This is a genomic window from Lactococcus sp. LG606 (assembly GCF_017309645.1).
Classification (GTDB): Bacteria; Bacillota; Bacilli; order Lactobacillales; family Streptococcaceae; genus Lactococcus; species Lactococcus petauri.
Genome location: NZ_CP071301.1, coordinates 1,266,337 through 1,727,709 on the forward strand (window position 1 = coordinate 1,266,337; position 461,373 = coordinate 1,727,709).

General features: G+C 38.7%; 404 protein-coding genes, 37 tRNA genes, 12 rRNA genes, 7 pseudogenes, 4 riboswitches and 1 other annotated feature (2 of these 465 cut by a window edge). Of the genes and pseudogenes, 104 read left to right on the plus strand and 356 right to left on the minus strand.

Annotated features, from left to right (window positions below):
- A pseudogene (locus J0J35_RS06275) lies at nt 1–730 on the minus strand (IS3 family transposase); it reaches 361 nt to the left of the window's first position.
- Between the two features lie 76 nt (nt 731–806).
- Here J0J35_RS06275 and J0J35_RS06280 point away from each other — a divergent pair.
- Nucleotides 807–1,139, plus strand: a pseudogene (locus tag J0J35_RS06280) (DUF3440 domain-containing protein); the annotation flags it as partial.
- Nucleotides 1,121–1,663 carry a ParB/RepB/Spo0J family partition protein gene (locus J0J35_RS06285; RefSeq protein WP_206887795.1) on the plus strand — a complete coding sequence of 181 codons (543 nt, stop codon included), beginning with the start codon at nt 1,121–1,123 and terminating at the stop codon, nt 1,661–1,663. The pseudogene J0J35_RS06280 and the gene J0J35_RS06285, both read left to right, overlap by 19 nt.
- 526 nt (nt 1,664–2,189) lie before the next feature.
- Here the strand turns inward: J0J35_RS06285 and J0J35_RS06290 are convergent.
- Together J0J35_RS06290 and bsh are read right to left on the minus strand one after the other, a co-directional pair.
- The gene (locus J0J35_RS06290) at nt 2,190–3,248 is read right to left on the minus strand and encodes an FUSC family protein (RefSeq protein WP_206916227.1); all 1,059 of its coding nucleotides are present in this window, start codon (nt 3,246–3,248) and stop codon (nt 2,190–2,192) included.
- A gap of 162 nt (nt 3,249–3,410) precedes the next feature.
- Nucleotides 3,411–4,385 (minus strand): choloylglycine hydrolase, encoded by a 975-nt coding sequence (gene bsh / locus J0J35_RS06295; protein ID WP_206887801.1) that lies wholly within the window; start codon nt 4,383–4,385, stop codon nt 3,411–3,413.
- Between the two features lie 537 nt (nt 4,386–4,922).
- Between bsh and J0J35_RS11650 the strand changes: the two genes are divergently transcribed.
- The 5 genes and pseudogenes from J0J35_RS11650 to J0J35_RS06310 all read left to right on the plus strand — a co-directional run bounded on the left by J0J35_RS11650 (nt 4,923) and on the right by J0J35_RS06310 (nt 8,508).
- A complete protein-coding gene (locus tag J0J35_RS11650) occupies nt 4,923–5,303 on the plus strand; it encodes a hypothetical protein (RefSeq protein ID WP_242534003.1) in 381 nt (126 codons plus the stop codon).
- Entirely contained in the window at nt 5,257–5,640 is a 384-nt protein-coding gene (locus J0J35_RS11655; RefSeq protein ID WP_242534004.1) for a hypothetical protein, read from the plus strand. Before J0J35_RS11650 ends, J0J35_RS11655 begins: the two co-directional genes overlap by 47 nt.
- Nucleotides 5,630–6,070, plus strand: coding sequence for a pentapeptide repeat-containing protein (locus J0J35_RS11660; RefSeq protein WP_242534005.1), 441 nt, complete (start codon nt 5,630–5,632; stop codon nt 6,068–6,070). Before J0J35_RS11655 ends, J0J35_RS11660 begins: the two co-directional genes overlap by 11 nt.
- Before the next feature lie 257 nt (nt 6,071–6,327).
- A complete protein-coding gene (locus J0J35_RS06305) occupies nt 6,328–7,029 on the plus strand; it encodes an abortive infection protein (RefSeq protein WP_242534006.1) in 702 nt (233 codons plus the stop codon).
- 324 nt (nt 7,030–7,353) lie between these two features.
- A pseudogene (locus tag J0J35_RS06310) lies at nt 7,354–8,508 on the plus strand (IS3 family transposase).
- 126 nt (nt 8,509–8,634) lie between these two features.
- Here J0J35_RS06310 and J0J35_RS06315 read toward each other — a convergent pair.
- The 4 genes from J0J35_RS06315 to J0J35_RS06330 all read right to left on the minus strand — a co-directional run bounded on the left by J0J35_RS06315 (nt 8,635) and on the right by J0J35_RS06330 (nt 12,797).
- Nucleotides 8,635–9,324 (minus strand): Crp/Fnr family transcriptional regulator, encoded by a 690-nt coding sequence (locus J0J35_RS06315; protein ID WP_198494364.1) that lies wholly within the window; start codon nt 9,322–9,324, stop codon nt 8,635–8,637.
- An 85-nt stretch (nt 9,325–9,409) separates the two neighbouring features.
- On the minus strand, nt 9,410–9,955 hold the full coding sequence (locus tag J0J35_RS06320; protein WP_019335408.1) for a DNA-binding protein: 546 nt from the start codon (nt 9,953–9,955) through the stop codon (nt 9,410–9,412).
- 48 nt (nt 9,956–10,003) lie between these two features.
- Entirely contained in the window at nt 10,004–10,231 is a 228-nt protein-coding gene (locus J0J35_RS06325; RefSeq protein WP_012898751.1) for a heavy-metal-associated domain-containing protein, read from the minus strand.
- 703 nt (nt 10,232–10,934) lie between these two features.
- Nucleotides 10,935–12,797, minus strand: a complete 1,863-nt coding sequence (locus tag J0J35_RS06330) for a heavy metal translocating P-type ATPase (protein ID WP_206916229.1) — start codon at nt 12,795–12,797, stop codon at nt 10,935–10,937.
- Nucleotides 12,798–13,127: 330 nt separating this feature from the next.
- Here J0J35_RS06330 and J0J35_RS06335 point away from each other — a divergent pair, with 330 nt between their 5' ends.
- Nucleotides 13,128–13,337 carry a helix-turn-helix domain-containing protein gene (locus J0J35_RS06335; protein ID WP_206887807.1) on the plus strand — a complete coding sequence of 70 codons (210 nt, stop codon included), beginning with the start codon at nt 13,128–13,130 and terminating at the stop codon, nt 13,335–13,337.
- A gap of 300 nt (nt 13,338–13,637) precedes the next feature.
- Here J0J35_RS06335 and J0J35_RS06340 read toward each other — a convergent pair whose 3' ends face one another.
- The 6 genes from J0J35_RS06340 to J0J35_RS11745 all read right to left on the minus strand — a co-directional run bounded on the left by J0J35_RS06340 (nt 13,638) and on the right by J0J35_RS11745 (nt 18,474).
- Nucleotides 13,638–14,189, minus strand: a complete 552-nt coding sequence (locus J0J35_RS06340; protein ID WP_206916231.1) for a recombinase family protein — start codon at nt 14,187–14,189, stop codon at nt 13,638–13,640.
- A 486-nt stretch (nt 14,190–14,675) separates the two neighbouring features.
- Nucleotides 14,676–14,903 (minus strand): hypothetical protein, encoded by a 228-nt coding sequence (locus J0J35_RS06345; protein ID WP_206887810.1) that lies wholly within the window; start codon nt 14,901–14,903, stop codon nt 14,676–14,678.
- Between the two features lie 409 nt (nt 14,904–15,312).
- Nucleotides 15,313–17,151 (minus strand): C47 family peptidase, encoded by a 1,839-nt coding sequence (locus tag J0J35_RS06350; RefSeq protein ID WP_206916233.1) that lies wholly within the window; start codon nt 17,149–17,151, stop codon nt 15,313–15,315.
- Nucleotides 17,152–17,970: a hypothetical protein gene (locus J0J35_RS06355; protein WP_206916235.1), complete on the minus strand. Its 819-nt coding sequence runs from the start codon at nt 17,968–17,970 to the stop codon at nt 17,152–17,154.
- Between the two features lie 13 nt (nt 17,971–17,983).
- Nucleotides 17,984–18,292 carry a hypothetical protein gene (locus tag J0J35_RS06360; RefSeq protein ID WP_206887820.1) on the minus strand — a complete coding sequence of 103 codons (309 nt, stop codon included), beginning with the start codon at nt 18,290–18,292 and terminating at the stop codon, nt 17,984–17,986.
- Nucleotides 18,293–18,339: 47 nt separating this feature from the next.
- Entirely contained in the window at nt 18,340–18,474 is a 135-nt protein-coding gene (locus J0J35_RS11745) for a hypothetical protein (RefSeq protein ID WP_255538626.1), read from the minus strand.
- Nucleotides 18,475–18,788: 314 nt separating this feature from the next.
- Here J0J35_RS11745 and J0J35_RS06365 point away from each other — a divergent pair, with 314 nt between their 5' ends.
- Nucleotides 18,789–19,376 (plus strand): hypothetical protein, encoded by a 588-nt coding sequence (locus J0J35_RS06365; RefSeq protein WP_206916236.1) that lies wholly within the window; start codon nt 18,789–18,791, stop codon nt 19,374–19,376.
- A 331-nt stretch (nt 19,377–19,707) separates the two neighbouring features.
- On the opposite strand, the gene J0J35_RS11805 is transcribed toward J0J35_RS06365, so the two are convergent.
- Complete coding sequence (locus J0J35_RS11805) at nt 19,708–19,842, minus strand: putative holin-like toxin (RefSeq protein WP_370569279.1); 135 nt, start codon at nt 19,840–19,842, stop codon at nt 19,708–19,710.
- 404 nt (nt 19,843–20,246) lie between these two features.
- Nucleotides 20,247–20,447 (minus strand): cold-shock protein, encoded by a 201-nt coding sequence (locus tag J0J35_RS06375; protein ID WP_014025159.1) that lies wholly within the window; start codon nt 20,445–20,447, stop codon nt 20,247–20,249.
- 1,550 nt (nt 20,448–21,997) lie between these two features.
- Between J0J35_RS06375 and J0J35_RS06380 the strand changes: the two genes are divergently transcribed.
- Nucleotides 21,998–22,336, plus strand: a complete 339-nt coding sequence (locus J0J35_RS06380; protein WP_017368468.1) for an MmcQ/YjbR family DNA-binding protein — start codon at nt 21,998–22,000, stop codon at nt 22,334–22,336.
- Between the two features lie 32 nt (nt 22,337–22,368).
- Here J0J35_RS06380 and J0J35_RS06385 read toward each other — a convergent pair.
- The 10 genes from J0J35_RS06385 to J0J35_RS06430 all read right to left on the minus strand — a co-directional run bounded on the left by J0J35_RS06385 (nt 22,369) and on the right by J0J35_RS06430 (nt 31,484).
- Nucleotides 22,369–22,442, minus strand: a tRNA-Met gene (locus J0J35_RS06385).
- A 172-nt stretch (nt 22,443–22,614) separates the two neighbouring features.
- Nucleotides 22,615–22,815, minus strand: coding sequence for a cold-shock protein (locus J0J35_RS06390; RefSeq protein ID WP_014025161.1), 201 nt, complete (start codon nt 22,813–22,815; stop codon nt 22,615–22,617).
- A 563-nt stretch (nt 22,816–23,378) separates the two neighbouring features.
- Entirely contained in the window at nt 23,379–23,552 is a 174-nt protein-coding gene (locus tag J0J35_RS11665) for a tyrosine-type recombinase/integrase (RefSeq protein WP_370569280.1), read from the minus strand.
- Nucleotides 23,553–24,018: 466 nt separating this feature from the next.
- Nucleotides 24,019–25,152 carry an N-acetyldiaminopimelate deacetylase gene (locus J0J35_RS06400; protein WP_117517736.1) on the minus strand — a complete coding sequence of 378 codons (1,134 nt, stop codon included), beginning with the start codon at nt 25,150–25,152 and terminating at the stop codon, nt 24,019–24,021.
- 23 nt (nt 25,153–25,175) lie between these two features.
- Entirely contained in the window at nt 25,176–26,489 is a 1,314-nt protein-coding gene (locus J0J35_RS06405) for an aspartate kinase (RefSeq protein ID WP_003134269.1), read from the minus strand.
- The gene (locus J0J35_RS06410) at nt 26,486–27,478 is read right to left on the minus strand and encodes an aspartate-semialdehyde dehydrogenase (RefSeq protein WP_206916240.1); all 993 of its coding nucleotides are present in this window, start codon (nt 27,476–27,478) and stop codon (nt 26,486–26,488) included. The genes J0J35_RS06405 and J0J35_RS06410 overlap by 4 nt, the downstream gene beginning before the upstream one ends.
- Before the next feature lie 165 nt (nt 27,479–27,643).
- A complete protein-coding gene (gene dapD / locus J0J35_RS06415) occupies nt 27,644–28,342 on the minus strand; it encodes a 2,3,4,5-tetrahydropyridine-2,6-dicarboxylate N-acetyltransferase (protein WP_003134267.1) in 699 nt (232 codons plus the stop codon).
- A 93-nt stretch (nt 28,343–28,435) separates the two neighbouring features.
- Complete coding sequence (gene dapB, locus J0J35_RS06420) at nt 28,436–29,146, minus strand: 4-hydroxy-tetrahydrodipicolinate reductase (protein ID WP_003134265.1); 711 nt, start codon at nt 29,144–29,146, stop codon at nt 28,436–28,438.
- Nucleotides 29,146–30,009 carry a 4-hydroxy-tetrahydrodipicolinate synthase gene (gene dapA / locus J0J35_RS06425; RefSeq protein ID WP_206916242.1) on the minus strand — a complete coding sequence of 288 codons (864 nt, stop codon included), beginning with the start codon at nt 30,007–30,009 and terminating at the stop codon, nt 29,146–29,148. Before dapA ends, dapB begins: the two co-directional genes overlap by 1 nt.
- A gap of 215 nt (nt 30,010–30,224) precedes the next feature.
- A complete protein-coding gene (locus J0J35_RS06430; RefSeq protein WP_206916244.1) occupies nt 30,225–31,484 on the minus strand; it encodes a diaminopimelate decarboxylase in 1,260 nt (419 codons plus the stop codon).
- Between the two features lie 366 nt (nt 31,485–31,850).
- A riboswitch (Lysine riboswitch) is annotated at nt 31,851–32,023 on the minus strand.
- 265 nt (nt 32,024–32,288) lie between these two features.
- Between J0J35_RS06430 and J0J35_RS06440 the strand changes: the two genes are divergently transcribed.
- Nucleotides 32,289–33,452: a pyridoxal phosphate-dependent aminotransferase gene (locus J0J35_RS06440; protein ID WP_206916247.1), complete on the plus strand. Its 1,164-nt coding sequence runs from the start codon at nt 32,289–32,291 to the stop codon at nt 33,450–33,452.
- Between the two features lie 153 nt (nt 33,453–33,605).
- On the opposite strand, the gene J0J35_RS06445 is transcribed toward J0J35_RS06440, so the two are convergent.
- From J0J35_RS06445 to J0J35_RS06455, 3 genes are all read right to left on the minus strand, one after another.
- A complete protein-coding gene (locus J0J35_RS06445; protein WP_019292826.1) occupies nt 33,606–35,006 on the minus strand; it encodes a glutamate decarboxylase in 1,401 nt (466 codons plus the stop codon).
- Between the two features lie 21 nt (nt 35,007–35,027).
- The gene (gene gadC, locus J0J35_RS06450) at nt 35,028–36,539 is read right to left on the minus strand and encodes a glutamate:gamma-aminobutyrate antiporter (protein WP_017370980.1); all 1,512 of its coding nucleotides are present in this window, start codon (nt 36,537–36,539) and stop codon (nt 35,028–35,030) included.
- Nucleotides 36,540–36,683: 144 nt separating this feature from the next.
- Nucleotides 36,684–37,508, minus strand: a complete 825-nt coding sequence (locus J0J35_RS06455) for an Rgg/GadR/MutR family transcriptional regulator (protein ID WP_206916249.1) — start codon at nt 37,506–37,508, stop codon at nt 36,684–36,686.
- Between the two features lie 493 nt (nt 37,509–38,001).
- On the opposite strand from J0J35_RS06455, the gene J0J35_RS06460 reads away from it, so the two are divergent.
- The 5 genes and pseudogenes from J0J35_RS06460 to J0J35_RS11675 all read left to right on the plus strand — a co-directional run bounded on the left by J0J35_RS06460 (nt 38,002) and on the right by J0J35_RS11675 (nt 41,109).
- Nucleotides 38,002–38,568, plus strand: a complete 567-nt coding sequence (locus J0J35_RS06460; protein ID WP_019294332.1) for a tryptophan transporter — start codon at nt 38,002–38,004, stop codon at nt 38,566–38,568.
- A gap of 117 nt (nt 38,569–38,685) precedes the next feature.
- Nucleotides 38,686–39,342 carry a CPBP family intramembrane glutamic endopeptidase gene (locus J0J35_RS06465; protein WP_017370982.1) on the plus strand — a complete coding sequence of 219 codons (657 nt, stop codon included), beginning with the start codon at nt 38,686–38,688 and terminating at the stop codon, nt 39,340–39,342.
- An 88-nt stretch (nt 39,343–39,430) separates the two neighbouring features.
- The gene (locus tag J0J35_RS06470) at nt 39,431–39,886 is read left to right on the plus strand and encodes a MarR family winged helix-turn-helix transcriptional regulator (RefSeq protein ID WP_206918180.1); all 456 of its coding nucleotides are present in this window, start codon (nt 39,431–39,433) and stop codon (nt 39,884–39,886) included.
- A gap of 38 nt (nt 39,887–39,924) precedes the next feature.
- A pseudogene (locus J0J35_RS11670) lies at nt 39,925–40,344 on the plus strand (GNAT family N-acetyltransferase); the annotation flags it as partial.
- Between the two features lie 78 nt (nt 40,345–40,422).
- Complete coding sequence (locus J0J35_RS11675) at nt 40,423–41,109, plus strand: B3/4 domain-containing protein (RefSeq protein ID WP_242534108.1); 687 nt, start codon at nt 40,423–40,425, stop codon at nt 41,107–41,109.
- A 53-nt stretch (nt 41,110–41,162) separates the two neighbouring features.
- On the opposite strand, the gene J0J35_RS06480 is transcribed toward J0J35_RS11675, so the two are convergent.
- Both J0J35_RS06480 and J0J35_RS06485 read right to left on the minus strand, forming a co-directional pair.
- On the minus strand, nt 41,163–41,801 hold the full coding sequence (locus tag J0J35_RS06480) for a nitroreductase family protein (protein ID WP_206916252.1): 639 nt from the start codon (nt 41,799–41,801) through the stop codon (nt 41,163–41,165).
- A gap of 1 nt (nt 41,802) precedes the next feature.
- Nucleotides 41,803–42,225 carry a MarR family winged helix-turn-helix transcriptional regulator gene (locus tag J0J35_RS06485; protein ID WP_017370986.1) on the minus strand — a complete coding sequence of 141 codons (423 nt, stop codon included), beginning with the start codon at nt 42,223–42,225 and terminating at the stop codon, nt 41,803–41,805.
- Between the two features lie 146 nt (nt 42,226–42,371).
- Here J0J35_RS06485 and J0J35_RS06490 point away from each other — a divergent pair, with 146 nt between their 5' ends.
- Nucleotides 42,372–42,887, plus strand: coding sequence for a MepB family protein (locus J0J35_RS06490; protein WP_086583055.1), 516 nt, complete (start codon nt 42,372–42,374; stop codon nt 42,885–42,887).
- Between the two features lie 25 nt (nt 42,888–42,912).
- On the opposite strand, the gene J0J35_RS06495 is transcribed toward J0J35_RS06490, so the two are convergent.
- The 9 genes from J0J35_RS06495 to J0J35_RS06535 all read right to left on the minus strand — a co-directional run bounded on the left by J0J35_RS06495 (nt 42,913) and on the right by J0J35_RS06535 (nt 53,380).
- Nucleotides 42,913–43,533, minus strand: a complete 621-nt coding sequence (locus J0J35_RS06495) for a GNAT family N-acetyltransferase (protein WP_206916255.1) — start codon at nt 43,531–43,533, stop codon at nt 42,913–42,915.
- On the minus strand, nt 43,523–43,978 hold the full coding sequence (locus tag J0J35_RS06500) for a MarR family winged helix-turn-helix transcriptional regulator (protein ID WP_117517716.1): 456 nt from the start codon (nt 43,976–43,978) through the stop codon (nt 43,523–43,525). Before J0J35_RS06500 ends, J0J35_RS06495 begins: the two co-directional genes overlap by 11 nt.
- Before the next feature lie 125 nt (nt 43,979–44,103).
- Entirely contained in the window at nt 44,104–45,084 is a 981-nt protein-coding gene (locus J0J35_RS06505; protein ID WP_206916258.1) for an NADPH:quinone reductase, read from the minus strand.
- Nucleotides 45,085–45,257: 173 nt separating this feature from the next.
- On the minus strand, nt 45,258–47,276 hold the full coding sequence (locus tag J0J35_RS06510; protein ID WP_206916259.1) for a KUP/HAK/KT family potassium transporter: 2,019 nt from the start codon (nt 47,274–47,276) through the stop codon (nt 45,258–45,260).
- Between the two features lie 242 nt (nt 47,277–47,518).
- Entirely contained in the window at nt 47,519–48,601 is a 1,083-nt protein-coding gene (wecB, locus tag J0J35_RS06515; RefSeq protein WP_165719911.1) for a non-hydrolyzing UDP-N-acetylglucosamine 2-epimerase, read from the minus strand.
- Nucleotides 48,602–48,624: 23 nt separating this feature from the next.
- On the minus strand, nt 48,625–49,764 hold the full coding sequence (locus J0J35_RS06520) for a GGDEF domain-containing protein (RefSeq protein ID WP_117517710.1): 1,140 nt from the start codon (nt 49,762–49,764) through the stop codon (nt 48,625–48,627).
- 15 nt (nt 49,765–49,779) lie between these two features.
- On the minus strand, nt 49,780–50,460 hold the full coding sequence (locus tag J0J35_RS06525; protein ID WP_206916261.1) for an EAL domain-containing protein: 681 nt from the start codon (nt 50,458–50,460) through the stop codon (nt 49,780–49,782).
- Nucleotides 50,461–50,524: 64 nt separating this feature from the next.
- Complete coding sequence (locus J0J35_RS06530) at nt 50,525–51,211, minus strand: EAL domain-containing protein (protein ID WP_165719909.1); 687 nt, start codon at nt 51,209–51,211, stop codon at nt 50,525–50,527.
- A gap of 36 nt (nt 51,212–51,247) precedes the next feature.
- Entirely contained in the window at nt 51,248–53,380 is a 2,133-nt protein-coding gene (locus J0J35_RS06535) for a glycosyltransferase family 2 protein (RefSeq protein WP_206916262.1), read from the minus strand.
- Nucleotides 53,381–53,695: 315 nt separating this feature from the next.
- On the opposite strand from J0J35_RS06535, the gene J0J35_RS11680 reads away from it, so the two are divergent.
- Nucleotides 53,696–54,541 (plus strand): hypothetical protein, encoded by an 846-nt coding sequence (locus J0J35_RS11680; protein WP_242534007.1) that lies wholly within the window; start codon nt 53,696–53,698, stop codon nt 54,539–54,541.
- Complete coding sequence (locus J0J35_RS11685) at nt 54,486–55,043, plus strand: hypothetical protein (protein ID WP_242534008.1); 558 nt, start codon at nt 54,486–54,488, stop codon at nt 55,041–55,043. The genes J0J35_RS11680 and J0J35_RS11685 overlap by 56 nt, the downstream gene beginning before the upstream one ends.
- Before the next feature lie 47 nt (nt 55,044–55,090).
- Here the strand turns inward: J0J35_RS11685 and J0J35_RS06545 are convergent, their stop codons facing one another.
- From J0J35_RS06545 to J0J35_RS06555, 3 genes are read right to left on the minus strand one after another with little or no spacing between them, the layout of a single operon-like run.
- Complete coding sequence (locus J0J35_RS06545; protein ID WP_003134240.1) at nt 55,091–55,771, minus strand: ABC transporter ATP-binding protein; 681 nt, start codon at nt 55,769–55,771, stop codon at nt 55,091–55,093.
- Between the two features lie 2 nt (nt 55,772–55,773).
- Nucleotides 55,774–56,847, minus strand: coding sequence for an ABC transporter permease (locus tag J0J35_RS06550; protein WP_206916263.1), 1,074 nt, complete (start codon nt 56,845–56,847; stop codon nt 55,774–55,776).
- 35 nt (nt 56,848–56,882) lie between these two features.
- Entirely contained in the window at nt 56,883–57,446 is a 564-nt protein-coding gene (locus J0J35_RS06555) for a TetR/AcrR family transcriptional regulator (RefSeq protein WP_003134238.1), read from the minus strand.
- Between the two features lie 224 nt (nt 57,447–57,670).
- On the opposite strand from J0J35_RS06555, the gene J0J35_RS06560 reads away from it, so the two are divergent.
- Nucleotides 57,671–57,874, plus strand: a complete 204-nt coding sequence (locus tag J0J35_RS06560; protein WP_003134237.1) for a CsbD family protein — start codon at nt 57,671–57,673, stop codon at nt 57,872–57,874.
- Nucleotides 57,875–57,912: 38 nt separating this feature from the next.
- Here the strand turns inward: J0J35_RS06560 and J0J35_RS06565 are convergent, their stop codons facing one another.
- The 3 genes from J0J35_RS06565 to J0J35_RS06575 all read right to left on the minus strand — a co-directional run bounded on the left by J0J35_RS06565 (nt 57,913) and on the right by J0J35_RS06575 (nt 61,604).
- Nucleotides 57,913–60,000, minus strand: a complete 2,088-nt coding sequence (locus J0J35_RS06565; protein WP_206916264.1) for a sensor histidine kinase KdpD — start codon at nt 59,998–60,000, stop codon at nt 57,913–57,915.
- Nucleotides 59,978–60,667, minus strand: coding sequence for a response regulator transcription factor (locus J0J35_RS06570; protein WP_206916265.1), 690 nt, complete (start codon nt 60,665–60,667; stop codon nt 59,978–59,980). The genes J0J35_RS06565 and J0J35_RS06570 overlap by 23 nt, the downstream gene beginning before the upstream one ends.
- Nucleotides 60,668–60,815: 148 nt before the next feature.
- On the minus strand, nt 60,816–61,604 hold the full coding sequence (locus tag J0J35_RS06575) for a Cof-type HAD-IIB family hydrolase (RefSeq protein ID WP_206916266.1): 789 nt from the start codon (nt 61,602–61,604) through the stop codon (nt 60,816–60,818).
- Nucleotides 61,605–61,784: 180 nt separating this feature from the next.
- On the opposite strand from J0J35_RS06575, the gene J0J35_RS06580 reads away from it, so the two are divergent.
- Nucleotides 61,785–63,497 carry a collagen binding domain-containing protein gene (locus tag J0J35_RS06580; protein WP_206916268.1) on the plus strand — a complete coding sequence of 571 codons (1,713 nt, stop codon included), beginning with the start codon at nt 61,785–61,787 and terminating at the stop codon, nt 63,495–63,497.
- Nucleotides 63,498–63,611: 114 nt separating this feature from the next.
- On the opposite strand, the gene J0J35_RS06585 is transcribed toward J0J35_RS06580, so the two are convergent.
- Together J0J35_RS06585 and J0J35_RS06590 are read right to left on the minus strand one after the other, a co-directional pair.
- On the minus strand, nt 63,612–64,277 hold the full coding sequence (locus J0J35_RS06585; RefSeq protein ID WP_019293817.1) for an MIP/aquaporin family protein: 666 nt from the start codon (nt 64,275–64,277) through the stop codon (nt 63,612–63,614).
- A gap of 251 nt (nt 64,278–64,528) precedes the next feature.
- Nucleotides 64,529–68,230, minus strand: coding sequence for an Ig-like domain-containing protein (locus tag J0J35_RS06590; RefSeq protein ID WP_206918189.1), 3,702 nt, complete (start codon nt 68,228–68,230; stop codon nt 64,529–64,531).
- A gap of 308 nt (nt 68,231–68,538) precedes the next feature.
- Here J0J35_RS06590 and J0J35_RS06595 point away from each other — a divergent pair, with 308 nt between their 5' ends.
- Entirely contained in the window at nt 68,539–68,718 is a 180-nt protein-coding gene (locus J0J35_RS06595; RefSeq protein ID WP_014025285.1) for a 2-hydroxymuconate tautomerase, read from the plus strand.
- A gap of 48 nt (nt 68,719–68,766) precedes the next feature.
- Here J0J35_RS06595 and J0J35_RS06600 read toward each other — a convergent pair whose 3' ends face one another.
- Nucleotides 68,767–70,056: a serine dehydratase subunit alpha family protein gene (locus J0J35_RS06600; protein ID WP_206918190.1), complete on the minus strand. Its 1,290-nt coding sequence runs from the start codon at nt 70,054–70,056 to the stop codon at nt 68,767–68,769.
- Between the two features lie 139 nt (nt 70,057–70,195).
- Here J0J35_RS06600 and J0J35_RS06605 point away from each other — a divergent pair, with 139 nt between their 5' ends.
- From J0J35_RS06605 to yidC, 5 genes are all read left to right on the plus strand, one after another.
- Complete coding sequence (locus tag J0J35_RS06605; protein WP_198494244.1) at nt 70,196–70,894, plus strand: phosphopantothenate--cysteine ligase; 699 nt, start codon at nt 70,196–70,198, stop codon at nt 70,892–70,894.
- Nucleotides 70,887–71,438 (plus strand): phosphopantothenoylcysteine decarboxylase, encoded by a 552-nt coding sequence (gene coaC / locus J0J35_RS06610; protein ID WP_206916269.1) that lies wholly within the window; start codon nt 70,887–70,889, stop codon nt 71,436–71,438. The genes J0J35_RS06605 and coaC overlap by 8 nt, the downstream gene beginning before the upstream one ends.
- Before the next feature lie 4 nt (nt 71,439–71,442).
- The gene (locus J0J35_RS06615) at nt 71,443–72,024 is read left to right on the plus strand and encodes an ECF transporter S component (protein WP_003134176.1); all 582 of its coding nucleotides are present in this window, start codon (nt 71,443–71,445) and stop codon (nt 72,022–72,024) included.
- 159 nt (nt 72,025–72,183) lie between these two features.
- A complete protein-coding gene (locus tag J0J35_RS06620; protein ID WP_003134178.1) occupies nt 72,184–73,896 on the plus strand; it encodes a phospho-sugar mutase in 1,713 nt (570 codons plus the stop codon).
- Between the two features lie 207 nt (nt 73,897–74,103).
- On the plus strand, nt 74,104–75,057 hold the full coding sequence (gene yidC / locus J0J35_RS06625) for a membrane protein insertase YidC (protein WP_003134180.1): 954 nt from the start codon (nt 74,104–74,106) through the stop codon (nt 75,055–75,057).
- Nucleotides 75,058–75,156: 99 nt separating this feature from the next.
- Here the strand turns inward: yidC and J0J35_RS06630 are convergent, their stop codons facing one another.
- The 4 genes from J0J35_RS06630 to fabI form a co-directional block, all read right to left on the minus strand.
- The gene (locus tag J0J35_RS06630; RefSeq protein ID WP_206916271.1) at nt 75,157–75,813 is read right to left on the minus strand and encodes a Crp/Fnr family transcriptional regulator; all 657 of its coding nucleotides are present in this window, start codon (nt 75,811–75,813) and stop codon (nt 75,157–75,159) included.
- 8 nt (nt 75,814–75,821) lie between these two features.
- Complete coding sequence (locus J0J35_RS06635; protein ID WP_003134182.1) at nt 75,822–77,045, minus strand: MFS transporter; 1,224 nt, start codon at nt 77,043–77,045, stop codon at nt 75,822–75,824.
- A gap of 54 nt (nt 77,046–77,099) precedes the next feature.
- Nucleotides 77,100–77,303 carry a hypothetical protein gene (locus J0J35_RS06640; protein ID WP_003134184.1) on the minus strand — a complete coding sequence of 68 codons (204 nt, stop codon included), beginning with the start codon at nt 77,301–77,303 and terminating at the stop codon, nt 77,100–77,102.
- A gap of 220 nt (nt 77,304–77,523) precedes the next feature.
- Nucleotides 77,524–78,276, minus strand: a complete 753-nt coding sequence (fabI, locus tag J0J35_RS06645) for an enoyl-ACP reductase FabI (RefSeq protein ID WP_003134186.1) — start codon at nt 78,274–78,276, stop codon at nt 77,524–77,526.
- 214 nt (nt 78,277–78,490) lie between these two features.
- Between fabI and J0J35_RS06650 the strand changes: the two genes are divergently transcribed.
- Both J0J35_RS06650 and fabZ read left to right on the plus strand, forming a co-directional pair.
- Nucleotides 78,491–79,189 carry an N-acetylmannosamine-6-phosphate 2-epimerase gene (locus J0J35_RS06650; protein ID WP_019292958.1) on the plus strand — a complete coding sequence of 233 codons (699 nt, stop codon included), beginning with the start codon at nt 78,491–78,493 and terminating at the stop codon, nt 79,187–79,189.
- Between the two features lie 277 nt (nt 79,190–79,466).
- A complete protein-coding gene (gene fabZ, locus J0J35_RS06655) occupies nt 79,467–79,925 on the plus strand; it encodes a 3-hydroxyacyl-ACP dehydratase FabZ (RefSeq protein WP_003134189.1) in 459 nt (152 codons plus the stop codon).
- A 26-nt stretch (nt 79,926–79,951) separates the two neighbouring features.
- Here the strand turns inward: fabZ and uvrB are convergent, their stop codons facing one another.
- Both uvrB and J0J35_RS06665 read right to left on the minus strand, forming a co-directional pair.
- A complete protein-coding gene (uvrB, locus tag J0J35_RS06660; RefSeq protein WP_061414792.1) occupies nt 79,952–81,940 on the minus strand; it encodes an excinuclease ABC subunit UvrB in 1,989 nt (662 codons plus the stop codon).
- The gene (locus tag J0J35_RS06665) at nt 81,937–82,392 is read right to left on the minus strand and encodes an RNA pyrophosphohydrolase (RefSeq protein ID WP_017370530.1); all 456 of its coding nucleotides are present in this window, start codon (nt 82,390–82,392) and stop codon (nt 81,937–81,939) included. The genes uvrB and J0J35_RS06665 overlap by 4 nt, the downstream gene beginning before the upstream one ends.
- 104 nt (nt 82,393–82,496) lie before the next feature.
- Here J0J35_RS06665 and def point away from each other — a divergent pair, with 104 nt between their 5' ends.
- Nucleotides 82,497–83,123, plus strand: coding sequence for a peptide deformylase (def, locus tag J0J35_RS06670; RefSeq protein WP_017370260.1), 627 nt, complete (start codon nt 82,497–82,499; stop codon nt 83,121–83,123).
- A gap of 44 nt (nt 83,124–83,167) precedes the next feature.
- On the opposite strand, the gene J0J35_RS06675 is transcribed toward def, so the two are convergent.
- The 34 genes from J0J35_RS06675 to J0J35_RS06840 form a co-directional block, all read right to left on the minus strand.
- Entirely contained in the window at nt 83,168–83,413 is a 246-nt protein-coding gene (locus tag J0J35_RS06675; protein ID WP_019292955.1) for a hypothetical protein, read from the minus strand.
- Between the two features lie 82 nt (nt 83,414–83,495).
- On the minus strand, nt 83,496–84,083 hold the full coding sequence (gene yqeK / locus J0J35_RS06680; protein WP_206916273.1) for a bis(5'-nucleosyl)-tetraphosphatase (symmetrical) YqeK: 588 nt from the start codon (nt 84,081–84,083) through the stop codon (nt 83,496–83,498).
- Between the two features lie 54 nt (nt 84,084–84,137).
- Nucleotides 84,138–86,384: an ATP-dependent Clp protease ATP-binding subunit gene (locus J0J35_RS06685; protein WP_206916275.1), complete on the minus strand. Its 2,247-nt coding sequence runs from the start codon at nt 86,382–86,384 to the stop codon at nt 84,138–84,140.
- A 217-nt stretch (nt 86,385–86,601) separates the two neighbouring features.
- A complete protein-coding gene (gene rpoD, locus J0J35_RS06690; RefSeq protein ID WP_017370526.1) occupies nt 86,602–87,984 on the minus strand; it encodes an RNA polymerase sigma factor RpoD in 1,383 nt (460 codons plus the stop codon).
- A 35-nt stretch (nt 87,985–88,019) separates the two neighbouring features.
- Entirely contained in the window at nt 88,020–89,906 is a 1,887-nt protein-coding gene (gene dnaG / locus J0J35_RS06695; RefSeq protein ID WP_206916277.1) for a DNA primase, read from the minus strand.
- Between the two features lie 73 nt (nt 89,907–89,979).
- Nucleotides 89,980–90,067: transfer RNA gene (locus J0J35_RS06700), tRNA-Ser, on the minus strand.
- A gap of 38 nt (nt 90,068–90,105) precedes the next feature.
- Nucleotides 90,106–90,179, minus strand: a tRNA-Ile gene (locus tag J0J35_RS06705).
- Between the two features lie 39 nt (nt 90,180–90,218).
- Nucleotides 90,219–90,289 (minus strand) — tRNA-Gly (locus J0J35_RS06710).
- A 3-nt stretch (nt 90,290–90,292) separates the two neighbouring features.
- Nucleotides 90,293–90,365, minus strand: a tRNA-Phe gene (locus J0J35_RS06715).
- Between the two features lie 7 nt (nt 90,366–90,372).
- Nucleotides 90,373–90,462 (minus strand) — tRNA-Ser (locus J0J35_RS06720).
- A 6-nt stretch (nt 90,463–90,468) separates the two neighbouring features.
- A tRNA-Ile gene (locus J0J35_RS06725) sits at nt 90,469–90,542 on the minus strand.
- A 15-nt stretch (nt 90,543–90,557) separates the two neighbouring features.
- Nucleotides 90,558–90,631: transfer RNA gene (locus tag J0J35_RS06730), tRNA-Met, on the minus strand.
- A gap of 28 nt (nt 90,632–90,659) precedes the next feature.
- Nucleotides 90,660–90,733: transfer RNA gene (locus J0J35_RS06735), tRNA-Pro, on the minus strand.
- Between the two features lie 41 nt (nt 90,734–90,774).
- Nucleotides 90,775–90,848 (minus strand) — tRNA-Arg (locus J0J35_RS06740).
- Nucleotides 90,849–90,865: 17 nt separating this feature from the next.
- Nucleotides 90,866–90,937, minus strand: a tRNA-Gly gene (locus J0J35_RS06745).
- A gap of 70 nt (nt 90,938–91,007) precedes the next feature.
- A tRNA-Thr gene (locus J0J35_RS06750) sits at nt 91,008–91,080 on the minus strand.
- Between the two features lie 11 nt (nt 91,081–91,091).
- Nucleotides 91,092–91,173: transfer RNA gene (locus tag J0J35_RS06755), tRNA-Leu, on the minus strand.
- A gap of 46 nt (nt 91,174–91,219) precedes the next feature.
- Nucleotides 91,220–91,292 (minus strand) — tRNA-Lys (locus J0J35_RS06760).
- A gap of 38 nt (nt 91,293–91,330) precedes the next feature.
- Nucleotides 91,331–91,403 (minus strand) — tRNA-Asp (locus tag J0J35_RS06765).
- Nucleotides 91,404–91,405: 2 nt separating this feature from the next.
- Nucleotides 91,406–91,478, minus strand: a tRNA-Val gene (locus J0J35_RS06770).
- 4 nt (nt 91,479–91,482) lie between these two features.
- Nucleotides 91,483–91,598: ribosomal RNA gene (gene rrf, locus J0J35_RS06775) — 5S ribosomal RNA — on the minus strand.
- A gap of 84 nt (nt 91,599–91,682) precedes the next feature.
- Nucleotides 91,683–94,581 (minus strand): 23S ribosomal RNA (locus J0J35_RS06780).
- A gap of 166 nt (nt 94,582–94,747) precedes the next feature.
- A tRNA-Ala gene (locus tag J0J35_RS06785) sits at nt 94,748–94,820 on the minus strand.
- A gap of 110 nt (nt 94,821–94,930) precedes the next feature.
- Nucleotides 94,931–96,479, minus strand: a 16S ribosomal RNA gene (locus tag J0J35_RS06790).
- The 16S, 23S and 5S rRNA genes sit together here with 16 tRNA genes alongside, the layout of an rRNA operon.
- A gap of 304 nt (nt 96,480–96,783) precedes the next feature.
- A complete protein-coding gene (mnmG, locus tag J0J35_RS06795; RefSeq protein ID WP_061414535.1) occupies nt 96,784–98,658 on the minus strand; it encodes a tRNA uridine-5-carboxymethylaminomethyl(34) synthesis enzyme MnmG in 1,875 nt (624 codons plus the stop codon).
- Nucleotides 98,659–98,812: 154 nt separating this feature from the next.
- Nucleotides 98,813–99,361 carry a hypothetical protein gene (locus J0J35_RS06800; RefSeq protein ID WP_019294348.1) on the minus strand — a complete coding sequence of 183 codons (549 nt, stop codon included), beginning with the start codon at nt 99,359–99,361 and terminating at the stop codon, nt 98,813–98,815.
- Between the two features lie 142 nt (nt 99,362–99,503).
- Nucleotides 99,504–99,875, minus strand: coding sequence for a DUF1033 family protein (locus tag J0J35_RS06805; RefSeq protein WP_017370585.1), 372 nt, complete (start codon nt 99,873–99,875; stop codon nt 99,504–99,506).
- Nucleotides 99,876–99,960: 85 nt separating this feature from the next.
- On the minus strand, nt 99,961–100,362 hold the full coding sequence (locus tag J0J35_RS06810; protein WP_017370584.1) for a Mini-ribonuclease 3: 402 nt from the start codon (nt 100,360–100,362) through the stop codon (nt 99,961–99,963).
- Nucleotides 100,355–101,707, minus strand: coding sequence for a cysteine--tRNA ligase (gene cysS, locus J0J35_RS06815; protein ID WP_017370583.1), 1,353 nt, complete (start codon nt 101,705–101,707; stop codon nt 100,355–100,357). The genes J0J35_RS06810 and cysS overlap by 8 nt, the downstream gene beginning before the upstream one ends.
- The gene (cysE, locus tag J0J35_RS06820; protein ID WP_017370582.1) at nt 101,691–102,290 is read right to left on the minus strand and encodes a serine O-acetyltransferase; all 600 of its coding nucleotides are present in this window, start codon (nt 102,288–102,290) and stop codon (nt 101,691–101,693) included. The genes cysS and cysE overlap by 17 nt, the downstream gene beginning before the upstream one ends.
- Before the next feature lie 63 nt (nt 102,291–102,353).
- Entirely contained in the window at nt 102,354–104,633 is a 2,280-nt protein-coding gene (pnp, locus tag J0J35_RS06825) for a polyribonucleotide nucleotidyltransferase (RefSeq protein ID WP_206916278.1), read from the minus strand.
- 353 nt (nt 104,634–104,986) lie between these two features.
- On the minus strand, nt 104,987–105,763 hold the full coding sequence (locus J0J35_RS06830; RefSeq protein WP_206916281.1) for an ABC transporter ATP-binding protein: 777 nt from the start codon (nt 105,761–105,763) through the stop codon (nt 104,987–104,989).
- 1 nt (nt 105,764) lies between these two features.
- A complete protein-coding gene (locus tag J0J35_RS06835) occupies nt 105,765–106,784 on the minus strand; it encodes an iron ABC transporter permease (RefSeq protein ID WP_206916283.1) in 1,020 nt (339 codons plus the stop codon).
- On the minus strand, nt 106,762–107,703 hold the full coding sequence (locus tag J0J35_RS06840; protein WP_017370578.1) for an ABC transporter substrate-binding protein: 942 nt from the start codon (nt 107,701–107,703) through the stop codon (nt 106,762–106,764). Before J0J35_RS06840 ends, J0J35_RS06835 begins: the two co-directional genes overlap by 23 nt.
- Before the next feature lie 431 nt (nt 107,704–108,134).
- Between J0J35_RS06840 and J0J35_RS06845 the strand changes: the two genes are divergently transcribed.
- Nucleotides 108,135–109,100 carry a ribose-phosphate diphosphokinase gene (locus J0J35_RS06845; RefSeq protein WP_017370577.1) on the plus strand — a complete coding sequence of 322 codons (966 nt, stop codon included), beginning with the start codon at nt 108,135–108,137 and terminating at the stop codon, nt 109,098–109,100.
- Between the two features lie 192 nt (nt 109,101–109,292).
- Here the strand turns inward: J0J35_RS06845 and J0J35_RS06850 are convergent, their stop codons facing one another.
- The gene (locus J0J35_RS06850; RefSeq protein WP_117516893.1) at nt 109,293–109,667 is read right to left on the minus strand and encodes a holin; all 375 of its coding nucleotides are present in this window, start codon (nt 109,665–109,667) and stop codon (nt 109,293–109,295) included.
- Between the two features lie 452 nt (nt 109,668–110,119).
- Between J0J35_RS06850 and J0J35_RS06855 the strand changes: the two genes are divergently transcribed.
- Complete coding sequence (locus J0J35_RS06855) at nt 110,120–111,238, plus strand: cysteine desulfurase family protein (protein WP_206918192.1); 1,119 nt, start codon at nt 110,120–110,122, stop codon at nt 111,236–111,238.
- A gap of 3 nt (nt 111,239–111,241) precedes the next feature.
- Entirely contained in the window at nt 111,242–111,586 is a 345-nt protein-coding gene (locus tag J0J35_RS06860) for a DUF1831 domain-containing protein (RefSeq protein WP_017370574.1), read from the plus strand.
- Between the two features lie 118 nt (nt 111,587–111,704).
- Here J0J35_RS06860 and tuf read toward each other — a convergent pair whose 3' ends face one another.
- A complete protein-coding gene (tuf, locus tag J0J35_RS06865; RefSeq protein WP_003133474.1) occupies nt 111,705–112,892 on the minus strand; it encodes an elongation factor Tu in 1,188 nt (395 codons plus the stop codon).
- A gap of 181 nt (nt 112,893–113,073) precedes the next feature.
- On the opposite strand from tuf, the gene J0J35_RS06870 reads away from it, so the two are divergent.
- Both J0J35_RS06870 and J0J35_RS06875 read left to right on the plus strand, forming a co-directional pair.
- Nucleotides 113,074–113,256 (plus strand): SPJ_0845 family protein, encoded by a 183-nt coding sequence (locus tag J0J35_RS06870; protein ID WP_017370573.1) that lies wholly within the window; start codon nt 113,074–113,076, stop codon nt 113,254–113,256.
- Between the two features lie 61 nt (nt 113,257–113,317).
- Nucleotides 113,318–113,434 carry a DUF4044 domain-containing protein gene (locus tag J0J35_RS06875; RefSeq protein ID WP_004259413.1) on the plus strand — a complete coding sequence of 39 codons (117 nt, stop codon included), beginning with the start codon at nt 113,318–113,320 and terminating at the stop codon, nt 113,432–113,434.
- Nucleotides 113,435–113,492: 58 nt separating this feature from the next.
- On the opposite strand, the gene ileS is transcribed toward J0J35_RS06875, so the two are convergent.
- From ileS to glmU, 15 genes are all read right to left on the minus strand, one after another.
- The gene (gene ileS / locus J0J35_RS06880) at nt 113,493–116,279 is read right to left on the minus strand and encodes an isoleucine--tRNA ligase (protein ID WP_206916287.1); all 2,787 of its coding nucleotides are present in this window, start codon (nt 116,277–116,279) and stop codon (nt 113,493–113,495) included.
- A 528-nt stretch (nt 116,280–116,807) separates the two neighbouring features.
- Nucleotides 116,808–117,659: a DivIVA domain-containing protein gene (locus J0J35_RS06885; RefSeq protein WP_117516899.1), complete on the minus strand. Its 852-nt coding sequence runs from the start codon at nt 117,657–117,659 to the stop codon at nt 116,808–116,810.
- Nucleotides 117,660–117,685: 26 nt separating this feature from the next.
- The gene (locus J0J35_RS06890; protein ID WP_206916289.1) at nt 117,686–118,483 is read right to left on the minus strand and encodes an RNA-binding protein; all 798 of its coding nucleotides are present in this window, start codon (nt 118,481–118,483) and stop codon (nt 117,686–117,688) included.
- Nucleotides 118,480–118,725: a YggT family protein gene (locus J0J35_RS06895; RefSeq protein WP_003133468.1), complete on the minus strand. Its 246-nt coding sequence runs from the start codon at nt 118,723–118,725 to the stop codon at nt 118,480–118,482. The genes J0J35_RS06890 and J0J35_RS06895 overlap by 4 nt, the downstream gene beginning before the upstream one ends.
- A 6-nt stretch (nt 118,726–118,731) precedes the next feature.
- Nucleotides 118,732–119,310: a cell division protein SepF gene (locus tag J0J35_RS06900; RefSeq protein ID WP_206916292.1), complete on the minus strand. Its 579-nt coding sequence runs from the start codon at nt 119,308–119,310 to the stop codon at nt 118,732–118,734.
- A gap of 40 nt (nt 119,311–119,350) precedes the next feature.
- The gene (locus J0J35_RS06905) at nt 119,351–120,022 is read right to left on the minus strand and encodes a YggS family pyridoxal phosphate-dependent enzyme (protein WP_206916296.1); all 672 of its coding nucleotides are present in this window, start codon (nt 120,020–120,022) and stop codon (nt 119,351–119,353) included.
- Nucleotides 120,022–121,296: a cell division protein FtsZ gene (gene ftsZ / locus J0J35_RS06910; RefSeq protein ID WP_017370567.1), complete on the minus strand. Its 1,275-nt coding sequence runs from the start codon at nt 121,294–121,296 to the stop codon at nt 120,022–120,024. Before ftsZ ends, J0J35_RS06905 begins: the two co-directional genes overlap by 1 nt.
- Nucleotides 121,297–121,323: 27 nt before the next feature.
- Nucleotides 121,324–122,685, minus strand: a complete 1,362-nt coding sequence (gene ftsA, locus J0J35_RS06915) for a cell division protein FtsA (RefSeq protein WP_017370566.1) — start codon at nt 122,683–122,685, stop codon at nt 121,324–121,326.
- A gap of 119 nt (nt 122,686–122,804) precedes the next feature.
- The gene (locus J0J35_RS06920; protein ID WP_017370565.1) at nt 122,805–123,677 is read right to left on the minus strand and encodes a DegV family protein; all 873 of its coding nucleotides are present in this window, start codon (nt 123,675–123,677) and stop codon (nt 122,805–122,807) included.
- A gap of 10 nt (nt 123,678–123,687) precedes the next feature.
- Nucleotides 123,688–124,416 carry a 23S rRNA (guanosine(2251)-2'-O)-methyltransferase RlmB gene (rlmB, locus tag J0J35_RS06925; RefSeq protein WP_017370564.1) on the minus strand — a complete coding sequence of 243 codons (729 nt, stop codon included), beginning with the start codon at nt 124,414–124,416 and terminating at the stop codon, nt 123,688–123,690.
- Nucleotides 124,417–124,465: 49 nt separating this feature from the next.
- Nucleotides 124,466–125,776 (minus strand): aminopeptidase C, encoded by a 1,311-nt coding sequence (gene pepC / locus J0J35_RS06930; protein ID WP_206916305.1) that lies wholly within the window; start codon nt 125,774–125,776, stop codon nt 124,466–124,468.
- A 75-nt stretch (nt 125,777–125,851) separates the two neighbouring features.
- On the minus strand, nt 125,852–126,532 hold the full coding sequence (locus J0J35_RS06935; RefSeq protein WP_206916307.1) for a 5'-methylthioadenosine/adenosylhomocysteine nucleosidase: 681 nt from the start codon (nt 126,530–126,532) through the stop codon (nt 125,852–125,854).
- Between the two features lie 94 nt (nt 126,533–126,626).
- A complete protein-coding gene (gene macP, locus J0J35_RS06940; protein ID WP_003133453.1) occupies nt 126,627–126,905 on the minus strand; it encodes a cell wall synthase accessory phosphoprotein MacP in 279 nt (92 codons plus the stop codon).
- On the minus strand, nt 126,898–127,482 hold the full coding sequence (locus J0J35_RS06945; RefSeq protein WP_017370561.1) for an NUDIX hydrolase: 585 nt from the start codon (nt 127,480–127,482) through the stop codon (nt 126,898–126,900). Before J0J35_RS06945 ends, macP begins: the two co-directional genes overlap by 8 nt.
- Before the next feature lie 32 nt (nt 127,483–127,514).
- Nucleotides 127,515–128,891 (minus strand): bifunctional UDP-N-acetylglucosamine diphosphorylase/glucosamine-1-phosphate N-acetyltransferase GlmU, encoded by a 1,377-nt coding sequence (gene glmU, locus J0J35_RS06950; RefSeq protein WP_206916309.1) that lies wholly within the window; start codon nt 128,889–128,891, stop codon nt 127,515–127,517.
- Nucleotides 128,892–129,048: 157 nt separating this feature from the next.
- Here glmU and proC point away from each other — a divergent pair, with 157 nt between their 5' ends.
- Nucleotides 129,049–129,840 carry a pyrroline-5-carboxylate reductase gene (gene proC / locus J0J35_RS06955; RefSeq protein WP_017370559.1) on the plus strand — a complete coding sequence of 264 codons (792 nt, stop codon included), beginning with the start codon at nt 129,049–129,051 and terminating at the stop codon, nt 129,838–129,840.
- Between the two features lie 143 nt (nt 129,841–129,983).
- Complete coding sequence (gene rpsO, locus J0J35_RS06960; protein WP_017369110.1) at nt 129,984–130,253, plus strand: 30S ribosomal protein S15; 270 nt, start codon at nt 129,984–129,986, stop codon at nt 130,251–130,253.
- 80 nt (nt 130,254–130,333) lie between these two features.
- On the opposite strand, the gene pknB is transcribed toward rpsO, so the two are convergent.
- From pknB to metK, 12 genes are all read right to left on the minus strand, one after another.
- Entirely contained in the window at nt 130,334–132,292 is a 1,959-nt protein-coding gene (gene pknB, locus J0J35_RS06965; RefSeq protein ID WP_206916311.1) for a Stk1 family PASTA domain-containing Ser/Thr kinase, read from the minus strand.
- Nucleotides 132,292–133,065 (minus strand): Stp1/IreP family PP2C-type Ser/Thr phosphatase, encoded by a 774-nt coding sequence (locus tag J0J35_RS06970; protein WP_017370557.1) that lies wholly within the window; start codon nt 133,063–133,065, stop codon nt 132,292–132,294. Before J0J35_RS06970 ends, pknB begins: the two co-directional genes overlap by 1 nt.
- A 20-nt stretch (nt 133,066–133,085) precedes the next feature.
- Nucleotides 133,086–134,357: a 16S rRNA (cytosine(967)-C(5))-methyltransferase RsmB gene (gene rsmB / locus J0J35_RS06975; protein ID WP_017370556.1), complete on the minus strand. Its 1,272-nt coding sequence runs from the start codon at nt 134,355–134,357 to the stop codon at nt 133,086–133,088.
- Nucleotides 134,347–135,300 carry a methionyl-tRNA formyltransferase gene (fmt, locus tag J0J35_RS06980; protein WP_017370555.1) on the minus strand — a complete coding sequence of 318 codons (954 nt, stop codon included), beginning with the start codon at nt 135,298–135,300 and terminating at the stop codon, nt 134,347–134,349. Before fmt ends, rsmB begins: the two co-directional genes overlap by 11 nt.
- Nucleotides 135,301–135,609: 309 nt before the next feature.
- Nucleotides 135,610–136,089, minus strand: a complete 480-nt coding sequence (locus J0J35_RS06985) for a nucleoside 2-deoxyribosyltransferase (RefSeq protein ID WP_017370554.1) — start codon at nt 136,087–136,089, stop codon at nt 135,610–135,612.
- Nucleotides 136,073–136,627 (minus strand): TIGR00730 family Rossman fold protein, encoded by a 555-nt coding sequence (locus J0J35_RS06990; RefSeq protein ID WP_017370553.1) that lies wholly within the window; start codon nt 136,625–136,627, stop codon nt 136,073–136,075. The genes J0J35_RS06985 and J0J35_RS06990 overlap by 17 nt, the downstream gene beginning before the upstream one ends.
- Complete coding sequence (locus J0J35_RS06995) at nt 136,624–137,280, minus strand: deoxynucleoside kinase (RefSeq protein WP_019292455.1); 657 nt, start codon at nt 137,278–137,280, stop codon at nt 136,624–136,626. The genes J0J35_RS06990 and J0J35_RS06995 overlap by 4 nt, the downstream gene beginning before the upstream one ends.
- A gap of 246 nt (nt 137,281–137,526) precedes the next feature.
- Entirely contained in the window at nt 137,527–139,854 is a 2,328-nt protein-coding gene (locus tag J0J35_RS07000; RefSeq protein WP_206916313.1) for a primosomal protein N', read from the minus strand.
- Between the two features lie 151 nt (nt 139,855–140,005).
- Nucleotides 140,006–140,365 carry a DNA-directed RNA polymerase subunit omega gene (rpoZ, locus tag J0J35_RS07005; RefSeq protein ID WP_003133436.1) on the minus strand — a complete coding sequence of 120 codons (360 nt, stop codon included), beginning with the start codon at nt 140,363–140,365 and terminating at the stop codon, nt 140,006–140,008.
- Between the two features lie 116 nt (nt 140,366–140,481).
- Complete coding sequence (gmk, locus tag J0J35_RS07010; RefSeq protein WP_017369120.1) at nt 140,482–141,111, minus strand: guanylate kinase; 630 nt, start codon at nt 141,109–141,111, stop codon at nt 140,482–140,484.
- A 151-nt stretch (nt 141,112–141,262) separates the two neighbouring features.
- Nucleotides 141,263–142,879, minus strand: coding sequence for a ribonuclease Y (gene rny, locus J0J35_RS07015; protein WP_019294063.1), 1,617 nt, complete (start codon nt 142,877–142,879; stop codon nt 141,263–141,265).
- A gap of 299 nt (nt 142,880–143,178) precedes the next feature.
- Complete coding sequence (metK, locus tag J0J35_RS07020) at nt 143,179–144,372, minus strand: methionine adenosyltransferase (RefSeq protein WP_206916314.1); 1,194 nt, start codon at nt 144,370–144,372, stop codon at nt 143,179–143,181.
- 145 nt (nt 144,373–144,517) lie between these two features.
- Here metK and J0J35_RS07025 point away from each other — a divergent pair, with 145 nt between their 5' ends.
- On the plus strand, nt 144,518–145,267 hold the full coding sequence (locus tag J0J35_RS07025; RefSeq protein WP_206916315.1) for a biotin--[acetyl-CoA-carboxylase] ligase: 750 nt from the start codon (nt 144,518–144,520) through the stop codon (nt 145,265–145,267).
- 67 nt (nt 145,268–145,334) lie between these two features.
- Here J0J35_RS07025 and J0J35_RS07030 read toward each other — a convergent pair whose 3' ends face one another.
- The 4 genes from J0J35_RS07030 to J0J35_RS07045 form a co-directional block, all read right to left on the minus strand.
- Nucleotides 145,335–145,694 (minus strand): PspC domain-containing protein, encoded by a 360-nt coding sequence (locus tag J0J35_RS07030; protein ID WP_017370547.1) that lies wholly within the window; start codon nt 145,692–145,694, stop codon nt 145,335–145,337.
- Between the two features lie 34 nt (nt 145,695–145,728).
- Nucleotides 145,729–145,929: a PspC domain-containing protein gene (locus J0J35_RS07035; RefSeq protein WP_017369124.1), complete on the minus strand. Its 201-nt coding sequence runs from the start codon at nt 145,927–145,929 to the stop codon at nt 145,729–145,731.
- A gap of 37 nt (nt 145,930–145,966) precedes the next feature.
- A complete protein-coding gene (locus tag J0J35_RS07040; RefSeq protein WP_017370546.1) occupies nt 145,967–147,055 on the minus strand; it encodes a DUF4097 domain-containing protein in 1,089 nt (362 codons plus the stop codon).
- A gap of 150 nt (nt 147,056–147,205) precedes the next feature.
- Complete coding sequence (locus tag J0J35_RS07045; RefSeq protein ID WP_206916316.1) at nt 147,206–148,783, minus strand: glucosaminidase domain-containing protein; 1,578 nt, start codon at nt 148,781–148,783, stop codon at nt 147,206–147,208.
- 198 nt (nt 148,784–148,981) lie between these two features.
- Here J0J35_RS07045 and J0J35_RS07050 point away from each other — a divergent pair, with 198 nt between their 5' ends.
- Entirely contained in the window at nt 148,982–149,671 is a 690-nt protein-coding gene (locus J0J35_RS07050) for an alpha/beta fold hydrolase (protein WP_206916317.1), read from the plus strand.
- A 55-nt stretch (nt 149,672–149,726) separates the two neighbouring features.
- On the opposite strand, the gene J0J35_RS07055 is transcribed toward J0J35_RS07050, so the two are convergent.
- From J0J35_RS07055 to rsgA, 20 genes are all read right to left on the minus strand, one after another.
- The gene (locus J0J35_RS07055) at nt 149,727–151,163 is read right to left on the minus strand and encodes a glycoside hydrolase family 1 protein (RefSeq protein WP_206916318.1); all 1,437 of its coding nucleotides are present in this window, start codon (nt 151,161–151,163) and stop codon (nt 149,727–149,729) included.
- A gap of 1 nt (nt 151,164) precedes the next feature.
- Nucleotides 151,165–152,610: a glycoside hydrolase family 1 protein gene (locus J0J35_RS07060; RefSeq protein ID WP_206916321.1), complete on the minus strand. Its 1,446-nt coding sequence runs from the start codon at nt 152,608–152,610 to the stop codon at nt 151,165–151,167.
- 14 nt (nt 152,611–152,624) lie between these two features.
- Nucleotides 152,625–154,550 (minus strand): beta-glucoside-specific PTS transporter subunit IIABC, encoded by a 1,926-nt coding sequence (locus J0J35_RS07065; protein WP_206916325.1) that lies wholly within the window; start codon nt 154,548–154,550, stop codon nt 152,625–152,627.
- Nucleotides 154,551–154,630: 80 nt separating this feature from the next.
- Nucleotides 154,631–155,470: a PRD domain-containing protein gene (locus J0J35_RS07070; protein WP_206916336.1), complete on the minus strand. Its 840-nt coding sequence runs from the start codon at nt 155,468–155,470 to the stop codon at nt 154,631–154,633.
- A 190-nt stretch (nt 155,471–155,660) separates the two neighbouring features.
- Entirely contained in the window at nt 155,661–156,152 is a 492-nt protein-coding gene (locus J0J35_RS07075; protein WP_019292181.1) for a YcjF family protein, read from the minus strand.
- Between the two features lie 359 nt (nt 156,153–156,511).
- Nucleotides 156,512–157,408: a class II fructose-bisphosphate aldolase gene (locus J0J35_RS07080; protein ID WP_017370538.1), complete on the minus strand. Its 897-nt coding sequence runs from the start codon at nt 157,406–157,408 to the stop codon at nt 156,512–156,514.
- 156 nt (nt 157,409–157,564) lie between these two features.
- Nucleotides 157,565–159,505, minus strand: a complete 1,941-nt coding sequence (gene thrS, locus J0J35_RS07085; RefSeq protein ID WP_017369132.1) for a threonine--tRNA ligase — start codon at nt 159,503–159,505, stop codon at nt 157,565–157,567.
- A 450-nt stretch (nt 159,506–159,955) separates the two neighbouring features.
- Nucleotides 159,956–170,464, minus strand: coding sequence for a YDG domain-containing protein (locus J0J35_RS07090; RefSeq protein ID WP_206916339.1), 10,509 nt, complete (start codon nt 170,462–170,464; stop codon nt 159,956–159,958).
- Between the two features lie 181 nt (nt 170,465–170,645).
- On the minus strand, nt 170,646–171,593 hold the full coding sequence (gene hemH / locus J0J35_RS07095; protein ID WP_206916343.1) for a ferrochelatase: 948 nt from the start codon (nt 171,591–171,593) through the stop codon (nt 170,646–170,648).
- Between the two features lie 195 nt (nt 171,594–171,788).
- The gene (locus tag J0J35_RS11690; protein WP_242534011.1) at nt 171,789–179,180 is read right to left on the minus strand and encodes an LPXTG cell wall anchor domain-containing protein; all 7,392 of its coding nucleotides are present in this window, start codon (nt 179,178–179,180) and stop codon (nt 171,789–171,791) included.
- Nucleotides 179,181–179,372: 192 nt separating this feature from the next.
- The gene (locus J0J35_RS07110) at nt 179,373–179,690 is read right to left on the minus strand and encodes an ATP cone domain-containing protein (RefSeq protein ID WP_003133409.1); all 318 of its coding nucleotides are present in this window, start codon (nt 179,688–179,690) and stop codon (nt 179,373–179,375) included.
- 205 nt (nt 179,691–179,895) lie between these two features.
- Nucleotides 179,896–180,504 carry a nitroreductase family protein gene (locus tag J0J35_RS07115; protein WP_019292184.1) on the minus strand — a complete coding sequence of 203 codons (609 nt, stop codon included), beginning with the start codon at nt 180,502–180,504 and terminating at the stop codon, nt 179,896–179,898.
- Nucleotides 180,505–180,653: 149 nt separating this feature from the next.
- Nucleotides 180,654–181,283, minus strand: coding sequence for a uracil phosphoribosyltransferase (gene upp, locus J0J35_RS07120; RefSeq protein ID WP_003133406.1), 630 nt, complete (start codon nt 181,281–181,283; stop codon nt 180,654–180,656).
- 74 nt (nt 181,284–181,357) lie between these two features.
- The gene (locus J0J35_RS07125; protein ID WP_003133404.1) at nt 181,358–182,485 is read right to left on the minus strand and encodes a cation:proton antiporter; all 1,128 of its coding nucleotides are present in this window, start codon (nt 182,483–182,485) and stop codon (nt 181,358–181,360) included.
- A 90-nt stretch (nt 182,486–182,575) separates the two neighbouring features.
- Complete coding sequence (locus tag J0J35_RS07130; protein ID WP_206916345.1) at nt 182,576–183,445, minus strand: aldose 1-epimerase family protein; 870 nt, start codon at nt 183,443–183,445, stop codon at nt 182,576–182,578.
- Nucleotides 183,446–183,460: 15 nt separating this feature from the next.
- Nucleotides 183,461–184,405, minus strand: coding sequence for a 3'-5' exoribonuclease YhaM family protein (locus tag J0J35_RS07135; RefSeq protein ID WP_206916347.1), 945 nt, complete (start codon nt 184,403–184,405; stop codon nt 183,461–183,463).
- Between the two features lies 1 nt (nt 184,406).
- Entirely contained in the window at nt 184,407–185,693 is a 1,287-nt protein-coding gene (gene rmuC, locus J0J35_RS07140) for a DNA recombination protein RmuC (protein ID WP_206916349.1), read from the minus strand.
- Nucleotides 185,690–186,349, minus strand: a complete 660-nt coding sequence (gene rpe / locus J0J35_RS07145; protein WP_165717107.1) for a ribulose-phosphate 3-epimerase — start codon at nt 186,347–186,349, stop codon at nt 185,690–185,692. The genes rmuC and rpe overlap by 4 nt, the downstream gene beginning before the upstream one ends.
- An 8-nt stretch (nt 186,350–186,357) precedes the next feature.
- The gene (locus J0J35_RS07150; RefSeq protein ID WP_019292188.1) at nt 186,358–186,564 is read right to left on the minus strand and encodes a hypothetical protein; all 207 of its coding nucleotides are present in this window, start codon (nt 186,562–186,564) and stop codon (nt 186,358–186,360) included.
- On the minus strand, nt 186,536–187,417 hold the full coding sequence (gene rsgA / locus J0J35_RS07155; RefSeq protein ID WP_206916367.1) for a ribosome small subunit-dependent GTPase A: 882 nt from the start codon (nt 187,415–187,417) through the stop codon (nt 186,536–186,538). Before rsgA ends, J0J35_RS07150 begins: the two co-directional genes overlap by 29 nt.
- A 92-nt stretch (nt 187,418–187,509) precedes the next feature.
- Between rsgA and J0J35_RS07160 the strand changes: the two genes are divergently transcribed.
- The 4 genes from J0J35_RS07160 (at nt 187,510) to J0J35_RS07175 (ending at nt 189,418) form a co-directional block, all read left to right on the plus strand.
- Nucleotides 187,510–188,091 carry a DUF2975 domain-containing protein gene (locus tag J0J35_RS07160; RefSeq protein ID WP_242520613.1) on the plus strand — a complete coding sequence of 194 codons (582 nt, stop codon included), beginning with the start codon at nt 187,510–187,512 and terminating at the stop codon, nt 188,089–188,091.
- A gap of 14 nt (nt 188,092–188,105) precedes the next feature.
- Nucleotides 188,106–188,312, plus strand: coding sequence for a helix-turn-helix transcriptional regulator (locus J0J35_RS07165; RefSeq protein ID WP_019292191.1), 207 nt, complete (start codon nt 188,106–188,108; stop codon nt 188,310–188,312).
- A gap of 114 nt (nt 188,313–188,426) precedes the next feature.
- Nucleotides 188,427–189,200 carry an XRE family transcriptional regulator gene (locus tag J0J35_RS07170; protein ID WP_206916371.1) on the plus strand — a complete coding sequence of 258 codons (774 nt, stop codon included), beginning with the start codon at nt 188,427–188,429 and terminating at the stop codon, nt 189,198–189,200.
- A 23-nt stretch (nt 189,201–189,223) separates the two neighbouring features.
- The gene (locus J0J35_RS07175) at nt 189,224–189,418 is read left to right on the plus strand and encodes a hypothetical protein (protein ID WP_206916374.1); all 195 of its coding nucleotides are present in this window, start codon (nt 189,224–189,226) and stop codon (nt 189,416–189,418) included.
- Nucleotides 189,419–189,569: 151 nt separating this feature from the next.
- On the opposite strand, the gene J0J35_RS07180 is transcribed toward J0J35_RS07175, so the two are convergent.
- The 5 genes from J0J35_RS07180 to J0J35_RS07200 form a co-directional block, all read right to left on the minus strand.
- The gene (locus J0J35_RS07180) at nt 189,570–190,601 is read right to left on the minus strand and encodes a 3D domain-containing protein (protein WP_206916376.1); all 1,032 of its coding nucleotides are present in this window, start codon (nt 190,599–190,601) and stop codon (nt 189,570–189,572) included.
- A 159-nt stretch (nt 190,602–190,760) separates the two neighbouring features.
- Nucleotides 190,761–193,169: a phenylalanine--tRNA ligase subunit beta gene (gene pheT, locus J0J35_RS07185; RefSeq protein ID WP_206916378.1), complete on the minus strand. Its 2,409-nt coding sequence runs from the start codon at nt 193,167–193,169 to the stop codon at nt 190,761–190,763.
- 48 nt (nt 193,170–193,217) lie between these two features.
- Nucleotides 193,218–194,258: a phenylalanine--tRNA ligase subunit alpha gene (pheS, locus tag J0J35_RS07190; RefSeq protein WP_019292196.1), complete on the minus strand. Its 1,041-nt coding sequence runs from the start codon at nt 194,256–194,258 to the stop codon at nt 193,218–193,220.
- 364 nt (nt 194,259–194,622) lie between these two features.
- A complete protein-coding gene (locus tag J0J35_RS07195) occupies nt 194,623–194,763 on the minus strand; it encodes a hypothetical protein (RefSeq protein WP_227671637.1) in 141 nt (46 codons plus the stop codon).
- A gap of 183 nt (nt 194,764–194,946) precedes the next feature.
- The gene (locus tag J0J35_RS07200; protein ID WP_017368598.1) at nt 194,947–196,236 is read right to left on the minus strand and encodes an adenylosuccinate synthase; all 1,290 of its coding nucleotides are present in this window, start codon (nt 196,234–196,236) and stop codon (nt 194,947–194,949) included.
- A 308-nt stretch (nt 196,237–196,544) separates the two neighbouring features.
- Here J0J35_RS07200 and hslO point away from each other — a divergent pair, with 308 nt between their 5' ends.
- The 4 genes from hslO to J0J35_RS07220 all read left to right on the plus strand — a co-directional run bounded on the left by hslO (nt 196,545) and on the right by J0J35_RS07220 (nt 200,362).
- Nucleotides 196,545–197,429: an Hsp33 family molecular chaperone HslO gene (gene hslO, locus J0J35_RS07205; RefSeq protein WP_019292198.1), complete on the plus strand. Its 885-nt coding sequence runs from the start codon at nt 196,545–196,547 to the stop codon at nt 197,427–197,429.
- Nucleotides 197,426–198,970 (plus strand): ClC family H(+)/Cl(-) exchange transporter, encoded by a 1,545-nt coding sequence (locus tag J0J35_RS07210; protein WP_206916380.1) that lies wholly within the window; start codon nt 197,426–197,428, stop codon nt 198,968–198,970. The genes hslO and J0J35_RS07210 overlap by 4 nt, the downstream gene beginning before the upstream one ends.
- A gap of 87 nt (nt 198,971–199,057) precedes the next feature.
- Nucleotides 199,058–200,053 carry a tRNA dihydrouridine synthase DusB gene (gene dusB / locus J0J35_RS07215; protein ID WP_003133380.1) on the plus strand — a complete coding sequence of 332 codons (996 nt, stop codon included), beginning with the start codon at nt 199,058–199,060 and terminating at the stop codon, nt 200,051–200,053.
- Nucleotides 200,054–200,119: 66 nt separating this feature from the next.
- On the plus strand, nt 200,120–200,362 hold the full coding sequence (locus J0J35_RS07220) for a hypothetical protein (protein ID WP_019292200.1): 243 nt from the start codon (nt 200,120–200,122) through the stop codon (nt 200,360–200,362).
- 40 nt (nt 200,363–200,402) lie between these two features.
- Here J0J35_RS07220 and J0J35_RS07225 read toward each other — a convergent pair whose 3' ends face one another.
- The 8 genes from J0J35_RS07225 to yfmF all read right to left on the minus strand — a co-directional run bounded on the left by J0J35_RS07225 (nt 200,403) and on the right by yfmF (nt 209,758).
- On the minus strand, nt 200,403–201,284 hold the full coding sequence (locus J0J35_RS07225) for a YitT family protein (RefSeq protein WP_017368602.1): 882 nt from the start codon (nt 201,282–201,284) through the stop codon (nt 200,403–200,405).
- A 122-nt stretch (nt 201,285–201,406) separates the two neighbouring features.
- Nucleotides 201,407–202,270, minus strand: coding sequence for a YitT family protein (locus J0J35_RS07230; RefSeq protein ID WP_029343371.1), 864 nt, complete (start codon nt 202,268–202,270; stop codon nt 201,407–201,409).
- A 10-nt stretch (nt 202,271–202,280) separates the two neighbouring features.
- Nucleotides 202,281–204,029, minus strand: coding sequence for an aspartate--tRNA ligase (gene aspS, locus J0J35_RS07235; RefSeq protein ID WP_206916382.1), 1,749 nt, complete (start codon nt 204,027–204,029; stop codon nt 202,281–202,283).
- Between the two features lie 55 nt (nt 204,030–204,084).
- Nucleotides 204,085–205,368: a histidine--tRNA ligase gene (gene hisS, locus J0J35_RS07240; protein ID WP_019292203.1), complete on the minus strand. Its 1,284-nt coding sequence runs from the start codon at nt 205,366–205,368 to the stop codon at nt 204,085–204,087.
- A gap of 321 nt (nt 205,369–205,689) precedes the next feature.
- Nucleotides 205,690–206,241, minus strand: coding sequence for a CDP-diacylglycerol--glycerol-3-phosphate 3-phosphatidyltransferase (gene pgsA / locus J0J35_RS07245; RefSeq protein ID WP_019292204.1), 552 nt, complete (start codon nt 206,239–206,241; stop codon nt 205,690–205,692).
- A 48-nt stretch (nt 206,242–206,289) separates the two neighbouring features.
- Nucleotides 206,290–207,198, minus strand: a complete 909-nt coding sequence (locus J0J35_RS07250; protein ID WP_061414393.1) for a RodZ family helix-turn-helix domain-containing protein — start codon at nt 207,196–207,198, stop codon at nt 206,290–206,292.
- A gap of 51 nt (nt 207,199–207,249) precedes the next feature.
- Complete coding sequence (gene yfmH, locus J0J35_RS07255; RefSeq protein WP_019292206.1) at nt 207,250–208,533, minus strand: EF-P 5-aminopentanol modification-associated protein YfmH; 1,284 nt, start codon at nt 208,531–208,533, stop codon at nt 207,250–207,252.
- Nucleotides 208,514–209,758, minus strand: coding sequence for an EF-P 5-aminopentanol modification-associated protein YfmF (yfmF, locus tag J0J35_RS07260; RefSeq protein WP_206916385.1), 1,245 nt, complete (start codon nt 209,756–209,758; stop codon nt 208,514–208,516). The genes yfmH and yfmF overlap by 20 nt, the downstream gene beginning before the upstream one ends.
- 133 nt (nt 209,759–209,891) lie before the next feature.
- Here yfmF and J0J35_RS07265 point away from each other — a divergent pair, with 133 nt between their 5' ends.
- Genes J0J35_RS07265 through J0J35_RS07275 form a run of 3 tightly spaced genes read left to right on the plus strand, consistent with a single transcriptional unit; the run spans nt 209,892 to nt 211,544 of the window.
- Nucleotides 209,892–210,254 (plus strand): RNA-binding S4 domain-containing protein, encoded by a 363-nt coding sequence (locus tag J0J35_RS07265; protein WP_206916388.1) that lies wholly within the window; start codon nt 209,892–209,894, stop codon nt 210,252–210,254.
- A gap of 2 nt (nt 210,255–210,256) precedes the next feature.
- The gene (gene recF / locus J0J35_RS07270) at nt 210,257–211,351 is read left to right on the plus strand and encodes a DNA replication/repair protein RecF (protein ID WP_206916390.1); all 1,095 of its coding nucleotides are present in this window, start codon (nt 210,257–210,259) and stop codon (nt 211,349–211,351) included.
- Nucleotides 211,323–211,544, plus strand: a complete 222-nt coding sequence (locus tag J0J35_RS07275) for a transcriptional regulator (RefSeq protein ID WP_206916393.1) — start codon at nt 211,323–211,325, stop codon at nt 211,542–211,544. The genes recF and J0J35_RS07275 overlap by 29 nt, the downstream gene beginning before the upstream one ends.
- A 23-nt stretch (nt 211,545–211,567) precedes the next feature.
- On the opposite strand, the gene J0J35_RS07280 is transcribed toward J0J35_RS07275, so the two are convergent.
- The 11 genes from J0J35_RS07280 to J0J35_RS07330 form a co-directional block, all read right to left on the minus strand.
- Entirely contained in the window at nt 211,568–213,028 is a 1,461-nt protein-coding gene (locus J0J35_RS07280; RefSeq protein ID WP_206916396.1) for a basic amino acid/polyamine antiporter, read from the minus strand.
- A gap of 186 nt (nt 213,029–213,214) precedes the next feature.
- Nucleotides 213,215–214,198: a UDP-glucose 4-epimerase GalE gene (gene galE, locus J0J35_RS07285; RefSeq protein WP_206916398.1), complete on the minus strand. Its 984-nt coding sequence runs from the start codon at nt 214,196–214,198 to the stop codon at nt 213,215–213,217.
- A 71-nt stretch (nt 214,199–214,269) separates the two neighbouring features.
- Entirely contained in the window at nt 214,270–215,748 is a 1,479-nt protein-coding gene (gene galT, locus J0J35_RS07290) for a UDP-glucose--hexose-1-phosphate uridylyltransferase (protein WP_206916401.1), read from the minus strand.
- An 11-nt stretch (nt 215,749–215,759) separates the two neighbouring features.
- On the minus strand, nt 215,760–216,959 hold the full coding sequence (locus J0J35_RS07295; protein ID WP_206916403.1) for a galactokinase: 1,200 nt from the start codon (nt 216,957–216,959) through the stop codon (nt 215,760–215,762).
- 10 nt (nt 216,960–216,969) lie between these two features.
- Nucleotides 216,970–217,998: a galactose-1-epimerase gene (locus J0J35_RS07300; RefSeq protein ID WP_206916407.1), complete on the minus strand. Its 1,029-nt coding sequence runs from the start codon at nt 217,996–217,998 to the stop codon at nt 216,970–216,972.
- A 52-nt stretch (nt 217,999–218,050) separates the two neighbouring features.
- On the minus strand, nt 218,051–219,448 hold the full coding sequence (locus tag J0J35_RS07305; protein ID WP_019292216.1) for a glycoside-pentoside-hexuronide (GPH):cation symporter: 1,398 nt from the start codon (nt 219,446–219,448) through the stop codon (nt 218,051–218,053).
- A gap of 321 nt (nt 219,449–219,769) precedes the next feature.
- Nucleotides 219,770–220,507 (minus strand): MurR/RpiR family transcriptional regulator, encoded by a 738-nt coding sequence (locus J0J35_RS07310; RefSeq protein ID WP_019292217.1) that lies wholly within the window; start codon nt 220,505–220,507, stop codon nt 219,770–219,772.
- Between the two features lie 10 nt (nt 220,508–220,517).
- A complete protein-coding gene (locus J0J35_RS07315; RefSeq protein WP_206916419.1) occupies nt 220,518–221,390 on the minus strand; it encodes an adenylyltransferase/cytidyltransferase family protein in 873 nt (290 codons plus the stop codon).
- 22 nt (nt 221,391–221,412) lie between these two features.
- Entirely contained in the window at nt 221,413–222,702 is a 1,290-nt protein-coding gene (locus J0J35_RS07320; RefSeq protein WP_206916422.1) for a U32 family peptidase, read from the minus strand.
- Between the two features lie 69 nt (nt 222,703–222,771).
- Nucleotides 222,772–223,710, minus strand: coding sequence for a zinc-binding dehydrogenase (locus J0J35_RS07325; RefSeq protein WP_206916423.1), 939 nt, complete (start codon nt 223,708–223,710; stop codon nt 222,772–222,774).
- Nucleotides 223,707–224,630 carry a peptidase U32 family protein gene (locus J0J35_RS07330; RefSeq protein WP_206916426.1) on the minus strand — a complete coding sequence of 308 codons (924 nt, stop codon included), beginning with the start codon at nt 224,628–224,630 and terminating at the stop codon, nt 223,707–223,709. Before J0J35_RS07330 ends, J0J35_RS07325 begins: the two co-directional genes overlap by 4 nt.
- A 172-nt stretch (nt 224,631–224,802) precedes the next feature.
- Here J0J35_RS07330 and J0J35_RS07335 point away from each other — a divergent pair, with 172 nt between their 5' ends.
- Nucleotides 224,803–225,081: a DUF3270 domain-containing protein gene (locus J0J35_RS07335; protein WP_019294186.1), complete on the plus strand. Its 279-nt coding sequence runs from the start codon at nt 224,803–224,805 to the stop codon at nt 225,079–225,081.
- A gap of 43 nt (nt 225,082–225,124) precedes the next feature.
- On the opposite strand, the gene J0J35_RS07340 is transcribed toward J0J35_RS07335, so the two are convergent.
- Entirely contained in the window at nt 225,125–225,946 is an 822-nt protein-coding gene (locus J0J35_RS07340) for a putative RNA methyltransferase (protein WP_206916428.1), read from the minus strand.
- Nucleotides 225,947–226,175: 229 nt separating this feature from the next.
- Here J0J35_RS07340 and J0J35_RS07345 point away from each other — a divergent pair, with 229 nt between their 5' ends.
- Nucleotides 226,176–226,802: a copper homeostasis protein CutC gene (locus tag J0J35_RS07345; protein ID WP_195917315.1), complete on the plus strand. Its 627-nt coding sequence runs from the start codon at nt 226,176–226,178 to the stop codon at nt 226,800–226,802.
- Between the two features lie 24 nt (nt 226,803–226,826).
- Here J0J35_RS07345 and J0J35_RS07350 read toward each other — a convergent pair whose 3' ends face one another.
- From J0J35_RS07350 to J0J35_RS07370, 5 genes are all read right to left on the minus strand, one after another.
- The gene (locus J0J35_RS07350) at nt 226,827–227,846 is read right to left on the minus strand and encodes an ABC transporter permease (protein ID WP_061414347.1); all 1,020 of its coding nucleotides are present in this window, start codon (nt 227,844–227,846) and stop codon (nt 226,827–226,829) included.
- Nucleotides 227,839–228,579, minus strand: a complete 741-nt coding sequence (locus J0J35_RS07355) for an ABC transporter ATP-binding protein (protein WP_029343375.1) — start codon at nt 228,577–228,579, stop codon at nt 227,839–227,841. The genes J0J35_RS07350 and J0J35_RS07355 overlap by 8 nt, the downstream gene beginning before the upstream one ends.
- Nucleotides 228,580–228,722: 143 nt before the next feature.
- Nucleotides 228,723–229,568: an Rgg/GadR/MutR family transcriptional regulator gene (locus tag J0J35_RS07360; protein WP_165706571.1), complete on the minus strand. Its 846-nt coding sequence runs from the start codon at nt 229,566–229,568 to the stop codon at nt 228,723–228,725.
- A 53-nt stretch (nt 229,569–229,621) separates the two neighbouring features.
- A complete protein-coding gene (locus J0J35_RS07365) occupies nt 229,622–230,263 on the minus strand; it encodes an HAD family hydrolase (RefSeq protein ID WP_206916430.1) in 642 nt (213 codons plus the stop codon).
- 110 nt (nt 230,264–230,373) lie between these two features.
- A complete protein-coding gene (locus J0J35_RS07370) occupies nt 230,374–231,909 on the minus strand; it encodes a MucBP domain-containing protein (protein WP_206916432.1) in 1,536 nt (511 codons plus the stop codon).
- A 199-nt stretch (nt 231,910–232,108) separates the two neighbouring features.
- On the opposite strand from J0J35_RS07370, the gene J0J35_RS07375 reads away from it, so the two are divergent.
- A complete protein-coding gene (locus J0J35_RS07375) occupies nt 232,109–232,504 on the plus strand; it encodes an HIT family protein (protein ID WP_046400833.1) in 396 nt (131 codons plus the stop codon).
- Nucleotides 232,501–232,728, plus strand: coding sequence for a hypothetical protein (locus J0J35_RS07380; RefSeq protein ID WP_019292230.1), 228 nt, complete (start codon nt 232,501–232,503; stop codon nt 232,726–232,728). Before J0J35_RS07375 ends, J0J35_RS07380 begins: the two co-directional genes overlap by 4 nt.
- 4 nt (nt 232,729–232,732) lie before the next feature.
- Here J0J35_RS07380 and J0J35_RS07385 read toward each other — a convergent pair whose 3' ends face one another.
- The 17 genes from J0J35_RS07385 to typA form a co-directional block, all read right to left on the minus strand.
- The gene (locus J0J35_RS07385; protein WP_019292231.1) at nt 232,733–233,089 is read right to left on the minus strand and encodes a hypothetical protein; all 357 of its coding nucleotides are present in this window, start codon (nt 233,087–233,089) and stop codon (nt 232,733–232,735) included.
- A 113-nt stretch (nt 233,090–233,202) separates the two neighbouring features.
- Nucleotides 233,203–233,892 (minus strand): 50S ribosomal protein L1, encoded by a 690-nt coding sequence (gene rplA, locus J0J35_RS07390; protein WP_003133341.1) that lies wholly within the window; start codon nt 233,890–233,892, stop codon nt 233,203–233,205.
- 89 nt (nt 233,893–233,981) lie between these two features.
- On the minus strand, nt 233,982–234,407 hold the full coding sequence (rplK, locus tag J0J35_RS07395; RefSeq protein WP_003133340.1) for a 50S ribosomal protein L11: 426 nt from the start codon (nt 234,405–234,407) through the stop codon (nt 233,982–233,984).
- 126 nt (nt 234,408–234,533) lie between these two features.
- Nucleotides 234,534–235,163, minus strand: coding sequence for an ABC transporter ATP-binding protein (locus J0J35_RS07400; protein WP_206916435.1), 630 nt, complete (start codon nt 235,161–235,163; stop codon nt 234,534–234,536).
- A gap of 6 nt (nt 235,164–235,169) precedes the next feature.
- The gene (locus J0J35_RS07405) at nt 235,170–237,242 is read right to left on the minus strand and encodes a DUF1430 domain-containing protein (protein WP_206916438.1); all 2,073 of its coding nucleotides are present in this window, start codon (nt 237,240–237,242) and stop codon (nt 235,170–235,172) included.
- A gap of 6 nt (nt 237,243–237,248) precedes the next feature.
- A complete protein-coding gene (locus J0J35_RS07410; protein ID WP_019292234.1) occupies nt 237,249–237,647 on the minus strand; it encodes a hypothetical protein in 399 nt (132 codons plus the stop codon).
- 233 nt (nt 237,648–237,880) lie between these two features.
- Entirely contained in the window at nt 237,881–238,252 is a 372-nt protein-coding gene (locus J0J35_RS07415; protein ID WP_046400839.1) for a VOC family protein, read from the minus strand.
- Between the two features lie 17 nt (nt 238,253–238,269).
- Nucleotides 238,270–238,485 carry a YozE family protein gene (locus tag J0J35_RS07420; RefSeq protein WP_003133330.1) on the minus strand — a complete coding sequence of 72 codons (216 nt, stop codon included), beginning with the start codon at nt 238,483–238,485 and terminating at the stop codon, nt 238,270–238,272.
- Complete coding sequence (gene msrA, locus J0J35_RS07425) at nt 238,482–238,997, minus strand: peptide-methionine (S)-S-oxide reductase MsrA (protein ID WP_019292236.1); 516 nt, start codon at nt 238,995–238,997, stop codon at nt 238,482–238,484. The genes J0J35_RS07420 and msrA overlap by 4 nt, the downstream gene beginning before the upstream one ends.
- Before the next feature lie 139 nt (nt 238,998–239,136).
- The gene (locus J0J35_RS07430; protein WP_206916442.1) at nt 239,137–239,997 is read right to left on the minus strand and encodes a S1 RNA-binding domain-containing protein; all 861 of its coding nucleotides are present in this window, start codon (nt 239,995–239,997) and stop codon (nt 239,137–239,139) included.
- 111 nt (nt 239,998–240,108) lie between these two features.
- On the minus strand, nt 240,109–240,666 hold the full coding sequence (gene frr / locus J0J35_RS07435) for a ribosome recycling factor (protein ID WP_017368646.1): 558 nt from the start codon (nt 240,664–240,666) through the stop codon (nt 240,109–240,111).
- A 28-nt stretch (nt 240,667–240,694) separates the two neighbouring features.
- Nucleotides 240,695–241,411 (minus strand): UMP kinase, encoded by a 717-nt coding sequence (pyrH, locus tag J0J35_RS07440; protein ID WP_019292238.1) that lies wholly within the window; start codon nt 241,409–241,411, stop codon nt 240,695–240,697.
- A gap of 90 nt (nt 241,412–241,501) precedes the next feature.
- Nucleotides 241,502–242,695: an acetate kinase gene (locus J0J35_RS07445; RefSeq protein ID WP_019294231.1), complete on the minus strand. Its 1,194-nt coding sequence runs from the start codon at nt 242,693–242,695 to the stop codon at nt 241,502–241,504.
- Nucleotides 242,696–242,812: 117 nt separating this feature from the next.
- Nucleotides 242,813–244,006: an acetate kinase gene (locus J0J35_RS07450; RefSeq protein ID WP_019294232.1), complete on the minus strand. Its 1,194-nt coding sequence runs from the start codon at nt 244,004–244,006 to the stop codon at nt 242,813–242,815.
- A gap of 84 nt (nt 244,007–244,090) precedes the next feature.
- Nucleotides 244,091–245,026 (minus strand): class I SAM-dependent methyltransferase, encoded by a 936-nt coding sequence (locus J0J35_RS07455; RefSeq protein WP_019292241.1) that lies wholly within the window; start codon nt 245,024–245,026, stop codon nt 244,091–244,093.
- A gap of 45 nt (nt 245,027–245,071) precedes the next feature.
- Nucleotides 245,072–245,302 (minus strand): DUF3165 family protein, encoded by a 231-nt coding sequence (locus J0J35_RS07460; RefSeq protein ID WP_019292242.1) that lies wholly within the window; start codon nt 245,300–245,302, stop codon nt 245,072–245,074.
- A 78-nt stretch (nt 245,303–245,380) separates the two neighbouring features.
- On the minus strand, nt 245,381–247,222 hold the full coding sequence (typA, locus tag J0J35_RS07465) for a translational GTPase TypA (RefSeq protein ID WP_019335381.1): 1,842 nt from the start codon (nt 247,220–247,222) through the stop codon (nt 245,381–245,383).
- Between the two features lie 320 nt (nt 247,223–247,542).
- Here typA and J0J35_RS07470 point away from each other — a divergent pair, with 320 nt between their 5' ends.
- From J0J35_RS07470 to J0J35_RS07480, 3 genes are read left to right on the plus strand one after another with little or no spacing between them, the layout of a single operon-like run.
- Nucleotides 247,543–247,755: a YqgQ family protein gene (locus tag J0J35_RS07470; protein ID WP_003133311.1), complete on the plus strand. Its 213-nt coding sequence runs from the start codon at nt 247,543–247,545 to the stop codon at nt 247,753–247,755.
- The gene (locus J0J35_RS07475) at nt 247,748–248,713 is read left to right on the plus strand and encodes an ROK family glucokinase (protein ID WP_061414320.1); all 966 of its coding nucleotides are present in this window, start codon (nt 247,748–247,750) and stop codon (nt 248,711–248,713) included. Before J0J35_RS07470 ends, J0J35_RS07475 begins: the two co-directional genes overlap by 8 nt.
- Before the next feature lie 19 nt (nt 248,714–248,732).
- On the plus strand, nt 248,733–249,113 hold the full coding sequence (locus tag J0J35_RS07480; protein ID WP_019292245.1) for a rhodanese-like domain-containing protein: 381 nt from the start codon (nt 248,733–248,735) through the stop codon (nt 249,111–249,113).
- A 38-nt stretch (nt 249,114–249,151) separates the two neighbouring features.
- Here J0J35_RS07480 and J0J35_RS07485 read toward each other — a convergent pair whose 3' ends face one another.
- Nucleotides 249,152–249,598 (minus strand): DNA starvation/stationary phase protection protein, encoded by a 447-nt coding sequence (locus tag J0J35_RS07485; protein ID WP_003133306.1) that lies wholly within the window; start codon nt 249,596–249,598, stop codon nt 249,152–249,154.
- A 110-nt stretch (nt 249,599–249,708) separates the two neighbouring features.
- On the opposite strand from J0J35_RS07485, the gene J0J35_RS07490 reads away from it, so the two are divergent.
- The gene (locus J0J35_RS07490) at nt 249,709–250,359 is read left to right on the plus strand and encodes an A24 family peptidase (protein WP_206916445.1); all 651 of its coding nucleotides are present in this window, start codon (nt 249,709–249,711) and stop codon (nt 250,357–250,359) included.
- On the opposite strand, the gene dinB is transcribed toward J0J35_RS07490, so the two are convergent.
- From dinB to J0J35_RS07510, 4 genes are all read right to left on the minus strand, one after another.
- Nucleotides 250,313–251,410 (minus strand): DNA polymerase IV, encoded by a 1,098-nt coding sequence (gene dinB, locus J0J35_RS07495; RefSeq protein ID WP_019292247.1) that lies wholly within the window; start codon nt 251,408–251,410, stop codon nt 250,313–250,315. The genes J0J35_RS07490 and dinB overlap by 47 nt on opposite strands.
- 161 nt (nt 251,411–251,571) lie before the next feature.
- Nucleotides 251,572–252,903, minus strand: coding sequence for a UDP-N-acetylmuramate--L-alanine ligase (gene murC / locus J0J35_RS07500; RefSeq protein ID WP_019292248.1), 1,332 nt, complete (start codon nt 252,901–252,903; stop codon nt 251,572–251,574).
- Nucleotides 252,904–252,953: 50 nt separating this feature from the next.
- Nucleotides 252,954–253,583 (minus strand): hypothetical protein, encoded by a 630-nt coding sequence (locus J0J35_RS07505; RefSeq protein ID WP_019292249.1) that lies wholly within the window; start codon nt 253,581–253,583, stop codon nt 252,954–252,956.
- A 134-nt stretch (nt 253,584–253,717) separates the two neighbouring features.
- Entirely contained in the window at nt 253,718–256,828 is a 3,111-nt protein-coding gene (locus tag J0J35_RS07510; RefSeq protein WP_206916447.1) for a DEAD/DEAH box helicase, read from the minus strand.
- A gap of 561 nt (nt 256,829–257,389) precedes the next feature.
- On the opposite strand from J0J35_RS07510, the gene J0J35_RS07515 reads away from it, so the two are divergent.
- Complete coding sequence (locus J0J35_RS07515) at nt 257,390–258,730, plus strand: amino acid permease (RefSeq protein ID WP_019292251.1); 1,341 nt, start codon at nt 257,390–257,392, stop codon at nt 258,728–258,730.
- A 73-nt stretch (nt 258,731–258,803) separates the two neighbouring features.
- On the opposite strand, the gene J0J35_RS07520 is transcribed toward J0J35_RS07515, so the two are convergent.
- Nucleotides 258,804–259,748 (minus strand): serine hydrolase domain-containing protein, encoded by a 945-nt coding sequence (locus J0J35_RS07520; RefSeq protein ID WP_019292252.1) that lies wholly within the window; start codon nt 259,746–259,748, stop codon nt 258,804–258,806.
- Nucleotides 259,745–260,521: a CppA C-terminal domain-containing protein gene (locus J0J35_RS07525; RefSeq protein WP_206916449.1), complete on the minus strand. Its 777-nt coding sequence runs from the start codon at nt 260,519–260,521 to the stop codon at nt 259,745–259,747. The genes J0J35_RS07520 and J0J35_RS07525 overlap by 4 nt, the downstream gene beginning before the upstream one ends.
- A 77-nt stretch (nt 260,522–260,598) precedes the next feature.
- Between J0J35_RS07525 and J0J35_RS07530 the strand changes: the two genes are divergently transcribed.
- The 4 genes from J0J35_RS07530 to J0J35_RS07545 all read left to right on the plus strand — a co-directional run bounded on the left by J0J35_RS07530 (nt 260,599) and on the right by J0J35_RS07545 (nt 263,069).
- Entirely contained in the window at nt 260,599–261,387 is a 789-nt protein-coding gene (locus J0J35_RS07530; protein WP_206916451.1) for a CPBP family intramembrane glutamic endopeptidase, read from the plus strand.
- Nucleotides 261,388–261,421: 34 nt separating this feature from the next.
- A riboswitch (TPP riboswitch) is annotated at nt 261,422–261,520 on the plus strand.
- Between the two features lie 55 nt (nt 261,521–261,575).
- Entirely contained in the window at nt 261,576–262,112 is a 537-nt protein-coding gene (gene thiT, locus J0J35_RS07535; protein WP_206916465.1) for an energy-coupled thiamine transporter ThiT, read from the plus strand.
- Nucleotides 262,113–262,124: 12 nt separating this feature from the next.
- Nucleotides 262,125–262,604, plus strand: coding sequence for an aminoacyl-tRNA deacylase (locus J0J35_RS07540; RefSeq protein WP_019292256.1), 480 nt, complete (start codon nt 262,125–262,127; stop codon nt 262,602–262,604).
- Between the two features lie 108 nt (nt 262,605–262,712).
- Nucleotides 262,713–263,069, plus strand: a complete 357-nt coding sequence (locus J0J35_RS07545; RefSeq protein ID WP_019292257.1) for a DUF3397 domain-containing protein — start codon at nt 262,713–262,715, stop codon at nt 263,067–263,069.
- 71 nt (nt 263,070–263,140) lie between these two features.
- Here J0J35_RS07545 and J0J35_RS07550 read toward each other — a convergent pair whose 3' ends face one another.
- Nucleotides 263,141–263,356 (minus strand): YdbC family protein, encoded by a 216-nt coding sequence (locus J0J35_RS07550; protein WP_003133281.1) that lies wholly within the window; start codon nt 263,354–263,356, stop codon nt 263,141–263,143.
- Nucleotides 263,357–263,404: 48 nt separating this feature from the next.
- Complete coding sequence (locus tag J0J35_RS07555; protein ID WP_019292258.1) at nt 263,405–264,670, minus strand: UDP-N-acetylglucosamine 1-carboxyvinyltransferase; 1,266 nt, start codon at nt 264,668–264,670, stop codon at nt 263,405–263,407.
- 232 nt (nt 264,671–264,902) lie between these two features.
- On the opposite strand from J0J35_RS07555, the gene J0J35_RS07560 reads away from it, so the two are divergent.
- A complete protein-coding gene (locus tag J0J35_RS07560; RefSeq protein WP_019292259.1) occupies nt 264,903–265,622 on the plus strand; it encodes a hypothetical protein in 720 nt (239 codons plus the stop codon).
- Between the two features lie 104 nt (nt 265,623–265,726).
- On the opposite strand, the gene J0J35_RS07565 is transcribed toward J0J35_RS07560, so the two are convergent.
- Entirely contained in the window at nt 265,727–267,820 is a 2,094-nt protein-coding gene (locus tag J0J35_RS07565; RefSeq protein WP_206916467.1) for an ABC transporter ATP-binding protein, read from the minus strand.
- Between the two features lie 52 nt (nt 267,821–267,872).
- Nucleotides 267,873–269,606, minus strand: coding sequence for an ABC transporter ATP-binding protein (locus tag J0J35_RS07570; RefSeq protein WP_206916469.1), 1,734 nt, complete (start codon nt 269,604–269,606; stop codon nt 267,873–267,875).
- A gap of 317 nt (nt 269,607–269,923) precedes the next feature.
- Here J0J35_RS07570 and J0J35_RS07575 point away from each other — a divergent pair, with 317 nt between their 5' ends.
- The 3 genes from J0J35_RS07575 (at nt 269,924) to J0J35_RS07585 (ending at nt 272,888) form a co-directional block, all read left to right on the plus strand.
- On the plus strand, nt 269,924–271,138 hold the full coding sequence (locus J0J35_RS07575) for a cation diffusion facilitator family transporter (protein ID WP_019292262.1): 1,215 nt from the start codon (nt 269,924–269,926) through the stop codon (nt 271,136–271,138).
- A gap of 1 nt (nt 271,139) precedes the next feature.
- A complete protein-coding gene (locus J0J35_RS07580; protein ID WP_206916479.1) occupies nt 271,140–271,598 on the plus strand; it encodes a MarR family transcriptional regulator in 459 nt (152 codons plus the stop codon).
- 96 nt (nt 271,599–271,694) lie between these two features.
- Entirely contained in the window at nt 271,695–272,888 is a 1,194-nt protein-coding gene (locus tag J0J35_RS07585) for an MFS transporter (RefSeq protein ID WP_206916482.1), read from the plus strand.
- A gap of 10 nt (nt 272,889–272,898) precedes the next feature.
- Here the strand turns inward: J0J35_RS07585 and J0J35_RS07590 are convergent, their stop codons facing one another.
- Together J0J35_RS07590 and J0J35_RS07595 are read right to left on the minus strand one after the other, a co-directional pair.
- Nucleotides 272,899–273,438 (minus strand): folate family ECF transporter S component, encoded by a 540-nt coding sequence (locus J0J35_RS07590; RefSeq protein ID WP_206916484.1) that lies wholly within the window; start codon nt 273,436–273,438, stop codon nt 272,899–272,901.
- Nucleotides 273,439–273,481: 43 nt separating this feature from the next.
- Nucleotides 273,482–273,580, minus strand: a riboswitch (THF riboswitch).
- Between the two features lie 156 nt (nt 273,581–273,736).
- On the minus strand, nt 273,737–276,277 hold the full coding sequence (locus J0J35_RS07595; protein ID WP_019291800.1) for a M1 family metallopeptidase: 2,541 nt from the start codon (nt 276,275–276,277) through the stop codon (nt 273,737–273,739).
- Nucleotides 276,278–276,511: 234 nt separating this feature from the next.
- Between J0J35_RS07595 and J0J35_RS07600 the strand changes: the two genes are divergently transcribed.
- Both J0J35_RS07600 and J0J35_RS07605 read left to right on the plus strand, forming a co-directional pair.
- Nucleotides 276,512–277,312 (plus strand): hypothetical protein, encoded by an 801-nt coding sequence (locus tag J0J35_RS07600; RefSeq protein ID WP_206916493.1) that lies wholly within the window; start codon nt 276,512–276,514, stop codon nt 277,310–277,312.
- A gap of 9 nt (nt 277,313–277,321) precedes the next feature.
- Nucleotides 277,322–277,798, plus strand: coding sequence for an effector binding domain-containing protein (locus J0J35_RS07605; protein ID WP_019291802.1), 477 nt, complete (start codon nt 277,322–277,324; stop codon nt 277,796–277,798).
- A gap of 33 nt (nt 277,799–277,831) precedes the next feature.
- Here the strand turns inward: J0J35_RS07605 and tsaD are convergent, their stop codons facing one another.
- Genes tsaD through tsaB form a run of 4 tightly spaced genes read right to left on the minus strand, consistent with a single transcriptional unit; the run spans nt 277,832 to nt 280,507 of the window.
- Complete coding sequence (tsaD, locus tag J0J35_RS07610) at nt 277,832–278,851, minus strand: tRNA (adenosine(37)-N6)-threonylcarbamoyltransferase complex transferase subunit TsaD (protein ID WP_198494158.1); 1,020 nt, start codon at nt 278,849–278,851, stop codon at nt 277,832–277,834.
- Nucleotide 278,852: 1 nt separating this feature from the next.
- Nucleotides 278,853–279,287: a ribosomal protein S18-alanine N-acetyltransferase gene (gene rimI / locus J0J35_RS07615; protein WP_206916507.1), complete on the minus strand. Its 435-nt coding sequence runs from the start codon at nt 279,285–279,287 to the stop codon at nt 278,853–278,855.
- Nucleotides 279,277–279,813: a ribosomal protein S18-alanine N-acetyltransferase gene (gene rimI / locus J0J35_RS07620; protein WP_019291805.1), complete on the minus strand. Its 537-nt coding sequence runs from the start codon at nt 279,811–279,813 to the stop codon at nt 279,277–279,279. Before rimI (J0J35_RS07620) ends, rimI (J0J35_RS07615) begins: the two co-directional genes overlap by 11 nt.
- Nucleotides 279,797–280,507 carry a tRNA (adenosine(37)-N6)-threonylcarbamoyltransferase complex dimerization subunit type 1 TsaB gene (tsaB, locus tag J0J35_RS07625; RefSeq protein ID WP_046400855.1) on the minus strand — a complete coding sequence of 237 codons (711 nt, stop codon included), beginning with the start codon at nt 280,505–280,507 and terminating at the stop codon, nt 279,797–279,799. The genes rimI (J0J35_RS07620) and tsaB overlap by 17 nt, the downstream gene beginning before the upstream one ends.
- A gap of 408 nt (nt 280,508–280,915) precedes the next feature.
- On the opposite strand from tsaB, the gene J0J35_RS07630 reads away from it, so the two are divergent.
- From J0J35_RS07630 to J0J35_RS07640, 3 genes are all read left to right on the plus strand, one after another.
- A complete protein-coding gene (locus J0J35_RS07630) occupies nt 280,916–281,146 on the plus strand; it encodes a DNA-directed RNA polymerase subunit epsilon (protein WP_017369648.1) in 231 nt (76 codons plus the stop codon).
- A 120-nt stretch (nt 281,147–281,266) separates the two neighbouring features.
- Nucleotides 281,267–282,955 carry a ribonuclease J1 gene (gene rnjA, locus J0J35_RS07635; RefSeq protein ID WP_206916508.1) on the plus strand — a complete coding sequence of 563 codons (1,689 nt, stop codon included), beginning with the start codon at nt 281,267–281,269 and terminating at the stop codon, nt 282,953–282,955.
- A 118-nt stretch (nt 282,956–283,073) separates the two neighbouring features.
- Nucleotides 283,074–283,535 (plus strand): VanZ family protein, encoded by a 462-nt coding sequence (locus J0J35_RS07640; protein ID WP_206916509.1) that lies wholly within the window; start codon nt 283,074–283,076, stop codon nt 283,533–283,535.
- On the opposite strand, the gene add is transcribed toward J0J35_RS07640, so the two are convergent.
- From add to J0J35_RS07675, 7 genes are all read right to left on the minus strand, one after another.
- Nucleotides 283,532–284,581, minus strand: coding sequence for an adenosine deaminase (gene add, locus J0J35_RS07645; RefSeq protein ID WP_206916510.1), 1,050 nt, complete (start codon nt 284,579–284,581; stop codon nt 283,532–283,534). The genes J0J35_RS07640 and add overlap by 4 nt on opposite strands.
- A gap of 182 nt (nt 284,582–284,763) precedes the next feature.
- Nucleotides 284,764–285,561, minus strand: coding sequence for a DUF6273 domain-containing protein (locus J0J35_RS07650; RefSeq protein WP_206916511.1), 798 nt, complete (start codon nt 285,559–285,561; stop codon nt 284,764–284,766).
- Nucleotides 285,551–288,346 carry a VWA domain-containing protein gene (locus tag J0J35_RS07655; RefSeq protein WP_206916513.1) on the minus strand — a complete coding sequence of 932 codons (2,796 nt, stop codon included), beginning with the start codon at nt 288,344–288,346 and terminating at the stop codon, nt 285,551–285,553. Before J0J35_RS07655 ends, J0J35_RS07650 begins: the two co-directional genes overlap by 11 nt.
- 11 nt (nt 288,347–288,357) lie before the next feature.
- Nucleotides 288,358–289,155, minus strand: a complete 798-nt coding sequence (locus J0J35_RS07660; protein WP_206916516.1) for a DUF6273 domain-containing protein — start codon at nt 289,153–289,155, stop codon at nt 288,358–288,360.
- Nucleotides 289,156–289,169: 14 nt separating this feature from the next.
- Nucleotides 289,170–289,973 (minus strand): DUF6273 domain-containing protein, encoded by an 804-nt coding sequence (locus J0J35_RS07665; RefSeq protein ID WP_198494152.1) that lies wholly within the window; start codon nt 289,971–289,973, stop codon nt 289,170–289,172.
- Nucleotides 289,974–290,072: 99 nt separating this feature from the next.
- Nucleotides 290,073–290,507, minus strand: a complete 435-nt coding sequence (locus tag J0J35_RS07670; protein ID WP_019291815.1) for a SprT family protein — start codon at nt 290,505–290,507, stop codon at nt 290,073–290,075.
- Nucleotides 290,488–292,620, minus strand: a complete 2,133-nt coding sequence (locus J0J35_RS07675; RefSeq protein ID WP_206916520.1) for a Tex family protein — start codon at nt 292,618–292,620, stop codon at nt 290,488–290,490. Before J0J35_RS07675 ends, J0J35_RS07670 begins: the two co-directional genes overlap by 20 nt.
- Before the next feature lie 96 nt (nt 292,621–292,716).
- Here J0J35_RS07675 and J0J35_RS07680 point away from each other — a divergent pair, with 96 nt between their 5' ends.
- A complete protein-coding gene (locus J0J35_RS07680) occupies nt 292,717–293,328 on the plus strand; it encodes a nitroreductase family protein (protein ID WP_206916524.1) in 612 nt (203 codons plus the stop codon).
- A gap of 118 nt (nt 293,329–293,446) precedes the next feature.
- Here J0J35_RS07680 and rpsD read toward each other — a convergent pair whose 3' ends face one another.
- The 21 genes and pseudogenes from rpsD to J0J35_RS07785 all read right to left on the minus strand — a co-directional run bounded on the left by rpsD (nt 293,447) and on the right by J0J35_RS07785 (nt 315,475).
- A complete protein-coding gene (rpsD, locus tag J0J35_RS07685; RefSeq protein ID WP_003133217.1) occupies nt 293,447–294,058 on the minus strand; it encodes a 30S ribosomal protein S4 in 612 nt (203 codons plus the stop codon).
- Between the two features lie 202 nt (nt 294,059–294,260).
- Nucleotides 294,261–295,616, minus strand: a pseudogene (locus J0J35_RS07690) (APC family permease).
- Between the two features lie 269 nt (nt 295,617–295,885).
- Nucleotides 295,886–296,335: a hypothetical protein gene (locus tag J0J35_RS07695; RefSeq protein ID WP_206916525.1), complete on the minus strand. Its 450-nt coding sequence runs from the start codon at nt 296,333–296,335 to the stop codon at nt 295,886–295,888.
- Nucleotides 296,336–296,449: 114 nt separating this feature from the next.
- Nucleotides 296,450–297,094, minus strand: a complete 645-nt coding sequence (locus tag J0J35_RS07700; protein ID WP_206916527.1) for a putative bacteriocin export ABC transporter — start codon at nt 297,092–297,094, stop codon at nt 296,450–296,452.
- Between the two features lie 19 nt (nt 297,095–297,113).
- A complete protein-coding gene (locus J0J35_RS07705; protein ID WP_206916530.1) occupies nt 297,114–299,150 on the minus strand; it encodes a DUF1430 domain-containing protein in 2,037 nt (678 codons plus the stop codon).
- A 406-nt stretch (nt 299,151–299,556) separates the two neighbouring features.
- Nucleotides 299,557–299,630: transfer RNA gene (locus J0J35_RS07710), tRNA-Pro, on the minus strand.
- 54 nt (nt 299,631–299,684) lie between these two features.
- Nucleotides 299,685–299,758: transfer RNA gene (locus J0J35_RS07715), tRNA-Arg, on the minus strand.
- A 119-nt stretch (nt 299,759–299,877) separates the two neighbouring features.
- Complete coding sequence (locus J0J35_RS07720) at nt 299,878–300,681, minus strand: energy-coupling factor transporter transmembrane protein EcfT (RefSeq protein ID WP_019292582.1); 804 nt, start codon at nt 300,679–300,681, stop codon at nt 299,878–299,880.
- Between the two features lies 1 nt (nt 300,682).
- The gene (locus J0J35_RS07725) at nt 300,683–301,528 is read right to left on the minus strand and encodes an energy-coupling factor ABC transporter ATP-binding protein (protein ID WP_206916533.1); all 846 of its coding nucleotides are present in this window, start codon (nt 301,526–301,528) and stop codon (nt 300,683–300,685) included.
- Complete coding sequence (locus J0J35_RS07730; RefSeq protein WP_206916536.1) at nt 301,525–302,358, minus strand: energy-coupling factor ABC transporter ATP-binding protein; 834 nt, start codon at nt 302,356–302,358, stop codon at nt 301,525–301,527. Before J0J35_RS07730 ends, J0J35_RS07725 begins: the two co-directional genes overlap by 4 nt.
- A gap of 65 nt (nt 302,359–302,423) precedes the next feature.
- Nucleotides 302,424–302,918, minus strand: coding sequence for a DUF2325 domain-containing protein (locus J0J35_RS07735; RefSeq protein WP_165720179.1), 495 nt, complete (start codon nt 302,916–302,918; stop codon nt 302,424–302,426).
- Nucleotides 302,915–303,514, minus strand: a complete 600-nt coding sequence (gene nrdG, locus J0J35_RS07740; RefSeq protein WP_019292586.1) for an anaerobic ribonucleoside-triphosphate reductase activating protein — start codon at nt 303,512–303,514, stop codon at nt 302,915–302,917. The genes J0J35_RS07735 and nrdG overlap by 4 nt, the downstream gene beginning before the upstream one ends.
- A gap of 195 nt (nt 303,515–303,709) precedes the next feature.
- Nucleotides 303,710–305,149: an APC family permease gene (locus J0J35_RS07745; protein WP_061414211.1), complete on the minus strand. Its 1,440-nt coding sequence runs from the start codon at nt 305,147–305,149 to the stop codon at nt 303,710–303,712.
- Nucleotides 305,150–305,361: 212 nt separating this feature from the next.
- Complete coding sequence (nrdD, locus tag J0J35_RS07750) at nt 305,362–307,602, minus strand: anaerobic ribonucleoside-triphosphate reductase (RefSeq protein WP_019292589.1); 2,241 nt, start codon at nt 307,600–307,602, stop codon at nt 305,362–305,364.
- Between the two features lie 158 nt (nt 307,603–307,760).
- Nucleotides 307,761–308,273, minus strand: coding sequence for a cysteine hydrolase family protein (locus J0J35_RS07755; protein ID WP_019336043.1), 513 nt, complete (start codon nt 308,271–308,273; stop codon nt 307,761–307,763).
- A gap of 104 nt (nt 308,274–308,377) precedes the next feature.
- A complete protein-coding gene (locus tag J0J35_RS07760) occupies nt 308,378–309,739 on the minus strand; it encodes an APC family permease (protein WP_019291515.1) in 1,362 nt (453 codons plus the stop codon).
- A 147-nt stretch (nt 309,740–309,886) separates the two neighbouring features.
- The gene (locus J0J35_RS07765; protein WP_061414208.1) at nt 309,887–310,840 is read right to left on the minus strand and encodes an L-threonine 3-dehydrogenase; all 954 of its coding nucleotides are present in this window, start codon (nt 310,838–310,840) and stop codon (nt 309,887–309,889) included.
- Between the two features lie 66 nt (nt 310,841–310,906).
- Nucleotides 310,907–312,097, minus strand: coding sequence for a glycine C-acetyltransferase (locus J0J35_RS07770; protein WP_206916537.1), 1,191 nt, complete (start codon nt 312,095–312,097; stop codon nt 310,907–310,909).
- A gap of 227 nt (nt 312,098–312,324) precedes the next feature.
- Nucleotides 312,325–313,332 (minus strand): bifunctional threonine ammonia-lyase/L-serine ammonia-lyase TdcB, encoded by a 1,008-nt coding sequence (gene tdcB / locus J0J35_RS07775; RefSeq protein ID WP_003133199.1) that lies wholly within the window; start codon nt 313,330–313,332, stop codon nt 312,325–312,327.
- A gap of 24 nt (nt 313,333–313,356) precedes the next feature.
- Nucleotides 313,357–314,451 carry an alanine dehydrogenase gene (locus J0J35_RS07780; RefSeq protein ID WP_019291512.1) on the minus strand — a complete coding sequence of 365 codons (1,095 nt, stop codon included), beginning with the start codon at nt 314,449–314,451 and terminating at the stop codon, nt 313,357–313,359.
- 178 nt (nt 314,452–314,629) lie between these two features.
- Entirely contained in the window at nt 314,630–315,475 is an 846-nt protein-coding gene (locus J0J35_RS07785) for an aldo/keto reductase (RefSeq protein WP_165720181.1), read from the minus strand.
- A 119-nt stretch (nt 315,476–315,594) separates the two neighbouring features.
- On the opposite strand from J0J35_RS07785, the gene J0J35_RS07790 reads away from it, so the two are divergent.
- The 7 genes from J0J35_RS07790 (at nt 315,595) to J0J35_RS07820 (ending at nt 321,217) form a co-directional block, all read left to right on the plus strand.
- Nucleotides 315,595–316,074: an S-ribosylhomocysteine lyase gene (locus J0J35_RS07790; protein WP_019292973.1), complete on the plus strand. Its 480-nt coding sequence runs from the start codon at nt 315,595–315,597 to the stop codon at nt 316,072–316,074.
- A 14-nt stretch (nt 316,075–316,088) separates the two neighbouring features.
- The gene (locus J0J35_RS07795) at nt 316,089–316,238 is read left to right on the plus strand and encodes a hypothetical protein (RefSeq protein WP_014025452.1); all 150 of its coding nucleotides are present in this window, start codon (nt 316,089–316,091) and stop codon (nt 316,236–316,238) included.
- On the plus strand, nt 316,235–317,248 hold the full coding sequence (locus tag J0J35_RS07800) for a Gfo/Idh/MocA family oxidoreductase (RefSeq protein WP_206916538.1): 1,014 nt from the start codon (nt 316,235–316,237) through the stop codon (nt 317,246–317,248). Before J0J35_RS07795 ends, J0J35_RS07800 begins: the two co-directional genes overlap by 4 nt.
- Before the next feature lie 97 nt (nt 317,249–317,345).
- Entirely contained in the window at nt 317,346–318,188 is an 843-nt protein-coding gene (locus tag J0J35_RS07805; protein WP_019292970.1) for an ABC transporter ATP-binding protein, read from the plus strand.
- The gene (locus J0J35_RS07810; protein WP_019291508.1) at nt 318,181–319,683 is read left to right on the plus strand and encodes an ABC transporter permease/substrate-binding protein; all 1,503 of its coding nucleotides are present in this window, start codon (nt 318,181–318,183) and stop codon (nt 319,681–319,683) included. The genes J0J35_RS07805 and J0J35_RS07810 overlap by 8 nt, the downstream gene beginning before the upstream one ends.
- Before the next feature lie 96 nt (nt 319,684–319,779).
- A complete protein-coding gene (locus J0J35_RS07815; RefSeq protein ID WP_019291507.1) occupies nt 319,780–321,048 on the plus strand; it encodes an NAD(P)/FAD-dependent oxidoreductase in 1,269 nt (422 codons plus the stop codon).
- An 83-nt stretch (nt 321,049–321,131) separates the two neighbouring features.
- Nucleotides 321,132–321,217, plus strand: a tRNA-Leu gene (locus J0J35_RS07820).
- A 442-nt stretch (nt 321,218–321,659) separates the two neighbouring features.
- Here J0J35_RS07820 and J0J35_RS07825 read toward each other — a convergent pair.
- The 3 genes from J0J35_RS07825 to J0J35_RS07835 form a co-directional block, all read right to left on the minus strand.
- Entirely contained in the window at nt 321,660–323,006 is a 1,347-nt protein-coding gene (locus tag J0J35_RS07825; RefSeq protein ID WP_206916539.1) for a family 20 glycosylhydrolase, read from the minus strand.
- 221 nt (nt 323,007–323,227) lie between these two features.
- Nucleotides 323,228–323,431, minus strand: coding sequence for a hypothetical protein (locus J0J35_RS07830; protein ID WP_019291506.1), 204 nt, complete (start codon nt 323,429–323,431; stop codon nt 323,228–323,230).
- Nucleotides 323,432–323,644: 213 nt separating this feature from the next.
- Nucleotides 323,645–324,742: a glycosyltransferase gene (locus tag J0J35_RS07835; protein WP_227671636.1), complete on the minus strand. Its 1,098-nt coding sequence runs from the start codon at nt 324,740–324,742 to the stop codon at nt 323,645–323,647.
- Nucleotides 324,743–324,999: 257 nt separating this feature from the next.
- On the opposite strand from J0J35_RS07835, the gene J0J35_RS07840 reads away from it, so the two are divergent.
- A complete protein-coding gene (locus J0J35_RS07840) occupies nt 325,000–326,034 on the plus strand; it encodes a YdcF family protein (RefSeq protein WP_206916540.1) in 1,035 nt (344 codons plus the stop codon).
- Between the two features lie 34 nt (nt 326,035–326,068).
- On the opposite strand, the gene J0J35_RS07845 is transcribed toward J0J35_RS07840, so the two are convergent.
- From J0J35_RS07845 to rlmH, 25 genes and pseudogenes are all read right to left on the minus strand, one after another.
- Nucleotides 326,069–326,863 (minus strand): TraX family protein, encoded by a 795-nt coding sequence (locus J0J35_RS07845; RefSeq protein WP_206916541.1) that lies wholly within the window; start codon nt 326,861–326,863, stop codon nt 326,069–326,071.
- 216 nt (nt 326,864–327,079) lie between these two features.
- Nucleotides 327,080–328,249: a class I SAM-dependent rRNA methyltransferase gene (locus J0J35_RS07850; protein ID WP_206916542.1), complete on the minus strand. Its 1,170-nt coding sequence runs from the start codon at nt 328,247–328,249 to the stop codon at nt 327,080–327,082.
- Nucleotides 328,250–328,296: 47 nt separating this feature from the next.
- Nucleotides 328,297–329,493: a phosphoglycerate kinase gene (gene pgk / locus J0J35_RS07855; RefSeq protein WP_014025460.1), complete on the minus strand. Its 1,197-nt coding sequence runs from the start codon at nt 329,491–329,493 to the stop codon at nt 328,297–328,299.
- 92 nt (nt 329,494–329,585) lie between these two features.
- Nucleotides 329,586–330,071 (minus strand): hypothetical protein, encoded by a 486-nt coding sequence (locus tag J0J35_RS07860; RefSeq protein ID WP_029343540.1) that lies wholly within the window; start codon nt 330,069–330,071, stop codon nt 329,586–329,588.
- A 376-nt stretch (nt 330,072–330,447) separates the two neighbouring features.
- Nucleotides 330,448–330,533 (minus strand) — tRNA-Leu (locus tag J0J35_RS07865).
- Nucleotides 330,534–330,571: 38 nt separating this feature from the next.
- A tRNA-Gly gene (locus J0J35_RS07870) sits at nt 330,572–330,643 on the minus strand.
- 70 nt (nt 330,644–330,713) lie between these two features.
- Nucleotides 330,714–330,786, minus strand: a tRNA-Thr gene (locus J0J35_RS07875).
- A gap of 11 nt (nt 330,787–330,797) precedes the next feature.
- A tRNA-Leu gene (locus J0J35_RS07880) sits at nt 330,798–330,879 on the minus strand.
- A 46-nt stretch (nt 330,880–330,925) separates the two neighbouring features.
- A tRNA-Lys gene (locus tag J0J35_RS07885) sits at nt 330,926–330,998 on the minus strand.
- A gap of 38 nt (nt 330,999–331,036) precedes the next feature.
- A tRNA-Asp gene (locus tag J0J35_RS07890) sits at nt 331,037–331,109 on the minus strand.
- Between the two features lie 2 nt (nt 331,110–331,111).
- Nucleotides 331,112–331,184 (minus strand) — tRNA-Val (locus tag J0J35_RS07895).
- A 4-nt stretch (nt 331,185–331,188) separates the two neighbouring features.
- Nucleotides 331,189–331,304: ribosomal RNA gene (gene rrf, locus J0J35_RS07900) — 5S ribosomal RNA — on the minus strand.
- A gap of 84 nt (nt 331,305–331,388) precedes the next feature.
- Nucleotides 331,389–334,287 (minus strand): 23S ribosomal RNA (locus tag J0J35_RS07905).
- Between the two features lie 166 nt (nt 334,288–334,453).
- Nucleotides 334,454–334,526: transfer RNA gene (locus J0J35_RS07910), tRNA-Ala, on the minus strand.
- Between the two features lie 110 nt (nt 334,527–334,636).
- Nucleotides 334,637–336,185, minus strand: a 16S ribosomal RNA gene (locus J0J35_RS07915).
- Nucleotides 336,186–336,494: 309 nt separating this feature from the next.
- Nucleotides 336,495–340,268, minus strand: a pseudogene (locus J0J35_RS07920) (PolC-type DNA polymerase III); the annotation flags it as partial.
- A gap of 549 nt (nt 340,269–340,817) precedes the next feature.
- Nucleotides 340,818–341,417: pseudogene (locus J0J35_RS11810) on the minus strand (PolC-type DNA polymerase III N-terminal domain-containing protein); the annotation flags it as partial.
- A gap of 105 nt (nt 341,418–341,522) precedes the next feature.
- Nucleotides 341,523–341,897 (minus strand): hypothetical protein, encoded by a 375-nt coding sequence (locus J0J35_RS07925; protein WP_206916546.1) that lies wholly within the window; start codon nt 341,895–341,897, stop codon nt 341,523–341,525.
- A gap of 467 nt (nt 341,898–342,364) precedes the next feature.
- Nucleotides 342,365–344,215 (minus strand): proline--tRNA ligase, encoded by a 1,851-nt coding sequence (locus J0J35_RS07930; protein ID WP_017369962.1) that lies wholly within the window; start codon nt 344,213–344,215, stop codon nt 342,365–342,367.
- Nucleotides 344,216–344,241: 26 nt separating this feature from the next.
- Nucleotides 344,242–345,489: an RIP metalloprotease RseP gene (gene rseP / locus J0J35_RS07935; RefSeq protein WP_086583290.1), complete on the minus strand. Its 1,248-nt coding sequence runs from the start codon at nt 345,487–345,489 to the stop codon at nt 344,242–344,244.
- A 176-nt stretch (nt 345,490–345,665) separates the two neighbouring features.
- Nucleotides 345,666–346,460, minus strand: a complete 795-nt coding sequence (locus J0J35_RS07940) for a phosphatidate cytidylyltransferase (RefSeq protein WP_019291563.1) — start codon at nt 346,458–346,460, stop codon at nt 345,666–345,668.
- Nucleotides 346,457–347,194: an isoprenyl transferase gene (locus J0J35_RS07945; RefSeq protein ID WP_019292981.1), complete on the minus strand. Its 738-nt coding sequence runs from the start codon at nt 347,192–347,194 to the stop codon at nt 346,457–346,459. Before J0J35_RS07945 ends, J0J35_RS07940 begins: the two co-directional genes overlap by 4 nt.
- 199 nt (nt 347,195–347,393) lie before the next feature.
- Nucleotides 347,394–347,729, minus strand: coding sequence for a preprotein translocase subunit YajC (gene yajC / locus J0J35_RS07950; RefSeq protein ID WP_019292982.1), 336 nt, complete (start codon nt 347,727–347,729; stop codon nt 347,394–347,396).
- 74 nt (nt 347,730–347,803) lie between these two features.
- Nucleotides 347,804–348,451 (minus strand): DNA alkylation repair protein, encoded by a 648-nt coding sequence (locus tag J0J35_RS07955; RefSeq protein ID WP_046401302.1) that lies wholly within the window; start codon nt 348,449–348,451, stop codon nt 347,804–347,806.
- The gene (rlmH, locus tag J0J35_RS07960) at nt 348,448–348,927 is read right to left on the minus strand and encodes a 23S rRNA (pseudouridine(1915)-N(3))-methyltransferase RlmH (RefSeq protein WP_019291566.1); all 480 of its coding nucleotides are present in this window, start codon (nt 348,925–348,927) and stop codon (nt 348,448–348,450) included. The genes J0J35_RS07955 and rlmH overlap by 4 nt, the downstream gene beginning before the upstream one ends.
- 303 nt (nt 348,928–349,230) lie before the next feature.
- Between rlmH and J0J35_RS07965 the strand changes: the two genes are divergently transcribed.
- From J0J35_RS07965 to J0J35_RS07980, 4 genes are all read left to right on the plus strand, one after another.
- Complete coding sequence (locus J0J35_RS07965) at nt 349,231–350,448, plus strand: S1C family serine protease (protein WP_019291567.1); 1,218 nt, start codon at nt 349,231–349,233, stop codon at nt 350,446–350,448.
- A 96-nt stretch (nt 350,449–350,544) separates the two neighbouring features.
- Nucleotides 350,545–351,543: a glycosyltransferase family 4 protein gene (locus tag J0J35_RS07970; protein WP_206916548.1), complete on the plus strand. Its 999-nt coding sequence runs from the start codon at nt 350,545–350,547 to the stop codon at nt 351,541–351,543.
- A 12-nt stretch (nt 351,544–351,555) separates the two neighbouring features.
- Nucleotides 351,556–352,890, plus strand: a complete 1,335-nt coding sequence (locus tag J0J35_RS07975; RefSeq protein ID WP_019291569.1) for a glycosyltransferase family 4 protein — start codon at nt 351,556–351,558, stop codon at nt 352,888–352,890.
- A 50-nt stretch (nt 352,891–352,940) separates the two neighbouring features.
- Nucleotides 352,941–353,165, plus strand: a complete 225-nt coding sequence (locus J0J35_RS07980) for a DUF1797 family protein (RefSeq protein ID WP_003133519.1) — start codon at nt 352,941–352,943, stop codon at nt 353,163–353,165.
- 29 nt (nt 353,166–353,194) lie between these two features.
- Here J0J35_RS07980 and J0J35_RS07985 read toward each other — a convergent pair whose 3' ends face one another.
- The 4 genes from J0J35_RS07985 to tgt all read right to left on the minus strand — a co-directional run bounded on the left by J0J35_RS07985 (nt 353,195) and on the right by tgt (nt 358,459).
- On the minus strand, nt 353,195–354,244 hold the full coding sequence (locus tag J0J35_RS07985) for a BMP family protein (RefSeq protein ID WP_206916550.1): 1,050 nt from the start codon (nt 354,242–354,244) through the stop codon (nt 353,195–353,197).
- 158 nt (nt 354,245–354,402) lie between these two features.
- Entirely contained in the window at nt 354,403–355,152 is a 750-nt protein-coding gene (locus tag J0J35_RS07990; RefSeq protein ID WP_206916552.1) for a tRNA1(Val) (adenine(37)-N6)-methyltransferase, read from the minus strand.
- Nucleotides 355,153–355,236: 84 nt separating this feature from the next.
- Nucleotides 355,237–357,204: an alpha-amylase family glycosyl hydrolase gene (locus J0J35_RS07995; protein WP_206916557.1), complete on the minus strand. Its 1,968-nt coding sequence runs from the start codon at nt 357,202–357,204 to the stop codon at nt 355,237–355,239.
- Nucleotides 357,205–357,310: 106 nt separating this feature from the next.
- Nucleotides 357,311–358,459 (minus strand): tRNA guanosine(34) transglycosylase Tgt, encoded by a 1,149-nt coding sequence (tgt, locus tag J0J35_RS08000; RefSeq protein WP_046401298.1) that lies wholly within the window; start codon nt 358,457–358,459, stop codon nt 357,311–357,313.
- Between the two features lie 134 nt (nt 358,460–358,593).
- Between tgt and J0J35_RS08005 the strand changes: the two genes are divergently transcribed.
- Nucleotides 358,594–359,328, plus strand: a complete 735-nt coding sequence (locus tag J0J35_RS08005) for a DUF975 family protein (RefSeq protein WP_019292988.1) — start codon at nt 358,594–358,596, stop codon at nt 359,326–359,328.
- A gap of 10 nt (nt 359,329–359,338) precedes the next feature.
- On the opposite strand, the gene J0J35_RS08010 is transcribed toward J0J35_RS08005, so the two are convergent.
- The 18 genes from J0J35_RS08010 to rpsB all read right to left on the minus strand — a co-directional run bounded on the left by J0J35_RS08010 (nt 359,339) and on the right by rpsB (nt 379,844).
- Nucleotides 359,339–360,517 (minus strand): MFS transporter, encoded by a 1,179-nt coding sequence (locus J0J35_RS08010; protein WP_206916567.1) that lies wholly within the window; start codon nt 360,515–360,517, stop codon nt 359,339–359,341.
- Nucleotides 360,518–361,064: 547 nt separating this feature from the next.
- Nucleotides 361,065–363,680, minus strand: a complete 2,616-nt coding sequence (polA, locus tag J0J35_RS08015) for a DNA polymerase I (protein WP_206916568.1) — start codon at nt 363,678–363,680, stop codon at nt 361,065–361,067.
- 56 nt (nt 363,681–363,736) lie between these two features.
- A 5S ribosomal RNA gene (gene rrf, locus J0J35_RS08020) occupies nt 363,737–363,852 on the minus strand.
- Between the two features lie 84 nt (nt 363,853–363,936).
- Nucleotides 363,937–366,835, minus strand: a 23S ribosomal RNA gene (locus J0J35_RS08025).
- A gap of 166 nt (nt 366,836–367,001) precedes the next feature.
- Nucleotides 367,002–367,074, minus strand: a tRNA-Ala gene (locus J0J35_RS08030).
- Nucleotides 367,075–367,184: 110 nt separating this feature from the next.
- Nucleotides 367,185–368,733: ribosomal RNA gene (locus J0J35_RS08035) — 16S ribosomal RNA — on the minus strand.
- Nucleotides 368,734–369,079: 346 nt separating this feature from the next.
- Nucleotides 369,080–369,793 (minus strand): YebC/PmpR family DNA-binding transcriptional regulator, encoded by a 714-nt coding sequence (locus J0J35_RS08040; RefSeq protein ID WP_017369493.1) that lies wholly within the window; start codon nt 369,791–369,793, stop codon nt 369,080–369,082.
- A gap of 39 nt (nt 369,794–369,832) precedes the next feature.
- A complete protein-coding gene (locus J0J35_RS08045) occupies nt 369,833–370,918 on the minus strand; it encodes a nucleotidyltransferase (protein WP_206916569.1) in 1,086 nt (361 codons plus the stop codon).
- Nucleotides 370,906–371,637, minus strand: coding sequence for a class I SAM-dependent methyltransferase (locus J0J35_RS08050; protein ID WP_206916570.1), 732 nt, complete (start codon nt 371,635–371,637; stop codon nt 370,906–370,908). The genes J0J35_RS08045 and J0J35_RS08050 overlap by 13 nt, the downstream gene beginning before the upstream one ends.
- Nucleotides 371,638–371,997 (minus strand): ribosome silencing factor, encoded by a 360-nt coding sequence (rsfS, locus tag J0J35_RS08055; protein WP_206916579.1) that lies wholly within the window; start codon nt 371,995–371,997, stop codon nt 371,638–371,640.
- A gap of 26 nt (nt 371,998–372,023) precedes the next feature.
- Nucleotides 372,024–372,617, minus strand: a complete 594-nt coding sequence (gene yqeK / locus J0J35_RS08060; RefSeq protein ID WP_019335775.1) for a bis(5'-nucleosyl)-tetraphosphatase (symmetrical) YqeK — start codon at nt 372,615–372,617, stop codon at nt 372,024–372,026.
- Nucleotides 372,610–373,203 carry a nicotinate-nicotinamide nucleotide adenylyltransferase gene (locus J0J35_RS08065; protein ID WP_003133170.1) on the minus strand — a complete coding sequence of 198 codons (594 nt, stop codon included), beginning with the start codon at nt 373,201–373,203 and terminating at the stop codon, nt 372,610–372,612. Before J0J35_RS08065 ends, yqeK (J0J35_RS08060) begins: the two co-directional genes overlap by 8 nt.
- Before the next feature lie 3 nt (nt 373,204–373,206).
- Nucleotides 373,207–373,515, minus strand: a complete 309-nt coding sequence (gene yhbY, locus J0J35_RS08070) for a ribosome assembly RNA-binding protein YhbY (RefSeq protein ID WP_017369498.1) — start codon at nt 373,513–373,515, stop codon at nt 373,207–373,209.
- Nucleotides 373,516–373,529: 14 nt separating this feature from the next.
- Nucleotides 373,530–374,765, minus strand: coding sequence for a GTPase HflX (hflX, locus tag J0J35_RS08075; protein WP_206916588.1), 1,236 nt, complete (start codon nt 374,763–374,765; stop codon nt 373,530–373,532).
- Between the two features lie 2 nt (nt 374,766–374,767).
- Nucleotides 374,768–375,874, minus strand: a complete 1,107-nt coding sequence (gene yqeH / locus J0J35_RS08080; protein WP_029343497.1) for a ribosome biogenesis GTPase YqeH — start codon at nt 375,872–375,874, stop codon at nt 374,768–374,770.
- A gap of 146 nt (nt 375,875–376,020) precedes the next feature.
- Complete coding sequence (ezrA, locus tag J0J35_RS08085) at nt 376,021–377,751, minus strand: septation ring formation regulator EzrA (RefSeq protein WP_017369501.1); 1,731 nt, start codon at nt 377,749–377,751, stop codon at nt 376,021–376,023.
- Nucleotides 377,752–377,965: 214 nt separating this feature from the next.
- On the minus strand, nt 377,966–378,994 hold the full coding sequence (tsf, locus tag J0J35_RS08090) for a translation elongation factor Ts (protein ID WP_003133160.1): 1,029 nt from the start codon (nt 378,992–378,994) through the stop codon (nt 377,966–377,968).
- A 76-nt stretch (nt 378,995–379,070) separates the two neighbouring features.
- Complete coding sequence (gene rpsB, locus J0J35_RS08095) at nt 379,071–379,844, minus strand: 30S ribosomal protein S2 (protein WP_003133158.1); 774 nt, start codon at nt 379,842–379,844, stop codon at nt 379,071–379,073.
- A 272-nt stretch (nt 379,845–380,116) separates the two neighbouring features.
- On the opposite strand from rpsB, the gene J0J35_RS08100 reads away from it, so the two are divergent.
- Both J0J35_RS08100 and adhE read left to right on the plus strand, forming a co-directional pair.
- Entirely contained in the window at nt 380,117–381,157 is a 1,041-nt protein-coding gene (locus J0J35_RS08100) for a lactonase family protein (protein WP_019291938.1), read from the plus strand.
- Nucleotides 381,158–381,312: 155 nt separating this feature from the next.
- Nucleotides 381,313–384,006, plus strand: a complete 2,694-nt coding sequence (gene adhE / locus J0J35_RS08105; RefSeq protein WP_206916590.1) for a bifunctional acetaldehyde-CoA/alcohol dehydrogenase — start codon at nt 381,313–381,315, stop codon at nt 384,004–384,006.
- Between the two features lie 31 nt (nt 384,007–384,037).
- On the opposite strand, the gene J0J35_RS08110 is transcribed toward adhE, so the two are convergent.
- The 12 genes from J0J35_RS08110 to J0J35_RS08165 form a co-directional block, all read right to left on the minus strand.
- Nucleotides 384,038–385,081: a SepM family pheromone-processing serine protease gene (locus tag J0J35_RS08110; RefSeq protein ID WP_206916591.1), complete on the minus strand. Its 1,044-nt coding sequence runs from the start codon at nt 385,079–385,081 to the stop codon at nt 384,038–384,040.
- A complete protein-coding gene (gene coaD, locus J0J35_RS08115; RefSeq protein ID WP_206916593.1) occupies nt 385,071–385,568 on the minus strand; it encodes a pantetheine-phosphate adenylyltransferase in 498 nt (165 codons plus the stop codon). Before coaD ends, J0J35_RS08110 begins: the two co-directional genes overlap by 11 nt.
- Nucleotides 385,558–386,097, minus strand: a complete 540-nt coding sequence (gene rsmD, locus J0J35_RS08120; protein WP_019293304.1) for a 16S rRNA (guanine(966)-N(2))-methyltransferase RsmD — start codon at nt 386,095–386,097, stop codon at nt 385,558–385,560. Before rsmD ends, coaD begins: the two co-directional genes overlap by 11 nt.
- A gap of 98 nt (nt 386,098–386,195) precedes the next feature.
- Entirely contained in the window at nt 386,196–387,542 is a 1,347-nt protein-coding gene (locus tag J0J35_RS08125) for a glucose-6-phosphate isomerase (protein WP_003133148.1), read from the minus strand.
- 148 nt (nt 387,543–387,690) lie between these two features.
- A complete protein-coding gene (locus tag J0J35_RS08130; protein WP_206916607.1) occupies nt 387,691–390,333 on the minus strand; it encodes a valine--tRNA ligase in 2,643 nt (880 codons plus the stop codon).
- 91 nt (nt 390,334–390,424) lie between these two features.
- Nucleotides 390,425–390,595 (minus strand) — a binding site (T-box leader).
- A 33-nt stretch (nt 390,596–390,628) separates the two neighbouring features.
- On the minus strand, nt 390,629–391,243 hold the full coding sequence (locus J0J35_RS08135) for a FusB/FusC family EF-G-binding protein (protein ID WP_206916608.1): 615 nt from the start codon (nt 391,241–391,243) through the stop codon (nt 390,629–390,631).
- A 124-nt stretch (nt 391,244–391,367) separates the two neighbouring features.
- Nucleotides 391,368–391,616: a DUF1912 family protein gene (locus J0J35_RS08140; RefSeq protein ID WP_019335766.1), complete on the minus strand. Its 249-nt coding sequence runs from the start codon at nt 391,614–391,616 to the stop codon at nt 391,368–391,370.
- Between the two features lie 2 nt (nt 391,617–391,618).
- Nucleotides 391,619–391,966: an MmcQ/YjbR family DNA-binding protein gene (locus J0J35_RS08145; protein WP_206916609.1), complete on the minus strand. Its 348-nt coding sequence runs from the start codon at nt 391,964–391,966 to the stop codon at nt 391,619–391,621.
- A 1-nt stretch (nt 391,967) separates the two neighbouring features.
- Entirely contained in the window at nt 391,968–392,477 is a 510-nt protein-coding gene (locus J0J35_RS08150) for a GNAT family N-acetyltransferase (protein WP_206916610.1), read from the minus strand.
- A 34-nt stretch (nt 392,478–392,511) separates the two neighbouring features.
- Nucleotides 392,512–394,017, minus strand: a complete 1,506-nt coding sequence (gene rlmD, locus J0J35_RS08155; RefSeq protein WP_165720130.1) for a 23S rRNA (uracil(1939)-C(5))-methyltransferase RlmD — start codon at nt 394,015–394,017, stop codon at nt 392,512–392,514.
- Between the two features lie 100 nt (nt 394,018–394,117).
- Nucleotides 394,118–394,510 carry a VOC family protein gene (locus J0J35_RS08160; protein ID WP_206916612.1) on the minus strand — a complete coding sequence of 131 codons (393 nt, stop codon included), beginning with the start codon at nt 394,508–394,510 and terminating at the stop codon, nt 394,118–394,120.
- 8 nt (nt 394,511–394,518) lie between these two features.
- Nucleotides 394,519–394,896, minus strand: a complete 378-nt coding sequence (locus J0J35_RS08165; protein WP_019335764.1) for a helix-turn-helix domain-containing protein — start codon at nt 394,894–394,896, stop codon at nt 394,519–394,521.
- Nucleotides 394,897–395,037: 141 nt separating this feature from the next.
- Between J0J35_RS08165 and J0J35_RS08170 the strand changes: the two genes are divergently transcribed.
- The 5 genes from J0J35_RS08170 (at nt 395,038) to J0J35_RS08190 (ending at nt 399,282) form a co-directional block, all read left to right on the plus strand.
- Nucleotides 395,038–395,856 (plus strand): aldo/keto reductase, encoded by an 819-nt coding sequence (locus J0J35_RS08170; RefSeq protein WP_206916614.1) that lies wholly within the window; start codon nt 395,038–395,040, stop codon nt 395,854–395,856.
- Between the two features lie 16 nt (nt 395,857–395,872).
- Nucleotides 395,873–397,054 (plus strand): MFS transporter, encoded by a 1,182-nt coding sequence (locus J0J35_RS08175; RefSeq protein WP_206916616.1) that lies wholly within the window; start codon nt 395,873–395,875, stop codon nt 397,052–397,054.
- Nucleotides 397,055–397,177: 123 nt separating this feature from the next.
- Nucleotides 397,178–398,011, plus strand: coding sequence for a recombination regulator RecX (recX, locus tag J0J35_RS08180; protein WP_206916617.1), 834 nt, complete (start codon nt 397,178–397,180; stop codon nt 398,009–398,011).
- A gap of 82 nt (nt 398,012–398,093) precedes the next feature.
- Nucleotides 398,094–398,942: a MurR/RpiR family transcriptional regulator gene (locus J0J35_RS08185; protein WP_019291952.1), complete on the plus strand. Its 849-nt coding sequence runs from the start codon at nt 398,094–398,096 to the stop codon at nt 398,940–398,942.
- Between the two features lie 31 nt (nt 398,943–398,973).
- The gene (locus tag J0J35_RS08190) at nt 398,974–399,282 is read left to right on the plus strand and encodes a DUF960 domain-containing protein (protein ID WP_019291953.1); all 309 of its coding nucleotides are present in this window, start codon (nt 398,974–398,976) and stop codon (nt 399,280–399,282) included.
- 33 nt (nt 399,283–399,315) lie between these two features.
- On the opposite strand, the gene J0J35_RS08195 is transcribed toward J0J35_RS08190, so the two are convergent.
- From J0J35_RS08195 to J0J35_RS08215, 5 genes are all read right to left on the minus strand, one after another.
- Entirely contained in the window at nt 399,316–400,083 is a 768-nt protein-coding gene (locus tag J0J35_RS08195; RefSeq protein ID WP_165707018.1) for a metallophosphoesterase, read from the minus strand.
- A gap of 108 nt (nt 400,084–400,191) precedes the next feature.
- Nucleotides 400,192–400,437 (minus strand): 30S ribosomal protein S18, encoded by a 246-nt coding sequence (gene rpsR, locus J0J35_RS08200; RefSeq protein ID WP_003133134.1) that lies wholly within the window; start codon nt 400,435–400,437, stop codon nt 400,192–400,194.
- A 119-nt stretch (nt 400,438–400,556) separates the two neighbouring features.
- Nucleotides 400,557–401,051, minus strand: a complete 495-nt coding sequence (ssb, locus tag J0J35_RS08205; protein ID WP_017369521.1) for a single-stranded DNA-binding protein — start codon at nt 401,049–401,051, stop codon at nt 400,557–400,559.
- 37 nt (nt 401,052–401,088) lie between these two features.
- Entirely contained in the window at nt 401,089–401,382 is a 294-nt protein-coding gene (gene rpsF / locus J0J35_RS08210; RefSeq protein WP_003133129.1) for a 30S ribosomal protein S6, read from the minus strand.
- 185 nt (nt 401,383–401,567) lie between these two features.
- Nucleotides 401,568–401,780: a hypothetical protein gene (locus J0J35_RS08215; protein ID WP_019291955.1), complete on the minus strand. Its 213-nt coding sequence runs from the start codon at nt 401,778–401,780 to the stop codon at nt 401,568–401,570.
- 215 nt (nt 401,781–401,995) lie between these two features.
- A riboswitch (Lysine riboswitch) is annotated at nt 401,996–402,172 on the plus strand.
- A 75-nt stretch (nt 402,173–402,247) separates the two neighbouring features.
- Here J0J35_RS08215 and J0J35_RS08220 point away from each other — a divergent pair.
- The gene (locus J0J35_RS08220; RefSeq protein ID WP_019291956.1) at nt 402,248–403,711 is read left to right on the plus strand and encodes an amino acid permease; all 1,464 of its coding nucleotides are present in this window, start codon (nt 402,248–402,250) and stop codon (nt 403,709–403,711) included.
- Between the two features lie 31 nt (nt 403,712–403,742).
- Here J0J35_RS08220 and dnaX read toward each other — a convergent pair whose 3' ends face one another.
- Genes dnaX through J0J35_RS08245 form a run of 5 tightly spaced genes read right to left on the minus strand, consistent with a single transcriptional unit; the run spans nt 403,743 to nt 407,144 of the window.
- Complete coding sequence (gene dnaX / locus J0J35_RS08225; RefSeq protein ID WP_019291957.1) at nt 403,743–405,401, minus strand: DNA polymerase III subunit gamma/tau; 1,659 nt, start codon at nt 405,399–405,401, stop codon at nt 403,743–403,745.
- A gap of 12 nt (nt 405,402–405,413) precedes the next feature.
- On the minus strand, nt 405,414–406,034 hold the full coding sequence (locus tag J0J35_RS08230) for a hypothetical protein (RefSeq protein WP_003133126.1): 621 nt from the start codon (nt 406,032–406,034) through the stop codon (nt 405,414–405,416).
- 12 nt (nt 406,035–406,046) lie between these two features.
- Complete coding sequence (locus tag J0J35_RS08235; protein ID WP_003133125.1) at nt 406,047–406,526, minus strand: GAF domain-containing protein; 480 nt, start codon at nt 406,524–406,526, stop codon at nt 406,047–406,049.
- A 56-nt stretch (nt 406,527–406,582) separates the two neighbouring features.
- Complete coding sequence (locus J0J35_RS08240) at nt 406,583–406,876, minus strand: hypothetical protein (protein WP_165717207.1); 294 nt, start codon at nt 406,874–406,876, stop codon at nt 406,583–406,585.
- A gap of 1 nt (nt 406,877) precedes the next feature.
- Nucleotides 406,878–407,144: a DUF2089 family protein gene (locus tag J0J35_RS08245; protein WP_019291959.1), complete on the minus strand. Its 267-nt coding sequence runs from the start codon at nt 407,142–407,144 to the stop codon at nt 406,878–406,880.
- A 139-nt stretch (nt 407,145–407,283) separates the two neighbouring features.
- Here J0J35_RS08245 and J0J35_RS08250 point away from each other — a divergent pair, with 139 nt between their 5' ends.
- Nucleotides 407,284–407,553 carry a chorismate mutase gene (locus J0J35_RS08250; RefSeq protein WP_019293319.1) on the plus strand — a complete coding sequence of 90 codons (270 nt, stop codon included), beginning with the start codon at nt 407,284–407,286 and terminating at the stop codon, nt 407,551–407,553.
- Here J0J35_RS08250 and J0J35_RS08255 read toward each other — a convergent pair.
- From J0J35_RS08255 to argR, 12 genes are all read right to left on the minus strand, one after another.
- Nucleotides 407,546–407,977 (minus strand): hypothetical protein, encoded by a 432-nt coding sequence (locus tag J0J35_RS08255; RefSeq protein ID WP_019293320.1) that lies wholly within the window; start codon nt 407,975–407,977, stop codon nt 407,546–407,548. The two genes, J0J35_RS08250 and J0J35_RS08255, sit on opposite strands and share 8 nt — an antisense overlap.
- A 64-nt stretch (nt 407,978–408,041) precedes the next feature.
- Entirely contained in the window at nt 408,042–409,382 is a 1,341-nt protein-coding gene (glnA, locus tag J0J35_RS08260) for a type I glutamate--ammonia ligase (protein ID WP_019291962.1), read from the minus strand.
- Between the two features lie 56 nt (nt 409,383–409,438).
- Complete coding sequence (locus J0J35_RS08265; protein WP_003133119.1) at nt 409,439–409,804, minus strand: MerR family transcriptional regulator; 366 nt, start codon at nt 409,802–409,804, stop codon at nt 409,439–409,441.
- 86 nt (nt 409,805–409,890) lie between these two features.
- Complete coding sequence (locus tag J0J35_RS08270) at nt 409,891–410,325, minus strand: low molecular weight protein-tyrosine-phosphatase (RefSeq protein WP_206916618.1); 435 nt, start codon at nt 410,323–410,325, stop codon at nt 409,891–409,893.
- A gap of 96 nt (nt 410,326–410,421) precedes the next feature.
- Nucleotides 410,422–411,420: a Holliday junction branch migration DNA helicase RuvB gene (gene ruvB / locus J0J35_RS08275; protein WP_019291964.1), complete on the minus strand. Its 999-nt coding sequence runs from the start codon at nt 411,418–411,420 to the stop codon at nt 410,422–410,424.
- Between the two features lie 37 nt (nt 411,421–411,457).
- The gene (gene ruvA / locus J0J35_RS08280; protein WP_206916620.1) at nt 411,458–412,048 is read right to left on the minus strand and encodes a Holliday junction branch migration protein RuvA; all 591 of its coding nucleotides are present in this window, start codon (nt 412,046–412,048) and stop codon (nt 411,458–411,460) included.
- Nucleotides 412,048–413,010, minus strand: coding sequence for a glycosyltransferase (locus J0J35_RS08285; protein ID WP_019291966.1), 963 nt, complete (start codon nt 413,008–413,010; stop codon nt 412,048–412,050). The genes ruvA and J0J35_RS08285 overlap by 1 nt, the downstream gene beginning before the upstream one ends.
- Before the next feature lie 19 nt (nt 413,011–413,029).
- Nucleotides 413,030–414,916: a DNA mismatch repair endonuclease MutL gene (gene mutL, locus J0J35_RS08290; RefSeq protein ID WP_206916622.1), complete on the minus strand. Its 1,887-nt coding sequence runs from the start codon at nt 414,914–414,916 to the stop codon at nt 413,030–413,032.
- Nucleotides 414,917–415,086: 170 nt separating this feature from the next.
- Nucleotides 415,087–415,752 (minus strand): hypothetical protein, encoded by a 666-nt coding sequence (locus J0J35_RS08295; RefSeq protein WP_019335751.1) that lies wholly within the window; start codon nt 415,750–415,752, stop codon nt 415,087–415,089.
- A gap of 69 nt (nt 415,753–415,821) precedes the next feature.
- Complete coding sequence (gene mutS, locus J0J35_RS08300; protein WP_206916624.1) at nt 415,822–418,329, minus strand: DNA mismatch repair protein MutS; 2,508 nt, start codon at nt 418,327–418,329, stop codon at nt 415,822–415,824.
- Between the two features lie 109 nt (nt 418,330–418,438).
- Nucleotides 418,439–418,780: a YlbF family regulator gene (locus J0J35_RS08305; protein WP_019291970.1), complete on the minus strand. Its 342-nt coding sequence runs from the start codon at nt 418,778–418,780 to the stop codon at nt 418,439–418,441.
- Nucleotides 418,770–419,216 carry an arginine repressor gene (gene argR / locus J0J35_RS08310; RefSeq protein WP_019291971.1) on the minus strand — a complete coding sequence of 149 codons (447 nt, stop codon included), beginning with the start codon at nt 419,214–419,216 and terminating at the stop codon, nt 418,770–418,772. The genes J0J35_RS08305 and argR overlap by 11 nt, the downstream gene beginning before the upstream one ends.
- 374 nt (nt 419,217–419,590) lie before the next feature.
- Here argR and argS point away from each other — a divergent pair, with 374 nt between their 5' ends.
- Entirely contained in the window at nt 419,591–421,279 is a 1,689-nt protein-coding gene (argS, locus tag J0J35_RS08315; RefSeq protein WP_019291972.1) for an arginine--tRNA ligase, read from the plus strand.
- Between the two features lie 39 nt (nt 421,280–421,318).
- Here argS and J0J35_RS08320 read toward each other — a convergent pair whose 3' ends face one another.
- The 5 genes from J0J35_RS08320 to J0J35_RS08340 all read right to left on the minus strand — a co-directional run bounded on the left by J0J35_RS08320 (nt 421,319) and on the right by J0J35_RS08340 (nt 423,813).
- A complete protein-coding gene (locus J0J35_RS08320) occupies nt 421,319–422,203 on the minus strand; it encodes an NAD(P)-dependent oxidoreductase (RefSeq protein ID WP_173817234.1) in 885 nt (294 codons plus the stop codon).
- 10 nt (nt 422,204–422,213) lie between these two features.
- Nucleotides 422,214–422,420, minus strand: coding sequence for a hypothetical protein (locus J0J35_RS08325; protein WP_019291485.1), 207 nt, complete (start codon nt 422,418–422,420; stop codon nt 422,214–422,216).
- Nucleotides 422,421–422,472: 52 nt separating this feature from the next.
- A tRNA-Leu gene (locus J0J35_RS08330) sits at nt 422,473–422,555 on the minus strand.
- A 47-nt stretch (nt 422,556–422,602) separates the two neighbouring features.
- Nucleotides 422,603–422,971 (minus strand): DUF1634 domain-containing protein, encoded by a 369-nt coding sequence (locus J0J35_RS08335; protein WP_019291484.1) that lies wholly within the window; start codon nt 422,969–422,971, stop codon nt 422,603–422,605.
- Nucleotides 422,968–423,813 carry a sulfite exporter TauE/SafE family protein gene (locus J0J35_RS08340; protein WP_206916625.1) on the minus strand — a complete coding sequence of 282 codons (846 nt, stop codon included), beginning with the start codon at nt 423,811–423,813 and terminating at the stop codon, nt 422,968–422,970. Before J0J35_RS08340 ends, J0J35_RS08335 begins: the two co-directional genes overlap by 4 nt.
- Nucleotides 423,814–423,922: 109 nt before the next feature.
- Here J0J35_RS08340 and J0J35_RS08345 point away from each other — a divergent pair, with 109 nt between their 5' ends.
- Nucleotides 423,923–424,102 carry a hypothetical protein gene (locus J0J35_RS08345; RefSeq protein WP_019291482.1) on the plus strand — a complete coding sequence of 60 codons (180 nt, stop codon included), beginning with the start codon at nt 423,923–423,925 and terminating at the stop codon, nt 424,100–424,102.
- A 23-nt stretch (nt 424,103–424,125) separates the two neighbouring features.
- Nucleotides 424,126–425,613: a glucose-6-phosphate dehydrogenase gene (zwf, locus tag J0J35_RS08350; protein WP_206916626.1), complete on the plus strand. Its 1,488-nt coding sequence runs from the start codon at nt 424,126–424,128 to the stop codon at nt 425,611–425,613.
- A gap of 174 nt (nt 425,614–425,787) precedes the next feature.
- On the opposite strand, the gene J0J35_RS08355 is transcribed toward zwf, so the two are convergent.
- From J0J35_RS08355 to mreC, 6 genes are all read right to left on the minus strand, one after another.
- On the minus strand, nt 425,788–426,315 hold the full coding sequence (locus tag J0J35_RS08355; protein WP_206916628.1) for a YqeG family HAD IIIA-type phosphatase: 528 nt from the start codon (nt 426,313–426,315) through the stop codon (nt 425,788–425,790).
- 71 nt (nt 426,316–426,386) lie between these two features.
- Nucleotides 426,387–427,517 carry a molecular chaperone DnaJ gene (gene dnaJ / locus J0J35_RS08360; RefSeq protein ID WP_029343495.1) on the minus strand — a complete coding sequence of 377 codons (1,131 nt, stop codon included), beginning with the start codon at nt 427,515–427,517 and terminating at the stop codon, nt 426,387–426,389.
- 211 nt (nt 427,518–427,728) lie between these two features.
- Nucleotides 427,729–428,958, minus strand: coding sequence for a CHAP domain-containing protein (locus tag J0J35_RS08365; protein ID WP_173817237.1), 1,230 nt, complete (start codon nt 428,956–428,958; stop codon nt 427,729–427,731).
- Between the two features lie 180 nt (nt 428,959–429,138).
- Complete coding sequence (locus tag J0J35_RS08370; RefSeq protein WP_019291477.1) at nt 429,139–430,509, minus strand: CHAP domain-containing protein; 1,371 nt, start codon at nt 430,507–430,509, stop codon at nt 429,139–429,141.
- Nucleotides 430,510–430,650: 141 nt separating this feature from the next.
- A complete protein-coding gene (mreD, locus tag J0J35_RS08375) occupies nt 430,651–431,157 on the minus strand; it encodes a rod shape-determining protein MreD (protein ID WP_019291476.1) in 507 nt (168 codons plus the stop codon).
- A gap of 2 nt (nt 431,158–431,159) precedes the next feature.
- Complete coding sequence (mreC, locus tag J0J35_RS08380) at nt 431,160–432,017, minus strand: rod shape-determining protein MreC (protein ID WP_019291475.1); 858 nt, start codon at nt 432,015–432,017, stop codon at nt 431,160–431,162.
- 119 nt (nt 432,018–432,136) lie between these two features.
- Between mreC and J0J35_RS08385 the strand changes: the two genes are divergently transcribed.
- Nucleotides 432,137–432,589 carry an NUDIX domain-containing protein gene (locus tag J0J35_RS08385; protein WP_019291474.1) on the plus strand — a complete coding sequence of 151 codons (453 nt, stop codon included), beginning with the start codon at nt 432,137–432,139 and terminating at the stop codon, nt 432,587–432,589.
- Between the two features lie 24 nt (nt 432,590–432,613).
- On the opposite strand, the gene rpiA is transcribed toward J0J35_RS08385, so the two are convergent.
- The 4 genes from rpiA to J0J35_RS08405 all read right to left on the minus strand — a co-directional run bounded on the left by rpiA (nt 432,614) and on the right by J0J35_RS08405 (nt 435,872).
- Nucleotides 432,614–433,285, minus strand: coding sequence for a ribose-5-phosphate isomerase RpiA (gene rpiA, locus J0J35_RS08390; RefSeq protein ID WP_019291473.1), 672 nt, complete (start codon nt 433,283–433,285; stop codon nt 432,614–432,616).
- A gap of 76 nt (nt 433,286–433,361) precedes the next feature.
- Nucleotides 433,362–434,453, minus strand: coding sequence for an ABC transporter permease (locus J0J35_RS08395; protein ID WP_198495156.1), 1,092 nt, complete (start codon nt 434,451–434,453; stop codon nt 433,362–433,364).
- A complete protein-coding gene (locus J0J35_RS08400; protein ID WP_206916630.1) occupies nt 434,443–435,159 on the minus strand; it encodes an ABC transporter ATP-binding protein in 717 nt (238 codons plus the stop codon). The genes J0J35_RS08395 and J0J35_RS08400 overlap by 11 nt, the downstream gene beginning before the upstream one ends.
- Nucleotides 435,160–435,161: 2 nt before the next feature.
- A complete protein-coding gene (locus J0J35_RS08405; RefSeq protein ID WP_165707032.1) occupies nt 435,162–435,872 on the minus strand; it encodes a pseudouridine synthase in 711 nt (236 codons plus the stop codon).
- 130 nt (nt 435,873–436,002) lie between these two features.
- Here J0J35_RS08405 and mnmE point away from each other — a divergent pair, with 130 nt between their 5' ends.
- On the plus strand, nt 436,003–437,367 hold the full coding sequence (gene mnmE, locus J0J35_RS08410; RefSeq protein ID WP_206916631.1) for a tRNA uridine-5-carboxymethylaminomethyl(34) synthesis GTPase MnmE: 1,365 nt from the start codon (nt 436,003–436,005) through the stop codon (nt 437,365–437,367).
- 40 nt (nt 437,368–437,407) lie between these two features.
- Here mnmE and J0J35_RS08415 read toward each other — a convergent pair whose 3' ends face one another.
- The 6 genes from J0J35_RS08415 to J0J35_RS08440 all read right to left on the minus strand — a co-directional run bounded on the left by J0J35_RS08415 (nt 437,408) and on the right by J0J35_RS08440 (nt 442,981).
- The gene (locus J0J35_RS08415; protein WP_019335734.1) at nt 437,408–437,662 is read right to left on the minus strand and encodes a hypothetical protein; all 255 of its coding nucleotides are present in this window, start codon (nt 437,660–437,662) and stop codon (nt 437,408–437,410) included.
- A 34-nt stretch (nt 437,663–437,696) separates the two neighbouring features.
- Nucleotides 437,697–439,703: an ATP-dependent DNA helicase RecG gene (recG, locus tag J0J35_RS08420; RefSeq protein ID WP_165720145.1), complete on the minus strand. Its 2,007-nt coding sequence runs from the start codon at nt 439,701–439,703 to the stop codon at nt 437,697–437,699.
- Between the two features lie 88 nt (nt 439,704–439,791).
- Nucleotides 439,792–440,133 (minus strand): zinc ribbon domain-containing protein YjdM, encoded by a 342-nt coding sequence (locus J0J35_RS08425; protein WP_206916632.1) that lies wholly within the window; start codon nt 440,131–440,133, stop codon nt 439,792–439,794.
- 48 nt (nt 440,134–440,181) lie between these two features.
- Nucleotides 440,182–441,135 (minus strand): DUF6287 domain-containing protein, encoded by a 954-nt coding sequence (locus tag J0J35_RS08430; protein WP_206916633.1) that lies wholly within the window; start codon nt 441,133–441,135, stop codon nt 440,182–440,184.
- A 141-nt stretch (nt 441,136–441,276) separates the two neighbouring features.
- The gene (gene gap, locus J0J35_RS08435) at nt 441,277–442,287 is read right to left on the minus strand and encodes a type I glyceraldehyde-3-phosphate dehydrogenase (RefSeq protein ID WP_003133076.1); all 1,011 of its coding nucleotides are present in this window, start codon (nt 442,285–442,287) and stop codon (nt 441,277–441,279) included.
- Nucleotides 442,288–442,504: 217 nt separating this feature from the next.
- Complete coding sequence (locus J0J35_RS08440; RefSeq protein ID WP_165717222.1) at nt 442,505–442,981, minus strand: DUF536 domain-containing protein; 477 nt, start codon at nt 442,979–442,981, stop codon at nt 442,505–442,507.
- 128 nt (nt 442,982–443,109) lie between these two features.
- Here J0J35_RS08440 and J0J35_RS08445 point away from each other — a divergent pair, with 128 nt between their 5' ends.
- Nucleotides 443,110–445,716: a cation-translocating P-type ATPase gene (locus J0J35_RS08445; RefSeq protein ID WP_206916634.1), complete on the plus strand. Its 2,607-nt coding sequence runs from the start codon at nt 443,110–443,112 to the stop codon at nt 445,714–445,716.
- 92 nt (nt 445,717–445,808) lie between these two features.
- On the opposite strand, the gene J0J35_RS08450 is transcribed toward J0J35_RS08445, so the two are convergent.
- From J0J35_RS08450 to cls, 11 genes are all read right to left on the minus strand, one after another.
- A tRNA-Leu gene (locus J0J35_RS08450) sits at nt 445,809–445,892 on the minus strand.
- Nucleotides 445,893–445,922: 30 nt separating this feature from the next.
- Nucleotides 445,923–445,994 (minus strand) — tRNA-Gln (locus J0J35_RS08455).
- A 7-nt stretch (nt 445,995–446,001) separates the two neighbouring features.
- Nucleotides 446,002–446,074, minus strand: a tRNA-His gene (locus J0J35_RS08460).
- Nucleotides 446,075–446,085: 11 nt separating this feature from the next.
- Nucleotides 446,086–446,156: transfer RNA gene (locus tag J0J35_RS08465), tRNA-Trp, on the minus strand.
- Between the two features lie 7 nt (nt 446,157–446,163).
- Nucleotides 446,164–446,244 (minus strand) — tRNA-Tyr (locus J0J35_RS08470).
- A gap of 39 nt (nt 446,245–446,283) precedes the next feature.
- A tRNA-Val gene (locus tag J0J35_RS08475) sits at nt 446,284–446,356 on the minus strand.
- Nucleotides 446,357–446,360: 4 nt separating this feature from the next.
- A 5S ribosomal RNA gene (gene rrf / locus J0J35_RS08480) occupies nt 446,361–446,476 on the minus strand.
- An 84-nt stretch (nt 446,477–446,560) separates the two neighbouring features.
- Nucleotides 446,561–449,459, minus strand: a 23S ribosomal RNA gene (locus J0J35_RS08485).
- Between the two features lie 166 nt (nt 449,460–449,625).
- Nucleotides 449,626–449,698, minus strand: a tRNA-Ala gene (locus J0J35_RS08490).
- A gap of 110 nt (nt 449,699–449,808) precedes the next feature.
- Nucleotides 449,809–451,357: ribosomal RNA gene (locus J0J35_RS08495) — 16S ribosomal RNA — on the minus strand.
- A gap of 303 nt (nt 451,358–451,660) precedes the next feature.
- Nucleotides 451,661–453,109: a cardiolipin synthase gene (gene cls, locus J0J35_RS08500; protein ID WP_019291487.1), complete on the minus strand. Its 1,449-nt coding sequence runs from the start codon at nt 453,107–453,109 to the stop codon at nt 451,661–451,663.
- 260 nt (nt 453,110–453,369) lie between these two features.
- Here cls and J0J35_RS08505 point away from each other — a divergent pair, with 260 nt between their 5' ends.
- Nucleotides 453,370–454,041, plus strand: a complete 672-nt coding sequence (locus J0J35_RS08505) for an MgtC/SapB family protein (protein ID WP_019294130.1) — start codon at nt 453,370–453,372, stop codon at nt 454,039–454,041.
- 240 nt (nt 454,042–454,281) lie between these two features.
- On the opposite strand, the gene rpsI is transcribed toward J0J35_RS08505, so the two are convergent.
- Nucleotides 454,282–454,674 (minus strand): 30S ribosomal protein S9, encoded by a 393-nt coding sequence (rpsI, locus tag J0J35_RS08510; RefSeq protein WP_003133537.1) that lies wholly within the window; start codon nt 454,672–454,674, stop codon nt 454,282–454,284.
- A gap of 16 nt (nt 454,675–454,690) precedes the next feature.
- Nucleotides 454,691–455,137, minus strand: coding sequence for a 50S ribosomal protein L13 (gene rplM / locus J0J35_RS08515; protein WP_003133539.1), 447 nt, complete (start codon nt 455,135–455,137; stop codon nt 454,691–454,693).
- Between the two features lie 180 nt (nt 455,138–455,317).
- Here rplM and rnhC point away from each other — a divergent pair, with 180 nt between their 5' ends.
- Entirely contained in the window at nt 455,318–456,196 is an 879-nt protein-coding gene (gene rnhC, locus J0J35_RS08520) for a ribonuclease HIII (RefSeq protein ID WP_206916635.1), read from the plus strand.
- Nucleotides 456,197–456,206: 10 nt separating this feature from the next.
- Nucleotides 456,207–456,881 (plus strand): signal peptidase I, encoded by a 675-nt coding sequence (gene lepB / locus J0J35_RS08525; protein ID WP_019291501.1) that lies wholly within the window; start codon nt 456,207–456,209, stop codon nt 456,879–456,881.
- A 14-nt stretch (nt 456,882–456,895) separates the two neighbouring features.
- Here lepB and J0J35_RS08530 read toward each other — a convergent pair whose 3' ends face one another.
- The 5 genes from J0J35_RS08530 to J0J35_RS08550 form a co-directional block, all read right to left on the minus strand.
- Nucleotides 456,896–457,387, minus strand: coding sequence for a DUF2127 domain-containing protein (locus tag J0J35_RS08530; protein WP_046401282.1), 492 nt, complete (start codon nt 457,385–457,387; stop codon nt 456,896–456,898).
- Nucleotides 457,374–458,189, minus strand: coding sequence for a pur operon repressor (gene purR / locus J0J35_RS08535; RefSeq protein WP_019292793.1), 816 nt, complete (start codon nt 458,187–458,189; stop codon nt 457,374–457,376). Before purR ends, J0J35_RS08530 begins: the two co-directional genes overlap by 14 nt.
- A gap of 180 nt (nt 458,190–458,369) precedes the next feature.
- Nucleotides 458,370–460,460 carry an elongation factor G gene (gene fusA, locus J0J35_RS08540; RefSeq protein ID WP_019335264.1) on the minus strand — a complete coding sequence of 697 codons (2,091 nt, stop codon included), beginning with the start codon at nt 460,458–460,460 and terminating at the stop codon, nt 458,370–458,372.
- Between the two features lie 169 nt (nt 460,461–460,629).
- Entirely contained in the window at nt 460,630–461,001 is a 372-nt protein-coding gene (locus tag J0J35_RS08545) for a PqqD family protein (RefSeq protein ID WP_003133546.1), read from the minus strand.
- A protein-coding gene (locus J0J35_RS08550; protein ID WP_003133548.1) for an OPT/YSL family transporter crosses the window boundary here: on the minus strand, nt 460,994–461,373 show its 3' end. It continues 1,561 nt past the right edge of the window; 380 of the gene's 1,941 nt are visible here — the last part of the coding sequence; its start codon lies off the right edge, out of view; it ends in the stop codon at nt 460,994–460,996. Before J0J35_RS08550 ends, J0J35_RS08545 begins: the two co-directional genes overlap by 8 nt.

Here is a 461,373-nt window from a genome sequence, read left to right on the forward strand (position 1 = left end):
AGGTCAAGGATGGCGCAGAGATAAACATGCCGTCTATGTCCTATAGAAATATAAGTGAAATCAGTTGTCCATACTTGATTCGGGGACTTAGGATTAAATTCTTGTTTAAGGAGATTATCAGAAGAAAATGCAGGAGAGTGTTTTGATTTAACTCTAGGTTTAATCGTTGACATTTTAGGGAGTGTCATAGACTTGAGAAGTCTTAAGATACGCCCCTCAGAAATATTAACGCCATAATCACGCAGGAGAATGATTTTAAAAGCTCTCGTTCCAATTCTTTTCTTGGCTTTCATATAAATCTCAAGGAGTAATTTTCTCAAGCGTTGATTTTCTATTTCACGTTTTGAGGGCTTCTTGTTTATGAAGTTATAGTAGGTGGAACGATTGACATGTAAAACACGACAGAGCGTAACTGTCGTGTGTTCAAATCGGAGTCTATAGACTGCTTTTAATCTCACTTGGAGTTTTGCATGAATATGGCACTTGCTTTTTTTAAGATAAGATTTTCTTCTTCGAGTTGGGCATTCCTTTTTTGTAATTCTTGAATCTGTTTAGCAGTCAAGACCGTATTATCTTCAAGACGAACTTGAGAGTACTGCTTGATCCATTTTGCAAGTGCAGAAGGGGAGACACCATAGTCTTTACAGAGTTCGGATTGAGTTTTACCTGTTTGGTAGAGATTAACGAGAGATTGCTTAAATTCCTCGTCGTAACGTTTAAAACCTGACATAAAAGTCCTTTCATTTTTGTGTCTTAATAGACAGATTATAACACACAATTTTCTGTCCACTTTTATAGTATAGCTCCAATTTAAATCATCGTTGACTTATTGGACGAGGAGTGGGGGTGCATTACCTGTTTCTGTAATAAATCAGTTGAACGATCATAATTTTAAGTTTGAACGTCTAGGTTCTCCTAAAAACAATCGTAAGTATAAACAAGAGTATGAAATAATTCGATTCATAGAGTACCCAGATAGTGCTCCAAATAAAAATTTTCGTTTAATTCCTTCTTATAAAAGAATGTGTATAACAATATTAAAAAACAATACTTCCTGTCAATATATGGGGTTTGGACAAACAAAAGATGAGCTACAAAAGAAGAAAGAGGCTATGAAAAAATGGAAGAATATTTTATAAGTCCAGTATATAATATTAAGCGTGTTCCTATAGAAAAAATAAAAGCAAATACTTACAATCCAAATATAACAGCACCTCCAGAATTTCATTTACTAGAGCGTTCAATTTTAGAGGATGGGTATACAATGCCAATTGTATGCTATTATAATAAAGATGAAGATATATATGAAATAGTGGATGGCTTTCATCGATATTTAGTTATGAAAACATCTGAGGAAGTTGCTAAAAGGGAGAATTATACTTTACCTGTATCTATAATCAATAAACCTCTAGAAAACCGTATTGCAAGTACAATACGTCATAATCGTGCTAGAGGGACTCATTCACTTGAATTAATGAAAGAAATTGTGCAACATTTAGTAGAAGCAGGTTTAAGTGATCAGTGGATTATAAAAAATATTGGTATGGATAAAGAAGAATTATTGAGATTAAAACAATTAAATGGGTTAGCTTCATTATTTAAAAATAAAGATTTTTCTAAATCCTGGGAAACAATGGAAAATAATGACAACGAGATTTTATGAATATATGTATTATATTGAGAAACCATAATGACTTGATTTCAAAAAAGTTTTTTTGATAAAATAAATGTTGTGAGATAACTTCCTTTCTACTATATTTTAGATTGTTATCTTAGTAAGATTTAAATGATTGCAAAACCCATGAACCTTTACTTCGAGTTTTTAATATAATACAGAATAGTTATCTCACAGGAAGCCTCTTCAAAGTAAGAGGTTTTTTTGCGGCAAAATTATTTATTAATATAATTTGATTGACCTACCTTAAACGGTTGAAAGAAGGGATAAATTTTTGTTAAAATAAAAACACGGGATACAAATCTTCTTTATTTTTAATAAGTTTCATAGTATTGAATAGGTTATCCCATTGCTTATTTTGTTTAGTCTCTCTAATTAGGGAGGCTTTATTTTTTTCTAAAAATAATAATAAAAGATTACTCTGTAAAAGGTAAAAGTAAAGTACCGAATAATAGCTAGCTAGATTTTTAAATCTGGGACAGCTATTATTCGGTACTTTCATTACTCCTTGATATTATAATGCATATTTTTTTCGCTTTAACAAATACTTTAAAATTTTTGTGAAAATGTAATGATATAAAAGACCATAGACAATACCCAATATATTAAGCAATATACGTAAGAAGATTGAAGTTTTTAGTCCAAATATTAATGTTGCTACAGTTATTGCTCCAATATAATTAAATATTGTTTTGTTTTGATAAGTTGCACAAAAACCCAAGCTGACTCCACCTAACATACCAAGAAAATTTGTAGGAATGACAAATAAGAGTATACCTGATAAAATTGAGCCTAAAATAACTCCTACAATACGTTCTTTTGCTCGGTTTGATATTTTAAATGTATCATATCCAGAAAATAGTGAAGAACAAGCAAAGGTTGCCCACATAAATCGATCTATATGAAGATAATTTCCTAAGACAAGCAATGAACCGATTCCTAAGGCATAGTAGAAAAACCAAATACTTTTCTTATTAAAATTAATACCTTCCTTTATGATATATGTAAAAGAAATATCTTCATTTAAAGACTTAAATTTTTTATAATATATTATAGAAAATAGTATATAAGTGAACAATAAGATAAAAAAGGAATGTAAGATTTGAGAAGTTGATGTATATTGAGTTGTTCCAATAAGATAAAGGTAGGAAAACGAGTATAATGCAGGATTTCCCATTTTAGGCTCTTTACCAGTAATCAAAAATAGCGATAATAAAATACTAAAATGGAATAGTAGTTGAATCGTTGCATAAGGTATTAAATAAATAAAAGGTGCTAACCAGAATAGAAATAGTACAAATCCTAAGCCAATTATAGATTGCTTTAGTTTATAGCCAAAAGGTACAAAGCGTAAATTTAATAAAATACAAAATAAAATAAGGGCAAGTGATGAAGTGTCTTTACTAAATAAAAAAGTTAGAGAAGTTATCCAAAAGATTGCAAACAAAACTATTAATATTGCTCTTAGTGATAAACAAAGCATAAATTTCATCTTCTTTTTTTTATCATCAGTACTATGGACTTTGTATTTTAATGTGCTAGGGTCTAGCTGTAACAGTTGATAAAAGTTCATATATGATCTCCTATAGAATATTACTTAACAAAAAATTTTGAAAAGAGAATAATAGCTATTTATTAAGTAAAGTATAATAGATAGTTTCCTATATTTTATCAGAATGTCTAATAGGAAATAATAACAATTTTACATTAGTAAATATTTTAGTATAACAAATAATTAATTAATATAATTGATTTTCTCACTATTGACCAAAGAAAATATTGATAATTTATCTGAATTTAAATCTTCCTTGTGCATATTAATTGCAGTGACTTGACTATTGTAGTAGGTAGTATAATAATAGATTCCTTTATCCATATTACAACATGAAGAGTATATGGTGTACTCGTATTCTTCGTTTCCTACATCGCAAAGCCCTTTCTGTTGCTCTACAGATTTTAAAATATGGAAGAATTGACTTACACTTTCTTCTTCTGTTTTTTCGATAGTAGCATTCAATTTAGTAAAAGCTACTTTAACAAATCTAGAAGATGAAGATAAATCTCCAGGTAAGCCCATTCCTCCCATTCCTCTGCTGTAAGCATCCATATTTATTTTATTAGAGAAGTTATTATCAGGAGTTTTAGTTGATAAAGAACGATAATTGTTTAAATTAAAGAGTTGGAAATCGAAAGGAGGATTATTTGTAAGTACTCCAACCGGATTATCAAAGATTTTCAAACCTTTAGCTGTAGATTCTACAACGATTGTTTCTTTAGTGTCTGAAATCATCCAGTGTAAAGGCGATAAAGGAAATGAGTCATTAAAATTTAAATCAATTAAATTTAAATCAGCTAACAGTTCTCTAGCTTCTAAAATATTTTTACATTTACCAAGAAGAAAAGGGATAAATTCAAAGGGCGTTATATTTGTTTTATTGTCAACAGTTGGAAAATAATAAGCATTTTCTGGAAAATTTAATCCAGCCATACTTAACCCGTATTCATTTGTTGCATCATAATATAAAGGATATCCATCTTCCATAATCCCAATTCCTATCATGGCATAATGTGAAAATAAGTCACTTTCTTTTCTAAAAACAAACGGAAAATTTCTGGGAGTGACAATAACACGTTCATTGTAAGATATTTCAAAATCAAAGTTACGACCAAAATAATGGTCAGATGAAGTGTATGTTAAAGCAGTACACATAGTATTTACCTCCATAATATAATTGTATAATTCTATTTTAAAATTCTAAAAAAAAAAAATCAAGAGATACAGTAAGAATTTTATAGTAATGTAATAATGAAGGATTTTATGGAAAAATATAGAGTTTCATATACTTAAATTCTATTATTCGATAATAAAAAAATATATATTGTGTGTATATGGTTGTGTGTATATGGTTGTGTGTATATGCGTATGGTTATTGGTATTAAACATTTGCTTATATTATAGTAGAATTCTATTCTTAGATAAATTGCAACATCTTCTGGAATTTTTAGTATACAATTCTATTTTATTCCCTTATTTTTGGTAGAGTTTATTATTATATTTAAGTTGTGTTAGAAAAATTTTCTATTTCTTTTTTAGGCTTTGGTAATCTCTTTCAACTTTCTCAAAGCTCCTTTTATATATTCTTAATCCAGGATAAGTTACTTTCTAAATTATGTATAACAAAAACTTTTCTCAAATCATTTTTTGTGTTAGTATGACATTGATAGTAAAATAAAAGGAAACCTGTAAATGAAAGATAGTAGCAAGATAAATGTATGGTATTTTATCCTTTGGATAATAATTGCTATAGGTGTATCAGTCGGAATATATTATTTTAATAGAACGTATCATCTTGGTATTGATAGTACAATGACAGGTTATGTTGGTCTAATTGCTGCCCCTTCCACAGCGTATCTTTGGATTGTAAGAGAGAGAAAAAAAGAAAAAGAACTTGAAAATAAAAGAGAAGATCAATATCAAGAAAGAATTTCTGAATTAAATAAAGTTTACGTTGAGGGAGTGAATCAGCTCTATGATGAAAATAAGCAATTAGCAGGTGCATTTACTTTAGTATCTCTTATTGATGAAGTGGTATTATCTTTCAAAGATATATTTAAATCATACAAATGATATTAATATAAAAATCGAACAAATAGTTTCAGTTTTATTCTCAAGATATGAACAAATTTTTACAGATGAGCCATCTTTGTTTAATGAATTAATTAAAGATGTAATTGTAAAAGTAGTAAAATCACAAAGAGATACACAACTAGAGTTGGACTGGTCAAAATTCACATTTAATAATTTAAGTTTTGGACTAAATGAAAATGAATATCCAGGTATAGAAATGAAGTATAAAAATTCATTTGAGGAAGCAAATTTATTTCGTTCACGATTTATTGAGTCGGATTTTAGTAGCTTAAATTTACAAAAAATGACAGCAAATAAAGCAGTCTTTGGGAAATAATTCAGATTTAAACAAAAGTACGTTCATTGAGTCACAGTTTAGAGAATCATATTTTATGGGTGCTTCATTAATTGGTGCAACTTTACATGATTCTACCTTTTTAAGTGCTAATTTGAGCAAGGCAAAATTGATTAATGCTGATTTAACAGAAGCGAGTTTCAAGTTTGCAGATTTAAGTGGTGCAGATTTACGTCGCGCCACTCTAAGAAAAACGGATTTTACAGGTGCTTCACTAAGAGGAGCAAAATTAGATGGAGCGATAATTGAAGGTACATACTTTAATGGTGCAGATATTTCTAATATCGATCTAAGTGGAGAGGAATTTCAAAAAGCGGAAATATATGGTTTAAGTATAAACGGTAAAGCTATTGACGCAGATACTGAAGCAAATATCCTTTCTGGTAATTTACAAGAAGTTTTTAAAAGATAATTGCAAAAAACTCATAATTTAAAAATTTTGAGTTTTTTTGTTACTTTTGTATTTACCAGTATAATAGGAGTGCCAATCAGAGTATACTACAAAGATTCATTTTCAGTTTCTGCTATAATTGGATTTATAAAAGGTCACAACCAAAGCAGCGTTTCTAAGAAGACGACAAGACTTGTGACAGGATTGTAGATTATATAATAGCTGTATAGCTTTGAAGTTTAAGCAAAACAAATGACAAAAAGTGTAAAGGATTTTTTATGTACGGTAAAGTAGATACATTTGAACAAGTAGAGAAATACATACAAGCACAACAAGAAAAAATAAATAGTTGGCTGCCATTCGATGATTTGCCAATTCCTTTTAAAATTGTTGATCAAGTTGAGCAAAAAAAAAAAATAAATACTATAAGAATGGTTTTAAAAATGTTGCTGATCAATACAAAAGATGTATTAAAGGGATTGGTAGTTCTGGAAACTTCTAATAATGTGACAGCAGCCATGATTTTATGTAAAACATTGATAGAAAACACAATATATGTTGCATATACTAAATATTTTTATATAGCTAAAGAATATGAAGCCTTTGAAAATATATTGGATAAGAACTATAAACTCTATATAGAAAACAAAGAAAGGCAAGTTAAGGAAAAGGCAGACCTCTCTTTTGATCAACTTGAAGGAGAGAATAATACAAAAATATATTTGCAGTACAAAGAGACATGTGCAATAGCTCATCCCAACTTTAAACAATTAATTCATTTACTATCAAATCATGATGAAAAATTTTCGGAAGAAAAACTATTAACTTTTAATATTAATGATAATATATTTAAAGAACATGAAATTGATTATACTGCAGAATTAAAAAATGATCTTCTGAACATAATTGACGAGAAAATTAATGAAATAGCTGAAGAGGTTGTTTTAAAATATAGCCAAGATTTTTTTATGTTACCGTAAAATTAGGAAAAATAGCAATGTCACCTAACAAAAAGGTATTGGATAGGTTAAAATAAAATATATATATATATCAGCTCAAAACTTAATAGTTATATCTATAACGAAAATACCGAGGAGAACTGAATCTCTTCGGTATTTTATTATGATAAAAAGATTTGTCAATAAAAGATTCGTTTATTTAACAGTTGTTTTTTCTAAAAACGATATACTTCCTGTTATATCTATCTTTTCTAATATATGTAAGAGTGGAGCTATACTATAAAAGTAGACACAAATATGTGTGTTATAATCTGCCTAAGAAGACACAAAAACGAAAGGACTTTTATGTCAGGCTTTAAATGTTACGACGAGGAATTTAAACAATCTCTTGTCACCCTCTACCAAACAGGTAAAACTCAATCTGAACTCTGTAAAGACTATGGAGTCTCCGTTTCTGCACTTGCAAAATGGATCAACCAGTACTCTCAAGTTCGTCTTGAAGATAATACAGTGTTGACTGCTAAACAGATTCAAGAATTGCAAAAACGCAATGCCCAACTAGAGGAAGAAAATCTTATTTTAAAAAAAGCGAGTGCCATATTCATGCAAAACTCGTGAGATTAAAAGCAGTCTATAGACTCCGATTTGAACACACGACAGTTATTCTCTGTCGTGTTTTACATGTCAATCGTTCCACCTACTATAATTTCATTAACAAAAGTCCTTCGAAGCGTGAAATAGAGAATCAATGCTTTAGAAAGACTCTCCTTGATATTTATATGAAAGCTAAGAAAAGAATTGGAACGAGAGCTTTTAAAATCATTCTTCTACGTGATTATGGCATCAATATTTCGGAAGGGCGTATCTTACGACTTCTAAAGTCTATGACACTCCCTAAAATGTCAACGATTAAACCTCGGTTTAAATCAAAACACTCTCCTGTATTTTCTTCTGATAATCTCCTTAAACAAGATTTCAATCCTAAAGCTCCGAATCAAGTGTGGACAACGGATTTCACTTATATTTCTATAGGTTCTAAACGTCACGTGTACCTCTGTGCTATTCTTGACCTCTACTCTAGAAAATGTATCGCTTGGAAAGTAAGTGAGAGGATTGATGCCAGACTCGCCTGTGACACCCTTGAAATAGTTTTGAATAAGAGAAAGTCTAAGGAACCAATTATTTTTCATTCTGACCAAGGGAGCCAATTTAAATCGGCTTCTTTTAGGAAAATATTAGATGAGCACCAGTTACTTGCTTCTTATTCCAAACCTGGATATCCTTATAATAATGCCGTGACTGAGGGCTTTCTCAAGTATCTTAAACAACGAGAAATTAATCGAAGAAGATTCTCCTCGATTCAGGAAGTGCAACTCTCTTGCTTTGAATACATCAATCAATTTTATAATAACTATAATCCTCATTCTGCAAACAATGGATTAACTCCAAATCAGAAGGAAGAGAACTTTTTTAAGAAAATATAGTTCATTTTCTGTCTAATTATTTGACATTAGTCCAATCTAGTACAATATCATTTTAAGAAACAATATTGGTTCCTTTTTTCATCTGGCATTAGGTCTGGATTTTGTGTAGGATCAGAATCTATTGTGTCCTCTTTAGACCATTTTAAGCATAATCATCTTCAAGCCTATCAATATCTAGTATTTTGATTACCTTTCCTCGACGCTCAATGAATCCCTTTTCTTCTAGTATTTTGAACTTACGAGAAATAGTTTCGGGAGTTGTTCCAATGAACGTTGCGAGATCTTTCATTTTCATTGGAATCGTAACAAGATTTGAATCTACTATTTTGACGAGTTGCAAAAGATAATTAGCGATTCGACTTTCAACATCTTCCATCATGAGAAATTGTGCTTGATATTGCATTTCCGCAGCTCTTCTCACGGTGGTTTCAAGTAATTTCAAACTTAGCTCGGGATATTTTAACAATAAATTTTTGAAATCTTGTTGTCGCAAAAAGCAAATTTTTGTTTCTTGCAATGTTTCGCCATAAAGATTCTCATTCACTACTCCAAACAAGGCGTCTTCACCTGCGTATCCACCAGGTTCAATTACACGTAGTAACTGCTCTTTACCAGTGCTAGAAAGCTGATATATCTTCAAAGTACCGTGCGCCACAATTGCGAGTTGAGGCACCGTAAAAGGGCTGATGACCGCTTCGCCCTTTTCAAAAGTCTTATGATGAACAACCTGCTCAACTTGCGCCAGTTCACTTTCTGAAAGTAAAGCAAATAGTGGGACAAGCTGTACACAGTGGTGTTCATCATGACTAAAATGATGTTCATACTTGCTCATTTTGGTAATTCTCCTTATCTTATTATCGCGCTAAAATTATAAAACTGCAAGCTTTGTTCAATTAAAGCCTACAGTTTCGTAAAAATTAATTGTCATTATCTTCATCTTCGTCATGAAAATCAGCAACAGCTTTACCCAAATCACCTGCCAAGTGACGAATAACTTGAAGATTGTAGCCGTAAAGTTCGACTACAACAGCCGCCAAAGCAAATTTTTCTTCTTTATTTGCTAGCTTAATTGCTCGCGTAATGAACATATTTTGTGCTTGAAAATCTGCAATGAAGCTTTCAAGTAGAGCTTCATCAGTCCAATATTTGGCTTTTGGATCCTCAGTAATGAACTTGTGATACTTTAAAAATTCTTCAGTTGTACTTGGTACAATCTCATTTTCGTCAAGAAGTAAATCCGAAATTTTAAAGAAATATTCATCTTCTTTTTTTGCAATTTCACGTAAATGCTCACACTTAACTGGGCTTTTCGCGTATATTCCTGCTTGAGTCAGTCGTACATTTTCAATGAACAAATTGGATAAGACATGTCCTAGCATCGCACCAGCCGTAGGCTTGTGGTGGTCAACCTCTGCTTTATCAAGTTCTTTAGCATATTTTTCATCAATCGTTAATTTAGTCATCAATTTTTTCCTTTATTCAATTTATAGTGCTGTCTTTACTGGTAGAAATCACACAACAGTTACTTTGCTACTTAAAACAGGGTACCCAAGTTTCTCAACCTTGCTGATAAGTTCATCAGCACTGACAACATTTTCGTCAAATTCTGCTTTAACTTTTGATGCATTGAAAAGCACTTTTGCATTTGCTACACCCTTAGTTGTAGTCATTGCTCCTTCGATTTTTGCCATGCAAGATGGGCAGCTCAATTCATTGAGTTTCATAATTACTTTTGACATAAGATTCACCTCTTTCTCTTTCTTTATAAATTAATTATAACTCGTTAGTACTAGCAAAAAATTGATATCTATCAAGAATATCAATTTTATTTTTTTATCTACAAAATAATAAAGTTTCTCGAGTCTCTTTTTTAACGCTGAATAACCTTCTATGAGGAGCGCAATCAGCACCAGTTAGAGTCTACCGAGACGGTCCGCGGAACGGTGTTTAAATCAATCCCTAATTTTGCCTGTATGAGATTTAAAAGAGCAAAACCATTAGTGATTTTTTTAAAACATCCATCGTACATAAGATGTTTGAAGTGTTCTGAAAACGCTATGTCCCCTCCTACCTGACAATCTTCCTGTCTAGCAAATGTGTGTGTTTCCTTTTTAAATAATTGTCATTGGAACTTCCTATCTATTTTTATAAAAAAGTTATATTGAGATAGGTATCAAAGCTTTTAAACAAGTTCAAATCCCTAACGTGCTACATTGCTTGCGATAGTTTCTCTCATAGCCTCAAATTCAGTGTCTTATTGAACCTCCCCCTATTAGTAAGGAAAACTTTAATTGTAAAGATTCTAGAAGCCATCGAAAATGTCTCGATGATTTTATCAAATCATTTTTGATAAAATCATTATAAACTTTATTGATATCAAAAAAATGATTCCTTTCAAAAAAAGAAAACAAACCGCATAAATTTTGGTTTGTTTCCATTCTTCTATTTCTCTCGATACCTAATCAGTCGCATGCCATTGACAATGACGATAAGGATACTAGCTTCGTGGACGAACATACCTGTGCCCATGTTGACAAAACTAGGTACTAATCCTGTACCTCCAAGAATTAGACCAGCCAGTAAAAAGAGCACAACTACAATCGCAATCACAATATTTTGTGTCATGTTGGCAACCGTGCGTTTACTCAAACCATATGCATGGACAAGTTCGTCAAAACTGGATTTCATTAGCACGATATCGGACGTTTCAATCGCAGTATCAGTACCAGAACCCATTGCAATACCTATATTAGCAAGTGCCAAGCTAGGGGAATCGTTGACACCATCACCGATAAAAGCAATTTTTTTACCAGAGTTTTTGAGTGATTTGACAACTTCAGCTTTTTCCTCAGGCATGAGATTGGCACGTACTTCATCAATATCGAGTTGAGAAGCGACTGCTTTAGCTGTTGTCTCGTTGTCTCCAGTCAGCATAATCATACGAGAAATACCTTCGTGGCGTAGCTCTTCGAGGGCTTCTTTGACACCAGAACGCATTTCGTCTGCGATACCATAAACCAGTTGTAATCTGTTATCAGCTGCAACCAAAACAACTGATGCACCAGAATTAGTAATTTCTGCGATGTCCTGTTTCTGCTCGGGAGAAATCGTGATGTGGTTAGCCACCATCATTTTTTCATTACCAATCAATAGGTCGTCTGCGATGATCCCCTGTCCTTTAACAACGTCCGTTTTTGCAAATTTGACAGGATTGAATTCTCCAATCATGCGTACAACAGCTGTTGCTAATGGGTGATCGGATTCATTTTCTGCTGAAGCAACTGCATCAATCAATTCTTTTGAAGCACCATAATTTTTGACGACAACAACTTCTGTATTGCCTTTCGTCAGAGTACCCGTTTTATCAAACAGAAGCGTGTCAATATGACTGAAGGTATTCATAACATCACCTCCCTTAATAAGGACACCTCTTTTTGCACCATTACCGATTCCTGCAACATTTGAAACAGGCGCACCAATCACGAGGGCACCAGGACAACCGAGTACGAGAATCGTGATGGCTAGCTCTAGATTATGACTAAAAACCCAAGCAATAGCTGCAATAACAAGTACCGCTGGCGTGTAATACTTAGCAAAGCGGTCGATGAATTTCTCAGCAGGAGATTTGGTATCTTGGGCTTCTTCAACCAGTTCAATAATTTTACCAAAAGTTGTATCTTCGCCAACTTTTTCTGCTTCTACGTAAATTGTACCATTTTCTAAGATAGAACCTGCAAAAACCTTAGCACCAGTTTCCTTTCTGATTTCACGTGATTCACCTGTGATGCTGGCTTCGTTGACATAGCCAGACCCTTGGTAAATATGACCATCAACAGGAACTTGACGTCCTGTTTTTACTAAAAGTTTATCACCAATTTCAACTTCATCAATATCTATTTCTTCGCCATCAGCAGATAGGGCTGTGCTGGGTGCCATATTCGTGAGTTCTTTGATACTTGATCGCGTTTTTTCAAGCGTTTTTTTCTCCAAAAATCCACCGAAAGCGAAGAGAAAAGTGACAATTGCTGATTCTTCGTATTCACCGATGAACAGAGCACCGATAACTGCAATAGAAACTAGCAGGTCAATCGAAATTTGTTTCACTTTGATTGCTTGATAGGCATGAATTGCAACAGGTATAAAACCGATAATACTTGCAATAATCATTGTCGAATTCCAAATCCATATTTGATTTACACCATATTTACCAAGGTATCCGAGTACAATGAGAATGGCTGAGAGGATAACCAAGTGATTACTGTGTTGTTGAAGTTGTTTTTGAAAGTTCAGTGTTATTTTTGCCATATTTTCTACTTCCTTTGATTTTCTTTATGATACTAGTATAGCGCTGCCCTTACTGATAAAAATTGACAACTATCAAGAAAATAAAAAAATTATACTATTTTACATGTTTCCTATATATAAGACTTAATATTGTATTTGGAATATAGCAAAAAAGAATAAAACGATTGAAAAAAGTCATATAATAAAGAAAAAGGACTTGCTGCAAACAAGTCCAATATAGCCGAGTAAAAGTCGGTGGCAGTATTTAGTTCGAGAACTGTTAATTAGCCAAAGTTGATATGACCCTAAAAATATAGACTTAAGAACCTATAAATTTGGAGGTCATTTTTCTTGTCAAAATATTCCATTGAGTCTAAATTAAAAGTAGTTCGTGAATATCTAGAAGGCAAGACTGAGGCAACGTTTCTTGCAAGAAAATATAATATCCCCTCATCAGGACTCCTTAGAAGTTGGATATGGAAGTACAAATCTGAAGGAGCTGCAGCTTTTCAGAAAAAGGTTAAACAAAATTATGCTTATAGCAAAGTTTTTAAAGAGTGAAAAATTATTAAGACTATTGGGTTCAGGTAAAATATTTCTATTAATGTAAAAGTTTTTAATACTGTACATGTCGTAATCTTCGTCAATTACAGACTACTCTGTGTTATCAATTAAATAATTTTCTATAATAAATAATGCTTGGTACAGATAACCCTTTAGATTGTCTTTATTTATTCCTCGGATAAAATGAAGAAATCATTGAATAGTTTGCCTTCAATTTTATATTCTGGAATCATAAGTTTATCTGAAATTTTTTGTAAGATATTCATCATCATCTCCTGATTTTACTTTAAATATATACTATTTATTAATATATCGATAAATAGTTGTTCTCGAAACACCCCAAGACTCCGCAATATTCTTTATTGGTGTTCCACTATCTACAAGTGTTTTAAGTAGCTCTATATCTTTCTTAGAGAATTTCTCAGGTCGACCACCTAATCTTCCTCTAGCACGTGCTGCAGCTCTCCCCGCAGCCGAGCGTTCAAGAATAAGGTTACGTTCAAACTCCGCAAATGCTGCAAATAAATGAAACATAAGCTGTCCAGTAGAACTTGATTTGTCCATCGTGATATTTTCTTGCAAACTATGGAAACTTACTCCTTTATCGTTTAGTGAGTTGACTATGCTGATTAAATCCTCCATATTTCTTCCCAATCGATCCAATCGCCAAACGACAATTGTGTCTCCGGGCCGAGAAAATTCTATTGCTAATTTTAACCCTGGTCTATCTTTTTTACTTCCAGACATGTGATCAGTAAATATTTTCTCACAGTCATATTTTCCAAGACTGTCTTTTTGTAAATCTAAATTTTGTAGTCCAGTTGAAACTCGTGCATATCCAATATTCAAATTTCTGTACCTCCGTTAGTTTAATTGTACCATAACTTAAAACAATATATATAAATGGACATAGATTAAATTATGGGTTAATGAACACAAAATATAAAAGATATTGACGAAAATTGTAGAAAATAAAAAGTGTCCAGAAAATGAGTCATTTTCTGAACACATCATTCTAACAAAAAAACATACACATAATAACTTGCATATGTTTTTTCTTAGTACTTATTCCATTCATATTAACGAATGGAATAATATTTGGATAGCTCCATTTAAATTTTATGAACTTTATCTTGAGCTATTTTTTGCGTCTTATTTGCTCAATAACCCATACAAAGGGAATAAACCCTAAGAATGTGAATGAAAAGTGTAGAAATAAGATTATTATAGGACTAATAGGGAAATTAGTTATGAGCATATATAAGGTGTATGTTATTCCTGATATAGCTACAATAAGACTGGCAATTACAATAATAAGGGTTCCTATATTTTTTTTCATAGTGCGTTAAAGCTCCGAGCAATAGAAGATGATGCGTTAGCATAGTTTATAATTAAAAGTGCAAGTGCAGTAGCTCCACCAGGACCTAAGCCTCCTCCTAATACACCTGTAATAGCATCGACTACTATATCTACAACTGGTATAAATTGAGCCACTATTAGTCCTGCCATGGCAATTGCCATTCCAATACCATATCCTGCAAATCCATTTCTTGAAGCTATCATTGTATCAACGCCATCTTGAAAATTCTTCATTGTTTGAGTGTAGGTTCTAGGTTTTTTCTAGATTTCTTCTAGCTAGAACCTTTCCCAGAGTGGAGACTAGTTTTTCTTCAAAGTTTATTCTCATCATAAAGTTTTTTTGATATATATAAAATAATTGAGCTAAATGCTAACCACATAAAATGTTTTAAAGATAGATTGAAAATGAAGAAGAACAAAAGGAAGATAGAACCAATAAGTGAATAGACTATTAATAATAAGCTACCGTAGCTAAAAATCCTCCTAACTACTTCTACTCCATTTAGTCTAGAGCCATATTTTTTATTTTTATTATCTTCAAAGACATATATAATTAAAGGTATAGCCATAAGTAACACTTGTATTAATATAATCATTGTAATACCTTCCAATATTAATAAAGACTTCTAAGAGAATCATATTGAGACCTTGTAGAGTGTACAGTATTAACATACTTTAAAATTAGTGTCGCAGCAGCAAAGGGTGACATCCCAACAGCAGTTATTCCCAATTTTTGAAGGAAAGACATGATAACAGCAGCTTCTGGGAATGTGATTGCTATTGCTATTGAAGCTGCTAAGGTAGCAATACTAATTGCTCCTACAGTTAGGAGTGTATCTCCGATACCTAAGAGGTCATCTACATCTTTTGCAAAATCTGCACCATTTCCATAGGATACAGTTTTCTTACCTCTGTTATGATGAACTTCCATATAATTTTTGTTATAATCTCTAGAAATAGCATATCCAAAGATGTCCCCAAACCCTGGTGCATATACATTTTTAATTGCACCCATCTGTGACACTTTTTTTCTGAAAATATCTTGCTTATTACTGAAGTATTGAAGATTACTTGTAAATGCACCAGGGCTTGCTAAATCTAAAGATAGTTCTGTATTCTCTTTCAAAGCCATTGGATTTGGTGTGCTGGCAACTTTCTTATCCGCAATTTTTGGATCAATGCTTTGAACTGAACTAGAAGCAGGAGACGTTTTTCTCCAATTATGCCATGTACGAGTCCATTTGTATTTTACACCACCAAGGTTAAAGGTTTTAGCATTGGCAGATAAGTAAAAAGTTGAATTCCACCAAGGATTCCAAACGACATAGTATGGTGTTTGTGTTCCTGAAGTTGGAGTCACATAACCTACAATTGCTACTTCGTGTCCCAGATTCTCACCAATTCCTGGTTTATCTGTTGAATCAATATCATAACCATCCATAGAGACGATTCCACCAGCATCAATTTCCTTCTTAACTTCCGCAAAGCTTAACGTCCGTTCTTCAATTGTTGCCGTTGTTTGATAGTTTTTTTCTAAATTTTTCAAAGCCTCTTGAACTGTTTTACCGCTCATTTTTGAAAGATCAGAGTCAGACGTACCTGGATAACTTAATTGCATAAGTTTTTTGGCAGTGGTGATTGCTCCTTTATCAGCTGTATGATTAAGTGGCGCTTTACCAATAGTATTAACTGCACTTGCTTGAACATAACTTGTACACCAAGGCTCTTGACCTTGAGTTTCCCTAACATGGAAATTAGAATTATCTTTATAGCTTGCAGTTGTATTGAGTTTGATATTTGAGTTTGTAGGCGGAGTAGTTATAGATGAAGTAGGTGGTGTTGTAATACCTGAATCATTTGGGGAACCTTTTAAGCGGATGTTGTAAAGTGTCATCTCTTCATTGTAGGTAGTTTTTTCGACAGGCCATGTTCCCTTCACGCGTTGAACGTTCGTATATTGGAATTTTTTAGCTAACTCTTGTTGTTTCTTCAAACCTGCAGCTGTAAGTGGTGTATTGTAATAAGGTGACAGAGTATCTTCTGCTTTAACAGAAGACCAATAAGGGCGATAACCATTAGCGCTATCATTCAGATAACCAGTTCCTAAAGTAGCAGTATTTTGTTCCTTATTTTTAGCATCTTGAGCTTTAAATAGTGTCAAGTAGAGGCGACCTTTATCATTGATGGCTTTTGTTAGAGCCATCGGTGCACGTCCTTTATAAACATCAAAGTCAAAGCCTAAGTATTTATACCAGTCAATAATTTGTTGAGAAGTCACAAAAGTTGTAGGTGCAATTTTAAGGAAACTTTCCAAATCTTTTACTGTCTTTTGATGTTGTGCATCTTCATAGAGGTTAATCAAAGACACAGCCGCAAGTTTTGTTTTATGCTCTTTTGCAGATGCAGGATACTTATTTAAGAGTTTTGTAATCGCTGGATCTGTAAAGTCCACTTAAGATTGTGTTCCTGCTTTGGTTAATTTAGAAGCAAAAACACCTTTTGCTTTATCTCCTTTAATGGATTGTGCATTTTCCCATGATGGATCCCGTTTAATTCCTGTTATTGTAGAAACCCATTTATATTGAGCAGCAGCCTGGTTTGGGTCAGTTGAGTTTTGAAGTTCAGGAAACTTGATTTCTTGAGCTTCTTGACCATCGTTGACAATTGCTTCTCCAAAGTTTATTGTTTTAATAAAAGAAGCGTGCAATTTACCTTCAGCAGTTCCTGTTTCAACATCATCGTGAGCATAGAGTACACCGGCATAGTTTTTCCAAAGCCAGCTGTCCGCATTTGCATTATCAAAAACTGTAATGATTGGTTCAGATTTATCCAAACGTGCTTTTATTTCAGTAGTTGTAAGAGGACGATCAATAATACTTGCAGTATATCCTTTAGTATGAAGCCACTCAACGGCCTGTTTAGGTGTGATTGTTGCCCCTCTAAGTTGTTCTGCAGTATATTTGGGATAGAAATATTTTAGCACATCACTGGCATTTAATACTTCAATAAAGTTCCCATTTGGACCAGCAGGATCGTGAGAGACGACTGCTGCAACAGTTTGTGCCAAAATTTGTGAAGGCGTTGCTTCTGGATTCAGAAGATCTTGTTTAGAAAGTTCATTAATCTGCTTGATATTTACAGATATACCATCCTGAGACGTATTGTTCTGTGTAACTGAAAAAGCAAGAGCATTAGGAACTGTAGCAGTCGCAAGAAGAATTGCAGTAGAAGCAATAATTCCAAGCTTCATAGGTAAATGTTTAATTTTCAAAATACTCCCTGCCTTAATCTAACTTACTTAAAACGGAGATTAATTCACCATTAAAAACGACTTGATAAATGCCTACTTTATCACTATTTGTTTCATCCATCAATTCTTTGACTGTTTCATCTGTAGCTTTTACATAGCTAAGTGTACCATTAGCATCCGGTTGTTCCAAGTAAAAATCTTGTTTAACGGCTTCTTCTGCAAACTCTTCTTGTTCCTTTTCATCTTGATTCAACACTGGATTTTCTTTAGTTTGAGAAGCCGCAGGAGTTTCACTTGTTTCTTTTGAGATATTTGGAGTTTCAAGATCTTCAGATGAACTCATTTCAGTATCTGTAGATTCTTGTATCTTTTTCTCTACTTCTGAGTTGGTTACACTCGAAGAAAGTTCTGGGGAAGATACCTCTTGTTGAGTTTGTGCATTGAAGTAAGTGAGCCGTAAGTAACTGTTCCTGCACCGATTACACCAAGGGTGAGGAAGCTCGTAAGTAGTAATTTTTTGTTCATAACATCTCCTTAAAATCTATTAAGTTTATTTTAAGCTGACGTTTTCACAAAATCAAAAATTTAATTAAACAAACTATTTAATTTTAGACTAATTTATTTATATGTAGAAAAAGTTTTAATATCATGCACAAGAGTTTCAAGAAAATATGTATGTAGCGCATAAACAAGGATTAAAGTTTCATTGTTATTGGTGAATTTTTGATATAAAAAAATGTTCAGAAAATGGAGGTTTTCTGAACAGTATACTTTTTTTTGATTTTGATTTAAAATAGAAGTATCGGATTAAACTATGAATAATAACCTAGGAGATGATATTGGGTAAAATAGTTAAAATAAATAACAAGATTAGTAAAGAAAAAATTATAAATAAAGAAATTAATATTCTCCAAAATAAAATATTTGTTTTTCATGATGAAAGCACTGTACAAGCTGCAGCATTAATTACAGAAAAAAAAGATAAATATAGAAAAAAGATAAAACAAAGAAAATTTTGTGTTTCTGTTCGCCCAATAGATGCTTATATAAGAAAAACTAATATAGTTGTTGAAAAATTTAAAAACCGTTATGATCGCAGTCATCTTATACCCAATTGCTATATAGATAATGATAAGCCTGAGGTGCTCATTTTATGGGATGCTGATAGTAACCAAAATCGTGTAATTAACTCAATTAGAAGATTCGAATTAAGGGTAGAAAAGAAAATAGAAAAAAATGAATTAGAATTTCCTTTTTATTGGTTTACCACAATTAACCGAGTCGATAATAACAAAGCCCAGTGGAAATCTTATATTTTCAAGGAAGAGGCAGGAACAATACAAGAAATAATTATTGATGAAGAACCAAAAACATCTGATGTCTCTTATGTTTGGGATGAATTTTTAAATTCCCAGTGGTTGAATTAGCAACGACATAATATGATATAATTTAAGTAAAGAAAAAGAACTTGCTGCAAACAAGTCCAATGTAGCCAAGTAAAAGTCAGTGGCACTAAAAAGTTCAGGAACCGTTAACTAGCAAAAGTGTACTGACCCCAAAAGATACAAATCGATAAAAGTTTCTCTAAAGGAAATATTGCAAATACTATCTAAAGTACTTGAGAAATAATGTGAGTATGTTATAATAAGAGTAAAGAAAAAAGAGCTTGCTACTAACAAGCTCCATAGAGACCGTTTAAGACGGTTGACTAAATTCATCTAAAAAATAGACCCTACTTAGCCAAAAGTATTAGCGGGTCTATTTTTTTATGTTCTTTACAATCACAATAATGAGATTGAGCAACATAACAATGAAGCTTGCAAATGCAATCACCAAGGTTAAGCTGTCTGAAACACTCAAAAATCTAGCCTTTCTAGTTTGATAGGGAAACACCTATACTCATAGGCATCACCCCTCTTTCTATACTTAGCCATCCGCTATAAACTTTCTCTGTTTTAGATTATACCAAAAATATAAGCTGCAAGCCATCAAGACTTGCAGTTTTTCTATACTTCAGGGGAAATAAAAAAGCAAATAACCGAGTATATGAGTTGACGACGTTAACTCATATTTTTAAAATATCATCAAACCCACCATCCGTTAATAATAATAGTTTTATTAATTCGTTATGAGTTATTTTTGTGATCTCGATACATTCTATTGCAATTCTATGCGTTTCAAACCATAAGAGTGCCTGCTTACTAGAAGCACAATTTTTTCGCCAATATATTTTAAGACTAATAGTACTCTCCCTTGGGCTTTGGTTAAAAAAAAGCACTCCAAAGAGTGCCTTACAATTAAGCTTTATTAATATTTGTAGCTTGTGGTCCACGTTGACCTTCGCCCATATCAAATGTAACTTTTTCGCCTTCTTCAAGTTTTTTGAAGCCGTTACTTTGGATTTCTGAGAAATGTGCGAACACATCTGCTCCATCTTCAGCTGTAATGAAGCCAAATCCTTTAGCATCATTAAACCATTTTACTGTTCCTTTTGTCATAGTATATATATTTCCTTTCAACTAGATTGTAAATCATTATGGTTAAAGAAAACATTTAAAATATATAACTTTGACTAAACTTACTTAGTACATAGTATCATGCTTATTTGTTTTTGTCAAATTGACATAAAAAATCTTCGTTCATGAATTAAATGCCAACAGTCAGAAACTCAACTGACTTTTGAAGAAATCCACATACGAAGAATCGGTCTTATATGTCAAGGAGACACAAGTCAACTATAGCATAATTGATAGTAAATACATAATATAAAATAAAAAGCTCCAACGCAAGTAGAAAGCTTTTTATTTTAAAAAGAAAACACTCACTTCCCACGGGGATTGTAAATAGTTTGTATGGTGAGTGTTTCATACCTGACGGTAATTCAAGTATAACAAAATAGTTGATTAACACCTAATCATATAGAATAAACTTCTATCCGATGTTTTTACTGCCATTTCCGTTGTAATGTATGAAATATTTTATCAATAACGGTCCAAAATAGTTTTTTAGATAATTCTATGTAATGGTTAAAGAAATTTTTGAGGATTTTTAAATTAAAATCTCTTAAAGAAATTTTATATTCGTCAATATAATTTATAAATAAACCCAAAATTATCAACATTATAACTACTACAATATATACCATTGTTCTTTTTAATATCTTTTTATTTCTTAACTTCAGATAAAAAACTCTCCATTTTGGATCGTGTTTTCTTTTTCGATAAAACTCATAATCATATGGTGGCATCTTTACCCCTGTATTGTTTGATAGTTAAAGTATATCATATTCCCCCCTAAAAAAAACAGATACTAAAAAAATCTGATTATTCATTTTATATTTGCTTAGAGGAAAAAATAAATTATAGGTTAAGAAAAAACAATAATGAAAAGAGTTCTTTTCTTATTTATTCTATTCATTTTCACAGATATTATTAAAAATACTTTATTATTTTTAAACATAAAAGCCTCTTGATATACATCTATACATAACAAGAGTCTAAGACAGACACAAAACAGTAATTAAAGCTTCTCTCAATTGTTAGTGGTTGTGTAGCTGTCCGACACATAAATAAAGCATAATAGTTTGACTATACGAATTTCACAAAAAGACACCCAATATGCGAAGGTGTCTTTTCTGATGAATAGCCTAGTTATAATTTCTCGTCATAACTAGAGTCCGTATTTGAGGTCAAAACTTCGTGGCAGTGAAGTAACGCCTACGAACACTCTTACTATAACACTAATAGTCTCATTAACCTAATGATACAAAAAAGCACCATCAAATGAGGTACTTATGAAAAAGATTCGACTCATTTATTCTATTTTCAATAACTTAAATTAAACTAAAAACTACACTGGCAAGGTGTAGTTTCATGATATATATTTATTAACATTTTTTTATTTCTGCCAATAGTATTATATCAAAATATAAATATATTTTGAAAATCTTAGTCACTTATACAAATTCAAAAAAGTAGTCACAAACACAATTAAAACCTCAAAATTTCTCTTAAATAATGGTATAATACCAAGCAATAAGGAGATAAAAATGAAAAAACAAGAACTTATCAACTTGGTGTTAAAAATAACGAACTCCTATGAAGACTATCCCTTTAACAATAATAATCGTGAAAAAATACTTTGGACAACCATTAGACAAAAATCTAATAAAAAAATTATAGCTTTAATCTTTGAAAAAGATAACGAACTATTAATTGATTTAAAGCTGAGTCCAGAACACGGTGAGGAGGCTAGACAAATAGCAGGAGTATTTCCGGGATACCATATGAATAAAACCCATTGGAATACCATAAATGTGAACAATACTGATCTTACCTATGATGGTCTCATTCAAATGATTAATAAAAGTAATGATCTAACAAAATAAAAAAATCCTGACGAAGCAGAATTTTATTCTAATTGCGGGAGCAGGATTTGAACCTACGACCTTCGGGTTATGAGCCCGACGAGCTACCTAGCTGCTCCATCCCGCGTTAATAAAACAGAAGAAATTTAAATCACTTATTTAAATCACGCTATAACCTAACAAGCTAGATCTTCCGTAGATGTATCCAATTGACTCACTCATTGTAACACACTTTTCTCTCATTCCCTAATTTATACTTCTTGACTACAAAAAAATCACTCTTAGAGTGACTTTTTTAATTATGCTTTATTGATGTTTGTTGCTTGTGGTCCACGTTGACCTTCGCCCATATCAAATGTAACTTTTTCACCTTCTTCAAGTTTTTTGAAGCCGTTACTTTGAATTTCTGAGAAATGTGCAAACACATCTACTCCATCTTCAGCTGTAATGAAGCCAAATCCTTTGGCATCATTAAACCATTTTACTGTTCCTTTTGTCATAGTATATATTTCCTTTCAACTAGATTGTAAATCATTATGGTTAAAGAAAACATTTAAAAATATATAACTTTGACTAAACTTACTTAGTACATAGTATCACGCTTATTCATTTTTGTCAAATTGACATAAAAAATCTTCGTTCATGAACTAAATGCCAATAGTCAGAAACTCACTGACTTTTAAAATATAATATATAAACAATAAAAATTTCTAATATACTAAAATTATTATGTACCCATGTATATTAAAATATTTGTATAATGCCTAATCATACAGAAAAGAGACATCCGATATGTGAGAGATGCCTCTTTCTGATAAATAATCCAGTTATAGATTACACTCTATAGCTAGATATTTTATAAGTCGTAGGAAAGTACAAATTTTTGACATAAGCATCGACCTACAACGAACTTAGTATAACACTAATATCTCCGATAACATAATGATATAAAAAAGTGAGACTTAACTTTATACACACATAATAAAAATCCGTTAAATAACGGTTCTTTATTTTATACCTTTATCAATTTTTATTCTGCCCACTTTTTGCCCACCGAATTTGCTTAAGAAATTTTGTTAATTCTATTCATTTTTTGGTTTAATTCTTTAGACATATTAGGTGTGACATGAGTATATATATTATTGGTAATAGTGGATGTTGCGTGACCAACTCTTTGCATCACCACTTTTTGGTTTATTCCCATTTCTGCTAATAATGAAATATGAGAGTGGCGCATACAATGGCAAGAGAATTGCTTATCTCACCTAGTTTCTTTTCCATAATATTTAAAAGATAGAAAGTTATTTATCGAGTTTATGACTATAAAGTTCCTACTTTTATATCTTCAACTTTTATATCTCTGCCTTTTCTTTTGGAAAAAGTGCAGAATAAAAAACATACTTATTATATCATTTTTATCTGTATTTTTCCTCGTCTTTTATTTTTAAAAATTCATCAAATACTGGTACCGATACAGGCCCACCTATTCTAAAATAATTTCCTTATATGAAGCATTTGACTTTTTTATTTCATAAATTTTGTTTCCAACGGTAGAAACCTTTATCGAATAAAAGTTTGAAATACCTTCTGCTTCAATATTTCTGTTTTACTCATTCCTAATACTAAAAGTATTAAGAATCCATCGATACTATAAACTACCATCAAAAAAACTGCCGGTTTAATACCAACAGTTGTAAAGAAATTTATCGAGTAGCTAGCCAGGCACTGAGCGCTTCCACTGCAGGCATTATAGCTGCTTCTTTTGGAGACATCTTTTCGTGATGTAAGGGATAATCTGATTGAACACCGAGCCAGAGCATCACACCAGGTACTTTATCTAATAAGTATCCAAAGTCCTCCCCTGTCATCAAGGGGGAAATTTCTGAAAAATTAACTGTTGGCTTTTCTTTCAGAAAAGACATCAGTTGGTCTGCAAGATTTTTATTATTAATAACAGGGAGATAACCTCCTTGTTTTAGTATAATTTCCGCTTGGCAGTCAAAGGATTGCGCAATACCTTCAGCGATTTGTGTGATACGTTTTTGTGTCAGTTCGTTCATTTCCTTCGTCAAGGTACGAATTGTTCCGTGAACTTCCGCTTCTTTGGCAATCACGTTATTAGTCATTCCAGCACGCATCTTTCCAAAAGTCACAACAGCATTTTCCATTGGCCCAACATTTCGCGAGATAATTGTCTGCACTTGCGTTACAAAATGACTCACAGCAACTACCATATCATTACTATTCTGGGGGAACGCTGCGTGGCCTCCTTTTCCAGTAAACTTAATACTAACCTCGCAAGTTCCTGCAAATAAAGTGTGATTATTCGTTGCTAGTTGTCCGGCAGGTAGTTCTGGATGAACATGAAGTGCATAAAACTCATCCGGTAACCAATCCTCAAAAACGTTTGCCTCATATAAAAGTTTTGCGCCTGAGAGATTTTCTTCAGCGGGCTGAAAAAGAAAAAGACGGTCATTTTTACTTGGCGTTTCAATAGCAATTTTTAATAAACCAAGTGCTACAGCCATGTGTATATCATGTCCACAAGCGTGCATTCTTCCTTGGTGCTTTGAACTGCATTCTAAATTTGTTTCTTCATTAACTGGAAGCCCGTCCATATCTGCACGCCAGCCTATAATTTTGTCTGAGTCAAATCCTGTTATTTTGACTAGAACGGCTGTCTTCCAAGTTCGAATTTTGACATGCTTAACTGTTTGTATCATTTGCTGTATTTTATCTAATAGATAAGCCTGTGTTTCAAATTCTGCCATACCAAGCTCAGGAATTTCATGCAATTCCCGACGTATTTGAAGCAATTCTTCATTTGTAAAAGGCACTCTACACCTCCTTATTAAGTCCTTTAGGTTGTCAATTCTTCATATAAGGCGACTAAAGCCCTTTGATAATGCTTATTGGCAACACCGATAATGATATTGATTCCACGCGGGCTTTGTGTAATAAGCTCAATATCAATATCTTCTTTAGCAAGTGCTGTAAAAATTTTGTTCGTAACTTTTGCTGAGCGTATAATTTCTTCACCTACAACTGTCAAAAGCGAAATATTTTCTTTGACTGTGACATCATCTGCTTTCAAATCTTTTTTTAGGCGGTCCAGTAAATCAAGCAAAATCTCTTCTACTTCAACCATTTCGACGATAACTCCGATTTGATTGATACCTGTAGGGAGATGTTCAATATTCAAATGATAATCATCAAAAATTTTCAAAGTACGTTGTAAAAAACCAACCTCTGTTGCCATTTGATTTTTGACAATATTAATCGAAACATAGTTTTTTCTGCCTGAAATTCCTGAAACTTGTGTCGTATGCGTACGGTGTTCTGCCAAAATCAAAGTGCCTTCTGCGTCTGGAGCATTCGTATTTTTAATATGCAAAGGAATATTGAGTTCACGAATCGGATAAATCGTCTCAGCATGCAGCACACTTGCCCCCATATAAGACAATTCACTCAACTCTTCATAAGTCAATTCACTGATCGTTGCTGGATTGTTAATAATACGCGGATCTGCCATCATTACACCTGATACATCTGTCCAGTTTTCATATTTATCAGCACCTAAACAGCTTGCCAGAATTGCGCCTGAAATATCTGAACCACCACGACTCAAAAGTTTGATTTTTCCATTTTGGAAAGCACCGTAAAATCCTGGGAGAACAATTCTCTCAATTCCAGAGAATTGTTCCTGCAACAAACGTTTTGACATTTCCAAATTGATACGACCGTTACCTGAAAAGGAAATTACTTCAGCCGCATCAATAAATTGATAGCCCAGATATTCCGCCATTAGATGCGCTGTAAAATACTCGCCACGACTCACCAGATAATCCTCTGTAAATTGACCCGAATCCAGCTCACATTTAAGTTTCTCTAAATGTGATAAGATGTCGTATTTAAGCTGCAATTCTTCTTTGACTGCAACAAATCGAGTGACTAAATTATCCCAAAGTGCTTGGTAAGAAACACCGTGTTTCACATGAGCCGCAATGAGATAGAGCAAGTCGGTAACCTTATCATCAGATGGATTTTTACGTCCAATCGCTGAAACAACGACAATTTTTTTCGTTTCATCTTGGCTGACAATATTTTTTACTTTTTGAAATTGGCTTTCTGTAGATAAGGATGAACCGCCAAATTTTGCAATAGTTAATGTCAAATTAAATTCTCCTGGATCATATGTTCCGCAATTTGAATTGCATTTAATGCTGCGCCTTTACGGATATTATCAGCTACGCAGTAAAAGAGTAAACTGTTTGCTTGCGCCAAATCTTCACGAATACGTCCAACATAAACATTATCATTACCATTTGCGATTGTTGAAACTGGATATTCATGATTTTTAGGGTTATCGATAAGAGTTATACCTTCTTGGTTTGAAAAAACCTCACGAACTTCGCTAAGCGTGAAAGGCTGATCCAATATTACCTGGATACTCACACCGTGACTGTTTATTACTGGAACACGTACACAAGTTGCTGAAACAGCCAACTCTGGCTTATGTAAGATTTTACGTGTTTCATTGACCATTTTCATCTCTTCTTTGGTATATCCATTTTCAAAGAAAACATCAATTTCAGGAAGGGCTGTTTCAGAGATATTATATGGATAAAATTCTGGTGCTTTGCCTTGACGTGTCCGAAGTAAATCGTCACGACCTCTCTGTCCGCTTCCACTTACTGCTTGGAAAGTTGTATAGTTCACTTGTAAAATACCAAAGGCTTTCTCCAAAGCATAAAGCGGTAAAACAGATTGAATCGTTGAACAGTTTGGATTAGCAATGATTTTATTCATTTGCGTATCTTGGATGTTAATTTCTGGAACTATCAGGCCAATTTCAGGATTTTCACGCCAAACTGATGAGTTATCAATGACAACCAACCCTTTTTCTCGTGCAATTGGGGCAAATTGTTCAGAAGTATCTCCGCCAGCACTAAAAAGGGCAATATCATAACCGTTAAATGAATCAGCCGTTAATTCTTCAACTACGTATTCTTGACCCGCAAAAGACAAAACTGAACCTGCTGAACGACTTGAGGCTAATAATTTCAAATTTTTAATTGGGAAATTTCTTTGTTCTAAAATATCGAGAAAAGTACGACCAACAAGTCCAGTTGCACCCACAACACATATATTATATTTTTTCATTTTTATCCTTTCTTCTTTGGATATAAGATACTCGAAGATAAAGTTTGTACACTCTAAAGTTAAATAACTTTGGCGTTATTTGGAGTGCATGGACGATATACTCCATTTATTAATAGCGTACGAAGCATCATGTATGTTGATAAATAGTCTATCCTTATGGCAATTTTACAAATTTCTCAACGCTTCTTCCAGTGCAGTTTTTTGCTGCGTTTGGGCATCAATTTTCTTGATAATACGGGCTGGCACACCAGCAACAACTACATTTTCAGGAACATCTTGTGTCACAATAGCACCGGCCGCAACAACTGAACCTGAACCGACTTGTACACCTTCAATAACTACTGCATTTGCACCCACAAGTACATTATCCCCAATACGCACAGGCACAGATGAAGCTGGTTCAATAACTCCAGCAAGTACTGCGCCTGCACCAATATGGGAATTTTTACCAACTGTTGCACGTCCTCCTAGAACAGCACCCATATCAATCATTGTACCAGCCCCAATTTCAGCACCTATATTAATAATTGCTCCCATCATGATTACTGCATGATCACCAATTACGACATGTTCACGGATAATTGCGCCTGGCTCGATACGTCCATTGACATCGCGAATATCAAGCAAGGGTACAGCTGAATTGCGGCTATCAAGCTCCACAATATAATCTTTATTTTCAGTCATGTCAGCCAAAAGCGGTTGAATCAAACTCCAATCCCCAAACAAAGTATTGCTGATTTTGATGATTTCTTTTGATATTTGACCTGTCAATTGACCTTCAAAAGTTACTTTAACTGTTGTTTTTTTCTCAGCATTTCCAATATATTGAATAATTTCTTGAGCCGAAATTTTTTGTACTTCCATAAATCTCCTTCTTGTGAGTAATCCTATAAAAACTAAGTTTTTTAAGGAATATCCAAAATTTATTTTATTGTTTCTCTTCTATAAAAATAGGACTTAATTCACTCCGTCTTTTCCAAAAAGAACTTCCTCCATTGAATACATCCCACTTTCTTGATGAATAAGCCAATTCATCCCTGTGATCGCCCCTTTTACAAAAATCATTTTCGAAAGAGCTTCATGCTTAATCGTAAGAAGTTCGTCCCTTCCTGCAAATATTACTTCATGTTCACCAACGATTGTCCCCCCTCGAACAGCATGTACTCCAATCTCTTTCTTCTCACGTGGCTTTATACCTGAACGTCCATGAACAACTTTATAGTCCAATGTTTCATTGATACTGTCAAGCAACATCTTTGCCGTACCAGATGGTGCATCTATTTTTTTATTATGATGTTTTTCAATGATTTCAATATCAAAACTGTCCGATAAAATATAGGTCATTTCTTTGACTAAACGATTCATCAAGATAACTCCAATACTAAAATTGCCACTAAATAATACAGGCATTTTTTCAGAAAGGTGATCAATTGTTACCTTTTGTATGTCGTCAAAGCCTGTTGTGGCAATAACTGTGGCTGTTGGATGCTTTTCTAGATATTTAGCAAGATTATTGAGATTCTCAGGGTGTGAAAAATCAATGATCACATCGAATTTTTCTTCTGGAATATCCTTTGTTAAGGATACGACTGTTAATTCATGCTCTTTTTCTAGCTCTGCCGCAAGCAGCCCGCCCATTGTACCTGTTCCAATTTGTAAAACTTTCATTATAAAATCTCCAATTCTTTAAGAAGTTGAATTTTTGCCGTTTCGGATGGCTCGTCAAGTGGCAACCGAACAGAACCGACATTATAACCGAGTTGATTCATCACAAATTTGACCGGAATTGGATTTGCTTCTATAAATAAGCTGTCAATCAAGTTCAAATATTTTTGTTGCAGACTCAAAGAATGAGCTGGGTTGGTCGCAAAAGTTTCGATTAACTCCTTAACTACATCTGGCATGAAGTTAGCCCAAACACTGATTACACCCGAAGCGCCTAAACTCAGGCATGGGACTATCATATCGTCATTACCACTATATAATGCAAAATTATTAGAAAGATAGCGGCTAATTTTTTCCACATAGGCAATATCGCCTGATGCTTCTTTTAAGCCTGTAATATTCGGGTGTTTCGCCAATACTTCTACGGCTTCAACAGAAAGATTCACTCCTGTTCTACCTGGTGCATTGTACATGATAATCGGAATATCGACAGACTCCGCAATCTTAGTGAAATGCTTTAACATCCCTGTTTCATTAGTTTTATTATAATAAGGGGTAATCACAAGCAAACTATCCGCACCTAACTTTTCAAATGCTTGAGCAAATTCCACTGCTTGTGCTGTGTTATTACTTCCTGCTCCAACATTGATATGAACACGTCCAGCAACCTGTTTAACTACAAACTCAACGATTGCTTTTTTCTCCTCAAAACTAATCGTCGGTGCTTCTCCTGTTGTGCCTAAAATAGAAATAGCCGCACTTCCATGGCTAATCTGAAATTCAATCAGCTCAGCTAATTTCTCAAAATTTATAGAATTATCATCATTAAAGGGCGTGATGAGCGCCACAATTGAACCTTTAAGCATTATTTTCTCCTGTAGATTTATTTCAGAAACCTTTGACGAGTGTTGCAATAGAAGAAAAGGAAACTACTCATCGTATAATTTTCTTTCTCTTGAAAAACATCTCCTCTTCGCCTTGTTCTTATTCCACTCCTTTAATTTGTATCCAAATATTATTTATGATTTTATCAGTGGTTAGAAGTAAAAGCTGTTACAAGCATTCACCAGCTAATTCTCGGTTAGATTTCAAACTCAAAGTCATCCAATGTTGCAAAATAGTCTTCAGGTCGCTCTGCCCGTCGAATCATACGTGTGCTCCCATCTTTCTGAAGCAATAATTCGGCACTTCGTAATTTTGCATTATACTGATATCCCATCGAAAAACCATGCGCACCTGTGTCATGAATGACTAATAGGTCTCCCTCATCAATCACAGGAAGTTCGCGCTGCCTGGCAAATTTATCATTGTTTTCACATAATGAACCTGTCACGTCAACAATTTCTTTCACTTTATCTTCCTCCTTTCCTATAACAGTAATATGATGATAAGCATCATAAAATGCTGGTCTCATCAGATTAACTGCGCTCGCATCCACACCAATATACGTCCGATAGGTTTGCTTTCTATGCAAGACACGTGTGACCAGTAAGCCATGAGGCGCCAACATAAAGCGTCCCAGTTCCGTATAAATTTTGACTTCTCCTAGGCCATTGGCAGTTAGAACTTCATCATAAACACGATGTACTCCTTCGCCAATGACAGCAATATCGTTAGGAGCTTCATCCGGACGATAATTAACGCCGATACCACCAGAAAGATTTATAAAATCAAGAGAAACGCCTGTTTTTTCACGAATTTCAAGTGCTAATTCAAATAATTGCTGTGCTAATTTTGGATAATATTCATTTGTCACAGTATTTGAAGCCAAAAAGCTATGCATTCCAAATTTCTTCACACCCAACTTTTGCAAATCTCTAATTCCCTGAATTAGTTGGGCTTTTGTCATTCCAAATTTTGATTCTTCAGGATTATCCATAATTTTGGTACCCATTGTAAAAACTCCACCAGGGTTATAGCGTAAGCTCATTGTTTCGGGAAATTCAAATCCTGCCAATGTGGATAAAAATTCAATATGGTTGTATGCATCAATATTAATCGTAGCCCCTAGCTTTTTGGCTAATAAAAATTCTTCAGCTGGAGTGTCATTTGATGAAAACATAATTTCAGACTTATCAAAACCACATTTATTTGCCAGTATAAGTTCAACATAGCTCGCGCAATCAGCTCCACAGCCTTCTTCTTGCAAAATTTTCAAAATTGCAGGCGTTGGTGTAGCTTTCACCGCAAAGAATTCTTTGAAACCTTTATTCCAAGAAAATGCTGTGTTTAGCGCCCTTGCTTTTTCACGAATTCCGTGCTCGTCATATAAATGAAATGGTGTCGGAAATTCTGCAGTAATTTTATCTAATTGATCTTTAGTAATAAATGGTACTTTCATTTCATGCTCCTGTGGACTTGCTATGCAAATCTTTATCTGAAGATTTCGGTAGTTTCAATGCTATGGAGGCTTGTCAAAAATTGCAACTGAAAGAAGGAAGATTTTACTTTTAGTCTACCAAATGATATTTTTTCCCATCTCAATCTTTAACTCTGTCTCCAGTGCCCTTCGACCACTGATATAATGAGTTTCGATGTAAGAAGCAGAGTTTTTCTTATTCGTTGACTCGCTAAAACATTATTCTATCGTTGTCGCGCTTCAACCTACAAACTCACATCGTATAAAAACAAAAGGCACTTGTAAGTACAAGCGCCTTTTATGTCGTCATGAAAATAGAGTTAAAAAAGAATTCTATATTATTCGGTTCGATCACTTAGCGCCAGACTTATTCAAGTCCGAGTGGTATAGGTGTTTCCTATACCCCCACGCTAGCCAGATGCCTCTGTTGCTAACGTTCGGCAATGATTACCTTTCGTACACGGTCGTCGGATGCCTCCTCTCGTGTAGTACTCATTTGCATTGCTACCTCTAATTTATTTTTCACAATTATAATATTTTCAGTATTGTTTGTCAATTGAAAACTTTTCAAATTTTTGGTATTGACTTATTTTTTTCTTTAAAACTGCTTTAAATCAAGGTTTACAAGGTGTATTTTTTCTCTGAACTTCTGAACCTCCAAAATATTTTGCAACATTGTTTTGTGAATTTTTAAAATAAAATGCTATAATACAAATTTAAAACGACGAATATACGGAGTTTTTGCTTGAAGCCAACTTTAACTATTGACCTGCGGAGGTGCTATGTATGGATTTATCAAATAAATTTAACACTAATCTTGGAAAAATTGAAATTTCTAAAATTCGTGAATTTGATCAGGAAATCTCCAAAATACCGAATGTTTTGAAATTAACACTTGGTGAACCAGATTTTCCGACACCTGAACATATCAAAAAAGCTGCAATTGATGCGATTGATGCCGATGAAAGTCATTATACTGGCATGCGTGGCCTGATTGAACTCCGTCATGCAGCCAGTCAATTTGTAGCTGAAAAATACAATTTGCATTACGATGCTGAAACAGAAATTTTGACCACAGTTGGTGTCACAGAGGCGATTGCTACTTGTCTCCTTTCAATTATTGAACCTGGCGATAAAGTTCTAATCCCAGCACCTGCTTACCCAGGTTATGCGCCTGTAGTAAGCTTAGCTGGCGGTCAATTGGTCGAGATTGATACCACAACTGATAAATTTGTCTTAACTCCTGAAAAACTTGAACAAGTATTGAACGAAACCGAGAATATCAAGGCTATCATCCTTAATTATCCTTCAAATCCAACGGGCATAACTTACACTCATGCCCAACTTAAAACACTTGCTGAAATCATCAAAAAACATGAAATTTTTGTCCTTTCTGACGAAGTTTATTCTGAAATTAACTATAGCCAACATGTACATACTTCTATTTCGACCTTTTTACGTGATCAAACTTTTGTACTTAATGGCCTTTCAAAATCACATGCGATGACGGGTTGGCGAATGGGGCTGATTTTTGCAGAAAAATACTTGATTGATCAGCTTGTAAAAACACACCAATATCTGGTTACTTCTGCCTCAACACAATCGCAATGGGCAGCAGTTGAAGCTCTGAGTAAAGGAAAAAATGATGCTGAGCTAATGAAAGTCGAATACCTCAAACGGCGGAATTACATTATTGAGAAAATGACTGAACTTGGCTTTGAAATTATCAAGCCAGACGGGGCTTTCTATATTTTTGCCAAAATTCCAGCAGAATATAACAGCAATTCTTTTGAATTTTTATATGATTTTGCAAAGAAAAAACATGTAGCATTCATTCCAGGATCAGCCTTTGGTCAATATGGTGAAGGTTATGTCCGTTTGTCCTATGCAGCTTCAATGGAAGTGATTGAGATTGCTATGGAGAGATTGAAAGAATATCTTTCGGAATAACTTACTATTATGCTTGTGCTATACTCAGAGTTTATCTTTGCTTTAATGTAAATCTTCTCAAAAAAGACGAGAAAAATCTCGTCTTTTTTGTTATGTATTCATTCTTGTTATTAATTAACGAAAATAGGTTTGGCTTGTAAAAAAGAGATTGTTTTAATGTGTAAATCCATATACTTTATTTTTAGGATTATTATGGTATTTAAGATGTGCCTTATTCAAAAATTCAATAGCTTCTTGCATATCTTGCACGTAATTGTATGCCATATTCATTCCAAAATCCGCTCGAATTACTATCCGTTGTATAATATTATCCTCTAAGTTTTTTGGTAAAGGATAGGCTGGCACTTGCCATCCTTTCATTAATAAACGATCGGCTAAGTCGTATAAATCCCAGTCACAATTTCTGTCTTCTCTTAATTTATAGCATACAATTGGAAGTTGTGAACCATCATTTACAATTTCAAATAAACCTGTTTTTTCAATTGATTTTGCTAAATACATCGCTACTTTATGCGTTCTTTCATGTATAGCTTTGTATCCATCAAAACCATAGCGTACAAAATTATAATATTGTCCTATCAGCTGAGCCGCGCTATGAGAAAAGTTAATAGCCATGGTTGGTAATTCTCCTCCAAGATAGCTTACTTTAAAAATTAACTCCTCTGGTAAATATTTCTTATCACGCCATAATACCCAACCTACTCCAGGATAAACGAGACCGTACTTATGACCTGATGTATTGATGGAAATGACATTTTTTAATCGAAAATCCCACTTAAGATGTGGTTCAACAAATGGTGCATAAAGTCCACCTGAAGCAGCATCTACATGTATGTACACTTTATAATCTGTACGTTTGTTGTGTTCTTCAACTAACTTATCAAGAGCCTTGATATCGTCATATCTTCCTGTATACGTAATCCCCATAATCCCCACAATACCAATAGTATATTCATCAACATAATCCATAACCTTGTCTAGATTAATTGACATGTGGTTTTTGTCCATCGGTACTTCACGCATTTCAATATCCCAATATACACAGAATTTTTCCCAACAAACTTGATACCCAGAAGAAATAACGAGATTTGGTTTTTTAGCATTAATGTCCAAGCCTAACTTTTCTGCTCGTTTACGCCAAGAGAATTTCATTGCCATTCCTCCCAACATACAAGCTTCTGAAGAACCAATTGTTGATGTTCCCATAAACTGTTCGTTTTCACTTGCATTCCAAAGGTCAGCAATCATATTTACACAACGGTTTTCGATTTCGGTTGTTCTTGGATATTCTGATTTATCTATTGCATTTTTCTCAAGAGTTTGACTCATTAGTTTTACTGCTTCAGGTTCCATGTATGTTTGACAAAAAGTGGCTAAGTTCAACCGCGCATTCCCCTCATCTAGCATCTCATCTTGAACTAATTGGTAAGCTACCCGAGGTTCGATCGATTTTCTCCCTAATTTATATTTGGGCAAATCAACTTGCTCACTTTCGGAGCCAAATATTGGTTCTAAAAATTCTGCCTCATCACGATTTTCTTTTCCATATAACATATTTACATCCTCCAATTTTCTTTAATGTTTTAATATATGTTCTTCATTCTTTACAATATGATGCTCCCCTCGAGCTGCCGGATAAACGGCTGGATTCACTTCTCCTGCTTTGAAGTGAATTGGTTCTTCAAGAGATCCATGACTCTTTTTATCATGTAGTTCATAAATAACAAATGGTAAGATTACTGTAACAGCAAAGCTTATAAGTAATATCATTTGATAAGTTCGTGTCTCACTTTGAGCAATTGATTCCGGTGGGACAAAAGAAATTAATAAAGCAAACAGAGATAATAATAACCCTACTCCTGCAATAATTGATTTGCCTATCATTTTTCCTGGAACATTATATGTTCGTTTTAAATTCTTTTTCTTGTAGATTAAGACGAAATAGCCTAAGAAAAATAGTAGATAACCAACCAAATAGATAACTACAGTCAAAGAAATTGCTACCAAGAAGGACAAGTTATTGCCGCCACCACCAAAGGTTAAAATCGCTCCCCAAAGAGTCACGATGACACCTTGAATCATAACTAAAGGCACGGGAACATCATGGGTATTCGTTTTTCGTAAAAATTTTGGAAGTAATCCACGTTGCGCTGCTGCAAACATTCCTCGAGAAGGCCCAACTACCCATGAGCTTACTTCTCCCATTACTCCAAACGCAATCATTATTGCAATTATTTTGACCAACCAACTTAAGTGGTTATTAAAATGTAAGATCAGCGTTTGAAAAGTCTGAATCACACCAGCGCTTAAAGATAACTCTTTTTGAGGTATTACTGCAGCCACTGTAAAGCCCCCAAGGGCATCTAAAGAAATAGCTAATATTACTAATAAAACCATTGCTAAAGGATAATTTCTTTTTGGATTTTCTAACTCATTGATATGAGAAGCTGAAGCTTCAACTCCCATATAAGCTAAAATAAACGAAACAAAAACTACCAATGTTGAAAGCTGTGAAAAGTCTGGAATAAAAGCTGCCTTATTGATGGGGATTTCTATAGGATTTCCTCCTACAAAATAAGCTACTGCTAATACAAATAAGATAATGGATGGAATTACAATCCCGATTATAAATCCCGCTTTTACTAATTTTGCAGTGCGCTGAGTCCCACCTAATTGTGAAAAAGTCAGTCCCCAAAAAATGACCAGCAAGCCTATAAATTTAATGAGTGGATCTGAGTTTAAAGCTTCAAAATTTAATACGTATGAAAGTGCTCCTAAGATAAAGTATATCATTGTTACAAATCCAACTGTAATTTGAAACCATTGGAAAAAAATTGCCGCAAATCCAAAACGCTCTCCTAAAGTTTGGCTCACCCAGCTGAAAATGCCTCCATTTTTCCACCCTTCAACTGTGGACATTTCTGCAGCACATAGGGCAACTGGTAAAAACCATAGTATTCCGCCTAGTAGTAAAAAGAAAACTAAGTGCAATTTAGAAGTGGCAAAGGTCGGATACTCATATACGGTCAAAACCATTGAAGCAGTTAAAGCAAAGAATCCGAATAATGTTAATTTTTTTTGATTCATCATACCTCCTTAAAATATGTGGCAACAATTTTCAAAATAATTGTTGCCCAAATCTAGTTTTCATCTCCTTTCTATATCAAGTATATTCTCTTAAAAATAAAAAAACTCTCTGTATCTGTTGCTTTAAAGCAACAGATACAGAGATTAATTTTTTAAAAACTTTTCCAACCTTCTTTGATAAAATTCTTTCAATCGTAAACCTCCAAATTCCTCCAAAGCTCCCAGAGCACAATTAATTTTTTTACGTCCTAAATCCTTATCTTCAAAGTTAAAAATAACAATTCCTGTTGCCAGATGCCTTAAAACTTCAGCATATAAATCCACTCCCATTTCCCGATATTTTTTGGTAATTTCTAATATATTTTCAGCTTCACTTCTTTCCCCATGCGCTGCAAAAATAGCCGCACTTTGATACGCAATCTGTAATAATCTTCGTCTGTACTTTAATAATCGACAATATTTTTCACACCTTTTGTCAAAATTGGCCAGAAGATTTTCCAGCTGATCAATAGCAATATGATCTGAGACAAAATAAAATAATGTGAGCTCAAAATAGCCCCATTCTTTAACATTACAAAGATGATTTTCAATCTCTCTCACTTCCAGGGGACTTATATTTTCAAGTCGAGTTTTTGCAGCAAGTGACAACATATGTTTTCCTGCTTCACGCGCCTCAAGATATAACTTTTGAATTTTATTTAGATCTTGACTAAAGTCCGCTTCTTCTAGTTCCAACAAGAAAAAATCTTGATAATTGGGCATAAAGTTATTTACAATTAATTCGTACTCTGCTAAGGGGACTTGCATCTCTTCTAACATCAAGTCAACGCGCTCAAAACTCATCATACTTTGCCCTCTTTCAAATCGAGATAAATTTGCTCTATTTATTCCAATCTTACTAAAATATGAGAGTCCCAAATTCTTTTGGTTCCTTAACTTTTTAAAACAATCTCCATATTTTTTATGCACAGTTAATGACCTCCTAATTTTGTTTTTAACGTTATGATAAATAACAATAATTACATTTATGCCTAAAAAAATATGCACGTGAAATTATAACTCATTTACAAGTTGGTCGTCAAATATATACTCAATTAAGGCTATCAGGCATAGGTTTTTATGTTCAAAAAACTTCCTTTTAAATCTCTATATGGCGAAATTAATTTATCTCTGTGAGTTCAAAGCATTGACAGTTTTCTTAGAAAATGATATTATTACTCCTAATAAAAACGAAAGGAGCTGTACAACCAATGATCAACTGTTATTCTACTCAACTTTGGCAAAGATACAGGTGTATGTATGGCTTCTAACTGAAGAAAACCATAGATACAAATTTTAGTGTACTTTCTAAAACCTGTATCTATGCTCAAATTGGATGATTAAAGCATAGAAGTTTCTATGCTTTTTTTGTGTTATAGAAAGTACTCTGCCTTATCATTAAAAACTAGAAAGAGGAACTTTTATGAATCAAAAAAACAAATCATCAAATACTATTGCACTTACTCCAATCTTCATTATACTTGGACAAATTTTGAATATTATCACTCCCAGTATCGCTGGAATTATTCGCCCAGACTTTTCCTTGGCCTTTTTATTCCTCTGTATAATGATTAAACCTACACTCAAACAAGTTTTCTTGGCAAGCGGTCTTGTTATCCTTACTTCCATGATTCTTGGTGGTAATCCGATTTTCCAGCTGCCAGCTGCTTTTGACCGTACCCTGTCAGCCTTGGCATGCTTACTCTTATATAGGTTAGTCCTAAGAATTTCTCCCAAATTATTTTTAGCTAAAATAGGGGTAATCTATTTCCTCGCCACATTGATAAGTGGTTGCGTGTATGTTTTTGCTGTATATCTTTTGGGAACTTTACTTCACATTTCGGAGCTTATGGTTGTCTTTAAAATGGGCCTTCCTGTTCTTTTAATTACGATTTTTTCTACGGCATTTGTCAATTATTTCCTGGGAATTTTGCTCTACAAACTTGTTTCAACACTTTCCAAAGGAAAATATCTTTTCGCTGTTTCTTAATGAGATATGAAAAAGACTTCTCTCTATAAAAACATAAACAATTTAATTGGTATAGACTTTATGCTATGTTAAAATATCTGAGGCGAATCGCCAATTCAAACAAGGAGGTCTATACTTTTGAATTTTTTACGTGATAATAAAAGAGAATTCATTGTATTAACTATATATATTTTATTTGTCCCCTTCCAACTTGGAATGATCCCCTTACTCTTTCTATCTGAGTTAGCTCAGACAAATTGGGTAGAATCTGATTTTTTAAACTTCGCAGTTGGTATAACAGTCTCTGCACTGACAGCACTTATTCTCTTCCGAAAAGAATTAAGAGAAAGTTTTGGCTATTTTAAGGAGCATTCCTTATGGAAAATTTTAAGCCTCCCCTTATGGATGGCAGCGATACTTTTGGTGGAATCTCTGGCTCAAGGTATTTATGGAAAGGGATTAAACCCTGAAAATCAAGCTGCTCTCTCTGAAATGAGTAAGCAAATCCCTTTATTCTTCACCATCCTTATTCTTGGTGTTTTAGGACCCATCATTGAAGAGATTATCTTTCGCCATATCTTCCTTAATAGACTCTCAAATTATACAGGAACACTAATTGCAGTCCTTGTTTCTACTGGTTTATTCACCGTTATGCATATGCAGCAACCTATGGATTTTGTCCTCTATGCACCTGGAGCAATGCTTTTAGCTTTAGCTTATTTAAGCTCTCATCGTTCCTTAATTTTTGTTATTTGTCTTCATATGTTGAATAATATTTTAGGCTTATTAAGTTAAGGTATTTATTATATATAACCAAATAGTTGCAAACGCAACTATTTTATTTTATAATCAATACATCCTCTTCCATGAAAGGAGAAATACTATTCAAAATAATATTTTAAGAGATATTGGTACTATAGCACGCGCCTTAGATTCTATCAGTAATATTGAATTCAAGGAGCTGAAACTTGCAAAAGGACAATACCTCTACCTCAGTCGTATTTTTGAAAATTCTGGAATTAATCAACAACAAATTTCTGAACTTTTATGTGTCGATAAGAGTACAGCAAGTCGTGCTATCAATCAATTGGTAGAAAAAAAACTTATAAAAAAAGTTGAAGATACTGGAAACAAAAAAAATAAACTACTATATGTTACTTCTCATGGCAAAGAAGTTTACCCTATCTTAAACAGAGAGCTTCACTATTCTACTCAAGTTGCCTTATCCGGTCTTAATGCACAGGAGATTACTCAAGTAGAGAATTTACTCGGAAAAATCAGTCAAAATATCGTGGATAACTGGATCGATGTTAAAAAAGGAAAGAAACGAATCTACTAAAAGGAGTTGGTGTGAATATTAGAATTTCCCGCGTTACTATGCAGGATCTACAGGTCTTACAAGACTTAAGTATAGAAACCTTCGCTGAAACTTTTGGAGAACAAAATCCACCAGAAGATTTAGAGCTTTATTTAGAAAAGGCTTTTAATCCTCAACAATTAACCAAAGAATTCAATGACTCTAACAATAGTTTCTATTTTATTTTCCAAGATGGTTGTCTCGCAGGTTATATCAAGTGGAAAAATGCAACTCTTCCAGAACACTCTACTTTAGCTGAGGCTCTTGAAGTGGAAAGACTATATGTTAGAAAGTCTCACCAGCACTTAGGCTTAGGAAAACATTTATTAGATTTTGCTTTCGAAGAAGCACAGCGCACACACAAGGAATATATCTGGCTCAGTGTCTGGGAGCACAATCCTACTGCTTATGGTTTTTATAAAAATCAAGGCTATGTGGAATGTGGGTCACGTCATTTTCATTTAGGGACTTTAACGCAAACAGATTTAATCATGAAAAAAGAAATAAGGAGAACTACTATGCAAACTGTTACTGTGGATAAAAACTTTTGGAAACTTTTTCCAGAAGCTCAACTCTATACCTTAGTTGTAAACAATATTGACAATCATGTTCATGATTTAGGCCCCTACCAAGAGCTTCTAAAGGAGGCATTTAAAGAGTCTGAAAAATTTTTAGTTGAAGATGATTTTAAAGAAAACTTTGTCATCTCCGAATGGCGTGATATTTTTACACAGTTTAAGAAGAAAAAAGGTGCACGCTCTTCTATTGAAGCTCTTTTAAAAAGAGTGGCTCAGGGCAAAGAGTTAGAACCAATCAACCCACTTGTGGATATCTATAATAGTATTTCTCTTCGTTATGGTGTACCTTGTGGCGGTGAGGACTTAGATAAAATCAACGGCGATTTACATTTAGGCTTAGCCAAGGGGGGTGAAGATTTTTATCCTCTGGGAGCGCAAAAGAGTGAGCCAGCTCTTGCGCAAGAAATTATATATTATGACCTTGATGGTGCGATCTGTCGCTCTTTGAATTGGCGTGAAGCCCAACGTACCATGTTGACAGAAGAAACTACAAACGCCATCTTGGTGATTGAAGCAGTAACCCCTTCTCAACAAGAACGTGCACTAGAGGCTATCCAAGAGTTACAGGCTAAAATTAAGGATATTCTTGGTGTTGAGGGAGAAATTCAAATTATCAACAATAAGTAAGAAAGAAAGATAAATAATAATAAAAAAGTGCTAGATAATCTAGCATCTTTTTGTTATTTAAATTCTGTGATTTTTTCAGCCGCTAATCTTACAGATTCATATCCTGCTTCTTTGGCTTTGCCGACAGATAAAATCATTACTGGCACGTAACGGTTTTCGTCCAAACCAAAAGCTTCTGCCAATTGGTCTGCCTCGAATCCGCCGATAGGATTTGTTTCGTAACCATGAGCGCGTGCGATGAGCATAAATTGCATTGCAGCTAAGCTTGAATCAATTTTGACAACATCATTCATTTCTTCTTTACTAAAGCTTTGGTAGTAAGGAATAATCGCTTCTAACTGTTGATCACGTACATCTGCTGGCATCTTGCCTTCTTCTACAGCTTGGTTATAAATTTCTTCCCCTAATTCATAACAGAGAAGATCCCCAAAAATAAGAACCATAGCCGAAGAAGTTTCATTTTGACGGGTATTAAAACGAATTAAAGGTTTTAATTTTTCTTTTTCTTCATCACTTTCAACAACAACAAAACGCCAAGGTTGCATATTTACAGATGATGGTGCTGTTGTTGCTTCTTGGATCATTTCAAGCATTTCTTCATGTGAAATTTTATAAGTTTCATCATAAACACGCACGGATTTTCTTCCAAATGTGATTTCTGAAAAATCATTATTTACAATACGAGTTGACATTTTATTCTCCTTTATGTCCCAATAACTTTGTGAGCAGCTCAAGAAGTACGTCTTCTTCTTGAGCTGTGAGTGCTAGCTCTAAACTTTTCTCAGAAGAGTTATTATAGTTTCTTTCACAACGTTCCAAAGCCTCTTTTGAGCTATCCGTGATTTTAACAAAAACTTCGCGATTGTTTTGTTTATTTCTCTCACGGGTAACATAACCTTTTGCTTCGAGCAATTTTAGATGCCTTGTAATAGCTGCACTGTCTATTTTTAACTCATTCTGTAATTGCCCTTGAGAACATTGACCGTTTTCCTTCAAAAACATCATAAGCTCATAACGGGTTATACTAAAGCCAGTTTCTTTTTCAAACTTCGTTGTCATCTCTTGATTCGCTAGTTTTAGCTTGTAAAAGAGCTGACTCATTTGTCTAAGGTTCATTTGTCCCCCTTTTTAAATTGACCGGTCAATCATTGACTAGTCAATAATACTACATTCCTATTTTTTTGTAAACTATTTTGATTGCTGCTGTGTCAAAATAAGTAGCTTTGATTTTTTCTCTCTCTTACTTGTGGTAAACTTAAACCATGTATAATTCGCTGACCTATATAACGACCCTTTTGAATGATTTAGGCTTATCTCCAAGTATACCTACAAAAGATACTTATAATTCTGAATACGAAGGTTTTTGTTTTCAAGCAGATGGACTATCTTTTCGAAGTCGTCGCGCTAAAAAAACTCCTAAAAAACAAGGATATTTTGTAGCATTTTGGGAAAAGGACACCAACAACAAAAATATCCCCTTTAGTTTTGAAGCTTTTCCCGATAAACTTGTCATTTCAGTCATTGATGGACCCTTGAGTGGCCAGTTTATCATTCCCAAGAGCGTTCTTCGAGAAAAAAAGATTTTAAAACACAAGGGAATTACTGGAAAAATGGCTTTGCGTTTTTACCCATCCTGGGAAACTTCACTCAACAAAACTGCGCAGGCTGCCCAAAAATGGCAATGCGATTATTTCATTGATACTACTAATATTATCCAAAAAGAAAAATTAGCCCAATTGTATTTTTCTTCTACATCCATAAACAATAAAAAACCGTAGTTTTAAGCTTACGGTTTTTTATTGTTTATTGCTGCGCTAACTTTTTACTAAAAAGCATTACAGTTAAATCGATTCGATTTTGACCAAAATCAAGTTGAATATCTCGAGCTCCGGCCATATGAAAACCCTTGTATTCATAGAATTGATAAGTACAGCCCGTGTCTGTGAAGAGGAATATTTCTTTTCCAGCTTCCCGCGCCGTGAGTTCATTGATTAAAGCGGTACCTACACCTTTGATTTTTTTCTCGGGATCAGCAGCCAAATACAAAATTTCGCCCTCAGGTGATGCTTCACTTTTATACGACCGTAATAATTCTTTATTCGTAGCTTCATAAGTGTCTAAGCCTTTGTTTTTAGAAAAGGTCCGCAAAAAGTTAAAAGTCTTCATGTAAGCTTTTTGGCCAAAGGTTTGTTTCAGTTTAGGTTCTCCATATATCTCTGCGAGCAATAAGCCCACCATTTCACCATCAACATAGGCAGCAATAGCTTGCGTAGCTTTTGACAGCTCAAAATATAGAAAATTTTTGGCATACATATTGATGATGGTTTTATTATTACTGTACCTATCAAAACTCATCCCTTTAACAGCAAACTGGATTGCTTTTTGATAATCCTTTGGATCAAATGCTCTTATTTCAATTTTCATCTTTTTTATCCTCCATAACTCTCTGTGCTTTTTCGAGCAAGCTTTCGGTAAAAGTTTTCGTTTGCTCCAAAAATACTTGTGTGTTCTTCAAGCCGAATTCTTCTATAACTTGTGTTTCAAAGATATCTGTTTGCTCCTGAATCTCCTCAAAAACTTTTCTTCCATTTGGAGTGAAAACGATAAATTTTTCCTTTTCATTTTTTCCTTTAGTGAGTTGAAGAATATCTTGTTTTTGCAATTTCAAAAGTAAGCTATGTACTGTTGATTTCGGCAAAAATAAGATTTCACTTATTTCTTTTTGGGTGACAGTATCACTTTCATCGATAATATAGAGCGTCATTAGTCCATTAAAAGTCAGATTATATTCATGCGCCACAAGCGCGTAAGCCATATCAAGTTTGCCAAGCGCTGTGCTAAATTGTGTCATTATTTCTCGATATTTCATTTAACCGCTCCTTTTTAGTGCGAAGTCGTACCATTTCATTATAGTACGATTCCGCACTAAAGTCAAGGCTTTTCTAAAATAAAAAGGCAGATTAAAACCTGCCTTTTTATTTTCATCTATTCAGATCATTCAGCTGCCGTATCAAGAATGATTTTACCCAAACTTCCTTTGTTTTCCATGATATAATCTTGCGCTGTCGCAGCTTGCTCGAGTGGGAATACTTTATCAACGACAGGTTTAACACCCTCACTTAAACCTTGCAGTAACAAGTGTGTGTTTTCCTCCACTTCTTCTGGTGTGATATTTGCCAACATTAGACCTGTGATATGTGCCCCTTTCATCATCAAGACACGAGGATTAATGGTTACTTCACCTCGATTACCAATAATAACAATTCGCCCGTTGTTGCCAATAGCATCTAAGTCTTTCTGTAAATTAACATTTGCAAGCATTTCGATAATCACATCAAGACCATGGTCCTTTGTCAAGTCCTGTATTCTCTCGATATATCCTTCAGCATGATGGTTAAAGACATAGTCTGCACCAAGCTTTTTCAATATCTCAAGGCCCTTTTCAGACCCTGCTGTTGCAATAACCTTGGCACCATACAGCTTGGCAAATTGAAGGACAAGTGTCCCCACTCCTCCAGTTGCACCATGTATAAGTATATATTCTCCAGACTTAAGGCCCGCTTTTTGATTAAGGGCATAAAGGGCGGTTAAGCCGCTCGATCCTAGTGCTGCTCCTTGACTATAAGTCATAATTTCTGGGAGTAAGGTCGCTTCGGTGGCCTTGCATGTTATTGCTTGCGCATATGTTCCAAACTGAGCATCACTCTCTACAGTCACAAAGACACGATCACCTACCTTAAAGTTTTTCACTTGTGCACCTACAGCTTTGACGATCCCAGCTCCATCTTTTCCTGGGATATAAGGGAGCGAAGGCAGTTGCGCGTATGTTCCTTGGCGCACATAGGTTTCAACTGGGTTGACCGCTGCAGCTTTGAGGCTGACATAAATCTCGTCATCTTTCATAATCGGGTCTTTAAGCTCTTTATACTTAAGAACGTTACTGTTACCAAATTCAGATACTTCTATTGCCTTCATATTTTCCTCCTTATGAATTACAGGTTTCTATAGCACTCATTATATAGCAAGATTTACTATTTGTATAGTAGGTACTCCGAGGTGCCTTAGATACTTTGTAGTAACTCTTCAACAAGTGACATGACAAAAAAACAACTGGAAAAATCCAGTTGTTCTGGTTAATTGTATCTATACTAATAGCTTATGTCTTCTTCACCTTCATCTTCTAGTTTTGGACGTTCTTTGATGCTCAAATTATATACATCTGATAATATTAATGGCACCCGCTCAAGTGACACTTCCGAAAATTGTAAGCCAAACCAGCGATCTGGTGTTGCTGTATAACGCTTGATTCGGGCTTTTGCTTTCAAGACGAATCGATCAAAAGCTGGAAGTTTTTGTGCATTTGTCACCCGTTCCTCGATAACTACAAATCTGAAGTCACCAACATCCCTACCAGGCATTGTGGTGTATTTTTGCTCTTGTTTAGGCAATCGTCCTGATTTTATTAAATCTTTAACAATCGTCCGAAGATAACGGGGCACTTCTTGTTTCATGCGAAACCCTAGATACAAATGAACTTTAACGATATAATCTGTTCCCATCATATCAACTTCATATTCGGAAGTCCATGGTTCATCAGTAACTTTCACATTAACAAACCAGTAAACTTCCGCCTTTTTAGGACGTTTATCAAGTATTGAATATAGGATAGAACGGTCAATAAAATCACCTTCCATTTTATTACTCAAATAAACGAGATTGGTTTGATAGAGATCCATCTCCTTGTCTTCTTTGAGTTCCTTCAATTGTCCTTTGAAATCATTGAGATCCAGTGACTTAATATGTTTGTTCACACTTTTACTTGATTGGAACCAAACAAACATCACAAATATAATCATGGCCGCCATAATCACTACAACATAGCCTCCATGAACAAACTTGGCTGCTGAGGCAATAAAGAAAATCAATTCAATACTAGCAAAGAATGCAGCAATCAAGTAAGCCAAAGGTTTCTTTAAGCCTCGGTAAATGAGATAATATGCCAGAAGTACTGTTGTCATAAGCATAGTGACAGTAATGGCTAGACCATAAGCTGCCTCCATGTGTTCCGCGCTTCTAAAATAAAGTACAATCGCACTTGTCGAAAGCCATAAAATCAAGTTGACTGCTGGAATATAAAGCTGACCTAAAGTTTTCCCTGGATAGTAAATCCGCATCATCGGTAAAAGCTTCAAGCGGATGGCTTCTGAAACTAAGGTAAATGATCCCGAAATCAGAGATTGTGAAGCGATAATAGAAGCTAAAGTCGCTAAAACAACGGCATAGATCATCATGTCTGTAGGGATTACGGCGAAGAAGGGGTTCATACCTCCCAAATCGCCACCTTTATGCGCCAAAAGCCAAGCCCCTTGTCCACAGTAAGATAAAACAATTGCAAGTTTTACAAAAGGCCAGCTGACATAGATATTGCCTCTGCCCACATGTCCAAGGTCAGAATAAAGGGCTTCTGCTCCGGTAGTCGCCAAGAATACCGAACCTAAAATAAAGAGCCCTGCCTTATTTTCTGGACTTAACAAGAGATGGACAGCATAGTAAGGATTGATTGCTTTAAAAATTTCAAGATTCGCAAAGGAATTTAAAAGACCTGTGATAGTTAAAAAGCTAAACCAGATAAGCATTATCGGTCCAAAAAGTTTTCCGACTAGGCCGGTTCCAAAACGTTGAATAAGGAAGAGTATAGCCAGAATGATAAGCGTTGTAACAATAACCCATGACTGGTTGGCGTAGATTTCTCCTAAACCAGGAACTCCTTTTAGGCCCTCGACAGCAGAGGTAACTGTAACTGCTGGAGTCAAAGCCCCATCTGCAAGTAAGGTGGCCCCTCCTATCATTGCTGGGATAATCAGCCATTTAGCCATCCGTCGAACTAAGGTGAAGAGGGAGAATATCCCACCTTCTTGATGATTATCGGCCTTGAGGGCAATCAGCACATACTTAACGGTTGTAATCAAGGTCAGTGTCCAGATAACTAAGGAAACCGCACCAAGGATAAAGTCCGTTGAAATATTTTGCAAGCCTCCTTGTCCAGTAACAATAGACTGCATGGTATACAAAGGGCTTGTCCCAATGTCACCATAAACTACTCCAAGCGCGATTATAAAGCCCGCTGAAGTAGCTTTGTTAAACGATTTTTCATTCGCATAACTCATACAAAAACCTCTTTCATTTTTATAAAAGGTAGAAGTACATACTTCTCCAGAAACTTTACGAGAGGATAAAATAATATTGTCTCAGTTTCTTAGAATCATTATATCAGTTTCCCTCAAAATCGCGAGGAAAAAACTTTTATATATCTGATTTTTTTATAGTACAAATAGTGAGGATGATTTCTCGCAATAAAATACTCTGACCTTATAAGAAGTCAGAGTATTTTATTGCGATTTCATGGTGTTCAGTGTTTAAAATGCTGATCAATAGCATCAAGTATTTTTTCACTGGCATGTCCATCACCATAAGGGTTTTTAGAGTGGCTCATTTTATTATAGGCTTCTTCGTTATCAAGAAGTTCCCGTATGGCTTGATAAACATCGGCTTCATCTGTACCGACTAATTTTAAGGCGCCTGCTTCTACGCCTTCTGGTCTTTCTGTTGTATCACGTAACACAAGTACAGGCACACCAAAAGAAGGCGCTTCTTCTTGCACACCACCTGAGTCCGTCAGGATAAGATAGCTTTCGTTTTCCATACGATGAAAATCAATCACATTTAATGGTTCAATCAGTCGCACATTCGGCAAGTCGCCAAGAATGCGATAAGCAATTTCTCTCACTTTTGGATTTTTATGAAGTGGATAAACTACCTCAAAGTCGACATATTCTTCGGAAATCGTTTTGATGGCACGGAAAACATTTTCCATTGGTTCACCCAGATTCTCACGGCGGTGCATCGTCACCAGAATCTGGCGACGATCCTTTTGAAGATGTGCTGGTACAGTATATCGTAAAGCATCGATAGCAGTATTGCCTGTCACATAGATATTCTCATCCGGATGATTTTCTTTTAATAAATTTTGTCTGCTTTCTTCAGTTGGTGCAAAGTAAATATCGGAGAGCACATCTGTGACTTGACGGTTCATTTCTTCTGGGAAAGGTGAATATTTGTCCCAAGTTCTCAATCCTGCTTCTACGTGTCCCAAAGTTACTTTATGATAGAAAGCAGCAATAGAGGCTGCAAAAGTTGTCGAGGTGTCTCCATGAACAAGCATGATATCTGGTGCTTCTTCTACCAGTACTTGATCAATGGCGTCAATAACACGTGTGGTAATTTGACTAAGACTTTGATTTTTTCCCATGATATCTAAATCGTAATCAGGTTGAATGTGAAAAATATCGAGAACTTGATCCAGCATTTCTCTGTGTTGCGCTGTGACCACCGTTACAGCTTCAAAACGTTCATCTTTCTCGATAGCTTTGACTAAGGGTGCCATTTTAATTGCTTCTGGTCGTGTACCAAAAACGAGCATTATTTTTTTCATGTCTACTCCATTTCTACTCTTCTTTACATATAGAAGACTTGATTTTTCCCGTTTGCTTTTGCGACATATAAGTTTTTATCAACTTTATCAATAATGTCCTTCAGACTTTTTTCATCTCTTATTTCTGAAACACCTACAGATATAGAAACATTTAATAAGGTATCATTATAGATAAAATCCTTTTTCGAGATATTTTTTTGGATATCATCCATTATTGCTTTGACCTTATCCCCAGACTGGTTTCTAAAGAGTACAAAGAACTCATCACCACCATATCGAAACAGTTGACCATTATTATGCTCTTGAAGTAAAGTTTCTTTAATACCATAACTTATCTCCCGCAGCACATAATCTCCTGCCAAATGTCCGTAGGAATCATTGATACATTTAAATGAATCCACATCAAACAAAGCAATCGAAAAAAGTGGAACATTCTTACTGCCTAAAATTTCCTTCAATACTTCTTCAAACTTTTTACGATTATAAGTATCGGTTAAAGCGTCTATATAAGCATCCTTCTTTAAATCCGAATACATCAAGGCAATAATACTGATTAAATGTATCGCGATCTTCGCGATAACTAGCACAGCTAATACCTTTCCTAAAATACCAAGCACATAGCTCATTGGAATGTCAAATTGCGAAAAAGCTACTAATATTGCTGCAAGGGTAATAAATATACTAAGGAAAAAGTAGGAAATGTAATATTTCGAAATCAATTCCTTATAATTACATAGCACATAAATCACAAGCCAAAATATAGTCAATCCGGAAAGCACTAAGAGAGAGGATTGGATATCAAAACCGTAAACATGCAAATAAAGTCCATAATATATAATAAACTGTGGCAACACCTCGTATTCAATATTTTTGGTAGGGGGTGCAACTAAATAAACGACCGAAATCGCAATAAAGACTAAAGAAATATCACTAATAATATAACCATAGGGCGAACCCTGGTCAATGTCGTTAAACAGAAATTTAAGTAAAATTATAAATAAAGCAAAATTGCTCGAATATAAGATATAAGCAGTGACTTTATTTCGATCCAACTGATAATACTGAATCATATACTTAGCAATAAACATCATACCTAGAACGGTAGGCATTAAAAAAATTTTATCAATAAAGTTACTGCCTAATATGTCATCAATATGAATCATCTTTTTTCTCCTTTATTAGAAGCTATGCGGTCTATCATAGTAATAAGTTTGTTGGAGCCATTCTTTTGGAAAACTTGCGAGAAGCTCTTCCACCTCAACTCCTTCAATTACAATCTCCTTCTTAAGAAATTTAATCGTATCAACAATTGAAAATATAAAATCCTTTAACTTAGTAGGTGATAAATAACTGTTAAAATCTAAGGCTGAAATCTTTACACGATCAATATAATCATCTAGGATGAATAGCGTTTTATAATGATTTATCCCCGATAAAAAATCGTCTAGAGCAATCGCATATCCCAAATTCTTAAGCGTTTGGATGGCTTCAATCGGCAAGAAGTCTTCTTCATTTTGACAGTTTACGGGCAAGCGCTCTGTGAGTTCTAATCTTAACCTGTCCCTATATTTAAATGTCCTCAAAAATTCTACCGTTTCTTCAAAATAAAGTTCTTGATAATCCAGATTCAGGGAATAAATATAATCATCCTTACTGAGCTGTTCTTCCAAGAGGACTTCCAGCCTTTGAAGGTATAAATTATGGAGCTGATGGTCAGAAACAATCTCATCAAACATCTCCGACGGGAAATAACAAACATCAGCATGTTTATATCTCAATAACAGTTCGTATTCTTCTTTGTCATTTTGAGTAAAATCACAAATTTTTTGTCTATAAAAGATTAATTCGTCAAATTTCAAGCCTACTTTTCTCCTCAAATATACTGAAAAGCTCTTTCCTTCTGTTCAGGGGTAAAAAGTTTTCTCAGTCAATCACTGGTTGAGGTGGGCCATAGAGATAACCCTGCCTCAAATTGATGTCTAATAAATCAACAAGTTTTTCATCTTCATCCGTTTCAACACCGGATACAACTAACTCAAGTTGATATTTATTGGCCAATTTCTTCCAAAACTTAATGGTTAAATCAATCCATTTTTCTTTATCATTAAAATGTCGCATATCTAACTTCAATACATCAATTAAAGGAAGCAAGCGATGAATGTTGCGGGCAAAATAGAATTCGGCTCCAAGATTATTGATAGAAAAATTGATACCATAGGCTTTGCACTTTGTAATTCTACGACTGACACGTCTTAGACTCTTCTTCTTTTTCACAATCTCATTATGAGATATTTCAATAATAAGGTCAAATGGTTGGAGTGACTCAGCAATCGTTTTGATATTCTTTTTAAACTTGCGACTCAAAAATTGTTCAAGCGTAAGTTTAATGACAACTTTAAAATGTTCGGGATTCGCAACTTTGATGCTTTCTTTTAAATTGTCTTTCAGTATGAAAAAGGGTAAATGATCTATATTTTGTGGAAGTACCCATTCTTGCTTATCATTTTGTTCACGAAGCACGCACTCCACTCCTTTTATACTATGCGCATGATCATATATTTTATTATAAAAATAAACAAAATTATTCTCTTGTAAGATATATTTTTTCAAGTTGCATCCTTTCTTTTTACAATTTTTTATGAAAAATTAAGCTTGACGTTTCGTTTTATCCCATGTATTTTGCGATCTGAAATATCTGAGTGTCGCTTGCGGATAGATTTGACTGAGAACAATCAAAAACTTGGTCAAATAGTAAGCATCGCTTAAAACATGGCCCCATCTGAATTTTTCCTGAGAGTTTTTATTATACAGGACTGCCCAGACAACATTGATAAGAAAAATGTAGAGTACCATCAAGGCAAAGATTATAACAAAGCTTTTCACTGCATCGTTTAAACCAAAAAGCAGCAATGTGCCAAATAAAACAACGCCTGTGTAAATAACGACTACATATTCTATAGCCATCAACCAAGGTTTTATCAGGGTAAAACACAGCTCTAATTTTTGTTTGAACTCTAAATTTTCTGATTTGATAATAGGGAATATGTACTTAAAGGTTTGGATATTGCCTTGTGCCCACCGCACGCGCTGTTTAACTAAGGACATCGTATCATCATAGATTCCTGTTTGTTTGATTTTAATATCATCATATTGGACATTACGTACATTATATATATCAGATAAAAAGAGACGTAAAGAAAGGTCAAAATCCTCTACTAGCGATGTTGTCCATGGTGCTTCATGCAAAGAATACAGAGTGCTAAGTTTACAAAACTGTCCGTTTCCACCAAAGGCTACGGTATTTGTTTTACTACGCAAAGATTGAGTCGCATTGATAATCTCACCAAATTCCAAATCTTGTGATGTGTCTCTGTTACGGTTGATTACTTGTACTTTTGATTGTAAACCAGTCAATTCAAAATCCGAGTTAAAGACCAAATTTACCTTGTCAAAGTAATCTGTTGCCACACTTGAGTCTGCATCAATAATAGTGATAAGTGTTTCTTCAAAAATATAACCTTTATCAATATAAGAATCCGTTATTTTCTTATAAGCCCAATTGAGTGCTTCACCTTTTCCTTGCTGCGCTTGAGGCTGGAATCTTTGGAGAAGATGGAATCTCTTATTACCTTGGAATTCTTGTACTTCTTGCACCGTATTATCAATGCTGGCATCATCAATCACATAAATATCAAGATTTTCATAATTGGTATTTAACAAGCTTTTCACAGTGTTTTTGATGACTAACTCTTCGTTCATACAAGGAATTAATACAATGATCCGATAATTCGTTTCAATCTCAACATGACTGAGATCACTCGTATAGCTTTTTGTACTGTAAGCATACCAGAGCAAAATTGTTTCTATCGTATAATAAATAAAAGTGAGAATTGAGAAAAATACTGCAAAAAATGTCAATTTACTAATCATGATTTCAAAAATCTCTTTCAAATAGCTCATGCCCCAGAATTTATTTTCGAAAAGAAAAACAAGTGGCAAGATAGAAACCAAGTAAAGCAGTATTTTATTGTATGGCTTAAAGTAATTGGAAAGACCAGTATAGATGCTTTCGATAATCAATGAGATTGCCATAACGATTTGGACAAGCAATAAAAAGCGGGCTACTAGCTGTGCATTGACATCAGCCTGTAGTACATAGAAAAGAATACCTCCAAAAATGCTGAGAAGCACTACCGTAAAGCCCCAAGCAAAATTTCCAATACTTTTTCTTAATTTATTAAATAAAATTACACCTGAAAGACCAAGCAATAAAAGTTGAACAGCCAAGGTCAGTACAACTAAAAAGATACGAACATTGCTGTATATTTCAGTTGGAATTTGATTTACCGTAAAAAAACCAAAGATGAGTGCAAGGATAAGATAAAATCCTGAAAGTCCAAAGGTCCATCTTTTCAAAGTAGCCAACTCCATTGTCCACTTCTTTTCTAGGAAAATTCTTATGAGACCTGTATATGCAATCACCGCTAAAACATTGAAGAGCGGTGTTGGACTTAAGCCGTGCCCAATCACAACGCCCGTTTCAAGGACAAAAATTAGAAAGAGCATTAAAAACAAAAGTGCTGTTTTCCACGTACTCTTTCTACCACTTTGTGTCGAAATGATATAAGCCATGATCAGGATTGGAGCTACGAGCAATAGAACTGAACTTAAATTTTCATAAAGTGTGCGTTGACTTAATGACAAGAGCACATCAAAGGTTAAAGTTAAGCCCAATAAGCCATAAATCACCCTCGATACATTTAATTCAATCTTTTTCACTACTAAACTCCCTACTATTTACTTCTGTATTTTGGCGGGATTTAGAGTATATATCTTTTTAGAAAAACATACTGTTCTCTTTCATATGTCTCATAAATCCCTCCTTATTGCATCTATTATAACTTAAACGAGTTGATTGTTCAATTTAATCATTTTTTAAGGTTTAAGAATATCTCACTCATTTTTTTAATATAGACTGCTTCCTTCTTTGATTTTTCTCTTGTTCACACAACTCCCTGTTATCTTTATAGGCAACGTGATATAATAATTCAGATAATTCATTTTGTTTCTTAGCAAAAATTTAGAGGTAGAAAAATGAGAATTAAAATACGTGAAATAGCTTATGATTGGGGAAAGTCAATGTTAGTGGTCCTTTCCAATACCGTTATCATGGTGCCCTTCTTGCTTTTTCTTAGTTTAAATGATGGAATAACTGAACGTTCTGTTTTACCCTTCGCTTTATACTATACTTGTCGTATCCTTGGCGTCTTTCTGGTCCGTGCCATTAAAAATACTATTTCTAGTTTAGAACTTCTTATTCTATCCTTGTATACAGGCCTTGCAGGTTCTGTGTTTGCTTTTATTGGCCCCTTGAATTCTTGGTTATATCTGCCTGCAGGCGTTCTTATTGGTTTAAGCGCCTCATGGCTTCCTACTGCGACAGTCACACTTAATCACTTTCAGCCAAATACGGAAAAGAAAACTTCCTATCCTCTTCTTCTCTTAGCTTTGATTGCTTTATTTGCAGGATTGACCCTTTCAGGGACTTTGGGACTTTCCTTATCATTTGGCTTATACATTTTGTTTTATGCAATTGCTCTTGGATATGCCTATGAAGCCGTAGGTAAACAGGTTCTCACTAACAGAATGAAACCCGAAGCCGCTCTATATCTCTCTAAAAAAGACCTATTTATTTTTACGGGGCTCTGCCTTCTATTAATCCTCTTACGTACGGGAAGACTTCTAAGTTCTGCCTTGGCTATTGGGGTTTCATTACTAGGCTTTAGTTTTTTCTTTGTTTTTCTTATTTACAAGACGAGAAAAGAATACCGGAATTATCAAATACCACTTTCCCTAAATATCTTAACTTTTCTTAACGGTGCAATTGGTAATTTTCTTTTTTCTATTCGGTTCTCTCTATGTCATCAATATCTTTGGTAAAGGTTCAGAAAATCTTTTATTGTACCTGCCTTATGCTTTAGGAATGGTCATCGCATTAGCAACTTATAAGAAAATCACTCAATTGGTCCCACACATGGATAATTTCATTTTACTGGGATTAGTGCTTGGGTTATTGATGACGTTAGTACCTTCTGCTCTGAGTTTTAGTTTTTTCTTATTAAGCTATGGTCATTTTCTCCTAAATAAATGGCTCAATAATCAGTATTTCATGGCACTTCATATTCCCGAAGACCACCGTATTCTTCTAAAAAACACAACTCAAAAAAAAGGTTCCTTGATTCATCAATTCTTTCTCATTATTTTCCTCTTGTTTCTTACTGAGAAGCAAAATAATTCAAAAACATTTTTCCTACAATTAATTAATCCACAATCATCACATCTAAGTGCTGCGCATATTTTTTACGGGTTAGCTCTTCTTTCGATTGGCGGTTTTCTTATTCTCATCGTCTCTTACTTCTATTTAAAACGTCGTAAAATATAAACCGTAAAAAATGAGGGAGTTATCCCTCATTTTTTATTTATCCTCCCTCAAGGATTGTCTACCTTAAAGAGGTTGCCGTCTTCAATACGATATACGCTGTCACTATTTTTGATCATCCGCGAATCATGGGTGACCATAATAGTGGCTTTATTTTTTTCATGTGCTTCTTTTCTTAAAATATCCACAACCTGATAAGCCCTTTCTGTATCTAAGCTGGCTGTCGGTTCGTCAGCTAAAATCAAGCTTGGATCATTATAGAGTGCACGTGTGATTGCAACACGTTGACGTTCCCCACCAGAGAGTTCCCCAGGATATTTATCTTGTAGCTCTAAAATATCTAAAGAGTCGAGCATTTCATCTATTTTACCTCGATTAATGTTCTTTTTATTTATCTTATCCACAAGTTTCAACTGTTCTTTGACAGTCAAATAAGGTATGAGATTCGAAGCTTGTAAGATAAAACCCACTTCTTTAAATCTTACTTTTGAACGTTCTTTTTCTGAGAGTTTATTAAAATCAATCGTATTGATTTTTGTTGTCCCTGTTGTTGAAGACTGAAGCCCTCCAGCAATTGTTAGAAAAGTACTTTTACCAGAGCCTGAAGGACCAATGATTGAGATAAACTCCCCAGCTTGTACCCGTAGATCAATGCCTTTCAAGGCTTGAACTTCTGTTCGCCCCTTACCAAAGCTCTTTGTGACTTTATCCATATGTAGAATATCTTTCATTATTAACCTCCAATCGCTTGAGTAGGATCAATTTTTCTAATCGTATACAGTGAAAATACAGAACCCAGTATTGATACGACAATCAATATGAGCCCATAAATTGTCCATATAGAAAAATCAATTGCAAACGGCATAGCTTGCGGTAGCACGAAGCTTGTGAGATAGCTCCCACCAAAAGCTGCAACTACACCGACCAATGCTAGCCAGAAACTTTGCCATAAGATCGACTTCATGATAAGGAAGTTTGAAATCCCTTGCGCCTTCATAATCCCAAAGATTGGAACTTTTTGAAGCGTAATAACATACATAAAGACAGCAATAATGAGCAGCACAATCAAGAACAAGAAATAAATCATTGCGCTCAGTGTTGTTTTCTGTGCAGAATAACCTGGGATATTGTTGATAAGTTCAGAAGTTGTGATGACTTTCAATTTATCTGAACTTGAACCTTTCAAGGTTACTTGACCCGATTTTACAATGACACCATTAACAGAATCATCTGCGGCTGCTGCGTTCATGTTTTTAATTGCGGAAAGCGTAGCAAATGAACTATAGACGACAGGTGTTGCTGAGTAGTAGGTCGCTTTGGCGATACCAACGATTTTTAACTCTGTATCGTTATTCCCTACCTTTATCTTGTCTCCCACTTTATAGCCCCTGTCAGCAAGATTTTCTGGGATGACGATTTCTTTCTTGTCTTCTGAAAAATCAACACCATCCTTGACTTGTGGTAGAATATCGGAACCTATTGGGAGCGCCATAACCGTAATATTCTCTCTTTTATCCTCTCCCTGATTAATAGAAGTTGAAAAAACTGAAACGGGAGACAACTCTTTTCCATCAATATTATCTAACTCTGCTTTTGAAATCTGCGAAGCAGACAGAATGTTATTCGAACTGTCTGACAGAACAATCTTTTCTGCATTCCAATCCACTACAGCTTGTTTAAACTGGTTGGCAAGACCAGTTGATAGGCCTGACAATATGAAAACAACATAAGAAACCAAAAATATGATCGTTGCAATCAAAGTGTACCTTGTCTTGTAATAAAATATTTCTTTAAGTGATAAAAACATAATACAACTCCTTGAAGAACTCTTCGTTCTCTTCTTTATTGATGATTTTGACTGCCTGAGAGGCCATTCATAATCACTGCGACTTCACTGTCATAGTGCGCAACAAATTCTTGATCACTCCACTCTTCTGCAAATAGTCTGTAAACAAGATCGTGCACAACTGCTTTAAACACAGAAATCATTGGCGAAACAGGCTCTTTACTTACAAATGTTTGAGGATTATACTTTTTCCAAGCTAATGTCAATTCGTGATTCCAATCTAAAAAGCGATATTTGTAGATGGCGTAATTTTCATTATGTACGAGTTCCTTTAATAGCAAATGCTTGTATTCATCTAAGGCTTTTTCAAGCGGATATTTTTTAATCGCATCTAAGAAAAGCTGGTGAAGCTCACTTGTCTCTTGAGACAGAACATAGATATAACAATCTGTTAAATCTTCAAAATATTGGTAAAAACTCCCCCGAGGGATTTCTAAACTCTGCACAATATTTCTCACCGTGGCTTGATGGAAGGGTTTATCCGCAAACTCGGTCTTACAAGCCGCATAGATGCGTTGTTTTTTTTCTTCTGGAAGTTTTAGATAAGTAGCTTTAGGCATTTTTTCCTCCCTTGACTCTATAAATGACACAGTGTCACTTTAGGGTAAATTTTAGCAGTTTAATCTCACAGAGTCAAATATAGTGCATTAGGTTTTCTATAAAAACTGTCATACATCAGAAAATCCTATAAATCAGACGCTTAAAAAATTTACGAGTTGAATACCTTGCAAAAGGAGACGATAACCAGTAGAATAAAAGTATAAACAACAAGGAGGTATTTTTTATGGTCGACAGAGGTACAACAGACAAACTCAAAGGTAACGCTAAAGAAGTTGTTGGTGATGTTACAGGTGACAACAAGAAAAAAGCTGAAGGCGTCCTTGATAAAACAATCGGTAAGGTGAAGGAAGTTGCTGCAGACATTAAAGATGCATCAGAAGATGCAGTTGATAATGTCAAAGAAAAACTTGATCACCACAAAAAATAAAATAAAAAAAGCACTATGTAGATAGTGCTTTTTTTATTTTATTCAAGCTCTAAACTCGGAAAGGACAAAGTTACTTTAAACAAATCTCCATCTATTTCTAAAAGGAAACGTCCCTCATGTGCTTCCACAATCGACTGAGCTATAGCTAGCCCCAAGCCTGAACCTGTTGTGTTCCTCGATAAATCGCCTCTTTTGAAACGCTGCGACAATTCTTGACTATTTTCTCCGAGTTCTTCTCGCGAAATATTTTTAAAGACCAATTCAATTATGCCATTTTCACTTTTATGTCCTGAAATATAAACCCTAGTGTTTTCCATAGAGTATTTCAAGATGTTATGGATTAAATTTTCGAAAACGCGCCACATCTTATCCCCATCCACTAAAGCCAAGAGTTCCTTATCCGTTTGCGTAACAAACTTGAGGGAGGAATCTTCGATTTTCTCAGAAAGTTCAGCCAGTGATTGATCGAGCAATTGCACAAGATCAATTCTACTTTTTTTCAAATCAATATTACCACTGGCCATTTTGGAAACCTCAAAAAGATCATCGATGAGAACTTTTAAACGCTTTGATTTTTGATCGATAACTGCAACATACTTATTCTTTTCTTCTTGGGACAGATCGGCATTCCGCAATAAATCAACAGAAGTAATGATTGAAGTCAAAGGTGTTCTTAAATCATGAGAAACATTTGTAATGAGCTCGGTCTTCAAGCGCTCACTTTTTACTTGTTGACTTTTGGAAGTTTTCACTTCCTCATTGATGGTTTTGAGATTTTCAGAAACTCTACGAAAAACTGTTTTCCCTTTGGGCTTGACGTTTAAGACTTCCGCATTTTTTCCTTGAGCAATCTCCTCAATAATTTTCACAGTCTGATTAAACATGACCAAACGCCGCAGCAGATAAATCGAAATCAACAAAAGATAAATCACAAGCACAAACAAGTAAAGAATAATTCCTTGTCCTCCCCACATCATTGTCAGCAGGAAACCAACTACTACTGCACCCATGCTCCAGAAAATGAACCAGGCTTTTGACCCTGTTGAAAAATTATCCGCAGCATCTTTTAAGAGTCTTATACTTCTGGCCAGATAGGTTTGTTGCCAATTTTCACGCTCCTGTGCTTTATGATAAATTCCCCAACTCACAATTGCAAACAGATAGAGAACTAAGAATGCCCAACAGAATTTTTGTAGCAATGGAAGGAAGCTCCATGTAAGGCTAGCCTCACGTGTAAGTAACAAATAAAGGAGGGAAAGAATCGTAGCAAGGAAAATCTGCCCATCAAGCGCTATTTTATCCCAAGATTGAACTTTTTCCAGAAGTATATCTTCTCCTTTTTTCGTTTTCTTCCAATAAACAAGGAAGGCTGCAAAACTCAAAATACTCATACAAAGAAGCCCAATGGTTAGATTTTTCATTTCAGTAAAGCTTTTAACAGATGCTCTTTGGTTGAAGTTGCTATTTTTTAATATAATAATTTGACCATCAAAGCGATTTTGACCCTCAAAATTAATTTGACTGATATTGCCCTTGAATAAAGTTTTTGCTGTAGCAAAGGTTTTATTGTCAGACAGATTGTCTAGATATTTCCCCGAGTTAATTTCAGTCACTTGATAATGAATATCTGAGGAAAGCTCTTTATATTGTGGCATCCAATCTGTTTTTTGTTGCGCAATAAGTTCTTTCTTATGCTCCTTTACCTTCTCTGTGACGTATTTGTCATCTGTGAAAAACTTTTCTACTTCATTTAACTTTTTATTTTGTTGGTCCTCAAGTTTCTTGATTGCAGTTTTGTCACCAGCTGCTTTCGCATCCTTGAGTCGTTCAAGAAAGACAGGATCTTCTTTAATCACACTTACTTGCGAATACTTGTCCGGTTGACTCATACGATATTCTTCAATATCTTCTGCTGTTACCTTTATCGGTAGATTTGGATTTACCTGAGTATTGATCAGTGCTTCTTCTAAAGTTGCAACCTCTTGTTTGAAGTATTTCGACTGAAAATAGTCGTTAAAAATGTATTGTTCAGCATTCAAGGCTGTAAAAACTAAACTGTTCACTCCCAAAAGTAGCAAAGCTAGTCCAATACTCACAGCGAATTTATTTTTCCATTTTGTAGCCAATGCCCCACACCACCTTTAAATATTTTGGATTTTTTGGATTTACTTCTATTTTTTCACGGATTTTTCTTATATGTACAGCTACAGTATTTTCAGCATTAAATCCCGGCTCTTGCCAAACACGTTCATAGATTTCCTTAATAGAGAAAACTTTTCCAGCATTATAAGCCAATAATTCTGTAATTTTGAATTCTGTGGGTGTTAATTTTATCAGTTCCCCGTCTACTCGTACTTCCTTACCGTCTTGATCAATAGTCAAGCCATGAAGCTGGATGGTACTTTCTGCTTTTTCATAGCTCCCTAAGGAGGTATATCTGCGTAGCTGTGACTTGACACGAGCGATTAATTCTAAAGGATTAAAGGGCTTTGTCAGATAATCATCCGCCCCAATTTGTAGGCCCAAAATTTTATCTGTATCTTCACTTTTAGCACTCAGCATCAGAATAGGAATCTGTTGTGATTGGCGTATCTTAAAAGTGGCTGCGATACCATCGAGCTTGGGCATCATGATATCCATAATAATTAAATGAACTTCTTCGTTATCAAGAATTTCCAGTGCTTCAACACCATCCTTTGCCTGAATCCCATGTATCCCCTCATTTTTTAGATAAAGTGCAATCGCTTCACGTATCTCTTTTTCATCATCCACAATTAGAACGGTATGCTTCATCTTTTCCCTCATTTCTACTTGATGCCCTCAGTATAACAGAAAGTTATTAACAAATTTTAGCTTGATTTCTTAATACTTTCTTAATTTTTTAGTTTAAAAAGCATAAAATAAAAAAGTACGCATTCGAAGTTGTACTTTTTTCCTACTTTCACTGTATAATTTTATCGATCTCTGCCAGCACGGCTTTTTCCCTATTACTGCCTATAACCTTCTTTGCCTTGGCCTTCGCTTGAGCATTAGCATTGGCTACGGCATAAGAATAACCAGCCATTTGCAACATTTCGAGATCATTATTGGCGTCTCCAAAAGCCGCTAAATGTTGCGGCGAAAGTGCAAGTTCTTGCAAAACTCTCTCAATAGCTGCTCCCTTATTACTGCCCTCAAGGACAATATCCAGATAGATATTCCCACTCGTTACCGCTTTTATTCCTTTTTTAAAACGACTATTCAATCTTGCCGTGACAGAAGCTAATTCTGCTTCCGGGATAATTGTAGCAAATTTAACTACTGTATCATCAGGTAACTTATCAAAAGAGGGGATAAGTTCCAGTTTTTCGTAATATTTATGGGCGAAAGTTTCAAACTCTTCTGAAACACTCTCTAAGGTATAGGCACTCTTGGCACCACACACAACAACAGGAATCTCGAGTTCTTCAAGTAACTTTAGAACTTGACTTACCTCTTTTGCATCAAAACTTGCGACCATTTCCATCTCATCATTGATTGTGATAATCCCACCATTTTCAGAGATAAAAATAATATCTTTCGTATCTGAAAAATAAGACTTTAACTTGAAGTATTGATTGCCACTGGCCACAATGAAGCGGATTCCCTTGGCATTCATTTTCTGTTGGAGAGTAGAGAAGTACTTTTTATCATAAGTCGATTTTTCATCCAAAAAAGTGCCGTCCATATCTGTTGCAATAGCTGTTATCATTTTATTTACTCCTCTGTGTTCTGCATCTATTTTATCAAAATAAAAGTTTTTCTGTTAATTATATTTGCTCCTTCAAGTCAATACAGTTGTTTTCATAAAATAAATTTATTAGAATTTTCAACAGACTGAAAAAGTCAATTTTTAAAATAGAAAGAAAACAAAAAGGAAAAATACTCTTATATGAAACGAACAATACAAATATTGCTCATTTTTTTTACCGCTTTTTTAGGTTTGATGCTCCATTCAAAACATGCATCTGCTGCAGAACTAAGCAACACCAACTTTATCGATAGTCTCAAATTTTCAAATACTAAACTGACACAAGGTCAGACGACTTCTGTCAGAGTTGAGTTCAGCAGCAAGGATAACCTCAAGGTAAAAGCTGGTGACACGATTACTTTCACACTTCCTACCGAGTTACAAGGAATGACAGAAAACGACGGTTCTCCTCGTAAAATTTCTTTAGGTGAATTGGGTGAAGCACTCATATATAAAGACCGTGTCATTGCCACCTTTAATGAAAAAGTTAATCAGCTTGAACATGTCAAAGGCTATTTTAATTTTGGATTACAGGCAACAAGAACTAAAAATCCTAACGATACAAGTATCAAAACAAATTTAAGCACCACTGCAACAGCCCAAGAAATTACAATTCATGGTGACCCTGGAAATACAGGGCAAATAGGAACTCGTCCTTTCTTTTGGAAGAGCGGTGACATGCTAGGCGAAAAAGGAAAAGTCCGCTGGTTTGTTAATGCTAATATGACAAAGGAAGAACTCTCAAGTGATATTGTATTAACTGACACGCATGGACTTGGGCAAAAACTTGATGCACAATCATTTCGCGTTAGTATTGAAAATTATTTAGGAAACTTCCAGATAACCGGCGATGAGTTTGTAGCTAAAGGATACGGTAGCATAGAGATTCTTCCCGATGACTCATTTAGCATTACAATTAAACGCGAACATGCGCGCCTAGCCTCTTTTAGCTTCATGTATAACACAATCATCACTGATAACACTATCAGATCCTTTACTAACACATGCAATGTGAATTACCAACCCTATGGTCAAGAAACGATTCAAGATCAAGGAACTTCCGATGTTGTAAACCTTTTTGCAGATGGTGATGCCAATGGTGAACAAGGAATCAAGGAAGCGACTGAAGAAACACTTGAAAACAACTTTGAAGAGCTTGAAGAAATACCTGCTGTTGAAACAGAGAACGCAAACTCTTCTATAACAGAAAATGAGGCCAATCAAACAGCGGAAAAAAATCAAGTCGATGTACATGTTGCGCCTAGTCAAGAAGTTGTGCAAGACGAATCAGAGCAACTCGAAGAAATACCTGCTGTTGAAACAGAAAATGCAAACTCTTCTATAACAGAAAATGAGGCCAATCAAACAGCGGAAAAAAATCAAGTCGATGTACATGTTGTGCCTAATCAGGAAGTTGTAGAAGACGAATCAGAGCAACTCCAAGAAATACCTGCTGTTGAAACAGAAAATGCAAACTCTTCTATAACAGAAAATGAGGCCAATCAAACAGCAGAAAAGCATCAAGTCGATGTACATGTTGCGCCTAGTCAAGAAGTCATTGTTGATGAATCCAAAAAAGTGGAAGACGTTCAACATCCACAGTTTGAAAAAGTAACCCCCGTGATAACAGAGAAAAATAAAAGCACGAAGACAGACGTAGAGACAACGAGAACAAGTAAGTCAAATAGCCCTGCAATGCCCGCTGGAAATCATTCAGAAAAAGGGAAAAAACAATCTGGTAATACTTTACCAAAAACAGGTGATGACAATGGACTTACCTCTGTCCTTTCTGGATTCGTTCTACTCATTCTCTCATTTGTAGCTTTTTCGCTACGTCGAAATAGACAAGCATAAAATAAAAATGCTCTCGTAAAGCGAGGCATTTTTTCTTTTTTACTCACAATTTCTAAATTCAAAAGATAAATTTTCATCAAAAAAGAGCAGACTTACTAATCTACTCTATTATAATTAATCTTCGCTACCCATAAATTTAGCAGCTACTGCAGCAATTGCCGCACCTACCAATGGTGCCAATAAGTACACCCAATAGTGTGACAATGCCGAACCGCCTGCAAAGACAGCAGGTCCAAAACTACGTGCGGGATTCAATGATCCACCTGTTAAATTCAAAGCTACAATAATCAAGAATGCTAAAGCTAAACCAATAGCAATTGGGGCTAAGCCGGCATTCCCATATTTTTCACTGGTAACCATCAAAATAACAAACACAAATAAGAAGGTAATAATAGCTTCAAATAAGAAAGCTTCTCCAGCTGTAATATTTGGAAAGTCTGTTTGTCCAAAACCATCTTTAGGAAGGTTCAAGGCTTTAATGAAAATTGACAATACTGCAGAAGCAGCAAGTGCACCTACAAATTGTGAAATTACATAAGCAACACCATCTTTAATTGCCAAACGCTTATTAATTACCATAGCAAGGGAAACAGCTGGATTAAAATGTCCACCTGAAACACCTCCTACCGCGCACGCCATAATCGTTACGGCTAAACCAAACGCTAAACCAATGCCTAAGTAACCAATAGCGGTTTCTCCAGTATTAGCAATAGCTACAGTACCTGTACCTAAAAATACAAGAACAAATGTTCCGATAAATTCTGCAAAATATTTTCTCATAAATAAGTTCTTTTCTCAACCACTATTATAACACTCTCTAATATCGTTCAGATAATTTAATGCTTACAGAATAAGAAAATTTCTTTCTTTTTATTCATATTATTAGAATTTGTCTATCTACATTTAATTTTTATCCACAGTAAAATAAATTGTTTTTATCAAGAATATAAAAAAAACAAACCCCAGATTTTCACCCAGGGTTTTGAAAAGAAAGAAGAAATAAATCGCTTCAGTTCCCACTATGATATATCTTAGTTAACATCTTTTTTTCTTCTTAAATTTGTAAGTAAAAGGCTTAGAAAAGCTAAAAGGCTAAAACCAATTACTGTTGGCAGGGTGTTGTCACTTTCCCCTGTTGCAGGAAGAGTTACACTCTTGGCATAAGAAGCTGGCAAGCCATTTGAATATTGACCTCCACTTCCACCAAATGTCACTGGTACAACGGCATTAGATGGGATTTGAAAATGGCTTGGCGCACTCTCGTTACCTGCTGCATCTGTTGCTGTAATATTAAGAACATCCCCTGGTTTCACACTACCAGCTGGTAATGTAATGTGGAAGTGCCCAGAATCATCTGTTTTACCACTGCCAACCACATTACCATTGCCATCCGTAATCGTAACCGTAGAACCTGGTTCTGCAGTTCCACCTACATCATAGCCTCCGTCAGGATTCTTAGTGACGTCCGTAACCTGAGGTGAATCTGGCGCTGTAGTATCCTTTGGATCTGCTGGCGTTTTGCCGGCTGTTGGTGCACTTACATTGCCGGCCGCATCGGTTGCGGTAGCTGTGATATTAGCGTTTGGTCCAACTGAAGCTGGTAAAGTTACGCTGTAGTTGCCAGAACCATCCGCTGTGGCAGAACCAATAATTGTTCCGGTAGAATCTTTGATTTCTACCTTCGCACCTGCTTCGGCCGTACCTGTCACTGTATAGCCATCTGTGGAATTGCCTGTCACATTAGTAATGGTCGGTGCATCAGGTGCTGTCGTATCCGCATCCGCTGGCGTTTTGCCGGCTGTTGGTGCGCTCACATTGCCGGCCGCATCAGTTGCAGTCGCTGTGATATCAGCGTTTGAGCCAACTGAACCCGGTAAAGTTACGCTGTAGTTGCCGGAACCATCTGCTGTGGCAGAACCAATGACTGCGCCAGTCGAATCTTTGATCTCTACTTTCGAACCCGCTTCAGCCATACCAGTGACGACATAGCCATCTGTGGAATTGCCTGTCACATTAGTAATGGTCGGTGCATCAGGTGCTGTAGTATCCGCATCGGCTGGGGTTTTACCGGCTGTTGGTGCGCTCACATTGCCGGCCGCATCGGTTGCGGTCGCTGTGATATCAGCGTTTGGGCCAACTGAACCCGGTAAAGTTACGCTGTAATTGCCAGAACCATCCGCTGTGGCAGAGCCAATGACTGTTCCGGTAGAGTCTTTGATTTCAACCGTAGATCCCGCTTCAGCCGTACCTGTGACAGTGTAGCCATCTGTAGAGTTTCCTGTGATGCCGGTAATTACTGGTGCTTCAGGCGCTGTCGTATCCGCATCGGCTGGCGTTTTGCCGGCTGTTGGTGTACTTACATTACCTGCCGCATCTGTCGCAGTCACTGTAATATCGGCGTTAGCGCCAACTGAACCCGGTAAAGTTACGCTGTAGTTGCCAGAACCATCCGCTGTGGCAGAGCCAATGACTGTTCCGGTAGAGTCTTTGATTTCAACCGTAGATCCCGCTTCAGCCGTACCTGTGACAGTGTAGCCATCTGTAGAGTTACCTGTCACATTAGTAATAGTTGGAGCATCAGGTGCTGTAGTATCCGTATCGGCTGGCGTTTTACCGGGTGTTGGTGCGCTCACATTGCCGGCCGCATCAGTTGCAGTCGCTGTGATATCAGCGTTTGAGCCAACTGAACCCGGTAAAGTTACGCTGTAGTTGCCGGAACCATCTGCTGTGGCAGAACCAATGACTGCGCCAGTGGAATCTTTGATCTCTACTTTCGAACCTGCTTCGGCTGTACCAGTCACTGTATAGCCATCTGTGGAATTGCCTGTGATGCCGGTAATTACTGGTGCATCAGGCGCTGTCGTATCCGCATCAGCTGGGGTTTTACCGGCTGTTGGTACGCTCACATTGCCGGCCGCATCGGTTGCGGTCGCTGTGATATCAGCGTTTGGGCCAACTGATGCCGGTAAAGTTACGCTGTAATTGCCGGAACCATCCGCTGTGGCAGTGCCAATGATTGTTCCGGTAGAATCTTTGATTTCTACTTTCGAATCCGCTTCGGCCGTACCTGTGACAGTGTAACCATCTGTAGAGTTACCTGTGATGCCGGTAATTACTGGTGCATCAGGCGCTGTCGTATCCGCATCCGCTGGCGTTTTACCGGCTGTTGGTGCACTTACATTACCGGCCGCATCGGTTGCGGTCGCTGTGATATCAGCGTTTGGGCCAACTGAGCCCGGCAAAGTTACGCTGTAGTTGCCAGAACCATCCGCTGTGGCAGTGCCAATAACTGCGCCAGTGGAGTCTTTGATTTCTACTTTCGCATCTGCTTCGGCTGTACCAGTCACTGTATAGCCGTCTGTGGAATTGCCTATCACATTAGTAATGGTCGGTGCATCAGGGGCTGTCGTATCCGCATCGGCTGGGGTTTTGCCGGCTGTTGGTACACTTACATTGCCGGCCGTATCTGTCGCGGTGGCATTAATATCAGCATTGGCGCCAACTGATCCGGTTGGCAACGTAATACTATAGTTACCTGAACTATCTGCTAATCCGCTTCCAATTTCTTGACCTGTAGTCGGATTAATAATCTTTACTGTATTTCCTGGGTCAGCTGTTCCTTTTACAACATAACCGGCTTGAGAATTTCCGGTAACAGTTGAAATTACAGGTGGTGTGGGTAATACAGCTAATCCATTCCAGTAAATATTTGAAGAGCTATCTGATCCACTGAAAAGACTCACATCCAAAATATCTGATTGGACAATTGTACCAACAAATTTTGAAGTAACAGTTCCTTGTGTCGTTGATGTCGTAGGTATATTTATCGTTGTTGGTACATTAACCGTCGTACTTCCTAGCAAAGAAACATCCAACAATTGTTGTGTCAAAACACCTGCATCATTTAAAACAGGAGTTAATACACCATCAATAGCCACGGTCAAAGCAGTTTTTATGGGCGCCAGCGTAGTATTAAGAGTCGCAGCTGTTAAGTGTAATGTACCCAAAGGATCGCTTGCTGTAACAGTAACATTGAGGTCATTAACCGCTAATTTTAAGTCTTGCAAGATATTAATCACATTATTAACTAAAATTGGACCCAAACCTTTATCCAAATCAACTATAATCATTGAGCCATCAGGGCTTAGAGTTGCTGCTTGTGACCATGCGCCTTGATCAATGGTCATTACATTGGACAATAAATTCAAATCAGCATAGAGTCGCGAAGTATCAAATTTCAGTCCTGCTGTACTCGTCACTGTGTCAACAATACTTGTTAAACCACTCAACGTATTATTTAATGTTCCCACTAGTCCTGTTATTAGTGGAACTTTAGTCAAATCAACCGAGACATTGGTGCTTCCGGTTGCCTGTCCCGGTGTTATCGTTCCCCGTAGTTCTGGTGGAATAACAATGACTGCATATCGCGTACCAGATAAGACATTCGTAGTTACTGCGGAATTCCCTGAAATTGTAAAGTTTACATTTTGTTGTGACCCTTCTGGATAGGGGTTAGCTAGACTTGAAGTCGTGTTGTTTGAAGAGGTGGTATCCCCAAAGATTTCTACTCCTAATACCGCAGCATTGGCAACGATAGGGTTAGGGAATAGCGTATAAGCCCCAGCTACTACGACACCTGCTAGAAGTACATTTCCTGATATACCGGCTGATAATAAATGTTTTTTTATATATTGACTACTTTTTAAATAATTTTTCCATTTTTCACAATATATCCTCCTATTTTAACAATATTTATTCAACAACCATTTTTTTATTCAACTCCTCCTCTATATCTAGTTTCCCTGAAATAAGTGAAAACAAGCTATTTTATTAGTAAAATCACAAAAATTAGAATATTGTGACTTTTTCCAAAATTACATCATATGAATAATTATAAATTATAAAAATTATTAAATCAAAAAAATGAGCTTGGAAAGTGTACTATTTTTTTATCCTTATGTTACCCCTATTTAAAAAGATGCTCATTTGTAAAAAAAATGATAAAATAAAAGCATATTAAACAATCCTAAGGAGGATTACTATGCCATTTGTACATGTTGAATTAGTTGAAGGACGTAGTGCTGAAGCCAAAAAAGCTTTAGCAAAAGAGATCACAGAGTCTGTGATGAAACATACTGGAGCACCTCGTGAAGCTATTTATGTCATCTATGATGAGATGGCAAAAGATAATTTTTATCCCCACGGTGAACCTAAACAATAAAGAAAAAAGCTTAGAGAGTTTTCTCTAAGCTTTTTCTTTTTCTAGATTTTATTTCTTATGCATCATAATATCTAATATGACAGGATCAGAATTCTGCATTCCGCTAGAAACATAAAGTCCTAAATCACGGATACAGTCATCTACCTCTCCTGAAACAATCCCATTTGTTGCTGGAATAACCACACCTGACTGAGCCAGCTGTACTGCACGATACATTGAGGATACAGAGCTCACTACTTTTAGTGCACAAGAAAAACCTGCACCATCACAAATCATTCCTACTGCGTCACCAATCATGTTCTTAATTGCCATCCCAGCTTTTTCTTCATCCTCTGATTCGAGATAAATTAAACCGGCTGCTGCTCCCATTGCTGCCGAATCTGTAGCACAATAAGCAGAAAGTAAAGGTAAAAATGCATGAATATAAAGAGCTGTAAGATGTGAAAGAGTTAATGCCCTAATAAGTTTTTCTTCACTCACACTCCTATTTTGTGCAAAGACACAAACAGGAACTGTGGCTGTAATTCCTTGATTTCCTGAGCCAGAATTTGTCATTGCTGCATGCTGGCAGCCTCCCATACGTGCATCTGAAGCTGCAGCTGTACAAATAACAATTTGCTCTTCAAGACTGAGATCTGAAAGGCTTCTGTGGTTAAGTAATGCTTTTCCAATCCCCATCCCATAATCATTGCTTAAACCTTCTGAAGCCAAAGTCATGTTTAATTCTTGTGCTTTTATTAAAGGTAAAATATCTTCCAGATTTTGACTAGTTGCAAAATCCCAGATTTCCGCAAAACTGCACTTTTTTAAAAATTCAACACTACTTGATTCTTCATTAGATTGAAGTTTTTCTTTTTTGAAAATCACTTCTTTATTTTTTTGTATCCAGTAAATGGAAGTGTGCCCCCCTGCAATTTTAACTGTAACTGTTTCACACCCTGAAGCTATGCTAACTTCAACGTACAATTTATCTGCTACAGAAGCAACCTCAGCTTTTACTTGGTTTGACCGAGCAAGGCTAATAATTTCTGGAACTATATCTGGCGAGAGTTCAGAAATTACCTTCAAGCCAGCTTCAGCATTTCCTGCTAGGGCACCTGCAGCTGCAGCTACTTCTACTCCAGCTTCTTTCGTTCCAGGAACAATTACAGCCAAGGCATTTTTCATTACATTAGCGGACACCCGTATATTTATTCGATCGATATGGGGATCTTCTAAATATGTGCGGCATACTGCAGCAGCATAGGCCACAGCCACAGGCTCTGTACAACCTGTAGCGGGCTTAACACCTTCTTCTAAAACTTGTAAAAAACTATTTCTAATTTCTTCTGTCAGCATATTGTTCTCTTTTCTTTTTGACTTTTTCATTTTAAATTATAGTTCATATCCCTAATTATCGCAACCGCTTTCTTGGTTTTGTTACCTAGCGGGGTATACTCTTCTTGCATTGCGAAAAGACTTAGGTTAAAATAAAGCCATGAAGATTTTAATTACAGCAGGTGGTACCACTGAGTCCATTGATACCGTCCGCGGTATCACTAATTTCGCGACAGGTAGTTTAGGAAAATTAACTGCTGAAGAATTTTTGACACACGGACATCAGGTTATTTTGTTAGCTGGACGTTTTGCACAGCTACCCTCAAAACAAGAAAATTTAACTGTTATCCCAATTGGCGATACACAAGATTTACTAAATAATGTAGAAAGATTTCTTCCAGCAGTCGATGTTGTTGTCCACAGTATGGCAGTTTCTGATTATCGTCCTGTTTATATGACTGGGGTAGATGACTTGCCACAGCCACTTACAAAAGAACAGCTCATTCATTTCCGCCCTGAAGTACAGAAAAAAATATCCTCAAATTCTGATTACCAAATGATGCTCTTGGAAAAAACACCAAAAGTTATTTCATTTATTAAAAAATGGAAACCTGAAGTTCTTCTTTTTGGCTTTAAACTCCTTTCTGGCGTCAGTGAGGAGCACTTGCTGGAGGTTGCCCAAAGCAAACTCAAAGAAACTTCTGCTGATTTTATTATTGCAAATGATCTAGCTAATATCCAAGGAGAAAACCATCTGGCCTTCTTAGTTAGTGGTTCTGCGGATATTACTCAGCTTCACACTAAACCACAAATTGCTCAAGTAATTGTTAAAAAATCCGAGGAGGCAAATCATGGCTAATATAACTCTTGCTGTTACTGGCAGCATTGCAGCCTACAAAGCTGCAGATATCGTCTCAATGCTCAACAAAAAGAACCATAATGTTACTATTTTGATGACAAAAGCAGCTACACAATTCATTACACCTTTAACTTTGCAAGTTTTATCTAAAAATAAAGTACACCTTGATATTATGGATGAAGAGCATCCCGATGTTGTTAATCATATCGATATCGCAAAACACACTGATATTTTTGTTGTTGCTCCTGCCACAGCGGATACCATAAGTCGTCTTTCTCATGGTGTCGCTTCTGATATTGTAACTTCTGTAGCCCTTGCACTACATCCAAGCAAAACCAAATATATTGCTCCTGCTATGAATACTAATATGTATGCCAATCCTTTAACGATGAAAAATATTGATATTTTAAAATCAATAGGATACAATGTTATACAACCCAAACAATCTCTCTTAGCTTGTGGAGACTTTGGTGAAGGCGCACTCGCAAATATTGATACCATTGTTGATACGCTGGATCAAGCTACTAAAATTGAGGAAATTTAAAAACATGAAAAAATCAAAAGCATCCGATATTGCCATCCTTGCAATCTTTATTGCTATCATGGTTGTCGTGCAAGTTTTGAGCCAAATCGTCTATAGTGTGTGGCCATTGCCTATTGTGCCTACACTCTTGCATATTCCTGTAATCATCGGTTCCATTGTCTTAGGTGCACGGAAAGGTGCTTTCTTAGGACTAGTAATGGGAATTATCAGCGTTATTAATTCCACAATCCTTACTACACCTTTGAGTTATGTGTTTAGCCCACTTCAACCCATTCCTGGTACAAATCATGGTTCCCTCTGGGCTTTAGTGGTTGCTATTGTCCCTCGAATCCTCATTGGTGTATTTCCTTATTTTATCTATAAAGCCATGAAAACACGTACAGGTGCAGGTATTGCTGCTTTTGTAGGTACAGCTACAAATACAGTACTTGTCTTAAGTTTCATTACTTTATTTTTTGGTCAGTACACAGGGATGACTTTCGCAGGGCTTATTCAGCTGATTATTACAAGTAATTCCATTGCTGAAGTTGTTATTGCCGTCATTTTAACAGCAGCGATTGTTCCTTCTTTAGAAAAATCAAGATAAATTACAAAGCAGGCATCACATGGTCTGTTTTTTTTATTTTTTGGAAAATAAAAATGAAAAATGATATAATACATCTGAAACCGAATTCATTTTTGATTAGGATTTAAAATAAACAATAACTAATTGAAGCCTTGAAAACAAAGGCTTTGGAGGATAACAATGTCATACAATGAAATTTACGAACAATGGTTAAATGCTGACTTAACGCCTGACTTGCATAAAGAATTGCTTGCAATGGACGAAAAAACAAAGGAAGATGCATTCTATACATATCTTGAGTTCGGTACAGCTGGTCAACGTGGGCTTTTAGGTGCTGGAACAAACCGTATGAATATTTACACAGTGCGCTTAACAACTGAAGGACTTGCACGTCTGATGGACAGCAAAGGTGATGCAAAAAAACGAGGTGTAGCTATTGCTTATGATAGTCGTCACTTTTCTAAAGAATTTGCTATGGAAACGGCAACGATCCTAGCAGACCATGGTATTCCAAGCTATGTCTATGACAGTCTTCGTCCCACTCCAGCCTTGAGCTTTACAATTCGTGAATTGAATACTCTCACAGGTGTTATGATTACAGCCAGCCACAATCCTGCTCCTTATAACGGCTACAAGGTTTACGGCGAAGACGGTGGTCAAATGCCACCTGAAGATGCTGCAGCTTTGACCGAATATATTCGACAAATTGACGATATTTTCTCTATCACTTTAGGTGATACGGAAAAATATATTGCGGATGGTATGATCAAAATTATCGGTGAAGATATTGATGCAAAATATCTTAAAAATATCGAAACTGTTACAATCAATCATGATTTAATTAACGAATACGGTCGTGATCTTAACATCGTTTACACACCTCTCCACGGGACTGGTGAAATGCTGGGACGTCGAGCTCTTGCCACAGCTGGTTTTGAAAAAATTGCTGTTGTAGAAGAGCAAGCTATCCCCGATCCCGACTTTTCAACTGTAAAATCACCTAACCCAGAAAGTCAAGCAGCTTTTGCTATGTCTGAAGAACTTGGCCGTAAAGTTGGAGCTGACATGTTGGTTGCTACTGACCCAGATGCCGACCGTATCGGTGTCGAAGTCCGCTTACCAGATGGAAGCTACCAACCTTTGACAGGTAACCAAATCGGCGCCGTCTTAGCTAAATATATCCTCGAAGCACATAAAACAGCTGGCACATTACCGGCTAATGCGGCTATGGCTAAATCTATCGTCTCTACTGAGTTAGTCAGTCATATTGCTGAAAGCTATAACGTGAAAATGTTTAATGTACTCACAGGGTTCAAATTCATTGGCGAAAAAATTCATGCTTGGGAAACTACAGGTGAACACACTTACATGTTTGGTTTTGAAGAAAGCTTTGGCTATCTCATCAAGCCTTTTGTCCGTGATAAAGATGCTATCCAAGCAATGCTCCTTATCTGTGAAGTTGCGGCTTACTACCGTTCTTTAGGTAAAACACTCTATGATGGTATTCAAGATATCTATGCTGAATATGGTTTCTTTGTTGAAAAGACACTTTCAGTTACGCTTGAAGGTAGTACTGGGAAAGAACAAATCGCTGAAATCATGGGTAAATTCCGTGACAATGCACCAGAAAAATTTGACGGTCTTGAAATTCTTTTGACTGAAGACTTCAAAGAACTTACTGCAACATCACACAGTGGCAAAGTTGAAAAATTAACAACTCCTCCTTCTGATGTTTTAAAATATCATTTAGAAGATGGTAGCTGGATTGCTGTTCGCCCTTCTGGTACAGAGCCTAAGATAAAATTCTATATGGCTGCTGTAGCAGATACAGAAGCACAAGCACAAAGTAAAATTGATCATTTTGAAAAAGAAATCACAACATTTATCGGATAAATTGTCCTAAAAGCTGTCTGTCACAGACAGCTTTTTTATTTATCACCAACATAATAAAAAACTCAATCTTTTTTAATCTTCAAGCAAGAAAAATAAGCTGCTGCAAACCTTTAAAATAGGTTATTTCAGACTATAGACCTATTGAAAAATAAAGCAATTTCCTGTAAAATGGTAACAGACCGTTTATTTATAGAAAGCGAATTTATTTTGAAAAATTTGAACAAAAAATTGTCCCTCTTGGGTGTAGCAAGTGCTGGTTTGCTCTTGCTCTCTGGCTGTGTCCAAACCCATATTGTTGATGGTGTGCGTGTCCCTACCGAAGCTGCAACACATGGTATGACTTACCAAATTCTTGTTAAACCAATGTCAGCCTTTGTCGATGTGTTTGCGAATAACATGAACCTTGGTTATGGTTGGGGTATCGTCTTAGTCACTCTGATTATCCGTTTCCTTATCCTTCCATTGGGACTCAACCAAGCCTATAAGTCCACTTATATGCAAGAAAAAACAGCTTACTTGGCTCCAGTGTTTGAACCACTTAATGCAAGATTGAAAGCTGCAACGACACCTGAAGAACGTATGGCTGCCCAACAAGCTTTGATGAAAGCACAAAAAGATAATGGTATCAATATGTTATCTTCATTGGGTTGTCTCCCCCTACTTATCCAATGGCCTTTCTTCATTGCCCTCTATAATGCTGCAGCCTATACTCCTGGTATTTCAACAGCAACTTTCTTTGGAATTGACCTCGGACGTTCAAGTATTGTAATCACTCTGATTGCGGGTGTTTTCTACTTCCTGCAAACTTGGATTTCAACCAAGAGTATGACACCTGAACAAAAGAAAACAGGTATGACTATGCTCATTATGAGTCCTGTGATGATTATTGTTTTCAGTTTTATGTCCCCTGCAGGTGTAGCTCTTTATTGGGCTGTTGGTGGTATCGTGATGGTTATCCAACAAATTATCATTACTTACGTTATGAAACCACGCATGCGTAAAAAAATTGACGAAGAATTTAAAAATAATCCTCCAAAAATGGCTGATCTTCCAAAAGATGTCACTCCTAAATCTGCAACACAACAAGGATTGAAAGATTTGGATGCACCACGTAAGAAGAATAATAACGGACGTAATGCTGGTAAGCAAAAGCGTAAATAATACACTCTAAAGAAGCAAGTTTATGTTGCTTCTTTTATTCTAGCCAAAAAAACCTCCAGAACCTTAAGATTCTGGAGGTTTTGAACTCTGTTCTTCACTCTAGCTGATATAGTTTTGTAAGCTGTATTGATCACAAATCATAATCTTATGCTGAACAATATCAATAATTTTTTCTTCCCGAAGTTCACGAAGTATTCTGTTAACACTGGTTCGTGTTGAGATTCCACAAAATCCTGCTATGTCTTCATTGGTTACGGGAAAATCAATTAATATCCCTTCCGCTTTTTGTTTACCAAAGCAATCAATGAAATTATATAAACACGCGCATACAGCGCCTTTTTTGCCGTTTACAGTCATTTTTTGCAAGGCTTCTAAGATCATGACTAATCTTTTACGATAGAAATTATCCACAATACGAAACAGCTTGATATCTTTATCAATCCATTCCCAAAAAACTTTACGTGGCACCCGATAAAAAGTTGCCTCATCCGACTCTATTCTCACATTAAAGAGAGCTGAAACTCCATCCAGTTGTTCTTCTTCAAGCAATGAAACAAAATCTGGTTCACAAACATAAGTAATATTAAACTCACGACCATTTCGCAAAATACTGCTCAGTTTTACTACACCTTCTTTAAGAACATAAAGATACTCTGATTCAATGCCTTGATACATGATATAGCTGTGTTTCCTACGCCTAACTACACTCACATTTTTTTCTTCTAAAAGCTCTACTACGTATTCTATGTCATTCATACCATTTTTTAAGCAACATTTGTCTGGTGTTGTTTTTTCCCATGCACAAGATAATAGATAATCCATACGATGACAACCGCTGGCGCACTGTAAAGATACAGGTTACGGAATCCAACCATACCTTTTCCAAGCATTGGAATGATAGCTCCGAGGATAATCGGACCGCCGCCAACGCCCAAATCTAAAAAGCCAAAGAAAGTTGAAGTTGCAACACCTATACGATCTTTACGTGCTTCACGAATCGCAATAGCTTGACCAAAAGGTGCAACTCCTCCATAACCGAGACCAAATGTCCCTCCAGCAATAAGCAACATGATAAAGCCAGCACCTGGACTCATGAAACCTGCTAAACCAACGAAGAGCATTGAAATTGCAAAGAAGATAAAGACAGGATGGAATACCCAATTGTCTCCTTTAGTATCAAACATGCGTCCTGTTAATGGGCGTGATAAGAAAATCAAGACAGCATATAAGGTAAAGAATAATGAACCAGCAGTCGAAATATGTAAGAAGGATGTAAATGGCCCCATTCCTGTTAAAATAGCGGAGTCAATAAATCCTGCCAAAAAGGCCACAAAAGAAATAGGTAAGGCTGATTTTTCGATGTATTTATCTAAGCCTTTTGGACTGTGAAGTAATGCTTCCTGCACTTCTTCTTCGGAGAGCTCTTTTACATGGACAAAGAATATCAAAACAAAAGTTAAAATAAGTAAGATAAGTGCCAAAGCAAGAAGCCCATTAAAACCTAACGAAGAAGAATAAATGGAAATACTTAAAGCAGGTCCCACAGCTGCAGCCAGCGTAACGGACAAAGCATAATAGCCAATCCCTTCGCCTCGTCTTGAAGCTGGAACAATATGTCCAGCAATCGTTCCTGAAGCTGTTGCTCCAATCCCAAATCCCATACCTTGAATTACACGTATAACAAAGAGTAAAGGTATATTAGTCGTTGCATAATACCCCAAGGTTAAAACTAAAAAGATAATTCCACCTACATAAAGGAGCTTTTTCATCCCAATCCGTGTTACAACGATACCGGTCCATACACGCCCTATAAGCGCCCCGATAACAAAGATACTTGATAATGATAAGCTCACTACTGTAGATTGATGGAGTTCTTCCATCGCATACGTCCCTATAGATGACGTTAAAACGTAAAAAACAATATAAAATAAAAAGCTAATAAGTGTATTAATAATGAAAGTAGCTGTAAAAAGACTTTCTTTTTTCATGATTTTTTCTATTCCTCGACTGATGTGTATCTTATGAAGATACTTTTTTATTTGTTATTTGATAAGGGAGATATTTCTTACTTCAAAAGCAAATTTTCCATTATCTGTAATCAAATAACCGTGATGATCAGTCACATATTTTACAGCTTCGGCCATGGAGTCAAATTCTTCGATTAGACTGTGGTAGTTTACTCCGCCCATAAAGTTAGGGGTCGCATCTTCTTCATATGTAGATAAACTTTTAAATTCAAATTTCATTATTAAATTTTCCTTTTCTTTATTCTCGTCAAAAATTTAGTGGCCACTTTCATTTCGACATTTTATGTACAAGAAATATAATATAAGAAAAAGCGTAACATCGCTACAACAATTTATACTGCAAAATATGAACAACATATGTTAACAACTCTTATTTGTAAAAATAAAAAAAAAATACTTGATAAGGCCAAAAGCCTATCAAGTATTTCTCTGTTTTTGCTTATGTCAAGTGAACACCTTTATCCACATAAACCACATCTCCAATGACGCCTGTAGCTAAAGGACTAACGAGGAAGGCTGCGGTTTGTCCAACTTCTTCGATCGTTACTCCCTTACCGTCAGCTGTACGGCTGTTTGATTCTTTAATCAAATCTTTGTAGCCTGCAACACCAGATACCGCAAGTGTTTTGATTGCACCCGCTGAAATAGCATTAACATGAACACCAACGTGTGCCATTTCTGCTGCCAAGTAACGTACACTTGCTTCTAGAGCTGCTTTAGCAATACCCATTACATTGTAGTTAGGAATCGCACGAACAGAGCCCATATAGCTCAAAGTAACAATACCAGAGCCTTCATTGAATAAAGGTTTTGCAGCTTTTGCTACAGCAAGCAATGAGTAAGCTGAGATATCTTGTGCAAGGGCATAGCCGTCACGTGAGATATCAGATACATTACCATCAAGTTCTTCTTTTTTTGAATAAGCAATGGCATGTACCAAACCATCTATTTTGCCCACGCGGCTTTCAATAGTTGAAAATGCGCGACGGATAGATTCGTCAGATACAACATCACATTCAATAAGTAGATCTTCTGGTCCAGCAAGCTTTGCAAGCTGTTTTTCCATACGTTCATTTTGATAAGTGTAAATCAAGGTCGCCCCTTGATCTTTCATAGCTTTAGCGCAACCCCAAGCGATAGACTTGTTGTTAGCCACACCCATAATGACGATTTTTTTTCCTTCTAAAAACATATAAATAAGTCCCCTTAAAATAAAAAAATATATTTCAGAAAATATAAGTTAAAAAATATAAGTAAATAGTTTAGTATATCAAAATACTTACTACATAAAACATTGTAATGTAAAAGCCTGTAATTGTCAAGTTTCCCTCTTCAATCTAAAAGAAAACGTTTTAAAAATCCTAAATTTGATGATACAATAAAATTAAGAATGAAAGAGAGGTTTTATGAATAAGCAAGAATTTATTGAAAAAGTCCGCGGTGGACTGATTGTTTCCTGTCAAGCGTTGCCAGGCGAACCACTTTATACTATTGATGGTGGAATTATGCCTCTTATCGCTTTAGGTGTCCAAAATGCGGGTGCTGTAGGTATTCGAGCAAATTCTGTACGAGACATTGAAGAAATTAAAGAGGTTGTTGATGTGCCCATTATCGGCCTCATCAAACGTGATTATCCTCCACAAGAACCCTATATTACTGCAACTATGCAGGAAGTTGATGAGTTAGCTAGCCTTAATATCGCCGTAATTGCCCTAGATTGTACACTGCGTGAACGTCATGATGGTTTAAGTATGGCAGATTTTGTTCATCAGGTGAAGGAAAAATATCCTCATCAATTGCTAATGGCAGATATTGATACTTTTGCTGCTGGAAAAGCGGCCTATGAAGCTGGTTGTGACTTTGTCGGAACCACACTTTCTGGTTATACTGAGGCAACAAAAGAACGACCTCAACCTGATATTGAGCTTATTCAGTCACTCTTGGACAGCAATATTCCGGTGATTGCTGAAGGTGGTATCCATATTCCCGAGCAGGCTAAAAAAATTCAGGAACTTGGTGTGCTCGCTCAAGTTGTTGGTGGAGCAATTACACGTCCTCATGAGATTACTGCCCGCTTTATCAAAGCTATAAAGCAAGCTGAATAAAAAAATCTCTCAAACCAAGGGTGGCTGAGAGATAGAGCTTATGTTAAAGTAATCTTTACTCAAATAGTATAGCACTAGTGTCTTCAATTTTTCTAGTAATAAACATCTAAGTTTAATATTCTAAAAATTTGCCATGCTTGGCTCTAGTTATACCTCTATCGAATTTCTCCATGGTCTATAGTAGCAATCCAAGGAGCATTTTAATGTTTTTATACATAAAACAATAAAAATAGTGATATAATGAGATAGTACAAATAAAATATGAGGTACTATTAATATGACAAATTCAAAGTATGCTATGACAGCGACAGAAGTAATGGAAGTTATTCCTAACCGTTATCCTATTATGTTTATCGATTATGTTGACGAAATCTCAGAAAATAAGATTCTTGCAACAAAAAACGTTACAATTAACGAAGAAGTTTTTAATGGGCATTTCCCTGGCAACCCAACTTTCCCAGGCGTTTTGATTTTGGAAAGTTTAGCTCAAGCCGGTTCTATCTTGATTCTTAAAAAAGAAGAATTCCAAGGAAAAATGGCCTATATTGGTGGCATCGACAAAGCTAAATTCCGTCAAAAAGTTGTTCCTGGTGATGTAATGAAACTCGAATTTGAAATCACTAAATTCCGCGGCAAAGTAGGTAAGGCTGATGCTGCCGCATATGTTGATGGCAAGAAAGTAACAACTTGTGAGTTTACCTTCATCGTGGATGAAGCCGCTGAACAAGAAAAATAAAAAAAGAGCACCTGCTCTTTTTTTATTTAATCTAAAGCCTTAATTTCCAAAATCATGTCTCGTAACTGCGCAGCTGATTCAAAGTCAAGCGCTCCTGCAGCTTCCGCCATTTCTTTCTCCAGCTTTTTAAGTAATGCTTTACGTTCTTTTTTCGTCATTGCTTCAGCCGAAACTTCTTCAACTTCTCCACTTTCGGTACGTTTCGTAATTGAAATCAGATCACGAATTTCTTTCTTAATGGTTTGTGGCACAATCCCATGTTTTTCATTATATGCCATTTGAATTTCACGACGACGACTCGTTTCATCCATTGCACGTTGCATAGACTGTGTAATATTATCACCATACATGATGACACGTCCATTAGAATTACGTGCAGCACGTCCGATGGTTTGAATCAAGCCACGCTCATTACGTAAGAAACCTTCCTTATCCGCATCCAAAATAGCAACCAGAGAAACTTCTGGCACATCAATCCCCTCACGTAAAAGATTAATACCGACTAATACATCAAAAACACCCAATCTCAAGTCACGAATAATTTCTGTTCGCTCCAAAGTTTTGATATCACTGTGCATGTACTTAACTTTTACACCCATTTCTTTGAAATAGGAAGTTAAATCTTCAGCCATCTTTTTCGTCAAGGTTGTTACAAAAACACGTTCATCTTTTTCAACACGCGCATTGATTTCTCCTAAGAGATCGTCAATTTGCCCCATCATTGGCCGAACTTCCACGATAGGATCAAGAAGACCTGTAGGACGTATAATTTGCTCCACGATTGTCTCTGTTTGCTCCATTTCATAGTCACCAGGTGTGGCAGAAACATAGACAATTTGATGTACATGACTTTCAAACTCTTCCCGACGAAGCGGACGGTTATCCAAGGCTGAAGGCAGACGGAAACCATAATTAACCAGCATATCTTTACGCGCCCGGTCACCATTATACATTCCCTTTACTTGACCCATCGTCATGTGGCTTTCGTCAATCATAATCATGAAATCATCAGGGAAGAAATCAAGTAAAGTGAAAGGTGGTTCCCCTTCGGTACGGCCGTCCATATGACGCGAGTAGTTTTCGACGCCATTACAATAGCCCATCTCACGTAGCATTTCAATATCGTAGTTGGTTCTTTGTTCCAAACGTTGCGCTTCAAGGAGCTTCCCTTCACTACGGAAGACCTTTAATTGCTGTTGAAGTTCTGCTTCAATCTTGGCAATGGACTCTTCCATACGGTCGTCATTAGTCATAAAGTGAGTAGCCGGGAATATAGCAAGATGGTCTACTTCGCCTAAAACTTGTCCTGTCAGGGCTTCTATTTCACGGATCCGGTCAATTTCATCACCAAAAAATTCAACACGAAAAGCATGCTCATCTCGTGATGCTGGGAATACTTCCACAACATCTCCACGTACACGAAAACGACCACGTTGAAAATCGATATCATTACGTTCAAACTGGATGCCCACTAAATCGTTGAGTAATTTATCACGAGAGATTTCCAGTCCAGGACGTAAGCTGACGACGCTATCTTGATATTCCTTAGGAGAACCCAAACCATAAATACATGAAACAGAAGCAACGACAATGACATCATTGCGCTCTAAAAGGGAACTTGTTGCACTATGACGCAGTTTATCAATCTCATCATTGACAGAACTGTCTTTTTCAATATAAGTATCTGAAGAAGGCACATAAGCTTCAGGTTGGTAATAATCATAGTAACTGACAAAATATTCGACAGCATTATTAGGGAAAAACTCTTTGAATTCACTGTAAAGCTGACCCGCAAGTGTCTTATTATGTGCCATAACTAAGGTAGGTTTATTTGTCCGCGCAATAACTTGGCTCATGGTATATGTTTTACCTGTACCAGTAGCTCCTCGTAAAATTTGCGCTTTTTCACCATTTTCAATATTTTCTACAAGCGTCTCAATAGCTTGTCCTTGATCTCCAGCTGGCTCATACTTGCTGACCAGATCAAATTTATTATCTGTTATACGTTCTATCATTTTATTTCCTTAAATTCTTTTTTAAAATAAGTGAGGGCCTTTCGGTATACGTCGGCTTTGAAACTAAATGCATTAAAATCAATATCTGCAAAAGGCACAGCCTTATAGCTGATAAACTCAGGATGACCAGTTTTTACATTTATAGAAGCCTCGGGATAAAGTCGGATAAGAAAATACTGTTGCTCTTGTCCATCATAGCTCCAATCAGGAAAAGTCATACCTTCTGGAAAATCATACCGTAATAGTTCTGGATATTTCCCTATAATTTCAAAATCTTGCGTACCAATCTCTTCTTCAAGTTCTCTTACCACGGCTTGTTCAGGGGTTTCACTTGTCTCAATTCCTCCTTGTGGGAAACCCCAAATTTGTGGCAAATCTGCACGTTGAAAGAGTAAAATTTCATTTTCTGCATTCAAAATGATTGCTGCTGTATTTTTTCTATAAGTTTTCATTTCTGCCCCCTTATAAACCTTCTCTTTAATCAATTTTAACATTTTTGACTGAAAATTTATGATATAATTAACTAATAGTAATAATATATCAAGGAAGTAAAAAAATGTCTGTACAAGAAAAATTAATCAAAGCAAGTCATATGATTAGCATGGACGATATTGTCCGTGAAGGAAACGAAACGCTACGTACTGTTGCTGATGAAGTAAGCTTACCCTTGTCTGATGAAGATATCATTCTAGGCGAAAAAATGATGGAATTTCTCCGTAATTCACAAAATCCAGCAATGGCGGAAAAAATGCAGCTCCGTCCAGGTGTTGGTTTAGCAGCCAATCAACTCGATATTGCCAAAAAAATTATCGCTGTCCTTATCCCTAACGATCCAGAAGTAGATGAAAATGGTAATGAAGTTGCACCTAAAGAAGCTTATAAGTTGGCAGAAATCATGTATAATGCTAAAATTGTAAGTCACTCTGTTCAAGATGCAGCTATTGAGTCTGGTGAAGGTTGTCTTTCTGTCGATCGTGAAGTCCCTGGTCTGGTTATCCGTCACGCGCGTGTAACTGTAGAATACTATGACAAAAATGGTGAGAAACACAAGATTCGTCTGAAAGATTTCCCTTCAATGTGTGTCCAACATGAGATCGACCATACAAATGGTATAATGTTCTACGATCACATCAATGAAAAAGAACCTTGGGCTGTCAAAGATGGACTTCTGATTGTCCAATAATTTCCCCCAATAAAAAAGAATAAGTCTAAAAAGCTTATTCTTTTTTATTTTAATAATTTTTCAAGTTTCCTTTTTCTTATCCTATAGTCTTGAACATTAAGGATAATTGTTATTATAAGGTAAACAGGGTAAAAAAGGAAAATATATGAGGGGAGAGCGATTATTATCACAAATCCACTAATTGCTCCAATAAAATAATTATTGACTTGATTAAAGGCTGTGTATTTTGAAGACGTTTCTTGATCATATTTCCGAGCCATATCTTCTTCGTTTAAAATTCTCCAGAGCATAAGTATTCCCCCTAAAAGTATTTTTAGTTATTTATTAGCACGAAAAATATAAGGAATATGCACCAAAGATAAAGTTTTTTCATTAACCAATTCTTCTCAGATTTAAAAATTCATAAGCTTCTAAAAGCCAAGGATGAATAACTTTTATATCGTGTTTCAAAATATAATCAATATAAGCAAAGGCTGCTGCTTCAAAAGAATAATTTAGCGCCTGAGTGATTTCCTTTAGATAAGGAGGTTGTCCTTCTTGATCCCATCTTATTTTGTCAGCCACAAATAAAACTAAATCAACCTTTGAAAATTTTTTCTTCAAGGTAGTATGGCAAGAAATTGCTGAAAGAATTTTTTCGTCTTGGATACCAAATTCTCTTTGAGCCATTATCCTTGATATTTTTTGATGAATAATCAGAGGAAATTGTCTTTCTTCCTTAAATAGCTTTATCTTCATATCTTCTGCTACAAAAATTCTTTCATTATTGGGATAAATAGCAGAAATATCATGTAAGTATCCTGCCATTTTTACTTGCTCTCTTTCTGCTTCATTTAGAAATGCATGTCCTATTTCTTCAGCATAGTCACCAACAGTTATGCAATGGTTATATGTTGCATAACATTCCTTTTCTAATAAAAAAGTTTTTATCTCTTGTTTAAGTTGATTTGTATTTTTCATATTTACCTTACTTTAACAAAAAAAGATAAGACCATCAACCGGTCTTATCTTTTTTTATTTCTCCTCATCTTCAGTATCAGATGTATCCGCTGTGCCTTTTACTTCTTCAGGCTTATTCACAATAACAATCTTATCATCAACCAAATCTGCAAGTAATTCTTTATACTCAGGATGCTCGATATAAAAATCAGCAATAGCATCCTCGATATTATCCTGGATGGTACGACGTAATGGGCGTGCTCCCATTTTCGGATCGTAGCCCAGATCAACGAGTTTTTCTTTAACCGCCTGTGTGACGTCAAGATGAATATCATTTTGAGCGATTTGAGCATTTACTTCATCCAACATTAAATCTACAATCTTAAGCAAGTTTTCTTTGCTCAATGCTGAGAATTCAATGATAGCATCAAAACGGTTCATGAATTCTGGACTGAAGAAATTACCCAACTCTCCAAGCACTGAATTCGTACGTCCTTCACGTGCAGCGCCAAAACCAACACTTGCTTCAACCTTACCTGTACCAGCATTCGATGTCATAATGATGATGGCATCTTTGAAGGAAACTGTACGACCTTGCGCATCTGTCAAACGCCCGTCATCAAGAATTTGCAAGAACATATGCATTACATCCGGGTGAGCTTTCTCAATCTCATCCAATAAAATTAAGCTGTATGGGTTACGGCGCACACGTTCTGTCAACTGACCTGCTTCTTCATACCCCACATATCCTGGAGGAGCACCAATCAACTTAGCCACACTATGTTTTTCCATGTATTCCGACATGTCAAAGCGAATCATGCTATCTCTTGAGCCAAAAAGCTCATAAGCCAATTGTTTTGCAAGTTCGGTCTTCCCTACACCAGTAGGTCCAACAAAGAGGAATGAACCGATAGGACGATTAGGCTTTCCAAGTCCGACACGCGAACGACGCACAGCTTTAGAAATTTTATCAATCGCTTCATCTTGCCCGATAACATGTTCTTTCAAGTCTTCAGCTAGATTAATGAGCTGTGTTTGTTCTTTTTCTTTCAAATCACCTACAGGTATATGTGTCTTTTCTTCAACAATTGCTTCAATATCTTTTTCTGTGATATTTGGCATGTCAGTATCTGAGATTTCATGGCTTTGAAGCTCACGAAGCTTAGCGATTTGATCACGGAAATGAGCTGCTTTCTCAAAATCTTCACGTTGCATGGCTTCGTTTTTTTGCGCCTCTGCTTGCTCAATACGTTTCTTTATGTCCTCAGGATCAACAAATTTGAGGGTCAGATTCTTTTTCGAACCCGCTTCGTCCAGCAAGTCTATTGCTTTATCGGGAAGGAAACGGTCCTGAATATAACGGTTAGACAGATTTGCAGCAGCTAGGATTGCTTCATCTGAGTATTTTACATGATGATAATCTTCATAACGTTTTTGAATACCACGTAAGATTGTGATAGTCTCATCTACAGAAGGTTCATCAACTTTAACAGGTTGCATCCGACGCTCAAGCGCTGCATCTTTTTCAATAATTCGATATTCATTGAGGGTTGTTGCTCCAACAAGTTGGAGTTCTCCACGTGCTAAAGCCGGTTTAAGGATATTTCCAGCATCCATATTTCCTTCCCCAGCAGAGCCTGCGCCCACAATCTCATGAATTTCATCAATGAAGAGGATAACGTCATCACGTTTATGAATCTCTTCCATCAGTTTTTGCATACGCTCTTCAAATTGCCCACGCACACCAGTACCTTGGACGAGACTGACAACATCAAGACGAATAACTTCTTTATTTTGTAGTTTTTGTGGTACATCACCATCAACTATTTTTTGGGCTAAACCTTCAACAACTGCTGTTTTCCCAACACCAGGTTCACCGATAAGAACAGGATTATTTTTTGTTCGACGATTCAAAATTTCGATAACACGTGTAATTTCAGAATCCCGTCCAATAACAGGATCTATTTCTCCACGACGTGCAGCATCAGTAATGTTGACTCCGAATTCTTCAAGAAGTCCTTTAGGTGCTTGACTTCCACGAGGATTTTGTGGACCTCCTGGGCCTCGACCACCCGCTTGTGTTGGAGGTGTCATTGTCCGACCTTGATCATTACCATGTAAGGCTTGGAAAATATCTGGAAATGGATTAAAAGGATCATCATTATTCGAAATATTTGTAGCTCCAGCAAACAAGCTTTCTTGACCACCTGATTTCATAATTTGATAACAGTTTTGGCATAAATCCACTTGCTTACGCTGGCCATTCACATTTGTATAAAGGTGAATTGTCGCTTCGTTTATTTTACAATTTTGGCAGAGCATCTCTTCCTCCTTTGTGGTTACGTCTTTTCTTTATTTTAACTTATTTTTTTAGAATTAAAGAATCATGTCTGGCTTCTTTTATTTAAAGTTTGACCTTTTTTGACCTTTAATAATTTTTATTATATCACTTCTCTCAAATTTATCAAATCTTTTGTACTATATTCTTTTTCAATTATAAGAAAAAACTCTTCGACATCTGTCGAGAGAGTTTTTTATATTACATAAAGTCACGCAATGGTTTGCTACGACGAGGATGACGTAACTTTTTAATCGCTTTCGCTTCAATTTGACGAATACGTTCACGTGTCACTTTAAATTGTTTACCAACATCTTCAAGTGTGTGCATACGTCCATCATCAAGTCCAAAACGCATACGCAATACGTTTTCTTCGCGGTCCGTTAAGGTATCCATAACTTCATCAAGCTGTTCACGAAGCAAGATACGGTTGGTATAGTCTACCGGACTTTCAATCACATCATCTTCAATGAAATCTCCAAGGTGTGAATCGTCTTCCTCACCAATAGGTGTTTCCAATGATACAGGTTCCTGCGCAATTTTTAAGACTTCACGAACTTTATCAGGTGTCATGTGCAATTCTTTACCAATTTCTTCTGGTAAAGGATCACGACCTAATTCTTGTAAAAGATTACGTTGTACACGGATTAACTTATTGATTGTTTCGACCATGTGGACAGGAATACGAATTGTACGTGCTTGGTCAGCAATCGCACGTGTGATTGCTTGACGAATCCACCAGGTCGCATAAGTTGAGAATTTGAAACCTTTCGTATGGTCAAATTTGTCCACAGCTTTCATAAGTCCCATGTTTCCTTCTTGGATCAAATCCAGGAATTGCATCCCTCGTCCAGAATAACGCTTTGCAATTGAAACAACCAAACGTAAATTGGCTTCCGCAAGCATTTGTTTGGCAAATTCTGCTTCATCACCACCTGCCACGATAGCTTCCGCAAGTTTTGTTTCTTCTTCAAGCGAAATCAATGGATAACGTCCGATTTCCTTAAGATACATACGGACAGGATCATCAATACGGACATTTGTCACGATTTCATCCATGGCATTATCATCAAGCTTTTCTTCTTCTTCAGCTTGCAAAGCTAATGGACTAGGATTTCCTTCTTTATCAACAATAGAAATACCTGCATCTTGGATTTGTTGAAGCAAATCTTCGATAGCTTCGGCTTCCAAACCAAACTTCACCACAAGCTCATCTGTAATTTCATCATCTAAAGCTTCTTCGAGAGGTTTACGTTTTGTAATATAAGCTGCTACTGCTTTATCAAAAGCCTTATTGTCAAAAGTATCCGAATCTTTAATATCGATTTTCTTGGCCGCTTTTTCTTTAACAGAAGTTACATGTTTAGAACCTTTTTCTTTTAACTCTTCCACATCAACTTTTTCAACAATAATTGGTTTAAAATCCATTGCCGCAAGGAGTTTTGCTTCTTCAGCTTCAAAAATAGAACTTGAATGCGATTTAACCGCCATACCAAGCTCTTGTGCTTTTGCGATTAAAGCTTTGTTAGTGATTCCAGTTTCTTTTGCAATTTGACTGATTCTTTTTTTATTATTACTTGCCAATTTAATCCTCCCCAATGAACAATATAAGCAATAGCTTATATTTTTTTCTTCTGATTAATGATTTGGATTGTGAGTTCCAGCTCACGTTCCTTGTTGCCTACTTTTTGGGCATTCTCTAGTTGTTTTTGCAATTCACTAAACTTTATTTGCTCCATTTCCTTTGCAAAAACGGCCACCAAATCTTCGAGCTCCTGACTACTTGTCTCATCTGGCAAATCAAGACTTAAGATTTGATAAAATAAATTTTTCTCATCGGTATCTAATGAGGTACCAAAGTGAGAAGGATCAATTTCTTCAAAACTCATAACCTCAAGTATGATTTTGTCAAAAAGGTTCTGGTAACGCTGATGGACAAAGCGAAAAGTTTCATCCTCCGCAAATTTTTGAAGAATACTCTGATGATAAATCATGCGATTCAAAAGTTGTTCCTCTGCCCGTTCACTTCGTGATAAACTTGGAAGTTGCGGCTGTTGTACAGTTTTAGCAGCCTCTTGACCAGAAGGAAAATCACCATAATAATCTTGCTCCGTTGCAATAAAACCAGGATCAGGATAATTCGAAAAATCTTCTTCCGAAAATCTCCCAAAACTCTCTTCAAAATTTCCCGCTTCTGCCCTTGATTTAAGGACGTTTTCACGCTTTAAATTGACAGATTGCTCTACTTGATTATACTCGAAATCAGGTAAAATCTCAACTAATTTTCTTATAAAAGCATCCTGTGCTGTAATTGACGAAACCCTTGCAATAACAGGCGCCATTTGCTCAATAAAATCCAATTGGTTTTGCAGATTTGAAAGGTTTTCAGGTTTCAAATAATCAATCAGAAATTCTGTCGGTTGTATCCTGCTGTTTTCCATCAGACCAGCTAATGATTCTAAAGAATATTTTTTACTGTAATCATCTGGATCCAAGCCTTCTGGAACACGAACAATCTGTGTCTTCTCTTCACCAATCAAATCAATTGCTTTATATATTGCATTTTGACCTGCCTGATCGCCATCATAGATAAGAACATAATTTTTAGCTATTTTTTTTAAACGCTTTACGTGTTTATCAGTTAAGGCTGTTCCCATAGTCGCCACAACATTATATACACCCGCTTTATAAGCTGCAATAACATCCATGAAACCTTCCATCAAGTAAACTTCACGTGTTTTAGAAATAACTGGTTTTGCTCTATCCAAATTATAAAGCTCGTAAGATTTATCAAAGATTTTTGTTGCACTTGTATTAATATACTTTGCCTTACTTGTATCATTTTCTTGCCATTTTCGGCCAGAAAATCCCACAACATGCCCGTACTCATTTTTGAGTGGAAACATAATTCTGTTTTGAAAAGCATCAAAAACCTTGTTACTTGAAAAGTTGAAAAGCCCGGAATTCGCTTGAACACTTTCATCAAATTTTCCAGAGAGATTTTTAAAAATGAAATCATTTTCGTCTGGTGCTAAGCCGATATTAAACTGCTTGATAATCTCAGAAGTAATCCCACGTTTTTCTAAATAAAGCCGAGCTTTTTCACCGATTTCTGTCGAAGTCAAAACAATATTATAAAGCCGTGCAGCTTGATTGTTTATATCATAAAGCATTGCATGAGGATTATCTTTTTCTGCAGTAGAATCATTCTCAATATTTAAGGTGATTCCAGCAAAACTCGCAACATCTTTTACTGCATCCACAAAACCAACTTGTTTATAATCTTTTATAAAATCAATAACATCGCCAGATTTTCCACAACCAAAACAGTGATAAAACCCTTTATCAGCATTGACATTAAAGCTTGGTGTTTTTTCCCCATGAAAAGGACATAGCCCTAAATAATTCTTTCCAGACTTAGTGAGAGGCACATATTGTGAAATTAAATCAGCAATATTTACCTGATTTTTTAACTCGGTTACTTCTTCGTTCGTAAGAAAAGCCATATAACCCCCTCTCATCTTAAACATTCTACATAAAGCATAAAAAACGACTATTCAACAATAGTCGTTGTACGGAAGGGGAGTAAGGGATTCGAACCCTCGCGCCGGTTTCCCGACCTAACGATTTAGCAAACCGTCCTCTTCAGCCTCTTGAGTAACTCCCCACCAGTTATTCACAATATATAGATATTATAAACATCTATGGGAACACGAGGATTTGAACCTCGGACCCCTGCGTTATCAACACAGTGCTCTAACCAACTGAGCTATGCTCCCAAATTATTAAAAAATCTTCTATATCCCAGAAAATTTTTAAGCGGGTGATGAGAATCGAACTCACAACATCAGCTTGGAAGGCTGAGGTTTTACCACTAAACTACACCCGCAAATGGCGCGAGACGGAATCGAACCGCCGACACATGGAGCTTCAATCCATTGCTCTACCAACTGAGCTACCGAGCCAAAGGAAAGGAGGATGTGGGATTCGAACCCACGCACGGTTTTACCCGCCTGACGGTTTTCAAGACCGTTCCCTTCAGCCGGACTTGGGTAATCCTCCAAAAAGTGGATCTTGTTGGATTCGAACCAACGACCGCTCGGTTATGAGCCGAGAGCTCTAACCAACTGAGCTAAAGATCCAGCTGTAAAATATAATAGCGGCGAAGGGGATCGAACCCCCGACCTCTCGGGTATGAACCGAACGCTCTAGCCAGCTGAGCTACACCGCCAAAAATTTCTGATAGAATAATCTATCAATCGGGAAGACAGGATTCGAACCTGCGACACCTTGGTCCCAAACCAAGTACTCTACCAAGCTGAGCTACTTCCCGAGATAAAGTTCATTATCATCATGATTTCATTCAGAAATCAATGCACCCGGCAGGATTCGAACCTGCAACCGCCTGATTCGTAGTCAGGTACTCTATCCAGTTGAGCCACGGGTGCATAATATTTAATTTCAAAGCGAACGACGAGATTCGAACTCGCGACCCCAACCATGGCAAGGTTGTGTTCTACCCCTGAACTACGTTCGCAACGCTTAAAGAAAGAAAAACTTTCTAAATACCTCTAGCTGCACTACACTAGGTCCAACAGTTAAAGGAATGCCGACTACATGATTCGAACACGCGACCCTCTGATTACAAATCAGATGCTCTACCAACTGAGCTAAGTCGGCTATAAAAGAAATGCGGATGAAGGGACTTGAACCCCCACGCCCTAAAGCACTAGAACCTAAATCTAGCGTGTCTGCCAATTTCACCACATCCGCTTGACAAGTTCTTTTACGCTTTATACCTCAACCTATTGTTAAAGTATGACCCGTGCTGGGCTCGAACCAGCGACCCTTTGATTAAAAGTCAAATGCTCTACCAACTGAGCTAACGAGTCTATTTCTTTTATTACCTTTCAAGTCTATCAACTTGAAACGGTTCCGACGGGAATCGAACCCGCGATCTTCGCCGTGACAGGGCGACGTGATAACCGCTACACTACGGAACCTATGGGAGTTAACGGGATCGAACCGCTGACCCTCTGCTTGTAAGGCAGATGCTCTCCCAGCTGAGCTAAACTCCCAATCACTTGGCATTTACCCTATCTCGCAGGGGGCAACCCCCAACTACTTCCGGCGTAATAGGACTTAACTTCTGTGTTCGACATGGGAACAGGTGTATCTCCTATGCAATGAATACCAAATCATGGTCTGAATGTATTGAACACTCAAAACTAAATAACAATCTCTTGATAAATAAGTAAAGCTGAACTCATATGTTCTATTACTTGGTAAAGTCCTCGAGCTATTAGTACTGGTCCGCTCCATCCCTCGCAGGACTTCCACTTCCAGCCTATCAACCTGATCATCTCTCAGGGCTCTTAATTCATAAAGAATGGGAAATCTCATCTTGAGGTGGGCTTCGCACTTAGATGCTTTCAGCGCTTATCCCTTCCCTACATAGCTACCCAGCGGTGCTCCTGGCGGAACAACTGGTACACCAGCGGTAAGTCCACCCCGGTCCTCTCGTACTAAGGGCAGATCCTCTCAAATTTCCTACGCCCGCGACGGATAGGGACCGAACTGTCTCACGACGTTCTGAACCCAGCTCGCGTGCCGCTTTAATGGGCGAACAGCCCAACCCTTGGGACCGACTACAGCCCCAGGATGCGACGAGCCGACATCGAGGTGCCAAACCTCCCCGTCGATGTGAACTCTTGGGGGAGATAAGCCTGTTATCCCCAGGGTAGCTTTTATCCGTTGAGCGATGGCCCTTCCATGCGGTACCACCGGATCACTAAGCCCTAGTTTCCTACCTGCTCGAGTTGTAGCTCTCGCAGTCAAGCTCCCTTATACCTTTACACTCTACACATGATTTCCAACCATGTTGAGGGAACCTTTGGGCGCCTCCGTTACTCTTTAGGAGGCGACCGCCCCAGTCAAACTGCCCGACAGACACTGTCTCCCACGCCGATTATGCGTGTGGGTTAGAGCAACCATGAAGCAAGGGTAGTATCCCAACAGCGACTCACTTGAAACTAGCGTCCCAAGGTCAAAGTCTCCTACCTATCCTGTACATGCTTCACAGGTACTCAATATCAATCTGCAGTAAAGCTCCATGGGGTCTTTCCGTCCTGTCGCGGGTAACCTGCATCTTCACAGGTACTAAAATTTCACCGAGTCTCTCGTTGAGACAGTATCCAAATCATTACGCCTTTCGTGCGGGTCGGAACTTACCCGACAAGGAATTTCGCTACCTTAGGACCGTTATAGTTACGGCCGCCGTTTACTGGGGCTTCAATTCAGAGCTTCGCCTAAGCTAACCCCTCCTCTTAACCTTCCAGCACCGGGCAGGCGTCACCCCCTATACATCACCTTGCGGTTTAGCAGAGAGCTGTGTTTTTGATAAACAGTTGCTTGGATCTTTTCACTGCGGCTGTATTTCTACAGCACCCCTTCTCCCGAAGTTACGGGGTCATTTTGCCGAGTTCCTTAACGAGAGTTCTCTCGATCACCTGAGGCTACTCGCCTCGACTACCTGTGTCGGTTTGCGGTACGGGTAGTATTGAATTAACGCTAGAAGATTTTCTTGGCAGTGTGACATCAAGGGCTTCGCAACCGTAGTTGCTTCCCCATCACAGCTCAATGTTAAAGGAAAATGCATTTGACACATTCCACACCTCACTGCTTAGACCAGAATCCATTAACTGGCTCCCTTTAGCCTACTGCGTCCCTCCATCACTAACAATACTAGTACAGGAATATCAACCTGTTGTCCATCGACTACGCCTTTCGGCCTCGCCTTAGGTCCCGACTAACCCAGGGCGGACGAGCCTTCCCCTGGAAACCTTAGTCTTACGGTGGATAAGATTCTCACTTATCTTGCGCTACTCATACCGGCATTCTCACTTGTAATCGCTCCAGCACCCCTCACGGTATACCTTCATCGCTGATTACAACGCTCTCCTACCATTTAATTAATATTAAATCCACAGCTTCGGTAATATGTTTAGCCCCGGTACATTTTCGGCGCAGGGTCACTCGACTAGTGAGCTATTACGCACTCTTTGAATGATAGCTGCTTCTGAGCTAACATCCTAGTTGTCTGTGCAACCCCACATCCTTTTCCACTTAACATATATTTTGGGACCTTAGCTGGTGGTCTGGGCTGTTTCCCTTTCGACTACGGATCTTAGCACTCGCAGTCTGACTGCCGCACATGTGTATTAGCATTCGGAGTTTATCTGAAATTGGTAACCCGAGATGGGCCCCTCATCCAAACAGTGCTCTACCTCCAATACACTTAAATTGCGACGCTAGCCCTAAAGCTATTTCGGAGAGAACCAGCTATCTCCCAGTTCGTTTGGAATTTCTCCGCTATCCACAAGTCATCCAAACACTTTTCAACGTGTCCTGGTTCGGTCCTCCAGTGCGTCTTACCGCACCTTCAACCTGCTCATGGATAGGTCACTAGGTTTCGGGTCTACATCATGATACTAAAGCGCCCTATTCAGACTCGCTTTCGCTACGGCTCCGCCTCTTCAGCTTAACCTCGCATCATAACGTAACTCGCCGGTTCATTCTACAAAAGGCACGCTCTCACCCATTGACGGGCTCGAACTTCTTGTAGGCACACGGTTTCAGGTGCTATTTCACTCCCCTCCCGGGGTTCTTTTCACCTTTCCCTCACGGTACTGGTTCACTATCGGTCATTAAGGAGTATTTAGGCTTGGGAGATGGTCCTCCCGGATTCAAACTGGATTTCGCGTGTCCAGCCCTACTCAGGATACTGCTAGGTATAAAGTCTATTTCAAATACGAGGCTATTACTCTCTTTGGCTTACCTTCCCAGGTAATTCTTCTATAGACTTTAAGTCCACGTTGCAGTCCTACAACCCCAAGAAGCAAGCTTCTTGGTTTGGCCTGTTTCCCGTTCGCTCGCCGCTACTTAGGAAATCGTTTTTACTTTCTCTTCCTGCAGGTACTTAGATGTTTCAGTTCTCTGCGTTACCTTCTCGTAAGCTATGTATTCACTTACGGATACTATGCATAACATAGTGGGTTTCCCCATTCGGAGACCTAGGGATCAATGCGTACTTACTGCTCCCCCTAGAATATCGTCGTTAGTCACGTCCTTCTTCGGCTCTTAATGCCAAGGCATCCACCGTGCGCCCTTATTAACTTTGCCATTAAAACAAGTATAAGTTTTTTCGAACTATTTAAAATAATTCGCAGCTTTACAGAAATGTTTTACCATTTCTCGGTTTATTTATCGTTATAAGATATTGTTATTTAGTTTTCAATGATCAATTCCTATTTTAACGTCTTCGTTGACAAGATACTTCCGTATCTTATGGAGCCTAGCGGGATCGAACCGCTGACCTCCTGCGTGCAAAGCAGGCGCTCTCCCAGCTGAGCTAAGGCCCCTTCTCTCAACGCAATCTTCTCTATCTTGCATCAAAAGACTGCTTGTTTGGTCTTTATAGACCCCTCAAAACTGAATAAAGTAGAACAACATCTTTTTTTATATTCCTTAGAAAGGAGGTGATCCAGCCGCACCTTCCGATACGGCTACCTTGTTACGACTTCACCCCAGTCATCGGTCTTACCTTAGGAAGCGCCCTCCTTGCGGTTAGGCAACCTACTTTGGGTACTCCCAACTTCCGTGGTGTGACGGGCGGTGTGTACAAGGCCCGGGAACGTATTCACCGCGGCGTGCTGATCCGCGATTACTAGCGATTCCGACTTCATGCAGGCGAGTTGCAGCCTGCAATCCGAACTGAGAATGGTTTTAAGAGATTAGCGCACCCTCGCGGGTTGGCGACTCGTTGTACCATCCATTGTAGCACGTGTGTAGCCCAGGTCATAAGGGGCATGATGATTTGACGTCATCCCCACCTTCCTCCGGTTTATCACCGGCAGTCTCACTAGAGTGCCCAACTTAATGATGGCAACTAGTAATAAGGGTTGCGCTCGTTGCGGGACTTAACCCAACATCTCACGACACGAGCTGACGACAACCATGCACCACCTGTATCCCGTGTCCCGAAGGAACTCCTTATCTCTAAGGATAGCACGAGTATGTCAAGACCTGGTAAGGTTCTTCGCGTTGCTTCGAATTAAACCACATGCTCCACCGCTTGTGCGGGCCCCCGTCAATTCCTTTGAGTTTCAACCTTGCGGTCGTACTCCCCAGGCGGAGTGCTTAATGCGTTAGCTGCGCTACAGAGAACTTATAGCTCCCTACAGCTAGCACTCATCGTTTACGGCGTGGACTACCAGGGTATCTAATCCTGTTTGCTCCCCACGCTTTCGAGCCTCAGTGTCAGTTACAGGCCAGAGAGCCGCTTTCGCCTCCGGTGTTCCTCCATATATCTACGCATTTCACCGCTACACATGGAATTCCACTCTCCTCTCCTGCACTCAAGTCTCCCAGTTTCCAATGCACACAATGGTTGAGCCACTGCCTTTTACATCAGACTTAAGAAACCACCTGCGCTCGCTTTACGCCCAATAAATCCGGACAACGCTTGGGACCTACGTATTACCGCGGCTGCTGGCACGTAGTTAGCCGTCCCTTTCTGGTTAGATACCGTCACTTAAGTAATTTTCCACTCTACTTAACGTTCTTCTCTAACAACAGAGTTTTACGATCCGAAAACCTTCTTCACTCACGCGGCGTTGCTCGGTCAGGGTTGCCCCCATTGCCGAAGATTCCCTACTGCTGCCTCCCGTAGGAGTCTGGGCCGTGTCTCAGTCCCAGTGTGGCCGATCACCCTCTCAGGTCGGCTATGTATCATCGCCTTGGTAGTCCTTTACACTACCAACTAGCTAATACAACGCGGGATCATCAAGTAGTGAAGCAATTGCTTCTTTCAAATAAGAATCATGCGATTCTCATTGTTATGCGGTATTAGCGTTCGTTTCCAAACGTTGTCCCCCGCTACTCGGCAGATTTCCCACGCGTTACTCACCCGTTCGCCGCTCTTCATAAAAATAGCAAGCTATCTTTAATCATCGCTCGACTTGCATGTATTAGGCACGCCGCCAGCGTTCGTCCTGAGCCAGGATCAAACTCTCATTTAAATTTAGTTCATCAAATGAACTGGCTGTTGTTTTGTCTTTCATTATTGAATTGACAGTTGGTATACAAGAAGTTAACTTCTCGCATATAGTCATTCTACTTTATTCAGTTTTCAAAGGTCTATCGCTCTCGTAAGAGATACGCTCTCTCGCGACAACTATTATATTCTATCAAACTCACTTTGTTCTGTCAAGAATAAACTGTGATTTTTCTCCCTTTTTTTTACACTCGTTCGGAAAACCCCGCCGTTGTCACGTTTAAAGACTATAAAAAAACCAGACACTTTGGGGGCTGGTTTCTTGTTTTTTATCTTTTTCCTTCAAGATAAACCATCAAAATGGAAATATCGGCAGGATTTACTCCTGAAATACGACTCGCTTGGCCTAGAGTTTCAGGATTTATTTTCTTGAATTTTTGGCGTGCTTCCGTTGCGATACTGTCTAATGCATCCCAATTCATATTTTTAGGAATGCGTTTAGCTTCTAAACGGTGCATCTTTTCAACTTGTTCTTTTGCTTTTTTGATGTATCCCTCATAGGTAACTTCTGTTTCAATAAGTTCAATAACAGTTCGATCAAGTTTCTCAGAAGATTCACCGACAAATCTAACTACATCAGAATACTTCACTTCAGGACGTTTTAAAAATTCAATACCCGTCAAAGCATCTTTGATTGGCCCAAATCCCATCATCCCAAGTTTTTCTTGCGTATCGGCAAGTGGTTTAAGTTTTTCTTTATTGAGACGAGCAATCTCTGTTTGGTAAGAAGTTAGTTTATCTTGGAAAGCCTCCCAGCGTTCGTCACCAACTAAGCCAATTTCTCGTCCAATAGATGTCAAACGCATATCTGCATTGTCATGGCGTAAAATCAAACGATATTCAGCACGAGAAGTCAGTAAACGATAGGGTTCTAAAGTTCCTTTAGTCACAAGATCATCAATCATTACACCGATATATGCATCACTTCGTTTAAGGATGAGCTCTTCTTTACCTTGAACTTTAAGACTTGCATTGATTCCTGCAACCAAACCTTGTCCAGCTGCTTCTTCATAGCCAGATGTACCATTTGTTTGTCCTGCAGTGAAAAGTCCTGAAACTAGTTTCGTTTCCAGTGTTGGACGGAGCTGGTGAGGTAATACCACATCATATTCGATAGCATAGCCAGTACGCATCATTTTTGCATCTTCTAAACCAGGAATAGAACGGACCAAATCAAACTGAACATCTTCCGGTAAACTTGTGGATAAACCTTGGATGTATACTTCTTCTGTATTCCGCCCTTCTGGTTCTAAGAAAAGTTGGTGACGGGGCTTATCTGCAAAGCGTACAACTTTATCTTCTATAGAAGGACAATAACGCGGGCCGACACCTTTGACAATCCCTGAAAACATTGGAGCACGGTGCAAATTTTCTTGTATAATCTCATGTGTTGTCTTACTTGTATACGTCAGCCAACAAGGAATTTGCTCTGTAAGGTAATCTTCATCTTTTGACAAAAAGCTAAAGTGATTAGGCTTTTCATCCCCTGGTTGAATCTCTGTCGCATCGTAATTAATACTTGATGAGAGTACACGTGGTGGCGTTCCTGTTTTAAAGCGTCCAATTTCAAAGCCCAAATTGCGTAAGTTATCAGCCAAGCTGACAGAGGCTAGCGAATTATTTGGTCCTGAGGAATATTTAAGCTCACCGATGATAATTTCACCACGTAAAGCAGTTCCTGTAGTAACAATAACTGCTTGGGCAGCATACTTCGCCCCCGTTGTAACTTTTACGCCTGTTACTTTTCCATCATCAACCAAAATTTCTTCGACCATAGCTTGACGTAAGGTTAGATTCTCTTGATTTTCTACTGTATGCTTCATTTCTTGCGAATATAGTGCCTTGTCTGCTTGTGCACGTAAGGCACGGACAGCAGGCCCTTTACCGGTATTCAACATCTTCATCTGAATATAGGTCTTGTCAATATTTCGCCCCATTTCGCCACCTAAGGCATCAATTTCACGAACAACTATTCCTTTGGCAGAACCTCCGATTGAAGGATTACAGGGCATGAAAGCAACCATGTCGAGATTAATTGTTAATAGAAGGGTTTTGGTGCCCATACGAGCTGAAGCGAGTGCTGCTTCTACACCAGCATGTCCCGCGCCGATCACTATGACATCATATTTTTCTTGAAATTCCATAATTTCTCCATTTTTACAAAACAAAAAGCCAAAGCCAGTGAAAAATACATGCTAAAAAGCACATATCTTCCCGAGCCTTGACCATCGAGTTTTTATGATAGGACTATTTTAACTCTTTTCAAAAATTTTTTCAAGAGTATTTTCCTATTTATTTTTACGATACTGCTTCACCATCACGATACAAGACCAACGAAGCAAGTTCCTCTACTGTTCGTGCTGAGCCTTCTGGTAGTATTCTGTCTTTTTCTCGAGATGTCGGATCATATTTGCCAGAATAATCAATCGTGCCGTTCCTTAATTTGACCGGAATAGGTGTGCCTTTAGGATATATTTCAAATCGGGAACCATTTTCAGGAGCAATACCTTCCAAATACATCCACAAATAAATCTGTCCTGTTTGTTCATTTATACCTCCATATTGGAGATAAAAATCCCGTTTCTGCTTCGTCACTTTTGAATCCAAAACACGTGCTCTTCTGCCATCAATATCACTTTCATAATTAACCCAATCCCCATGAATAGTTTCAAAATTTCCCATCTTTATTTGCTCAATATTAACTGTTTTTGCTGGGCTGTATTGGTCTGCTTTCGCAAACTCTATTGTTGGCGCGACAACAGAATGTTCATCCTGTTTCACAGCAAAAATTAAAAGAACAGCAGTAAGAACTAATGTAACGTCTGTGATAACAAGCAGTTTTTTCAAGGAAAGCTCCTTTCCATTTCGATTAGAATTTGATTATAAAATAATTATAACAAAATAACTTAATCTTCAATAACGTTTTACTTGGAGACTTTTTGACATTAAAAGACTTCTAGCTTAATGGCTAAAAGTCTTTTATACTTGATTAATTTTTATCCCAAAATTTATTACAAAATTTAGGAGGTAATTCTCCAGAAGATTTACCATACGCCCAGCGTTTTTTCTCTACTGGAAGTACATGCCAGTCTTCTAAAAGCATCAAACTTTGATAGCGTTGGAGATATCCTGCGCATTCTTCACACCAGATCTCATCTCCACTTCTCCAGAATGCAGCTAAAAGGTCATCTTGGCTTTTAAATTCTTTATAGCTTTTTGCCATTTTTAGCCATTCACTTTTGTACTTTTTCAAAGCTTGATAGAAGTCTTCATATTCATCTACTGATTGAATATCTTTTTGCCAGTCTTCAAAAAACCACCATGGTTCATCATAGCCTGACATTGTGATTACTCTATACATATTTCTTGTCCAGCTTCTTTTCTTTAATATACATCTCTTGTTATGTATTGTAACGAAAAAATATGCTTTTGAGAAATATTTTGCACTATTTTACAGATATGTCAATATTCTTAATGCAAAACGCAGCAAACTCCTCTAAACGTTCGGTCTTTTTAGTCAAGTGTAAGAAACCTACAACTGCTTCGAAGCCTGTAGATATACGATAAGTCACAACATCTGTGTTTTTCGCTGTTGTTTTAGAGTGCGCATTTCGTCCACGCTTGAAATAAAGAAGTTCCTCTTCTGTTAGAAAGTCAACGTCTTCCATTTTACGAATTAAGGCAGCCTGTGCTTTAGCGGAAACATATTGCGTGGCTTGTCGCTGAAGTTCTCCAGGTTTGGTTAATCCTTTATCGAGGAGATAATCTCTAACGAAAACTTCATAAACAGCATCTCCGATATAGGCGAGTGCTACACCATTTAATAACTCTGCATCTTTTTTATTCACGATGCCACCTCACACCTTGAGCAGTATCTTCAAGCACAATCCCTTGTGCCTTTAATTCATCACGAATCTTATCTGCTTGAGCAAAATCTCGTGCTGCTCTTGCCGCTTGTCTTGCTTCGATTAAGTCTTCAATTTCAGCATCTAATCTTGTATCTTGATTTTCAAAACGCAAACCGAGAATTAAGAGAACATCCTCAAAGAAGGCTTTAACTTCTAATCCACCATTTCCCTTATTTACCCAAGTGATAAAGTTATAAAAAACAGTTAAACCATTCGCAATATTAAAGTCCTCATCCATTGCTGTTTCAAACTCTGCTTTGAATTTAGCAAGAACTTCTAAGTCAGCCTGACCTTCTACTTCAAGATTGCGGTAAGCATTTTCAATCTTCTTGACATTATTTTCTGCATCTTGTACGGCTTCATCTGTAAAGTTAACAGGCCGGCGATAATGAGTCGTAGCCAAGAAAAAGCGGAGAACTGTTGGACTTACTACGTCGAGCATTTCATGCACGGTTTTAAAGTTTCCTAAAGACTTAGACATTTTTTCACCGCTAACATTTACAAATCCATTGTGCATCCAGTAGTTCACAAATTTTTTACCTGTTTTAGCTTCTGATTGCGCAATTTCATTGGTATGATGAGGGAACTCCAGATCAGCTCCTCCCGCATGTATATCTAAAGTATCCCCTAAAAGGTCACTGCTCATCACTGAACATTCGATGTGCCACCCTGGACGTCCTTCACCCCAAGGGCTTGACCAAGAAATTTCGTCTTTTTTCGCGGATTTCCATAAGGCAAAATCCGCTGGGCTTTCTTTACGTACTGTTTCTTCATCTGTTCGACCAGAAGCGCCTTGCAGCAGTTCTTCTAAATTTTTATTTGCGAGCTTAGCATAACCTTTTGATTTTGCAACACGGAAATAGACGTCGCCTTCGGCTTCGTAAGCAAACCCTTTATCCATTAAATCTTGAATAAAGGTAATCATCTTGTCGATATAGTTAGTTGCTCTTGGATTTACCGTTGCACGTTTAACATTGAGAGCATCTGTATCTTGATAAAATGCGGCAATATATTTGTCGGATAATTCAAGTGGTGTAAGATGTTCCTGAGAGGCTCCTTTGATAATTTTATCATCAACATCTGTAAAGTTAGAGACGTAAATCACTTCAAAGCCTCGGTATTCCATATATCTACGGATTAAATCGAAAGCAACAACAGATCGTGCATTCCCGATATGGATATAGTTATAGACTGTTGGTCCACAAACATACATCTTTATCTTATTTTCTTCGAGAGGATGGAACTCCTCGATTTTTCTTGTCATTGTATTATAGATGTGAAGCATGGTAGCTCGCCTCCCTTTTTTCTTCTATGGACGAAATTTTCTCTGAGTCTTTTTGTCCCTTAACTCGAACAACTTTTGCTGGAATACCTACTACTGTAACTTCAGGTGGGACATCACTTACGACAACAGCACCAGCACCGACTTTGGCATTTTCGCCAATTTCGATAGGACCAAGCAGCTGTGAGTGTGCTGATATTAAGGCCCCCTTACGCACCGTAGGGTGACGTTTTCCTTTATCTTTCCCTGTCCCTCCAAGGGTTACTCCGTGATAAAGTTTAACATCTGTTTCTACTATCGCTGTCTCCCCGATAACCAATCCAGAACCGTGATCGATAAAAACTCCGTGGGCAATCGTTGCTCCTGGATGAATTTCGATTTGTGTCCAAAAACGCCAAAACTGTGAATTCATACGCGCCCAAAGTTTAAGGTTATGTGTCCACAGCCAATGACTAAAACGATGTGCTGCTAAAGCTTTTACTCCCGGATAAGTCAAGAGAACTTCTAGCCCAGTTCGTGCAGCAGGATCATTTTCTTTTGTGACACGGATGGCTTCCTGCCAAAAGCCTCTCTTTTTATTTTTCATATTCATTTATTATAGCAAAAATCTATAGGAAAAGCGCATTACACTGCGCCTTCCTCCTTTTTATCACTCTGGTCGAGTTGTTGATAATTCTGGAAACTCTTCATCTATGACTGATGCTTTACGTTCTCGGCGCTCAAATTTAGGACCAGATGTTTTTTCTTTATGATATCCACGGTGACCATTACCGTTCTTCCCATTACGACGTTCGCGTGGCTTATGCTCAGGTTCTTCATTGCCTTCTGGTTTTTCTAGCAAAGCACGTACTGAGGCATCAACACGACCTTTATCATCAACTTTTGTAATCTTAACTTTAACAACATCTCCAAGCTTCAAAGCATCTTCTACTTTGTTCGTGCGATTCCATGCAAGTTCTGAAATATGTACCATCGCATCAGTATGGCCAAAAAGATGAACAAATGCACCGAATTTTTCGATTCTTACAACCTTTGCTTCATACACATCGCCGACTTTGGCTTCGCGGACCAATTCTGTAATGATTTCTTTCGCACGGTTAATCGCTGTCTGATCAGGAGAAAAGATAGAACAAAGTCCATCTTCATCGATGTCAATTTTGACTCCTGTTTCTTCGATGATTTTGTCGATCGTTTCGCCGCCCTTACCAATAACAACCTTAATTTTATCCGCATCAATTTTAATCGTATCAATTTTAGGTGCAGATGGTGCAAGATTTGGACGGGGTTCCGAAATTGTGGCTTCAATCACATCTAATATTTCAAAGCGGGCGCGTTTTGCTTGTGCAAGTGCTTCTGCCAAAATTTCGGCAGTAATTCCTGAAATTTTGATGTCCATTTGTAAAGCAGTAATTCCCTCGCGTGTACCAGCAACTTTGAAATCCATATCGCCAAAGTGATCTTCCAAACCTTGAATATCTGTCAAAATAGTATAGTTGGAGCCGTCTGAGATTAAGCCCATAGCAATTCCAGCTACTGGCGCCTTGATTGGTACTCCTCCAGCCATCAAGGCTAATGTTCCTGCACAAATCGAAGCTTGTGATGAAGAACCATTTGACTCTAGTACTTCCGCAACTAAACGTACAGCATAAGGAAATTCTTCAAGTGACGGCATAACTTGCTCAAGCGCACGCTCACCAAGTGCACCATGCCCTATTTCGCGGCGACCAGGTGCACCATAACGTCCAGTTTCTCCCACTGAATACTGCGGGAAATTATAGTGGTGCATGAAACGTTTTTTATATTCCAGATCCAAGCCATCAATGACTTGTGCTTCCCCCATCGGAGCCAGAGTCAAAGTTGACAAGGCTTGCGTTTGCCCACGTGTAAAGAGAGCTGAGCCGTGTGTAATTGTATTCGGTGTAAAGTCGATTTCTGCTTCTAAAGGACGAATCTCATCGACTTTACGACCATCAGGGCGAATTTTATCCTCTGTTATGAGGCGACGGACTTCTGTATGTTCCATTCCCTCCAGAATCTCAGAAACATCACGCATAATGCGCTCAAACTCTTCATGTTCGGCATAAGCTGTTTCATATTCTGCTTTGACACGATCTTTAACAGCTTGAGTGGCCGCTTCACGCGCAAGTTTTTCTTCTACTTGTACAGCAGCTTGTAAGTCTTTATTATAGTCTGCAATAATTTGGGCTTTCAATGTTTCATCAACACGCAGAAGTTCAACTTCTGCCTTGTTCTTACCAACTTTGGCTACAATCTCATTTTGGAAAGCAATAAGTTCTTTAATCGCTTCGTGTCCTGCAAGGAGGGCATCGAGCATGATTGTTTCTGATAGTTCCTTTGCACCTGACTCTACCATATTGATCGCATCAATATTCCCAGCGACAGCAAGATCCAAATAAGACTTTTGCATCTGTGCAACATCGGGATTAATGATAATTTCACCATTGATATAGCCCACTTCAACACCCGCAATCGGACCGTCAAAAGGAATATCTGAAATAGCTAATGCCAAGGAACTTCCAAACATCGCTGCCATACGCCCACTTGCATTTTCATCATAAGAGAGTACAGTATTGATTACTTGTACTTCATTTCGAAAACCGTCAGCAAACATTGGGCGTATAGGGCGATCAAGCAACCGGGCAGTCAGAGTAGCATAAGTGGATGGTCGTGCTTCACGCTTATTAAAACCTCCAGGAAATTTTCCTGCGGCATACATTTTTTCTTCATAATTAACTTGCAAAGGGAAAAAGTCACCGTTTGCCATTTTTTTCGACATGGTCGCTGCAGTTAGCACGGTTGTGTCTCCATAGCGAACAATAACTGCGCCATTGGCTTGCTTGGCAACTTGACCTGTTTCAACAACAAGCTCGCGTCCTGCAAAATTCATTCTGAAAGTTTCTTTTGTCATGTTTTCTCCCACTTTTCGAGATTTCAGTGCTTCTCATTTCTATCCAAAAATCAATTTGCTTTCTCAAAAGTAAACTCATTTTTGTATAGAACAGCACTGTGCCCATTATACTATATTTTTGAGGATAAAAAAAGCTTTGTAAGAGCAATCTATAACGGTTTTAGGCATTCGGGCGCCACAAAAGAAAACGCTCACTTTCCAATGAAATTTTTAACTTCTCTTATAAAACAGATTGTAAAAAATAATCATTCTCTTCATACAAAAAAAGCAACAGTACGTTGCTTTTTGGTAAAGGTATATTTTTACTTTAAGTATCTCAATACATTTTCCCATTGTATCAGCTAAGCAGATAACTATTCTCCCTTTTTATCCATTTCATGCCAAAATTTATGTTTTTCAAGCATATAAGCAAGAACATCGGTTTGGTAAACTTGCTCCAAAAAACTTCTAGAAAGTACTTCGTTTGCTTTTCCTTGTTTTACTATTTTTCCCTCATGTAAAACTAGAACATTTTCTGAAAAAGACAGAGCTAAATTAATATCATGAAAAACAGCAATGATGATTTGATTTTGAGCAAAATACTCATCAATATTGCGCAACATTTCTAGTTGATAATAAATATCCAAATGATTATTGGGTTCATCCAATAAAACAATCTGAGGGTTCTGTAATAAAGTCCGGGCTAAAAAGACACGCTGCAGCTGGCCGCCAGAAAGTGTTGACAGTTGTTGATCTTTTATCGTATCCAAATCAAATGCGGCTATTACTTCGGCTACACGTGCTTTATCTTGGGCGCTTGCCACTGCCATAAATCGTTTTCTCAGCTGGGTGTAGAGTCCCATCATCAAAGTTTCATAGACGGAATAAGAAAAATATACAGCTGGATTTTGAGAAAGAAGAGCCACTTTTTCTGCTAATTCAATTCTTTTTAATGTGGTCAATGATTGTTCGTTTAGCTCAATTTTTCCTTGATATTTTAGCAAACCAGCTAGACTCTTTAAAAGCGTTGATTTCCCACTACCGTTTGGTCCTAAAATTGCTAACCTTTCCCCTGCCTTGACAGAAAAATTAATATCAGAAAGAATCTCTTTTCCCGAATACTCAACCTTCATATTTTCAACTTTTAACATCTCATACTTGTCCTTTTCTAAAGAAAATATAGTAGAAAAATGGCGCACCAATGAGGGCTGTTACTGCTCCAATTGGTAATTCTCTTGTTTGGAAAACACTTCTTGCTACAGTATCTGCAAGAACACAGAGCAGGCCGCCTATAAGTGCTGAGCTTGGAAGAACCCACTTATGTGTCGCACCAAACAAACGACGAGCGATATGAGGTGCAATCAAATCGACAAAACCAATCACTCCCGTCATTGCTACGCTGGCTCCTGTGAGCAAAGTCGATAAGCTAATTAAAATAACTTTCGTCCGTTTGACTTCTACTCCTTGACTCAAAGCAAAGGTATCACCAAAACTCAAAATATCCATTTCTCGGTGAAAGTAAAGTAAGCAGACGAAACTAAAGACAAAGAGTAAAGTGAGGAGCTGTACGTTTTCCCATGAAGCTCCTGAAAAACTCCCCAATTGCCAGAAAATGATACGTTGCATATAATCCGGCGAAAAGGTCATCATTAAAGTTAAAAAAGAATTAACAAACAAAGAAAATACCATTCCCACCAAAATGATAGTTTGATTATCTAATGATTGGGAAAATTGTTGAGCAAAGAGTAAAACGATAAAAACAGTTACAAGTCCAAAAGCAAAGCCCGCAAGGCTCATCGAAATCGAAGTGCTCATAAAATTAATACCGAGTAACATCACAGTCGAAGCGCCTAATGAAGCACCTGATGATACGCCTAAGGTATAGGAAGAGGCTAAAGGATTTTGTAAAAGTGATTGCATCACTGTTCCACTAGCACCCAAGGCTAAGCCGACAAGAAAGCTGAGCAAAATCCGAGGCATGCGAACTTCAAGAAGAATACTTTGCAAAAGAGGAGCAGAATCTTTCCCTCTGCCCAATATCATATTCATTAAATCACCGACTGATATCGGAGCACTTCCTATTTGAAGGCTTAAAAGCATTGCCAGTAAAGACAGGGCCAAAAGCATCACAATAATGCTTATTCTATTCTTATTTGAAGTTTTTGAATACATCAGGATATACCGCTTTTGCCATTTCTGTCATTGCTTTTATTACATGTTGATTAGGAAGCGAGCTTCTTTCGTTATCAATAGAATAAACGGCTTTATTTTTTACTGCCTTCACTTCTTCCCAACCTTTCAATTTTAAAATGTCATTAATAGGATCCGGAACATATTCAACATTTGTTAATATTACATCTGGATTAGCCATAATTGCTGCCTCTTCTGAAACTTTGATGGCTCCTGTTTCTTTGGCCATCACATTCTCAGCTCCAATTGTTTCAATCATTTCATTGATATAAGTGTCCTTTCCCATACTATAAATTTCTGGGGAAGCCGCGATTTCAAACAGAATCCTTTTCTTATGATTTATTTTTGCAGCTTGTTCTTTAAAAGCAGAGATATCCTTCTCCATCTGACCAGTAAGTTGTTCTCCTTTTTCTTTTTGGTTTAAAGCTGTCGCCACGAGACGAATATTGTTTTCAATTTCTTTAAAGTTCTTTTCAGTAGGTAGGACGACAACACTCGTTCCTTTATCTTGTAGCTTCTTAATTTTATCTTCCGATTGGAACAGGGTCAAATCACTCACAAATAAAAGTTCTGGCTGGAGCGCCATTATTTTTTCAAGATCCAAGTTCATAAGGTCTGTCTGCTGCACATTTTCCAAACCCTTAACATACTTGGGGCTTTGCGTATCTACAGCAATGAGTTTATCTTTTTGCCCCAGATCGTTAATCACTTGTGTCACCGCAGGTGAGAGTGACACAACTCTCTGAATATTGTTGGGAATTTTTACTCTCTCACCTTGTGGTGTCGTAATTTCAACTTTAGATGAGTTTGCTTCCTGAGTCACGTGTTTATTTTTTGTACATGCTGATAGACTAACCACCATAAACAGCAAACCAATTATCGTTAGTGTTTTCTTTTTCATTTGTTCTCCCTCGCTAAAAAAAGCTCTCATCATGTAAAGCCCTTATTTTTGAAACCAAGGCCCTTGCTAACAGTGTCACCCACAAATATGACTTAGTCTGGTCCCTCACAGTCATTTAAGTGCTGCTAAGAAGTTACCCTCTTTCCATACTTGCCGCTGTTCTTGTATTATTTTTATTTATCTCATCTTGAGACATAACATTCCTCTTATTTTACCATGTCCACACTTAACTTCGGTAACTAAAACACTTGGCTTACTACAGAGGATATATAAGATAATGAGACAACTCTAAATATCAAACATCTTCCATTAAAAATTTTTTTATTTTAACCCTTACCTATATAACGTGAAACCTTTCACGTAAATAGCGCTATGAAATCCCCCTCAAATTTGATAGAATAGACATATCATAATATTATAGGAGAAAAACTGTGACTTATTCTGACGCACAACTTAAACTTTTTTCACTGAACTCGAATCCTGAATTAGCTGAAAAAATTAGCAAAATTATGGATGTTCCTTTGGGGAAAGTAACTTCAAAACAATTTTCTGACGGAGAAATCATGATTAACATGGAAGAAAGTGTTCGTAATCATGATGTTTATATTATCCAGTCAACAAGTTGGCCAGTCAATGACAACATTTGGGAATTGTTAATTATGATTGATGCTTGCGTCCGTGCATCTGCACATTCTGTCAATATCGTTATGCCATACTTTGGTTATGCGCGTCAAGACCGAACTGCTTCAAGCCGTGAACCAATCACAGCTAAGCTTGTAGCTGATATGCTCGTCAAAGCTGGAGCAGATCGTGTACTCACTTTAGATATCCATGCAGTTCAAGTTCAAGGTTTCTTTGATATTCCTGTCGATAACCTCTTCACTGTACCGCTTTTTGCTGAGTACTACATGAATAAAGGATTGTCTGGCGATGACGTTGTCGTTGTTGCACCTAAAAACTCAGGTATCAAACGCGCGCGTAGTCTTGCGGAATATTTAGAAGCTCCTATTGCCATCGTTGACTATGAAGATGACGATGCAAAACGTGAAAATGGTTATATCATCGGTAATGTTGAAGGGAAAAAAGTTATTCTTATTGATGATATCCTCAACTCAGGTGTAACATTCTCAAATGCTGCTTCTGTCGTGCGCGAAGCAGGTGCTGGAGATGTTTATGCCGTAGCAAGTCACGGTCTCTTCACTAAAACGGCAGCTGACTTACTTGAAAAGTCTGGAATTTGTGAAGTTCTCGTCACAGACTCGGTAGCTACTAAAAATCGTAAACCTAACAATGTAAAATACCTTAGTGTCGATAAACACATGGCAGATGCAATTCTTCGTATTCATGAAGGACGTCCTGTATCTCCGCTCTTCAAATTTGATAAAAATCAAGACTAAAGTCTATTCTGAACAATATTTAAGTTCATTCAGCACCAGCTTTTAGCTGGTTTTTTTATATGAAAAAAAGCCACGCTGGCAAAACGAGACTTCATATTCAGGAAATTTTTATCGATATTTTGATTTGCCATATCCAATATATCATATTTGCTTATCAATAACGTTACCTTTTGTTAACAGAGCTAGAAATGGTTAGCTCTCTCTTTTTTTATCATTCTTTTCTTTATAATTTTCTTCCTTTATTTTTTTGTCCTCAAGAGTAAATCCTTTTGATTTGAGATAGAGAAAGAGTTCTTGAAATAATGGATTGATTTGACAAATGAGTTGAAGCATTCGTGCAAAGAAAAAAAGTAAAGAACTATTGATAACAAATTCTATTTCATGGTTGTACATTTTTACATTTGAAAACTTGTAAAACTCGAAAACACCCCAAAAGATTGCTATCGTTACAACATCAATCACTATTCTTTTCTTCAAAGGCGGATCCATTTTTTCGCCATCCTTGAGCCATGTTAATCCTAAAATAATTACAATTAATGCCGAGATACCTAATAAGTTATATTCCATTTGTCTGCTCTTCCTTTCCTATAAGACTGTTTACCAGCTTAAATTTATTATATCCTTCATCATTAGATTGTTCCACTTCGTTTAAAAAATTATACTTTAGCCTTTGTCAGTGTTATAATTGGTATAGGCAGATCACAATAATATAATTAATACATCTTTCAAAGGTCACCTCTCTGCCTAGGTGGCTTTTTTCATAACCTGTACTTACTTTAGTCACTTCTTTCTCCTCTCATAACTTCATTTATCTAAAAAATTAGCGGAAGCGTTCGAATTTCAGAAAAAAAATATAAAACATGGTAATATAGAGATAATGGAAACTTACGATTATCATTAAGCTTTCGTATAGAGTACATAAATGAAATACACACATTTATTAAAAGGTTAAGTTAATAGAAGCTTACATGTCCTTGAAATAAGACTTTTAATAGAAACTCGAAAGAGAGGAAAGAACAATTATATATCTAGATAATGCCGCAACAACACCGATACTTCCTGAAGTTGTTGATGTCATGACGGAAGTTCTTGCTAACAATTTTGGCAATCCGTCCAGTACGCACACTTTTGGTCGCCAAGCGAGCCAACTCGTACGTCAGGCACGAGAAACAGTAGCTAAGGCACTTCAAGTTTCACCTGGAACAATTACTTTTACTTCCGGCGGAAGTGAATCCAACTCCACCGCTTTGGTCGGTTACGCTTTAGCCAACCGTCAAAATGGTAATCATATTATCACCACTGCCTTAGAGCATCCATCAGTACTTAATGCCCTTGACTACTTGAAAACACGTCATGGCTTTGATGTTACTTTTGTTCAACCCAAAACTGATGGCTCTTTCCCCGCCCAATTGATTGAAAATGAATTGCGGGACGAGACAATTCTTGTTTCAATGATGATGGCCAATAATGAAACTGGTCAACTACTTCCCATCAAAGAAGTGGGGCAACTTTTAGAAAATCATCAAGCTGTTTTTCATGTTGATTCAGTACAAACAATGGGTAAAATCCCCGTACATCCTGAGGAGCTAAAAATAGATTTTCTATCAGCTAGCGCTCACAAATTCCACGGTCCAAAAGGTGTCGGCTTTCTTTATCATCGTTCCGGACTAAAATTTGACAGTATTATCCACGGTGGCGAACAAGAAGAAAAACGTCGTGCAGGTACGGAAAATCTTCATTCTCTTTTGGGCATGGCAAAAGCACTACAAATTGCAACAGATAACATGAACGCTAATTATGCCCATGTTGAAAAACTGAAAGCTTCACTTCTAGACGATCTTGCAGATATTGAATATTATACACACGAATTTGGTCCGAGTATGCCACATGTTGTAAATATCGGGTTCCCAGGGAAAAATCATGATCTATTACTCGCAAAACTTGATCTTGCTGGTGTGGCAATTTCAACTGGTTCAGCCTGCACCGCTGGAACAGTTGATCCTTCTCATGTTCTCGAAGCTGTATATGGTAGTGAATCACCAAAACTTAAAGAAAATATTCGTGTTTCTTTTTCAGAACTCAATACTGAAGAAGAAATTCACAATTTTGTTCAAACACTAAAAGAAAGGGCACTATAAAAGATGGCTTTTATTACTGAAAAAAAACTTGAGGGCTGCAAATACAGCTACACATTATCACCAAAAGTTAAGAAATTTACTCTCAAAGACACAACTTTTTCTCAAAATAATATTGGAAACTTTGAATTTAAACGTATACTTGAAGAAGTTCCAAATTCTGGTCAAGGTTTTCTCCTTAAAATTATTATTAATCCTGATTTAACAGGTTTTAAACTATCAGTTACTGATAAATCTGGATTACGTAATGTGAATATCTTTAAAAACGCTAGCGAAATTATCCAAGAAAAATTTTATTTCCAAATGGATACTTTTGTTGATCGTGAAATCTTTATTAAAAATGAAGTCTAAAAAAACTCCCAAATGGGAGCTTTTTTATTTTCTAATCTCAAACCTATTCATCAAAAAAAACCTCACAAAATGTGAGGTTTTTTTAGGAAGTGAGTTCACTTCAATAATTCTTAACGAATTATGCTTTGATTTCAGCTACGATACCTGAACCAACAGTACGTCCACCTTCACGGATAGAGAAAGTAGTTCCTTGTTCGATGGCAACTGGGTGGATAAGTTCAACATCAATGTGAACGTTATCACCAGGCATTACCATTTCAGTACCTTCTGGAAGTTTAACTGAACCAGTAACGTCAGTTGTGTGGAAGTAGAATTGAGGACGGTAGTTGTCGAAGAATGGAGTGTGACGTCCGCCTTCTTCTTTGCTCAATACGTAAACTTCACCTTCGAATTTAGTATGTGGAGTGATTGAACCTGGTTTAGCGATAACTTGACCACGTTCGATTTCGTCACGTTGAACACCACGGAGAAGTACACCAACGTTATCGCCGGCAAGACCTTCGTCAAGTGTTTTACGGAACATTTCGATACCAGTAACGACAGCTTTTTTAGTGTCTTCTTTGATACCAACGATTTCGATTTCGTCGTTGACTTTAACAGTACCACGTTCGATACGACCTGAAGCAACTGTACCACGACCAGTGATTGAGAATACGTCTTCGACTGGAAGCAACAATGGTTTGTCAGTGTCACGTTCTGGAGTTGGAATGTATTCGTCAACGATGTCCATAAGTTCTTCAACTTTAGCAACCCATTGAGGTTCACCGTTCAAAGCACCAAGAGCTGAACCAGCGATTACTGGAGTATCGTCACCTGGGAAGTCGTATTCTGACAAGAGGTCACGTACTTCCATTTCAACAAGTTCCATAAGTTCTTCGTCATCAACGAGGTCAGCTTTGTTAAGGAATACGATAAGGTATTTAACACCAACTTGACGTGAAAGCAAGATGTGTTCACGTGTTTGTGGCATTGGTCCGTCAGTTGCAGCAACTACGAGGATCGCACCGTCCATTTGGGCAGCACCAGTGATCATGTTTTTAACGTAGTCCGCGTGACCTGGAGCGTCGATGTGGGCATAGTGACGTTTATCAGTTTCGTACTCGATGTGAGCAGTGTTGATAGTGATACCACGTTCGCGTTCTTCTGGCGCAGCATCGATAGATGCGAAATCAGTCGCTTTAGAGTAACCTTTGTCAGACAATACTTTAGAGATTGCAGCTGAGAGGGTAGTTTTACCATGGTCAACGTGTCCGATAGTACCAATATTTACGTGCGGTTTGCTACGGTCGTAAACTTCTTTAGCCATTTTAAAATGTCTCCTTTGAGAAAAAATATATTTTTTATAGGTAGCAGTGCTTTACACAAACTACCGTTCCATAACATTATACTGGATTTTCGCTTTAAATGCAAACTTTATTGCTATTTATCTGGCTTTTTTTGACTTTTCGTAGTAAAATATATAAAAAATGATAAGGAGTAATATCGATATGGGATTAACTTTTAGAAAACGTGATGATTTCGATAAAATGATGGATGATTTAGGCGTCTCAACCGGTAATTTAGACACTGATAAAGCAACAGCGAAAACTGAGAAGCAAGAAGATCCATTTGCAAAATTCTTAGAACCAAAAGAGTCTTCAAAATCTGAAACGGACAATTCTGGTAAATAGTGTGACATTTTACTAATTTATTGCTAGAATAGAACTGAGAATAATAAATATTGAGGAAACTATGGCTTACAAAAAGAAACAAAAATCTACTTTTCAAAAAGTGACGATGGTTGTTGTCGTTGCGATGCTGCTACTTATTGTCTTTAGCTCCCTAGCTATGGCTCTGTCTGCATTTTAAAAACTGCTTGAAGCAGTTTTTTATATTATAAAAAGCTTGGATATCCAAGCTTTTTATTTTATTCAAACCCATCAGTTAATACTTGAGGAAATTCATTTTTTACAATGGTAGCACAGCTTGAGCAAAGGGCATGTAAATGTTCATTTTCATCAGTCCCAACGGTCACATCTGTACGGCGGCAACGGTCACATACTTGACCTGGTGCTTGTTCCACAAGAATAGCTACATCATCAAATTTAACAGCTTCTTCTGGTGCTCCTTCATTTGATACAGAGAATTCTGAAACAATGAGAAGTTGAGCAACATTTTCATCAAGACTTACAAGAAGACTTGAAACCACTTCATTAGGATATACAGTAACTTTTGCTTCAAGTGATTTACCGATTAATTTTGCTTCACGTGCTTCTTCAAGCGCTTTAAGTACTTTATTTCGGAAATCAAGGAATGCTTCCCATTCACCGAGTAACTCTTCTGAGCCAGTGAAGTCTTTAACTTCAGGCATTTCAGCAAGATAAGCGAACTCTTCCGTTTCTGCTTCAAGGTATGACCAGATTTCTTCTGCTGTGTGCGGCAGAATCGGAACTAAAAGTTTTGTCAAATCTGCAAGCATTGTATACATCACGGTTTGCATTGAACGACGATCTGCAGCATTGACTGCCTCGATGTATACCACATCCTTAGCAAAATCAAGATAGAAAGCAGACAAATCATTGGTCAAGAAGTTAATCACTTGCTTATAAACACTCATGAAATTGTATGAATCATAAGCTTCACGTACTGATTCTACTAGTGTATTGAATTTGACAAGCATATATTTATCAACACTACGTAAGTTTTCATAAGAAACCGCATTTGTGTTTTTATCAAAATCGGTAGTATTTGCGATTAGGAAACGCATTGTGTTACGGATTTTACGATAAACTTCTGAAACTTGATTAAGGATCTCCATAGAAACACGAACATCGGCTTCAGTATCGACAGAAGCTACCCAGAGACGAAGAATATCTGCCCCTAATTTTCCTGTCACATCTGAAGGTAAAATTGTATTACCAATAGATTTAGACATTTTACGTCCTTTTCCATCAAGAACAAAACCTTGTGACAGAACTGCTTTGTATGGAGAAACACCGTTAACAGCAACTGAAGTTGTGATTGATGAGTTAAACCAACCACGATATTGATCTGAACCTTCAAGATAAAGATCGGCAGGGTAAGATAGGTAATCGCGTTCGTTCAGAACACCATTCCATGATGAACCTGAATCAAACCAGACATCCATTATGTCTTTTTCTTTTGTGAATTTACCGTTTGGAGAACCAGGATGAGTGAAGCCTTCTGGTAACAACTCTTTAGCTTCACGTTCAACCCAAACTTTTGAACCGTGTGCCGCAAAAAGCTGGGCAACATGTTCTGTCGTTTCCGGCGTAATGATTGCCTCTCCATTTTCCGCATAGAAGATTGGCAGTGGAACACCCCAAGCGCGTTGACGCGAAATGACCCAATCTCCACGGTCACGAACCATATTATAAAGACGTGTTTTCCCCCAAGGGATAATCCAATCCACTTGTTCAATTTCACTTAGGATATTTTCACGGAAGTCATCAATCGATGCAAACCATTGTGGTGTTGCACGGAAAATAACGGGTTTCTTCGTACGCCAATCATGTGGATAACTGTGTGTAAAGAAGTCAAGCTTCAGCAAAGCTCCTTTTTCTTCTAACCATTTACTTACAATTTTGTTTCCTTCATCGTAGAAGATACCTTCTAAACCAGGTGCTTCATCCGTATAGTAACCACGGTTGTCCACAGGTGATAGAACTTCAAGTTTATATTTACGGCTAAAGAAGTAGTCATCTTCACCATGACCTGGTGCGCTATGAACGAGTCCAGTACCAGAATCAAGTGTGACATAATCCCCATTCATAATCAATGATTCACGATCATAAAATGGGTGATAAGCCGTCATCATATCCATTTCAGAACCTTTAAGTGTTTGAATTACCGTTGGGTTTTCCCACTCTAAAGTCTCTGCCACCTTGCTAAGCATTTCTGAAGCGACAACAAATTTACGATTTCCTACTTCTACAACTGAATATTCGTAGTCTGGATGTACAAAAATCCCCATATTTGCTGGCAATGTCCAAGGTGTCGTTGTCCAGATAACAAATTCTGCATCTTCTGGTAACAAGCCCTTAACATCTTTTGCTTTGAAAGCCACAAAGATTGATGCCGAACGGACATCTTGGTATTCAATCTCGGCTTCTGCCAATGAACTTTCTGATGAAGGAGACCAGTAAATTGGTTTTTGACCTTTGTAGATATAGCCTTTTTCCGCCATTTTACCGAAGACACGAATTTGTGCAGCCTCATATTCTGGGAGAAGTGTCATATATGGACGTTCCCAATCTGCTAAAACTCCTAAAGACTTAAAGTCTGAACGTTGCATATCTACTTGCTTGAGCGCATATTTGCGACACTCCTCAAGATAGTCTAACATGTCCATTTCTTTACGGTTCATACCCGCTTTTGAAAGTTGTTGTTCGATAGGTAAACCGTGAGTATCCCATCCTGGTACATATGGTGCACGGAAACCAGACATGGATTTATAGCGTACAATAATATCTTTCGAAATTTTATTTAGGGCATGTCCAACGTGGATATTTCCATTTGCATAGGGAGGTCCATCATGCAACATAAACGATGGTTTACCTTCATTCAGTTCTTGACGTGCTTCATAAAGTTTAGCTTCTTCCCAGCCTTTTTGCCAGCCAGCTTCTTTATTTGGCAAGCCTGCTCGCATCGGGAAAGCCGTTTTCCCTAAATTCAATGTATCTTTAATTTTCATAATTTTTACCTTTCTTTTAAACTTTATCTGTTTACCAGTATCTCTAAACTCTCTGTTTCTTGCGTATTATCATTCTAATCCGCTAAAGCGGAAAGAATATTTCTTGGTTCACAACTCGCTTCGCTCCCTGCGTATTATCATTCTAATCCGCTAAAGCGGAAAGAATGTTTCTTGGTTCACAACTCGCTTCGCTCCCTGCGTATTATCATTCTAATCCGCTAAAGCGGAAAGAATGTTTCTTGGTTCACAACTCGCTTCGCTCCCTGCGTATTATCATTCTAATCCGCTAAAGCGGAAAGAATGATAATAAAAAACGGTCTTTCGAAAAAGGACGAAAGACCGTGGTACCACCTTAATTTTTCTCACGAAAAGTGAGAACTCTTACGTACGTAACGTGTACAGCGTCTAAACTTACTTGACTTGGGCTTAGAATAATTTAGGTGATAATCCGAAAAACAGGGAATATGAGACTTCCATCAACTCTCACTTGCTGTAAATATATTTTTCTTTTCTTGTCCTAAAATTAAATTATTTATGTTCAGGTACTTCTACTTCTGGAACTTCTGTTTGCATTTCCGGAAAAACTGGATAAGAAGTTTCTTCATTTTTTTCAGTTTCTGCAACTTTCCCTTCTTCTGAGGGTATTTTTTGAGTTTCCTCTTCAAGAGCAGGAGCCAAAACTTCTTTCACAGTCTGTGGAATTTCAGTTTCTTCAACTTCAACTATTTTTTCAGTTTCTTCCTTAACTGTAGGTTCTACAACAGTGTTTTCTTCAGCCTTAGCGGGTTCATCTTTAGCGACATTTCCTTGTAAAGATGTATCACTCAACTGCATATCCACAATTTCTTGAAGCTTTTCTTCAGGATTTGTAATATGTGAAGATGTTGCTTCTAGAGTATCTTGCCAATCTTCTGAATGAATACTTGCCAACTGAGCCTCAATGATTGAAGTCATACGTTGGTGATAAAGACGCATTTTACGTTTCAAATCATCTGTATCACGAACCAAGCGACGTGCATCATCCGAAGCTTGATTAAGGATTGTTCCTGCTTCTTTTTTAGCGGCTTCAATAATGAGCTGACCTTTTTGACTAGCTTCAGCAATAATGCTGTTTGATTCACTCTGTGCTTGAACACGTAAATTGTCGGCCGCATCTTGTGCAACGACAATAGATTTATTCAAGGAATCTTTCATATCATCGAAATATTTTACGCGTTCACGTAAAGCCTTAAGCTCACGCTCTTGATCTTTAATTTTTTGTGCAAATTCATCGTAATCACGAACAACGATATCTAAAAATTCTTCAATTTCATGTTTGTTGTAACCACGCATTTGTGTATTAAATGTTTTATTTTGAACATCTAAACTATTTAATGCCATAAGTACCTCCAATCTCCCAAGAGACTTTATTTTTTCTTATGATTCTTAGTAATTTCACATTCGATTTTCTGTTTACCTCTTTTGGTTTCACCTAAAATTCTTAGAATCTTAATACGTCCTAGGCCACGAACACTGATTAAATCTCCTTGTTCGACAGTAAAATCTTTCTTTTCAATTTCAAGGTAGTTTAATTTTACCTTTCTTGATTGTAACATATTTACGGCAAGATTGCGAGAAATCTCGAAAGTGCTTGCAATAATTTTGTCAATACGCATACTCGAAACTAAGACTACTTTCATTACTGAGGCAGCTTCTGTTTCTATCAGCTCTTCAAATGGTTTTTCAACAAATTGTACGGTGGCAGAACCAATTTTTTTGATATTATTCTGAAAGATTTCAAGAAGATGTTTGGAAACAAAAACTTGTGCCCTTCCTTCGCTTAAAAGAATATCGCCAAGCTCTGAACGCCGAATTCCCGTTTGACCTAAGAAACTTCCCAAAATTTGGGAATGCTTGAGTTGACAAAATTTCTTAGCGTATAAAATTTCTAACAACGCCAGGTCAAAGTCTGCGACATCTAACTGATAAAATTCAGGCGCAATAATAATCTTAGTAAGTTCGGTCTGGGCAATATCCTGAGTAGAAAAAATCTGAAGTTCCCGCTTATTTGCTAAAGATTCGAGAATTTCAACTTCTCTAGGATTTAGAAAATAAGTAGTAACTACAGAATAATTGTTTTCCACACGATCCATCCAGTCTAAGACGCGATCAATAAATTGCTTTTCATCAGGATGAAAGTGTTGATATATATTTTCATGACTCATAAGAAGCGTAAAAGAAGTTGTTGAATAACTTGTAAAGCAATTACACCAAGCACGATTGTGAAATCTAATCCTGCAAAACGTAATGGAATACCTTCAAATAAGCTCAGATAAGGTCTTGAAATTTTGACAATAAAACGGCCTACAGCTGTATCATAAAGGCTTGGTATCCAACTCATCAGAGCATAAGCTACTAAAACCCAGGTATAAAGACCAATCAGTCGAATTAAAATATATATAATCATAGTTTATTAAATATCGAAGTTCTCAAAGTTTTGCCCTGCCAAGATACTTAATTCTTGGGAAGCATCAACTGTGATATTCGCCGGTGTAAGTAAGAAAATTTGTCCGCCAACATTTTGAACATCACCATCAAGTGTAAATACAACACCAGTCAAGAAGTCAATTGAACGTCGTGCTTGGTTATCTGGCATAAACTTGAAGTTAACCAAAACCGACTCTCCATTTTTAACGATGCGCGCAGATTCCATAATATCAGAATAGGCACGTGGCTCTTTGATGGCAATAACTTGTCCTGCATTTGTTGTGGCTTGATTCATCATAGGTTTTTGAACTTTTTTCTCTGTTGTTTTAGTGTTATTTGTTGTTGAAGAAAAGGATGCTGGGCGTTTAGCAGTTGATTTTGCTTGCGCTTGTCTTTGAGGTTGAACCGGACGATTCATACCTGTGGCTTTCTTTTCTGTGTTTACTGTTGAAGACTTTTGCGGTTGTGGTTGTGACTTTTGTGCCGCTACAACGGGTTCATCATACTCATCGTCGTCCTCTTCGAAAAATTTTTTTAATTTATCAAATTGATCTTTTAAGGCCATACTTCCCTCCGTTTTCAATGCTTAAGATTCTATACAAATTTTATTCAAAAAATGCTGTACCAATTCGAACAAAGGTCGCTCCTTGTTGAATTGCTCTTGTATAATCACGGCTCATTCCCATACTCAATTCAGTACAAGGAATATTAATAATTTCTTTAGCCGCAATTTCGATTTGCAATTGCTTCATCGAAGCGAAAATGTTATCCAACTGCTCATTATCAGCATCAATTGGCGCCATCGTCATCAAGCCCACAATTTCCACATTATCTAACTGTGAAATTTCTGCTAAAGCTTGATCTATGTCTTCTGGCGCAAATCCATGTTTTGTCTCTTCACCTGAGATATTGACTTCGAGGAAACATTTTATCATATGTTCCGCACGTTTTTCAATTTCTTTGGCAAGCTTGACCGAATCTAAAGCATGAAAGTAATCAACTAAATTAATGACATCTTTTACTTTACGGCGTTGCAAATTTCCGATGAGATGCCAAGTAATATCTTTGTTTTCAAGAGCCTTATATTTTTCAAGAAATAAATCTGTACGATTTTCTGCTAAATGATGAATACCTGCTTCAACTACTTGTGATGCTTTTGCAGTATCGACATACTTGGTTACGGCAATCACCTGAACGTCTTGATTTGAATAAGGAGATGTAGCTTTTGCCACATCTACCTTGTTCAAAATATTTTTAACATTTTCTGCTATACTCATTATTTACGGAAAAATGGTGGAGTATCGATATCTTCATCTGTAGATGGGATACCTGAGAAGCTTGTAACATTCGATGAGTTTTCACGGTTTTGATTTCCGTTTTGACGCGGTGAAGCATCGCGACGAAGATCCCAATCACCAAAAGCAGATCCTGATTTTTGTGTAGGAGCTTGTTGGGCTTGTGAAGGCTGTGAAGCTTGTGCTGGTCGTGAAGTTGGCGCTGAGGCTTGTTTCATCGAAGTATGTTGAAAGTTCGGTTGACGACGTGGTTCATCTACAACTGGAGCTGTAGATGTTCCTAAATATTCATCAGTTGCATCTTGTGAAACACCTGTGGCTACAACAGTAACACGAATTTCATCACTGAGTGAGTCATCAATAGATGTACCCAACAAGATGTTCACATCGTTACCTGCAGCTTGAATAACAATTTCTGAAGCATCCTGAGCTTCAATAAGGCTCATATCCATACCACCTGTAACATTAAGGAGGACATTTTCAGCACCTTCAATTGTTGTTTCAAGCAATGGTGAGTAAATCGCTTTACGTGTTGCTTCAATGACACGATCTTCACCAGTTGCAACACCGATACCCATGAGGGCATCTCCTTTGTTCGCCATAACTGTTTTCACATCAGCGAAGTCAAGGTTAATCATACCTGGATTTGTAATCAAGTCAGTAACACCTTGAACACCTTGGCGGAGAACATTATCTGCTTCACGCAATGCCTCTGTCAAAGGAGTTTTCTTATCAACGATTTCAAGCAAGTTGTTGTTTGAGATGATAAGTAATGTGTCTACATTTGCACGAAGATCTTCAATGCCTTCTGTTGCAAAGTAGCTACGTTTTGAGCCTTCAAAACCAAATGGACGAGTTACAACTGCAACTGTCAAAGCACCAATTTCTTTTGCGATTTGAGCGATTACAGGAGCAGCACCTGTTCCTGTTCCACCACCCATACCAGCAGTGATGAAGACCATATCTGCGCCTTCAAAAGATTGGGCAATTGTTTCTGCAGATTCTTCTGCGGCACGGCGACCAACCTCAGGCTGTGCACCTGCACCAAGTCCTCGTGTCAATTTTGGACCAAGTTGAATTACTGTATCTGCTTTTGAACTGCGCAAAGCTTGTACATCTGTATTAGCTACGATAAAGTCAACGCCAGAAACGCCTTCTTCAATCATGCGGTTAACTGCGTTACCACCGCCGCCACCAACACCGATAACTTTAATTACAGCGCCTTGAGCGATTTCTGTATCAAATGAAAATTCCATGTTTTATTTCTCCGTTATTAAGTCGTTTTAGTCAAAAAGGTTTGAGAACATGTTGCGCATACGATCCACAACACCTTCTTTTTCTTCTTCAGGTTCAGCTGCTGGTTGAGCAACTGGACGAGTTGGAGCTTCTGTTTGGTAGAAGTTATTTTCTTCATAATCCATTGTATCTGTTGCCGGAAGAACAGGTTCTTCATATTGCGCAACAGGAGCAACATATGTGCTGTCAGAAGCAATGGCTTGTGATACAAGTCGATCAATGTCTGTGCGTTCACCAACGTAGTTGACAACACTGATTACTTGAGCGAAAGCTGGGTTACGTAAGCCCATTTCGCTTGGTACGAAAAGACGTGCATTCATCCCAATAACTTTTGTTGCAAGATTCACTGTGCCAGGCATTGCCGCAGCTCCGCCAAGGACCACAATTCCACCAGGATAATCTAATGAACGTGTGTTTTCCAAATCTGATTTCACACGGTTAAAAATTTGTGTTAAACGTGCTTCAATAATTTGTGAAAGGTAATATTCTGTGATTTCTTCTGGGTCTGTTTGTCCAACAACGTCAACCGGGAAGTATTCTTCTTGACTGGCGCGCTCAGTACTTGCTTCACCATAATTTAGTTTCAAATCTTCTGCTTCACTCAATGAAGTATTAAGTACAGTAGAAATGTCACGTGTCACATAATCGCCACCTTCTGGGCTTGTATGTGCAAACTTCAGCTGTTGATCACGAACAGCGGAAACTGTTGTTTGGCCTGCACCAAGATCAATCATTACTGTACCAAACTCACGTTCTCCTTCTGAAAGTACATAGTGACTCATAGCCAGCGGAGCAATCACGAGATTATCCACAATCAAGCCAGCACGTTCCACAACTTTACGAATGTTGTGTACTAATGTTTTTGGACCAGTATAAATGATACCACGCATACCTAAACGCACACCAAACATCCCACGAGGGTCAGATATTCCTGTGAAATCATCAACTGTAAACTCAGTTGTCTCTACAGAAATTATTTCACGTTCAGGAACTACACCACGCATCAATGCATTTTGCACCGTTTGCATTACATCATCTTCTGTAATTTCTTTTGAAGTCCCGATAATTGGAACCATGCCTTGGCAGTTTTCCATTTCGAGTTGATTGGCAGGAATACTGACATTAATTTTGTCAATCGTAATCCCCGCACGTTCTTCAGCAGCGTTAACAGCCTTGCGCAAAGCTGTTGCCACCTTTTCAATATCTACAATAATTCCGTTTTTTAGACCGTCAGATTTTGCATTACCGACGCCAATTATATTCATTTCGTCTGAGACGTACTCCGCAACCAACACTTTAATAGTATTTGTACCGATGTCAACGCCCGTATAAAGTCCACTTTTTAGCATAAAAGCGACCCCTTTCCTCACATATCACAATTCATATTTTCAATTTATCGAGTTTACACTCACTCTATATTTTAACACAAAATCACAGTAAAACAAGAGTTCAACTGTGATTTTTTATATTATTTTCTATTTTTTTTAGTAATTGAAAAAATCGCCAAAGTACCAGAACCTGTATGAGTGACAATCGTTGGACTCAGAGGACGGATGTCAACCTTGTCAACATGTTGTTCCAAGAAGAGTTGTTTCACTTCTTGAGCAGTGGCTTCGCTCCCAGAATAGGCCACAATTACATGTGAATAAGCCGGGTCCATCTCTTCAAGTGTCATGTCAACTAAACTTTTTATTGCTTTCTTCTTGCCACGTACTTTAGTCAGTTGTGTCAACTTGCCTTCTGCATCTACGGTAAGGAGAGGTTTGATGTTGGCCATCGTTCCAACCATAGCAACAGCTTTGGGAATACGTCCTCCACGTGCCAGATGATTCAAGTCGTCAACCATGAAAAGACTCTTAAGGCGTAAAATAAGTGTTTCAAAAATAGGCAACGCTTCTGTCAAACTCTTCCCAGATTCTCGTAGATTCACCATTTCTTGGACCAAGAAACCCTCTCCAGAAGCTGCGGCCAATGTATCCACTACCGTAATTTTAGCTTTCGGATATTCTTCTAGAATCATTTCTCGAGCAATAACGGCAGATTGATAAGTACCTGATAAGCCTGATGAAAAGGCCAGATACACAATTTCTTCTTCTGGATTTTGGCTTATAAATTTTTTGAATAACTCGGAAAACTGGCCAGAATTAATTTGTGATGTTTGAACAGTTTTGCCTGCTTTAATTTCTCGGAGAAGGTGTTCATTACTCAGGCTATTTTCGCCAATAGTTGGATAGGTTTGCTCACCAATAGTGACAGTCATTCCTAATACAGCTATGTCGTACTTTTGTAAATAATCTTCACTCAAATCCGCTGTTGAATCAGTAACAATGCGAAAAGTCATCTTTTTCCCCTTACATCTTATTTCTAAAAATTTCGTACATCAAAATACTGGCAGCAACACTTGCATTCAAACTTTGAACATGGCCAACCATCGGAATAGTAATCATCTCGTCCACTTGTTTCTTCAGATTTTGACCAATACCTTTTCCTTCATTTCCAATCACCAAGGCAACTTTACCCGAGGTATTCCATTTAGAATAAGTGGTACCGTCCATGTCGGTTCCAAAAGTCCAAAAACCAGCTTCTTTTAGTTTATCTAACGTTTGAGAAAGATTAGTAACACGTACCACGGGCACATGTTGCAAAGCACCTGTACTTGCTTTTACTGCTGTTGGCGTGATCCCTACCGCGCGGTGTTTTGGAATAATAATCGCATCTACTCCTGTTGCATCTGCTGTTCGGGCAATTGATCCTAAATTGTGAGGATCTGTCAGCTCATCTAAAATTAAAATTGTCGCAGTTTCTTTATCCGAAACTTGTGCTAAAATTGTTGCCAATTCTGCATAAGCAAATTCTGCCACACGGGCAACAAAACCTTGATGAACTCCGTTTTCTGATATTTTATTTAATTCAGTTTTGGGTGTCCAAGAGATGTTTACTTTTTTTTCACGCGCAAGTTCCTTGATTTTCTCAACGTTCTTACCCCGTAATTTTTCCTCGACATAGAGTTTATTGACTACTCCTGCATTGAGTGACTCTGTTACAGCGTGTAAGCCGTATATGATATCCGTATTTTCCATAATATTATTATAGCAAAAAAGATGTCCATATGGGACATCTTCTCTTCTTTTAAGCCAAAGCTCCCATAGGATCCCAAGGTAAGAGGATCTGAGGTTCAGCATTGTAGGCTGCAAGTTCTTCAGGAGTGAGCAAATCTTTGCGTACTACGATTTGGTAGGTATATTCATCCATCCAAGCATCAGAGGCCACAAAATAGCCTTCCTTACCAACATCTTTCCCCCAAGAGTTTTCAACTTTCCATTTCGTAGGTGCTCCATTTTCATCCAAATCTACACCTGTTAAAACCATAGCATGTGTCATTAAAGATTCAGCATAATCTAAGCGTGAGGCTTTGTCCTGTGTAAAGTGAATATCAAGCGCTGTCTCAAAATCATATGCATCAAGAGTCAACAAACCATCCTTACGATTTGAAACTTGTCCAACATCACAACCAAACCAAACTGTTTCACCTGCTTGCATTTGTGCAATGGCGAGTTTTTTGAAACGATCCATGTCAAGATTCAAGTGCTTAACATCACGAGCTCCAACCACATTTCCCAGAAATTCAACTGTGTATGATTTGTTGTAAGGTTTATCTTCTGTTGGTGCATTAATGACTGAAACATAGTCATCAAGTTTGATATCTACATATTGAGCATAAAATTCTTGGGCTGTGCCTGAGAATTTTTCTAATGCGCTTTCTTTGTCACGGAATGCATACTCAAAATGTTGCGGAGGAAGTCCAAGAGTTGCTGCTAAAAAGTTAAAAATTTCTTGTAACAAATCTTCTTTAAGAACTTGTACATCTTCGCCCTTTGCCAGTGCTTCTCTCAATAATTGAGCATCTTGGCGCAACAGTTTGTCTAAATACTGGTTGAGTTCACGCGAATTAGAAGATGCTGCTGATTCAGGATAAATATCCTTAGGAACAACACCGTATTTTTCAAAAAGCGCCACAACCATATCCCATTGTCCACCATCTTGTTGTGGTGTTTGGAGTAAAAATTTCAAGCGACGATCGTCCATATCTACATGGTTAATAATTTGTTCCATAAACCAATTTGACTTTTCGTATTTATCCCAAAAGAAAGTGTAAGCCTGTGACAGTTCAAAGTTTTCTAACTTAAATTGTCCAATCATTTTATGACGGAAAGTATTCAGAGCAGCAAACATCCAACAACGACCTGATTGTTTTTGATTCGTTACTTTATCTTTGGTAAGGTCAATTGAAAACTCTGGAATATTGTTGGCATGTGAGCTACGAACTTCCAAAGCATTCAGGAGCCCATTTTTCGTCGCTGCATTCTCTACAGCACGAAATTTAGGGTTTTCCGCAAAGTTGTCATAAAGTTTTTGTGTGAAATCTTGAGTAATATTCATTTCATTCTTCTCCACTTCCATGTATTGATTTTATTATTATAACTTTTTCTGGTGAAAAAGTCAGCTAATTATCGTTTATTCCATATTGTTCAGAAAATTCATTAATGTTTGCGCAGATTTGCGACCAGCTTCAATAATAAATTCATCAAATTTCACATTTGCATCGTGGCTTGCTGTATCCGACATCGCACGAATAATGACAAACGGTTTTTTCAAGGCTGTTGCTGCTTGGGCAATCGAAGCCCCTTCCATTTCAACGGCCAAAACATCTGGAAAGTGTCTTTTAATTTCAGCAATGCGACCGTCGCTAGAAATAAAGCTGTCAGAGCTTGTAATCAGACCAACAACAGGATTCTCAATCGCTTTTTTAAGCTCCGAAACGAAATATTTACTGCTCTCAAAATAAAGCGGCTGTTGCGCCATTTGCCCAAAAGCATAGCCAAAAGCTGTAACATCAACATCATGATAAGCAAGCTTGTCAGCAACAACAACATCGCCTATTTTTAATTCGTGATTAACCGCACCAGCAGAACCTGTATTAATAATCCCATCAACGGAAAAAACTTCAACCAACAAAGTAACTGCCATTGCAGACATCACTTTACCTATTCCTGATTGGACCAGTACAACCTCATGACGACCTATTGAGCCGGTATGAAAGACATAACCGTGACGTGTAATCTTACTTGCATTGTCAAGATTTTCTACAAGAGTACGGAGCTCTTCTTCCATTGCACAAATAATTCCTAATTTCATTTTTATTCTCCTTTTTCTTTCATTGTGGTAAGTACATTATATAGTATAAAAGTTTAAAATAAAACCCCACATATATGTGAGGTATAGATATCGTTTAGAAATAGTACCAGAAAAACAAAATTCCTATCCCAATTACAACAAGCGAAGTAATAAGGAGCCATTTGTTTACACGACTACTTCGTTTTTTCTGCTTGGCATTTTCAATGCGGCGACTTTTATAAACCGCATTTTTTGATAAATCACGTTCAAGTTTATCGTATTTCTCTGATATTTCTCGATCTTGCTCTAATTCTTCTTTGAGACTTCTCTCTAAACGTCTTCTTTTTCGCTCTGCATCCTCAATGATATCATCTGTCAAAAGTGGTTTAGGCATCTAAATCTCCTTGTTTTTTCAGATTTTTCAGCTCCCAGTACCAAACAGCCATGATTGTCTTAGCATCACAAATTTGCCCTTCTTCAATCATTGTCTTAGCTTCCGGGAGCGTCACTTCAATCATTTCAAGAAATTCTCCTTCGTCTTTCGGACGAGGGTTTTCAACCTTCGTGAGTCCAATAGGGAAATAAAGATATGTTTTTTCAGAAGAAAAACCAGGTGTACCATAAAAGCTCGTAATTTCGACAAGTTGTTCTGCTGTGTAGCCCGTCTCTTCTTCTAACTCACGTAAAGCGGCGGCTTTCGGGTCATCCAACTCATCGGCTTCTAGTTTCCCCGCAGGCACTTCATAAATAAATTTTTCAAAAGCTTTACGATATTGTCCTACCAATACAAGCTTATCTCCACTTATTGGTGCAACAGCAACACCACCATTATGAAAAACTAGCTCTCTTGTTGCCATTGTTTCATCTGGTAAACTTACTAAGTCTTTTACCACTCGAAAAATTTGTCCGTGAAAAATTTGCTCACGAGACAAAGTGGGTTCTTCAAACTTTTTCTCGTCAAATTCTCGCATGTTTATCTCCGTTATCTTTATTTTCTTATATTTTACTCACCACGAAAATGCGGCAAGCGACGTGCAGCACCTGACTTTTCAACTTGACGTGAACGTCCAATTGCGATACTTTCTGGTGCAACGTCCTTAGTAATAGTTGAGCCGGCAGCAGTCAAGGCGTTTTTACCCACACGAAGTGGTGCTACTAATGTTGAGTTAGAACCAATAAAGGCAAAATCATCAATTTCCGTATTGTATTTATTTTGACCATCATAATTTACAGTGATTGTTCCAGCACCGAAGTTCACTTTTTCACCAACTGTTGCATTACCAATGTAAGTAAGGTGACCGGCTTTTGTTCCTTTACCGAGTGTTGAGCCCTTGATTTCAACAAAGTTACCCACATGAACTTTTTCGCTGAGAACCGTTCCTGGGCGTAAGTGAGCATATGGTCCAACATTACTCATAATGTTCATTTTACTGCTTTCAATCCATGACGAACGGATTTCACAATGAGAATGAATTTCTGAATTCTCAATGCGGCTTCCACTTGTAATCAAGGTTTTCTTACCAATAACGGTATTACCCATAATTTGTACATTTGGTTCAATGACCGTTTCTTCACCGATTTCGATATCTGCATCAATATAAGTTGTTTCTGGATCAATAAGTGTCACACCATTGACCATATGTTGATGGTTGATGCGACGACGCATGATTTTTTCTGCTTGGGCTAAAGCAACACGATCGTTTACACCAAGACTTTCATCAAAGTCTTCTAAAATATGGGCCGTAACAGTTTTTCCTTGCTTTTTGAAAATTTCGATAACATCTGTCAAGTAGTATTCCCCTTGTGCGTTATCCGTTGTAAGATTTTCAAGCGCTGAGAACAAAGCCTTGTTATCAAAGATATAAGTACCTGTATTGATTTCTTGGATAGCTTGTTCTTCTGCAGAAGCATCTTTTTGCTCCACAATTTTTTCCACACAATCCTCAGCATCGCGGATGATACGTCCATAGCCTGTAGGATTTGGTGCAATAGCTGTTAAAATAGTTGCGGTAGCTTTTTGCGCCACATGATACTCAAATAATTGTTCTAAAGTTTCGCCTGTAATTAAAGGTGTATCTCCCGCAATAACCAAAGTTGCACCTTCTTCATTTTCAAGTAAATCTGAGGCAATGCGAACCGCATGGCCAGTTCCTAATTGCTCATCTTGTTTCACAAAGTTTGTTCCTTTAGGAAGAGTTTCAATAACTTTATCTGCTTCATGCCCAACAATCACGATAAGTTTTTCCATATCCACTTGATTCACACTTTGTAAAACGTGACCTAGCATTGTTTTGCCTGCCACATTGTGAAGAACTTTTGGTAGAGACGATTTCATGCGCGTGCCTTTTCCAGCCGCGAGTATAATTGCATATTTTTCCATTTTATATGGCCTCCAAAACTTGTTAAATTTCTAATAGAATATACATCGATTATATCACATTCTAAGAGTATTTCTAATTATTGTCTTTGTTTCTATAAATATGCTAAAATATATGCTAAAATGAAGGAAGTTCTACTATAAAGAAAATGGAGATAAAATGAAAACAATTGGTTTTATAGGTGTCGGTAAGATGGCATCTGCTATCATTACTGGACTTGATAAGTCAAATGTCCGCGTGCTTATTTCGGGACGTGATTTGAGAAAGACACAGGAACAAGCTGATAAATTGGGTGTGTTTGCTAGTCACTCACATGGTGAGCTCGTTGAACAATCTGATCTTATCGTTATGGCTGTCAAACCTCAAATTTTGCCTGACATCATGGAAGAGATTTCCCCTCTGTTTACGAAAGATAAAACCCTTATTTCTATCGCAGCCGGTTTCGATTTAGAAGCCTTATCAGACATGTCTAAAACATATGACTTTCCCATCATTCGCGTAATGCCAAACATTAACGCACAAATTCAAAAATCGACTTCTGCGATTGTACGTAATGAGTATGTAAGTTCTGATATCTATCAGTTGACTCAAGAAATCTTCTCTTCCATCGGTACTGTTCATGAAGTTGCTGAAAAAGATTTTTCTACTTTCACAGCGATTGCTGGTTCTAGTCCTGCATATATCTATATGTTTGTTGATGCTTTGAGCCGAGCTGGTGTTCTTCATGGTATTCCTAAAGATCAAGCTACCAAAATCGTTGCAGAAACCGTTGCAGCTTCTGCTCAAATGATTTTGGAATCAGGTGAAGGTCCTTGGACTTTGGTCGATAAAGTTTCAAGTCCTGGCGGGACCACTGTTGCCGGTGTTGTTTCTTTAGAACAAAATCATTTTGTAGCCACAGTAATTGATGCAATCACTGCAACGATTGAAAAAGAAAATACCTTAAACTAAAACCGCTTTTGTTACCCAATAAGCTTGTAAAAAGTCTAAAAATAGTGTAAGATAAGTAGGTAGTTTTTTACAACTCATTCTTGGTTTTGCGCTTTGCCTGCGCTCTACTCGGTATGAGCACTAAATAAAAAGGAGAAAAACTCATGGCAATTTCAAAAGAAAAAAAACAAGAAATCATCAAGCAATATGCACGTACTGAAGGCGATACTGGTTCACCTGAAGTTCAAATCGCTGTTTTGACTTGGGAAATCAACCACCTTAACGACCACATCAAATCACACAAAAAAGACCACGCAACTTACCGTGGATTGATGAAAAAAATCGGTCACCGTCGTAACCTTCTTGCTTACCTTCGTGAAAAAGATGTTCAACGTTACCGCGAACTTATCGCTTCACTCGGTCTTCGTCGTTAAGACTCAGAAAAACTGTCTTTGGGCAGTTTTTTTCTTTTACTATATCAAAAAAACTTCCAGATATCTGGAAGTTTTTTATATTAAGACGATTGTTCCGTTGTATTATTCGTGTTTCCATTGTTTGATGAAGAATCTTTTTCTTGGTCGGAAGAGTCTTTACCTTGTTCTGGTGAAGTCTCTGGTGTTGTTTCTGGAGTCGTCTCTGGTGTTGTTTCCGGAGTTGTTTCAGTTGTGGTTTCTGGCGTTTGATTGCCACCAGTATTACTATTGTTAGCTTTAGCCACTGTCAATGTAATTTTTGTATTTGAAGGATTAAATTCTTTTCCTGATTCAGGGCTGGTCTGTGTTACATAATAACCATCGAGGTTAGAACTTGAAACCTTGCTAGCCGTGCTAGCATCAACAAAAGTTATATTGGATGTAGGAACACCAAGACTTTCAAGCTGATTGAGGTAACTGATTGCTGATGTTGAGCTTAATCCACCTGAAGTAAGAGCAAGCGCAGGCATAATTACTGTCTCGCCTTCGGATACATCAAATGTAATTTGATCGTTACCTGTCGGATCGAAAAACTCTCCTTTAGCTGGCGTTTGTTTCACAATAGTGCCAGAATCTTCGGAGCTTGTCACGTAGTTAACCTTAATTTGGCTCTTACTGATATTTTTATTCAAAACAAGCTCGTCAACAACGTCTTCATATTTTTGACCTACATAGTCGTCCATCTTGAAGCCGGTTGCACCTTGCGAGACATAGATATCTACTTTGCTATTTTTTCGGACATTTGATCCAGATTCAGGATTTGTACGTGTTACTTTATCTTTTTCAACCGTCGTACTTAATTCGGGAATAATATTTCCTACAGTAAGATTTTTCTCTTTCAGTTTACTTTCTGCTTCTGCCTGTGTCATGTTTGTTACATCAGGAACAGAAACATTTTGAGGCGTTGTAATCATCCAAGCTGTGACGCCGCCTGCAATAAGTACAAGGGCAAGGATAATCCAAGCAATTAAGCCTTTGCGTGATTTTTTCTTTTTTGGCTCAGAATCTGTTTTTGCCTTATCTTCAGAAGCTTTATCTTTAGCTTCATCCTTTTGCTCAGCTTGCGGATTATCAATTAATGGCTTCGTATCATAAGGATTAATTAACTTACTAGGCAAAGCTTTAGTTGCATCTAAATCCTTATCAAAGGTAAGCTTTGGTTCTCCTTTACGATCCAAACTGGTAGCCGTAGCGAGATCTGTCATCATCTCCTCAACATTCGCATAGCGATTGTCGATATCTTTAGCTGTTGCTTTGATTACGACATTTTCTAACGCTTGAGGTACATTTTTGTTGATGTTGATAATGCTGGGTACATTTTCCTGAAAATGTTTCAAGGCAATGGCTACTGCAGAATCGCCATCAAACGGGATCTGCCCTGTCAACAACTCAAACAAGATAATACCAATAGCATAAATATCTGACTGAAGCGTTGCATTGGCACCACGCGCTTGTTCTGGCGATAAGTAGTGAACACTACCAAACATCGTGTTCGTTTGTGTTAAACTCGTTTCTGTTAAGGCTTTGGCAATACCGAAGTCCGTCACTTTCACGTTACCACTTTGTGAGAGTAACACGTTTTGCGGTTTCAGATCCCGGTGAATAATGCCGTGGTTATGTGCACATTCCATAGCCGAAAGTATTTCTGAAGTAATATTCACTGCCTCATCATTTGATAAAGGGGCGTGTTCATTGATGTATTGCTTTAAAGTCATACCATCAACATATTCCATTACGATATATTGTTGATTTTCAGACTCTCCTACATCAGAAATACTAACGATATTGGGGTGAGAAAGTTCTGCCATTGCAAATGCTTCTCTTTGAAAACGAGCAATGGCAATATTGTCATTTTCAAAATTAGAACGCAAAACTTTAATAGCGACTTGCCGATTATCAAGATATGTATCTTCGCCTTGATAAACATTGGCCATACCACCACGACCAACTTCTTTAATGATTTTATAGCGATCTGCAAAGATTTTTCCGATTTGAATCATCAGTCAACCTCCACATCTTCATTCACCACTGCAGACTCTTCGTCAATTTTCACCAAGATTACTGTGATATTGTCATGACCACCTGCTTCATTTGCAAGACCTACAAGTATTTCCGTTTTCTCTTCAATACTAGCTTCAGAATAAACAACTTCTAAAATTTCCTCTGCAGAAATCATATTGGTCAAACCATCAGAGTTCATTAACAGATAGTCCCCTGGCTGAACATCAACAGCTTGTAAATCAGCTTGTACTTCGGCTGACTGGCCAAGAGAACGTGTAATGATATTTTTGTTAGGGTGTATTTCAGCTTCCTCTTCAGTAATTTGACCTGCATCAACAAGTTCTTGAACTAAAGAATGATCTGTTGTAATTTTTTGCAATTGTCCATCACGAATGAGATAGGTACGACTGTCACCAACGTGAGCCGAAATGACTTGTCCTTCTTGCATCACTAAAGCTTCAAGAGTTGTTCCCATCCCTTGATATTCATCTAGTTTACCTAAATCTGCAATATTTTCACTTTCATTACGGATTTGATTGCGAAGCCATGTTTCCATTGTCGCAACAGGTGTGCCATCATCAAAAAATGATTCGGACCACAATTTCCCCAAATCCTCTACGGTTAATTTACTAGCGACATTGCCTGCTTTGTGACCACCCATACCATCTGCTAAAAGAAAAAGACGATAACCTGCGCGGTTAACATAAGTGCCTGCAAAGTCTTGGTTGGCAGTACGTTTCATACCAATGTCTGATAAAATACTATATTCCACTTTTGCTCCTTATAAAAGAATTAAAGTTTTCTGAATTTCGCAATAAAGAAACCATCTGTATGGTACATTTCCGGTGTAATGAAAATACAACCGTCTGTGACAATATCTTCTTTTTCGTGCGAAATTTCAACCTGTTCAAATTCTGGATGAGCCTCAAGGAACTTATTGACTACCTCAAAGTTTTCTTCATCAAAAATTGTGCAGGTACTGTAAACCATTATACCATTTTTCTTCAGCTTTTTCGAAGCACTGTCCAATATTCTTAGTTGGATTTCCTGTAAATTAAGAAAATCAGAGCTTTCTTTACGATAGCGAATATCAGGTTTGCGACGAATTAAACCAATACCCGAACACGGTGCATCAACCAAGATGCGGTCAAAGTCCTCATCATCTGCAAAACGTTCTTCTAATTGTGTTGCATCGGCTTTGACTGTCGTAATTTTTTCCCACACGCCTTGACGTTCCGCATTGTCTTCAATGAGCTTTAGCTTGTGATCGTATAAATCACAGGCTGTAACATGTCCTGTATCAAGATATTGAGCGATATGTGTTGTTTTACCTCCTGGGGCAGCACAGGCATCAAGAACCCGCTCGCTTCCCGTTAAATCAAGTTGTGGGGCTACCAACTGACTTGTCTCATCCTGAATGGTCATTTTTCCTTCAATAAATGCTTGGCTATGAGCAAAATTACCATGGTCTGCCACACGGCCAACCGGCGAGAGTTCTGAAGGAACTGTGTCAGGAATAGTAACTTGAGGATCAATTATTCTGAGACTGGCTTTACTTGGTTTTTCTAAGCTCTCTAAAATCATTCCTGTACGTTTCCCACCAAACTGACGTACCATTTTATCCAAAAGAAGTTTCGGCATAGAATATTTGATTTCCCAAGTTTTTGGTTCTTCATTTCGGCGTTCTGACCGCATAAAATTACGTAAAACAGCATTAATAAAGTTTCCTGCTTGCTGTCCATCCTTACGTTTAGCTATCTTAACAGCCTCATCAACCGCAGCTGAAGTTGGCACTTTATCCATAAAAAGGATTTGATATATAGTCATTATCAAAAGCATCTTGGCCCAAGGTTTCGGTTGTTTTTTAAAGAAAGGCTCTAGATACCACTCCAAAAGTTTTTCCTTGGACACTACACCATAGACCAAAGCCGTTACAAAATTACGATCTAAGTCCGAAAGTTGTACCTCACGTAACGTTCTATCTAAGGCGATATTCGCATACGCATCATTCCCAAAAATATCGTTAAGCACATCGAGTGCGACTTGTCTTGCATTACTTGCCAAATTGATCACCTATATTTACTTTCTGTCCTAAACCATTGAGGAAACTAACAATATCCATTTTGGGCTTTCCAGCCGGCTGTACTTCTAAAAGTTCTAAGGCACCAGAACCTGTTGCCACTACGAGCGATTTTTTTGTTTTGTCAATGATTTCGCCAGGCTGTCCGTGTTTGTCTGTGTCAATGGGACGACTATTGTAGATTTTGAAACGCCCTTCATTCCATGTGGTATGTGCCACAGGGAAAGGATTCATACCGCGAATCTGATTAAAGATTTGACGATTATTTTTTGTCCAGTCTATTTTTTCTTCTTCAGGACTAATGTTTGGCGAAAAAGTAGCTTGCGTTTCATCCTGTGCTTCTGGCTTGATTTCTCCTGCAACATAGAGAGGGAGTGTTTCAAGAAGAAGGTCACGACCGACAACAGCTAATTTTTCAAACATTGTACCTACATTATCTTCTTCTAAAATCGGAGTAGAAGCTTTTGCAACCATATCGCCTGCATCCATTTTTCTAACCATCTCCATAATGGTCACGCCTGCTTCTTTTTCGCCATTCATAATTGCATAATGAATAGGTGCTCCGCCACGGTATTTAGGCAATAAAGACGCGTGAACATTTACCGCAAAAGCCATTGCATCAAGCAATTTCCCCGGCAAAAATTGTCCGAAGGCTGCCGTTACAATACCTGCACCTTGAGCGCCAAAGGCTAACAATTCTTCCATTTCAGGTGAACCAGATAATTTCTCTGGTTGTAAAATTTTCAAGTTAGCTTTCAATGCTAACTCTTTTACAGGTGTTTGTCGAAGTTCTTGCTTACGTCCCACCTTACGATCTGGTTGCGTCACCACAGCTAAAATATCATAACGTTGGCTATCAATTAATCCTTGCAAAACCGTTTGAGAAAACTGAGGTGTCCCCATAAATATGATTTTCGTTTTTGTCATAGTATTATTTTAACACGTTGTCTAAACCTTTTTCTTAATATTTCAAGTTCATGATAATTTCCTTGAACAGGTTACTCGTGCTCTTTATCCTCCTCTTTTATTTTTCATAAAAAATTTTTTCTTATCCTATAAAAAATGTGTGCCCTTTATTATAACATTTTCTTACTCCCTATTCCTTTTCATACCCTTAATTATAGGCTTTCAACTCAGCATAACTCTTCTTTACGATAAAAAAGAAAAAAGAGAGAAAATCAATACCTCTCTTTTTGTTATTTGTTCGCCCCGAAATGAATAAAAAATAAATAATAACTATATATATTTGCCGGTATAAGGTATAGTTTGAGCTTCCATAAAATCATATGTTTCTACTTGCTCAGCTTCGGTAAAGAAGGCGGTATTTCGCTCTGTGAGCATAATATTTCCCGGTACATCTTCCTCAAAACGTACTAAGAAAGTCGGTTTGCCTTTCGCAATCGCATAGCCTAATTCCCATGCAGTGCCCGAATCAGTATCCTGGCCATCATAATCCAAGATGGCAACAATCACATCAGCAGCTTCAACTTCTTTAACATCGTTTTCCATCGTAGCTTTTGCCCACACTGGTGTAAATGGCTCAATATCCTCTGCTAATCCTTCTGGACGTTGGCAACGCATCGGACTAAAATAAGACGCTACTGTTTCATTACTTGCAAGTGCTGCTTCTAATTTTTTCACTTTTTGAATTTGACTCTCGCTGAAAAAGGGTGCTGCAAGATATACTTTTACTGCCTGTTCAAATGGCTTGTTCATAATTTAAATCTCCTAATAACTCCATTGCTTGTTCGGTTGTTTCAACAAGATGAACGGCTTCTAAAACTTCTAAAGATAACATTTCTTCTTGGGTTTGTTGTTGAATCATATTAAATAAAGGAAGATAAAAGTCTTTATCAATGAAAATAACTGGGCGAATTGCTGTTTGCCCAATACTCATTTCTGTCAAGAGTTGAAAAACTTCTTCCATTGTCCCAAATCCTCCAGGCAAAATAATAAAAGCTTCGCCCAGATCAATCAACTTGCGCTTGCGTTCATCCATATTTTTGGCCAGATAGAGCTCTGTTGCATTTTGGCGAGGTGGTTCTAAAGGCAAAACCCCATCCGGGTAAACAGCAATAACTTGTCCTTTATTCTCTAGCACCGCATCTGATACAGCACCCATACATCCTTCTTGGGAACCTCCATAAACTAAGGTATGTCCACAACGCGTTATCGCTTCACCGAGTTTCTTGCTACGTAATAAATGTGTCGGATTTTTCCCATCACGAGCCGATAAGAAAACAGTCAGATTCATTTGTTGTTCTCCTTCTCAATTTCTGCGAGTTTATCTTTAATTTGTTCAAGGACAAACAATTTTGCTTCTTCATCCTCAACAAAATCATACTTATCGCCGTCAATCTGAATTTTAGGACAAATATCAAAATCCTCAAACCATTTTTCGTAACGCTTGTTTAACTCTTGATAATAGCCATACAATGAACTATCGTATTCCAATTGTTCAAATTCGCGTCCTCTTTTTTGGATACGTTCCAACATTTTTTCAAAAGATACACTTACATGAATCAATAAATCAGGGCGCTTTTTAAAAGTTAGCGTATTGATTTCCTCTAACATATTTTCCAGTAAAGCATCATAAACCTCTACTTCAATCTCTGTTGCTCGTCCCAAATCTGCATTCAGGTGAAAAAGCAAACTGTCCTCATAAATTGAACGATCAAGCACGTTATTGTTATGCGAAAGTGCTCTTTTAATCGAGTCAAATCTCTTATTTAAAAAATAGATTTGCAACAAGAAGGCATATTTTTGTGGATCTTGATAAAAGAGAGGCAAAACCTCATTATCATCTACACTCTCATAGAACGCCTCTGTTCCCAGCTCTTCTGCTAACATCTCTGTAAGTGAACTTTTGCCAGCTCCAATTGTTCCAGCTAATACTAACACTGCCATTTTTTCCTTCCTAACTTTTTGTATTCTTACTCCCAGAATACTATTTGAAAAGGTTCATTGAGCTCATGAACACACTTTTTTTGTTCAAAATCGCCCCAACGCACAAACACAACATGTAGTGGTTAAAGGCATTTTTAATTATAACACAACACAACATATAGTGCTAACTTTAAAAATGTAAGCAATGAAAACCTGATAAAATTCAGACAATGTTCCACAAAAAAAACGACAAGTAGCTTGTCATTTTTATACAAAACTTTGGGGTTCACTATCGATAAGAACTCTAACATCTTTATTTTCACGTTTTTGTGTTAAATCAAGGACCTGATTTAAGACTTCTTCCAGTTGCTCCTCAAAACGATACTTCACCAGTATCTGATAATGATAAAGATTATGTGTTCGTGCAATAGGTTTTGGAGTTGGTCCTAATATTTTAGCCTTCTCTGATAAACTGACCTTAATTATGCTTGCTATCTCATAAGCTTTTTTTGCAACTGTATCCTCATCCTTATGACTAACTAAGATCTGAACCGTAAAATAATAGGGCGGATAAGAAAGTTGTTGCCGGTAATACATCTCTTGACGGTAGAAGGCTTCATAATCTTGATCAGCAACAAGTTTAACCGCATAGTGACCTGGATTAAATGTTTGGATGATAACTTCACCTTTTTTATCCGCACGCCCAGCACGTCCTGCAACTTGCATGAGCAGCTGAAAACTGCGCTCACTTGCCCGAAAATCGGGGAGATTTAAACCAGTGTCCGCATTAATCACACCGACCAGTGTCACATTAGGAAAATCCAGTCCCTTCGCTATCATTTGTGTTCCTAAAAGTACATCTGCCTCATGATGACCAAACTTATTTAAAATTTTCTCATGGGCATTTTTTGTTTTTGTTGTATCTACATCCATACGTAAAATGCGGATTTCTGGTAGAAGTTTTTCTAATTCTTCTTGAACCTTCTGCGTACCTGAGCCATAATACCGTATTTTTCGACTTTGACAGCTCGGACACGCTTGTGGAATCCCCTCTTGATGACCACAATAATGGCAATTCAAAGTTTTCGTATCCATATGAAGGGTCAAAGAAATATCACAGTTCGGGCATTCAACAACAAAACCACAATCTCTACACATCACAAAAGAACTATAACCCCGACGGTTAAGCATCAAGATTACTTGTTCATTTCGCTCAATTTTTTCGCGAATTTTTTGTAGTAAAATATCTGAGAAATTGGCCGACTTGTCACTAAGGTTATTACGCATATCTACGATTTGAACTTCAGGTAGGAAAGCTTGGTCATTAGCTCGATGTGTGAGTGTCAATAAATGATAAACATTTCGCTGAGCACGTGCTCGGCTTTCGAGACTAGGGGTCGCTGAACCGAGAACTAACCGTGCATGATGATATTGTGCACGTAATAAGGCAATATCTCTGGCATGGTAACGTGGGCTTGAATCTTGCTTGTAGCTTGTTTCATGCTCCTCATCAATAATAATAACCCCAATATTTTCTAAAGGTGCGAAGATAGCGGAACGCGCCCCCACAACAACCTGAGCTCGTCCTTCCTTTATCTTACGCCATTCGTCATATTTTTCACCATCCGAAAGTCCCGAATGCATAATCGCAACTTTTCCCCCAAAGCGCGCAATAAAACGATTAGACATTTGTGGTGTTAGAGAAATCTCAGGCACCAGCATAATTGCAGTTTGTCCCTTTTCCAAAAAATGTTCAATAACCTGTAAATAAATTTCTGTCTTTCCTGATCCTGTAATTCCCTCCAGTAAAAAGGGCTTTTCTGCAGAAGAAACAATTGCCTCAAAGGCAAGTTGCTGCTCATTATTCAAAACTTTTGCTTTATCAGGAACGACAGCTTCAAAAACAGCCGCTGTCCTTGAAATCTCTTTTTCAGTCACTTCAACAAGTTCATTTTCTATAAAATACTTGATGATAGCCGAAGAAAATGGTAAGTCTTTTTGACGCACACTTGCTTCTTGGTTTAAAAGATAATCTTTCAATTCTGCTCTTTTTTTGGCCGCTTTGCCAATCTCAAAGGTAGCCAATTTAGCATTAGCCTTTAAATACTTTTCTGTTTTCTTATTTTCTTTTGATTTTGCAGAGTAGCTAACGGATAACTTTCCTGACTTGACATCTTTTAATGCTCGGACTTTTTGACTTTCACTAAGCGCGCTCCATTTGGTTTGAATGCCTTCTTGATTAGTCAAAATCTTATCATAGCTTGAATTCAATAAATTAGGCAACATGGCTTTAAGGCAAGAAATTTTGTAAGAAAAGACAGTATGGCGCATTTCATCTGCCAAGCAGAGTTGTTCCTTTGTCAAGACAGGCTCTAAGTCGAGCAATTCCGCTATTTCTTTGAGTCCCTCTTCTTCCTCATCTACACTTTCAATAATAATTCCTTGAACTAGCCGATTGCCTTTACCAAAGGGAACATGAACGCGCATTCCTGGCTCAATCATCTCTTGCAATTCTGTAGGAATAGCATAGGAGAACGGTTTGTCTGTCTGCATCAGAGGAACATCTACAATAATTCGTGCTATTTTTTTGAACATTTTTCTCCTCTGCTTACTTTTTCTGTATCTAAATATAATAATTTAATTATAGCAAAAAGAGTTAACCGAATGTCAACTCTGAATTTGGGATAAAGAAAAACTTCCAAAGATTTTCTATATAAAATAAATCTTTGAAAGCTGGTACCATTTCTTATTCAGCTGCAGCTGCAGCTGCTTTAGCTGCACGATTACCTTTTTGTTTTGCTTCTTCTTCGGCTTCTTCTTTCGCGATTTGTTCGCGGATAAGTTTTTCAGCCATTTTTTGTTGAAGACGTTCTAATTCACGTTTTTCTTTCAATGTTTCACGTTTAGCATCTGGCGAAGGGTGAATCGTTACTGTTCCTGCCGCGATTTCTTCCAAGGCTTGTAATGTACGTTTAACAGATTTAAATTCCATTGTAGGACGTTCGCCATCACGCAATTCATGAGCACGTTTGGCTTCCAAAACAACGAGTGAATATTTTGAATCCACGTGTTGGAGTAATTTGTCAATTGAAGGTTCTAACATCATATCAGTTTCCTCTTTTCTTTTCTGTACGCTGTTTCATTGGATCTCAGTCACCAATGGGTTCTTCTTATTTAAAACAACCTAAGCGTCTTTCAGCTAAAATCTCAAGCCTCTTGTTTTTAATTTTTACCGTCTTCGTCTAACTTCTCAATCATATGTGCATAACGCTCCATTACACGATCGACACGATAATGTTCTGCCTCAATAATCTTGATGACACGTTCTGCAGCAAGTTCAACCTTATCATTGACAACAGCATAGTCGTATTCACTCATCAAGCGAATTTCTTCTTTTGCTTTCATCATCCGGTTATTGATTACTTCTGCACTATCAGTACCACGGCCAACAAGTCGACCACGTAGCTCCTCCAAATCCGGGGGCGTCAAGAAGACAAATACACCATCTGGTACTTTCTCCTTAACTTGCAAGGCTCCTTGCACTTCGATTTCAAGAAATACATCCTTACCTTCATCTAAAGTTTGATTGACATAGGTTAAAGGTGTACCGTAGTAATTGCCGACATATTCAGCATACTCTAACATCTCACCTTTACGTATCATTTCTTCAAACTCTTCACGTGTGCGGAAATAATAATCTTTTCCATCTACTTCACCAGGGCGTTGTGCACGTGTTGTCATTGATACAGAGTAATCAAAGTTATTTTCATTTTCAAAAATTTTCGCACGGACAGTACCTTTTCCTACTCCCGAAGGACCAGAAAAGACAATTAATAAACCACGTTCGGGCATCTTTTTAACCTCACTTATTGTTTACAATCTATTCTAGCAAAGTTGGGCTTATATATCCACTTCGCGTAATACAAAGTAACTTTAATTAATTTAATTGTAACATAACTTTTTTATTCTTCCTCAAAATAAAAAGCACTGCTGGGAGTACTTTTTATTTTGCATAGTCAATAGCTCGTGTTTCACGAATAACTGTAACTTTAATATTTCCTGGATAATCCATCTCGTCTTCAATACGATTTTTCACATCTCGTGCAAGAATTACGATTTGATCATCTGTAAGCTTTTCTGGCTTAACCATGACACGAACTTCGCGTCCTGCCTGTAATGCAAAGGCACTTTCAACACCGTCAAAACTTGTTGAGATATTTTCCAAATCACGCAGTCGTTTAATATAATTTTCAATCGACTCACGACGTGCCCCAGGACGCGCTGCACTTAAAGCATCAGCTGCAGCAACCAAAGTAGCAATATTACTGTTTGGTTCTGTATCTCCATGGTGACTCGCAATAGTATTAATAACGATTGGATTTTCCTTGTACTTACGTGCAAGTTCTGTACCAATCTCGACGTGGCTACCTTCAACTTCATGATCCAGAGCTTTACCGATATCATGTAAGAAGCCGGCACGTTTTGCAAGACTCACATTTTCGCCCATCTCTCCAGCAAGGTTTCCAGCAACATTTGCCACCTCAACTGAATGGTCAAGAACATTTTGACCATAAGAAGTACGGAAATGCAAGCGACCCATGATTTTCATTAAATCTGGATGGAGGTTATGTGCTCCCACTTCAAAGGCAGCTTGTTCGCCATACTCGCGCATCTTGTGATCCAATGCTTTGCGATTTTTCTCAACAAGTTCCTCAATACGTGCAGGGTGAATACGACCATCTTGAACCAGTTGCTCCAAGGTCATTCGTGCAATCTCACGTCTAATCGGATCAAAGCCAGATAATACAACAGCTTCTGGAGTATCATCAATAATTACGTCGATACCCGTCAAGGCTTCAAAGGTGCGGATATTCCGACCTTCACGTCCGATAATCCGTCCCTTCATGCCATCATCTGGTAAAGTAACTACTGATACCGTTTGTTCAGCCACCGAATCACTAGAGACACGTTGGATTGCAAGTGAAACAATGTTTTTCGCACGTTTATCAGCTTCAGCATGTGCTTTTTCTTCACTTGAACGTATCAGCTGTGCCATTTCTTTGGTTAAACCATCACGGGTTTCACTAAGAATGATTTCTTTCGCTTCATCTTTTGTTAAAGCAGCGATACGTTCTAATTCTTCTTGTTTCTTTTCTTCAATTTCTAAAAGTTCTTGCTCACGTTTATTGAGTGTATCAGTTTTTTTAGAGAGCGCTTCCTCTTTAGAGTCTAAGCTACGTTCTTTATTTGTAAGTTTATCATCCTTACGGTCTAGAACTTCTTCACGTTGTTTTAGGCGTTGTTCAGTTTCTTTTAACTCCTTACGATCTTGCTTAAATTCATCTTCGATTTCACGGCGTTGCTTTTGTTCTTCTTCGCGAAGATTAAAGCGCGCTTCTTTCTTGAATGCTTCTGCTTCGTCCCTCAGGATTTCCGCTTCTTTTCTTACAAGAGCAGCATCACGCTGTGCATTTGCCGTTATCTCATTTGCCTTGTTTTCTGCCTGCATAAAAAGACTCTCAGCATCTTGCTTGTTTTTCTTAATATTTTGGGCATAAAAAATAAAGGCAATAACCAATACAATCAACAAGACAAGCAGAACGAGTGATATGACGTTCATTTGTCTCCTTTTATTCATACCTGCCTTATCGCGATTCAATAAGGCAGATAGCTTGATTATAATTCATGTGTGTTTGCAGAGAAACACTCCCTATATTTTACCATTTTTTAGGATATGTTTCAATTAAGTATTTTACCGCTTTCAACTTTTTAACATTTTGATTTTAAAAGCATGATATCCTGCAGAGCGAAAGATGAAAGATTATGATTAGTAAAACCAGTAAAGCAATAGCGTAATAACGTCCTTTATAGCATTTTTATAAAATAAAAAAACTGTGCATAATAACACAGTTTTGTTGTTTAAAGCAATTCTTTAAGTGTTTCAACCTTGTCTAAACGTTCCCATGGAAGATCAATGTCTGTACGACCAAAATGACCATAAGCGGCTGTTTGTCCATAAATTGGGCGGAGCAAATCTAGCATTTCGATGATACCAGCCGGACGCAAATCAAAGTTTTGACGGATAGCTGCCAATAAGATGTCGTCAGAAACTTTTCCAGTACCAAAGGTTTCAATATTTACAGAGGTTGGTGTAGCTACACCAATCGCATAAGACAATTGGACTTGAGCTTTATCTGCCAAACCGGCAGCAACAATATTTTTGGCAACATAACGTGCTGCGTATGAAGCTGAACGGTCAACTTTTGTGGCATCTTTACCTGAGAAAGCACCACCACCATGAGGTGCGTACCCACCATAAGTGTCTACGATTATTTTACGGCCAGTCAAACCAGAATCTCCTTGAGGTCCACCAATAACAAAGCGACCTGTTGGATTAATAAAGTATTTTGTTTCATCATCAAGAAGATTTTCCGGAATAACTTCCTTGATTACTTTTTCAATGACATCTCGGCGAATTTCTTCATTAGTAGCTTCAGCTGCGTGTTGTGTTGAAATAACCACTGTATCTACACGCTTAACTTGTCCTGCTTCATCATATTCTACTGTAACTTGTGATTTTGCATCTGGACGAAGGTAGCTGATATCACCTGACTTACGTAAGTCTGATAATTTTTTCACTAGTTTATGGCTAAGTGAAATCGCAAGTGGCATATATTCTTCTGTTTCGTTGGTTGCATAACCAAACATCATCCCTTGGTCACCAGCACCGATAAGATCAAGTGGATCAATGATTTTTCCATCTTTACCACGAACTTCTTCTGCTTCGTTTACCCCTTGGGCAATATCTGGTGACTGCTCTACAAGTGAAACATGGACACCGACTGATTTGTAGTCAAATCCATTTTCACTGTCTGTATAGCCAATATTTTTGATTGTCTCACGAACCACTCCAGCAATATCAACATAAGCTGATGTTGATATCTCCCCAAATACATTAACTGTACCTGTGTAAACTACTGTTTCACAGGCTACGTGTGCATCTGGGTCTTGTGCCACAATGGCATCAAGGATAGCATCCGAGATTTGGTCAGCGACCTTATCTGGATGTCCTTCTGAAACTGATTCTGATGTGAATAGACGTTTTTCTGACATTCTTTATTTCCCCTACTTCTTAAGTATTTTTCGGTTACAGGCTTAATGGTAGTGATTGCTCACTTGGAGAGTCTTCTCCCGCCATCGGAAATTGTAACTCCTTTATTTTAGCACAAAAAGAGAATTTTTGATATACTTTGCCTAAATGAAAGATCCTTTAGATAAAAAAATTATTTTAGATGCTAATCCTTGGTTAAACGACGTTAAAATCCTTGATGAATCCATCTCCACACAGTTGGATGCTAAAGCTGATGGTCAAGCCAACACTTTATATATGTCTGAAAAACAATCAGGTATTTATGGCCGTTTTGGGCGGGAATATTATGCCAGCCCTGAAGGAGGTATCTATATGACACTCCTCTTAAAGCCTGTCGGATCTTTGGGAACTCTGCCTAATTACACACTGCTTGCCGCTGCAGCTGTCGTTTCAGCAATTGAAACACTGACCACAAAGAAAGTAGATATTAAATGGGTTAACGATATTTATCTCAATCATAAAAAAATTGTAGGAATTCTCGCAGAGGCCCAAGTCCAACCAGATACGAGTTTGCAGGTCGCCTTGGGCATCGGAATAAATTTTCATATTTCAACATTTCCTGAAGCAATCGCTCACAAAGCCAGCTCATTATTTACAGAAACTCCTACAATAACACGCTCTGAGCTTGTTGCCAAAATCTGGTCAGAATTTCATCAGCTCTCTAAAAGAGACTTCTTTGAAATTTATAAAACTCATTCCTTCATTCTTGGGAAAACAGTAGAATTTGAGGAAAATAAAGTCTTATATAGAGGTACCGCAGTAGACTTAACACCATCTGGTCAACTCATTGTTCACCTTGAAGATGGTCAGATAAAAACTCTCTCAAGCGGTGAAATCTCGCTAAAAAACTGGACGTGATGGACGTCCAGTTTTAATTTTTTCATTTATATTATTAGGAGTTTAGGAAATTCGGAATTATTATTTTTTAAAAATCTGACCAGTCATCTTTTTTCTCATCTTCAACTGGTTCAGCCTCTTTCATCTTACGGCCAGATGAGTGAGATGAAGATTTGCTTTGCCAACGGTCCGCATAGCTTGACCAGTTTTCTTCATTTGTTCTGCGGTAGTTTTGTCTCCCAGCATTACTTCCAGCACTTGGAATAATCCAACTGGCAATAAAGTATACAGGAATAAGACTTCCCCAACTTCCGAAAGCTAAGAGGACATACAAGATCCGTACAAAAGTAATGATATCAGGGCTCCAACCAAAGTATTCACAGATACCTGCAATCGTACCCGTCAACATTCGATTGTTTGGTGATTTTGTTAATTGTTTTTGAGACATTTTCTTTCCTTTCTAGAAGCTGTCCTTCGAATGATTAATGAGGGCTAGGTATTAGCCAACTCGCTACGATATATACAAGTGCAAGTGTTCCAAAACTTCCTAAAGCGAAGAACACATACAAAATACGCATTAGTGTAATTATATCACGACTTAAGCCAAAATACTCGCCTACGCCAGCTATGGTCCCCGTCAGCATACGGTTACTCGATGATTTTGTAAGTTGTCTTTTAGACATATGTTTTCCTTTCTAAAAAGTTTGGAAGGATTTCTGCTTAGTCAATATCTTTAAGCCAGATTGTTCCTGATTTTGTTTCGAGTTCAAAGGTTAAAGTATCTGGACCAGTACGAACGACTGCCGCACCGTTACGACTTGCTTCAAAAGGATTATCCAAGTTCAAACGTGTTTTATAGCCACCAAAGACTGTACGCACATGTCCAACAAGACCGAGATATTCTGGTACAGAAAGTTTCACATCACCATTGACATTTTTCACCATTAATTTTCTTGGTGTATCTTGGTTTTGTGTCAAGAGAATATTCCCATTAACCAAGTTGACATCTCCATCTTCAAAAGCTGATGTAACTCGAATGTTACCATTGACTGAATTCAACTTCAAAACATTTGTTGAACCATCTAAAACTTTAATTTCACCATTTTTAATAGTTACGTTAATGTCTTTGTTGGTTGTTTCCACAAGTTCAACTTCACCATTGACTTGATCAATCTCTAAGTTATCCACTGCTATTTTTTCTACTTTAATATCCCCATGTGCAAACTTGAAATCAAAAGTTTCATACACTTTTTCAGGTAAGTAAAGTTCCAAATTAACAGCTGTACGCAAGCTATCAGATGTCGTAATCTCTAAAACGCCGTCGTTAACTTCGAGTTTTGTTTTTTCAGCCAGATATTCATCAATTTTTTCTTGATCCACTGCACCGTAAATTCTGTATTCAGCTTTTACATGAGCATTTTCACCAGGATAAACGGAAATTTTACCTGCCTTAATGTCTAAATTAACGGAATGAAAGTCGCCGTCAATATCTTTTTCCACAGTTTTTACTGTTGATTTTACTTTCGGAAAGCCTTTAGAGAAGTCGATATTGTCATCGATTGCTTTCGAAGCATCTTTAAATACTACTTTTCCTTTTGACACGATTTGGTCCATGATACCTTTGAAGGAGTCCATAAAGTCAACCTCGTGGTTAACAAATCCTTCTGTATCTGTATAATTAAATTTTTCTTTATTTTCGCTTTGGCCTTCTTCAGCCATAGGATTTGATTTATCAAGCAATTCCAAAGCTTCATCTTCGGTGATAATTCCCCGACGCATCAAGTCCATAATTCTATCTTTTTTATTCATTTTTGTTCCTCCTGTTATAGAACTGAGATCTGTCAATCTCTATATTTAAATTATCCCATACTTTATTGTGGATAATCTCAGTCTTTGGACTGATTTTTTTCTTTAACTTTTTTTAAAAAGAACAAAAAAAGGCTCTTACGAACCGTTTTTTTATTTTTTAGGTTGAATATATGTGGATAAACTTGCATCGCTTGCAGATATCGTACGATAATCCACAACATTGAGTCCTTTAACATTCATTTCGGAAACAAGGATTGAACCATCCTTATTTACTTTTTCCACAAAAGCAACGTGACCATACTCAGCAGAAGCTCCAGCTACACCCGGTGGGAAACTTACCGCATAACCCACTTGTGGAATAGTCGTTGTGTAATAACCTTGTGCGGCACCGTTTGAACCCCAAACGCCACCATTACCCATGAATTGGCCAATTTTTCCACCCAATTGGAAGATACGGTTATACACATATTGTGTACAATTTCCCCAAGCATAGCTTGAGGCACCTGGATATTGTTTGCCATCATATTCTGGGAATTTCAAGTCAGTCGGCATTTTTTCCAATAATGGACTTGCAGGAGCATCGAGATTTTTAAACTCATCTGACAAGTTTTCAATATCGTCATACTGAGTCAAGTTGTATTCTTTAATAATTTGAATGAGCTTAGCGGCATACTCCGGATCCGTAGCAAAGATTCCTTGCAATGAACGTGCTGCATCCTCAACACTGTCACTATTGACCTTCCAGCTTCCAGCATAAATCTTGCTATTCCAAGTTGTCCCATGCAACATCAAGTTGATGTAATCTACAAGGGATTGGTCAAAATTATCATAGGCCCGATAAGTTCCCGAAGATATTGTTACGGACTGCCCATTAAATGCACCAATAATGTTAAACAAATTATGGTAGATAGATGCGACATTACTATGTCCGTAGCCTGACTCCAAAATAGCTTGGGCAATAATTAAAGAAGCATAGAGATTATTTTGTCCTGCAAGTTGTGAAATTCGAGGAGCAATACTTTTGATAAAATCTTCAACAGTTGTGTTGTTAATTTTCGTCAATGGTGGTACTGCAATATTTGTTTTATTGAATTTCAAATCGCCATCTGTACTTGCCTGTTTATAAGTCGTTACCGCATCCTGTGCTGTATAATTTGCTCCAGAATAAACGGGTGCCACATAATTATAGTTAGGTGCAGATGGAGCTGGTGTAGGCGCCGGTGCCGGAGTGCTAGGTTTTGGCGTTGATGGTTTTGGTTTAGAAGGCTTTGGCTTAGATGGTTTCGGCTTTTCTGGTTTTGGTTTCTCAGGGTTCACAGGTTTACCAGGATCTGTTGGGTCAACTGGGTCTGTTGGATCTACTGGATCCGTTGGGTCAACCGGGTTTGTTGGATCTACTGGGTCCGTTGGGTCAACCGGGTCTGTTGGATCTACTGGATCCGTTGGATCAACCGGGTCCGTTGGATTTGTTGAATCCGTTGAGTTTTCTGAATTACTACTGCTCAACTGCCCATCATCCCCAGCTTCAATCTTGTTTACCTCTGAGTTCTGAGTCACAGTATCTACATTCGTTACCACTTTGAAATCTGATGAAGCAGTTGTTGTACTATCCGCATGAGCATTCGCACCAAAAGCAGCGACGCCTAATACTGCCGCTGCACTTAGAGTGACCTTTGGTAGAGCTTTACGCTCCTTTACCTTCATATGTTTATATTTTTTTTCAGCCATTGTTAATTTTATCTTCTCAAGTCAATCAAAAAATCTTGGTTTTATAATCTTTTTTTAATAAAACGATTGGTCACTTTATTCTAACAAAAATTATTATTTCACTCAACCAATATGAGCGATTATTTTACAGTTATTTCATTTATTTTACAAGCCCCATTTCCCAAGCTAATCTGCTATACTAACATCAAGGACAAAATCATGGAAAAATATATTATTACAAGTGATAAGGTGAAAATTTACTATAAAGTTGAAGGTAAAGGACCTACACTTTTACTGTTACACGGCAACTCACAAAATAGTAATATCTTTAAGCCACTTATCAAAAGGCTAAAAGGTGATTATACTTGCATTTCAATCGATACACGCGGTCATGGAAAAAGTCTTTTTAGCGGAAAAAAACTTAGTTTTAATCGTTTAATGGAGGATGTACTTGAAGTGATGCAAGCTGAAGATCTTCAGTCTATCAATCTGCTTGGTTTCAGCGATGGCGCAAATATTGCAATGCTTCTAGCCAGCAAGTACCCTACGCGCATACATCGCTTAATCCTTAACGCTGGCAATTCCACCTATGCTGGACTTTATAGCTTGGTACGCTTCACAGTAAAATCACTCAACATTTGTGCACATTTACTGCGTAGACCTTCACCTGCTTTGCAACTTCTTTTAGAAGATGTGCTTCAAAATATGGATGAACTAGAGAATATCACTGCTCCCACACTTGTCATCAATGGCCAGTTTGATGTGGTTAAAACTGCCCATGCTCATGATATTGCAAAGCATATTCCTAACAGTCAGTTTTTTATTATCCCTTGGGGAAGCCATCTGAGTTTCTATTTTCGTCCCACAAATTTCAGTCAGATTGTCCGTCATTTTCTAGAGGATGCTTGAAAACCTCCTGTTAATAAATCTCTCAATAAAAAACCACTTAAAGTGGTTTTTTATTTCAAAGTCTTTGACCGTTTGATGCAATGACTTCTTTATACCAGTCAAATGATTTTTTCTTCGAACGTTTTCCTGTACCATGAATTTCATCATCCAAATCCACATAAATGAAACCATAACGTTTGCTCATTTCCCCGGTTGAGGCAGAAACAAGGTCAATACAGCCCCAAGGTGTATACCCCATCAAATCAACACCATCTTCGACTGCTTCTTCCATGGCGATAATGTGTCTGCGTAAATAATCGATACGGTAATCATCTTGAATGCTGCCGTCAGCTTCAACTTTATCAATAGCTCCTAAGCCATTTTCTACTATAAAGAGTGGAACCTGATATCGTCCATAAAGATCATTTAAGGCATAACGTAATCCATCAGGGTCAACGGCCCAACCCCATTCACTTTCTTTAAGAAACGGATTTTTTACACCCCCGAGTACCATATTTCCACTTGCTTCAACTCCTTCTTGGGTTTTCGATTCTACAGTTGACATATAGTAACTAAAACCGATGTAATCGACTGTTCCTTTTTTCAAAGTTTCCAAATCTTCTTTCGTTATCTCTAAGTCTTCTTTTTTAATTCCATATTTTTTATGAAGTCGATGTGTAAAGACAGGATACTCCCCTCGCACTTGAACATCATTACAGAAGTAATTGAATTCTTGAATACTTTGTTGAGCAGCTATCTGATTGATTGGATTGGCATCAAAAGCATAAGTTGTCGAATAAATGCTCATACAACCGATGTGTAAATCTTTGTTCAAGGCATGTCCAAATTCTACAGTTAATGCACTTGCAACAAATTGATTATGCCAAGCTTGGAAGACATTCTTTTTATCATCTCCACCATTTGAAGGTACTAAACCTTGACCCAGAGCCGCAAAGAAAGTTGCAGAGTTAATTTCATTGAAAGTCATCCAGTATTTCACTTTGTCTTGATAACGCTCCAACAAAACTTTGGCATAACGAACATAGAACTCAATCAATTCCCGATTTTTCCATCCACCATATTCTTTAGCAAGATGAAGTGGCATTTCATAGTGAGAAATTGTGACTACAGGTTCGATATTGTATTTCAAACATTCGTCAATCAATTGGTCGTAGAATTTAAGACCGGCTTCATTAGGTTCACTTTCGTTTCCCTTCGGAAAGATGCGGGACCAAGCTACAGAAAAGCGATAAGCTTTAAAACCCATCTCGGCGAACAAGGCGATATCTTCTTTAAAATGATGGTAATGATCAATCCCTTTGTGGTTAGGATAAACATATTTGTCTTCATCAATGGTCCAGTCAAAGTCTGGTGAATTGAGAATTCCTAAGCGTTCTTTTCCACCTGGCATCGCATCTGCGACCGAAAGTCCTTTTCCATACACATCAAAGGCACCTTCCAATTGATTAGCAGCTGTGGCACCGCCCCATAAAAAGTCTTTTTTAAATGTCATTTTATTTTTCTCCTAAAATCGTTTCGCCATTTGAGGCAATTACTTCTTTGTACCAGTCAAAGGATTTTTTCTTTGAACGTTTTAATGTTCCTTTACCGTCATTGTCCATATCTACATAGATAAAACCATAACGTTTCCGCATTTCCCCAGTTCCTGCTGAAACCAAATCAATACAGCCCCAAGGTGTATAACCCAGGAGATCCACACCTTTATCAATTGCACGGCTCATCGCCTTGATATGTTTTTGGAAATAATCGATACGATAATCATCATTTATTGTACCATCTGCTTCGACTTTGTCTTCCATACCTAAACCGTTTTCCACAACAAAGAGCGGGACTTCATAGCGGTCATACAAATCCATTAAGGTATATTCTAACCCTGTCGCATCAATCTGCCAGCCATATTCACTGGCTTCCAAGTAAGGATTTGCTGCACCTCCCATCAAGTTCCCCATCGAAGGCTCTGCCCCTTCTTGAGTCGTTACGCAAAGTGTCATATAGTAACTGAAAGTGTACATATCTACTCTTCCTTCTTGGAGCAGCGCATCATCACCTTCTTCTTTTTGGATTTCAATTTTTTTATTTTGAAAGTATTTTTCGATAAGCGCTGGATATTTCCCTTTAACTTGGACATCACCGACAAACTTATTCACAAGCAGGTCGTATTCTTTGGTTTGCAAGATATCTTCTGGGTTTGGTGTAAGAGGGTACATAGTCAAATGAGCAATCATACAGCCAATCTTAAACTCTGGATTAATCTTATGGCCCTCAATGACCGCCTTTGCACTGGCAATAAAAGTATGGTGTAAGGCTTGAAATCTTTTATGCTCATCTTCTGGAATCGCATTGAGCGCAAAATCACCATGTGGATGAAGGCCTAAAACTGTAAGTTCACCGTGTGGCATTGTACCAAAATTTAGTTCGTTAAAAGTGATCCAGTATTTCACTTTATCTTTGTAGCGCTCAAAACATACTTTGGCATAATTCACATAGAAATCAATGGTTTCCCGGCTTAAAAAGCCATCATATTTTTCCATCAATCCCAAGGGAATTTCAAAGTGACTGAGTGTAACCAACGGTTCAATGCCATGTTTCAAACATTCATCAAATACGCGATCATAAAAGAGTAAACCTTCTTCATTAGGTTGCGTTTCGTCTCCCTGAGGGAAAATGCGCGACCAGTTTATACTCAGTCTAAATGTTTTAAAGCCCATTTCTGCAAATAAAGCAATGTCTTCTTTGTAATTATGATAGAAATCAATCGCGCGATGTGAAGGGTAATATGTCTCCTCGTCAAGCACTGGTGTAAAATGACGTTCCTTATTTTTTCCACCTACTGTTTTCATATCAGCTACAGACAGTCCTTTACCACCAACATTATAAGCACCTTCTGCTTGATTGGCCGCGATAGCTCCACCCCATAAAAAGTCTTTTTTAAATCTCATTTCTCTCTCCTTTTTTATACCGGCTGAACGACCAAACCATCAGCTGTTTTTACAAGACCAGTTAATAACTCTTCTGCTTTATGAATAACTGTCTTGTCAGTTATTACAATATCTGAAAAATCACTGCTATTAGTTATAATAATCGGCACTTGTGTACTGAAACCTGCAGCTTCAATAGCTTCCATATCAAACTTCAACAATAAATCGCCTTTTTGAATCTTTTGTCCCTGTGAAACAAAGGATTCAAAATATTTTCCTTCTAACTGCACGGTATCAATGCCAACATGTATAAGGAGTTCTGTTCCTTGCTCTGAAATTAAACCAATAGCGTGTTTTGTAGGGAAAACAGTCATCACTTGTCCATCAAATGGGGCATAAACTTCACCAAGTGTTGGCTCAATTACTGCTCCTTTGCCCATCACACCCGCAGCAAAAGCTGCATCATTCGCTTCAGATAATGGAAGGACTTTGCCTTCTAAAGGAGTCGCAATATGTTCTTCGCCTACTGCTTGTGATACACGAGTTTGATTATTTGTTGTTTCTTTTGGTTGTTCTTCCTCTGAGTTTTCATCTTCAAAACCAAGAATCCATGTCAAGGCAAAACCTGCGATTACAGCAATGATTGCTAAAATAATCATCTTAACTGCTCCCGAAATATCACCATCTAAACTGATATTTGTTGTGAAACTAAAGACACCTAAGCCGCCCATTGTGTATCCTTTAATACCCATTCCCATAGCAAATGCACCAATAATACCACTTACCACACATGAAGCCCAGAAAGGACGTTTCTTTGGAAGTGTTAGCCCGTAGATTGCTGGCTCTGTTACGCCAAACCATCCTGAAATGAAAGCAGGGATTGCTAACTCACGTAATCGTTTATCTTTTGTTTTTACCATTACTGCTCCCACTGCACCAGTCTGAGCAAATGAAGCACCTGCTGCCGGAATAAGTAATGCAGTTGGTTCACCTTGTGCTAAAGAAATGATGGCAAAAGGAATAAGCGCCCAGTGCAAGCCAAACATAACCAAAATTTGCCACGTAAAGCCTAACACAAGTCCAAAGATAATTGGACTGAAACCTTGCAAGGCGAGAAGTCCTTTCCCTAAAGCATCAGAAGCAATATTCATGACTGGCCCAATAATGAGAAAACCTAAAGGAATTGCAATCAAAGCTGTAAAGAAAGGTGCTAAGAAAAGTTTCACCACGTCAGGGATAATTTTCTTGAGCTGTTGTTCAAGAAAGGCCGCAAAAGCTGTAATAGCGATAATAGGCATAACTGATGAACCATAACCTGCTGCTGGCACTGAAAATGGAATACCAAAGAAGTTTAGCCCTCCACTCTCAGCGAAAGTTTTTGTGACTGAACCATCCACAAATCCAGGATAAACCAAGGCTGCGGCAATCAGCATCCCGACAAATGGCGAGCCGTTAAATTTTTTCATCGCTGTATAGCCGATAAAAATTGGTAAGAACAAGAAAAGTCCATCGCCCATAGAATTAAGGACAGCATAGGTTGAAGAAGCTTGGAAGCTTGCTCCCAATGCAAAGGATAGAATCGCGTTCAACCCTTTAATCATACCTGCTGCCGCCAAGGGTGCTAAAATAGGCTGGAAAATTCCTGAAATCATTTCGACAAACTTATCGAAAATATTTCCCTTGGCTTTCGTCTGAGAAGAATCCATCTCTAGCTTACCGATAACATTATCTACATCAGCGCGGACATCAGGAACATGGTTCCCAATGACAACTTGGTACTGTCCACCAGCTTGCATGACAGTGACAACACCATTCATCTTCTTCAGTACTTCTGTCTTCGCGAGACTTTCGTCTTTTAACTTAAAACGTAGTCGCGTAATACAATTTGTCAATGAGAGGATGTTTTCTTTCCCTCCCACATTTGCTACAATGTCTTTTGCAAGAGCTTCATATTTGCCCATCACAAACCTCCATAATATAATATATTTTTAGAGGTCTCGCCAACTTAATGTCACGATCCATTTGTTACCAAAGTTTAGTTTTATTGGATTTTCTCCAAGATACGTGCCAAATGCACGGTCATGTAAATCTGTTCGCTTTCAGAGACTTCATAATTTCTTGTTTGATTTAAAAATTCGCTCACTTTACGTGTGCCAAGATAAGCATTGGGATATTTGCGCACAATAAGAGCAAAAAGTTCCTTGTCGGTTTCTTCTACTCTAGCACTACCTGCTAAAATCCGCTCAGTAAAGAATTTTAAATTTGTAATGAAGCGTTGGAAGTAAATATCTTGTTCATCAAAGGTGATTTTCAAAGTATACTTTAATGTCGTTAAAATTTCTTCCATAAGCTTGGTCAGCTGCATCGCATACTCATGACCAGTACCAAGTGTACCGTTAACGATATGCATCGTCAGAAAACCTGCTTCATCTTCTGGCAGCTCTACACCAAATTGTTCTTTGACCTTTTCCAATGCTTTCAAACAGATTTTGAACTCTTCTGGAAAGAAACGTTTAATATCCCAGAGCAGAAAATTCTTCACCGAGATGTTTTCTTCAGTACGCAAAAGCGCTGCATGAAGATGGTCCGCAAAAGCAACAAGCGTTGTATCTGAAACTTCCTTATCAAACTTAACTTTAACCTCGGATAAAGTCACCATCGAAAGCTCAATGATAGCACTCGGAATTTCGTTTAAAATCTCCGAAAAACTCTGTATATCTGAGCTGGCTTTTAAACCAAAAATCTTTTCGATTTTATCAACCTCAACTGCTTGACCTATTCTTTTCTTGAAACCAATACCAAGCCCCATAAGGATGATTTCTTCATTTCTGCTATTAATTGCTATGACCACATTATTGTTTAGGATTTTTCTGATTTCCACAATTCACCCCTCATTTCACAAAAATAGACCCTATCGCCCCTATGACAAAAATAGAGTACGATAAGGTCTAGCTTAACTTAATAATCACTATCCGTTTTTATGAAACCGCTTTTATATTAGTATACTGTATTATCAAAATCTTGTCAAGGATAAATTTTAAAATAAAAAAACTGCTAATGCCTAGCAGTTTTTATTTTTTTTGTTGAATTAAAGTTTTAAGTGTATCTGTCAGTATTCCTTCGAATTTTTCAGTATCTTTCGTAATATCGATGCCTTTTTCTAATGAAGCAGCTGCACTCCAGCCAATCGCTTCAGTGATTACCGCAGCTATCGAAGCATTGACCACACTACCTACACCTGGAATCAAAGTAGCCAATGATCTTCCTATATACGGAATCAATGTCACCCTTATAAAGTTTACGACAAATTTATCACTAAACTTCACATCATAAATATTATAAATATTTTTCAGCATCTTTAACTGAATAGGTACTAAAATTAAAGCATCCGCAATAGGTATCGGTAGAGCACCTACGCCCGCAGCAGTGATTGAGGCTCCGTGAATTGTTCTATGAACCTTAGAAGCTTTATCACTACTTATAGATTTTTTTACCGTTTGAGGTATTTGTCCGTTCATTTCTTTTGAAACTTCTATATTCTTACGTTTTTTTATTCCTATCATCTCTCCCCCTCATTTCTTCACTATTTATTGTCTGAGCTTCATCGATCTAAGTATCAGATTTATCCTGCAAATCGTATGTTCTTTGCTCTTCTTTAAGTTTAACATTTTCTTTCAAATTTTTGACTCAATCTGACTTCACTTACTTCCTACTCCTAAGTTCACACAAAAAAAGCTTGCCAAAAGCGACAAGCGTTCTTTTAATCATATTTCAAAAAACTGATTAATCTTGGTTTGCTCACAATCAGAGTTTGATTCGCAAATCAAAAACTATATTGGTTTGCTCACAATCAGAGATTGCTTCGCAAATCAAAAACTATATTTGTTTGCTCACAATCAGAGATTGCTTCGCAGAACAAGGCTTACGCCTTGTTTGCTGAACCGAAAACGTCGATACGTTCTTCAACTGATGCAGTGATTGCGTCGAAACCAGGTTTCAAGAATTTACGTGGGTCGAAGAGTTTTTTCTTCATGTATTCAGCTTCGTTAGCGTTAAATTCAACGACGAATTCACGAGTTGCTTTTGCAAATGCAAGTTGGCATTCTGTGTTTACGTTGATTTTAGCTACACCGTTAGCGATTGCTTCGCGGATTTGATCGTCAGGGATACCTGAACCACCGTGCAATACGATAGGAACATTTTTGCCCATAGCTTCAACGAGTGCTTCGTTCAATTTAGTCAAGTGATCGATGTGGAGACCTTTCCAGTTTTCTGGGTAAGGACCGTGGATGTTACCGATACCAGCCGCAAGGAAATCAACACCAAGTTTAGCCATTGCTACTGCATCTTCGATAGGAGCAAGTTCGCCTTCACCGACGATACCGTCTTCTTCACCACCGATAGAACCAACTTCACACTCAACTGAGATACCTTTAGCGTGAGCTTTTGTGATAACTTCTTCAGCAAGTTTAAGGTTTTCTTCGATTGGAAGGTGTGAACCGTCAAACATCAATGAAGAGTAACCAACTTCGATACATTCCAAAGCGTCATCAAAGTGACCGTGGTCAAGGTGAATAGCTACTGGTACAGTGATTCCCATTGATTCTACAAGAGTTTCAATGAGGAGTTTACACATTTTGTAACCACCCATGTATTTAGCAGCACCCATTGAAGTTTGGATAAGTACTGGAGTCTTTTTAGCTTCTGCTGCGCGCAAGATAGCTTGAGTCCATTCAAGGTTGTTTGTGTTGAAACCACCGATAGCGTAACCATTGTCACGAGCGGCTTGTACGAATTTTTCTGCTGAAACGATTGCCATTTCAAATTCCTCCGAATATTTTCTATTACTGTCTTAGTATAGCATTTTGTGAACTATTTTTCTAGTTATAAGTCGTGAATGCGCTTGTATTCTGGTTTTTTTAGAAAATAAAACCTATGGTAATGACAAATAAAAAGAGAGTTCCCTCTCTTTTTATTATTTAGTACGGCTGTAGTTAGCTACGTCTTCTTGAATATTTTCGATAAATTGATCCAAGCTAATAACTTCAGTATCTGTTGAACCATAACGGCGAATGTTTACAGTGCCATCTGCCATTTCTTGGTCACCCACAACGATTTGATAAGGAACTTTACGTGTTTGGGCTTGACGGATTTTATAACCCATTTTTTCATTTGATTCATCAACAACGATACGCAATCCTTTTTCTTGGAGACGTTTTTTGATTTCCCATGCGTAATCGGCATGAATTTCGTTGTTTACAGGAATGATGATTGCTTGAGTAGGTGCCAACCAAGTTGGGAACGCACCTTTATAAAGTTCAATCAAGTAAGCTGTAAAGCGTTCCAAAGTTGAAATTACACCGCGGTGAATCATAACTGGACGGTGTTTTTCACCATCTGCACCAACATATGTGATGTCAAAGTTTTCAGGGTTAAGGAAGTCCAGCTGGATAGTTGAAAGTGTTTCTTCATTACCTAAAGCTGTCTTAACTTGGATGTCCAATTTTGGTCCATAGAAGGCTGCTTCGCCTTCAGCTTCAACGTAGTCAAGATTCATATCATCCATTGTTGCTTTAAGCATACGTTGTGATTTTTCCCACATTGCATCGTCTGGGAAATATTTTTCTGTGTCTTCCGGGTCACGATATGACAAACGGAAGCTGTAATCGTCGATACCAAAATCACGGTACATTTCCATAATCAATTCAAGAATTTTTCCAAATTCTTCTTGGATTTGATCAGGTGTCACAAATGTGTGACCATCATTCAGTTGCATCACACGTACACGTTGAAGACCTGAAAGTGCGCCTGATTTTTCATAACGGTGCATTGTACCGAACTCAGCGATACGGATAGGTAATTCGCGGTAGCTGTGTACGTGGTGTTTATAGATAGCAATGTGCGATGGGCAGTTCATTGGACGAAGCTCCATTTGCTCGCCATCACCCATATCCATTGGTGGGAACATGTCTTCATGATAATGTTGCCAGTGTCCTGATTGTTTATAAATATCCAAGTTCATCAAGTTTGGTGTGTTAACGTGCAAGTAGCCTGCAGCGATTTCACGGTCTTCTACGAAACGTTGGATTGTACGGCGAATAGTTGCTCCATCTGGAAGCCAGTAAGCTGTACCTGCTCCCAAAGAAGCTTCATTGAAGAAGAGATCTAACTCACGACCGAGCTTACGGTGATCACGTTCTTTCGCTTCTTCACGCATTCTCAAGTTTTCTTCGAGGTCTTCTTTATTAAACCAAGCAGTACCGTAAACACGTTGCATCATCGCGTTATCACTATTTCCACGCCAGTAAGCTCCTGCCACATTAAGCAATTTGAAGAATTTAATAAAGCCAGTTGATGGCACATGTGGGCCACGGCAAAGATCTGTGTATTCGCCTTGACTATAGATTGTCAAGCCGCCTTCATCTTCATTGTGTTCTTCGATAAGCTCAAGCTTATAAGGATCACCAGCAAAGATTTCTTTCGCTTCTTCTTTGCTTACTTCTTTACGAATTGAAGGGAAATTTTCTTTGGAGATACGACGCATTTCTGCTTCGATTTTTTCCAAATCATCGTTTGAAATTTGTCCTTCTTCATTATCAGTATCGTAGTAGAAACCATTTTCAATAGCTGGACCTACACCAAGGTGAATATTTGGAAAATGACGACGTGCTGCTTGAGCAAATAAGTGAGCTGCAGAGTGACGAAGTAAACCAAAAGCATCTTCATGATCCGGTGTTACAATTTCAAAAGTTGCATCTTCTTTGATTGGACGGGTCACGTCAATAAGTTTGCCGTTGACTTTACCAGCCAAGGCTTTTTTAGCCAAACCAGGTGAGATTGATTTCGCAATTTCAAGTGTTGAGATGCCTGCCTCAAATTCTTTGACAGCACCATCTGGGAAAGTGATTTTAATCATATAAGCCTCCAATTTTTTTGTTAACATATTTTAGTTTTGGGGATGAGCACTGAGGAAATAAAAAAACGCAGATCAACTCCCTCTAAAGGACGCGATCTGCGTGTTACCACCTTCTTAATTTTTTCGGCATAAAAAGCTTCAAAAATATCTCATCTTTGACGTAACGTGTCAGCCACGCTTTCTGTTCTCAGAAAGAATTATCAGAGTGGTATCTTTAGCAATCACAATACGAGTTCGCACCACACACTCGCTCTCTTGGAAAGAATTGGTTAAAGACTTGTCTCTAATGACCATTTTAGGATTTTCTTTATCTTTTGTCAAGTCCTTTTGAGTAAGTTTTTTGATTTTTTAGAAAATAATCTTTATTTTTTCTTTGGGTTTCCTTTTAATTAACTGAAAACCTTAAAATACACTTACCAAAAAGAACAATGATGCTTTTATATAGTAAATCTACTTTCTTCTTTTTCCGCCGTCTGTGCCTCGCTTACGTCGTTTTTTAGCCAGATATATGGCACTAGCACTTAAAGTTAAACCTAAAGTTCCTATAGCTATTGCGGAATCACCAAGTGCAGGAATTCTTTCCCGAGATAGAGTAGGTACTGACGTTCTAACACTTAAAGCTTCTGTGATAGGGCCTTGGTAGTGATTCCGTGTCTCAATAGATTGAGCAAAGATGTAGTAAGTTGTATCTGCTTCCAAACCTTCAAAGTCACGTCCTTCTTGCCAGATTTCTGGATTTTCGCTATAACTTTCAATTCTACTCATATCGGGCGAATCGCTAATTGTATAAACAATCGTGAAGTCATTATCTGCTTCACGTAACACGCTCATTTCTGGTGGTGCTGGTGTATTATCTTGCAGAATATTTGCAGGTTGAACACGTATCGCAGTCTCTCCTCTACTTTCTACTGCTAAACTTAAATCCGGACCAGGCGCCTGACTAATCCTTGTCACAATATTTGGCAGCTCTCCAACGAGTTGATAGTTGCCACTTTCTGCACCTCTTAAGCCAAATTCAATATTATGTTCGAGGAGACCAGCGGTATATTGCGGTTGAATATTGGCATTTGCATCGGGCAGTCCATTAACCGTTTGCTGACCAATGAAGTTGGACAGAGATTTTGCCACATCATCATGTAAAACTTCATTAGGTGTGCCATCTTCAGCTCCAATATGCATGATTGCCAAATTCGGATCATCAGGATCAACACCTTCAATCATGGCAGTAAAGTTATGTGGTCCATTGTCTAAAGAAACATAAATGTGGTGTTCTTCTAAATTACCGTTAAAATCTGCTGTACGGTCAAAGACCTTTCGCATCTCAATCTGTCCATTAAACTGAATCGGACGTGGACGTATTACGGCTGGCTCAAATTCTGGTTCTAATGCGCTAAATCTTGGCAATGCAAATGCTTGTGGTCCTGAGGCAGCAACAATCTCATAGTTCTCAGCCATATCTCCCTGAATAGACCAGTCGCCAATGGCTTGAACTGCTTGGGCAATAACCTGCCCTTGTGTATCACTGTGGACATTAAAGTCGACAAAGCTTGCGCCCCCTTTATTTACAATGACTTCTTCTTGGTCAATCATCAAGATACCAGCTCGTCCATCATTTCGTCCTATGAGTTCGATTTCATCATTGACTATGACTGCTGTACGAGTTCGGTCATAATACTTATCCTCTACTTGAAGTTGATTCCAATGAATCTGTCTTGGCGTAATTTCTCCACTAAAAAGATGTTGTGTCAGATATTCCAGCGCCTTATCCGTCAGAATAAAGTCTTGGCTATTCGCTAACCTTAGATTTTCCACAAGAATAGTGTTAGTTTGAACCGCTTCCGTATGACGATGAGCAAAATGAACATCATCGACTTCAAGCACAAGGGCTTGGCTTTCTGTTTCAGACCAAAGATAGAGCAAACTACTTGATAAGTGGTCAAGATAAAATGAACTAAGGATAATTTCAGTTCCATCATACTCACGGCTCAAATCAATTGTTTGCATACTTGTCCAAGTTTGAAGATTCCTTATCGGTGTTTCCACCTCTACATCCTCCCCATGATTTTCCTCATCTGGTAAAGGGATAATTATGGGTTCATCTTCTCCAGTGCCAAGTACAATCGGCGTAATGGCTGCACGACTTAGAGTTGGCTGAATAATTGGTTCCACTGCCTGCAAATCCAGTTCTTCCCCATCTTCATCCACCAAACGGTAGTTCAAGCTCCAAGTGCCTTGAGGACTACTATCCAAGATTGTCCACCATTGGTCGGGCATAATCGATACTATCTTGTTTGCCCCTATCTCTGCCGATTCAAATTCAATGAGGCCTTCATTCCAAGTCACATAAGGCTTGTCAACCTCCACTAGAGCAACTTGCTCCCCTGCTGATGAACCAGCATAGATAAGCTTGGGATGCTCTGAATCCTTAAACTGAGCTGACCTGTTACGGTCATAAACTTTATCTGCAACCTGTCCCTGACTCCAAGCCACTAGACGTGGCTCAATTACTGCTTCAAAGATGGAGCTAAGATTAAAGTTTTCTGCTAAGACCAAGTTGTCCTCCGTCAGAAGAGCTTCCAGACTTGCAAGAGCGACTTCTGTATTACCAATAAGCAACTCGGAACCTACATCTGCCTGAGCGAAGGATAATCCCCAAAGGCTAATATCCAGTTCTTGAAGTATACCATCTTTATCTCGATAGCTGGGTGCAATCACGTGTTTGTTCAAATCAATTTCGACTTGACCGTCATATTCCTTACTTACGCCTCCTTTGCTTTCAAGAATCGCCCATTGTTCCAAATCCTCCCAATTTTGAAGTTGGGCTGGTGTAATTTCAAAGCTCAAGAGCGGTTCTGCAAGTAGTTTATAGTTTGCTGCTTGCTCACCTTCCAGAATAGTCCAACCTTGTCCTTCAACGTTGTCATAAAGTCCAACATTTATGGCATCATCTGGCCAAGTCGCCTGATTAACTCCAGCATCTGGAAGCAAGACCTCATCCCCTGCAATGATGCCTTCTAGCTCTGGACGTCCTTGATTATGTAAATATTCTAAGCCAAAATCTGAAAAACTAAGTGCATTACCTGTAAAAGTATGGCTTCCCAAGCTCCCTGTACTAATCGTTAATTCTCTAGCTGTGATTCGACCTGTGAAGAGAGAATGAATATCAAATTCTGAAGTTAAGCGAATAAGTCCAGACCCAAAAACTTCATCAATGTAGTCTTGTAACTGCTGAATAATCTCTTCTGCTTCCACACTGATAAGATTAACGGCTATGTTGTCACCTACATTTGCTTGGGCAAATTGAAGAAGCCATTCCTCGATATCGACCTCTATGGTCTGGGAAGTTTCTGTCACAGTCAGCTGTGGCGCACTAATCTGAATATCATCTACACCGATAATGCTTACTGTACGGTCATAAACCTTTTCGACATGACCAGAGTTCGCCAATCCCATCTGAATCAGCTCGTCCCAGTTTTCGATATCTTTCTCACCAATAGTAATCAAGAAAGTAGGCTGATTCTCGACAGCGAAATTACGTTGGTCATAAATACTGCCTGCAATCCACCAATCTAGTCCTGTAATGACATACTGACCAGAATTTTTAGGGTCTGTCCAGCTTGCAGGATCAATATCGCGCTCAAGCAACTGCGGACGAGGTGCCTCATGCCATTCCGCTCTGCTTTGTGGTACCAAGACTGGCCGGTCTTCCGCATGGAAATTAGTCCGTCCAACCAGCGGAGGGAGAGTGACTAATTTCCAGTCATCATTTTCAAAGTTTGAAAAATAGTAGGAATTTCCAGTATAAGCGCGAGGCATAAATATACCTTGCCCAGCCTGTAAAACTCTCGGCTCAATGCTTCCTTCAAAAAGGCGACTTTCTATCCAATCAAGGGCTGCGTCAGTCAGTCTAACATTAAGATTATCTTCATGATTTGCCAAACCTTCTATGACAATGCTTCTCTCCTCGTTTTGGTCAGGTACATGACGCTCATCGAAGTTCACCGTTGCTGCTGTGAGCGATACTTTCACATCATCTGCCTCATCAAAAGTGACAATGATGATTTCAGAGAGAAGAGTAAGGAAGTCCTTAAAATCAGCATCTGACTTCGTCCCTTGATAAACTTCTGTAGTACCATCATACTGACGTGTCACATCTATGACATCTGTCCAAAGTTCAGAGATATCTCGCTCCTCTGGATTATCCGTTCCCTTTTCACCAATCCACAAAGGTGTAATGGCTCCTGCATGTATCTGAGGATTTAAGACTGCATCTTCAGCAACTTCTGTATTATCCGTATTGACCAAGATATAGTTTGACCAACGTTGACCTAAAACTGTCCAATCTTCTGTGATATGAACTGTTTTTTCAGCTCTACTTCCAACATTAGGATTATCAAACTCAACTTGACCTGCTTGCACAGAAATATCATCTCGTGTGTCGCCAACACTCACGATAGCATCACCTGTTAAACCTACTGGACGAGTGAGTTCTGGCATATCGCCTTCGATATTGGCTACTGTCGTGCCATCATAAACTTTATCTGCAACTTGTGCCTCTGTCCATGTCACTCTTCGCTGACGAATCGTCCCTACAGAATTTTCCTCAAAGGATGCTTTTACAGCTGCGTAGAAATTGCTCAGTGCTGGTTCACCGAAAACATGAGAATCATCAACAATCTCAATACCACCAGCTGCAATAGTTAGTGCTTTTTCCTCTCCAGCATCTGGATTATCAAAACTTACATCTCTAACGCGAACTTGAATGGTTTCTATATCTTCACTATTGCCATCAAAATATACAAGCACATCATAGATATCTTCTACCAATCCAGCATCTCTTGTACCATCGTATTCTCGCTCAACTACAAGTAAAGCAAGTTCTTGCGATTCGACAAAATAGATGTTGCTTCCAGTAATGGATGCTGGCGCAAATGTAGGTACTTCATCAGGCAGCAAGTAATTATCAGCTGCAGCTGCACCATCTACAATCCAGGAATCTGGCGCTTCAAAGTCAAAAGCAATCATCCATTCTCCAATCTGATCTGTAGGAACATTCCCATCCATGAAGGTCAGGTTAGAGAAAATTTGGATTAATTCTTGGTCTGTGAATACTTCAAATTCTTTCTCATCTAAGGCTAAGATTCCCTGTAATCGTGGGACTAGAAGTTGGTCATCCGTATCTCGTGCAACAGTCGTTCCGGTATCTCCTACTGCAAAAGGTCGGCTAGCAGCTGTGCCTTGTGACCAAGTCAAAGGACGCGGCATGATTTCCCCCTCATAAAAGTCTTGTTGCTCTAAAAGGAAATTGACAGCTTCTTCGACAAATTCCATAACTTCATAGTTATAACCATCTGTCCCCATATTACTGGCAGACCATAAAAGCAATCCATCAACAATAATATGACGTGGCGAATAACCACCGCCAAAGCCACCAGCATTTTTTTCACTGAATCTTGCTCCATCATAATCATAGAAGATTTCAAGCCAAAGCCCTTCACCATCATTCCAGTCTGGATTAACATTGATTTCAATGACTGCCCAGTCATCTTCTCTCAGTTCAGCTGGTGCATCTACAGTTCCATCGTATTCTTTTTCCAGCCAACCCGGAATGATATGTACCTGCCCATTTTCGACTATTTCTTTGTCCATGACAAAAGGATCAATCTTACCGAGATAAAGTTCAAAAGGCCCTTCTTCTCCGCTTGCCTTAAAAGTAGGTGCTTCAAAGATTGTTGGTCGAATTATTGGTAAATTCAATGCCCCCAAAGGTAAAACTTGCTGGATATTAAAATTGGCCAAAAAGTCTTCACTGAAACTGATATTAGAATTATCTGGATGAACATCAGAAATCAAAATCTGCTTATTAAAGACATATTTGAATACATGTTCCATATAAGCTTCGTAATCATCCCACTGTTCTGGATCAAAGTTCCCTATCAGCTCTGGCTTGTCCGCATCAGTGTCCCACCAATGTGTCACATCAAGGTCGGGGGCAACACCTTCGTGGAAGTAAGTAAAACTTTCTTCATCAAAATGAATACCGACAACGATAGGCGTATCAATAACTTCATATATGCCTACTTGCTGAGTTTCAACAATGACTGGTCGCGTCTTACTCAAGATAAATTCAGCCCTCTCTTCAATAAAGTCAAAAGCTGTAATTGTTCCATCAAAAGCCTTTCGCACGCGCCCTTGACGTAGCTCTTGGATATCTTCCGCCAGATTATCAATTTCTAACTCATAAATATCGGCGACTTCAAAGAGCGGCTGGATAAAGCTAAAGTCAATTCCATCAACATTTTCTACCTCTACATTAGCTAAGATACCCCGCTCCAGTGCTTGACGTGCCAGCCTTGGATTTTCCATAAACTGTGTGAGTGGCTCAGCCGTATTAACGAAGACATAGTTATGAACACCTTTTGTAGCGCCTATCTCATCAGCTTCCAATCGCTCAATTTTCCAGATGCTGTGTCTGTCTTCGTTAGGATTATAATGACGTGCTGCCCGGACATCTTTATTCAGACCGACGGACGGATCTGTAAATTCCGCCCAGCCTGACACAGGTTTTATCCCATCTCCCTCGATAAGCGCTGGACCTGTAAGATGCTGCAAGACAGGCTCTTGCAAGAGAACTTCCTCCGTATCTGAAATACTGTAAACGAAAGCTGTTGTATCATACTCACGGGAGCCGACTTGTCCTGTAGACCAGAAAATTTGACGGGGGATAATCTGGGCCCGTTCTATATCACGTGCTTCTGGGCTATTGGACACCCAGCGATGAGCAAAGGCGGCATAGTTTCGGAAGTCAGCCATGAAATTCTGTGTGCCTTGCGACTCGCCTGCATAGTCTGCCCAGCCTAATTGATAAGCTGTATATACGATAGCTTGCTCTAAGGTCCAATCTGGACTTAACTCAGGCGCTTGAACCAGTTCTCCATTCACATCTTTGACCATACGGTCAAAAGTCTGCGCTGCAAAGTCTGGATTTGTCATCGGTCCGAAAAGGTTCATCTTCGATAAATTAAGGATGCGGTTACGGACAAGTTGTGCAGCTGGAGTAGCTCCATCACCGATGGTAAAGTTAATCAGAGCCTCAAAGTTCCATTTGAGAAACTCATCTTCTTCGCCTCCAGGATTAGGCTCATCGTATTCATTTCCCCAATCTTCCATCTCAGCACCATGTGGCTCCCAAAGAATGGCATTAGCTCCCGCGTTAATGTCTGGATTTGCACCATCGCTGCTAAAGTGCGTATTCCAAATATTCAGGTCAAATTGAATAAAGTTCTCCGTATTAAAATCTTCTTCGATATATCCTGATTCAGCTGTATCCATGATGATTCTAAGTTGCGGCATACGATCAATCTCCGCGACAGATGTGCCATCATATTCACGGCTCTTAATAGTTCCCGGAATAATCCTGATATTCTCTGGCTGAATAACCTGTCCAACAATAGCTGTCGGTGCCCAAGTAGCATGATTAGCCCAACCTTCTGTCGCTAAGTCTGGCTCCCCTTCAAGAATATAGTTGGATAAAATCTGCTCTTTTTCTGGCTGACTATCGATGTCTAAAAACGGCTGATAAGCACTCACATCCCATACAATCGAGCGTGTACCTGATTCAGGAGAATCATAAGCCAGTCCAGTTTCTAAAACGCTGATTGTATTACCATGTCCATCCGTTACCTCTACAAACTGAGGTCCAGTACTAGCAGAACCACCAAAATCAAAATGGTCAGCTGAGAAGAGCTCTTCAAAAATTTGCCCCTCCTCTTTAACAAATCCCGTTAAAGATGGCCAAACGATGGCATTAAAATGCTCCTCCAAGATATAAGCTGTACCATCATAAGTTTTGATAGGTACTGTACCCTGTACCCAGCGAAGTGGCGCAGGAGTAATCACACCATCTTCAAAGAGCTGGTTTTGTTCCTCATAAACACGAATCTGCTGGACAAGAATCTCTAAGTTGACATCATCTACAGCAGGATGGCGAAAAGCACTGATATCGAAAGGCACATGATCGACAACTTGCTTATCCTCCCCAACATTGGCATCCGTATATTCTACCTTATCAGAGTCAATATAAACTGTAAAGATAGGCATATCATCACTCTCATCTAGATAGATATTCAGCTGTGGTCTGCGGTCAACCTCAGCAAAAGGTGTACCATCGTAAACTCTCGGAACAGTCGTCCCCAAACTCATGTCAAAATGAACAGCGCTCATATCGATAGACTGAATCTCTGCTGTAAAGTCCGGGGCTGCCAAGGTATAGTTTTCCGCACGGTTTCCTGTCAGACTGAATTGCTGGTCAAAGATAAGCGCCTGTTCTTCCACTTCATGACCATAAAGGTATGTACCAACAGCCGAATCGCCAAACTCTGGATTGCCGTAATATAGGACAAGGGCATTTTCATCTTGACTAAGAACTCCTGTCAGAGAGGGAGAGGTCTCCCAAGTCGCCACTGTCGTTCCGTCCCAGATACGACTGGCTACCTGTCCATCAATAGCAATTTCGCGAGGTGTGACAAACAATCCTCCTGATGACCACTGACGGGCTTGCTCTACTCTCAAAATTGCACGCACGGCATACTGTCCGACAATGATATCATGATCATCGTCAATCTCTAAGATAATGCGCACGTCACCACCTGCTACATTTTCATAAGTCAGATGAATCCCATCATCATAGATAAGATTTAGGTCTATCAGTTCAAAACTAAAATCCTGTAGACCAATATTAGCTCCGTCACCCATCTCCGAAATATCAAAAATTTCACTAGCATAAAAGACATAACGATGCCCATTATAGACTTGATGAGTAATCGAGCCAATCAAATAATAAAGAAAGGGAACAGCTGGGGTTTCACTTCCCAAGCCGAGTAGTGGAAAAGAGACACTGCCAATATCATCCCCCCACACCCAAGGATTGGCATTAAACGTCCAGCTAGTCTTTCTTGAAGATTGGGGATTATATTGCCCGCCTCCTGCTGGTGGTACAGATTCTCCTACTGATGGGGCACCATAGGTCACACGCCACATGAGTTGACGGGCTGTTTGGACACCGCCATGAATGCCGGAAGGATCATTGAAGGTACCACCACCTGTAATATTATTGGAAAACTGGAAACCTTCCCAACGCCAGTTATTGCTGTAATTCATGTTGGATGTATTCCCAACAATAGCACCAGCACCTGCTGCGCCTACTCCGGAGCTCAAAGCCCCGATAACGAAACAGTCGGTTACGCGGAAGTTCCCACTTCCTTGAATATTTCCGCCTGTGATACCACCAATCGCTGTATTGCCACTAACCTTATTTGAACTGTAAGAGTTGCTCACGCTTGAACCTTTTGAGCCGCCCCCTACAAGACCACCGATAAAGGCATTGTTTGTTCCGCCAGCAGCACGGGTAATATTTTCACCTGTAGCATAAGAATTTATCACACTCATGTTTTCTGCCAAACGCCCAACAAGTCCACCAATAGCTTGTCCTGTAGCACTGGTACTGTAAACCGAAGGCATTGCACCATTATCCAGAGTCAAAGTCCAACTTGTGGAGACATTAGCTCCAGCAACTCCTACTAAACCGCCAATATTACTGGCTCCGCCTTGAACGGAAACAACAGCATAAGTCCATGTGATTGTTGCTCCAGCTTCAGCACGACCAACGAGACCACCAACATCAGAGCCTGTCGCAATGATAATGCTCTGTGTGTCCGTCGCAATCAAAGGGTTATTTTCCCCAACATGAGAAAGTGTAATCGGTGCAGTCGCATCACCAACTAAACCACCAACACGATTACGGCCTGTTACATCTCCTAAAGCACGACTCATGTATTCTGATGTGCGACCTGTTTCCGTTGTTGCTGTACCTGTGATCCGTCCATTCGACTCACCGACTAAACCACCGACCGAGTCTAAACCAGTAACCTTAGTATCCGTCCAGCAGTCTGTCAAAGTTGCAAACTCTGTAAAGCCAAAGAGTCCGCCTGTAAAACTACTTCCCGTCACAGAGCTGGTAAAAGGACGTCCTGCAACTATTCCTTCATTTGTCGAATTGCCATTTGAAAAAGAAACATTGGTGATTTGTGATGCGCGTGCTGTGCCAGCACGTACTTGTGCCCCTGCAATACCACCGACATTTTCTCCCGACGACCTCACTTCACTTACTGTCACATGGATATCGAATAAATCTCCTGCCACTTGCCCAGCTAGAACACCGACCGAGTGCGTACTAAGCCCTGTTCCCTGAACGCTTGCATTTTCAATGTTAAGATTACGAATCACACTGCCGACAGTTGTTGAGCGAAAGAGTCCTAAAAAGTTGGCTGAACTGGATATATTAAAGTTACGAATACTATGCCCATTTCCATTCAAAGAGCCCTCAAAATCTGGAAAAGGCAAGATTTGTTCCCCTAAAAAGTCAAGGTCTGCAATAAGCTCAAAATAATAACCAGCTGTCGTATACTCGCGCAAGTTTTCTAGCTGTTCCAGACTTCCTATCTGGAAAGGATTATCAGTTGTTCCAATCCCTGTCCAAGGAACAGCCAGAGGTTGAAAACCAGAAGCTTGAATAACAGGAACACGAGGGAGGTCCAGATTTCTATTGGTTCTAACTTCTGGCTCTTGCTCGTCAATTTCTTCTTCCTCATCATGATCTGCTTCAGAATCATCTACCGTATCGGACCCAGATTCTCCCTCATCTTCTTTCTTAGCAGCCTCCTCAAGGGCGCGTTCTTCTTCCTCTTCTTCGAGACGACGCGCAGCAGCAGCTTCGATATTATAAATATGCGTTTGGTTGTAATTTTCGATGTGAGTTTGGACCAGCTCAATCCTTGGACTATTGCTCGTGCTGTGGGCTTGAACTGCTACGGGAGCCGCTTCTGCCAACAGGAGAGTACTAAGCATCAGCGCTTGAATGACTCTCATTTTATAATTTTTAGGTTTCTTATAGGTAGGCATAAATTCTCCTTTTATTTTCATTAACAAAAGCTCATATATTTATCATTTTATAACAATATATTACTTTTAAAAAACAATTTATGACTTTAGGGTTAAAAAATAAAGAAACACTGAACGTTTAAATGTTATAAAGAAAAAAACGCTCAAACTTAGTGCTTTATTGTACTAAGTTTGAACGTTTTTATTTTTTCTCTGCAATCTCTTTGACAAGCTCAGCAAAAGCCATATCTTCATTAAACGGTGAGACATAGACATACTTTTCACCACCATTTTCAAGGAAGTATTCTTTATTTTCTTCTTCAAGCTCTTCAATCGTTTCTAAACAATCTACCACGAAGCCAGGCGCAACGATAAGAATTTTTTTGATACCTTGTCCAGGAAGTTGCTTCAAAGTATCATCGGTTGCGGGGGTTAACCATTCGGCAGGACCAAATTTCGACTGATAGGTTTGATAATGCGGAAAATCACCAAGCTCTTCCATAATTAAACGTGTCGTTTCCGTGCATTCTTCTGGATAAGTGTCGCCATCCGTTACATAAGAAAGCGGAATACCATGATAAGAAAAGACTACAGCTTCAATGTCCTCTTCATTTGCAAGGGTTTCTTTTATCTTCTCAGCAAAATATTTGATATAGAGAGGTTCTTTATAAAAAGAGCGTATAAACTTTAAATCCACAATATGATCTTTTTTCAAAAAGAAGTTCATGACACTATCAAAGACCGAACCTACTGTTGTCCCTGAATATTGTGGATACATAGGAAGAACCGTTAACTCCTCCACACCTTTACTCAAGAGACTTTCCAGACTACTTTCAATACTCGGTTCACTGTAGGACATCCCCATAGCTACTTCAACATCAGGACAGATTTCCTGCAGATTTTTTTCCTGAGCTGCTGTGTAGGTAAGCAGTGGAAACTCGCCATCTTTGACAATCTTTTCGTAAAGCTTAGCTGATTTTTTCGGACGAGTATTAAGAATAACTCCGTTGAGAAGCGGTTGCCAGAGTAAGGGATGTGTCTTAATCACGCGCCGATCAGACAAAAATTTCTTTAGGTATTTTCTTAGTGCTTGGGGCGATGTATTCTCGGGTGTACCAAGATTAACTAAGAGGATGCCTCTTTTTTTCATACGATATATGTCTCCTGTATTTTCTAAAATTCAACGGACAATACAATTATCCTGCTTTCTATTTTACCTAAATTTCATAAGTTATTCATTAATATTTTGAGAAAATCTATGACTTAAGGCAAAATGAGCAAAAAAAAAAAAACGAGAAAATCCGTAAATCTTCTCGTTTTGAAATTTTCTTTTCAAGAATAGAGCTTACTCTTTTTTATTCTTTTTTCGTAAAATGGCTGCACTGGCTAGAGCTGCTAAGCCAAGGATACCAAGTCCAGAGGCAACCATATCTCCTGTCCTTGGTAATTCTGTTCTTTCATCTACCTTCCTACCAGGAATTGGACTTGGAACTGTATCTGGTGTTGGTACTGGAGTTGGTGCTGGCTCTGGTGTTGGCGTTGGTCTTGGAGTCGGAACTCTTTCTCCCAAAGTCACAACAGCAAGCCCCTCACTAACCTCCCCTTCATAACGATTATGGTGCTCTGCTTGACGCGCAAAGAGGTAGTACTCTGTAGCCGGTATCAGACCTGTGAATGTTGTTGACTGTTGCCAATCCTCTGCGCTTATGTCTTCTGGATTATCCGTTCTTGAAATTGCATATTCAATCCGATACGGTCCTGGATCAAAGTCTTGGACTGAAGTAAAGAGATAGACTGAGCTTACCATTCCTGTTTCTGCATTTCTAAAAGCAAATGGTTCAAAGACGAATGGCATAATATCTTCTTGTAAAGGTTGTACCGCAATAGTCGAAGGCAAAAGCTCAATTTCCCTTTGACCAATACGGTCTACCCGTGGCTCTGTTACTGGCAAACCTTGAGCTCTCGTAATACGGCCGATAGTTTCAACATCATCATCAAAAACGTACTCATAGTTGCGGTTAGGATTTCCCTCATCATCACGTAGTTCCACAAGAACATCTGTTCTGAGGATTTCATTGCCTTGCGCATCAACAAAAACTAACTCATCCTCTGCAACGTGAGGCTGTCCATTTTCCAAACGTGACATTTGATTGATAAAAGTTATGGTTAGATAATAATCACCGATAACATCAGTAGGTTGGCCTGTTTCCACATCTACCCATTTTTCTGAATCATCGAAACCAGCTTCCATACCATACTCGTAAGATTTATCTTCTGCCATGAAGTAGTAGTCATAGTTGAAGACACGTTCCGCTATTTTTCGTCCGTTAAAGCTGAGTCGGACAGGAGTAATTCTTCCTGTGAACAAGAGCTCTTCAAGCTGTTCTAACTGTTCAGCTGATAGCCCTACTCTCTCATGATTAAAGGTACTGATGCTTGTGACAATATCTCTATCTATAACCCCCTCATTGTCGTAGGCCACATTCTTATCTTGGAAGCGAACTTGGAGACCTGTCAAGTTTTCTAGTGAGAATGTTGTTTCCACGCCTTCCTCATTGCGCAGGGCAAAGAGAGGTTCTTCTTCCATGTCATCTTGTAAGTTAATCTGATCATGACCGTTATATCGGCGTTCAATACGCCCTGCCTTAACATAGAGGATATTCACTTCCATCTCATCTGGATTTTCTGGCATTGGCCGTACATCTAGAACTGATACTGGCGTAATATTGGCTGGGGCAAAGCTTGGTTGGAGGAAAATTCCTGGCTGCTCATCGTCTCCAAAACTATAGTTTGAGAGTGGGTGATTCACAGCATCAGCTGTTGTCCAACCCCAGTCACCATCTGCAAGAACTGGGATGTCTTCGCCTACATCTGACTGAGTAAATTTCGCTCCTCCTTCTGCTACCATAATCATATCATAGTCGCGTTCAACAATAGCCCTTCCGCTCGGATGTTCCAAGTAAGGAAACTGGAGAATCGCATAAACATCATAAGTATCGTCCCATTCCTTATCAGCAACTTGGCCTTCTGTCCAAGAAAGTTGACGAGGAGTAATCTCTGCTCTTTCAAATAATGGAGCCACCCGCTGTTCCCACTCTATACTGAAAGTGTGGAAAGCTTGACTTGTCGGAAGAATGCCCTCGCGCACCGTTATCGGAGATAGGAGCTGATAGTTGCCTGAATATCTGCCCGAAATGCCCCATTCTCTCTGACTTGCTTGGACATCTTGACTGGACACATTACCGGCACCATCAAAGCGAACATTGACATGTGTAAAGTGCGCTGTACCTGTATGGATATTCACACCCGCTTTATCAATCGCCAAGATAGGTAAGCTTGGCATAAGCGAGATCTTTGCTGCTTCCGTCCCATCATATTCACGGCTATGGACCTGTCCTTGTGTCCAGCGAATTGGTAAAGGACTGATATCTCCCGTCAGTAAGTTGACAGACATCCAAGCTTTCAAATCGCTATGCAAGCTTACATTGCGGGAATCCAGATAGAAACCGGCAATGCTCACCTGTTTACCCCGACCTGCATGACGATCCGCAAAGCGAATCTCATAGTTTTCGCCAAAGCGGATCGGAATAATTTCCTCAGTCTCTAGAATTTCAATCCCAATTTCTGGGAAGAACTTGATACTTTCCCCAGCATGGTCTGGATCTGGTTCCTCTGGAACGAGCCAGTCCGCACCACCATTGTACATCTGATGAATCCTTCGAGGTCCAACAAAGGAAATATCTTCTTGACGCAACTCCCAAGGTGTAATTCGCCCTATGAAGAGTAAGTCTTGAAGTCTGCTTATTTGTATTGGAGAAAGTTGAACGTGATTATGGCTAAAGCTCCCAATCCTTGTGACGAGTGGTTTGTCAACAACTTCTCCATTGTCATAAGCAACATCTTTGTCTTGAAAATGAACGTTAAGATTATCCAAGTTATCTAGTGAAAGCGAGATAGGCTGACCTTGTGCATTCCGCAAGTAAAAGTCTGTCGCTTTCGCAATGTCCTCTGTAAGATCTATACGAGCATTACCCGTATACTGCCGTTCAATATATCCTGAGCGGATGTAAAGAACGTTATCGACCATATCCTCCGGGTCTTCTGGCATAGGTTCTACACCTATGACCGAGACTTGCGTGATATTGGCTGCTCTAAAGTCTGGTTGTGGTACTATTCCTGTATGTGCTGCACCTTCAAAGATGTAATTGCTCAGTGGGTGTTGGTCTGGTTCGTCTGTCAGCAAGTCCCATCTATCATCTGAAATTACAGGGATGTCTTCGCCTGCTGCGCTAGCAGTAAACTGCGCCCAGCCTTCTTCTACCCTAATCGCCGCTCTGTCCCGTGCAACAATAACTTCTTCAAGTCTTGATCCTGCACGTGCTAAGTCTGGCATAGTTCGAACGCGGTGTACCTCAGGAGTGCCATCCCACTCCTTATCAAACACTTGACCTTCTGTCCATTGGATACGGCGTGGAGTGATGTAGGCTTCTCGATAGGCTAAAATATCGTTCATAATATATTCCTGAACTTTACCAATATTTTCAAAGTAATATTCATATACCTCATCAAAGAGAATTTCGTTTAAATCAAGTTCATTAGTACCCGCATGTACCTGCTTAAAGTGAAGATTTTTTGCAAGGTAAGGAATTTCAAGTTCAGTGCCATCGTCAAGAAAAATATCGGCTACCCATCCATTATGTATGATATCGTTCGTGCCATTATATTCTCGTCCGTCGATAGTAAAATTTGAATTCACTGATGTTATCGTCCCTATATCATATGGGAGGATTGATGCTTGAGTCGGAAGAAGCTTTTGCACCCTATAATTTCCTTCATATATCGAATCGCTAAACTCATGTCTCAAACCAATCTCTATATACCAGTCAAATGTATAAAGTCCTGGAAGTTCACTTTCAAATTCAAGAGTATCCAAAAGATGCTTGTCATAAATACGTCTCACCTGATTGTCTATAACGTCATGCCCATATGCTGAGGCAGTTAAGGTTGGTAGAGTAATCTCCCCTATGATGTCAACTGTACCATTATACCGTCGTGAAGGTATGCGTCCATTTTCCCAGCGTAGAATACGTGGTGTGATTTCCCCTGCAAAAAGGCTAGTGAAATCAAAATTATCAGCAAGTACTTGGTTTGGTCCGAGTAAGTCGTTTAACTGCGCACGAACCAATTCAGGATCTCCAATGGTCAGATACTTTGCCCCAAGCACATGAGGAGAGTTAAAGGACAGATCCCAATTGCTAATATCCAAGTCTACGGTATTCAAGCGCGGAAGCCTAATAATATCGTCTTCTGAGAAATACATCGTATTATCAAAGAGTCTCCTTGCCAAGCCTGCTTGTGCGCCAGCTATTTGCTCAGGATCCCAAGCGGTTACTTTGCCAGCAACTATCTCCCACTCAAGTTCAGCAGCATCGAGCAGACGGTAGTTGCTTGCCCCGTCGCCTGTAATGTCCCAGATGTCATCTAAAGCGGTGCTTGCTGTACCTCTCTGCGTGTTATTATTGTGTATAAGTCCACCTATAACAGCATTTACTCTACCCTCCTCTAACTCTTGGACTAATAAGGCTTGTTTGGTGTTATTTACCGTGCTTAGACTTGGAAGAATCATATCTGGCTCAATTTTCCTGCCCGTATAGCTATGGCTTACGCTTGGATCTGCTAATGCTAGACCTGTAAACTGAACCTCTAGCGGATGAATCACTGCATCAGCGAAAGCGGGCTGCATACGCTCTGCTGTAAAGAATTCTGGCATTGCGAAGACAGACTGGCCAAAAAGCTGGTTGGGCAAGTCAAAGTCGACAGTTCCTATTTCTTCTCCTTCTAGCGGTCGCGCGACCAGCTCATAGTTAGACGCATATAAACCGCCAGCGATAAACCAGTCACCAAGGGTACGGACAGACTGGCCAGTAACATCACCGTAGGTATCAAAGACAACATTTTCAGATGAAAATTCAGCTGAACCTGTTTGCAGTATTACACGCTCGGCTCCTTCTTTATCTATGTCAGCAATTCCGAAAGCTCCTGTAGCTTCGGGAGCTGGAAGAAGTTGCACTTCACCTTTGATAGTAGCTGAAACCTTTCCATCGTAATCCTTGTCCCCCACTTGGCCCAAGCCCCAGAAAACTTGACGTGGTGTAATCTCGCCATAGAAAAGCTTATCGCGCAAGTACTCACGTAATTCTGGTGACAGCTGGACAGGCGATTCAACTGAGTTTTGCACCCCGAGACGTTGTAAACCAAAGTCGGACGTGACACGCACTGGAACAAATCCATCCGTCACGTGTCGGCTGTCAAAATAAAGCTCATCAAAGGCATCATAGAAGACAAAGCGGTAGCGGTTATTCTCAGCTAGCCCCTCGATTTTTTCAATAATAAGCGGTGTGAGAGAACTATAATCATAGATATTTGTAGCGTTATATTGACGGCTAATTTCGCCACGGTCAAAGATAAGACGTCCAATATCTTCAACTTCTAAAGTCAAAGGGTTGATAGTAGCTCGCGCAAATTCAGGAGAGTTGCTAATCTTATAGTTGGGCAGGTTAGCACCTGAAATCTGGTCACGACGATTCAGCATGGAATCATTAAAGTCAAAACCTTCAATCCACCACTCTCCAGGCAGACTGCTGGCAAACTGTAGACGATTTTCCAAGTCGCCAAAATCCCATGCGATAGTATTGCTATCCCCCTCAACAAAGCCTGTCAACTCAGGCGCTACAATGCCTGTCACAGCGGTCGTACCATCATATTCCCTACTATCAACGTGACCTACTGTCCAACTGACTTCCTTCTGGTTAATATTTGTATCAACGAAAAGTCCGCCCTGCTCCGCTAAAGTCTGGATTGCCTTCTCAATTTGTACACGGTAGTCCGCCAAGAAAGCTGGTAGGTCTTCTGTGCTAAAAAGATCCTCTATCCCAGCCGTAATGTCTAAGCTCTTATAAACATAGGGTTGCACCACAATCTTGTGACGCCCTACGTGGGAGTTAGCAAATTTCAAATCATCACGGCCAATAACCAAGGTGGCGGTAGCAAAGCGTACTTCTCCTACACCGGCAGGATTTGGTCCCTTGATGGCAAACTCAAAGGTATATTCTTCTTGACCATCCACGACAAGCTTGGTATTATCAAAGGTCTTATCTGGCACTCCTTGAAGATCATCGATAATCGTTGGGGTAAAACCAGTGGTCGCCAGAGTGATTGTCCCGTCATAAAGTCCATTGGCTTGTGCGGACTGTGTCAGGATACTCTGCGTCAGCTCAGAGAGAAGTTCCTCACTGAGTGTTTGTGGCAAATCTTGGGCTGCTTCACGCACGGCTGCATGAACGGCTGGAGAGTGATTATGCCCCTCGATATGAACAAAGGAAGCAGACAAGCCCGCGCGATTATGACGTAAGATTTCCTTAGGAAGTTGTACTTCGAATTTCTCAACCTTCGGAAGTCGGTGGCCATTCGCCATCTCAATCTCAAAGTCCAGAGAGATATGCCGAGAAATATTCTGGACGGTCCGTGTACCATCAAAAGGACGTTCAGGGACTAAACCTCGATTAATCTGGATATTTTGAAGCGCTACAGGAACGTTTTCATGAACTTGTGCCTCGTAGAAAAGACCTGTGCCCGTGAAGGCGGATTCCAAGGCAGCAATGTCTACCTCATATTGCATATCTACAAGTTGTCTTTGCTGGGTAAGTTCCAGCACCAAGTCAGCAGCTATACTTTCCCAATCAACTGCTCCATAGTTAATTTGTGCTGGCCCAACATAGTCAGTACTGTCAAAAACAATAGCTGCTATTTTATCCCTAAAATAAAAATTCCCCGTAAATCCTAAATCACCCAAGTCCAAGTGTGGCCATTTGATAACATAATCAACCGGAACGTCATCACCGACAAACTTGTCAGTTACTCGACCCAAACGAATATCTTCCTTTGCGAAAACTATGGGGAAGAAAGGGTTTGGGCGGAGCTGCCCACCAATAAGGCGAATGGACTCCTCACTCTTTCCTGTGTTCCGGCCATAAGCACTTATCTGGCCATATGTCTCAGGATTTACTCCTCGTAAAGTAAGAAAACTCCTATCTCCTCCATCATGAGTATAATCTCCAGCTAACATGATTTCAGAAAGTTCATCTCCCACTCCTATTTTAAATTCTATATCCTCAAATTGACCCACTCCAATATTAAAAGTTTTATCTGGATCATCTACTTCAGGAAAATTTCTTGAAAATTCAATCCGAACTTCGTCTTTCTCTACCCACTGTACGCTGTAGATTGTTCCAAGAGGCCAATTGTCCCTGTTTCTCCAGTCATTCCATGGCATGTTCAGAGGCACAATCCCCACATAAGCATCACTGGCCTCAAACTGAGTCAATTCCCCTTCAGAAAAACGTGGTGCCTCAAAGTTTTGTGGCGCTTCAAAAGTAGCTGGAGTTTCGGAAATTTCCTGTATCTCCAGTTCTTCTAGCACCTCAGCTTCTTTTTCTTCTTCATACATTGCTTCAGCAGGTGTTTCTGGCAAGACAACGTCTGCGATTTCCTGCTCAGGCATTTCGACAACTTGTTCGATACCGGGCACTTCTTCATCATGTCGGCCCCGGATGAGTGTAGCTACAGGTGCACCTTTGGACATTACAAGTGGCAACATTGCAGCGACAGTGCCTGCTTTTTTAAGTCGCGCACGGCGTATGGCTTGCTTCTTTGCTTTGATTACTTTTCTTTCTGTCATATATTCTTCTCCTGAAATCTTTTGGGAATCTCATGATACCGCTCGGATATAACGTAATGTTTCTCATATTACAAATTATATCAAAGATTAAAATTATAAAGAAGTAATATTACACTCATTTATTTTTAATTAAGGAACACAAAAAGCAGATTCTCAGAGAATCTGCTTTTTATTTTCAATATAGTCTCGCTGTTAGTGCTTACGATTAATTTCTTGTTTCACTTTATATTCAAGGAAATCTTTTGCCACTTCTTTGTCAAAGTCATTGAGCTGGTTGACCACTTGGTTTTGAATTGTGTCAATCTCAATCTTATCAAAAGGAATTTCAGCGATAACTTTCTCAACAACCTTAGCAACATTGTTGGCAATCATATTGGCATGTAAGGGTTTGTCTTTGTATTTTCCATTAATTGCAGCTTTAAAAACCGCTGTTTGTATACGAAATGAATCCCAATCGACAACGCGACCATTACGTTTTATCACTACTTTATTGAGCAATTTTGCTTCCATATCTTCTCCTTTATGTGCTTTATCTTGCGTCCTTAGTTCTAAGGAATTTTTCGAAATCATATTTTGGCTCATATCTTGATTATCTCAAAATATTTTATTGCCTCAAACAGTAGCAACGCTAGTCTTTTTCGAATAGTATTACTTTCTTTTATTATAGCAAATTATCATTTTTCCTACAAAAAAAAGCCCTAAGGCCTTTATTAACTTATTTTACGATAATGAAACGGTCATCATCTGCCATGTAAGTTTTTTCTCCTGCTTCGTCTTCGATAGAACCGAATACGAGTTGACCACGTAGTTTCCAGTTTGCTGGAACGTTCCATTCTTTAGCAACTGCTTCATCAATAACTGGATTGTAGTGTTGCAAGTTTGCCCCAATACCAAGTTCTGCAAGAGCTGTCCATGCATTGACTGAAGTGATACCTGAAGCTTGCTCGCTCCATACTGGGAAGTTGTCTGCATAAAGGGCAAATTGTTCTTGCAAACCTTTTACGACGTCTTGATCTTCGAAGAAGAGAGCTGTACCATAAGCAGCTTTGAAGCCATCAAGTTTTGCTTTTGTACCTTCCCAAGCTGACTCAGGAACACCTTGTGCTTTCATTGTTGCTTTCAATTCGTCAGCCACGATTTGGCCCCAAAGTTTTTCTTGCGCCTCACCTGTAACGATAAGTACACGTGTTGTTTGGCTGTTGAAAGCTGATGGGCTGTGTTTTACTGCTTCTTTAATTGTTTCGATAGCTTGGTCTGCATCTTTAACATCTTTACCAAGTGCGTAGATTGAACGACGATTTTTGAGTGAGTTGATAAATGACATAGTAATGTCTCCTTTTATTTTCTTATTTATGTTTACAAATGTAATCTTAACACATAAATTTACGCTTGTAAACTATTTAGCTCAGGATTTTTATTTTTTTTATAAAAAAACGCTAGAAAGCTTTTACTCTCTAACGTTTTAAAGTTTTATTATTTTGTTCCGAACAAACGGTCTCCAGCATCACCAAGTCCTGGAACGATGTAGCCATGTTCGTTAAGGTGATCATCAAGTGCTGCAACATAGATATCAATATCTGGATGCGCTTCTTGGACTGCTTTTACACCTTCTGGTGCTGCAACAAGACAAACGAACTTGATATTGTTAGCATTACGCTTTTTAAGGCTATCAATTGCAAGAATTGCTGAACCACCTGTAGCTAACATTGGATCAACCAAAAAGATTTGGCGCTCAGCGATATCTGTTGGGAGTTTAACCAAATATTCAACTGGTTTGAACGTTTCTTCATCACGATACATACCAATGTGGCCCACGCGCGCTGCTGGGATAAGTTTCAAGATACCATCTACCATACCGATACCTGCACGAAGAATTGGCACAACTGCTAATTTCTTCCCTGCAAGTTCTTGCGCAGTCATGTGCGCAACAGGAGTATCAATTTCGACATCTTGTACAGGCAAGTCACGAGATACTTCATAAGCCATAAGCATACCAATCTCGTCAACGAGTTCGCGGAACTCTTTTGTTGAAACGTCTGCACGACGCAAGATTGAAAGTTTGTGTTGGATAAGTGGATGTTTTACTACTTGACAGTTTGACATAAGAAACCCCTTCATTTTATATACTTTGACTATTTTATCATTTTTCTTGTCATAAGTCTGTTATTATTGTTATTTTAGTCTTTTTTCAAAGAGAGCTTGATTAGGAACGGTGCAATCAGAGTGCTGAGGATAATCACGATAACCAGCTCTGAATAAATATCGCTATTAATCACTTGTGAAGCAAGACCAATCTGCGCGATGATTAAAGCCATTTCACCACGAGAAACCATTCCTGTACCGACCAAGGCACTGTCTGAGCTTGTAAGTCCCGTTGATTTCCCGATGAAATAAGCCGGAATAAACTTCGTCAATACTGCTAATAAAGTAAAGAAGAGAATCAAGATTGGATGTTCAAAGATGCTCTCGAAAGTTACGGAAATCGCAATGGAAACGAAGAAAACTGGGATGAAGACGACATAAGCAATAGCGGAACTGTATTCCTCAATCTTATGAGAAACGTCTGTTTGACTTAAAGCTAATCCAGCAAAGAAAGAACCAATCACAGCTGACATACCCGCTGCATCAGCAAGGAGGCTTAAAACCAAACAAAGAATGAGCGCCGCTGTTGTATTTTTTGCGTAGACCGGAAGTTTCTCCACAAAACGCCAAACTTTAGGGATTGACTTGTGTACCAAGACAAGGAAAAGAAGGAAGAGGAATTCCATGAAAAACTGCTTTGGCAAGTTGCCAGAAGAGCTTTGTGTAGATGTGAAGATAGATAGAGCTAAAACAGCCAGAATATCGTCTACAACAGCCGCACCCAAGATAATAGAGCCTGCCTTTGTGGAAAGCTTACCGTATTCTTGCAAAACTTCAACTGTAATCGAGACAGAGGTTGCTGCAAAGACGATACCATAAAAGATAGCCGTTGAGAAGGCATAGCCCATCATCGTTGTTACGCCCCAGAAAACCAGTAAAGGAACAAGGACACCCGCTAGGGCAACCAGTAAAGCAGGTTTAAAGTTTTTCTTTAAAACCCCTAGGTCACTCTCTAGCCCTGCCAGAAACATGAGCAGAATCACCCCAATTTCGGAGAGGACCTCAATGGTGTGTCCTCCTTGCAACCATCCCAAAGCAGCAGGTGCTAAGACAATACCAATCAGTATTTGACCGACTACTGCGGGAATTCTTATTCTTCTTGCGATTAAAGTTGCGACTAATGAAGCCACTAAAATCAGTGTAAGTTGGAAAATATCATTCATACTTTCTATTATAGCAATTTACAGCTGCTTTTTCTCGCGGTCTTTCTTAAAAATTTAGAAAAAGATAGACTTACTGTCTATCTTTTTGTCTTAGTTTATTTCAATAATATATTCACAGCTAAAAGTTTCATGTGGAGCAAGTTGATTCATCCCAAATTTTTCGGTAAGTTCGCCTGTTGTGCTAACTTCATCTGCTATACCAGCCCAAGGTTCGATACAAACAAAAGGAGATTCAGCTGGATAGGGACTCCAAAGACCAAAGAAAGGCATATTTTCCCAAGTGACTTTCACACTTCGGCTATCTAAGCGGTTTGTTAAGGCCACTGACATCTCATCTGATGATGTATAAACGAGCGCGTCTTTAGAAAAGCGTTCATGGTTCAGTGCTATATCACTCACCTCAACCTCAGATTGCTCTTCTCTCTTAAGCGTACCCGTTGGTAAATCTAAAGGAAGAAATGTACGTTTTTCGGCTGGGGCTATCGTCAAGGTGTAATCCTCAAAGCTGCCTTTTTCGAGAGGAACGTTAAAAGCTGGATGAGCACCCACACCAAAAATCATCGTCTTTTCATCTTTGTTTTCCACTTGATAACGTACGCGCACTTGATTTCCTGTCAATTTGTAACTTACCTTAAAGCTAAATTCAAAAGGATATTGTGCAAGTGTATCAGCATTTGAGGTAATTTCATAAACCAACTCATCCTCTTTTTCCTGTACGAGTTTGAATTCTGTATCACGTGCAAAGCCGTGTCCTGACATCTCATAGTTTTTACCTGCGTAGCTGTAATGTCCGTCTTTTAACTTCCCAACAATCGGGAAAAGAACAGGAGCATGACGTCCCCAAAACGCTGGAGCTGCTTGCCAAAGATATTCGATACCCTCTTTTTGAACAGAGTGTAATTCTGCACCAAAAGTGTCAACTGCAACCGTTAATGTATTATTTTTAAGTGTGTGTTTCATCTTTTCTTCTTCTCTTTAGTTATCTAATGGTTTATAAAAGTTACGATTTTCCAAGGCAAAAACGCGTTGACTTGATTGTCCCGGTTCAACATTATTTAGAGCGGTCATCATCATCATCATGCTAGCATCCATCATATCAATCTGATGAATGATTTCTGCTTCCATGATTTTAGGGCGGACAGGACTGCCATATTCTAACTGGCCGTGATGACTCAGTAAAACATGACGCAGTAAAAGCAAGTCCTCTTTTTCATCACTGATGTCAAGTTCGATCGCTGCTTTACTGACTTCTTCATCGATAAGAACGATGTGTCCTAAGAGATTTCCACGCAACGTATAACTTGTGTTTTCATAACCAGTAAACTCTAAACATTTGGCCATATCATGCAAAAGAATACCTGCAAACATCAAAGATTCATTGAGCTGTGGATAAACTTCACATACTTTTTCGGCCAGTTGGAGCATCGTGGTTGTATGATAAGCCAATCCACCTTCAAAGGCATGATGATTGGTTTTCGCAGCAGGAAACTGATAAAATTCACTGTCAAATTTTTTCAAGATATGACGAACGATACGATTCCATGTTGCATTTTCAATACGGAAAACGATACTTTCAACATATTTACGGAGATCCGTCTCATTTACCGGTGATTTTTCACGATAATCTGCAGGGTTAGCTGGTTCGTTACCTTCCGGCAAACGTAGGCTAATTCGATTGACCTGCGGCATGCCGTTGTAGAGTTCTTTTAAGGCTTTCATATGAACCACACGCCCCGCAACAAACTGCTTGACAGCTTTAGGATTGGCATCCCAAATATTGCCCGAGATTGTTCCTGTCCGATCTTGAAAAACAATCGCAAGGAAATCCTTACCTGCGCGTGTTCGACGAAGCTCGACTGATTTTATCAGGTAGAATCCTTCAAAAAATTCTCCCATAGCTATGTTTTTTATCAGAACCATCTTAGTCCCCTTCTATTTCTAAAAGCGCAGCACTCGTGTCTTTGTCAACGGCATCAATCGTGCGCAATTTACGATTCATGACATTCGTTCTTGTCGTAATCAGCGTATTGATTTCTTTTTCGGACTGTTGCAAACGTTCGTGAACTTTCTTAAGCGAGGTTTCAAACTTACCAAATTCGGTTTTAACAGCCCCAAGCATTTCATAAACTTCACTTGATTTTTGTTCTATCTGTAAGGTCTTAAATCCCATTTGCAAGCTATTCAAGACTGCTGTCATGGTTGTTGGACCAGTAACATTTACCTTATAATCACGGCTGAGTTGCTCATAAAGGTCTGTGTTATTTACCACTTCCATGAAAAGCCCCTCAATAGGTAAAAACATGATTGCAAAGTCGGTTGTCTTTGGCGGTAAGATGTATTTCTCCGAAATTGATTTTGCCTGAGCTTTAACCGCGGCAAACAAGGCTTTTCGTGATGCTTCAATCGCCAGCATATCGTTTGTTTCAAGCGCAGTTTGCAGGCGTTGGTAGTCTTCCAAAGGAAACTTTGAGTCAATCGGCAATAAAACATCACTGCCTGCTACTTTACCAGGCATGATAACCGCAAAATCTACTGCATTTCGGTCTTGAATGTTGACTTGCTCCTGGTACTGACTTGAGGTGAAAATTTGCTCTAAAATACGGCCAAGTTGTACCTCGCCAATAATACCTCGTGTCTTCACACCCGTCATTACTTTTTGTAGGCTATCGACATCACTGGCTAGGTTACGCATTTCGCCTAATCCTTTATCAACTGAAGTCAGAAGATTTGTGACCTGTTCAAAGCTTTGGGAAATCCTTTTGTTTAATGTTTCCTGAAGCTTTTCATCCACCGTGTTCTGAATTTGACTGAGCTTTTTATCATTAGCCTCTTGCAGCTCCTGAAACTTACGGTCAAATTTATCCGTAATAGCTGCTGACATTTCTGCTAAGTTAAGCGCAATTTTATCTAGTTTTTGCTCGTTGGAACTTTGTAAATCCTTAAACTGGTAATCAAATTTAGCATTGATATTTTCTGTCAGATTTCCTAAGTTTGCATTCATATTATGCGATAAGCTTGAAACTGTTCCGGAAATTTCTTGGCGATTTTGCCCCAACTGTTGCGACATTTCTATACGTAACTCTGTCAGGTTTGAAGACAGATTTTCGACCCGCGCATTCAGTTTGGTGTTAGACTTTGGCTTTTTGAAAAAATTAGTAATCCCAATCAGAATGGCTAAAATCAAAAGAATAATAATGACGACGTTCATAATCTATCTCTTAACTTTTGAATATTATCAGCCACATCGCCTTTAAAGACAAAAGATCCAGCTACAAATACATTGGCGCCTGCTTCTCGTGCTTGGTCAACAGTTTTATCGTCAATACCACCATCAACTTCAATATCAAATTCTAGATTATTAGCTTCACGTAATTTCACAAGTTCACGAATTTTATCCATCGTTTCAGGAATAAAGGCTTGACCTCCAAAACCAGGATTGACAGTCATCACTAAGACCATATCCACCATGCCGAGAACAGGTTCAATCATTGAAACGGGAGTTCCAGGATTGATGACTACACTGGCTTTCATTCCAGCTGCTTTAATCTTTTGTAATGCACCATGGATATGTGCTGTTGCTTCAACATGAATACTCATGATATCCGTACCAGCTTTCGCAAACTCTGTGACGTATTTTTCTGGATTTTCGACCATCATGTGCACATCCAAAACCATATCTGTATGTGGGCGAAGTGCAGCAACGACACCAGAGCCAAAAGTCAAGTTGTCAACAAAATGACCATCCATAACATCAATGTGTACATAATCAGCACCAGCAGCTTTAATCTTTGCGACTTCTGCTGTAAAAGCACCAAAGTCAGCAGCGAGAATAGATGGTGCGATTTTATTTGTATATTGTTTCATGTTTCCTCCTATTTTTTCAAGCCAAAGAAAGCTTTATTGATTTGGTATAAGCCCCAAATAGTTAAGACAACAAGCAAGCCAAAAAGTGGCCACTTCCAATCTCCTAAACTATTTTTAAACAGAATGATAAGGCCCCAAAGAATCACTAAACCTAAAAAGCCGGCTTGCTTCATCCAAATGTTTCCTTTAATTTTGTTTTTTTCTTTGTTTGGCATAAGTTTCCCTCGTGTTGTTTATTTCGGTTAATAATTGTAGATAGTTCTCATAACGGCTCGCTAAAATCCTACCTTCTTCAAGTGCTTCTTTGACAGCACAAGAAGGTTCATGTGTATGGGTACATTCTCTAAACTTACACCCATGACTTTCTCGTAAAATTTCTGGAAAGGCCGCATTTAAATCGGGTTGGTTAAAGACATCATAGTCTAGATTTGAAAATCCTGGGGTATCTGCAATTAAGCCTGATGCCACTTCAAAGAATTCCACATGACGCGTAGTGTGACGTCCACGTCCTAGTTTGTCTGAAGTTTCTCCCGTAGCCAAGTTCATACCTGGCGCAATTAGATTCAACAAAGTTGTTTTTCCAGCGCCCGTTTGCCCCATAAAGACCGTAACTTTATCTGCTAATACTTCTGTCAGTTCTTTCCAGTCAAAGAAAACTTGATAGCCAATCGTTTCATAATTCTTTTTGAACTGTTCATACTCACTGACATCCTCAAGCAAATCTAGTTTCGAAATGTAGATGAGAGGCTGAATATCTTTATGTTCCAAAAACACAAGAAAGCGATCCAACAGGTTCAAGGAAAAATCAGGATTAACCGTTGACATGATGATGACAGCCTGATCGATATTCGCAATGGAAGGACGAATCAAGCTGTTACTGCGTTTGTGTATATCTAAGATATAACCTTCTGAATTTTCTTCAGCTGAAAAGTCCACAAAATCACCAACGATTGGCTTCATCCCTTTCTTACGAAAGTTACCACGCGCTCGCGTTTGATAAACTTGTCCCTCAGATTCTACATTGTAAAACCCTGCTAAAGATTTAATAATACGTCCTTTTTTTACCATACTGATATTTTAACACATTTCATATAATTATTATTCTCTGCTCCTTGAAACCCTTACGACTATCTCTCTTATAAAAAACAATTGTTCTTTGAATGATACATCTATACGTACAAAACCATAGTCAACTCATATCGCAAAACGATATTTTCATCTTGACAATCAATCATCCATCACTTATAATGAACAACATGAAAGAAATATCGAAAATTAAGACCACCTTTCTCAAGGTTGCACTTGTACCTGTTATTGCATTTATCCTTTTTTTCTTTGTTGTTTTGACACAAGGGCTCATCAGTTCCTACTCTGATCATGATATTTATTTTGTAAAAATTCTCTTTTATTTGGCGCTTTACATAGCTGCGGCCCTATCTCTTGTCGTAACGATTTTTGTCTATCGTATACTGTTACTTATTGAGCGTGGTACAGCCTTTACTGAGCCGGCCTTAAAGATAATTTCTACTATTAAAAAATTATCATTTGCAACTTTCTTTGTGCTTCTTGGAATTTTACCTATGACCTATCACATCATCGAGGTGATTCATGCACCGGTAATTATGGTTATTGGTGTAGCCATTAGTGTTACTCCTTTTATTGTTGCTATCTTTATTGCAACAATTGAAAAGCTCCTGCAAAGTGTCATTCAGATTAAATCAGAAAATGACCTCACGGTTTAAGAAAGGAGTATAAAATGGCAATAAAAGTACATATAGATCGAATGCTTGTAGAGCGTGAAATGTCTGTGACTGAACTTTCAGAACGAGTGGGTATCACAATGGCTAACATTTCTATTTTAAAAAATGGTAAGGCTAAAGCAATACGCTTCTCTACACTTGAAGCACTTTGCAAAGCACTCGACTGTCAACCTAAAGATCTCCTTGAATATCGAGAAGATTAATAAATGCAAGGAAGCAAGCTCGCTTCCTTTTATTGACTCATTCAATTTTTTAGCTTGACTTCTATTCTATTTTAGCTTATAATATTGATAAATTCAATAAAAGAGGATGGAAGCATGAATCTAGGACAAACCTTAAAAAAGCTACGTAAAGAACATCAGTTTACTCAAAAAGACATTGCCAAGATGCTTGACATCACTCAAGGGACTTATGCGCTTTGGGAGAAGAAAACCAGTAATCCTGCTTTAGAAATGATTACTAAACTTGCAAATATTTACAAAACACCTATTGATCTTATCCTCAACGAAAATCAAGGGCATTCTCCTTTTATTGAGCTTCTCGATATTTACAAACAGTTAGATGCTGAACAGCAAAAGAATGTCTTGAATTTTTCACAGTTTCTTGCCAGTCAGAAACCACAAACTCTTCCTGACTCAGATAATATCATTCCTTTACGTACTTACCGTCGTGAGGAACTATATACGATTGAGGTAGCTGATGAGCAATTATCTGCTGGTTTTGGTCAGGCTCTGAATGACACCCAAGAGACTTACACCATCTTTACAGACGTACGTCCAGGCCGTTATGATGGTGCTGCACGCATCAAAGGAGACTCTATGCAACCAGAGTATCCTAACTTCTCTATTGTCACCTTTGTTACGACTGGTTTTGATAGAGATGGCGATATTTATGTCATTTCAGAGGGCGGACCCGGAGAAGAACAGCTGTATTGCAAGCAAGTTTTTCGAGACGGAGAAAGTTTCCGCTGTCACTCACTCAACACCGATCCACAATACAAGGATTTTTACTTAGATGAAGAAACTTCAAGAATCGTCGGCCCTGTCGTTGATTGTATTGAAGAAATAACGCCCGAATTAATCGAGAACTAAGAATATTATAAAAGAAGGTCACAATGGAATTTATAGAAATTGTTTTAATGTTTGGTGGAATAGGCTTAGGTTTTGCAGCTCTCTATGAAATAGCCCTCTGGTTTAGTCCTGAGGAGCGAGATTTACGTGAGACTAAAAAAGTAAAACAAGTTGAAGCTCAAAAATTCATCACTCTGCAAACGGCGATAAAGTTAAAAACTGGTCAGAAAGTTTCATGAAAGAAAGATAAGTGCAGCCTTAGCTCACAAAAAAAAGCCCAAGAAGACTTTGAATAACCTCTTCTTGTGCTTTTTTTAGTACTCATAAATGCAAAAGAAAAAGCATACTTAAAGTAGTTTTGAAAGGCTACTGTAGATATGCTTTTGTTTGTTAAGCAAGTACATTAATCTGAATTGTTTTACGACCCCAAGCTTGCGCTTGAGCTGTTGTTGGAAGGTGAACATCAATAATATTTCCCTTGATAGCTCCTCCTGTATCACCTGCAATAGCAATGCCATAACCTGGGACTTCAACCATCTTTCCTAAGGGAATGACAGAAGGATCTACGGCAATACACATTGGATTTTGGTGCAAGTTAATCCCTGTAGCTGTGATAAAACCTAAGCCGTTATCTGAGGAGTAAGCTGTAGCCGAAACAGTCAAGGAAGTTCCACCATCACTACTCGGAGCTGTAATCGTAGTATCTTTAGGCTCCGAAACTTGAGGTGCTTCATTTTTCTTTGAAGCCAACTGCTCTATTTTAGGCTGATCTGCATTCTCGTCTACTGTTGTATCTTTAGACATTTCTGCTTTGGCTTTCATCTCCTCCAGTATGTTCTGGTTATCAGTCATTTTATTTTTTAGAGTATGAATACTCTCTTCAAGGTTCTCCGCTTGCTCTTGGTAGTCTGCCTGAGCAGTTTTTAACTCATCTTTGGTTTGCATAAGTGAGCTTTGCATTGTTTCCAAATTTTTCTGCGTGTCAACTAAGTCCTTAGCTTGCGCATCCTCAGCTCTTAATATCACACTCAGGTTTGTCCAAGCCTGTATTGCTTCATGAAAATCATTAGCATTCAATACTACATTAAGAACAGAAGCTGAAGCTCCACCGTGAGCTTGCATGGCACGCATTTGCTTCGCTACTGTTTCTTTTAAAGAATTGTATTTTCCCTCAGTTCTTTCAATTTCTTGATTCAGACTTGCAATCTTTTCTTGCGTTGTTTTTAGCTTATTTTGCGAATCAGTTGCTTTTGCGTAGATAGCATTTGTCTGAGAAAGTTCTGAGTTGAGCTGTTGTTGAAAGTTCTCGATATCTTTATTAATCGTACTTTCGTCAGCTTTAGCAACTTGTAGGCCCATTGTCAGCATTCCGACTGACAGTCCAAGTAAAGTTGCACCTTTTTTCCAATTGTTCTTTTTCATATTTTACTATTTTAACACAAAAAGAACGCAGGTTGATGTCGAATACATTACACAGAGACATACAAACTTAATGTAAACCGCTTTTATTAATACTTTATCTCTTGACTTTTTTTAAAACTCATAATAAAAACCTTAGAATATACTTCTAAGGTTTTTCATTTAACGGATTTCAACCGCTAAAGTTTCTACAAGATTTTTCGTAATTTTTGCCATTGCTTTTGCAATTTCTTCTTCTGTCATTGTCTTTTCACGACTTTGGAAAGTTAAGCTATAAGCCATTGATTTCTTACCTTCTGGTAAGTTTTCACCTTGATAAATATCAAAGAGCTCAACTTTGCTTAATGTTTTAACTTTACTTGAAGTGATTGTTTCTACGATTTCAGCATGTGTTTTCTCTGCATCAACTAGCATCGCAATGTCACGATGCACAGCTTGAACTTTTGGAATTTCCACAAAGACTGTCTGCGCTGGTGCAAGCTCAAGCATTGCATCCAAGTCCAGTGAAGCCACATAAGTTTCTTTCACATCATAAGCTTTTGCTGTTGCAGGATGAACTTGCCCAACGAAACCAACTTGACGGTCACCCAAAAGAATACGTGCAGTACGCCCTGGGTGCATTTCTTTGACTTCAGAATAAGCTTCAAAAGCAAGGTTGTCATAACCTGCTAGGAGTTGTTCAACAATAGCTTTTGCATAATAAAAGTCCACAGCTACAGCATCAGAACTGTAGGTTTTGTCTTCTACATTTCCAGAAATAGCAAAGGCAAGATGTGGAATTTCAAGAGGACGTGTATCTTCAGAATCTGTCGCTACAAAAATATTGCCTACTTCATAAATTGCAACATCTGCATTTTTGCGGTTTTGATTGTAATTAACAATATCTAAGAGACCCGGAATTTGACTGCCACGTAAGGTTTGACGATCTTCTGTCATTGGCAACATCAACGATGTTGTTGCCCCTTGTGTTTCTACAAATTCTTGCGCTTTTTCTGCTGTAGTTAAAGAATAACCAATAACTTCTGAAAGCCCTGCCGCTTCGACGTGTGTGCGTACCTTGCGACGTAATTTTTGCATGGCAGTTAATTCACCTGCTGTCGCACCTGAAGGTAGAGTACTAGGTAAATTATCATAGCCATAAATACGAGCTACTTCTTCCACGATATCGGCTTCAATCTTGATATCCCAACGTCGTGAAGGAATTTGAATGTCAAATTGTCCTTCTTTTTCTTGTGTTTCAAAACCAAGTTGCGCTAAAATCGCAAGTACTTCTGCATCTTCAAGTGATGTTCCTAAAGCCGCATTGATACGGTCCAAAGTAATGTTAACTTCTTGAAGTTTGGGCATGAAGTCATTTGACTCTACCACACCTGAGAGAATCTCTCCACCAGCCAGTTCTTGAATCATGGCTGCTGCAAAGTCTAGTGCTTCACGTACTGTACCTTGGTTGATTCCTTTTTCAAAACGGCTTGAAGATTCTGAACGTAAGGCAAACTTATGTGAAGTTTTACGGATTGAAGTGCCGTTGAAAAGTGCAGCTTCTAAAGCTACTGTGACTGTTTGATCAGTAATTTCACTGTCAAAGCCACCCATGACACCTCCAAGAGCTACCGGTTGGCCATTAGCTGTAATTACGATATCCTCAGGGCTAAGTTCCCGCTCTTGCTCGTCGAGAGTAATAATCTTCTCTCCTTGATCCGCCTGACGCACCACAATTTCATCTGCACCAAACTTATCAAAATCAAAAGCATGAAGCGGTTGGCCGTAGTACATCAAAACATAGTTGGTTACGTCAACGACATTATTAATGGGGCGAATACCAGCATTCATCAAGGTATTTTGTAGCCAAAGTGGTGATGGAGCAATTTTGACATTTTCAATCATACGAATTTTATAAGTCGGAACTTGTTCTGTACTTGTTTCCACTTTTACAGCTACCTTATCAGCCGCTTTTTTGGCTACTTCGGTTACCGTTTTTTCTTCAAAATTGACTGTTTTACCATAGATAGCTGCTACTTCATAAGCAACACCACGCATTGACATTGCATCAGCACGGTTGGCCAAGATATCGGGTTCGATAATTTCATCATCTAAGTCAAGATATGGCAAGACACTGTCACCAATCACTGCATCTTCAGGTAAAATATAGATGCCATCTTCATGCTTCATTGGATTAACAGATTCAGGAATACCAATTTCATCAAGTGCGCACAGCATTCCTAAGGAAACGATACCACGGATTTTTCCTTTTTTGATTTTATAGTTATCCGCGATACGTGCACCCACAAGTGCTGTAATGACTTTAATTCCAGCTTTGACATTTGGAGCACCACAGACGATTTGGAGCGGTTCTTCTTCTCCAACATCAACTTGGCAAATATGTAGATGTGTTTCAGGTACATCTTCACAAGTCAAGACTTGACCGACAACAATTTTTGACAAACCTTGTCCTGGTACAGTTACACCTTCAATTTCAATACCTGAAAGTGACATTTTTTCTGCCAAATCAGCAACAGGAACATCATCAAGACCGTTGACTAATTTTTTTAACCATTTATATGATACTAACATTTTATTTTTCCTTTTATTCCGTATTCTTTTATGTCTTTACTTCTGAAATTATTTTCCAAATTGTTCTAAGAAACGTAAGTCACCTTGATAGAAGCCACGAATATCATTGATACCATAGCGGAGCATTGCGATACGTTCTTGTCCCATACCAAAAGCAAAACCAGAATATTCCTTGCTGTCGATACCACTCATTTCTAAAACGTTAGGATGAACCATACCCGCACCGAGAATTTCAATCCAGCCAGTATATTTGCAGACATTACATCCCTTGCCGCCACATTTGAAGCAGCTTACATCGACCTCAACAGAAGGTTCCGTAAACGGGAAGTAAGAAGGACGTAGACGAATCTCACGGTCAGCACCGAACATTTTTTGAATGACAAGTTCAAGCGTACCTTTAAGATCGGCCATCGTAATGTTTTTATCCACAACTAAGCCTTCGACTTGATGGAATTGGTGGCTGTGAGTAGCATCATCCGTATCACGACGGTAAACGCGACCTGGAGCAATCATGCGTAAACCACCTTTACTAAAGTCATGTTGGTCCATCGTGCGCGCTTGCATTGGCGATGTATGTGTGCGTAATAATACCTCGTTTGTTACATAGAAAGTATCTTGCATATCACGCGCAGGATGATCTTTAGGCAAATTCATACGCTCAAAATTATAATGATCCGTTTCGACTTCATAGCCGTCAACAATCTCATAACCCATACCTAAGAAAATTTCCTCAATCTCTTCTGCTGTTTGAGTCAAAATATGACGCGCACCTTTTTTAGGTGCATGACCGGGTAAAGTCACGTCTAAAGTTTCAGAATTTAAGGCTGCATTCATGGCTGCTGCTTCAAGCTCTGCTTTTTTCTCCTCAAGTTTCGCTCCAAATTCGTCACGGAAGGCATTAGCTAGAGCACCGATAACTGGACGTTCTTCATTTGTTAGGTCTTTCATCCCTTTGAGGATTTCTGTCAGCTCACCTTTTTTACCCATGATTGCTGTTCGCAAATCATTCAGCATTCTTTCTTCAACAGCTGCTGTTAAATTATTCAAAGCTTGTTCGCGTAAAGCTTCAATTTTTTCTTGTAAATTCATTTCTTCTCCTAATACCTTCTAACCGTGATGACAAAAAATACCACGATTTCAACCCCTAAACAAAGGAGCGAAAACCGCGGTACCATCCTATTTTATCACTTAATTAAAGACTATTTTAAATTAGAACGAGGTGAACTTCGATAACTTTTCCGTGTGATGATTTGCAGTCGACGACATCACTCCCTTAAACGTTCCAGTAACCTACTCTTCTCATTCTTTATATGTTCTTATTTTAGCAGATTTATCTCATTTGTCAATGGTTATCGCTGCCTTAAGCATTTTCCACAATTATTAACAATTTCAAAGAATTATTACTTCTTGATTTTAAGGATATACCCCTTACGCCTATTGATTTCTTTTTCTTCTACTTCTGTTTCTGGTGGCAGATTGAAAGCTGGCGGACATAGGTGGGATAGACTACGACATTTCCTGAAAACATCCCATCTTCAATCGTTTTTACTACTGCAGCATCCGTTTCAAAAGCCGTACGGAGCCATTTTTTCACGACTATAAACATAGCAATAAGTATTTGGACAAAACTCAGGCTCACAAACAGCACTACTCTTATTCTCTTTTTCAATAATATTCTCCTCCAAAAACAATAATTAATTTTTAGCAACTAATACGAGAAAAAAGGCACCAAAAAAAGCAATCAAATCAATGATTGCTTGCTTTTAGATTTATTTCCTTAGGCTTCCCAAACGTTTTCCAAAACGTTTGTTTGGTCACGGTCTGGACCAACAGAGAATGTTGAGATACGGACACCAACGAGTTCTGCAACACGAAGAACATAGTTGCGTGCTGTTTCTGGAAGTTCTTCCAGAGTACGCATTCCTGTAATATCTTCAGACCAACCTGGCATTTCTTCGTAAATTGGTTTGCAACGTTCCAATTCTTTAAGACTTGCTGGGTAGTGAGTGATTTCTTTTCCGTCAAGTTCGTAAGCGACACAGATTTTCACTGTTGGTAATCCTGCCAGAACATCAATAGAGTTCAAGCTAAGATGAGTCAGACCTGAAACACGTCGTGAGTGACGCATAACGACCGCATCAAACCATCCTACACGGCGTGGACGACCTGTTGTTGTACCATATTCATGTCCAACTTCACGGATTTGGTGACCTGTTTCATCAAAAAGCTCTGTTGGGAATGGACCATCACCAACGCGTGAAGTGTAGGCTTTACATACACCAACTGCTTTATCAATTTTTGTTGGACCAACACCTGAACCGATAGCTACTCCTCCTGCCAATGGGTTTGAAGATGTAACAAAAGGATAAGTTCCTTGGTCGATATCTAGCATAACACCTTGTGCACCTTCAAAGAGGACGCGATGGCCTTCATCAAGCGCATCGTTCAAGATTACTGAGGTGTCCGCTACATATTTTTTAATTTGTTGACCGTATTCATAGTATTCGTTAAAGATTTCATCGAAATCAAGTGCTTCACTATCGTAAAGTTTAACAAATTCACGGTTTTTATTTTCAAGATTTGTACGTAGACGTTCTTCAAAAATTTCTTTATCAAGAAGGTCTGCGATACGGATACCGACACGTGCCGCTTTATCCATGTAAGCTGGGCCGATACCTTTGATTGTCGTACCAATCTTTTGATCGCCTTTAGCTTCTTCTTGAAGGGCATCTAACTTGATATGGTAAGGCAAGATAACGTGGGCGCGGTCTGAGATACGAAGATTGTCTGTTGTTACACCGTTTTCGTGGAGGTAAGCAATTTCTTTTACCAGGGCTTTGGGGTTGATGACTACACCATTACCGATAACAGATGTTTTTTCTGGGAAGAAAATACCAGATGGGATAAGGTGGAGTTTGTACTTAAAGCCGTCAATAACAATAGTGTGACCGGCATTGTCCCCTCCTTGGTAACGCGCAATAACCTCTGCGTCTGAGCTGAGGAAGTCAGTAATTTTACCTTTTCCTTCATCTCCCCACTGCGTTCCTACAACAACAACTGATGGCATAATAGCTCTCTTTTCTTTTAATATTTGTACGCTCTATGTCTCCTTTTCAAGAGGCACAGCTGGCATTTTGATATTGAAAAGCTCCTATCGCACTATTCCTATTATAGCAAAAAATATAATTTACTTTGAGTAAGAAACGAGTTTTTTTCTATAAAACTACTATTTTGTTCGGAAATATCTAACTTTATCCTAGTTTTCTTTACAAACCTTACTTTTTTGCCCCCATTTGTTTTTAATACAAAATATCATCGCCAAAATAAAAGCCCAGCAATCAATGCTGTTAAAAATATGTTAAAATAGAAGGAGTTATGACTGATAAAATATTAAAATCCATTTCAAAAAATGGTCACTTTCGTGCTTTTGCTCTTGATTCAACATTAACTGTCCGTGAAGCTCAGGAACGTCATCAAACGATGCCTACTTCTACTGTTGCCCTTGGTCGTACCTTGATTGCTGCCCAAATTTTAGGCGCTAATGAAAAAGGGGACAGTAAAATTACGGTCAAAATCTTGGGTGATGGTGCTATGGGTGCAATTGTTGCCGTAGCAGATGCTAAAGGAAATGTTAAAGGTTATGTTCAAAACAAAGATTTAGACTATAAAAAAGCTTCAACAGGAGAAGTACTTGTTGCTCCTTTCATTGGCAATGGCTTCTTTGTCGTTATTAAAGATATGGGACTTCGTCAACCTTATACAGGCCAAACTGATTTAATTACTGGAGAAATTGGGGAAGATCTGGCCTGGTATTTTCTCTCTAGTGAGCAAACACCTTCTTCTGTTGGTTTAAATGTCTTGCTCAATGACGGGGAAGACAGTGTTAAAATCGCAGGGGGATTTATGCTCCAAGCCTTGCCTGATGCAACTGATGATGAAATCACTCTGATGGAAAAAAACATCAAAGCAATGCCAAGTATTTCAGAAATGCTTTTAAAAGAAAAGCCGCTTGAAGCCATGTTAGCTGCACTTTATGGTGAGCTCGAATATACGATTCTTGCTGAATCACCCTTAGCCTTTGCGTGTGACTGTTCAAAGGAACGATTTGCTGAAGGCTTACAAAGCCTCGGTAGTCAAGCACTCACCGAAATTATTGAAGAAGATCACGGGGCTGAAGTCCTCTGCCAATTTTGCGGACGCAAATATGAATTTACAGAAAAAGAACTCAATGATTTAATCTTGGGAGCTGCTCAAAAATGAGACTATTGATTAAAGATCTTTCACAATCGTCAAACAAAAATATAGGTTTAATTTTTTTAAGTCTATTGGTTGGACTGGCAGCTGGCTTCTTAGCCAGCTTTTATCGTTTGGCCCTTTCTCTAGCTGAAAAATTAGGTGCTGCTCTCTACCATCAAGCCAGCACTCACCTTATTTATGGGCTTTTCCTCCTTCCCACCTTGCTTCTCCTTGTCTTTATTGTCAGTACCTTGATGAAAAAATACCCTATGTCGACTGGTAGCGGAATTCCTCAAGTCAAAGGGCAATTGCTGGGCTACTTTAAACCAGACTGGTTTTCAACGGCTTGGGCTAAGTTTGTCGGAGGAACACTGGCCATGTTTGCTGGGTTATCCTTAGGTCGTGAAGGACCATCGATCCAGCTCGGGGCTGCGATGGGACAAGCCTTTGGTCAAAGATTTTCCTCTACTGAGCGACACCAACGTTTGTTGATTGCTTCTGGAGCTTCCGCCGGTTTATCTGCTGCTTTTAATGCACCGCTTTCGGGTATCATGTTTACGCTTGAAGAAGTATTCAAATACTTCTCACCTTTGATACTATTAACTTGTATGAGCTCTGCTATCATGGCTGATGCCGTTTCGCGTATTATTTTTGGTCCAGCCAGTATCTTTGATTTCCAAATCGTGAGCAGCATTCCCCTCTCAGATTATTGGCTACTCTTACTTTTAGGCATCCTTATGGGAATTTTTGGTGCAGTTTATAATGCTGCTCTTCTAAAGAGTCAAAGCCTCATGAAGGGGAAGATAAAAAGTCCTTTTCTTCGTGTCTTGTTCAGTTTTGCTGCTTCTGCTCTTGTCGCACTCTTCTTTCCACTAATCAGCGGCAGTGGTCACCAGTTGATTGACCAATTGACGCTTACTTGGGGACTTGCCTTTCTCTGTCTGGTCTTTGTTGCAAAGTTTTTGATTTCCCTCATCAGCTATGCTTCAGGTGTTCCCGGAGGAATATTCTTCCCCCTCTTAGTACTCGGTGCTAGTCTTGGTAGCATTTTTGCTACAACAGTCATTCCTCTCTTGCATTTGTCGCCCAACCTATTCCCAAATTTTATTATTTTAGCGATGGCTGCAACTTTTACTGCTATCGTTCGTGCACCAATGACTGGAATTCTCCTTTTAGTCGAGATGACAGGTTCCTTTGAGCATTTATTACCTCTGGCTTTTGTTTCTCTAATTTCCTATCTTGTGGCCGAGCTTTTACACTCTGAGCCAATCTACCACTCATTACTCCACAATCTACTTACTGTTGATTCGGAAATAGCTACTGAAAAAGAAGGTCATATTATGATTGAAGCCTTGGTACAGTTTGATTCGGAAGCTGACAATCAACCGGTTCAAAATCTCCATCTTCCTAAAGATAGTCTTCTGATTGCTATTCAAAGAAATGGTGAAAAAATTATTCCACGAGGAGATACACTACTCCATGCTGGAGATGTTGCAACCTTTTTAACCACTCAAGCTCAGGAAGTTTCTGTACGCCAAAAAATAAAGCACTTATTTACTGATTAATCTAAAAAACCTTCGTTAATTTATCTACGAAGGTTTTTTCAGTGCAAAGTTTTAGCAAATCCCCTAAAAAATGGTAAAATATTCTCTATGACTATGGATTCAAAATACACACGCCCATGGAAAATTGGGGATATAGAAATTGCTAATAAAATTGTACTCGCTCCAATGGCGGGAATTAATAATAAAGCCTTCCTGACAACAGCTAAAGAGTTTGGAGCCGGACTTGTTGTTACTGAAATGATTTCTGATAAAGGTATCGAACATCGTAACAAAAAAACGCTTCAAATGATGGACTTTGAAGGCGTTCCGCATCCACTTTCCATGCAGATTTTTGGTGGTGAAGTTGATACACTGGTTGAAGCAGCGAAATTTGTTCAAGAAAATACAGTAGCAGACATCATTGATATCAATATGGGCTGTCCTGTTCCGAAGGTAACCAAAAATGAAGCGGGAAGTCGCTTACTACTTGACCCAGATAAGGTTTACGATGTAGTGAAAGCTGTCAGCTCTGCGATTGATCTACCACTCACTGTAAAAATTCGTATCGGTTGGGATTCTGATCATCTCTACGCTGTCGAAAATGCCAAAGCTATTGAAGCAGCTGGTGGTGCAGCTGTTGCAATGCACGCACGGACACGCGCTCAACTCTATGAAGGTAAAGCCGACTGGACATGGCTTGAAAAAGTAGCAAGCAATATTAACATTCCTTTCATCGGAAACGGCGATGTTAAAACACCTGAAGATGCTAAACGCATGATTGATGAAACAGGTGTTGATGCAGTCATGATTGGTCGAGCAGCTCTTGGAAATCCGTGGATGCTTCACCGTACGGAACACTACCTTCGCACAGGGGAATTACTCCCTGAACCAACTGTGGATGAAAAAATGCGTATCGCTAAGATTCACTTGCAACGTCTTGTTGACCTCAAAGGCGATAACTTAGCGTCACGCGAATTCCGTCAACATGCAGCTTACTACCTCAAAGGTGCAAAACGTGCTGCAAAAGTTAAAGTAGCTGTAAATCAAGCAGAAACACAAGCAGAAATTGTCAAGATTTTAGATGATTTCGTTGCTCAAAATTAAGAGATTGGCTTTTGCCAGTCTTTTTGTTTATAATAAGGTTAGTATCATAAAACAAGGAGGGACTCTATGCGTACATCAAAAGCTCTTGTCGAAATCGAAAAGGCAATTATTCACCTCAAGAAAGCTAAACGTGAGATTAGTAATTATAGCTTTGAAAACCAAACTCAAAGCCTCATTCAAATCAATCAAGCTATCGATCGCTTACAAATTCTTAAGGACGGCGTTAATGCTGATTCTTCTGATGTAGAAGGTGTTTCTTCTGTAGGCCGACTTGAAGGCGAACGTCTAACTTCAAAACTTTTTCAATAATAGCCATTAAAATAAAAAGAACCAAAATCTGGCTCTTTTTTTATTTTTTCTTACGTTTATATTTACTTTGTGGATAAGTAAAATCTCCCATAACTTCATGAACATTTATTACTGTTGAGAAGGCTTGAGGATCTATTTCAGCAATCAGAGCTTTAACCGTCATGACTTCTCGAGGGTTAAGCACCACATAGACCACACGTTTTTCTGTACCTGAATATGCGCCTTCACCATGTAAGAATGTTGCACCACGTCCAAGTTCTGCCAGGATGGCATTTGAAATTTCTTGATACTTAGGACTGATAATAAGCATCCCACGAACGGTATAACCACCAGATTGGATAAGGTTAATCACTTGGGCACTTACGAAACTTGCAATTAATGTATAAACCATATGATTAACATCAATGTAAGTGAGAGAAAGTGTCATTACAAAAAGGTCTATTGTGAAAATCACACGCCCCACTGCTGTGCCTCGCTTAATTTGCAACAGCTGAGCAATGATATCTGAACCTCCAGTTGTTCCGCCAAAGCGGAAGATAATCCCAATCCCCGTTCCGGCAAATACCCCGGCCAGGAGAGCTGCGACTAAGTTATCATGCAAAAGATTAATACTAAAATCAAATGCTTGGAAAACTGAAAGGAAAAGCGAGATGTTAACAATCGCATAGACCGTATAGGTAAAGGTCCGTTGTCCTAAGAAACGGTAACCAATAAAAAGCAAGGGGATATTCAGAATGAACTGACTTAGGGCCGGATCCAACTTGAATAATGCGTGCAAGATCAAGGTAATACCGGAAAGGCCACCTGCAGCCAACTGATTGGCCATATTTAACTTTACAAAACCAAAAGCAAAGATAATTGCGCCTAAGCTGATGGCAATAAAGTTACGAAAATGGATTTTAATGAGGCTCATATCCTTCATACAACTCTCCAATCTAATACCATTTTTACCTTATAAAAATGGCTTTATAATTTCTTGTAAAACCTCTGTCACAGTTGACAGAGGCCTTCTCTAATTTATACTAAAACGGTCATTTTGTCAACTTAATCAGTAATCTCACTAAAGTTCCCTATTACACGAACGTTTTCTGAGATAGAGACAAAAGCTTTCGGATCATATTTTGTGATGATTTCTTTAAAATCTTGATACTCATACATGGTGATAACCGTAAACAAAATTGTCCGTTTCTCGTGTGAGTATGCACCTTCAGCATTGTTCAAAATTGTTGCACTGTGATGCATTTTTTCAAAGAGTTTGCGGATGATGATTTCAGGATTCTCGGTAACTATCATCACCTGCATACGTTTTTGACGTGTAAAGATTGCATCTGTGACACGTGAGCTCACAAAGATAGCAATCATAGAATACAGCATATATTCCCAGCCAAAGAGTACGCCTGCAGTAAAGATAATTACTCCGTTGACAATGAAACCTAGTGTACCAACATTATGGCCTGTTCTCTTCCGGATATAAAGGGCAATGATGTCCGTACCACCACTTGAAATACCATTACGCATGGCATATCCAACACCTGCACCCATGATGGTACCACCAAAGATGGCATTGATGATTGGATCAGGTGTCAGCGTTGTTTCAGGAACAAAGTGGATAAAAATGGAGCTCATGGTAACCGTTAACAAAGTAAACAGAGTAAACTGTTTCCCTAAACGGAACCAAGCTAAAATCATTAAGGGAACATTGATCAGGAAGAGCGTGGCTGATATGGGAAGATAGTTGTGCCCCAAAATTCGTGTTAAAATTTCCGTTGCCACCTGTGCTGCCCCTGTCGCGCCACTTGCATAAACTCTTCCGGGTTGATAAAAGAAGTTCAATGCAAAAGCAGATGTGATTCCATATAAGACAGATGCTGAGAAACGATGTGTCAACTTTTCCCAGCCACCAAACATGTTGATAAATTTAGTCAAGTTTTTCAAGTTTAATTCTCAATTCTTCCAGTTGGCTCTCACTGACTACTGATGGCGCTTGTGTCATCGGGTCTGTGGCTTTATTATTCTTAGGAAAGGCAATAACTTCACGAATATTGTCTTTTCCTGCAAGCAACATAACGAAACGGTCCAAACCAAGGGCCAATCCTCCGTGTGGTGGGAAGCCATAATCTAAAGCTTCCAACAAGAAACCAAATTGCTCTTTGGCATCTTCTAAACTAAAGCCTAGCGCTTTGAGCATTTCTTCTTGTAATTCACGCGTATTAATACGAAGTGAACCACCACCGAGTTCGTAACCATTCAAAACAATGTCGTAAGCATGCGCACGCACTTTACTAAGATCTCCTGAAAGTTCCCCTTGTGTTTCAGCAGTTGGTAAAGTGAACGGGTGATGCGCACTCATATAACGCCCTTCTTCTTCTGACCATTCAAACATTGGCCAATCAATAACCCAGAGGAAATTGAATTTCGAATAATCAATTAAGCCTTGCTCTTTGGCAATCGTTTGACGTAAAGCACCCAGTGCTGAATTTGCCACTTCTAAACTGTCCGCCACAAAGAGAACAAAGTCGTTGTTTTCTAAGCCCAAAGTTTCAACGAATTCTGATGTTTTATCTGTCAAGAATTTAGCAATTGGACCTGCCAATTTATCGTCTTCAAACTTGATCCAAGCTAAGCCCTTGGCACCATTTTGTTTGGCTTGCTCTGTTAATTTATCAATAGCTTTACGAGAGTACTTATCGGCATTATTTTTAACAACAATGGCTTTAACAACTGGCGCCTCACTAAACACTTTGAAATCTACAGTTTTCGCAAGGTCTGTCAAGTCTGTCAAGAGCATTTCGTAGCGTGTATCTGGCTTATCTGAACCATAGAAATTCATAGCATCATCGTATTTCATACGCGGAAATGGTAAAGTTACATCAACGTTTTTAACGTCCTTCATAACTTTCGCAATCAAACCTTCAGTTAAATCTTGAATTTCTTCTTCCCCAAGAAAACTTGTTTCTAAGTCGACCTGTGTAAATTCTGGTTGACGGTCACCACGCAAGTCTTCGTCACGGAAACATTTCACGATTTGATAGTAACGATCAAGGCCCGCAGTCATCAACAATTGTTTCATAAGTTGTGGACTTTGTGGTAAAGCATAAAATTCGCCTTTATTAACACGAGAAGGAACAAGGTAATCACGTGCACCTTCTGGAGTTGATTTATTCAAGAAAGGTGTTTCAACATCGATAAAGCCTTGATTATCTAAGTAGCTACGGATAGCACGTGTTGTCGCATGACGCATCGTAATATTATTAAGCATTTCCGGACGACGTAAGTCGAGATAACGGTATTTCAACCGTGTATCATCAAGCACCTCAACTCCATCTTTAATCTCAAAAGGCGTTGTTTTTGAAGTGCTGAGAATTTGCATTTGGTTGGCTTCAATTTCAATTCCACCTGTTTTAATATTTTCGTTTTTGCTGGCACGTTCAACAACTTTACCTGTAATTTCAAGGACGTATTCGTTCCGGACTTTATCCGCTACCTCAACAATTTCTTTTGCTGCTGTTTCTGGGTTAACGACAATCTGGACAATACCTTCGCGGTCGCGCAAATCAATAAAGATTAAGCCTCCAAGATTGCGACGCTTCGCAACCCAACCTTTTACGGTAACTTCTTGATTTAAATATTCTTCGGTAATATTTCCTGCATAGTTTGTTCTCTTCAAATTTAATCTCCTTATGTTTTTTAGTACTCTTGTTCTCTAGAACTACTGAACTTTGTTATTCTCCAAGCGCTTCCTCAAAGATAGGCGCAAATCCTTTCGCAACTTCTGCCAAAGTTGTTTTCACTTCTTTACGCGTTTGGTTATGTTTAACTGTAATTTCACCTGTTTCCACTTCATTATCCCCAAGCGTAATTATCACTTCTGCTTTTGCTTTTTCAGCTGATTTAAATTGTGCGCTAAGCTTGCGATTAGAGAAATCACGTTCGACTTTAAAGGCTTGAGCACGGAGGCTTTCTGCGAGTTGTGTCGCTGCTAAGCTGGCTTTATTTCCCATAACGGCAATATAAACATCAAGTGTATCTTCTTCATGGAAATCAACACCTTGCATTTCAGCAACCATCAACAAGCGCTCTACACCCAGTCCGAATCCAAAACCTGGTGTGGCTGGACCATCAAAGTATTCAACCAAACCATCATAACGGCCGCCTGCACAAACCGTCAATTCTTGTCCTTTGACATCTACGATAAATTCAAAAATTGTATCATTATAATAGTCCAAACCACGAACCATATTAGTATCAATGACATATTCAATGCCTAAACCATCGAGCAGATCACGTGTCATGTCAAAGTGATTTTGAGACTCTTCTGTAAGAAAGTCCAAGATAGATGGTGCATCCTTGACGATTTCTTTGTCTTCTTTTTCCTTGCTGTCAAGTACTCGAAGAGGATTTTCGTGAAGACGACGTTGGCTATCTTTTGAAAGTTGTTTTTCAAAAGGTGTCAAATAATCAACCAAAGCTGTACGATAAGCCTTACGTGTTTCTAAATCCCCCAGAGAATTCAAGTGAAGTGTCACACCAGAAATACCGATTTGTTCAAATAATGATTGTGCCATGGCGATAATTTCGACATCAATTGCCGGATTTTTTGCTCCGAAACACTCTACACCAAATTGATGGAATTCACGTAAACGTCCAGATTGAGGGCGTTCATAGCGGAACATTGAGCCCATATAATACATTTTGACAGGTTTTGGCACTTCTGGGGCAAAGAGTTTATTTTCAATATAAGCGCGAACAGTTGAAGCAGTTCCTTCAGGACGTAAGGCAATGTGACGTCCACCTTTATCGTCAAAGTCATACATTTCTTTCGTCACAATATCACTTGTTTCACCTGTTGCACGACTGAACAGCTCATAACTTTCAAAAAGGGGTGTACGGATTTCTTTGAAATTGTAATCTTCAAATACTGCACGTGCCATCATTTCTACATATTGCCATTTTTGTGACTCTTGAGGCAGAATATCTGCCGTACCTTTTGGTTTTTGTAATTTCATATTATCTCCTTTGTATCGAATACATTTATGATTTAAACATTATTAAGAAAGCCTTTGTGAGCCTTGCCGTTCAGCATTAGCACCTTTAGGTGCAATGCTGGTAGCAAATTAAAACGCCCCAAGCATAAAAGCTCTAGGGCGTCAGTAATCTTATCGCGGTACCACCTAAATTTGTCCTGTCTTCCAGAACCTCAGTTTAGCTATAACGTTGCTACCGTTTCTTATCGTCACTTTAGGTTTTGTAAGCTTTCAGCCAAGTCTTACTCTCTGTATGTTTAAGTATAACGCAGACTTCTATTTTTTTCAAGCTTTAAATTCACATTAATTTTTAAAAACTTGCATATTTTTGGCAAAGTAATCATAGCCGGAATAAATCGTGAAGATAAGGCAAACATAAAGTAAGATTGTGCCAATATAAATGGGATCACCAATTAGTAAGAAAATAATAGACAACATTTGTGTAAATGTTTTAATTTTTCCTGGCATAGCTGCAGCCAAGACTGCACCACCTTGTTCAACCAGTAAAAGGCGAAGTCCAGTCACAGCAAGTTCACGACATACGATGATTGCAACAACCCAAGCTGGAGCTAAGCCTAGAGCAATTAGCATCACAAATGCAGCCATCGTTAACATTTTATCCGCTAAAGGATCTGCAAATTTACCAAAATTAGAAACAACTTTCCACTTGCGCGCCAAATAGCCATCAAGCCAGTCTGTAATTGAAGCTACAGCAAAGATAATTGCTGCAACAATCCATGAAACATAGCTTGTACCCACAGCTGCACCATGTGGCAGATAAAGGACAATGAGAAAGACAGGAATCATAAAGATTCTTAGTATCGTTAGTTGATTAGGGAGTTTTTCTTTTTTCATAATTACTTTCTTCGCTTCTTAGAGTTGGCCTGCTCGTGGCTCAACTTTTTATTGTGTTACAGGTGCTGTAGTGCTTGCATAAGTCACCGTTAATTGCACTTGAACTGGAACGCCTACTGTAAGAGCAGACAAATCGACAGTGCTACCGTTGATTGTCATTGTAAGTCCTTGGGTATTGGACAAGTTAATCACGGAGTTAGTTAATCCTGCTCCGAGCGTTGCTGTAGCTGTATTTTCGGCATCAGATAACGTGCGTACTGTTGCCCAATCCGCATTGGTCAATGAAACAGTTGTCACTGCGCCAGCTGCTGTTGTAAAGACAATTTGTGTTGGGCTCGTAGCATTTTCTACCTTGACATTGAGCTGCGCACCACTTCCAGTAATCGTAATTTGGTTTTGGGGCTCTGGTTTTGATTCAACAGGCTTTTCTGATGATTCTGTTGTTTTCTTTTGTTCTTCTGTTGCCTTTTTTGTTTCGCTCGTTTTATAAGTATAAGACGTATCACTCAAGTCTGGCTTTGGCGGGCGCGTAAGTAATACAACAGCTGTGACACTTCCGACAATGGCTAGTGCAACAGCAGAAAGCAAGATAATGGGAACATAATGACGCCATGCAGGCTTATTACTTTCTTCCTCTTCCTCATCCTCTTCTACGCGTTCACTTGGTTTCACAAATCGATAAGTTTCTTGGATGTCTTCGTGTTCTTCAACAGACATTGATCCATCCTTCTCATATGCAAACATGATTTGATCTGCATCAAGATCCAACTTTTCTGCATATTGTTTAAGATAAGCTTTAATATAAAAATCACCGGGTAAAGCCTTATAATCCCCTGTTTCTAAAGCAATAATATATAATTTCGGAATATTTGTAAGTTTTTCGGCTTCACTTAGCCCGAGGCCAAGTTCCGTCCTCTTGTCTTTGAGGACTTCGCCTATTGTTTTAATTGCCACCATGTCCTCCTCTCAGCTTTATGAAATACATGGATTTATTCATAACTGTTCGTATTATTTAGGGTAGATGATAAAATCTACAGTTTGCATATTCTCAACAAATTTTTCAGCGTATTTGCTGACTTTTTCAAGGGTTAATCCTGATAAAATTTCAGGTAAATCAAAGAAGTTAATCTCGCCATAAATATTTGATGAAAATTGATTGGCGATATATTCTAAAGAGTTTAGGGATTTATAATAGTCCCCTAGTGTTTCACGTTTCAGTATTTCTAGATTTTCTTTTTCAAAATCCTTATCTATTTTATAACTTTTTAGGGCTTCCTGCAAAACTTTACTTACTTGCTCTGGTTTTTCAGTATCTACTGTAATATTCGCAAAGTGAAAACTTTTATCCATATCAAAACCATAGCCAAAAGAATCATCAACTAAACCTGCATTATACATTTCCTCATAACGATGACTTGTTTTCCCAAAAAGCATATCGAGAAGCAACTGATTTGAAAGTTTATATTCTAATAATTCGCGGGCATCAGTTGGTAAAGCATCTTCTCCACGAAAACCAAGAGCCAACTTGGGCATCGCAACTTCAAACGCAAGAGTTTTTCCTGCAATCGGCTGACTCCCCTCAACAGTTTTTCTCTGTATGGGTTCAGCTTTAACAAAAGCTTTCTTCTCTTGATTCTCATTTACAAATGCAGCCATGTAATCCACATCAAAAGGACCTGTTAAAAAGAGGTTCATGTTTGAGGGATGATAAAAAGTTTCATAGTTAACATACAAGTCAGCTGCGGTAATTTCCTTAATCGAACGTGGAGTACCAGCAATATCATCTGCCAATGGTGACTCAGGATAAAGCGAAGCTAAAAGCCCTGCAAACAAACGCCAGTCACTATCATCTTGATACATCTGGATTTCTTGTTGAATAATACCTTGCTCTTTTGCAACATTTTCTTCCGTAAAGTAAGGTTCTTGCACAAAATCAAGCAGTAAGTTCACACACTCATAGATATTTTCACGTGTCGAAAAAAGATAAGACGTTCTCGAAAAGCTTGTAAAAGCATTGGTTTGCGCCCCATAGGCTCCAAACTTGTACATTACATCCCCTTCTTTTTTCTCGAAGAGTTTATGCTCCAAAAAGTGAGCGATACCTTCTGGAAAAGTCTTTATCTCTTGACTTCCCATAGGGACAAAAGAGGTATCCAATGACCCAAAGTTTGTCGTAAAAAGACCGTAGGTACGATTGTAATCAGGTTTCGGTAAGTAATAAACCGTTAAACCGTTGGCTAGAACATCAGTATATAAGATTTCACCCGTTTTTTCATATCTCTTCTTCTGCATAAACTTCTCCTTTCATGAAATATTGAGCCTGTAGTTTTAAACTTTGCGCCAAGCGCATAATATCTTCTTTGCTCACAGCTTCTAATGCTTTCAAAAAAGTTGCTTCATCAACATAAAGTTCAGACAAAACTTCGTGAATAAAAGCTTGTTCGATGAGATTCGAAGAAGAGTCAAGCGACATGAAGTAAGAATTTTTTAGCATTGTTTTAGTTTGCTCAATTTCTTGTGCGGTAAAGTCTCCAGATTGCATGGCTTGAAGTTGTTCTAGAATCAGCTCTCGTGCCTGTTGATAATTTCCTGCATCAATTCCTGCATTAACTCTTAGCAGGCCTGTAAAACTATCAAAAGCTGAACTTGCATAGTAAGCCAAGCTTGCCTTTTCACGGACATTCATAAATAATTTAGAATGTGCAAAGCCACCAAAAAGGCCATTCATCACTTGTAAAGTCATGTAATCCTTGCTGCCATAAGTTGTCGGTTGCGCAAAAGCCATTTGTAAAATAGACTGTTGCACCTCCTTAGCTTCGATTTTTTCTTGATAATCCTTGAGCTCTTGCTTATAAAAAATTTCAGAATGCCCCTGACGATCCTTAAAGTCAAAGTTTTGGAACAAACGTACAACTTCAGCTTCTTCCACATCACCTAGAACAAAAATATCAATCAGATTGTGATTAAGCATTTCAGTGTAATAATTAAAAACAGCTTCTGCTGTTTCTGACTGCAAAAGTCCCACAGTTGCTACACCTGGGAGAGATTGATTTGGATCCGTAAAGAAAAGGGCAGCCAACTGACGGCTGGCATAATAAGAGCGATCTTCATTCATAGCTTTAAGGTAGTTGATGAGATTTGTCTTTTCCCGCTGGAAAACTTCAACATTATTATCTGGACTAAAGAGCGCTTTATGCATAAAGTCAACGGCACCTGCCAAAGTATCCACATTAACAAACTTAGGATTAACAAGATTCATATGAATGCTTAACAAATGTTGACTGCCTTTTTTATTTACTGCAGTTGAGAAAGATGTCCCATAAAGTTCTGACAAGCGGCTTGAAAATGCTTGAGCTGTTGGGTATGCTGCATTGGTCGTTTCCCATAAATTAGAGATAATCACACGCTTAGCAATATTTTCTCGCGAAAGTTCTTCACGAAAGCGCACCATGAGACGTATTGTTTTGAATTTTGTTTCTTTTATAACATGGAGATTTACTCCGCTGGCTAGTTTCATAGATATCCCTTGTCTACTCCTCTTTTTAAGTTTAAAGGAACTTCTTTTAATCCTAAAAAGAGCAGGAGCTGTAATATCTCTATTATAGCAAATTTTCCACTATTTTTGAGACTCTTTATGCTAAAATAGAGTTATGCAAAATTACATCTTATTTGAAGAATACATCACTTTAGGACAAGTCATTAAAGAATTGGCCATTGTCAATACAGGAGGCCAAGCTAAGCTTTTTCTCGCTGAAAATGAAGGCAATATTTTCTTAAACAAGGAAGCTGAAAATCGCCGTGGCAAAAAACTGCGTGCGGGAGATGTTTTGGAGATGCCTGAATTTGGACTGATTCTCACATTTGTCCAAGCTTCTGAAGAAGAAATTGCTGAACGTGAAGAAGATAAGGCCGAGGAAGAACGCGTCAAAGCACTTGTCAAGAAAATGAACGCTCAAGTCAAAACTCAAAAACCTAAAAAAGCGGCCAAGCCAAGATTCCCCGGCGCTAAATAAGCATGAAACTTAACAATATACAGCTCTATAATTTCCGAAATTATGATAAGCTTTCCCTTGAATTTCATCCCAATCTCAATATCTTTTTAGGACAGAATGCCCAAGGTAAAACAAATCTTTTAGAAAGTATCTACTTTCTTGCTTTAACACGTAGCCACCGCACCCATCATGATCGGGAACTGATTCGGTGGGATGCCAAAGAAATGAAGGTTTCTGGTACTGTCACAAAAGGCCACAGTAATATCCCTCTAGAAGTTGCTTTAACTCCTAAAGGACGTACGGCTCATGTCAATCATCTGAAAGAAAACCGCTTAGCAGACTATATCGGTCAGCTGAACCTTATCATGTTTGCACCTGAGGATTTAGAACTTATCAAAGGTGCCCCAAGCATTCGCCGTCGCTTCCTTGATATGGAGATTGGTCAAATACGTCCCGTTTATCTTTATGATTCGGTGCGCTATAACCGCGCTTTAAAAGAGCGCAATGCTTACCTCAAGATGGAACGCAAACAGATTGACGCTACTTTTTTAGATGTTTTAGACAGCCAACTGGCAGAACACGGTCAGAAGATTAGTACTGAACGTCAAAATTTTATTGACAAACTGGAAAAGCTGGCACAAAAAATTCATGCTCAACTCACTCATGGGCTTGAGGAGCTGCAGATTAATTATAAAGTTAATTCTACAGCTCTCTTAGAAGATTTGAAAAGCTCACGTGATAAGGATATCTTTCGTCATCAGACCTCTGTCGGTCCTCACCGAGATGATTTGACTTTTTTTGTCAATGGTATTAATGTTGCGGACTTTGGCAGCCAAGGCCAACAAAGAACCGTTGCTTTATCTGTCAAGCTCGCTGAGATTGATTTAATTTTTGAAGAGACTGGAGAATATCCTATTCTTTTGCTCGACGATGTCATGAGTGAGCTCGACAATAGCCGTCAGTTGGATCTTTTAGAAACAACGCTCGGAAAAACACAAACCTTTATTACTACAACGACGCTTGACCACCTCAAAAACCTGCCAGAAAACTTAAGTATTTTCAATGTGAAGCAAGGAGAAATTGAAACAAATGGACAAGAAAGAACCACCACTGACTGAGGATAACCTGATCAAATTTAAGGCACTGGAGGCAGAAGGGGATTCTACGTTATTAAAACGTATTTCCCTTCTTGTTGAACAAGAACGTGAATTACGTCAACAAAAAGATAAACTCGAAGAAGATTTACGTGTATTGATTCATATCAAAAATAGCCATTACTCACAATTAGAGCAAAAAAATTCGGAACATTAATTCCGAATTTTTTTTTACGTTATTTATAAGCCAAGTAACTCTCTTAAACCATAATGATTGCCAATCAAGCCAAAAGCTGCAAAGATAGACAAACCGATAATTACAAAAAGAACAATAATTTCTAAACGAGAAAGTGTCTTACCATTTTCTTTCTTCGCTAAGTAGTAGAAAATAAAACCAATTGCATAGAGAATCGAAGCCATCCAAACATACTGCCAGCCTGAAAGCCATAGCGCTAAAATTTGGAAAGCAAGGGCCACAAAGCCAATGACTATATTTTTTGTATTTTTTTCTTCAAGACCGTGTTTCATCATATATGCACCGACCAAAGCGTAACAGATCATGATACATGCTGTACAGAGGTACACCATTACATTATAAGCATTTGCGACATAAAAAGTAACGATGATGAAAAATTGAACAAAGATTTGTGTAAGCCAAAGAGAATTTGCAGGAGCGTTATGTTTATTTAAGCGCCCAAACCATTCTGGGAGTAATTTTTGATTGGCCAACTGTGTTGTGGATTCTACTGGAAGCATCGTCCATGATATCCAAGCCCCTAAAACGGAAACAACAAGACCACTGGCCATCAATGCGCCTCCAAAGCTACCAAGCATATCTTTTAGCATATAAACCATGCCTGGCGTTTTCATGGCAGCTAATTCTGCTTGATCATAATAGCCGAAAGGTAGGAGTGAAAGCAAGATGTAGATAAAAAGTAAAACGATAAGACCAATGATTGTCGCGCGGCCTGCATCAGATTTTTTCTTGGCACGATCACCCATCATTGCCGCACCTTCAATCCCGACAAAGACCCAAATCATGACCATAAGAGAGCTTTTAACTTGATCGAGTAAGCCGCCAGCGGTCATTGACCCTTGAGCTTGAACCAAGCCTTGAGTATTTTCTGTAATATTGTTCCAAAAACCTGCAGTGAATACTCCTGCTTTGAACATAAAGATCCCTGTAATCATAAAAACAAAGATTGGGATTAATTTACAAACCAGAACAATGGTATTCACAATCGCTGCAGATTCGACCCCTTTACTCACCATCAAAGCTAAAAGCCAAGAAAGAATCGATACGGACACTACTGCAAAAACGCTTAGACTTCCATTTGCATCTGCAAATTTACCAGGGAAAAAGTAATCCATAGATATCATCATGAGCACGGCAAAGGCAATATTACCTAACCATGTGGACAACCAGTAACCCCACCCAGAAAGAAAACCTACCAAATCGCCAAAGCCTTCTCGCGCATAATCAGAAACCCCTGAAAGTTGTGGTTTGTTAATAATCAGATAGTTTAAGCTCAAGACAAGCGCTAAAAGCCCTAAACCAACGAAGAGCCATGCTACGATTACACCACCTGCAGTAGCTCCATTGGCTAAATCGTTGGAAAGGTTAAATACCCCACCACCAATAGCACTGGAGACAACGATGGAGACAAGGGCTATCAGCCCCATCCCTTTTTTATTTTCCATTTATTTTTCCTATAATTCCATTTTATTTATATTGAAATATTTTCTTAATATAACATTTTTTGCATTTTCATGCAACTTTCATCTGCTTTCAATCCTGTTTTCTTTATATTTTTACATTTTGAAGCGTTTTCTTACAAAAATAACGAAAAAGCAACCCAAATTAAAAGATTGCTTTTTCCATTTGTATTAATATCCATTTGGATGAGAGCTATGCCATTTCCAAGCATTCTCGATAATATATTCTAAATTATTTTTCACGTGCCAATCCAAGACTTCTCCTGCTTTCGTCGAGTCTGCCACCAACATATCTGGATCGCCAGGACGACGTTCTCCCATTTGTGATGGAATTTCTTTACCGGTAACACGGCGTGCAGTTTCCAAGACCTCAAGGTTAGAGTAGCCTTTTGAAGAGCCAAGATTAAACTGATCCGAAGCACCGCCCGCTTTAAGATATTCTAAGGCTTTGATGTGTGCTTCAATCAAATCTTCCATGTCAATATAGTCACGTACGCATGTACCATCAGGCGTATTGTAATCATCGCCATAGATAGTGATAAACTCACGTTGGCCTAAAGCTGTTTGTAAAATAAGCGGAATCAAATGCGTTTCATTTTTATGTGCTTCACCGATGCTTCCGTCATGTTTAGCACCAGCAACATTGAAGTAGCGCAGTGCTACATAAGTCATATCCGTTGCCTCTGATTGCCACTTCATCATTTTTTCCATGATGAGTTTGCTTTCGCCATAAGGATTGATTGGTTTTTGTGGAGTTTTTTCAGAAATAGGGCTTTCTTCGGGTATTCCAAAAGTTGCAGCCGTACTCGAAAAGACAATATGCTTAATACCAAATTTTTCCATGGTTTCAAGAATAACCTGTGCCCCACCAACATTATTATTAAAATACATCAGGGGTTTTTGCATTGATTCACCCACCAATGAATAGGCACAAAAGTGCATTAAACCTTCGATATCTTTTTCTTTTGTAAAAACATCAGCCAAAAAAGCTTGATCGCGCACATCTCCTTCATAGAAGCGTACATCTGCTGGGACAGCTTCACGATGTCCTGTCACAAGATTGTCTACAACGGCCACATCATAATCACGTGCTACTAGAATATCAACAGCATGGCTACCTACATAACCTGCGCCTCCAAGTACTAAGACTGTCATTTATTTATCCTCCATTACTTTGATGTACAAAGTTTTTAAATACTATTTATCAATCACTTACAAGTATAACCTTATTCATTTATAAAATCAATGAAGCGCTTAAACCCGGCATATCCTGCTTTGTCATCTTTAAATACTCCCGCATCTTGCAATACTCTTGTAAAGACAGCTCCAACTGCTTCACGGACATACTCTGAGACATTTTCTTCAGTAAAATCCCCTTGATTTTTTAACTCTTGTGCCCAAGGTAAGTGTATATCTTTCATATGATGTGGCTTTCCTAAGAGATACTGTTCCACTTCTTGCAGTTCATTTTTCAATCGCGGAGGTAAAACAGCCAAACCCATGACCTCAATCAGGCCAATATTTTCTTTCTTGATATGATGCAGGTCTGCATGAGGATGAAAAATCCCATCAGGATATGTTTCATTAACATTATTGTCTCGCAAGACTAAATCCATCTCGTAAGCCCCCTCACGTTTACGAGCGATTGGCGTAATCGTATGGTGTGGCGTACCATCAGCAGAATGAGCAATGACATCAATGCTTGTATCCGAATACTGTTGCCATTTCTTCAAAATGTAGTCCGCAAGTGTCAAAAGCTGCCCTTTGTCCTCAGAAGACAAACGTAACACACTCATAGGCCAATTCACAATGCCAACTGCTACTTCTGGAAAAGCTTTAAAGGCTACTTGTTCTCTTAACTTAGCTTTAGCCATCGGAAATTCATGACGTCCTGCTTGATAGTGATCATGTGTCAAAATAGAACCCCCAACAATTGGTAAATCAGCATTGGATCCAATCATATAGTGAGGGAACAAATCCAAAAAGTCCAAGAGATTACTAAAAGATCGGCGATTAATTTTCATTGGCTTGTGCAAGTTGTTGAGCACAATTGAGTGTTCATTATAATAAGCATAAGGCGAATACTGAAAGCCCCATTCTTCATCCTGTAATTTTAAACGGATGAGGCGATGATTGCTTCGTGCAGCTTTATTCCCTCCACCATAAAGCCCTTCGTTTTCAATACAGAGCGCACAGGCTGGATAACTAGAATCTTTGACTAATTTAGCTGCAGCGATAGCTTTTGGATCTTTCTCCGGTTTTGAGAGATTGATTGTGATTTCTAAATCGCCATATTTTGAGTGATAATTAAAGGCGATATTTTTTGCGATATCTCTCGTCTTGACCTGATTAATTTCCTGAGTCAGTCCATAAAAATAATCTGTTGCTTTTTTAGGACTCTCTTGATAATTCTTCCAGAACTCACGATTAATTTGACTTGGTGTTGGACTAATAAAGTCCATCAGAGCCGCTTCATAAAATTCTTCTTCTTCTGGCGAAAAAGCTTGATTGTCGCGTGCAAGGATCATGAGCTGATCCATTAAAGTTAGTGCATCATGTTCTTCTTTAACTTGTGGTTCGTCCCAATCGTTCATCCCCAAGAAATGGAGTAATTGATTACGCCAATATATTTTATCAAGCGTTTCAATTCGATGATTTTTTTCTGATAAATTAATAAATTCTTGAACAGCTTGATATTTTTCCATTTTTACTTTTCCTACTCCACATCCAGTTTTGTTGATCCTGAACCAATTTGGGCGACATAAAAGCTTGCTGGATAGCCAACTACTTTTTCATATTCCGCTCCCACTGCTTCTTCAAAATCTGCGACTTTATCATGAGCTACTAAAGCAATTGCACAACCGCCAAAGCCTGCACCTGTCATACGTGCGCCTAATACACCTGCTTGTTTTTGTGCGGTTTCAGCCAGCGTATCAAGTTCAATCCCAGTCACTTCATAGTCGTCTTTGAGGGAAGCGTGTGAAGCATTAAGTAATTCACCAAACTTCGTCAAATTACCAGCAACAAAAGCTTTTTGTGCTATTTTTGTACGGTTATTTTCATATACGGCATGGCGCGCACGTTTAATCAGGGTTTCATCACCAATCAAGTCTGTATTGGCATCAAAATCCTCATTAGAAAGTTCACCCAGGGATTCAATAGCTAATTTACTTTGCATACGTTTCAATGCTTCACGTGTTTCAGCAAAACGCTCATTATATTTTGATTCTGTTAAAGCACGTGGTTTGTTTGTGTTCATGATGACAATATCATAATCACGTAATTCTACCGGCACCATTTCATACTTAAGAGTATTACAGTCCAATAAAATCGCTTTTTTCACTTCACCAAAACCAATCGCAAATTGGTCTAAAATACCAGAGTTGACGCCAATAAATTCATTTTCCGTTTTTTGTCCGAGTTGTACCAACTCCAAGCGTGGGACTTGTAAATTAAACAGGTCGTCTAAAACTACACCGACTAAAAGTTCCAAAGAAGCTGAAGATGATAAACCAGAAGCTGTTGGAATTTCACCATTGATAAGTAGTTCAAAACCTTTATCGATGGTATAGCCTGCATCTTGAAGCATCACTATCATTCCTTTAACGTAATTTGACCAACTGTCATCATCTTTTTCCTTGACCTCTGTTAAATCAAATTCGATAAGACCTGCTTCTGGAAAGTTTTGTGAAAAAAGTCGGATTTTTGTATCTTCACGTAAACGGGCCAAACCTGTTGTCCCAATTGTAATTGAGGCTGGGAAGACGTAGCCGCCATTATAGTCGGTATGTTCACCAATCAAGTTAATACGACCTGGCGAAAAGAAGTATTCCACATTTTCTGTATCCCCAAATACTTTTTCAAAACTGTTTGTTAATGCTGTTAAAACTTTACTGTTTTCCACGATTGTTGTCATTTTCTTTTCCTCATTTTTTCTCTTCTTTATGGAGTTTATAAATTGTTTTTGAATAGTATTTCTCACCTGCTTTGAGTGTGATATCACCCAACTCAGGAATTTGTTGACTGCCTGGCGCCACTTGTGTTTCAAAAGTGATTCCGCCATGATTTACTTCTTTTTTCCCTTGATACACTGCACCAGATTCGCCAAAATTTGCTGAAAAAATAACAATGCTTGGACAATCAGTATAAACAGAGACACTTAACTCTTCAAAGCTTAAGCGTGCTTGCTCTTTCTCTATGCTTGGCTCATCTAAAAGGAAAGGATGATCAAGGCCATCAACCAAAATCACTTGCTCCATAGTACTTTGAAAGACTTCCGAGAGCTTTTTGCCTGAACGCAAATCTAAGTCTGTACCCGCTAACTCCGCTATATCTCCACGTACTACCTCGCTCTTGTCTAACAAAGGAACAAAACGAGAGGCGCCTAAACGCAAGAAATGGTTGTCTATACTTTGAGCTACATCTCCGGACAAATTAAAGTAAACATGACCTGTAGGGTTAAACACCGTGTCTTTATCAGAAACGGCATCATATTCAATGGACCAAGCGCCATTTTCATCAAAACTGTGAGTCACAGTAACTTGTATCTGTCCTGGATAGCCATTTTCACCATCGTTTGACGTCAAGTAAAATTGAACTTTGGCTTGTTCTGCTTCCTGAAAAACTTCAAACTGCCAGAGTTTACTTTCAAAGGAATCTTGCCCTCCATGTAAGGTTTGCGCAGCTTCATTTTGTTGCAATTGTACGTTCTTGCCTGCTATCTTCACTTGACCGTCTTTGATACGGCCAGCTGTTCGGCCAATTGTGGCACCAGGATAGTTATCTTTTTCGACATATTCTTGTGTAGAATCAAAGCCCAAAACGATTTTCTTACCATTGACTGTCCAATCCACGATTCGGGCACCGTAATTGCTCAATGAGAGCGTATCTCCTGCCTTGTTTGTTAAACAAATCAAATGCGCGCCTAAGCCAAAGTCTTTTGTTGTTATTTCCATAATTCACCTGTCTTTAAATAAGGAGAGCTAGCGTCACCGCTAGTCCTTATCTTTATTTTAATTTATTTTCGAGTTCCGCAACAATTTCTTTATGACGTTTCTCTGTTAATTTTACCTTAAGAAGATAAATCGTGAGTGAGATAATCATCAGAACGGCTGGAAGAGCGAAGGCATAAAGCTTAAAGGTCGTTACCCCGTAAACTTTATGTGGATCAAAAGTTGAACCGGTCATACCAGCTGCAATCGCCACAAACCCAAAGATCCCATTTGAGAAAGCACCAGCAATTTTATCCAGTAACGGACGCATTGCCAAAGTAACTGCTTCATTACGCACACCATTTTTCCATTGACCATATTCTACAGAGTCTGTGATTGTCATCAAAACTGATAAGAACACAAGCTGATAAGGTGTAGTCAGAAAGATAAGACCGAGAATTGTCATTGGCACTGAACTTCCAAAGATAAAGAAAGCATAACCGACAAGCATCGAGAGAATTGCACCTGTCAAAACTTTACGACGGCCAAATTTCTTCGCTAAGACAGGGAACAGTGGTACTAAGACGATAGAGCCGATAAAGCCGACAATCCCTGTAATTGAATACAGTGCAGCTTGTCCTAAAACGAAGGTAAACATCAAAATCAAAGTTGCTGTTGTTGCGACATAGGCTAAAGCAAACAAGATATAAGACAATGACAACCACATCAGCTGATCATTTTTCAATAAAGCTTTAAACACATCAATGGTTGTTGTTTTTTGTGATTGTTGACGGATAACAGAATCCTTTTCTTGGGTACCCCAAGCTGTAATTAAGGCTGTTCCACCTGAAACAATCGCAGCAATGACACCAAATGCAAACCAACCTGATGCACCTTGGGCATGGTGCCCCGTCATGAGTTGAGTGAATCCATAGGTAATCGGGATAACGAGAATAGTTGTTCCTTGAGCACCAATAGCTGAACCAAAACGGGCAAATGTTCCGAGTGACTCACGTTCTTCATTCTTTTCAGAGAGCGCAGGAATCATTGACCAAAAGGCAATGTCCTTGAAGGAATAAAAAGCATCCAGAATGACAAAAGAAATGATAAAGACAATAATAAATAAGGTTGTATTTGAACTTTTGGCTAATCCAAAGAAGTCTGAAAACATCAATACAATCATTACAGATGATATTAAACCGCCAGCAACCAACCAAGGTTTAAATTTTCCCCAACGCGTGCGTGTGTTGTCAATAATACTCCCAATAATGGGATCAAAAACAATTTCTACCAATCGAATAATGACGACAAGTGATGTCACAAGGGCAATCATTGCATCTTCATGTTCACTACCTGCAAACATTTGACTCGTAACAAAAGCAATAAAGAACACGCTAATTGCTGCATAATAGGTATCGTGACCCAAAGCACCTAAAGCATACGAAATTCTTTGTTTCATTTTTCCTCCCTCCATCGGGAACCTCCTTTTTCGATTTCCTTACACCGAAATCGCTTACATTAATATGATAGCATTTTCTTATTTGGAAAAGTTTCCCATTGGGTAAAGAAGGCAGGAAATACTTCCTAAAACACCGCTTACAAAAGCTAAGAATGTAAGTTGTGGTTCACAACTCGCTTCGCTCCCTGCGTATTATCGTTCTAATTTGCTAAAGCAAAAAGAACTTTATGTTGTTCACAACTCGCTTCGCTCCCTGCGTATTATCGTTCTAATTTGCTAAAGCAAAAAGAACGATAATAAAAGCAAAGCTCCTTGGCTTTGCTTATTATTTGATTTTCATTGTTTTTTATAAATAGAGTAAGCATCAAAGAGGACACGTACTAAAATATACAAGGGCAGTCGACTATGGACATCAAGATCAAAATAATTAACTTCTAAAGAGCTTTTATAGCCAATTAGGGAGACATCTGCAAGACGTACTAATGGACTTTGCTCCGTTACAGTCAAGGTCAAAATTTTTGCACCATGGGTTTTTGCCACTTCGGTTGCTTCAATCAGTTCTAAAGTTTCGCCACTCAAGGACAAATTGATGATTAAGCTGTTCTCTTTGACAAAACTTGCATAATAAGTCATATATTTATAGTCATCATGAAGTGTCACTGGCTTATGGAAAAGTTGAAGCTTCTTCATCATCTCTACAGCAGCATGAGTGGAAAGACCACGCGCAAAGAGAATGATCTCACCAGCTTGGTCAATAGCACGCACGGCTTGTTCAATAGCAGGAGCCGAAATATTATGAATGGTCCGTAGGAGTTCTTCTTCGTTTTTACCAATTGCGGCCAAAACTTCATTTGAAAAACCATTAATATTGGGAAGTGGCTTTTCTTTTATCGAATAGCGAAATTCGGCATAGCCCGAAAAACCTTTTTTCCTCACTGTGCGATTAATCGTTGATAAAGAGCAATGAGCTAATTCTGCCAAATCTGTAATAGAAAGTTGGGGAATTTCATCATAATGCTCTTGAATTACTTGCCATGTATAGGCTTCGGCACTTGATAACTTTTGGTTAACCATGTTTCCTCTCCTAATATTTTAAACGGTCAATTTGAATCCCTGTATACTGACTAATTGCATCAATAGCATGATAATAGCGCCCGAGATAAGCGCGTGTGTCACGCGTCGTTTCTTCATCATCTAAACGTACAACTTTTCCAGCAAGTCCTTGCTCTGCTATCTCCCTTAAAAGTGCTTCGTCATTATCAGATGGAATTAAAAGCACCAGATCCATATCCGGAGATAGAGTATTATCAATAAAGATTATACCTTGATTTCCGGCTGAAGTGATAGCCTGTTCAATATCCTTTGCAAAGGGGGCATTGTTAAAAGTACGTGCTAAACGTCTAACCAAGGTTGACTTACCACTTTGTCGGCCACCAATTATACCAACAATTTTAGTGAAATGTCTACGAAAAGCGGGATTTATCTCGTTCCAGTGCAACAATGGATTTTCACGTATGTCTGTTGCGGATATCTTAATATCTTGCCTATCAGCCATTTCTACCTTATAGGTACGCAAATCTTGCGGAAAACGTGCACTGAGCTCAGTTACATATTCCGGCTCTCCCACATAAAAAGTAATTTCCTGGCTCTGGTAATTTTTTAATAAGTCAAACAAACGTTTAAACCAAGCATCCCATCCTTGTGGCATCGGAGGTAAATCCGTTTCATCTAACATTGCAACCTCAATGTCCTCTTCATCAGCAAAAGCTTCCTGTAAATAGTGATAACGTAGGGCTAGAGGCAAGCCAATCTTATCACCTCGATCATGAGTATAGCCTGATACGACTAAGAGAACCTGATCATTAAGTGCAGCACACTTGTAAATCTGTTGCTGGTGCCCCTTATGAAAAGGAGCAAAAGTACCAAAATAAACGCCTAATCTTGTCTTTTCTGTCATTACGCTCCTCTATTTAATCTTTTTAAGCACGCACTGTTTTAGCCGCACCTGATTTTTCGTAAAGATTGATTAAGCCTGCACCTGATTTACGGATCATATCTCCAGGTTGTACAGGCGTTTCCACATCAATATGTAAAAGGGTCATTGGATTTGGTGCACGGTCGATAGATTCTCCTGTTTCTGCCAAACGTAAGTTTTTAATTGTTGTTTCAGAATGACGGAAGCCAGGCCCATAAAATTCAATCGTATCACCTTCTGTAATGACGTTCCGTTGACGAATCGTCGCAACCTTACTGTCTTCATCGTAAGCAACAACTTCGCCAATAAACTTATATTCTGGAATTTTACGACGTGCACCAAAAAGTTGTTTATTTTCATCAGGAATACCATAATAAAAGCCTGTATCCAATTCCCGTTGCGCCACTTTCCAAAGTTCATCAACCAAATCTGGCTTAATAGCCTCAAACTTTTCCGGACTTTCTAGATAAGCATCAATGGCCGCTTTGTAAACATTTGAAACTGTTGAAACGTAGTGAATAGATTTCATACGTCCTTCAATTTTCAAGGAATTTACACCATTTTTGATCATATCAGGAATATGTTCAATCATGCTCATATCAACTGCAGACATTGAAAATTCTTCGGGAATTTCACCTTTGATTGATTTGCGCTCACTACCAAAAGGCATATCATAAAGGTCATATTTCCAACGGCATGATTGTGAACAGCCACCTCGATTGGCATCACGCATGCTCATATAGTTTGAAAGTACACAGCGTCCACTATAAGAAATACACATAGCACCATGGACAAAAGCTTCAATTTCCACAGATGTATGTTTTCGGATTTCTGCTAATTCTTCCATAGAAACTTCACGGGCTAAGACGACACGTTCCAGTCCTAAACCTTGCCAGAATTCTAAAGTTTCGTAATTCGTTGCTGAAGACTGCGTAGAGAGATGAATTGGTAAACCTGGTGCTTCGGCTGCACAAATTGCTATCAATGCAGGATCCGAAACGATTACTGCAGAAATTCCTAAATCACGCAGTGTACGGAACCATTCGCCTGCACCTTTCTCATTCCCTTCGTGTGTGACCATATTGGCCGCAACATATACCTTAGCATTGTGGGCTGAAGCATACTCTACGCCTTCACGCATCTCATCAAAGGTAAAGTTACCTGCGCGTGATCGCAAACCGTAGGCTTGTCCACCGATATATACAGCATCTGCGCCATAATCAATCGCTACTTTGAGTTTTTCCAGTGTGCCTGCAGGTGAAAGTACCTCAGGTCTTGTATAATTTTCTTGCATTTTTTCTCCTATTTTCAAGATAAGATTTTTGATAAGGTCTGCCGACCAAAACTTCTTTAATAAAATAAACTATGGTTTTAATAAAACTTTGCCAATATTTTTTCCAGACTCTAAATACTGATGAGCTTCCTTGCCTTCAGCTAAGGGAAATACAATTGCTTCCGCTGTTTCAACTTTTCCTCTTTCAAAGTAATCAAAGAGACGCTGACTTCGGCGTTCCCTTTCAGAAAAGCTGGTCAAAAAATCCCATAAGTCACCCGTTAGGATATTTTTGGATTGAGACATCATCTTCACGAGATCAATTTGTGGCGGATTGCCTCCCGCCATACCAAAGAAAATCAGACTTCCTCTGTTCCTCAAAAGCTCTAAATTTTTATTCACAGTGCTGCCCACGCCATCATAAACCGTATCAAATTTAATAGACAACGCTTGTCGCCACTCATCCGTTCGGCTTGGATAGACTTGACACACTCCACGAGAAAGGGCCAAAGCTTGTTTTTCTGCATTCGATGCCGTACCATATACTTCCATACCATCTGCCACAAGAATTTGAGACAAGATCTGCCCGACACCACCGCTAATTCCTGTAACAAATACTTTGTCCCCTATTTGATTTTTCCCTAAATCATGCGCTAAGAAATCTGCAGTCAAACCTTGAAGACCAATACTGGCGGCTAACTTTAAATCAATATTATCAGGCAAATAAATCAGCTTTTCTTTAGGCACAGCAACATATTCAGCATTAGCAAAGGGAACATCGACAAAAAGAACTTTTCTTCCTTTCTGCTTCCCTTCGACAATTTCACCAGAACCTTCGTATCCATTAATATAAGGATGGTGTTCCTCGATATGATAGCCTCCTCGGCGGCGATAAATATCTGCAAAATTGAGACCAATATATGCCGTTTTGACTAAAACTTCATCTTCTAGCACTTGTGGCAAGGGAACTTTGCCATATTTAAGGACATCACTATCCTCAAATTCTTCAAAATACAAAGCTTTCATCATTTAATTTTACCTGGGTCTAAGTCATAGAAACCATGTGATAAAGTACGCCCTGCTGGATGAAGTTTACGCACTTCTTCTTCAAGCTGAAAGGACTTATCTGCAGTGAAATTTCCTGCTTCAATGGCATTTTTCGCTTCTACAAACAACTTCGTAATGGCAACAAAATCCGCACCGCGTGTAAAGATACCGTCCAGTTTCCAATGGTCAAAGCCCATTTTTACCAGTTCCGAGAGCTCGCTCATCATATTAAGATCATCGTTAGCAAAAATGTGTGTACCATGATTGTCTTCAAAGATACTATAGTGGGTATCTTCCTTTTTGGGTTCCGAAACAAAAAGATTACGTTCACGATCTTTTCCTGTCTCTTCTGTCTTAATAAAATTGTAGTAATTTTGCACTAAAGGACGTTTACTTTGATGAATAACAGTTGCTCCATAAACCAATACCTCGCCGGGTACATCTAAGTTTCCCGTCATGGCTTCAAGTTCCGGTTTGGGAAGCTCCCGTGCTAACACAGCTTCGACAGCACCTTGGCCCGCCCAGAAGTTGATTTGGCGGCTTGAAGTCACCATGGTAGAAGCATCATAAGTAAAAGGCAAGTCATATTTGTCTCTTTGAAGCACGAAGATAACTCCTGCATCTCCTACGGCTATGCGATCTACTTGAATATCTTGCAAGAAGTCTAAGTAGGGTTTTATTTTAGCCATCATATCAACGTGCATCAATGCATTTACAGCAACAGTCACTGTTTTTCCTGCTTCATGTGCAAGAGCTGTAATCTCACGAATTTCATCGTAGCTAAGCGCTGTGGGTAAGCGTAACCCAAACTCGGCTTCACCAATATAAAGGTTGTCAGTTCCAGCAGCAAGTAGAGCCTTGGCTTGCTCCACACTTTCTGCGGTAGTAGTAATTTTAATCATAGACTAAATTATATCACTATTTATCGCTCTTGACACGTCAGATTTTCATTTTATTTTATTTTCCGATTAACAAAAAAGTAATATAAGACATGAAATTGTATTGCAAACATTTACATAATTTGTTATGATGTAGTGTAGAGCTTAATTATCAGGAAAACTTAGGAAAAAAACTATGGAATTAAAAAATTTAAACGATTTCTATGAGAAGCAAGAATACTATTCATATGATGAGCTACATGAACAAGAAAGCCATCTTACCAAACGTGTGCACGAGCTGACTTTCTTTCTTAATGTCGCAAGCTTTTCAGTCATCATGGCAATGATGGTCTATATTTTTATTACAATGACAAGTAGTTTAGTTGCTGTTCCAGCTGCTCTTGTTGTTGGTTTTATCGTTTTCCTTGTTTGTAAAAAAGGAATCAAAAAGATTGTACACCTCCTCATGAAATAATAAATTTTATGTTCTAACAGAAAAAACCTCAGGAAGAGGTTTTTTATTTTTGCCCGATTAAAACTTGCACATGAATAGTTGACTGGGTTGGGGGATTTTTTCTTGCTGCTTCTTTTATCTTAGAGGGTACCGCCCATTCTAAAGGACTCATTTCCAGAAAATCTAAACGAAGGGTCTCAGGAATTTCAAAACTATAATGAAGTTCTTTTTCCACGGCATTAGGATATTCCTGCTTAAAGCGTTGAATAACCTCTGTATTGTCATAGTTAACTGGAAATCCATATACTTTACGCAACTCTTGAAGATAATATCGATCTGGTACAATCTTGATGATATTCCCCCCTGACTGTAACACTCGATTAAACTCTTTATAGTTTGAAGGTGTAAAAATATTTAAGACACTCGAAATAGAAGCATCAGCAAAAGGTAGTCTTGTCAAATCTGCCAAACTTAGAAAAGCTGAAAAAGGCAAATCAGTCGCCATTTCAATACCATCTTTTGCAATATCAAAGCCAAATTTGTTCCCTTGGTAAGACAACAACTCCAAAAACTTGCCTTCACCTGTACCCACATCCAACAAATTGCCAGGTAAAAGGGCTTTTTCAATTTCCTTAAGTACAGGTGTGTACATGCCAGCAGCTATTAAGCGACGTCTGGGTTCAAACATCTTCTTTGTATAATGTTCCGTATCTGCTTTTGTTTGTAAAAAGTTAACATACCCTTTTTTATTTAAATTGAAGGTATGCTTATTCTCACAACGCAGTGCATAAGGCTCCAAAGCAAAGGAAGTGTGGCATAAAGGACAGCTGAGACTTTCGAGATTTTTTTCTAAATAAACATAGGCTTTTTCAATTTTTTTTAACATAAACCTATTATAGCATTTCATCAGATGCTTTAACTTTTCTGGATCCAAGTAATCCTATAAAGCGTAGGAATCACAAATATCCAAGAAAATATTTTTTCTATTTATGCAGTATTTTATATCAAATCGCATGCCTCGTTTGCTATACACTAGCTTTTTATTCATTAAAAACAGCAAAGCTACTTTTTTTGTTATAATAAAGAAAAAGTCAGAAAAGGAAATAAAGAAGCCAATGATTATTCGTGAACTTTGTGTTGAAAATTTTACTGAAATTCCTCAAGCAATTGCTGCAGGAGTCGAGCGTATTGAACTTTGTGATAACCTTGCTGTGGGTGGAACAACACCAAGCTATGGCGTCATTCAGCAAGCCGCTGAATTTATCGGAGACCAAAAGACAACCTTAGCTGTTATCATCCGCCCACGTGGAGGCAATTTTGTCTATAATTCTTATGAATTAAAAATCATGGAAAATGATATTCTCAAAGCTATCGAAGCTGGTGCACAAAATCTCGTTTTAGGCGCTCTAACAGAAGACAATCAAATTGACGTTGAAGCCCTTGAAACACTCATGGTGGCCTCTCAAGGACTTCCTGTAACCTTCCACATGGCCTTTGATGAGATTGAGGACCAGCATGCAGCCATCGATACATTGGTCGAAGCTGGCGTCGAAAAAATTCTTATGCATGGAGAAAGTCTCGACAAGCCACTCAATACCGAAAAAATTGCAGATCTTGTTAAATATGCGAAAGGAAGAATTGCTATTATTATTGGTGGTGGAGTAACTGTTGATAACTATGAAGAATACGCAAACTTAACAGGTACAAACTTTGTCCATGGAACAAAAATTATTGCAAAATAAAAAAAAACAGCTTAAGCTGTTTTTTTATTTGCCCTTCAAACGCATTTTTATATAAAATTTCACTAACAGGAAATTCACCAGTAAAAGTACAATCAGATAAAGGCGTGGTTGCAGGAAGACTAAACCAAAAATGACTTCTACGACTGTCGCGAAAAGCATTATACGTGAGAGGACATTTTTAATTGCTGCAAATTTTGATGATTGACGGAGTGGATAAATTCGCGTCAACACTTGGTACTCAAAAGAATCTTGGAGGGCAAAAAGTTGAAAAAGCAACAAATAATTAAAGACCGATGCCAAAATAACCGCAAGAATCGGGTTACCAATAAAAATTAAAGAAAGTACACTAAGAGCAATCAAACGCAACGTCAGCGAGAGATAGTCTCCGGAGCGCAAAAAAGCACGACTAAAGAGATACTCATAGGTTCGCAGCGTTTTCGGTAAGAGAAAATCTAAATATTTGCGACGACGGCTTTGTGTTTTCAGTCCTTTAACATTGGTAAAAAGGGCAAAAAAGCGTAATGTATTCGTTTTGCGGTTTTCTTCGTAAGCAATAAGTCTCTCCCAAGAAATAATTCCATTGGGCATGAGTTGACGTAAGCGAAGGCCTAAACCAGCTGCTTTTAACAAAACTAAAAGAATAAACCATAGCAAAAGATAGAAGAAAGACCATTTTAAAAGAGGCGCTACAATTCCGACTAAAATAAGACTAATAAGCGCAGGGAAAAGAAGCGAACGCAAGCAAGACAGAAGTAAATATTTGCGCACTGCTTTCTCTTGCGGTAAGAGAAACACCTTATCCGCAGGTTCCACAAAGCTGGCCAATCTTCCAAAAATCTGGCTTAGAATGGTGATTAAAAGAACTAAACCAACTTTTCCAGCAGTATTTAAACTGTGAGCTTGTAAAAATTGAGCATACTGTACGGCTAAAGCGCCCAATAAAATCATCAAAAAGAGAACAAAATGATCATTAAATACATAACGCAAATATTTGAGATTTTGCCGATAGTATACTTTGCGGCGTTCTTCAAATAAGCTATTCATGAGCATTTACACCTTTCGTCAATTCTAAATAAATTTCATCAAGGCTGGCATCTTCCTTGCCAAATTTGGCACGCAAATCTTCCATCGTTCCCGCAATCAATACCTTACCTTCATGAAGGATGACAAATTTGTCACAGAATTTCTCTGCTGTTGAGAGAATATGTGTACTCATCAAAATCGAAGCACCAGCATTACGCATGGAAAGCATAAGTGTGATTAAATCTTGAATCGCTAAAGGATCTAATCCTAGAAAGGGTTCATCAATAATGTAAAGACTTGGATCCGTCAAAAAGGCGCAAATAATCATTACTTTTTGCTTCATTCCTTTAGAAAAATTGACCGGGAACCAGTCTAACTTATCTTCCAAACGGAAGGTTTTTAGGAGTTCTTCTGCCCGAGGCATTGCTTCTTCTCCAGGAACTCCATAAGCTAAAGCTGTAAGCTCAATGTGCTCACGCAAAGTTAGTTCCTCATAAAGACTTGGTGTTTCTGGAATAAAGCCAATCTTTTTACGATAACCTTCAAGATCTTCTTGGAGCGTAATTCCATCCAATTCGATCTGACCTGAGTAAGGCGTGAGCAGTCCCATAATTTCCTGAATAGTTGTTGATTTACCCGCACCATTAAGACCAATAAGTCCAACCAGTTCTCCATCCGCTATCTCAAAGCTTACATCTTCAAGAACCGGATTACCAAAGTAGCCTCCAGTCACGTTATTTATTTTTAGAGCCACATTAATATCTCCATTTCTAATCAAATTTAGTATAAGTTAATTTTATCATATCCCAACTTCTTTTGCTTTCCTCTAATGTAATCTCTTTTTCTTAATTTTTCTACTAAAAAAATGAGGGACTATGTAGAAAAGTCCCTTATCATTCATGCACTTGATTTGTTGCTGATTTTCTCAAAATCTTTTTGGAAAACTTCCCGTAGTTCTAAAGCACCGATTTCGGATAATATTTTTAAAGCACGTGCAGTCAGTTTTTTACCCGTAATTTGGTTTTCAAACGCGTATATCCAACATCCCTTTACAAAAAGGGAGGATATTCGAACATAGGTGTCAAAGACTATCGTTAATCCTTCAAACGCTTTGAGAAACCGTTCTGAATCGTCTCTGTAGCCATGACGTATCATTACAAGTGTCGCTCGGAGAACAACACGAATAAGCAGATTTCTAAATTCTGTTATTTCTTTCAAGTAATGTTCGTTTTGGGAAAGCATTTTCCCTACAAGATCTTGCAATAACCTGGGATCAATCTCCTCTAAGGTATTCACTAAAATATAGAGTTCATAACTATGCCAAATATGATAGCTTTTTAATCTCGTTTCAATATAAGAAACTTCCACTGGAGATAAATGACTATAACAAGCTTTAGCAGAGAGTGCAATAACTTTATTTTCTTCTAAATCATATTCAATATTGTCTAAATAGACTTGCTTTAATAAAGAGATGTTCTTGTTAAAATAAGCCTGCTCTATTTTCTTAAACTGATTTAACCAATAATCTTCTTCATCATTATTGAGCATCAGCATATAAGATCTGAACGTTGTATGCATTTCCTGCAAGGCAAGATCTAGTTTATCAAATGAAATCAGTGTTTTTCCATTTTCAAAGGAAGATATAGTTGACTTTGATAAACCAATGCGCTCAAAATCACGCAAAGAAAGTTTATGTTGGACACGTAATTTTTTAAAGATTTCCCCGTATTTTTTGTAAATCATAAAACTCATTCCCCTAAAGTTAAATAACTAAAAGTTTTATTCATACATCTCCCTTAAAGTTTCAGCAACTCGTCTACTTGTTTTATCAAAAAGTCGGGATGCTGGCCTGCTAATTCAGCAGCATCATGTGCACCCCAAGTTACAGCACATGTCTGTACTCCTGCGGCTTTCCCCATCTGTATATCGAAAATGGCATCACCAATCATTACGGTCTGATGCGTGCTCAAGCCGTATTGTTTTACTATGTATAGTACACCATCTGGTGCAGGTTTATAATTTTCTACTTGATCTGAACCAATCACACCTTCAAAATAAGAAGCAATCTCAAGAAATTCTAAATTTCTTTTTAAAGCTGTAGAGTGTTTACTTGAGACCACATAAAGCTTTTTACCGGAATGGCGCAGGTTTTGAAGCACTTCTTTTATTTGAGGGAAAAGTGTAAGATTTTCTTGCTCATATGCCTTATAGTATTTTCGAAAGGCACTTAACAACTCATCAAATTCTTCTTCCTTAAATATATGCCCCACAGCCATTTTCTTAAAAGACTTTTCAATCGGAATACCTGTGTAGTAGTTAATTGTCTCGTTTGAGGGAATACTTAAGTTAAACTGCTGAAAAGCAGCTTGTGTTGCCAATATACCCGTACTCCCCGAATTTGCTAATGTTCCATCGAAGTCAAAAATATACGCATCCATATTAAATTTCTCCTTATTTATAATTTATTAAAAATTATTATAACATAGATTTGATTTTTTTAATGTTTTTAATCTATTTATCTTTTTATGGTTGGAAATGGTAGGATGCCTTACTTATATTTGTTTATTTTTCGCACAAAGACTATTACTCCTCCTATTAAAAATAAGAGAATAACACCAATGATGGTCAAAAATTTTCCATTATCTTCTCCTGTCGCCGGAAGATTAGCTTGATGCGTTTGATTTTTCGCGTACAAGTATTTTACTTCTTGTTTGGTAGAGGTAAATACACCTTTTGGATTTCCCTGCACGCCTTTTATACTATAACCTGGGAGCTCTTTTGGTGTCGAAACATATTCTTCACCAATGTTCCCTGTAAGAACTGTATCTTCTGCTATTTTTTTACCATCATCGCCTGTGTATTTTACAGTTACTGTTTCACCTTTTACTAGTAATTTAGTATAAACATAAGTAATGGTTTGCGCCTGATCTGTAAAGATTCCTGTGGGATTCCCTTGTACTTCTTTAAAGGTATAACCCTCGATTTCTTTTTGCTCGGAAGTGTAAGGTTGACCAATGTTTCCCTTGAGTGTAATATTATCTATGGGCTTATTTCCCAATTCGTCAGCATATTTGATAAGTACATCACCAGCAAGATCACCTGTTCCTCCTCCACCTTGTCCATGATAAGTTGCAGTGGAAACTGCACTATCAATTAGAGTTGTCCCATCATAGGAAAAAGCTTGATTAGGGTATTTATTATTCACAGGATTAGATTTTAATTTTGTCTGATAATGTATGACGACTGAATTGGGTTCGGTGAGAGATGCTTCTGTGTCACCATGGAGATGTCCAAGATTTAAGGAGGTGGATTGACTCCCATCTGCATTAGGATTAAAAACCAAATCCGTTGACTCTGTTTTAATAACAGTATTTTTATAGTTTCTATAATGTATACTGGTAGAACCCGGTATATAGTCCTGCGTGTTGCTCATCGTATCAGCAAAATTCGCATCGGAAATTTCATAACCACCATTGTTTATGGTAATAGTCCAAGTCACTATATCATTTGCTTCATAGTGCAACGTTTTAGCAATTGCACTGTTCCCTGACCCTTCACCTGAGCTACTTTTTGAAAAATTAACGTGAATACTATTATTTAAATTATTTTTTGTCGGAAAGGCTAAATCATTCCCCGCATCATAATTTAAAGTATTTTTATTAAAGCCAGACCAAAAGTTAAAAAATAATGTACGATTAGATAAATTGTTGATAACAGGCGCAAAAACAATATTAAGCATATTATTTTGGATAGTCACTGAACCTAACAATGTACCATCTTCTTTAGTCAGCAAAATTGGAGCAGTTCCTGTATACTTTAATTCCTGTGGTAATGGCATTGAGTACGTTTGCGCCGTATCAATGACTGTACCGTTTGGAATACTAAGCGTGTAGGTAGCGTTGACCAAAGAAGCATCGCTTATTTTATTTGAGGTTATTGGACCATTGTTATTACTTAGAACAACTTGATCTACAAATTGTATTGCACTTGGAGACGTTGTTTCAGCACTCACCAATGGGGTAAGATTCAAAATGCTCCCCAACATGAGGATGAAAAGCAATACTTGGTTTGTAATTTTTTTCATGACTTTACCTCCTATTTTGTTTTTCTTACCCTGATAATACCAATTTTAAACATTAAAAACTATTTATTTGTCTTAACGCTTTCTAAAAAAATTTCTTAACAAGTTACACTAAGCAAAAACAGAAGAATTTGTTATAATTTACTTATAACAAAGTAGTGCTCAACTTTTGAGACTCTACAAATGGACAGGGAGATTTCTTATGGATAATTGTATTTTTTGTAAAATAATTGCGGGTGAAATTCCAAGTACGAAAATCTACGAAGACGATAACTTAGTAGCCTTTCTTGATATCACACAGACCACAAAAGGGCATACTTTAGTTGTACCTAAAACACATACAAGAAATTTATTGGCAATGGAACCCGAGCAAGCCTCTCAGCTTTTCTCTAAAATTCCAGAAATCGCCAATAAACTTGTGGATTCTCTAGGCGCCAAGGGGATGAATATCCTGCAAAACAACGAGGAAATAGCTGGACAAACCGTCTTCCACACTCACGTACACCTTATTCCACGTTATGCTGAAGATGATGGTTTCTCTGCTGCTTTCACAGCACATACTTATGATCTTAATGCAATTGCGGAGGAAATCTTATGAAAGAATTCATCAATGACGTCTCAGAAATCTTTTCACGGTTAAGTAAAGAAATAGATGAGGTCAAAGCGAACTTAGAAAATGTAAAAATTGAAGCAAAAAAGGCTGAGCTTACCGGACAAGAAATTCAAAGAAAAGTGAACGAATTTCAAACCCTTGCTCAACCTAAAGTTGATAAAATCAATGAAATTTTAGAAAAACTTTCAGAAAAAAGTAGTGAAGGATGATTCACTACTTTTTATTTGGATTAATATAAAATTGACTGCCCCAAAAGATTCCTAAAATTTGGGAGATAATAAATGATCCAGCGATAATTAAAATTTCAGTCACATCGCTATCATATTGGATATATGTGAAAAAATAACGAGAATTATAAAAGGTAAAAAGGAAAAATACCAAGAAAATATCAATAATGAGTAAATAAGGCCAAGCACAAGTTCCATCAAGTTTCACCAAGTAAAAAGTCGTAAAAAGTAACAACAATGAAATTATTTGTAAACTTATTAAGGGAAATTCAAATACTGTTCCGATATATATAGTTATCCAAACAGCTGCTATAAAGCCTATTAATAGAGTCATTCGTTTCATATTACTATTGTAACATGAAAAAGCATGTTTCTCTAATTCAAATTACAAAAATTACATATTAGTTTCTAAGATATGCAAAAAAAACTCCCTGAGGAGCTTTTTTAATTTTCAACTTAGAAGCTTGTTGTATCAACTTTAACACCAGCACCCATAGTTGTAGTAACTGAAAGGTTTGTGATGTAAGTACCTTTAGCTGTAGCTGGTTTAGCAGCAACAACTACGGCATTGATAGCTTTGAAGTTTTCGATAAGTTTTTCGTTGTCGAATGAAACTTTACCGATTGGTACGTGGATGTTACCCGCTTTATCAGCACGGTAGTTAACTTTACCAGCTTTTGATTCTTCAATAGCTTTAGTTACGTCCATTGTTACAGTACCAGTTTTAGGGTTTGGCATGAGGTTACGTGGGCCAAGGACACGTCCAAGACGACCTACAACAGCCATCATGTCAGGTGTTGCGATTACAACGTCGAAGTCCAACCAACCACCGTTGATTTTAGTTACGAGTTCATCAGCACCAACGAAGTCTGCACCAGCTGCTTCTGCTTCTTTAGCTTTTTCGCCACGAGCGAAAACAAGAACACGAGCAGTTTTACCAGTACCGTTTGGCAATACCATTGCACCACGGATTTGTTGGTCAGATTTTTTAGTATCGATGTTAAGATTGTATGCAACTTCTACAGATGCATCAAATTTTGCGATTGAAGCTTCTTTAGCGAGTGCTACTGCTTCTTCAACGCTGTAAAGTTTAGTTGCGTCTACTTTTTCGATAGCAGCGCGCATTGATTTGCTTTTTTTAGCCATTTCTATATTTCTCCTTGTGGTAATATCGGTTGTCTGTTATTATAACAGCCTTCCACTTGTGTGGAAAATGAGCGATGATTAATTAAAAATTAACCTTCTACTACAAATCCCATAGATTTCGCAGTACCTTCGATCATTGACATTGCTGCTTCAAGTGAACCAGCGTTAAGGTCAGCCATCTTAGTGTTTGCAATTTCTTCAACTTGTGCTTTTGTTACAGTTGCAACTTTAACTTTGTTAGGTTCACCTGAACCTTTTTCAACTTTAGCTGCTTTTTTCAAAAGAACTGCTGCTGGAGGAGTTTTTGTAATGAATGTAAATGATTTATCTTCATATACTGAGATTACAACTGGGATGAGCATACCAGCTTGGTCAGCTGTACGCGCGTTGAATTCTTTAGTGAATCCCATGATGTTGATACCTGCTTGACCCAAAGCTGGACCAACTGGTGGAGCTGGTGTTGCTTTACCGGCAGGAATTTGCAATTTAACGAGTTTTTCTACTTGTTTAGCCACGATAAATTTCTCCTTATAATATTGTTTTCGTGATGTGGTATGATGATAGACCATTCTATCTTCCACGCCTATATGCTAAAAACATACTTAAACAGTCTACCAAATATAGTTGTTTTTGTCAAGTCTCTATATTTCAACGAATTCATCACATGCTGCAACAACAGCTGGGTCATGCGTGACAATGATGACTGTTTTTCCCTTTACTACTTCTTGGCGTAACAATCCCAGTATCAAGGATCTATTTTGTTCATCTAAAGAGCCGGTCGGCTCATCAGCCAAGATAATCTTACTGCGTTTCAACAAAGCACGCGCCAGAGCTACACGCTGTTTTTCCCCACCAGACAAAGCGTATACTTTTTCGCTTAGCTTATGAGCAATACCTACTTGATTTAAAATCTCTCTCATCCTACGTCGCTTTTCTTTGCCTTTTATTTTCTCATACACTAGAGAGATATTGAGATTTCGCTCAATGCTCTCATCTTCAATCAAGGCAAAGTTTTGAAAAAGAAATGCTATCAGGTTGCGCCGCATAAGTAACGCTTCTTTGCTGTTTATCTTAGGTGCTTTTTTCCCTGATATATATAACCTCCCAGAATCTGCGCCTTCAATCAGTCCGATAAGATTAAGAAGCGTGGACTTTCCGGCGCCACTTCTTCCGAGTATCGCTGTCATTTTCTGAGCTGGAATACTGAGGGAAAAATTTTCAAAAATCTGATGTTTCCCAAACTTTTTACTCACTTCTTGCAGTTCTATCATGCTGTATTATGCTCCTTTCAAGGTGTTGACTAACTCTTTCTTTTCGAGGCGAGTGAGGAGGTGGAAGACTAAAAATATCTCAATCAAAGCATAAAGTATATAAGCCTCAATGACTGTGAAATCATAGCCTAAAATCATCGATTGAGTAAAAAACACTATGTTTTGAATGATAATGATTATAAATAGAAAGCGATAGCTTCTTAGACGGAAAAATCCTTGTATCCGAAAAAGGGCAAGCTTTTCTTTATTGACTCTGAAATAAATCATTGTTGTGGATAGTATCATGATGATAAAGAGAATGAATGCCAGAAGGTTCATAAATACCCATGACCAGCGCTCTCCAATATACATCTTCATATCATTCTCTGCAATTTTTGAGCTAGAAACAAATGAAGTAAAACTAGCTTCTACCTTATCCTTCCTTAAACTAGGGAGTAGATCTAAATAAGTTTTTTCCGCACTTTTCTTAATAGGAAATAAAGCACCAAGAGTGTTCCCATTATAAAACATATTGATGTAGGTGTTTACTCCCGCATTATTTACCGTATGGACCTCTACTATATCTGCTCGTATTTCCTCTTTTCTTCCATTAGAAAAAATTCCGCCTCGTTCCCCTTGAAAAGCTGGTATTTTTTGCTTATCTTTGATGATAATGAAACGACTATTCTTTCCTTTAAACCAAAGACCAGACATATCTAGAAGTTCCAAATATCCTTTTTTTATCTCATGCAACTTATCTTTATAGCGTTCGTTAATTAAAATCACCGCTTCACTTGTTTCAGTCGGGATTTTAATATCATTTCCATTAACATCTTCTATCTTATATTTTTGAAGATAAGCTGAATTAATTTCCATGCCTTGATATTTCTCCAAAAATTTCTGCGGTAAAAATTTCTTTGCAGCGTGTAAACCACCATTATTCTCCATGTATTTAAAAAGGGATTCGTGCTGTGTATGACTCTTCAAACTTTCTAAATAACCCGAACCGCCGCCATGAAAAGTACCATAACCTTTTATAGGCGAGGATTGCAACACTCCTATACTACTGTTGAACAAGAGCATCAATCCCATGCTTGTTGCTACACTTGCTGCAAAAATATATACCTTGACAAGATAGACAGCAACATAAAATCTTTTAAAAAATGGTTTATTATTGACTTGCTGAGCCAGAGAAAACCTCACAATAACTCCAATAATAAGCAATACACCAAACACACTCAAAATTGAAATTAAAAAAATCAATCCTATGTATTCTGTATCAATTGCTCTTATTATCAGTATATTTGCCAAAAAAAGTACCAAAAGCTGTGTTCCAACAAAAGATTTAAGATAGATTCGTTTGAGGATTATGAAGTTGCTCAAGCCATTAAGAGAAAATATAGCTATTTCTTTATTTCTTAAAATTATCCATATAAACATAAAAACAAAGTAAAAGAAAAGAACAACTTTAATAAGGAATACATAGATATCACTGACTCTAATAATTGGACTGCTCGGAATATACCATGACGGCTGATTCTCTAAACTGGCAGAGCTTGTTTGAACTTTTGAGATTTGATTAAACTTTTGGGATAAAGCTTCTAAAACTCTTTTTTTATCGTCAGATTTGAAAAATATACTGGCTCCTTGATATTGCTCATCTGTCAAATCTTCTATAGGGCTATTATTTATCTTTACCTTATAATCGAGGTCTCTAAACTTCTTTTCTTTTCTAGGATGATAGTGTGTTTCAAAATAAGTAATATTTGATAGAGGGGATCCATAATCAACATTACCTTTTCCATCATTTTTATGCCCTAGAAAACGCACACGGATAATAAAAGGAACATCAAATTCTTGCGAAACCTCTTTTATTGCCTTAATAAAATCTTTACGATTTATAAACTCTACCTTCACATCAAGGTCGTTAAGGTCATTATTGGGATTATTTATTTTGGGCTGATAAATCTGGGTATAATTTGGAAGTTGAACAGCTTCCCTCAACCGTGTGGCTTCTTTATCGGTATAACGCATATAAGCAATCATGCAAGTAATCAAAGAAAAAAGGAGTAATAAGGTAAATTTCAACAGCTTATTCATCACGATTTACCATTTATTTCCAACTGCCTGATAGCCCCAGCTATATCCTCCATAACGATAACCTGTAGAAGATACCCAAACTTTATAACCTGCCGGATACCAGCCACTACTTTGATTTCCTCCGCCTTGGACATAAGCAGTGCTTTGATGCTTTACAGCCCAATTATAATACTCTGATGTCAAGGTTTTCTTCCCCAAAGCGGCATCTGGAAAAGTTTTATAATATGCCACCTGTTTGCCGTGTTTCGTAAAATTATTTTGCAAAATACGAACAGCACGTTCCATCTTTTCAACACTATCGCCAAAAACACCATCGGCAGATATTTTCTCAGCAGTCGCAATCTGACTTGCCCCAAAAAGAGCTAGCCCTAAAGTTGATACGGCAATAATTTTTTTGATTTTCATAATAAAGCCTCCTTTCAAATACAACTATTTTTTTCTAGGACAACAGTACTTTTTAGCCTCCTTCCTTTATTTTATATTTATTAGTCTAACACGAGAATCCTCTGATAATTTTCCCTCTACATTTAGTTTTCATGAAAAAGTAGAAATACTTTAAGCTTGAAAAATGCGGCTGCTACATTTAGGCGAAAATCAAAAAAAGACTGAAATAATTCAGTCTTTTTATTCTTTTTTATTTACTCTGCAATCACTTCAACCTTATAGCCATCTGGATCAATAATAAAGTAATAGCGTGTGTCGGAGTTAGGAAGGCCTTTAAGTTCGGTAACTTCAAACCCTGCTTGTTTTTGTTTTGTATGCAGTTCTTCCAAATTATCAACCGAAATAGCAATATGTCCATAGCCATTACCCAAATCATACGCTTCATGATTGTAATTATAAGTCAATTCTAATTCGTAGTTATCACCAGGTAAAGTCAAATAAACTAAAGTAAATTCATATTCTAAAAAGTCACGACGACGTTTTTCCTCAAAACCAAAAGCTTCTTGATAAAACTTGATTGAAGCGTCCAAGTCTTTGACGCGGTAACAGGTGTGTGCCATTTTCATTGTGTTTTCCTCCATTTTTAGGCTTCTAGGTACATTGCCCAGATATCGTCAAAAAGTCCCAAGTTAAAGTAAAAAGGGGCATAGGTTTCCAGGTATGTGGACACTTCGTCAAAGTCTTTCGATTGTTTGGGAAACTGTGTATCCGCAAAGGCAAGATTAGCCAAACGTGTAACGTCATCCACCTCAACTGGCGCCCGATGACGCATCAAATAAGTATAAAAAGGCTGTCTCATTTCCAGTTTTCCTCCAAAAACTTATGACGTAAACGGCTAGACAAAGCATAACGCTCAGGATTTGTTTTATAAAATCCTTGATGATAATCCTCTGCCGGCCAGAACTTTTGTGCGGGTTCTATTGTGGTAACAATAGGCTGATCAAAACGTCCAGAATTTTGAAGTGCTTCTTTTGACTTTTCAGCGACTTCTCTCTGTGAGTCAGCAGTATAGAAAATAACTGGACGATAGTTATCGCCACGATCCTCAAATTGCCCAAACATATCGGTTGGATCGGTCTGCTCCCAGTAAAGTTCCACTAAATCTTTGTAAGTGATTTTTTCATTATCAAAGATAATCTCCACTGCCTCAGTATGGCCTGTCTGATGATTGCAAACTTGCTCATAAGTTGGATTATCAACATGACCGCCTGTATAACCACTTGTCACAGCAAGAATCCCTGTTTGTTCCTCAAAGGGCTGTACCATACACCAAAAACAGCCACCGGCAAATATTGCTCTTTCTTTACTCATACTCTTTCCCCGTTCTTCTTAGTTGAAGATATTATAACAAAACTCACTCTATCATGCACTTATTTTTTTCTTTAAATTCCAAACGGCTTTTATTTATGGGAAAAAAAAGCTGGATGAATCCAACTTTTTAGTGTTTTTATCAAATGAGCTCTGTACCTTCTGGATTTTGTTTAATTTTTTTATTCTTCATCAAACCGCCAAGCGCTTTTTTAAATTGTCCTTTAGATATACCAAATGTCGCTTTGATATCATCTGGCGCTGACTTATCATTAAAAGGCATTTTTCCACCCATACTCTCAAGATATGCGAGAATCATCTGTGCATCAGCATCCAACATTTCATAAGCACGTGGTCTCGCACTAAGGTTTAAACTACGGTCTTGATCACGGAAGCCAATGACACGTACCTGAAGCTCTTGCCCGATACGGAGTGTGCCAAAAGCTTCGTTAGGATGGATGAAACCAAGCATATTATTATCTGGAAGATAGACGAAAGAGCCCGTTTCTTTGTTACGGTAAACAATCCCGCGTAAGTCTTGGTTTTGCATATTGTCATAGGCCGGTCCTGACATTTCCCAGAAATCTTGGTGCCAAGCTAATTTACCCCAAAGACGATCTTTCGCATCAACGACGATTTTAACAAAGAGCTTATCCCCTTTTTTAGGCCATTGATCTTTATCTTCTGGTAGCGGAAGATCATCAAGCGAAACCACGATATCTTTCCCAGCTAAACCAATATCAACGAAAGCGCCCAAGTCACGACGAACATCGGTCACTGTGCCCCAGCCGAATTTTTCACGTGTTGCTGTTGGTTCTTGCGTTGTCATGCACATTTTGTCAGATTTATCCACATAGGCAAAACCTGTGACGATATCCCCTACCTGGTGTTCGCCTTCTGATTTTGCAAGACGTATGATATTATCATCTTTCTGCAAAAAGTAAAATTGATCATTCTCAGCTGTAATAATCGCTGAAAATGTTGTTGCTAATAAATTATTCATTCTGTTTCCTTAAAAACGGCTCCGCAGAGCCGTTTATTTCTGATTGTTTTTTTTTTGCTCTCTCTCGATTATATAGAATAAAATCTTTTACAATCAAATGATGATACAAACTTAAACATCCAAAAGTTCTTTTTCTTTTTCAGCAGCCATTTTATCTGCTTCTTTAACAGCATTATCTGTTATAGTTTGAATGTCTTTTTCAAGTACTTTCAAATCATCTTCTGTGATTTCTTTTGCTTTTTCTTGTTTTTTCGCTGTATCGATAGCATCACGACGGATGTTACGGATTGCAACTTTAGCACCTTCGATGTATTTACCCATCTCTTTAACTAACTCTTTACGACGTTCTTCTGTCAACATTGGGATAACCAAGCGAATAACTGAACCATCATTTGCTGGTGTAATTCCAATATCACTAGCATTCAAGGCATGCTCAATATCTTTCAAAATTGTTTTATCAAATGGTGTAATCATCAAAACACGCGCTTCTGGAATTGTGATTGATGCCATTTGATTTAGTGGTGTTGGTGCGCCATAGTACTCCACAGAGATGCGGTCGAGCAAGCTCGCATTGGCACGACCTGCACGGATGTGACCAAGGTCACGTTGCAAGCTGTTCAATGAGCTATTCATACGTTCTTTTGCATTATCAATAATTTCGTTTGCCATGATTTTTCCTTTTTATTTTATTATAAATTTATTCTACAGTTGTTCCGATTTCTTCACCTTGAACAACACGTTTAATGTTTCCAGATTCATTCATATTGAAGACAACAAGTGGAATGTGGTTGTCCATTGACATTGTTGAAGCCGTTGAGTCCATAACGTGAAGACCTTTTGTGATAACGTCCATGTGTGTAAGGTTGTCAAATTTAACTGCTGTTTCGTCAAGTTTTGGATCTGCATTATAGACACCATCGACACCATTTTTAGCCATTAAAATAACATCCGCATTAATTTCTGCTGCACGAAGTGCTGATGTTGTATCTGTGGAGAAGTATGGCGAACCTGTTCCACCTGCGAAAATAACGACACGACCTTTTTCAAGGTGTCGTTCAGCGCGACGACGGATATAAGGCTCTGCAACAGCTTTCATTTCGATAGCTGTTTGAACACGAGTAGGTACGCCAAGTGCTTCAAGTGTATCTTGAAGAGCTAAGCCGTTCATGATCGTAGCTAGCATGCCCATATAATCTGCTTGGGCACGTTCCATACCGATCTTTTCACCGGTCACGCCGCGCCAGATATTTCCACCGCCACAAACAATGGCGATTTCTGCACCAAGAGCGTATACTTCTTTGAGCTCTTCAGCAACTTTTTTCACTGTTTCAGGATCAATTCCAAAACCCTTTTCTCCAGCTAAAGCTTCGCCAGAAAGTTTCAAAAGTACGCGTTTATATTTAATATCAGCCATAGTTACCTATCTCTTCTCTATTCTTTTTTATCCCTACTATTTTACCATAAAATTTAGCTGAAAAAAAGACCATATGGTCTTTTAACAAGATTATTTATTTTTTGCAGCTTCAACATCACGCGCAATAACCAATTCTTCGTCTGTTGGTATAACCAAAACTTTAACACGTGATTCTGGAGTAGAAATGATGCCATTCGCCCCGCGGACATTCTTTTCTGGGTCAATTTCCATACCAAACCAGGACAAGCCTGCTACAATATCACGACGAGCATCAGTATCGTTTTCCCCAATACCTGCTGTAAAGATAAGTGCATCTGCTCCATTGAGGACCCCGAAGTACTGTGCGATAAATTTCTTCAAACGGTCAATAAACATTTCATAAGCTAGGATAGCTTTTTCATTGCCAGCGTTACGTGCTTCCTCTAGGTCACGCATATCACTTGAAAACTCTGATACACCAAGTAAGCCAGATTTTTTATTGAGCACATCAATAACATCTTGCGCTGAGCGTAGGCTAGGATCACTTTCAAGCATATAAGAAATCACCGAAGGGTCCATTTCTCCTGAACGTGTGCCCATCATAACACCCGCTAGTGGTGTGAAGCCCATTGAAGTATCAACAGACTTTCCGCCTTCAATAGCAGTAATCGAAGCACCATTACCAATGTGAGCGGTGATAAGTTTTAAGTCTTCTAGTGGTTTCCCTAAAACTTTTGCTGCTTCACGTGACACATACATGTGTGAAGTTCCATGCGCTCCATATTTACGAATAGCATAGTCGGTATAGTATTTTGTTGGAATGGGATAACGGAAGGCTTTTTCTGGCAATGTCGTGTGAAAAGCTGTATCAAAGACAGCTACAGCAAGTGCATCTGGAAGTAATCGTTTAAAAGCCTCAATCCCTAGCACATTTGCTGGGTTGTGGAGAGGGGCTAAAGTTGAAAGGTTTTTTATCTCTTCTAAAACTTCAGGAGTAATTACAGTAGACGTATTGAAAAATTCTCCACCCGCAACAACACGGTGACCAATAGCTGTAATCTCACGGAAACTACTAATGAGTTTAAAATGTATCAACTCGTCCATCAAAAGCAAGACTGCTTGACGATGGTCAACAATATCCTGCTCTCTTTTATGCACTTGATCATCAAACTTCGTTGTTGAAATAGAATCTTTCAAACCAATACGTTCAAAAATACCTTTAGCAATAACTTTTTCTTCTGGCATATCATAAAGTTGCCATTTTAGTGATGATGATCCAGCGTTAACAGCGAGTGTTTTTTCCATATTTTAAAAATCCCTTCAATATGTAAGTGTTTTCTTTTTGTCTTACTAGTATAACATAACTTTAAAAATATCTTAAAAGAAATATTAAAAAAACGGCATTTTACACGCCGTTTTATTTTATTTCGCTTTTGCCGCTTCAACATCGCGTGCAATTACAAGCTCCTCATCAGTTGGAATAACAAAGACTTTAACGCGTGATTCTGGTGTTGACATTTCTCCTTCAAATCCAAAAACATTCTTAGAGAAGTCAACATCAATACCAAACCATGACAAACCTTTTAAGACGCCTTCACGTACTGGAGCTGAGTTTTCCCCTACACCTGCTGTAAATACAATCGCATCGGCACCGTTCAAAACAGCCAAGTATTGACCAATGAATTTTTGAATACGATCAACATACATTTCGAATGCTAAGGCTGCATCTGTATCCCCAGCATCACGAGCAGTAATAATTTCACGCATATCAGAAGACAAACCAGAAACACCAAATAGTCCTGACTCTTTATTCATCATGTTGACAACGTCTTGAGCATCCTTGAGTGAATCGTCGTTAGCAATAAGATAAGGGAAAACAGAAGGATCCATATCGCCTGTACGTGTTCCCATCATAATGCCTGCTAAGGGTGTGAAGCCCATTGAAGTGTCGATGGACTTGCCACCTTTTACAGCAGTGATTGAGCCCCCATTACCGATATGAGCAGTAATGATTTTTGTATCCTTAATATCTTTGCCTAACATTTTTGCAGCTTCTTGTGCCACAAACATGTGTGAAGTTCCGTGTGCTCCATATTTACGCACTGCATTTTCAGTGTAATATTTTTTAGGCAATGGGTAACGGAAAGCTTTTTCAGGCATTGTTGTGTGGAAAGCCGTATCAAAAACAGCTACCGCTGTTGCTTCAGGCAACAACTCCAAGAAAGCCTTTATACCAGCAGCATTTGCTGGATTGTGAAGGGGAGCAAGCGGTGAAAGCTCTTCAATTTGTTTCAGTACTTCCTGATCGATCAAAGTAGATTTTTTAAATAACTCTCCACCAGCGACAACACGGTGACCTACTCCTGTAATCTCTGAAAATTCTTCAACAATATGGAAACGTTTCAAGTCTTCAAGTAAAATGTGAACGGCTTGTGTATGATCTACAATATCCAACACACGTTCTTCTTTTTGATCATTAAATTTAACGGTTGTGACTGAATCTTTCAAGCCAATACGTTCGATTAAACCTTTTGCAAGAACTTTTTCTTCTGGCATTTCATACATTTGCCATTTCATTGATGATGAACCAGCATTAACCGCAAGAGTTTTTGTCATTTTATCTATCCTTCTTCTTTCAAATTTCTCTTAAATTATATCACAAAACCAATTTGAAGGCAGTGACTGGCCAAGAGTTTTTGGTCAAATCTTAACATTTTTCACAAACTCAGACATAAATTCTTGCAAAATAGAACGGTCTGCTAAATCAGACAAGGGGTAAACAAAAGTCGGTGTATTTGTCTGGTTTTTACTTAATAAATAAATTGATTTCCCTGCACCTTTAAAGAGTGATGAAGGTAATGTAATAACTGCAGCAACATGCGCATGCTCTTTAATCCAAGCCTTCAAAAACTCAGACTGTGCACTTGTCAAAAGATTATCTGGAGCTAAGAAGAGCGCAAAACCACTCTCTTTCAGATATTTGAAAGATTGCTCAACCATTAAATGGTGCACATAGGTATGTTCTGATTTGTCATGCACTTGAAAATGGCTGGCTGTTTCATCGTCTGGATAATAACCAACTGGGAGATCACTCATCACAACATCCACAGGTTCCAAGGGCTGTGGTTTAACGGCATCGATTTGGAGAAAACTTGCTTCTGTTCCCATGACTTCTGACATTGAAGCGGACAAATCCAACAAGAGGTCATCTACTTCAAAACCAACATAGTCTACTTCTTTTTGCATGTGAACCAAAAGCGTTTCCGCCAAATTCCCCGTTCCTGAACCAAATTCTAGTAAACGAATCTTTCTTTCTTTGTGCAACTCCTCAATGATAAAATTAAAGATGAAACCAATAGAATCCGGAGTTAAATTATGATTTGCCTGCATTGGTGCGACACGTGACCCCTGAAGCAAAACAAACTGAAACAGCTTTTGCCATTCACTTTTCGTGAGGTTCATTGAACGAACCTTATCATTATTTTCCTTCGTCAGTGACGCAAATTCTAAAGCGCCTAAGTAAGCTGCATTTTGTTCCACAAAAGCATCATAAAAATCCGTCAAGAGCTCTGCTTGAATTGCCATAATATTCTCAAGAACTAATCCAAAGGCTTTTTCGATTTTCTCTATATCCATGTAACCTCCAAAAAATAGTCTGCCCGAGACAAACTATTTCTTATTTTATAATTTTTCAATTTCCACAAGAGCCTTAACAGCGAGGGCTAAGAGTGCAATCACCATTGCAATTTCATATAAAGCAGCACGGTGACTGACCGCTTGACCGATGGCTACAGCCACGATGAGGACAGACACAGATGCAAAAACAAAGATATCTGCACTTCTTCTCACATCCTTCGGCATTAAAAAGATATAGCCCAAGGCAAATAAAACTAAAAGTATCAGATAAAACATGCTTTTCTCCTTATTTTTGGCTTCTTAGTCTTTCCTCAAATTCCTCTGCTGTTTCAAGCGCCATATGCAAACTATTATTTATTCAGCAGTTTTTTTCTTTTTCGTTGCTTTTTCACGCATTGCTTTGTCAAGAATTTGTTTACGCAAGCGGATTGATTCTGGTGTTACTTCCATGTATTCGTCATCACCCAAGAATTCTAATGATTCTTCAAGAGACAAGATTTTAGAAGCGTTAAGGACTGAAGTTGAGTCTTTATTAGATGAACGAACGTTTGTTTGTTGTTTAGCTTTTGTAACGTTAACTGTCAAGTCATTATCACGTGAGTGCTCACCGATAATCATACCTGCATAAACTTCTGTACCCGCTTCAACAAAGAGAACACCACGCTCTTGTACGTATCCCATAGCATATGATGTTACAGAACCTTGGTCCATAGAGATCAAAGCACCACGGCTACGTCCACCGATTGTTCCTTTAACCATTGGCATATATTGGTCAAATGTGTGGTTCATGATACCATATCCACGTGTCATTGACATAAATTCTGTTGTGAAACCAATCAAACCACGTGCTGGAACCAAGAAGACTAGACGTGCTTGACCATTACCTGTGATTTCCATGTCCAACATGTCACCCTTACGTTCTGAAAGGGCTTGGATAATTGATCCTTGGTATTCTTCAGGTGTATCAATACGTACACGTTCAAATGGTTCACATTCTACACCGTCAATTTCTTTAACGATAACTTCTGGACGTGAAACTTGAAGTTCATAGCCTTCACGACGCATTGTTTCGATAAGGATAGACAAGTGCAATTCTCCACGACCTGAAACGATCCATTTGTCTGGTGAATCAGTATTTTCAACACGAAGTGATACGTCTGTTTGAAGTTCTGCTTGCAAACGTTCTTCAACTTTACGTGCAGTTACCCATTTACCTTCGCGGCCTGCGAATGGTGAGTTATTTACAAGGAAAGTCATTTGAAGTGTTGGTTCGTCAATGTGGAGAACTGGCAATGGTTCAATGGCATCTGTAGGTGTAACAGTTTCACCTACGAAGATATCATCCATACCAGAAACAGCAATCAAGTCACCTGCTTTTGCTTCAGTGATTTCTTGACGGTCAAGGCCAAAGAAACCAAAAAGTTTTGTTACACGGAAGTTTTTAGTTGAACCATCAAGTTTAGACAGTGTTACATTGTCCCCAACTTTAATTGTGCCACGGAAAACACGTCCGATACCAATACGACCCACGAAATCATTGTAGTCCAAGAGAGAAACTTGGAATTGCAAAGGTTCATCAGAGTTATCGATAGGAGCCGGGATGTGTTCGATGATTGTATTAAAGATTGGATCCATTGTTGCTTCTTGATCTGCGGGATCATCGCTCAATGAAGATGATCCATTAATAGCTGAAGCATAAACAACTGGGAAGTCCAATTGATCATCGTCGGCACCAAGTTCGATGAAAAGTTCCAACACTTCATCTACAACTTCTTGTGGACGTGCAGATGGTTTATCAATCTTGTTCACGACAACGATTGGTGTCAAGTTTTGATCCAAAGCTTTTTTCAACACGAAACGTGTTTGAGGCATTGTACCTTCATAAGCATCTACGACAAGAACAACACCATCGACCATTTTCATGATACGTTCTACTTCACCACCGAAGTCCGCGTGTCCTGGTGTGTCCAAGATGTTGATGCGTGTGTCGCCATATTCTACAGCTGTATTTTTAGCAAGGATTGTGATCCCGCGTTCTTGTTCAAGGGCGTTAGAGTCCATTGCGCGTTCAGCAAGGTTTGTACGGGCATCAAGCGTTTGTGATTGTTTAAGTAACTCATCAACCAAAGTTGTTTTACCGTGGTCGACGTGGGCAATAATCGCAACGTTTCTGATGTTTTCGCGTAATTTAGTCAATTTATTTCTACCTATTCTTTCGAAAAATTCATACGGAAATCGCGTCTCCGTAGCTTGAACGCTAGCTTTTATGGTGCGCCCAAACAATATATCAGATTTATTATAGCACACTTTTTGTCAAAGGCGAAAATGCACGCGTTTACAAGTTTTCTAAGGTATAAAATTAACAAATTTGACTCACTTCCTACTATGAAAATTAGTTTATATTTTTGAAATAGTCCAAACAAGTTAACAGTTGGTTAAGAAAAATAACGACTAAAAAGTCACTTAAAAACTTATCAACACTTGAAAACCGCTTACAGTTAGGGTAAAATAGAACAATGAAAACACTTTATGATGTACAGGAATTGTTAAAAAAATACGGTTTTATTAATTTCATGACCAATCGCTTAGATGCGATTTATTTTATGCAACAGGAACTTACAAATATGGTTGAACAGGGGATTTTTGAGAAAAGTGATAAAGAATACCTCACTGCCCAACTTATTTTACGTCGTGAAGAAAGAATTGAGAAGGAAAAACTAAATGGCTAACAAAATTATTGGTATTGACCTCGGCGGAACTTCTATCAAGTTCGGTATTTTGACACTTGAAGGTGAAGTTCAAGATAAATGGGCTATCCCGACAAATATTCTCAGTGACGGAAAACATATTGTCCCTGATATCATTGAGTCTATCAATCACCGTTTAAATCTTTACAACTTGGATAAGTCTGACTTTATTGGTATTGGAATGGGCACGCCTGGTACCGTAGATATTGAAGCTGCTACTGTCCGAGGTGCATTTAACCTTAACTGGGCCGATATTCAAGAAGTTGGTGCGCCTATTAGCGAAGGTGTCGGTCTACCATTCATTCTTGACAATGATGCAAATGTTGCAGCTTTAGGCGAGCGTTGGGTCGGAGCTGGTGAAAATCAGCCAGATGTTGTCTTTATCACTTTAGGAACTGGAGTTGGTGGCGGTATTGTTGCTGCTGGAAATCTTATCCACGGTGTTGTTGGCGCTGCCGGTGAAATCGGACATATCGTAGTAGAACCACATGATGGTTTTGCTTGTACTTGTGGAAACCATGGTTGCTTAGAAACAGTCACTTCTGCTACTGGCGTCGTACGTCTTGCAAGAAAATTCGCTGAAGAATACGAAGGAAGCAGCCAAATTAAAGCAAGTATCGATAATGGTGACGAAGTAACTTCAAAAGACATCTTTATTGCAGCAGAAGCAGGTGATGCCTTTGCACTTAGCGTTGTGGATAAATTTGCTTATTACCTTGGTTTTGCTTGTGCTAACCTTGGAAGTACCCTGAATCCTGCTGCTATTGTCATCGGTGGTGGCGTTTCTGCTGCTGGAGAGTTTCTTCGTTCTAAAGTTGAAACTTATTTCCAAAAATATTCGTTCTCAACAGTACGTGATTCTACAAAAATTAAACTTGCTGAGCTCGGAAATGATGCTGGTATCATCGGTGCCGCAAGCCTTGCTTTAAAATTCAAATAATAATCTTAGGAGAACTTAAATGATCTGGATCATTGACTTTATACTTTTAGCCCTCATTGTCGTCTTCTTTCTCTATCCACGTTGGACACTCAAACGTAACGCCAAAGTTGTTGAAGCACCTGAATTTGAACGTTTGATGGCTACTTCGCAACTTATCGATGTACGCGAAGCAGCAGATTTCCGAGTAAAACACATCCTTGGTGCTCGTAATTTACCTGCTTCTCAAATAGAACAAAGTTTGAACGCAATCAACAAAAAGAAACCTGTGTTACTTTATGAAAATGGTAAACCAACAGCTTCAGTCAAAGTTGCTAAACAACTCAAAAAAGCTGGCGTACCAGAAGTTTATATTCTTAAAACTGGCTTGAACAACTGGCCTGGAAAAATTAAAAACGGATAATAAAAAAGGACCTTACCGCGTGTGTAAGGTCTTTTTTATTATCCAAGTTCTGCTTCGAGCATCCAGATTGTTTTTTCAACATCTCCGAGTGCAACCGTATAAAGGTCAACAGTAACTGCATCATTTTCAGACTCAGCAATATCCATGCCTTCTTGGAAAAGTTTAGCCAAGTATTTGTAAGTATCCAAGACACCGTGCAAACGTTCAGACATTGATTTATCCCAAGTTGCTGGTTGAAGTTCAATTTTTGACTTCTCATCAAACTCTTTAAGCGTTGAAACTGGTGAACCACCAATCGTAATTAAACGTTCAGCAAATTCATCTAAATGCTCGTTAAGCCCATCCATGAACTCATCCATTTTAGGATGCAAAGTCAAGAAACCAGAACCACGCATATACCAGTGTGTTTGATGAACAAGTGCTGCTGCTTGAGATAAATCTGCAACTGTTTGATTCAAAACTTCTTGTGTTTTTTCCTTAGACATAGAAACCTCCAATTTTTTATTTCTATTACAATTATATAAAAAAAGAGGTCAATTATAAAATATTCTGCTTAAGATTGTGAGTTTTTTATCTTTTTATCGTATTAATAAACATGCTTATATTTTACTTCATTATCGGGACCATCTTTGGCTCTTTCCTCGGTCTAGTAAGTGAGCGCTGGGATACAGAAGCCTCAATTATTTTTGGGCGTTCACAATGTAGTTCTTGCCAAAAAGTCCTCAAATGGTGGCAACTCCTTCCTTTAATCTCTCAATTCATCTTTAAAAGTAGGTGCGCCTTTTGTGGAGAAAAATTTTCTTACAGTTATTTTATCTTAGAATTTCTTACCGGAATTCTCTTTGGTGCACTTTGGTTTGATTTAGACTTACTCCACTTTTTAACCCTCTTCATAAGCTTACTTTTGAGCAAATTTGATATTGATACTTACTCTTATCCTTTAAATATTGGTTTAGGCTTTACTGCTTGTTTTTTTATTTTCTTTCCTATCAGTCCCATAAGCTATTTCTGGCTCGGTCTTGCTTGTGTTTCTTTTTTTATCAATATTGGGATTGGTGCTGGCGACTTCCTCTGGCTTTTCTTGGTATCTTTTTCTGTATCTTTAGAAGAAATCCTCCTACTTATCCAACTGGCTTGTATGTTTGGCCAATGTTTTTTACTCATTAAAAAAAGGAAAAAACTCCCCTTTATTCCTTTTCTCAGTTTTGCATATCTAATCGTAATTCTTCTGCCCCAAATCCCGTAAGGGTCACTCCAAGAAGGCGGACTCCTATTGTTTCATCATAATCAATCTCTTCCAGTAAATCCTGAGCCACATGTGCAAGTGTAATTGCTTCATTTATCTTCTCTGAAAGTTTTTTGCGTTTCGTAATTGTCTTAAAATCAGAGTAACGTAACTTGAGTACAACTGTATCACCCAGAAGTTGATGGCGTTTCACATTAGTAGAGACGCGTTCGGAGAGGTTAGCGAGTTCCTGCTTGATATCTTCACTATTATAGAGGAGTTTGCTATAAGTTCTTTCTTTACCTACTGACTTTCTTTGACGACTTGTCACAACTGGAGCATGATGAATACCATTGGCTTTCAAAAAAAGATTCCAGCCATAAACCCCAAAGCGTTCAGCCAAGAGTAATGGGTCAGCTGCTTGAATTTCCGCGCCGGTAAAAATTCCCAGCTCATGCAGCTTTGCTCCAGTAGCCTTACCCACACCGTGAAATTTTTCCACTGGCAGTTCTGCTAGAAAATCTTTTGCTGCCTCGGGCAGGATGACAGTCAAACCATGGGGCTTTTCATAATCCGAAGCAATTTTTGCTAAAAATTTATTATAGGAAACCCCCGCTGAGCAAGTCAAACCAAGCTCAATAAAAATATCATGCTGTATAAGTTTCGCCACTTTGATTGCACTTGTTGATCCGATCTTATTTCGCGTAACATCCAGATAAGCTTCATCAATGGATGCCGCTTCTACTTCATCAGTATAACGATTAAAAATTTCCCGCACTTGTTCTGATATGGCACGATACTTTTCATAATTTCCACTGATAAAAACAGCTTGTGGACAGAGTTCATAAGCTTCTTTTGCACTCATAGCCGAGTGGATTCCAAAGGCTCTAGCTTCATAGGAACACGTTGAAACAACGCCACGTCCTCCTGTTTCCAGTGGATTCCGTGCGATAACTACCGGCTTACCCTTTAATTCTGGATTGTCCCGTATTTCTACTGAAGCGAAAAAGGCATCCATATCAATATGGATGATTTTTCGTGACGTATCATTGACCAGTGGAAATGTTAACATACTTTTATTATATCATAGAGCTGATAAGCGGTATATGTTTACAGATTGGGGTATATAATTTAATGGCGCTAGTTTTTGGGGGATAATGATTGTTACTTTTAAATCATTTATCTTCTACTTTAACAAATAAAAAACTTCCTGTTAAGGAAGTCTTTTTGTTTTTACAATGTATTTTTTGTCAACTGACTGAGCAAATCCTCAAAGGCTGCTTCATATTGTTGGATATTACCTGCGCCCATGAAAACATAAACGCCGCGGTTGTGATCCAAAAGTGGCGAAACATTTTCCACTGAAATAACACGAGCAGGCTTACGTACTTTATCCGCAAGGTCTTGTGCTGTAATTTCATGGTGGTCAACTTCACGCGCAGAGCCATAAATTTCAGCAAGATATACAGTATCTGCAGAATCAAGGACTTGAGCAAATTCATCTGCAAAGGCGATTGTTCGTGTAAATGTATGAGGTTGGAAAACGGCTACAATTTCACGATCTGGATATTTTTGACGCGCTGCATCAATCGTTGCTTCGATTTCGGTAGGATGATGTGCGAAATCATCAATAATGATTGTTTCGCCAACTTTTTTCTCTGTAAATCGGCGTTTTACACCAGAGAAAGTCAACAAATGATCAGCAATATCATTCATATCCAAGCCAAGCTGATGTGTTACACCAACTACCGCTAAAGCATTTGCAATATTGTGCTTCCCATAAGCAGGCACGACAAAGTGTCCGATTTTTTCACCGCGGAAATAAGCATCAAAAGATGAGCCGCGTGTTGAGCGGATGATATCTTTTGCTTGATAATCATCTCCATCTTCAAAACCATAATAGTAAATCGGTGCTTCTGCTGTAATTTTACGTAAATAAGGATCTTCTCCAAAAACGAAAATACCTTTTTTAATATTTTGAGCATAGTCTTGGAATGCAGAGGCTACATCATCGATATTTTGGAAATAATCAGGATGGTCAAAATCAACATTTGTAATAATTGTATATTCTGGATGATAAGGCATGAAGTGACGTTCATATTCATCAGATTCAAAAACAAAATACTCACTGTCCGCATTTCCACGTCCTGTACCATCACCAATCAAGTATGACGTATCCACAGCGTTTTTCATGACATGAGCTAAAATTCCTGTCGTTGAAGTTTTACCATGCGCCCCCGCAACCCCAACACTGATAAAATCTTCCATGAAATGACCTAAAAACTCGTGGTAACGTTTAAAAGTGAAGCCATTTTTTTCAGCAAAAGCAATTTCTACATTATTGTCCGTACGGAAAGCATTCCCTGCAATCAACTCAACTTCTGGTGTAATATTTTTCTCGTCAAAAGGAAGAATAGGAATACCCGCTTCCTCAAGTCCACGTTGTGTAAAATAGTAGTCAGTTGTATCCGAGCCTTGTACTTTTTTACCCATTTGGTGGAGCATAAGAGCGAGTGCACTCATACCTGAGCCTTTAATTCCTATAAAATGATATACTTTTTCCATGATAAATAAGAAATTTCAGTCGGAACTGAAATCTTTTCTCCTTCTTTTATTTAAAGTCCGCGGTCAAATAAGTTCTTCCGTTTATTATCGAAATACTCATTTTTTGCAGTTTTAGCCTTATCTTCTCCTTTTTGAGGAGAGCCAGAAATAATAGCTTCATCGAGGTTTAATCCTCGTTTTTTCATATCCCGAATCGGATTATTAGTGGCTGGACGTCTTGGAGACATCGGCTTTTGTTCGATTGTCTTCTTTTCACTCGATGCCGGTTTCGCTGCATTAAGTACTGCTGATGAACGGCGCAAAGAAAAATCATCTTTATCACGCTCTAGCGGATGAACATAGCCTTTTGGACGTTTAGGAGGTACCGCTGCTTCTCTTTTGGCCTTTTCTTTTGATTCATCAACACTCGTTTTTTTAGGCATTTTATCAAAAGAACTATACCCACTATGATTGCTATTTAATGGACGATGTTGAGTGCTATAGCTGACCTTTGTTTTTATTGGCTTATAGACATCTGAACGTTTTTTATCAGACATTTGAACACCACCAAAAGAAGCCTCGTCTTGTTGACTAGGATTCTTAGTAATCAGTTGTGAATTTGTCATGATGACGCGTGTGTCTTTTTCAAGCATTTCATCATCATCTATGATTGGAAATACGACTCTTCTTCCTTCGTTCATTGCTTGCCCTACTTAATTTTTTGTTTGTCTTGAAACTTTTCCTCTACGTTCCTTAAAAAGTTTGTTTAATCTTATTTTTTTCTTAGGTAAGTGTTTCAATTATTATTATATCGCATTTTCAGTGATTTTTAAAGTTATAGTCCCAAAATTTCTCTGATTTCTGCTTCACTGAGCGTCTTATCAATCACATCACCGTCTAAAACATTTGCAATCAAATCTTTTTTACGTTCCTGAATCTCCATGATTTTTTCTTCAATCGTTCCTTGTGTAATCAAGCGAATGACTTCAACAGTACTCTTTTGCCCCATACGATGGGCTCTTGCAATGGCTTGTTCCTCAACCGCTGGATTCCACCAGAGATCGACCAGGATAACAACATCAGCACTTGTAAGGTTCAGACCTACACCACCTGCTTTCAGTGAGATGAGGAAAGCATCACGACTTCCAGCATTAAAGGCTTGCACCATTTCTAACCGTTCTTTGACTGGAGTTGAACCCGTTAGCTTATAAGCTGTGAGATCCAATTTTTCCATGGCTTCTTCAATGTAAGGGAAGGTTTTGGTAAACTGTGAGAAAATCAAAGGGCGATGACCAGATGCCTTGACTTGCTCTAAAAGCTCCATCAAACTGTCTAACTTCCCAGAACCACCTTCATAGTTATCCATGAAAAGTGCCGGTGTATTACATATTTGACGGAGTCGTGTGATTCCTGCCAAAATTTCAATACGTGATTTCTTAAGACTCGCACTGTCCATTTGACGGACAGATTGTTGCATCAATTCCAATTGTGCTAAGTATAAGAGCTTTTGCTCTTCAACCATGTTATTGCGTAAGGTCATTTCCATCTTATCAGGCAACTCTGTCAGAACTTCTTCTTTTTTACGACGCATAATAAATGGATGGATAATACGGGCAATAACTTCTGGCGACATCTTATTAAATGTTTCCCGTTTTGGTAAAAAGCCAGGCATGACCACTTGGAAAATAGCCCAAATTTCTTCTAAGCGATTTTCCAACGGCGTTCCTGATAAAGCAAAAGTATGCTCAACATTCAGTTGACTAAGTGCTCTATTTGTTTTACTGCTGTAGTTTTTCACAGCTTGTGCTTCATCCAAGAGAAGATAGTTAAGCTTCTTGTCTTGATAATCATCGAAATCCTTAAGGAAACTTCCGTAACTTGTAATATAAACTTGATGTTTCCCGTGAATCAAAGCATCACGATCGGCCTTCATCCCATCAACAACCACATAATCTACCGTGTCCGTAAATTGCTCAAACTCACTGGCCCAGTTGTAAATAAGGCTAGCAGGAGCAGTGACTAAGGCTGTTTCATCTTCTTTTAGATTTGATAGTAAATAGGTGATTGCTTGTACTGTTTTACCCAGCCCCATGTCGTCTGCCAACACACCTCCTAAGTGATAGTGCGTTAACATAGACATCCAACGAACTCCTGTTTCCTGGTAACTTCGCAGCTCTGCTTTGACATGCTCAGGTTTTTCGTAAGGGAAGGTTTCTGGGTGCGTTAAGTGCTCATAGAAGGCTTTAAATTCATTCGAAAAATTGCTACTTGAAATATTTTCAAATATTTTAGAAACTTGGAAGCTACGTGTCACATTGACTTCTAAGCTCGTTCCACTAATGGTAAAATTATCATCCAGTTCTCGTAAAGCTGATTTCAACTCACTGAACTTCTGGTCAAAGATAAATAATTTTCCGTTTTCACTGACATAATATTCCGCATTATTTTGCAGTTGTGCAATAACATTTGCAAATTCATTTTCGCCGATGCTTGGCATTTCAAAGGCGATATCCAACAAGCCTCCTCGACGATCAATCATGATTTCCGGCACTTCATCGACTTTCATATCCATTAGTCCAGGAGACAGTTTTACTTGACCTAATTTCTGGAATTGGGGCAAAATTTTAATAAAGAAAGTTTCTGCAAATTGTGCCGAAAGCGTAACAGAACTTGTAAAAGAACGTGTGAAACCAAAACGAGCCATGAGCGTAAATATCTTATTTTCTAGGCGTAAGTCTCTTGAAAACTCGAGTGTTTCTAACTCATGGAAGTGTTCCACTTTAAAATTTCCATAATCAAATTGAACCGAAAGTTCTATATTTTGTCCATCAGGATTATCAAAGTTAAAAATCGGTGTAAAGGGGCGAATAACAAAATTTCCAGGAGCTGAGATTTGACCTAAACTAGAAAGTTGTTGCAGTGCTTGCGCTACTTTGTCCTTATCCATATATGAAAATTGATTATGTTTTGCACCCTCAAGTTCTTTTTGAACCAGCTGTAACAACCGTTTTTGTTCATGGTCAACCTTATAAAAAACATGATTATAATATAAAAGCGAACCACTGTAAAAGGAACTGAAAGCATTATCTTCGATTTTTAGCTCAATAAAGTCTCTTTGGCTTGTCACACTAAATTTAAAAATTTCTGAATCTTCGTCAAGAGTAACGAAGGTGAAATAGTTAACCAATGCACCTGATAATCTCAAGCTAAAACGTGACAAGTTAGAAGCCAAATCCATTGCCTCTTCAATAAAAAGATAAGGGAAGTTGAGGTAACGTCCATTTTTAATATATAGTTGATTGGCCATTTGGGCATCAAGTTTGCCATGTATTTTAAGCAAGAAATTCAAAAAGTCTTGACTGGCTTCATCGAAATTATCAAAAAAGAGATCAACATAGTGAAGAGCACCAAGCGAATATTGTCCAAAGTTTTGCAATGTTCTCAAAAAATATGGAATATCCTTAATCACATAAGCCCTACCTAAGCGTTCGCTATATAAGCGTAAGTCAAAATACATGAAGTAATCCATAGAAAAAACATCATAGAGTTGTGAATTATCTTCAACATGTACTTCAATCGAAAATTGCTCTGCTCCGAAATTAACTTGTGTTTCCCCATTCAAGGCATCTAAAAAGGCAGCGTTGGCAGCCAATTCATCATTTGCCACTAGCTCAATCTTTTCTATATTTTTTTTATTGTCTTCGATTTCTTTATTTTCATTCTTGAGGTATTCTTCTACTGCAGCAATGTGCTTACAATAGCGATGATTACGCTGGAAATCAACACAAGAACAATAGTCCTGCGCTCCATCCATATCGTAAATTACTTGTTCTCCTGCAACCTCTGCAGAAAGTTTAAAATCTTCTATTGACGGATCAATTAAAAGCCCCTGACTATACAGGGCTATTCCTTCACTGCGTACACGTGCTGGCATCATTCTGCTCATTTTATCTTTATCCTATTTTTGATGCCTTTTTGCACCAACTCTCCGTCTATTTTTTCTTCTAAATCCCTTTAAAATGTGCATACATTATACCATATTTGGCTAATTTTTTCACGAATGCCCTAATAAAAAACGTATGTCCGTCTTCAATAAAAAATTTTTCTAAGACTTAGTTCCTTCAGTGTAAGTCAATGTAAAAACCTTTTGACATAAAAATTTTTTAAGTCCACTTTTAATTTTTTAATTTGTGCAAAAATTTGAATTTTTGTATTATTTGTATTATACTTTACACTATTAAAATAAAGAGGCTCAAAAAATGATTAACGCTTATCACACAGTTTTGTTGTTGATTATGGGCTCACACTAAGTACTGGAAAGTAAAGGTGTGAGTCCTCTTTGGCGTTGGTCAAAAAGGGGCAAAGAGATGTCCCTTTGGGCATCTTTTTTTAATTTATTTTTAACGATTATTGCTACTCAAACGTGACAATAAAATGAGAGGAGACTTAATTTGACTTAGAATTTTAAATTAAAAATATTTATTTTTATAACGAGAGGAATTTATAATTGGAAAATAATCAAAATTTACAAAAGAGAATGGCAACACGCCATATCACTATGATTGCTCTAGGTGGAGCAATTGGGGCTGGACTCTTTAAAGGGAGCGCTTCCGCTATAGAATCTGCTGGTCCTGCTGTCCTTCTTTCTTACTTTATCGGAGGCGTGGTTTTATTCTTTGTGATGAAGAGCTTAGAAAAATTAGTTCTCAGCTCGGATGAACCACATGGCCTTTCAGGTTTGGTTCAACCTTATCTGGGTAACCATGCGGCCGACTTTACCGACTGGGTGTATTGGTCACTTTGGATGATTAATATTATTGCCGAAGCTGTCGCTGCTGCTAGCTTTATACAGCTTTGGTTTCCTAATATCCCTTCATGGGCTTTTGTCTTACTCATCGCTATCCTAACGTCACTTATTAACCTACTGTCAGTAACATTCTTTGCCGAAACGGAATACTGGCTTGCTTTTATCAAAATCAGCGTTATCATTCTTCTTATTATTTTTGGTGTCATTTTAGTTGCACAAAACATTTTTAATACCAACTTGATATCTGCATTTTCAGGGATGACAAAATATGGTGGCTTTGCGCCACACGGACTTAAAGGCGTTATCAATTCTTTATTGATTGTTATCTATTCCTACGGTGGTTCTGAACTCATTGCCATTACTGTTAGTGAGACAGAAGATCCTAAAACTGCTATCCCGCGCGCTATCCGAGGCGTTATTGGACGTATCATTTCTTTTTATATCGTCCCAATGTTCCTCTTGCTCCTTATCTACAACTGGAACGACTTGGCAACATCAACAATGAGCCCGTTTGTCATGGTCTTTAACAAAATGCATATTCCATTTGCTGCAGACATCATTAATTTCATTATTATTCTGGCGCTCTTTTCTTCAATCAACTCTGGCATTTATGCCTCTTCAAGAATTTTATTCTTCCGCTTAAAAAATCATAAAGGGAAGTTTTCGCAAAAAATTGCTACTTTAAATAAAAGCAAGGTTCCTCAAAGAGCTGTGCTCTTCTGCTCTGGGACATTGTATATTGGTGTTGTTCTTTCTTACTTCTTAGGAGACAGCTTATTCAACTATCTCGCTGGTTCTTTATCTTACACTGTCCTTTTAGTTTGGTTCTTAATTAGTCTTGCAGGCTTCTTATTGGCGCGTAAGGCCAAAGCTCTAGGTACTATGAGTATGAGTCTTATTGCTCTTATTGCTTTGTTATTGATTTTCTTTGGTATCCTTACCACTAACCCTATTGGAGTAACCCTCTTTACCGCACTACTTTACTTTATTATATTAATCAGTTATCGGAAAAAGAACGATCCTGTAGACAATATCAGTTAAGAAATATTAAACATTTTCCTTTTTAAAAGGAAAATGTTTTTTTATGTGGTAGTAATAAAAGCTGACAGGACTGTCAGCTTAAATTTTTTATGAGTGTTTCAATCAATACATCGCGATCTGCAATCCATTGTGCCCGCTCATCTTTCAGATGCACACGATTGGATAAGAAAATCACCGCTTTTTTTGCTTCCAGATTCATCAGGATGAAAGTTCCTGTGTAACCTGTGTGCAGTAACCATTGGTCATGTAGGAAGTCCCAAGCTAAACTTCTTGGACGTTGACCCGCTGCAAAATTTTTCTGTAGGGCCAAATATTTTGTGTCTGAAAAATAACCTTGAACAAATTTCACCAAATCATTCATCGGTGCAAAAAGCCCTGCTGATCCACAATGTTTTCCTAACACTTTTGCTTTTGGATCATGAACTGTTCCCACTCTCGTATCTAGACTTGTCGGTACAGCATTGGTAACAGGACCAAAAGATGTGGCAGACATGTCCCATTTTTCAAAAACCTCTGCTTTAAAAACTACGTCTAAAGATTTCCCATAAAGCTTTTCAAGCATAAAGCCCAACAAAATAAAGTTAATATCTGTGTAGTGACAACTTTTGTCTTCCGTTACCTCGATATGGTCAATCGCCTCTTTTAAACCTTTAAAATCTAACTTATCACGGTTTTCAATAAACGGATTGATACCTGTTGTATGAGTAAGAAGCTGTCTCAAAGTGATGCTCTCATCATGAAAATCAGGATAATAATCCGTAAACGGAGCATCCAGACTTAACTTTCCTGATAAAACGAGGTTAATGACTACTGTTCCTGTACCTACAACTTTTGAAACGGAAGCTAAATCCCATTTTTTCCCTGCAACCAATGGTTCGACTTGTGGAAGTATTGCTTGATTGCCTCGAACAAACTCTTGAACCTTTGTTCCTTCTACAATAGCAATCTGGCAGCCTGGGAAAATTGCTTCTGCCACATAGTCATCAATTGTCGCTAAAAATTCTTCTTCACTTTTCATAGGCCTTGTTTTGTAAACCAAAGTTCCATGTGGTGTGGGATGTCAATAGCCAATGTCTTTGCTTTTTTATCCAGATACAATTTTTCATCAGGTAAATCATCTGCAAACTGAGCCAAATCAAAAGATGGCGACACTTGAAAACGTAAAAGCATCAGGTCTAGCTTTTCATCCATATTAGCTGTCAAGTCAGGTCCATCATTTTGACAAAAGACCAGATGCAAGCCAGCAAGATCTAAAAGATTCCCTTGCGCTTTTACACCAAGAATTTTTTCGTACTCTGAAATAATAGACTTTTCAGCAATATTAATTTGCACCTCTTTAATAGCGAAATCGGATAATCCTGTAAATTCTCCCTCATCAAAGTCAACTTCAGCTTTAGCAACTTCCGTTAAGTCTGACCAATCATTTACAGATACCATCAGAAAAACATCACTTTCTGGAGAAACAGCTTCAAAAGCCCAACTGTCTTTTACCTGATAAAGATGTGTGACTTGGTCCAGATTACGCGCTAAAAGCTGTTCGATTTCATCCTCATCAGCTTGGATGACTGTACGTCCATGTTTTTTCACACCTTGAACTGGAACTACACCTGGTGATTCCTCTAAGATTAACCTTGGTTGCTTTGCTTCATAACCAGATAAAAAAACTTCTGCATTTTCTTCGTGCAAGACTTTCATGCCAAGCACATCACGATAAAAATTTAAATTTTCTTCGCGATTGAGTACACGGTAGCCTGGTAAGCAAACTTCTAAATTATTTATGAATTCTTTCATTCTGATTCTCCATTTATCTTCTTATATTTTATTAAAACTTATACAAATTATCAATGATTATATGTTAGAATTGTTTTATGATTAAATTTCGAGACCTTATTAAAAAACCTTGGACCTGGACAATCCTTCCTGCTCTTCTCTTTGCCCTTCCTTTTTCTTTACGGGCTGGTTGGGGGCAGTGGTTAGGACTCAGCCTCCTTCTTTATCTAATTAGTTTAATTTTTACTTATAAAAAATCAATCTGGCTTGCTTTCTTTGTACTTTCTTTATTACCAAGTTTTGCTACGTCACTCATGAGCCAATTGCATTCTGGAAGAGCTTTTTCTTCTCTTGACCAAGTGATCTTTTTTATGATTTTCTTTATTGCTCTTGGCTTATCTTACTTTCTTGCTCGCCGCCGTAATATTATTCCACCGATTGCTATCAAAGAATTTCCCTTGGGCAAAATTGCCCTCGGATTTGGTGCGCTTTTCTTAGTTTCACTCTGTGTCAACAATTTAGCACAGGCGCTTGGTTTACAAGCAAGTACAGAAAATCAAGAGGCATTGAATAGTCTCGCCCAGGTTATTCCTTTAGGCATCTTTGCTGTCCAAACGATTTTTGCCGGTTTCTTTGAGGAACTCACTTACCGTGTTGGCCCTTTCGAAGTTCTCTTCACAAAAAATAAATTTTTAGCCTTCGTGACAGCAGCTCTGCTTTTTGCAGGTATGCACAGTCCAACAGATCTTTACAGTTGGCTTGTTTATGGCTCAATGAGTCTGGTGTTAACCACATTCTATTTTAAATACCGAAATTTTTACCTCAATATGGCCATTCATATGGCTTGGAATTTTCTGGGAATAAGTATGACATTTTTGCTAAAGTAAACATCTTATGGTATATTAAGATTGTAAAATTAAAAATTTGCACAATGGGTGCTCTAAGGGAAACCAAGAGCTGAGAAACACCATTTGACCTGATCTGGTTAGTACCAGCGTAGGAATGTGTTTGTATAGGGGACTGCTGTCTTCAATTCTCTCTAACCCTCCTTTGTGCCAACAAAAGGAGATTTTTTATGTCTAATTCTAAAGTTTTAGAACTTACCGAAACAGCTATTGCTGCTGCATTAGCTCTTGTCTTGAGTTTCATCTCGATAAACTATGCTCAAGTTTTTTATCTTGAGCTGGCAGTTATTCCCTTACTGGTCTTAGCCTTGCGCCGCGGCGTATTTTGGGGCATGACAGGCGGGCTAGTATTTGGTCTACTTCTGATTGTATTAGGTCAAGCCACTATCTTGACTCCAGTACAGGCCTTGCTTGAATATATCGTTGCACCGATTTCTCTTGGTTTAGCTGGTGTTTTGCGCAAAAAGGACTCTAGCCAAACACGCACAATCTTTGCTGCAGCTTTTCTCGGCGTTCTTATCAAATATTTTTGGCACTTTGTCGCTGGTGTTATCTTTTGGGGACAATATGCTTGGAAAGGCTGGGGGGCTATTCCCTATTCATTTGTTGTAAATGGAATAAGTGGAATTGCGACCGCAGCTCTTGCTGCTCTAGTCCTTGTTCTGCTCTCCAAGAGTGCACCTCAGATTTTTCAAGCGAAAAAGTGATATAATGAACGCATGAGCAAGAAAAAGAAACTGAAAAAAACATTAGTTGAACAAATTCTGGACAAAGGTCAAGTCAATCATGAAGGGCTTGCTCTCAATGCTTTAGAAGCAGAGCTCATGCCTGAAGACATCCAACGTCGTGACATTTATAAAACGCTCGCACTTATAGGAGATAAAACGGGTCCAATCGTAGGGATTCTTCCTCTGACAGAGCATCTTTCTGAAAAGAAATTAGCAAAGGTCTCTGGAAATAAGAAGGTCCACATGATTCCTCAAAAAGATTTGCAGAAAACCACTGGATACATCCATGGTGCTAATAATCCTGTCGGTATCTGGCAAACCAAAAGGTTCCCTATCTATATCGATACCATCGCACTGGATGCAGATAAAATCATTGTTTCTGCCGGTGAAGTCGGCCGTTCTATACGCCTCAATCCAAAAGAACTCGCAACTTTTGTACAAGCTGAATTTGCTGAAATTCGTGAAATTTAAATAAAAAGGAAAGCTTAACTATGGCTTTTCTTTTTATTTTTACATCTCGATTTATTGTTCCGACAAATAACACTTTACAAAAGTACCCAAAACCGCTAAAATTAAGCTATGTTACCTAAGATTATTGCCACTTTATATCCGCTTCTCAGCTGGATCGTATTGGTTTTCGCTTTTAAATTTTTACGTATTCGCCACTTGACTAATCGAAAACTTCGCATTCCTGATATTTTTGTCCTCTTTTTAATTTTTGGACTCCAACTTTTTTCAGAGCAATTTACTGCTATCAATATTTTGCCTTACTACTTTTTGATTCTTTCCTTCTTAGCTCTCGTCTTGTTGCTATTAGATTTGTTCTATTTTAAAGACTTCAAATATAAACGTTTCTTTAAGCTTTTTTGGCGCATTACTTTTGTGATTACTTTTGCTCTTTACATCGCTATGATTGTCATGATTTACATGCATTGATAAAAGAACCATACTAATGGTTTTTCTTTTTATATATGATTCATAAAAAAAAACCAGAAAAACTGGTTTTTTTATTTGTTTCCGAGTTCTTTCAAAAGAACAGCAAATTCTTCATCTGTCAGCGTAATTCCCTTGCCCATCTTTTCATGGTCGGGCGACCACTGGCGCAAATCATACTTAGCTTCCATGCCATTCCATGACACGCGGTTAAGCTCTTTTGTCCAGCCTTTAGCATTTTCAGATAGAGTAATAAGATGCTCCTCAATTTCAAATTTTAAATCAGCCATATACACCTCCTATATTAATGATACGTAAAAAGTGTTAACTTTTCCCAATTAATCTTCAATAAGTTGAATATCAACACCTAAAGCCGTCATTTTTTCTATGATACTATCGTAACCTCGAAGAATAAATTCAATATTTTCAATCGTTGTTGTACCTTCGGCGATAATACCAGCCAAAACTAAACTTGCTCCTGCACGCAAGTCGGTAGCACGAACATGAGCACCTTGAAGCTTATTAGGTGCTTCATAAATAATATGATCATCTACAGTTGAGATTGTAGCACCCATACGTGCCATTTCTGGCACATGATTGACACGTTTTTCATAAATCGTATCCTTAATCCAACCACGGCCTTGTGCTTTCAGTAATAACGGTGTGATTGGTTGTTGTAAATCAGTCGCAAAACCAGGGTAAGGTACTGTCTTAATATTGATAGCTTTTAAGTTTTCTGAGCGATGAACCTCGATAGAGTCCTCACGAATGGTCATGCGTACACCCATTTCTTCAAGTTTAGCAATAAAAGATTCTAAGTGTTCGTAGATAACATTGTCAACGATGACACCGTCTCCCATAGCTGCAGCCAAAGCAAGATAAGTTCCTGCTTCAATACGGTCAGGAATGACCGTATGACGTGCACCGTGCATTTCTGATTTTCCTGTAATACGAATCACATCTGTGCCAGCCCCACGTACCTTTGCGCCCATGTTATTCAAGAGTGTAGCCACATCAATAATTTCTGGTTCACGTGCTGCATTTTCAATAATGGTTACACCTTCTGCTGTACTCGCTGCAAGCATTGTATTAATTGTTGCACCTACAGAAACCATATCCATATAGATGGTTGTACCATGTAATTTTTCTTCTTTAGCTTCAAGGTGCATGGCATCTTCAAGGTAAGATAACTCTGCTCCTAAAGCTTCAAAAGCTTTAACATGAAGATCCATAGGACGTGGACCTAAATCACATCCCCCGGGCAAACCAACTGTTGACTTCCCAAAACGACCAAGAAGTGCTCCATTAAAATAATACGATGCACGCAAAGAGTTTATCTTACCATAGGGCAATGGCTTTGAAACAACGTCACGTGTATCAATCGTCAAAATACCCGCATCAGTATCACGTTGAATTTTTGCGCCCATGATTTCCATGATATCAACCAAACTTGCAACATCTGAAATATCGGGAACGCCTTCAAGTGTAACAATATCGTTAGCTAAAATCGTTGCCGGAATAAGGGCAACTACACTATTCTTAGCTCCAGAAATCGTTACCTTCCCTGAGATACTTTTACCACCATTGATTACTATTTTTTTCATAAATTTATTACTCTATCACTTATTGTTTTATTTGAGACATGAAATACATGTACCCTCTATTCTACCATTTTTCCCGTCTTTTGAATAGATGAAAAGCATCCTTTTTTCTTCGCAGATCTTCATCTATGAAATGTATTCATTTATCTGTCTAAAATCTCATTGTATATTATTATTTAACATTAGAAAAAAATGATAATATAACATTAGACACAAAAAATAAAGAAAGGGATAAATGATGAATTTTTCACTCAAAACTTCTTTCATCCCAAACAAAAAGAAAGCAACCTTTTTTAAAGCAAATTATTTTTTCAATATTAATAATGACATGCTCAACCATTTGGAACGTGCTCAAATAAGTCCAGTGCCTTCTCTTAATGAAGCAGATTATCAAGCTTATAATAAAATAATAAGTGCTGAAGGGAAATGGATTGGCATGAGCTCGGAACTCCTTCCTAAAAGTCAAAGCTATTCTCTCAAGAACAAAACCTTAAAGCTCCCCGGCTATACCTTTGAAGGATGGGCTAAAGTCCGTAACCGTCACAATGTACTTGCTCACCCCCAATCTCAGGAACAAGCCCAACTGTATGCTGGACCAACTTCAGTTATTCATCGCACCAGAGTCTATAATCCCAGCTTCCTCTGGAAACCTCAAGAAAAACATCACTTCGAGCCTATTGGGCAAATCTATGACTTTCATGCACAATGGACACCAATCAAATATCCTGTACGCTACAGCGCTAAAACAATTTGGAATGAACCACTTGAGTGGGACCATCCTGAAGGTATGCGAAGCATTGAACAAGGCTACATCTCACCAGCCAAAGTCAAATTACCTCACTATCACTTTGTCGGCTGGCAAGTAGAGGATGCTCCCTTAAGCAAAGAGCAGCTAATTATTCCTGCTGGTATTGGTCCTGTCGATATTATCGCTATTTTCGAGCAAATATCCTGATTCAGTATGATCAGCACTTTCCCTTATTTTAGGAAATCTTGACCACATTAAAAAAAACGCTCGTTAAAGCACGAGCGTTTTTTATATTAAGATACTTCTTAATTTTATTCAAAGACAAATTGGTTGTGATAAAGCTCAGAGTAGAAGCCACCAAGATTTACAAGCTCATTGTGGTTTCCTTCTTCAATAACTTCACCGTCCTTAAGAACAACAATTTTATCTGCATTAAGTATTGTTTTCAAACGGTGGGCAATAACAAATGAAGTACGACCAGCAATTGCTGCTTCCATAGCCATTTGAATTTGTTCTTCTGTCACCGTATCAACGTTTGATGTTGCTTCGTCAAGAATAAGCAAATCAGGGTTAGTCAAGATAGTACGGGCAATCGAAATTTGTTGTTTTTGACCTACAGAGAAAACATTATCGTCGTCATCCACAAGCGTTTCATAGCCATCTGGTAAGCTCTCAATGAATTCGTGGATATGTGTCGTCTTGGCTACTGTGATAACTTCATCCATAGTCGCATCTTTTTTACCAAACTTGATATTGTCCGCAATGGTTCCAGAAAAAAGGACAGATTCTTGCAAGACGATCCCAACTTTTGAACGTAATGAATCTAAGTCAAATTCACGAATATCGGTACCGTCAAACTTTATTCCCCCTTTGTCCACATCATAGAAACGATTCATGAGGTTCATAACAGTTGTTTTACCTGATCCTGTTGGACCAACCAAGGCAACCATTTGGCCTTTGTTTACATTAATGTTGACATCTTTGAGGACCGGCTTGCCAGGAAGATAACTAAAGTCAATATCTTCAATGTGTACACCTTCAGAAATACCTTCAAAAGTTTTACCATTTTCAGGACGTACTTCTTCTTTTTCATCAAACATCACATTCAGACGTGTTGCACCAGTTACCGCAAGTTGCAATTGACCGAAAGATGAAGAAATCTGCATGATTGGGTTGTAATATTGTTGCGCATATTGGATAAATGTAGCAAGCAAACCAAAGGCTGCAGCAGTTGATAATGAAGCATCATTAAGGAGGATATTAGCACCTGCAAAAATAACCAAAGCCAAAGTCAAGAGGGAGAAGCCATTCATCAATGGGAAAATCATACCTGACCAAGCTTGAGCTGCGAAGGTTGTTTTACGTACTTTATCATTACGTACTTCAAAACCTTCGATTGCATCTGCTTGAAGTCCTTCAACGATAATCGCTTTTTGACCAGAGATTTTTTCATCCATATAAGCATTAAGTTCGCCGACTTCTTTTTGTTGTCTATCTGTGTATTTCTTAGCTTGAATAATGATAATCACAGCGCAGAGAACGGCCACAGGAGTTGTAGAAATTGTCACTAATGCCATCTTGACATTTTGGTCGAAAATCATATACAAAATCCCGATGAACAGGGCAAAGTTAGTGGTAACATTCACCGCTGCTTGGTTCAATGTGTTTTGAATATTATCCAAGTCTGAGGTAAAGCGGGCGAGAATATCTCCATCCGCATGACGGTCAAAATACGAAATTGTTAGGCGTTCCAACTTACCAAAGAGACCTTTACGCATACGGTTTGTTGAGTGTGCAACGATACGTGTAAAGAGCAAGCTATAGATAAGTTGCGCAATACCTGTCATCACGTAAAAAGCAAGTAGCATCCACATTGAACGCATAAAGTCAGCCTTGCTTGGTGCATGTGATGTAGCTATCTTCATCAAGTCAGAAATTGACTGACCGTTAAGGTTAGCACGAATAGCTTCTGGAACATTGGCATCTGTAAGCTGGTGCCAATCTGTCGGAATCTTAGCCATGGCTTGAAGACTATCAATTGTTGTTCCTGAAGGAAGGTTAGAAGTTACCGCAGTTGGTACATTAGCAGATGTCAGACTATGCCAATCAACCACTTGTCCAGTAGCTTTCCCCATTTGCGCAGCAATCTGCTGCAAGGCGTCCTGAGCTTGGTTTGCTCCTGCCGCTATTTGTTGTAAACCTTTCATCGCTTCATCAGCGTGTTGATGACTAAAATAATCACCAACGTAAGTCGAAAGATGTGTGATAGAATCCCCGAGAAGTACGGGCGCTTTAACTTGCAGATAAGTAGCCGCAATGATAAATATCGCAATCACGAGGAATTGTAATTTATATTTTTTGAAGTAGAGATAGAAGAACTTCAATGCACGAGATGTATCATTCATAATCTTTTTTCATTTTCTTGTTTTTCATAAACAATTGAAGAACAATGAAAATTTAGTCCTCCTTTGCTTTCTGTGTATCATAGATTTCACGGTAAACTGCAGAATTCTCAACGAGCTCTGTGTGTGTGCCTTGCGCCACAAGTTTACCTTCATCAAGGACCAGAATATTGTCCGCATGAACGACAGATGAAATCTTTTGAGCGATAATAATTGTTGTCGTATCTTTTAAGTCATTGCTCAAAGCTTCTTGTACTAGTTTTTCTGACTTGGCATCAAGCGCTGATGTTGAGTCATCTAAGATAAGGACTTTAGGATCTTTGATAATACCACGCGTGATCGACATACGTTGCTTTTGTCCGCCTGAGAAGTTATTCCCACGTTCTTCAACCTGTGATTCATAATGATCGGGCAGTTTTTCAATAAACTCTGCTGCCTGCGCAATGCTGGCTGCACGGCTCATTTGCTCCAAGGTCGCATCTGCTTTCCCTTGTTTCAGGTTGCCAGAAATTGTCCCAGAGAAAAGAATTGCTTTTTGTAAGACAATTGAAATTGTGTTTTTCAGAGTAGCTTTAGAAACATGGCGTAAATCTTTTCCACCTACACTTACTGTACCTTCAGTTGGGTCAAAAAGACGCGGAATCAATTGAGCCAGGGTTGACTTACCAGAACCCGTTGCTCCGACAATACCAACCATTTGTCCAGGTTGAATTTCAAAGCTGATGTCTTGTAAGGTTGGATGTTCATCGTTAGGATAAGCAAAAGAGACATGATCAAACTTAACAGAACCGCTAAGTTCTTCGTCCGCAACATCTTCAAACACCATCGCAGGTTCAGTTTTTAAAATTTCGTTAATACGTCCAATAGAAACGAAACCACGAGAGGCAAACATTGACATCATACCGCCCATGATAATCGCCATCATGATTTGCATCATGTATTGGATAAAGGACATAATCCCACCAAGCGTATTAGCGGCGGTATTCAAATCACGTGTTACATAAGTAGAAACCAGTAAAATTGCGCCAAAAACAGCCAATTGTGAAATGATTGTAAATGCGGGAATCATCGCAGCAAAAGTGTAACCTACAGCCATATTATGACCCAATAACTCATCAGATGTGGCATCAAATTTTTGGATTTGATCTTTTTCTTGAACAAATGATTTAACGACACGAGCACCACGTAGGTTTTCTTTGGCAATTCCATTGATACGGTCCATCAATTTTTGGAAAACCATAAAGTGAGGACCCATAGATTTCATGGATAACATCGTCACTAAAACAATAAGAACAACCATCACAATAATAATCCACCAAAGTTCTGGCATCGTGATAATAGACAAGATAAAAGCACCAATAAAGAGCAACGGTACTCGAATCAAGACTTGGAAAGTCATCATTAGAAGTGTTTGCACTTGGTTGATATCGTTAGTCATCCGAACAACAAGATTACCTGCATTAAACTTCTCAATATTTTCATAAGAAAAAGTTTGGATTTTTCGGAAGGTTTCTTCACGGATATCCGCCGATACAGACTGAGCAATCTTTGCAGCAGTTACTGTATTAAGGATAGAACCAATTAATCCCACAGCGGCTATAAGTAGAAGATATACCCCATAATGATTAATTTTATCGACCTTGTCCGATATCGAAATAGATTCTGCCATAACACTCAAAATGTTCTTCATATATTGGGGCTGCCAAAGAGCGGCACCAACTTGAAGAAGCATGGTAGCAAGGGCAGCGAAGACAAGCAATTTGTACTTGCCGATGGCTTTCATTACCATAAATAAAAAAGTTTCCTTTCATTTTCTTGTCAAAAATAACAAGAATAAATACGTTAGCTGAAAAATTATAACATTTAAGCATCTATTTTGCAATGCTAATAACTAACACTATTAGTCTTTTCTTTAGTTTATAACAAAAATAAACTAACAATTTAATTTTACCGTTTTTTAATAAGAGTGTCAATCATTTGCGACAACTTATTTATAATAGAAATTAAGCTCAAAAGCTTCCACGTTCAAAGCCAAAATGCGACCTTATGGGACATTATTTCGTCCTTTAAAAGCAGCTCCTCTGCTTTTTTGTTATAATTAAGCTTATGAATAATAGCAAAATATCACGCTCTCATAACCTTAAACTCGCCGAACGAGGCGTGTGGGTCAGTATAGCAGCTTATATATTTCTGTCTCTTTTACAACTTGGTGTAGCTCAAATCACCAATTCAGCCTCCCTTCTCGCGAATGGTTTTAATAATGTCACCGATATTTTAGGAAATATTGCTATCGTGATTGGTTTACGTATTGCGCGTATCCCTTCTGATAACGACCATACGTATGGGCACTGGAAGGTTGAATCAATTGCTAGTCTGATTTCTAGTTTCATCATGTTCTTCATTGGCTTTGAAGTTTTGCGCCAAACAATCGTTGGTTTTATAGAAGGAAGTTCCACTGAAATCAACCCCGTTGGTGCAGCAGTGGCTTTATTTTCTGCCTTTGTGATGATTGGCGTTTACCTCTACTCTAGCCGTTTAGCGAAAAAAACTCAATCGAAAGCACTTGAAGCTTCCAGTAAAGATAACCTTAGTGATGCACTAACATCCTTGGGTACAACTGTCGCCATTGTGGCAGCTGCCTTGCATTGGATATGGCTTGACCGTATTATGGCTCTTGTTATCTGCGGTTTCATCCTGAAAACGGCTTATGATATTTTCCGTGATAGTGTTTTTTCACTTTCCGATGGTTTTGATGACAATCTTTTAGCAGATTATAAAGAAGCGATTGAGCTCGTAAACAAAGTCAAGTCTGTAAAGATGATTCGGGGGCGTACCTACGGCAGTAATATCTTTCTGGATGTTGTCGTTGAGATGTCCCGCGATCTTTCTGTCTATGAAAGTCATGCCGCTACCGAAAAAATAGAACGCATGCTCATGGCTGGTTTTGATGTTTATGATGTTGATGTCCATGTCGAACCCGCTGCGTTACCTGAAGAAGAACACTTTGCTTCACGTGCATTAGAGCTTTTGCCCAAAGAAGAGGCCCTTCTCAACGGTAAACATCTTGATCAACTTTTAGCGCCTCAATTTCAAGCTATTACGACAAAGGGTAAAATTATTCAACAGGAAGAATATATGGCAAGTGCTGTTGAAACAGAAGATTTAGCCATCCAAAATTACCAAGCAGAGCAAGTCAGCAAAAAGACATTTATCCTCACCTATCATTACTTGGACAATCAAAAAAGTTACACTGTATCAAGTATCTGGCGCAGAAATGAATATTGGCGTTGCATTTATCGTCAAGTGACAGGAGAAAGCTAGTATGAAACAACAAGAAGAAATTATGCTGAGCCTTACAGATCTCTTTAATAAAATGGATCAACTTCGAAAACCTCAAATGGTCGAAAAATTCAAAGGTTATTCTTTTTTGGAAATCACCTGCATTGAGTTCATTGCCAAGCTTAATAACCCAAATGTCACACGGTTGTCAGAAGAACTATATGTCACTCGAGGAGCAATTAGTAAAGCAACAAAAAAACTCCTCCAAAAGCAAGACATTATAACATTTAGAAATCCCAACAACAACAAAGAGATTTATTTTAAACTGACTTCAAAAGGAAGAAAAATAAATCAGCAGCACGAAGATCTTCACAAAGCTTTTCTACTCAATGATCAAGCAGTCTTTGATTCCTTCAGTTCTGAAAAATTAGAAACGATACTAGAGTTTACTCAACTTTACAATCAACACCTTGATAAAGAACTCCGTAACAACTCCATATAGAATGGGGTTGTTTTTCTTAATTCAGTTTTTGTTGACAAAGAAACAATAATAAGTTATACTTTTATAGTTTCCAAGGAAACATTAATAAGGAGTTATATGTATACACTAAATAAACACGCATTGAGTTTTGGCTTATTTTCCGTTTTTCTTACAGGCCTTGGCTTTACCATTATCAATCCTGTGGTTCCTTTTTTACTGGGGTCCTATACCTCATCACAAAATCAACCCTTAGTCATCAGCTTCTTGACCTCTATCTATGCCTTATGCACTTTTCTTGCAGCGCCAGCTCTAGGAACATTGAGTGATCGCTATGGCCGTAAACCGATTTTACTTTTCTGCTTACTTGGCTCTGCCTTGGGTTATCTCATCTTTGGCATGGCTGGAGCACTATGGCTCTTTTTCCTTGGCCGTATCATCGATGGTATTTCCGGAGGAAATATTGCCACTTTATTTGCCTACTTTTCCGATATTACGCCAGCTGCTTCCCGCACTAAAATCTTCGGATGGATTTCTGCCCTTGTTGGAGTCGGAACATTGTTAGGTCCAACTTTTGGAGGACTGTTAGCTCATTATGGTAACCGCGTTCCCTTTTATTTTGCTGCTGTTCTCAGCTTATTCAATCTCCTCTACGGCCTTTTCTTTATGCCTGAAAGTCTTTCACCAAAAGAAAGACTTGTTAAGCTAGATCCACATCAGCTTTATCCCTTTGCACCTCTCAAAAACTTATTTGAGATAAAACAACTGAACCGTTTATTCCTAGCTGCACTGTTGTTGTGGCTTCCAAATGGTGCATTACAAGCTATTGTTGCTCAGTTTTCTTTAGATAACTTCTCTTGGCAACCCGTACAAATCGGTCTTCTATTTTCTATTATGGGACTTCAAGATATTTTTAGCCAGGCGCTCATTATGCCTTTTCTATTAAAAAAATTGACGGACCAACCCATCATTAAATGTGCGATAGTTGCGGAACTCTTTGGCTATATTTTTATGGCTGTCTCTGCCTTTACCCTGCACCCTTTCTATTTTGTAATTGGTATTTTTATCTACGGTTTTGGTGATTCAATTTTTGCCCCACCATTCAATGGAATTCTCTCTAAATCAGTCACTGAACACCAACAAGGACAGATTCAAGGGAGTAGCCTAGCTTTACAAGCGCTAACGCGAATTTTAGGTCCTATTATTGGGGGACAACTTTATGTTCTCTTCGGCTCTTCGGCTCCTGCCTGCATGGGAGTTATCCTGTTAATCGTTGCTCTGACAATTTTCAAAACAAAAAACCGTCAAAAATGACGGTTTTCTTTTATGTTTTTAGACGCCTCATAATCTGCGGTAAACGTTGAATATTATCAAATACCAACATGAAAATAACCGTTCTTATAGGAATCTGTACAAGCAAAGGAAGTCGCGTAGCTAATAGAACCTTAAAAGGTGTCTGATACATGAGCGAAAGCCAAAAAGTATTAAGTAACACGGTTTGGAGAACCATTGTTACACTTACAACAGCTAAAATATAGAGCCAATCTTTACCTCGTGTTAGACTGAACTTCTTGTTATAAAAAGCCCAACCATAGATAAAGCCGACTAGAACTGCTGTTATAGTCATACCTGGCGAGGAAATACTTCCTCGGAACAAAACGCCAAATATATCCCCCAGTCCTAAAGCTAAACCTGCCCATAAAGGGCCAACAAAGAAGCCAATCAAACCATCAGCAATAAATCCTGGCGATAACTTCCAAAAACTGCTCCCAAAAGTGAAAGAACGTAAAATGATGGACAATGCCAGCAAAATCGCCAAAAAAACAAGCTGTATGAGTGACAGCTTCACAGTAAATCTTTTCATATAGTACCTCCCAAGGATCTGGTGAGTAACTGATTATATGAGAATCAGCGGATGCAAGCCTCTACCGCACTTGAAAAATTCAAGTTTCGTCTGTGAACGACATCCCATTTCACAGCACTTAACGCATTGGCCCTACTCTGTTAATTTTTTTACTTTTATAGTTTACCACATACCTTGTTCAGATAATTCTCAATTTCAAGGCTTTTCTTTTACATTGGGTTTTAGATGTTTACAGAAGTTTGCTACACAGAAAAAACCTCTTAGAATTCAGCTCTTTCTGATTTCTAAGAAGTCTTTTTTACAATTCTTTTTCTACATCTACGATGGCAGCTTCGACTGCACTCTTTTGATTATTAATCAGTGATACACGTGCATCAATTTGTTTAATCGCCATCTCGATTGAACGTTTAAGTCCTGGGTTACTCAATTTTGGTTCAAAGAAAGCTTTATATTCTTCAAACTTTTCGGCTGTCTTAAAGACATTACCTGGATAGATGACAAACTTATCATAGCTCATATCACCGCCAAGTTTTTCGGCAATCCAATCCCAGTTTTCTTGCTCCCAAGTCCATGCAGCATCTTGAGCGAAGTCTTTCGCTAAGAGGTAGAACCAAGAGAATGCAATATCTTGAGGTTTAACGATATCCGCATTTTTGAAATCTTCCAAGAGTCCTTTAATTGCTGCTTCATCACGGACATTGGCTACAGCTGCAGCTAATTCACGTTTTAGTTCTTGGAGACTTGTTTTCACATACGTATCCATATAAGAAGCTACAAGTTCCGCAGAATTACTTGTTTTAATTTCGTTATTCAAGACAATTGGTCGAATATCCGCAGGAATAGTTGCTACATTGTCTTTATGCGCTGCGTAAATCTCACTCGCTTTTTCTACTGCTTCAGGGTTTTCAGAGTAGAGAGTCCGTGAGAGTACTGTCCCACGTAAAGTTTCGTCTCCAGCTGATTCACCAGCTTTTTTCTCCCATCCCAAACGTGCATAGTTTTTAGCAAAAACTTTACCCACAAGTGATTTGTAAGATTTTTCTGTAGCTGACTCATCATCAATAAAGATATCTAGCTCACTAAAGATTTGGTTAAGCGCTTGGTTGACGATATAACTTTCTTCATTGGCAAAGGCTGGTAAGATATTCACAACATCAGCGTAGCTGATAACCTCACCTTTAGCAAGATACTTACGGTCTTGAAGAATTTGGAATTTCGTAATATCTTCCAGTTTCTCAAGATCGGCTAAAAGGTTATCTAAAAGCTGACCTTTATAATCAATAATATAATGTGCTGCGTGTGCTTCGTTGAAGAAGAGCGGTTGGCCTTCATTTTCAGCCTTAAGTGCTGCATAGCCCGGAATTTCAACTTTTTCCGTAGTCAACGTATCTGGCAAGCCTTTCCAGTTTGTGTTCAATGGAATTTGCCACAAGCGCCCTTTGTCTTCCCCTTTACCAATGAAGAATTGTTGTTGGCTTAAAATAAGCGTGTCATCAACAACTTCCGCAGTCAAGACAGGATAACCAGGTTGGTTTACCCATGAATGCATAAATTCGCCCACATTTTTACCTGATGTACTTGAGAGTGCATCCCAAAGATCATCACCTACGGTATTGCCATATTGGTGCGTTTCAAAGTATTTGCGAAGTCCTGCAGAAAAGTCCTCATCCCCTAACCATTTACGGAGCATGACCATCAAGCGTGAACCTTTAGCATAGACAATAGCAGCATCAAAGAGTGTACCAATTTCGTCAGGATGATTCACATCCACATGAACAGATTGAACACCATCTGTAGCATCACGATCTAAAGCAAGGCTGGCTTCCTTAACAGAGAAGCTTTCCCAAACTTTCCAATCAGGTTCAATAGCATCAATTGCCACGTATTCCATGTTGTTGGCAAATGATTCATTGAGCCACAAATCATCCCACCAACGCATTGTTACCAAATCACCAAACCATTGGTGGGCTAACTCATGCGCAATGACTGTTGCTACATATTGTTTGCTGGCAACTGTTGCATTTTCTGGGTCAACCAGCATGCAGACTTCACGGTAAGTGATACAACCCCAGTTTTCCATAGCACCTGCTGAGAAGTCAGGCAGTGCAACGTGCCAGCTGTGTGGCAATGGGTAAGGGGTTTTATAGTAATCCTCGTAAAATTCAATTGAACGAATCGCAATATCCAAAGGAAAATCTAAAACATCTTCAGAATGTGCTTTCGTTGAGAAAGTTCCTACTTCAACACCAGATTTTGTACGTCCTTTTTTATACTGCATATCCCCAAAGACAAAAGCAAGAAGATAAGAACTCATACGAACTGTACGTTCAAATACGTGAATTCCTTCAATATTGAGAAGTTCTGGCATATTGGAAATAATAATATCACCTGGTTCTTCATCAAATTTAACCGATAGGTCAAAAGTAGCCTTAGCTTCTGGTTCATCAATTGATGGGAAAGCTTGACGAGCAAAATGTGATTCAAATTGCGTACCGATAAGCATTTTCTTCTCACCGTTTACTTCGTAATATGAAGGATAAATGCCCATCATGTTATCTGTGATTTTACCTTCATATTCAAAGGAAACAGTCACTTGACCTTTTTGGCCCACTTTAACTGTAAGTTCTTCGTTGGCATTATCCACAGTAAAGTCTGCTTCAACACTAAAAGCAGAAACTTTAGTAATATTCAAATCTTTTTGGTGGAAATAAATAGTTTCAGCTTTAGCTTCACCTTTGATTGCCACCTGACCTTTGAAGGTCTTTGATTTGCGGTCAATATCAAGGAAAATTTTATAATTTTCTGGTACAAATGTTTCAATTAAACGTTTTACTGCCATAATGTTGTTCGCTTCCTTTTTCGTTAGTTTACTTAATTATAGCAAATTGTTTAGAAAATTTCGAGAAAAGCTTTGCTTTCCCACATTTAATTTTTAAAGGTGCTTACATAAATTATTAAATGGTCTATTTTTCATTCATAGGAAAAAGTTTATTAAATAAGTAGAAACTCTTTAATTAGATAAAGGGTATTCAAAAAAAGATGAAAAAATAGACTTTTCTGTTAAAATAAAGTTATGAAAAAAACAAAGTTTTCAGTAACGATTGATGAGAAGGGAAAACTCCTTCTTGAACTTTCCTCTGGTGCCACGATCCGTATCTTTGATAGTAATAATAGTCGTTTTGCCCTCAAAAAAGGTGAAATATTTTTCCTAACGAAAAAAAGCCAGATTATTATGATTGCTGCCGATAAAAAAATAATCCCTAAGTTGGAATTTGATAAAGTTATTGTCCTTGATCCTAAGGCATATGAAATAGACACTGCCTATCTTGAAGCTTTTCTCCTCGACAAAGCTCAAGAAGCTTCTATGAAGTTAGCCTTCTTTCCTGAAAGGATTAAACTCCCCTCAAATGTCTACACCATCTGTAGTAAAGCTGCTGATGAATTTTTGCCTAGCCTTGAAGCATTCGGTTTTAAACTCGCAAAGAAGAAAGCTTTTTCAGCTAAAGCGCAACACCGCTGGAAAAAGGCTATCTCAGATATTCCATTTCATATTAAACATGAAGGAACATCCGGCACAGTTATCTGGCAAAAATCTACCGAAATGCGGCTGCTTGCAGGTGCAAAAATGCTACCTAATGAGGCAGCTCCTAAAAGGGCCGATGGTACCCTTGGCTTCACTGCAAAATTTACGTTAAACCTTAGGGAAGAAAATCAAGAAAAATTCGATCCTGAAACTTGGACCACTACTGAAGACATCATTCTGCGTTCCGTCAATGAAATCGGCCATTTTCTCTACTTTGCAGGAACAAACAGCTGGTTGGAAATGTTTGATGACCAAGGACGTTCAATTCATGAACTAACCGTTGTTAACTAAGGAGCGACTATGATTGATTATACTCTAGAGCATAAAAACCCGTTCATCTTAGCGGCTTATGGTTTTCCCATTCAAGCCGCGCTGCAAGACTACCGCTCTTTGGCCCTCGAAAGAGAAATATTTGAGTTGAGTTTGCAAAATGATGGCCGCTTAGCAAAGCTCAAGAAAAGAGCTAAAAATGAGCGGGAGTGGTCTGTCCATACGGATTACCTCGGAAAACCTTGGAATTATTTTGCAGTGGAGAGTCGCAAAGAGCTGAAGGATGACTGTCGTTTACTCAAATTTCCTGAAAGTAACTATATTGTAATTTCTGATACAGCAGCTAAGGGAAAAATTTTTGAACATTTGTCACATCAAGCTTTTCGAAAAATCCTCCCCAAAGTTATGGACTATACCTATCTTGGTGGTCCACATCTTGCTTATCGTCAAGAGCGACCTGATGGCAGTTATTACGGTGAGATTTGGTTACCGGTCATTAAAAAATAAAAAAAGCTCAGAAATACTCTGAGTTTTTTTGCTTCATATATCACCAAAAACAAGGCTCGGGCGCGCATTAAGTGATAAATCAGTAAAGTTTTCTCTTTCCATCTCTATAGTTGCTGCTGCTGCTATCATTCCAGCATTATCACCACAGAGGCGAAGGGGGGGCAATATGACTTTAATATTCTTCATATCGGTGGCAAGCCGCTCACGTAAACCTTGATTAGCGGATACTCCTCCACCAACGATTAAGGTTTTAGCTGGGTATTGTTCAAGGGCACGTTTGGTTTTAGCAATTAAGACATCAACCACCGCTGCTTGAAAACTGGCAGCTAAATTTTCTAAGTCTGTAGCCACCAAATCTTGTCCTTGCTGTTTTGCATTATGAACAAGATTGATAAATGCCGATTTCAGACCACTAAAAGACATTTCCAAACCATCTGCTGCAGTCATCATTGCACGTGGAAAAGCATAAGTATCTTCTCCTTTATGTGCCAACTCATCAATCTCCTTTCCTGAAGGATAAGTTAGCCCCATGACACGGCCGACTTTATCATAGGCTTCCCCTGCTGCATCATCCCGTGTTTCACCAATTTTTTTATAGTTTCCCTCAGATTCCACATAAACCAACTCCGTATGCCCACCACTGACTAAAAGAGCCATGGCTGGGTATTCAATAGTATCTACTAAAGCTGCAGCCATAAGATGACCAGCCATGTGATTGACAGGAATTAATGGAAGCTTGTTGGCCCAGGCAAAGGTTTTAGCGGCCATGATACCCACAAGTAAAGCCCCAACAAGCCCTGGACCTTCTGTTACAGCTACAGCTGAGAGTTCTTTTGCAGTAATACCAGCTTGCTCTAAGGCCTCATCAATACAAGCGGTAATTTGTTCCACGTGATGCCGGCTAGCCACCTCAGGGACTACTCCACCAAAACGTTTATGGCTATTCACCTGACTTGCAATAACATTAGAGAGAAGTTCTGTGCCATTTTTCAAAACAGCGACAGATGTCTCATCACAAGAGGTTTCGAAAGCTAATATATATTTGTCATTCATTTTATTGTATCTTCCTCATTAGAATCGCATCTTCTGTCGGGTGCGAATAGTAGTTTTTCCGAGTATAGAAGGCCTCGAAATTATATTTTTTATAGAGACTTTGTGCTGGTTTATTAGATTCCCGTACTTCTAAAAACAGAGTACCAGCAAAATCAGCAACTTGATCCATCAACGTGCTGGCTATTTTGTTACTTTGAAATTCTGGCTTCACTGCAAGGTTGGTAATTTCCATCTCTTCCATGATCACTTGAATTGCTAGGAAACCAACAAGCTCATCGTCTACTTCAGCTAGAAAATAGATATCCCTTTTCAGGTTGCTAAGGAGATAGGATTCAGACCAAGGTGATTCTCCATAGCAAAGCTCTAAAATTTCTTTTAGCTTACAGGCTATGTCCTGCGTATCAAACTTTGCAGAATCAAAACGTTCAATTTTCATGTTCAGCTCTCAACTGTCTTGACATCCACACAGCATCACCGCCGTCCTCATAATAGTGAGAAATCAGCTTCCCTGTTGAAAAACCTAAGCGACGGTAAAGACCTTGAGCTTTTGTATTGTCACGCCTCACTTCAAGCGTCATCTGCTGCTTACCAAGAAGTGTCATTAGACGAATCATTTGGTTGACGAGATTACTCCCAACACCCTTACCTTGATAGGCTACAGCAACTGCAAGATTTGTAATATGCACGACTTTACCACGTTCCGTAAGGCGAACCCCAATGAAACCAATAAGATTATCATCAACGACTGCTGAAACAAAGAAGGCATTCTCATCCTGAACTATCTCGTGTTCAAAATGCGAAAAAGTCCACGGAACTTCTCCATCATAAACATCACGCTCAATCGCAAGCATGTCTACAATATCTTTACGCTCTGCCAAGCGATAATCTACACCGTCAATATTTGACTTTAAGTCCACCTCATCCATATTAAGATAACGACGTGGTTCAAATCCTTTGAACATATTCGCCAGTAGCGTTTTCAGATTCTTCATGTGTCTCCAACCATTTCTCTTCTGCTTCAACTTTTTTCAAATAATTTGGAGCAAAGCCGTGAACCGCTACAGGTTTTAGGTTTTTGCCAAATAGGGCGATTTGATAAGCTGAAGGTAGTTTGTCTAAGCTGTCTTCAATAATTTCAAAGTTTGTAAACCCTGCAGCTTCAATGTCAGCCACAAAGTTTTCTGTTTCCCCTGTAAATACAAGCGGAAGATTCTTATCTAAGTTTGCTAAGAAGTCACGAAAGACACAATGCTGTCCTGGGACAACCTCTTTATCTTCTTGGTAAAGCGCAGCATAAGCGTTACCCCGACGTGCATCCATCACAGGAACAACGGCTCTGTCCGTTTTCAATCTTCTTGCAATAGCGAAAAGACTTGAGACACCAACGATGTCCTTATTTAAACTGTAGGCAAGCGTCTTCCCGACAGTCGCTGCTAAACGTAATCCTGTATAAGATCCTGGACCTTGGGCTACAACAATGCGGTCAAGTTCACTCGCTTCTACTGCTGATTGGTGCATCAAAAAGTCAACAGATGTCATCAGAGTAGTGCTATGATTTTTCTTTAAATTTAGAGTAATCTCTCCCAACAAAACATCATTATCGACAAGTGCCACAGACAAGGCCTTACTTGAACTGTCAAAAGCTAAAATTTTCACGAGATTCTATTCTCCATTCTTCTTATTTTATTATACCCTAATATCTGCATCTCAGTAATTACTTTTCACACTATCGAATATGCAAGTCAGAACAAAGTGTGTAGCTCTTTTAAACATCTAGAAGTATACGATAGCATCTATTATAACATTTTTTATATTTTTTGAAATTTTTCGCTTTCCTATTTTGTATTTTTCTTTATCACTGACAAAAGTATTACTATTATTTTCACTCAACTTTTTGTCTGTCTTTTACTTCTTTGAAAAAGCTCTTCTTGTTCTAAATGCTTTGGCTCTATAAACCTTTACTTTTCATTATCTCCATTTTATGCTAAAATGAAAGTAACTGTAAAACTGAAACACTCGGAAACAAAAGAAAGGAAAGCGAATTTTTATTCGCTCAAATATAATATGATTTTCAAAGCATTTTACCAAGAAGACAAAACACGTTCACCACGTCGTGAAACAACTAAGGTTCTCTACCTTGACCTTGATGTTACAGATACACGTGAAGGTGTCATCTTAGCGCGCGAACTTTTAGCTGCAAACACAGACTATCACGTTGAATTCATCGATTCACTTTCAGACGAAGCCGTTGAATATGAAAAAGAAAACGGTGGCCTTGAAATTACAAGCTTTTAATTAAAAAAAGATGCTTGCAACCTGCATCATCAAAAGATTTACTGCAAAACACTTTAGAAAGGGACAAAAGTCACCACTCTAAAGTGATTTTGTCATACAAATATGTATAGAAAGAAAACAATGATTAAACCATTAAAAATTAACTCCGACGAAGTCGCAGTTTACGCTATTGGCGGACTGGGCGAAATCGGAAAAAACACATATGGTGTCGAATATCAAGATGAAATTATCATCATCGATGCCGGTATAAAATTTCCAGAAGATGACCTATTAGGTGTCGATTATGTTATCCCAGATTATAGTTATATTGTCGAAAATATCGACCGTATCAAAGGGCTCTTCATTACACATGGACACGAGGATCACATCGGTGGTATTCCCTTCTTGCTTAAGCAAGCGAATATCCCTATTTATGCAGGTCCGTTATCACTTGCTTTAATTCGTGGAAAATTGGAAGAACACGGGCTTTTGCGTGATGCAAAACTCTTTGAAATTCATGCGGACAGCGAAATTAAATTTAACAACTTAAGTGTTAACTTCTTCCGTACAACTCACTCCATTCCCGAACCTTTGGGTATTGTTGTGGAAACACCTCAAGGTAAAGTTGTAGCCACAGGTGACTTCAAGTTTGACTTTACGCCTGTTGGTGAGCCCGCTGATTTACATCGTATGGCGGCTCTTGGTGAAGAAGGTGTTTTGCTTCTTCTCTCTGACTCAACCAATGCCGAAATTCCAATTTTCTCTCACTCTGAAAAAGTTGTTGGCCAAAATATCATGAAGATTTTCGAACGCATTGAAGGACGCATTATTTTCGCTTCTTTCGCTTCAAACATCTTCCGTTTACAGCAAGCCGTTGATGGTGCTGTGAAAACCGGACGCAAGATTGTTGTCTTTGGCCGTTCTATGGAGAAAGCCATAGTTAACGGACTTGAACTTGGATATATAAAAGCCCCTAAAGGAACTTTTATTGAACCAAATGAGGTGAACCAATACAATTCAAGCGAACTACTCATTATGTGTACAGGTTCTCAAGGTGAACCAATGGCTGCTCTAAGCCGTATCGCTAATGGTATGCACCGTCATATCACACTACAAATGGGAGACACCGTTGTGTTCTCATCTAACGCGATACCAGGTAACACACATGGTGTAAACCAGTTGGCTAACACAATCACCGAAGCTGGTGCAACCGTGGTTTATGGTAAGATGAATAATATTCATACTTCTGGGCACGGTGGACAACAGGAGCAAAAATTGATGCTCCGTTTGATTAAACCAAAATACTTCATGCCTGTCCATGGTGAGTACCGCATGTTAAAAATTCATGCCGGGCTCGCTCAAGATACTGGTGTGCCTAAAGAAAATTGTTTCATTTTCGAAAATGGAGATGTTCTGGCTTTGACTGCTGATTCAGCACGTTATGCTGATCATTTCCCTGCTGCTGATACTTATGTTGATGGCTCAGGTATTGGTGATGTCGGTAATGCAGTGCTTCATGACCGTCATGAGCTTGCTGAAGATGGTATTGTTCTTGCTGTTGCTACTGTGGATTTCAAAAATAAAACAGTGCTTGCAGGTCCAGATATGTTGAGCCGCGGCTTTATTTACATGCGTGAGTCTGGGGATTTGATCCGTAACGGTCAACGTGTACTTTTCAATGCTATCCGTGAAGCCATGCTCAATACCGAAATTGCTAACGAAGCTGTTGTGGCACGGGCAATGCGTGAGGCGTTGGCTCCATTCCTCTATAAACAAACTGAACGTCGTCCACTTATCGTTCCGATGATTATGACACCTGACGAAAAATAATACAAAAACCACATCTTTCGATGTGGTTTTTTATTTCCTGTTCTAGGCGCATTAAGCTTATTTTCAGTTATTTTACTATAATTAAGGATAAAAAACGTTTGAATATCTGAGGACTTTCATGTATAAATTCTCCAAAATTATCTTTGCTTATTATCTTCTATTTCTATTTTGGGGGATTCTTTTTAAATTTGATATCACACATACGATAAATACAGCACATTTATTCCCTTCACGTAGCTTAAATGTTTCACCTTTTGATGCTTCTGGTGGACGTTTAGAAATCCTTTTTAATATCCTTATTTTTATTCCTTTTGGTTTTTTTATGGGTCGCTTTTCAGAACGGAGCTTTCTTGGAAAATGGGGAACAATTTTCCTTGTCAGTCTCTTTGTCGAAATCCTTCAATATATTTTCGGCATCGGAGCCACCGATATAACCGACATCATCACAAATACTTCCGGTGGTTTGATGGGACTCTTGCTTTATCATGCCTTTCAGAAAAACGAAAGAAGACAAGATGTAGTAAGCTTGTTTTTTGGTGGCTTTCTTCTCTTCTTTACTTTCCTTCTTTTACTTCATTAAAAAGAGCTGATATTAATCAGTTTTTTTATTTGAGCATACTCAATGGAAAACCGCTGATGGAGAGCTTCTTTTTCTTCCTCACTAATAAAGGCGCCATCAATAGCATAATGATTGATTTTTTCAAAATCATTCACCTGAAAATCATACCATGCTGCAATTTTCTCATATTCCTTTTGCAAGTTGGTATTACTTACTGTGCGATTGTCAGTATTTATGGTTACATGAAGACCTTTCTTATACAATTCCAAAAAAGGATATTCTTCAAGATGGCGGATAGCTTTTGTTTGAAAATTACTGGTTGGTGCCATTTCCAAAACAATACCCAACTCTATCAAAACATGTTGATAGTCTGGAAGCTCTTTCGTCATAATGCCATGTCCCAAACGTGTTGCTCCCATCTCGACAGAATCAATAATGTTTTGTTCGCACCCTGGACACTCACCTGCATGCAGTGTGACTTGTACCCCACGACACGTCACCTTATCCAGCAAGTTTTTAAATTTTACTTGAGGGTAGTTTACTTCATCGCCTGCCATATCAAAGCCAACCAAATGCTCATCATCGATTTCATCAAAAAGCGGAACCAACTTTTCCAAACGCTCGATTGGCACCTGACGAAGACCACAGAGGAGAACATTTGCGACAGTATCAAAGTCTTCTTCAGCACGAGAAACACCAGCAATAACAGCTTCTACAGCTTCTTCAAGTTCTAGATTTTTTTCCAGATGCTGACCAGGTGCAAAGCGAATTTCAATATATTTGACATTATCCTCAGCAGCTTGACGAACCACATCATAAGCTGCTAGCTCAAGATTAGTATAGCTTTGTAGTAATGGAAGAACGAAGTCAAAACGCTCCAGATATTCCAAAAGACTTTGAGTCGTTTCTGGCGCTTGTGCACAATTCAGTATTTCATCATCACTCATATTAAAATCGTACCCTATGTTATTAGCCAGCTGCTTAATACAAGGCAAACTGAGTGAACCATCAAGATGACAATGAAGTTCAACTTTCGGCATTAAAGCAATGGTTTCTGAATTAAGCATTAGATTAGAGCCCCCATAAAAATATATTTTTTCTATTTTACGCTTTTTTCTTACGACATGCAAATTTTTTCGTCAAGAAAAAAGATATTGGAACACGATATTCTTACATAGCATTGGTGAGCGATTTTATTTTTGAAACTTTAAGCGAAAGGAGTCCAATGTTAATTTTTACCCCAACCTCTTTACTTATCTATTTTAAGCACATATTCCTTGTGCCCTTTGATTTCTTTCTCCTCCACCTCTGTTTCAGGTGGAAGTGTAAAGGCTGGGCGGACATAGGCAGGGTAAACTACGCCATTTCCTCCAAACCTCCCCTCATAACCAATCACTTTAGCCACTGCAGAGGCAGTTTCAAAAACTGTACGCAACCACCAAGGATAGCTAACAAGGTCTCCTTCTAAATAGGCAAGTCTATCCTCTCTAATCCCTCCTTTTCGTCTGAAATATAGTAAGTTACAGTCACCTTCCAAACGGAGTCCGTCCTTAAAATTTCCTACATCAATATCCGAAAGCAAGAAAAGCTTCCGCTCTATTTTTTCCAAATATCTTTTTGATGATGTCGGTTCTAAGGGTTCAATCGCAATTTCTGTGAGAGGGATCCGATCCTTCACTCCTTTGGAAAAACGCTTGATAAAGTCTTTGTGCATAAAAGCATCCGGTATGCTATGTCCGTAGTAGGCTTCCTCCCAGCCTTCCCGAAAAGACATGGGCGGATCTACAAGATGCTTTCGAAGCAATAAGACATTGCCTTGATCAATATAATTTTTCGTGAGCACCAGATAGGGCACTAACTTACCATCTTCTTTGATGTGAACAGTATATCCTAAGCGTTTATCCTTGTCATAAGCTAAATCTCTTAGGATTTGTGGTTCTTTTGCAGGAAACAAATATACAAGCTCGTCTCTCTTTATGAGGGCAATTGAGAGGACAATACTTAAGAGGAGTGAGGCAATAAGAAAAAATATTTTTTTACTGGTCATCTGACCTCACCTCTCTAAACTTCGCAATAAGTTCTTCCTCAGCTTTTACTTGGTGCTGATAAGTATTTTCCGAAGATAAAAGCACATCTCCTTTGTACCAACCCACAAACTCCGCATTTTCTCGTGGAATAGAATATAAGGGCGAATAGTTTGCAAAGCGAGTCATTCCACCTCCTAAAACAAAGCCTAGTTTTTCGTTTTCCACTCTAACATTTGTCGCATAATATTTTGATAACTCTTCTTTACCTCTCGTTTCTGAGCTTAGCTGCTCTCCCTCCTTGATGAGTTCAGTAGCTTTATTTTCTGATTCTTTATAGAGGTTTATCTCAACTTTTTCTCCCGCATTTAGTTCAACATCTTCAAACTCTTCGGTCAGAAATACGCTTCCGTCCATATTATCAATGGTCTGTACCGTATAATCCACCTTGGTCGCCTCGCTGGCTTGGACAAGTACTGTCGTGTCTTCTGCTGCTGAAGTGGAAAGCTCCATGACTTCATCCGTCGAATACTCCTCCATCTCCCCTGTTTCACGTTTTACCTTGATGTCTACATCTCCTGCTATTAGGATGCGTTTTGAGGTTTTACTTGGCTCAGGAGTCTCAATCTTTTTCTTCTGATAATTTTCATCCTGCGCCCTCAACCATGCGAGACAAAGGTCAGGATGATGCGCTTGGGCGACTGGGTCTAAGTTTGATACAAGGGTCACTGAGAGATTGGGGTGTTTAATCATAAATTTGAACACAAGCTCTCGAAAAGTCTCTGCTAAAGACTCAATTCGTACCTCTGAATGATTGACCAACCCCATGGTTCTCAACCAGTCAACAACAATTTTTTTCACCTTCGTTGCATCACTTCCTAACATCATAGAGGTGACAAGATTTTTAAATAAACTTTTTGTAAGTTTTTCCCTGTCTTCAACCCGTGTTGTGAAATAGAGTTCAGCTAGTATTCGTATGTCTTCTTGATGTGCATTTACATATTTGTTTCTGTTCTTTATCCTTTCTACTGCAAAAAATCTAATGATATCATCCAGAGATTCATTCATTCTCTTACCCTTTGGGTCATTCACAATTAACCCATTAAAAATATCCAGTATACTTATTTTTTTAGCTTGAAATTCTTCTAGTTTATAGATTAAGTTAGAGTCTAGCTTTTTTAATTCCGCTTCCATTCGACTTTTAGCAGTTTCATAAACCTCTTGGGGAAGTAAAGTTTTATCAGGCAAAGACGAATCCTGCCCATAACGCGTAAACTCAAACGGATAGACCTCCGGTCCCACTTTGGTTACCACATCATTGACATTAATAACATTAACAATATTGTCATGCCGTCCCTCTCTATTCCCTGTTCCCTTCAAAGTCCCCGCAGGTGCTTCAAAGCAGAAAGCATACATATCTTCTGCTTTGAGTTCGCCACTGGCTAGCTTACGTCCCTTATTTAAAGCACCAGCGGTCAGATTGGTCACTGCTGCAGCTCGGCTATAGCCGTTAATCCAAAGTTTTACCTTGCCTGTCACCTTGTGTTCTTTCAGGTATTGGTCTAAGAAGGTCAGCGCTTTTTCACTGGCTTCTCTAAAACCCTGATGTTCGCCTGACCGTCCCAGAGTCAAGTTACTGGCCCACTCTGCTTCGTAACCACCACCACGAATAGCTAGAGCTATCAAGGTATAGTCTTCTTCTTTGACCGTCAGTTTTTTCTGGGCAATAACCGCCCCGATCGAGTCTGTCGAGGGTCTTTCTTGAAAATGTTGGTTGGCCTTGAATTTTTCAAAACCGATTTCTTCCAGCAGGTTCTTCGCGTTTCTATTTTTTAAAAGATAGTTTTTTTCTTGGATACTGGACCAAGCAGCCAATTCTAGGTTGAGCGACATGGTCGCTAGCCGTGGGTCATAAGGGCGATTTTTCTCCTGGCGATAAGCATAAGCACTCTGCTCAAAATAAGAGTCACTGTAGTGGTAAACTGCTTGAGAATCCCTACCTTCTTTTCCTGCAGGTGCGGAACCATAATTAAAAGTCCCTGACTGAAACTCCTTGCCTGCCTCCTTACTTTTAAAAACAAAATCCATATCTTGTACATCTCTAAAATCAAAGGCCCCATCTGTTTGGATATTTTGGAAAAAGGTCCGGGCAAATGCTTTGGTCGAGTCCGCAATCTTATCGATAAATACGAAAGTCCGAAAACTTACCTGTTGTTCCGTTTTCATCTTTTGCGCCAGATTATCCGCCGCATTGGCAAACTGATAACTGTATATATCTTTATTTCCATACTTTCCTGTATTTAATTTTTCACCTGTGGTTGGTGTCCGGTCACTGATGATGAAGATATTTTTTTGCCCCTCATCCTTGACTGCTTGCAAGAGCTGCTCTGCCTGCTTCAAACCACTGTGTAAGTTGGTCTTCCCTCGTGTTTCTATCTTTTCCAAAGCGGACAGCAGCTGTTTCTCATCGGGAGTAAAAGCTTGTAGTACGGTTGCCTCATCTCCAAAACTCACCAACGCAACCTGGTGCTCCTGCTTGGACGCACCCGACTCTTTTACAAACTTGCCAACTATATCTTTAGTCTGCTTAACGCTTCTTCCCCCCATACTTCTAGAGCTGTCCATCAGAAAAATGCTGTACTGCTTTTTTTTACTGTCATCGGGAGCTTCAAAGCTTATCTTTTGTCTTTGAGCTTCTGACAAACTGATACTTAAATCCAAATCTTTCACTTCTGTAGCAGATATGCGTGTATCAAAAAATATGGGGTGACACAGCACAAACAGCAACAAACATAATTTTTTTAACATCATTCACTCCTTTATTTATCCGTCTTAAGCACATACACCATCTGCCCGTTATTCTCTTTTTCCTCTACCTCTGTTTCAGGTGGAAGCGTAAAGGCTGGGCGGACATGGGCAGGGTAGACAACACCCCCGCCTGATAACATTCCCTCGTCATCAACTCCTTTAACTACTGTGGAGGCCGTCGCAAAAGCTGTACGGAGCCACCAGCTGTTAGGAGTAGAAGCCCCAGCTAAATAAGCTAATCTGTCCTCTTTCACACCCCCTTTTCGCTTAAAATACAGTAAGTTACAGTCATCTTCAAAACGAACTCTACCCTTGTAATTTCCTACATCAATATCCGAAAGTAAGAAAAGTTGCCGCTTTATTTTTTCTATATGCCCCCTTCCTGCATTTTCTTCTGAGGGTTTTATCCCCAGCTCTGTAGAAGGAATATTTTCTTGGACATCTTTAGACAAACGCTTGATAAAGTCTTTGTGCATAAAGGCATCTGGTATGCTATGCCCGTAATAAGCTTCCTCCCAGCCCTCTCGAAAAGACATGGGCGGATCTACAAGATGCTTTCGAAGCAATAAAACATTACCTTGTCCGATGTAATTTTTCGCAAGAACCAGATAAGGTACTAGCTTTCCATCTTCTTTGATGTGAACGGTGTAGCCTAAACGCTTGTCCTTGTCATAGGCTAAATTTCTTAATACTTGTGGCTCTTTTGCAGGAAGTAAATACACAAGTTTTTCTCTATTTACTAAAAGAGCTGTTACTGCGATACTAAAGAACAGAGAAAATACAATCAGAAATATTTTTTTATTGGTCATTTGGGTTCACTCCTTTATTTATCCGCCTTAAGCACATATATTGTCCGCTCGTCGTTCCCTTTTTCCTCCACCTCTGTTTCTGGTGGCAGTGTGAAGGCTGGACGGACATAAGAGATGTAAGCAACACCATTTCCTCCAAGCCTCCCTTTATAATTAACTACACTAGCTACTACAGAATCCGTCGCAAAAGCAGTACGGAGCCACCAACTGTAAGGAGTTGAATTCCCATCTGAATAAGCTAACCTGTCCTCTTTTACTCTACCTTTTCGCTTAAAATAAAGTAAATTACGGTCATCCCCCATACGATGCTTGCCTCTATCATCTCCAACATCAACGTCCGAAAGCAAGAAAAGTTTCCGCTTTATTTTTTCTATATGCCCCATTCCTGCATTTTTTGCCGAGGGTTTTATCCCCAGCTCTGTAAGGGGGATATTTTTCTGCACATCTTTAGACAAACGCTTGATAAAGTCCTTGTGCATAAAGGCATCCGGTATGCTGTGGCCATAATAAGCTTCCTCCCAGCCATCTCGAAAAGACATGGGCGGATCTAGCAGGTATTTGCGAAGCAACAAGACATTGCCTTGATTAATGTAATTTTTCGTGAGCACCAGATAGGGCACCAACTTTCCTTCTTCTTTGATGTGAATGGTGTAGCCCAAGCGTTTGTCCTTGTCATAGGCTAAATCTCTTAATACTTGTGGCTCTTTTGCGGGTAATAGATAAATAAAATCCTCTCTTTTCACAACTATAAATACAGCAATAAGTATTTGTAGCAAACTTAAGACTAAAAACATCATCATCTTTTTTTTACTTTTCAATCGTCTTTCTCCTTAAAAATCGTGATAAATCCTTCACTAACTAATACGAGAAAAAAACGAAATTAACACTAAAAAAAGCAAAGAAAAAAGAACAAGAAGTTATCCTTGTTCTTTTAGTTTGCCGCGGCATTTGCCACAGGCATATTTTTTTATATCAATTTTACGTTGACGTTGATAAATCTGATGACAGCTTTGACACACATAAGTATGTTTAGCCTCTCTTATTGATGGAGCATAACGTAACCCCCCTACTTGAGCAAGTAAATCCTTGAACTCCCTGTCTTTATGCTTATAACCTCGTTGCTGGTCATAGAGATGGTAATGAACCAGCTCATGGAGAATAATACCATCAAACTCTGCTCGATTTGCCATTTTAGGGTTAAAATCCAAATGCATATCCTTAGGAAAAAAGCGGCCTCCCGTACTGCGTAGACGACTATTCCACTGGGCAGTATGCAGAAATGGACGCGCAAATTTCTCTACAGAAAGTTGACGCACATGGTCTGTTAATTCCTCATTGTTCACGTGGCTCAACCAAAGTTAAATTAATCTTACCGCGCTCTTGGTCAATGGATTTTACCCAAACGGTTACGATTTGTCCGACAGCAACAACTTCATGAGGATTTTTCACAAAGTTTTTGCTCAGGTCAGAAACGTGAATCAATCCGTCATTTTTAATACCAATATCCACAAAGGCACCAAAATCGACAACGTTACGCACTGCTCCTTCAAGTTTTTGGCCCACACGTAAATCGCTCGCGGAAAGAACATCTTGGCGTAAGATTGGTGCATCAAAATTATCACGTAAATCACGTCCTGGCTTTGTCAAATCAGCAATAATATCTGTCAATGTTTCGCGACCAACACCAAGTTTTTCTGACATTTCGGCAATATTTACTTTTTTCAAAATTGCTGCGGAATTCCCATCGAGGTCAGCTATATCAAGTGTTTCAAGTAATTTTTCGACCACTTGATACGACTCTGGATGGACTCCAGTGTTATCAAGGAAATTCTTTGCTTCAGGAATACGAAGGAAGCCTGCTGCCTGCTCAAAAGCTTTCGCCCCTAAACGTGGAACTTTTTTCAACTGCGCGCGGCTTTTGAGAGCTCCATTTTCCTCACGAAACTTCACGACATTGTTGGCTAAGGTTTTGTTAAAACCAGCAACATGTGAAAGTAGCGCTGGACTTGCTGTATTTACATTGACACCAACTTGGTTGACGACCGTTTCAACAACAAAGTCCAAGTTTTCGGTAAGTTTCTTCTCTGCAACATCATGTTGATATTGTCCTACACCAATAGCTTTCGGTTCTATTTTCACCAACTCAGCCAAAGGATCTTGCAACCTTCTTGCAATGGAAATAGCCGAACGCTTTTCTACCGTCAGGTCCGGAAACTCTTCACGCGCCAACTCTGAAGCCGAGTAAACAGAAGCCCCAGATTCACTCACGATAACATAAAAGACATCAGAAAGACTGTTTTCTTTTAAGACTTCGGCAACAAAAGTTTCCGATTCACGACTGGCTGTTCCATTACCAATAGCTATCATATCGACCTTATATTTAGAGATTAGTGCTGCTAACTCCTTTTTCGCTTGGGCAATTTGACTCGCATTAGCAGGTTTTACGGGATAGATAACTGTCGTCGTCAAAAGTTTACCTGTTGCATCAACAATGGCGAGCTTTGCTCCTGTACGATACGCGGGGTCAAAACCCATCACTGTACGCCCTTTAAGCGGTGCCACCAAGAGTAGGTTTTTCAAATTTTCACCAAATACTTCGATGGCTGCATCTTCAGCTTTTTCTGTTAATTCACCCCGTACTGCACGTTCCATCGCTGGAAGCAGCTTTTTCTTCACTGCTTCTTTTATGGCTAAACTCATATATTTGTTGTTTCGCGCAGCAAAACGATTTTCAAAAAAGCGTAAAATCTTATCTTCATTATGTTCAAATTTTACAGAAAGAACGCCCATCTTTTCACCACGATTCAAAGCGAGTACACGATGATTAGGAAGCTCAGATACTTTCTCCGCAAATTCATAATAAATTTGGAAGACTTTTTTCTCATCGAGGCTTTGCTCTTTCAGACGACTTTCTAAGAGGCTATTTTGTTTCACTTCGCTCAATAGCCAGCTCCGCAATTTAGCATCCTCAGAGATCGCCTCTGCCAGAATATCCATCGCGCCTTGAAGTGCTTTTGCTGCTGTAGCGAAAGTTTCATTCGTATACTTCTCTGCTTCTGCTTCAAGACTTGGTGTATTTTTAACAATGAGTTGTGCAAGCGGGAAAAGACCATTTTCTTTCGCCACTGTGGCTTTTGTGCGACGTTTTTCTTTATAAGGAAGATAAAGGTCTTCAACTTCAGACAGCTTCTCAGCTGCTTCTATTTGAGCCTTAAGCTGATCCGTTAATTTGCCTTGCTCCTCAATCTTGGACAGCACTGCTGTTTTTCGATCCTTAAGTTTTGTTAGGCTATCATTTTCGTCAATAATTTTTTTGATTTCAACTTCATCTAAGCTGCCCGTAACTTCTTTTCGATAACGGGCAATAAAAGGTACTGTGTTACCTTCTGCTGTCAGTTCAAGTACTTTTTGAACTTGTGAACTTTTAATATTTAGTAATTCAGCTATTTTTTGCGTATTTTCCATTCTTCCATTTTACCATATTATCACCATTTTCAATTCATGTGATTTCGATGTTTATTTGCTAAAATAGCTCTAGTAAAAAATTAGAAAGTGGAAGAAATGGAATATTTAGAATTAGCCCAAACACGCCATGCCGTCAAAAAGTTTGATAGGAAGAAAGTTCCTCTTGAAGAGATAAAAGACATTATTAAAACTGCTCGTTTAGCCCCTTCAGGCATTAATATACAAAGTTGGCATTTTGTCGTTATTGATTCAACTGAAGCCAAAGCCGCACTTTTAAAAGAAGTCAATCCTTCAAATCACGAGCAGATTGAAACAGCAGGTGGCTTGATCATGATTTTTGCGGACAGTCAATATGCTGATCGCCTTAAACTTATTAGCGAGCGTGGCAGTGAAGAACTTTCAAGCCTTGACATTGAACGCTTTACTCAACGCTATCAAGCTTATGTCAATAGTTTTGATGCTGAATATCTCAATACCTATATGTCTATGACAACTGGCCTTGTCACAATGAACTTGCTCTATGCCATCTATGATAAAGGTTATAAGGCCAATGTTGTCCTTGGCTATAAACGCACAGAAAAAATCAATGAGATTCTCAACGTCGATAAAAAATACCGTCCAGAACTCATCATCCCTTTTGGAACTTCTGAGGAAACTGGCCAACCAAGCTTTCGTTTGGGGCTTGAGGATATTATGGAAATTCGGTGATAAAAAATCTGCATTTAAGCAGATTTTTTATTTTGAGTTCAATATTTTTGAGAGTTTTATTGAAAACAAAAAACTCTAAGTCAATCTGACTTAGAGTTATAACTCGTGTGAAACGAGATTACATCATTTTGTTGTAGAATTCGACGATAAGTGCTTCGTTGATTTCTGTGTTGATTTCATCGCGTTCTGGAAGACGAACGAGTGAACCTTCAAGTTTATCAGCATCGAATGATACGAAGTTTGGACGTCCTTTAGTTGCTTCAACAGCTTCAAGGATTGCAGGAACTTTCATAGATTTTTCACGAACTGAAATAACTTGACCAGGTGCTACGCGGTATGATGGAATATCAACGCGTTTACCATCAACGAGGATGTGACCGTGGTTTACGAATTGACGTGCTTGACGACGTGTAGTTGCAAGACCAAGACGGAATACAACGTTATCCAAACGTTGTTCAAGCAAAGTCATGAAGTTGAAACCAAGAGTTCCTTCTTTAACACGTGTAGCTGCTACAAACAAGTTACGGAATTGACGTTCAGAAACACCGTAAGTGAAACGGAGTTTTTGTTTTTCAGCCAATTGCAAACCGTATTCAGAAAGTTTTGAACGGTTGTTAGGGCCGTGTTGACCAGGTACGTAGTTACGACGTGCAAGTTCTTTACCAGAACCTGTAAGTGAGATGCCGAGACGGCGTGATTGTTTCCAAGATGGACCAGTATAACGTGACATATTAATGTCTCCTTCAAATTTTTTTGAAGAATATTGACAGCCTCGAATTCGTGCATTTCACTTTCGCCTTACAGCTTCGGTTACTTCGTAACAAGGGAAATGTTGACGAGTTTTCTAGCTGACTGCTATATTCAACTTTACTATTTTAGCAAAATTATTAAAAACTGTCAACATGACAAATGAATCATTTATAGTGTTCTTCTTATTTAGATTTTACTTTAACAACTGCTGCAACACTATCGCTGCTTCGCTTCATTTTCGTCTGGTAATAAAACACAGGAATGCCGGCTAGCGTAATAGCAATCCCAATCATCGCAAGAACAGGCTGCTGTGTAATAGTCGTCCACATGATAAACAAGGCACCCAACATTCCAATGACAGGAAGGACAGGGTAAAGTACAACCTTATATGGACGGTGCAAATTTGGCTCCTTTTTGCGGAGGATAAATACTGCAAGAATTAACAAGAAGGAGAAAAACCACATTACAAAGATGACCAGATTTGTCAGGATATCAAAGGAACCTGCTGCCATAAAGATGCAAGCTAAACTCCCAACCAAGGCCGTTGAAACAAAGGGAATGGCATTTTTATTGAGTTTACTCAAGTGTTTTGAGAAAGGAAGTGAGTTTTCTAAAGCTAGAGCATAAGGCACACGAATTGCTGTCATTGTGTAGCCATTGAGCGTGCCATAAACAGAAACTAAAATCCCAATCGTTACGAGCTTACCACCATTTACACCAAATAATTTTTGTGCAGCATCTAAAGCTGTATTTGCATTTCCTGCAATCTGATCCAGAGGCAGAACTTTTAAAAACCCTAAGCTAATGGCAATATAAATAAATGAAATAACCAATAGACCGATGGTGATAACTTTCGACAAATGTTTTTGCGGATTTTTCATCTCACCGGCGATATTCCCTACATTCATCCAGCCGTCAAAGGCAAACAAACTCGCGACCAAAGCGCCACCAAGACCGGCAAAGAATCCGATATTTTGTCCCGCCTGAATCGGAAACAACTGCACTTCCACTTGCGAATTGGTTGTTAAACCAAAAATAATAATCAAAAAGATTGGGATTAATTTTAAAATCTAAGTCACTTGCTGAAAACGTGAAGTAAAACGTGAACCCAGTAGATTAATAGACATGATAGTTAAAATAGAGGCAATAGCGATAGGTAATAATAAGCCTTGAGGTAGGCCAAGCAAGTTCAGAACTTGTGTGGCAAAGATTATTCCTAGGGCTGCCATATTTCCAGGATTATAAATTAATACTTGTACCCAGCCAAAAAGAAAGCCCACTAGTTTTCCATAACTGCGCTCTAAATATTTTACAGCACCACCTGTTTCCGGAATGGCAGCTGCAAGTTCAGCAACACTGAGTCCCGCACAAATCGTTAAAATACCACCCACTGCCCAAGCAAGCAAAGTTAGCGAAGCAGATTGGGTTACTGCAACCATCGCAGCAATTTTGAAGAATACTCCTGCTCCAATAACCGTTCCGACAACAATAGATAAGGCTCCGAAAAAACCGACATCATTTTTCAAGTCTTTTTCCATATAATATCTTCCTTAAGTAATATATTCACTAATTTTTTTAGTGTTATGCACTATTATACTTTAAGTAATTCTACACACCAAATAATTTGCGGGAGTTCAGGAGCTTGTTAAGAAAATGTAATTTTTTAGAGGAATTAAAGAGCAAAAAACTATCTACGAAAACTCCTCACCAAGCGCAACTCAATGGCTGTCCGAAGACAACAGCTTTTTATCCATTGCTATTTTTTCAAACCAACCTTACAGAAGACCATGAACAATCCCCTTAAAAATTAATACCAGTTTGTTGGGTTATACCAACAAGAAAAAGTATCAAAAGTTCTTCCGTGAGCAGTTGCAAGTGCCCATTTTTTAAATCCAGCATTTGCTATTTTTGTGTCCGAACCTACTTGAGCTTTAGCACCATGTCTTTGATATTTAGAGCTGTAATGGTTAGAATGTCCTCTTTTCCTTCTCCCCAAATCATAAAGATCAGAAAAATATACCCATCTCCCTGAAGCATGATTAATAGCTGGTCTTGCTTTCTTATTGGTGTTGGACCCTAAATTACTTTCTACAATATTACCTTCAGGGTCAAAATGGATATATCCCTCAGAATCTGATGTGTGTGTGATATCCCCATATGGCTCTTGCTTATCCGCAAAGGCAACTGAACCACCCAATAAACTTCCAAATAGTCCAAAAGAAAGTACCAACGTTGCTAAATATATCGTTTTTTTCATATTTACCTCCAAAATATTTTTTATATACAATGTTGCTGTGTCTCCGATAATTTTAAAGCCGAGGATTGTTCATGATCTTGTGTAGGGTTGATTTTAAACAAGGGCAGCGCAAAATTAAAGCTCTATGCTTTTATTCCCTTTCTTTGCCAGTTCCTCATCATGAGTGACAATGATTACTGCTTTCCCCTCTATTGATTGTTGAAATAAAATATCCGTAACGATATCTCTGTTGAGCGAATCTAAAGAACCTGTGGGTTCATCTGCTAAGATAAGTATGGATGGTTTTAAAATAATTCGCGCGAGTGCCACGCGCTGTTTTTCTCCCCCAGATAAACTGCTAATCGCTGTCGATAGTTTTTTACTTAAATTGACCGCATTCAGTGCCTCCTTTTTTTGTTTTACTTTCTCTTTCCTACTTAATTTGCTATATTTTAAGCCTATTTCTAAATTAAAATTAATTGTTTCTTCTTCAACTAGACCGAAATCTTGAAATAAAAAAGATATTTTATTTCTCTTTATTTTTAGTTTTTCTTTTGCTGTCAGCTTTGCTGTTTCAACACCTTCAAATAAATATTCTCCTGAACTTACCGTATCGTTCATCCCTAGTATGTTTAACAGCGTCGTCTTTCCAGAACCACTGACACCTTTGATGGTAACAAAATCACCCTTATTTACAGTAAACGCATTGATTGAAAAAATGGATTTATCCTGTATTTTTTTTTGGACATTAGATAGAGAGACTATTTCGTTTTGATTCATCACTTTCCCCTTTAAAGATTTAATTAGACTGTCTTTTTTCAACTCTAAACAAAGTCATACTGACTATAATGACATTGAGTACCATGGCCAGAAAGATATTAATAACAAATTCTTTGCTGATCTCAGACAAGAATGCAGCTATAGTTAAACCCATCATTAGTTCGAATAGCAACAATAAAAAGACGGATGCATAAGTTTCAAAAAAGGAATAACCGTTTAGCCTTAGCAAATAAAATTTTTTATTATGATACTGGAAAAAATAGGCAGTGGTGAGTAAGCAAACAATGGAAAAGACAAATACAGTCAATAGGGAGCTGATTAATAAAGAGCTGAGCGAACCAGACAGGCTTTTTATTAGCGTAATCTCTGACTTTTCATAGGGGACAAAAGAAGGTAAATTATCTGTTAACTTGTTTTTCTCTAAAAGCCCGTTAAGCTTTTCACTTGCCTTCCCAGCTGTTTTTATTTTGATTGGCGGATACATAGCACCACTAAAAATATTCCTTTCCCAACTGTCGCTGTTTTTGAGTGTTAAAATATCTAAAATAGGATAGTCATCAATCCATGGCTTATTGGGAACAAAACTGTAGACAGGTTGTTTATCTTTGATATAGATAATCTCCGTTAATTTATCCTCAAATTGGAGTAAGTCTTTAAAATAGTATTCTTCTATCTTCTTTAAGTCATCACTTCCCTTGAATCTTTCGGGAATGAGTAATATCCTTTTTTCTTCACTTTCTTCTATAAGGACTCTCTGATTATTTTCATCTAAAATCTCGAATTTTTTTAAATAATTAGGGTTGAGTTGTATCTCTCTCCCAAATACTTCGCTCTCTTTTGTATTATAATGTTGTATACTTACCAGCAAGCTTCCCTTTTGGTTTAAATAGCGATAAATTTCCTCCTCTTCTTCTGCTCTAGAATCCTTGTCATAGGTAAATTCAAGTTGATTTTTTCCCACAACAACGGGGTAAAAAACATGATAGTTATCTTCACTTATTTTTTTAGGCACTTCACTATTAAAGGTGATATTGGAGGCTTGATACATAATCCTTGCTAAATCTAGGTGTATTACGACTAACATCATCAGAAAAATAAGTTTTATCGCTGTTGGCAATATGTTGATAAATAACTTTTCTCCTTTATTTTTACTCTCTTTTTTTCTCCGACCTAACTTTTCCACGACATAAACCAGCATCATCAACCAAATATAACTAAAGGATAGGAGTAGTCCAACATTTATCATAAAATTAACACAATAGATGCGTGAAATGCTTCCTAATAAATAGGTAAGTAAAGCAATGGATACAAAAATACAAGTTGCATACCCCTTGCCGATAAAGTTATTTATACTCGCTACGATAGAATAGCCATTTTGTCGTAAAATATGAATTTTTTTATGAACTGAAAAAATCCAAAAACTCAACATCACCGTAAAAAAGGTTATGCCAATCTTTAAATAGCTTGAAATATTGTAAATGTCCCTACCCGATGATAATTCATAACTTTCACTTTTTTCAAAATCTGCAAAATCTTTGTAAGTATAGTTCTCATCAAAAGCTTTGTTATAAGTATTTTTAATCTGCTCTACCGTATCTTTATATTTGTTTTTATCCTCTGTTTTTATAAAAACTTGCCACTCAAATTCATTTTTATTTTTTAAATTATCTATACCGTCTATAGTTAAGACTGATTTACTCAATGGAGGGCTGTACACGCTTTTTTGATGCGTCTGAGGTACATACAAGGTTATCTCTGCTTTTTCTAGGAACTTAAAATTGATCCCTTCTTTGATAAAGTACCCTTGGTCTACAACTTTATAGAGTGTAAATAATCCCTCCTGTTTTGAAATTTTTTCTATAATATCAATCGCGCTGTCGTTCTCTTTTTTATTCGTTATTTTTTTAGGTTTTTTTACAGGAGAATAACTATCCGTATATCTAAAAAAGTCTGTCACTTTATCTCTTGAATATTGCTCTACCTGAAAAATAAACATTCCAAATAAAATGCTGAGTAGAAGAATAGCAAGATTAAATTTTAAAATTCTTTTTTTCAAAAAAGCCTCATTTCAGTTAGTACTTTTATTCTCAAGGTCTGTTTTCTACTATTTTTTGATCTGTTCTGCAATGTTGACTTCACATCCTCCTATTCACAATAAATTTTATTCATGGCACACTATTATCCGTAAAAAAATATGAAATATAACAAAAAAAAATCAAAAAAACTTTTTAACTGCTACTTCTAGAATTGCAATACTTCTTGATATCTCCTATTTGCTTTAACGTATATAGTACGTCCTGATACTAGAGTGACAATATTAATGCTAACTTCAAAGCAAAATAAAAAAATAGACTCCAAGGAATCTATTCTTTAACTCGATGACATCAACCGCAATACAGGCTCAATTTTCATTTCCAACAAAAAAACTCATCTACGAAAGATGAGTTAGGGTTAGTCGGTAATCGGGAAGACAGGATTCGAACCTGCGACACCTTGGTCCCAAACCAAGTACTCTACCAAGCTGAGCTACTTCCCGAAGGTATGAAAATTTTTTACAATAATAAAACGGGCAAGCCCGAATTAATTATTATGCACCCGGCAGGATTCGAACCTGCAACCGCCTGATTCGTAGTCAGGTACTCTATCCAGTTGAGCCACGGGTGCGTTTTTTAACTACTTGATTATTATAGCAAATCAAATTTGCGAATGCAAGAATAAACTCATAATTAAACAAAAAAAACCGAAATTATTCAGTTTTTTTATTCTAAAAGTAGCTGTGCGAATTAACGACTAAAGGTATTCCATGACAGTAAGAGAGCAGCCAATATAAAAATACTCAGTAATAAAATAAAATCATTTTTCGACCATTTGAGCTGACGATATTTACTGCGCCCATCGCCTCCTTGATAGCCTCGTGACTCCATGGCAACTGCTAAATCTTCTGCACGGCGGAAGCTCGAAACAAAGAGCGGAATCAATATCGGGATAATCGAGCGGACTTTTTGCAAGAGATTCCCTTCACCAAAATCCATACCTCTTGCCTTTTGGGCATTCATAATCATGGTTGTATCGTCCATCAATGTTGGAATAAAGCGAAGTGAAATCGAAAGCATAAGTCCTAATTCATGTACCGGTACCTTGATTTTCTTCAAAGGTGCTAAACCAGTTTCAATACCATCTGCCAAGGTTAGCGGCGGCGTGGTCAATGTGAGTACTGTTGACATAAAGATAATTAACACAAAGCGGAAGAAAATATAGAGTGCGTTAATTAAGCTCTCTGTTGATATTTTCAATATCCAAAATTGAAAAATAATATGTTCTCCAGGTGTAAACAGCATCTGAAAAATAACTGTAAATAAAATCAAGCCAATCATCGGTCTTAGACCTTTAAGGAAATAAGAAATAGAAATTCCTGATAAAAGGACACCAGCAAAAGTGTAAAGAATTAAGAGTAAATAGCCTAACCAGTCATGTGCAAAGAAAATCACGATAACAAAAATAAACATGACTAAAAGTTTGCTTCGAGGATCCAGACGATGAATCAGCGAATTTCCAGGGATGTAACGTCCCATAAGCATATTTTGCATTCTACTTTTTCGCCTCCTTCAGCATTTGAATCAACTCTTGACGTTTGATAGGCAAGCGGTCAAAGACCACACCTCGTTGCTCTAACTTGACAGCAAATTCTGTTGTTTTAGGTACACCAAGCTCATGCTGCATCAAAAATTCAACATTTTGAAAAACGTCTTGAGGACTACCTGATGAAATAACACGTCCTTTTTCTAAGAGATACACCTTGTCTGCATATTCGGCCACATCATCCATATTATGTGTGACCAAAACAACTGTCTGTCCTTCTTGATGCAGGTGACTAAAGAGCTCCATCATCTCGATACGGGCTTTGGGATCCAATCCAGCAGTGGGTTCATCAAGAACTAAAACTTTAGGTTCCATTGCTAAAATCCCCGCAATGGAAACACGGCGCATTTGTCCACCTGATAATTCAAAAGGCGATTTTTCAAAGTTTTTTTCTGCTAGACCGACAAGCTCGAGCTTTTCACGCGCAATTTTAAGCGCCTCTTCTTGCGAAACACCAAAGTTTTGTGGACCAAAAGCAACATCCTTCAAAACCGTTTCTTCAAAAAGCTGACTTTCTGGAAACTGGAAAACAACCCCCACCTTTTTACGTGCTGGCTTGATTTCTTTTTGCTTACTACTAGCCTGAATAACAATATCATCAATATTGACCTTACCTTCTGTAGGTTGCAACAGGCCATTAAGATGTTGTAATAGTGTTGATTTCCCTGAACCTGTATGGCCAATAAGGGCAGTATAACTTCCTTCTGCCACCTCTAAATTGATGTCAAAGAGCGCTCGACTCGCAAAGGGAGTATTCGGTTGGTAAGTGAAATTTACCTTATCAAATTTAATCATTTTCTCAGTCTTTCTGCTAAGAGTTCTGCCAGTTCTTCTTCATTTAAATATTTTTCTGGCAAGTTAAAGTCCGCTCGTAAATCCTCGGCTAAGTTCGATGTGAAAGGCATATCTAAACCAATATTAATCATATCCTCACCAGAACCAAAAAGTTCCTCTGGCTTAGCGGATTTGATAATTTTACCCGCACGCATGACCAATACACGATCAGACAGGGTAGCTTCATCAAGGTCATGAGTAATCGAGAGCACTGTAAGATTATATTCTGCCTTAATTTCACGGATAACGCGCATGATTTCAGCACGTCCTGTCGGATCAAGCATGGAAGTTGCCTCATCAAGAATAATAATTTCTGGACGCAATGCAATAATCCCTGCAATAGCAACACGCTGTTTTTGTCCACCAGATAATCGTGCAGGTTCCTTGCCTTTAAACTCTAGCATATTGACTTGTTTTAAAGCCTGGTCCACACGCAAAATCATCTCTTCACGAGGAATACCCTGATTTTCCATTCCAAATGCGACGTCGTCCTCAACAGTTGCTCCAACAAATTGATTGTCAGGGTTTTGGAAAACCATTCCTATTTTTTGACGAAGTGCCCAAACGTTCTCCGAACTTAAAATTTGTCCGTCAATTTTTATATTTCCAGCTACATTTTCAAGTAAACCGTCAATAGCACGAGCTGTGGTTGACTTTCCTGAACCATTTTGACCAATGATAGAAACCCACTCTCCTGCTTGGACAGCAAAAGATACCCCATCTAAAGTGGGCGCTTCTTGATCTTCTTCATATTTGAAAGTTAGATTTTCTACTTCGAGGATTTTATTCATAAAACTAATTATACCAAATGACTTGCATTTTCGCTATCTCTCATTTTTGCAAAAAAGCCCTGATGTCAGGGCTTAAACATTTTTGCAAAATCAACCTCCTCTTCAGTAACTTTGAAGTCCTTCAGAGCCGATTTTAAGGCAAGATTTTTTGCTTTCTTGGGTAGCTGGTACTTTTCTTCAGAATTGTTCGTAGAAGGATTAGCTAACTTTTGTTGCGGACTTTTTTTTCTTGGCATTTTTGGCTTCATAGTTTTTTCGGACAATTTTATTTCCGGAAAGGCAAGCTTAAGCTTTTCAATAATCTTTTCTACACCGAAATTACTGCCTATCCAGAAAGGTGTATCACTCGCTTTTGCTGCTTCTTTTGCAAATCGAACTGAAGCATGAGCGACATTGAGGTTCCGAATCATCACAAAGTCAGCTTGCGCCACTAATTGGTCAATTTCGGAACGCCTAGGTTTTTTCTTGTCAAAACCGAGAAAGCCAACTTCTACAGCTGCTAGTCCTGCACGTAAGTCATGCCAATAGCCTGATTCACAAATTACTAACACAGTTTTCATATTAGCTTTTCCTTATGAATTTGTTCTACAGCTGCTTTACCGTCATTGAGTTTTTCCCAGATAACTACTCGATGCTCAGCGAGAGACTTTTTCACATCAATAATTCGTTGATTTGAAGAGCCTCTAAATTGGAGCAATAAGTTTTTCTTACTGAGTTTAAAGCGACCGTCAACAAGTATATCGATATTTCGCAAAAGCTCAAGTTTGGTTTCATCCTCTTGTAGAAGCTCTTCCCAAGTATAACCAGTCCAAGACCAAATATCCTTTTCAGGAAGTTCTGCGCGTATACGTTTGACAAGCGGTAAAGCAACGCCAGTATTGAGGAAAGGCTCACCACCAAGTAATGTCAAGCCTTGAACATAAGACTGACTCAAGTCAGCCATGATTCTTTCTTCTAATTCTTTTGTATATGGACTACCGTAACGGAAATTCCAAGTTGCTTGATTATAGCATCCTTCGCAGTGGAATTTACAGCCGGATAAGTAAAGCGAGCAACGTACACCTTCACCATCAACAAAATTGAAAGGCTTATAATCTGAAACATAGCCCTGTTCCAAATCCGCAGCAAGCCACTCTTGTGGTTTTGGATTATTCATCTGCCATTACTCCTATCTCTATTTTATCTAAAATTTCACAATTCATCCTCTTAATCACAATGAAGAGGATATCATGCAGACAAGCCTGATAAAGCTTGACGTTCCTCATTAGACCCTTTAGGGCAATGAGAGTAGCGTATCAAAAAATGAGCAATTTCTTCCGAAACTACTCATTCTATTATACTACTTTTTAGACTAAATCATTTGATTTTTTTGCTCACGACGCGCAATAAATGGAAGGAGCATCCCTAAAAGAATCAAGACAACTGGTGTCAAAATGTTCGAAGTCAATTGGAACCACCAAGCCGAAGGGTCGGCAGCAAAATCTACTTTTGGTACCATACCAAGGACACATGCTACTAAAGTGAACAAGAAACACCAGATACCAGCAAACATCGCCAAGCGTTTTTGCTTGATAAATTTGTATTCAGAAGTAAAGTGTTTAATCGCACGATTAAGCATGATAAAGGCGAAGAATACCCACATGTAGCGCATTGGCATCACCACTGAGTTTAAGTTTGTCAGCCATTTGACCAATTCGTTCATGTTTCCTATTCCAAGCAAAGGCATCAAAATAACGATACTTACCAAAATTCCTGTCAATACAAAACCATTGATCAATGTTCCTTTGGCAGTCGTTTTACGTAGCCAAGCTGGAACAAATTGTGGATCTGCATCCGCAAGCAATATACGCAATGGCGCATCTATTGAAAAGGCAAGCGCAGCAATTTGACCGATACCTTGTGTAAAGGCATAAACATACATCAGGCTATTGCCAATACCATAGTGTTCGCCAAGCATTTGAAAGGCGGCATAGGCACCATTGGCCATGAGGTCATCAGGCAAGTTACCACTTGTAAAGAGCATACCCATCGCAACTGAGCCAAGAACGGCACAGACACCGACCATTGCAGCAAGCATAAACATTGCTTTTGGAAACTCACGTGCAGGACTCTTCATTTGGTTGACATAAGGTGAAATTTTTTCTGCCCCACCAACCGCAAAGACTAGCATAGAGATTGTTGTGAAGTAACTGAAGTCGAATTTAGGGATATACGTGTTGATATTTCCCATATCTGGTGTTGCGATTGCAAAGTCTTTTGCAATAAAAGGAACGCTGACAGCCATCACGATAAAGAGCAAGCTCATGACAAACATTGCTGTTCCTGCAAGTCCCCCAATAACTTTAAGCGTGTTTAAACCTTTTGTTGCGAGCCAGAGGAAGAGAAGGAAAATAATCAATGAAATGATGGCAACCATCGGAACAGACATCAAACTTACAAGCTGTCCATCTCCACGACCAATCCAACCAAAGGCAATCAAAATAGCTTGAGGTTTTTGGGCCAGATAAGGGATATGCACAACCCAATATGTCCAGGCTGCATAGTAGGCAAGACGTTTTGTTGAAGTTTGTTCAACCCACGAACTTACGCCTCCTTTACTGTCTTTAAAAGTTGAGCCTAACTGCCCAACAATAAGTGCATAAGGTACAAAGTAAAGCGCCAAAATCAAAATCCATGAGGTAACAACTGTGATCCCTTGCTGGGCGAAGTTATTGACCACATTTCCCATGCCCCAAACCATGTTGAAGGCGATAAATGCGACGGTAAACCATCTAATTTTTTTAGTGTCCATATTACTCCTTAAAATTTTTTATCACTCTGCGGACAAGACAAAGTAATTTTTTACGCGCCTTTTACAAATGTAAAAAAGCGGTTGCATTAAAATTATAAAATAAAACTTAAACACTGTCAATATTATTCTTGAATTTTCACTAAAATTTTAAATTTGTCCCTGCTTTTTTATCTTTTCATAAAAAAAATGAATCCTAAGATTCACTTTTTACTTTATTTTACAAACTTGCTCTTTGCATGATCTACAGCTTCACTGTCAATGCTCTCGCCATCTTCAAGAACACCTACAGAGCCATTCATATGTTTGACACGCGCTGATATTTCTTTATGACGACCATGAACCATAGGGCGAGCTTGAGGGTTACCTAGGTACCCACATGTTCGTTTTACCACATCACATGTTTGTGGGTTAGCATTGTCACATTGGGGACATTTAAAGCCACGCTCAGTCGCAGTAAAGTCTCCTTCGAAACCACACTCATAACAATGGTCAATCGGTGCATTTGTTCCCAAATAGCCGATACGATCATAAGCAAAGTCCCAAACGGCTTCAAGTGCACGAGGATTTTGTTGAATCATTGGATATTCCGCATAATGGATAAAACCTCCGTTGGCATAAACGGGATAATCTTTTTCAAATTCCAATTTTTCAAATGGAGTTGGATTTTTACGCACATCATAATGGAAGCTGTTCGTATAGTAATCTTTATCGGTGATATCCGCAACAGAACCAAATTTCTCCTTATCCATACGACAGAAACGGTCTGTCAGACTTTCACTTGGTGTAGAGTAAACAGAGAAATGATACCCGGTTTCTTTGCTCCAGTCTTTACAATCTTGGTTCATACGTTTTACGATTTCCAAAGTAAAGTCTTTTGCTTCCTTGTTATTTTCCCACGTTGGTCCATAGAAACTTGTTGCAACTTCATAAAGGCCGATATAGCCAAGGGAAACTGTTGCACGTTCATTTTTATAAAGCTCATCGACTGAATCTTCAGCTTTCAAGCGACCCAAGGCCCCATTCATAAAGAGTATAGGCGCATTTTTGGGTTGGGCTTCTTTTGTACGGTTAACACGGAAAACCAAAGCATCCTTAGCAATGGCAATGCGTTCATTAAAAATTTCCCAGAACTTTTCTTTATCGCCTGCCGCTTCAAGTGCAATACGTGGAAGGTTTACCGTTACTACTCCGAGGTTATTACGGCCCGCAGTTACTTCATTGCCCTTTTCATCTTTCCAACCATGAAGGAAGCTACGGCATCCCATACTTGCTTTAAATGAACCTGTTAACTCGACAATCTTGTCATAAGACAAGATATCTGGATACATACGCTTTGTGGCACACTCTAGTGCCAAGTTTTTAATGTCATAGTTTGGCGTACCGACTTCAAGATTCAAACCACGCTTCAAGGTGAAAATTAATTTAGGGAAAATAGCTGTACGATGCTCTTTTCCTAAACCTCCGATACGGACTTTCAGGATAGCTTTTTGGATTTCACGTGCATACCAGTCTTCTCCTAAACCAAAACCAACTGTAACAAAAGGTGTTTGCCCATTTGAAGTAAAAAGCGTATTGATTTCATATTCCAAAGATTGCATCGCATCATAGATATCTTTTTTAGTTTTTGCTTGAGCATAGGCTTCACGTTTTTCCGGTTGCTCAATCCACTCTTCCGCATCTTTTAAATGCTTCGCATAGTTTAATTTTGCATAAGGTGCTAAAATTTCATCAGCACGGTCAAATGAACAGCCGCCGTATTGTGAGCTAGCTACATTTGCAATAATTTGTGAAGCTTGAGCAGTTGCTGTTTGAATGGACTTAGGTGAATCTACTTGAGCATTCCCTAATTTAAAGCCATTTTCAAACATATTTTTAAAGTCAATCAAACAACAATTTGACATCGTTGTGAAGGGAGAATAATCTAAGTCATGATAATGAATTTCCCCTTTTTGGTGGGCATTCGCTACATGAGGAGGGAGCATCTTTAAACCAATGGCTTTAGAAACAGCACCTGCAGTTAAATCACGCTGTGTATTGAAAACATCGCTATCCTTGTTGGCATTCTCATTGACAACCGTTTGGTCCTTGTTGATCAATTTTTCGATGGTAAAGTTAATGTCTGTTGCCTTACTTCTTTCAAGATCACGTTGTGTGCGATAAGTTGTGTAAACTTCCGCCCACTTTGTTTCACCAAGTTCCATCAACAGATGTTCCACAATACTTTGAATTTCATAAATCTTAACATTATCCGTAAAACGTGTGAATATTTCGTGCACTACACGATCGCAGATTTCTGCTATACGCTCCTCTGAAGCCGGAGGTACTATTTCGTCCCCAGCTTTTTGCAACGCCTCAAAAATTTTGCTGCTGTCAAACTTTACGGAGCGACCATCACGCTTAATCACACTGATTTCTCGATCTGTTACAACAGTGCTTTCCTCAACCATTTTCATTGTTTCGTTCCCCCATTTTTTAATTCCTTGTGCTTCTATTCTATCAAATAAATTTTCCTTTTTCCACTATATCTAGTATCATTTTTTATGAAAACAAAAGAAAGCACACTATATATAGTGTTGAGACCAAAAATAAAAAAGAGCTATTTTTGCTCTTTTTAGTCATTAATCACATTAATTTGACAAGATTTCATTGTTTCTAAAGCTGCACGATGACTTTCTGGAGTTACACCCGCACAACATGAGGCATCAACAGTAATTTTTACTTCTGGAGCAAATGACTTAATCAATAAAGCATTTGAAACCACACATATATCCGTACAGATACCAATGAGTTCCACTTGCTCCACATTCTCATTGCGGATATATTCTGCAAGCTCTACTGAACCAAAGATATTTTTTTCGAACACACGTTGAAAGCCAACTTGTGCTTCCTTACGTATTTCCCAACCCTGAGTACCTTTTTGACAGTGAATTACTGGCAAGTTTTGTCCTTCTTGAGTTGTTAGGTAATCTTCAAAGTGTGTATCTTGTGTAGCCAGTCGTTCACTTTCAGCGTAAGACACCAACTTCTCAATAACCCTTGGAACAATAGCTTGCGCTTCTTTTGTGCCCAAAGAACCATCTATAAAATCATTTTGAAAGTCAATCAATACCAGTAATTTTTTCATAAGCAAATTATAGCAAATTTACTTTAAAAAGCAAATACTGATAAAAAATAAGCTCTCCTTCCAGATCCAAAAGAAAAACTCCACACTCGGAGTTTTTTTCTATATTAACGATGGTACTTCTTGTCTAGATGGTTGTAAACAGGAAGACCAATTAAAGTAAAGACAACACCAACCAAGGCTGGAACTTGGTTACTCATATAGTCTGAACTAATCAAGGTCATGACTAAGATGAAGACACCACCAATAATTGCAATAATTGGAATAACTGGATAAAGTGGTACTTTATATGGACGGACTAATTCTGGTTCGCGCTTACGTAAGATAAAGACCGTTATGAAAACCATAGTGTAGAAAATCCAAATTACAAAGACCAACATATTTGTTAAGAAGTCAAAAGCATCGCTTGAAAGCATTGTTACAACTAACATGATTGCTGCAATTGCAACTTGCAGAATACCTGAGTTTACGGGCACGCCGCTCGCTGAGAGCTTTTTAAACGTTCTCCAGAAAGGGAAAGATTTCTCTGTTGCCAAAGCGTATGATGCACGCATTCCTGTCATTGAATAACCATTAATTGTACCGTAAACAGAAATTAAGATACCAATTGTGACAAGTTTACCTCCCATACCACCAAAAATTGTATTGGCAACAATAGCAGGGAGATTCGGATCATTTTCCATCAAGGTTGGAATACCTAAAGTACGAATATAAGCTGCATTGATAAAGACATATACAAACATGATAGCAACAATACCAAGAATAATCGCACGAGGCAAATGTTTAGCAGGGTTTTTCATTTCACCGGCAATATTACCAGCATAAATCCAACCGTCATAGGCAAACATAGTTGCTAAAAGACCTGAACCAATTGCAGACGCCAAGGATAAGTTTTCTCCTGCTGTAATAGGAAGCAATTGGAAATCAACACCACCAGGACGAAGTAACCCAACAACAACAATCAAGGCAATCGGAATTAACTTAATCACTGTTGTAACGGACTGAAGGCCTCCCGCAGCTTTAGAACTAATGAAGTTAATTAAGGTAACTGTAATTGCTGCAATTACACCGACTATTGCAGTGTTAGCTGCGCTCACATTCATCCCAAACAAATTTAAAAATTGTGTACCAAATACAACAGAGAGTGCTGCAATATTTGCAGGGAAATAGATAATAGACTGTGCCCAACCTAAGAGAAATGACCAACGTTTACCAAAACCACGTTGAATATAGCGAATCATCCCACCTGTTTCAGGGATAGCAGCAGCAAGTTCTGCAGCAGTTAATCCCCCACAAATTGAAATGATACCACCAAGTATCCAAACCAATATGTGCAATCCTGGTTGGCCTGTGAGTTCCGCAACTCGTCCAGCCTTGAAGAATACACCTGCACCAATAACCGTACCCATTACTGTTGTAAGGGCAGGGAAGAAACCAAGCGTTCGCTTCATTTCATTTTTTTGTTCCATAAGAGCTCCTCTTTCAAAGATAAATTTTTGATAAGATTAATAATAACAATGCTGACTCCTAACATCAGCATTAGAGAGTAATCTTGTAACCGATTACTCTCTTATTTTAACATAATTTTAGATTTTGTGATGGGATGAACTTAGTTTTTAGCTTTTTAATTTTTCTGTAAGTTTTTCAAGCATTTCTTTCGTCATTGCATCTAAATCATATTTAGGATTGAAGCCCCATTCTTCTTTGGCACAAGTTGCATCGATAGAGTTTGGCCAGCTGTCTGCGATACCTTGACGGACTGGATCTACATCATAATCCATTGTAAAGTCTGGCATAAATTTTTTGATTGATGCAGCAATTTCTTCAGGCTCAAAACTCATCGCAGTAATATTAAAAGCATTACGGTTTACTAATTTGTCTGCAGGTGCATTCATCAAGTCAACAATGGCATCGATAGCATCAGGCATGTACATCATATCCATCTTTGTGCCTTCAGCGATAAAGCTTGAGTAATGACCATTTTTAATTGCCTCGTAGTAGATATCTACAGCATAGTCTGTCGTTCCTCCACCAGGCAATGTTTTATAAGAAATCAAACCTGGGAAACGTACACCACGTGTATCAACACCAAATTTAGTGTAGTAGTAATCACAAAGCAATTCCATAGAAACTTTAGTCACACCGTACATTGTATTTGGACGTTGAATAGTTACTTGAGGTGTGTTGTCCATTGGAGTGCTTGGTCCAAAGGCAGCAATAGATGATGGTGAGAAGTATTGGAGGTTAAGTTCACGCGCTGTTTCTAAGGCATTAACCAAGCCACCCATATTCAAATTCCAAGCAAATTGTGGCTTTGCTTCTGCAACAGCTGAAAGAAGTGAAGCCAAGTGGATAATTGTATCCACACCATTATCTTTAGCAATTGCCATCATTTTGTCACGGTCCATGACGTCCAAAATTTCAAAATGTCCGTCAGTCACAACTGGATTACCTTCAACTTCACGTACATCTGTTGCGATAACATTATCAACCCCAAGATCTTTACGAAGACGTTCTGTTAATTCTGATCCGATTTGTCCGAGTGCGCCTGTGATGAGTACTTTTTTCATTATATTTTCTCCAATATATTTGTTGTATGCTTACTTGTAATAGAAAGTTTTTATTGCCCCAAGAAATTAAATCAAGCCGATCTCTTTACCTACTTTGGCAAAAACAGCAACAGCTTCATCTAACATTTCTTTCGTATGCGCTGCTGTAGGAATCGCACGTACACGTCCTGTTCCAAGCGGTACAGTTGGGAAGACGATAGGTTTAACATAGACGCCATTTTCAATCAATTTCTTAGAAAACTCTTGTGTTTTTGCTTCATCTCCAAGAATCACTGGTGTGATTGGTGTTTCAGATACACCTGTATCAAAGCCGGCTTTTTGTAATTCTTCTTTGAAGTATTTTGCGTTGTCCCAAAGTGTTTCAACATATTCTGGATGATCATGCATTAAGACAAAGGCTTCTTTTGCTGCTGCTGCTGCACCCGGTGTCAATGAAGTTGAGAAAAGGAAAGGACGTCCTTGTGATTTAAGCCAGTCAACCAAAAGTTTTGAGCCCGCTACATAGCCACCTACTACACCAATCGCTTTTGAAAGAGTGCCGATTTGGAAGTCAATCTTATCTTGCAAGCCAAAGTGTTTTACTGTGCCGGCTCCGCCGCCCATAACACCAGAACCATGCGCATCATCAACGTATGTAATCAAATCATATTTTTCGGCAATTTCGACAATTTCTGGCAGTTTTGCAACGTCACCATCCATTGAGAAGACACCGTCTGTGATGTACATTACTTTATTATATTCACCAGACTCGGTAGCTTCTTTTGCTTTTGCTTCAAGATCAGCCATATCTTGATGCTTAACACGGATAATTTTAGCACCTGAAAGACGACATCCGTCAATAATTGAGGCATGGTTTAGTTCATCTGAAAGAATCGCATCACCTTTTTTCATTACGGCGCTAATCGCTCCCATATTACAATTGAAACCTGATTGAAACGCAATCGCGGCTTCTGTGCCTTTAAATTCAGCGATTGTTTTTTCTAATTCAATGTGTATATCTAAAGTGCCGTTGATAGTACGTACTGCACCAGCTCCAGCTCCATATTTATCTGTTGCATCTTTTGTTGCTTGAATTAATTCAGGACGTGTCGCAAATCCCAAATAGTTATTTGAAGCAAGGTTAATCATCTTGTTGCCCGCAACTGTAATCTCAGGACCATTAGCGCTATCTAAAACGTCAATTGTGTTGAGCAAACCCCTTTGTTTAAGGTCTCCAAGCCCATTTTCGAGGAACTGTGTTAAAACTTTTGAAGTCATTCTATAACCTTCTTTCAATTTTTAGTTACACGTTTTGTAACCGTTTACAGTAAGTTTAACACTTTTTTTTTACTCATGCAAGAATTTTTTGCACTTTGATTAAATTTTAATTTAAATTACATGTCTTTGTGAATTTCGTGATATCAGAGTAAATTATCTCACGATTAAAAAAAGACTGAACTATACAAAAAAAGACTTTGAAATTCAAAGTCCTTTTGTTTTAAGAATTATTGATCATTGTCATTGGCAATGAGAAAATGATCCACAACATCTTCAATACGGGCCAAGTCAACATTCCCTCCTGAAACGATAGAAACAACTTTTTTGCCTTTCACATAATCATCAACTTTACCTGAAAGAATAGCTGCTGTTGCAAGAGCGCCAGCACCTTCCACCACAATTTTCGTACGTTGAATCAAATCTTTAATGGCTAATTCGATTTCTGCTTCCGTTACAAGAACCATATTATCAACGATTTGATTGACTACTTCAAAAGTCAATTCACCTGGATAAGCCACATGACAGCCATCTGCAATCGTTGGTGCTTCATCATGGTGCACTTTCTTACGTTCTCTAAAAGATGCAGTCATACCATGGCAATTTTCAGCTTGCACACCAATAACTTGGATATTAGGGTTAAAAGATTTCAAGGCAACCGCAACACCTGAAATCAAACCACCACCGCCTACTGGCACCAATACTGTGTCAACATCCCACAGATGATCTAAGATTTCTAGACCGATTGTTCCTTGTCCAGCCATTACTTCTGCATCATCATATGGAGGAATATACGTAATATTATTTTCCTTAGCGTAAGCCTCACAAAAGGCCTTTGAGTCATCAAACTGTTCACCTTCAAGCATTACTTCTGCACCATAGCCACGTGTGGCATCAACCTTAGCTTGAGGTGCACCTTTTGGCATAACAATAATGCTCTTGATACCGAGAAGTTTGGAAGTTAAAGCCACACCTTGAGCATGGTTCCCTGCTGAACACGCAATCACTCCACGATCTTTCTCTTCTTGAGATAATTGAGCAATCTTATTGAAAGCGCCACGGAACTTGAATGAGCCTGTTAATTGCATATTTTCAAGTTTCAAGTAAACTTCGCCACCTGTTTTAGCAGTCAAGAACATTGACTGAATCAAGGGTGTTTCACGTGCATATTGTTTAACAGTGTTTTGAGCTTTTTTAATATCTTTAATTGTAATTGGCAGATTTGCTAAATTTGGCATAATTCTTTTTCCTTAGATTTCTTTTTAGAGTTCCGTATAAGTGACATCAATTGAATCAGCAAGTGCTTTAGAAACAACTTTTCCTTTATAAACACTCAACCCAGATAAGAGTTCTTTTGATTTCAGCGCCTCATCTAAGCCTTTGACTGAAATATCCTTAAGGAAAGAGATATTGCCCTGAGCCAAAGCAATTGTCGCTGTACGAGGTGTTGCTCCTGGCATATTTGGCACAGCGTAATGAATTATGCCGTGTTTGATGAAGACTGGATCCGCATGGTTTGTTGCATGATCGATTGTTTCAACAGTTCCCCCTTGGTCAATAGCGATGTCCACGATAACAGAACCTGGTTTCATAGATTTAACCATATATTCTTTGACTAATTTTGGTGGTTTAGCGCCAGGGATTAAGATTGTTGAGATAAAGACATCTGCAAGTTTAATATTTTCTTCCAATGCTTCTGTTGTTGATTTAACGATTTCAACTGTTTTTCCTGCATAGCGTTCTTTAAGTTGGGCGATACGCGCATCACCAAGTTCAATGATAATAACCTTACATCCCAAAGCAACAGCCATATCGGCAGCATTTTCTGCAGCATTACCTCCACCGAAGATAACAACTGTACCAGCCTCGATACCTTCAATACCAGGAAGAAGAATTCCTTCCCCTTCATGTTGTTTTTCAAGATAATATTGCCCAATATTAACTGCACGACGTCCCGCAATAGCTGACATTGGTTTAAGCAACTCAAGCACACCATTGATTGAGATATTTTCACCGGAAATAGCTGTTACACCGACTTCCATCATTTTTTCCACACAAGCTTTATTGGCTGCCAAGTGTAAGAATCCCCAAATAATTTGGCCTGGTTTGAAATATTTATATTCAGATTCCATTGGTTCTTTGACTTTAACAATCAGCTCTGCTTCCCAAGCAGTTTCTGTATCGACGATTTGTCCTCCAGCCGCTTCATAAAGGTCATTTGTAAAACCACAACCTGCACCAGCATTACTATCGACAAGTACTTCATTACCTGCTTCAACGAGAATTTTTACGTTTTCTGGAGTCATCCCTACACGTGCTTCACCTTGTTTTGGGTCTTTAATTACACCAATTTTCATTTTGTTTCTCCTTTGTGAATTCTTTATCAATTAAATGATAGCACTTTCATATTCATTTAGCAATTATTATTGTGAAATAAAACACTTTTTTAACGTTTTATTATTCTTCCTGTCTATATTCTGTCAATTATAAAAAAAGACACTCAAATCTTACAATTTGAATGTCCTTAAATTTATTTTAGTGGTCCACTTCGTCTGGATTGCGTGCCAGACCTGCTTTCCCATGAAGGCTGTCAATAAAGGCGATATCTTCTTCGGTCAAATCAAAATCAAAAATATCCGCATTTTCTTTAATACGGCTTGCCGTCACAGACTTAGGTAAAGGAAGATAACCTTTGTGTAAACTCCAACGTAAAACGACTTGGGCAACTGTTTTACCATATTTATCTGCAATATCCGCCAATTCAGTAACCGCAAAGATTTTACCTGTGCCAAGTGGGCTATAAGCTTCTGTCAAAATATCGTGTGCTTTATTGAAAGCTACAACCTCTTCTTGCTGATCCGAAGGATTAACCATAATTTGGTTGACAACAGGTTTAATTTCAGCAACTTCCAATAAAGGTTCTAAGTGACGTGGATGGAAGTTAGACACCCCGATAGCTCGAACTTTTTTGTTCCGTACGCCTTCTTCCATTGCTTTCCAAACCGCAGCATTACGCTCTGCAAAGTTTGGTCGAAACGCTTTTGGATTTGGCCAGTGAATAAGATAAAGGTCCACATAGTCTAAACCTAGTTTTTCCAAGCTTTCATCTAGTGCTGCTCGGGCATCTTCTGTTGTACCAACAGCCCAAAGCTTTGTTGTAATAAACAAGTCTTCACGAGCAATTCCACTGTCTTTAATCGCGCGTCCCACCGACTCTTCATTGCCATAGACAGCTGCTGTATCAATATGACGGTAGCCAACTTCTAAGGCCGTTTTTACAGCTTGATATGCTTCTTCACCATCTTTAGATTGCCATGTTCCAAAACCAACTTTTGGAATTGTCATACCATTTGCGAGAGTGTAAGTTTCTGTAAGTGACATAATTTCTCCTTTTCTTTACTTTCTAGCTTCATTCTATCACTTTACGAGGTCAGACAAAAAAATTTTGGTTCAAAAAATGGTAAAATAGAAGAATACTAAGAATACTGGAGGTAGAAAATATGGCTGAAGTAGAATCATTCCAGCTCGATCACACAAAAGTTTTAGCACCTTACGTGCGCCTAATTGGGACAGAGACTGGTCCTAAAGGTGACATTATCACCAACTTTGATGTCCGTTTTGTGCAACCTAATCACGGTGAAATCCCGACAAGTGGGCTACATACTATCGAACACTCAATGGCAAGTTTGATTCGTGACCGTATTGATGGCATGATTGACTTTTCTCCTTTTGGATGTCGTACTGGCTTCCATATGATTATGTGGGGCGAACCAACTGCTGAGGAGATTGCTAAAGTGATCACTTCATCTTTGGAAGAGCTCGCAGGAGACAGTTTCACTTGGGATAATGTCCCAGGGGTTGCCGAAAAAGAATGTGGAAATTATCGCGATCACTCATTATTTTCAGCAAAAGAATGGGCGAAGAAAATTTTAAGTGAAGGTATCTCCTCAGATGCTTTCGAACGTCGCCTTATAAAATAGAGAGAAAGAGAACCATGGGAAAGTATCAATTAGATTATAAAGGGCAAGCCTCTGTCCAAAAATTCCACGAAAAAAATTCAAATAAAAAGACAGATAAATTGTCAAAAATCGAAGAATTAAAAAAACAACACCAAGCGAAAAAGAAAAAAGAGAAGAAAGCATGAAAAAGTTAAACATTGCTTATGTTGGTTTTGGGAAGTCCACCAATCGCTATCATATTCCTTATGTTAAAATCCGTGAGCACTTCAACATTGCGCGCATTGTCAACCGTAGCCTAGGCAAACGTCCTGAGCAAGCTATTCTTGAGGCTGAAGGAACTATTTTTTCAACAGACATCAATGATATTATTCAAGATGATTCAATTGATTTAGTCATTGTCGTCACTCCAGGTGCTGCACACTATGAAACCAGTAAAAAGCTTTTACTGGGTGGAAAAAACGTTATCTGTGACAAACCGCTAGTAGAAACGTTAGAACAAGCCGAAGAATTAGTTGGTATCGCTCAAGAAAAGAAGCTCTTCTTTATGCCTTTCCAAAACCGTCGTTTTGACAGTGATTTTTTGACAATCAAAAAAGTTTTGGATGCGGGTTACCTAGGAGATTTGCTTGACATCACTGTAACCATGGATCATTATCGCCCTAATGATGCGACTTCTGGTAAGAACTTTGACGGCGCCTGGTATGGCCATGGTGTACACATGGTTGACCAAATGGTTTCACTCTTTGGACAGCCAAAAGATGTACAATACGATATTCGTTCAACACGCGATTCAAATGCTGTAGATGATTACTTCTCTGTAAACTTGCTTTACACCGATTTCCGAGCAACAGTTCAAGCCACTGAACTGGCTGCACTCAAACGTCCCAAATGGGTGCTTTATGGTTCTAGAGGAACTTTAATTAAAGAAAGCGTTGACCAACAGGAAAATGATTTGAAGGTGGGAATCTTCCCGGGAAGTGACGGTTTTGGGGCCGATGCACCGCAAGATTTTGCTCAATTGACATACTACAATCAAAATGGCGATCGTATTGAAAAGTCAATTCCTACGGTTTCAGGCGATTATGGTCGTGTCTATGATGCAGCTTATGAGTCACTCGTGAATGGAGCTGAAAAACTCGTTTCGGATGAGCAAATTTTGACAGTTATTGAAACTTTAGAAAATGGCTTTAAATAAAAAGTCCTCTTTGAGGGCTTTTTCTATACCCTTCCATCCATAAAAATAGCAATCCATTTCCTGAAAGAACTGAAAGATAAAATGTTAAAATGACACTATGACTATTACATTTAAAAATGTCACTAAAAAATACGGAGACAAAGCCGTACTTTCAGATATCAACTTATCCATTGAAAGTCACGAGTTTTTTGTTCTCGCAGGCTCTTCTGGTGGCGGAAAAACAACATTACTCAAGATGGTTAACCGGCTCATCGAACCCAATGAAGGGCAGGTCCTCATTGATGATCAAGATATTCAAACAATTAACTTAAGAGACTTGCGTCTTCAAATAGGATATGTGCTTCAACAAATTGCGCTCTTTCCTAACATGACCGTTTTAGAAAATATTGGTATCATCCCGACAATGAAAGGTTGGAGCAAAAGAGAAACGCGTGAGCGCGTACTCGAACTCCTTCCTTTAGTGGGTCTAGATGCTGAAAAGTACCTTAACCGATACCCTCATGAACTTTCTGGAGGTGAAGCACAACGGATTGGTATTTTGCGTGCTATCGCCTGTAAACCAAAGATTATTTTAATGGACGAACCTTTCTCCGCTCTGGATCCTATCTCCCGTAAACAGCTACAGGAACTGGTCAAAGATTTGCAGAAAACCTTAAAAATCACAACGGTTTTTGTTACCCACGATATGTCTGAAGGAATGGCGATGGCTGACCGTATCGCAATTCTCAAAGACGGCGAACTTCAACAGGTGGGACGTCCCCAAGAAATTTTAAATGCCCCAGCAAATACTTTTGTGGCGGACTTCTTCACTGATTATCAGCAAGACTTGTCTCAATATAAATTAAAAAATCTTGAACAAGTCCTTGCAACTCATGATTTTTCGGAAGAAACGCCTTTGGGGGAAATCTTAAATAGTCTGGAGGACGATGCTCATGAATAATTTGATTTCTACCTTTCAACAGCAAGAGCACCAGTTTTGGCTTGCTCTTCTAGAGCATATCCAAATTTCCTTGGTTTCTCTTTTTATCGCTATTTTAATCGCTCTTCCCCTTGCTTTACTTTTAAGACGTTACCCCAAAATTGCTGAGCCCGTACTGCAACTTACCGGAATTTTCCAAACGATTCCAAGTTTGGCCTTACTTGGATTATTGATTCCTTTTATTGGGATTGGTTCTTTGCCAGCTATTGTCGCATTAGTTGTCTACGCTCTTTTTCCTATTATTCAAAACACCTATACCGGTCTTCAGCAAATTGATCAGTCTTTAATTGAAGCAGCAACTGCTTTTGGGATGAACCGACGAGAGCGCTTGATGAAGTTTGAGCTGATACTTGCTCTTCCCTTTATTATGGCTGGTATTCGTACAAGTGCTGTCATGATTATTGGGACAGCAACTTTAGCTGCACTTATTGGAGCAGGCGGACTCGGAAACTTCATCCTCTTGGGCATTAACTCCAATGATGTTAACCTTATCCTGATTGGAGCGATTTCTTCTGCTTTATTAGCCGTTATTTTCTCAACCTTACTCCGCTTCTTGGAAAAAGCAAAAATTCGGACCATTCTGATTAGTTTCTTTGCTGGTCTTTTACTCTTGCTAGGGTCGTATTATCAACCTCAATCCAATACTCATCCACAGATTACCATTGCTGGAAAGCTCGGAGCTGAGCCGACACTTTTGATAAATATGTACAAGGAAGTCATTGAAAAGAACAGTGATATCGAAGTCACACTCAAGTCCAACTTTGGAGACACAACCTTCCTTTACAATGCTTTAAAATCCAATAAAATTGATATTTATCCTGAATTTTCTGGAACAGTCTTAACGACATTCTTGAAAAAAAACACAACCTCCACCGATCCCAAAAAAGTTTACGAAGAGGCACGCACAGGTATTGCTAAACTTGATAACTTTGCCTATCTTACACCTATGGAGTTTCAAGATACTTATGCTTTAGCTGTGAAAAATAGCTACGCCCAGAAACATCACCTTAAAAATATTTCTGATCTCCAAGGGCTTCCTTCAGTTAAAGCTGGCTTTGACTTAGAATTCGCACACCGCCAAGATGGCTATATTGGCATTCAAAGTTTATATGGACTAAATTTTGATGTGAAGACAATGCAAACAAGTTTGATCTACAATGCCTTGAATAGTGATAGCATTGATTTAGCCCAAGTTTATTCCACAGACAGTCAAATCAAACAATATGAACTGACCGTCCTGAATGATGATAAAAATCTTTTCCCACCATATCAAGCAGCTCCTTTGATGAATAAAAATCTCCTTAAGAAATACCCCCAATTGGAGCAAATTTTAAACCGACTTTCAGGAAAAATTACCAATCAGGAAATGATTGATATGAATTACGCCGTCAATGTTGAGCAAAAAGATCCTGCTGCCGTGGCACATGACTTTTTAGTGAAACACAGTTTGATTTAAAGGTTGAGCTTAAGAACTCTTACATAAGGGTTCTTTTTATATATTTCATAAGCGAGCGCAAGAAATCAGCACCTGAAACTATGCTATAATGAAGTTATGAAAAAATATGATGTAATCGTTGTTGGAGCCGGACCTTCGGGTATGATGGCAGCAATAGCTGCTGCAGAAAATGGTGCACATACAGCTTTAATTGATAAGAACAAAAAAGTAGGAAAAAAACTGTTGATGACGGGAGGCGGACGATGTAACGTTACCAACAGCCATTCGGTGGACGAAATTATCACCCATGTCCCTGGAAATGGCCGCTTCTTGCACAGTGCTTTTGCTCAATTTTCAAACTTAGATATTATTGACTTCTTTGAAAAAAATGGTATTCCACTCAAGGAGGAAGACCATGGTCGAATGTTTCCTGTAACCGATAAATCTCGAACAATTGTTGAGGGCCTTTTCAGTAAAATAGAGGAGCTTCATGTGGACTATTTTCCAAACGCTGCTGTAACTGAACTCAATATAGAACATGGTGCTATTACAGGACTTGAAACAGAAACAGATAGCTTCACAGCCTCCTGTGTTGTCTTATCTACTGGCGGACGCGCCTATCCCTCGACAGGTTCCACTGGTGACGGTTATAAATTAACACGAAGTGCTGGTCATACAATCACAACACTTTATCCGACAGAATCCCCATTAATTTCTTCTGAAACATTTATTAGTGAGAAAACTTTACAAGGTATCTCTCTTCGAGATATCCGATTAAGTGTACTTAATGCTAAAGGGAAAATCATCATTGAACATCAAATGGACATGCTCTTCACGCACTTTGGTCTCAGTGGCCCTGCAGCACTTCGCTGTTCTAGCTTTATCAACCAAGAACTAGCTAAAGGCGCAGAAAGTGTGACTGTCCAGCTGGACAGCTTCCCTGACATATCTGTAGCACAACTCTTAAACGACTTGAAAAATACTGCGCGTGACAATGGCAAGGCTGTTAAAAATGCTTTTGCAGCGCTCACGCAGGAACGCTATTTACTTTTCTTACTGGATAAAGTTCAAATCGACGCAGATATACCTGCAAAGCAATTGACCGAAAAACAGTTGGAGAAATTTTCTCATATCCTTAAAGCATTTCCAATCCAAATCGATAAAACTTTTCCGATTGAAAAATCTTTTGTCACTGGTGGAGGCGTTCAACTTAAAGAAATTAATCCAAAGACAATGGAAAGTAAATTAACAGCCGGTCTATATATGACTGGGGAATTGCTCGACATTAACGGTTATACGGGTGGCTATAATATCACTTGTGCTTTTGTGACTGGTCATGTAGCAGGTACCCATGCCGCAGAAATGGCCTCTTATATGAAATACTGAACATACTTTATAAAAACATCTAAAAGTTAAGTTCATTCTTGCATTCTTTCTCGTGAAATGGTATTATATTAAAGTACCAATTCGCGGAAGTGGCGGAATTGGCAGACGCGCAGGATTAAGGATCCTGTGGCCTATCTTGGCTGTGCGGGTTCAAGTCCCGCCTTCCGCATCTATATAAGAATTTAAGCACCAGTCTTGTAAGACTGGTGCTTTTCTTTTTTTATTACTAAGTATGCTACAGTGGACAATGGATAAAAATACGTGAATATTATTACTTTTTAAAAGCAAGCATTAATAGAAGAACTACTTTTATGTACTAATCAAAACCTCCCAATCAAAAAAAACTTCTATCCTTTTGCTAGAAGATTCATTAGAAGTAACAATAGTATGTAAGTCTTAATATGAGTACAGGAGCGAAGCCCTTTTCTAGCACTTATATCATCAAAAAAATTGAAGTCAGAGATGACTTCAAAAACTTTATAGGTAGCTATGCACAGTAGATATCAAATCCCGTATACGATGAAACTCTCCAGATTTTAGTTGAGAATAAATATATCAATTAACAAATAGATGAGTATACTGAAACATAAAAATATTGAATTTTTTATTCCTTATGGATTCAATAATTCTACAAAAGCTTCTACAAAATCTTTTGTATGTTCTTGAATTTCTAAATCAGTATAATTTCCTGCTTCACCACCCCAAATACTGATTGCTCCACCAATAATACTTGGAGATAAAGAAGTAAACAATCCTGAATTTAGATAGAAATGAACCAATTTAAAATTGTTCTTCATATCTTGAATAGTATAAGCCATCGCATCCGGTTGGAATGCACGATCACCTGCAATCATATACAAGTAATAACCATTATAATTGAGTAACTCAAAGCTTGCATCCATCAATTGTTGGGCTCGTGCATTATTTGCAGTTCCTGATTGAGTGTAAGCATCCGAATCATCCAAATCTAAACCACCACTCAAGCTCCAATACATCACTTGAATATCTTTATCAAATGATTCTACATCTTGAGAAGCAATATAATCATTATACATCCGCATCTTGAAACCATTTTGCTTTATAAATTGATTCATTTGATTACAAAAATTTACAAAAGCAGGATTGGTTATCGGATGAATATCTGTATTTGGAGCAATGACTCCTACTTCATCTGCACCGATTGAAAAACAAGCATTCTCTTGTTTGGAGAATATATCAAAGTATTCTCCGAGCAATTGTTGGGCGAAAATAATCGAAGCTTCTTTGGAATAATCCATTGTTTTAGAAACATACATATTCGCATCGTCTTGTTTTATACTGTTATATAAATCTATTGATAATTCTTTCACGAGATTCAAAATTGCCGTCATATGTCCCGGAATATTAATTTCTGGAATAACGAGTACATTTTTAGACTGAGCATAAGCCACAATTTCTCTCAAATTATCTTTTGACAAGAAAGGCATTCCTGTATTTGGATTGATATACATATTATTTTCAAATACTGCTCCCTCTACGGTTTGTCCAAGAAGCTCACTTTCCATACCAACATTTTCATTATCTGTCATATGCAATTGTAAGTATGGGTGTTTCGCTAAAGCGAGTGTATCAATAAATAGTTTAATGACCTCAAAAGAATAATAATGGCGCCCCATATCTATATTTAAACCCGTTAAAATGGAAGAAAGTTCAAGTTCCGCATTCAGCACCAAACCGCCTTCTGGAAGGCCATAATCAGCCGAATCTTGAGGATTTTCCAGCGCCCATTGAATATCCTCTGAAACAATCGTATAGGTGGGGTTAAAAATATCTTTCACCAGTAAGTAACCATTCGGAACGTGGTTAGCTATGCCAACCACCGTACTTTCACTTACTTCTCCTAGAGAGATTGGTGTCCCTACCCATTCCCAATTTGCATTTCGAAATTGTATGTATGCTTGTACACTTACCTCATTCATCTTTGTTACTCCTTTTTTATATATTTGTTTCAATAACATTACTAGCTATTTGTATATTACTACAGTCAAATCATTATATAAATTGTGTAACCTTGAAAATTGTAATTTTAAATTCTGAACGGAGGAGAATTGATAATTAAACAATTAGCAATTCAGGATATTTAGAGTATAAGTTGTCAAAGTTTGAGCTTTAAGTCAAACTTCATTATTCTCTTTTAATTTTAATATGAAGGTTTTTCTGTAATCGTTGCTGCCAATTCTACCAATGCTAACACTGGTTTACCTCTAAGCGTAAGGTAGAGCTTTCTTGTGCCTTTTTCATCATTAATGAGGAAATGTAAACCAACGCCTGATACAAATTTCAGAATATGGAAGACGATACCAATATTAATGAAATAAGAAACGATAATCAAGAAGTTTTGCATATTATTTCCTCACTTTTATTGTTTTTGTTTATCTGCGTAATTTATTATATATAAAAGCAATATAGATTACAAAAGATATGCAAATCATTTTAAACATTTCTTTTGCATTACTTGGAAATAACTAAAAAACGCTAAACTATGACTAGTTTATGCGTTAATATTTAGATAATTTGTAACAAATCAGCTGTGGCCTGTCGTTTTCCCCCCTCTTTTTTAAGTGTGCTTCCATTTCATATCTTTACCTGTCAGGAAAGACCATAGAGCCGCGGCATAGAAAATCAAGAGAAAGATGGCATAGACAATTTCGGGGAAATAACTGAGTGCCACAAGGCGACATTTCCAGCCTTGATCCCAAACGGTAGTCACTTGAACGAAGAGATAAAGTATGAGAAGTACGATAGAAGTTATTCTAGACCATCCCAAAACCGCTCCCTCACTAAGCACTACCTGAATCAAATAAATCGTAAAGGCAAAAAGAACAATCGGAGTGATAGCAAGCGCCATATACAGCCCAATTTGTTGCACCCAATAAATCATCCGCATCCAAGGTGGCATTTTTCTGCCATATTCTTTAATATTTTGTAAAGCACCAATATACCAGCGTTTACGCTGATGGTAAAGCGAGTTATAATCTTCCATAACATCAGTTATGGACTTCACACCTACATGAGGTACTGAAAAGCCTAAAACGAGGATAGCCAAAGTCAGCTCATTATCCTCTGTCATGCTATCGACATCATAGTAGCTTTCCCCCTCTGGTAATAGCTTACCTTCTAAACGTGCTCCCTTTATTTCTTTGAGAACATCCCAACTAATCAAGCTAGCTGTTCCTGACAAAACATAAACTTCAGCTCTTTTGTGAACTAAGCGGGCAAAGCGAGCAAATTCCATTTGTTGTAAAATCCCAAGTAAGTTGGTTGAATTACGTCCAACAAAGATAGAACTGACCCCACCCACACGCGCTTCTTCTATCATTTTTTTCTCAGCTTTTTCGATGAAATCAGGCTCTATCATCGTATCCGCATCCATAACTAAAACAGCAGAGCGTTGAGCATCTAATGTCGGAGAAAGTTTTTCTAGTGCCCAGTTAAGTGCACCTGCTTTTTTCTTCTCATTTTTCCCTGGCATAACCAAAACTTCTGCCCCAGCGGCCATAGCTTCTACAGAGGTCAAATCCGTTGTGTTATTGGGTACGACAAAGATGCGATCAGGTAATCTCGTTTGTTCATAAATGCTGCTTACCGCTTCTCCTATACTCCCCGCTTCATTCCATGCGGGAATCATTACAACGATATATAGCGTTTCCTCCATAAGAAAAAGTCCCTTCATTCTGTACGATCTGTTTGAACAATTATAAACATTACTTTTAAGTAACTAAGATAACAAACATATATCCATTGTAATATTTTTCTTAGTAAATTCAAAACATCTTCCCAGCATATGGACTTTTCTTAGGCAATTTTAAGTTTTTGTTTCTCACAGTAGTCCTTAGCGTCAGCGAGTAATACAAAATACTAGTTTACCAAGGCGCGAACATGGTATACTAATTTTATCTATTGGAGGACTTTATGCTATATCTACTCTTTTTTCTCGCTATTTCTGGGATAGGCTATTTGCTAACAAAATTTAAAGATCGCAGTATCTTGGGCGGGCTGCTTTTTGCTGCTGGGTTGATTCTCTCATTTTTCACCCTTTTAATTCTTGGACTCGTTTTCCTTGATAAAACCTCCTCTCATGGTTCAATGCTTGCTTTAGCAATTTTTTATTTACTTCTCCCTCTCATCTTTTTAGCTGTATGCATCTATCTCATTTTCAATTCACAAACGATGCGTACTAAAGAAGGAAAAAGTTTAACTGCAAAGCTCTCCGCTGCCATGGGCTTAAATTTAATCATCAGTTTCCCTCTTTTTCTATTTTTAATCACGGGTATGTTCAAACTACCACTTTTTCTGGATATAATTTTGTTATTTATCCTCTTACTTGATTTAATACTGTCCTTCATCTTTATTGCTTACCTCTTTTATTCTTGGATGTACCAGATGCTGCCGCTTAAAAAGCATATTGACTATATTATTGTACTTGGGTCTGGTATTTCTAGTGAATACGTTCCACCGCTTCTTAAAAGCCGCTTGGACAAAGGGATTGAATATTTCTACAAAAATCCGAATGCGAAATTTGTTGTGAGTGGTGGGCAAGGTGCTGATGAGCCTGTTTCTGAAGCTTATGCTATGCGTAAATACCTCCTCTCTCAGCATATTCCTGAAAATATGATTATTTTAGAAGATCAATCAACTACAACTTATGAAAATATGCTTTTTTCAAAACAGCTTATTGAAGAAGATTGGCTCACAAGATTTGAGGTTGGCCACCCAGCACCAAGTATTATCTTTTCAACCAATAATTATCATGTACTCCGTGCACGTTTATATGCCCGTAGAGTGCAGCTTAAGGCTGAAGGGGTTGGCGCACCAACAGCACTTTATTTCTTACCCACAGCCCTCATACGTGAATATGTGGCCCTCTTATCACATAATAAAATATGGGTTATGAGCCTCATTGGTTTTGTTTTCTTCGCTTTATTATATAGCTTTTTACCAATATAAAAACACACGGTTAATGAATGACCGTGTGTTTTTGTTATACTACACCTACCAAGGCATAACGTAAGATGTACAGAATAAGCAAATGTGCGGGATAAAAATAATAGAAAAGATCTCTTTGCCACTGTGCGCCATTGCCGCCACGTTGACCATTGTAGAGATAAATGAAAGGTAAAACAGTAATAATCATAAATTCATTTGAAAAACTGAGTACCTGGTAAAGCGTACCTGCTGCACTGCCTGTAAAATAGCCCACCAAACTCCATATAAGCAAAAGAAGACTAAAAGTAATAATCCCTGCTGAAATTTTTGCCCATCTTCTTCGGAAAAAATAGAAAATGAGGACCAATACAAGCTCATATGGGCCACCCTCACTCAACAGGATAAGGGGCAAAAGTAATATAATGACTAAACTATATGAAAAGCACTTAAGCTTCGTCCCTTGATTTTTACGAATAATATCAATTGCCCAGATTAAAGCAAATAAGAGCGCCAGCGTCATGAAAATATTTTGACCTGCAAGAAGTAAAAATATATCAAATTGCCCATATGGGTTCTCAAAACTGCTCCGTGTCAGCAAGTTGAAGCTAATATTGATGGCATACATTAGTAGACCACCACCTAGAAGCCTTAAAAAATATTTTTTTCGACTTCTTGTATAATGAAAGCCTTCGACCATCATAAAGACAAATAGAGGTGCGACAAATCTCCCTAAAAAGCCTATCCAGGTAGGTAAGCCCAAATAACTTCCAAGATAAATGTTAATATGGTCGATAACCATAAATACTATACCTATAATTTTTAAATCATAGCTAGAAAAAATTTTTTTCATACTCTGTTCTCCCTTATTTGTGAAACAGATTTTCTAGAAGAAACCAGCCTAGATGAAGATAGTTAAGAATCAAGAGAACTACTTTTACTGAGACGGCTTTTTTTAAAAAAACTGATACCTTTTTATTATAAAGGAGGAATTGTACATCCACTCTTACATCTCAGTAATTTATGGCTTATTAAAAAACTGCTGGAGCAACTTTCCAACAGTTTTTTCTTATTTTTTGATTTGAATAAACAAGACTTTCAAATAATCACCTTCCGGGAAAGAAGAAGCCACCTTGAAGTCGGCAGGCAAGTGCTCTTCCTGAAAAATATCAAATTTAACTTTTTTATTTTTCAGAGCCTGTTCTACCATTGTACGGAATTTCTCACGGCTAACATTCGCAGCATTTGTAGAGGCAATCAAAAGTCCTTCTTTATTTAAAATATCGATTGATTCTTGAACGAGTTCCCCATAATTCTTTGCCACCGAAAAAGTCTTCTTCTTGTTGCGAGCAAAGCTTGGTGGATCTAAAACCACAACATCATAACTTAATTCTTTTTTCTTGGCATAATTAAAATAGCCAAAAACATCCATAACATAGATACGTTGACTCTCTGGATCAATGCCATTCATTGTAAATTGTTCTCGCGTTTTATCCAAAGAACGTTTGGCCAAATCTACTGAGGTTGTCTGACTTGCTCCTCCAAGCGCTGCTGCAACCGAAAAAGCGCCTGTATAACTAAACATATTAAGAAGAGTCTTACCGGCCACTAAACCACTTGCTAAAGTACCACGCACTTCTTTCTGATCTAAGAAAATCCCTGTCATCAGCCCTTCATTCATATATGTTGCATAGGTCACACCATTTTCCTTAACGGCCAATGGTTCTGGGGCAATTTCTCCGCCTATATGTCGCGTTTCAAAACTTAGTCCATCAAAACGAATTTTTTCATAAATTCCTTTGATTTCAGGATAAACAGAGCGAAAGGCAGCTATAATGTCTGTACTTTGCGTATAGATAAAAGGATTGTACCAGCTAAAAACAGCATAATCGGCATAATAATCAACAGTTATACCGCCTAAGCCATCGCCTTCACCATTAAAAATCCGGAAAGCTGTTGTTAGGTCATCTTGGAAAAAAGAAAGACGTGCGCGCTTAGCTTCCTCAAACTTCTTTTCATAGAAACGCTGATTTATATCCTCTGGGATTTGACTTAAAAGCCAACCAGCGCCTTTATTTTGCTTCGATAAATAGCCTCTTCCTAAAAAGTTTTCTTTTTCATCAACAAAGTCAATAAACCCATCTTCCTGTGGAGTAGACTTTAAATCTTCGGCAACAATTAAGGGAAAAGCGCGACGAAGCTTAAGTGCAGCCTGCTTTTTTACTGTGATTTTCTTCATAGTATTATTGTATCAAAAAAACAGACCAGGGTCTGTTTTTTATTGCATTATTTTTCTGTAAGAGCATCAAGTCCTGGAAGAACTTTACCTTCGAGAAGTTCCATAGAAGCACCACCACCTGTAGAGATCCATGAGAATTTATCTGCACGGCCAAGGTTGATTGCTGCAGCTGCTGAGTCACCACCACCGATGATTGATTTTACACCTGGTTGAGCAATGATAGCATCCATAACACCAATAGTACCTGCTTGGAAATCAGGGTTTTCGAAGACACCCATAGGACCGTTCCAAACAACTGTTTTAGCACCTTCAAGCTCTTTAGCAAAACGTTCAACTGATTTAGGACCAGCATCAAGGCCAAGGAAACCTGCATCGACTGCTTCACCTTCAGTATCTTTCACTTCAGTGTAACCAGCAAAAGCATTTGCTTCTTTTGAGTCTACTGGCAAGATAAGTTTACCGTCTGCTTTTTCAAGCAATTCTTTTGCCAAGTCAAGTTTGTCTTCTTCAACCAAAGAATCACCGATTTCGATACCTTGTGCTTTGAAGAATGTGTACGCCATACCACCACCGATGATAACTTTGTCTGCTTTACCAAGCAAGTTTTCAATAACACCGATTTTATCTGAAACTTTTGAACCACCAAGGATCGCTACGAATGGGCGAACTGGGTTTTCAACAGCTTCTTGGATGTAAGCAATTTCGTTTTCAAGCAAGAAACCAGCTACTGCTTTATCCACGTTAGCAGAAATACCTACGTTTGAAGCGTGCGCACGGTGAGCAGTACCAAATGCATCATTTACGAAGATACCGTCTCCAAGTGAAGCCCAGTATTTACCAAGTTCAGGATCATTTTTAGATTCTTTTTTACCATCAACATCTTCAAAACGAGTGTTTTCAACAAGCAAGATATCGCCATCTTTTAATTCAGCAATAGCAGCTTCCAATTCAGCACCACGTGTAGTTCCTGGGAAGACCACTTCTTTGCCCAATTTTTCGCCCAAAGCTGCTGCTACTGGAGCAAGAGATTTACCAGCTTTATCTGCTTCTTCTTTAACACGACCAAGGTGAGAGAAGAGAATTGCACGTCCGCCTTGTTCAAGTACATACTTGATTGTTGGAAGAGCTGCAGTAATACGGTTATCATTAGTAATTACACCATCTTTAAGTGGGACATTGAAGTCCACACGAATAAGAACTTTTTTTCCTTTAAGATCTACATCTTTAACAGTCAATTTTGCCATTTTCTGGAAATCTCCTATAAATTTTTATTTAGTAATAAAGTAATTATATCACAATTTAGGCAAAACTTTCTCTCCAAGCATTATCAATAAACTCACTGCTGATCATACAATATTTTCGTTATTTTTTCTTTCAAACGATACTTTTCCATACGATGCAATTCATCGCCCGCGAGATAACTTTTCAGGAGCCGTCGGTAACGTAAACTTAAGTTTTCAAAAACTTCTTCAAGTAAACTTCCAGAAATCAGCGTATGTTCTGGACTGGCCGCTTTACCTTTTAAAGCATCCGAATATTCGTATATGTCTAAGCCAGTCCCACAATCAAAACCCCTTTTAAAAGCCCGCTCCCTTCTTTTAATATCAATAAGTCTCTGCTTATAGCGCACCTTAAAATGGCAAAATAAATTCCTTTGTGTCACACCGTCGCTAAGCAAGTCATATAATACCAAGCGCCCTTCCTGCTGATAGTCATCAATCGTCCAAAAATTTATCGGAATTAAACGACTGCTTTTCCACACAATATGTTGGACAGAATGAAATATTTCTTCCAGCTGCTCCATATCTAAATTATGCTCCATCCTTATATTTTTTTCTCCCCTCTAGAATAACTTCCAACTTATCGTAATTTTATTATGTTCCCCCTTCCTTTTGTGATATGCCCTACTCCTATATAGTAGAATACCATAGCTTCAATTAAATACAATTATCAAATTATTTTTATTTTTTAAATTTCTAAAACATAATCGAAATTATGGACATTTTTTAAGTTACAGAATATAAATTGACATTTTATCAAAAAAACTAGAATATTAGCACGTATCTTTTCATCTTAGAGTAATAAATAACAATTCTCTGATATTTAACAAACAAACTTATTTGTCAATAAAATAACTAGGTCACTAACCTAGTTATTAATAAAAAAACCAAGAGTCATAAAACTCTTGGTTTGACTGATGCCGAGGACCGGTTTCGAACCGGTACGAAGGTTACCCTTCGCAGGATTTTAAGTCCTGTGCGTCTGCCAGTTCCGCCACCCCGGCAAAATATGGAAAATCCCCCACTAAGGGAGAACTAACAAAGCGAACGACGAGATTCGAACTCGCGACCCCAACCATGGCAAGGTTGTGTTCTACCCCTGAACTACGTTCGCAACGCTTAAAGAAAGAAAAACTTTCTAAATACCTCTAGCTGCACTACACTAGGTCCAACAGTTAAAGGAATGCCGACTACATGATTCGAACACGCGACCCTCTGATTACAAATCAGATGCTCTACCAACTGAGCTAAGTCGGCTATAAAAGAAATGCGGATGAAGGGACTTGAACCCCCACGCCCTAAAGCACTAGAACCTAAATCTAGCGTGTCTGCCAATTTCACCACATCCGCTTGACAAGTTCTTTTACGCTTTATACCTCAACCTATTGTTAAAGTATGACCCGTGCTGGGCTCGAACCAGCGACCCTTTGATTAAAAGTCAAATGCTCTACCAACTGAGCTAACGAGTCTATTTCTTTTATTACCTTTCAAGTCTATCAACTTGAAACGGTTCCGACGGGAATCGAACCCGCGATCTTCGCCGTGACAGGGCGACGTGATAACCGCTACACTACGGAACCTATGGGAGTTAACGGGATCGAACCGCTGACCCTCTGCTTGTAAGGCAGATGCTCTCCCAGCTGAGCTAAACTCCCAATCACTTGGCATTTACCCTATCTCGCAGGGGGCAACCCCCAACTACTTCCGGCGTAATAGGACTTAACTTCTGTGTTCGACATGGGAACAGGTGTATCTCCTATGCAATGAATACCAAATCATGGTCTGAATGTATTGAACACTCAAAACTAAATAACAATCTCTTGATAAATAAGTAAAGCTGAACTCATATGTTCTATTACTTGGTAAAGTCCTCGAGCTATTAGTACTGGTCCGCTCCATCCCTCGCAGGACTTCCACTTCCAGCCTATCAACCTGATCATCTCTCAGGGCTCTTAATTCATAAAGAATGGGAAATCTCATCTTGAGGTGGGCTTCGCACTTAGATGCTTTCAGCGCTTATCCCTTCCCTACATAGCTACCCAGCGGTGCTCCTGGCGGAACAACTGGTACACCAGCGGTAAGTCCACCCCGGTCCTCTCGTACTAAGGGCAGATCCTCTCAAATTTCCTACGCCCGCGACGGATAGGGACCGAACTGTCTCACGACGTTCTGAACCCAGCTCGCGTGCCGCTTTAATGGGCGAACAGCCCAACCCTTGGGACCGACTACAGCCCCAGGATGCGACGAGCCGACATCGAGGTGCCAAACCTCCCCGTCGATGTGAACTCTTGGGGGAGATAAGCCTGTTATCCCCAGGGTAGCTTTTATCCGTTGAGCGATGGCCCTTCCATGCGGTACCACCGGATCACTAAGCCCTAGTTTCCTACCTGCTCGAGTTGTAGCTCTCGCAGTCAAGCTCCCTTATACCTTTACACTCTACACATGATTTCCAACCATGTTGAGGGAACCTTTGGGCGCCTCCGTTACTCTTTAGGAGGCGACCGCCCCAGTCAAACTGCCCGACAGACACTGTCTCCCACGCCGATTATGCGTGTGGGTTAGAGCAACCATGAAGCAAGGGTAGTATCCCAACAGCGACTCACTTGAAACTAGCGTCCCAAGGTCAAAGTCTCCTACCTATCCTGTACATGCTTCACAGGTACTCAATATCAATCTGCAGTAAAGCTCCATGGGGTCTTTCCGTCCTGTCGCGGGTAACCTGCATCTTCACAGGTACTAAAATTTCACCGAGTCTCTCGTTGAGACAGTATCCAAATCATTACGCCTTTCGTGCGGGTCGGAACTTACCCGACAAGGAATTTCGCTACCTTAGGACCGTTATAGTTACGGCCGCCGTTTACTGGGGCTTCAATTCAGAGCTTCGCCTAAGCTAACCCCTCCTCTTAACCTTCCAGCACCGGGCAGGCGTCACCCCCTATACATCACCTTGCGGTTTAGCAGAGAGCTGTGTTTTTGATAAACAGTTGCTTGGATCTTTTCACTGCGGCTGTATTTCTACAGCACCCCTTCTCCCGAAGTTACGGGGTCATTTTGCCGAGTTCCTTAACGAGAGTTCTCTCGATCACCTGAGGCTACTCGCCTCGACTACCTGTGTCGGTTTGCGGTACGGGTAGTATTGAATTAACGCTAGAAGATTTTCTTGGCAGTGTGACATCAAGGGCTTCGCAACCGTAGTTGCTTCCCCATCACAGCTCAATGTTAAAGGAAAATGCATTTGACACATTCCACACCTCACTGCTTAGACCAGAATCCATTAACTGGCTCCCTTTAGCCTACTGCGTCCCTCCATCACTAACAATACTAGTACAGGAATATCAACCTGTTGTCCATCGACTACGCCTTTCGGCCTCGCCTTAGGTCCCGACTAACCCAGGGCGGACGAGCCTTCCCCTGGAAACCTTAGTCTTACGGTGGATAAGATTCTCACTTATCTTGCGCTACTCATACCGGCATTCTCACTTGTAATCGCTCCAGCACCCCTCACGGTATACCTTCATCGCTGATTACAACGCTCTCCTACCATTTAATTAATATTAAATCCACAGCTTCGGTAATATGTTTAGCCCCGGTACATTTTCGGCGCAGGGTCACTCGACTAGTGAGCTATTACGCACTCTTTGAATGATAGCTGCTTCTGAGCTAACATCCTAGTTGTCTGTGCAACCCCACATCCTTTTCCACTTAACATATATTTTGGGACCTTAGCTGGTGGTCTGGGCTGTTTCCCTTTCGACTACGGATCTTAGCACTCGCAGTCTGACTGCCGCACATGTGTATTAGCATTCGGAGTTTATCTGAAATTGGTAACCCGAGATGGGCCCCTCATCCAAACAGTGCTCTACCTCCAATACACTTAAATTGCGACGCTAGCCCTAAAGCTATTTCGGAGAGAACCAGCTATCTCCCAGTTCGTTTGGAATTTCTCCGCTATCCACAAGTCATCCAAACACTTTTCAACGTGTCCTGGTTCGGTCCTCCAGTGCGTCTTACCGCACCTTCAACCTGCTCATGGATAGGTCACTAGGTTTCGGGTCTACATCATGATACTAAAGCGCCCTATTCAGACTCGCTTTCGCTACGGCTCCGCCTCTTCAGCTTAACCTCGCATCATAACGTAACTCGCCGGTTCATTCTACAAAAGGCACGCTCTCACCCATTGACGGGCTCGAACTTCTTGTAGGCACACGGTTTCAGGTGCTATTTCACTCCCCTCCCGGGGTTCTTTTCACCTTTCCCTCACGGTACTGGTTCACTATCGGTCATTAAGGAGTATTTAGGCTTGGGAGATGGTCCTCCCGGATTCAAACTGGATTTCGCGTGTCCAGCCCTACTCAGGATACTGCTAGGTATAAAGTCTATTTCAAATACGAGGCTATTACTCTCTTTGGCTTACCTTCCCAGGTAATTCTTCTATAGACTTTAAGTCCACGTTGCAGTCCTACAACCCCAAGAAGCAAGCTTCTTGGTTTGGCCTGTTTCCCGTTCGCTCGCCGCTACTTAGGAAATCGTTTTTACTTTCTCTTCCTGCAGGTACTTAGATGTTTCAGTTCTCTGCGTTACCTTCTCGTAAGCTATGTATTCACTTACGGATACTATGCATAACATAGTGGGTTTCCCCATTCGGAGACCTAGGGATCAATGCGTACTTACTGCTCCCCCTAGAATATCGTCGTTAGTCACGTCCTTCTTCGGCTCTTAATGCCAAGGCATCCACCGTGCGCCCTTATTAACTTTGCCATTAAAACAAGTATAAGTTTTTTCGAACTATTTAAAATAATTCGCAGCTTTACAGAAATGTTTTACCATTTCTCGGTTTATTTATCGTTATAAGATATTGTTATTTAGTTTTCAATGATCAATTCCTATTTTAACGTCTTCGTTGACAAGATACTTCCGTATCTTATGGAGCCTAGCGGGATCGAACCGCTGACCTCCTGCGTGCAAAGCAGGCGCTCTCCCAGCTGAGCTAAGGCCCCTTCTCTCAACGCAATCTTCTCTATCTTGCATCAAAAGACTGCTTGTTTGGTCTTTATAGACCCCTCAAAACTGAATAAAGTAGAACAACATCTTTTTTTATATTCCTTAGAAAGGAGGTGATCCAGCCGCACCTTCCGATACGGCTACCTTGTTACGACTTCACCCCAGTCATCGGTCTTACCTTAGGAAGCGCCCTCCTTGCGGTTAGGCAACCTACTTTGGGTACTCCCAACTTCCGTGGTGTGACGGGCGGTGTGTACAAGGCCCGGGAACGTATTCACCGCGGCGTGCTGATCCGCGATTACTAGCGATTCCGACTTCATGCAGGCGAGTTGCAGCCTGCAATCCGAACTGAGAATGGTTTTAAGAGATTAGCGCACCCTCGCGGGTTGGCGACTCGTTGTACCATCCATTGTAGCACGTGTGTAGCCCAGGTCATAAGGGGCATGATGATTTGACGTCATCCCCACCTTCCTCCGGTTTATCACCGGCAGTCTCACTAGAGTGCCCAACTTAATGATGGCAACTAGTAATAAGGGTTGCGCTCGTTGCGGGACTTAACCCAACATCTCACGACACGAGCTGACGACAACCATGCACCACCTGTATCCCGTGTCCCGAAGGAACTCCTTATCTCTAAGGATAGCACGAGTATGTCAAGACCTGGTAAGGTTCTTCGCGTTGCTTCGAATTAAACCACATGCTCCACCGCTTGTGCGGGCCCCCGTCAATTCCTTTGAGTTTCAACCTTGCGGTCGTACTCCCCAGGCGGAGTGCTTAATGCGTTAGCTGCGCTACAGAGAACTTATAGCTCCCTACAGCTAGCACTCATCGTTTACGGCGTGGACTACCAGGGTATCTAATCCTGTTTGCTCCCCACGCTTTCGAGCCTCAGTGTCAGTTACAGGCCAGAGAGCCGCTTTCGCCTCCGGTGTTCCTCCATATATCTACGCATTTCACCGCTACACATGGAATTCCACTCTCCTCTCCTGCACTCAAGTCTCCCAGTTTCCAATGCACACAATGGTTGAGCCACTGCCTTTTACATCAGACTTAAGAAACCACCTGCGCTCGCTTTACGCCCAATAAATCCGGACAACGCTTGGGACCTACGTATTACCGCGGCTGCTGGCACGTAGTTAGCCGTCCCTTTCTGGTTAGATACCGTCACTTAAGTAATTTTCCACTCTACTTAACGTTCTTCTCTAACAACAGAGTTTTACGATCCGAAAACCTTCTTCACTCACGCGGCGTTGCTCGGTCAGGGTTGCCCCCATTGCCGAAGATTCCCTACTGCTGCCTCCCGTAGGAGTCTGGGCCGTGTCTCAGTCCCAGTGTGGCCGATCACCCTCTCAGGTCGGCTATGTATCATCGCCTTGGTAGTCCTTTACACTACCAACTAGCTAATACAACGCGGGATCATCAAGTAGTGAAGCAATTGCTTCTTTCAAATAAGAATCATGCGATTCTCATTGTTATGCGGTATTAGCGTTCGTTTCCAAACGTTGTCCCCCGCTACTCGGCAGATTTCCCACGCGTTACTCACCCGTTCGCCGCTCTTCATAAAAATAGCAAGCTATCTTTAATCATCGCTCGACTTGCATGTATTAGGCACGCCGCCAGCGTTCGTCCTGAGCCAGGATCAAACTCTCATTTAAATTTAGTTCATCAAATGAACTGGCTGTTGTTTTGTCTTTCATTATTGAATTGACAGTTGGTATACAAGAAGTTAACTTCTCGCATATAGTCATTCTACTTTATTCAGTTTTCAAAGGTCTATCGCTCTCGTAAGAGATACGCTCTCTCGCGACAACTATTATATTCTATCAAACTCACTTTGTTCTGTCAAGAATAAACTGTGATTTTTCTCCCTTTTTTTTACACTCGTTCGGAAAACCCCGCCGTTGTCACGTTTAAAGACTATAAAAAAACCAGACACTTTGGGGTCTGGTTTCTTGTTTTTTTTATTAAAAGAGGTCTTCAAAGAGACTTAATTGATTATCTTCTGGCATTCCTTGGAGGATTCCCATAGATTTCATATTGTCAACAACTGTTTGTGATACGCCCCCTCGTTTACGAAGTTCCATAATACTCAAGAACTCTCCTTCTTTACGGGCTTCAACAAGTTGTTTTGCAACGTTTTCTCCCAAGCTATCCATTGTGATAAATGGCGGAATCAATGTATCGCCATCGATAACAAATTCTGTAGCTTCACTGCGGTAAAGGTCAATTTTGCCAAATTTATAGCCACGTTCAAGCATTTCGTTACAAAGCTCAAGCGTTGTCATTAAAGAGACCTCAGTGTTTGTTGCATCGAAACCTTTATCACGAATCTCCTTCATCTTCGCCTTGACTGCATCTAAACCTGCTCCCATCGTTGCAACATCAAATGTTGTTGCACGAATAGAAAACCATGCACAATAGTAAAGAATTGGCTTATGTACCTTGAAATAAGCAACACGAAGAGCCATCATAATATAGGCAGCAGCATGGGCTTTCGGGAACATATATTTGATTTTCGAACAAGATTCAATATACCAATCTGGGACACCATGCTCACGCATCGCATTAACATAGGTTTCTCTTTCTTCTGCCCCAATCTTGCTCCACATCCCTTTACGCACTCGTTCCATAATATTAAAGGCCATGGATTCGTCTAAACCAGCATGTATCAAGTAAACCATAATATCATCCCGACAACCGATAACGCTGGACAAGTCAGCAATTCCTGAGCGAATCAATTCTTGGGCATTACCTGCCCATACGTCCGTCCCATGTGAAAGTCCTGAAATTTGCAGTAAATCCGCAAAAGTTTTAGGTTTAGCTTCAGCAATCATGTTCATTGAAGTGAAGGTCCCCATCTCAGGAATACCTAGCGTACCAAGTTTTGCGCCTAGTTGCTCCTCCGTAATCCCCAACGATTCTGTGCCTGTAAAGAGTTTCATTACTTCCTCATCGTCCATGGGAATATCTTGTGGGACAATCCCCGATAAACTTTGGAGTTTTCGAATCATCGTCGGATCATCATGTCCAAGAATATCAAGTTTTAAGATGTTATCATGAATCGCATGGAAATCAAAGTGGGTAGTTTGCCATTCCGCACGCACATCATCAGCTGGATATTGTACAGGTGTAAAATCATAGACATCCATATAGTTTGGAATAACGATAATCCCGCCCGGGTGTTGTCCAGTTGTACGTTTAACACCTGTTGAAGTCATGGCTAAACGATCAATTTCAGCATTGCTATAAAACTGATTGTAATCTCGTTCATAACCTTTGACAAAACCAAAGGCTGTTTTTTCGGCTACCGTACCAATTGTTCCCGCACGAAAAGCATAGTCTTCTCCAAAAATATCACGGACATCCAAATGGGCCAAAGGCTGATCATCTCCCGAGAAGTTCAAGTCAATATCGGGTACTTTGTCACCTTTGAAACCAAGGAAAGTTTCAAAGGGAATATCATGACCATCTTTTACCAACTTATGTCCGCATTTTGGACATTTTTTATCAGGCATATCATAACCTGAGCCGTAGCTCCCATCATCATAACATTCAAAATATTGACATTCCGGGCAGCGATAATGCGGTGCAAGAGGATTAACCTCGGTAATACCAATCATTGTAGCTACAAGTGAAGAACCCACTGATCCACGAGAACCTACTATATAACCACGTTCATTTGAACGCCGTACAAGTTCTTGCGAAATAATATAAACCACGGAGAAACCATTCCCTATAATAGAACGTAACTCTTTTTCCAAACGCGCATCTACAATATCTGGCAAAGGATTGCCATACCACTCGTGCGCTTTCTCATAAGTCAAACGCGTGATGCGCTCCTCAGAACTTTCTCCACCTTCAAAGGTCATTTTCGGTGTATAAAGATCATCTCTTACAGGTGTTAATTCTTCAAACCGCTCTGCCATTTCTTGCGTATTGGTGATGACAATTTCACGCGCTGTGGCTTCGTCTAAGAAGCTAAATTCGTCCAACATTTCATCTGTCGTACGGAAATGCGCTTCGGGTAAAGGTAGAGGTTTTGCATGCTCCCCTCTTCCTTGATTCCAGTTGATTTCTGCCCCTTGACCCAGCGAACGTATAATAATCTCACGATTTATCGCATCTTCTGGGTTAAGGTAATGAGCATCACCAGTAGCTAAGACCGGTTTGCCTAACTTCTTGCCGAGCTTAATCAAGTCTTTCAGCGTTTGTTGCAGCTCTTTCTCACTCTTAAAATTACCCCCGACAACAAGAGATTGATACAGCGCTGGCGGCATAACTTCAATAAAGTCATAAAACTTGGCAATTTCTAAAGCTTCTTCAAAGGTTTTATTGGTTATTGCATCGAAAACTTCGCCTGATTTGCAAGCTGAGCCAACAATGATGCCTTCTCTATGTTCTTGCAAAACGGAACGCGGAATACGTGGTACACCAGCAAGATACTTAACATTAGAATAACTTACAAGTTTAAATAAATTCTTCAAACCTGCTTGTGTTTGAGCATAAAGTGTAACGTGTTTTGGACGGACTTTCTTATAAGAATCTTCCGCTACGAGTTTGTCGTTCAAGTCAAGCAGTGATGTCCAGCCAAAACGATCGCGAACTTCATTAAGGAAGACAAACAATAAACGTCCCGTCGCTTCCGCATCATAATTGGCCATGTGGTGATGCTCTAAACCAATCTGAAACTTTTTCGTCAATTGTCCCAAACCAAAACGCTTCATCTCTGGGTACAGATTACGAGCGAATTCTAAAGTATCCACTACAGGTTGCTTAATGATAGGCAAGCCATTTCGCTGATAATTCATATTCATAAAGCCTACGTCAAAAGTAGCATTATGGGCTACCAAGATACTGCCTTGACAAAATTCTTGAAAGGCTTTTAAAACATCATATAGAGGCTTCGCATTTTTTAAATGATCCTGTGTAATACCTGTTAATTCTGTTGTAAAATCACTAATAGCATAACCAGGGTTAATAAACTCATCAAACTCGCCGATAGGATTTCCCTTATGCATCTTCGTTCCGGCAATTTGAATCAAGTCATTATGTACAGCAGATAGTCCTGTCGTTTCCACGTCAAAGACAACATAAGTTGACTCATACATGTTGACATCTTCTTCATTAAATACAATAGGAATCTTGTCTTCTACCAGATTTGCCTCTACACCATAGATAATCTTTACACCATGTTTCTTACCGGCTTGGTGAGCTTCAGGATAAGCTTGAAGACCCGCATGGTCTGTAATGGCAATTGCTTTATGACCAAATTTCGCAGCTTGAGCAACAAGCTTACTTGCAGGAGGCATCGCATCCATGGTTGACATATTCGTATGGCTATGAAATTCCACACGTTTATCTCCTTCAGCCGCCTTATCTTCCCGCACTCTTTGTGTCGGTATTTCTTGTAAGTCACTCATCTGGAGAACAAGATCTTTTTTATAGTCATCATGCTGCACTGTGCCGCGTACCCGCGCCCAAATGCCTGTAAGCTGCTTAGCCACAGCAATTTCTTCATCACCACGAACCCATTTTGAGATATAAAAGCTGGATGTATAATCCGTCATTTCAATCTCTAACAGATGGCTAATATTTCCTGTCTTGCGTGATTTAATCTCGCGCAGCTCACTCTTAAAGATATAACCTTCAAACACCAAAGCACCATGAGTAGAAAATTCACTGACCGAACGCATCGGTGTGATTGGCTCAGAATTCTTAATTTCACGCCCTATCTGAATTTTATCTGATTTTACAGCACTAATTTGTGCCGCGACTCGACTACAATCTTCTTTTTTAGCAATCTCAACGACATCATTTGCGGTCATGACTAGATCGTCTTTATAAACATCATGTGCAATATTTCCACGCACACGCAGCCAAATGCCTTGATCAAATTGAATCGCACCATCTTCACTTGTATTGGCCGCTTTGACTTTCTCAACAATCGCGTCAAATTGAGCTATCTCATTGTCTTTGCGCCCCCATTTAACAACTTGGAAGATGGAAGTTTCATCCGCAATCTTCATCTCCAAAACATGATTGACTTTTCCTGTACCATTGCTGGCAAACTCACGATGATGCGCATCAAAGACGTAACCTTCAAAAACAACGCCACTTCCCTCGCCAGCGATAAAGCTCATCGAAGTCACGGGGCTTGTGCCGTTAATTTTACGTCCAAATGAAATTCCTTCTGACAAGGCTGTATCAATTTTTTCAGGAGCTTTTTCGGTTTTGGCACTAGCTTCATCTGTGCGTTGCTTTTTGAGTTCACTTATCTGCTGTTGCGAGGCTGACTCTGCAGCCAGCATGTTATGCACTTTACGCTCATGTGCTTCTCGTTTTTCCAAGGTTAACTTTTCGTCAACAACAGGGCGAATAGTAAGTGCTCCAAAGCCAAAATCCTTTAACTTTTCTTCTAAGATAGGGAAGTCTTTTTTTACAAAATGATCCAACTGAGGATTATCTTCGACCAAAAGATTGATCTGAACGCCTCGTTGCTCTATCTGATATTTTTTAAAGATATTCGCAAAAGCTGTATCTGCTAAGTCTGGTAAAGTCAATGCAAGCTGATAATAATCGTTAAGCATCGCCTCATCAAATTCAGGTTGGTCCACTGTTATCGAAAGTTCCGTCTCAGCGATAGTTGAAAAAGCAGACTCAATCAATCCAGACAAAACCTTCCACTGTTCAACTGGCAAGATTTTCTCAAATTTTAATTGGAATTTCCAAAGCTTCCGTTCCGTATGTACTTCGACATTTTCAATTTCTCCACTGGAAAAAAGAGCCGATTCGCGAATTTGGTTTGGCATTTTTATTTGATCCATCAGTTTTTCAAAAAGATTTTCCATTTTTTCTCCGCATATCTCTATTTTTTCTGTATCCTCCATTATAACAAAAAAGCAACATCTGTGCTTTTTATCGGAAATTATTATGAAGTTAAAAAGGCTGAAAGTGATGTCAGCCTTTTTAATTTTAGAAAAAACACGTAAATTTCACTTAAAAACATCAGCCTTTCGCCTTAGGATAGCAAAAAGTATTCCAAAGATAAGAGCGGGGAGAGCAAAACTTAACAAGTCTATAGCTAGAGTGTCAGGAAAATCAAAACCAGACACAAGCATGTGATTGAAAAGCTGACTGAAAAAATGGGTGAGCAATAAAAATGATAAAAAAATTAACTTTAGGATGTCAATTTTCCGAGGTCCAAGCATAAAAACTGCTAATAAGAAAAGACCTGAAATGGCTAGACTTAATAATTCTGTCGTCAGATTGAGGGGAAATTCGAGGAAAGCCACAAGCCCCCATTGCACAAATCTCCTCAAAAAATTGGTGCCTAGCATAAATGCTAAACCCCAAAAAAATAATTTCATAATATTACACCTCACCTTTGGGATATTATAAGTTCTTTTAAAGAGTTTATAAAGGATAATTAACAGCAAAATAATAAAGCCGATCGTTACTATTAAGCCATAAAGTTGTTATTTTATTTAATTTCATCAACTTAATACACCTAATAGTAAATTCATTTTTTAGTACAAATATACCAGATATAGGCCAGAATTATTTTAGGTATTTTACATCGCTTTGCAAGCCTTTCAGTATTAACTTTATTTTTTCCCATGATAATCTTTGCTTAATTTCTTAATAGAATAAGAGGAACTTCCTCTAAATATATTTTTGCTCTTAATATTTTATTAAATTATTTAAAGAAATTGTAACATAATCTTTTCCTTTCAAGAAAAGATATAAAAAAGATTGAGACAATTCCAATCTCAATCTTTTCATTTATACTTTAAAAACTTACCAGATAAGTTTTAGAGGCTTAATCTGTGATATCTTATTTCGTCAAAATTTCAATCGTATTGACAAGTTCTTCTTTATTGATTTCAACAACTTCACCTGTTGCGCGAATTTTGACTTCAACGATACCTTCACTTGCTTTTTTACCGATCGTTACACGAACAGGTAAGCCAATCAAATCACTGTCTGCGAATTTAACTCCTGCACGTTCATTGCGGTCATCCACAAGAACTTGATAGCCTTTACCACGAAGGGCAGTTTCTAGTTCAGCTGTTACAGCCATCGCTTCTTCATCTTTTGTATTGACTGGTACCAAGTGAATATCAAATGGTGCAAGCTCTTTAGGGAAGTTGATTGACCAGCTGAATTTGTACTCTTCACGTGGTGTTTTCTCTACGTAAATGCGGGCAAATTGTTCAAGAATTGCTGAAAGCAAACGGCTCACGCCGATACCATAACAACCCATAACGATCGGCACTGCCTTACCATTTTTGTCAAGAACGTTAGCGCCCATTGAATCTGAGTAGCGTGTGCCTAATTTAAAGATGTGTCCAATCTCAATACCACGCGCAAACTTAAGTGTGCCACGACCGTCAGGAGACATTTCGCCTTCGTTAACCGTACGTAAATCAACAAATTCGTCTACTTCAAAGTCACGACCAAAATTAGCATTACGATAGTGGAAACCATCTTCATTTGCTCCGATGATAGCATTCTTAACCGCTTGAACTTCACGGTCAGCAATAATCTTAACGTCTTTCAAACCGATAGGACCAAGTGAACCAAAGTGAGCACCAGCTAAGTTTTCAACATCTGCTTCTGTGGCAGGTTCGACAGAACTTGCACCTAAGTAGTTTTGGAGTTTGACTTCATTCAACTCATCATTACCGTGCATCAGTACTACAACTAACTCTTCATCAGCACGGAAAACAAGTGTTTTAATCGTTTCAGCAACGTCAGCTTCTAAAAAGGCAGCAACTTCATCGATTGTCTTCGCGTCAGGTGTTGCAACTTTTTCAAGCTCTAAAGTTTCCGTATAGCTAGCGATATTTTCAAACTTGTTTGTTGCCATTTCCAAGTTAGCAGAATAGTCACCACCGTCAGCATAAACGACTGTGTCTTCACCTGCAACAAGCCATTTGGCAAGTTCTTCTTGGATTTGCTCAATGACTGTGTTTGGAATTTCGTCAATTGATTCAATAGAATTTCCAAGAACCAACCATTTTTCCAGATCCGTGCGATCAGCTGTGATAGCCATAAACTCTTGACTATCTTTACCGCCCATTGCACCACCGTCACCAATGATTGCTTTGAAATCAAGACCCGCACGACTAAAGATTTTTTCATAAGCACGCTTGTAGTCGTTGTAAGTTTCATCAAGACTTTCATAGTCCGCATGGAAACTATAACCGTCTTTCATGATGAATTCACGACCGCGGAGCAACCCATAACGTGGACGTTTTTCATCACGATATTTCGATTGAATTTGGTAAACGTTTAAAGGAAGTTTTTTATATGAAGTAACTTCATCACGTACCAGGGCCGTCATTGTTTCTTCATGTGTAGGACCTAGGATAAAGTCGGAATGATCGCGGTTTTTCAACTTGTAGAGATCTTCCCCATAAGTATCGTAACGTCCTGATTCACGCCAGAGATCTGCTGTCAAAAGTGCAGGAGCCAAGAGTTCTACTGCACCGATTTCTTCAAATTCTTCGCGCATGATTGTTTTAAGTTTTTCAAGCACACGATTTGCCAATGGCAAGTAAGCGTAAATACCTGCAGAGATTTGACGGACATATCCCGCACGAACTAAAAGAGCATGTGAGATAACTTGTGCATCGCTTGGCATTTCGCGAAGCGTTGGTATAAGCATTTTTGATTGTTTCATATTTTATTCCTTAAATTTTTCGTTTCTTATCTAATAAAGGCTCGGAGGATATCATTCCAAGTCACAGCAATCATCAAGACCACCATAAAGACAAGACCAACAAGTGTTAAGATTCCTTCTTTTTCTTGTGAAAGTGGTTTGCCTCGTAGGGCCTCAACAATATTGAGGACAATTTTCCCTCCGTCAAGGACGGGGATTGGGATTAAATTTACGATTCCCAGATTAATTGAGAGCATGGCAAGTAAAGCGATAACAGATAATAGACCTTCTCGGGCTGCTTGCCCACTTAAATCATAAATGGCAACGGGTCCACCAAGTTTATCAAGACTTGGCTGTGCAATGAGGTTACCTAAAGCTTTAAATATCAACGTTGTTGCGTTAGCAGCCTGAGTAAAGCCACCCGTTAGCTTATCTAAAAAGCCAGTTTTGATTGTTTGAGTGATACCAATGCGGTATCTTCCGTCAATTTTTTCTGGCTTGAGCTCCAGTGTCTTCGTCGCACCTGCACGTTCGATATCCAGCTTGATTTCACTGCCATCATTTGCACCGATCCTTTGGACAACTTCTTCCCAGTTATTGGTTTTTTCACCATTGACTGCTTGGATTTTATCCTTTGACTGTAAACCTGCCGAATAAGCAGGGGTGCCAGATTGGACTTGTCCGATTTGATTTGTATTAGAAGGTACACCACCTTGCATAAAAGTGATGATAATAAAAGCTATAATCCCTAAAATAAAGTTATTTAAAGGACCAGCAAAATTTGTTAAAATCTTGCCGAGAACGCTGGCACTTTGATATTGTACGTCGCGTGGAGCGATACGAAGTTCCGTGCCATCCGCTTCGATAATTGTTGCATCATGGTCAACTGAATAACGTTTTGTTTCACCAAAAACTTCTCCTTCGATGAAAAGTGCTTCTTCAAAATCGTATTCAGTGACCAGCATGGGGACACTATTTTCCAAAGTCACCCGCTCAGAAAGATTAATTTTAACCACCTGATTTTCAACAATCATCAAAGATGCCGGGGTTCCTTTTTTTATTTCCGTTGTATCATCGCCCCAGCCCGCCATGCGGACATAACCTCCAAGAGGAAGTATACGAATGCTATAAAACGTACCATCTTTGGCTTGATGTGCAAAAATTTTGGGGCCCATTCCAATGGAAAACTCGCGGACTAAAATCCCCGCGCGCTTAGCAAAGAACAGATGACCATACTCATGTACAACAACAATAATACCAAAGACAATGATAAATGTTACCAATGTTTGAATCAATAAAGATCCTCCCTTAATCTTCTAGCTTTTCATCAGCTTGTGAGCGAATAACTTTAAAGGTGTATTTATTTCTTATTTTCTTTGAAACAAAACCCTCCTTAACACTCTATTTTACCTAAAGCGTAATAAAATGTGAAGTGAGAGTATTTTTATTTCGTATTATTTTACCTCAAGGCTTAGAACAAGCCTAATAAATGCATAATTGGGAAGACAAAGATTAAATTATCAAAGCGATCAAGCACGCCTCCATGTCCCGGTAAAAGTTTCCCTGAATCTTTTACCCCATAATGACGTTTGATGCTTGACTCTACCAAGTCACCAATTTGTCCTACGATAGAAAAGACAATGGTAAAGAGAACAAGTTTTACGAAGCCGATTTGAGGCAAGTCATTTTTATAAAAAATAAACATCAAAATTGCAACGACTACTGCAGATAAGATACCTCCAATAGAACCTTCTACCGTCTTATTTGGTGAAACATCGGGGATTAATTTTCGTTTCCCAATTGATTTCCCGACAAAGTATGCCCCAATATCTGTAGACCAAACAATAAATAAAGCCAAGAAGACGACAGCTAATCCACTTTCACGTGCCAAGAGTAAGCTTTGAAAGCCAATACCTACATAAAAGGCTGAGAGAAAAGGAAAGCCAATATCTTCGAAACTATATGAACCTTTGGAAAAAACCATAGCGGTCAACATGCCAAATAAACAAAGCATGAAGAGAAGAGTACTTCCTTCAACATCCATGCCAAAGAAATATTTTCCAATCGGCAAAGCCAAGCATAAGGCCGCCATAGTTGATAATATTCCTTCAAAAGACATCAATTGTAGTTTGTGCATCTTGAACAGTTCATTCATCGCTATAATAACCAACAATGCTATTAAAATTTGAAAATAGGCACCGCCTGCCAACATTAGGCCAATAAAAACGGCTCCTCCGATAATAGCAGTGATTATACGCTTTATCATTTTACTCCTCCATATCTGCGATCACGTTTTTGAAACTCTAAAATAGCAGCATCTAAAGCTGCTTCATCAAAATCTGGCCAAGCTACGTCTGTAAAATAAAGCTCACTGTAGGCAGCCTGCCAAGGTAAAAAGTTAGACAAACGTAATTCCCCTGATGTTCGGACAATCAAATCAGGATCCCGTAAATCTTCAGGTAAAATTGCTGTCTGTAAATGAGCAGAAAGTTCTTCTTCTGTAATTTCCGCCAAATCTTTGCCACTTTTTGCCAACTCTTGAACAGCCAAAAGGATATCCCGACGTCCGCCATAATTCATGGCAAAGTTAAGAATCATTCCTGTATTATTGGCTGTTTCAGCAGCTGCACGGTCAATTGAATTTAAAGTTGCTTTCGGTAAACCTTCGCGCTCACCAATCATCCGAATTTGGATATTTTCTTCATTAAGAATTGGAAGATATTTACTATAAAAATCAATGGGCAAACTCATGATAAACTTGACCTCATCCATAGGACGAGACCAGTTTTCTGTCGAAAAAGCATAAACAGTCATTACCTTTACACCACGTCTTTGTCCGTGGATAGCTGCCGTCTTTAGGGCATCCATTCCGGCCTTATGACCAAAAATTCTTGGTTTCCCTTGACTTTTAGCCCAACGGCCATTTCCATCCATAATTATTCCAATATGCCGTGGCACTGGAATTTGCTCTTGCGAGTTATTTTTTAAGTTATTAAACATAGCACCTCACAGTTAGTACTCCCATTTTATCATATTTTGGATAAAAACACAGGTAAATTCGATACATTTTGCTCTGAAGTCACTGCAGTAATGGCTCTCTAAAGAGAAAAAGACCTGTTTTTTACAATACAATCATGGTGTTTTCGAAAAACAAAAAACCTATCACGAGTGATAGGCTTTTAAACTTATCTTTTACTGCTTATTCTTCGATTGGGTTATCTTCTTTTTTAGTTTCTTCAACAACTGTTGTTTCAGAAACTGTTGGTGCTGCAACAGTATTGTTTTTTACTGTTTTAACAGCTGCACGATCAAAAGTTAAAATAACGCCTTCACAATCTAATTCGATCGTTGCATCAGCTTCATTCATACCACTCAAGACACCGTGTAAACCACCAATAGTTACGATTTCTGCGCCAATAACCATTGAGTTCAATTGTTCTTGACGTTGTTGTTGAGCTTTCTTTTGGCTACGGTTCATGAAGAACATCATCCCACCTACAACAACAACCATAAAGATCAAAGACATAACATTCATTTATTAAATTCTCCTTTAAAACATTGATTATCCACAGACAATAGGACTATTATAGCACATTTTGTAAGGGCTGTCTATAAATACTTAGACGCTTCACGCAAAGACAAATTTGCAAGTTTTTCTTCATTTTCTGAAAGAAAGTGGGCGACCCATTTTGGATGCGTCTTCGAATAATCTCTTAAAGCCCACCCGATAGCCTTATTAATAAAAAATTCCTTTGACCCCAGATTATTTCGAATTACGGAGGACAGGAGTTCTGTATCTGTCGCTTCTTTAAAACCAAGCTGACAATCAATTGCGATACGACGAATCCAAAAATTTTCATCTATTGACCAATTCAAAATATCTTGTGATTTTATCTTTCCACTAAGCAAGAGAGTGCCCACCAACTCATCCAAACTATCCACTGTTTCCCACCAAGATTTTGTCGTTGCTAGCTGATAAATTTGGGGTAAATCTGTAGTCTTTAGATACTTCTTCATTTTTCGAAGATAGTCACATGCCAAATATTGAAATTCTCTTTCTTCTTCTGACCACAAACGATCAACAAGTTGCCAATCGATTATCTTTTCTTCAGCTTTTTCCTTTAAGAAACTTTTTGATAACTCGCGACGAACCGGTGTTGAAAGCCCTAAAAATTTAAACTGGTTGCGCAAATAAGCTTCTTGCTTCTTTGCCTTTTCTGTATCAGCATGGGCCTGAAAGTCTTCTATGATTTTCATTTATGATAGGCACTCCCTCTATTTATCATTTGTGCGCGATAAATTTGCTCAATAAGCACAAGCCGCATTAATTGATGGGGTAAAGTAAAACGCCCAAAAGATAATTGTAAATCACTTCGTTTATAAACAGCATCAGATAGCCCCAGAGATCCTCCAATAACTAAAACTAAGTGACGCGTACCATAAATTTCACAGTTCTTCACAAATTCGGCCAGATTCTCACTGGTCATTAGCTTGCCTTGAATGGCAAGAACTGCCAACTTATCCCCATCATCAATTCGAGCCAATATTTTTTCACCTTCTCGATTTTTTACTGCTTCTTTTTCCTTGTCTGAAGCATTGTCGGGAATTTTTTCATCCGGCAACTCAATAATTTCCACAGGATTCATCGTGCGCATACGCTTTTGGTATTCGGCTATGCCATCCTTGAGATACTTTTCTTTAAGCTTTCCTACAACAATTAATTTTATCTTCATTCTTCTATTTTATCTTTTTCCCCAGTTGAAAGCAAAATGAAAGCTAGATTTATCAACATTTTTCACAACTTATCCACATTCTTGTGGAAAAGCTGTGAATTTTATTCACTTGTTCACAATTATTATTGAGTTTTACACAGAAGTGTGGAAAACTTCTTTTTCTATTTCCATTTTAGTGGCTTTTAAGGTATTATATAAATGTGAGTATCCCGCAATTATAAGTATTATATTAAAGATTATTTAAGGAATGTACATTATACTTGTGTATAAATATTTCTTACTGGAAAAGGAGATTCTTGTACTATGGCAAAAAAAAATATCGCCTCATTACTTATTACAGGCGTAGCCGGAGGTGCTATCGCTCTCGGAGGTAGTGCTATCTACCAAAATATGACCAACACGCCGTCATCTAACAACACTTCGGACAATTCTGTAAGTACAGTTAACGTCCAAGTAAATACAGATACTACAAAAGCAATCAAGAAAATTTCGAACACTGTTGTTTCCGTTCTTAATTACCAAAAATCGTCCTCAAGCAACGATTTTGAGAAGATTTTCGGCGGAGGCGATACAAGTAGCAATGAGAGTAATACGCCACAGCTGGCTGGAGAGGGTTCTGGTGTTATTTACAAAAAGGATGGCAATACAGCATATATCGTCACCAACTATCACGTTATTGAAGGTGCTTCTTCCCTAGAAGTTCTCATGGCTGGTGGTCAAAAGGTTACTGCTGAAGTTGTTGGTTCTGATGCTTATTCTGATTTAGCTGTCCTCAAAATTGATGCTAAGTATGTCAAAGAAACAGCAACATTCGGCAACTCTGACAAACTTACTGTTGGTGAGCCCGCTATCGCGGTGGGTTCTCCCCTTGGAAGTGAGTATGCAAACTCAGCAACAGAAGGAATTGTTTCAAGTCTAAATCGCAATGTTACACTGCAAAACAGCCAAGGCCAAACAATTAATGTTAACGCTATTCAAACCGATGCAGCTATTAACCCCGGTAACTCTGGTGGTGCACTCATAAATATTCAAGGACAAGTCATCGGGATTACCTCAAGTAAAATTACCTCAACACCAAGCGGAACAAGCAGCAGTGGTGTCTCTGTAGAAGGTATGGGATTTGCGATTCCAGCCAATGATGTCGTTAACATTATCAATAAGTTGGAAAAAGATGGCAAAGTTATTCGACCTGCTCTCGGTGTACAAATGGTCAACTTGTCAAGTCTTTCCCAAAATATGTTAGCTTCACTTAACCTTCCTGAAAACGTGACTAACGGTGTTGCTATCGCTGAAGTTCAATCAGGAATGCCTGCTGCCAAAGCTGGACTCAAGCAAGGCGACGTTATTGTCAAAATCAATGATGACGAAATCACTTCAAGCGTGAACCTTCAAAGTACACTTTATAAGTCTTCAATTGGTGATACGATTAAGGTAACTTATTATCGTGACGGAAAACAGGCTACTGCGAATATCAAATTGGATAAAACAAGTAGTGATATCAACTTTGACAAACAAAATTAAAAAATTACATCCCCTTGAAACAGGGGATTTTTTGATAAGGAATTATAATAAATATTTATTTTTTGTTAATAGAATTATGGTAAAATAGTGATAAGCATGAAAATATTACTTTATTTAGAAGCCGAACAAATTTTGAGCCGCTCAGGAATTGGTCGTGCAATGAAACATCAACAAAGAGCATTAGATTTAATGCAAGTAGAGTGGACGCAAAATCCCAATGAGGACTATGATATTCTCCATCTCAATACTTATGGACCTCAAAGTTGGCGGATGCTCAAAAAAGCCAAAAAAGCTGGAAAAAAAGTTATCTTCCACGGACACTCTACAGAGGAAGACTTCCGAGATTCATTTATCGGTTCTAACTTAATTGCACCTCTGTTTAAACGCTACTTGATGCGTTTTTATCGTAAAGCTGATTTGGTGATTACGCCTACAGACTATTCAGCTGGACTTTTACGTGGGTATGGCTTGACTTGTCCTATCTTGCCCATCTCCAATGGGATTGATTTGAACAAATATCAAGCTAAATCTGAGAAAGAGGAAGCTTTCCGTCAATATTTTACGATTAAAGACGAACAAAAAGTGGTCATTTGTGCCGGACTTTATTTTAAACGGAAGGGCATTGACGATTTCGTTAAAGTTGCCGAAAAAATGCCAAATGTTCAGTTCATCTGGTTCGGCTATCAAAACCTTTGGACCATCCCTGGATGGGTACGTCGAATCGTTAAAAAGAACCATCCTGATAATGTACGCTTCCCCGGCTATATCAAAGGAGACATCTATGAAGGAGCAATGACTGCTGCTGATGCCTTCTTCTTTCCTTCACGTGAGGAAACCGAAGGTATTGTAGTTTTAGAAGCACTGGCCAGTCATCAAGATGTTGTGGTACGTGATATACCAGTTTATAAAGGATGGCTCGATACCACATCAGCTAGTTTAGCCACAGATGTTGATGGTTTTGTAGCTGAGCTCGAAAAAGTACTGAACGGCACAATTGATAAAACAGAAAAAGGCTATCAAGTTGCACAAACACGCGCCATTGAACATGTCGCCGCTGAACTCGCTGCTGCTTATCGCCAAACTTTGGAGTTATAAAAGAGAAAGACTATGAGAATCGGAATTTTTACAGACAGCTACTTCCCACAAATTAGTGGTGTGGCTACAAGTATTCAAAGCTTAACTATTGAGTTAGAAAAACTCGGACATCAGGTTTTTATCTTTACTACAACAGATCCACACGCTGATGTCGATCATGAACCTGAAAATATCATACGTTTCCAAAGTGTGCCATTTGTATCACTTGCTGAACGTAAGATTGTAATCAAGGGAGTTTTTGCTGCTTATCAGATTGCACAAACTTACCAGCTTGATATTATCCACACACAAACAGAGTTTGGTATGGGGCTCTTAGGAAAAATGGTCGCACAACAGCTTCAAATTCCTGTCATCCATACTTTACATACAAAATATGAGGATTACGTCCATTATATTGCTAAGGGGCATTTGATACGCCCTAGTATGGTGAAGTATATCATCAAAAACTTCCTTCGAGGTAGTGAGGCTATCATTTGCCCCAGCCAAATGGTCTTAGATACTGTCAATGGCTACGGTATCGACTTACCTAAACGAATTATTCCTACAGGGATTGATTTGTCTCGTTTCAAACGAGATGAAATTACTCACGAGGAGATTCAAGATCTACGTCATAGCTTAGGACTTAAAGATGATGAAACAATGCTTCTTAGCCTCTCACGAATTGCGGCGGAGAAAAACATTCAAGCAGTTGTGGCAGCCATGCCACAGTTGGTTGAACAAATTGCTGTAAAATTGGTCATTGTCGGAGATGGTCCATATATGAAGAATCTCCAAGATCAAGTGGCTGAGCTAGGGATGGAAGAATACGTTGTCTTTACAGGGGCTGTAGAAAATACCAAAACGGCTTACTACTATAAAGCTGCAGACTTCTTCATTTCAGCCTCAACTTCTGAAACGCAAGGTTTAACTTATCTTGAAGCACTAGCTGCCGGCACACGTGTTTTAGCAACCGTAAACCCATATCTCACAGAGCTTATTGATGATAAGGAGTTTGGCCGACTCTTTGCTTCTGATGAAGAAATCGTTGATACGGTCGTCGCAGCGGTACAAGAAAGTCAAACACTTGATCAAGAAAAATTTGCTAAAAAATTGTACGAAATTTCTGCAGAAAACTTCGCACAACAAGTCTATAACTTCTATCAAGACACCATTGTTGAATATCAAGCACGTAAAAATTCTGAGCATTTTTTAGAAGAATTTGATGTGGTTACTCAAAGATGGTCAAGACAAATGAAACGTTCTATTCGTAGAGAAAAAATTAGGGCGCAATATTTAACAAAAAAAGCAACTAAACTCGCTAAAAATCTACAGAATTATGTTAAAATAGATAAAGAAAATATGAAATAAGGCTTGTGGGACAATTAAAAGGTCCCTTAAAATAAGCATTGGAGGAAATAATGAAATCACATTTGATGGCAATCATGGATCGTTTGAATCGTTTGATTGAAACGGCTGATCCAAAAGAAACTTACAACTTTGAGCGCGAAGGTGAAGTTATTGCAACTGTAAGCTTCGTGCCAGAAGAAACTGCCTTTTCTATCAAATATCCAAAACAAAAAGATGTTGCTATCTTTGATGATATCGACCTTGTAGCGATTGAACTTTACGATATGATTTATTAAACAAAAAAAACCATCTTGATGGTTTTTTTTTATTTTTCCGGTACTGTAACTTTACCATCAATAATATTTTGTTTTGCTACTTCAACTTCTTTCCAAGTTTTATCTGACAAGTTGTCTTTGGCAAGGCTAACCCCTCCATTTTTTAGGTTGTAGTTAAGAACTTGTCCGCCAGGAAATTTACCATCCTTGGTTTTGTTCGCAATATCTTTTACAGCAACACCAACTTCTTTAACAGATGAAGCCAAGACAAAGTTCAAATCTTTTCCGTCTTTAGATTTATAATTTCCAAGATACTCTTGATCTTGGTCTACTCCAATAACCCACACTTTATCTGCTTCATTTTTTGTAGCATTAAGAGCTTTAGCTTCAGAAAAGACACCGGCACCAGAACCACCTGCTGCTTGATAAATAACATCATTACCTGAACCATACATTGCTGCAGCTATTGTTTTGCCTTTGGCTGCATCAGTAAAAGTACCCGCGTACTGTACTTCAATTTTTATATCAGGGTTAATTGATTTTACCCCAGCGGTGAAACCTTTTTCAAATGCAGTGATAATATCCGATTGCATCCCGCCTACAAAACCAACTTTATCTGTTTTGGTGGTTTTTGCTGCAGCTACACCTGCAAGATAAGCTGCTTCTTGATCTGCGAAAGTTGCTGAGGCAACATTGTCTTGATCTTTTATCACTGAATCAATAATTGTAAATTTTGTATCAGGATTATTTTTTGCTGCCTGCGATGTTGCTTCTTGGAGGTCGAATCCAACACCGAATACTAAACCATAACCTGCCGAAACAGCGGAGTTAAAGTTGGTTGTATATTCAGAAACAGCACTTGCGTTAAAGTAGTTGATACCTTTTGATTGTGACAAACCGTTTTCCTTGCCCCACTCTTGTAGGCCTTCCCAAGCGGATTGATTAAATGAACGGTCATCTACCCCACCTGTACTTGGAACAAGTGCTACCTTTAAGTCTGTTGCAGCACCCGCTGATTCACTATTACGTCCACGACAGCCAGCTAGAATAGTTACGGAGGCAAGTGCAAGTGCACCAAGTGTTAAAATTCGTTTATTCATTAAATAAAATTCTCCCAAAATTTAATAGATACCTACTATAACATAAGAATAGATATTTTGAAAATATTTTCTCGTAAAAATCTTCTTTTTGTAAAATTTTACATTTTTTCTTATAAGAAAATACCAGATAATCTCTGGCATAATCAATCTTAAAACGTTTATGCTTTACCATAATAGATTTTGCGAATTTCTTCTGTATAAGCGCCATCCTCTCCGTGTACAATCAAAGGTGGAAGAAAAACTTCTCCCCCAGCTTTCCCGTCTTTAATCGCATCAATCAGTAGTATATTTGCTGCTTGATTGGCTTTCGGATAAACAAACTGAATGCGTTTGGGAATCAGATTATGAGCCCTCATTTTATCTATAATCTCAAAAAAACGATCGGGACGATGGACCAGAGCCAAATGACCATTTGTTTTTAAAAGACGCTTGCTGGTTTCAAAAATTTCATCAAGATTTGTCGCTAACTCATGGCGTGCAAGTGTGTAATGGTGATTATTATTAATATGGCTCGCTTCATCCAGCTTAAAATATGGTGGGTTACAAAAAATTAAATCAACTGTTGAGGTATTGATATAGTCTAAAGACTTGTTCAAGTTATCATTGATAACAGTCATTTGTTCTTGTAAGCCATTTAGTTTAATGGAGCGCTGTGCCATTTCTGCTAGACGTTCTTGCAATTCAATTTCTGTAATATGTGCATTAGTCATTGAGCTGGCAAAAAGGCCCACTGCTCCATTTCCCGCACACATATCCACAATTTTTCCTTTTTTTGGAAGGCGTGGAAATCTTGCAAGGAGAATAGCATCAATCGAAAAGGAAAAAACCTCTCGACTTTGAATAATCTGGACATTCGATGCCGCGATTTGATCTATACGTTCACCAGCTTTTAATTCGATTTTAATCATTCTTCTATTATACAATTTTCATTTCTAAAATTCTTGATGAAAAGCAGGTAGACAAAAAAAGCGAGACAATGCTCGCTCTAACTTTTACAATTGAAAGACCATCGCTGTGCGTGCAGCTAATGAAAGTTTAAGTTTTCCCGCTTCTTTTTGATAAGAAAAGCTTAATCGAGGACCAAATCCTCCATATTTTTGATCATCTGTATCGAGAAGAAATGTCGGAGGATTAGCCACATCGAGCTGGAGTCGTTGTTCCATGGTCGGATGGAAATTAAGAACGAACAGCAGATTTCCCTTACGATAAGCTAAAATCTTATTCTCATTTTTTATCCAGTATTGTTGCAAGCTATCACTTTGTTTCAAAAAGTGATATTTTTTTTCTAAAGCAATCATGTCATGATCGAACTTGAGCAGGTATTGGTAACGCAAATGCTCCTTTGCTGCGAGAGACCATTGACGACGAGCGTGTTGAAAGCTATCATGATTGCCTTCTCTTGGAAAATCCAACCATTCTGGATGACCAAATTCATTTCCCATAAAGTTGAGGTAGCCTTCTCCGGCTAAACTAAAGGTAATCAAGCGTACTATTTTATGCAAGGCAACGGCGCGATCAACCACCATTGACTCACTATGGATATCCATCGCATCATAGATTGCTTCATTGGCCAGCCACATCATGAGCGTCTTATCTCCAACCAAAGCCTGATCATGGCTTTCCACATAGCCAATGTTCTTTTCTCCGGGACGTCGTGTGGTTAATTCCCACCAAAGTTGTATTAAATCAAGATCCTCATCAGATTTTTCTTTAAATTGCTTAATCCAATAATCCGGCACCCCCATCGAAAGGCGATAGTCAAAACCAATCCCTCCCTCAGAGATAGGAAGCGCCATTCCTGGCATGGCTGATATATCTTCTGCAATCAGTGTTGCCTGTGGATTCACTTGATGGACAAGTTCAGTAGCCAGCATAAGATAAACAACTGCTTCAATGTCTGTCTCTGTTGAAAAATACTTCTTATAACTATCAAAGCTTGTCCCTAGTCCATGATGATGATACAACATACTCGTGACCCCATCAAAGCGGAAACCATCAAAATGATAAGTCTCTAACCAAAACTTGAGGTTAGATAAAAGAAAGTGAATAACTTCATCTTTACCATAGTTAAACAACTTTGTGTTCCAAGCTGCATGTTCGCCACGCGCGCCTTGATGAAAGTACTGATCACTACTTCCATCAAAAAGATTCAGACCGTCTCCAACATTTTTTACAGCATGTGAATGGACCACATCCAATAAAACACGAAGTCCCATCCCATGTGCTGTATCAATCAAAGCCATCAAATCTTCAGGTTTTCCGAAACGGCTTGATATTGCAAAAAAGTTAGAAACTTGATAACCAAAGCTTGCATATAAAGGATGCTCCATAATAGCCATAAGCTGAATCGTATTATAGCCCGCTGCCTTAATACGAGGTAAAACATCCCGTGTAAACTCTTGATAAGTATTTATTTTATGCTCTTCACTAGAAATTCCAATATGAGCTTCATAAATAAGTGGTGCTTCCTCTTCTAAGAGAGGCGAAGAATGCTGAAATTGATATTGTGGGGCAACAATCACACCGTCCAGTTCGAAATGTTCATTTTGAACAGCATAGAGCGCATAAGAAGGCACTCTATAAACTTCAGCTCCGTTGATAACAAGTTTAACCTTTACCTTGGAACCAAGTGGTAAATCTCCTGGTACAGCTATTTCCCATACACCACCATAAGCTGCCTTTAGTTCATGTTTGTCTGTCCAATCGTTAAAGTCCCCTACTAAAAAAGCTTTTTCAGCATGAGGCGCCCATTCACGGAAAGTCCAATACTCTTTTTCTTGTTGAAAGCCAAAATATTTATGACCATTGGCAAAATCTGTAAGTTTCCCCTCCATTCCTAGCAATCTCTTCTTCGTTCTTGAAAATTCAAATAAGCGGTAGGATAAGTCCTCCTTATATGGTTCTAGGTATGGATCATACTGCAAAATATTTAACATTCTGAGAAACCTCCTCTTAATCATGGTGACAATCTTTCCCTTATTTTACCATTTTTAGATGTTGGATTATATTTTTATGAGGGATTTAAACAAAAACAGAGAAAACGTAAATTTTCTCTGTTTTTTATTTTTAAAAGTTCTTAGCATTTGGCTTATTATAGCCGTATTTTTCACAAAAATCTTCTCTGAATTCTAGAAGATTATCATCCATGATAGCTTGACGAACATTTGTCATCAAGTTAATCAAGAAATGTAAATTATGGTAGCTTAAAAGGCGCAGACCAAAAGTTTCGTCAGCCTTGAATAAATGACGCAAGTAAGCACGAGTGTAGTTTGAGCAGCAATAGCAATCACATTCTGGATCAAGAGGTGTGAAGTCAAGCTCATATTTAGCATTTTTAATATTCACACGGCCGAAACTTGTCATTGCGGTACCATTACGTGCAATACGTGTGGGGAGCACACAGTCAAACATGTCTACACCACGAATGACACCGTCAATCAAACTATCAGGTGCACCAACACCCATCAAATAACGTGGTTTATCTTCTGGTAAAAGCGGTGTTGTAAAGTCAAGTACGGCATTCATCTCAGCGTGAGACTCACCTACAGCAAGTCCGCCAATAGAATAACCAGGGAAATCCATGCTGACGAGATCATGCGCAGATTGGCGACGTAAATCTTCAAAGCCAGCACCTTGCACGATACCAAAAAGTCCTTGATCATGTGGGCGTTGATGCGCTTTTAGGCCACGCTCTGCCCAGCGGGATGTACGTTCCACAGAAGCTTTGACGTAATCATAAGGTTGATAGAAAGGTGGACATTCATCAAAGCTCATCATGATATCAGAACCTAAATTATTTTGGATAGAAATCGCTTTTTCTGGATTGAGGAAAAGTTCGCGACCGTCGAGATGGCTTTTAAACTTAACTCCCTCTTCACTGATATTTTTCTTGTTTTGTACTAAAGAATAGACTTGGAAGCCACCACTATCTGTTAAAATAGGCTGATCCCAGTTCATAAATTTGTGCAAGCCGCCTGCTTGAGCAACAAGCTCATCGCCTGGTCGAAGCCACAAATGATAGGTGTTGGCAAGAATAATCCCAGAACCCATCTCTTTGAGTTCTTCTGGGGATTGTGTCTTAACCGTGGCTTGTGTTCCTACAGGCATGAACATCGGTGTTGGAAAAGTCCCATGTGGCGTTATAATTTCACCGAGACGCGCGCCTGTATGTTTTTCTTTTTTAATCAGTCTGTATTTTATTGCATGTTCAGTCATGTAAACTCCTTTAAACTTCTACAAGTATACCAAATTTCTTTAATTTTGCCCAGCCAGTCTATAACCTCCTTTCTCTAAAAGTTTTTGGTTGTGAAGCCCCGTCTTTTATGGTATTCTAAGAAATGGAGGATACTATGAAGTTTAAAGATTTAAAAGAAAGAGCTAAGGATGCTCTGAGAGAAAACTTTGGTGCCAAATTACGTTTGTTCTTAATTCCAATTTTCTGGGGAATTATCTCAACAAACATGACTTACCAATCAAATTATAATTCCAATATGGATACAGTCAATAATTTTGATGCCAATACTATTACAACAGGACTATTACTTTCTATACTCATAGGAATACTTATCGGCGGGCTGATTGGCCTCATGATTTCGGTCATTATAGATGTTATCACTGTGGGTGCGCGTTTCAACTACATTAAAATATACCGTGGGGAAAGAGAAAATCCACGCTTTAAAAATGTCTTTACTCCTTTTAAAGACGGCAGTTGGACAAAAATATTTGTTCTTCACTTAGTGACTGCACTCCTCATTGGTCTTTTAACAGTGACGATTATTGGTATCCCTTTTGCTATCTATCTTGGCCTAGGTTGGTCACAAAAAGATTACATTCTTTTTGACCAATTAGAATCTGGGACTTATACTGGTATTTGGGGCGTGCTCAATGCCTCTGCTCAAGTAATGCGTGGCTCACGTGGGGATTATTTCCTCTTCTTGTTGAGCTTCATCTTATGGTATATCCTCTCAGGTATTACTTTAGGTCTTGCTAAATTCTGGACAACCCCATATATCGAAATGTCTACTATCGCTTATTATCAAAACTTAATCGATACGAAGAGAAACATGAATCAAACTGCATATTAAAAAGAAGCCCTTACTGAGCTTCTTTTTTTACTTTTTTCCCATGGGTGAAATAATAGATTACAATGATTAAAACGATAAATATTGCTGATGCATAATACAAATTACGATAACCTAAAAATGGAACGAGAAGCCCCATGATGAAAGGACCAAAACCTACACCCATATCTAAAAAGCCAAAAAATGTCGATGTGGCTACACCTAAACGATCAACGCCTGAGCTACGTATTGCAATAGCTTGACCAAAAGGTGAAAATGAACCATAACCCAGTCCAATAAAAATAGCTGCCACCAGTAGAATGATTGAAGACTGTGCCCAACCGATCAGTACCAAGCCAATTGCAAAAAAGATAAAGACAGGGTACATCACATAATTATCACCTTTGATATCAAAGATACGACCAGTTACAGGGCGTGAAACCAATATTGCTAAGGCATAAATAAGGAAGAACAGAGATCCGGCTGTTGCAAGCCCAATTTCTGAGGAATAAGTATTCATAAATGCCAAAATACTTGAATAAGCAATACCTATCAGCATCCCTATTACAGAAATAGAAACAGCTTTCTTTTCAAAATAATTTGACCAAGAAAATTTCTTCTTAATACTTTCTGAACTAGCTACAGTTGTATGAGGCGCTTTAATAAAGAAGATACCAATAAGTGCAAGTAGCAAGAGCACATTTGAAAGATGAATTAAGAGTGTAAAACCATATTTACCATAAAGAAACATGGAGAGGAAAGGACCGATAGCTGAAGACATCGTTACCGATAAAGCATAATAACCGATACCTTCCCCTCGCCGAGAAGAAGGAACCGTTGCTCCTGCTAAAGTCCCTGAAGCTGTTGTTGCTATACCAAAACCAATACCATGTAGGAAACGAAGAACGAGCAAGCTCTCAACACTTGGTACAAGATAGTATACCAAACCAAAGAGCAAATAATTGCTTGTTCCCATAAAGAGCATTTTCTTAACACCCCATTTTGCAATGTTGTTCCCCGCCCAAAGACGTGCAAATAAGCTACCTACAATGAAAAGACCTGTCAAAATTCCGGCTGTACCCGCAGAAGCATTATACTTTGCCATCGCATGTGTACCAATAACAATCGTTGGAATATAAAATACTAAATAATATATAAAATTGAGTAGCATATTAATAATAAAACTTGGCGTCCATAACTTTTCTTTTTTCATTTTTCTCCTTCACTTGTATCCGCTATCAATCAAATAAAAAGCAGGAAAACTCCCGTTTCCGAGAGCTTATCCTAGCATTTTTTGATTATAGCTTAATTTTAGTTACATATTATTATATCATTTTTCTGCCTATTTTAATTTCCTGAAGCTTCACATTTGCCTCACCTGTTCGTCTACATAAGTTTTACGAACAACAAAGGAGAGTTTTAAAATTCATTCGAAAGACTGATTGTCCCTAGATTTTAGAATGTTATAATAAAGATATAAATAAATCGAGAGGGTTAACGACTATGCTATTCTTATTATTCTTTATTCTATGCACTTATCTATTTCTCAAGGGCTTTGCTAAGTTCATCTTGCCATTGCTTCTTTTTATCTTCCTTGCAAAACTTTTTCTGGGCGGACTCTTTCTCTTCTTCAATACTCATTTCCTTTTCACACTAGCGATTATTGCCTTCTTCATCTGGTTAATTCGTACGGTAAGCAGTCAAAACTACTAAAAAACACTCTCTATTGTTAGAGAGTGTTTTTTTCTATTTTTAAAAATTTATTTTGCTTCATACCAGCTGTCGCCCGTATTTTCATCTGCAAGTAAGGGAACATTTAACTCTACTGCAGATTCCATAGTTTGTTTCACCAAGTTTTGAACCGCCGTAAGTTCTTCCTTAGGTACTTCAAGAATAATCTCATCGTGAACTTGTAGCAATAATTTGGCTTTAAACTTGCCTTCTGACAATGCTGCATCAAGATTAATCATGGCAATTTTCAAGATATCTCCGGCTGACCCTTGAATCGGGGCATTAATTGCTTGACGTTCTGCACCTTGTCGCACCATAAAGTTGCGATTATTGATTTCTGGCAGTTTACGCCGGCGATTAAACATCGTGCTTACATAGCCTTTATCCTTGGCTTCACGTTTTGTTTCCGCTATATAATTGGCAACTCCAGGATAACGCTCAAAGTAAGCTTGGATCATCTCTGCTGCTTCCTTATTGGAAATACTCAAGCGTTTAGCGAGTCCATATTCTGTTTCTCCATAGGAGATACCAAAATTGACAGCTTTCGCATTGCGACGATCGTTAGGCGTAACATTTTCAGGCTTGTCTATGTTGAAAACACGCATTGCTGTACTGCTATGAATGTCAGCACCATGATTAAAAGCATCAATAAGATGTTCATCTTTAGACATATGTGCCAAAACCCGAAGTTCAATTTGCGAATAGTCGGAGCTCAAAAGAATATTATCTTCAGCTGCGACAAAAGCTTTACGAATCAAGCGTCCAGCTTCTAGGCGTACTGGAATATTCTGCAGATTTGGATCAATCGAGGAGAGACGACCTGTTTGCGTTAAATCTTGAACATATCGTGTATGTATACGGCCATCTTCAGCTATTTGCGGAATCAACCCTTGCACGTAAGTGGATTGAATTTTTGATATTTGACGATATTCGAGTATTTTGGCTACTAGTTCATAGTCTTGAGCCAAGTTTTCTAAAATATCTGCTGCTGTTGAATAGCCTGTCTTTGTTTTTTTCCCATGCGGCAACTGTAATTTTTCAAAAAGAATGACTCCAAGTTGCTTAGGCGAGTTAATATTAAATTCCTCACCTGCAAGTTCATAAATTTTTTCAGTTAAATCAGCAATCATCTTCTGATTTGCCGCACCAATTTCTTCTAAGGTGCTCACTTCTGCAGCTATTCCTGCTATTTCCATTTTAGCTAAAACGTTGGCCAAGGGAAGTTCCATTTCTGTCAAAAGATGATATTGTTCATTTTCCTCGAGATTTTGGATCATTACCGCTTTCGTTGTAGCTAAGACATGAATTTTACCTGCCAAATGTTTGAAAAGAATTTCATCTTCAGGAATACGACGTTTTGCTCCCTTGCCGTAAACTTCTTCATCAGTAGATATATACTTGTTAGCAAATAATCGACCAATAGTTTCAACTTTATTATCTTCTGTTGTAGAAATAAGATATTTAGCTAACATACTGTCGTACTTGGCTTTCGGTAGTTCAATACCTAAGCGATGAAGCAAAACTTTATTTTTCTTAAAATCATATGTATTTTCAGGAAAAGGGAAATTCTTTAGGAGTTCTGTATTCTTTGATACAAAAACTTTTTCTTCATTTCCCCAAGCAAACCCAATGATATCTTCTTTGTGGTAATTCTCATTTAAAATTTCAATATAAAAGAAATCATCTTTGTCCACTAAAATATCTGTTGCATCTTCCACAACTTCAAAACTAAGCGTAACTTCATCTGCTTCTGCCGTTTCAAGTTTAGCTTTGAATTGCGCAAATCCCATCTCATCATAAAACTTGATCAATTCTGCTGCATCCACAGGCTTAATCAAAGTATCAGCAAGATCAATTTCAATCGGAGATTTCGTATCAATCGTTGCAAGAGTACGAGATAAAAAGGCCATTTCACGGTCAGCAATAAGATTTTCCTTCATCTTACTTTTCTTAAGTGAATCAATATTCTCATAGAGATTATCAATAGATCCCCACTCTTGAAGCAACTTCATAGCCGTCTTTTCGCCGACTTTTGTTACACCTGGATAATTATCCGAGCTATCACCCATCAAACCTTTAAGATCAATAAACTGTTGTGGCGTTAAGCCCGTTTTTTCCAATAAATAAGCCGGTGTAAAGCTTTCAAACTCAGCCACACCTTTTTTCGAAATTTCGACTGTCGTATTTGAGTCCACTAACTGAATCAAATCCTTATCCCCAGTTACGATTGTAACATCATAATCGCCAGCTTCAGGGAGTTCAGCCATTTTATCTAAAGTACCAATAATGTCATCTGCTTCATAGTTTTTAAGCTCATAATGATTATAGCCTAACTTTTCAATCAGCTCCTTAATAAAAGGCAATTGTTCGCGGAATTCATCTGGTGTACGTGCTCGCCCATCTTTGTAAGCAGAAAACATTTCCGTTCTAAAGGTTGTTTTTCCTGCATCAAATGCAATCAGAACATGATTAGGTTCTAATCTTTCGACCAAATTATTAAGCATAAGATGAAAGCCATATATCGCATTGGTATGTAAGCCACTCGGAGCCACAAAACGATCTACTTGATTATAGAGGGCGAAAAAAGCCCTGAATGCTAATGAAGAACCATCAATAAGCAGTAATTTATTTTTCTTGTTTTCCATAACTCCTATTATACCTTAAATTTATAAAAAAAAAGAAGCCGTAGCTTCTTTACTTCACTTGGCATTTACCCTATCTCGCAGGGGGCAACCCCCAACTACTTCCGGCGTAATAGGACTTAACTTCTGTGTTCGACATGGGAACAGGTGTATCTCCTATGCAATGAATACCAAATCATGGTCTGAATGTATTGAACACTCAAAACTAAATAACAATCTCTTGATAAATAAGTAAAGCTGAACTCATATGTTCTATTACTTGGTAAAGTCCTCGAGCTATTAGTACTGGTCCGCTCCATCCCTCGCAGGACTTCCACTTCCAGCCTATCAACCTGATCATCTCTCAGGGCTCTTAATTCATAAAGAATGGGAAATCTCATCTTGAGGTGGGCTTCGCACTTAGATGCTTTCAGCGCTTATCCCTTCCCTACATAGCTACCCAGCGGTGCTCCTGGCGGAACAACTGGTACACCAGCGGTAAGTCCACCCCGGTCCTCTCGTACTAAGGGCAGATCCTCTCAAATTTCCTACGCCCGCGACGGATAGGGACCGAACTGTCTCACGACGTTCTGAACCCAGCTCGCGTGCCGCTTTAATGGGCGAACAGCCCAACCCTTGGGACCGACTACAGCCCCAGGATGCGACGAGCCGACATCGAGGTGCCAAACCTCCCCGTCGATGTGAACTCTTGGGGGAGATAAGCCTGTTATCCCCAGGGTAGCTTTTATCCGTTGAGCGATGGCCCTTCCATGCGGTACCACCGGATCACTAAGCCCTAGTTTCCTACCTGCTCGAGTTGTAGCTCTCGCAGTCAAGCTCCCTTATACCTTTACACTCTACACATGATTTCCAACCATGTTGAGGGAACCTTTGGGCGCCTCCGTTACTCTTTAGGAGGCGACCGCCCCAGTCAAACTGCCCGACAGACACTGTCTCCCACGCCGATTATGCGTGTGGGTTAGAGCAACCATGAAGCAAGGGTAGTATCCCAACAGCGACTCACTTGAAACTAGCGTCCCAAGGTCAAAGTCTCCTACCTATCCTGTACATGCTTCACAGGTACTCAATATCAATCTGCAGTAAAGCTCCATGGGGTCTTTCCGTCCTGTCGCGGGTAACCTGCATCTTCACAGGTACTAAAATTTCACCGAGTCTCTCGTTGAGACAGTATCCAAATCATTACGCCTTTCGTGCGGGTCGGAACTTACCCGACAAGGAATTTCGCTACCTTAGGACCGTTATAGTTACGGCCGCCGTTTACTGGGGCTTCAATTCAGAGCTTCGCCTAAGCTAACCCCTCCTCTTAACCTTCCAGCACCGGGCAGGCGTCACCCCCTATACATCACCTTGCGGTTTAGCAGAGAGCTGTGTTTTTGATAAACAGTTGCTTGGATCTTTTCACTGCGGCTGTATTTCTACAGCACCCCTTCTCCCGAAGTTACGGGGTCATTTTGCCGAGTTCCTTAACGAGAGTTCTCTCGATCACCTGAGGCTACTCGCCTCGACTACCTGTGTCGGTTTGCGGTACGGGTAGTATTGAATTAACGCTAGAAGATTTTCTTGGCAGTGTGACATCAAGGGCTTCGCAACCGTAGTTGCTTCCCCATCACAGCTCAATGTTAAAGGAAAATGCATTTGACACATTCCACACCTCACTGCTTAGACCAGAATCCATTAACTGGCTCCCTTTAGCCTACTGCGTCCCTCCATCACTAACAATACTAGTACAGGAATATCAACCTGTTGTCCATCGACTACGCCTTTCGGCCTCGCCTTAGGTCCCGACTAACCCAGGGCGGACGAGCCTTCCCCTGGAAACCTTAGTCTTACGGTGGATAAGATTCTCACTTATCTTGCGCTACTCATACCGGCATTCTCACTTGTAATCGCTCCAGCACCCCTCACGGTATACCTTCATCGCTGATTACAACGCTCTCCTACCATTTAATTAATATTAAATCCACAGCTTCGGTAATATGTTTAGCCCCGGTACATTTTCGGCGCAGGGTCACTCGACTAGTGAGCTATTACGCACTCTTTGAATGATAGCTGCTTCTGAGCTAACATCCTAGTTGTCTGTGCAACCCCACATCCTTTTCCACTTAACATATATTTTGGGACCTTAGCTGGTGGTCTGGGCTGTTTCCCTTTCGACTACGGATCTTAGCACTCGCAGTCTGACTGCCGCACATGTGTATTAGCATTCGGAGTTTATCTGAAATTGGTAACCCGAGATGGGCCCCTCATCCAAACAGTGCTCTACCTCCAATACACTTAAATTGCGACGCTAGCCCTAAAGCTATTTCGGAGAGAACCAGCTATCTCCCAGTTCGTTTGGAATTTCTCCGCTATCCACAAGTCATCCAAACACTTTTCAACGTGTCCTGGTTCGGTCCTCCAGTGCGTCTTACCGCACCTTCAACCTGCTCATGGATAGGTCACTAGGTTTCGGGTCTACATCATGATACTAAAGCGCCCTATTCAGACTCGCTTTCGCTACGGCTCCGCCTCTTCAGCTTAACCTCGCATCATAACGTAACTCGCCGGTTCATTCTACAAAAGGCACGCTCTCACCCATTGACGGGCTCGAACTTCTTGTAGGCACACGGTTTCAGGTGCTATTTCACTCCCCTCCCGGGGTTCTTTTCACCTTTCCCTCACGGTACTGGTTCACTATCGGTCATTAAGGAGTATTTAGGCTTGGGAGATGGTCCTCCCGGATTCAAACTGGATTTCGCGTGTCCAGCCCTACTCAGGATACTGCTAGGTATAAAGTCTATTTCAAATACGAGGCTATTACTCTCTTTGGCTTACCTTCCCAGGTAATTCTTCTATAGACTTTAAGTCCACGTTGCAGTCCTACAACCCCAAGAAGCAAGCTTCTTGGTTTGGCCTGTTTCCCGTTCGCTCGCCGCTACTTAGGAAATCGTTTTTACTTTCTCTTCCTGCAGGTACTTAGATGTTTCAGTTCTCTGCGTTACCTTCTCGTAAGCTATGTATTCACTTACGGATACTATGCATAACATAGTGGGTTTCCCCATTCGGAGACCTAGGGATCAATGCGTACTTACTGCTCCCCCTAGAATATCGTCGTTAGTCACGTCCTTCTTCGGCTCTTAATGCCAAGGCATCCACCGTGCGCCCTTATTAACTTTGCCATTAAAACAAGTATAAGTTTTTTCGAACTATTTAAAATAATTCGCAGCTTTACAGAAATGTTTTACCATTTCTCGGTTTATTTATCGTTATAAGATATTGTTATTTAGTTTTCAATGATCAATTCCTATTTTAACGTCTTCGTTGACAAGATACTTCCGTATCTTATGGAGCCTAGCGGGATCGAACCGCTGACCTCCTGCGTGCAAAGCAGGCGCTCTCCCAGCTGAGCTAAGGCCCCTTCTCTCAACGCAATCTTCTCTATCTTGCATCAAAAGACTGCTTGTTTGGTCTTTATAGACCCCTCAAAACTGAATAAAGTAGAACAACATCTTTTTTTATATTCCTTAGAAAGGAGGTGATCCAGCCGCACCTTCCGATACGGCTACCTTGTTACGACTTCACCCCAGTCATCGGTCTTACCTTAGGAAGCGCCCTCCTTGCGGTTAGGCAACCTACTTTGGGTACTCCCAACTTCCGTGGTGTGACGGGCGGTGTGTACAAGGCCCGGGAACGTATTCACCGCGGCGTGCTGATCCGCGATTACTAGCGATTCCGACTTCATGCAGGCGAGTTGCAGCCTGCAATCCGAACTGAGAATGGTTTTAAGAGATTAGCGCACCCTCGCGGGTTGGCGACTCGTTGTACCATCCATTGTAGCACGTGTGTAGCCCAGGTCATAAGGGGCATGATGATTTGACGTCATCCCCACCTTCCTCCGGTTTATCACCGGCAGTCTCACTAGAGTGCCCAACTTAATGATGGCAACTAGTAATAAGGGTTGCGCTCGTTGCGGGACTTAACCCAACATCTCACGACACGAGCTGACGACAACCATGCACCACCTGTATCCCGTGTCCCGAAGGAACTCCTTATCTCTAAGGATAGCACGAGTATGTCAAGACCTGGTAAGGTTCTTCGCGTTGCTTCGAATTAAACCACATGCTCCACCGCTTGTGCGGGCCCCCGTCAATTCCTTTGAGTTTCAACCTTGCGGTCGTACTCCCCAGGCGGAGTGCTTAATGCGTTAGCTGCGCTACAGAGAACTTATAGCTCCCTACAGCTAGCACTCATCGTTTACGGCGTGGACTACCAGGGTATCTAATCCTGTTTGCTCCCCACGCTTTCGAGCCTCAGTGTCAGTTACAGGCCAGAGAGCCGCTTTCGCCTCCGGTGTTCCTCCATATATCTACGCATTTCACCGCTACACATGGAATTCCACTCTCCTCTCCTGCACTCAAGTCTCCCAGTTTCCAATGCACACAATGGTTGAGCCACTGCCTTTTACATCAGACTTAAGAAACCACCTGCGCTCGCTTTACGCCCAATAAATCCGGACAACGCTTGGGACCTACGTATTACCGCGGCTGCTGGCACGTAGTTAGCCGTCCCTTTCTGGTTAGATACCGTCACTTAAGTAATTTTCCACTCTACTTAACGTTCTTCTCTAACAACAGAGTTTTACGATCCGAAAACCTTCTTCACTCACGCGGCGTTGCTCGGTCAGGGTTGCCCCCATTGCCGAAGATTCCCTACTGCTGCCTCCCGTAGGAGTCTGGGCCGTGTCTCAGTCCCAGTGTGGCCGATCACCCTCTCAGGTCGGCTATGTATCATCGCCTTGGTAGTCCTTTACACTACCAACTAGCTAATACAACGCGGGATCATCAAGTAGTGAAGCAATTGCTTCTTTCAAATAAGAATCATGCGATTCTCATTGTTATGCGGTATTAGCGTTCGTTTCCAAACGTTGTCCCCCGCTACTCGGCAGATTTCCCACGCGTTACTCACCCGTTCGCCGCTCTTCATAAAAATAGCAAGCTATCTTTAATCATCGCTCGACTTGCATGTATTAGGCACGCCGCCAGCGTTCGTCCTGAGCCAGGATCAAACTCTCATTTAAATTTAGTTCATCAAATGAACTGGCTGTTGTTTTGTCTTTCATTATTGAATTGACAGTTGGTATACAAGAAGTTAACTTCTCGCATATAGTCATTCTACTTTATTCAGTTTTCAAAGGTCTATCGCTCTCGTAAGAGATACGCTCTCTCGCGACAACTATTATATTCTATCAAACTCACTTTGTTCTGTCAAGAATAAACTGTGATTTTTTTAAAAAATTTTACCTTTGTTCGGTTTATCCCCCATTTACTGGGCTTTACGCCATTTATTTTTTTTGTGATTTCCAGTTAATTAAGATAAGAACATCGTTATGTAAATAAAAAATGGCCACTTGGCCATCTTTTTATTTACATATCCACATTATGATAAACTTTTTGAACATCGTCGTCGTCTTCTAAAGCATCTACCAAACCTTCGAAGGTTTCTAAATCTTCACCAGAAAGTTCAACTTCGCTCTGTGCAATCATCTCAAGTTCAGTTGTTGTAAATTCAGTAATACCTTTTTCTTTGAGAGCAGCAATTGCTTTGTGTAAATCTGTAGGTTCTGTATAAACAATAATTTGTCCTTCTTCCGCAGAAACATCACGGACGTCAATTTCTTGTTCAATCAAATATTCAAAAATCTCGTCAGCATCATCACCAGCAAAGACGATCACACCTGTATTATCGAACATGTAGCCTACAGAACCTTCCGCACCAATATTCCCACCATTTTTATGGAAAATTGTGCGGATATTAGAAATTGTACGGTTTACATTTGAAGTTAACGTTTCACAGATAATCATTGATCCATTCGGTCCGAATCCTTCATATCGTCCAGAAACGAAAGCTTCTTCTGCTCCACCTTTAGCTTTGTCAATCGCTTTATCAATAACATGCTTTGGAACTTGTGCTTGTTTCGCACGTTCAATAACAAACTTGAGCGCGGTATTTGACTCTGGATCTGGCTCCCCTTGCTTTGCGGCTACATATATTTCAACACCAAATTTTGCATAAACTTTTGATGTCGCTCCGTCTTTAGCTGATTTTTTTGCGGCAATATTGGCCCATTTGCGTCCCATGGGACACCTCCTATTTTCAATTTATTCTTAAATATTATATCACAAAATCAATGGTTTGCGCCCATGGTTCTGTTCTTTAAAATTACGATTTCCTAATTGATAAATATCATCTGATTTTTGCGTAAGTAAGTCCCATGAATCTTTTCCAATGCGAGTCACAAGCTTATCCTTCACTTTAGCCAGATGTTGTTGTCCTTGCTTTGTAAAACCTAAAACATGAATGTTTTGAGGCAACTGAAAATCACGTGGAATATCCAATAAAACATAGGTCAAAAGCCGTCTTACACGTGCTCTAGTATATCGTTTTGTATGCACTGCCTCTATCAATTCATCGACAGTATTCACTTGCTTGATGGCTGTTTTTATCCGACTTTCCAACTCTGTATTCATTTGAAAAATAAGGCTCAAATCATGGGAGATTATCTTATACTTAAGCAAAGTGAAATAATTATCCCAAGAAACTCTGGGGTGCTGATAGAGTTGTTTTAAATTTTCCGGCACAAAATTCAAAATATCTTGTTGGTCGATATTTGCTCTAATAGCTGTTGCTGAAGCAATTTCACCAGATAAACTACGAGAATGAAAATCGTTACTACGCTGAATGGCTTGTAGTCTTATATCTTTGCCCGCACTGGCTTTGGCATAAGCAAGAGCCAGGACATGGTTGGGTGTATTTCCATCAAAATGTAAGCCTGAGAATTTCTGCCACATCATCTGAGTTTTTTCGGGATAACTCAATGTATCAGGTAAATCTTTAATGAAGTTCTCCATTTCGGTTGACTTCTCTTCATAAAGATTCACGATTTTTTGATAATCAAGGGTAGACTCCGAACCAAAAACAAGTTCACCAATCCCCATTTTATCAAGAATATCCACTGCTGCCTGTGCAAAAAAATCAGCAGCTTGGACAGCTCCCATGACAGGAAGCTCAACCACGATATCTGCACCATTTTTTAGAGCCATTTCAGCTCTTGTCCATTTATCAAAAAGAGCCGGTTCACCCCTTTGCATAAAATTACCAGACATGGCAACGATTTTTATACCATCGCCTGCCTGATCTAATAAATATTTATGTCCATTGTGAAAAGGGTTGAACTCAGCAACAATTCCTATTATTTTTTGCATACAAAGAACCAACGTAAGCTTTCTTCTTCAGGTTTTTCATCTTCAAAATCAGCATATACTTCTACTTTAGAAAATTTTTGAAGTCTTGTCAAATATTCCTTTATTGGGTACGTTCTCTCTTGATGTACTTCATCTTTACGCACAAATTTTCCATCGGAATCTTTAACAAAGAAAGTCAATTCATGGACGACTGAATGAGGGTAATACCCTACAAAAGAATCCCAGAGAAAAGCAAAATCTTCATCGTTTTCGTGATAAGAGTAACCTGGAAAGACCGAATCCACTTGATATGTCGAATGGACATCAAAGATAAACACACCTTCCGCATTTAAAGAATTATAAACACCATCAAAAACGCGTTGAACTTCAGAAGCATTCGACATGTAACAAAGCGAATCCGAATAGCAAGTCACAACATCAAATGTGGTTTCTCCTGATAATTCACGCATATCTCCGGCAGCAAAAGTAATTTTTGCCCCCATCTGACGTGTACGTTTATCTGCAATGGTCAGCATTTCCTCTGACAAATCAACACCGGTTACTTCATAGCCTGCTTGACTAAATCTTATCGAGAGAATCCCTGTACCACATGCCAATTCCATGATATTTTGCGTTTTTGCTGGAAAATGTCTTTGACTAAACTCAAACCACAAGTCATAGAGCTCCTCATCCATTACGGAATCATAGACCCGGGCAAATTCCTCATAAGAAGCCGTCATTTATTCAGAAATCCATTCATTAATATCAACAAGTGGTGCATCTGACCATAGTTTCTCTAAGTTAAAACGCAAGCGTGAATCATGGTCAAAAACATTGACAATCACGTCACCTAAGTCAACTAAAACCCATCCTGTACGGGCATCCCCTTCGATATGTCCTGCTGCTTGCACACCAAGTTTACCCGCTTCTTCAGCAACATTATCGACAATCGCATCAATCTGGCGCGTATTCATTGCTTCAAGGACAACGAAATAATCTGCAACGCCTGACACAGCAGCGACATCAAGTGCTACAATATCTAAAGCTTTTTTATCATCGGCTGCTTTTACAACTGTTTCGAGTAATTGTTTTGAATTCATTTTATTCCTATTTTCTATTTTTATTATTATTTTTTAAGATATTTGATAAATGCGTTATATGTTTCGATACTTTGGGGGTAAATTTTTACACGAAGTTCAGCCAGATAATCAATAAGTCGCATTGTCTCAAAGGCAACTGCCATATTCAGAGAGTAATCCGCGATAGCTCGCGCTTCAATAACACCCGGGAAATCACGTCCCTCTTCAATATAGTCCGCCACATAAAGTACTTTTGCTAAGTCAGACATCGCTGCATCCCCTACAGTGTGCACCTCGATTGCATGTAGAATTTCGGGATCTTTCAAACCTAAATCTTCTTGCATTTTATAGATGCCCACTGTACCATGCCATATGTTATTGCCCCAATTTTTCAAATCAGGATTCAAGTTATACTTTTCAATCAGTTCTAAAAAGATGTCATCTGCTGTTTCTTTTGCGTAATCATGCAACAGAGCAGCAAGACTTGCTTTATGCACATTTACATCATATTTTTCAGCAAGTGCAACTGCTGCTTTCTCTACTCCTAGGATATGTTGGAAACGTTTTTCAGACATTTGAGCTTTTATCTTCGCAAGTAGTTCTTCTCTTGACAAGTTTACTTCTGGATAAAAATCAAACATAAAGTCCCTCTTTCTTAATATAAGCAAGTACTTTGGGTGCTAACAAGAAATTTGGAACAAGCCCTCGGCTAAATTGTTCACGTATCATATTACCAGAGATATCCATTCCCGGTACATCCACCCACAAAATAGGATAACTTGTCCCCGCGCGGAAGCGTGGTCGACGTACGCCAACCAGCTGTACTAATTCTAAAAGTTGCTCAATATTTTTCCAACTTGGTAAACTATTGATTAAATCTCCCCCAATGATAAAGTAAAAATCTGTATCGGGATGTTCTTCCTTGAGGGCCTTTACTGTTTCATATATGCCTTCATCTGCTTGGCAGCGGCATTTGTTCAATACAAGACCTTCTTTTCCTTCCAGTGCTAGCTCTAACATGCGGGTAACATGCCCATCGGTATTATGTTCCGGAAGAAACACAACTTGTTCTAAATTCAGCTGCTGACGCACTTGATCAGCGATTGTTAAATGTGCGATGTGTACAGGATTGAAACTTCCCCAAAAAAGACCGATGGCACGGCGAACACGAGCATTTTCCTCTTGTAGATCCACCTTAGTAAAAGGTGTTAGAAGTTCAAGCGACATAACTTATACCTTTTTTACATCTTCTGAAATTTTACGATTTTCTTTACGATCACTAACCTTAAAGACTACTACATTACGTCCGATAATTTGGACAACGTTGAGCCCCATTTCATCAATCATCGCTGCAACATCTTTGGCAGTTTCATCAGAGTTTTGTAAGATGTTAACTTTAATTAATTCACGCGCATCTGCAGCGTGGCGAATACTTGTAAGAATTTCGTTCGACAGTCCAGATTTTCCGATTTGAACTATGGGGCGAATATTTACTGCGAGGCTTCGCAGGTAACGCTTTTGTTTTCCAGTTAATTCCATTTTAATTCTCTTTTCTAATAATTATCCAGCTTCCAGGTCATGCTGGGAGCAATGATCCCTTTAACTTTATAAGCTGTTTCACCTTCAACAACTTCGTTGACCATGGCTATTTTTTTCAGTTCAGGTAGTTTATAAGCCATTGCATAAGGCAAATCTAACTCAAAAGCAACAAAGAGCTCATGCAATTTTTCTAAAATTGCCGTACGCAACCACTGGACACCTTCGTCTGACTTAATCGAAAGCTGTACTGCTGGTGTCAAAGTAGGTACAAAATCCTTAGCAATATCCATCTTATTATAGACATTTAACACAGGAATACCTTGAATTTCCATTTCTTCCATCAATTTTTGGACTGTTTTTTCATGGACTTCATGATGGGGATTACTCGCGTCAATGACATGGATGAGTAAATCCACATGAGTCGACTCTTCTAAAGTCGACTTGAATGCCTTAATCAGCTCCGTCGGCAAATCTTGAATAAAACCAACTGTATCTGTAAGACTGACTGTAAAATCCTCTTTTATTTTTACCAACTTGGTTGTTGCATCTAGTGTAGCAAAAAGTTCATCTTTTTCATATTGCGTTTTTTCAGTCAAAGCATTCATTATGCTTGACTTCCCGGCATTCGTATAGCCAATCAATCCGATTTTAAAGATAGAGCTTTCTTTACGCTTTTTCCGAATCGTTTCACGGGTTTTTTCAACTTTTTGGAGCTGTTTATCTATATTTTCAATACGTGTCCGAATATAACGACGGTCTGTTTCAAGTTTACTTTCACCAGGACCTTTGGAGCCGATACCTCCTCCTTGACGACTGAGCATGATACCTTGGCCGACCAAGCGTGGTAACAAATAGCTAAGCTGAGCTTGTTCGACTTGAAGCATCCCTTCATGAGACCGCGCCCGCAATGCAAAAATATCCAATATCAATTGCATCCGATCAATAACTTTGATTCCTAAAGCTTCTTCCAGATTAATATTTTGGCGAGGTGTCAGACGGTCATTGAAAATGACCGTGTCTATTTCTCCGACTTCAATTGCCCACCTCATTTGTTCAAGCTTGCCGGTTCCAATCAGAAATTTAGTATCGTATTTGTCCCGCTTTTGTGTAAAGGCATCAATCACAATCCCCCCTGCTGTTTTTGTGAGTTCAGCTAGTTCAAGCATCGAGCTTTCAAAATTTTCGCTATTTTCAAAGGTCTCTACGCCAACGAGTAAGACACGTTCTTGTTTTTCTTCTAGATTTATCATACTTATACCAATGCCTTACGCAGAACTACGTCTACACCTTCTGGTACCCATGCTGCCACAACGCCACGTTCCGCAACCCGAATCCATCCTAGACCAGAGAAGACAATATCTGATTTTTCTTTGACAGAAAATTCTTTACGGATGAGTTTTGGAAAGTCCGAAAGATTTTTCGCACGTGGCGGTTGAAGTAAACCACCCACATGTTTTTCATAAAATTCAGTAGCTCCTTCTAATTTTGTACGATGAATATCTAACTCATTATCACAAAAAACAGTAAGCCCTTGTTTTTCACCTTGTATATAGTCAAAACGTGCAAGCCCCCCTAAAAATAGAGTTTGCCCTGCATTAAGTTGATAAGTTTTAGGCTTGATTTCTTTTTTAGGTGAAACGAGTTTCAGGTCTTTTGCTTCAAGATAGTGCGCCATTTGTCCACGATGAATAATCCCCGGTGTATCAATAAGCAAGCTATCATCATCAAGAGGAATCTCAATCTTATCTAAAGTCGTCCCTGGAAAACGGCTAGTGGTAATGACATTGTCATCCCCTGTGACAAGTTTGATAATGGCATTAATTAATGTAGATTTACCTACATTCGTTACACCAACTACGTAAACATCACGACCTTTACGCATTTTCTCAATTTTTTCCATGAGTTCTCGAACATCATCTTGATTTTTAGCTGAAGTTACAAGAACATCAAGAGGACGGAGACCAGCTTTCTTTGCTTGCTCCTTGAGCCAAGCGCTCATTTTACCAACTTTTAATGAGTGCGGCAGAATGTCTTTCTTATTGGCTACTAAGAGAAGGTCATTATTGCCCGTAAAACGATGCAAGCTTGGGATCAAGGAGCCATTAAAATCAAAGATGTCAACAACATTCACGATTAACGCATCATGCTCACCGATTTCGCTCAAAAGGCGCAAAAAATCATCGTCTGTCAAGCTGACATCAGCGATTTCATTATAGTGACGAAGGCGGAAGCAACGTTGACAGTACAGTGCGTCATCTTCTCCTCTTTTCGCTAGCGCTCCTGCAGGCAGGAAACCCAAGGCATTTTTATCTTTTGTTTGAATCAATGCACCGCAGCCAATGCAATGCAATTCTTCCATAATATTTTCAGTTTCATTCATAGGCCTATTATAACATATTTCATACAATAACCATTTGTCCTTTTATTCGAGACTTGAGCTTGTTAGGAAAGGACATTTTAAAATGATATAAAATAAAAAGACGTAAGTTTCCTTACGTCTTTTTATTAACGATAATCTGGTTTTTCTTTGTGATTATTGTATACATTTGCAATACGTTCTGCTGCTCCTGGTTCAACCATTTCTAGAGCGTTTGAAATTTCGTTAAAAGCTCCATCATAGTTGCGCGCACGATCAAAGAGCTGTAAGCTTCGAGCAATGGCTCCAGCAATACGTTCATCACTTGCTTTATAACGATTAGCATATTGCATCAACTGTTCTGCAAGAACGGCATGATCTACTAAATCATCTGTTGCATCTTTCAAGGCTTCCATATCTTGAGTAGATGTGTCAAGTTGATGGTTCACTACATCAATATTAATACGTACTTTACCTAATTCTTTAAAGAGGGCTTCTAAGCGCTCACTTGTCGCAAAGAAGAGATCTAAATAATCTTTCGGTAAACCTGGAAGGTTACGTTTTTCCACATAACGCTTGATGATGCGTAATTCTGAGTCAAAGCGATCAGCAGCTTCTTGTGCAACTTTTTCTTGCTCACGTAAGTTAGCAAGTCCTTCACTAATACTAATTTGGTTCTTTTCGATATCTTCCAAAGCTTCAATGATTGAATTTACATTTCCACCTAAAGCAGAGTAAGGTTTTTGTTTTTCTTTAACTGCTTCAAGCACACTGTCAACTTCCCCTTCGAGGATATCAAGATGTTCAGAGTAGCTACGTACAGCTGCTTTTTCATTGTCAGACAGCAAATATGACTGCATCGTGTGGTCGATTTCTAACAAGAGGTTTTTGTTGTTTGCACGTGTGTGTTCGATATAGCTTCGGAGAATATTGACGCGTTTTTCTACGCTACGACGTGCTTTATATTCACGCTCAAAAATGTCATAAATACCGTTAATACGGTCATTAATTGAAGAAATACGGGCTTCCGTTGCTTCAAGTTCAAAACTGTCAAGAAGGGCTTTAGCTTCCTCCAAATCATCTTGGATAGCTTTCATTTCATTCTCAAGGTTAACACTTGCAGGAAGTACGTAATCTTCCTCTTCGAACTTATGAACTGTTTCTTCTAACTCTTCAATTTGTTTTGGCAACTCTTTATCGACAACAACAAGCAAGTCTGGGATTTGCTCTGTAATTGCACGCAAAGCAATTGTATGTTCTTCCGCAGTTTCTAACACTTCGGCTGCTTCAATCGGATCCCCTGTTGAGTTAAGCGTAACAAACTGTGAAAATTCTGTTTCTATGTTTGCTAAGTGACGGTTAATTTCGTCAATAACTGTACCATATTTTTCTTGGTTATCAGTGATTTCATCGCGGAGTGTTTCATAAAGGTCAAGAGATTCTTGAATTTTTGTCGAATTACGTTTTTCTTGTTCGACCAACTCTGCAACACCTGCACGAATCGCTTCGACTTCAGATTCCATAACTTCGATTTGTGCTTCGCTATCATCAGCAGACTCACGTGCACGGAAAAAATGGAAGGAGTCATTCAATTGCTCAGCTTCAAAAATATGGTTTTCTAAATCAGCAAATGAATCTGATGACAAATCAATCCATTTTTGGTTCCATTCACGGAAAATGGTCTGTGACTGTCCAACGAGATGCATCTTCTTGACGGCATCTAATTCTTCTTGCACAGGTAAATCAAAAAGCAGCTCTTTGCGCTCTTCCAACTCAAGAATACGATTTTCTGTTTTCTTACGCATTACCATTGAAAATACATAGAATCCAACGACAATCACTATGAGAACGCCCAAAAGAATAATTATTGTACTTGACATCTTCTCTCCAAAACTTTAGGTAATTTTATCTTTTTATTTAAACTTATTTTTAAATACAAAGTTTCACTCTTTATTATAGCACATTATATTTGATTTTACATCACTTTTCTACATTTTTTAGATTACACACACTATAAGTTTAAAACCATGAAAAAGAAGCGCTTCACACAAATAGTCATAAAAAAAACAGCTCTAATGAACTGTTTTTTTATAATTAAGCAAGACCTGCTGCTTCAGCAACTTCAGCCGCGAAGTTATTTTCTGCTTTCTCGATACCTTCACCCACTTCGTAACGTGTGAATGCTACAACTTTAGCCCCTTTAGACTCAAGGAAAGCTTCTACTGTTTTGCTGTCATCCATAACATAAAGTTGTCCAAGAAGTGTGTAGGCTTGGTCGACTTTAGTGTTATCAATGATGAATTTTGCAACTTTACCAGGGATGATTTTACCCAAGATCGCTTCTGGTTTACCTTCAGCCAAAAGTTCTTCTTTCATTTCTGCTTCAGCATTTGCAAGAACTTCTTCAGTCAATTGGCTACGTGATCCGTAGGCAAGATGTGGAAGCATTGGTTTGTTTACCAATTTGCGGCTTTCGTTATCTTCATCGATTGTGTGGTTTAATTTAGCTAACTCATCATGAACAAACTCAGCATCCAACTCTTTGTAAGAGAGAACAGTTGGGTTCATCGCAGCGATATGCATTGCAACTGCTTTAGCCAGCTCAGCATCTCCACCTTCAACAACTGTAACTACACCGATACGACCTTGGTTGTGTTGGTAAACACCAAAGGTTTGCGCATCTGTTTTTTCGATAAGTTGGAAACGACGGAATGAAATTTTTTCACCAATTGTCGCTGTAGCTTGTGTGTAAGAATCTTCAAGGCTGATACCTTCTGCAGTTGTCAAAGCCAAAGCTTCTTCATTAGTTGCAGGTTTTTTCTCTGCAATAAGTTCAGCTGTTTCTTTAACGATAGCAACGAATTGTTCATTTTTAGCAACGAAGTCTGTTTCTGAGTTCAATTCGATAAGTGCTGCAGTATTACCATTTACAGCGATACCTGTCAAACCTTCAGCGGCGATACGGTCAGCTTTTTTCTCAGCTTTCGCAATACCTTTTTCACGAAGGAGCTCAGCGGCTGCTTCCATATTTCCATCAGTTTCAACAAGTGCACGTTTAGCATCCATGATACCTGCACCAGTTTTTTCACGCAATTCTTTTACTTGAGCTGCTGTTACTGCCATTGTATAATTCTCCTATTATTATATTTTATAAAAAAACAGGGAGGCGTAGGGCCTCGCCTGTATTATTCATTACAAATTATTTGCCTTCAACGATTTCAGCAAGTTCTTCAAGTGATTCTTCTGAAGCAGCAGTATCTTTAACCGCAAGTTCAGCTTCTACTGAATCTTCGCCTTGACGACCTTCGATGATAGCGTCAGCCATTTTAGCAGTGATCAATTTAACTGCACGGATAGCATCATCGTTTGCTGGGATAATAACGTCGATTGGATCTGGGTCAGCATTTGTATCAACCATTGCTACAACTGGGATTCCCAATTTTTGAGCTTCTTGGATAGCGATTTGTTCATTGTGTGGGTCAACAACGTACATCACATCTGGGATGCGAGGCATGTCAGCGATACCACCGATGAATTTTTCAAGACGTTCGCGTTCTTTGTTCAAAAGAACAACTTCTTTCTTAGGCAATACTTCGAAAGTTCCGTCTTCTTCCATTTTGTTGATTGATTTAAGGCGTGCTACACGTTTTTGGATAGTATTCCAGTTAGTGAGCATACCACCAAGCCAACGGTGGTTTACATAGTATTGACCAGCACGAAGTGCTTCTTCTTTAACAGCTTCTGAAGCTTGTTTTTTAGTACCAACAAAAAGTACTACAGCACCTTCAGATGAAGCGTTACGTACATAGTTGTAAGCATCGTCAACAAGTTTAACTGTTTTTTGAAGGTCGATAACGTGGATACCATTACGTTCTGTGAAGATGTATGGTTTCATTTTTGGGTTCCAACGACGAGTTTGGTGACCGAAGTGAACACCAGCTTCAAGAAGTTGTTTCATTGAAATAACTGACATATTAATGTCTCCTTTTAAAATAGTTTTTCCTCTTTTAACTGTCAGCCAATGCCGCTACACAAGTGCACTACGACACTGTCAAGTCAAAATGTGAAATTATTGCCCATAGACAACAGTACTATTATACACTAAACACTCCCTTATTGCAAGAGCTTGTTGTGTCATTTTGTTGGCTGTCCTATCTTCGCAAATTCCAAGAGATTTAGTTTCCTGAAAACGCTCATTTATGATAAAATAATTATACGAATATTAAATGTTAAAGGAGCCAAGATATGCGTGAAAAAATTCTAGTTGGCGGTTACACTAAGCGTGAATCAAAGGGGATTTATAGTTTTGACCTAGATATTGCAAAGGAAGAACTTTCTAATCTAACTGAAGTTGCTCATGTTCAAAATGCTACTTATTTTGCTTTGGACAAAACAAAACAGCACCTTTACACTTGTGCTGCAGATGAAAATGGTGGCGGTATTGCTGCTCTCAGCTATAAAAGAGGTAAAACAGAGCTTCTCAACTATGTTACTAGTGTTGGCGCACCTCTGTGCTATGTAGCCGTTGATAATAAACGTGGTTTTGTTTACGGTGCCAATTATCACTTAGGGGAAATCCGTGTCTACAAAATTCAAAAAGATGGGTCGCTTACCTTAACAGACACTGTAAAACATGAAGGCGAGGGATCAAAAGTACACCCTGGCCAAGAACGCCCTCACGTGCATTACACAGATCTTACACCTGACGGACGCTTAGTTACTTGTGATTTGGGTACAGATGAGATTACAGTTTACGATGTTGTTGGTGAAGAAGGCAAGCTCTCTCTTGTAAGCCTCTATCGTATGCCTGCAGGTACTGGAGTACGTCATCTTACTTTCCATCCCAATGGTAAGATTGCTTATGCTATTGGTGAGTTTTCTTCTACTGTAACTGTTCTCAGCTATAATGAAGAAAAAGGACGCTTTGCTGCACTGGAAACAATCAGTACTCTTCCAGTAGATTTTGAAGGCACAAAGAGCGCATCTGCTCTCCGTCTTTCTTCCGATGGTGCATTTCTTTATGCTTCAAATCGTGGACATAATTCTATCGCCATCTACAGTGTGAGCCCCTTAGGGACAAAGATAACTTTAGAAGATATTGTAAAAACTGAAGGGGAAACGCCCCGCGATTTCAATTTCAACAGTACAGAAGATTTTATTATCGTAGCACATCAAGATAGCGATAATATTAGTCTTTTCCGCCGTAATAGGAAAACAGGAATGCTCACACTTAAGCAAAAAGATTTTTATAGCCCAGAGGGCACATGTATTTTACCAACACTCTAATGAAAACCGCCCTTAAGGCGGTTTTTTTATCATTAAAATGCAGATAGTATTTTATCAAAAAAAGTTTGTGTGGTTTTACACAATATTATTTGACAGCACTTTCAAAGTTTGTTAAAATAATAACGTGATAAATTTCACAAAGGAGAAATTTAAATATGTCAAGCAAGAATACCAAAAAAGAACTAACAACCGCTGATAAAGCTGTACTTGCGGAAAAAGCAGAGCAATATACAGACGGTCTTGTCAAAAAAGCACATCAAGCCACTTTACAATTTGAAGGCTACACACAAGTGCAAGTAGATAAAATTGTCGCAGCAATGGCCTTAGCGGCAAGCGAACATTCCCTGGAACTTGCGCACGAAGCTCATAATGAAACAGGGCGAGGAATCGTTGAGGATAAGGATACTAAAAACCGCTTTGCTTCAGAATCTGTTTATAATTCAATTAAAAATGATAAAACAGTAGGAGTAATCAGCGAGAACAAAGTTGCTGGCTCAGTAGAAATTGCAGCCCCTTTGGGTGTGCTTGCAGGAATTGTACCAACAACCAACCCTACTTCTACAACAATTTTCAAATCACTTTTAACAGCAAAAACACGAAATGCTATCGTATTCGCCTTTCATCCTCAAGCCCAAAATTGTTCCTCTCATGCCGCACGTATTGTCTACGAAGCTGCCCTAAAAGCTGGGGCACCTGAGAACTTTATCCAATGGGTCGAAGATCCAAGTCTTTACAACACTACTGCACTTATCCAAAACCACGGTATTGCTTCTATTCTAGCTACAGGTGGACCCGGAATGGTTAATGCAGCACTCAAGTCAGGCAATCCTTCACTAGGAGTGGGAGCAGGTAATGGTGCCGTCTTCGTTGATGCTACTGCAAATGTGGATCGTGCAGTTGAAGACCTGCTACTTTCTAAACGTTTTGATAACGGCATGATTTGCGCTACCGAAAACTCTGCTGTAGTTGCTGCAGAAATTTACGATGAATTCCTCGAAAAACTTCAAGCTCACGGTGCTTACAATGTTCCAAAGGAAGATTATTCAGCCATCGAAAAATTTGTTTTTGTTGAGCGTGCGGGTGAGGGCTTCGGAGTAACTGGTCCAGTTGCCGGCCGTCCTGGCCCATGGATTGCTGAACAAGCAGGCGTAAAAGTACCTGAAGGAAAAGATGTTCTTCTCTTTGAATTGGAAGAAAAAAACATTGGTGAAGCTCTCTCTTCTGAAAAGCTTAGCCCGCTTTTGTCAATTTACAAATCTACCTCACGCGAAAATGGTACCGCCATCGTTCAGAAACTTTTGGCTTATCAAGGCGCTGGGCATAATGCGGCTATCCAGATAGGTGCACAAGACGATCCTTTTGTGAAAGAATATGCTGATGCTATTGGTGCTGCACGTATCTTAGTTAACCAACCAGATTCTATTGGAGGCGTTGGTGATATCTATACTGATGCAATGCGTCCATCGCTGACTTTAGGAACTGGTTCATGGGGGAAAAATTCAATCTCACACAATTTGAGTACATATGATCTATTGAATATCAAAACAGTGGCACGTCGTCGTAATCGCCCACAATGGGTTCGTCTGCCAAAAGAAATTTACTACGAAAACAACTCTATTTCTTACCTACAAGAAATGCCTAATATCGAGCGTGCTTTTGTCGTCACAGACCACGGCATGTTGCAATTTGGCTTTGTCGACCACATGCTTGAACAATTGGCCGTTCGTGAAACACAAGTTCAAACTTCAATATATGGTTCTGTAAAACCTGACCCAACACTTTCACAAGCGATTGAAATTGCTCGACAAATGGCTGATTTTAAACCTGACACAGTTATCGCACTCGGCGGTGGTTCTCCACTTGATGCAGCAAAAATTGGCCGCTTGATTTATGAATACTCTGTTCGTGGAGAGGTTGACCTCAATGATGACGTTGCACTAAAAGCTCTCTTTGAGCAGTTGGCGCAAAAATTCATCGATATTCGTAAACGTATCGTCAAATTCCCGCATCAAGATCAAACGCAATTGGTATGTATTCCGACCACTTCTGGTACAGGTTCTGAAGTAACGCCCTTTGCTGTTATCACCGATGATGAAACCCATGTTAAATATCCTTTAGCTGATTATCAACTTACACCTCAAGTAGCTATTGTTGACCCTGAATTTGTTATGACCGTGCCAAAACGTACTGTGGCTTGGTCAGGTATTGATGCCCTCAGTCACGCGCTTGAATCCTATGTTTCAGTCATGGCTTCGGATTATACTAAACCATTATCACTTCGTGCCATTAAGTTAATCTTTGATAATTTGACAACCTCATATCACTACGACCCATCAAAGCCTTCTAAAGAAGGACAAGTCGCACGCGCCAATATGCACAATGCAGCAACCTTAGCTGGTATGGCTTTTGCCAATGCATTTCTCGGTATTAATCACTCCCTAGCCCACAAAGTGGGGGGTGAGTTTGAATTACCACATGGTTTAGCTATCGCTATCGCTATGCCTCACGTCATTAAATTTAACGCTGTAACAGGAAACGTTAAACGTACACCATACCCACGTTATGAGATTTACCGTGCCCAAGAAGATTACGCTGAAATTGCGCGTTATATTGGTCTTACAGGTAAAGATGATGCGGAACTCGTAGACAAACTTATTAAGGAAATTAAAAAATTGACGGACAGCATCGATATCGATGTCACTCTATCAGGAAATGGTGTTGATAAAAACCACTTGGAACGTGAACTCGATAAGCTTGCAAACCTTGTTTATGATGATCAATGCACACCTGGAAATCCACGCCAGCCAAGTATTTCAGAGCTTAAAACACTCTTACAAGATCAATATTAAGCATAAAAAAAGCTGTAATTTACAGCTTTTTTTATTTTTCGAGATAATCTAGCGCATCTTGAATCGTCTTTACAGGTACAATTTTCATATCTGTATTCAACTTTTTAGCTGCCGCAAGCGCTTCTGTGTAGTTATTTGTTGTACCAGAAGCCTTTGTCTGTTCTTCCGTTTCATCTGGGCAAAGGAAAATTTTTGCGCCCGCATTACTTGCTGTAGCAACTTTTTTATCAACGCCACCTATTTGCCCGATGCTGCCATCCTCATTGATCGTTCCAGTACCTGCAATTTCGCGTCCTTGACGTAAATCTTTGCCTGTGATTTGGCTATATATTTCCAAGGTAAACATCATACCAGCACTTGGCCCGCCAATACTTCCAGCATCGATTTTAACTTTAGGGTCTGTCACAACCTGGGTATGATCTACTAAACCAATACCAATCCCTGTTTTACCATTACTCAACTTAATGTACTTACCTGTGGCTTCATGATTACTGCCATCCACACGTGTATATTTGATGGTAACGCTATCCCCAACTTTTTGTTGCGATACATAATCAATCATCTCAGTTGAAGATTTGAAAGTATGTCCATTAACTGCCGTTATCGTATCTGAAAGTTGTAAGTCATTTTTAAAGGTTGAATCCTCAGTGATGCTCAAAACATAAACACCTTGATACTTCATCTCATAAGGTTTCCCTGCCAACTTAAAGGCCTGATAAATAGCCGTGTTTTGCGCTGTCTGCATATAAAACTGGTTGACCAAGTCAAATTGCTGATTGGTCATTCCACCCGTCATCTCTTCACTACTCACAACAGTGGCAAAAGAGTTCGACTTGGAATAAAGCATACTTGCTGCATTGGCGCGAACCATTTCAACTGTCGTTAAATAAAAGTTGCCTTTATGTTCGTCTTTTTTCCCTGCAACATCAACCATTTGGTTAACTGGAATGGTTCCTCCTGGCTGCTCGATATAGTAAGGTAAGGGGAAGAATAAACCCACTACAATAAGAAGCGGTAGCGCGATGGCAAAGAATAGCTTTAGTTTTTTATGCTTTTTTATTTTTTCATTTTTCATGTGCTTTTTTCTCATTCAATGTTTCAATAACATTTGTAGGTAACCATCGACTTAGGTCTTGACCAAAATGATAAAGTTCACGCATTCGGGTAGAACTAATATTTTCGAGTTCTGGTTTTGCAGTCAGTAAGATGGTTTCGACCCCTGTCATTTCACGGTTAAAGTAAATCATATTTTTCTCATAGTCTAAATCAGCCGCATTGCGAACGGACCGAACAAGCGCTGTTACCTCAAGTTTCTCCGCAATATTTACTGTCAGATCACTCGCATGTGCAATGACTGACACATTGGTTAATTGTAAATCTGCTAAGGCTGTTTCGATTAGAGCTACACGTTCTTCTAGACTGAACAAAGGATTTTTAGCTTCATTTTTAAAAATACCGATATAAAGCTTATCAAAAAGCTTACTGGCACGTTCAATGATATCAAGATGGCCTTTTGTGACCGGGTCAAAAGTGCCCGTAAATAAACCGATTTTATCTTTCATAGATGGTTACCTTTGAAATTCCATATACTTTTTCTTTACTTAACGACAAGTGACCGATATTTTCCGGAAGTGTGACCTCCTTATCCGTCTCACAAACCACGACAGCATCATCTGCCAACAAGTTTTTTTTCTGCATTTCTTCTAGGTTAGCAACAATACTTTCTTTCGCATAAGGTGGGTCTAATAAAACTAAGTTGAACTGTCCAGAAAGATTAGCCAAAGCACGTTCTGCTGGCATTTTAAGAAGTTGAAACTTTTTCTCTTCCTTGGTCATCTTAATATTTTCTGCAATCACCAGCTGTGCTGAACGGTCTTTTTCAACCATTACAGCATTGTCCATCCCACGTGATACAGCTTCTATAGCAAGCGAACCTGAACCTGAGAATAAATCCAGAACTCGTCCACCTTCAAAATATGGACCAATCATATTAAAAATTGCTCCTTTAACTTTGTCTGTCGTTGGACGTGTTGTTTTTCCTGCCAATGTTTTCAGTGGTCTACCACCATAATTTCCTGCTACAACTCTCATTGTTCTATTATAGCACACTGTATCTTCTTCGCCCACAAGCATCAAAAAAACCACAGTTCAATGATGTACTGTGGTTTTTGTTTTTATCTCATTTTTGATTAAAGACGTGCGTTCAATTCAGCACTCAATTCTTCAAATCCTGGTTTGCCAAGAAGTGCAAACATGTTACGTTTGTAAGCTTCAACACCTGGTTGGTCAAATGGATTGATACCATTCAAGTAGCCTGAGATCGCAATTGCAAGCTCAAAGAAGTAGATAGTGTAACCTAAAGTGAATTCATCTTGCTCAGGCAAAGTAACGATCATATTTGGAACGTCACCATCTGTGTGTGCAAGGAGAACACCGTCAGCTGCTTTTTTGTTGACAAAGTCAACATCTTTACCTTGCAAGTAGCCAAGACCATCAAGATCTGCTTCAAGTTCAGGAATGTTAATGTTCTTACGTGGTTTTTCAACACGAATAGCTGTTTCAAATACAGAACGTGTACCTTCTTGGATAAATTGACCCAATGAGTGTAAGTCTGTTGAGAAGTTTGCTGATGTTGGATAAATACCTTTTTGATCTTTGCCTTCAGATTCACCTGCCAACTGTTTCCACCATTCTGAGAAGTATTGCAATGATGGCTCATAGTTAATCAAGATTTCTGAAAGTTTACCTTTGCGGTAAAGGATATTACGAAGCGCTGCATAAGCATAAGCATCATTTTCACGTACGTCTGTGGCTGTATATTCTTTGCGCGCTGCGTTAGCACCTTCCATAAGAGCTGTAATATCAGCACCTGATGCTGCGATAGGCAAGAGACCAACAGCTGTCAAAACTGAAAAACGTCCGCCAACTGAATCCGGCACAACAAAAGTATCCCAGTTGTTTGCATCAGCATTAACTTTAACGGCACCTTTTTCTTTATCTGTTGTTGCATAGATACGTTTATTTGCTTCTTCACGGCCATATTTTTTAACCAAAAGTTCTTCAAAGACACGGAAAGCAATTGCTGGTTCAGTTGTTGTTCCTGATTTAGAGATAACATTAACAGAGAAATCTTTATCTGCCACATATTCTACCAAGTCTGAAAGATAGCTTGAAGAAATTGAATTTCCTGCATAAAGAATTTGTGGTGCTTTACGTTCTTCTTTTGATTGAAGATTAACAAAGCTGTTGTTCAAGAAGTCAATTGCAGCGCGGGCACCAAGGTATGAACCACCGATACCGATAACAATAAGAACTTCTGAGTCAGATTGAATTTTGCTTGCTGCTTTTTGAATGCGTGCAAATTCTTCTTTATCATAGTCTTCTGGAAGATCTAACCAACCGATGAAGTCAGAACCAGCACCGGTTCCTTCACGAAGAAGTTTATCTGCGCCATCAACTTGCCATTGAATTTCGTCAAGTTCTTTATCAGCTACAAATGGTTTCAATTTAGAATAGTCAAATTTAATATGTGCCATCTTATATCTCTCCTTAGAGTTTTTTTCTTTGTTTATTTTATCACTTTTCCATAGGTTTAACAAGAAATGAAAATTTAAGATATTGTAAACCTATCTATACCAAAAAGAAAAAGTTCCCACAATTAGGAACTTTTCCACGTCTCATAAACTATTTTTGTAACTCTTCAATACGGGCTTGTGTGCTTTCAAACTTCTCTTGATAGTCTGCTAATTTAGCACGTTCTTTATCTACAACTTCTGCTTTGGCATTTGCCACAAATTTTTCATTAGAAAGCTTACGGTTAACCATATCGAGTTCTTTCTGCCATTTGTCTAGTTCTTTATTGAGACGAGCAATTTCTTCCTCGATATTAATCAAGCCTGCTAATGGAAGGTAGATTTCCGCACCAGTAACAACTGATGACATGGCTTGTTCTGGTGCTGCCACATCCGCTGCAATAGTTAACTCGCTTGGATTAGTGAAACGTCTGATATAAGGCGCCACCTTGTTCAGGAAGGCTTCTTTGTCTGATTTGATCATCATTGGCACGGCTTTTGATAAAGGCGTATTCACTTCCGCACGAATATTACGTACAGCTGTAATAATTTCAATAAGCATTGCAACACCATCTCCAGCTTCTGCATCATCAAATTCTGGACGTACTTCTGGATATTCAGTCACCACAATAGATTTGCCTTCAGCTGTCGGAAGTTTTTCGAAGATTTCTTCTGTGAAGAAAGGCATGATTGGGTGTAGCAGACGAAGCACTTGATCAAGGACATGCACAAGTACTGAACGTGTGACGTCTTTTTCTGCTTCATCATCGCCAAACATTACTTCTTTAGTCAACTCAAGATACCAGTTGGCAAACTCATCCCAAATGAAATTATACAGAATATGACCTGCAACACCAAACTCAAATTTATCCATTTGTTCCGTAACACGCGCAATTGTATCGTTCAAACGTGTGAGAATCCAGCGATCGGTAACATTACCTGCTGTTTTCGCTGCCACTTGGTCAAGATGAGTAGAAATTTCTTCTGCTGTGATATCTCCTGCATTCATCAGGATATAGCGTGAAACATTCCATATCTTATTGATGAAATTCCAAGCTGCATCCATTTTGTCGTAGCTGAAACGCACATCTTGTCCAGGAGCTGAACCATTGGACAAGAACCAACGCAAAGCATCGGCACCATATTTTTCAATCACATCCATTGGGTCAATACCATTCCCCAAAGATTTGGACATCTTGCGTCCCTCTTCATCACGAATCAAACCGTGGATAAGTACATTATTAAATGGTGCTTTTCCTGTAAACTCAAGTGATTGGAAAATCATACGCGAAACCCAGAAGAAGATGATGTCATAGCCCGTAACCAAGGTCGATGTAGGGAAGTAACGTTGGAAGTCTTCTGCCTTTTCATCCGGCCAGCCCATAGTTGAGAAAGGCCATAAGGCTGAAGAGAACCATGTATCAAGTACGTCTTCATCTTGAACCCAACCTTCACCTTCTGGGGCTTCCTCGCCAACATACATTTCGCCAGCTTCGTTGTACCATGCAGGAATTTGATGTCCCCACCAAAGTTGGCGTGAAATAACCCAGTCGTGTACATTTTCCATCCATTGGAGGAAAGTGTCGTTAAAACGTGGAGGATAAAACTCAACCGCATCTTCTGTTTTTTGATTTGCGATTGCATTTTTAGCCAACTCTTCCATCTTAACGAACCATTGTGTCGATAAGCGAGGCTCAACCATTACGCCTGTACGTTCTGAGTGCCCAACGGAGTGCATCATTTTCTCAACTTTAACTAAGTTGCCGAGCTCATCTAATTTTTTAATGATAGCTTCGCGGGCCTCAAAACGATCCATACCATTAAATTCGCCTGTGAGCTCGTTCATTGTACCGTCAGCATTCATTACATTAACTTGTGGCAAGTTATGACGTTGACCAACCAAGAAGTCGTTAGGATCATGGGCAGGGGTAATTTTAACCACACCTGTCCCTTTTTCCATATCTGCGTGTTCGTCACCAACAATAGGAATTTCTTTGTTAATGATAGGGAGAATAACACTTTGACCAATGTATTTGGCATAACGTTCATCTGCTGGGTTAACAGCAACAGCAGTATCTCCAAAGAAAGTTTCTGGACGTGTTGTCGCTACTTCAAGTGCACCTGAACCATCCGCCAAAGGATAAGTTATGTGATAGAAGGCACCTTCGACATCTTTATGGATAACTTCAATATCAGAGAGCGCAGTCATGGCCTTTGGATCCCAGTTAATGATAAACTCACCACGGTAAATCCAGCCCTTTTTGTAAAGTTGAACAAAAACTTTGCGGACTGCAGCAGACAAACCTTCGTCTAGAGTAAAACGTTCACGGTTATAATCAACAGAGATACCCATTTTACCCCATTGTTCTTTGATGGTTGAGGCATATTCGTCTTTCCATTCCCACACCTTGTCTAAGAATTTCTCACGGCCTAAATCATAACGGGAAATACCATCTTCAGCTAAACGCGCTTCCACTTTGGCTTGCGTTGCAATTCCTGCATGGTCCATACCTGGCAACCAGAGGGTATCGAAACCTTGCATACGTTTTTGACGGATGATAATATCTTGCAAGGTTGTATCCCAAGCATGTCCTAAATGAAGCTTCCCTGTTACGTTTGGTGGTGGGATAACGATACTATAGGGTTTTGCTTTTTTGTCACCTGAAGGGGCAAAAACACCTTGTTCGAGCCATTTTTCATAGCGCCCTGCTTCGACTTCAGCAGGATTAAATTTTGTTGATAATTCTTCTGTCATTTATTTTTCCTTTCGGTATGAAAACAGTTAATAATGTCGAGGGAGAAGTTCAAGAGTATGTCAATAAAAAAATACCGCACCTAAACATCCAAAATAGGACGCTCACGCGCGGTACCACCTAAATTCCTGCCTTTTTTAAAGCAGACACTTAATTTTATTTAACTGACCACAATGCAACCTTCACAAGCTTCATCTGAAATCTCACAGCGACCGATTTCTCTCTCAAAGACTAGACTTGTTACTCCTCATTTAGTGTTTTTATTCTATCAGATTTGTCAGTTTTTTGCAAGGTCGCTCAGCGTTCTTTGATTATTTCTAAGAAATGCTCTAAACCTTCTATTTTTTGCATTTGTCGATTACAGTTCACACTATCAACACAGATATATGTTCCGTTCTTAGTATAGGTACCATCAGAACCTCTTTTAGTGATTGCTAAAAATTGTGTCACTTGGCTTGTTTTTTGACAAATCGCACAGATATTTTTTATACTTCCAGAAGTCGTCCCATAAAAACCTCGTCCGTCACTTGTCACGATATATTTTCGCTGACTGGAAATTTCATTCCAAGCAAAATAGGTGAGTTCTTTCATGTCCCAAGATGCTTGAGCTGGAACTTTAAGCTTTTTGACCTTCCTAAAAATCTTTTTAATCTGACTTTCAGATGGTAAGGCAAAAGGTTCAACTAAATTCTTTAAATGGAGCAAATCTCGTTCTGCTTGCTCTTTAGTTGTTTTACTGTCAGCAATTCTCTCTAAAAAGTCCCCGACTTCTTTTGCTTTCGAGAGCTCTTCTATTTCAGCTACAGTTTGAGCATAAACTGCTTCTACTGTGGCTTTTTCATTAACCGAATGATAAACATTAATGAGATCAAAGGTAAGGTATTTTATTCTGTTGTATTCGTATGCTTTCATTTTTTCTCCTTAACTATCCGCTAAGTGAGAATATTGTTAACTTAGCGGTAAACTTATGCGAGAGCAGTTACTCGCACTTGTTTACCAACCATAGGATTTAATTCCATAAAACCCTCCTTATTACTTAAAAAGTTTTTGTACCTAAGTCTGGTACCTCATGGAAATCTTTACCTGCTTTATAGTTTTCAAATTTCCCTTGAATAAATTGATAGGCATCGAGACGACTTTCATAACGAATAGCTGCTTCTTTTGCTTCAATTTTTTTATCTTCATGCGCAATTTTTTCTGCGGCTTTCATTGCAATTTCTGAAAGTTGAACCTGTTGGTCCACCCACTCACTAAAATCTTTTAAAAATTTTTCTTTATATTCCATTTTTATTCTCTTTTTGGTTTGATTAAATGATAACTGTTCTCAATCATCTGTTTCGCTTGTTTCTCTGAAACGTCACCACCAAAATGAATGTCATTCCAGTGTGTTTTATTCATGTGCCAGGCTGGGCGTATTGAGTCAAAAGATTCACGCAGTTCCTCATTGACTGAAGGTAAACCTTTGACAGCCAAAACAAGCTCGCCTTCACGCTCCGAGATGTAGACAAAAGATTTTTTATTTTTTAGATGCTTCACTACAATCGTCGCTGGCCCTTTTTCCATCTTTGCAAAAGGTGTATCTGCAAAAGTTGGACCAAGCGCTAAGCAAAACGATAGCCAGTTTTCTTTATTCATCTCATTCTCCTAAAAGGAGTTGATAAGCGAAGCGATCTCCTTCGTAGAAAACCATACCGCGCTTTTCAAAGCCCTCACGTTCAAAGACTGCCTGCATCACTGCATTAGCTGGATGCGTATCCACGCGGAAGTCCTTATATCCGCGTGCTTGCATCAGAGTAAAGATGTTTGAAAAAAGATATTTTGTCAGACCCAGACCACGGTATTGGTCAGACAGTGCTAAACAATGGACAGTGACATAGTCTAAGCTATCATTTAACCACTCACCGTTATAAATTTTCGTATATTGCGTATCTTCGCCAGTAATGATCGCACAAAAGCCTGCAACTTTTTCATCTACAATCAAAACATAACCGACATCTTCCTGAATGAAATTTTCAATATCACTTTGTGCAGGATACTCAGCTTGCCATTGATCACTCCCGGATTTGCCCAGAAATTCTCGCGCTTGAGCAATAATCGGCATAATGGTTATAACATCCGCTTTGGTTGCCTTTCTTAAATAAATCATGCTTTTCCTCTCCGCTCAAACTAAACGCCCTATTTTATTTTCTTTTTCTACGTGGCTTGTCGTATCCTTGCTTGGGTTTTTCTGCACGAAAAGGTGCTGCTAAAGGTTGGGCAAGTTTACGCATTTTTACTACCGCTTCAGTACGTGCTGTATGTGGGAACATATCGACAGATTGGATATATTCGATGCTGTAAAATTGCGAAAGGATTACTAAGTCTTTTGCTAAAGTCGAAACATTACAAGACACGTAAACCAGTTTTTCTGGTGTATAAGTGGTGATTGTTTCCAACAAAGCATCATCCAATCCTGTACGCGGTGGATCAACGATAAGGGCTGTGGCTCTATGGCCTGACTTATACCAGTTAGGAATGATACGCTCCGCCTTACCTACTTCATAGTGACAGTTTTTAAAGCCAAGACGTTTTGCATTGATTTTAGCATCTGCGATAGATTCTGGCGTAATATCCATTCCGTGGACAGATTTTACTTTCTTGGCCACACCAAAACCGATTGTCCCAACGCCACAGTAGGCATCAATCACACGGTCATCTTTTTTCGGATTTAGCGCACGTACAGCTTCACCATAGAGGACATTAGCTTGTTCTGAATTGAGTTGATAAAAAGCACGTGGTGACAACTCAAAGTCATAATCCAAAACGCCTTCGGTAATCGTTTCTTTTTCCGCAAAAAGCATCTGTGTACGGTCACCATAAATTTCGCTGGTTTTCTTCGGATGGAAGTTGGCTGATACAGAAACAATCTCTTGGAACTCTTCCGTCAAGTCAGATAAAATATTATCCATCTTCACCAAATCTTTGCGTTGACGTTTTGAGAGCTCTTCACGTGGGGCAGGCCAAACTTGTCCATCTAGACTAATGCGTGCAGATGTCACGAAAATAATTTGGACTTCACCTGTTTTTTGGCTGCGTCGCGCAACGATGGTGCGAATCCCCATGACTTTACGCTCATCATAAACAGGTAAATTGTATTTTTCAATCAAACGGCAGATACGATTAGCGATATTTTGAATGACTTCGTCTTGAACCAAGCAATTCTCTAAATTCACCAAATGGTGTGTGCCTTCTTTGTACAATCCAGCAATGACATCGCCATTGTTTAGACGGCGCACTTGGAATTGCAACTTATTACGGTAACGCAAAGGATTTTCCATACCAAGTGTTGGCAGAAGTTCGTACTTCTTCCAACCTGTTGGACGGTATTTTTCAAGTGCTTGACGGAGCAAATCACGCTTAAACTCTAATTGTTGCGGATAAGCAAGATGCATGATGTGTGAGCCACTCAGCTCATGGTAAACACGATCTTCAGGCTTAACACGGTATTTTGACTTTTTATTTATCTTAACAACTTTTGCGCGTGAAAAATTGCGGGCATTTTCTGTAATTTCTGCCAAAATTTCTTCTGTAGGCAGTGCATAAGGCACAAATACCAAGCGCCCATGGTAAGAGGCGATTCCTTCGCCATTGATACCCATACGCTCGATATTGAGTGGGATTTTTTGTCCAATTTTCAGATTAATCATATCCCAATTTTAACATAATTTCCCTATAATTGGACCACTAACATCCAAGGATTCTCCTAATTGTAAAGAAAAATCCCAGTACCTTCACTGGAATTTTTTTCTATTCATGTAATTCTATTGGCAATTCATCAGGATCATAGAAGAAAACCATCTTTTTATTGGTAATTTCATCCACGCGCAGTTCTTCAACTTTAATCCCTTGATCCGATAAATAAGCTATGTCTGCTTCAATATTATCGGTCTGTATTGCCAAATGACGTAAACCTTTCGCCTCTGGATAGGAGACACGCTCAGGGGCATCAATTTTAATGAAGAGCTCTATTTCAGTACTGTCATTCATTTGAAGATCGATTTTCACATCCCCTTTATCCGGACGATGGTTTTCTCTGATTACTGGAAATCCCAGAATATCTACATAAAAGTGTCGTGATTTTTCATAATCACTCCCTATAATAGCGATATGATGTATGCTCTTAAAATTTGGTGTATACATGTTTCCCTCTATCTTATCTTCTCAGCCGTAAGTTCATCTTCTTCCAAGATGCAGACTTCTTCTCCTTGAGCTTTGAGATTACGGACGTGATCTTCCCCCCAAGAACAAAGATTATCTAAAATGTTATTCAAGCTTTCACCATATGGGCTAAGCGAATATTCAACTTTTGGCGGCACTTGATTGTAAACGGTGCGGACAATGATATTATCCAGCTCTAATTCACGTAATTGTTGTGTAAGCATTTTTTGACTGATTCCTGGAATACTTCGTTTAAGTTCCCCTGGACGGCGTGGTTGGTGTCTGAGGTTACACAAAATGATAGATTTCCATTTTCCACCAATGACGTCCATTGTGGCTTCTACACCTATGTTATAAGTTTTTTCCAAAAAAAATTTCCTTTCTAAATCCTTTATTTCAAACAAAACTTACTTTTTTGTATGTATATGACAAAAAAGTAGGTACTATTCAACAAGTTATTTTTATTATATACTATTTTTTGTCAAAAGAAAACCTAAGGAGAAAAGACAATGAAACTTAACAATACAACACATATCCCCGAATTAGGATTAGGCGTTTTCCAAATCTCAAATGAGGAAACTGCTGAAGTCGTAAAAAACGGAATCATCAACGGTTATCGTTTGATCGATACCGCCCAAATTTATGGTAACGAAGAAGGCACAGGACAGGGGATCAAGGCTGGCCTTGAAGACACAAATCTTACACGCGAAGACCTCTTCATCACATCAAAACTATGGGGCAGCAACCTTTCTTATGAGGAAACCATTCAAAGCTTTGAAACAAGTTTAGAAAAATTAGGTCTGGATTACCTTGATCTTTATCTCATTCACTGGCCAGGTACTGATTATGGGTTTGAAGCTTCTTGGAAAGCTATGGAAGACCTCTACAAAGACGGTCGTATCAAAGCTATCGGTGTAAGTAACTTCCAAAAACATCACTTAGAGCGTCTCTTTACCTATGCACAAGTTATCCCTGCAGTAAATCAAATCGAGCTTCACCCTAAACTTACTCAAAAAGAACTGCGTCACTTTTTAGAAGCACACGATATTAAAGTACAAGCTTGGTCACCATTGATGCAAGGACAACTGTTAGACAATGAAACAATTAAAACAATTGCTCAGAAACACAATAAATCAACAGCACAAGTTATCCTTCGTTGGCATTTAGAGCAAGGTATTTTGGTTAACGTGAAATCTGTCAAAACAGAACGTATGCTTGCCAACCGTGATATCTTTGATTTCTCTCTAAATCAAGATGATATGGAACTCCTCAACAATCTTGATGAAAATCTGCGCGTGGGACCAAATCCAGAAACATTTAATTTTTAAAAAATAGGAAACCTTCATGAAAAAAATTTCACCAAGCCTAACCTTATTGGCTTTAGCCATTAATGCCTTTGCCATAGGTTCAACAGAATTCATCAGTGTTGGTCTTATGCCGATGATTGTGAACACTTTTAATATCAATTTATCTCAAGCAGGACTTACCGTCTCTTTATATGCCTTAGGTGTGACTATTGGAGCACCTCTTCTTACGATTGTTACAGGCACATGGAATCGGCGCTCATTAATGTTAGCTATTATGCTACTCTTTATCAGCGGTAATCTCTTATCTGCTTTTGCTCCAACTTTCCTCCTGCTCTTAGTTGGACGTATTTTAGCAGCGTTAGCACATGGTATCTTTATGTCGGTGTCAACACTTATTGCTGCAAATGTAGTTCGTCCTGAAAAACGTGCTTCTGCTATTGCTTTGATGTTTACAGGACTTACTGTAGCAACTTTTATCGGCGTGCCTTTGGGAACTTTTATCGGACAACATTCTACATGGCATATGTCCTTTATCTTCATTGCCGCAATTGGATTGATTGGATTATTAGCGAGCATCTTTTTAATTCCGACAAACCTCCCTATACCAGGCAAAGTAAATTTAAGTGGTTTTGCGAGAATTTTCCGCAATAAATACATTATGACTTCTTTCTTTATTACTGCTTTTGGTTACGGTGGTACCTTTGCTGCTTATACTTATTTAGCTCCTTTATTAGAGGATACCTTTAATTTCAGTTCAAGTACTGTTGTTGTCGTTCTGATCGCTTACGGTATAACGGTAGCAATCGGTAATACTATCGGTGGACATTACTCAAATAAAAATATTTTACCTGTATTACTCAAAATGTTTGGTGCTTTAACTGCAAGTTTGCTTATCCTTTTTATAGCAGCACTATTGGCTTCTCAGTGGCTTGGATTACTTGCAACGCTTTTGCTGGGTTTATTTGCCTTCATGAACGTGCCTGGTTTACAACTCTATGTTGTCCAACTGGCTGAAAAATTCACTCCCCAAGACATCACTCTTGTTTCAGCTTTTAATATTTCAGCTTTCAACATTGGTATTACACTGGGTTCATTTACGGGGGGCGAGGTAGCGAAGATAAGTAGCGTTATCTATACACCACTTGCAGGGATTGTTATTGTCCTCCTTGCTATGCTTCTCATTATTGGGGCTCAAAAACAAAAAGTTGCTATCAAATAAATCACTCCAAGATAAAAAACAAAGACAACTTTAGAAAAAGCTACTAGTTCATTCGCTAGTGCTTTTTTCTTAGATCCAAAAAATCTATTTCTCCTTCATCCGGTACTCTGTTATAATAAAGTTATGATAAAAATCAAGGAAATCACAAAACTCAAAAAGCTTTATAAAGTTATACTAACAGAGCCTTTTTCATATAAGGACTGGGAGGAAGCTAAAGATAAAATTTACGTCTGTGAGGATACAGTTGTAAAATATATGCTGACGAGGGATAAAGCCTTTTCTACAGCGGAACTGGAGCAGCTGTTAGCTTTTGACAATTTTGCGCAAGGTAAATCCTTAGCACTTTACTTTATCTCCTACAAGGCTCGGACATCATCAGAAGTCAAAAAGTACCTCTATGAACACAATATCCAACCAATTCAAATCGAAGCGATCATTGACAACCTTACTAAAAATGGTCTCCTCAACGACCGCGCTTATATCGAAAGTTATATCCAGGGAAAAGTACGCACAGCAAGTGCTGGTCCTTATCAGATCAAACAGAAACTCCACCTAAAGGGGCTAGATTTGCAACTTATTGATGAGGGTATAGCGCAAGTTTTTAATGAAGAAAAACAAATTGACGTGGCTGTCGCTCTTGCGGAAAAGATAGTCCGCCAAAAAGCAAGTCGTCACACTCTACAACAGCTAAAACAAAAAATCACACAAGGACTCACTGCTAAGGGTTTTTCCTATGCCATTAGCGCTATAGCTCTTGAAAGTCTAGAACTTGAAGTGGATGAAGAAAATGAGTTAGAGCTCCTTTACACTGAACTCGACAAAAGTGCCCGTAAATACAGTAGAAAATACGAAGGCTATGAGCTTAAGCAACGCATCACCCAAGCCTTAGCCCGTAAAGGATTCGACTTTAGTGATATTTCTAGCGCAATACGAGACTATGATTTTGAAGAGGAATAAATCAACTTTCTCTTTAAAAGCATTTCCCATTTTCCACCTCAAAATTGTGTTATGATATAATAAAAGCAAGACTGGAAAGCATATGACACAATCTCTCATCACACGTATCAACTCTTATTACGATAATCTCAGTAAATCTGATCAAGCCATTTCAAATTACTTGATTGAAAATATGGACACGGCTGCCCGCTTATCCATTCAAGAATTCGCAAAGAATACTAAAGTATCTACTGCAACCATTTCGCGTTTTGCCAAAAAAATCGGTTTTGATTCATTTCAAGATTTAAAGTTAGCTATCCACAGCACCGAAAAATTTAAATCCGACAACTTTTTCAGCGAACTATCGCCAGAAGATAGCTATAAAGATATTCTTGCCAAGAATTTTACAAGTAATATTTCTTCTCTCAATGCAACATTGCAGCTGATAGAGAGCGAAACTTTGGATAAGGTTATGAACATCCTCCTATCCGCCAAAACATGTGGTTTTTTTGGTCTGGGTGGCTCTAATGCCGTTGCTTTAATTGCTTACCATAAATTTTTGCGTATGCCACTGCAAACGGTATATCATCAGGATTTTCATTATCAACAAATGTTGGCTTCTAAACTGACCGAAAAAGACTGTGCTTTTGTTATTTCACATACTGGTAAAAACAAAGATACACTGAAAATCGTTGATATTTTGAAGAGCAATCACGTTCCTGTGATTGCCATTACGTCATTTGCCAACTCAGCCTTGGTGAAAAAAAGCGACTTGGCACTTATTTCAATCGCTGAAGAAATATCTTTTCGACCTGAAGCTGTCGCTTCAACCGTTTCTCAAATTAGTCTTCTCGATGCCATCTTTTTGATGTACGGGATGAAAGCTCAGGATTCAATCGAAGATACTTTGGAAAATATTCGAGAAGTGATCAGCCAAACCCGTTTAAATTAAACTAGAAAGTTAATGATAAAGGAGGACCAAAATGGCATTTACTGAAACAAAAGGACGCTATGCAAGCTATGGAACTGTCTCTAGTATTCCTGGTGAAATCATTGACAGTTTTTGGTTCATCATTGACAATCAGCTAAAAGGCGTTATCCCGCTTGAGCCCCTTATCAATTTTGAATTACTCAACCAAAAGGGACTGCTTTCTGTGAAATTTTCACAGCCGCACAATCCTTTAACCATTACAGTTGATTTCCAATACCCTTTTAATAATTCTTGGCCTCGGCATTTCCATGCTGTTGATAATAATGGTAAAGAAACCATTATCTCTTCACAAGAACGTTAAACAAAAGTCTCCAGATAAAATTCTGGAGACTTTTTAAATTTCATAATAGACGATTTCTGGAGGAACACCAAATCTGATTGGTAAAAAGGTTAAGCCAATACCGGCATTGACAAAAAGTTTTGTATATTTCCCTAATATGTATAGACCAGAATCATACACCTTTGAGCCATCATTACGTAAGCGCAAATTGCCAAGACGAATCTGCCCACCATGGCTATGTCCTGCAACGACTAAATCATATTTTTCAGGAAATTCTACTTGTAAAATCGTATCCGGCTCATGAATCATTAAAATCGAAAACTTTCCTTGCTCAGGGACCATACTAAAATTTGGTTGTCCTTCACGTAAATCATCAAGTCCGGTTAATGCTACTGTCCCTGACATGAGTGATTGGTTAGTAAGTACAGTAAAACCTGCTTCCTTTAGAAAAGTTCTTATATAGTTAGCATCCCCTTCATGCGAAAAATCATGATTACCCAAAATCGCAAATTTTCCTAATGGTGCTTCAAGTTTTGCTAAAATTTCTTTTACCTTATCAACATCATGCGCTTGCGCCCAATCGACTTTATCAAATAAGTCGCCTGTGAACAAGATCAAGTCAGGTTGTGTTTTATCTATGTGTTTTGAAAATTTAAAAAAGCGGCGTGGATGTGTGTGCCAATTAAAATGTGTATCGGTAAAGTGTGCAACTTTCAGCCCGGCTGTGTTTGAAATTTTCACTTGTCGCACACGCATCAAATGCGGTTCAACGAAAAGACCATAAGCCAAAAGGCAGAAAAGTAAAATTATAATCCATGTCATTGCTTTATTTTACCATATTCAGATTTTTTATTCTTCATAATGAGATTCACGCTCCTTATTGTATCAAAGCACGTAACAAAAAAACACCCGAAGGTGCCTAGTTATTTCTTAGTTTTCGTCAGAAGCTACGAATGGCAAGAGAGCCATAACACGTGCGCGTTTGATAGCTGTAACCACTTTACGTTGGTTTTTAGCTGAAGTACCAGTTACGCGACGTGGCAAGATTTTACCACGTTCTGAGATAAAACGTTTTAAGAGTTCAGTGTCTTTATAATCAACAACTTCGATTTTGTTAGCTGCGATAAAGTCAACTTTTTTACGGCGTTTGAAGCCACCACGTTTTTGAAAAGCCATAGTGTGTTTCTCCTTATATTATTGTATGATGTTGTTGAGTAGAAAAGTCAATACGGATACCGCTTTTATACTCAACGAATAGGGCTCAGATAGACTGCCTTGTACAGCTGCCTTACTTATTAGAATGGAAGATCATCATCTGAGATTTCCATTGGTGAGCCACCAAATGGATCTGCATCACGACCAAAATCAGGTGTTGAATTTCCTGCTGAGCTGTTAGAGCCAGCAAAAGGACGATTTTGTGATTGTTGTTGCTGTGGTGCAGAATATGAACCAGAGCCACCTTCACGTGCGGCACGACTTTCAAGCATTTGGAAGTTATCAGCCAATACTTCAGTCACGTAAACACGTTGACCTTCTTTGTTCTCATAATTTCGCACTTGAATACTACCTGTTACACCAATCAAGGCACCTTTTTTAGCCCAATTTGCCAAGTTTTCAGCAGATTGGCGCCAGATGACACAGTTAATGAAATCAGCTTCACGTTCGCCTTGCGCGTTTTTAAAACGACGGTTAACAGCAATCGTAAATGTAGCAACCGCAGTATTTTGCGGTGTGTATCGCAGTTCAGGGTCACGCACAACGCGTCCGACCAAAACAACATTATTAATCATGATGCTTCTCCTTTAAATTTGTCCAGCTAAACTAGAATTAAGCTTCTACTTTAGTGATCATGTGACGAAGAATGTCGCCGTTAATCTTAGCAAGACGGTCAAATTCGCTCAAAGCTTCTGAATCAGTAGCAGCTTCAAGAGTTACGATGTGGTAGATACCTTCGCGGAAGTCTTGAATTTCGTAAGCGAGTTTGCGTGTTTCCCAGTCTTTAGACTCAAGATTAGCAGCACCGTTGTCAGTCAAGATACTATCGAAACGTTCAACGAGGGCTTTCTTTGCTTCTTCTTCAATGTTTGGACGAATAATATAAAGAATTTCGTATTTTGTCATTGATTTTTCCTCCTTTTGGACTAATGACACAGGTTGGAGCCTGTGTAAGTTATGAGTTTTTACTCACAAGTATATATTCTATCAAATTTAGCTACATTTTGCAAGTTGATTTATCTTATTTATTCTATTATAAAATAAAAAATAACCCTCTGCCTCTGCAGAAGATTTCTCATCATTTTTTATTATTAAGCGACTACATCAAGCACATTAGCTGGAATGTAGCGATACTCACCTTCTTTCGATTGATAATAGCCAAGCTTTTTCACGATAAAATGCAACTTGCAACGGCTATCAAAGCGCTGGTATAAGTGGGAGATTTCCCCTTCCTGGCTACGGGTTACGCATACTATTTTTTCTCCCGCGTAAGTTGGAGATACATATTTTGGGGTAAACGTCATTGAAAACCACCTCCAGATATAATTGAGATGAAAACGCAATCATCTCTTCTTATACTATAACTCTTTTTAATCTCTAAAACAAATGTCTAGATTTTTAATGGCTAAACATTAAAAAAATCTGTAATTTTAAACAACAACGTGTATAATTATTCAAATCTAGCAGGCTCGTCCTTGACATCCCTCTCAAATTAATCTAAAATATTCATAAATACTTAATAAACGATAGAGGTCGCAACCAATAATAAGCTAAGCAGAGCTAGAGCATGCTGAGAAGTTTAGCCCAGGAGCGGTTGCCGAAAGAAAAGTTATGCTCACCGACTTTTCTTGGTTTAGCGGGAAATACCTGTTAAACTGTCGTGGTCTAACTATGACCATGATGCGCTATTCGGATGAAAGATCTTTCTGACGTTTAGCAATCTCTAGGGATTGCTTTTTGTATTAATATTTATAAATTTAGGAGAGAAGTAATGGATAATACTTCAAATAATGAGGCCACGCCATCCACGCAAGTTAAACGTGGCCTTAAACATCGTCACTTAACAATGATTGCCTTAGGAGGAACTATTGGTACCGGGCTATTTGTTGCATCAGGCGCAACGATTTCTCAAGCTGGACCTTTAGGCGCGTTAGTTGCCTATGTCGCCATTGGGCTCATGGTTTTCTTCCTTATGACGTCTTTAGGTGAAATGGCTTCCTATCTTCCAGTATCAGGCTCTTTTGCTTCTTTCGCTGACCGTTATGTAGATAAAGCTTTCGGCTTCGCTATGGGATGGAACTATTGGTTTAACTCAGCAATTACTGTAGCGGTTGAGGCAGCTACAGTTGGTGTTATTATGCAGTTCTGGTTGCCCCATGTGCCCACATGGATATGGTCGACTATTGTGATTGCGCTCATCCTCTTGGTTAACCTCATTTCAGCTAAAGCTTATGGTGAAGCAGAATTTTGGATGGCGACAATTAAAGTCATCGCTGTTATCGCCTTTATCGTGATTGGTCTCGCAACAATTTTTGGAGTTATGAGTTATAAGCCAGATGTGGCACGCAATCTTTCTGCTGGAGGAAATCATGGTTTTGTCGGGGGTATTGGAGGTATGATTGCTGTCTTCATGATTGCAGGCTTCTCTTTCCAAGGTACAGAAATCGTTGGTATCGCAGCCGGCGAGTCAGAAAACCCTGAGAAAAATGTACCCTCAGCGATTAAACAAGTCTTTTGGCGGATTATTATTTTCTATTTCCTCTCAATATTCGTAATCGGTGCCTTGGTTTACTATAAAGACCCAAGTCTTCTCCGTGCAGCAACCCAAAGCGACATTACCGTTTCTCCATTTACCTTGGTATTTGAACGTGCTGGCTTAGCTGCTGCTGCATCCGTTATGAATGCTGTCATCTTAACCTCGGTTATTTCATCTGCCAATTCTTGGTTATATGCTGCTTCTCGCATGCTTTTTGGTATGGCAAAAGAGGGGCATGCACCGAAAATCTTCGCTAAAACAAATACAAGCAACGGGGTACCAATTTATGCAATTTTAGCGACTGTTGCCATCGGTCTTTTGGCCTTCTTAACAAGTATCTTCGGAACTGAGATTTATTTCTATTTGGTCGCTGCTTCCGGTTTATCTGGTTTCTTGGCTTGGATTGGAATTGCTATCTGTCATTTCCGCTTCCGCCGTGCTTTTATTAAACAAGGTCACAAACTTTCTGAGTTAGGCTACCATGCTAAATGGTTCCCTATTGGGCCAATCATCGCTCTTATTCTTTCAATCATTATCGTTATCGGGCAAATTACTACCGTAACGATGAATGCGCAAAGCATCATTACAACCTACCTTGCTTTACCTCTCTTCTTGATTTTATATTTCTCTTACAAAATCGTGAAGAAAACAAAACTTATTCCGCTTGAAGAAGTTGATTTAAGCCGTGATATTGATTAAAACGAATATAAAAACGCCATAAGGCGTTTTTTTAGTCGTTGATTATCTTCACTTTTTCACCAAAAAATTCTTTGGCCTTACTTACAAGAACTTCTTCTTCTTCTGGCTCAGATTCCGTATCTTTTGTAACATGCTGCTCCCCTTTTTTAAGGCTTAAGACATACTCTTGACGTACAGCCTGCCAATCTTGCTCTGCTAAAGCAATAATCTCAGGCGAAAATCCCAATATTGATGACATTAAATTGCCAAAAGTTAATTGTAGGTTTTCATTTTCCGTAACACGCTTTGCTAAATTACCATGAGGAAAAGTAACTACCACAAAATTGCTTGAGGCTGCCACGGGGGCAGTATTATTGATTAAGGCACGGTCTGAAGGTTTGGTAAAGCTGGAAACAATCTCAGGCCATGCACCAAAAACTGCTTGACGAGCTTCGTTGGTCGCTTCCTTTAAAGCTTTAAAAACCAAATCTTGATTTACAGTGTACTTTTCGGTGACTGTTTTCGTTTTCACTTGCTGCTTAATTTGAACTTCTTGACTGACAGTGGATACCACCGTTTGGCTGCCCGTTTCTGCCACTTTAGCTTTTAGCTCTGCAACTTCTGCTTTTAAAGCCTGAAGCTCATGGTTCAAACTTTCCGGAACTTCCTTATCTTCCGCAGAAGAATAAGCACCTGCATCTACAAGACGCATCGTCATCACATCAGCAGCAATTTTACTCTGTGTTGTTTCTTTAATAATTTTCAGAGACTCAATCGCAATATTGATCCATTGGTAAAGACGAGGTCGTGGGATTTCATTATTTTCCCGCAAAAGCAAATCACGGAAATAAGTTAAGAGATCTTCCGTAAAACGTAACATATTTTTACCTTCAAGAAAGATTTTCTCCAAAGCATCAAGTGCAGTTGGTCCATCTGAAGCGATCAATGCTGCAACATAAGAGACAAGCGCTTCATTGGCAATGGAGCCTGTCACTAAAAGAGCATCCTTCTCTGCAAGCTTGCCATCAGAAAAACTTAAGGCCTGATCCAATAAACTCAAGGCATCACGCATTCCTCCCTCGGCAGATTTTGCAATGACATCAAGTGCCGCATCTTCAAACTCAATCTTCTCATCAGCTAAAACTTCTGCTAAGTGCTGACGAATATCATTTGTTGTGATAGCTTTAAAAGCAAATCTTTGCACACGACTAATAATTGTTGCCGGAATTTTTTGAAGCTCAGTTGTTGCTAAAACAAAGACAACATTATCTGTAGGCTCTTCCAAGGTTTTCAGTAAAGCGTTGAATGCTCCCGTTGAAAGCATATGAACCTCATCGATAATATAAACCTTATAAGTTGCGCGACTGGCTGCATAGGTTGATTTATCTCGAATCTCACGGATTTCGTCAACCCCATTATTCGAAGCAGCATCAAGTTCAATCACATCTTCAAGGCTGCCTTGGGTAATAGCTTGACAAATATCACAAGTGTTACAAGGCTCTCCCTCTTTCTGATTAGGGCAGTTAATTGCTTTGGCAAAAATTTTTGCCGCGGAAGTTTTTCCTGTCCCACGTGGACCACTAAAAAGATAAGCGTGGGAAATCTGCCCATTAACGATAGCATTCTTTAAGGTTGTGGCCACCACTTCTTGGCCAACCATCTCATCAAATCTTTGACTACGGTATTTTCTATATAAAGCTTGGTAAGCCATTTTTCATTCCTTCTAATAAAGGTCTGGCTCTGCGCCAAGACCGAGCTCTTCATTGATTCGGAAAAGAACATCACGCGCCAGTATGGACTGATCAATATCGGCAGCGTTATAATTTTTCATTGCCTTGTAAATAGCCCAAACGCGAGCGCGGATGACTGTTGCCTTATCGGCTTCAGCGGCGGAGAAAAATATCTTTCTTTGTTTCTCATCAAATATTTCCCATGCAATAGTCAAATCACAGGCTGGATCGCCAACTATGGAAGCTGTTGTTTCAGCCACTCCCGAAAATTTGTCGGCCATCTTCCACACGGTATCTAAGTTCAAATCCCCATGTAACACGACCGCGGGCTTAGTCCATGGATTTTTAGAAGCTTTATCCCAATACAAGCGCAGACCTTCTACAGGTGCAATTCTTTTCATTTGATCCAACAGTGTCAAAAATTCAGCTTCGATGACCGGCAACATTAAGGCTGGGCTTTCGGCTCCCGTTGCTTCTAATTGGTGCAACTGATACACAAAGTTACCCAAATCTTGAGCAAATGCTTTAGGTTGAGCCAAAGCATTAAAACCTACAGGCTTCACCTCACTGGTACCAAATTTATCTGCTATAAAGTTATTTACTGTTTCCTTCATTGTTTACCTCGCTCAAAAAAATTTCCAATCAGTCATATCTGACAAAATGTGGCAAAATTCTTCAAGATATTTTTGATCGACATCATCATAAAAGGAAGTTTCTGAAGCATCCAAATCTAAAACTCCTTTTAATTCGCCGTCTTTAATAATCGGTACTACAATTTCTGACAGTGCTCGGCTGTCACAAGAAATATAGTTTTTATGTTCTTTAACATTGTCAACAATCAATGTTTGGCGTTTTTCTGCGGCTTCACCACATACTCCAGCGCCTAACTTTATTTCGACACAAGAAACCCCACCTTGAAAAGGACCTAAAATAAGTTGTTCGCCGTTGTACAAATAAAACCCTGCAAAGACTTGATTAGGCAAGAAGTCATTAAGAAGAGCTGATGCGTTGGAGAGATTTGACAATGTATAGTTTTGTGTTGAAAGTAAACCTTTCAATTGTAGGTTAAGGAGTTCATATCCTTCAATTTTTTCGCTTTTATTCATCTTATAATTATAAACTTAACCCACAATAGAGTCAATACTTGCGGTTAAATTATCTCTTATTTTCTTTTTGAAATATCTTTGGCTTTCATTTTCTCTAACTCTTTATTTATCTTGCTTTTTCTTGACTCTTTTCCTCCTTCATACAGCATGATTAAGACAAAGAGTCCAACAAAGGGCATCACAATATCTTTAAAATTAAACCCGAGAGCACCTCTGTATAAGAAAACACCTACAGCGGCCAAGAAAGCAAGCGGAAGTATGGCACCCAAGTACTTATTTTCCCTATATCCCGCAAATGTCTGAAATGCGATAATGACTCCAATTATTGCTATATCCATTAAATGATTCATCTCAAATCTCCCTATGTTTTCTTATAATCTCTTTTGCACTGCTCAGACTCACTTTTTCATCAATAACCATTTGCATAATACTCACTTCAAAGGAATCCTTTTTAGTATCATTCAGAGCAATTTTCTCAATTAAACGGTCTACACGCAACCGCACTGTAGGATAACTCACCCCATAATACCTGGCCAACTCTTTCAAAGAACCCGATGCAAAAATAAATTGTTTGATAAATTCTTGTTCTTCATCTTCCAGATTAAAAAACCAATCCATAATTTCTCCAACCTTAATATTATTTATTAAAATTTAACATTATTAAAGTCGAAAGACAAACTTTTTCATTTTAATAAATGTAGATTGCTTTTTTTATTTAAAAATTGTCCTCCAGAAGCTTTTGTGTCATAATAAAAATATGACTTTAGAAAAAACCCGTAAAGAAATTGATGCACTAGACGATCAAATTATTGCGCTTTTAGAAAGACGCATGTCCTTGGTTGACGAGGTAATCACAGCTAAGGCAGAAGAAAATAAAAATGTCTACGATGCGGATCGAGAATACTTTATTCTCGAAAAGATAAAAAAAAGGACAGAGAAACTCCAATACGAGCCAGCTATCCACTCTATCTATAAAGAAATTATGAAACGTTCCCGAGAATATCAAGAAAAAAATCGCTTTAAATAGCGATTTTTCCTTTCATACTTGAACGTAATGCCATATATTCTAATTGTGGCAAGTCCAAGAGAACTACCTTGCTACTTTCGATTAAACCAGCCGAGAGTAAGGCATTCAAAAAGCCCTTAATTTCAGTTGTACCTAATTCAAGACATTCTACGAAAATGATATGTTGAGGAGCTTTTAGTTGACCAAGCAATACCTCAAAATCTTCTGGTTGAAGTGCAACTTCTGGGTCTTTGCGATTAACAACCGTCAAATCTTCATTCTCCGACAAGTATTTGGATGCAAAGTCCTCAAACAGGTCACCATCAGCAGCTGCTTCCTGCGGTCCAGATACTGCATAAGCTCCTCTCTCCAACATTGCAAGTTTTGCAACCTGTCCATAGTCTAATTTATCTATAATATTTTTTAAATTTTCTTTTATATCCATATGTATAGTTTAGTCTTTTTAGTATAAAAATTCAAAAAAAGCATCTTAAAGATGCTTATCTCTTTTAGTAAAGTTCCAAATAGTTATCGATTTCCCATTGACTTACAAACTGTGCATAGCTCGCCCATTCGATTTTTTTAGCTTCCACAAAGTTAACCAAAACATGCTCACCTAAGGCAGCTGTTACTACTTCATCTTCACGTAGTGCCTTCACAGCATTGTGTAAAGTCGACGGCAAGTCTGTAATACCATGTGCTTTACGTTCACTTTCGGTCATTACATAAATATTCGCTTCAACAGCTTCTGGTGCGGCGATTTTATTTTCAATCCCATCAAGACCAGAGGCAAGGAGAACAGCCATTGTCAAGTAAGGATTGGCTGATGGATCTACTGAACGAAGCTCGACACGTGTAGACATACCACGGGATGCTGGTACGCGAATTAGCGGTGAGCGGTTACGACCAGCCCAGGCAATGTAAACTGGTGCTTCATATCCGGGCACTAAACGTTTGTAGCTATTAACTGTTGGGTTAGTGATGGCTGTATAGTTATAAGCGTGCTTGAGCAAACCGCCAATAAAGTAGTTTGCAGCTTCCGAAAGTCCCATATCACCTGCTTCATCATAGAAAGCATTTTGCCCATCTTCTGTGAAGAGCGACATGTTGCAGTGCATACCAGATCCATTAATACCAAACTTAGGTTTGGCCATAAAGGTTGCGTGTAAACCATGTTTACGTGCGATTGTTTTTACCACAAGTTTAAAGATTTGAATATTGTCACAAGCTTTCAATGCATCGGCATACTTGAAGTCAATCTCGTGTTGCCCAACAGCTACTTCATGGTGGCTTGCTTCTACTTCAAAACCAAGGTCAGTAAGGACATTTACGATTTCGCGACGTGTATTTCCTGCCAAGTCGGTCGGTGCGAGATCAAAATATCCACCTTTATCGTTTACTTCCAGTGTTGGTTCTTGATTTTCATCAAGCTTGAAGAGGAAAAATTCAGGTTCTGGACCAAGATTGAATTTTTTAAAGCCTAATTTTTCCATATTTTTAAGATTACGTTTCAATACGCCACGTGGATCTCCTGGGAAAGGTTGTCCTTCTGCTGTATAAACATCACAGATAACGCCAGCTACTTTTCCGTACTCATCTCCCCAAGGGAAGATAATCCATGTGTCCCAATCTGGATAGAGGTACATATCTGATTCATTGATGCGGACAAAGCCTTCAATTGAACTGCCATCAAACATCATCTTGTTGTCAAAAAGTTTGTCTAACTGTTCATCAGTTGCTGGAACTTCTACGTTTTTAAGCGTTCCTAAAATATCGGTAAACATTAGACGTAGAAACTTAATATTTTTTTCTTTGACATCACGACGGATGTTTGCTGCTGTGATTCCCATAATACGGCTCCTTTTAAGAATAAACGATGCTTCAATTTCTTTGATGTAAGTTTTTCTTACATACGCGGCTGGTTAAAATGAGTTGATGTTGGATGTCCGAAGCGTCCTTGCTGTGCAAATTCACGTTCTAAAGCAAGATGTACTTCGCTGATAGAGAGATTTTTCATAGCTTTTTTCTGTCTTTGAGCATAGATACGCTTAATATCAGCGATATTATTGCCTTCCGACAGTAAATCAGCAATATCAAAAACAATCTCAATATCATTAAGAGAGTACATCCGCCGGTTACCTTCGTTACGCTCTGGAAAAAGTAAACCTTGTTCCTCATAATAGCGAATTTGTCTTGCACTCAATCCTGTTAGTTTCATAACAGTACCAATAGGTAGCACTGCTAGGGAGTGTCTCAATTCACGTTCTTTCACCCGTCATCTCCTCAACTTCAACTCTATGGCCATATTATAAACCTAGTTTTATCTCTTGTCAAAGGTTTATGTCATATCATATAACATCAATTGCCATTATTTTCTAAAATATTTAAACACCCCTCTTTTACTAAGCGATAAGTTTCCTCAAAATCTCCCGTGTACCAAGGATCTGGGACTGATTTATTCAAAAGCATTTTTATTTTATATTTTTGATCTGCAGGAGCCATTTTCTCTAAATTTTCTTTATTAGATTCATCCATTGCAATAATTTGATCAAAATATTGGAAATCTTCCCGTGAGATCTGTTGGCTCCCTTTGGTAGCATCAAATGGGATGCCATACGTAGTTAAAAGAGAACGTGTTCCTGGATGGATGGGATTCCCGTGTTCCCAGCTAGATGTGGCTCTACTTTCCACCTCGAAATTTTTCCCCTCTTTTTCAACTAAGTCCTTCATGACAAACTCAGCCATGGGACTTCGACAAATATTACCTAAGCAGACAAATACTATTTTTTCCATATCCTCATTATAGCACAGCTATGGGCATAAAAAATATCATATAATGGAAATTTACTTAAGTAAGACATATAAAAAATACTCCATACGGAGTATTTTTTATTTCTCTTGATAAGGGTAACCCAAATGTTCATAAGCTTTGGGTGTCGCTTTACGTCCTTGCTTAGTTCTCATGATAAACCCTTTTTGAATCAGATAAGGCTCATACATATCTTCAACAGTCTCTTGGTCTTCTGCTATATTAACCGCTAGCGTTCCTAAACCTACAGGACCTCCATTATACATTTCGATCATTGTGCGTAAGATTTTTTGGTCAATATAATCAAGTCCCGCATTATCCACATCTAAAATCTGAAGTGCTTTATCTGTGATTTCTTTATCTACGCGACCGTCACCCATAATTTGTGCAAAATCTCGAACGCGCTTCAGCAGGCGATTTGCGATACGTGGTGTGCCTCGGCTTCGCAATGCAATCTCAAGCGCTCCTTGATCCACAATCTCCACTTCAAATATATCCGCTGTCCGTTTGACAATTTCCTCCAAGTCACGTTCAGTGTAATATTCCATATGAGCTGAAATTCCAAAACGCGCACGCAGAGGATTGGAAAGCATCCCAGCTCGCGTTGTTGCCCCCACTAATGTAAAAGGCGGCAAATCCAAATGAACTGAGCGACTGCCATCGCCAGATCCGAGCATGATATCAATATAGAAGTCTTCCATGGCAGAGTAAAGAACCTCTTCTACTTGCATAGGCATACGGTGGATTTCATCAATAAAAAGGACATCTCCTGGCTCAAGTTCGTTTAAGATAGCGACCAAGTCACCTGGTTTTTCAATTGCTGGTCCCGATGTTTGTTTGATGTTCACCCCCAGCTCATTCGAAATAACAAAGGCCATGGTTGTTTTACCTAATCCGGGAGGGCCAAAAAGAAGCACGTGATCCAGTACTTCTTCACGTAGTCTTGCTGCTTTGATAAATATTTCAAGTTGTTCTTTAACCTTGTCTTGACCGATGTATTGATTGAAAAATTGAGGCCTTAAAGACTTCTCAACCATCATTTCATCTTCAAGTGGTGTTGGTGATAAGTTTTCGTTCATTGTTTTTATTATAACAAAAATCCGTATTGTACGGATTTTATTTCATCATTAATTTAAGGGCGGCTTTGATATACTCTTCACTGGTCAATCCAGATTCAACTTCAAGTTTCTTCTGAATTTTCTTAAGCTCGGTTGCTTTATAGCCTAGGGCTTGCAAAGCTTCAATCGCTTCAATAAGAGCTAGATTTTCATTTTTAGCCGTAGTTTTGACTATTTCAGCTGAAGTCGTAGCATCAAACTTACCAGCTAAATCCAGAACCATCTGCATCGCTGTCTTTTTACCGACACCTGGAAATTTCGTCAAATACTTGATATCGCTGTTGTCGATCGCATGAACAAGACCCACATTATCATCTGCAGCGATGATTGCTAAGGCAGATTTTGGTCCAATGCCTGATACACTAATCAAACGTAAAAACAAAGCTTTCTCTGCATCATCCATAAAGCCATATAAACTATGTGCATCTTCCCGAATCACTTGGTGCACATATATTTTAATCTCTTGGTTCATCATATGCGACCAAGCATAAGGATTTGCTACATTGATGAGATAGCCAATACTTGCGACATCAACAACGATATATGTTGGTGTAATTTTAGCTAACTTGCCTTGGAAGTATTCGTACATTAGTCCTCATCACCTTCTGTGTTAATAAAGTCTTGGATAATAAAACGTGGGCGTGCTTTAACTTCGAGGAAGATCTTACCAATATACTCACCAATAATCCCAAGAGCCAAGAGTTGAATTCCACCCAGACCAATAATAGCAACCATGATTGAGGCCCAACCAGTCGTTGGAAAGCCTCCGATGAAATGACGCGCTACAACATAAATTCCAGCTACAAAAGCAAGAAGGAACATAGTCAATCCAGTCCAGAAAATAAAGCGCATCGGTGTTGCTGAAGTTGAAGTAATACCATCAATCGCAAAACTCACCATCTTTTTGAGAGGGTACTTACTTTCCCCTGCAAAACGTTCCCCACGTTTATAGTAAACATTTGTTGATTTATATCCCACAAGAGGGACCATGCCACGTAAAAAGAGGTTTACTTCCTCATACTCAGCTAAACCATTTAAGGCGCGACTGCTCATCAGGCGAAAGTCTGCCGAATTGGGCACAGATTCACTGCCTAGTTTCTTCATCAAGCCATAAAAAGCCATAGCTGTACGGCGTTTAAATGCCGTATCTGTGTCACGATTATCACGTACGCCATAAACTACTTCGTAACCTTTTTCGTACTCTTCAAGCATCGCATCAATCGCATTGATATCGTCCTGTAAGTCCGCATCCATTGAAATAACGGCATCTGCTAAGTCTTTAACTTGCATCAAACCTGCCAAGAGCGCATTTTGATGCCCTCTGTTGCGTGAGAGATTGATACCACTAAACATCGGATTGGCCGCATGTTTTTCTTGAATTTTTTCCCAGGTACTGTCTCGCGAACCATCATTAACATAAACAACACGGCTTTTTTCATCAATCTTGCCAGCTTGCTTCAAAGCTGCATATTTCTCTTCAAGGCGGCGTGATGTTTCATCAAGTACCAATTCTTCGTTGTAACAAGGGACTACCATGTATAAAGTTGTCATTTTTCTTCTTTTCCTATTTTTAATTTATATTCTTCCAACTTGCGGCTTTGGAAAGATGTGTTTCTTGACGGCGTCGGAACATTTTTTCTAAGTCTCCGCCATTAAAATGGACAATTGTTGGACGTCCATGCGCACAAGAGTAAGGATTCTCACAAGTAGCAAGTTCTTTGACTAATGCCCGCGCTGATTCTACATCAAGCGGATGATTTGCCTTAATCGAACTCTTACATGCCACCATTGTTGCTAAATCATGTCGATATTTTTTGACTGAGAATTCTTTTGTCAAAAGGATTTCATCAATCATCTCATAAACTGTTTCTTCTAAGTCATTTTCTTGAAGCCAAGTGGGATGCTCACGGAGAATTAATTGATTTTCTCCATATTCTTCAAGGAACAATCCTGCTTCTTCCAAAATAGATTTTCGATCTAAAAACATCAAAAAATCATTCTTAGGTAGACTAAAAATGTAAGGGGCCAGTAAAATTTGTTGGTCCATGCTTACTTCACCAATTTTATCGCGCCAATATTCATATTTTATACGCTCTTGAGCGGCATGTTGATCAATAATATAAAGTCCATCTTGCGCTTGACAAAGCAGGTAAGTAGCATGCAGTTGTGCCAGATATTCCAAATCAGGAAAGGCCGTTTTTTCTTCTATTTTCTCTGAGCTTTCAGCCTGTTGTTTTTCTTCGACCACAGTTTCTTCGAAAATAGAAGGTGTACGGGCTTCATCTGGAGGAACAACCTTCTCCTGAGGCAAGCTATACTCCTCATGTACCTGAGTCTTATTCACAAAGAAATCCTGACTTACCTTATCATAATAAAGGTTTGTTGATTTGCTCTCACTTGTAACTTCTGGTTGTTCCTCTACTTTCGTCCGCCGTGAATTAAGGTTTTCCAATGCATCAGGAATTAAAGTTTGCTCTACAAAAACACTTTGAATAACTTCTGTAATCAAACGCATTAGTTCACGCTCTTTTGATAAGCGTACTTCTTGTTTTGTCGGGTGCACATTGACATCAGCTAATTGCGGATCAATCTCAATAGAAAGCACAACAATAGGAAAACGCCCCACCATCAAACGGTTACCGTATCCTTCAAGGATTGCACGGTTTAGCAAGAAATTTTTGATGAAGCGGCCATTTATCATCAAGGTAATGTAATTACGATTAGCGCGTGTTAGCTCAGGCAAACTCACGTATCCCGAAATCGTAAAATCTAAATCTTCCGCTTCTACTTTTAACATTTTTTTGGCAGTTGAAAGGCCGTAAACACTGGCGATAACCTGACGTAGATCATCATTTCCCGCCGTTTTCATCAATTCTCTGCCTTCATTGATCAGTGTGAAAGAAATCTCGGGATGAGCCATACTTTGACGATTAATGACATCCGTAATGTGGCTAAGTTCTGCTTGCAAGGAACGAATATATTTTAAGCGTGCCGGCGTATTGTAGAAAAGATTTTGTACAGTAACCTTGGTCCCTTCTCTTTGGGCAATTGCTTCTAATGTGTCCACTTTTCCACCATGACTAATCAAGCGTGTGCCTGACTCTTCATCTGTCACACTTGTCTCAATAGAAAATTCACTGACTGAAGCAATTGAAGGCATCGCTTCACCCCGAAATCCAAGAGTACGGATTTTAAACAAATCCGCTTTATTTTTGATTTTACTGGTTGCGTGCCGCTTCAAAGACTTAGCAACATCTTCTTTTTCAATCCCCGTTCCATTGTCAATCACTTCAATGAGTCGTAAGCCACTCTCTTGAATTTTCACAATGATACGCGTTGCACCGGCATCAATTGAGTTTTCTACTAATTCTTTTACAACGCTAGCAGGCCGTTCTACCACTTCACCAGCTGCTATCTGATTAGCAAGTGCTTCATCAAGTTCGATTATTTTTCCCACTTATTCAGACCTCCGCATCAAGCGACTGTTTCTCTTTTTCATAGTCAGTACTTATTATAGCATATTTTAAAGAGAGAAATTTGAAAGCTGAAGAGCTTCATGACAACAAAGAGAACCTCTCCTGAAATACACCGGAGAGGTCTCTCATATTATCACTTCATTAATCTATTTTAATACTGAAGCTGATCCATGTTACTGAATATAGCTGCGCCAAGAATCATAAAGAAAAGCAAGAGAAGTACGATAACTACTGCACCAATGATAAAGGCAACTAATCCGGCACGATTCCAACCGTCCATAACCTTACGAAACTCTTCTTCATCACGGTAGCGATTGTCTGGATTTTGTAGAGCCCAACGTTCTCCATTAATACCGAAAACAATAGCCCAAACAATACCAAAAATCCAGCCAAGCCAAGGAATACATACAAGTAAACTGAGCAAACCGAGATAAGAGCGATTAGCTACACCAAAGAAGACGGGCATAGCCATTGCACCCCAGTTCCATTTTGGAGTTATTCCTGATTTGACACGGTTGTCTGCCAAAAATGGCTCATCTGCATAATCAAATGGAGAAACTTGAGGTGCTTCAGTTTCTTCTTTTTCAGAAAGAATCTCGTCTTTGGATGCTACATCGGGAGCTGCAACCTCTTCTTCAGTTGTAGTTTCCACGATTTCCACAGGCTCCGAAACAGGCGAGACAGAGCCCTCTGTTTCTGATACTATAAGTGTTTCTTCCTGTTTACCTGCAGGAGTTACGCCAACACCATCTTCTTCCATAGTTTCAACTTCGGGGACTTCAGGTGTTTCTACGATTTTATCTTTATCTTCCGCCATACACTCTCCTTTTAACACTTCTATATTTATTCACTTTATTCTAACAATTTTACTATTAAAAACCAAATCTTACAGCCTGTCTTTGAGATCCCACAAAAAGTTCAAAGCTTCGCGTGCTGTCATATTATCGACATTCGTTTCTTTTAGCATCTCAATCAAATCTTGATGGTTATCTTCAAAAGTGAAGAGGCTCAATTGCTCTTTTTCAACTTCGGGTGCCTTACTCATCACAGGCTTATTCTCCAACTTTTGTAAAATAATATCGGCACGTTCGAGTAATTTTGTTGGCAGTCCTGCAATTTTAGCCACATGAATACCATAGGATTTGTCTGCTGGACCTTCCGTAATCTTATGCAGGAAAGTCACATCACCGCCTTTTTCTAAGGTGGCAACATGAACATTTTCTAACTCCTTAAGATTATCTGCCAACTCCGTCAACTCATGATAATGCGTCGCAAAGAGTGTTTTAGCATGAATATTATCATGAATATACTCAATAATCGACTGCGCCAAAGCCATTCCGTCATAGGTTGCAGTGCCTCGTCCAAGTTCATCAAAAATAATTAAAGAATGCGGCGTAGCATGTTGTATAGCATGATTGGCTTCCATCATTTCTACCATAAAGGTCGACTCTCCTGAGATTAGATTATCACTTGCACCAATACGTGTAAAAATCGCATCAAATATTGGAAGTTCAGCAACCTCAGCTGGTACGAAAGAACCTAGCTGTGCCATAATAACAATCATCGCAAATTGACGCATGTAAGTTGATTTACCAGACATATTTGGCCCAGTGATGAGTTGAATTGCGGTTTGGTCCGGTAACTTAATGTCATTGGGGACATATTCTTGTGCCCCAAGCACGCTCTCAACCACAGGATGACGCCCTTTTATAATGTTAACCTTACGTTCTGGAGTAAAAATTGGACGGATATACTGATATTTTTCGGCAACAGTCGCTAAGCTTTGCAAACAGTCGATACTGGCAATTGCTTTTGCTAATTTCTGCAGGCGCGAGATATATTGTTCAGTTTCTGTACGTACTTGCGCAAAAAGATCATATTCTAAAATACTTGATTTTTCACGTGCCTCAAGCATAATTTCTTCGATTTCAGCCAACTCTTTTGAGCCAAAACGCTCTGAATTTTTCAACGTTGCTTTACGATAAAAGTGGTCAGGAACACTACCAAGCTGACTCTGCGTAATATGGAAATAATAACCATCTTTGCGGTTAAAATCAATTCTTAATGTCGAGATTCCGGTGTTGGCTTTTTCTTTCGCTTCCAACTCTGCTATCCACGAGGTACCATTTGTTAAAGCTTCGCGATACTTGTCCAGCTGCTCATTATAACCTGACTTAATGACACCCCCTTCAGTGATGACACGTTGCGCCGATTCGTCAATTGCCTGACGTATCAAGGAGATAAGCTCTGGAATTTCATCCAGTTGAGAGATCAAGGGTTCCAAGGCTGGATTGTTCATGGTCAGTAAAACATTTTTAATGCCTGGGACATTAGATAAAGAATTTTCTAACTGTAAATAATCCACGGGAAGAACTTTACCGAAGGACACACGGGAAGCCAAGCGCTCAAGGTCGTAAACTCCCTTTAGAGCCTCAATCAAATCTGCCCGTTCAAAGAAATTGTCCACGAAAAGTTGTACAATATCCGCACGTTTATTGATTGCGCTGGCAGAAATCAACGGACGATCTACCCAGTTACGGAGTAAACGTGTGCCCATAGCTGTTTTGGTTTCATCAAGCAACCAATAGAGTGTCCCATGTTTTTTTCCTTCGCGTTTATTTGCGGTTAACTCTAGAGAAGATTTCGTTGCAAAGTCCATTTGCAGAAAGTCTTTTATTTCATAGTGTTCCACTTCCTGTAAGTGACTTAAATCCCGTAACTGAGTGCGATTAACATAGGCCAAGAGCTTTGAAGCCACTTGATTTTCCAAAGGCGCAAGAATGGAGGCAATATCTTCATACTCGTATTGCTCTGAAACCATCACGTTCAACTGTTTTTCAAAGACTTGCCTATCATCATCTGATAGCTCATAACCGACGACAATCTCACGTGCCTTTAGAGATGATATCTCACTGAGGGCTGCTGAAAAATCGGAGAACTGTGTTGCTTTAAATTCGCCTGTCGATAGATCCATATAAGCTAGGGAAAATGTTTCAGAAGCTTTATCCAGGGCCACTAAAAAGTTATTTTCCGTTGTTAAGCCCACATCAACAGCTGTTCCTGGTGTGATAACTTGAGTGACGGCACGTTTGACAATACCGACAGCTGTTTTAGGGTCTTCCATTTGCTCTGCCACGGCAACTTTATGGCCTAAATTCACAAGCTGCTCGATATATTGATCTGCTGAATGGTGAGGAACACCTGCCATTGGAATCGGATTTTCTGCATTCTTATTGCGCGAAGTCAGAGACAATTCTAAAATTTGGGCTGCATTCACCGCATCTTCATAAAAAAGCTCGTAAAAATCTCCCATACGAAAGAGCAAGAAAGCATCCGGATAATCAGCTTTGATATCAAGATATTGCTGCATTCCTGGTGAAATTTTTTCAGACATATAATTCTTCTTTCTTTTGAAAATTGTTTGCTTCTATTATAACATACAAAAAGCCAGCTTAAGCTTGTAGGTAAAAACAAAAAGGACACAAGGTCCTTCTCCTAGCGACCTAATGTCCTAAGGCTTCATTAACTTTACTTTCAATTTCACCTGTCACATGATTCAAAAGAGCATCAACAGGCTGCATTTTTAAAAGATAATCCTCAACTAAGGGATCGTTTTTTAAAGACTTGTGTATCTTTTGTGCTGCATTAGATGTTTCTTTAAAGGCCTGTATTTTACCTATTTTTTGATAGAGAACGGCTTCCTTCTGCAGCTCCTTCATTTTACTTTGTTGCTCAAACAGCTCTCTTTCTTCCTGTAAGGTATTTTCTGCTTTTTGAAAAGCCTTAACATAATCCAAATCAAGAATATGTGCAATCAATTTTTCTTTACTTGCATTATAAGGCATCTTCAATCTCCAAGGCTAAACTTTCTGCAGCCGCTTCATCCTTACAAATGAGCAGTAAAGTATCTGCACCAGCCAAAGTCCCTAAAATTTCTGGGCGTTGCTCATCATCAAAAGCATTCGCCAAAAGATCTGCCTCACCCAGATGCGTGTGTACAACTACATTAACACTGGCAACATCAACTTTAAGTACAAAGTTAGTCAGATATTGTTGCAGCAAAGATTGTGAAGGCGAGTTAAGCTCTGTCAAAAAAACATAAAAGCTCTTACCGTCTTCACGCTTTTTAATAATATGCAGCTCACGAATATCACGTGACAGACTCGCCTGCGTAATCTTTACCCCTCTAGATTCTAGGACACTTTGAAGCTCTTCCTGTGTCGCAATCTTATTTTCAGAGATAATTTGTTTAATTAAATTTAATCGTTCTTCTCTTTTCATAGTCTCATTATAGCATAAAAATACTCAACAAAATACAGGAATGAAGGTACATTTGTCATTATTTTAAATTATTATTTATACATATTTTAACTCTTAGGATAAAAATATATGCACCTATCCTCATAACACCAATGAATAAAGAGACCTCTTCCTTGCTTCAACCATTCCACTTTCTAATCAAAAGTGTATAAAAATACAAAATATATCTTTTATAATTTTTTCAGTCCGTAAATTCAACACATCACACAAAAAAACATATCTGAAAAAGAATGCTCCTTATCCTATAAGTTATTTGGCTCACTTCACTCATAAAGCTTAAAATTTAACACAATAAGCACTATACTTTTTTATTTCTATTATGGTATAATTATTCCATGAATGAAAAACTATTAGCAGCAAAATCTTTGTTCGCCGTACTCGATGGTGCGCTTGAACTCGAACAAATCGAAAATTTGCTTGAAAAACCAAAATCATCAGAAATGGGCGATATCGCATTTCCAGCTTTCAGTTTAGCCAAGACTTTGCGCAAAGCCCCACAAATCATCGCTGGTGAAATCGCTGAGAACATTGATGCTACTGGATTTGATAAAGTAGTTGCTACTGGTCCTTACGTGAATTTCTTCCTTGACAAAAAAGCTGTTGCCACAGCAGTTATCAACGAAGTTATCACTGAAAAAGAAGACTATGGCGACCAAAATATCGGTCATGGTGCTAATGTTCCTATTGACATGTCGGCTCCAAATATTGCCAAGCCTTTTTCTATTGGTCATTTGCGCTCAACTGTTATCGGAGACTCGCTTTCAAAAATTTATGAAAAGATTGGTTACAATACAATCAAAATCAATCACTTGGGAGATTGGGGCAAACAGTTTGGTCTCTTGATCACTGCTTATAAAAAATACGGTGATGAAGCGACAATTACTGCCAATCCAATCGATGAGTTATTGAAGCTTTATGTACAAATCAATGCCGAAGCTAAAGAAGATCCCGCGGTAGACGAAGAAGGTCGCGCTTGGTTCCTTAAAATGGAACAAGGTGACGAGGAAGCCCTTCGCATCTGGAAATGGTTCTCTGATGTCAGCTTGATTGAATTTAACCGTATTTACGGTAAATTAGGCATTGAGTTTGATCACTTTACAGGTGAATCTTTCTACTCTGATAAGATGGATGCCGTTGTTGAAGACCTAGAATCTAAAGGCTTAATGCACGAATCTAAAGGTGCGATGGTTGTAGACCTCGAAAAATACAACCTCAACCCAGCCTTGATTAAAAAAACTGACGGTGCAACATTATACATTACACGTGACTTAGCAACAGCAATGTACCGTAAAGCAACTTTTGATTTTGTAAAATCACTTTATGTTGTTGGTGGCGAGCAACAAAACCACTTCAAACAATTAAAGGCAGTACTCAAGGAAGCCGGTTATGACTGGTCAGACAACATGACACACGTGTCCTTCGGTATGGTAACGCAAGGCGGGAAAAAATTCTCAACACGTAAAGGTCACGTTGTTAAGTTAGAAACAACACTTGACGAAGCGGTAGAACGTGCTCTGAAGCAAATCAACGATAAAAATCCTGACTTGCCAAACAAAGAGCGTGTTGCACAACAAGTTGGGGTTGGTGCCGTGAAGTTCTACGACTTAAAAACCGACCGTAACAATGGTTATGACTTCAACCTTGAAGAGATGGTTTCATTTGAAGGTGAGACTGGCCCTTACGTACAATATGCGTATGCACGTATCCGTTCAATCTTACGTAAAGCAAACTATGTACCGCAACCAGTCAATGTTGAAGAAACACCAGCTGAAGCTTGGGAAATTGTGAAGCTACTCCAAGACTTTGGTAACATTGTTAAACGTGCTGCAGATAAGTATGAACCTTCTATCATTGCGAAATACTCAATTTCCTTAGCACAAGCTTTTAACAAATATTATGCACATGTACGTATCCTTGAGGACAACGAAGGGCTTCAAGCACGTTTAGCACTTGCTAATGCAACTTCTCTTGTCTTAAAAGAAGCATTGCGTCTGCTTGGTGTGGAAGCACCAGAGGAAATGTAAGTTTTCAAATAAAAAAAATAGACCACATGGTCTATTTTTTTATTTATTCGGTCTCACGCCTTCTGGCCACCAAAGTTTAATCAGCGCCTGAGTGCCATCATTTTCATATCCTTTTTCTGCTAAACGATCATAAAGTTTTTTCGCTCCTGCTGTGGCAGGAAGTTCAATCCCCATTTTTTCAGCCTCAGCTAAAGCAATTCCTAAATCTTTAATAAAATGTTTAACGAAGAAACCCGCGCTAAAGTCCTCACGTAAAATACGCGGTGCATAATTAGTCATTGACCAAGTGGCTGCCGAGCCTCCTCCTACTGTTTGAAGAACTTTTTCCACATCTAAACCAGCTTTATCTGCATAAACCATCAGCTCTGTCATTGCAGTCATCGTTCCTGCAATAGCAATTTGGTTAGCCATTTTGGTATGTTGACCCGCTCCTGCTGCTCCTTGACGTGTAATCGTTTTGCCGATAGCTTCAAAGTAAGGCAAGAGATGTTCATAGGCTTCTTCCTCACCACCTACCATAATTGTTAAGCTGGCATTCTTTGCCCCAATGTCACCTCCCGATACCGGAGCATCTAAAGCCGAAGCTCCCGCTTCTTTTGCAGCATGATAAATCTCTTGAGCCAAAGCCGGCTCTGATGTCGTCATATCCACCAAAAACGTGTCGTGTACATCTGCCTTAAATACACCTTTTTCGCCGAAATAAATTTCGCGAACATCTTTGGGATAGCCTACAATAGAAAAAACAATATCCGTTACTTCTGCAATTTCTTGCGGTGTCGCGCAGTAAGTTGCTCCACGCGCTACTAAAGATTCAGTTTTTGCTTTTGTTCTATTATAAACATACAGTTCATTGCCTGCATCAAGTAGATGACCTGCCATTGCTGCGCCCATTACTCCTGTACCGATAAATCCGATTTTTGCCATGATTTCTCCTTTATTTGTTCAATCTTCTTTGCCTTGCTACTGTTCGACGTAAGGCTTTAATCTTTTGATTACGATAATCTTCTAATTTATAGCTTTTCAGCAATTTTTCAATCCCAACACGTGTTAAACCTACTTCCTCTCCTATACTTGCTAGAGCACGGAGGGGATTTTCATCTATACGCTCCTGTAGCTCTTCTTTTGTCAATCTTCTTGCCATATATTCACCTCTTAAATAAAAAATCCCGCCTAAGCGAGATTGTAACTGGTTATGGGGGAGAGGGGATTTGAACCCCCACGCCCTTACGAGCACATGCACCTGAAGCATGCGTGTCTGCCATTCCACCACTCCCCCAGCACTACCTATAATACCAGTTTCAATAGTGTTTTGCAAGAAATAGCTTACGCACCTGTATGCCCTAAAAGGATAGCTATAATCAATACAGCGAGTACCATCATCGTAATAATGACATACATTTTATCACCTTCTTTTGCAAAGGCAAAAATAGAAGCAACTACCCGAAGGACAGGTGTTAAAATCAAAAGAAACAGACCAGTCATAAGCCAAGCGAAGGCTTTAAAAGCGACAAGCCCCTCTGCAATTTCCGACAAGCCTCGAGGATAAGTCGTCCCGGGGTAACCAGAATGCCCCGTGAAAACAAACATAATTAAACCAATAATGATAATTGCCGAGCTAATAAACACACCCGCTCTTAAAATTTTTCCTATTCTGAGTTCAATTTCAAGTAATTTTTCTTTTTCTTCCGTCATAAACCAAGTCCTTTAAGTATCATTTGTAAAGCCATAAGACCAATTACAGGAATAAATATCAAGCGAATCGTCCGAGCAGGCAAATGTGGCATAATACGCGAACCAATAGCTGCGCCAGCTACAATTCCTATCGCTAAAGGTCCTGCTAAGGACGGATCAACATAGCCGTTAAAGAAGTAGATCGTCGCTGAAGCTGCTGCAGTTACCCCAATCATGAGATTTGAGGTTGCAGTTGACGGTTTTAATGGCATTTTCATCGTTGTATCCATAGCTAAAACCTTAAATGCCCCCGAACCTATTCCTAAAAGTCCTGAAGCTATTCCTGCACCAAACATAATCGATGCACCAGCTGGGACTTTTTCCACTTGATAAGCGACCTCTTTTCCTGTTTGCTTATCAAAGTAAGAAGAATTAAGCTTCATCTTTTCTGCCCATTTGTCTGAGGTAACATTTTGCAAGACTTTTTCACCTTGATGTAGCTTACGCCACATATTATAGGCTTGAAAAATCAATAAACAAGCAAAAAGTATATTTAATACCGCAGCATTAAACAGTCCGGCCAAAATCGCTCCTAGTAATCCACCAATTGTGGTAAAAATTTCTAAAAACATGGCGACCCGAACATTGACCAGATCATCTTTCAAATAAGAAATGGCAGCACCTGAACTCGTTGCAATAACAGCGACAATACTTGCACCGATTGCATATTTTATATCAACCCCAAAAAAAGAGGTAATAATCGGTGTGATGATAATTCCACCACCGAGACCTAAAATGCTTCCTACAATACCGGCAACAACGCCAAGTATGAGCATGCAAAGTGTAAAAGTTAATAAAGACATATTCCTATTCTATCACTTTCATTCGAAAGAATCTCAGTTGGAGGGCGCAAAGATATTTTTGTGATATAATTTTCTTAGTAGTAAATTTTTCTCATATAAGGAAATCATTATGAATCGTAAAGAGCTTGAAGAGAGACTTCAAAAAGAATTAAATTTACCTTTTTATCGTGCTAAAATTGCTGAGCGTGATTATACTGAAGCTGAGTATCAAGATATAAAGACCCAGTTAAATAAAGACTATCTGGATTATGTTGATACTTATATCGACTATGCTGAAAATGATGTTTGATAATCAATAGAAAGAAGAGACTTATGAGTAAACAAGTACTTTTTACCATGTTCGGGGCTACTGGTGACCTCGCAAAACGGAAACTTTATCCCGCTCTTTTCCAACTTTATAAAAAAGGCGAAATTGCAGAAAATTTTGCAGTGATTGGTACTGCTCGTCGCCCATGGACCGATGAGTATTATCGCCAAATCGTTATGGAATCTTTAGCTGGTTTAAGCAGTGACCAAGAAGAACTCAATGACTTCTCGAGCCACTTCTACTATCAAAGCCATGATGTAAATGACAGCAGTCACTATCATGCCCTCAAGGAGCTCGGAGATGAACTCCGAGAAAAGTATAATACTGCTTGCAACCAAGTTTTCTATCTGGCTATGGCGCCACAATTTTTCTCAATCATTGCTAACCACCTCAAATCAGAAAAGATTCTGACAGGTAAAGGTTTTGAACGTGTGATTATCGAAAAGCCTTTCGGAAGTGATTTGGAAACAGCTCAAGAACTGAATACTGCACTTAAAGATGTCTTTTCAGAAGATCAAACCTTCCGTATTGACCACTATCTCGGAAAAGAAATGATTCAATCCGTTTCGGCTATCCGCTTTGCCAACCAAATGTTTGAATCCATCTGGGACAAGGACCACATCGATAATATACAGATTACTTTTGCTGAAAGTATTGGCGTTGAAGATCGCGGTGGTTATTACGAAACGAGCGGCGCGCTCAAGGATATGATTCAAAATCATGTGCTTCAAGTTTTGGCTTTACTGGCTATGGAAAAGCCTCAAACTTTTACACAAAAAAACATTTTGAACGAAAAGGTTAAGGCCCTTCATAGCATTCGTAAATATTCCAAACAAGAAGCGCTTGAAGCTTTCATCCCTGGACAATATATTGAGGGTAAGATTGACGGTAAGAACTTTGTAGATTATCGTTCTGAACCCTCTGTAGCGCCAGATTCTAACACAGAAACTTTTGTCGCTGGAAAATTCCTTATTGATAATGACCGTTGGGCTGGTGTTCCTTTCTACGTACGTAGTGGAAAACGTCTGACAGAAAAAGGAACACGAATTAACATTGTTTTCAAACAAGACCCTAATAATATTTTTGATACAGATCTTGGGGAAAACATCCTTACCATTTATATCCAACCTACTGAAGGTTTCTCCCTTACAATTAATGGGAAAGAAGTTGGCCAAGGATTCAATATCGCGCCTATCAAATTGGGCTACCGTCATGATGCAGCAATTTTAGGAAATTCTCCTGAAGCTTATGAAAAACTCTTGCTTGACGTTTTACATGGTGATGGCACTAACTTCTCCCACTGGGAAGAAGTTTCCCGTTCTTGGGAACTTATTGATGTTATCCGCCAAGCATGGGATGAAGCGCATCAAGATCTTCCGAAATACCCAGCAGCAAGCATGGGACCACAGGAAGCCTTTGAACTTCTCAAAAAAGATGGAAGACAGTGGATCTGGCAACCTGATCAATGGTATAAAGAACGCAGTTTAATGTAAATAAAAAAAAGAAACTTCATTGAGGTTTCTTTTTTTCCACACATTTATTCACAGTTTTCCACATTTTTGTGAATAAGGTGTGTAAAACTGTGGAAAACTTGGGATAAGTAGAACAATACAGTGGAAAACCTCAGGAAAAGTCCAATAATAGAAAATAACTCTGCCTCTGCAGAGTTATAATCTTGTATTCCATTTAGGATAGCCGTATTTCCGAATCAACTTTTTCCACACACGGCGTTCACGCCAGCGGTTAAACTTGGTACTCCAACCATCAGACTCTACCAATTGTTTCACAAGAATACTGCGAACCCCAGCACGGTGTGCAGCTCGAATATCTGTCATTAATTGGTCACCAACCATAATGACATGGTCCGGTCGTTCGTTAAGTTTAACTAAGGCTTTATTTATTCCCCAAGCAAAAGGTTTCATCGCACGCGAAACAAAATCAACATCAAACTTAGCTACCGCACGTTTGACACGGTCATGTTTATTATTTGAGACAACAATAACCTTTATACCATTTGTACGCATTGTTTGTAGCCATTGATGCAATTCGGGTGTTCCATCGGGATTATTCCAAGCAATAAGTGTATTATCTAAGTCCACCATAATTCCTCGAATATCTCGCTTTTTTAATTTTTCCACATCCAAGTTATACACAGCTTCTAGAAGATAGTCTGGTTTATAATTCACAAGTTTCATAAAAACATTATACCAAATACAGCAGCATTTACCTAATTGATAAACAAAAAAACTGTCTAACGACAGCTTTTTTATTTAAATTTATCGAAAAATCCTTTTTTCTGTTCTGATACATTTTGTCCGCTAGCTTTTGCAAACTCACGCAAAGCATCACGTTGAGCATCATTCAATTTTTCTGGTGTTACAATATTAATCACAACGTGTTGATCACCTTGACCACTACCACGTAATTTAGGTGCACCTTTACCTTTAAGTCGGAAATTAGTACCTGTTTGCGTACCAGCAGGAATCTTCAACTTCACATTACCGTGAACAGTTGGAACTTCAATCTCATCCCCTAAGGCTGCCTGAACAAAGTTCAATGGCATCTTGTAATAAATTTCGCTACCATCACGTTCAAACTTATCACTTGCAGCAACTTGGAAACGGACATAGAGATCACCGTAAGGGCCACCATTTGTCCCAGCATCACCTTGACCTTGGAGGCGCATTTGTTGACCTGATTCCACACCAGCCGGTACTTTTACCTTAACTGTGTGTGCCAATTTTTCGTGACCTGTACCGTGACATGTTGGACAAGGAGATTTGATTTCCTTACCTGTACCATGACAAACATCACAGACGACATTTGTTGACATACGCCCTAATGGAGTGTCGCGAATAACTTGTGTTTGTCCTCGTCCATGACATTTATGACATGTTTCAGCATGAGTACCTGGTTTGGCACCTGAACCTGCACAAGTGTGACAAAGCTCTTCGCGATGGTATTTGATTTCTTTCTCAACACCAAAAATAGCTTCTTCAAATGTCAAATTGATACGATATTGTAGGTCATCTCCTTGACGTGGTGCATTTGGATCAGCTTGGCCACCGCCTCCACCAAAGAAGCTTGAGAAAATATCCTCAAAACCGCCAAAGCCGCCTGCACTTTGGAAACCGTCAAAGCCAGAGAAACCACCTTGACCTCCGCCAAAACCACCATTAGCACCTGCAGCACCATATTGATCGTAGCTGGCACGTTTTTGTTCATCACTTAAAGTTTCATAAGCTTCTTGAACCTCTTTGTACTTGTCTTCTGCACCCGGGTCTTTATTAATATCTGGGTGATACTTTTTAGACATCTTTCGATAAGCTTTTTTAATTTCGTCTTGGCTGGCATTTTTATCCACACCTAGGCGTTCGTAAAATTCTGTGTTATTCATATGATTTAAACCTTCTTGACATGGAATTTTTAGAGATTTACTTGGTTTTTCAACCACTTACTCTCTAAAAGTAGACTATATTCACTTCTACCATAATCTATTTTAGCATTTTTTATGACTTTTGGCAAAAAAATTAGCACTCTTATATAAAGAGTGCTAAATCCTAGAGATAAAAAATACAAACCGTAGTTTGTATTTAAATTTTATTTAATTATGGTCGAATGAAACTTACACCAGCTGTTGAACATTCACGTGTTGTTCCCCAACCGCCGTTGAAGTTTCCTTCAATAACTGTCATTTTTGAACCAGATACAGAAAGAACAACTGCAACGTGTCCTACGCCGCCTGCGCCTTGATTACCTGGAGGGAATACAGCAATTGTACCTGCTGCAGGTCCACTGTTTGCATAAGCCACCCAGTCACCAGCATTTCCCATGTATGTTGGCATGTTACCACCAAAGTAGTCCCAAACAAATGCAGTACATTGACCAGCTGGATAAGGGTTAGTACCACTGTGTCCTGGGTCTGGATCTGGTGTTGGTATCGGAGTTGGATCTGGTGTTGGCGTTGGTTTAGAAGAATTACCATTGCCACCTGTATTATTTCCAGTAGATGGTGTAGACGAATTGCTATTGTCAGCAGTATTATTAGCAGCTGGAGCTGGATTAGAAGCTGCAGGTGCTGCAGCTACAGCTTTTTCTTGTTGAGCTACTACAGACTTCGCTGCTGCTGCTTTTTCTGCTGCTGCTGCTTTTTGAGCTGCTTTTTCTGCTGCTGCTTTTTGGCTCAATAAATCTTGTTTTTTGCCTTCTGCAGTAGTTACTGTAGCTTGGTAGTCTAACTGAGCAACTTTGAGAGCAGCTTCTTGTGTCGCCAACTCATTAGCTTGTGCGTCTAACTCTTGTTGAAGTTTTGTTGCTTCAGCATATTTCTTTTGGTTATCAGCTAACTTCGTTTGAATAGCTTTTTGGTCAGCTTGTTGTTGCTCAATCATTGACTTGTTAGCGCCAGCAACAGTTGCCATTGCTGTCATTTTTTGAATCGCATCTGTTAAAGATTTTGAGTCTAGTACAGCAGACATATAGTTTGTTGCTGAACCATCAGTTTGTGCACTACGTGCTTGAGCTTCAAGGGCAGTATTGCGCTCCTTGATACTCTCACTCAACTTTTGAATCTGTTGTGATTGTTCCTTTTGTTGAGCCATCAACTCATTAACTTTTTTAGTCATTGATGTTTGCTTTGATTTTAAAGTGCTTACTTGTGATTGAATTGAATCAACTTGTGATTGCGCTTTAGCAGCTTCATTCTTTGCATTAGCGATTTTTGAATCTTGTTGTGCAATTTTTGAATCTGTTGAATCAGCCTTTACGGCAGCAAAAGGTGCGCCAGCCGTAAGCACGACTGTCGAGAGCATCAATGCTGTAATAAGTTTTTTCTTCATAAAATTTTAAATTTGCCTCCCTAGGTTAGTTCGGTGAATATAGTATATTGTATCATGTGCCTTCACCTGTTTTGTAACAAATCAATTACAGTTACGTTTAAGTTTGTTTCTGTCGGTTTCTGTTTTTTATCAATGCACAAAAAAACAAGCAATATTTCATTACTTGTTTTGAGTTATTTCTTATGGGCGGATGAAACTTACACCTGCAGCTGAAACTTCACGAGTTGTGCGGATACCGAGGCCTCCACCATTAGGACCTGAGAAGTTTGTTTCTGAGACAGTAAGTTTATCACCATTTACAGCTGTGACCACAGCAACGTGACCTACGCCACCTGCGCCTTGGTTACCTGGAGGGAATACCGCAATTGTACCAACTGCTGGTCCACTATTTGCGTAAACTACCCAGTCACCGGCGTTACCAGCGTAAGTAGGAATACTTCCACCGAAGTATTCCCAAACACCCCAAGTACATTGTCCCCAAGGGTAAGGATTGCTCAAGCTTGTTCCTGGAGTACTTGATGAACCTGAACCACCAGATACATTATTATTGTTAGTATTATTTGAACCAGTATCAGTAGTTGTAGTTGAGTTTGAACCAGTATTCGTAGTTGTTGTGTTATTGTTTGATGCTGGTTTGCTTTCTTCTACAGCTGGCGTTGATGCTGCTGGTGCAGAAGCCGCTGGAGTAGTCTCAACAGGTGCTGTAACAACAGGTACTGTTTCTGTATTTACTGTACTTGCATCTGATTTATTTTCGCTCTTAGATGCTGCAGCTTGTTCTGTTTGTGCTTTTTGAGCAGCTTGAGCAGCTTGTTCAGCTTTAGCTTGTTGAGCTTCCACTTCTGCAGCTTTTTTAGCTGCAGCTTCTTGGGCAGCTACTGCAGCTGCTTTTTGATCAATCAAACTTTGTTTTTTACTCTCAGAGTTAGCAATTGTTGTTTGATAATTTAACTGAGCAACTTTGAGGGCGGCTTCTTGGCTTGCCAACTCGTTACTTTGTGTTTCTAACTCTTGTTGAAGTTTTGTAGCTTTAGCGTATTTTGCTTCATTATCTTTCAACTTAGCTTGAATAGCTTTTTCATCTTCTTGTTGCTTTTCAAGCATGGCTTTGTTAGCACCAGAAACGGTTGCCATCGCTGTCATTTTTTGAATTGCATCAGTCAAAGATTTTGAATCCAAGATAGTAGACATATAGTCTGTCGCTGAACCGCTTGTTTGAGCGCTACGTGCTTGTGCTTCAAGAGCTGTGTTACGTTCTTTGATGTCTTTGTGCAAACGAGCAATCTCTGCTGATTGTTCTTTTTGCTCCTTCATCAATTTATTTACTTCATTTGCTGTTGAAGTTTTTTTAGATTGTAAGCTATTTACTTGTGATTGAATCGCATCTACTTTTGCTTGCGCTTCAGCAGAAGAACTTTTAGCAGCGCTGATTGCTGCATCTTGCTTTGCGATTTGATCGTCTGTGCTGTCCGCTTTTACCGCTCCAAGGCTTGCACCCGAAGATAAAATGACTGTCGACAACATCAATGCTGTGATAAGTTTCTTTTTCATAGTTTTCTTTTCTTCCCGTTTTCTATAATTTATAAATATAACGCCAAGATAGTCCCAAGTATAACACTCTTTTATAACTTAATCAAGTCAATTTAATTTCTTTAAGAATACTTTTTTTACCCTTTGATTACAAAAAGATGTTCACCGAAGGCGATACATCTTTTCTAAAGGCCATTGCAGCAGTATTGCAAAGGCAATATTTAGGGCTAACGTTGGTGCAAGTTGCCTAACGATAAATGAGACAAAATTGACATTGACAACACCGACTAAGTTAACAATAAGCGTACTTAAAACTTGAAAAGCAAAAACAATGATAATCACTGTAAATAAACGTGTCCAACGATTGGTAAAGACAACCGTTTGGATTTGATAAACGAAAAGAGCAATAAGAGGTAAAATCAAACTTGCAATACCAAAAATTCCCAAAAAGTAGCTGTCATAGATAATTCCCAAAAGAACACCTACGATAAGAACATAGCTATGACGGTGCTGTGTCACAGTATATACCATAAAAATGAGCAACAAGTGGCTTACAGGCATAATACTTCCACCAGACAAAGCCGTAAAGAAATGCGTCAGCTGCCCATCAAGCAAGAGTAGGAAAAAAAGAAATAAGGGACTAAAAAACTGGAAGCTAAAACGACTCATATTTAGTTGCCTCCAATCATGCCTTGAATCACAAAGACAAACCGGATATCATACAAATTGCTGGCAGGTTTCACATATACTTTACGGTTCAAGCCTTGATCTGTCTCTTTAACATCAATTACGGTTCCAAGCAAGAGACCACGCGGCGAATCACCTCCAAGACCGCTAGTAACAACTTGGCTTCCCTTTTCGATATTACCTTCCCCTACTAAAGAAGTGACAACATAAGCATTCTGATCATCATCATAACTCGCAAGAAGTCCATTTACTGGATCACTCGGGCTACCAAGGCGAACGGGGATTTTAGCGTCAATACCTTTATCGGAGCTCAACAAGGAAACTTTAGAGGAATTTTCGTTTACCTGACTTACACGCCCAATAACACCCCCATTAGCCATGACGAGTTGACGGTTTTTGATGCCTTGTTTACTGCCGCTATCAATTACGAGCGTATCTGCCCAACTGGCCGGATTACGGGTAATCACATTTGCAGAAATACTCTTATAGTCTGTTAATGTTTCTTGAAGCTTCAATGCTTCTTTTAATTCTTTATTTTCAACTTCTAGACTTTCTTGGTTATTTTTTGAACTACTTAAGTCTGCCACCTGCGTTTTTAGGGACTGATTTTGCTTGTATGTATCAAAAAGATTGCCCACTTGATTGGCTTTGTCTTGAACAAAGCGGATCGGTGCACCAATGATTCTGTCTATGGTTCCTGTACCATCATTAATAATTTGTGTCATCGTTGATGGATTTTTATTATTTTTAAAATTATCAGCCGAGATGAAGATTGCTGTAAATGCTGAAATAACAATAATTAAGGCGATAATAATCATTTTACTAAGATTGAATTTTTTCACTGTTCATATTTCCCTTCGCAAGAGCTTTGTTTAGCCTCTTTATTTTATCAAAATTGTCAACTTTTTGATAGAATATAATTAAATTTTCTTCTATAAAATTGTATCGGAGGTCCGTAAATATGACACAACAAGAAATTCCAGTCTTCGGTGAAAAAATTGCCGGAGTTGATTACCAATACCGCTATGGAGTGTATGGTATTGTTTCACGTGAAAACAAGAGCCAAATCTGTCTTGTGCAAGCACCAAACGGAGCCTTTTTTCTCCCTGGTGGAGAAATTGAAGCAGATGAAAACCATGCTCGCGCCTTAGAAAGAGAACTTCTGGAAGAGTTAGGTGCGACTGCGACTTTAGGACGTTATTTCGGACAGGCCGACGAATATTTTTATAGCTCACATCGGGATAAATATTTTTGCAATCCTGCTTATATCTACGAGACTTTGGAAGTTCATTTTGATCAGGCTCCTCTTGAGGATTTCAATAAAATTTTCTGGTTTGACGTTCCGACTGCTTTGGTTAAACTCAAGCGCGGTTCTCATAAGTGGGGCGTAGAACAATGGCTTAAGAACAAATAAAAAGAAGGAGCACACTCCTTCTTTTTATTTTTCTATAAGTTTAACTCCGCCTTGTCCTGCAACAATAACTTTTTTGACCATGTTATTAAACAAACCATGTTCGACAACTCCCACTGTTAAATCAAGCTCTTCAGCCAGCTTTTCTGGCTCAGTAATCTTCTCAATATGCAAATCAATAATATAATGTTGCATATCAGTGATGAGCTTGTCTTGGGCATTCATCCGCCATGTTGGTGCATAACCAGCCGCTGCAAATTTTCGGAACAACTGCTCTGATCCGTAAGGGATAACTTCGACAGGAACTTTAAAACTGCCAAGATTTTCTGAAAGTTTACTTTCATCAACAATCCAAATATAATCTTTAGAATATGTTGCAACGATTTTTTCCATCAGCAAGGCCGCACCACCACCTTTAATACCATTAAGGTCAGTATCAATTTCATCTGCACCGTCTACTGTCAAATCAACATAATCCACTTCATCAATTGATTTTAAAGGGATATTAAGACTTGCAGCTTGCTGACTGGTTACATTTGACGTCGTTACTCCAACAATATCTAAACCTTCTTCTTTAACACGGCGCCCCAATTCTTCCACAAAGAAAGCTGCCGTTGAACCTGTTCCCAATCCAACAATCATACCAGACTTCACGTACTCAGCTGCTTTTATACCTACTTGTTTTTTTAAATTTTCCATTTGTAAAATCCCTTCAAATACTCTTCTCAATCATTATAACAAAAAAGCGAAAATAACTCGCTTTTTATTTGAATATCTAAGTTTTTCTTAAACCTTTCAAAGCCACTACATTAGCTACATAAAATACAAGAGCAAGCATTCCTAAAATAAACAGGTTGTTTCCAATTTGAGAGAAACCTTCGCCTTGTTTCACTACTTTTTGAAGTGCATCAACGCCATAATACAGAGGCATAAGATGTGCAATCCAGCGTAAGGGCGCTGCCATTGTGTCGACATTAATAATACCTGAAAAAAGGAATTGTGGTACGACAGCTATCGGAACAAACTGAATAAATTGAAATTCAGTTTTCGCAAGGGCAGACAACAAAAGTCCAATCAACAGCGCAATCAGAGCAATCAATAAATTAATCAACAAGACTAATATAAAGTTCCCCAAAATCTGCATTTGTAAAACATAACGTGTCCAAAGTACAATTAAGCTTGTTTGAAGTAGTGCGAGGAAACCGTAGGCTAAAGTATAACCTGCCACAATTTCAGTACGTCTTACAGGTGTAACCAGCATTCGCATAAGTGTACCACTGCTTCGTTCATTAACAAGTGAAATGCCTGATATTAAAAAGACAAAGAAGAAAACGAAGAAACTTACCAGCAGTGGCGCTAGATTATCAAACATACTCAGGGAACTGTCACCATAAAGATAATGACTTTTTATATTCAGAGCTAGTGTTTCTAACGAGTCTTGCGGCACTTTTTCTGCAGAACTTTTTGCTTGGTTTTCTCGCATACTCGCTGGGATCTTTTGAGCAATTTGTCCAATCATCTGAGTAAGTGCCTGTGTTTTTGACGTATCTCTATTTGCATAAGTTACTTCTATTTCATTTCCTACCAGCTGTATCAGAGCATCTAAATTGTGAGTATTTACTGTTTCTCGAGTGTTTAACGTTTCTCCTATTTCAATCACTTTTAGTTTTTCGTTCTGCTTGAGAACTTGTGCTAAAACAGGTTGGTTTTCTTGTAGACCTACACGATATTTTATATCCGAAGGAACTTGAAGAAGAAAATATAAAAGACTGATAATGCCAAGGGGAGCAAAGAAAAGTAAAGCCAAGCTTCGTTTATCTCTCAACCTTTGTAGCAGTATACGTTTAAAAATCGCTTTAATTCTCATCATAATCACCTGCTTGAATAAAGGCCTCTTCCACAGTAGTAACATGAAACTGGGATTTAAGGGCTTCAGGACTACCTTGGGCCACAAAGTGCCCGTCTCTTAATAAAACAACTCGATCACACCGCTCTGCCTCTTCCATTACGTGTGTCGTCAATAGAATAGCTTTGCCCATCTCTGCTTGTCGCTTAAGCTCTGTCCATATTTCCTGTCGAAGTTCTGGATCAATACCAACTGTGGGCTCATCTAGGCATAAGAGAGGAGCACCCGTCTGGAGAGCAATTGCTAAAGATAAGCGACGCTTCATTCCGCCAGAATATTTCGAAACAGCCTTGGACAAAGCTGATGTTAACCCAACGGTTTGAGCAGCTTTGAGCAGCTCCTCTTCACTTATTTTTCCTTGCAAGGCTCCAAAAAATTCCATATTTTGTTTCCCTGTAAGTTCTGTAAACAAGGCATCCGACTGTGCCATATAGCCAATTTTGCACAACACTTTGCGGTTAGGAATCGAGATATCAAGTAGTTTGATTTCTCCACTATTAGGAGCAACAATCCCGAGTAATGCATTCATAAAAGTTGACTTTCCCGAACCTGAAGGACCGATGAGTCCAACAATTTCTACTGCAAAGAGACTTAAAGATAGTTTTTTTAAAATCTCTTCTTTTTCAAATTGGACACTTAGATTTTTTACAGAAACTATTTCTTCCATAGCTACTCCTTGAGTTTTAAAATTTCCTCTTCTGTGAGCGGACGGTATGCTCCCTTAGTTAATTCCGGATCCAATCTTAAACTTCCCATACGTAACCGTTTGAGATAAGTTACCTTCATCCCTACAGCTTCAAACATTCGTTTGACCTGATGAAATTTACCTTCATGAATAATCAGGCGGATTTCACTTTTATTCTCCTCTGATTTCTCAATAAAAAGTTGACCTGGTTTGACGTTTTCTCCAGATTTCAAGGTCAAACCTGCTGCAAATTCTCGAACAGTCTCTTGTGTAACCTGGCCTTGGATTTGAGCAAAGTATTCTTTTTCTACATGTTTTTTAGGGCTCAGAAGATTATGGCTCAGTGGCCCATCATTTGTTAGCAACAGAAGGCCTTCTGTATCTTTATCTAAGCGCCCTACAGGGAAAAGATCTTCGCGAAAATCTTTTCCCTGTAATAATTCGACAACTGTTTTGTCCTTATTATCCTTCGTTGCCGAAACAACACCAGCGGGTTTATTAAGGAGGTAATAATAAAATTCTTGATAACCTATGGGTTGCCCATCATAATTTATAGAATCTTTATCTGGCTCAACATGTAGTTTGCCGTCTTTCACTTTCTGATCATTCACTGTCACTTTTCCTGTCTTGAGAATCACCTTAACTTCTTTACGTGATCCCAGCCCGGCTTCCGCCAAATATTTATCCAATCTCATACTCTTATTTTACTAGAATTTTGCTTAATATGGATAAGATAAACCTTTAAGAAAGAGTTGACGAATCTTTATTTTTATGACGACTTGTTATATAATAAGGCATACTGAAATTAGTAATTAGGATAAAAATATGATAACAAAAGAATTTGATACTATAGCAGCCATCTCCACACCTTTAGGTGAAGGAGCAATTGCTATCGTCCGATTGTCTGGTAGCGATGCTGTCTCAATCGCTAAAAAGGTCTTTCAAGGGAAAGATCTCGATAAAGTTGCTTCACACACCATCAACTATGGTCATATCTTTGACGAGGACCGTCTCGTTGATGAAGTTATGCTCTCTGTAATGAAAGCTCCAAAAACCTTTACGCGTGAAGATCTTGTGGAAATTAACACACACGGCGGAATTGCTGTCACCCAAGAAATTTTGCAACTCCTGCTGCGCTCTGGCGCTCGTCTCGCTGAACCAGGTGAATTTACTAAACGTGCATTTTTAAATGGACGTATTGACTTGGCGCAAGCCGAATCCGTAATGGATTTGATTCGTGCTAAAACAGATCAGGCAGCCAATATTGCTGTAAAACAGCTCGATGGAAGCCTCTCTAACTTGATTAACAACATTCGTCAAGAAATTTTAGAATCGCTCGCGCAAGTGGAAGTCAATATTGATTATCCCGAATATGATGACGTTGAAACGATGACAAGTCAAATGCTTCTGGAAAAAACAGCCCATTTTGAACAACTTCTGGAAACACTTCTTGCCACAGCTAAACGCGGTAAGATTCTGCGTGAAGGTTTGAGAACAGCAATTATTGGCCGGCCAAATGTTGGTAAATCAAGTTTGCTCAATCAACTTTTACGTGAGGAAAAAGCCATTGTTACCGACATAGCCGGAACAACACGTGATGTTATCACAGAGTTTGCCAATATTGGTGGTGTGCCCCTTGAGTTAATTGATACTGCTGGTATACGAGAAACTGAGGATATCGTCGAAAAGATCGGTGTTGAGCGTAGTCAAAAAGCCTTAGAAGAAGCCTACTTGGTCTTACTTGTGCTTGATGCTTCATCACCTTTAACTCCCAAAGATCTGGAATTGTTGGAACTTTCTTCTTCGACAAACCGTATCGTCTTGCTAAATAAGACCGATCTACCAGAAAAAATTGAGCTCGAAAAACTCCCTAAATACTTTATCAGAATTTCTGCCTTAAAAAATGAAAATCTTGATGCCGTCGAAAAACAAATACGCGCGCTATTTTTCTCTGGGGAAATTGAAGCAAAAGATGCAACGACTCTTTCCAATGCACGTCATATCGGCCTAGTCGAACAAGCTTTAGATGCTTTGAAGGAAGCAAATAGAGGTTTGGCAATGGGACTTCCTGTGGACCTCATCCAAGTAGATATCACACGTTGTTGGCAATTGCTTGGTGAAATAACTGGAGAAGCTGCACCGGATGAACTGATTACTCAGCTTTTCAGTCAGTTCTGCTTAGGAAAATAAAAAAACATAAGTAGGAGATATTCTACTTATGTTTTTTTATTCACTGCCAGCCCATGAATAAGGCCAGAAGAATCGATGCTGATCCGATAAATGAAAGGAAACACAAGGCAAAGCCAAAGGTGAAGATACTTGTGCCATCTCCTTCATAGGATCTTCTTGTGCGCTTTCCTTTATAGGCAAACATACTGCTTAAGGAAAGGAGAGTGAAAATAAGCTGCAAGGAAAGAAACCGCCATTCGGCAGAAAAGTTTAGCAAAGAGAGTCCACCACCTAGAAATGCTAAGAGAAGTCCCATTTTATCATCCTTTCTTGAATTCATAATTGAAACGTTAATCAAAACCACCGTCAACATCCAAGTCTGCAAGCATCATCTGATATTCTGGACGGTCAGGTGTTTTAAAAATTTCCTGCGCTTCTTGACGTGCCACTTCTAAAATATTGTAGTCATTCACTATATCAGCTGCTAGAAATTCTGGTAACCCTGATTGACGTACGCCAAATATTTCTCCGGAGCCGCGCATCTTCAGGTCTTCTTCAGCTAAACGGAAACCATTCTGCGTTTGACACATTATCTTCATCCGGTTTTTACCTGATTCTGTCTTGGGATTGGCAACGAGAATCGTATAGGACTTCTTACTCCCCCGTCCTACACGGCCCCTTAACTGATGCAACTGAGAGAGACCAAAACGATCCGCATCCATAATCACCATAATCGTTGCATTTGGCACATCCACACCAACTTCAATAACCGTTGTGGAAACCAGAACCGACAAATCCCCTGCTTTAAAGGTCTGCATGATCTGGTCTTTTTCTTCATTTTTCATTTTCCCGTGCAGTAAACCTATGCCTGTTTCTTCGCCAAAGTATTGGTTTAGTTCTTCATAAAGAGCTACAGCATTCTTTAAATCTAAAGCTTCTGATTCTTCAATAAGTGGTGAAATAAAATAGACTTGTGCCTGCTGCTCCAGTTCTTCTTTTATCCATTTCAAGACCTCTGGAAGTTGCTCGTGTTTTACCCATCTGGTCGTAATCGGTTGCCGCCCTTTAGGTAATTCGTCGATAATGGAGACATCCATATCACCAAAAGCTGTAATCGCCAAGGTCCGAGGAATTGGTGTTGCAGTCATCATAAGTACATCAGGATTTTGACCCTTTTCGCGTAAGACTTTCCGTTGGTTAACCCCAAAGCGATGTTGTTCATCGGTAATGACCAGCCCCAAATCATAAAAATCAACCCCTTCCTGAATTAAAGCGTGCGTTCCCACAACCATTTGCGTCTGACCATTTGCTAAACTTTCTAGTATCGCTCTTCGCTCCGCAACTTTTAATCCCGAAACAAGAAGACTAATTTTTAGTTCAGGAAAAAGATTTTGTAAGTTAGCAAAATGTTGTCGCGCTAAAATTTCAGTCGGAACCATTATAGCAGCTTGAAGTCCAGATAAAACTGCTGCATACATTGCTAAACTAGCAACAACTGTTTTACCTGAACCGACATCACCTTGTAAAAGACGGTTCATATGGTAAGCTGAAGACATATCTGCTAAAATTTCGTCTAAGGATTTTTGTTGGGCTCCTGTCAGTTCAAAAGGAAGATTTTTAATTTTTTCTTCCATCAACCGCTGGTCAAAAATAACCCTTCGTCCAAAGCGTTGTGCTTTCTCTTTATGTTTCAAAGCCTGCAACTTCAGTTGAAAGTAAAAGAGTTCTTCAAACTTCACGCGCCTTAAAGCTTGCTTGTGCATCTCCATATCATCTGGAAAATGCATGGCACGTACCGCTTCCTGCCGGGGCATCAATCGGTACTTTTTCAATAAATAGTCTGGCAGATTCTCGTTTAATTCCGATAAAAGCCCACTCTCAAAAGCCATTTGAATTGTTTTCACCAAGCTGGATTGCTTCATCCCTGCGGTAAGATGATACACGGGGGAAAAGCCATCTTCTGCTTGTGTTAATATTTTCATGCCCAGCAGTTGCTGCTTTTTTTGTTCCCATTTGCCATAAACCGCAACCTCTTTTCCAACCTCAATCTTATCCGCTAAATAGGGCTGATTAAAAAAGCTCACAGCAACTACAGCTTCCCCTTGTTTGAGTTTAAAAGTAAGTCTGTTGCGTTTAAATCCATAATACTGGACATTAGCGGGTGTTACCACTTCACCAATCACCGTTGCTTTTTCTCCATCTACTAACTCAAAAATGGAGCGTCCAGCAAAATCTTCATAACGGAAAGGAAAATAAAGCAATAAATCCTGTATTGTGGAAATGCCAAGCTTTTGATAATTTTCAAAAGATTTAGGTCCGACACCTTTCAGGTATTGTATACTGTCTGTTAGTTTCATAAGTTCATTATAGCAGAAAAGCTGTTTTACTACCTTCTCCTTTATACTCAAAAAAAAAAAAACGACCAGAAGGTCATTTTTCTATTGCTTATGCTTTCTTGACAACAGATCCCTTCAATCCAATGGCCCCAAAACCATCAATTTTTGAATCAATATAGTGTTCATTTTTCCCAAATTCATTGATACGTATGTTTTTAACTTTTGTACCTTTTTTAATGAGCTTTGGCATTCCCTTTACTGGAAGATCTTGTATGATAATTACAGCATCCCCATCAGCTAAAGGTTGTCCGACACTGTCAAGCACAACAAATTTATCTGCTTCTAAATCTGCTTGTGTAAATTCGTTGCCGCATTCTGAGCATCCAAATGTCGTATCTGAGAGTTCATAAGTATATTCACTTGAACAAGTTGGGCATTTAGGTGTTTCCATTATTTCTCCATTCTTTGGTTTTAATTGTTGGTAGTGTTTATTATGTGTTTAATCTACTTTATAGTAAATTGCTTTTTGTACTGCTAATTTTTGTCTCTCTGGAAGGCTTTGCGCACTAGGACCAAAAGTGTTGGACAACCAAATACGAGGTTTCGCTTTGTCTGTATCCGCCCAATCATAACCTGTTGGAATAAAGGAGAGTCCCGCTCCAGCAGGAGAGCCTTCAGGATTGCTATTTACCATAAGGAATCCTTGATTTTGCGGATTATCTGCTGATAGAGTAGTCAGAATAAGTCTGGTTTTCTGTTCACCCTCCACTATGTAACACTGATTAGTTTCAAAAGTTAGTGTGCTGCCTGCCAAATTTTTCCAAGTGCCTTGCACACTTGAATAATCTCCTTGAGCAATTTGTTCTAAATTCATCTCAGCATTTAAGCTTGTCAATCTGGCAGAATCGATTAGCCTGGCAGCTATTTCTTCAGTAACTTGTTTAGCTGTGGGGGTTTCAAAATAATCTGCAAGAACCGTATCTATCTTTGTTACTTGCTCTTCTGTTTCCCATGTTTCAGCATTGATGTAGTTATATTTAATCATCGTTTGGTTAATTTTCACATTAACCTTATGGATAATTTTGTTTGAATCATACCACTCTATTGTACCATCATCAATATCCCCTGTCATTGCCATATGGTCCGATGATAAAATTGTGGACTGAGGATTTAATTTAGCATAGGACTGAGCCAATAAAGCAATTTGTTGGTTAAGAGCTAAACCCTTCCATTCCGTTAAAGCTGTCTGTATCGGATCTGATTTACTCCCTTGAGTTGAACTCATCTTCATCATTGAACTTTCTGAAGTTTTATGATGATTTAAAGCCCGCGAGGTATCTTTTTTAGGTGTTGAATAGACAACAACAATCAGGAATATAGCTATGCCAACAAGTAAAAGACCCGTAAGGATACTTCCAAAAATAACTCTTCGCTTTTTCGAATTTTTATCCATAATCCAATTCCTGCTTTCTCAATCACTACTCCCTATAGTGTACTATATTATGAAAAAAATCTCAAAGACGCTCTAAAAAAATAAAGACAACAAAAAAACAGAGGAGCTAAGCTTCTCTGTTTCTAACGTTAAATAACAGAATTATTTAGCGATTTTAGCGAAGTATTCAAGTGTACGAACGAGGTTAGATGTGTAAGACATTTCGTTATCGTACCAAGCAACTGTTTTAACCAATTGAACGCCGTCAGCTGTAGTAACTTCAGTTTGAGTAGCGTCAAAGAGTGAAGAGTTAGAGATACCTACGATATCAGATGAAACGATTTCATCTTCGTTGTAACCGTAAGATTCGTTAGATGCTGCTTTCATAGCTGCATTAACTTCTTCAACAGTAACTTCTTTATCAAGAACTGATACAAGTTCTGTCAATGAACCAGTTGGAACTGGTACACGTTGTGCGTGACCTTGAAGTTTACCATTCAATTCTGGCAATACAAGACCGATAGCTTTAGCAGCACCTGTTGAGTTAGGTACGATGTTTTCAGCTGCAGCACGTGCACGACGGAAGTCACCACCACGGTGTGGGCCATCAAGAGTCATTTGGTCACCAGTGTAACCGTGGATAGTTGTCATTGTACCAACTTTAAGACCGAAGTTTTTGTTCAAAGCATCAGCCATTGGTGCGAGACAGTTAGTAGTACATGATGCACCAGAGATAACTGTTTCTTCACCAGTCAAGATTTCGTGGTTAGTGTTGAAAACGATAGTTTTAACATCGTTTCCACCAGGTGCTGTGATAACAACTTTTTTAGCACCGTTAGCATGCAAGTGTTGTTCAGCTTTTTCTTTAGTTGCGAAGAAACCAGTTGCTTCAAGAACGATTTCTGCACCATCTTCAGCCCAGTTGATGTTAGCTGGGTTAGCTTCTGCAGTAACTTTTACAAATTTACCGTTAACTTCGAAACCACCATCTTTAACTTCAACTTCACCGTCGAAACGACCTTGAGTTGTGTCATATTTCAACAAGTGAGCAAGCATTGCTGGATCTGTAAGGTCGTTGATTGCTACTACTTCAACACCTTCAACGTTTTGAATACGACGGAAAGCAAGACGACCGATACGTCCGAAACCGTTAATACCAACTTTAACTACCATGAGTAAGTCTCCTTATAGGTTTAAAATTTTGTTTATAGAGAAATTCTCTATCACTAAGTTAATCATTTAACTTACTCTTACATTTTAACACTTTTTTGAGATTTTGCAAACATAAAAGCCGGAAAATAGGCACAACCGTGGGAACGAAGAGGAAAACGTTTACATTTGTCTACTTCCTTATATTTCTAATAAAAAAATAACAGTTTTGCCACTGTTATTATTTTCCGAAAAGTTTGGCAAAGAAGCCTTTTTCTGATTCAGCCTTCATTTCAAGTAAAAACTGATTATTATCACTCAAAGATTTTTCCATCAGTTCTTGTTGACGGTTGATTTGCTTATCTTTTTCTGCAATTTGTGCATCTTTGGCCATCAATTGCTGATTTAGACGGTCAATTTCTGCATTCTTGTCTTTCATAAGGTTTGAAACCAACTCAAAAACAGCTGTGTCCGTTGGCGATGTTGAAAGTTCTTGTGTTTCATCTTTACCATCAACAACTTCCGCCTGCGCTGTCACAACTTTGCCATAAAGGCGTTCAAGTTCATGAATACCGCCTTCGTTAATTACAGTAACATTTTTTTCATTTTTCTCTACATATTGCTCGTCTAGCTGCTTGATGCGTTTATTCATCGCTTGGCGAGTCACACCAAAAAGTTCTGCAAGTTCACTTACTGTTTTCGTTTCCATATCTACCATAATACCACATTTTTAGCTATTTATACAGCTTTTTCTGAATGCTAAATCGTTTTGTAATAAATGATAAAAATATTATAATTCTATTATAAAACATTTTATAAATATGACAAAAGTAGAATAGAGGATTTATGAATTATAAGAAAAGTAATATAAAAAAGATTAAAGAGTACTATAAAACAAGTACTTCAGAGGGTTTAAATAAAAAACAAGTTACTGCTCACCGAGCCAAATACGGGAGCAATGTTTTTCAAGAAGCCAAAGAAAAAAGTATTTTTCAAAAGCTTTTGAAACACCTACTTGAGGTAATGAATCTTGTTTTAATCATTGTCTCAGTTCCTGCTTTTTACCTATCGATGGATACTGGAAACTTCACCAAACCAATCGTTATTCTGTTAATCGTGGTCATCAATGTCATCGTTGCCCACATGCAAGAGGAACGTGCCGAAACCGCCTTATCCGCCCTCAAGAAATTATCGGCTCCAAATTCTACGGTTATACGTGAAGGGAAGCTCAGCACAATTCCTTCTGAGCAATTGGTTGTCGGTGATTTGCTTCAATTAAGCGCTGGAGAACAGGTTGGTGCTGATGTTCGTCTCCTTTCAGCAAATAGCTTACAAGTCGATGAATCCTCCCTAACAGGGGAGTCTGAACCAATAGAAAAAGATGCTTCACGTGAGATCCTCGAAGATGTGCCTTTGGGAGACCAAGTGAACATGGTTTTCTCGGGAACAAATGTGCTTAATGGTACAGCTAAGGGCATTGTTGTAGCTACAGGAATGAAAAGTCAGATGGGACAAATTGCCCAACTTTTAGAAGACCAGGTTAAAGGGAAAACACCTTTACAAAAACGTATTGATTCTCTGGCAAAACGCCTTGCTGCAATTGCTTTTGGTGCAGGGGCAATCATCTTTATTGTCACCTTATTGCACGGTGGCATTCCCTTCAGTGAAAATATGATGACGGCTGTTATTCTTGGTATTGCTGCCGTGCCGGAAACTCTTCCTGTCATCGTGACCTTATCACTCGTTTATGGTGTAGAAAATATGGCTTATAAAAAAGCCATTATTCGTAACATTCCTGCAGTTGAAACCCTGGGAAATGCTTCGGTCATTGCTTCCGATAAAACAGGAACACTTACTCAAAACCAGATGACTATTCAAAGACTCTGGGTACAAGGAGAAGAGATTTGGCATAAGGACCAACTCTCTGATAAGGAAAAAGATTTAATTTACAAGTTTGGTTTAGTATCTAATGCAACAGCCGTAAAAGATGAGGGGAAATGGGTCACACACGGCGATCCGACAGAAACAGCCATCATCAACTTCCTTATCGCACATAACTCTTATCATCCTGATAAAAATCCCCCGCGTCTCTTAGAACTTCCTTTTGATTCGACCAGAAAAAAAATGACGGTTGTTGTATCTAACGAAAGCGGGGGCTACCTGGTTATTACAAAAGGAGCCTTTGATCGGCTTGTCCCTAATCACTTTAGCAAAGCACATAATATTCACGACACCTTTGCAGAAAATGCCTTGCGTGTCCTCGCTCTTTCCTACAAAGTAATTGAAGAGATTCCAGAAAACCATCAAAGCTTGGAAGAAGACCAAACATTCTTAGGAATAATTGGAATGATTGATCCTCCAAGACCCGAAAGTAAACATGCTGTAGCCGAAGCCCGTACTGCTGGAATTATTCCTGTAATGATTACAGGGGATCATGCCTTAACTGCTAAAGCAATCGCACAGGAACTTGATATTTATCGTGAAGGAGACTTGGTCGTAGACGGAATTACCTTGGCAAACATGACGGATGAGGAGCTCAAGGAAAAGATTGAAAAAATTTCAGTCTATGCACGTGTCTCGCCTGAAGACAAGCTCCGGATTGTGAAAGCATGGCAAGATAAAAAACATATAGTTGCCATGACCGGTGACGGTGTCAATGATGCTCCCTCTCTACGAGCAGCAGATGTCGGAACCGCAATGGGAATCGCCGGAACAGTAGTGGCCAAAAATGCCTCTGACATCATCTTAGCCGACGATAACTTTGCAACTATTGTTAGTGCAATTGCTGAAGGCCGCCGTGTTTACATTAATATTAAAAGAACAATTTATTATCTTCTTTCTGCCAATGTTGCCGAAATCCTTATTATGCTATTTGGAGCTATTATTGGTTGGGGTCTGCCACTTACAGGTATGCAGCTTCTCTATATTAATGTTCTCGCAGATGGTATTCCTGGGTTTGGCTTAAATCGAGAAACCTCTGATAAGTATATTATGAAAAAACCACCAATCGATGTAAACGAAAGTCTCTTCTCTAGAGGTGTTTCACAACGTATTCTCACATCCTCCACAACCTTTATCATTATTTCACTTATCGGATTCTATATTGGTAGATTTGTAGAGATAGCGGGAACTACTCCAAGTATGCAAGTCGGACAATCGATGACATTTCTCGTTCTTGCCCTCGCTTCAACCTACCATATCTTTAATGCTCGGAGTAACGATTCTATATTTAAAGATGGTTTATATTCAAATAAAACAATTTTCTGGACAACCATTATATCCTTAATCATAACCTTTGTCTTCACACTTACACCCTTACGAACATTCATTGATGTAGTGCCTCTCACAACAACACACTGGCTTATCGCTATACTCCTCTCTCTCGTGATTTTCATCGTGATAGAAATTGAAAAGTTCATTATCAAAAAACTCAACAAAACTTTTCTTTCCTAAACATATTACACCACTTTTACTTGTTATGAAAGTGGTTTTTACATTTAGATAAAAACAAAAAAGACCTAAGAATACTTAGATCTTTTATTTTATGCCGAAGGCCGGGGTCGAACCGGCACTCCCGTGAAGGAACCAGATTTTGAGTCTGGCGCGTCTGCCTATTCCGCCACTTCGGCAACAGACTTTTCTCAAATAAAATATTTGAACTGGGGTAGCTGGATTCGAACCAACGCATGAGGGAGTCAAAGTCCCTTGCCTTACCGCTTGGCTATACCCCATTAAAAGGGCGGATGACGGGAATCGAACCCGCGAGTGCCAGCGCCACAAGCTGGTGTGTTAACCACTTCACCACATCCGCCATAATACAAACACGGGCAGCAGGAATTGAACCCACACCAAAGGTTTTGGAGACCTTTGTACTACCTTTATACTATGCCCGTAAAACTATGGAAGGGGAGGGATTCGAACCCCCGAACCCGAAGGAGCGGATTTACAGTCCGCCGCGTTTAGCCTCTTCGCTACCCTTCCGATATTTAATTGTCATTGAATATATTATAACATATTCAATGGGAGTTAACGGGATCGAACCGCTGACCCTCTGCTTGTAAGGCAGATGCTCTCCCAGCTGAGCTAAACTCCCAATCACTTGGCATTTACCCTATCTCGCAGGGGGCAACCCCCAACTACTTCCGGCGTAATAGGACTTAACTTCTGTGTTCGACATGGGAACAGGTGTATCTCCTATGCAATGAATACCAAATCATGGTCTGAATGTATTGAACACTCAAAACTAAATAACAATCTCTTGATAAATAAGTAAAGCTGAACTCATATGTTCTATTACTTGGTAAAGTCCTCGAGCTATTAGTACTGGTCCGCTCCATCCCTCGCAGGACTTCCACTTCCAGCCTATCAACCTGATCATCTCTCAGGGCTCTTAATTCATAAAGAATGGGAAATCTCATCTTGAGGTGGGCTTCGCACTTAGATGCTTTCAGCGCTTATCCCTTCCCTACATAGCTACCCAGCGGTGCTCCTGGCGGAACAACTGGTACACCAGCGGTAAGTCCACCCCGGTCCTCTCGTACTAAGGGCAGATCCTCTCAAATTTCCTACGCCCGCGACGGATAGGGACCGAACTGTCTCACGACGTTCTGAACCCAGCTCGCGTGCCGCTTTAATGGGCGAACAGCCCAACCCTTGGGACCGACTACAGCCCCAGGATGCGACGAGCCGACATCGAGGTGCCAAACCTCCCCGTCGATGTGAACTCTTGGGGGAGATAAGCCTGTTATCCCCAGGGTAGCTTTTATCCGTTGAGCGATGGCCCTTCCATGCGGTACCACCGGATCACTAAGCCCTAGTTTCCTACCTGCTCGAGTTGTAGCTCTCGCAGTCAAGCTCCCTTATACCTTTACACTCTACACATGATTTCCAACCATGTTGAGGGAACCTTTGGGCGCCTCCGTTACTCTTTAGGAGGCGACCGCCCCAGTCAAACTGCCCGACAGACACTGTCTCCCACGCCGATTATGCGTGTGGGTTAGAGCAACCATGAAGCAAGGGTAGTATCCCAACAGCGACTCACTTGAAACTAGCGTCCCAAGGTCAAAGTCTCCTACCTATCCTGTACATGCTTCACAGGTACTCAATATCAATCTGCAGTAAAGCTCCATGGGGTCTTTCCGTCCTGTCGCGGGTAACCTGCATCTTCACAGGTACTAAAATTTCACCGAGTCTCTCGTTGAGACAGTATCCAAATCATTACGCCTTTCGTGCGGGTCGGAACTTACCCGACAAGGAATTTCGCTACCTTAGGACCGTTATAGTTACGGCCGCCGTTTACTGGGGCTTCAATTCAGAGCTTCGCCTAAGCTAACCCCTCCTCTTAACCTTCCAGCACCGGGCAGGCGTCACCCCCTATACATCACCTTGCGGTTTAGCAGAGAGCTGTGTTTTTGATAAACAGTTGCTTGGATCTTTTCACTGCGGCTGTATTTCTACAGCACCCCTTCTCCCGAAGTTACGGGGTCATTTTGCCGAGTTCCTTAACGAGAGTTCTCTCGATCACCTGAGGCTACTCGCCTCGACTACCTGTGTCGGTTTGCGGTACGGGTAGTATTGAATTAACGCTAGAAGATTTTCTTGGCAGTGTGACATCAAGGGCTTCGCAACCGTAGTTGCTTCCCCATCACAGCTCAATGTTAAAGGAAAATGCATTTGACACATTCCACACCTCACTGCTTAGACCAGAATCCATTAACTGGCTCCCTTTAGCCTACTGCGTCCCTCCATCACTAACAATACTAGTACAGGAATATCAACCTGTTGTCCATCGACTACGCCTTTCGGCCTCGCCTTAGGTCCCGACTAACCCAGGGCGGACGAGCCTTCCCCTGGAAACCTTAGTCTTACGGTGGATAAGATTCTCACTTATCTTGCGCTACTCATACCGGCATTCTCACTTGTAATCGCTCCAGCACCCCTCACGGTATACCTTCATCGCTGATTACAACGCTCTCCTACCATTTAATTAATATTAAATCCACAGCTTCGGTAATATGTTTAGCCCCGGTACATTTTCGGCGCAGGGTCACTCGACTAGTGAGCTATTACGCACTCTTTGAATGATAGCTGCTTCTGAGCTAACATCCTAGTTGTCTGTGCAACCCCACATCCTTTTCCACTTAACATATATTTTGGGACCTTAGCTGGTGGTCTGGGCTGTTTCCCTTTCGACTACGGATCTTAGCACTCGCAGTCTGACTGCCGCACATGTGTATTAGCATTCGGAGTTTATCTGAAATTGGTAACCCGAGATGGGCCCCTCATCCAAACAGTGCTCTACCTCCAATACACTTAAATTGCGACGCTAGCCCTAAAGCTATTTCGGAGAGAACCAGCTATCTCCCAGTTCGTTTGGAATTTCTCCGCTATCCACAAGTCATCCAAACACTTTTCAACGTGTCCTGGTTCGGTCCTCCAGTGCGTCTTACCGCACCTTCAACCTGCTCATGGATAGGTCACTAGGTTTCGGGTCTACATCATGATACTAAAGCGCCCTATTCAGACTCGCTTTCGCTACGGCTCCGCCTCTTCAGCTTAACCTCGCATCATAACGTAACTCGCCGGTTCATTCTACAAAAGGCACGCTCTCACCCATTGACGGGCTCGAACTTCTTGTAGGCACACGGTTTCAGGTGCTATTTCACTCCCCTCCCGGGGTTCTTTTCACCTTTCCCTCACGGTACTGGTTCACTATCGGTCATTAAGGAGTATTTAGGCTTGGGAGATGGTCCTCCCGGATTCAAACTGGATTTCGCGTGTCCAGCCCTACTCAGGATACTGCTAGGTATAAAGTCTATTTCAAATACGAGGCTATTACTCTCTTTGGCTTACCTTCCCAGGTAATTCTTCTATAGACTTTAAGTCCACGTTGCAGTCCTACAACCCCAAGAAGCAAGCTTCTTGGTTTGGCCTGTTTCCCGTTCGCTCGCCGCTACTTAGGAAATCGTTTTTACTTTCTCTTCCTGCAGGTACTTAGATGTTTCAGTTCTCTGCGTTACCTTCTCGTAAGCTATGTATTCACTTACGGATACTATGCATAACATAGTGGGTTTCCCCATTCGGAGACCTAGGGATCAATGCGTACTTACTGCTCCCCCTAGAATATCGTCGTTAGTCACGTCCTTCTTCGGCTCTTAATGCCAAGGCATCCACCGTGCGCCCTTATTAACTTTGCCATTAAAACAAGTATAAGTTTTTTCGAACTATTTAAAATAATTCGCAGCTTTACAGAAATGTTTTACCATTTCTCGGTTTATTTATCGTTATAAGATATTGTTATTTAGTTTTCAATGATCAATTCCTATTTTAACGTCTTCGTTGACAAGATACTTCCGTATCTTATGGAGCCTAGCGGGATCGAACCGCTGACCTCCTGCGTGCAAAGCAGGCGCTCTCCCAGCTGAGCTAAGGCCCCTTCTCTCAACGCAATCTTCTCTATCTTGCATCAAAAGACTGCTTGTTTGGTCTTTATAGACCCCTCAAAACTGAATAAAGTAGAACAACATCTTTTTTTATATTCCTTAGAAAGGAGGTGATCCAGCCGCACCTTCCGATACGGCTACCTTGTTACGACTTCACCCCAGTCATCGGTCTTACCTTAGGAAGCGCCCTCCTTGCGGTTAGGCAACCTACTTTGGGTACTCCCAACTTCCGTGGTGTGACGGGCGGTGTGTACAAGGCCCGGGAACGTATTCACCGCGGCGTGCTGATCCGCGATTACTAGCGATTCCGACTTCATGCAGGCGAGTTGCAGCCTGCAATCCGAACTGAGAATGGTTTTAAGAGATTAGCGCACCCTCGCGGGTTGGCGACTCGTTGTACCATCCATTGTAGCACGTGTGTAGCCCAGGTCATAAGGGGCATGATGATTTGACGTCATCCCCACCTTCCTCCGGTTTATCACCGGCAGTCTCACTAGAGTGCCCAACTTAATGATGGCAACTAGTAATAAGGGTTGCGCTCGTTGCGGGACTTAACCCAACATCTCACGACACGAGCTGACGACAACCATGCACCACCTGTATCCCGTGTCCCGAAGGAACTCCTTATCTCTAAGGATAGCACGAGTATGTCAAGACCTGGTAAGGTTCTTCGCGTTGCTTCGAATTAAACCACATGCTCCACCGCTTGTGCGGGCCCCCGTCAATTCCTTTGAGTTTCAACCTTGCGGTCGTACTCCCCAGGCGGAGTGCTTAATGCGTTAGCTGCGCTACAGAGAACTTATAGCTCCCTACAGCTAGCACTCATCGTTTACGGCGTGGACTACCAGGGTATCTAATCCTGTTTGCTCCCCACGCTTTCGAGCCTCAGTGTCAGTTACAGGCCAGAGAGCCGCTTTCGCCTCCGGTGTTCCTCCATATATCTACGCATTTCACCGCTACACATGGAATTCCACTCTCCTCTCCTGCACTCAAGTCTCCCAGTTTCCAATGCACACAATGGTTGAGCCACTGCCTTTTACATCAGACTTAAGAAACCACCTGCGCTCGCTTTACGCCCAATAAATCCGGACAACGCTTGGGACCTACGTATTACCGCGGCTGCTGGCACGTAGTTAGCCGTCCCTTTCTGGTTAGATACCGTCACTTAAGTAATTTTCCACTCTACTTAACGTTCTTCTCTAACAACAGAGTTTTACGATCCGAAAACCTTCTTCACTCACGCGGCGTTGCTCGGTCAGGGTTGCCCCCATTGCCGAAGATTCCCTACTGCTGCCTCCCGTAGGAGTCTGGGCCGTGTCTCAGTCCCAGTGTGGCCGATCACCCTCTCAGGTCGGCTATGTATCATCGCCTTGGTAGTCCTTTACACTACCAACTAGCTAATACAACGCGGGATCATCAAGTAGTGAAGCAATTGCTTCTTTCAAATAAGAATCATGCGATTCTCATTGTTATGCGGTATTAGCGTTCGTTTCCAAACGTTGTCCCCCGCTACTCGGCAGATTTCCCACGCGTTACTCACCCGTTCGCCGCTCTTCATAAAAATAGCAAGCTATCTTTAATCATCGCTCGACTTGCATGTATTAGGCACGCCGCCAGCGTTCGTCCTGAGCCAGGATCAAACTCTCATTTAAATTTAGTTCATCAAATGAACTGGCTGTTGTTTTGTCTTTCATTATTGAATTGACAGTTGGTATACAAGAAGTTAACTTCTCGCATATAGTCATTCTACTTTATTCAGTTTTCAAAGGTCTATCGCTCTCGTAAGAGATACGCTCTCTCGCGACAACTATTATATTCTATCAAACTCACTTTGTTCTGTCAAGAATAAACTGTGATTTTTCTCCCTTTTTTTTACACTCGTTCGGAAAACCCCGCCGTTGTCACGTTTAAAGACTATAAAAAAAACCAGACACTTTGGGGGCTGGTTTTCTATTCTATAATATTGGACTCAGTAATCGTGAAAAGTTTTGCTTGATTTTAAGCCAGAGGGATTGTTGAGCAATTTCTTCATCTGTAAGTAGACTTGAATCTCTCAAATCTGCCTCAAAAGTCTTTCTCATCTCCTCTGCTACTCCTTCATCATAGCAAAAAGCACTTATCTCAAAATTTAATTCATAACTGCGTATATCTTGATTAGTTGTACCAAAAACACCTAATTTTCCATCCATTACAAGAGTTTTAGAATGTATAAAGCCATTTGTATAATTGTATATTTTTACGCCTTGTTTATGCAGATAATTTGCGTAATACTGCGTTGCTCGAAAAATAAACGGATGATCAGGCATATCGGGAATCATTATCCTTACATCAACACCAGAATTCGCCGCTGCAATAAGTGCCGTTATCATAGAGTCGTCAGGTATCAAATAAGGCGATTGAAGCCAAATATAGTCTTCTGCATCCATAATCATTTTAATAAAACCTGTTCTTAAGGTTTTATTATCATTTTCTGGGCCGTTAGCCACAATCTGGATATCAATGTTCCCCTCTTCTTCTGGTACCACAAAATATGTATCTTTTCGTTCAAGTTTCTCTCGAGGGTCTTTAACGGAAACATTCCAATCTCGAATAAACGTTTCTTGAAGACCGAAAGCTGCTGTACCAACAATTCTGCCATGTGTATCACGCCAGAAACCAAACTTTTTACTATTGTAAATATATTGATCACCAACATTAAAACCACCAGTCCAGCCAATTTGACCATCTATCACTACGATTTTACGGTGTAAATGATAGTTAAGCCGCGTTTTCATTAGTGCATTACGCGAAGTGATAAAGGCTGTAACTTTCCCGCCGGCTTCCTCTAATGGTTTAAAGAAATCTTTTTTCGTTTTTCCTCCCCACGGGTCGTAAACCACCCTTACTTCAATACCTTCTTTAGCTTTCGTAATCAAATGATCACGAAAAGCAGTTCCAATTTTGTCATTAAAAAATGCATAGTATTCTACATGAATATTGTCTTTGGCATTTTTTATATCTTCAAACAAAGCTGAAAATTTATCTTCGCCATTTAGATAAAATTGTACATTATTCCCACGACAAAGCGGTGTTCGCTCCATATTATTAAAATACCTTTTAAGTAATTTTTCGTGGGGGGTCATATCTTTGGGCCCAAATTTTTCATTGTTTTCATGAACTCTTTGGCCAAGAATGGACAGGTTGTATTTGTTTTCTTCTTCAAAACGACGTGTTGTTGTTCGATCAAGTCCTCGTCCTAGGAAAAGATAGCCAAGAAATCCAATACCTGGTAAAAAAACTAAGAACATAAACCAAGCCAAAATACTGGCAATAGACCTCGGTTTACGAAAAATCGTCACAAGGGCAAGCACCGTGTTAATCGTTATCAGTGTTCCAATAAAACTATAAATTGTCGCAAGTGACATAAAATATTTCTCCCTAAAATAATCCTCTATAAAATAATATTGTTCATCCAATTATACCAAAATTGATTGAATATTGAACGTGTGCTAGACATTAATTTACTATTGTGTAAAAAAACGCTTGAACTTTCCACCTCTACAGAGAATATACTATATATATTTAGTCCAATATAAGTTATTCATTTTTTATAAAAATTACTGTTTTTCTTATTAAAATAGCGATATAATGTAAGGTAGGTTTTAAATGACAAGGAGGAATTTTTATGCAAATTACTTTCTTAACACAAATTGATTGGTTGATTCGTTTAATATTAGCAGGAATTTGTGGCTATGCTATTGGTTATGAAAGAAATAGCCGTTATAAAAATGCTGGAACACGTACTCATTTAATTGTTTCTTTGAGCGCTGCCTTGATGATTATCGTCTCAAAATACGGCTTTATGGACATCATTAGCACTCATGGGATCAACCTTGATCCTTCCAGAATTGCTGCTCAAATTGTAAGCGGAATTGGTTTTTTAGGAGCAGGACTGATTTTTGTTCACAATCAATCCGTTCGAGGCTTAACCACCGCTGCTGGCATTTGGGCAACTTCTGGTATTGGGATGGCTATTGGTTCTGGATTATATTTTATAGGTATTGTAGCTACTTTACTCATTTTACTTTTTCAAATCATTTTACATCAAAATTATCGGTGGATAAAAACAGCAACAAGCAATCATCTTATCGTTCAATTAGAAGATATTGAAGGTCTTCGCCTGTTGCAAAAACAAATGAAAAATGAACATATTAAAATTCTGAGTATAAAAGTTGAAAAAAAATCAAATAATTGTTTGAAAACTGATCTATATCTGAGCTTACCCAAAACTTATGAACTTGCATCACTGGTAACTCTTTTAGAGTCAAACGAAAAGATTAAATCAATTGAATACTAATCTTAAAGATAGAGCCCCTTCCTAGGGGTATTTTTACTTTTCACAATCTTACTCCGCTCTTAGTATTCGTATTTAAGACGGTCTTTATGATAAATATTACTTAAATGGAGCTGCTACAATAAATATCAAAAAGACACCAGAATTCTTCTGGTGTCTTTTTGATATTTATATGAGGGAGATTGAATGTTACACCAATCTCCACCAAATAATTGTTCGAAACGTTGATATATCTGAAACAGATTAACGTTTTGAGAATTGTGAAGCTTTACGGGCTTTCTTAAGACCAGCTTTTTTACGTTCAACCATACGAGCATCACGTGTAAGCAAGCCAGCGCGTTTCAAAGCACCACGGAAGTCTGGATCCACTTCAAGCAATGCACGAGCGATACCGTGACGGATAGCTCCTGATTGACCTGATACACCACCACCGTTTACGTTTACGAGTGTGTCGTAGCTACCTTCAGTTTGTGTAGCTGCAAATGGTTGGTTGATAACAAGGCGAAGTGCTGCTTGTGGGATGTAGTCTTCTACATCACGTTTGTTAATTACGATTTTACCTGTGCCGGGTACGAGACGTACACGAGCAACTGAATTTTTACGGCGTCCTGTGCCAGCATATTGTACTTGTGCCATTTAGTGCGTTCCCTCCTTAGATAAGACCTGAAATATCAAGAACTTCAGGTTTTTGTGCTGCGTGTGTGTGTTCACCACCAACAAACACTTTAAGTTTCATGCCTTGAGCACGTCCAAGAGTGTTGTGTGGAAGCATACCTTTAACTGATTTTTCAATCAAACGTACAGCGTTTTTCTCACGGAGTTCACCAGCAGTGATTGATTTCAATCCACCTGGGTGAAGGCTGTGACGGTAGTAAACTTTATCAGTTGCTTTTTTACCAGTAAGTTTTACTTTATCAGCATTGATAACGATAACGAAATCACCTGTATCTGTGTGAGGAGTGAAAGTTGGTTTGTTTTTACCGCGAAGCACGCTAGCAACTACAGCTGACAAACGACCAAGAGGTACATCAGTTGCGTCAACCACGTACCATTTACGGTCAACGTTTGAAGCGTTAGCCATGAATGTTGTTTTCATCATTTGGGTTAAGTTTCCTTTACTTAGAATTTGTTTACGGCAGGTGTAAGAGTCCTGCAAATATTTTTGGGTTTCCGGGGCCACAAAAATGGGGTAAACAATACCGTTTATCATAATACCACATATGTCAAGTCTTGTCAAGATTCATTTTTAATTTTTTTGCTTTTATGTTAAACTATTACCATGAATGTAGTTCTTACTTTAGACTCCAAAATGTTAGATAGACTTATTCTTAAGTTCGACAAATATAAGACGGCATCAAAAAACCAATATATTGTTTTTTATGCAAAGCTACCTAAAGCTACTATTTCTGTATATACGTCAGGAAAAGTTGTCTTTCAAGGAGAGGATGCTGAACGTATCGCTCAACAATTTGGGCATACTGCTTCATCACGTCCACAGCAACAAGAGAACATAATCGGTACCGATGAAGTCGGCAATGGTTCTTATTTTGGTCCCTTAGTCGTTGTGGCAAGTTTTGTCAATACTGAAGATGTACTTTTATTAAAGAAGCTCGGTGTCGCCGATTCTAAAAAAGTTACCGATGAAAAAATCTATCAAATTGCTCCTCAATTAATGGAGAATATCACACATGTGCCTTTGATTGTTGAACCCACAAAATATAACCAAGTCATTGATTCAGGTTACAATGCTGTAAGTATCAAAGTAGCCTTGCATAACCAAGCTATTTATCTCCTCGAAAAACGTGTTTCAGAAAGTATTGAATATATAATTGTTGATGCCTTTACGACTGAAAAAAATTACCAAAAATATTTATTAGCCGAGCAAAATAAAGTGAACGGTAAAGTTACCCTTTTACCTAAGGCTGAAGACCAATTCTTAGCCGTTGCTTGCAGCTCTATTATTGCCCGCTACCTCTTTCTAGAAAATCTCAAAGCTCTTTCTCTAGAAGCAGGGTATAAGTTACCAAGCGGCGCCGGAGCAGCTTCTGACCAAGTAGCTGCAAAGCTAATACGTCAAAACGGTTCTGAGTCCTTGAAAAGATATGCAAAATTACATTTTGCTAACACGAAGAAAGCAATAAACATAGCTCAAATATAGAAAGTTAAATATGGAAAATACCACACAAAACAAACAACCCAATGCCTTCACACGATTCGTTAAAGAATGGGGCATCTTTATCGCAATTATCACTATCGCAATCCTCTCACGTATCTTTATCTGGTCACTTGTCGTTGTTGATGGTCATTCAATGGATCCAAACTTAGCTGATAAACAACGCCTGGTTCTTATTAAAACTGCAAGCATTAACCGCTTTGATATCGTAGTTGCTAAAGAAACAGAAACAGTAAATGGGCAAACCGAAACAAAAGACGTTGTAAAGCGTGTGGTTGGTATGCCGGGTGATGAGATTAAATTTGATAAAGATCAACTTTACATCAATGGAAAGAAAACTGATGAGCCTTACTTGGCAGACTTTAAAAAACAGCTTTCTAATAATGAACTCGAAAAGACTTATCAAAATTACGCTTTGACTTCTGAACTCTCTGAAGCCAATCGCGCTTACTTTGTTCAACTTGCGCAACAAGCTCAAGCCTTTACCACGGATGCAACAGGCAATCCAACCTTTACGATTAAAGTACCTGAGGGAGAGTATCTTCTCTTAGGGGATAACCGTATTGTGTCGAGAGACAGTCGAGCAGTAGGAACCTTTAAACGTTCTGATATTGTTGGTCGAACCATGTTCCGTGTGTGGCCAATTAATAAAATTTCTACCCTTAACTAATAAAAAAACTTTGTCTAGATAGACAAAGTTTTTTTCATATTTTTATATTCTAGGTAGGTAAGGAGAATCAGCAAAACATCAAAAACTGAGACAAAAAGCATAAAATTAGAATGATATTGCAAATAATCCGTCAGTTGGTAAACAATAAAGCATAAAAAAACCAAAATTGATAATGGATACGCCCAAAGAATCTTTTTCCATAAAAGCACCAAAGTCACAAGCTTGATTAAACCATGTACTAGAAGATAAACAGCAGCAAGGTATTGTGTACTAACAGTAAAATGATACCCCAAATTTAATAAGAAATGAGCTATAAAGTCGCTTGGATCTTCTTTTAATTCTCCTCGAGTAAACCAGCCCACAATACCAGACATGCGCTCAGGTGTAATAAAGAAAAGAAAAATACCACCAAGAACTTCGCCTAAGGCAAATAGTGACTTTAGTAACAATACGATATCAAAGCTTAAATCAATAACACCTTGCTTGTTTGCTTTATTTCTCTTCAAATATATTACCTAGCTCTACTTCAATTGTCCGCTGGGCAACATCTATCTGATCTACCTTGAGGATTGATTTATAATCATCTACCAACCGCTCTCCCTTGAAAGGCCCTTCCAGAAAGACAGCCACACCAGATAAGAAACAATCAAATTCGTGAACAAGACTCTTCATGCCATTAATCGTTCCAGCTCCTTTCATAAAGTCGTCTACAATCAATACACTTTGGCCAATCGATAAACTCCGCTTAGAAAGTGTCATATTTTCAACACGGCTGCTTGAACCTGACATATAATTCACGTTCAAAGTTGCCCCTTCTGTAACTTTAGGATCACGTCGAACAATAACAAAAGGAACATCTAAAATTTCCGCTACAGACTGTGCAATCGGAATCCCTTTTGTCGCAATTGTCATCACGACATCAATTTGTTTATCACAATACTCATGAGCAATAATTTGACCAATTTTTTTTAGATTAGCAGGGTGACCTAAAATATCAGAAAGATATATATAACCTCCAGGTAAAATACGGTTTTCTTCACGCAAAAGGTCCGCAAGTTCCAACGCACGATCCCGAGAAACTTCATCAGATATATAGGGTGTGAAACGTACGCCTCCTAAACTTCCAGGAAAAGTTTCGACAATTCCAATATTTTGATCTTCAAAGACACGCTTAATAAAAACAAGGTCTTCAGAAATCGAGGATTTGGCTACTTCATAGCGTTTACTAATTTCGTTCAGATTCAACATTCTATTGGGTCTGTTCAATAAAAAATTAGTAAAGTCCACTAAACGTTCGTTTCTTTTCATATTAATCACCCTTTTCTTTTTGTTGGTTTAATTATAACGTAGAAAAACCGAACAATCAAGCAAAGCATTCAAATTTAATCATAAAAATTACAGTATCTGGGATATATTTTCGAATAATTCAAAATAAAAAAAGCAATACCTTAAAGATATTGCTTTTTTATTAGTTGAAATAATCAAAGATTATTCAGCATCGCCACCGCGACCGTTTTTCTTGATAATTTCTTCTTGTACTGATTTAGGTACATCTTCGTAGTGGTCAAATGTCATCATGAATGTACCACGACCTTGTGAAGATGAACGAAGAGTAGTTGCATAACCAAACATTTCAGCAAGTGGTACAAATGCATTAACGATTTGTGATTTACCATGTGCTTCCATGCTGTTTACACGTCCACGACGAGCTGTTACGTGACCCATAACATCTCCGAGGTTTTCTTCAGGAACTGTGATAACAACTTTCATCATTGGTTCAAGGATTGCAGGTTGTGCAGTCTTAGCAGCTTCTTTCATAGCGAGTGAAGCCGCAACCTTGAAGGCAGTTTCTGATGAATCGACATCGTGATATGAACCATCATAAAGTTTAGCTTTAATATCAACCATTGGGTAACCAGCAAGGACACCGTTAGCCATAGTTTCTACCAAACCTTTTTCAACGGCTGGTACGAATTCACGTGGAACCACACCACCGACGATAGCATTTTCAAACTCGAAACCAGCACCTTCTTCGTTCGGTGTGAATTCGATCCATACGTCACCGTATTGACCTTTACCACCTGATTGACGTTTGAAGAATCCACGTGCTTGAGTAGGTGCACGGAATGTTTCACGGTATGATACTTGAGGTGCACCAACGTTAGCTTCAACTTTGAATTCACGTTTCATACGGTCAACAAGGACATCAAGGTGAAGCTCACCCATACCAGAGATAACTGTTTCACCAGTTTCAACGTTTGTTTCAACGCGGAATGTTGGATCTTCTTCAGCCAATTTAGTAAGGGCAACACCCATTTTATCTTGGTCAGCTTTTGATTTAGGTTCAACAGAAAGTTGGATAACTGGTTCTGGAACTTCGATAGACTCAAGGATGATACGTGCTTTTTCGTCAGTCAATGAGTCACCAGTTGTAGTGTTTTTCAAACCAACAGCAGCGGCGATATCACCAGCATAAACTGTTTGGATTTCTTGACGAGTATTCGCGTGCATTTGGAGGATACGTCCGATACGTTCACGTTTACCTTTAGAAGTATTCAAGACGTATGAACCAGCATCCAATGTACCTGAGTAAACACGGAAGAATGAAAGACGTCCAACGAATGGGTCAGTCATGATCTTGAAGGCAAGAGCCGCAAATGGAGCATCATCAGATGCTGGGCGTTCGTCTTCTTCGTCTGTATCTGGGTTAACACCTTTGATTGCAGGAATGTCCAATGGGCTTGGGAGGTAATCAATAACCGCATCAAGCATCATTTGAACACCTTTGTTCTTGAAGGCAGAACCTGCAAGCATTGGGTAGAATTCAACGTTGATTGTTGCTTTACGAATAGCAGCTTTCAACTCTGCTTCAGTGATTTCTTCACCTGCAAAGTATTTTTCCATCAAGTCTTCGTCTGTTTCAGCGATAGCTTCGATGAGTTTTGTACGCCATTCTTCAGCTTGTTCCATGTATTCTGCTGGGATTTCTTCGTCACGGATATCTGTACCAAGGTCGTTAGTATAGATTTCTGCGCGCATAGTTACCAAGTCAATGATACCCACGAAGTCTTCTTCAGATCCGATTGGGATTTGAATTGGATGAGCGTTAGCGCCCAAACGATCGTGCAATGTAGAAAGTGAATAGAAGAAGTCAGCACCGATTTTATCCATTTTATTAGCAAAAACGATACGTGGAACTCCATAGTCAGTTGCTTGACGCCAAACTGTTTCAGTTTGTGGTTCAACACCTGATTGAGCATCAAGTACAGTTACTGCACCGTCAAGAACACGGAGTGAACGTTGTACTTCGATTGTGAAGTCCACGTGACCTGGTGTATCAATAATGTTTACACGGTTGCCTTTCCATTGGGCAGTTGTCGCAGCAGAAGTGATAGTGATACCACGTTCTTGTTCTTGCTCCATCCAGTCCATTTGTGATGCACCTTCGTGAGTTTCACCGATTTTGTGAATTTTACCAGTATAGTAAAGGACACGTTCAGTGGTAGTTGTTTTACCGGCATCGACGTGAGCCATGATACCGATATTACGAGTATTTTCAAGTGAAAATTCGCGAGCCATAGTTTTCTCCTAATTAATTTTTAGTTTTACACCCCATTATATCATAATAATAAAGGTTTTTATAGTTCTATTTTTATCTTTCAACTATTTTTAAATAAAATTTAAGCTTTTTTCAAAAAGACTTACTTCTTCTTCATGAAAAATTTTTATCAAAAAAAGAAAAAGGAGACTATTCCCCTTTTTCAACAATCTCAATCCATCTTTCGACAGATTCTAAATGATTAAGGTACAGGAAAAGACGCTCATAGAGTTGTTGAGAGGCTTCCTCGTGCTGTGCACTTAGTGCTTCTCCTATTTCCTTTACAGTTGTTTTACCATCGATCATGCTAAAAACAAGTGTACCATATTCATCCAAAGACATGTACGTACGTTGAGGTATTTTCGCCCCCATCTTACGCATAAGATTTTGTGTCCAATGTTTTTGATCTTTATAAATCCGAATCCGACCTTCGTGCCATTCAAATAACACTTTATCTTTTTTCCGGAAAATCATATTCAGATTTTCATCTGAAATATCATCTTTTTTCTTTTTATTACTCATCTGACTTCTCGGCAGCCGGAGCTTTCTTGATTGACATCAATGGTGCTACAATCGCAATGATTAAGATGACCATGAGTACCCAAGCCATGGCGTTAGAACCTACAAATCCCGTAGGTGTTCCTGGAGTTACGACTCCTGAAACTTGAAGGATAATACCCAACAAACCAATAATTGATGCACCGGCAACTAAACCTGACGATAAAGAGACACCTGATGACATACGTTCTTCTTGAACAGCTTCTGTATCTTTTTTACCAAGAACTTCCACCAAAATACGAACTAAAGCACCAATAAGAATAATTGACGTTGTTGAAATTGGAAGGTAGAAACCAATTGCAAATGTCATAACTGGAACTTTAATCATGTAAAGGA

Bases quoted from the DNA above. Each gene is read 5' to 3' on its own strand.
- J0J35_RS08385 (WP_019291474.1), top strand. From the start codon at position 432,137: ATGACACAACAAGAAATTCCAGTCTTCGGTGAAAAAATTGCCGGAGTT.
- argS (WP_019291972.1), top strand. From the start codon at position 419,591: ATGAATGAAAAACTATTAGCAGCAAAATCTTTGTTCGCCGTACTCGAT.
- J0J35_RS07165 (WP_019292191.1), top strand. From the start codon at position 188,106: ATGGCAATAAAAGTACATATAGATCGAATGCTTGTAGAGCGTGAAATG.
- J0J35_RS07735 (WP_165720179.1), bottom strand. From the start codon at position 302,918: ATGAAAACTGTGTTAGTAATTTGTGAATCAGGCTATTGGCATGACTTA.
- J0J35_RS07445 (WP_019294231.1), bottom strand. From the start codon at position 242,695: ATGGAAAAAACACTCGCTGTTAACGCTGGATCATCATCACTAAAATGG.
- J0J35_RS11655 (WP_242534004.1), top strand. From the start codon at position 5,257: ATGAAGTGGTATTATCTTTCAAAGATATATTTAAATCATACAAATGAT.
- ssb (WP_017369521.1), bottom strand. From the start codon at position 401,051: ATGATTAATAATGTTGTTTTGGTCGGACGCGTTGTGCGTGACCCTGAA.
- J0J35_RS07310 (WP_019292217.1), bottom strand. From the start codon at position 220,507: ATGGTTAACCAAAAGTTATCAAGTGCCGAAGCCTATACATGGCAAGTA.
- galT (WP_206916401.1), bottom strand. From the start codon at position 215,748: ATGGAAAAATATCAAGCTGTTCAAGAATTTATTAATTTATCAGAAAAA.
- J0J35_RS07230 (WP_029343371.1), bottom strand. From the start codon at position 202,270: ATGTTTGGTGGCTGGGAAAAGTTGACACATCGTTTCTCAGCATCTGTC.
- J0J35_RS07600 (WP_206916493.1), top strand. From the start codon at position 276,512: ATGAAAAAAACAAAGTTTTCAGTAACGATTGATGAGAAGGGAAAACTC.
- ruvB (WP_019291964.1), bottom strand. From the start codon at position 411,420: ATGAACGAAAACTTATCACCAACACCACTTGAAGATGAAATGATGGTT.
- J0J35_RS07450 (WP_019294232.1), bottom strand. From the start codon at position 244,006: ATGACAAAAACTCTTGCGGTTAATGCTGGTTCATCATCAATGAAATGG.
- J0J35_RS07295 (WP_206916403.1), bottom strand. From the start codon at position 216,959: ATGACAACAATCGTGGAAAACAGTAAAGTTTTAACAGCATTAACAAAC.
- J0J35_RS06875 (WP_004259413.1), top strand. From the start codon at position 113,318: ATGGCTTACAAAAAGAAACAAAAATCTACTTTTCAAAAAGTGACGATG.
- fmt (WP_017370555.1), bottom strand. From the start codon at position 135,300: ATGACAAAAACGAAAATCATATTTATGGGGACACCTCAGTTTTCTCAA.
- J0J35_RS06495 (WP_206916255.1), bottom strand. From the start codon at position 43,533: ATGAAAATTGAAATAAGAGCATTTGATCCAAAGGATTATCAAAAAGCA.
- gap (WP_003133076.1), bottom strand. From the start codon at position 442,287: ATGGTAGTTAAAGTTGGTATTAACGGTTTCGGACGTATCGGTCGTCTT.
- J0J35_RS08010 (WP_206916567.1), bottom strand. From the start codon at position 360,517: ATGAAAAAAGAAAAGTTATGGACGCCAAGTTTTATTATTAATATGCTA.
- pgsA (WP_019292204.1), bottom strand. From the start codon at position 206,241: ATGAAAAAAGAAAAACTCCCTAATCAACTAACGATACTAAGAATCTTT.
- J0J35_RS07400 (WP_206916435.1), bottom strand. From the start codon at position 235,163: ATGATAGAACTGCAAGAAGTGAGTAAAAAGTTTGGGAAACATCAGATT.
- J0J35_RS07965 (WP_019291567.1), top strand. From the start codon at position 349,231: ATGGCAAAAAAAAATATCGCCTCATTACTTATTACAGGCGTAGCCGGA.
- J0J35_RS07940 (WP_019291563.1), bottom strand. From the start codon at position 346,460: ATGATAAAGCGTATAATCACTGCTATTATCGGAGGAGCCGTTTTTATT.
- J0J35_RS06995 (WP_019292455.1), bottom strand. From the start codon at position 137,280: ATGGCAGTGTTAGTATTAGCTGGAACAATTGGAGCTGGCAAAAGTTCA.
- rny (WP_019294063.1), bottom strand. From the start codon at position 142,879: ATGAACGTCATATCACTCGTTCTGCTTGTCTTGTTGATTGTATTGGTT.
- J0J35_RS08215 (WP_019291955.1), bottom strand. From the start codon at position 401,780: ATGACGTTTACCCCAAAATATGTATCTCCAACTTACGCGGGAGAAAAA.
- fabI (WP_003134186.1), bottom strand. From the start codon at position 78,276: ATGTTTTTAGAAGGAAAAAAAATCGTCATTATGGGTGTGGCTAACAAC.
- J0J35_RS06600 (WP_206918190.1), bottom strand. From the start codon at position 70,056: ATGCTGACAGAAGAAATTAGAAATAGTTTTTTACAAGTTTTAGAAGAA.
- J0J35_RS06890 (WP_206916289.1), bottom strand. From the start codon at position 118,483: ATGAGTCATGAAAATATATATCAACACTTTCATCCTGATGAAAAGCAA.
- J0J35_RS08170 (WP_206916614.1), top strand. From the start codon at position 395,038: ATGAAACTTAACAATACAACACATATCCCCGAATTAGGATTAGGCGTT.
- J0J35_RS08440 (WP_165717222.1), bottom strand. From the start codon at position 442,981: ATGGTAGATATGGAAACGAAAACAGTAAGTGAACTTGCAGAACTTTTT.
- J0J35_RS07975 (WP_019291569.1), top strand. From the start codon at position 351,556: ATGAGAATCGGAATTTTTACAGACAGCTACTTCCCACAAATTAGTGGT.
- J0J35_RS06510 (WP_206916259.1), bottom strand. From the start codon at position 47,276: ATGAGTTATGCGAATGAAAAATCGTTTAACAAAGCTACTTCAGCGGGC.
- J0J35_RS06345 (WP_206887810.1), bottom strand. From the start codon at position 14,903: ATGATAGCTTCAAGAAATGGATTTGCAGGATATGGTATTGGAATGGCA.
- nrdD (WP_019292589.1), bottom strand. From the start codon at position 307,602: ATGAAAATGGTTGAGGAAAGCACTGTTGTAACAGATCGAGAAATCAGT.
- J0J35_RS07770 (WP_206916537.1), bottom strand. From the start codon at position 312,097: ATGACTTCAAAAGTTTTAACACAGTTCCTCGAAAATGGGCTTGGAGAC.
- yqeK (WP_019335775.1), bottom strand. From the start codon at position 372,617: ATGTTTGATTTTTATCCAGAAGTAAACTTGTCAAGAGAAGAACTACTT.
- J0J35_RS08320 (WP_173817234.1), bottom strand. From the start codon at position 422,203: ATGGCAAAAATCGGATTTATCGGTACAGGAGTAATGGGCGCAGCAATG.
- J0J35_RS08230 (WP_003133126.1), bottom strand. From the start codon at position 406,034: ATGAAGGAAACAGTAAATAACTTTATAGCAGATAAATTTGGTACCAGT.
- dapD (WP_003134267.1), bottom strand. From the start codon at position 28,342: ATGGAAGTACAAAAAATTTCGGCTCAAGAAATTATTCAATATATTGGA.
- J0J35_RS07580 (WP_206916479.1), top strand. From the start codon at position 271,140: ATGAAACAACAAGAAGAAATTATGCTGAGCCTTACAGATCTCTTTAAT.
- J0J35_RS07980 (WP_003133519.1), top strand. From the start codon at position 352,941: ATGAAATCACATTTGATGGCAATCATGGATCGTTTGAATCGTTTGATT.
- J0J35_RS07730 (WP_206916536.1), bottom strand. From the start codon at position 302,358: ATGAATAAAATCCTCGAAGTAGAAAATCTAACTTTCAAATATGAAGAA.
- J0J35_RS07380 (WP_019292230.1), top strand. From the start codon at position 232,501: ATGAAAGAATTCATCAATGACGTCTCAGAAATCTTTTCACGGTTAAGT.
- J0J35_RS06620 (WP_003134178.1), top strand. From the start codon at position 72,184: ATGTCATACAATGAAATTTACGAACAATGGTTAAATGCTGACTTAACG.
- glnA (WP_019291962.1), bottom strand. From the start codon at position 409,382: ATGGGAATCACAGCAGCAAACATCCGTCGTGATGTCAAAGAAAAAAAT.
- J0J35_RS07835 (WP_227671636.1), bottom strand. From the start codon at position 324,742: ATGGAGGAAACGCTATATATCGTTGTAATGATTCCCGCATGGAATGAA.
- J0J35_RS08285 (WP_019291966.1), bottom strand. From the start codon at position 413,010: ATGACAACTTTATACATGGTAGTCCCTTGTTACAACGAAGAATTGGTA.
- J0J35_RS07850 (WP_206916542.1), bottom strand. From the start codon at position 328,249: ATGAAGAAAATCACAGTAAAAAAGCAGGCTGCACTTAAGCTTCGTCGC.
- J0J35_RS07250 (WP_061414393.1), bottom strand. From the start codon at position 207,198: ATGGTGGCAATTAAAACAATAGGCGAAGTCCTCAAAGACAAGAGGACG.
- J0J35_RS07700 (WP_206916527.1), bottom strand. From the start codon at position 297,094: ATGAATCAAAACGAAATAGTCTCTCTATCTAATGTCCAAAAAAAAATA.
- fabZ (WP_003134189.1), top strand. From the start codon at position 79,467: ATGACAAATTCAAAGTATGCTATGACAGCGACAGAAGTAATGGAAGTT.
- J0J35_RS11680 (WP_242534007.1), top strand. From the start codon at position 53,696: ATGAGAATTAAAATACGTGAAATAGCTTATGATTGGGGAAAGTCAATG.
- J0J35_RS07405 (WP_206916438.1), bottom strand. From the start codon at position 237,242: ATGAATAAGCTGTTGAAATTTACCTTATTACTCCTTTTTTCTTTGATT.
- J0J35_RS08405 (WP_165707032.1), bottom strand. From the start codon at position 435,872: ATGAGATTGGATAAATATTTGGCGGAAGCCGGGCTGGGATCACGTAAA.
- J0J35_RS07340 (WP_206916428.1), bottom strand. From the start codon at position 225,946: ATGTTAAAAAAAATTGAAAAAGCCTATGTTTATTTAGAAAAAAATCTC.
- J0J35_RS06665 (WP_017370530.1), bottom strand. From the start codon at position 82,392: ATGAAAACTTATAGAAAAAATACAGCAGCAATCATTTTGAATGCAGAA.
- J0J35_RS06305 (WP_242534006.1), top strand. From the start codon at position 6,328: ATGTACGGTAAAGTAGATACATTTGAACAAGTAGAGAAATACATACAA.
- J0J35_RS06985 (WP_017370554.1), bottom strand. From the start codon at position 136,089: ATGAACAAGCCATTTGAACAGGCAGTAAAAGTATATCTTGCAGCACCC.
- J0J35_RS08270 (WP_206916618.1), bottom strand. From the start codon at position 410,325: ATGGAAAAAATAGTATTTGTCTGCTTAGGTAATATTTGTCGAAGTCCC.
- galE (WP_206916398.1), bottom strand. From the start codon at position 214,198: ATGACAGTCTTAGTACTTGGAGGCGCAGGTTATGTAGGTAGCCATGCT.
- tgt (WP_046401298.1), bottom strand. From the start codon at position 358,459: ATGACTGAACATGCAATAAAATACAGACTGATTAAAAAAGAAAAACAT.
- J0J35_RS06430 (WP_206916244.1), bottom strand. From the start codon at position 31,484: ATGAAAGTACCATTTATTACTAAAGATCAATTAGATAAAATTACTGCA.
- J0J35_RS07000 (WP_206916313.1), bottom strand. From the start codon at position 139,854: ATGTTCAAAAAAATAGCACGAATTATTGTAGATGTTCCTCTGATGCAG.
- J0J35_RS07570 (WP_206916469.1), bottom strand. From the start codon at position 269,606: ATGGTAATGAAAGCCATCGGCAAGTACAAATTGCTTGTCTTCGCTGCC.
- J0J35_RS07990 (WP_206916552.1), bottom strand. From the start codon at position 355,152: ATGATTAAAATCGAATTAAAAGCTGGTGAACGTATAGATCAAATCGCG.
- dnaX (WP_019291957.1), bottom strand. From the start codon at position 405,401: ATGGCTTACCAAGCTTTATATAGAAAATACCGTAGTCAAAGATTTGAT.
- J0J35_RS07970 (WP_206916548.1), top strand. From the start codon at position 350,545: ATGAAAATATTACTTTATTTAGAAGCCGAACAAATTTTGAGCCGCTCA.
- J0J35_RS08295 (WP_019335751.1), bottom strand. From the start codon at position 415,752: ATGGCGGAAGATAAAGATAAAATCGTAGAAACACCTGAAGTCCCCGAA.
- J0J35_RS06640 (WP_003134184.1), bottom strand. From the start codon at position 77,303: ATGAAATTTGAATTTAAAAGTTTATCTACATATGAAGAAGATGCGACC.
- J0J35_RS07845 (WP_206916541.1), bottom strand. From the start codon at position 326,863: ATGAAAAAAATTTTTTCTAGCTATGATTTAAAAATTATAGGTATAGTA.
- argR (WP_019291971.1), bottom strand. From the start codon at position 419,216: ATGAAAAGAGAAGAACGATTAAATTTAATTAAACAAATTATCTCTGAA.
- pyrH (WP_019292238.1), bottom strand. From the start codon at position 241,411: ATGGCTGATATTAAATATAAACGCGTACTTTTGAAACTTTCTGGCGAA.
- J0J35_RS06490 (WP_086583055.1), top strand. From the start codon at position 42,372: ATGTATAATTCGCTGACCTATATAACGACCCTTTTGAATGATTTAGGC.
- J0J35_RS07305 (WP_019292216.1), bottom strand. From the start codon at position 219,448: ATGGAGGGAGGAAAAATGAAACAAAGAATTTCGTATGCTTTAGGTGCT.
- J0J35_RS07725 (WP_206916533.1), bottom strand. From the start codon at position 301,528: ATGATTAAATTTGATAAGGTAAATTTCACTTACCAACCGAATACTCCC.
- yqeH (WP_029343497.1), bottom strand. From the start codon at position 375,874: ATGGAAGAATTGCATTGCATTGGCTGCGGTGCATTGATTCAAACAAAA.
- J0J35_RS07680 (WP_206916524.1), top strand. From the start codon at position 292,717: ATGGAATATTTAGAATTAGCCCAAACACGCCATGCCGTCAAAAAGTTT.
- tuf (WP_003133474.1), bottom strand. From the start codon at position 112,892: ATGGCTAAAGAAGTTTACGACCGTAGCAAACCGCACGTAAATATTGGT.
- ezrA (WP_017369501.1), bottom strand. From the start codon at position 377,751: ATGTCAAGTACAATAATTATTCTTTTGGGCGTTCTCATAGTGATTGTC.
- J0J35_RS08110 (WP_206916591.1), bottom strand. From the start codon at position 385,081: ATGAAAAATGAAAAAATAAAAAAGCATAAAAAACTAAAGCTATTCTTT.
- J0J35_RS06900 (WP_206916292.1), bottom strand. From the start codon at position 119,310: ATGGCCTTAAAAGATCAATTTGATAAATTAAAAAAATTTTTCGAAGAG.
- rpsB (WP_003133158.1), bottom strand. From the start codon at position 379,844: ATGTCAGTTATTTCAATGAAACAACTTCTTGAAGCTGGTGTTCACTTC.
- J0J35_RS06605 (WP_198494244.1), top strand. From the start codon at position 70,196: ATGAAGATTTTAATTACAGCAGGTGGTACCACTGAGTCCATTGATACC.
- cysE (WP_017370582.1), bottom strand. From the start codon at position 102,290: ATGAAAAATAAAAAGAGAGGCTTTTGGCAGGAAGCCATCCGTGTCACA.
- J0J35_RS07930 (WP_017369962.1), bottom strand. From the start codon at position 344,215: ATGAAACAATCAAAAATGCTTATACCAACGCTTCGCGAAATGCCAAGC.
- rimI (WP_206916507.1), bottom strand. From the start codon at position 279,287: ATGAAAATTGAACGTTTTGATTCTGCAAAGTTTGATACGCAGGACATA.
- J0J35_RS07335 (WP_019294186.1), top strand. From the start codon at position 224,803: ATGGAATTAAAAAATTTAAACGATTTCTATGAGAAGCAAGAATACTAT.
- J0J35_RS07415 (WP_046400839.1), bottom strand. From the start codon at position 238,252: ATGAAAATGGCACACACCTGTTACCGCGTCAAAGACTTGGACGCTTCA.
- gmk (WP_017369120.1), bottom strand. From the start codon at position 141,111: ATGCCCGAACGTGGTTTATTAATTGTCTTTTCTGGTCCTTCGGGAGTA.
- J0J35_RS07065 (WP_206916325.1), bottom strand. From the start codon at position 154,550: ATGGGCAAATATGAAGCTCTTGCAAAAGACATTGTAGCAAATGTGGGA.
- J0J35_RS07675 (WP_206916520.1), bottom strand. From the start codon at position 292,620: ATGGAAAATACGCAAAAAATAGCTGAATTACTAAATATTAAAAGTTCA.
- J0J35_RS06935 (WP_206916307.1), bottom strand. From the start codon at position 126,532: ATGAAATTAGGAATTATTTGTGCAATGGAAGAAGAGCTCCGTACTCTT.
- rmuC (WP_206916349.1), bottom strand. From the start codon at position 185,693: ATGAACGTCGTCATTATTATTCTTTTGATTTTAGCCATTCTGATTGGG.
- J0J35_RS07530 (WP_206916451.1), top strand. From the start codon at position 260,599: ATGATTAAATTTCGAGACCTTATTAAAAAACCTTGGACCTGGACAATC.
- J0J35_RS06830 (WP_206916281.1), bottom strand. From the start codon at position 105,763: ATGTTAAAAGTTGAAAATATGAAGGTTGAGTATTCGGGAAAAGAGATT.
- J0J35_RS07505 (WP_019292249.1), bottom strand. From the start codon at position 253,583: ATGAACGAAGGAAGAAGAGTCGTATTTCCAATCATAGATGATGATGAA.
- J0J35_RS07080 (WP_017370538.1), bottom strand. From the start codon at position 157,408: ATGGCAATCGTTTCAGCAGAAAAATTCGTACAAGCCGCTCGTGACAAT.
- J0J35_RS07490 (WP_206916445.1), top strand. From the start codon at position 249,709: ATGCTTATATTTTACTTCATTATCGGGACCATCTTTGGCTCTTTCCTC.
- J0J35_RS11745 (WP_255538626.1), bottom strand. From the start codon at position 18,474: ATGAACAAAAAATTACTACTTACGAGCTTCCTCACCCTTGGTGTAATC.
- J0J35_RS08045 (WP_206916569.1), bottom strand. From the start codon at position 370,918: ATGCAAAAAATAATAGGAATTGTTGCTGAGTTCAACCCTTTTCACAAT.
- J0J35_RS07090 (WP_206916339.1), bottom strand. From the start codon at position 170,464: ATGCCTACCTATAAGAAACCTAAAAATTATAAAATGAGAGTCATTCAA.
- J0J35_RS07660 (WP_206916516.1), bottom strand. From the start codon at position 289,155: ATGACCAATAAAAAAATATTTCTGATTGTATTTTCTCTGTTCTTTAGT.
- dnaG (WP_206916277.1), bottom strand. From the start codon at position 89,906: ATGGCTTTTCTTACGAACGAAGAAGTAACCGAGTTAAAAAATCAGGTA.
- J0J35_RS06635 (WP_003134182.1), bottom strand. From the start codon at position 77,045: ATGAAAAAAGAAAGTCTTTTTACAGCTACTTTCATTATTAATACACTT.
- mnmG (WP_061414535.1), bottom strand. From the start codon at position 98,658: ATGGAATTTCAAGAAAAATATGATGTCATAGTGATCGGCGCGGGACAT.
- J0J35_RS06585 (WP_019293817.1), bottom strand. From the start codon at position 64,277: ATGAGAAAATATTTTGCAGAATTTATCGGAACATTTGTTCTTGTATTT.
- J0J35_RS07025 (WP_206916315.1), top strand. From the start codon at position 144,518: ATGAAAGATCCTTTAGATAAAAAAATTATTTTAGATGCTAATCCTTGG.
- add (WP_206916510.1), bottom strand. From the start codon at position 284,581: ATGCTTAATTCAGAAACCATTGCTTTAATGCCGAAAGTTGAACTTCAT.
- J0J35_RS07830 (WP_019291506.1), bottom strand. From the start codon at position 323,431: ATGCAAAACTTCTTGATTATCGTTTCTTATTTCATTAATATTGGTATC.
- J0J35_RS06835 (WP_206916283.1), bottom strand. From the start codon at position 106,784: ATGTATTCAAAAACTTCAAATAAGAATAGAATAAGCATTATTGTGATG.
- J0J35_RS08305 (WP_019291970.1), bottom strand. From the start codon at position 418,780: ATGCCTTATAATGCAAGTAAAGAAAAATTGATTGCACATATTCTTGAT.
- yqeK (WP_206916273.1), bottom strand. From the start codon at position 84,083: ATGAAAAATACAAATCAACTTAAACAAGAGATAAAAACTTTTTTATTA.
- mutS (WP_206916624.1), bottom strand. From the start codon at position 418,329: ATGTCTGAAAAAATTTCACCAGGAATGCAGCAATATCTTGATATCAAA.
- J0J35_RS07555 (WP_019292258.1), bottom strand. From the start codon at position 264,670: ATGAAAAAAATAGTAATCAATGGTGGTAAAAGTATCTCAGGGAAGGTA.
- tsaD (WP_198494158.1), bottom strand. From the start codon at position 278,851: ATGAATGACAAATATATATTAGCTTTCGAAACCTCTTGTGATGAGACA.
- rlmH (WP_019291566.1), bottom strand. From the start codon at position 348,927: ATGAAGATAAAATTAATTGTTGTAGGAAAGCTTAAAGAAAAGTATCTC.
- J0J35_RS07045 (WP_206916316.1), bottom strand. From the start codon at position 148,783: ATGGCTGAAAAAAAATATAAACATATGAAGGTAAAGGAGCGTAAAGCT.
- J0J35_RS06870 (WP_017370573.1), top strand. From the start codon at position 113,074: ATGGGATTAACTTTTAGAAAACGTGATGATTTCGATAAAATGATGGAT.
- J0J35_RS06390 (WP_014025161.1), bottom strand. From the start codon at position 22,815: ATGACAAAAGGAACAGTAAAATGGTTTAATGATGCCAAAGGATTTGGC.
- J0J35_RS07055 (WP_206916318.1), bottom strand. From the start codon at position 151,163: ATGACATTTAAAAAAGACTTTTTATGGGGCGGTGCCACAGCTGCTAAT.
- J0J35_RS06575 (WP_206916266.1), bottom strand. From the start codon at position 61,604: ATGATAACAGCTATTGCAACAGATATGGACGGCACTTTTTTGGATGAA.
- J0J35_RS07825 (WP_206916539.1), bottom strand. From the start codon at position 323,006: ATGAATGAGGTAAGTGTACAAGCATACATACAATTTCGAAATGCAAAT.
- J0J35_RS07840 (WP_206916540.1), top strand. From the start codon at position 325,000: ATGCTATATCTACTCTTTTTTCTCGCTATTTCTGGGATAGGCTATTTG.
- J0J35_RS08040 (WP_017369493.1), bottom strand. From the start codon at position 369,793: ATGGGACGCAAATGGGCCAATATTGCCGCAAAAAAATCAGCTAAAGAC.
- J0J35_RS07545 (WP_019292257.1), top strand. From the start codon at position 262,713: ATGTTACCTAAGATTATTGCCACTTTATATCCGCTTCTCAGCTGGATC.
- J0J35_RS08005 (WP_019292988.1), top strand. From the start codon at position 358,594: ATGAAGTTTAAAGATTTAAAAGAAAGAGCTAAGGATGCTCTGAGAGAA.
- rimI (WP_019291805.1), bottom strand. From the start codon at position 279,813: ATGTTCAAAGGATTTGAACCACGTCGTTATCTTAATATGGATGAGGTG.
- rplM (WP_003133539.1), bottom strand. From the start codon at position 455,137: ATGATGAAAACAACATTCATGGCTAACGCTTCAAACGTTGACCGTAAA.
- J0J35_RS07595 (WP_019291800.1), bottom strand. From the start codon at position 276,277: ATGGCAGTAAAACGTTTAATTGAAACATTTGTACCAGAAAATTATAAA.
- J0J35_RS06650 (WP_019292958.1), top strand. From the start codon at position 78,491: ATGAATAAGCAAGAATTTATTGAAAAAGTCCGCGGTGGACTGATTGTT.
- J0J35_RS06850 (WP_117516893.1), bottom strand. From the start codon at position 109,667: ATGGAATATAACTTATTAGGTATCTCGGCATTAATTGTAATTATTTTA.
- J0J35_RS06445 (WP_019292826.1), bottom strand. From the start codon at position 35,006: ATGTTATATGGAAAAGAAAATCGTGATGAGGCAGAATTTTTAGAACCA.
- rpsI (WP_003133537.1), bottom strand. From the start codon at position 454,674: ATGGCACAAGTACAATATGCTGGCACAGGACGCCGTAAAAATTCAGTT.
- J0J35_RS07785 (WP_165720181.1), bottom strand. From the start codon at position 315,475: ATGTCACTTACAGAAACTTACACTCTCGCAAATGGTATGACAATTCCA.
- J0J35_RS06675 (WP_019292955.1), bottom strand. From the start codon at position 83,413: ATGCTCTGGAGAATTTTAAACGAAGAAGATATGGCTCGGAAATATGAT.
- J0J35_RS07280 (WP_206916396.1), bottom strand. From the start codon at position 213,028: ATGGAAAATAAAAAAGGGATGGGGCTGATAGCCCTTGTCTCCATCGTT.
- pnp (WP_206916278.1), bottom strand. From the start codon at position 104,633: ATGACAAAAGAAACTTTCAGAATGAATTTTGCAGGACGCGAGCTTGTT.
- upp (WP_003133406.1), bottom strand. From the start codon at position 181,283: ATGTCAAACTGTCAAGTAGTAAAACATCCACTTATCCAACACAAACTT.
- pheT (WP_206916378.1), bottom strand. From the start codon at position 193,169: ATGTTAGTATCATATAAATGGTTAAAAAAATTAGTCAACGGTCTTGAT.
- J0J35_RS06550 (WP_206916263.1), bottom strand. From the start codon at position 56,847: ATGTTTTTATCACTTAAAGAAATATTTTATTACAAGACAAGGTACACT.
- J0J35_RS06380 (WP_017368468.1), top strand. From the start codon at position 21,998: ATGAAAAAACAAGAACTTATCAACTTGGTGTTAAAAATAACGAACTCC.
- J0J35_RS07135 (WP_206916347.1), bottom strand. From the start codon at position 184,405: ATGGTTCTGATAAAAAACATAGCTATGGGAGAATTTTTTGAAGGATTC.
- cysS (WP_017370583.1), bottom strand. From the start codon at position 101,707: ATGCTTCACATCTATAATACAATGACAAGAAAAATCGAGGAGTTCCAT.
- J0J35_RS08185 (WP_019291952.1), top strand. From the start codon at position 398,094: ATGACACAATCTCTCATCACACGTATCAACTCTTATTACGATAATCTC.
- J0J35_RS07795 (WP_014025452.1), top strand. From the start codon at position 316,089: ATGGGAAAGTATCAATTAGATTATAAAGGGCAAGCCTCTGTCCAAAAA.
- J0J35_RS06885 (WP_117516899.1), bottom strand. From the start codon at position 117,659: ATGGCATTAAATAGTTTAGATGTTCAAAATAAAACATTTAATACACAA.
- recX (WP_206916617.1), top strand. From the start codon at position 397,178: ATGATAAAAATCAAGGAAATCACAAAACTCAAAAAGCTTTATAAAGTT.
- J0J35_RS08160 (WP_206916612.1), bottom strand. From the start codon at position 394,510: ATGTATACACCAAATTTTAAGAGCATACATCATATCGCTATTATAGGG.
- J0J35_RS07560 (WP_019292259.1), top strand. From the start codon at position 264,903: ATGATGAATTTTTCACTCAAAACTTCTTTCATCCCAAACAAAAAGAAA.
- J0J35_RS06685 (WP_206916275.1), bottom strand. From the start codon at position 86,384: ATGCTCTGCCAAAATTGTAAAATAAACGAAGCGACAATTCACCTTTAT.
- J0J35_RS08400 (WP_206916630.1), bottom strand. From the start codon at position 435,159: ATGGAAGAAATAGTTTCTGTAAAAAATCTAAGTGTCCAATTTGAAAAA.
- rsfS (WP_206916579.1), bottom strand. From the start codon at position 371,997: ATGAATTCAAAACAATTACTCGAAACAGTTGTAAAAGCAGCCGATGAT.
- J0J35_RS07050 (WP_206916317.1), top strand. From the start codon at position 148,982: ATGGAAAAATATATTATTACAAGTGATAAGGTGAAAATTTACTATAAA.
- J0J35_RS06860 (WP_017370574.1), top strand. From the start codon at position 111,242: ATGGCTTTTATTACTGAAAAAAAACTTGAGGGCTGCAAATACAGCTAC.
- pgk (WP_014025460.1), bottom strand. From the start codon at position 329,493: ATGGCAAAATTGACTGTTAAAGATGTAGATCTTAAAGGAAAAAAAGTT.
- mreD (WP_019291476.1), bottom strand. From the start codon at position 431,157: ATGAGTCGTTTTAGCTTCCAGTTTTTTAGTCCCTTATTTCTTTTTTTC.
- J0J35_RS08395 (WP_198495156.1), bottom strand. From the start codon at position 434,453: ATGAGAATTAAAGCGATTTTTAAACGTATACTGCTACAAAGGTTGAGA.
- J0J35_RS07585 (WP_206916482.1), top strand. From the start codon at position 271,695: ATGTATACACTAAATAAACACGCATTGAGTTTTGGCTTATTTTCCGTT.
- rpsF (WP_003133129.1), bottom strand. From the start codon at position 401,382: ATGACAAAATACGAAATTCTTTATATTATTCGTCCAAACATTGAAGAA.
- J0J35_RS07455 (WP_019292241.1), bottom strand. From the start codon at position 245,026: ATGGATATAGAGAAAATCGAAAAAGCCTTTGGATTAGTTCTTGAGAAT.
- J0J35_RS07220 (WP_019292200.1), top strand. From the start codon at position 200,120: ATGCGTACATCAAAAGCTCTTGTCGAAATCGAAAAGGCAATTATTCAC.
- J0J35_RS08150 (WP_206916610.1), bottom strand. From the start codon at position 392,477: ATGATTTATTTAAGAAAGGCAACCAAAGCGGATGTTATAACCATTATG.
- rnjA (WP_206916508.1), top strand. From the start codon at position 281,267: ATGATTAAACCATTAAAAATTAACTCCGACGAAGTCGCAGTTTACGCT.
- recG (WP_165720145.1), bottom strand. From the start codon at position 439,703: ATGAAACTAACAGACAGTATACAATACCTGAAAGGTGTCGGACCTAAA.
- J0J35_RS07030 (WP_017370547.1), bottom strand. From the start codon at position 145,694: ATGTCTCAAAAACAATTAACAAAATCACCAAACAATCGAATGTTGACG.
- J0J35_RS08190 (WP_019291953.1), top strand. From the start codon at position 398,974: ATGGCATTTACTGAAACAAAAGGACGCTATGCAAGCTATGGAACTGTC.
- ileS (WP_206916287.1), bottom strand. From the start codon at position 116,279: ATGAAAATTAAAGATACATTGAATTTAGGGAAAACGGCTTTCCCGATG.
- dapA (WP_206916242.1), bottom strand. From the start codon at position 30,009: ATGCTTAAAGGTTCAATTGTGGCGCTCATCACGCCCTTTAATGATGAT.
- rpe (WP_165717107.1), bottom strand. From the start codon at position 186,349: ATGAAACAATATACAAATAAAATCGCACCATCTATTCTCGCTGCTGAC.
- yhbY (WP_017369498.1), bottom strand. From the start codon at position 373,515: ATGGAATTAACTGGAAAACAAAAGCGTTACCTGCGAAGCCTCGCAGTA.
- J0J35_RS07275 (WP_206916393.1), top strand. From the start codon at position 211,323: ATGGACAAGAAAGAACCACCACTGACTGAGGATAACCTGATCAAATTT.
- J0J35_RS07300 (WP_206916407.1), bottom strand. From the start codon at position 217,998: ATGGAAATAACAACAAAAGACTTTGGCTTAGGCGCGCATTTGATTTGT.
- murC (WP_019292248.1), bottom strand. From the start codon at position 252,903: ATGGAAAAAGTATATCATTTTATAGGAATTAAAGGCTCAGGTATGAGT.
- J0J35_RS07410 (WP_019292234.1), bottom strand. From the start codon at position 237,647: ATGAAAATCAAAAAAATTATTGCCGTATCAACTTTAGGGCTAGCTCTT.
- rplA (WP_003133341.1), bottom strand. From the start codon at position 233,892: ATGGCTAAAAAAAGCAAATCAATGCGCGCTGCTATCGAAAAAGTAGAC.
- J0J35_RS08430 (WP_206916633.1), bottom strand. From the start codon at position 441,135: ATGGATAAAAATTCGAAAAAGCGAAGAGTTATTTTTGGAAGTATCCTT.
- J0J35_RS07150 (WP_019292188.1), bottom strand. From the start codon at position 186,564: ATGCCAAACAAAGAAAAAAACAAAATTAAAGGAAACATTTGGATGAAG.
- J0J35_RS08355 (WP_206916628.1), bottom strand. From the start codon at position 426,315: ATGAAACTTGTGAATTATAAACCAGACTATCTTCTAGAAGCTGTGTAT.
- J0J35_RS07955 (WP_046401302.1), bottom strand. From the start codon at position 348,451: ATGAAAATCATAGAAGACTTTCAGGCCCATGCTGATACAGAAAAGGCA.
- J0J35_RS07200 (WP_017368598.1), bottom strand. From the start codon at position 196,236: ATGCCATCAGTTGTTGTTGTAGGAACGCAGTGGGGAGATGAAGGAAAA.
- J0J35_RS07945 (WP_019292981.1), bottom strand. From the start codon at position 347,194: ATGTTTAATAACTTAAAAAATAACTCGCAAGAGCAAATTCCAGTGCCA.
- dinB (WP_019292247.1), bottom strand. From the start codon at position 251,410: ATGTTAACATTTCCACTGGTCAATGATACGTCACGAAAAATCATCCAT.
- J0J35_RS07510 (WP_206916447.1), bottom strand. From the start codon at position 256,828: ATGAGCAGAATGATGCCAGCACGTGTACGCAGTGAAGGAATAGCCCTG.
- J0J35_RS06615 (WP_003134176.1), top strand. From the start codon at position 71,443: ATGAAAAAATCAAAAGCATCCGATATTGCCATCCTTGCAATCTTTATT.
- J0J35_RS06805 (WP_017370585.1), bottom strand. From the start codon at position 99,875: ATGTATAGAGTAATCACAATGTCAGGCTATGATGAACCATGGTGGTTT.
- J0J35_RS07160 (WP_242520613.1), top strand. From the start codon at position 187,510: ATGATACATCTATACGTACAAAACCATAGTCAACTCATATCGCAAAAC.
- frr (WP_017368646.1), bottom strand. From the start codon at position 240,666: ATGGCAAACGAAATTATTGATAATGCAAAAGAACGTATGAATAGCTCA.
- J0J35_RS07130 (WP_206916345.1), bottom strand. From the start codon at position 183,445: ATGAAACACACACTTAAAAATAATACATTAACGGTTGCAGTTGACACT.
- tsf (WP_003133160.1), bottom strand. From the start codon at position 378,994: ATGGCAGTAACAGCAGCTCAAGTAAAAGAATTGCGTGAAAAAACTGGT.
- J0J35_RS07210 (WP_206916380.1), top strand. From the start codon at position 197,426: ATGAGACTATTGATTAAAGATCTTTCACAATCGTCAAACAAAAATATA.
- J0J35_RS07325 (WP_206916423.1), bottom strand. From the start codon at position 223,710: ATGATGAAAGCTTTGTATTTTGAAGAATTTGAGGATAGTGATGTCCTT.
- J0J35_RS07480 (WP_019292245.1), top strand. From the start codon at position 248,733: ATGATCTGGATCATTGACTTTATACTTTTAGCCCTCATTGTCGTCTTC.
- rpiA (WP_019291473.1), bottom strand. From the start codon at position 433,285: ATGGAAAATTTAAAAAAACAAGTAGGTATAAAAGCAGCTGAGTACGTG.
- J0J35_RS06375 (WP_014025159.1), bottom strand. From the start codon at position 20,447: ATGACAAAAGGAACAGTAAAATGGTTTAATGATGCTAAAGGATTTGGC.
- J0J35_RS07330 (WP_206916426.1), bottom strand. From the start codon at position 224,630: ATGATTAAAATTACTACTACCGCAGAAAGTGTGGAGCAAGCCAAGGCT.
- J0J35_RS06570 (WP_206916265.1), bottom strand. From the start codon at position 60,667: ATGAAGCATACCGTTCTAATTGTGGATGATGAAAAAGAGATACGTGAA.
- macP (WP_003133453.1), bottom strand. From the start codon at position 126,905: ATGCCTAAACCACTTTTGACAGATGATATCATTGAGGATGCAGAGCGA.
- J0J35_RS07805 (WP_019292970.1), top strand. From the start codon at position 317,346: ATGACTATTACATTTAAAAATGTCACTAAAAAATACGGAGACAAAGCC.
- J0J35_RS06840 (WP_017370578.1), bottom strand. From the start codon at position 107,703: ATGAAAAAGAAAACACTAACGATAATTGGTTTGCTGTTTATGGTGGTT.
- J0J35_RS06905 (WP_206916296.1), bottom strand. From the start codon at position 120,022: ATGAGTATAGCAGAAAATGTTAAAAATATTTTGAACAAGGTAGATGTG.
- J0J35_RS11665 (WP_370569280.1), bottom strand. From the start codon at position 23,552: ATGCGCCACTCTCATATTTCATTATTAGCAGAAATGGGAATAAACCAA.
- J0J35_RS06945 (WP_017370561.1), bottom strand. From the start codon at position 127,482: ATGCGAGAATTTGACGAGAAAAAGTTTGAAGAACCCACTTTGTCTCGT.
- hisS (WP_019292203.1), bottom strand. From the start codon at position 205,368: ATGAAATTACAAAAACCAAAAGGTACGGCAGATATTCTGCCTCAAGAG.
- J0J35_RS08340 (WP_206916625.1), bottom strand. From the start codon at position 423,813: ATGTCTTTATTAACTTTTACACTTTGCATGCTCATACTTGGCGTTGTT.
- J0J35_RS08445 (WP_206916634.1), top strand. From the start codon at position 443,110: ATGAATTATAAGAAAAGTAATATAAAAAAGATTAAAGAGTACTATAAA.
- J0J35_RS06630 (WP_206916271.1), bottom strand. From the start codon at position 75,813: ATGAATGACATAGAATACGTAGTAGAGCTTTTAGAAGAAAAAAATGTG.
- J0J35_RS08325 (WP_019291485.1), bottom strand. From the start codon at position 422,420: ATGGCAAGAAGATTGACAAAAGAAGAGCTACAGGAGCGTATAGATGAA.
- hemH (WP_206916343.1), bottom strand. From the start codon at position 171,593: ATGAAAAAAAGAGGCATCCTCTTAGTTAATCTTGGTACACCCGAGAAT.
- J0J35_RS07375 (WP_046400833.1), top strand. From the start codon at position 232,109: ATGGATAATTGTATTTTTTGTAAAATAATTGCGGGTGAAATTCCAAGT.
- J0J35_RS07780 (WP_019291512.1), bottom strand. From the start codon at position 314,451: ATGAAAATTGGTGTAATTAAAGACCCAAAACAAGGTGAAGCACGTGTA.
- J0J35_RS07265 (WP_206916388.1), top strand. From the start codon at position 209,892: ATGCAAAATTACATCTTATTTGAAGAATACATCACTTTAGGACAAGTC.
- J0J35_RS08220 (WP_019291956.1), top strand. From the start codon at position 402,248: ATGGATAATACTTCAAATAATGAGGCCACGCCATCCACGCAAGTTAAA.
- nrdG (WP_019292586.1), bottom strand. From the start codon at position 303,514: ATGAATAATCCAAAACCACAAGAGTGGCTTGCTGCGGATTTGGAACAG.
- J0J35_RS11650 (WP_242534003.1), top strand. From the start codon at position 4,923: ATGAAAGATAGTAGCAAGATAAATGTATGGTATTTTATCCTTTGGATA.
- J0J35_RS06460 (WP_019294332.1), top strand. From the start codon at position 38,002: ATGAATCAAAAAAACAAATCATCAAATACTATTGCACTTACTCCAATC.
- J0J35_RS06990 (WP_017370553.1), bottom strand. From the start codon at position 136,627: ATGAATCTGACTGTTTTCTTATCGGCTCGTGATGGGAAAAATCCGACA.
- uvrB (WP_061414792.1), bottom strand. From the start codon at position 81,940: ATGATAGAACGTATAACAGATAATAAATTTGATCTGGTCAGCAAGTAT.
- J0J35_RS08050 (WP_206916570.1), bottom strand. From the start codon at position 371,637: ATGACGGCTTCTTATGAGGAATTTGCCCGGGTCTATGATTCCGTAATG.
- J0J35_RS07800 (WP_206916538.1), top strand. From the start codon at position 316,235: ATGAAAAAGTTAAACATTGCTTATGTTGGTTTTGGGAAGTCCACCAAT.
- J0J35_RS07475 (WP_061414320.1), top strand. From the start codon at position 247,748: ATGGCTAACAAAATTATTGGTATTGACCTCGGCGGAACTTCTATCAAG.
- pheS (WP_019292196.1), bottom strand. From the start codon at position 194,258: ATGAATTTACAAGAAAAAATTGAAGCTTTACGCGAACAAGCTTTGAAT.
- J0J35_RS08140 (WP_019335766.1), bottom strand. From the start codon at position 391,616: ATGGAATATAAAGAAAAATTTTTAAAAGATTTTAGTGAGTGGGTGGAC.
- J0J35_RS07370 (WP_206916432.1), bottom strand. From the start codon at position 231,909: ATGAAAAAAATTACAAACCAAGTATTGCTTTTCATCCTCATGTTGGGG.
- glmU (WP_206916309.1), bottom strand. From the start codon at position 128,891: ATGGAAAAATATGCAATTATACTCGCGGCTGGAAAAGGCACGCGCATG.
- def (WP_017370260.1), top strand. From the start codon at position 82,497: ATGTCTGTACAAGAAAAATTAATCAAAGCAAGTCATATGATTAGCATG.
- J0J35_RS07385 (WP_019292231.1), bottom strand. From the start codon at position 233,089: ATGAAACGAATGACTCTATTAATAGGCTTTATAGCAGCTGTTTGGATA.
- J0J35_RS07110 (WP_003133409.1), bottom strand. From the start codon at position 179,690: ATGGAAGCAAAATTGCTCAATAAAGTAGTGATAAAACGTAATGGTCGC.
- J0J35_RS07590 (WP_206916484.1), bottom strand. From the start codon at position 273,438: ATGAAAAGATTTACTGTGAAGCTGTCACTCATACAGCTTGTTTTTTTG.
- metK (WP_206916314.1), bottom strand. From the start codon at position 144,372: ATGTCAGAAAAACGTCTATTCACATCAGAATCAGTTTCAGAAGGACAT.
- J0J35_RS07345 (WP_195917315.1), top strand. From the start codon at position 226,176: ATGATTATTCGTGAACTTTGTGTTGAAAATTTTACTGAAATTCCTCAA.
- J0J35_RS07035 (WP_017369124.1), bottom strand. From the start codon at position 145,929: ATGTCTAAAAGACAACTTACAAAATCATCGAGTAACCGTATGCTGACG.
- yfmF (WP_206916385.1), bottom strand. From the start codon at position 209,758: ATGAAACTAGCCAGCGGAGTAAATCTCCATGTTATAAAAGAAACAAAA.
- ruvA (WP_206916620.1), bottom strand. From the start codon at position 412,048: ATGTACGAATACTTCCAAGGCAAGTTAGCTAAAATTACACCAACATAT.
- rnhC (WP_206916635.1), top strand. From the start codon at position 455,318: ATGAATGTAGTTCTTACTTTAGACTCCAAAATGTTAGATAGACTTATT.
- J0J35_RS06895 (WP_003133468.1), bottom strand. From the start codon at position 118,725: ATGATTATATATATTTTAATTCGACTGATTGGTCTTTATACCTGGGTT.
- yfmH (WP_019292206.1), bottom strand. From the start codon at position 208,533: ATGCAGAAGAAGAGATATGAAAAAACGGGTGAAATCTTATATACTGAT.
- yajC (WP_019292982.1), bottom strand. From the start codon at position 347,729: ATGAATGTTATGTCTTTGATCTTTATGGTTGTTGTTGTAGGTGGGATG.
- J0J35_RS06285 (WP_206887795.1), top strand. From the start codon at position 1,121: ATGGAAGAATATTTTATAAGTCCAGTATATAATATTAAGCGTGTTCCT.
- J0J35_RS07565 (WP_206916467.1), bottom strand. From the start codon at position 267,820: ATGAATGATACATCTCGTGCATTGAAGTTCTTCTATCTCTACTTCAAA.
- J0J35_RS06500 (WP_117517716.1), bottom strand. From the start codon at position 43,978: ATGAAATATCGAGAAATAATGACACAATTTAGCACAGCGCTTGGCAAA.
- tdcB (WP_003133199.1), bottom strand. From the start codon at position 313,332: ATGCCAAATTTAGCAAATCTGCCAATTACAATTAAAGATATTAAAAAA.
- J0J35_RS07365 (WP_206916430.1), bottom strand. From the start codon at position 230,263: ATGGATGCGTATATTTTTGACTTCGATGGAACATTAGCAAATTCGGGG.
- J0J35_RS07060 (WP_206916321.1), bottom strand. From the start codon at position 152,610: ATGAGATTTAAAAAAGACTTTTTATGGGGTGGAGCTATCGCGGCCAAT.
- J0J35_RS06320 (WP_019335408.1), bottom strand. From the start codon at position 9,955: ATGACTAAATTAACGATTGATGAAAAATATGCTAAAGAACTTGATAAA.
- recF (WP_206916390.1), top strand. From the start codon at position 210,257: ATGAAACTTAACAATATACAGCTCTATAATTTCCGAAATTATGATAAG.
- J0J35_RS07815 (WP_019291507.1), top strand. From the start codon at position 319,780: ATGAAAAAATATGATGTAATCGTTGTTGGAGCCGGACCTTCGGGTATG.
- zwf (WP_206916626.1), top strand. From the start codon at position 424,126: ATGAGTAAACAAGTACTTTTTACCATGTTCGGGGCTACTGGTGACCTC.
- fusA (WP_019335264.1), bottom strand. From the start codon at position 460,460: ATGGCTCGCGAATTTTCACTTGAAAATACTCGTAATATCGGTATCATG.
- J0J35_RS07470 (WP_003133311.1), top strand. From the start codon at position 247,543: ATGAAAACACTTTATGATGTACAGGAATTGTTAAAAAAATACGGTTTT.
- J0J35_RS08125 (WP_003133148.1), bottom strand. From the start codon at position 387,542: ATGGCACATATTAAATTTGACTATTCTAAATTGAAACCATTTGTAGCT.
- proC (WP_017370559.1), top strand. From the start codon at position 129,049: ATGAAAACAATTGGTTTTATAGGTGTCGGTAAGATGGCATCTGCTATC.
- J0J35_RS07115 (WP_019292184.1), bottom strand. From the start codon at position 180,504: ATGTCATTTATCAACTCACTCAAAAATCGTCGTTCAATCTACGCACTT.
- ftsZ (WP_017370567.1), bottom strand. From the start codon at position 121,296: ATGGAATTTTCATTTGATACAGAAATCGCTCAAGGCGCTGTAATTAAA.
- J0J35_RS06485 (WP_017370986.1), bottom strand. From the start codon at position 42,225: ATGAACCTTAGACAAATGAGTCAGCTCTTTTACAAGCTAAAACTAGCG.
- J0J35_RS07430 (WP_206916442.1), bottom strand. From the start codon at position 239,997: ATGAATAATTTATTAGCAACAACATTTTCAGCGATTATTACAGCTGAG.
- J0J35_RS07540 (WP_019292256.1), top strand. From the start codon at position 262,125: ATGAGCAAGAAAAAGAAACTGAAAAAAACATTAGTTGAACAAATTCTG.
- J0J35_RS06555 (WP_003134238.1), bottom strand. From the start codon at position 57,446: ATGCCTAAAGCTACTTATCTAAAACTTCCAGAAGAAAAAAAACAACGC.
- J0J35_RS08245 (WP_019291959.1), bottom strand. From the start codon at position 407,144: ATGGATTGGTTTTTTAATCTGGAAGATGAAGAACAAGAATTTATCAAA.
- J0J35_RS08365 (WP_173817237.1), bottom strand. From the start codon at position 428,958: ATGAAGAAAAAACTTATTACAGCATTGATGCTCTCGACAGTCGTGCTT.
- J0J35_RS08175 (WP_206916616.1), top strand. From the start codon at position 395,873: ATGAAAAAAATTTCACCAAGCCTAACCTTATTGGCTTTAGCCATTAAT.
- J0J35_RS07520 (WP_019292252.1), bottom strand. From the start codon at position 259,748: ATGAAAAGTGAAGAAGAATTTTTAGCGACAATTGATGACTATGTGGCA.
- J0J35_RS07125 (WP_003133404.1), bottom strand. From the start codon at position 182,485: ATGAATGATATTTTCCAACTTACACTGATTTTAGTGGCTTCATTAGTC.
- J0J35_RS07765 (WP_061414208.1), bottom strand. From the start codon at position 310,840: ATGAAAAAAGTACTCATCACAGGCGCACTCGGACAAATCGGATCAGAA.
- rsmD (WP_019293304.1), bottom strand. From the start codon at position 386,097: ATGAGAGTTGTAGCAGGAAATTATGGTGGTAGACCACTGAAAACATTG.
- J0J35_RS07360 (WP_165706571.1), bottom strand. From the start codon at position 229,568: ATGATTTACAAAAAATACGGGGAAATCTTTAAAAAATTACGTGTCCAA.
- coaC (WP_206916269.1), top strand. From the start codon at position 70,887: ATGGCTAATATAACTCTTGCTGTTACTGGCAGCATTGCAGCCTACAAA.
- rlmD (WP_165720130.1), bottom strand. From the start codon at position 394,017: ATGATTAATCTGAAAATTGGACAAAAAATCCCACTCAATATCGAGCGT.
- gadC (WP_017370980.1), bottom strand. From the start codon at position 36,539: ATGAATCAAAAAAAATTAACATTATTCGGATTCTTTGCTTTAACTGCT.
- J0J35_RS08135 (WP_206916608.1), bottom strand. From the start codon at position 391,243: ATGAAAGCATACGAATACAACAGAATAAAATACCTTACCTTTGATCTC.
- J0J35_RS06480 (WP_206916252.1), bottom strand. From the start codon at position 41,801: ATGTCAACTCGTATTGTAAATAATGATTTTTCAGAAATCACATTTGGA.
- J0J35_RS08505 (WP_019294130.1), top strand. From the start codon at position 453,370: ATGCAAATTACTTTCTTAACACAAATTGATTGGTTGATTCGTTTAATA.
- mnmE (WP_206916631.1), top strand. From the start codon at position 436,003: ATGATAACAAAAGAATTTGATACTATAGCAGCCATCTCCACACCTTTA.
- J0J35_RS07175 (WP_206916374.1), top strand. From the start codon at position 189,224: ATGGAATTTATAGAAATTGTTTTAATGTTTGGTGGAATAGGCTTAGGT.
- adhE (WP_206916590.1), top strand. From the start codon at position 381,313: ATGTCAAGCAAGAATACCAAAAAAGAACTAACAACCGCTGATAAAGCT.
- J0J35_RS07525 (WP_206916449.1), bottom strand. From the start codon at position 260,521: ATGAAAGAATTCATAAATAATTTAGAAGTTTGCTTACCAGGCTACCGT.
- coaD (WP_206916593.1), bottom strand. From the start codon at position 385,568: ATGAAAGATAAAATCGGTTTATTTACGGGCACTTTTGACCCGGTCACA.
- rpsR (WP_003133134.1), bottom strand. From the start codon at position 400,437: ATGGCTTTTCAAAAACGTGGTGGCTTCAAACGCCGTAAAAAAGTTGAC.
- J0J35_RS07755 (WP_019336043.1), bottom strand. From the start codon at position 308,273: ATGAAAAAATTACTGGTATTGATTGACTTTCAAAATGATTTTATAGAT.
- J0J35_RS06595 (WP_014025285.1), top strand. From the start codon at position 68,539: ATGCCATTTGTACATGTTGAATTAGTTGAAGGACGTAGTGCTGAAGCC.
- cls (WP_019291487.1), bottom strand. From the start codon at position 453,109: ATGTCACTTGCGACAATTTATAGTTTTATTGGAACACTGATAACGATT.
- J0J35_RS07810 (WP_019291508.1), top strand. From the start codon at position 318,181: ATGAATAATTTGATTTCTACCTTTCAACAGCAAGAGCACCAGTTTTGG.
- J0J35_RS07995 (WP_206916557.1), bottom strand. From the start codon at position 357,204: ATGATTAAGAGGAGGTTTCTCAGAATGTTAAATATTTTGCAGTATGAT.
- wecB (WP_165719911.1), bottom strand. From the start codon at position 48,601: ATGAAAAAAATAATGCTCGTTTTTGGTACACGACCAGAAGCAATTAAA.
- J0J35_RS08130 (WP_206916607.1), bottom strand. From the start codon at position 390,333: ATGACAGAAGAATTATCAACAAAATTTAATCCTGCTGAAGTCGAAGCA.
- lepB (WP_019291501.1), top strand. From the start codon at position 456,207: ATGGAAAATACCACACAAAACAAACAACCCAATGCCTTCACACGATTC.
- J0J35_RS07040 (WP_017370546.1), bottom strand. From the start codon at position 147,055: ATGAATAAAAAAGATAGAATTATGGACTTGATGCGTCGGGGAATTATC.
- J0J35_RS06505 (WP_206916258.1), bottom strand. From the start codon at position 45,084: ATGAAGGCAATAGAAGTATCTGAATTTGGTAACAGTAACGTTCTTAAG.
- msrA (WP_019292236.1), bottom strand. From the start codon at position 238,997: ATGAGTAAAGAAAGAGCAATATTTGCCGGTGGCTGTTTTTGGTGTATG.
- rsgA (WP_206916367.1), bottom strand. From the start codon at position 187,417: ATGGTAAAAAAAGGACGTATTATTAAATCTTTAGCAGGGTTTTACAAT.
- J0J35_RS07605 (WP_019291802.1), top strand. From the start codon at position 277,322: ATGATTGATTATACTCTAGAGCATAAAAACCCGTTCATCTTAGCGGCT.
- J0J35_RS06330 (WP_206916229.1), bottom strand. From the start codon at position 12,797: ATGGCAAAAATAACACTGAACTTTCAAAAACAACTTCAACAACACAGT.
- J0J35_RS07745 (WP_061414211.1), bottom strand. From the start codon at position 305,149: ATGGACACTAAAAAAATTAGATGGTTTACCGTCGCATTTATCGCCTTC.
- J0J35_RS06580 (WP_206916268.1), top strand. From the start codon at position 61,785: ATGAAACGAACAATACAAATATTGCTCATTTTTTTTACCGCTTTTTTA.
- J0J35_RS07075 (WP_019292181.1), bottom strand. From the start codon at position 156,152: ATGATAGGAATAAAAAAACGTAAGAATATAGAAGTTTCAAAAGAAATG.
- J0J35_RS07550 (WP_003133281.1), bottom strand. From the start codon at position 263,356: ATGGCTGATTTAAAATTTGAAATTGAGGAGCATCTTATTACTCTATCT.
- J0J35_RS06440 (WP_206916247.1), top strand. From the start codon at position 32,289: ATGGATTTATCAAATAAATTTAACACTAATCTTGGAAAAATTGAAATT.
- J0J35_RS07640 (WP_206916509.1), top strand. From the start codon at position 283,074: ATGTATAAATTCTCCAAAATTATCTTTGCTTATTATCTTCTATTTCTA.
- J0J35_RS08240 (WP_165717207.1), bottom strand. From the start codon at position 406,876: ATGAATCATTTAATGGATATAGCAATAATTGGAGTCATTATCGCATTT.
- J0J35_RS06410 (WP_206916240.1), bottom strand. From the start codon at position 27,478: ATGAAAAAATATAATATATGTGTTGTGGGTGCAACTGGACTTGTTGGT.
- rpoZ (WP_003133436.1), bottom strand. From the start codon at position 140,365: ATGATGTTAGAACCTTCAATTGACAAATTACTCCAACACGTGGATTCA.
- J0J35_RS06290 (WP_206916227.1), bottom strand. From the start codon at position 3,248: ATGAACTTTTATCAACTGTTACAGCTAGACCCTAGCACATTAAAATAC.
- rlmB (WP_017370564.1), bottom strand. From the start codon at position 124,416: ATGGAAAATACGGATATCATATACGGCTTACACGCTGTAACAGAGTCA.
- J0J35_RS06920 (WP_017370565.1), bottom strand. From the start codon at position 123,677: ATGACTTTTCGCATTGTTACTGATTCAACAGCGGATTTGAGTGAAGAT.
- J0J35_RS06520 (WP_117517710.1), bottom strand. From the start codon at position 49,764: ATGATTCATATTGATGACATATTAGGCAGTAACTTTATTGATAAAATT.
- hslO (WP_019292198.1), top strand. From the start codon at position 196,545: ATGACTGATAAAATATTAAAATCCATTTCAAAAAATGGTCACTTTCGT.
- J0J35_RS07655 (WP_206916513.1), bottom strand. From the start codon at position 288,346: ATGTTAAAAAAATTATGTTTGTTGCTGTTTGTGCTGTGTCACCCCATA.
- pknB (WP_206916311.1), bottom strand. From the start codon at position 132,292: ATGATTCAAATCGGAAAAATCTTTGCAGATCGCTATAAAATCATTAAA.
- J0J35_RS08195 (WP_165707018.1), bottom strand. From the start codon at position 400,083: ATGACATGGATTATAATTTTACTTTTCTGCCTTTTGGCTTATGGTCTT.
- dnaJ (WP_029343495.1), bottom strand. From the start codon at position 427,517: ATGAATAACACAGAATTTTACGAACGCCTAGGTGTGGATAAAAATGCC.
- J0J35_RS07925 (WP_206916546.1), bottom strand. From the start codon at position 341,897: ATGAAATTATTTTTTTGGGGTTTAGCATTTATGCTAGGCACCAATTTT.
- J0J35_RS07180 (WP_206916376.1), bottom strand. From the start codon at position 190,601: ATGAAAAAGAACAATTGGAAAAAAGGTGCAACTTTACTTGGACTGTCA.
- J0J35_RS07315 (WP_206916419.1), bottom strand. From the start codon at position 221,390: ATGACAGAAAAGACAAGATTAGGCGTTTATTTTGGTACTTTTGCTCCT.
- J0J35_RS08415 (WP_019335734.1), bottom strand. From the start codon at position 437,662: ATGGGACTTCTCTTAGCATTTCTAGGTGGTGGACTCTCTTTGCTAAAC.
- J0J35_RS06360 (WP_206887820.1), bottom strand. From the start codon at position 18,292: ATGAGTTCATCTGAAGATCTTGAAACTCCAAATATCTCAAAAGAAACA.
- J0J35_RS06560 (WP_003134237.1), top strand. From the start codon at position 57,671: ATGGTCGACAGAGGTACAACAGACAAACTCAAAGGTAACGCTAAAGAA.
- J0J35_RS07860 (WP_029343540.1), bottom strand. From the start codon at position 330,071: ATGGAGCATAATTTAGATATGGAGCAGCTGGAAGAAATATTTCATTCT.
- dapB (WP_003134265.1), bottom strand. From the start codon at position 29,146: ATGAAAGTTTTACAAATTGGAACAGGTACAATGGGCGGGCTGCTTGCG.
- J0J35_RS08545 (WP_003133546.1), bottom strand. From the start codon at position 461,001: ATGAGTAATAAAAAGAAAAAAGATGATATTTCAGATGAAAATCTGAAT.
- J0J35_RS07720 (WP_019292582.1), bottom strand. From the start codon at position 300,681: ATGCAAAATATGCTTATGGGACGTTACATCCCTGGAAATTCGCTGATT.
- J0J35_RS07320 (WP_206916422.1), bottom strand. From the start codon at position 222,702: ATGCAAGAAAATTATACAAGACCTGAGGTACTTTCACCTGCAGGCACA.
- J0J35_RS08255 (WP_019293320.1), bottom strand. From the start codon at position 407,977: ATGGATATAAAAGAAAATTTAAAAAATATTATAGATAAATTAGACTAT.
- J0J35_RS07695 (WP_206916525.1), bottom strand. From the start codon at position 296,335: ATGAAAAAAACGATATATTTAGCAACGTTGGTACTTTCTTTTGGACTA.
- thrS (WP_017369132.1), bottom strand. From the start codon at position 159,505: ATGATTAAAATCACTTTCCCAGATGGTGCTGTCAAAGAATTTGAGGCA.
- rpsO (WP_017369110.1), top strand. From the start codon at position 129,984: ATGGCAATTTCAAAAGAAAAAAAACAAGAAATCATCAAGCAATATGCA.
- J0J35_RS07170 (WP_206916371.1), top strand. From the start codon at position 188,427: ATGAATCTAGGACAAACCTTAAAAAAGCTACGTAAAGAACATCAGTTT.
- J0J35_RS07760 (WP_019291515.1), bottom strand. From the start codon at position 309,739: ATGGAACAAAAAAATGAAATGAAGCGAACGCTTGGTTTCTTCCCTGCC.
- J0J35_RS07630 (WP_017369648.1), top strand. From the start codon at position 280,916: ATGATTTTCAAAGCATTTTACCAAGAAGACAAAACACGTTCACCACGT.
- J0J35_RS08345 (WP_019291482.1), top strand. From the start codon at position 423,923: ATGAATCGTAAAGAGCTTGAAGAGAGACTTCAAAAAGAATTAAATTTA.
- J0J35_RS06315 (WP_198494364.1), bottom strand. From the start codon at position 9,324: ATGAGCAAGTATGAACATCATTTTAGTCATGATGAACACCACTGTGTA.
- J0J35_RS07460 (WP_019292242.1), bottom strand. From the start codon at position 245,302: ATGTTTTATCTGATACTTTTAGTTTTATTTGCCTTGGGCTATATCTTT.
- J0J35_RS07225 (WP_017368602.1), bottom strand. From the start codon at position 201,284: ATGAAGGATATGAGCCTCATTAAAATCCATTTTCGTAACTTTATTGCC.
- J0J35_RS07575 (WP_019292262.1), top strand. From the start codon at position 269,924: ATGAATAATAGCAAAATATCACGCTCTCATAACCTTAAACTCGCCGAA.
- pepC (WP_206916305.1), bottom strand. From the start codon at position 125,776: ATGAATATTACTCAAGATTTCACACAAAAACTTTATGACAACTTTGCG.
- J0J35_RS08100 (WP_019291938.1), top strand. From the start codon at position 380,117: ATGCGTGAAAAAATTCTAGTTGGCGGTTACACTAAGCGTGAATCAAAG.
- polA (WP_206916568.1), bottom strand. From the start codon at position 363,680: ATGGAAAACAAGAAAAATAAATTACTGCTTATTGATGGTTCTTCATTA.
- J0J35_RS06545 (WP_003134240.1), bottom strand. From the start codon at position 55,771: ATGAAAGATATTCTACATATGGATAAAGTCACAAAGAGCTTTGGTAAG.
- thiT (WP_206916465.1), top strand. From the start codon at position 261,576: ATGTCTAATTCTAAAGTTTTAGAACTTACCGAAACAGCTATTGCTGCT.
- bsh (WP_206887801.1), bottom strand. From the start codon at position 4,385: ATGTGTACTGCTTTAACATACACTTCATCTGACCATTATTTTGGTCGT.
- J0J35_RS11690 (WP_242534011.1), bottom strand. From the start codon at position 179,180: ATGACAGAAAGAAAAGTAATCAAAGCAAAGAAGCAAGCCATACGCCGT.
- J0J35_RS07790 (WP_019292973.1), top strand. From the start codon at position 315,595: ATGGCTGAAGTAGAATCATTCCAGCTCGATCACACAAAAGTTTTAGCA.
- J0J35_RS11675 (WP_242534108.1), top strand. From the start codon at position 40,423: ATGCAAACTGTTACTGTGGATAAAAACTTTTGGAAACTTTTTCCAGAA.
- purR (WP_019292793.1), bottom strand. From the start codon at position 458,189: ATGAAAAGAAACGAACGTTTAGTGGACTTTACTAATTTTTTATTGAAC.
- J0J35_RS08425 (WP_206916632.1), bottom strand. From the start codon at position 440,133: ATGGAAACACCTAAATGCCCAACTTGTTCAAGTGAATATACTTATGAA.
- J0J35_RS07485 (WP_003133306.1), bottom strand. From the start codon at position 249,598: ATGTCTAAGGAAAAAACACAAGAAGTTTTGAATCAAACAGTTGCAGAT.
- dusB (WP_003133380.1), top strand. From the start codon at position 199,058: ATGACTATGGATTCAAAATACACACGCCCATGGAAAATTGGGGATATA.
- J0J35_RS08065 (WP_003133170.1), bottom strand. From the start codon at position 373,203: ATGTCGCTTGAACTTCTAACACCTTTTACTAAGGTGGATCTACAAGAG.
- J0J35_RS07350 (WP_061414347.1), bottom strand. From the start codon at position 227,846: ATGAATAGCTTATTTGAAGAACGCCGCAAAGTATACTATCGGCAAAAT.
- J0J35_RS07420 (WP_003133330.1), bottom strand. From the start codon at position 238,485: ATGAGACAGCCTTTTTATACTTATTTGATGCGTCATCGGGCGCCAGTT.
- J0J35_RS08235 (WP_003133125.1), bottom strand. From the start codon at position 406,526: ATGAATAAAAGCGAAAAAATTGAAGGATATGAACTCCTTAACCTACAA.
- J0J35_RS08370 (WP_019291477.1), bottom strand. From the start codon at position 430,509: ATGAAAAAGAAACTTATCACAGCATTGATGTTGTCGACAGTCATTTTA.
- J0J35_RS06325 (WP_012898751.1), bottom strand. From the start codon at position 10,231: ATGTCAAAAGTAATTATGAAACTCAATGAATTGAGCTGCCCATCTTGC.
- J0J35_RS08335 (WP_019291484.1), bottom strand. From the start codon at position 422,971: ATGACGGAAGAAAAAGAAAAATTACTTGAAATTGAACTCAGAATAGGA.
- J0J35_RS08250 (WP_019293319.1), top strand. From the start codon at position 407,284: ATGACTTTAGAAAAAACCCGTAAAGAAATTGATGCACTAGACGATCAA.
- rpsD (WP_003133217.1), bottom strand. From the start codon at position 294,058: ATGTCACGTTATACTGGTCCATCTTGGAAACAATCACGCCGTCTCGGC.
- hflX (WP_206916588.1), bottom strand. From the start codon at position 374,765: ATGATAAATCTAGAAGAAAAACAAGAACGTGTCTTACTCGTTGGCGTA.
- J0J35_RS08145 (WP_206916609.1), bottom strand. From the start codon at position 391,966: ATGAATAAAGAAAACTGGCTATCGTTTTGCTTAGCGCTTGGTCCAACT.
- J0J35_RS07650 (WP_206916511.1), bottom strand. From the start codon at position 285,561: ATGACCAGTAAAAAAATATTTTTTCTTATTGCCTCACTCCTCTTAAGT.
- J0J35_RS07985 (WP_206916550.1), bottom strand. From the start codon at position 354,244: ATGAATAAACGAATTTTAACACTTGGTGCACTTGCACTTGCCTCCGTA.
- ftsA (WP_017370566.1), bottom strand. From the start codon at position 122,685: ATGCTAAAAAGTGGACTTTATACGGGCGTTGACATCGGTACAAATACT.